This is a genomic window from Chryseobacterium soldanellicola (genome assembly GCF_900100115.1).
Lineage (GTDB): Bacteria > Bacteroidota > Bacteroidia > Flavobacteriales > Weeksellaceae > Chryseobacterium > Chryseobacterium soldanellicola.
Map to the genome: position 1 here is coordinate 286,173 of NZ_FNKL01000002.1, position 461,373 is coordinate 747,545.

A 461,373-nucleotide genomic window follows, 5' to 3' on the forward strand; every position below is an offset into this window, starting at 1 on the left:
AACTTTTTATCAAAAGTAATGTTTGTTACTGAGTTAAATGTTAAGTCTTTAGTATTAGAAATTGATTCAAGACCTCCGAACTGAGCGGTAGTAGGTTTTGCAGCAATTGAAAGATATCCTCTTGGATCACGAGCAAAAGTACGGTCAGTTTCTTTGTAATCGATACCTGATCTGTTTCCTACTGATAACCAATCTGTAAGTTTATAGTTTACGTTTGCGTTAGCTAGGATTGAAGTTTCAGTATATAGGTTTTTTACCCCTCCTCTGATAACATCCTGAAGGATCCATCCCGGAGCAGCACCACCACCATATTGGTTATACATATCCTGACCTCCACTAAATGGATAAGATTCAAGATATGAAGGCGTTAATAAAGATCCGAAAAGTGGGTTTTGTACAATATTATTATCAAGACCTGTATTGGTTTCCTGATCTAGCTGGTGACGCTTAGAATATCCTACCGCCATTTGCATACTAAATGTCAATCTTCCGTTGTCAGATTTACCATTCAAGTTATTTCTCAAAGTGAATCTTTGGAAATCAGTAGATTTAAAAACACCATCAGTATTCAAATACCCCAATGAGGTATAGTTATTAATGTTTTTACCTCCAGAAGTTATACCTAAAGTATGTTGCTGTAACATTGAAGTTTGGAAAAACTCTTTGTTCCAATCTGTATTTACATCGTAAGCAGCTATTTCCTCAGGAGTCAAAGTCGATCCCAGACCAACTCCCTGGCTATTTTCTAAATTCAATAGGCTTCTAGAATCTAGCATATTATACTTAGTCTTAGGCAATACTGAGAATGAAGTAAGAACATCATAAGTTACTCTTAATCCACTGTTATACTTAGCGTTTTTAGTATTGATTACAACAACACCATTCGCACCTCTGTTACCATAGATAGAAGTTGCTTGCGCATCTTTCAAAATACTGATGCTTTCAATATCCTCAGTATTTAAGTTTCTGAACTGAGTTGCAGAAGTAATTAACCCGTCAATTACATACAATGGATCCGTAGATGCGTTGATAGATGACAGACCACGAACCATAACATCAATCTTACCAGAACCTGGAGATCCTGAAGTAGAGTTAATACTAATCCCCGGCGCATTTCCTTGAAGGGAATTGATAAAGGAAATATTAGGACGATTTTCAAGAGCTTTAGAATCTACAGTAACTGAAGCTGCCGCAGATTTTGCTTTTGTACTTTTCTTGCTATACCCTAAAACAACAACCTCTTCAATTTTAGCCTCCTTTGTAGTGTCGACCGGTTTTTGTTGAGCTAGCACAGCTGAGCCTGTAAAAAACAAAACGCCAGCCGTTAATACACGTAGTTTAACATTCATATTAACAAATTTTAATATATTTTAATGGGCAAATATGTTAATAAATATTAACACTTGCAAGTTTTTTAACTGTATTTATAGTATAATTTTCTTTAAAATCCATTAATTAAAGTATAAAACATAAGAAACTTAATAATAATACACGGTTATTGTTTAATAAAATTAATTTTTTTCGCCATAATTATCAAATTTAACAATTATTCAACAATTTAGAAAACTTTATTTAGATTCATTATAAATTAAGAAAAATAAAAACCATTTTCATAAAAATGGTTTTTATTTATAAGCAGAAAGTAGAGTTATTTACTATTTAATTTACAAATATCGTTTCTTAAATAGTATAGAACCTTATAAAATTCAATTTTCTTTTTTGTGATTTTTACCACTTACTATTTTACAGATAAATATATTTTATGGTTTTGATTATTCATAAAAAACGGCAATTTCGTTCACAAAATTAGCCATTTTCAAGCTCGTGGATTTTTTCTTGGAGCCGGTATATTGTTAATAATACTGTTAATTTTATTAAAAATCTGAATGTTTTTATTGTTGATTCTACTAATGCCTGTTTTAAAAACAGTGTCTTATTAAGAAAATATCATGCTAAAAAAATTCATTATAAAGCACGAAAAGCAAAAGAATATTTTATGACAATTTTTGAAAAAAGGCATCTGTTATACATGCTTTTAAATCAAAATAAAATAGAATTTGAGAAGAAGATTTAATAAGATCAGTTGATTTTTTAAACCAAAAATTAAGAAACAAAAAAAAACCACTTTTTACAAAGTGGTTTTAAAATTATATAAGAAAGGTTAATTTATTTCAATTTCTTCTTAACGGCTACTTCTTCGTAAACCTCAAGAATATCACCCTCTTCAATGTCGTTGTATCCTTTCAGATTCAATCCACATTCGTAACCTTTTGTTACTTCCTTCACATCGTCTTTGAAACGTTTTAAACTCTCTAATTCACCGTCAAACTTCACGATTCCGTCGCGAAGGACTCTGATTTTAGACTGTCTTGTTACTTTTCCTGAAAGAACCATACAACCGGCAATTGTTCCGACTTTAGAAATCTTGAAGACTTCTCTGATCTCAACGTTACCAATTACCTGCTCTTTAATTTCAGGAGAAAGCATACCTTCCATCGCTTCTTTAACCTCGTCAATAGCAGCGTAGATTACAGAATATGTTCTGATTTCAATTTCTTCTTTATCAGCCAATTCTTTAGCATTACCACCAGCTCTTACGTTGAAACCGATAATAATTGCATCAGAAGCCGTTGCTAAGTTAACATCAGATTCCGTGATCTGTCCAACACCTTTATGAAGGATGTTTACATTGATCTCAGCCGTTGATAACCTTTGTAACTGATCTGATAATGCTTCAACCGAACCATCAACGTCACCTTTTAAGATAATATTAAGCTCTTTAAACTCACCTAAAGCGATTCTTCTACCCAATTCTTCAAGCGTAGTGTGCTTTTTAGTTCTGATAGAAAGTTCTCTTTGAAGTTGCTCTCTCTTATTGGCAATAGTTTTAGCTTCACTTTCGTCGTCGTAAACTTTAAATTTATCACCCGCTGTAGGAGCTCCGTCTAAACCTAAAATAGTTACCGGAATAGATGGGCCGGCCTCTGTAAGATTTCTACCTCTTTCATCAAGCATCGCTTTCACCTTACCGTGGTTCTTACCTGCTACTACATAATCTCCGACTCTCAAAGTACCTGTCTGCACCAACATAGTGGCAACATAACCTCTACCTTTATCCAATGAAGCTTCAATAACAACACCTTGGGCATTTCTATTAGGATTCGCTTTTAAATCAAGCATTTCTGCCTGAAGTAATACTTTTTCTAACAGGACATCCATATTGTTACCAAATTTCGCAGAAATTTCCTGCGCCTGAACATTTCCACCCCATTCTTCTACCAAAATATTCATTCCGGAAAGTTGCTGACGGATATTATCAGGGTTTGCATTTGGTCTGTCAACCTTGTTTAATGCAATGATCATCGGTACACCTGCAGCCTGTGCGTGAGAAATCGCTTCTCTCGTTTGAGGCATCACATCATCATCGGCAGCAATTACAATAATTGCAATATCGGTGATTTGAGCACCTCTGGCTCTCATCGCCGTAAAGGCTTCGTGACCCGGTGTATCTAAGAATGTAATTCTCTGACCATTTTCCAATTTTACGTTATAAGCACCAATGTGCTGTGTAATACCTCCGGATTCACCGGCAATTACGTTGGTTTTTCTAATGTAGTCAAGCAATGAAGTCTTACCGTGGTCAACGTGTCCCATTACTGTTACAATCGGAGCTCTTGGAAGAAGCTCTTCTTCTGTGTCAACAATTTCTTCAGCTTCGGATTCTCCAAGATCTGCATCTGAGAATTCAATTTTATAACCAAATTCGTCGGCTACCAATAATAAGGTATCAGCTTCCAGCCTTTGGTTCATGGTAACCATTACCCCTAATGAGAAACAAGCAGAAATTACTTCGGTTGGCGACACGTTCATTAAACTTGCCAATTCACCTACCGTAATAAATTCAGTAACCTTTAATGTTCTGTCTTGTGCATCAATCTCTTGCTGACGCTCATCCTGTTCTCTACGGAAAGTTCTTTTATCTTTTCTGTGCTTGGCAGATTTAGACTTACCTCCTTTGTTTGTAAGTTTTTCAAGAGTTTCCTTGATCTGGTTTTTAACTTGCTCGTCTGTCAATTCAACAGGCATGGTTCTCTGACCCGGTCTGTTATTGTTTCCAAAACGGTTTCCACCGCCTTGTCCTGCAGGACGATTCCCTTGGCCGCCTTGTCCTGGTGGACGGTTGCCTTGGTTGTTATTTCCAAAACGGTTTCCACCACCTTGACCTCCCTGGCCTTGTCCCTGAGGGCGATTTCCTTGTGCGCCACCCTGACCTTGACCCGGAGGACGATTCCCCTGAGGGCCGCCTTGGCCTTGAGGACGGTTTCCGCCTTGGTTGTTATTGTTATTACCATAAGGACGGTTTCCTTGTTGCCCGCCTCCCTGGTTATTATTGTTTCCGCCTTGCTGGTTGTTACCACCACCTTGTTGGTTATTTCCACCCGGCTTTTCAATTCTTTTTCTCTTCTTTTTCGCTCCAGAATTTGGTTTTGGCGCAAACTGAGTAAGGTCGATCTTTTCCCCGACGATCTTAGGACCATCAAGTTTCTGATAAACCGTTTCAATTTTTTGTGGCTCCTGTGGCTCTTCTGGCGTTGGTTTTTGCGTCTCAGCTTTCACCTCAGCAGGTTTGGCTACAGGCTGCTCAACAACCGGTTTTGGAGCTTCTTTTACAGGCTCGATTTGTTTTTCTACAGGTTTGTCCTCTGCTTTTTTCTCCTCCACTTTAGGTTTATCTTTTTTTGTTGGTCTATTTCTAGATTCTATTTGAGACAAATCTATTTTATCCAGAACTTTAAATTCCTGTTTTTCAGGAGCTGCTTTTACTTCGGGAGCAGGTACAACTTCTTCTTTCTTTTCTTCAACAACAGGTTTTTTCTCCTCAACCATGGGAACTGGTTTTTCAGCAGGAGTTTCTTCAACTTCAGGCTTTTTAGACTCTAAGTCTATTTTACCTAAAATCTTAGTTTCTGGTTTATTAGCTTTAGCTCTTATTACTTCAGGGGTTTTCTCAATTTCCAGCTTTTCTTCCGGAACTTTTGTGATCACCACCTCATGGGAAGCTTTACGTTGTTCACCATCCTTGGCAAACTCAGCTTCCAATGCAGAATATGCCGCTTCTTCTAATTGAGCGTTAGGATTGCTTTCAACCTCGATTCCCTTAGCTTGTAAAAACTCCACTAATCTGGACATCGAAATGTTGAATTCCTTAACCGCTTTATTTAATCTTATTTTTGGCATCTATATTATTTACTATTTTTTTTAATTCTTAAAATTAAAGTATTTCTTTTTACTGTTTATTAAAATTTAATTAAAATCTTAATCTTCAAATTCTTCTCTTAGAATACGTTTAACGTCTTCAATGGTTTCTTCTTCAAGATCCACCATATTAAGAAGGCTTTCAGTTTCTTTATCCAATACGGATTTCGCAGTAGTAAGACCTACTTTTTTAAATTCATCCAAAATCCACTGCTCGATATCGTCATTAAATTCTCTCAAATCAACATCGTCATCCTCGCTAGCTTCTCTATACACATCAATTTCATATCCTGACAACCAAGAAGCCAGTCTGATATTCTGTCCTTGCTTACCGATTACTTTAGAAATCTCTTCAACAGGCGTGTAAACCAATGCATAGTTTGCCTCCTCGTTGATGTCAATTTTATTGACCGTTACGTTTCCTAAAGCTCTCTTCACCAAAATCTCAGGGTTTTTAGACCACTGGATAACATCGATGTTTTCGTTTCTCAATTCTCTTACAACTCCGTGAATTCTGGATCCTTTTACACCCACACAGGCACCCACAGGATCAATTCTGTCATCATAAGCATCAACTGCAATTTTCGCCTTTTCACCAGGGATTCTTACTACCTTTTTCAACATGATAGTACCATCCTGGATCTCAGGAATTTCCAGCTCTAATAATTTCTCAAGGAATTTAGGTGCAGTTCTGGAAATAATAATCTGCGGTTTAGAACCTTTAAAATCTACTGTTTCAACAATAGCTCTGATACTTTCACCCTTTTTAAAGAAGTCAGATGGGATCTGGTTTTCTTTTGGCAAAATAAATTCGTTTTCCTCATCATCCAATAAGATCACGTGTTTGTGACGGATGTGATGAATCTCACCAATTACAATTTCCCCGATTCTGTCTCTGAACTGCTCGTACAACATGGCATTGTTGTGCTCCTGCAGTTTAGTTGCCAAAATCTGTTTCAAAGTAAGGATATTTCTTCTTCCTAACTGTGCTACAGGGATTTCTCTTGTATATTCTTCACCCACTTCAAAAGTAGGGTCGATTTTCTTAGCTTGCGAAATTTCAATTTCCAGATCATCATCTTCAGACATATCGTCTTCTACAATCGTCATATTTAAAAATATCTGAAAATCTCCTTTATCAGGATTCACAATCACATCAAAATGGTCATCTGAGTCAAATCTTTTTCTCAAAAGAGTTTTCAGTGAATCTTCAATAATTGCCATAAGATCAATCTTACTGATCCCTTTTTCGTCTTTAAAATCACCAAAGGATTCAATCAACGCTATATTATCCATCTATTTTCTTTTTTCTTTTTAAAATTTAATTACTACTAATGCTTTCTTAATCTCGGAGTAAGGAATTTCCTTTTCCTCCTCCACGTCTACTTTACCTTTACCTATTTCTTTCGGTTTGCGGTAACGTAAGACAAGTGTGATTTTTTCGTCATCCACTTTTGCTAATTCACCTTCAATTTTAGAAGCATCTTCCAACATTACTTCGATCTCTCTTCCTAAATTTTTATTGAATTGCCTTGGAGTTGATAATGGCTCACTCAATCCTGCAGACATCACCTGTAAGCTGAAATCATGCTCTTCGCGATCCATATTGAATTCTACCGCGCGGCTCGCATCAAGGCAGTCCTGCAGCGTCACTCCATTATCACCATCTAAAATCACCGTAATATCATCCCCTGCAGAAAACTTCAGATCAATAAGAAATAAATCTTTTCTGGTTTCAAGGAATTCATTTAATAATTCTTCAATTTTTTTTCTAAACTCCATAAATATATCTTGGTTTACCCGTACGAAAAAAGGCTTTCTTCCGAAGCCTTCCCATTATTTTTCCGTAAATCCAATGCAAATATACAAATTTTTCTTAAAAAAGCAAAATCATCTTATTATCAAGTGAATAACTTAAAATTGATTTACATTAAATTAAAGGACGTGGTGAAAGTATTTTTATTATTTTTGTCTAAATTTTTAAAAAACATATATTTTGAATATAACGATTGTAGGGACAGGTTATGTAGGATTAGTTACAGGAACTACCCTGGCAGAACTTGGCAATTCAGTCTACTGTGTAGATATTGATGAAAAGAAAGTAGAAGGTATGAAAAACGGCGTAGTTCCCATCTATGAGCCGAACCTTGAAGAAATGTTCCTAAGAAACATCCAAGCTGAAAGATTATTTTTCACGACCAATTTAAAAGAAGCGCTTGATAAAAGCGAAGTGGTATATCTTGCTCTGCCGACGCCCCCGGGTGAAGACGGCTCCGCAGATCTTTCATACGTGATCAATGTTGCCAACAATATTGGAGAAATGATGACGGAATATAAGGTGATTGTGAATAAAAGTACCGTTCCCGTAGGAACTGCCGACAAAGTAAAAGCGGTAATTTCTTCTAAAACAAATATTCCTTTCGACGTCGTTTCAAACCCTGAATTTTTAAGAGAAGGCTTTGCTGTGGAAGACTCGATGAATCCTTCAAGAGTGGTTGTAGGAGCGAGTTCTGAAAAAGCCCAACATATTATGGCTAAAATTTATCAGCCATTTACCAATACGGGTATTCCTATTATATTTATGGATGAAAAATCATCTGAGCTTACAAAATATGCTGCCAACTCATTTTTAGCTGTAAAAATTACATTTATGAATGAAATCGCAAATTATTGCGAAAAAGTAGGCGCAGACGTAGATAAAGTAAGGCTTGGCATGGGAAGTGACGACAGAATCGGTCACAGATTCTTATTCCCGGGAATCGGATATGGCGGAAGCTGTTTCCCGAAAGATGTGAAAGCTTTAATTAAATCAGGAAAGCAGGAAGATTTCAATTTCCAGATTTTAGAAGCTACGGAAAATGTAAATACCTCCCAAAAAGTAATTTTGGTCTCAGAAATTGAAAAATATTTCGGCGGAAGTATCGAAGGAAAGAAAATTGCCATGTGGGGATTAGCCTTTAAAGCCAATACAGACGATATCCGTGAGGCCTCTTCTTTAGATAATATTGCCCTTTTATTAGAAAAAGGTGCGAAAGTTGTTGCATATGATTCCATTGCAGAAAATAATGTTCAGAAACTGCTTGGTGACAAAATAGAATATGCAAAAAGCATGTATGAAGCCCTGGAAGGTGCAGATGCACTATTTGTCGCTACAGAATGGCCGGAATTTAAAAACCCTAATTTTGAATTAATGGCTAAAAAAATGAACAATAAAGTCATTTTTGACGGAAGAAATATGTATCCGCTGGAAATTCCCGAGCAAAACGGATTTTACTATAAAAGTATCGGAAGAAAAACAATTGTAAACTAAAAGATGAAAAATATTATTATCACAGGGGGAGCAGGATTTATCGGCTCTCACGTTGTAAGAGAGTTTGTAAAAAACAATCCGGATACAACGATCATTAATCTTGATGCCCTTACCTATGCCGGAAATTTAGAAAACTTAAAAGACATTGAAAATGAGCCTAATTATGTTTTCGAAAAAGCCGATATCACAAAACCCGAAGAATTAAGAAAAGTATTCGAAAAATATAATCCTGATGCTGTTGTGCACCTGGCAGCAGAAAGTCATGTTGACAGAAGCATTACCGATCCGATGGCATTTATCAACACCAATGTAAACGGAACGGCGAACCTTCTTAATCTTTGTAAAGAATTCTGGACATTAAATCCCGATCACACGCACGGAAGATTCCCTGGTGAAAAAAGACAAAACTTATTTTATCATGTTTCAACGGATGAGGTGTACGGAAGCTTGGGTGAAACAGGCTTTTTCTTAGAAACGACCTCTTACGATCCACAATCTCCGTATTCAGCTTCAAAAGCAGCTTCCGATCATTTGGTAAGAGCTTACGGAAATACGTACGGAATGCCGTTTATCGTTTCCAACTGTTCAAATAATTACGGCCCGAATCATTTCCCTGAGAAATTAATTCCGCTTTGTATTTCAAATATCATCAATGAAAGACCACTGCCAATTTATGGTGACGGAAAATACACCAGAGACTGGTTATATGTAATTGATCACGCAAAAGGTATTCATCAGATCTTTAATGAAGCTAAAACAGGAGAAACATACAATATCGGAGGTTTCAACGAATGGCAGAATATCGACTTGGTGAAAGAATTAATCAAGCAAATGGATGCGAAGCTAGGAAAACCTGAAGGTTATTCTGAAAAATTAATCACTTTTGTAAAAGACAGGCCGGGACATGACAAGCGTTATGCTATCGATGCCACAAAACTTAATCAGGAGCTGGGCTGGAAACCGTCTGTAACATTTGAAGAAGGCTTAGGTAAAACCATCGACTGGTACCTTGAAAATAAAGAATGGCTGGAGCATGTTACAACTGGTGATTATCAGAAATACTACGAAAAACAATACAATTAATACACAAAGATGAAAGGAATAATATTAGCCGGAGGTTCCGGAACCCGACTGTACCCTCTTACCATTGCCGTCAGTAAGCAATTGATGCCTGTTTACGACAAACCGATGATCTATTATCCGCTGTCAACATTATTGCTGGCAGGGATTAAGGATATTTTAATCATTACAACACCTCATGACCAGGAAGGCTTTATTAAGCTTTTAGGAGACGGCTCCCAAATCGGATGTAATATAGAATATGTCGTACAGCCAAGCCCGGACGGCCTTGCGCAGGCATTTATTTTAGGTGATACATTCATTGGAGACGATTCTGCCGCATTAGTTTTGGGCGATAATATTTTTTACGGCTCTGAAATGGGAACTTTGTTAAAGAATAAGACAAACCCAGATGGCGGCGTTGTTTTTGCCTACCACGTTTCGGATCCTGAAAGATATGGGGTTGTAGAATTCGATGATAATTTTAAAGCTGTTTCTATTGAAGAAAAGCCGTTAAAGCCAAAATCCAATTATGCCGTTCCCGGGCTTTATTTTTATGATAATGAAGTCGTTGAGATTGCAAAAAACATCAAGCCTTCTGCAAGAGGCGAGCTTGAAATAACGGATGTTAACAATGTTTATTTAAGCAAAGGAAAGCTTGAAGTAGGTGTTCTCGACAGAGGTACTGCATGGCTGGATACCGGAACATTTGATTCACTGAATGATGCTTCTGAATTTGTAAGAGTTATTGAGAAAAGACAGGGTTTTAAAATCGGATGTATTGAAGAAATTGCTTTCAGAAACAAATTCATCGATGAAGAAAAATTACTGGAAACCGCTAAAAAATATGGAAAAAGCGGTTATGGTGAATATTTGAAGCAGCTCGTCAACAAATAAATCATAATCTTAATATTTATAAAACTATTGGCTTTTTGGTTAATAGTTTTTGTTCATAAAGACAAATATTAATATATTAGTCTTTATTTTCGCGTTATGTGAAGAAAAATTCACAATCCATGAAAATTTGGATAAATTAATTATTATAAATTTGCATAAAATTTTTACACAGATGAATGAACCACAACAAAAGTGGACCGAAACGATTGAAGCCGACCATTCTTTATTTGATTTAAAATTAAAAGAAGTCTGGAAATACAAAGATCTTGTTTATATGTTTGTAAAAAGAGACTTTGTATCAAGCTTTAAACAAACAATTTTAGGCCCTATATGGTTTTTTATTAATCCCATTTTAACGACTATTGTCTATTTAGTCGTTTTCAGTAAAATTGCTAAGCTACCGACTGACGGAGCTCCGCCGTTATTGTTTTATTTAGCAGGTGTTACACTCTGGAACTATTTTTCAAGTTCATTATTAGGAACATCTTATACATTTGCCGGAAATGCAAATATCTTCGGAAAAGTTTATTTTCCGAGATTGGTTACTCCTATTTCGATCGTAATATCCAATTTGATGCGCTTCGGGGTACAGTTTATCCTGTTTCTTATCGGTTGGGCCTATTATTTCTATAAAGGCGAAGCCCACCCTAATATCTGGATCCTGGCAACTCCTTTTTTAATACTTTTAATGGCCGTCTTTGCTTTGGGAGTAGGAATGATTTTTTCTGCCCTTACAACAAAATATAAGGATCTTAGTATGTTACTTGGCTTCGGAGTGAGCTTGTATATGTACGCTACCCCTGTTATATTTCCTGTATCTTCATTACCTGGATTTTTTAAAAAACTGTCTTATTATAATCCATTGACAGGTATTTTTGAATGCTTTAAATATGCATGGATGGGTGTTGGGGATTTTTCTCCACTAATGCTGGGAATCAGTACTGTAATAATTCTTGTTCTTTTAGCAATAGGAGTTGTGGTTTTCAACAAAGTTGAAAAAACATTTATGGATACTGTATAATCTATTAATTTAAAAAGTAAAAACATGCTGGCTTTAAAAGCAGAAAACATATCAAAGCAATACCGCTTAGGACAAGTAGGTACGGGAACCCTTTCTCATGATCTTAATAGATTCTGGCATACTATAAGAGGCAAAGAAGATCCTTATTTAAAGATCGGTGAAACAAACGACAGAACGAAAAAAGGAGATTCAGAATATGTGTGGTCTCTCCGCGATATCAATTTTGAAATTGAGCAAGGTGATGCAGTAGGAATTATCGGAAGAAACGGCGCCGGAAAATCTACCCTGTTAAAGCTTTTGAGCAAAGTAACAAAACCTACAACAGGTAAAATATACACACACGGCAGAATTGCATCTCTTTTGGAGGTAGGAACCGGCTTTCACCCAGAAATGACAGGCCGCGAAAATGTGTATCTCAATGGTGCAATTTTAGGAATGACCAGAAAAGAAATCAAAAGTAAATTTGATGAGATTGTAGATTTTTCCGGTGTAGAAAGATATATTGATACTCCCGTAAAGAGATATTCATCAGGAATGTACGTGCGTTTGGCTTTTGCCGTGGCTGCTCATTTAGAATCTGAAATTCTTATTGTGGACGAAGTTTTAGCCGTTGGTGATGCAGATTTTCAGAAAAAATGTTTAGGAAAAATGGGCGATGTGACAAAAGGAGAAGGAAGAACTATCCTTTTTGTAAGTCATAATATGACAGCAGTGAAAGAACTTTGTAATAAAGGAATACTCTTAAATCAAGGCCTTATTGATTATCAAGGAAATATGATGAACACAATCATTGAGTACCAGAAAAACAATACCGCCGCTACTCATTATACCGACAACGGAGATATTGAAAAAGCTATAGGAAATGAAAATATCCGTATCAAAGAATTTTCTGTTTCCCCGATAAGAGGAGGGCTTATTGATATAGATTCCGGGGTGCATGTAAAATTGACTTTTCAAAATAACTGCCCGAATATAAACTTAGACACCACTTTTGAGTTAAGAAATTATGAAGAGCTTACGATTTTCCATGTCGGAAAACTCGTTACTCAAAACCAAGATTCAAAACAAGGAATTTATACTGTCAGCTTTGATATACCGGCAGGCCTTTTGAATGCCGGAAATTACTATTTTAAATTAATCTTCGGCAAAAATCAGACAGAAGTTTTGTTTGCTATTGATAGTTTCGTTGGTTTTGAAGTTGAAAATGTAAAAGTCGGAAGTAAACTACATGTCTACCCGGGAATTATAAGACCTAATTTTGATTATAACGTACAAACTCCATGATTCCAAAAATAATAGAACTCCCGAAAATTTACGATAAAAGAGGAAATCTTTCCTTTTTCCAGCATCCTTCAAATTTACCTTTTGAAATTAAGAGGACATATTGGATCTACGATGTACCGGGAGGAGAAAAAAGAGGGAGCCATGCCTTTAAAGAGCAACAGGAATTCATTATTGCTCTCTCAGGAAGTTTTGATGTTATTATTCATGACGGAAAGGAGGAGAAAACTTTTTCTCTAAACAGATCATATTATGGTTTGTATATTCCGAAAATGTATTGGAGAAAATTAGAAAATTTTTCTACTAATTCATTAGCACTTATTGTTTCTGACCAATCTTATAACGAGGGAGATTATATCAGGGATTTTGAAGAATTTAAAAAACTGACAAATGAAAAATAAGCCCTCTGTATTTGACTGCAGCACCATAGATTTAGGTAAAATAAGTTTTGATGAAGGAAATCTTACGGTTGTTGAAAACAATTCTGCATTTCCTTTTGATGTAAAAAGAATTTTCTATCTATATGATATTGCCGGTGGAGAAAGCCGCGGAGCACATTCTCATAAAGAATGCCATCAATTTTTGATTGCAGCAAGCGGAAGCTTTGAAGTTTCATTAGACGACGGAACATTTAAGAGACAAATTTTTCTTAACCGTCCGGATATTGGGCTGCACATTCCCCCGGGAATCTGGGCCTCTGAGATTAACTTTTCATCGGGGGCAATATGTTTGGTTTTAGCATCCCATCATTATAACGAGGAAGATTATATTCGAGATTATGATGCTTTTTTAAAAAATTCAATATGAAATATAAAGTTCATAATTTAGCAGATGTTCAGTGTGAAACGATCGGAGAAAATACAACAATCTGGCAATTTTGTGTTATTCTTAAAGAAGCAAAAATTGGTAAAAACTGTAATATAAACTGTAACGTTTTTATCGAAAATGATGTTGTTATAGGCGATAATGTAACTATAAAACCAGGCGTTCAGGTTTGGGACGGAGTTACATTAGAAGACAATGTATTCATCGGTCCGAATGTAACCTTTACAAATGATCTTATTCCGCGTTCAAAGCAATATCCAGTAGAATTCAGCAAAACTTTAGTTAAAAAAGGCGCATCAATCGGTGCCAACACCACTGTTATTGCCGGAAATACAATAGGAGAAAATGCTCTTATAGGGGCTGGAAGTGTTATAACAAAAGATATTCCTGCAAATACTGTTTGGTTTGGGAACCCTGCAAAACATACCGGCTATATTACTCCGGAAGGAAAAATATTAAACCTTGAAATGACCGATAAAAATGGGGATTCTTATCAGTTTCTGAATGACGAATTTTCAAAAAAATGATTAAGCCATTAACTTCTTTAAGATTCTTCTTTGCCTTTTGCGTCTTTTTAAGTCATTTATCTTATTTAAAAGATGACGGAAGATATAAAGGTATATTTAATGCTGTCTTTTCGGAAGGATTTCTGGGAGTAAGTTTCTTTTTTATTTTAAGCGGTTTTATCCTTGCTTTGAATTACCGTGAAAAATTTATTTCAAAAAAAATCACATTCAAAAAATTTTACATTGCAAGATTTGCAAGAATATATCCACTATATTTTATAACGATGCTGGCTTCAATCCCGGCTTTATACAGCAGCTTCAAAATTTTATTATACAATATTTTCTTACTACAAAGCTATATTCCGGATCAGAATTACTTTTTCTCATATAACGCACCATCATGGAGTATTTCTGATGAAATGTTTTTTTACGCTCTGTTTCCGGTCTTAATAGCCATTATTTATAAATTAAAAAAAGCTTTCAAAATAATACTCGTTGCAGGATTTGTATCGTTAATTATTGCTTTAAACCTTATCTTAACTGAAGATGAGGCACATTGCTGGCTGTACATATCACCTTTTACAAGGATATTTGATTTTATTTTAGGTATTCTTTTGTTTGATGTTGCACTTTATTTAAAAAGTAAGAGATCAAGATTAAATCAAAATATATTTAATCTTTTTGAGGCAGGAGGAATTTTTATCTTAGTAGTGTTTTTTATATTCCACGATGATCTTCCGATCAGTTATCGATTTTCCATCTACTATTGGCTGCCGATGTGTTTAATTATTTTAAGCGCTGCAAATTCCTTTATTTTAGAAAAATCAACAACCTTGATTTCAAAGTTTCTTTCCTGGAAATGGTTCGTATATTTGGGTGAAATAAGCTTTGGATTTTATCTGATTCACTATTTAGTTATAACATATTTAATGAAATATAATGGTTTAATGGGCATTCATCTGAAAGGTATTCCCTTTGCAGCAGCCATGTTTATCATTACACTTATTACCAGTATATTTGCTTTTGAGGTAATAGAAAAACCATTTAATAAAAAAATAAAAAATTTATTACTATGATTAAGTTCCTTGATTTACAAAAAATTAATTTAACACATCAGGAAGAAATAGAGAGCAGGCTTTTGCAGACTTTTCGTTCAGGCTGGTATCTGATGGGGAATGATCTTAAAACGTTTGAAAACAATCTTTCTAAATATATCGGAGCAAAACATGCCATTGGTGTGGCCAACGGTTTAGATGCACTTCGTCTTATCCTCCGGGCTTATATAGAAATGGGATTCATGGAAAAAGGAGATGAAATTCTGGTTCCTTCAAATACATATATCGCATCTATTTTAGCTATTTCTGATAATGGTCTAGTGCCCGTTTTAGTTGAGCCGGATATTGCTCATTATAATATTGACATCAAAAAAATTGAAGAAAAAATTACCTCGAAAACGAAAGGTATTTTAATTGTACATCTTTATGGAAGAACTATTTTCTCTGAAGAATTACAGCAATTAGCTGAAAAATATAATTTAAAAATCATCGAAGATAATGCACAGGCAATTGGTGCAGAATGGAATGGTAAAAAAACAGGAAATCTTGGTGATGCCTCCGGTTTTAGTTTTTACCCGGGAAAAAACCTTGGTGCATTAGGCGATGCGGGAGCAATTACTACAAATGATGATGAGCTTGCCAAAACCATCAGAGCTTTGGCAAATTATGGCTCAAATCAAAAGTATGTAAATATTTATCAGGGGCTCAATTCCAGATTAGATGAAATTCAGGCTGCTGTTTTAGATATTAAATTAAAATATATCGACCAAGAAAATAAGGTAAGACGAAATATTGCAAAACGTTATATTAAAGAAATTACAAATCCGGAAATTATTCTTCCGGAAAATCCAGAAAATGAGGCAGAGCATGTTTGGCATATTTTCCTGATCAGAACAGCAAAAAGAGACGAACTTCAGGCTTTCCTTACTGAAAATGACGTTCAGACGCTGATCCATTACCCAATTCCTCCTCACAAGCAGCAAGCATACAAAGAGTGGAATAATTTATCTTTTCCGATAAGTGAAAAAATTCATGAAGAAGTTTTAAGCCTGCCGATTTCTCCAGTGATGGCAGATGACGAGGTAGCCAAAGTGATTGAACTATTAAATAAATTTTAATGGAAAATCCTTTGGTAAGCATTATAGTCGTTTCTTATAATCATTCAGAATTTATTACTGAATGCTTAGACAGCATAAAAAAACAAACTTATAAAAGCTGGGAACTTATCGTGGCTGATGATGCATCCAAAGATAACTCTGCAGATGTTACCAAAAACTGGCTGAAAAACAATCAAATAAGTGCAAAAACAAATTTTCATTCCGTAAATAAAGGGTTTGCAACAACTCTGAACGAATGTATAGAAATGACCGAAGGGAAATATGTAAACATCATTGCTGCAGATGATTACTTTCACCCGGAATTTCTCTCAAAATGCGTAACTTCTATAGAAAAAAAGGATGAAAGCTTCGGAATGGTATTTTCAAGCGCATTTATCATTAAGGAGGATAAAACCCTAATTAATTACCAGAATAATTTTGATTTTTACCAGAATGCCGATCATTTTCGAAACACTTTAAAAAAAGCAAATTATATTCCTGCATTAGCTACCTTAATGAATAGAAAAGTCCTGCTAGAAACAGGACCTTACGACAAAAATATTCTTATTGAAGATTATGACAGATGGTTGAGAATCAATGAAAATTATTTTATTGATTTTGTTCCTGAAAATCTAGCATATCACAGAAAGCACGAAGAAAATATTTCAAAACTAAAAGAAAGGATAGTTTTCGTTGAAGAAATTCTACTGAGATTAAAATACGACACATCTCTCGAGAATAAGCAAAAAATAAACAATGATGTTAAAAAGATATATACAACCTCAGCCAGCAAAGAAGAAATTAAAAAAGTTTCCGAAAAATATACCGGCTATAAGGGAAAAGAACGATGGTTGGATTTTTGTTTAAAATACAGCTTACCTGTTAAATTATATTATTTAAAATATAAATTTTTCTAATGCTTACAAAGTTCAAAAAATCTATTTCAGAGAAAATTATTTCTTTAATTGAAAACAACGAAAGAAATAAGAAAAACAACTCTTGGCAGAGTTTTCTGGCCCTGGAGAATATTAATATCCATCCCAGCTTCAATCCTAAAAATGCAACCATTTTTAAAGGAGAAAATAATCTTTTGGGACATCTGACAATCGGTGAAAATGTTCTATTAAGAGAATATTGTAACGTTCTGGTGTTCCCAAATGCCAAGCTTATAATCGGTAAAGGCGTTTTTTTTAATAATTACTGCACTATCAATTGCTTAGAAAAAATTGAAATCGGTGATGATACCATCTTTGGCGAAGGCGTAAAATTATATGACCATAACCATCTTATCAATAAAGGAACAAATTTTCATGTTGAAAAGGAAAAATATACAAAAAGTCCTATAAAAATTGGCAAAAACTGCTGGATAGGAAGCAATGTTGTGATTTTAAAAGGAATTACCATCGGCGACAATGCAATTATCGGTGCAGGATGCATTATTCATAAATCCGTTCCGGCCAACACAATTGTAAAGAATAACCAAAATTTAATTTATGAGTCCCTCTAAAATGAAAAAAATATTATTCATTTCCCATGAAGCATCATTATCCGGCGCTCCCATTCTGGCTTTAAACTTATTAAAAAGGCTGAAAAAGGAAAGAGAAAACTATACAATAGATGTTTTATTAATCAGAGGTGGAGAATTATATGAAGATTTTGCGAAAATTTCAAACAATATTGTTGTTGCACATTATCATTTGCAGTCTTTTTCTTTCTTAAAAAGAAACCTGAAAAGAGTGGAATCTGTTATATTTAAAAAGAAAGCAGAGACTCAGCAGGATAAGATTGATAAAATTACCACAATGCTCCTTTTAAATAACTATGACCTTGTTTACGGCAACACAATGGAATCTTTAATATGGACATTGCCTTTTTATAAAAAAAATATTCCGACAATTGTGGCTATTCATGAGCTGAGCTTCGGAATAGAGAGCACTTATCCTAAGGAGTTTGTGTTACAGAATATTTCTAATGTCACAAAAATTATTGCCGGCTCAAAAGCAGTCGGAGACAATCTTGTAGCAAAATATGGTGCAGATGTTTCGAAAATAAATGTTGTTCATTCTTTTGTTGATTCCGTGCTTACCATTCAGAAAGACAAAGAAAGTCTAATAAGAGAATTAGGAATAAAAAGCGATGATCTTATTATCGGAATTGCAAGCTCACAGGAATTGCGAAAAGGGACAGACATGGTTCCGCTGCTTGTACAAAAAATCAGGCAGAAGACTGATCTTAGCTTTAAATTTATTAATTTGGGGGGCACTTCCAAAAGCCCTGCTGTACGATGTGCGAAACTAGACAGCGAGAAATTAGGTATCGAAAACAACCTCCTCTTTATTGATCATAATAAAACTCCAAATGACTATATCAACCTTTTTGATATATTTCTTTTAATGTCACGGGAAGATCCTTTTCCTCTGGTAATGCTTACCGCAGCAAAACTTAAAAAACCAATTATTGCCTTCGAAAAAAGTGGCGGTGCTGTAGAATTTTTAGAAAACGGACATGGGATTCTTGCTCCTTATCTGGATCTGGACGTGATGGCCGATGAAGTAATAAAACTAATGAAAGACAGCAATTTAAGAGAGACATATGGCAAAAAAATACATCAAAGGCTTGAAGAAGAGTTTTCTGATGAAAAATTGACTTTAGATATTTTTAACTTAATTGATGAACTTGCATAAAATGATTTCAATAATAATTTCATCTTATCTGCCTCAATATTTCTCTGCCTTGGAAGAGAACATTTCCGGCAGCATTGGTGTTGCTTATGAGATTATTAAAATCGATAACCCCGGATTGATGGGAATTTGCAAGGCTTATAACCAAGGTGCGAAAAAGGCAAAATACGAAAATCTTCTTTTTATTCATGAAGACCTGTTATTCCGTACTCAAAACTGGGGAAAAAATCTTCTAAATCATCTTAATCAAAGCGATACCGGAATTATCGGCGTTGCAGGATCATCCTATGTGCCGTACGCACCATCAAGCTGGACGGTTTCAGACAAGTATAATTTCGTAAACATAATACAGGGAAATAAAGAAAACAAAGATTCATTTCTTATTCATACCACAAAGAATAACAGAAATAAAGTTTTCGCCGTTGACGGTGTTTTTATTGCCATTAAAAAAGAAAAATTTGCCGGTTATTTATTTAATGAAGATTTGTTAAAAGGTTTTCATGGTTATGATCTCGAGTTCAGCCTGAGGGTTTCAAAAAAATTTCAAAATTATGTTGTTGATGATATTCTTATTGAGCATTTCTCAAAAGGCAATCTGGATAAAACATGGATGGATACAAATATAGTTGTAAAACAGAATACCGGAACAGATTTCCAGAAAAACATTGATTCTCAAACAGAAAAAAAAGTCTTTCTTGGGTTTTTGCATAATTATTTTAAGTATTATCCCATTAACCGCAAAACTATCATTTTTACACTAAAGTTTTATCCTAAAAAACTTAATTTTAAAGACCATTTTACAATAGTAAAGAAATATTTTAATTATATAAAATATTCTAAAAACCTTAATAAAAATACAAAAACAGATATTTAGAACAGTTCCATCGCAAGAATTAAGTTGTAAATAAAATAATTATAAAAACCAAATATGATTATAGGAACAGGGCTTATTGCCAATTCATTAAAAAATATTGATTCGGATGAAAATCTTTTTTTCGCTTCCGGCGTTTCTAATTCCCTGGAAACCAGAAAATCAGAATTTGAAAGAGAATTTACTCTTTTAAAAAAATCTATCGGGAGTAATCCCGAAACCAAATTAGTCTACTTTTCAACACTGAGCATAAATGACCAGTCAAAACAAAACAGCCAATATGTTTTACACAAGCTGGAAATCGAAGATTATATTAAAAATAATGTAAAAAATTACCTCATCCTGAGAATCGGAAATATTGTCGGAAATGGCGGAAATCCCAATACTCTTTTTAATTATCTTAAAAACCAGATTGCCAACGACAGCAAATTTTTAATTCATACCAAAGCCCGAAGATTATTCATAGATATTGATGATATTGCAAAATTTCTTCAGATTAATTGTAAAAATTTAGATAATTGCATTACAAATCTTGCTTATCCTTATTATTATAATTTAAATGAAATTATCACCGTTATTCAGAAAAAAATAGACAAAAAAGCTATTTATGAAGAAATAAATGAGGGTGATTTTTATAAAGTTGATTTTGAAGAAGATCTTAACCGCTTTTTTTCAAAAATCAATTCTGATGAGTATCTGAATATTCTTGCCGAAAAATACATTTAAAACATAAATTGAAAAAAAATGCCTAAGATTTTCTTTATAATTGTTACTTACAACGCCATGAAATGGGCGGAAAGATGTTTTTCAAGCTTAAGACAATCTTCAATTTCCGTGCACTGTGTTGTTGTAGACAACGGTTCTACAGACGGCAGCCAGGAATATATCAAAACCAATTTTCCGGAAGTACATTTTATCCAGTCTGAGGAAAATTTAGGGTTCGGAAAAGCAAATAATATCGGGATAGAAAAAGCATTTCAGGAAGGCGCCGATTTTTTTTATCTGATGAATCAGGACGCCTGGATTTATCCCGACAGTTTGGAAAAGCTGCTTAACGGATACAATGCCCATCCTCATAAAAATGAGGTCGGGATTATAAGCCCGGTGCATGTAGACGGTACAGAAAAAAAACTTGACATATTTTTAGATAAATATATTGCTTTTAACTGCCATGAAACCAGGCTTATTTCGGATTTGTACTTCCAGAACCTGAAGCCATACTACGAACTTGATTTTATCAACGCTGCCCATTGGCTGCTTCCGAAAGAAACAATAAAAACCGTTGGAGGCTTCAATCCTTTTTTCTTTCATTATGGTGAAGATAACGAATATGTCAACCGTGTACATTTTCACAAAAAGAAAATTATTCTCATTCCGGAAAGCAAAGTTGTACATGATGGAAAACAGTCTTTAACTAAAGTTGATTATAATAAATATAAAGATTTAAGAATTGAAACGAATATTATTAATCCAAATATTAATAATGCTTTAAATCAAGAGAAAAAAGCCCTGTTACAAAGTATAGTCAAAAACTCAATTTTATTGAAATTTAATAACGTTAAACAACTATTCGCAAAATATAGATATATTTTGTCAAATTCAAAAACTTTCAATGAAATAAGATTAAAAATCAGCAAAGAAGGTGCTACATTTTTAAAAATTTAATTAATTTTTGTTTATTTTTGATGACGTAAAAAACACTTATGAATCAGAAAATTACCCTCATTATTCCGGTTTACAACTCATCACAATTTTTACACAAAACAGTGAAAGCAGTTGACGACCAGCGAATCAAATCCAATTGGGATCTTGAATTAATTTTAGTGGAAGACGGAAGCCCCGACAAAAGTTTTGACGCTATAGAAAAGCTTACTCCCCTTTATCCTTATATCAAAGCAATAAAGCTTTCCAGGAATTTTGGCCACCAGATAGCTGTAAAAACGGGTTTAAGCTACGCCACAGGTGATTATATCGCCATTATAGATGACGATTTACAGGATCCGCCATCGTTGTTACCGAGATTTTTTGAGCAGCTGGACAATGGATATGAAGTTGCGTACGGGATAAGAAAAAAAAGAAAGGAAGGACATCTGAAAAAGATGGCTTACACAGGGTTTTACAGGCTTTTGGATACGATAAGTGAAACAAAAATACCATTGGATTCCGGAGATTTCTGTGTTATGACAAAAAATGTAAAGGATAAAATGCTGATGCTGAATGAGCAAAATCCTTACCTGCGCGGAATAAGAGCCTGGGTTGGTTTTAAACAAATTGGCCTTGAATACGAAAGAAGCGGAAGAATTGAAGGTGAATCCGGATATTCAATAAAAAAACTCATTAAAATCGCAAAAGACGGAATATTTTCCTTTTCATCGCTCCCACTTCAAATTATTACATTGTTGGGAAATATGGGCTTATTAATTTCGATACTGTTCGCGCTTTTTACCATGTACAGGTATTTCAGTAACGAAATCGAGGTTGCAGGTTATACTACAATCATTATCATGCTTTTATTTTTCAACTCTATTTTACTGATAAGCCTGGGAATTATCGGGGAATATATTTACAGAATTTATAATGAGGTAAGAAACAGGCCCCATACAATTATTGAAAAAACAATTAATGCATAAAAAATGCAAAATTCAAATATTTAACTATTAATTTTATATAAAACAAAATGAAAGAAAAAATACAATCTATTCTGGACCCAAATTTTAAGTATGAATACAAGGACGGAAAATTCGTCTTTCTTGAATTTAACGAAGAAATTGTTTCTGATTCCCTTGATAAAATAAAAACTTTCTTTAAAAAATATGTCTGGCTTTATGAATTACTTATTTATATCATTGCGCCATTGTATCCCTCAAGATATTTTTTCCTGAAAAGAGTTTTAAAGCAGACAAAAAACACCGATAAAATTGTGGTAAACCTCGGAAGCGGATATACCGATCTTAGAGATGATATCATTAATGTAGACCTTATTCCTTACAGCCCGGTAAATGTAGTATGTGATATTACGAAGCTTCCTTTTAAGGATAATTCCGTCGATCAGATTATCAATATAGCTGTGCTGGAGCACGTTCCGAATCCGCAGGCCGTTATTGCAGAAATCCGCAGGGTTTTGAAACCTGGCGGAAAACTATTATGCGAAATTCCTTTTATGCAGGCTTTTCATGCCTCGCCCTATGATTTTCAAAGATATACTTATGAAGGAATAAAGGTACAGTTTCAGGATTTTAATAACTTAAAAATACATTCGATCAGCCCGACCGGAGGAATGCTTTGGCCGCTGCAGGAATGGTTTGTCATGCTTTTTTCCTTCGGAATAAGACCGCTGCATAATATTTTACTGATTATTGTTATGTGTCTTACATTCCCTATAAAATTTTTAGATGTTATCTTACAGTACCATCCTTTGAGTAAGAATATTGCATCTGCATTTATTTTTGAATGTGAAAAGTAACGCACATGAAGAAAATACTTCAGAATCCGACACATACATTATCATGCTTGCTATTCCTGACAGGTGCTGTATTTTTGGCATATCTTACCTATAGCAATCTGGATAAAGGCTTCATATTCAATGATGAAGCTTATTATTTGTCATATTACAGAAATAAAGGAGAAAGCCTGAGTTTTGACAGAACTAATTTTTTCAGAATATTTAAATTTCTTTATACACCAAATATTTATCATTTTAGAATTATTTCAATTACAGCATTAGTTTTAAGTAATTTTTTACTTTGCTTTACTGTTTTTAAATACGTTAATTTTAAAAAAAATATATTTTTCCTAAGCTTTTTAGGGGTTTTTATTGGGTTCAACAGCTGGCAGATCAATAACTTAATCATCCAGCAATACATCGGAAATACCATTCTGATAAATATTGGCGTATCCTTATTATTATTTTTCTTATTATCTAAAAAACAAATATTCAACACATTATCCGGATTCGTCTTGTCTTTTGTCTTATTTAACGGAAACTCACACAGCATAGTTATTATTCCGATTCTTACCTTCTTTATGGTAAGTAATTTGAAGCATTGGAAGATCAATCTGGTCTATTTTTTTACCGGCTATATGGTTGGAGTGATAATATATTTTACCTTTCTTGACACTTTAGATAATTTTATTTATCAGTTTAAATTTTTAAAAGAATATTTAAGTTTTCATAAAAAACAACATTCCAAAACTTTTATGGTACTTTGGTGTGTTTACCTTTTTTTAAATGCCATTTTACCTTCCGCAATTACAGTTTTCTTTATGTGGAAATCAAAATTTTCGGAAAAATCTGTTGCTGTTTTAGATAGAATAATCGCTGTTATAGGCATCATTACTTTAGGCTTATTTATATTTTCGAGTCAATATTATATCTTTGCCTTCATTGTTTTCACGCATTTGCTTGCGGTGAGATTTTGGTTCGCTAAAGATCAGCCTAAAGAAAGTAAATACCTGATTTTATTACTTCTCATTATCCCTTATTGCCTGGCTTTTGGTTCTCAGACATGGTTTCATCTTCGCCTGAATGCTTATATTTTCTATTATTTTTTATTAATTTTCATCTGTATTACTAAACTGTATAAAAATAGCATATGGAACCTCGCCTATCTGGCCGCCATAACATCAATAATTATATCTTTTCCGAATATTCTTCATGATAAAGGCTGGAAGGATTTTATTTTTACCGAGCAGACCGAAAAAGTAAAAATCAACGGCTACGATTTATATTTAGATAAAAGAAGAAAAAAAGACATCGAAGATCTTCGCCCGTACCTGCAAAACCAGCCGAATGTTATCTATTCGAGCAATCATTTAATGGGATATTTGTATATTTTAAATGCATCTCCGCCGATTTATTATTATTTTACATTAAAAGATTATATCAGCTTTATTATTAAAAAAGTTAATAAAACTCCGGATGATTTTATTTACATTGAAAGTGATGATTATCCTTTCTATCCTAAAGAAATTGTACCTTTGAAATTCGTGAGCCATCCTGAAAACTACAAAACAGTAAAAACAGGCAGGTTTACATTATATCTTCCCTCAAACTATCAAAAAAAGTAAAACAAATGTGTGGAATAGCCGGAATTATAGCTAACAACGCAAGAAATTATCAAGATGAGCTCCAGAAAATGACAGATGCCATGGTTCATCGCGGCCCTGATTCGTCAGATCTGGAATTCTATGAAAATGCAGCGTTAGGGCATCGAAGACTTTCCATTATCGATCTGTCCGAAAATGGAAAACAGCCAATGCTTTCCAGCACAAAAAATGAATGTATTGTGTTGAATGGCGAAATTTACGGCTATCAAACCCTAAAAGCCCAATATCCCGAATATCCCTATCACGGAAGCTCCGACACGGAAGTGATTTTGGCAATGTACCAGAGAAAACAGGAAAATCTCATTCATGATCTTCCGGGAATGTTTGCCTTTGCTATTTGGGACAACGGAAAACAGGAATTATTTTGCGCAAGAGACCGTTTTGGCGAAAAACCTTTTTTCTATGCGATCGGAAAAAATAATGAGTTCATTTTTGCCTCTGAGATCAAAGCAATTTTAGCATCGGGGCTGATAAAGCCGGAAGTTAATAATGATGCGCTCTCCCATTATCTGCAACATGGATACGTGAGCACTTACCAAAGTATTTACCATAATATCCACACGCTTCCTCCCGCTCATCAATTGATCTGGAAGGATGGCAAAATTACCGTTTCCCGTTATTACAGCATTCCCGCAAAGAACAGAACCTTAAGCTTATCTGATGCAAAAGACGAATTTATTTACCTGCTAAAAAATGCCGTTAAAAAGCAGCTTATTGCGGATGTTGAAGTCGGAAGCTTTTTAAGCGGCGGTTTAGATTCATCTTCGATCGTAGCTTTGGTTGCAGAGTTTTTACCCCGGCAGACCACCATAAGTTTCGGGTATGACCATGAAGACAGCGAACTTAAATATGCCAAAGAAATCGCAGAAAAATATCATACCAATCACATTGAGGTTCATGAAAAAAAACAGGATCTTGCGACCTCGCTTTTAAAAATCTCCCCTTATTTTGATGAGCCTTTTGCGGATATTTCTTTTATTCCGCATTTTGAAATTTGTAGAAATGCAAAAAAAGACCTTACAGTGGTACTTTCAGGAGATGTTGGTGATGAATTATTTGGGGGATATAATTTCTACAGGGTTGAAAATCAATTAAAAAATCATTTTACCTATAAAAATATTATCGCAAAGTTTGGCTTACAGCTGTATCAGAAACTAAGGCCAATTTCTTTCATTTCACAAAAAAATCTGGCGCACGGAAATATTCTTGATTTCCATCAAAATTTTGTAAGAAATTCATTTAATAAAAACGAACAGGCTTCCTTAGGAATTACATCAAATTATAAGCAGCCTTACAGCTTTAGCCCAAACCCGGATTCTTTGAACGATATCATGAGAGTTGACCTGGAGGGATACGTTCCGGGAAATATGATGGTGAAATCCGACAGAATGGCCATGGCCAATTCACTGGAAGTAAGAACTCCTTTTCTGGATATAGATTTTGCCGAATTTTGCATTCAATTGCCGGAACAGCTAAAATTAAGCAATGACAACGACAAGATCATTCTTCGTGAAGCAATGGGGTCTTATTGGACGGAAACCATAAGAAAACGTCACAAGCAAGGCTTTGGAATGAGCGTAAAAAGCTGGTTTGAGGAAGATAATTTAGTCAATCTTTCCAATGATCTTCTTAAAGATAGAAATCAAAAAGTTTTTAATTATATTGATTTTGATGCCACCCAAAAGTATCTTAAAAAAGATCATAAACACTGGAATCTTCTGCAATTGGCTCTTTGGGCTCATAATAACCAAAATGTTTTATAATGCTTGATATTTCCGTAATCATTCCCGTATATAATGCAGGCCGGTTTTTAGAAAAAGCGGTACAGTCTGCCGTTCATTTTGAGGAAGTTAAGGAGATTATTTTAGTTGAAGATAAATCTACCGACAACTCATTGGAAATTTGCAAAAAACTGGCAGATGGAAATTCCAAAATAAAATTATTCCAGCATCCGGATCAAGAAAACCATGGCGCCGGAGCCACAAGAAACTTAGGCATTGAAAAGGCAACAGGAAGTTTCATTACATTTTTAGATGCTGATGATTATTATCTTCCAAACAGATTTAATGCTGAAAAAGAAATTTTTGAAGATCCTAAAATCGATGGTGTTTTCAGCGCAATCGGAGTAGAATATTTAACGGAAAAGGGAAAACAGGAATATCTGACCAAGTTTAAGGATTCACCGCTTACCACCGTAAATTATCCTGCAGAAGGAGAAGAAGTTTTTAGAGGACTGCTAAGTTTAACCCCTAAAACTTTCGGCACCTTTTTTCACCTGAATGCCCTGACTGTAAGAAAATCTGCGATTGATAAGCATAATTTACGATTTAATGTAAATCTGCGTGTGCATCAGGATTCAGATTTTAATATTAAGCTGGCCTATCATTGTTATTTAAAATCAGGAATTATCGATCAGCCGGTTGCAATAAGAGGAATTCATGATGATAACAGGATCACAAAAATTGTACAGTATTCGCCACAATATAATCAAAGACAGTATATTTACTGGAAATCTCTGTACGATTGGGCAAGCTCTCAAAATATTCCTGAGGAATATAAAAAAAGGGTATATTTAAGCTACAAATCCTTCGACCTGTCTCAGAAAAAAGGATTGATAAAATATTTGAATATTATTGTAGAGGGTCTTAAAAACCCTGATATCCTGAAAACAAAATATCGTTTTAATTATTATAGATAAAAAGATGAAAATTTCCGTAATTGTTCCCGTTTATAATGCGGAGAAATTTGTCGCCCACGCCGTAGAATCTGCCCTTCAGTTTGAAGAGGTGCATGAAGTGATTTTAATTGAAGATAAATCACCCGATAATGCATTGCAGATCTGTAAGGAATTAACCGAAAAATACAATAGAGTAAAATTATTTCAGCATCCGGATCAAGAAAATCATGGTGCCGGATCCAGCCGAAACTTAGGAATAGAAAAGGCTACAGGAGATTTTATTGCTTTTTTGGATGCTGATGATTATTATCTTCCGAATCGTTTTGACGCAGAAAAAAAAATGTTTCAAAATCAAAAAATAGAAGGTGTTTATGGTGCAATCGGTGTTCACCATTACTCTGAAAGCGCAAAGGAAAATTATTATAAAATATTTAAATCTGATCTTACGACGGTTTATAGAAAACATGGCCCAAAAGATGTTTTTCCGGGGCTCATTTATATGTTGGGAAGCTTTGGGCATTTCAGCATTGATGCATTAACGGTACGACGGGATTCTCTGGTCCATAAAATGAAAATTCTGTTTAAACCACACCTCAAGCTCCATGAAGACACCGAGTTTTTGCTCCGCCTGGCCTATTATACGGATCTTTATCCGGGAATTATTGATAAGCCCGTGGCAATGAGAGGAATACATGGAGATAACCGGATTACAAAAATAGAAAAAAACCAGATTCAACCTGCCATTTCTAAATCTTTATTTTGGAATGAAGTGAATCAATGGGCTGAAAATGAAGAAACGATGCCTAAAAACGTTAGAATTCATATCAAAAGAATGCATCGAAGCTTTGAAATTGCAAAAGCCCCTTCATTAAAAAAATGGAGAATGATTATAAAATATTTATTCACCGATTTTCAAAGTATCAGATCCGGACTTTATAATATAAATTTCCGAAAAACATTCATACTTATTTAAAATAATACCCCTTCCCAACTCCTATGAAAATATCTGTAATCGTTCCTGTGTATAACGCGGAAAAATATGTTTCTCAAGCTGTAGAATCGGCTTTGCAGTTTGAGGAAGTTTTTGAAGTCATTTTAATTGAGGACAAATCACCGGATAATGCGTTGCAGGTTTGTCAGGAATTAGCTCAAAAACATGACAGAGTAAAGCTTTTTCAACATCCGGATAAAGGGAATCACGGGGCCGGCCCTACCAGAAATTTAGGACTAGAAAACGCAACCGGAGATTTTATTGCATTTTTGGACGCCGACGATTATTATCTTCCCAATCGTTTTGATGCCGAAAAAGAGCTTTTTAAAGATCCGAAAGTTGAAGGCGTTTACGGAGCTTTGGGCGTACATTATTATTCGGAGAAGGCAAAAGAACAATATTACAGGGTTTTTGGAGACCGTTTAACCACAGTTCATAAAAGACATGATCCAAAAGATGTTTTTCCCGGTCAGATCAATATGAGAGGTAGCTTTGGGCTTTTCAGCATTGATACTTTAACGGTCCGAAGAGATGTTTTGGTTAAAAAGTTGAATCCTTTTTTTAAAACACATTTAAGACTTCATCAGGACACAGAATTTTTGTTCCGCCTTTCCTATTATCTAGATCTTTATCCCGGAATTTTGGACAAAGCAGTTGCGGTAAGAGGTGTACACGAAGATAACCGGATTACAAAAGTCGATACAAAAAAAATAAACCCTGCTTCTACAAAAGTTTTGCTTTGGAGAGAGATTAATGCTTGGGCGGAAAATGAAAACAACCTTCCGAAAGATGTGAAAATTCATATCAGAAGAATGCACCGCAGTTTTGAGATTGCTCTGGCTCCAATTGCTAAAAAATGGGGAATGCTTATGAAATATGCGATCACGGACTATCCGAGTATTCGTTCTGGGGTGTATAATATTAATTTTAGAAAAAATATTTTTTTAGATGATTTTACTATTCGAAAAAAAGAATAACATTTTAGATTCTTTTGTCATTGCCGGAGTAATCATATTCTTCAGCATTAATATTTTATTTTCTTCAGGACAAATTCGTCCTGATAGTATACAATACTTCCTTCAAGCTCAAGATTTTTGGAATTATAAAGTAAATTTTCCGTTAGGATATTCATTTTACATAAAAATTTTCAGTTTAATAACCTCAAACTATTTTATTGCATCTAAGCTCATAAATATTCTTTCTTACTTAACGGTCATTTTTTTTTCATATAAAAAAAAGTTCTTCTTCCCTCAGACTATTTTAATTTTTTCTTTTTATCCTTTTGTCAATTTCTATTTTCTTTCACTTTCGGAACCCCTCTTTTATTTATTCAATTATCTGATTATTTATGTCATCTACAAAATCATTGAAAAAGGTTTTAGTACAAAGTATACATTTTCATTAGGAGCATTATTTTTCTTTCTGATTTCAGTGAGGTTTTCAGGACTGTTTATATTCTTCACAGCCATTTTGTTCCTAGGGTTTATAACTTATAAAAAAAAATATTCTTTAAAATCCTTTTTTACAGTTTTCACCATTTCATCTATTGGAGTTTTCTCCTATTTAATTATCAACTATTGCTACTGTGGATTTATTTTAGGGCAGAGAAAACATCTGAAGCTAATTAACGCATCTGGATCTGGTATAGAATTCACCTCAAAGTTAGCACTTTCTACATTTAAACATTTTAGCTTCTTGAATATTTTTATAAGCAAAGGTATTATTAGCAGAATCTCATTTTTGAATGTTTGGATCAGCGCCTCAATTCTGATTATTAGCTTTGTAATTGTTTGGAAAAAAAGGAAAAAACTAAATTATTTTAATTATTATTTGCTTTTTTCACTCTTAGGAATTACAGCTAGTCTTGTCTATAGTTTTTATACCACAAAAATAGATGACAACATCCGCATTAAAAGTAATGTATACTTATATCTATTATTTTTTTTATCTCTGAACATTTCAAAAAACGCAGTCAACTACTGTAAAATATTCTTAATTATAGCTTTATATATTAACATTTTTACTGTTGTTGAATATTCTAAATCGATATTTTATCATATCAAAAAATATGAAGTTCTTATTTCTAATTCTCATGATAAAACGATAGAAATCTTATACGAAGATTTAAACGACAATACAATAAAAAGTCATGCTCAAATCTTATTTTTTAAAACAATTTTAATCGACAAAGGGTATAAAATTTATGAGGGGGAAAAAAAACCGAATCCAAAAGTTTCAAAATACCATATAAAAGCATCTGATATAATTGAATAAAAAGCCTCCACTGTTTTTTAAACCGTTTTTGACTCTGATAATTTATCTTAATTTAATCTTTTTTAAATAATCTCTCAAAGGTTTTTCTATAAACTCGTAGAACAGTCCTGAGAAGATAATCAAAATGATCAGATAAATCCCAAATATTACATCGCTGTCTTTCATCTGAAAATTATTCCATAAAACCGATCTTAAAATATAAAGTATCGGAATATGCATGATATAAATGGCATAGCTTATTTCTCCAAGATATTCCAAAGGCTTTATTGAAAATATTTTTGTCAGCCATCCATTATTGTACGAAATCAAAACAATTAACGGAATAAAAAGCAACGCCATCAAGCCATTATGAAAGAAAACCGGAATGCATATTAGTGATAATAAAATCGATATAAAAATTAAAAATATGGGTATATCGTAATTTTTTTGCCTGAAATTTTTAATAAAATAAAGTCCGGCAAGATTTCCTACTAAAAATTCATTGATATGCAAAAGCGGAAAATACGCTATAAACTCATGACTTTGCGTATGTGGCCCTTCATAAGACGTCGAATTGATGTATACATTGGAGAAAATCTGTGTGATAATCCAAATAATAATTCCAATGACCCAAATGCTTTTGTTCTGTTTTGAATAAAAATAATTATACAAAAACGGAAAAACCAAGTAAAAAAGAAACTCCACGGAAATAGACCATCCGGGAAAATTCAGGACCATTGCTTCACCCGGAATCCAGCTCTGGAAACCAAAAAGGTATAAAAATAATTTATAAAAACTAAAATTGGCAAATCTTGTCGTAAGATACAGCAGCAAGCCAATGATATACAACGGGTAGATCCTGGCAAATCTGTTTTTATAATAATCTAAATAATCAATTTTATCCTTTTTATGATACGCAACAATCATAATAAACCCGGAAAGTATAAAAAAGTAGCTTACCCCGACATTAGCCCGCAGGAAAATATCAGAGATATATTTAGTTTGATATAAAAATAAATCTTTATTAAAATGAGAAATTACAATGGCAATAGCCGCAATAAATCTTGTAAATGTAATCTGACTAATTTTCACTAAAATTCAACATTACATTTACAAAATTATTATTTTACGAAAACACCGATGTATTTACCTTCGTATTCTACAACGGTAGTTTCAATATTATTTTTTTCACAGAAATCCTGATAGGCAGAATTGTCACCGATATCGTCACTTATGAAAACCCCGCCTTTTTTCATTCGCTTATACACTTCCTCATACGCCCACATTCTGCCATTGTAGCTTTTATCTGAGTCGTAATGAAGGACATCAAATGTAGAATTTTCGGCAAAGATTTTAGGCAACGATTCTTTATCTGCAAAACGGAATAATTTCCAGAATTTTTTAAGATTTTCAGGCACTACATATCCTACATACTGATCGCCGTCCTGCGCCAGATAAGGCATGTCTGAACTGTACAGGGTTCCGTTTCTTTTTTCCAAAGAAAGCAAAGCTGCCAGAGAAGACCATCCATACGCCACACCTGTTTCGATAACATGCTGTGCATTTGTGAATTCGCAAGCATAATAGATCAATTCAAGAGCTCCGGGGCCGCCCATTTTAATAGGACATTCTTTTTCTTTTTGCTCAGAATTTTTTAAAATTTCCTGATACTGACTTCTAAAAGGTGCGATATCAATTCCAAAAAGCCGGGAAACCGCTTCTTGCTGGGAAACCGCTTTTGATGCCGCCCAAGAATTTGTCTTTTCCTTTCCTTTAAAGGCATTGCCTCTATTGACCGTATTTTTAATAATTTTTCTTCCCAATTCAGGGTAAAGATCCGGTCTTTTAAGATATGCGACAAATGTTTTGAGAACTCTTACTATTTCACTCACTGTGTTAAATTTAGGACACAAAAATAAAGATTTTTCTCTAACTTTTTCAGATATAATTATATTTGTAAAAATTTATTAACACAAACTGCATGAAATTTTCAATTCTTATTGCCAATTACAATAATGGAAAGTTCTTTAAAGACTGCTATGACTCCATTATTTCTCAGGAATATAAAGACTGGGAAGTCGTAATCATCGACGACCGTTCTACCGATGACTCTGTTGAAATTATTAACAAAATAATAGGAACAGACCCAAGATTCAAATTATATGAAAACGATGCCAATTATGGCGTAGGAGTTACCAAATCCGAGCTTATAGAAAGGTCTACAGGTGATATTTGCGGCTATCTTGATCCTGATGATGTCATAAAGCCTAAAGCCTTAAAAAGCGCTGTTGAAGTCTTAGAAAAGAAAAAAGATGTTGTTCTTACCTATTCCAGGCTCGCAAAATGTGATGAAAACCTGAATATTTTAAAAGAATTTAAATCTGCAATGCAAGTACCGAACGGGCAAAAATATTTTTTTAACTTTCCGATTCAGATTGCCCCTTTCGTTTCTTTCCGAAGAGATGTTTATATGAAAACCTCCAAAATAAACCCTGAGCTGAAAATTGCCGAAGATCAGGACTTATATTATAAAATGTATGAAGTCGGCAAGGTAGAATTTATCAATCAGACCGATTATTTATACAGAGCCCACATTGGCGGGATTTCCCAGAATCACAACAAGCAAAAATCGTATGCTTATTATGCACAGGCAATCTGGGAAGCCATGCAGCGCAGAAATTTAAAAGAAATCCACGGAAGGCCCATCCCTCCAAGCTATTGCGATCCTCAGGAAATTTTTGACCTGCTGGAATATCAAAATAAAATGCCTTTTAGGATTAAAAAACAAATTACACTCAGATTACAAAAACTTTTTGGATAATGCCAGATAAAAAAAAGATAAAAGTGCTTTTCAGACACCGTTCTATGGAAATGGGAGGCGTGGAAAAGGTAGTTTTAAGTATGCTTAATAATCTCAACAGGGATAAATTTGACATGACGATATGTTTAAATATCAATCAGGGTGAATTAAGAAATGAATTTCCGGATCATATCAGAAAAGTCTATCTCACCGACGGAAAGGAAGATTTTTCAAAAAATCCTGTCATTCAGAAAATACAGTTGGCGAGAAGAAAATTAAAGCTCAAAAATGCGGAAAAAAATCCAGCAATCGCCGACAAACTACTTAATGATACTTACGACACAGAAATTGCCACCACCTATTCCGTTTACAAAACCGTACTCAATTCAAGCAATAAAAATTCCAAAAAAATCGCCTGGCTTCATTCCGATCTTACATTACCCGGTTTTGACTCTTATCGTGAAGATATTTTCAACAGCATGAAGCAATTTGACTATATTATTTACGGTTCACAGCAATCCAAAGATGTTCTGGATCAAAAATATCCGGATGTTAAATTTCCTCCGGGAAAAGTGGTGTTAAATGCAATTCCTATTGACGATTTAAAAATTAAAGCAAAGGCATTTCCTACAGATTTCGGGGATATTCCGACTTTTGTTTCCGTTGGAAGACTACATTTCAGAAAAGGCTATAAAACGCTTTTAGAAACGCATAAAACGCTTTTGGATGATGGATTTACTCATCAGATTATCGTGATCGGAGACGGTGATGATTTTGAGGTGCTTTCAAAAAGAATTCAGGAATTAGGTGTTCAAAATTCTTTTAAACTCCTTGGAACTCAGATGAATCCTTATCCTTATGTAAAAAACGCAGATTTTTATATAATGCCGTCAGAAAGTGAAGGCTGGCCGTTGATTATTGCCGAAACTCTTATTCTTCAAAAACCAATTCTGGCCACAAACGTCGGAGGCATTCCGGAAATGATCGAACATAAAAAAACGGGATATTTAACTGAATATTCTCAGGAAGGCCTGTACAAAGGAATGAAAGAATTTTTGACCGATAAAACGCTTGTTCAGGAAATTCAGGAGAATTTGAAAGATATTGAAAAGCAATTTGACAATAAGAAAATTTTTGATGCCGTAGAAGAAATTATAGAAACTGTTCATCAGAAATAAAGTCTTTTATTAAAGGTTTTCATACATTTGATAAACCCAATTTTAATCTTACACAAATACCAAAGATGAATTCTTTTATAGAAAATGTATATCAATCATTTTTGCAGAATAAAGCAAATACCTGCATCAGCATTGAAAATCAAAGCCATACATATGAAAATATCTTAGAAATTTCAAATCATATAAGATATCAGCTACAAAATGTAAGCTCCCAGAATATAGGGATTTATCTTACGGATGATGTATATATGTATGCCGCAATTTTGGCGATATGGTTTGAAGGAAAAACCTATGTTCCCATTCATCCGGATTTTCCTTTAACTAAAAATTTAAATTTAATCCAACAGGCTGATATTGATACAATTTTAACTTCAGCTGAAATAAAAGAAAGCTTTACTATAAATATCATCGACACCAAAAAAAACTTTGATATTGAAGCACTTCCGCCCAAAGAATCGGCCTTTACGAATAATGCTTACATTCTCTTCACGTCAGGAAGTACAGGAAATCCGAAAGGCGTTCCTATTCAGTTTTCTAACCTGCATTATTTTTCAGAATCCTTTCATTCCACTTTTGGAAAATTAACTCCGGAAGATTCTGTTTTACAGATGTTTGAGCTTACTTTTGACCTTTCTGTGATGAGTTATTTAATTCCCTGGTTAAACGGGGCAAAGGTTGTCGGCCTTCATAAAAAAGAAACAAAATTCTTACAAATCCTTGATTTACTGGAGGCAGATGAGATTACAGTAGCTTTAATGGTGCCAAGCATCTTGAATTTAATTATTCCTTACCTGGATCCTTCGGTGAAAAACGAAAGCTTACGTTTAAACCTTTTCTGTGGCGAAGCGTTGCTGGTAAAGCAGATTGAGGGCTGGAGAGATTTTATTCCGAAGGCGTCTATTCATAACGTGTACGGGCCAACGGAAAATACGATTTTCTGTACAAATTATACGGTTGAAAATCCGATTAAAGAAAAAAAAGGGATTATAAGTATTGGAAAATCAATGGAAAACAGCAACCTGAGTTTTCTTGAAGAGAATACGAACGAGGGCGAACTTTTGCTTTCCGGAAAATTTTTAACCCAATCTTACTGGAAAAATAAAGAAAAAACAAAGGAAGCATTTATTCAAAAAGACGGAAAAACGTTCTACAAAACCGGAGATTGGTGTTTAAAAGATGAAGACGGAGATTATTTTTATGTCAACAGAATAGATTTTCAGGCTAAAATCAATGGTTTCCGTGTAGAATTAGCTGAAATTGAATATTTTACCAATCAAAAATTAGAAAATGCAATAAGTGTGGCTGTTATTCATAAAGATAAAAATGATAATGATAATTTGATGCTTTTCATCAATGATTTAACCTCAAATGAAGAGGAAATTTTATCTCATTTAAAAAATAATTTACCTGAATACTGCATTCCGTCAAAAATAATAAAAGTTGATAAGTTCCCGACCAACACATCCGGCAAAATCGACAGAAACGAATTAAAAAAATTACTTGTATGATCATCAGAAAAGCAACCCGGGCAGACATTCCCTTTCTTATCAATGGGATTTTATCGATTGAGAATACAGGAAATTCAAATACGTTCAGCAATATATTTGAAACTGATAATCAGACAACTTACAATTATCTGGAGCAATTTTTTCTGGATGAGGAAAACTTTGATACAGAATTTTCATTAAACACCTATACCATCGCGGAGATCGATAATGAGCCCGCAGGAATGTGCGCGCTTATTTTTACAGATTCAAATTATTATCAGAATAAAGGAGAGTTATTTCCTATTCACCTGAAGACAGAGCATCTCAATTCATTTATTAAAAATGCGAAAATTTTACCGGATATCAGAAGTTTTCAGGAAAATAAAAAATTTCTTGAATATCTTTTCGTGGATGATAGATTCAGGGGAAAAGGGGTTGCGGATGAAATTATAAATCATTTGGCAGCAGAAGCAAAAAAAACCGATAATAAGCTTTATTTAGACGTTTTGGAAAGCAGCCCTTTTTTGTTTAAATTCTATGCTAAATTTAATTTTGAGCCTACGGAAACGTTCAACATTGATACGCCCGAAAACAAGATTTATCCCTGCATTCAAAAAACCCTGTTGTGTAAAAATCTGGAAAATTAATTGAATTTTTCCTTGCCGATCGCTTCAGCTAAATCATTGATGGTATGAATATTTCTGAAACCTCTTGGATTCAGCTTAACATCAAATTGATTTTCAACCAATTGCATAACCAAAACAGCAGATAATGAACCGTAGCTTTCCAGCTCTTTAAAATTCGTTTCCGGAGTAATGGCCGCCGTTTCGTTTAATTCTTGTTTAAGCAGATCGCAAAATTGTTCGATGTTCATTGTAAATTGTTTGTGTTTAGTTCATATTTTAAGCGACCAAATTTATAAAATAATTTCTATTTTTGCTTCACTATGATGATATATAAAATTTTAAATAAAATTTCCACCACCATTCAGGACCTGCAACATTCTGTTTATCTGAAGGTTTGCATCGGAAACGGCTTAAAGCTGGGTAAAAATGCTGTGGTAAGAAATAATGTTTCCTTTGGCTCCGAACCTTTTTTAGTTGAAATCGGCGACGAAACAAGAATTGCTTCAGGAGTAACTTTTGTAACGCATTCCGGAGCCACAATCAACATAAGAAAACTGGAAGGCTACGAGCAGGTAAGAAACTTTGGCCGCATAAAAGTTGGTAAAAACTGTGCTATAGGAAGCAATTCTGTGATATTGCAGGATGTAGAAATTGGTGACAATTGTGTCTTAGGTGCCAATTCGGTTTTGTCGGAATCTATGCCGGAACATACTGTATATGCCGGAAATCCTGCAAAATATGTTTGTGAAATCGAAGATTATGCTGATGTTTTGAAAAAAACAACGGTTAATTATCCTATGGAATTGGAAAAAGACAGAAAAAGCTTAAACCAATGGCTGAAGCTGAATTTACCGGAAAAATTCAAAACTGCAAAATAGTGCAAAAAAAGAAAATTCTTATTCGTATCGGCTCTTTGCGTCATGGTGGTGCCGAAAAAGTATTGGTCACTTTTCTAAAAAACCTTCCCAAAGACAAGTATGAAATCGACTTGCTATTAAATTTATATTCGGGGAAATATTTACCGGAAGTTCCGGATTGGATTACTATTCTTTACCTTCATAAAGGAGAAATGATCACGACCAACCGGCCGCACGAAATTCCTAAAAAAGCAGCCCGGGTGATTTATCAGGGAACATTAAAAAAATTCCCCAATCTTTTATATAAAGGCAAGCTTCAGAATAAAAAATATGATATAGAATTTGCCGCAATCCACGGAATGCGTGATGAAATTTTAGGTTCACCTTTAAAAAGCTCAAAAAAAATTGTCTGGATCCACAATGACCTTTCTCTGGTAAAAGGATATACAGATGAAGAAATCCGTAAGTTTTTCGGATTTGACAAAATCATGGTGATTTCTGAAAAAATTGAACATTTGTTTTTAAATTTAGCTAAAAACGACTCCGAAAAGAACAAAATAGTAAGAATTTACAATCCTTTGGATACCGAAGAATTCTTACATAAGGCTGAAAAACCGGTTATAAACTATACTTTTAACTCTACTTTTCCGACTTTTATTTCTGTGGGAACGGTATTTCCGCAAAAGGGATTTGACAGGCTTCTGAGAGTTCATAAAAAGCTTATTGATGAAGGCTTTAAGCACCATGTTTTAATTGTCGGTGACGGATATGATTTTGAAAACATTAAGAAATTGAAAACTGATCTTGGTGTTGATGCAACCGCAACCATGCTGGGCTTTACAGACAATCCTTATCCTTATTTTAAAAATGCGGATTTTTATATTTTAAGTTCGAGATACGAAGGTTTTCCGACGGTTTTATTTGAAGCGATCACGTTAAAAAAGAAAATTATTTCAACTGAAGTTTCCGGAGCGCATGAAATGCTTAAGAATGGTGAATTAGGATTAATTGTTGAAAATTCTGAGGAGGGAATTTATGAAGGAATGAAAAAGGCGCTGTCGGAACCGGAAAAATTTACCCAATATTCCGAAAAGCTGAAAGACTATGAAATGCCTTTTAATCTTGAAAATTCTGTAAGTAAAATATCCTCGATTATAGATGAATTATAATATTTTGTTCATTTTAAGCTAATTCAAAAACTTTACATTTGTCTTATGGCAGAAAAATACTCTATCATTCAGAAAGATTTTTACCGTGAAAGTGGAAAATGGCTTTCAACATTTGAAATTTGGGCAAAATGTATCAATCCGAATCTTCATTTTATTTACATTTTAAGAAAAACCCAGCAGTATAAGAAAAAATCTTTGTTGGGTGTATTTTGGAGAATGGTTTTAAGGCATCATCAAATAAAATACGGCTTCCAGATTTACCCTGAAACAGAGATTGGAGAAGGTTTTTATCTTGGCCATTGGGGAAGTTTGGTCATTAATCCAAAAGTTAAAATCGGAAAAAACTGCAATATCGCACAAGGTGTAACAATCGGGCAACAAAATCGCGGCAAAAATCAAGGTTTTCCCACGATCTCTGATCAAGTCTGGATCGGCACCAACGCTGTAATTGTAGGAGGCGTTACAATTGGAAATAATGTTCTAATTGCGCCAAATTCTTATGTAAATTTTGATGTTCCTGCAAATTCTGTCGTTATGGGGAATCCCGGAAAAATATATGAGGCCGAAAATGCTACCGAAGGTTATATTAATCATACAGTGTAAAACATATAATTCTGATTTTTTGTATTTTTATTAAGAGTTTGTATTTTTATGCTGAATTTCAATATTGTATAGCCTCAATAATTGTAATACGTTTTTTTTATCATATGATTTTAAGCATATTTTAATATTAAACTTTGTTAAAAATGATTTCTTTTTCATTAAAAATTATATTTTTGTATGATTATTGATTTAGTCTATTGATTTTGAAAATAATTTAAACGAAATAAATAATTATAAACTTTAAATTTTTAATTTATGTCACAATCGTACGAGGCTATTTTCGAAAACAACAAAAAATGGGTAGAATCTAAAATTGAAAAAGACCCGTCTTTCTTCGAAGAATTAGCAAAAACCCAGCATCCTGATTATTTATACATCGGATGTTCGGACAGCAGAGTTACTGCAGAAGAATTAATGGGAACGCAACCGGGTGAAGTTTTTGTAACAAGAAACATTGCCAATGTGGTTAACACCCTGGATATGAGCTCAACAGCTGTTATTCAATATGCTGTAGAGCATTTAAAGGTGAAGCACATTATTGTTTGCGGGCATTACAATTGCGGAGGTGTAAAAGCAGCGATGACGCCTCAGGATTTAGGATTATTGAATCCTTGGCTGAGAAACATCCGTGATGTTTACAGATTACACCAGGCAGAATTAGACGCTATCGAAGATGAAGGTAAACGTTATGACAGACTTGTAGAATTAAACGTACAAGAACAGTGCATCAACGTAATTAAAATGGCCTGTGTGCAGGAAAGATACATCCTGGAAGAGTATCCTGTAGTTCACGGCTGGGTTTTTGACCTTAGAACAGGTAAAATTATCGATCTTAAGATTGATTTCGAGAAAATCTTGAAAGACATCCAAAAAATCTACAATCTTACAAGTTCTGACTGGGTAATGAGCAGAAAGACCCAATAGTTTTTCTAAAAAATGTAACATGAAATTCTGGAGTATTATTACATTACTGATTTTCCTAAACTTCACAGCTTTACCGGGTATGGCTGCGGTTTTCGGTTGGGATCTGCAGAGAACCAATGTAATAATCAATGAAGAAGAGCCGCATTCTCACCCAACATCTTTAATTGTTTACGAAAAGACGCTTCCAAAAACTTTAGATGTATTTGATTATCTGAAGTTTTTTGAGCCTGATATTCAGGGCAGGTCTTTTGTGCTGATAGATGATTCTTTTCATCTTTCGCCTTTACTCACTATATTTTCTCCGCCTCCGGAAGCTTAATTTATCGCAACTATTTTTAACAGGAATTCATATCAGATCTGATATCGGATCCGTGTGCTTTAAAATTAAATTTCCAATCTTTTATAATTGAATTATTTAAAGACAAATAGCTCAATTGTATTTCACAGCAGTTTTCACATCATGAAAAAAACATCTTTATTAGGAGGAATCAAGGAGAATTTCCCTTCAGGTCTCGTTGTATTTTTAGTGGCACTTCCCTTATGTTTAGGAATTGCACTGGCATCGGGAGCGCCCCCTTTATCCGGAATTATTGCGGGTATTGTCGGCGGTTTGGTTGTAGGATCTTTAAGCAACTCGAATATTTCAGTTTCCGGTCCTGCAGCGGGTTTAACGGCAATTGTCTTAACGGCAATCACCGATCTTGGCGCATTCGAGCTTTTTCTTTGCGCAGGGATCATTGCAGGTCTTATTCAATTGGTTTTAGGTTTTATAAGAGCAGGAAGCATTTCCAATTATTTCCCGAATAACGTTATTGAAGGAATGCTTGCCGCTATTGGCATCATTATTATTTTAAAACAAGTTCCGCACGCTCTGGGATTTGATAAGGATTACGAAGGTCACGAATCAATTTTTGATAACGGACTAAACTTCGGATATTTTACAGAACTATTAGGGGCGATTCATCCGGGAGCAATTGTTGTAACTTTGGTTTCCGTTGCGATTCTTATTGCATGGGACAAAATTCAGGTTTTAAAAAGAATGAAAATGCTTCCGGGCGCTTTGGTTGCCGTAGTTGCAGGTATTTTACTGAATGAGCTTTTCAAAATGACGGGAAGTTCGTTAGCCATCGCACCCCAGCATTTGGTTTCCTTACCGGTTCCGCAATCTCTGGACGATTTTAAAAATCTGATTACCCTACCCGATTTTAACGGATTTACCAATCCAAAAGTCTGGATCGTGGGAGCAACCATCGCGATTGTAGCTTCTATCGAAACCTTACTTTGTATCGAGGCATCCGACAGATTAGACAAACAGAGAAGAATTACAGATACCAACCTGGAATTAAAAGCACAGGGAATCGGAAATCTGGTAAGCTCATTTATTGGCGGGCTTCCGATGACTTCGGTTGTGGTAAGAAGTTCTGCGAACGCGAATGCCGGAGCAACATCAAAATCCTCTGCGATCATTCACGGCGTTTTATTGTTGATTTGTGTGCTTTCAATTCCTGTATTGCTAAACCTGATTCCGTTGGCTACATTGGCGGCTGTTTTGATTCTGGTGGGATATAAATTAGCAAAACCAGCTACATTCAGGCATTTCTGGCATTTAGGAAAATTCCAGTTTATTCCGTTTGTGGCGACGGTTGTGGCAGTTGTGGCAACAGATTTATTAAAAGGTGTAGGAATTGGTCTTGCGATCTCTATTTTCTACATTTTACAGGGAAACATGAAGCGTGCTTATTATTTAAGCCGGGAAAAGCTGGATGATGCAGATGAAATTACCATCAAACTGGCTGAAGAGGTTTCATTTTTAAATAAAGCTGCCATCAAAAAAACTTTGAAAAATATTAAGGCTAATTCTAACGTTATTATTGACGCAAGAGGCACGTCATATATTGCGACGGATGTCCTGGAAATGATTCAGGATTTTGCCAATATAAGGGCAAAAGAAGAAGATATCAATGTGGAGCTTTTAGGTTTCAAAACATCATACAAAGACTATGAAACAGATGAAGATTCTCACATTGTCATCACGCACAGAAGGGCCATGTAAATACTGAGAATGTTATAGTTAGATAGATTGGAAATTAATTTTTTTTAAAAGTACAACAGAAAGACCATCGGATTTTCGGTGGTCTTTTATTATTAATGATTATTGTTCTTCCGAAAGAAAATGAAGTGGATTGAAGAATCTTCAACATAAAGATTTTTTAATTAAGTTTTAACTAAAATCCCAATTGAATCCTTTTTAAAAATACCTACTTTTGATGTTCAAAATTATGTTGAAATAAACTCATGAAAATACAGATAAAAATACTTCTGGCCGGAATTCTGCTGTTCCTGAATGGTTTTTCAAAGGCTCAGAAGACCGTAAGTGATACATTGGCTTATGCTAAAAAATTTGAAATTAATAAAGAAAAATATATCGGAAAAACTTTTTCATTACTTTTAAAAGACATGACTCAATTGCAGCCTAAAAAGTCTAAATCTGATTTAAAAGATGATCCGAATAACCCTTTACCAAGTACATTATTCACATTTTCTGATAAAGATATAAATTCCGGCAAAGAAGTGACTTTAGTCATCAAATGGAAAGCAGATCCTACACCGACCACTCCCATAGAATTCTCTGAACAGGAACATAATTATAGCTTTACATTAACTGAAAAGAACTTTTTCGCAAAGAAAATCATAAAAGATATTGTTGTTTATAAATAGTAAAACCTCCTGAGATAGACGTTTGTCATATTAAATTTCAATTTATTTCCCATTAAAAGCTGACATTGTATTATTAATCCCAGCAAAAACAAATGACAAAGCTGCTTTAGAAAACTGATCAATTCTTTCGGCTAGCTTTTCAGACTCTTCTGCGTTCCAGGTTCCGAGCACATAGTCGACTTGTTTGCCCTCTGAGAACTCCGCAGAGATGCCAAAACGAAGCCTTGCATAATTTTGTGTCTGTAGGACTTCATTAATATTTTTAAGTCCGTTATGGCCTGCATCAGAGCCTTTTCCTTTTAACCTCAACGTTCCGAACGGCAATGCAAGATCATCGGTAACGATCAAAACGTTTTCCAACGGGATATTTTCCTTTTGCATCCAGTATCTCACTGCATTTCCGGAAAGATTCATGTAGGTATCCGGTTTTAAAATTAAAACTCTTCTTCCTTTGTATTTTCCGTCTGCCATCCAGCCGAAATTAGTAGTGTTAAAAGGAGCCTCTAAAGTCTCCGCAATTTTTTCCGCTACTTTAAAACCTATATTGTGACGTGTATTTTCGTATTCCGGACCTTTGTTTCCAAGACCGACTATTAAATATTTCATTGAGAAATTTTTTGCAAAATTAGGCATTAAAAATATAAAACTCAATCCCGAAAAGAATTGAGTTTTATATATTATTTAAAAATTGTTTTCTATAATTCTATAAAGGCTTATAAATATAATTAACCCCAAATCCTTTCGTCATATAGGTCTGAACATCGTAATTGTAATCTGTACTGAATACCGTCGGAGTCGGAACAGGAGGTACAAGATCCGTTATTGCCATTCTTTTCGGGCTGTTCGGAGATAGAATAAAACTCTCTGAATCATTCGTCTCTGATGCAGACAAAATTCTTGAAATTTTATAGGCAAACGGTAATAGCGAGAATGGGCTGATTCTATCATCATAATTGGAAAATTCATAGCTATATTTACTCACAGGTGCTCCAAAAACACTGCCGCCGGTCATAGGCCCGTAGTTTCTTAATACTTTAGTAACATTATCTCCTGTATAGGTATAGGTTGTTTCAGAATAATTTTTATATTCAAACGGCACGGCTGGTACCTCTTCACCTGTCTGCATAACGATTTTCTCCAGCTTATCAGTTGTCGTGCTGTAGGTAAGCTTATATAAAGTTTTAGTTTTTCTTATCGTTACCGTCGGAGGAGTCGGAGTAAGGTCAATAATAATCGTTTCACGGTTTTCAGAGATAGATTCTAATTTTCCTGAATTTCCGTACGTAAATAATTGAGTGTATGAAGTGCTGTCTATATCCGGATCTCCGTCTTTATCGCCGTCTAAATGACCTCTGTAAGAGATTTTGCTTACTTTGTCACCGCTGTACATGACATCGGTAACAGATCGGTCTTCGATCCCCGGGGTAAGTACTTTGGTCATTGCCAACCCGTTATAATGATATTCCGCCAATGTATCTGCATCTGTAATCTCCCTATATAATGCTCTAGGCCCGTTTAATCCGGTATTGTTATTCAGATCAATTAATGGATTCCCATCCTCATCCAGCATATCCTTACATGAGTGTATAGAAGAAAAACCTGCTAACAGTAAAATAAAATATAAAAATCGTTTCATTTCAGGGGATTGTTTATTTTTCCACAAATATAATTTTTTTTTGCATAAAAATTATATTTTTATTCATATTCTCGTAAAACTAATAATTGTAATTTTCATTATAACGCCTTAATAAGATTTTTAGTACTTTCCTAAAAAACGGATCATATCAATTTAAGGCTAAAAAAATCTAAAAGCCTGAACTTTTAGATTTTACAATTATTTATATATGAAAACTTAGTAAGGTTGCAAAACCGACGTCGTTAATATAGATTGTGACATATCTGAATTCAGATAGGTAGTATTTACGGCTCTTCCCAATCCTAATGTTCCGGAATTAAGATTTCTTTTTACACAAGCTGCTTTTACAGAGTAATTATTTTTTACAGGAAGATTTGTTAACGTTGCATTCAGATTAAAAATCTTATTTGTTCCGTCACCTCCCAGAACTACGTCTGTTCTTACGGCTTTCAGCTTATCGTCTACAAAAATTCCGCAGGCAAAACTTGTTGATGAATTATTATTGCCTGTTTTCTGCGCTGTTGTCTGAAATGTAAACGTTACTTTATTGGTAGATTTTGTAACGGAAAATACATCTGTAGCGTCCGGTAAAACCGTCCATCCTGAGCCAAGAGCTTCATTTACGGCATAAGGTGATGTAGAGCCATTATTTCCTGAAAAGCTGACTCCTGTTTTATCAGCAACCGTATTCATTGAAAAAAGTGACATGCTGGTAAGCCCGTCTGCTACTTTTATTGATTTCCAGTCATTTGTTCCTAAATCTGTGTTATTGTGGAAGATTGTTCCGGCTGCTCCGGCTGAACCTTTCACTGTATTTGTACCTCCTACTCTGATTTCTTTTCTTGCATTAAAATCTCCGTTAATATCCAGTGTGTTTACAGGAGAAGGGGTATTGATTCCGATCTGGGCGTTAAAAATGCCGGCAAGTAATAGTGTTGTTACTAGAAATATTTTTTTCATAATTAGTTTGTAATGGTGTTAAATACTTCAGGAACTTCATATACATCAACCTTAAGGGAAGATTGTGTGATAAAAGAGTCGATATTCGTTGCTACGTTGATCCCGATTCCTAAGGTAATGTTATCCGTATTGTAAGATTTAAGTCTTGAGCATGCCACACTCACCGTATGCTGCCCTTTTGAAAGGTTTTCAATAATCCCGATCTGGTTATGTGTGATAAATGTATTGTCTGAAGTACTTGCTTTTAAATTTCTCTGTCTTAGATTAACCAATTTATCATCGACAAAAATTCCGCAGGCATAATCAATTGAAGTATCCGTATTTCCGGCGCCCGGGAAATTTGCCTGAACGACAGTTTCAAACTGAAAGTACGTTTTGCTTTGTGTGCTGTAAACATTAATCGGCTGTGAAAGGGCCGTTATTTTTTTAAACCTGGAAAAATTACTGTAGGCAGTTCCTTTTGTAAAGGTTGCTGCTCTTGATGTAATGGTAGACTCTTCTGCAGCGGTAAATTTTACTCCGGTATTATCAGAAAAAGAGTTGTTAAAGATCAGATAATATTGATTAGCTTCATATTCCGGGATGCGAAGCGCCTTCCAAACGGGTGGCTTTCCATCTCCCTGAGAAACAAGAACCTGAGAGTTATTTCCTTCAAAAAGGGAGTTATCTGTTGTATTTAAAACGGCAATCTTACCTCTAAGATTTGTATCTCCGTTGACGTCTAATTTTGCTTTTGGACTCTCTGTTTTTATTCCGATCTGAGCAGAAAGAGACAATCCTATTGTCATGAATAGGATAGGTAATATTTTTTTCATTATTTAGTTTGTTTTGTAGGTTATATATTCAATAAGATCTATTTTGACAATAGATTCTAAGGTAAATGCATTAGAAACATTGTTTGTGTTCGAGACATTACGCCCGATCGTAAATTGAGCATTGTTATTGGATGCTTCAATTTTTCTGCATGCTACTTCTACCTTTTGTACACCTACAGGAACGTCTTGTTCTGAATAATTAAGGGTAAAAATATAATCCTGGATACCTTGCTTATCGGTATTATTGGTGGTAATAATCTCATCGGGGCGTACCGCTACCAGTCTGCCATTTCTGAAAATCCCACAAGCAAAGCTTATATTTTGAGAGGTTGTTGCTGATGTAGATTTCATTTCAACACCTGTCTGAAACTGATAGGTCAGTTTATTTTTAGTTTCTTTAACAGTGAAATTATTCTCTAATCCGCTAATTTTCGACCACTTTCCTTTGGTCTGATCGGTGAGCTGATCTCCTATGCTGTTTTTCAGCACATTATCACCCGCTACACCATTTGAAAGCGCTGAAATCCCAGTTTGATCCGATGACAGATACGAATTGATCAATCTGTACTGTCCTTCCTCTAGAAAGGTAACATTCAATGATTTCCAGACAGGAGGCAAACCTTCTCCCTGAGAAACCAATACTTGGCCATTTTGCCCGGCATTTCCTACCTGGCTTGAAGTACCGCCGACTCTAAGTTCTTTCCTCAGTGTGGTTTTCCCGTTGATATCGAGAGTTGAATTAGGGGTACTCGTTCTAATTCCCACTTGAGCGTGTGCGAAGACTGAGCAAAGTCCTGCTACACATAAATACACAGTTTTTTTCATAATAAGGGCTGCAAAGGTAATAAATTTTTAATCAAAAAAGTAGACCTCATCCTTATAAAGTAATAGAAATAAGCTATTTACATGATATAAATCATAACGGCAAAAGTGGACTTATTTCCTACTGTGTGGAATTATTTATTCATTTTCGAGGATTGATTTCAGAAGATTATTCACCTCATCGACATTTATTATTTTGTCTTTTCTCATCATAAGGTGATTTCCGTCCTTGCCGACTTTCTCCTTCAGTTGGGCTTCCGCAGGGTTTCGGGTTAAGTAGTTGATAATGTGTCTAAACTTGTTGGTTTGATAAAATTTGTCCTGAGGGTTGGCCGGAAAGTAACCTAAAAAAATACCGTTTTTCATGACAATTTTTTCAAAACCAATGTCTGCAGCCAACCATTTTAGTGCAACACTTTTTAATAAATTTTTAACTTCTTTTGGTAAATTTCCAAAACGATCTATTAATTCTGACTCAAATTGTAGTAAATCTTTCTCATTATCAATCTCAGCGATCTTCTGATAAAGCAATAATCTTTCTTCCGTGCTTGATATATAGGAATCCGGAAGCATCAGCTCCAGATCGGTATCAATATTGACTTCTTTTACTGTTTTGAATAATTTATTTCTTTCCTCTTCATTTTCGAAAAGATTTTCAAATTCCGCATCGTCCTTTAATTCCTCCAAAGCTTCCTGCATTAATTTCTGATAGGTTTCAAAACCCATTTCATTAATAAATCCGCTTTGCTCTGCTCCCAATAAATCTCCTGCACCACGGATTTCAAGATCCTTCATCGCAATCTGGAAACCGCTTCCCAGATCAGAAAACTGCTCAATTGCTTCCAGACGTTTCCTCGCATCGGAAGTCATCATATCATAAGGTGGTGTGATCAGATAACAAAAAGCTTTTCTGTTGCTTCGTCCCACCCTTCCTCTCATCTGGTGAACATCTGCCATCCCGAAACGGTGCGCATCATTGATGAAAATCGTATTAGCATTCGGAACGTCTACTCCACTTTCTACGATTGTTGTGGAAACCAGAACATCATATTTACCTTCCATGAAGTCGAGAACGTTTTTCTCCAGCTGTTTTCCTTCCATCTGGCCATGGCCGATAATTACTTTTGCATCAGGAACCAAACGCTGGATCAGTCCTGCAATATCTTTAAGATTTTCAATCCTGTTATTGATGAAATAAACCTGGCCGTCTCTTTGAATTTCATACGAAACCGCATCACGGATAATTTCTTCGTTAAATCCAATTAACTGGGTTTCAACCGGCTGTCTGTTTGGCGGCGGTGTTTTAATTACCGATAAATCTCTCGCAGCCATCAAAGAAAACTGCAATGTTCTCGGAATCGGTGTTGCGGTTAATGTAAGTGTGTCGACATTATTTTTAATGGTTTTCAGCTTATCTTTTACAGAAACCCCGAATTTATGCTCTTCATCAATAACCAATAATCCAAGATCTTTAAATTTAACACCACTTCCTACTAATTGATGCGTTCCAATAATAATATCAACTTTCCCGTTTTTTAAAGCTTCTAAAGTCTCAGATTTCTGTTTAGCGGTACGGAATCTGTTCAGATAAGAAATAGTTACCGGAAAATCTTTCAATCTTTCCTTGAAGCTTCTGTAATGCTGAAACGCCAGAATCGTTGTCGGAACCAATACTGCGACCTGCTTTCCATCTGTTGCAGCCTTAAAAGCAGCACGGATCGCAACTTCCGTTTTACCAAACCCTACGTCTCCACAAACCAGTCTGTCCATTACGGTTTCGGCTTCCATGTCTCTTTTTACGTCAATGGTTGCTTTTTCCTGATCGGGCGTATCTTCGTAGATAAAGCTTGCTTCCAGCTCGTTCTGCAGATAAGAATCGGGTGTAAATGCAAAACCCCGCGCCGTTTTTCTCTGAGCGTACAATTGTATAAGGTCAAAAGCGATTTGTTTTACTTTGGCCTTTGTTTTTTGCTTTAAAGATTTCCAGGCTGGTGAGCCAAGTTTGCTCAAAACAACTTCTCTTCCGTCCGGGCCGTTGTATTTTGAAATTTTATGAAGCGAATGAATGCTTACATATAATAAGTCTCCGTTTTTATAGGTTAATTTAAAGCATTCCTGAATTTTCCCATCATTATTTACTTTTACCAATCCCATAAATTTTCCTATTCCGTGGTCGATATGAGCGATGTAATCTCCGACTTTTAATGACATTAGATCTTTTAAAGTCAGCTGCTCGGATTTTGCAAAATTATTTTTCGCTTTATATCGTTGGTAACGGTCAAAAATCTGGTGATCAGTATAAACCAAAAGCTTGTGATCAAGATCTACAAAACCTTCATGAAGCTCGGATTTAAAACTTTTAAAAGGAAGCTCATGCTCCAATTCCTCAAAAATTGACTCCAGTCTTTCTTTTTGCTTTTCGCCGGAAAAAGAAATCCAGGTATCAAAACCTTCTTGCTGCTTTTCTTCTAGATCTTCAATTAATAATTCAAAATTTTTATGAAATGACGGCTGTGCAGTCTGATTGATTTTTACTTCACCAATTTCTTTTATTCCTTCAATCGAAACACTGCTGAAATCTATTGTTTTAAATTTTTTATAATCAAATAAAAATTCCTGATCAGAAATAAATAATTCCTGTGGCGCGCGGTGGGCAATATCCTTATTTAAAGTATCATATTTTTCAAGAGATTTTTCGTAAAAAGCTTTTATCTTCTGAATCCCAACAACAGCGTTTTTTGTAACCACAAAACTGTCTTTCGGTAATAGCTGCAACAACGAAACCCTAATCCCCGTCACAGAAAAATTCATGTTGGAGACCAATTGGAATTCCTGGATCTTATCAATTGAAAGCTGTGTTTCAATATCAAAAGTTTTAATGCTTTCAACCTCATTTCCGAAGAAAGTGATACGGTACGGCTTTTCATTTGAATAAGAAAAAACATCTACAATTCCTCCTCTCACGGAAAATTCTCCTGGCTCCGAAACAAAATCTGCCTGCTGAAAACTGTAATGATTCAGCAATTCATCCACAAAATCAAAGTCAAGCTGATCACCAACCTTAATATGATGCGAAATGGCCTTAAAATCTTCTTTCTTTAAAACTTTCTCAGACAAAGCACCAACATAAGCCACAATAATTTTCGGAGACTTGCCGGAATTTATTTTATGTAAAACCTCGGTTCTTAAAACCAGATTGGCATTTTGCGTTTTCTCAACCTGATACGGCTCAAGATGCGTCGCGGGGAAAAAAAGCACTTTCTCATTTCCCAAAAGATCTTCCATTTCCGTATTGATGTACAAAGCATCTTCTTTGTCATCAATTAAATAAAGAATGGTTTTCTTTTGTGTCAAAAAAAGCTCAGCTGCAAAAATAGAAGCCGACGATCCCGCACTTCCTTTTACAGAAATATGTTGATGATTTTCCAGTTGGGTGAAAATTTCTTTTCCGAATTCTTTTTGAAGCAAATCAGGAAGGAATTTTTCGTTGATGGTTTTTAATTGCATAAATAGTAACAGTATAAACGACAAAAGCGATTTCGAGACTTCCCGAAACCGTTTGATTTACACAAAGGTAAGGATATTTTTTTCTTTTTAAAAGCATTCCCTTTTATTCAAAATTTAAAATAAAACCTTGAAAGCTTGCTAATTCTTAATTTTTTACTAAAATTTCTAATTAACAGTTAAAAAAAATCTATAATTCCGTCATGGCACAATGTTTGAAAAATTTAACCAACACAGTAAACCATTAAAGAAATAGTATTATGAAAAAGACAATTAGAATTTTAGGGATGTTTTTGTTAGTATTTTTTGCTGTCACGGCAATTACTTCATGCAGTGATGATGATGACCCTACTAACAATGACTTTTTTGCGGGGACTTACCGAGGGAGTATTTCGTATCATGACGACAGCAGTGACATCAGCACCGGAGACGGAAGCGTTTTTGTAACAAAAATTGCGAGCGGAACAAAATATAATTTCGGATTTTCAAACGGAATTCCGGATCTTAACGGGGTTGAATTTGAGCAGCAAGGCGATCACACGCTAGTAATGGTAGGTTCAAACGGAACTTCATACATCAGAATTGACAATAATGAATTAAAAATATTATATATAAAAGACGGTCGTACGTGGACAGCCAACTGTACGCGCTAAACCAACTTTTCATACTTATGTTAGGACCTGCTTTTTCTTTTGAGGGAAAGCAGGTTTTTTATGGCCATTGGTTTTTCGGAAAAATTAAAGAGTCCCGAAGGGACGATTTAATTCAGAATAGGATGCAATCCTATTATTATAAATCAAAAATAAAGAAATCTTAGATCATTGAAAATAGATTCTTACTTACATCGAAGACATGCTTTACAAATATTTCTCATGATTTTATGGCTTATTTATAAGTTTTGGCTAAAGCCAGTGAATTGGCGGCATTATGTAAACGGGCTAAAGCCCGCTCCTATTGATTTAAAAACATATTTAATCTTTTTTTAATCTGTAATAAACTTTAGTTAAGTTTCTACAACATAGATTTTCCAGCTCAGTTTTTGCATAACTTTGACTTAAGAAAAACAAATAAAAAACAATCCATATGAAAAAATTATTCGCAGCAATGTCATTCGTATTAGGACTGGGACTTGCAACTGCTCAACAGACAGCGCCCGCTACAGCAACTAAAACAACACATCAAACTGTAAAAACAGTAAAAGCAACAACGGCTCCGGCAGCGAAACCTGCAGCAACCGTAAAGCCGGCAACAACACCTTCAGCAGTAAAAATGAAAAAGGACGGAACGCCGGATAAAAGATATAAGGAAAACCAACATCTTAAAAAAGACGGAACGCCGGACAAAAGATACAAAGCAAATAAATAAACTCAACATTATAGTTGTTATTTTCATAATCAAATTTCGAAGAACCGATGTACACTCATTCATCGGTTTTTTTGTTGCTTATTTTTGGAAAATTACCTCAAATTCTTCAGTTATTTATAAATTTGAAGCATGTTAAACTTCCTCAAGAAAAATGTGGCACTGATTTGGGCAAAGAAGCATGTCCAAAAGGCTGAAGAATTTAAGAGAAATTCAGAAAAGAATCAGGAAAATCTGTTATTGTCATTAACTGAAACTGCTAAAAAGACTCTTTTTGGAAGGGAACATGATTTTGAAAATATTAAATCCGTTAAAGATTTTCAGGATAGGGTAAAAGTTGCCGATTACGAAGATTTAAAACCTTACATCGAAAAAGTAAAGCGCGGACAGGCCAATATTCTCTGGACAGAAACTCCGGAATATTTTGCAAAGACTTCCGGTACGACTTCCGGCTCAAAATATATCCCTATTTCTAAGGAAGCAATGCCTTTTCAGATTAAAGGGGCTCAAAGTGCGCTTTTCCATTATATTGCCAAGAAAAATAATTCGGATTTTGTAAAAGGAAAAATGATCTTTTTACAGGGAAGTCCGGAACTGGAAGAGGTTTTTGGGATAAAAACCGGTCGGCTTTCGGGAATTGTAGCCCATCACATTCCGAAATATTTACAGAAAAACAGGCTTCCGAGTTGGGAAACCAATATTATAGAAGACTGGGAAACAAAAGTTGATAAAATCGTCGAGGAAACCGAGAACGAAAATATGACGCTGATTTCAGGAATTCCGCCGTGGCTGATTATGTATTTTGAAAAATTAATTCAAAAACGTGGAAAAAAAATCAAGCAAATCTTTCCAAATCTTCAATTAATTGTCACTGGTGGTGTTAATTATGAGCCTTACCGCGACAAAATGGAAGAATTATTAGCCGGAAAAGTGGATATTGTTCAGACATTTCCTGCTTCGGAAGGATTTTTTGCCTTTCAGGATGATTATACGAAAGAAGGCTTATTACTTTTAACCAATCATGGGATTTTCTATGAATTTATTCCGTTGGAAGAATACGGAAAACCGGATGCAAGAAGATTAACCTTAAAAGAGGTAGAGCTTCATAAAGATTATGCCTTAATTTTAACGACAAATTCAGGATTGTGGGCGTATTCGATCGGCGATGTTGTGAGATTTATTGATAAAAATCCGTATAGAATTCTGGTAAGCGGAAGAACGAAACATTTTACCTCAGCTTTCGGTGAGCACGTCATTGCTTTTGAAGTGGAGGAAGCTATGAAAGCCACTTTAGAAAAATATCCCGCGCAGATTACCGAATTTCATTTAGCGCCACAAGTTAATCCAAGTGAAGGGCTTCCTTATCATGAATGGTTTATTGAGTTTGAAAAAGAACCTGAAAATTTAGATTTATTTAAAAATGAGCTTGACGATCAGCTGAGAAAACGCAACAATTACTATGATGATCTGATCTCGGGAAATATTCTGCAAAAACTTCATATTTCTTCATTAAAGAAAAACGCATTCCAAGAATATGCCAAATCTCAGGGAAAATTAGGCGGTCAAAATAAAACACCACGGCTCGGAAATGACAGAAAAATTGCAGATTTATTGGAAATTTACAAACTTTAAACACATTTTTTCAATTCCGGAAACGTATATTCGAAAAAAATTATAAATTTGGAAAACTAAAAAATAATAATGAAAGCATCTGTACTTTTAAAATCATCTTTACTGACGTCTTTATTCGTAATCTCATCTTGTGCGACTACAAAATATACCGACGATACTTCAAAAAATGATTATTCTAATCTGGAAGCCGGCAGAATGTATGTGGTAACCATGAAAGATGGCTCAGCAAAACAAAAAATGCTGTTCCGTAATATAGAAGGAGATAATATCGTAGGAACAGCCGGTAAAAAAGACAGTACAGCAGTTGTAATTCCTAAATCGAACGTTGCTGCTGTGAAAGACAGCAGAAAAGCAAAAACAGCGATCGGAGCTACAATCATCGGCGCAGCGGGTGTTGCAGCGATCGTAATCAGCTCTTCAAGAGCAGACTAAAATAGATTTTATCTTTCGGGAGATATTTGATTTATCTTTTGAAAATATAGTATATGAATAGCCTTAAATAAATATTTAGGGCTATTTTTGTGCATGATTTCGTTTACCCCGCTTCAAACATTACAAAATGTTGAATTCAGAAATCTCCTTACCGGAAGATTTTTTATTGTCTTAGCCTTCAGAATGCTCGCTACTTTACTAGGATGGTGGGTGTATCAATTAACAAAAGATCCTTTTTCTATAGGTCTGATCGGGCTTTCGGAGGTTATTCCGGCAGTAAGCTGTGCTTTGTATGCAGGTCATGTAATTGATATGAATGAAAAGAAAAGACTTCTTCTTATCTGTAATTATGCCTATGTTTTTTTGATCGGATTATTATTAATTCCGGCATTTTTGAATGTTCAGATGCATTTTACGGGACATCAGATCACGTATTTTATCTACGGTGTCATTTTCTTTACAGGAATTGCGAGGGCTTTCATCGGGCCTATCGTTCCGTCAATGATCCCGAAAATTGTCAAAAAGGAAAATTTACCTAATGCCGTTACTTTAAATCAGGCTACTTTCCTTATTTCTTCTGTTTGCGGACATGCGGTCGGAGGATTTTTAATTGGCTATTTTGGTGTAAAATGGACGCTTGTTGTCATTATTTCATTAATAATTTTCGCCTCTTTCTTCTTTTTTCAAATAAAAAAACAATATTCTGAATACAAAAAAGAGAATGTTAACGTTATAGAGAGTATGCGTGAAGGTATTACGTACATTTTTAAAACAAAGGAAATCTTAGGAGCCTTATGTTTAGATATGTTTGCGGTGCTTTTTGGAGGCGCGGTTGCGATGATTCCGGTGTATGCGACAGATATTTTGAAGGTGGGTGCAGAAGGTTTCGGATTCCTGAATGCAGCTTCGGATATTGGCTCGATGTGTATTATCACAATTTTATCAATAATTCCGTTAAGAAAAAACCAGGGTAAAGTTTTGCTTGCCGTGGTGACGGGATTCGGGCTTTGTATTATAGGATTCGGGCTGTCGAGCTGGTATTGGCTGTCATTTATGTTTTTAGTGCTAAGCGGAATGCTCGATGGAATCTCAGTTGTAATCAGAGGAACGATTGTTCAGCTGAAAACTCCGGATCATATTCGGGGCCGTGTTTTAAGTGTTAACTCAATATTTATAATGTCAAGTAATGAAATGGGACAATTTGAAAGCGGTCTGGCGGCAAAAATGCTCGGCGTTGTGCGCTCAGTAGTCTTCGGAGGAACCATGACCGTGCTTGTTGCATTGATTGTGGGAAGCACCAATCCGAAATTGAGAAAAATGCAATATTAAATAAATAATACCTATTTTATTAAATTAATCTTAAAAACTTTAATTCAACGTTAATAATTTTTTATATTTGCTATATAAAATTTCCCCTTTATGAAAAAAATTTTACTAATTTTTCTGATGATCTTATCTCAGATATCTTATGCACAGTCCGACTGTGGCTCAGCCCTTGCTGTGTGCGGGAATTCCAACATTTCCTACACACCCAGCGGATTTGGTAACATACAAGAAAACCCTTTGGGAGGCGGATGTCTTTCTCTTGAGCATTTTTCTGTATGGTATACCTTCACAGCTTCAACAAGCGGAACTCTTACATTTTTAATTACTCCGAATGTAAATCCTGCAAATCCTACAAATACGGATTATGACTGGGCAGTATTTGGACCAAATAAACAATGTGGAGCCCTTGGATCTCCGTTAAGATGCTCGTACGCATCAACAGCAAGCGGAGTACTTACAGGATTGAATATGACGGCAACCGACCTGACGGAAGGTGCAGGAGGTGACGGTTTTTGCCGATACCTGGACGTAATCGCAGGAGAAACTTATTATTTAATTGTAGACAACTTCTCAGCAAATACGAATGGTTTTGTATTGAGCTGGGGTGGTACTGCTACTTTATCTTCTCCGTTTACATCAGCTGTTCAGCCACATCCATTCATTCCGCCAGGAACACCTAGCGCGACACCAAACGGGCCGAACGAGGTAATTATCTGTGCTGATCCGGCAGTTTTTGATTTCTCATCTTTATCTGCAGGGATTATTAACGGTAACCCGAATTTCGTAGTATCTTACCATACAAGCTCTAATGATGCTCTTACAGGGAACAACCCGATTACGACACCGCAAACAGTTAATACAACCACTGTATATTATTATAGTATAAGCTATCTGGATCCTGTAAACCCTAATAGCCCGATCAGCAAATGTAAGCAGACGGGAACATTCAAATTTATACAGGGAAATATTACCGCATCCGATGCTACATTAACAGAATGTAACAATAACAATATGGGTACTGCGATATTCGATTTAACGAGTGCGCCTGTATATGGCAATCCGTCTGTTAAGAAGTACTACCCTACAATGAATGATCTCAATAATAATACCAATGAGATCCTCAACCCTGCCAATTATGTTTCTTCAACAGGAACTGTTTTTGTAAACGTTACAACACCTCAGGGATGTTCTGACTCAGCGCAGATCACGTTAAACTTCTATCCGGTTGTTGTTGTAACCGAAGCTACTTTAAGATCTTGTTTCATTGAATCAAATCCTTCGACAGCTTCTTTCAACCTTACAGCTGCTGCGGTAACAACTCAGACAGGTATTACTAAAAAATATTATCCTTCTGTAACTGATGCCGTAAATTCAACAAACGAAATTACAAACCCAACAACCTATATCGCACCAAACGGTGTTGTTTACGTAAAAGTCATCAACGGAAACGGTTGTTACGGTGTAGCAAAAGTGAATCTTATTGTACTTCCTCCGGTTTATTCAACAGTTTTACAGGATAAAATTATCTGTGTTGAAGATAAAACAACATTGGATGCAGGACCTGGTTTCGCATCTTACGAATGGAGCACAGGAGCAATAACTCAGGTTATCACTAATGTTGGCGTTGGTACTTATTGGGTTAAATTAAAAACAGGTGAGTGTATTTCTACACAAACTGTAAAAGTTTATCCTTCCGAGCAGCCCGTGATTTCCAATATCGATATTGCCAATAATGTTGTTACGGTAACAGCAATCGGAGGAACTCCTCCTTACCAGTATTCAATGGACAATATCAACTGGCAGACTTCAAACGTATTCAATAATGTGCCAAGAGGTGACGGAATTGTATATGTAAAAGATGCTTACGATTGTGAACCAATTAATGTTACCATTGTAGTTCCTAATTTAGTAAATGTGATCACACCAAACGGTGACGGAGTAAACGATGTCATTGATTATTCTGCATTGGCAGGTAAGCAAAATCTGATCTTCAACATTTATGACAGATACGGAACTAAAATCTTCCAGGCTGACAAGCACAACGGATACAAATGGGACGGAACAACAGGAGGCAAAAAAGTCTCTACCGGTACATATTGGTACTCTGTAACATGGAATGAGAACGATAAAAAGAATACACCATTCAAATATTCAGGATGGGTAATGGTTAAAAATAGAGAATAAACCAGCAATACTCACGAAAAAACCGCCTAAAAAGCGGTTTTTTTATTAAAATTATTCTTTACATATTAACGTTATTTTTGTTACTTTTGTTAAATTAAATTTTCTTATAATGAAAAAAATATTACTAGTTTTTATTTTATTTCTCTCTCAACTATATTTTTCACAATCTGATTGTATTACAGCAATTCCGGTTTGTGGAAATTCAGACATTTCTTATACTCCTTCAGGGCCCGGTAACGTATTGGAAGACCTGTCGAATCCCGGATGTTTGTTGCAGGATGAGAATTTCTCAGTATGGTATTCTTTTACCGTTGCCACCTCCGGTACATTGGCTTTTACGATCGATGCGAACGTAAATGCTGATGATTACGACTTTGCAGTTTACGGGCCAAACGCCAACTGTGGCGCACTAGGCGCACCGATAAGATGTAACTATGCCGGCTCTTCTCCTACGGGAAACACAGGTCTGGAGCTTACTCCGACTGGTTCTGTATATTGGGAAGCTGCGCTGAATGTGGTAGCGGGAGAAACATATTATCTTATTGTTGACAACTTTTTAAGCACGGTAAACGGATTTTCGTTAACATGGACAGGTACTGCAACGCTTACTTCTGCATTCAACGATCCTGCATTGACTCCGCACCCGTTCATAACTCCCGGCGTTCCTTCTGTACCTCCGGGCGGACCAAACGAAATTTTACAATGTCATCTTCCGACACAATTTGACTTTACAACATTAACTTCAGGAATTTTAAATGGTAACCCAAACTTCTCGGTAACTTACCACACCACCGTTAATGATGCGATTACAGGGAACAGCCCTATTACAAGTGCTCTTGTGAACGGTACAGACATTTATTATTATAGAATTAAATATCAGGATCCTAACAACCCGAATAACCCGATCAACGGATGTTTCCAAACCGGAAAATTCAAGTTCAGGCAAGGAAATATCGTCGCCAAAGATGACATCATCTATGCATGTAACAATAATGGTGCAGGTACGGGATCATTTAATCTTTCAGCTGCTAACGTATTTGGGCCTCCTTCAACCAAAAAATACTATCCTACATTAGCAGACATGAATGCAGGGACAAACCAGATCCCGGCAAATCAGCTCACCAACTATATTTCAGGTGAAAAGGATGTTTTTGTTCTAGTGACTTCTGCCGAAGGATGTACGGATGATGCTAAAATCACATTAAAATTCTTCCCTGTAGTTGTTGTAAATGATGCCACTCTTGAATCTTGTTATATTGAAACAGCAACTACTACAGCAGTTTTTGATCTAACTTCAGCTAGCGTTAATTCACAAACAGGCATTACTAAGAAGTTTTATAAGACTTTAGCTGATGCTAATAGTCAGACCAACGAAATAATTCCTGCTAATAACTATATAGCAGCAACAGGTGGTGTCTATGTAAGGGTAACCAATACTCAAGGATGTTATGCAATCGCTAAAATCAATCTTATCGTGCTGCCTCCTGTTAAATCTTCTGTCTTAAAAGATAAAACGATCTGTATAGAAGACACTACTACATTGGATGCAGGACCAGGTTTTGACGGCTATCAATGGAGCACGGGAGCAACAACTCAGGCTATTACAAATGTACCGGTAGGTGCTTATTGGGTAATATTAAAAACAGGAAAATGCTATACTAAACAAATAGTAAATGTATATTCTTCACAACAGCCTGTTATTACAAATCTTGACATTTCAAACAACACCATTACGGTAACCGTAAACGGCGGAACAGCTCCTTACAAATACTCTCTAGACGGTATCACTTGGCAGGATTCTAATGTATTTACAGGTCTTCCGAGAGGTGAAAATAAGATCTTCGTAAAAGATTCTTACGACTGTAACCCGATTGACGTACAGGTTACGGTTCCAAATTTGATCAATGCAATTACTCCAAACGGAGATAATGTAAATGATGTGATTGATTATACAGCGTTAGCTTACAAGAAAAATTTGGTATTCACAGTTTACGACAGATACGGAAACAAACTGTATGAAGCTGATAAAATCAGAAACTTCACATGGGACGGAACATCAGGCGGTAAGAAAATCATCACCGGAACATACTGGTACACCATCACTTGGACAGAAAGTGACAAAAACAACACTCAGACAAAATACAACGGCTGGGTATTGGTAAAAAACAGAGAATAATTTAATATTCAAATACTTAAAAATCACCTCAATATTGGGGTGATTTTTTTATTGGTTAATTTAAGCCTGTTGATCATACTTTGAGAGGATTGCGAGTAAAATGTTAGTAAATTATTTTTCAAATAAACTATATTTGCAACATGGCGCAGAAAGAAACATTATCATCTCTTACCCACGGAAATTTCGCGAGAGAGTTGTCAATTGCTGACGGAAAAATGCCTCCTAATGCAGTAGATTTTGAACGATTGGTGATCGGTACTTTTTTGATTGATAAAAAAGGGCTTGATCATTCCATTGACCTATTGACTCCGGATGTCTTTTACGATCCGAGACACCAGGTAATTTTTTCTACGATTTTAAAACTATACGAAGGAAATCATCCTGTCGATCTGATGACCATTATTCAGGAATTGAAAAAGACTGAAAAACTAAGTCAGGCCGGTGGTGATCATTATATTGTTGAATTAACGATGGGAGTAAGCTCATCCGCTCACATCGAATATCACGTACGCGTTATTCTTGAAAAATATATTTTAAGAAGCTTAATTAATGTTTCAGCCAACGTAATTGATTCATCATATAAAGAATCGACAGACGTTTTCGAACTTTTAGATAAAGCCGAGCAGTCATTTTTTGAAATCACCAACGGAACGATCAAAAAAGGATTCGACACCGCCAATTCATTGGTGAAACAGGCTATTGAAACCATTAAATCTCTGAAAGATAAAGAAGGACTTTCCGGAGTACCTTCAGGATTCCGGGATGTTGATAAAGAAACCGGAGGCTGGCAAAATTCCGACCTTATTATCATTGCGGCACGTCCCGCGATGGGAAAAACGGCTTTTCTTCTTTCAATGGCAAGAAATATTGCAGTTGGACACAAAATCCCGATGGCATTATTCTCTCTCGAGATGGCTTCTGTACAGTTGATCACAAGGATGATCGCTTCGGAAACAAGAATTTCATCTGAAAAATTAAGAAAAGGAACACTTGACGATGAAGAATGGCAAAGACTGTTTTCCAATGTGTCAGAATTGGAAAATGCCCCTTTATATATAGACGAAACCCCTTCCCTTTCCATATTTGACTTCCGTGCAAAATGCCGAAGACTGGTGATGCAGCATGGCGTAAGGCTGATCATGGTCGATTATCTTCAGCTAATGACTGCAGGTGGCGGCGGAAAAGGCGGCGGAAACCGTGAACAGGAGATCTCGATGATTTCCCGTTCATTAAAAGCAATTGCAAAAGAATTGAACGTGCCTGTAATTGCACTTTCCCAGCTTTCAAGAAGTGTGGAAACGCGCCCGGGAAAAAGACCCCAGCTTTCAGATTTGAGGGAATCGGGAGCCATTGAGCAGGATGCCGATATCGTTTCTTTCATCTTCAGACCCGAATATTATAAAATCACCGTTTGGGATAATGACGAAGAAGGACAGGAAACCTCAACAGAAAATCAGGCAGAATTAATTATCGCAAAACACAGAAACGGGGCAACCGCGGACGTACGTTTATCTTTCCTGAAACATTTTGCAAAATTCGATAATATTGAAGCAGCAAGCGGTATGGGAAATTCTTCCATGGGAATGATTGAACCAAGCGGTTTTGATAAAATTAAAACGACCATTCAACCGGGTGCGGCATTTGATTTACCGGACAGCTCGAAGCTTTCCGGATCTTCAATGAATGATTTTGAAGATGAGGATGATTTTCCTTTTTAATTAGTAAGGCTAAGATTTAGGTTGAGATTAAGATGTAAACCTAAAATAATAATTACCTTAAACAAAATTCAGCCTCAATTTATCAATGAGAATCGAAATATACACTGACGGCGCATGCAGCGGAAATCCCGGAAAAGGCGGTTACGGAATTGTCATGCGTGTTCCCGAAAAAAATTATCAGAAAACCTTCTCAAAAGGCTTCCGGAAAACCACCAACAACAGAATGGAACTTTTGGCTGTCATCACCGCGTTAGAAAAGCTGAAATCGACAGAAAATGATATTCATGTTTTTACGGACAGCAAATATGTTTCTGATGCGATCAATCAAAACTGGATCTCAGGCTGGATAAAACGCGGCTGGAAAAATGTAAAAAACCCTGATTTATGGCAGAGGTTTGTAGTTCTTTATAATCAGCATAATCCGAAAATGCACTGGATCAAAGGGCATGCGGGCCATTTTGAAAATGAGCTTTGCGACAAGCTTGCCGTTGCGGCGGCTGCTTCAAATAACCTCGAAATTGACACTTATTTTGAAGCTCTCGAAAATAATTCGCTTTTTTAATTCCTTTTTTACATTTTAATTTATAATAAAACTAAATTTGAATTCATAATTTTCATTATTTCATTCTCAAGGATTAAATTTATTACAAAATACCTAACTCATTCCACAAAATTAACATTAAATATATATTTATTGATTAGTATTTAATATCTTTACGCGTCTAATTTTAAGTATACTAAGAATGAATAAAAAACTACTCACTTATTTCACCATTCTTTTACTCTGCTTTTTCGGAAAAATCTCTTCCCAGACCTATCAGCTTACAGGGAATCCTGTAGTAACAACAGGATGGACAGCGGTTGCTCCCGCACAAGTAATTGGTGATTTTGTGCAGCTTACTCCGGATACCAACAACCAATCCGGATCAATCAGACTGAATGATCAGATCAACCTGAAATATTGTGATAAATGGAAAGTGGAATTTGATTTCAGAATGGATTCCAACCAAACTGCCAACGGAGACGGTATTGCGTTTTGGTATCTGGCAAACCCGCCGGTAGCAAGCGTTTTAGGATCCGGTCTTGGTGTTTCCCAAAATGCCGTGGGCTTTATTGTAGGATTAGATACCTATAATAATACAACCACAGCCGTGATGAGTAAAGTACATGTTGCCTACGGACAAGTTGCCAACACCACCGATACCAACAATGTAGAGTTTTTCAATACCGCAGGAAGCTCTTTTCACTCTCCGGACCTGAATACAACACTGCCTTTTCAAGGGACCAACTTCAAACATGTTGAAGTAACAGCCGAGGTAGATCCCGCCGCTCCTATCAACTGGATTGTAAAAATTACAATTGACGGTACGGTAATCTGTAATCAGTCTTTTGCCCCTTCAGGCGCTGCTGCTGCAATGACTATAGGATATTTCGGATTTTCGGCTTCCACAGGAGGCAACAGATCAAGACATTCTATTAAAAATGTAAAAATCTACACCGATAAAGTTGCCATCAATCAGCCCACAGCAACAGATACATTTTGCCCTAACCCTTCTACCGGACAGGGAACTGCTAATTTAACGACTTATCAGAATCAATTTGTAACCAACCCTAGCAACTATACTTTTACGTACAGTGTAGGAGGAACTCCAATCACAAACCCAACGAATTATCAGTTTAGCGCCAATACGACGGTTTCGGTTTTGATTAAGGATAATGCCGGAATTTTATGTGATAATCCCGACGGCCAGATACAGCTGAATCTTTCACCATTCACAGCGACACCGTCTACCCTTACCGAGTGTAACAATAATAATGCAGGAACAGCAATTTTCAATCTGACTTCTGCCAACGTAGGCGCCCCACCGGGATCAAGCAGGAAATATTATAAGACATTAGCCAACCTAAATGCAGGAACTAATGAAATCCTGAACCCTATGGCATATGTATCGGCAGCAGGAACCGTTTATGTAAAAGTAACAACCCCATTGGGATGTACAGGCTCTGCACCAATCACATTGACATTCTTCCCGGAAATCGTAACAACCGACGCCACTCTAGAGTCTTGTTTTATTGAAAATGCACCTACCACAGCAGCTTTTAATCTTACAACAGCTAATGTAACGAGCGCACAGGGCATTACTAAAAAATATTACGCAACATTAGCCGACGCTTTAGCGGGAACCAATGAAATAGGAAATCCGATGGCTTATATCAGCACCACAACTACGGTATATGTAAGAATAACCAATGTTGCGAACTGTTTTACCATTGCTAAAATCAATCTTAAAGTTTTGGAGCCCGTAAGATCAGCTGTTTTAAAAGATAAAACAATTTGTATCGGAGACAGAACAAATCTTGATGCCGGACCCGGCTTTGATGGATATTTATGGAGCACAGGAGCAACAACACAGGCCATTCAGGGAATTCCGGTAGGTTTGTATTGGGTAGACTTAAAAACCGGAAATTGCATTACGAGACAGATCGTAAAAGTAAATCCTTCCCCACAACCGGTAATTTCCAGCATCGATATCGTTAACAACACAATTACAGTAAATATCAGCGGCGGAACACCTCCTTTTAAATATTCACTGGATGGGATCAACTGGCAGGATTCTAACGTATTTACGGGACTTCCGAGAGGCGAGGTGAAAGTTTACGTTAAAGATTCTTACAACTGCCCGCCGATCGAAGTACAAATTACTGTTCCGAATCTGATCAATGCGATTACTCCGAACGGAGATAATGTGAATGATTTTATTGATTATTCTGCGTTAGCGTATAAGAAAAATCTTGTTTTCACCATTTATGACAGATACGGAAACAAGCTGAACGAAGCCGACAAAATCAGAAACTATACTTGGGACGGAACTGCTTTTGGCAAAAAAGTGGTGACCGGAACCTATTGGTACACTATTTCATGGAATGAAAATGACAAAAATAATACACAAACGAAATACAGCGGCTGGGTATTAGTAAAAAACAGAGAATAAACTATTTTAACAACGAAAGATCAATCCAAATTTTGGGTTGATCTTTTTTCTTTTATAATATATAAAAACCGTTTAGTATAAAATTTTATTATTATTTTATCATTTTTACGGCAATCTTTAACTTTTATTATAATTTTATTGAAATTATATACATATTTAACATTTAATATGTAATAAATAATCAAAAATTAATACATTTACATCATTAATAAAAAACCAATCGCTTCAAATGAAAAAAACTCTATTATCATGTTTTTTAGCGACTTTACTTTTCTTATCAGGAAAATTATTTTCCCAGACGTATCAGCTTACGGGAAATCCTGTTAATACTACAGGATGGGATCTTGTCTCAAGTGCGGTCGTCAACACAGATTTTATACAGCTTACCCAAGATGTAGGGAATCAATATGGCGCGGTAAAGCTCTCAGCTCCAATTAATCTTAAATATTGTGATAAATGGAAAGTAGAGTTCGATTTTAGAATCGATGGAAACGGAACAGCACAATTCGGGCGAGGTGACGGATTTACATTCTGGTATCTCGCCAACCCACCGACAGGTTTTGTATCAGGAGGCGGACTTGGAATTCCCGCTAATGCAAACGGATTGATGGTAGGTTTTGATATTTTTAACAATACCACCGAAGGCCAGATGAGCAAAGTTCACCTTTTATACGGAACAAACAATGGCCTTAATAATAATATTGAGTATAATACAACACCTGGAAGCACCTTTCATTCACCGGACCTTAATCCGACCCAGCCGTTTGTAGGAGCTACTTACAAGCATGTTGAAGTAAATGGTGAAACAGATCTTACAAACCCGACAAACTGGTTGATTAAAATTAAAATTGACGGGGTATTAATTGTAGATCAGTCATTTGCCCCTTCAGCCGGCGCAATTGGTATGACGACTGGATATTTTGGCTTTTCTGCAGCTACAGGAGGTGCAAGCGCGAGACATTCTATTAAAAATGCAAAAATTTATATTGATAAAGTCCCGATTTTAACCAATACAATCACTCCGTTTGTTTGTACAAACCCGGCAACCGGAAACGGAACGGTTGATTTAACATCTTTTCAGAATCAGTTTGTTACAAATCCTTCCAACTATATTTTCAGCTATTTTGGCCCTGGAGGAACTCCTATTACAAATCCTACTAATTTTCAGTATTCTGCAGGAACCACTACAATTACGGTGGTAGTTAAAGATCCTTCATCCACATTATGCGATAACGGCGACGGACAAATCGTTTTAACACCAACACCGTTTGCCGCTACAGACGTAACATTGACGGGATGTAACAATAATAATGCAGGCGGAGCCATATTTGATCTTACTTCCGCTGCTGTAACCACTGTTGTAGGAGCCACGAAAAAGTTCTACAACACCATGTATGATCTGAATAATGGCATTAATGAAATCACAAATCCAACAGCTTTTCTTTCGCCGGCAGCCACAATTTATGTAAAAGTGACTACGCCGCAAGGTTGTGTAGATGTAGCAGATATTACGCTGGCTTTATTTCCTGTAGTGGTGGTTAACGAAGCTACTTTAAGGTCGTGCTCTATTGAAGCGACCCCTTCAATGGCATCTTTTAATCTTACAGCCGCTGCGGTTACAACACAGACTGGGATTACCAAAAAGTATTATCCGTCTTTAGCAGATGCTTTAAATGGCACTAATGAAATCTCAACTCCAACAGCTTATATTGCACCAAATGGTGTCATTTATATCAAAGTCACCAACGGAAACGGATGTTATGCAATAGCGAAAGTAACACTAGTCGTTATTCCTCCGGTTTTTTCTATCGTACTGAAAGACAAAATAATTTGTATGGAAGACAAAACAACACTAGACGCGGGCCCAGGTTTTGCTTCTTACGAATGGAGCACCGGCGCAACAACACAGACCATTACGAATGTAGGTGTCGGCACCTATTGGGTAAAATTAAAAACCGGAGAATGTGTCGCTACACAAACCGTAAAAGTCTACCCTTCTGAGCAACCCGTAATTACAAATATTGACATTTCGAATAATACCGCTACAATCAATGTAACGGGAGGAACGCCGGCTTATCAATATTCAATGGATAATATTAATTGGCAGGATTCTAATATATTTAAAAATATACCGAGAGGAGATGCAACAATATATGTGAAAGATGCTTATGACTGCGACCCGATCGAGGTTGATTTTACAGTTCCGAATTTAATTAATGTGATCACGCCAAACGGAGACGGTATAAACGATGTGATTGATTATTCGGCGTTGGCCAATAAAAAGAATTTGGTGTTTAATATTTTCGACCGATATGGTGCTAAAATCCACCAGGGCGACAAATCAAACAAATACAGATGGGACGGAACCATTGGAGGAAGAAAAGTTCCTACAGGAAATTACTGGTATTCAGTATCATGGAATGAAAATGACAAAAAGAACACCCCATTTAAGTATTCCGGTTGGATTTTAGTTAAAAACAGAGAATAACAATTAAATAATCATTTTTTAGATAATAAAGAACCATTCAAGCTTTTTGAGATGGTTCTTTTTTTATAGATAATAAATCCTCAAAAAATATATTTTGCATCACATCTTAATAATTTAAATCTATTATAATTTTATATGTTTATAAATAATTCATGATCGATTGATAAATTAATATTAAAAAACGCTTAAAACACAATACCAGGCAATGAAATTTAATTATATTTGTAAAATTAAAAAATAATAATCTACTGTATATGAAAAAAAACTATCTTCTTCTACCTTTATTATTTCTCCTCTTCATTCTTCCCACTTGTATACTTTCGCAAACGTACCAATTGACAGGAAATCCTGTTAATACAACGGGCTGGACGATGGTTGCACCTACTGTAGTAAACACTGATTTTGTGCAGCTTACACCGGATGTGAATGACAATTCAGGATCGATCAGGCTGAATGACCCGATCAACCTGAAATATTGTGATAAATGGAGAGTTGAATTCGATTTCAGGATGGATTCCAACCAAACGTATAATGGTGACGGAATTGCATTTTGGTATTTGGCCAATCCGCCGGTTGCCAGCGTTCTAGGTTCAGGAATCGGAGTTTCCCAGAATGCAATCGGTTTTATTGTCGGTTTTGACTCCTATAATAACGCTTCAGGAAGCTCAGGAATGAGTAAAGTGCACGTTGCTTACGGACAGGTTGCCAATACCACCGATACCAACAACGTAGAATTCTTCAATGTTCCGGGAAGCTCTTTCCATTCACCGGATCTTAATGCAACACATCCTTTCCAGGGAACGACCTACAAGCATGTTGAAGTAACAGCCGAGGTAGATCCTGCGGCACCTGCCAACTGGATTGTAAAAATCACTCTTGACGGTACCCAGATCTGTAATCAGTCTTTCGCTCCTGCCGGCTCTGCAGCGGGAATGACGGTGGGATATTTCGGGTTTTCAGCTTCTACAGGAGGTGCGAGATCAAGACATTCGATTAAAAATGTAAAAGTTTTTGTAGATAAAGTTCCGCTTTTGCAGACTGCGATTACAAAATACGTTTGTCCGGATCTTGCAGGATTTGGAACAATTAATTTAAATACATTTGATTCTCAGTTGGTTAATAATCCCAACAACTTCACAATTGAATACCATATTTTAGGAAATTCAGCTCCGATACCAAATCCTGCGAATTTTCAGTTTAATGCAGACACAGAAATTGCGGTTGTCATTAAAGACCCGACACAGGTATTATGCGACAATAATGATGCAAGGATTTCATTAAAAATAGCACCAACCGTTACGGTAAATAATGCTTCACTGAGGTCATGCTTTATCGAAGGAAGCCCTGCCACAGCGCTCTTTAACCTTACCGCAGCAGGCGTTACGATCACTCCGGGAATTACGAAAAAATATTATCCATCTCTTACAGATGCTCAAAACGATACCAATGCAATCTCAAATCCAACCAATTATATTGCACCAACAGGTGTAGTTTATATCAGAGTAAGCAATTCTTTTGGGTGTTTTGCCATTGCAAAAGTTGATTTAACGGTAATTGCGCCGGTATATTCTGATATTTTAAAGGATAAAATCATTTGTATTGAAGACAAAACTACATTAGATGCAGGTCCGGGATTCGCTTCTTACGAATGGAGCACAGGTGCCATCACCAGAACCATCACAGACGTTGGAGTCGGAACGTATTGGGTTAAATTAAAAACAGGAGAATGTACAGCGATACAAACGGTAAAAGTATATCCTGCTGAGCAGCCCGTTGTTACAGACATCGACATTTCAAACAATACAGTAACCGTGAATGTTGTGGGAGGATCTCCGGCATACCAATATTCTTTGGACAACATCAACTGGCAGGATTCAAACATCTTTAAAAATGTTCCGAGAGGTGATGCCAAGGTTTATGTGAAAGACGCTTATGACTGCGAACCGATCGAGGTTGATTTTACCGTTCCGAATTTAATCAATGTAATCACTCCAAACGGAGACGGTGTGAATGATGTGATCGATTATTCAGCGTTGGGAAATAAGCAGAATCTGGTATTCAATATTTTCGACCGATATGGCGCCAAGATTCATCAGGGCGACAAAAAGAACAAATACAGATGGGACGGAACCATCGGCGGAAGAAAAGTTTCCACAGGAAGCTATTGGTATTCTGTAAACTGGAACGAAAATGATAAGAAAAACACGGCTGTTAAATACTCAGGCTGGATTTTAGTTAAAAATAGAGAATAGAATACTATCTTTCTTCATCATACAGAACCACTTCAAATTCCGAAGTGGTTCTTTTTTTGCGTTATTTATAAAGAGATATTTGCTTTTAAACTGATTTTATTCGCACTCAATTCTTAAATTTGTCATATGAATTATTTGGAAGCTTTAAGCAGAAGATATTCTGTAAAGAAATTTAACAACGAAATCATCCCCCAGGAAACCCTTCACAACATTCTTGAATCCGGGAAACTAGCCGCAAGCTCACTGGGTCTGCAGCCGTATAAAATAATTGTTGTTGAAAGTGAAGAAATGAAGCAAAAATTAATTCCGGCATTTTACAACCCATCACAAATTTCCACATGCTCTCATCTGATTGTTATTATTTCAAAAAGAATTATTGATGACAGCTACATTCACGGGTATTTTAACCACATTTCTGAGGTAAGAGATGTGCCGTTGGAAAAACTTGATCTTTTCAAAAAAAGCATTAACCAGCATATTGTTCAAAAAACAAGCGATGAAATTTTCAACTGGGCAGAAAAACAGTCATACATCGTTCTAGCCAATTTAATGTACGCCGCAGCGATCGAAAACATTGATACCTGCCCGATGGAAGGATTCCGACAGGAGATGATCGAGGATATTTTAGAGATCAATCCTGAGAGAGAAAAAGTAACCGTCACCCTTGCATTAGGGTACCGTTCTGAGGAAGATCATTTCCAGCACATGAAAAAAGTAAGAAAACCAAACGAAAAATTGTTTAAATTTATTTAATATTTAGACGATCGTACCTAAAGTAAGCATATGATAAAAGCGGATGTATTAGTAATCGGTTCCGGTATTTCGGGACTTTCTTACGCCATTAAAGTTTCTGAGCAGCTTCCTGATGCCAAAATAATCATAGTCACAAAATCTGATGAAGATGAAAGCAATACCAAATACGCACAAGGCGGTCTTGCGGTGGTTACAGATTCTAAAAACGACAATTTTGACAAGCATATCGAAGATACCATGCGCGCCGGAGACGGGGAAAACAAACGCGATGTAGTAGAAATGGTGGTAAAAGAAGCCCCTGCAAGATTTAACGAAATTGTAGAATGGGGAGCCAATTTTGACATGAAAAACGGCGAATTTGCTCTAGGAAGAGAAGGAGGCCATACCGAAAACAGAATTGTACATCATAAAGATATCACAGGTTTTGAGATCGAAAGAGCTCTTCTGGAAACAGCCAAGCACAGCCCGAATATTGAAATACTGGATCATCATTATGTAATTGATATCATCACACAGCACCACGTTCCGGGAAAAGAACTGAATGAAGGCGACATCCATTGTTACGGAGCCTATATTTTGGATGAAAAGTCTAAAAGAATTAAAAAAATCACTTCAAAAATAACATTGGTTGCCACAGGCGGGGCCGGCCATGTATATAAAAATACCACCAACCCAAAAATCGCAACCGGCGACGGAATTGCTTTTGTAGCCCGTGCTAAAGGAAATGTTTCCAATATGCAGTATTATCAGTTCCACCCGACTGCCTTATATAGCAAAATGGACGGAATGTTATTTTTAATTTCTGAGGCCGTCCGTGGAGATGGTGCAAAATTAAGAACGAAAAGAGGTGAAAAATTCATGCATAAATATGATGAGCGTGAAGAATTAGCCTCAAGAGATATTGTCGCAAGAGCCATTGATGCAGAAATGAAAATTTCCGGAGACGAATATGTCGGGTTGGATTGCCGCGATATGAACCATGAAAAATTCCTTGAACATTTTCCTAATATTTACAAAAAATGCAAGTCTGAGGCGATCGATCCCTTTACACAATTAATTCCTGTGGTTCCGGCGTGCCATTATTTAATGGGTGGAATTGATGTTGATAAAGACGGTCAATCTTCCATCAATAACCTTTTCGCAGTCGGGGAATGTACGAATTCCGGACTTCATGGGGCCAACAGATTAGCATCAAATTCATTATTGGAAGGTTTGGTTTTCGGACATAACGCCGCCATGAAAACAGTGGAATTATTAAATAAAAACGATTTCAATTTTGATGATTTAAAAGCTGTTCCGGAATGGGATGAAGAAGGCATGAAAATTATGGACGAGATGGTGATTATCACTTATTTAAGAAAACAGCTGCAGGAAATGATGAGCGATCTGGTAGGGATCGTAAGAAGCAACCGACGTCTGAATATGGCTTTACAGAAGCACCAGGAAATTGCTGCTGCCGTGAATGAAATTTACCACTACTCTATTCTTTCGCCACAATTGTCGGAATTGAGAAATTTAACAACCGTTGCGCACCTCATCATCATCCAATCTATGGAAATGACTGAAAATAAAGGCGCATTTTATAATAAAGATTTAGCTTAAATATAATGAAAAGACCAGCATACGTTACAGATAAAGCTTTAAAACAATTCATTAAAAACGCCTTAGAAGAAGACATTCACGATGGCGACCACTCCACTCTTTCGACTATCCCGAAGGATTTGGAGCAAAGTGCAAAACTTCTGGTAAAGCAGAATTGTATTTTGGCCGGTGTAGAATTGGCGGAATTTATTTTTAAAACTTTTGATAAAAACTTAAACGTTGAAATCTTCATTAAAGACGGGTCCGCAGCAAAAGTCGGAGATGTGGCCCTTATCGTAAAAGGAAGCGCGAGATCAATTCTGTCCACAGAAAGACTGATCCTTAATTGTATGCAGAGAATGAGCGGGATTGCAACACTTACTCATGACTGGGATTCAAGATTAATCGGAACTAAAACCAAGCTTTTAGATACAAGAAAAACAACGCCAAATTTCAGAATTTGTGAAAAATGGGCCGTTGCCATCGGTGGCGGAACCAATCACAGATATGGTCTTTATGACATGATCATGCTGAAGGACAACCACATTGATTACAACGGAAGCATTACCAATGCCGTAAAAATGGCGAAAGAGTACGTTAAAAAAAATAAGAAAAAATTAAAGATTGAGGTTGAAACCAGAAACCTTGAAGAAGTGCAGGAAGCCATCAACGCAAAAGTTGACAGAATCATGCTTGATAATATGGATGTAAAAACCATGAAAAAGGCCATAAAAATGATCAACGGCTCATGCGAATCTGAAGCTTCCGGCGGAATTACCAGAGATCAGCTCAAAGAAATTGCCTCTACGGGTGTCACTTTTATCTCTGCCGGTGCATTAACACACTCTGCAGAGAATATTGATTTGAGTCTCAAAGCCGTGAAATAGCGTTGAATTTTTAATAAAAATGATGTGCTTTTGTTAAAAATTCAATAATATGATTTTTTTCATAGGAAAATTCAATTTTTGTTTATAAATTTGAAAATCAACTACTTATAGCTTAATTATATTGATTAAAAATTAACATATAGTTAATATTAGTTAAAATTTATTTCCCGAATTTTGCATAAAATTTAAATCTAACTATTACTAACGATTATGAAATTAATCAACAAATCAATACTAACTGTAGCTATTACGCTTTCAACAGCTAGTGTTTATTACGCTCAAGAAGTTAAGGACACGGTAAACACTACCAGGTCTAAAGACATTGAAGAGGTTATTTTACAAGGTGTTACGGATATCGCTAAAGATAGAAAAACGCCAGTTGCTGTTTCGACAGTAAAAGCAGCACAAATTATAGAAAGATTAGGAAACCAGGAACTTCCTGAAATTTTGAACACGACTCCTTCTGTATATGCTACTAAAGGTGGTGGTGGTTTCGGTGATTCTCAGATTGTAATCAGAGGATTCGAATCAAGAAACATCGCTGTAATGGTAAACGGTATGCCGGTGAATGACATGGAAGGTGGTACTGTTTATTTTTCTAACTGGACTGGTCTACAGGATGTAACAAGCACACTTCAGGTACAGAGAGGTTTAGGGTCTTCAAAATTAGCAATTGCTTCTGTTGGAGGTACTATTAACTTCTTAACGAAGTCTGCGGACATGAAAAAAGGAGGAGTAATCAGATTAGGAGTTGGTAACAATGACTATTTAAAATCTTCTTTTGCTTATAACACAGGTAAGTCAGATAAAGGATGGTCTTCTTCATTCTTAATGAGCAGACAATCCGGATCAACTTATATTGAAAACACAGATTACGAATCTTATGCATATTACTTTGCATTAGGTTGGGAACCAAACAAAAAACATAATTTCCAGTTTACAATGACTTCTGCTCCGCAGTGGCACGATCAGAGAACATTCTCTCCTACAATTGGAAACTATATTAAATTCAATCCGGACAAAGACGGTTCGCCATACAGACAGTATAACTCCGACTATGGTTACTACACCGATGAGAACGGAAATAAAGTGCCATTGGCAAACAGATCAAACTATTACTCTAAGCCGGTAATGATGCTGAACTGGGACTGGACAATCAACGATAAGTCAAAATTGAGTACAGTAGCCTACATGTCTAATGGTAGAGGTGGTGGAACTGGTGATATCGGTAGAGTTGGAGGTAAATCAATTACTGATGCTACTTTCCTTGACGGTGGAGGACACTTCAATTATGATGCAATTTTTGCAGCTAACCAGGCGGTTAATGTAAACACAGCTCCTGCCGCAAGTACTCTTGTAAGAAGATCAAGCATCAACTCTCACAACTGGTATGGTATCTTAGCCAATTTCCAACATAAAATCAATGACAACTGGAATTTCTCTGTAGGTACTGACGACAGATATTACTATGGATACCACTATCAGGTAATTTCTGATCTGTATAACGCTGCCGGATATAAGGATAATACCAACAAAAACATTGCGCCAAATGTGGTAAGAAATACTTACGACTATCAAAAGCTTACATGGAATCCTTTTGGAGGAAAAGTAGCACCGATGGAAGACAGAATCGGATACAGCAATGACGGTGAAGTAATTTGGTACAGTGGATTTGCTCAGGTAGAATATTCTAAAAATAATTTATCTGCATTTTTACAGGGATCAGTATCAAACCAGGGATATCAGAGAATTGATAACTTCGTTCAGGATGGTATTACAAGACAACCGAACGCCACTACAGGTCAAATCGTTAACACAAAAACAGGATTTAAAAATCTTTTCGGATACAACATTAAAGGGGGTGCTAATTATAACATCAACGAGCAACATAATGTTTTCGCAAACATTGGGTATTATAGCAAACAGCCTTTCTTAAACGCTGTATATCCAAGTAACTTCCAGGTTGTTAACCCAACATTAACTAATGAGAAAATCTTTTCTGCTGAAGTTGGGTACGGATTCAGATCGGGTAAATTCAGTGCAAATGCAAACTTTTACAGAACTGAATGGAAAGACAGATGGTTGAGAAGAACAAACCAGACATTTACATTACCTGATAATACAACAGCTACTGGATACGCAGAAATTAACGGCATTACAGAAATCCACCAAGGTTTTGAATTTGACGGTGTTTACAAGCCAACAAATTTCCTAGAATTCCAGGGTATGTTCTCTTGGGGAGATTATTACTACAAAGGAAATGCTACAGGATCTACATTTGATGACAACAACAATCCAATTACTGTAGCCGGTAACTCAAACTCTACTACGCTTTATTTAGATAAAGTAAAAGTAGGTGGAACAAGCAACAACAGTATTCCTCAATTGACAGCATCATTAGGCGCAACTGTAAAGCCTGTGAAAGATCTTAGCATTTATGGTACTTTGAGACACGTTGGTAAAGTATATTCTTCAATTGATATTGCAACATTCTCAAATGAAGCTGCACAGCAAAAAGGAGTATTACAGTTACCTGATTTTAACTTATTTGATTTAGGTATTTCTTATAAAATAAGATTAAAAGATGCTTCTCAATACTTTACAGTAGGTGCTAACGTTTATAACTTGTTTGATACAACTTACATTTCTGATGCTTCAACAAATGTTTTCGGAAATGATAAAATTACAACAAACAATGATCCTGACAAAGGTAAAACTTATGAAGAAGCTGGCAGAATGTACGATGGCCTTGCAGATGGCAACAGAGTATTGTTCGGATTTGGTAGAACATGGTCTGCAACATTATCATTCAACTTTTAATATATCATAATATTAAATTTTATAAATATCAATCCCGGCTTTTCGCCGGGATTTTTGTTATATTTGTGTACTTTAAAATAGAAAAAATAGACGTATGGATTTTTACAAGGTTTTTCTTAGTGCTCACAAAGGATTTGGGTATTTAGAACTGGTTTTAGTAGCATTATTTGTTATTGCGCTTTTAACGACCATGTTTGGTTTCAGTGGTAAGGTAAATAAATTTCTGAAGAAGACTACCCTCTTCACAATGATCTTTTTTCACGTTCAGTTTTTGGTGGGAATATGTCTGTTATTGATATTTTCTCCCGGTTTCAAAGCTGCTTTGGATGCCGGAACATTAATGAGCGATTCTTATTCAAGATTCCAATATGTAGAACATCCCGTTTCTATGTTGATCGCTGCGGTTTTAATGACCATCATCAACAAAAAAGTAAAATCCAATGATACCATTTCTTTAGGAATTGTTATTATGGGACTCATTGCGGTAGGCTTATTCGCATTCGCTTTCCCTTGGGCAAGAGTCTTCGGAGCGTAAAAGTTATAAAGTATAAGTTATAAATGATGAGTTTATAATTTTAAATATTAATTTTAAATTTTTTAATTAAATCAATGAAAGTAGCTGTAGTCGGTTCAACAGGAATGGTTGGACAAGTTATGCTTAAAGTTTTGGAGGAGAGAAACTTCCCTGTCACAGAATTAATTCCGGTTGCATCGGAAAGATCTATTGGTAAAAAGGTGAAGTATAAACAGGAAGAATTTACGATTGTAAGCATGAAGGACGCTATAGCTGCCAAACCGGATATCGCAATTTTCTCTGCGGGAGGTTCAACTTCACTTGAGTTTGCTCCTTTATTTGCAGAAGCAGGAACAACGGTGATCGACAATTCCTCAGCCTGGAGAATGGATCCTGACAAGAAATTGGTCGTTCCTGAGATCAATGCAGATGTGTTGACAAAAGAAGATAAGATTATTGCCAATCCGAACTGTTCTACCATTCAGCTGGTAATGGTTTTAGGACCTTTGAACAAAAAATATGATTTAAAAAGAGTAATCGTTTCTACCTATCAGTCTGTAACAGGAACTGGTAAAGCAGCTGTAGATCAGCTAAATGCAGAAATCAGCGGAGACAATTCCATTGCGAAGGTTTATCCTTATCAGATCTTCAAAAATGCATTGCCACACTGTGATGCCTTTGCGGATGATGATTATACGAAAGAAGAAATTAAATTAATGAAAGAACCTAAGAAAATCCTTGGGGACGACACATTTAATTTAACGGCAACTGCAGTAAGAGTTCCCGTTCAGGGAGGTCATTCTGAAAGCGTTAACATTGAATTTGAAAATGAATTCGAGCTTGATGAAGTAAGAAAAATTTTATCTGAAACTCCTGGTGTTGTGGTAATGGATAATGTAAAAAACAACGAATATCCAATGCCTTTATATTCCGAGGGAAAAGACGAGGTTTTTGTCGGAAGAATAAGACGGGATCTTTCACAGCCGAAAACGCTGAATCTCTGGATCGTAGCAGACAATCTGCGAAAAGGTGCTGCAACCAACGCAGTACAGATTGCAGAATACCTAGTAGCAAATAACTTAGTATAAACTAACAAAATAAAAAAGAGTCTCAAAATTGAGATTCTTTTTTTTATCAAACTTATGAACGTTCAAACGAATAGCAATAAAGATAAAATAGGCTTTCAAAAATGGATCGCAGTTTTTGGAGTTATTTTATTCATAGGAAAAATTATCGCATGGAAGCTCACAAATTCCGATGCCGTATTTTCTGATGCCATGGAAAGTATCGTAAATGTCATCAGCGCATTTATGGGGCTTTATTCCCTGCATCTTGCCGCAAAACCAAAAGATAAAGACCATCCTTACGGGCACGGAAAAGTTGAATTCGTGACCTCCGGAATTGAAGGTGCCCTGATTGCCATTGCAGGCATTATGATCATCTATGAAGGCGTTAACAGCCTCATAACCGGTAAAATACTAAATAAGCTCGACTGGGGAATCTGGATTATTGCCGCAACCGCGATTATCAATTATTTTCTGGGTTATATTTCCATTAAAAAAGGCGAAAGAGACACTTCACTGGTTCTCATCGCATCCGGAAAGCATCTGCAATCCGATACAATTACAACCCTCGGCGTCGTTATCAGCTTACTTGTTGTTTATTTCACTAAAATTTATTGGATAGATTCTGCCGTAGCTCTATTATTTGGCGGATATATCATCTTTGTCGGCTATAAGATTATCCGCAAATCGTTGAGTGGTATTATGGATGAGCAGGATCCCGACCTTTTAAACCAAATCGTTAAAGTTCTTGAAAAAAACAGAAAAACAGAATGGATTGATATTCACAACATGAAAATCCAGCAATTCGGGGCTTCCCTTCATATCGATGCACATATTACCCTGCCCTGGTATTACAGCCTTCGTGATGCCCATAAAGAAATGGAAAACGTAATCATTCTTTTAGCGAAAAATATGACACGCACCATTGAATTCAATTTTCATATGGATGACTGTAAAAATATTTCATGCCCTGTTTGCCAGATTGCAGATTGCCCTGTCCGTGAACGAGAATTTGTCAAAAGAGTGGAATGGACTCCCGAGAATATCACGCGAGAAGTGAAGCATACTGTTAAATAAAAAGCCTTTACTATTAAATATTAAAGCATTCTTTACACACTTGTCTTTCTCCTGTTATTTTATAATTAAATAAAAGCTGTCTGTTATTATCTCACAACTTAAGGAATTAAATTATAAAAAAAATAGCACTGGAAAAATAAAAAATTTTATCATTTCTTATTTTAATTAAAAATAGATCTCTGGCATTCAAAATATTACGAATAAATTCATGAAAATTGAAAACTAGAAATATAAATTGAAAATTCAGAGAAAAAAATTCTTATTAAATTTTTACTTTTAAAACAATTCAGAGGCTTTCGCACTCATTTTCAGCCTGTAATAATTGAAAACTTCGTTGAATTATTATAAAATTTCGTTTCTTTGTCCGCGAATTTAAAATCACAAATAATGACAATGAATCAAGCGCTTATTAGCGAATTACAGATGGAGGCTGCCAGCACCTTTAAAATATTGGAAAGAGTACCGGCAGATAAATTTGACTGGGCACCTCACGAAAAATCAATGAACCTGTGCAGATTATCAACGCACATAGCAGATCTGCCTAACTGGGCAGAAAGGATATTCAAGCTGGATGAAGTAGACCTTGCGGTTACGAAATATCAGCCGCCAACACAGGCAACCACCACAGAAGAATTGCTGGATATTCATAAAAAAGCCGTTGAAAATTGTGTAAGCCTGCTTAAAGAAACCTCAGATGCAAAATTAATGGAAATTTGGACCCTGAGAACCGGCGATCAGATAATGTTGCAATTGCCGAGAGTGGCAGTATTGCGAAGTATGTGTTTCAGCCATCTTTATCACCATCGCGGACAGTTAAGCGTGTTTTTACGTTTGCTGGATGTAAAGATACCAGGCATGTACGGGCCAAGTGCTGATGAATTAATTTAAAAAAAGTAGATCATTTTCAAGACCGGCAGATTATTTTGCCGGTTTTTATTATAAAATAATGTGATGATAAGTTTTATTTCAAAATTAAATGAATGCTTTATAAAAATCATAAGACCAAAAATCTATTTGGATAATTATCCCTTTTTCTCGCTTATTTGCTTTCTATAATAAAACATCGGAATGATAAGAAGTAAAATCAAAGGCTGAATCACAAACCTTCTCATATAAAAAGAAAAAAGATATCCGATCTCAAATCTGTTGTAAATACAATACAGGTAAATCGGAAATGTGATGAAAAAAATTATCGCAATTAATAATGCTCCCTGAATGGTCCATTCTTTATTTTTAAACAAAAAATGTATAATCAGACAGGAAAAAATCAGGTTTAATATAAATCTGAAAATATGCCCAATAATTAACCTCCCCCACTCAAAAGAAGGAAAGGCCAGGCTTTTATCAGCCTCATGGAAATAATTCAGAAAAGGATCATAGAAAATGCTGTCTTCAAGCGCTCTCACACTGATAAGCCCAACAACTCCTGCCATGACCAGAAACCAACTAAGAATCTTCATTTTTTAATGCAAAAAATTTAATCCAGATAAGCCAAAGCAAGACAACACAACCATAAATAACCGCCGGAAAAATATAATCATGAGATATTTTACCGTATTGCTTATGATCCGTCATCACAATATTTAAGCCGATAATCCTCACCAGATTCATAATATAAAGCAAAATAAGGCCGATCAAAACAAAAGCAAATGTTTTAACACCTTTATAAAAGGCAAAAACAAAAGAGACAAAAAGAATCATCACCGAGATGGCATTACAACCTTCTACCATTCTCGTTGCATAATCACTTTTTACGTAAAACCAGACTTGCTCCTTAGGAATATCATTATAAAGCTGCGTCGGATATCCTGCTGAGTTTTGAAAATACCTCACCTGCTCAGCAATTATCCTCGAAAAAGGATCTAAACCACCTGCCTTAAAGCTATTTAGGTAAAATTGATACGCAAAAAGCAGCACCAGATAAATGATGATGAATCGCAGTAAAATTCCTAAAACAGGTTTAAAATCCTTTAACATACTGCAAAGATAGAAATTAGCACGTAAATTACTATATTTGTTTTCTACTATGAATGCTGAAAACGCCAACCTATTTTTTGAAAAATATTCAGGGAAAACAACTTCTGAGTTTATTACTTTAGCTCAAAGCGGCTCCGCGAGAGTAAATTTTTTAGCAAAAACAGATAAAAAGAAGTATATTATTACTTACAATGAAAATATTCCGGAGAACGAAAGTTTTTTTTATTTCTCAGGTATTTTTACTCAGCTAAAGCTCAATACACCAACAATATTCACGATTTCCGAGGATAGAAAGCTATATGTGCAGGAATTTTTAGGTGAAAATACTCTCTCAGAAATTATTTCTAAAGAAAGTTTATCCGATAAAGTGAAATTTTTGGTGAAACAGACTCTGGAAAAACTTTATCAGCTTCAAATTAAAACTCAGGGCAAAATAGATTTCGCAAAAACTTTTGAATACGAAAGTTATGACGAGCTTCCCGTAATGCACGATTTATATTATTTTAAAAGTTTCGTTGCTGATGTTCTGGAGCTGGAATATCATAAATCGACTTTGCTGAAAGAATTTAAAAAAATCGCTAACCTCATCGAAAATCTCGAGCCAAAAGGATTAATGATCCGTGATTTTCAGGCCAGAAATATCATGGTAAATGAAAATAATGAAGTTGCGTTCATCGATTATCAGTCTGCGATGAAAGGCCCTTTGATATATGATGTGATTTCGTTTTTATTTCAGGCTAAAGCCAATTTTCCTGAAGATTTTAAAAATGAAATGCTGGAATTTTACATTCAGCAATTTAAAAATGAAGAAACTCAACTTCAACTAAAAAATTCGGTTAAGCCCATTCAGATGATGCGGTTTTTGCAGGTTTTGGGAGCTTACGGATTCAGAGGATTGATTCAAAAGAAGCAACATTTTATCGCAAGCATCGAAAAAGGAATTGAAAATATCACAGAATTTTCTCAATCCTGGGAACATATGAAAAATTATCCCGAGCTTGAAAAAGTAATACAGCAATTAAGTTTAGAGAAAACAAAATTGAAAATTGGAGAGATTTTACAAAGTTAAAGTCTTCGACAAGCTAAGACTGACACCGTTAAAAATTACGCTCATTTAACAGTTAGTATTAGCCATGTCATCCTGAGCGGAGTCGAAGGATCTCTTCAAAATAAAAAAATAATTTTAGATTCCTAGGGAATGACAAAAGTGACTGAAAATATAAAAAAATAAATGATAAACAATCATTGATAAGCGATTTCCAAAACCAATGATCATTTATCAATAATCAATTATAATATAACAAAATGCTACACATCGACATACACAGTTTTTCGTACAAAAAAGGAGGAATTCCCAAAGATGATTCAGGAAACGGAGGTGGTTTTACCTTCGACTGCCGAGGAATTTTAAACCCCGGAAGAGTTGAAGAATATAAAATCCAGACCGGAAACGACATCGGCGTCCAGGAATACCTCGAAACAAAAACCGAAATGCCAAAATTTTTAGAATTAATAAAAAATCTTATTTCTATCAATATTGACAATTATCTGGAAAGAGGTTTTGAGAATCTGCAGATCAATTTCGGGTGTACGGGCGGACAGCACAGATCGGTATATTCAGCGATAAAAATTGCCCGTTTTATTGAAGAAAAATATGGTGAAAAAGTTGAGATCAGCCTTCACCACGACGAACAGCATCAACTGAATTCATAAAAGATAAGTGATAAATTATAAATAATCTATTCAGAACATTTATTTTTTCATCAATTATCATTCATCACTTATCAATTATAAATAATGAAGGCTCTAATTTTCGCAGCAGGAAAAGGCACAAGGCTTAAACCTTTTACAGATCATCATCCGAAGGCTTTGGCTAAGGTAAATGGCATTCCGCTTTTGGAAAGAAATATCAATTATCTTAAAAGTTTCGGAATAAAGGATTTTGTCATCAATATCCATCATTTTGGAAATCAAATTGTTGATTTTTTAAAGGAAAACGGTAATTTCAACTGCAATATTGAAATTTCTGACGAAACCCAGGAACTGCTGGAAACCGGCGGCGGCTTGATTTTTGCCAGAAAATTCCTCGATCATGGCGAAGATTTTCTGATCATGAATGCAGATATTCTCACCAATATCAATATTACCGATCTGGTTGAATATCATAAAAAGATAAAAGATTTTGCTACATTAGCCGTTTCGGATAGAGAAAGCTCAAGAAAACTACTTTTTAATGATGATTTGGTTTTAAGAGGCTGGCTGAATGTACAGACGGGTGAGCAGAGATTGGCTGAGTTTAACAAAGGGTTTAAAGCATTAGCTTTCAGTGGTGTGCACTGCATTAATCCTTCTATTTTTGAAAAAATAAAAAGAAAAGGCAAATTTTCTGTTATGGAAGAATATCTGGATCTTATGCAAACCGAACACATTCATGGTTTTGTACATGACAGCATCCTGATAGACGTCGGCAGACCCGAATCTGTAATAGAAGCCGAAAAATATTTTAAATAATCTGCAATGGAAATTGATGGAAGAGACGAAAGTCTGGTAAATCCGGAATTAGACAGTAATGAAACAAAGCTGCACAACAGTTTAAGACAAAAAAACTGGGACGAGACCATTACCAAAGACAGCTGGATGGTTTTTAAGGTAATGGCTGAATTTGTAGACGGTTATGAAAAACTGGCTAAAATCGGCCCGTGCGTTTCTATTTTCGGATCGGCAAGACTGAAGCCTGAGAGTAAATATTACAATATGGCTGTGGAAATTGCCGAAAAAATCACTAAAATAGGCTTCGGAATCATTACCGGCGGCGGTCCCGGAATCATGGAAGCAGGAAATAAAGGGGCTTTTAATGCTAAAGGAAAATCCATCGGGTTGAATATCGATTTGCCGTTTGAACAGCACTTTAATCCTTATATCAACAGATCTTATTCAATGAATTTTGATTATTTCTTTGTAAGAAAAGTGATGTTTGTAAAATATTCTCAGGGATTCATTGTCATGCCCGGTGGTTTTGGCACTCTGGACGAGCTTACGGAAGCCATCACTTTGATTCAGACCAATAAAATCGGAAGGTTCCCTATAGTTCTGGTTGGCTCTGAATTTTGGAGCGGCTTACTCGATTGGTTTAAAGCTACTTTGTTAAAAGAGGACATGATCGCAGAAAATGATTTGGACCTTTATCGTGTGGTAGACAGCGCTGACGAAGCAGTTGCACACATTAAAGCATTCTACGATAAGTATTCTGTGAACGTAAACTTCTAATTGGCATATTATTTGTGAACTATAAATAACAATCTATGATTGTAAATCTATTAATTAAGATGAAAAAACTTTTATATTTATCCGGAATTTTAACATTTTTTGTGTTAATGAGTTTTGTTTATGCAGACTTTTTCTCTTCAATGACAAAAGTGGACTATATCGATGGAAGTAAGACGTTGAAGTTTACCACAAAGATGAATACTAATCATATTTCAGACGCCATCAAGATAAACCCCAGCACAGCAGGATTCGAAGCAGAGGTAAAAAAGTATGTAAATAACAACTTTGATGTGTACGTTAATGGTTCTCCCAAAACAATTACCTTTACAGGTAGCCAGGTAAGCGGGGAAACAGTTTGGGTATATTTTGAGACCGGAGGAATTCCGGAAATCAGTACCTTAAAAATAAAGAATACGATACTTTTAAGCGCTTTTCCTAAGCAGATCAACCTTGTGAATATTGCTTACAAAGGAAGCCAGAAAACAATGAATTTCCAGCGGGGAAAAGAAGTGAATGAAGTTTCTTTCTAAAGAATAAAATTAACAAAACCACTGCTTTTGCGGTGGTTTTTTGTTATTAATCACTTTTAACGTTCATTCTTACTTCATATTCAATATCGCTTTTGTCGTATTGAAAAGGTATGTTAGGCAATGACCAACTCGCTTCATACATCCCATATTCCGGATAGATATGATATTTTCTCAAAGAATCTGTAATATCAAATTTATCTAAAAGTAAAACCCCATCTCTAATATCTAATGAATCAAAAGCAACAAGATAACGTCTGCCATTGATGAACTCTCCATCTTCATTTGATTCTATAAAGTTTCCTTTGTTGGAAATAAATTTAAAATCATTTCCAGATCGTCGTTTTTCAGTATAATAACCCGACGTAACTGTTCCTACTCCATATCTAATATTTTTAAGCATAGTCACACTTGGGTTACCGGCATATACAACAAAAATAATTTTATAAATTACTAAAAAGGCAATGCCTATGACAATTGTCCAAAAAACGGTTTTACCTTCTTCCATTTTTTATACTTTTAAATACAAAATTAAAAAAAAGCTGTCTAATTAAAGACAGCTCTATGTTATATGTTATTTATAGTCAAGTATAAATTACTGAACCTGAATATTATCTAACTGAATTGTAGTTGTAACACCACTTCCGTTTCCTGAATATTCAAATACTACAAAACCATTCCCTGTTAATCCGGCAGGAATATTGTAAGTTCCGGCAGGTGCTAAAGTTCCGTATCCGCTCACAGGCGTTGTAGGAATTGTAAATGCCGAAGTAATATCCGTTTTGTTGGCTGCTGTAATGTCTCCAAGCGGAGTATAGTTTGTAGTTGTATAAACTTTTAGAGCGTTACCGTTCCAGAAACCAACATTCACATCAAATTTCAAGGTATTTGCTGCTGTAAAATCAACAGGTACAATGAAATAAGTAACATACGGACCTGAACCGGAATTCGCTCCTAATTGAATGTATTTGTTGTTGCTGAAAGTCTTCAGCTGCCAGTATCTGTTTCCTAAAAGAGCATCGTTAACATATTTAGGATAAACTTCCAGGTTGGTCGGAGTTAATGAATAGCTCTCAAAATTTTCAAGGAAAGAACCTGAATAAGTGATGGCTGTACCTCCTTTTGGCGGTGTTGCATCTACTCTGTTTCCTTTAAAATTAACGTCATTTGTGCTTCTGATCAACATTTGCCAAGTTGTTGTATAACGGCTTACTACAAAAGTAATATCTCCGTTTCCTGTTGGCAATAAGCTAGAACCTTGTGCGAAGAAACCTGAATTTCTAAGGGTCACTGAATTTCCTGAAGCATCTTCTAAAGTTCTGTCTGTATCAACTCCCGCTCCGCCAACATAATCGATGTAAGCTTTATTAACAGGGAAAATATCTCCGATAGAGAACTGTGTGTTAGGAACTTTCACCAATGTATTGATGTATTGTTCAGCCTTAGCTGCAGCAAGATTGGGCAATTCTACCGGCTTAATGTTTACAATTTCGAGTCCGTTTCCGTTACAAACCCCTGACATATATCTGCTTAATAAAGAAGCCGGGATTCTTCCGATTGCAAAAGTAGGATCTACAGAACCTATTTTCACAGCACCTCTGTCGAGACCTAGCCTTAAACCTTTAGCATTAATTCTGATATGCGCTCCAACAGGGAAATCTGCATAGTTGCTTGCTCTGTCAACTTCGATCTGTAAACCTGCAGTAGGATTTTCAGGCTTATCCTGGAAAGAAATTGTTTTATAGAAATTTCCGTTTTCGTCAGAAGAAACTACATACCCGTCAATGATCTGGTCAGTAGTAATCAAAAGATATCCTGTAGCCGGAGCCTGAGCTTTAAAATCAGCCAAAGACATCGTTGGAGCCGGGAATTTGTTTTCGCACTTGATTGGCGGTGTATCCCATTCATCTTTTTGTACGCAAGAGGTAATAGAAATTGCTGCAAATGCAACTCCTGCTACTAAACTTAAGTATTTTTTTATTGTCATCTTAATAATTTTTAATAAAGTAGTTAATGATTTGATTACTAGAATCTAAACTGTAAATTTATGAAATATGATCTTCCTTGAGTGTACCAGTATTTTGGTCCGAATAAAGGATATTCTCTATTTAAATCTTCCGAGAAAGTGTCGAACTTAGCATTTCTTGTCTGTTCAAAACCTCCTGTAATATATTTTCTATTATCTAAAATATTATTTACAGTAGCAGAAATCAAAACATAATATTTACCGATTACCCAAGATTTTCCTGCGTTAGCATTTAGGAAGAATGAAGAAGGTAATCTGTTGGGTTCTAAAACTTTTCTCAAATCAGCTTCAGATAAGCCATAAAATGGTGATGAAGTAAGATCATTCTGAGTAAATCCTTCGGTTCTGACTAATGAAGCCGGATCCAGATAATTATCATCAAAATAGTTCCAGTTTGCGCCTACCCACCAGTATTTAGGGTTGTTGTAACGGAAACCTAAAGAGAAAGCCTGTTGAGGAGTCCCTCCTTGACGATAGTTTTTAATATATGCTTTTCCTAAACTTGTATAAGGAAGCCCATTTGGGAAAACTCCGGCAGCATCTGAAGCAAAATAGGTCATCGGATCATTTTCATAAGTATATTGTCCTATACTTGCCAAACCTTGTAAAGATAATGTAGGAATCACTTTTACATCAACTCCTAGTTCCAATCCCATATTTCTTTTCTTCACGTCTGTCATGATCTGAGATACGAATGCACTCTGTACGTTCGTTTGATTACCATCTGCATCTACACTTTTCAACGCAAGACCGTCAGCAAAGTACCTTTGTACCGTAGTTTCGTTATCTGTATCAACCAAATATCCTGTTAATCTTAATTTTAAGAAAGGAGTTGACATTACATAACTTAAGTCGTTAGCATTTACAACCATATTTTTCACATTTGGCGCAACAGATCCGTTAACTCTCGGGTTAACAAATAAATCTTCCAAATAAGGAGCCTGCGTATAGTATGCTCCGTTGTAAACAATAAAGTTTCTTCCGTTAACTTTATAGATCGCCTGTCCTTTTATACCATAGTTCCAATAGTTATAATCAGTTCCTTTTCCATAAGAATCTTTGTATAAATAATGATTAAACAAACCTTCTCTGTTTGAGCTGGAATATCCAAACATTCCGGAAACAAATACATCAAATTTCCCTGTTGAAAACTTCAATCCCGGATTTACTTTTACTTCCTGTCTTCTAAAAATATAGTCGTAGGTCATTTTATCACCTACTTTTTTAGCTACATTTTCTTCACCTTCATTATATAGACCTGATTTACCCGGTTGGTTTGTAGCTGCAAACGGATCTCTGTTTAGTACAAAATCAGCACCCAGAAGATCGTTTACTTCTCTGTATTGTTCAGAACGGTAATTCTGATAAGATACGTTCAATAAAAATTTAGTCGTATCATTAAAATTGTGTATAAAGTGAGTAGCAGCATTCCATATTTTATCATCACTTACATCATTTACTAAATAATATAAAGCTCTTTTACCTGTTTGCCCATAATAAGTTCCTGCAGGCTGCTGCATATTTCTTCTGTACAATCTGTCCCAATTTAATTGAGTCACATTTGGATCTCCCGATTGCCATCCGGCTAAAGATGTTCTGTAGGCATCCTGTGCAGTCGTCATTGTTCCGTCCGGATTTATAACTGATGCATTCGGGTCTAAAGAATCATAATAACTTGGTAAATTTCTGTAATATGTCGGAGACGGGTTTTGAACATTCTGCCAGTCTAAACGAGAACCTTTATCTTTTCCAAATTGATAAGAAACTGATGTCCAAAGACTTGAATTCTTATTAATTTTCCAAAAATCCTGAAGCTGGAATAAAGGCTGGAAACCTTTTCTTACTCTTTCACTTCTCTGTTCCCCGTCTTGATAACCCCAATACGAGTTGTAATGTACGCCTCTGTAATCATATACTTCCTGAGTGCTCGGGCTTGCGGTTGACCTTCTGTAAGGAGCTCCGATAAAGTTGAAAGTCATCGTATGCTTATCGCTAAACTTTTTCTCAACTCCCAGATACGCACCGTAAGCATCATAGAAAGTTCCTTCCTGGATACCTTCCTCAGCCCATCTTCTTGCTCCCATCAATGTAAACGCCCATCCGCTTTTGCTCATTCCGGAGCTGTATCTTAGAGATGTTCTGTTTCTGTAATTTCTGTTTGTTAAAGATTGTGTAAACTGAAATCCTTTTCTGTATTCGCTGGCTTTTGTATTTTTATATACAACTGAGCTGTTTCCTCCGAATGCATATTCAGAAGGCGAATGATTGGCTGCAATTTCCGGGTATCTGGTAATTTCGTTTAATCCGCCCCAGTTGCTGAAGTCTACATTTCCGTTATCAGATTTCACCATAGAAACACCATTCAGCAGTGATTCTCCGGTTCTCCCGTCAATACCTCTCGGCCGGAACCAATAAACTCCTAAATCGAAAGCAGCAATTTTATTGAATACGTCCTGAGAAGATTGTAACAGACCTACCGTAGAAGCTTGTCCGCTGCTGCCGCCTTCATCATCACTATCATTGTCTATTATCGTTAAACCTTGATCGGCGCTTGTAAGATTAGAATATAGGGTAATTGTCCCTAGATCCTTTCTTTTCTCATTGGCTACGTCGAACTCCATTACTTTCGTTTCGAAGTTTGATTTCGTAATCACAATTTGATAATGCCCCGGCTGTAAATCTACAAATTGGAAATATCCAATCTTGTCGGCCGTTACATCATTGTCGCTCCCTTTAATATCTACTTCTGCCCTTTCAACGGGCTTCCCGTCAGCATCCTTTAAATACGCAAATACAGTGGTCTGCGCAAAATAGAATGAAGCAGGAAGTAAAGTAAATAAAGAGACTAATGATAGTTTTTTAATCATGCGTATGTTATTTTTTAAATACTTTTCTTCTTAATTTTCAACAGTTTAAAAGTTGGGGGCACAAATTTAATCAAATTTTAGAATTTACAATTTTTTTAACATTATTTTTTCTTAACATTGCAAACTTTTAAGAATGATTATGTAAAAATCAACAGCTACAACATTTTAAATTTACAAATATTTAAAATGGGATCAAGTTAAAAAAAAGTAAATTTGTCGATTAAATAATATTAATACTCTATATAGGATGAAGAGATTTTTAAGTTTTATAGCCATTGTTTTTTCAATGATGGTTTTCGCACAGCAAGGCAAGCTGAGAAAGGTTGCCGCCGTGGGTTTTCTGAATGTTGAAAATCTTTGGGATACCGTACGCTCTGCAGATTATATTGATGGAACAAAAGATATAAGCAATCCCGCTTTTCACAGAAGCATTCCTTTGGATTCCGTAAAATTTCTGGAAGCAGAAAAATACGACGGACAGTGGAGTGACGGTTTGCTAGCCGGTAAAAAAGTGGTAAAATATCAGGGTGGTTCGGAAGAATTTACCCCTTCAAGCCCAAAAAACTACAATACCAAAGTTTACAAAGCAAAACTGGCTAATGAAGCAAAAGTAATTTCTGAACTTGGTGCGCAATATACCAAAACAGCCCCTGCTGTAGTTGGCCTGATCGAGGTTGAAAACAGACAGGTTATTCAGGATCTTATCAAACAGCCCGTTCTTGCCAAATACGACTATGGAATTATTCATTATAATTCTTACGATTACAGAGGAATTGATGTAGCGTTAATTTATCAGAAAAGAAGATTTACGGTGACCAATTCATTAAAAAAAGAGTTAAAAGTTTTCGGTGAAGACGGTAAAAGAGAATATACAAGGGATATTTTGGTCGTTACAGGTTTCTTAGACAACGAAAAGGTAGCGTTTTTTATGAATCACTGGCCATCAAGAAGAGGCGGTGAAGCCGTTTCCTTACCTAAAAGAAATGCCGCAGCCACTTTATTAAAGCAACAGATGGACAGCATCAGAGCTGCAGATCCTACCACAAAACTTTTTGCAATGGGTGATTTTAATGACGATCCTGTAAGCGCAAGTTTAAAAAATCATTTGAAAGCTCAGCCAAGCCCGAAAGATTTAAGCGAAACAACGCCTTATCTTAATTTAATGTATCCTTTATATAAAAAAGGAATCGCATCTTTGGCTTATCAGGATGCACCCAACTTATTTGATCAGATCATTGTTTCTAAAAATTTAATCTCTGACCAGGTAACAAAAGAGTATTCCGTTTACAAAGCGGAAATTTATGCTCCCCCTTATCTGGTTAACAAAGAAGGAAACTATAAAGGCTACCCTTTCAGATCCTGGAATGGCGATCAGTTCACAGGAGGTTACAGTGACCACTTTCCGGCATTTGTGATCTTGCAGAAAGAACCATAAAAGAGGGCACTCAATTTGAGTGCTTTTTTTTGTAAATTTAGGTATGAAAAATTTAGTTTTAATAATTGCAATATTCTTTATTCCTTTTGCTTGTTTTTCGCAGGAAAAGCTTAAAAGCGATAAAGAGAAATCGGAAATTCAACCCTCAAAAAATGATGATGGTGAATGGGATATTACAGTTATTGATACTCAATTTGATTATTTTTTGAATGCAATTGCCCAACCGATGAGCCAATATTCAGAATCTTCCTTAAAAAGCAGAAATATTCTTTTAGTAAATGAATGGAATTCTTATTATTCCTCAGGCAGATACAGAAATGTCATTGAATCTTCTATTGATTACGATCCGAAAGAAAATTACGGGTTAAAATTTGAGTATAAATTATACCAGGTTTTTGCTTATGTCAATTGGAAATATGGCTTAAAAATGAACAATCTTTCCGGAAGTGACGTTACAAGATATTAAAAAGGTTCAGAAAAAACTCCTAAACCTTTTATTTTTATAATAGCTAACAATTATTTGTTGAATAATTCCTCAACTTTATCCCAGTTTACAACAGAGAAAAACGCTGCAACATAGTCAGGTCTTCTGTTTTGGTAGTTTAAGTAATAAGCATGTTCCCAAACGTCAAGTCCTAGAACCGGCGTTCCTTTAACGTCTGCAACAGGCATTAACGGGTTATCCTGGTTTGGAGTAGAAGAAACAGATACAGAACCGTCAGCATTTTTTACCAACCAAGCCCAACCTGACCCGAATCTTGTTTTCGCAGCTTCAGAAAAATCAGTTTTAAATTTTTCAAGTCCGCCATACGCTTCGATAGCTGCTTTTACGTTTCCTACAGGCTCATTGCTTCCTCCCGGAGTTAAAATTTCCCAGAATAAAGAGTGGTTGAAGTGACCGCCGCCATTATTTCTTACTGCTGGCTTGTCAGTTCCTGTCTGGCAGATCTCTTCGATCGTTTTTCCAGCTAGTTCAGTACCTTCGATTGCTTTATTTAAATTGTCGATATATGCCTGGTGGTGCTTTGTATGGTGGATTTCCATTGTTTTTGCATCAATAGTCGGTTCCAATGCATCGTAAGCATATCCTAATTTTGGTAATTCAAATGACATAATTTTATTTTTAATGTTATAACCCAAAGTTAACCAATAATTGACCTATATTCAAAAAATGCGTATTACTTTAATAAATCTTTAACATTGATATATTAATTTAGAATAAGTTTAATTTTAAAAAAGGAAGCTGCAGGCTGAAAGATGGAGTTATCAGATCAAAATAAAAGCACGAATCAGAGATCCGTGCTTTCTATTTAAACAATATTAAATTAAATTATTTATTCATCGACATCAGGAATTCCTCATTGTTAAGAGTTCCTCTGATGTTTTTATTAACAAATTCCATGGCCTCAATAGGATTCATTTCGGAAAGATATTTTCTGAAAATCCACATTCTCTGAGAAGTAACCTCATCAAGAAGCAAATCATCTCTACGAGTGCTTGAAGAAACTAAATCAATAGCAGGATAAATTCTTCTGTTGGCAATTTTTCTGTCTAACTGAAGTTCCATGTTACCCGTTCCCTTGAATTCTTCAAAGATCACTTCGTCCATTTTAGAACCTGTATCGATAAGAGCTGTTGCGATGATCGTTAAAGATCCGCCGCCTTCAATTTTTCTTGCAGCACCGAAGAATCTTTTTGGCTTATGAAGCGCATTCGCATCAACACCACCGGAAAGAACCTTCCCTGATGCAGGAGTAACCGTATTGTAAGCTCTTGCCAATCTTGTAATGGAGTCTAACAAAATAACAACATCATGACCACATTCAACCATTCTCTGAGCTTTTGCTAAAACAAGGTTGGCCACTTTTACGTGCTTATCTGCCGCTTCATCAAATGTAGAAGCGATAACTTCCGCATTTACACTTCTTTCCATATCGGTAACCTCTTCCGGACGTTCGTCGATCAAAAGTACCATCATATACACTTCTGGGTGATTGGATGCAATAGAATTTGCAATATCTTTCAACAACATTGTTTTACCCGTTTTTGGCTGGGCAACAATCATTGCTCTCTGTCCTTTCCCGATCGGCGCAAACAAATCAACAATTCTTGTAGACATTGTAGAGTTATTTCCTGCTAAATTAAATTTCTCTTCCGGAAAAAGCGGGGTAAGGTATTCAAAAGCAACGCGGTCTTTAATAAAAGCAAGATCACGGCCGTTAACTTCAATTGGTTTTAATAAAGAAAAATATTTCTCTCCTTCTTTCGGAAGCCTTACGATTCCTCTTACGGTATCTCCAGTTTTTAAACCAAAATTTCTGATTTGTGCCGTAGAAACGTAAACATCATCAGGTGAAGAAATATAGCTGAAATCTGAAGAACGTAAAAATCCGTAGTTATCCGGCAAAATTTCTAAAACCCCTTCAATGCTTACCATTCCATCAAAATTGAACTCTTTTCTGTGCTCATGATGGTCTTCCTGTCTCTCAGAATGCCTGTTTTGATTCTGGTTCTGATTAGGGTTTTGGTTTTGATTAGGATTTTGGTTTGAATTCTGGTTTTGATTCTGTCCTGAATTCTGATTTTGGTTAGGATTTTGAGCCTGTCCCTGATTAGGATTTTGATTAGAACCTTGATTTTGATTCGGATTTCTATGCTGGTTTCCGTTGTTCTGGGGATGATTTTGACCTTTTTGAGATCTAGCCTGAGATTGTTGTTGAGGAGTATTAGGCTTTTCTTCTGCTGAAGCAGATTCCTGAGGCTCTGTGTTTTTATGAGTTTCCGGTCTTTCCTGAGCAGGATTTTCCGTGTTTCCCATATTAGTAGGGACTCTTTTCCTCTTTTTCTTAGCTTGGGCAGCGGCTGAGTTTTCTTCTGAAGCTTCAGCTTTTACTTCTGCAGGTTTTATTTCTTCCGAAATAGTTTCCTTTTCCTCTGTTTTTTCTTCAGCTGCCGGTGTTATCTCTGTCGGAGATTTTACTTCTGTTTTAGGTTTTGGGGCCGCTTTTTTCGGAGCAGCTTTTCTGACAGGAGCCTTTGCAGGTTTTTCTGTCGGGATTTCCTCAGCATTCATATTGGTTTCTGTGGTGTTGAAATAATCTTTTGCCACTTTGGGATTGGAAGCCTGAAAGTCAAGAATTGCAAAGATTTTGTCATTTTCATTGCTGTTTCTTGCAATCTTAACGCCCAAATCCTTTAAGATTTTAGTCAGCTCCGTTACGGATTTTGACCTTAACGTTTCAATGTTAAACATATTTATGTAAAAAATGTAATTAATTGTGAATAAGAAAAGTAAGTCCGGTGACTTTGGTTTTCAAGTGCATTCGTATAATGCAAATCTACACTTATTTTTGAATTGTGCAAAATTTATAGTACTTTTGCCTGGAATTTAATATTCAATGCTACAAAGAATACAGACTATATGGACTTTTTTAGCAGTTTTAGCTGCTGTGTTCCTGTTCGTTACAGGGCAGGATGTTATCATTTCAGATAGCATTCCGGTGATAAATGCCGGTTGTGTAGTGCTTGTTTTGGTTGGATTACTAAGTGTTTTCAGCTTTAAAAACAGAAAAAGACAAATTTTGCTGAATACCATCAGCATCATTATAAACGCTTTGTTGATTGGTGTATTGGCGTATTGGCTGCTAAAATTATCCGGAGGAATGCAATTTCCTGAGAAGGGTATTGAGCCGGTTTTCCCATTGATCGCGATAATCTGTTTGCTTATTGCAAACGTTTATATCAAGAAAGATGAGAGGCTCGTAAAATCTGTAGACAGACTTCGATAGCCTTACAACGATTTTTTGAGTGAGAACAGCTTCTTTTAGGAGCTGTTTTTTTATTTTTTAACCTTAATTCTTTTTTCTACCACGGATTTCACAGATTTACACAGATGATTGCGTATAATCTTTAAGGTTAATAAATAAAAATATGCATAAACATCTGTGTAAATCTGTGAAAAATAAAATTTATATTATTATTGCAACATTTTATTTTAAATTGCGACAGATTATTAAAATTTATCTACGCATGAAAAAACTAACCTACCTTACTTTCTCACTTTTCTCCATATTTTCCTTTGCGCAGGAAGTTTCTAAGGAAAGAATCAACACCGTTATCTCAACTTTGGCGTCAGATGAAATGAAAGGCCGCGAGATAGGAACTCAGGAAAATGAAAATGCCGCAAACTATATTGCAAAACTTTTCAAAGAAGATAATTTAGCATATTGTACAGGAAATTCGTACTTGGTTCCGTTTACTTATAAAGGAAAAACGGTTTACAATGTTTGCGGTGTCAAGAAGGGGAAAACTGACAAATATCTAGGTTTCTCGGGACATTTTGATCATATCGGAACCAACAATAAAAGTGGTGACAACATTTATAACGGCGCAGACGACGATGCCAGCGGAATCACAACGCTAGTAGGAATTGCAGATTATTTTAAAAGTAAAACTCCTGAATTTTCAATGGTCTTCATGGCATTTAATGGTGAAGAAAAAGGCATGCTGGGCTCAAGCGCGATTGCAGAAGATAAAAATTTAGATAAAATTTATAATAATCTGACGGCGCTTTTCAATTTTGAAATGGTGGCTACAGAATCTCAGTTCGGTAAAAACGCAGTTTTCATGACGGGTGATGAGTTTTCAGATCTTGACGAGCTGTTCAATAAAAATGCAGTCAACGGATTAAAGATCAATGCCGATCCTTACGCTGCAGAACAATTATTTTACAGATCCGACAACGTGAATTTTGTGAAAAAGAAAATTATTGCCCATTCAATTTCAACAGCTGATATGACCAAAATCAAGCATTATCACCAAGTAAATGATGATGTAAATATTGTTGATTTTGATAATATGACCCAGATCATCAATAATTTCGGAAAAACGCTGGAAAAATTAAATCCTAATAATTTTACTCCGAAATACACTGATAAAGTGATTTTTAATTAATTTTTACAATTCAAAACCGTCTTTTGGCGGTTTTTTGTTTTTATATTAGAATAACAGCAGAATAATTTTTTTGAAGATTAAAATAATTTGTAACAAAAAAGCCGCAACTGAAACATATTAGTAAAGTAAAATAAGGTAAGAAACGTCTAATCTTTTAATTTTACGTAATTTTGCTATCCAATTTTTTCATTGAATGAACCAATATCTAAAAATACTAAAGTTCGCAAGGCCTCACCGAAAATACATCTACGGAAGTTTATTTTTCAATCTTATGTATTCCGTATTTCAGATTGCCTCATTGGGAACGATCCTTCCGGTTTTAGGAATGCTTTTCGGAACTATAAAGCCAGAAACCTATAAAACGGCTCCTGTATATTCGGGTGAGATCGGAGATTTTTTTAAATATCTTAAAGAATATTCCAATTACTACGTTCAGAATCTGGTCACAGAACACGGTGCGCTTAACGTATTGGCGTGGCTTTGTGTGGTAACTGCCTTTATGTTTTTATTGAGAAACCTTTTCAGATATTTAGGCTCTTTTTTATTGATCAATTATCGTGTCGGCGTTACAAAAGACCTTCGTGGAGCGATGTACAATAAAATACTTTCTCTTCCTGTTTCATTTTTTACGGAACGCAGAAAAGGAGATTTGATGTCTCGTATGTCTAATGACGTGGGAGAAGTGGAAGGCAATATTCTGGGCAGCTTGGTCGAATTGATCAATGCGCCGTTTATGTTGATCAGCACATTGATTACTTTGTTCTTTTTAAGCCCGGAAATGACGCTTTTTTCCTTACTTGTATTGCCTGTAATGGGAACAATGATTGCTTTGGTAGGAAAAAGCCTGAAGAAAAATTCACACGAAGCCCAGCACGAAATGGGAACTATATTTTCCATTGTAGATGAAACCTTGAAATCATCAAAAGTGATCAAGATTTTTAATGCTGAAAAGATCATGAACAACAGATTCACGCAGTCTATGCAAAAATGGATCAACAGCTCGATCAGCTTAGGAAGAAAGAAAGAATTGGCCTCTCCGATGAGCGAATTTTTAGGATCAATCACTTTCCTGATTATCGCCTGGTACGGTGGAAAACAAATTATTGTGGAACAGTCGATTTCTCCGGCAGATTTCCTGGTTTTCCTGGGGATGTTCTTCCAGATTTTACCTCCGGCAAAGAGCTTATCAACTTCAATCGGAAACGTTCAGAAAGGAGAAGCTTCACTTGAAAGAGTCTTAGAAATCCTTGATGCGGATGTAAAAATTGATGAAGCGAAAAATCCGGTCGCTATTTCTACTCTTAATCATCAGATTGAATTTAATAATATTGGCTTTTTCTATGATAAAGACCACACGATACTTAAGAATTTTTCCCTGATCATTCCAAAAGGAAAAACTGTTGCGCTTGTGGGACAAAGCGGAAGTGGTAAAACTACCATTGCCAACCTTTTAGCAAGATTTTACGATGTTTCGGAAGGTGAAATTCTTATTGACGGAACTGATGTTAAAAATTTAAAATTAAAAGAATACCGCCAGCTTCTGGGAATGGTAACACAGGAATCCGTTTTATTTAATGATACGGTGTACAATAACATTCTGATGGGTAAACCGGATGCAACAAGGGAAGAAGTGATTGCCGCGGCGAAAATTGCCAATGCAGATGACTTTATTACTCGTCTTCCTGAAGGTTATGATTCAAATATCGGAGATGATGGAGGAAAGCTTTCCGGAGGTCAGAAGCAACGTGTTTCTATCGCCAGAGCGGTATTGAAAAATCCGCCGATCATGATCTTGGATGAAGCAACCTCAGCTTTGGATACGGAATCAGAAAGATTCGTTCAGGATGCATTAGAAAAAATGATGGAAAACAGAACATCTTTAGTGATCGCTCACCGCCTTTCAACGATTCAAAAAGCAGACTGGATCGTAGTTATGGAAAAAGGAGATATCGTAGAACAAGGAACTCATCACGATCTTATTGCGAAAAAAGGAATGTATAACAAACTTGTTGAGCTACAGAATTTCGATTAAAATCTTTTTAAATTAAATTTTAAAATGAATCCCATACAAGAGTATTTCTACAGAATTGAAGAGCCTGATAGAAGTACTCTTCTTTTTTTACGCAAAAAAATCCTCGAATCCGACCCAGAAAATATTACTGAAACATTGAGTTTCGGGCTTCCGTTTTTTAAGTATAAAAAGAAAATGCTCTGTTATTTATATTACAGCAAAAAATACAAGAAGCATTATGTGAGCTTTTACCACGGCGACAGACTCGACTATCCGGAATTGCTTCAGGAAGGCAGAAAGAAGTTTAAAATCCTTTTAATTGATAGGGAAGCGGATTTGCCTGTGGAGTTTATCTTGAGGTTAATTGAGGAGGTTAAACAGTTTGTTAGGGCTTAGGATTTAGGGTTTGGGATTTATTAAATCAACTTGGTTTTAAATTTTGGCTAAAGCCAATTTGATGATCTAATTCTTCGTTAAACGGGCTAAAGCCCGTTCCTATTGATGAAAATATTGCGTTTTAAATTCAAATCGTCATCATTTGTGTCATTCGTGAAAAACATTCGTGTCATTTGTGTTTAAACAAAAAAAGACCACCTCTTTCGAAACAGTCTTTTAAATATTTTAATGTAAATCTTAATCTTTCATTCTTGCGATCACATCAATACCACCTTTTGTGATATCTCCGATTTTACAAACAATTTCAGTATCCAAAGGAAGAAAAACATCCATTCTTGAACCGAACTTGATGAAACCGAATTCATGCCCGGCTTTCGCATCATCGCCTTCATTACAATAGAAAACGATCCTCCTGGCAACATATCCTGCAATTTGTCTGAAAACCACTTTATGGTTGGTTAAACTTTCCACAGCAACGGTTGTTCTTTCATTTTCTGTGGAAGATTTTTCATGCCACGCTACAAGGTATTTCCCGGGATGGTATTTTTTGTAAATTACTTTTCCCGAAACAGGAAATCTACAGATATGAACATTCAAAGGAGACATGAAAATGGAAACCTGAATTGCTTTTTCTTTCAAAAACTCGGTTTCTTCAACTTCTTTGATCATTACTACTTTTCCATCGACGGGAGCAATAACGTTTTCTCTGTGATCCTGAATATCGCGGTCCGGAACCCTGAAAAACCAAAATACCAAACTGTACACAACCAATAATGGCAAAATGATCAGCAGTGACCACATTTTAAGGAAATAAATAGCTAAAACAGCCAACACTATAAAAAGGATGGTTGCTACCGTAATCGTTCCTTTTGATTCTCTATGTAATTTCATGAGATTAAATAAATTTTTCTAAAATAAAGTACAAATATACGACAGGCGCGCAGATTAAAAAACTATCGAGGCGATCTAATACGCCACCATGCCCAGGAATGATGTTTCCGCTGTCTTTTACCCCGAAATTTCTTTTCAGCTGACTTTCCACAAGATCACCCAACGGCGCAAATGCAGCGACTAAAAAGCCGACAACCATCCAGTTTCCGCGAAGATCGTGCTGATATTTTTCGATGAAATAAGATAAAATTAAAGTTAAGACAACTCCACCGATATAGCCTTCCCAGGTTTTTTTAGGCGAAATTTTAGGCGCCATTTTATGCTTTCCGAAGAATTTACCTGTTAAATAAGCAAAAGTATCGCTGCTCCAGATTAAAATAAACAGGAAAAGCACTTCTAGTGAAAACGTATCTTCATAAGTGGAATATTTCGGTAAGCCTAACGCAAAGCTGAACGGCAGAGCCACATAAATGACCGTAAAAATAAGTTTTCCGCTGTCATAGTATAGCTCACTCGGATATTTAAATAACGTAATAACAGCTATTAAAATTAATAATAAAGCCAATATTTCCGTCAACCTGAAATCAAAATAGAAATCGTGGTGAAAATATCTTTTCGAAAACATATAAAAGATCAGGATAACCAAAGGGAAAACGATCCATTTCTCATAGCTTTTTCCGAACTTCATGATCTTGAAGCATTCCCAGGAGCCGACGGTTAACAACAATGTTATTAATCCATAATAAAGATATTGCTGTTTCACGAGATCCGGAGAAATGCCATTGATCAGCTGCGCTCCCAGCGGAGTTGTGCAAAGAATAATGACTGCTACGTAAACAATCCCGGAAATGGTTCTCTGAATAAGATTTTTGTCCAAAATGTAAAATTTAGAAGTTCTGCCTAATCCTCAAGCAGCAATAAAAAAAGTTTGGTATTCGCATTAGACGAGGTATCTAATTTAGACTGGCTTCCGCTGATGGAAGTAAGATTCTTGATATTCCCTGTTCTTTTGATCTTTCCCATGGCATCATTAAGGTTATTGACGATCTGTGAAACATTCGCCATAATAATAATTTTTGAAGGAAGTCTCGAAGAATGATAATGAAGGATATTATTGTGAGACAGCATAATCCTGCCATCATAAGCGATCAGATATTCACAGGTGATAAAAGCCGCATCGTTGGAAAGCTCCAATTCCGGGGTGTAAGGAATTTTAACGACATTCAAAAAGTTCTGAAGATCTTTATCACAACAGAAAACAGAGTTTACCCCTTCAATTTTCAGAATCTGATGTAAGGTTTGTAACGCCTCCGATTCATCTGCACAGTAATTGAAAAAACCACCCGAATGCGTAAACAATTGGGCAAACTTATAGTCGAGATCAGCATTTTTCAGCGAATCCCCTAATTTTTCCAAACTCTGTTTGTCTTCTTCTTCAGACTGGTTGGTAAGTTTGCTTACAATCTTCTTGAATAAATTCAACTTAAATTATTTTTAGTCAACTTTATACAAAAATAGAAAATTAATTATAATTGTTTCTAAAATCTGGCTGTAAATATGAAAAAACCTGACAATTTTAGTGTTGTCAGGTTTTATTTATTCGTTTTAACGATAATTTTTAAAGTTGAGTAGGACTTTCAGGTGCCTGAATTTCACTATCTCCTTCTTTTTCCTTAATAATTATCGGCGTTTCGATATCTTTAGCAGGAATCGTATTTGTCACCGGTCTCTCTGTCAATTCAGGATCCCAGGCTCTTTTTCCGAATATATCCTCCAAATCTTCACGGAATATCACTTCTTTTTCTAAAAGCTTATTTGCCAAAGCATCAAGCTTATCTTTATTCTCAGTAAGAATTTGCACCGCTCTCTGATATTGATTTTCGATAATTGATTTAATTTCTATATCAATTTTCTTAGCCGTTTCTTCAGAATAAGGTTTTCCAAAATTGTATTCAGATTGCCCCGAGCTGTCGTAGTAAGAAATATTACCAATATTCGGGCTCAATCCGTAGATGGTAACCATTGCCTGAGCTCTTTTCGTCACTGATTCCAGATCAGAAAGCGCGCCCGTTGAAATATTGTTAAAAATAACCTGCTCTGCTGCTCTACCTCCTAAGGTTGCACATAATTCGTCCAACATCTGCTCAGTCGTTGTCAGCTGTCTTTCTTCCGGAAGATACCAAGCCGCACCTAAAGAACGTCCTCTTGGAACAATTGTCACTTTCAGTAATGGCGCCGCGTGCTCTACCAACCAAGAGATGGTAGCGTGACCTGCCTCATGATAAGCAACTCTTTTTTTCTCAGATGGCTTGATTGCCATATTTTTCTTTTCAAGACCACCGATGATTCTGTCTACGGCATCAAGGAAATCCTGTTTTGTAACTGAAGTATGACTATTTCTGGCTGCGATCAACGCTGCCTCGTTACAAACATTAGCAATATCTGCCCCACTGAATCCTGGAGTTTGTTTTGCTAAGAAATCACGGTCAACCGTATCGTCTAGTTTGATTTTCTTTAAGTGAACATCAAAAATTTCTCTTCTTTCGTGTAATTCCGGAAGATCTACATAAATCGAACGGTCAAAACGTCCCGCTCTCATCAAAGCTTTATCTAAGATATCAGCTCTGTTGGTTGCAGCCATTACGATGACGTTAACGTCGGTTCCGAAACCATCCATTTCCGTAAGAAGCTGGTTTAATGTATTTTCTCTTTCGTCATTTCCGCCGGAGAAATTGTTTTTACCTCTCGCACGACCGATTGCATCAATCTCATCGATAAAGATAATCGCCGGAGATTTAGCCTTAGCCTGAGCAAAAAGATCTCTTACTCTTGAAGCTCCTACTCCAACAAACATTTCCACAAAATCAGAACCTGAAAGAGAGAAGAAGGGAACTTTAGCTTCACCCGCTACCGCTTTTGCTAATAACGTTTTACCTGTTCCCGGAGGGCCTACCAAAAGAACACCTTTAGGAATCTTGCCTCCTAATTTCGTATATTTTTCAGAGTTTTTCAAGAAATCTACCACTTCCTGAACTTCTTCTTTTGCTCCTTCCAAACCTGCCACATCCTTAAATGTTACCTGAATTTTTTCTTTTTCGTCGAAAAGTTTTGCTTTAGATTTTCCGATAGAGAAAATTTGACCGCCAGGACCTCCGCCACCGCCCATCTTTCTGAAAAGAAGGAAATAGAATAATCCCAAAATAGCGATCCAGATCAATGCTGAAACCAAAATATCCGCGAATGGGCTTTTACCCGCACCGTAATCTTTTGATGTTTTAACATTGGCATTTTCTGCTTTTATTTTATCGAATTTTTGAAGGAAAAGCTGTAAGTCTCCGTATTTTACAGAATAATCTGCTTTTGGAGCCATAGAGAATGCAGAAAGCGGGTCATTTTCTTTTGTAGATTTTACCATCGCCGTTTTTGCAGCCTTCGTGAGGAATACATCAGCCTTCTCAGTATCTTTATATATTTCAACATTCTGAACTTTTCCCGCTTGCATGATCTGGAAGAAAGCATCTTCATCTATAGATTTTGCATTATTATCCCCAAGAAAATTAGGAATAAAGAATAACAAAAGGGCTATGATCGCAATCGGAAAAAACCAGTTAAATCCTTTATTGTTCATTTATACTTTTTAAAATTTAAATTTCATTTTCAATTTTTGTAATTGCAGCATCTCCCCAAAGCTCCTCAATATCATAATATTGACGTACTTCTTTCTGGAAAATATGAACTACCACTGTAACATAATCCACCAAAACCCACATCGAATTTTCGGTACCTTCCACATGCCAAGGTCTGTCCTGAAGCTCGTTTCTTACTTTTTTCTCCACACTTCCTGCCAATGCAGACACTTGTGTATTAGAGTTTCCGCTACAAATTATAAAAGTTTCTGCTACAGAATTTTCAATTTTCGAAAGATCAAAAATCATAATATCTTCACCTTTTACATCTTGGATAGCCTCAACAATTTTATCTATTAGCGCCTGCTTTTCTACTGTTTTATTCATTAAAATATCTATAATCTGCAAATTTATTGTTTTTTCTTTACTTTAGCCTTATTTTTACGCTTTTAAAAGTCTTAAAGTTTTCTTAAATGGCCGAACTATTTTATTTAAAAGAATGCTCTTCTACTAATGACGAAATATCTCGCTTTTTACCTTACGGAAATTCAGATTTTATCGGCTTACATACTTTTAATCAAACAAAAGGCCGCGGGCAGTACGGAAATGTATGGTCTTCACTTGCCGAAAAAAATTTGGCGTATACTTTAGCCACAAACACCGGTCACTTTAACTGCTCTGATTTTTTGTTCAATTATTATACCGCAATTATTATCCGCGATTATCTTGCCAATTTGACTGAAAACACTGTTAAAATAAAATGGCCGAATGATATTATCCTTAAAAATAAAAAAATCAGCGGAATTTTAATAGAAAAGAAAAAAATCAATCAAAATAATTATTTCATTATCGGATGTGGAATTAATATTTTACAGGAAAATTTTGATGAAGTTTCTAATGCCGGCTCACTTTTAACACAAACAGGCAAAAGCTTTAATCTTGTTTCCGTTGCAGAAAATCTTCATGAGTTTTTTATTGAAAGGCTGAAAAATATGCCGTCTGATGAGGAAATTATGAACCAGTTTAATCAAAATTTATTCCGTAAAGATGAAATTTCAGTTTTTGAGATTGAAAAAGAGAGACAAAATGGCATTATAAGATATGCCGATGAAAAAGGAGAAATCTGGGTTGAATTAGAAGACGGGCTGAAATCTTTCTATCATAAGGAAATAAAACTCCTTTACTGATTGGCTCTTTTCCAATATAAATACGCGGCAAGCGGCAAGAATACGAGATTCGGAAACCACATCGCCAGTCCCGGTGACAAGCTTTTATTCTCTGAAACGACTTTTAAAGCTTCAAATGAGAACACGAAAATAAAGGCCATTGAAATCCCGATGGCAAGGTTTATTCCTAGACCTCCCCTCTTTTTTTGCGAAGAAAGAGAAAGCGCTAAAAACGTCAGGATAACAATCGAAACAGGCATTGAGGTTCTTTGATAAAGCTCATTAAGATAGGTATTCAAGTTACTGTTCCCTTTTTCCTTTTCTCTCTGAATAAATTTTAAAAGCTCAGGGGTTGTTTTATTCTGCCCTAAAAGCTCGTTGGGGAAAAGCTCATCAGGCGCGTGACCGTAGCTTTTTCTTACTTCATAGCTATTCCCGAGTTTCTCTGAATCGTCTTTATTGACGGTTTTTTCGAGATAATTATTTAAAACAAATTGCTTTTTCTTATTATCCCAATATACATCGGAAGATTTAAGCTCGTAAGTTAATTTTCTGTTTTTGTCAAATTTCTGGAAAACAAAGCCTGAACCTCTTTTCTCTCTTTTATTCCAGGAATTGATAAAAATATACTCATTTCTGCTCAATTGTGCTGAAACAGGGGCCGTTCCCAACACTTTTTCTTTATTGGTTGCGTTATAAGTATAAGCTTCAAGCTCATTTTTCTTAATATTTGCCCAGGGAAGCACAAAATGATTGACAATTAACGATATACCTGCAATAAACAGTGAGGTTACCAGATATGGCCTTGCGAACCTGTGAAAACTCGCGCCACTGCTGATAACGGCAACAATTTCCGTATTATTTGCCATTCTGGACGTGAAATAAATCACAGAAATAAACACCAAAATAGAAAGAAAAGTCACCACCAGATTGATGATCCAAAACGGATAAAAGTGAATTAAAAAGTAAGAAAGATTTAATTTTGGATCTATTGCCTGAGCATTTTCAATTCTCGGAATTTTTTGCTGAACATCGATCACCAAAACCACTATAGACAACAAAATCAACATGAAACTGAATGTTCCAAGATACTTTTTGATGATATATCTGTCTATAATTTTTAGCATTACTTTCCTTTTTTATGCGTTTATTTTATTTTTCAATATTAATAGGATTGCATCCTATTCTTTGTTAAGTCGTCCCTTCGGGACTCCCATTTATTACAATCTTTGTCTGAGAACAGGAACTACAGAATTTTTCCATTGATAGAAATCTCCTGCAATAATGTGCTCTCTTGCTACTTTTACCAAATCTAAATAGAATGCCAAATTATGAATTGACGCAATTTGTTTGGCCAGATATTCTTTGGACACAAATAAGTGACGAAGATACGCTTTCGAATATTCTCTGTCTACGAAACTCGTTCCAAATTCGTCTAAAGGCGAAAAATCTTTTTTCCACTTTTCGTTTTTCATATTCATGACGCCTTGCCAAGTAAAAAGCATTGCATTTCTGGCATTTCTTGTAGGCATTACGCAATCCATCATATCAATTCCTAAACCAATAGATTCCAGGATATTCCACGGAGTACCGACTCCCATTAAATACCTTGGTTTTTCTTTTGGTAAAATATCGGTAACCTCATCGGTGATTCTGTACATTTCTTCTTCGGGCTCCCCAACGGAAAGTCCTCCGATGGCATTTCCTTCGGCTCCGGCTTCAGAAATTACCTCAGCAGAAATTTTTCTTAAATCAGAATACGTTGAGCCTTGAACAATAGGAAAAAACGTCTGTTTATAACCGTATAATTCAGGATTTTTTTCATTCCAGTCAATACATCTTTTTAACCAGCGATGGGTCATTTCCATTGAAGATTTAACCTGATTATAATCACATGGATAAGCGACACATTCGTCAAAAGCCATAAAAATATCGGCTCCGATCTGTCTTTGGATTTCCATTGATTTTTCAGGGCTGAACATATGATAGCTTCCGTCGATATGGGATTTGAATCTTGCTCCTTCTTCGGACATTTTTCGGCTGCTTGCCAGTGAGAAAACCTGAAAACCTCCCGAATCCGTAAGAATAGGCAGATCCCAGTTCATAAATTTATGCAAACCTCCCGTATCCTGCATTGTTTCCATGCCCGGACGAAGGTATAAGTGATAAGTATTACCCAAAATAATCTGGGCTTTTATGTCTTCTTTTAATTCTCTTTGGTGGACGGTCTTTACGCTCGCAACAGTTCCTACAGGCATAAAAATAGGAGTCTGAATCTTACCGTGATCTGTGGTAATTTCACCAGCTCTAGCCTTTCCCTCAGAGGTTTTTTCTATAGTAAAAAATCTTTGCATCATACATTATCTTGCGAAAGGCGGCACATTTCCGGAGTTTTTTAATTTATCCTTAATATATTTATCCGCTTTCGGATCTTTTTCTAATACTATTTTTTGTGCATTATCTGCAATATCATTCATTTTTTTCTTGGTAACATAATATCTGAAGCTTTCTACAAAATCAACAGATTTTACATTATGCTGTTTAAGAACATATCTTGTTCCTGCTTCAAGATTTTTATTCTGAAACATGAAAGTTGCCTGATCATTGATCGCCATATCAGCAAGAATCTCAGCCATTTGATCTTTGGGCACAAGATTTTTAGGCTTATCGATATAATCACCGCAAGAAAACAAAAATATCAACACGAAAAAGCTGATCAGTTTTTTCATAATTTATTGATTATTGATTTCCATTTTAAATTTAATACTCCAAAAACGGCTTCATGAATGATTCCGCCGTTCATTTTGCTTTCTCCTAAAATTCTGTTGGTAAAAATAATAGGAACTTCTACAATTTTAAAGCCTTTTTTAAAAGCTCTGAATTTCATCTCGATCTGAAACCCGTATCCTTTTAACCTTACATTATCCAGACCAATTTCTTCCAATACCTTTCTTGAAAAACAGACAAAACCTGCTGTTGTATCATGAATGGGAAGTCCTAGCACAAATCTTACATATTTTGATGCAAAATAAGAAAGCAGCACTCTTCCCATTGGCCAGTTGACCACATTTACTCCTTTTGAGTAGCGTGAGCCGATCGCCATATCTGCATTTTTACAGGCTTCAAAAAGTTTCGGGAGATCATTCGGATTGTGAGAAAAATCGGCATCCATCTCAAAAATGTAATCATAGTTATTTTGAATTGCCCATTTAAAACCATGAATATAGGCTTTCCCCAAACCGTCTTTAACATGCCTCACAGACATATGCAATAGATGTGGGAATTTCCTTTGCAAATCCCGGACAATATCTGCTGTCCCGTCGGGAGACGAGTCATCCACCACCAAAATATGAAAGCTATCTTCCAATGCAAAAACAGCGGAAATAATATTTTCAATATTTTCCTTTTCGTTATAAGTCGGGATTATGACGAGTTTTTTCATTTCAATTTGCAAAGATAGTTTATTTAACCTTTTTATTTTATACAAAATAATCTATAATTTTGCAAAAAACATTCCTTTGCCATTATCACAAAATTTTATAAATCATATAAGAATACCTGAGAACAACGATTGGGTAATCTTTATATTGCTGGGCTGCATCTTTTTATTTATTTTCATGATGAATATCATAGAAAGAGACGCCAACCTGAGAGACTTTCTGCTTCAGAAATATTTTGACGCGAGCAATAACCTGCCAAGCTGGATCATCACTTCCTGCGTGTTGGCGCTTACTTTGTCCGTATTAATCTCACAATACATTCCTGTTGTGCCAAAATTTGTCGCGGACCTTCAAATTGCAGGGTTCCAACTCAACAAATTCGGTTATACTTTGATCGCGGTTGTATTTTTTTACTTCATAAAATCAAGTTTGGGATTTTTATTTTACCAAAGCATCGGTGACGGAAAAAAATGGTCAATTTTTTACTTTACCTCCACAAAATTTTATTTCGTCCTGTCATTTTTACTAATAATTTTATGTGTAACCCAGTATTATTTCCCGGTCGACAGAAATAAAATCTTTTTGTATTACTTGTATTTCTTCATTTTTGTGTTCATTTTCAAGGTTTTTTTCTATTTATTTCACAGAAACAATGTATTACCTGAAAAATGGTATTATAAATTTTTGTATATTTGCACCCTCCAAATCGCGCCTTTATTGTTGCTTTGGAAATTGTTATTTTTTTAATTAAGTCAATGATGAGAATAAAGTCTATATTGGTTTCTCAACCAGCGCCTAGTGAGTCTTCTCCATATTTGGATATAGCGAAGAAGGAAAAAATAAAGATTGATTTCCGTCCTTTTATCCACGTCGAAGGGGTTGACAATAAGGAACTTAGAACACAAAAGATTGATCTTACGCAATATACGGGTATTATTTTTACCAGTAAAAATGCGATAGATCATTATTTCAGATTAGCTGAAGAATTGCGTTTTGCGGTTCCTGATACGATGAGATATATATGTCAGTCTGAAGCTATTGCCAATTACCTTCAGAAGCATATTGTATATAGAAAGAGAAAAATCAGCTTTGGGGAGAAAAACTTCTCAGATCTTGCTCCTCTTTTCAAGAAATTCCCGACAGAGAAATATCTTTTGCCTTCATCAGATGTTTTGAGCCCGGATATTGTAAAAACCTTGGATACCGCAAATATTGAATGGACAAGAGCGATCATGTACAGAACGGTTTGCAGTGACCTGACAGATATTAATGTGAAAGATTATGACATGCTGATCTTCTTCAGCCCGCAAGGAATCAAATCTTTACAACAAAATTTCCCGGATTTTAAGCAAGATGAAACAAAAATTGCTGTTTTCGGAAATACGACCTTAGCTGCAGCGGAAGAAGCGGGATTAAGAGTAGATTTAATGGCTCCTACGAAGGAAACGCCATCCATGACAATGGCACTTGAAAAATACATAAAAACGCTTCATAAGTAGTTTTAGGTATTGTATATAAAACAGCCGTCTTTTCAAATTATGGAAAGATGGTTTTTTTTTAATTAAATTTGAACAAGAATTAACATTGAATGGAAGCTCCACAGGCAAAAAAAATAGAAAAAGTACTGGAAATACACGGTGATAAAAGGATTGACAATTATTTCTGGCTTAACGAAAGAGAAAATCCCGAAGTCATACAATATCTTGAAGAAGAAAATGCGTACGAAGAATTTATAATGAAGGATACCGAACCGCTTCAGGAGGAGCTATTCGAAGAAATGAAGGCCCGTTACAAAAAAGATGACGAATCTTTGCCTTATTTCTTCAACGGTTACTGGTACATCGTTCGTTATGAAGACGGGAAAGAATATCCTATTTTTTGCAGAAAACAGACAAGCTTAGAGAACGAAGAAGAAATTCTGCTCGATGTCAACGTTTTAGCAGAAGGCGAAACTTTTTTTGAGGTCGGAAGCGTTGCCGTAAGTCCGAATAACGAATTGGTTTCTTTCTCATCAGACAATGTCGGCAGAAGAATTTATTCTATTAATTTTAAAAATTTAAAGACAGACGAAATTCTTTCGGATAAGATTGAAAATACAACAGGAAAAGCAGTTTGGGCAAATGATAACGAACACGTTTTCTATATCCGAAAAGATGAAAGCCTGCGTGCTTTCCAAGTGTACAGACATAAATTGGGAACTGCGCCTTCGGAAGATGTATTAATTTTTCATGAAGAAGATGAGACTTTTGATGTGAATGTTTTTAAGACCAAATCTTTAGAATATATTTTCATTGCAAGCTCGAGCACGATTTCTGATGAGCACAGATTTATCCCTTCCGACAACGTTTTTGCAGAATGGAAAATCATTCAGCCAAGAATTGATGATCTTGAATATTCTGTAGAACATTACGAAGATGAATTTTACATTATTACGAATGCCGATGATGCTTTTAATTTCAAAATTGTAAAAGCTAAGATCAACAATTGCGGAATGGAAAATTGGGTAGACGTAATTCCTCATCGTCCGGAAGTTTTGCTGGAAGGTTTCGAGATTTTCAGAAATTATCTGGTTTTGGAAGAAAGAGAACAAGGATTATTGCAGATAAAAATTATCGACGAAAAAACGAAGGAATCTTATTATCTTCCTTTTTCAGACCCCACTTATACGGCTTATATTGGCGTAAATTTGGAGTTTGATACAGAAGTTTTACGTTATGGTTATACTTCTTTGACGCAACCAAGTTCGACTTATGAATACAATTTAAAAGAGAAAACCACCAAACTTTTAAAGCAGCAAGAAGTTCTAGGCGGAAAATTCTTCCCTGAAAATTATATTTCTGAAAGAATTTGGGCAGATTCAAGAGACGGAAAAGTGAAAATTCCTATTTCTTTAGTTTATCATAAAGACACCAAAAAGTCTGCAAATACTCCTCTACTTTTATATGGTTATGGAAGTTATGGACACACGGTTGATGCCAGCTTTTCAAATGTCAGGCTGTCGATTTTAGACAGGGGTTTTATTTATGCGATCGCTCACATTCGTGGCGGTGAATATTTAGGAAGAGAATGGTATGAAGACGGAAAAATGTTGTTTAAGAAAAACACATTCTTTGATTTTATTGATGCCGGAAAGTATTTAATTAAAGAAAATTACACCTCATCAAAACACTTGTATGCAATGGGCGGAAGCGCGGGCGGATTGTTGGTGGGAGCCGTTATTAACTATGAACCCACTTTGTTCAACGCAATTGTAGCTCAGGTTCCTTTTGTAGACGTTGTTACGACCATGCTGGATGAAACAATTCCTTTAACAACCGGGGAATACGATGAATGGGGAAATCCGAATGACAAGGAATATTATCAATACATGAAGGAATATTCGCCGTACGACAACGTAGAAGCGAAAGATTATCCTCATATGCTGATCACAACAGGCCTGCACGATTCACAGGTTCAATATTGGGAGCCTGCAAAATGGACGGCAAAATTAAGAGAATTAAAAACCGATAACAATCTTCTCATCTTTAAAACAGATATGAGTGCCGGACATGGAGGCGCAAGCGGAAGATTTGAATCATTAAAAGAAGACGCACTGGAATTTGCATTTCTATTAAAATTAGAAAATAAAGAAGCATGATCAACGAAGCAGAACAATGGCAGAAAATACAACAGTTCTTCATTGAAAATTTTGACACAGAAAAAGATGCTCCTATTGAAACCTATTTATTTTTAATAGGTCTTCAGGAATTGGGAAGCGGTCAACAGAAATATACGAAAGATGACAAGCTTAATTTACTGCACATAGCCGTTTGCAGGCTTTTGGAGCCTTTTGGATATTATAAATTTTCGCATTACGATGATGATGGATATCCTCATTTTGAAGAGCTGGAAAAACTTCCGGAGCTCAAACCAAACGAGCAGCAAATTCTTATGAAAAAAGCAATCATTCAATATTTTCAGGATGAAGAATTGATTTAAAAATAAAAGCTTGGAAAAATATCCAAGCTTTTTGCATTTGAACCATTAAGGTCAATTCAGAAGATAAACTTACTATTCTTAACAGCTTAACTTAATGGTTCAACATTATTTTTTCAGGATTTCCTTAAGCTGATTCAGACCCATTTTGAAGCCTTCTTCGAAACCCATTTCCAGTTGTTGCTTCAAGGCTTCTGTTGACTGATAATGAATATTGACCGTCACTTTTGTGCCTTCTTCTACTCCGGTAAAACCGATCAGCCATTTTGATTGTCCGAAATTTTCATTAATATTTCCGTTTTCATCACAGAAAGAATCTACTCCGTCGAAGCTTCTGTGTTCCATGATTTCACCATATTTTACCTGAGCATAATGTCTTTCACCTTCCGGGCCGACCATTGAATACAGCCAAACTCCGCCTTCTTTAAAATCCTGGTTTTTAGTTTCGCATTTCCAGGGCTTTGGTGCCCACCATTGATCCAATAATTCGGATTTTGTAAAATAATCCCACACTTCTGAAACTTCAGCATCATAAATTTTCATGACATACACACTGTTTGCTTCAAAATCTTTGTTGAATACGATGTTTGATTCCATAATAATATTTTGTTTTTGTTACAACAAATCTACTTTTTTATTCGTTTACAAGACTTTTCCTATGACAAGTAATTAAAAATTCACAAATAAATGTTAAAAAATATAGTTTTAAGATAAAAAACACAATTTTTTGGCTCGTTTTTTGTTTATCAAGTCATAAAATAATTAATTTTAACATTCCTAATTCTAAAAAACGTTTAAAATAAAGTAAATGAATAATAAGTTCATCCCAATAATCTCGGTGTTTATGACGATTTCCCTGATTGTTTTCGTTACGCTCCAATTTTATTGGCTGAAAGGTTATTATGGTGCTCTAGAGCAGGATTTTTCAAATAAAGTGTATTCTGCATTAGAAAATACCTCGAAAAATATTGCGGAAATAGAAGTTGAGAAATACATGAATAAAAATTTCAAGAACTTCAGAAATAATATAACTGCAAACAATAATCAACCTTCCTTAACGACGATTCAACAGGTTGAAGATTCCGGAACACAAAGACAGATTATTTATTCAAAAAATATTATCGAAAAAACGCAGCTCCCGATTTCTAAAAAAGGAGATTCTATAAAATTGACCACCCTTTATAGTGACGAAGCGGCTTATAAAATAAAAAGAGATACCACAAAACCTGAACAGCTTACAGCAGAAATTAGCAATGATATCGAAAATGGAGATTATTCAGTTAAAGAATTTGCGAAAATTTATGGAAATAATCTTCCAATTGCCAAAAGAGTTGATTATAAAATCTTAGATTCTGTCATTACAAAAGAATTGAGAATCAGAGGAATTACTGCAAAATTTGGATATGGAGTTACGGATAAAAATAGTAAGCTAACAAACGTTGTAAATAAGATATTTAAAGAAAGAAAAGATAATAACACTTACAGCTACCCTCTTTTCACAGACACCAAAGACCGCACTTTATATAGTCTGGCATTGGTTTTTCCTAAAAAAGAATATTCTTTGGCGATGAACAACTGGCCGATGCTGCTGGGAACTTTTCTTTCATTGCTGACGATTTTGGGAATATATATTATTTCCATTAATTACATGATGAGGCAGAAAAAACTGGCTGAAGTAAAAACCGACTTTATCAACAACATGTCTCACGAATTTAAAACTCCGCTGGCGACCATTTCGGTGGCGACAGATTCTTTAGCGAATGATAAAATTGCAACAAATCCTGATAAGGTAAAGTATTATTCTGAGCTTATCAAACAGGAAAATTTAAGAATGAAAAAGCAGGTCGAAAACGTTCTTAATATGTCTAAGCTTGAAAGAAATGAGGTAAAGTTATTCCTCAGGGAAGCCAATGTAAGAGAGTTGATCAAAAAAACGACAGAATCATTTAACCTGATCGTAAAGCAAAGAAACGGCTCGCTCACACAGAAATTTACGGCTGACAAATATACTTTTAAAATAGATGAATTTCACATTTCAAATATGCTGGTGAATTTATTAGACAATGCCAATAAATATTCTCCCGAAACCCCTGAAATTCATATAGAAACAAGAAACGAAGGGAACTTCTATGTTATCGAGATCTCGGATAAAGGAATGGGAATGGAAACCCAGAATAAGACAAAAATTTTCGACAAATTCTTCAGAGAAGAAACCGGAAATATTCATAATGTGAAAGGACAGGGTCTAGGACTTTCCTATGTAAAAAAAATAGTAGAACTGCATAAAGGACAGATCATTGTAGATTCTCAGAAAGGCGAAGGAAGTACGTTTACAATCAAACTTCCGATGAGTTAGAGTTAAAAATAAAGATAAATGATTATTGATGAGCGATTTGCTTGAATTATCATTTATAAATCAATAATCATTTATTAAATTATAAAATATAAAATATGAGCAACAGAATATTATTAGTAGAAGACGATCAGAGTTTCGGGGCAGTATTAAAGGATTATTTAACGATAAATAATTTCGAGGTTACACTGGCTGTAGATGGAGAGCAGGGATTGAAGGAATTTACGGAAAACGAATTTGACATCTGTATTTTCGATGTGATGATGCCTAAAAAAGACGGATTTTCATTAGCAGAAGACGTAAAAAAGATCGATAAAAATACCCCAATCATTTTCCTGACAGCAAGAAACATGAGAGAGGATATTTTAAAAGGATATCAGTTGGGAGCTGATGATTATATCACTAAACCATTTGATACTGAATTACTTCTATACAAAATCAAGGCAATTCTTCAAAGAAGCTCAACACTGGAAAATGAAGAGCAGGAGCAATTCAAGATCAGCAATATCTTCTTTGATTCTATGTTGAGACAGTTGAGAGTGGGTGACAATGAATACAAACTTTCTCCAAAAGAAAATGAATTATTAAAGCTTCTTTGCATTCACAGAAATGATTTTATGCCGAGAGACCTTGCTTTAAGAAAAATCTGGAAAAAAGAAAATTATTTTACCGCAAGAAGTATGGACGTATATATTGCAAAACTTCGTAAATTATTAAAAGATGACGAAGGATTAGAAATTATCAACGTTCACGGAGAAGGATTCAGACTTTTAGTTAAGAATTAATTCCGAAATAACATTATAAATAGAAAATTAGCAAAACAATTAAAAATGTTTTGCTAATTTTGTTTTATACGATTGGATATGAAAAATACAGTTTTAGGCATTGTTGCCATCTCGATACTTACAATTTCCTGCAAAAAAGACGAAAGAGCAACCTATATTGAAGAAGAAGCGGCCGTTCAGCAGCCCGTTGCAATGAATAATGCACCAAAAGCATCAATTCTTGATCAGGCGGGAATCCAAAGCAATGCTCAGAATCAGCCTATTGCTTCAACAACTGTTACTGCTCCGGGAATGAACCCTCCTCACGGGCAACCCGGTCACAGATGTGATATTCCTGTCGGGCAGCCTTTAAACAGCAAACCGGCAGCACAACCTGCAACGCAAAATATTACCGTTGGTAATCAAGGTGTTCAGATTGATCCAAATGCTGTAAGCCCCGGAAAAATTATCGTTGACAACAACGGAAAACAGGTAAAAACCGCTCCCGGAATGAATCCTCCGCACGGGCAACCTAATCACAGATGTGATATTCCTGTAGGACAGCCATTGAACAGTAAGCCCGCCCCTGCTCCACAGCCTGTTCAGAATATCGCTCAAAATACTCCGGCACCAGCTCCAACCCCGGCTCCAACAGGTCCAAAACCGGTACTGAATCCTGCTCACGGAGAGCCTTGGCATAATTGTGGCGTTAAAGAAGGAGAACCTTTGCCATAATTTTTGTAGTTTTGCCGCCATGAAATTATTTCAGATCATAACAATTATTTTCTGTTTGGGGATTTTTTTAATTCCTAAGGATAATTTCTATCTTCAATCGGTGCAGGAAAAATGCTGCAAAGCAGATTCTAAAACAGATTGCTGCAATAATCACAAAGCACCAACGAAAGATCATGACAATAAAACAAAATCATCCTGTAATGATGATTGCTGCTCATTTTGTGCAGCATGTTACACTTTCATAGAAACTCCATTTTCTAAAAACATCTTTTTGGAGTTTTCTTATTACAAAGCCAACAAAAATCTACAGTTTCAATACTCTGACCCTTATATTTCAGATAGTTTAAGAGAAATCTGGCAACCGCCGAAATTAGCTTAATTAAAAAATGTAACCATGTATCAGTTTACCAATTTACCAATGATTGTTAAATTATTACATTATTAGATTGCTACATTAAATTCAATTAATCTAAATTTTAAACAAAATGAAATTATATATTTCCAGGATTATTCTTGGTGTATTCTTATTATTCGCTCAAATTATATTCGCTCAAAATCTTTCCAAAAGCCAGTTTAAAGTAAAAGGAAACTGCGAAATGTGTAAAGAAAGAATAGAAACTATCGCTAAAAAAGCAGGCGCAAAAGAAGCCAGATATTCTATTGATTCACAAACATTAACCCTAGAAACAGGTTCGAATATTTCTACTGATGAAATATTGAAAAAAGTCGCCGAAGCTGGTCATGATAACGAAAAATTCAAAGCTTCAAATGAAAATTATGAAAGTCTTCCCGAATGCTGCCATTACAACAGAGAATTACAGATTCAAACCACTGAAAATCAAAAACATAATATCAAAAAAGAGAATGAATTTTATGTAAAAGGAAATTGCGAATCCTGTAAAGCAAGAATTGAAAAAGCAGCAAAAGATGCAGGCGCAGATTCAGCAGAATGGAATGCGGAAAAGCAAATGGTAACTTTGGATTTTGACCCAGCTAAAACCTCTGCAGATAAAATTTTAAAGAAAATTGCAGACGTTGGTCACGACAACGAAAAGTATAAATCAAAAGACAATACCTACAAAAATCTGCCTTCTTGTTGCCTTTACGACAGAGAAATTCCTTTTGGTGAAGCCAATCCGAAAGTACATGCTGAAGAAGGTGAAAAATATGAACATTCAGATCATGGTGACCACAATTCAGATGAAAATGAAAAACATATTGAAGGAGTTACCGTAACAGGTTCAAAAGCTGCAACTTCTTTAAATAAAAAAGAAGCAGGATTGGTTTTTAATATTGACAGAAAAGAATTATTAAAAGCTGCCTGTTGTAATTTATCCGAAAGCTTTGAAACCAATGCAACCGTTGACGTTTCTTTCAGTAATGCGGTGACGGGAACAAAACAACTGAAAATGTTAGGTTTAGATCAAAAATACACAAGCTTAACGAAAGAATTATTGCCTGAAATCAGAGGTCTTGCATCAGCATATGGCTTAAATTTCATCCCCGGAAGATGGATTGAAAGCATCCAGCTGACAAAAGGCGGAAGCACTGTCACAAACGGCTACGAAAGCATCACAGGACAAATCAATACAGAATTGCTGAAAAATTCTGAAAAACCGGAAACTTCTTTAAATTTATTTTCAGATTTTAACGGAAGGGCTGAAGCGAATATTACAAGCGTTTCTCCTATTAACGAACATTGGTCACAAACATTTTTACTCCACGGAAACGGAACTTTCGGGAATACAGACATGAATGATGACGGATTTCTTGACAGACCAAAAGGAACTCAGATTAATGCAGCTTATTTATTGAATTATAATGACTTAGAACATTCAGGTTTAGGTTCGCATTTTGGAATTAATTTCATCAAAGACAACAGAACTGCCGGACAAACTGCTTTTGATAAAAGCTTGGATCAGAACGAACAAACCGCTTACGGAGTCGGCATCGATATTTCAAGATTTCAGGTTTGGAATAAAACGGGATATGTATTTAAAGGAAAACCTTATCAAAGTTTAGGCTGGATGAATCAGTATGTTTACCATCAGCAGGACAGTTTTTTTGGGTTGAGAAATTATTCCGGGAAACAGCATACTTATTACTCAAATTTGATTTTTGAGAGTATTTTAGGCAATACCAATCACAAATACAAAGCCGGAGCTAGTTTTATGTATGACGGGTATGAAGAGAAATATTTGGTTGATAATTTTAAGCGAAACGAGATCGTTCCGGGAATTTTTGCTGAATATACGCTGACAGGTTTGAAATATACATTGGTTGCCGGCGCAAGGGCTGATTTTCATAATTTGGCAGGAACTCAATTTACACCAAGATTGAATTTTAAATATGATTTCACGCCTCAGACCACCTTAAGACTTTCTGCGGGAAGAGGTTTCAGAACGGCGAATGTTTTTGCGGAAAGTCAACAATATTTTGCTTCAAACAGAAATATTCAAATCTTGCAAAATGGCGGAAATATTTACGGTTTAAAGCCTGAAATTGCGTGGAATTACGGAGCAAGTCTACAACAGGAATTTAAAATCTTCGGAAGAAAATCAACGATTGTTGCAGACTTTTTCAGAACTGATTTTCAGGATCAGGTTTTGGTTGATTTAGATCGCTCACCTCAGCAATTGACTTTTTATAATTTAGAAGGAAAATCTTTCGCCAATTCTTTTCAAACGCAATGGGATTTTACACCTTTTAAGAATTTTGATGTAAGATTGGCTTACAAATATTATAATGTTCAGGCTGATTATTTAGATGGAAAAAGAGAAATTCCATTTATGGCGAAACATAGAGGTTTTGTGAATCTGGCGTATTCAACCAATAAAAATAATAACGGCGGATTTTGGAGTTTTGACACGACTTTAAACTGGGTTGGAAAACAAAGACTTCCGAACACTTCAACAAATCCCGAAGAATTTCAATTACCAACATATTCTGAATCTTATGCAATTTTAAATGCACAGATTTCGAGAAATTTCAATAAAAAAATCAGAGCCTATTTGGGCGGTGAGAACTTGACTTCTTATTACCAAAAAAACGCGATCGTTGATTTTAAAAACCCGTTCGGAAATTATTTTGATGGCGGAATGGTCTATGCGCCAATCATGAAAGCTAATTTGTATGTTGGTCTGGATGTAACATTCTAAGTTTGAGCGTTTGAGAATTGTAGAGTTTGAGTGAAGCAACGAAATGCATTAAAATTAAATATATAGCATGATTTCAATAATTTAATATCTTGAAATCATGCTTTTTTGTATCTTTAACTAAACTAAAAGCATGTCGCAAACTCTACTTTTTGAAGATAATTATAAGAAATTCGGGCTCAATGTATTTTCCAGTGAAAATCTTGATGTGATTAACAAAATAAAGTCTCAACCTTATATAAAAGTCCTTTTTGTACCTGCAGATTATGAGATTAGCGTAGATTTTAATCATTATAAAACGGAAGCTCCTACTCTATTCTTTCTTACGTATCAATATTTTGATATCAAAAACGGAAACTCCGATGAAGCGTCTTTACTGTATTACAACAGAGATTTTTACTGTATTCAGATTCATGATAAGGAAGTGGCTTGCGACGGATTGCTTTTCCATAACGTTTTTGAAATTCCGAAAGTTGATCTTGATGAAAGTGAAGTTTTTATCATTAAAAATTTATTTCAAAGCATAAAAGAAGAGCTCGAATGGAAAGAATCTTCAAGCGAAGAAATGATCAGAACTTATTTAAAGCAACTCATCATCCGCGCGACAAGAAAATGGAAAAAACAGAATCTTGATAATGACACAGTAAAAATTCCGAGTAATGAACTGGATGTTTTCAGGGATTTCAGCAGACATCTGGAAATTCATTTCAGAGAAAAGCATAACGTTTCAGATTATGCAGATTTGCTTCATATTGCTCCAAAAACATTGACCCATAAATTCAAAGGCTTAAATTTAGATTCTCCTAATCAATTCATCATTAATCGAATTCTATTGGAAGCGAAAAGGTTATTGTTCTACACTGATAAACCCGTTAAAGAAATTGCTTACCATCTCGGTTATGAAGATCCTGCTTATTTTAACCGGCTTTTTACCAATAAAATCGGAAGCACACCCACAAATTTCAAGAAAAATTACACTTCGGGAAAAAAGTACAATACTTAAGTCTTTTTATCTATTTATTTAAACTTATAACCGACATATCTTTGTATCATCAAAAACAAACAATAATTAAATATTAAAAAACAAAACATTATGAGACGTAACGCAACAGCCGTTTGGAACGGTAACATTAAAGAAGGAAACGGGCACATCACTACTCAAAGCACAACTTTGAACGAAACTCAATATTCTTTCAACAGCCGTTTTGCTGACGGTGTAGGAACAAATCCTGAAGAATTATTGGCAGCCGCTCACGCAGGATGTTTCACAATGAAATTAAGCGCAGAACTTTCACAAGCTGGTTTTACTCCGGAAGAATTAAAAACAACTTCTGTAATCACTCTTGACCCAAGCATCGGAAAAATTACAAAATCAGAATTGACGTTAACTGCAAAAGTTCCCGGACTTTCTGAAGAAGATTTTCAAAAATATGCTAAAATCGCAGAAGAAGGATGTCCTGTAAGCGCAGCTTTCAATTTTGAGATCACTTTGAATGCTACTTTGGCGAATTAATTTAAACCATTAAGGTTTTATTTAAGAAGTTAAGAATATTAAGGTTATACAAAATAATTTGGAAATCAAATGTTCAATCAATAGGAACGGGCTTTAGCCCGTTTGCCTATTTTAATTAAAATCCAATCGGCTTTAGCCAAAACTTAAAGAAATAATTTTCTTAATCAAAAATAAATCTTAATGGTTCAAAATATTCTAAATCTGAGCTAATTAATAACACAGGCTTAATTTTAAAACAAAATATACCAATCGGTATATTTTTTGTATATTTGCATCATAATTAATTGACAATGTCAACAAAAAGAGAAAAGACAAAACAATTCATTATTGAGAAAACCGCATCTTTGTTTAACACCAAAGGCTATACTTCTACGTCACTTTCAGACATTACAGAAGTGACAGGATTAACAAAAGGCAGCATTTACGGAAATTTTGAAAATAAAGATGAAGTTGCTCTTGAGGTGTACAAATACAATTCAGGATTGTTGGGGAAAAATATGTCCCGATCACTTGGAGAAGAATATCCAACCACCATCGATAAGTTGAATGCTTTTGTTAATTTTTACCGTAAAAGCTGGCAATCTGTTTTCGATACCGGAGGCTGTCCTTTGATGAATGCAGCAACTGAAGCCGATGACAAATTTCCTATTTTAAAAAAGCAGGTCACAGAATCTTTTGAAGGCTGGATAAAAAAAATCGCGGAAGTGATTGTTCAGGGACAAAAAAATGGAGAAATCCATGAAGAATTAAACGCTATTGAATTCGGGTCATTATTTATCATGCTTGTCGAAGGCGGAATTTTACTCTCCAAAACCACCGGCGATGAAAAATACCTCAACCTTGCTTTAGACAGAATATTATTAATTATTGATAAAGAATTAAAATTCCTTCCATCATAAACTTCACAATATGGAAACAAAAAAAGTAGCCATTGTAGGATCCAACAGAATCCCTTTTGCCAGAATGAATACAGCTTACACAGACAAAGGAAATCAGGATTTACTGCTTTCTGCGCTGGATGGTTTGATCAGTCGTTACAATCTTAAAGGAAAACTTCTCGGAGAAGTTGCCGGAGGAGCGACGATCAAACATATTTCTGAAAGCAACCTCATCAGAGAAACCGTCATGAACACTTCCCTCGATCCAGGGACTCCTGCGTGCGACCTTCAGCAAGCCTGTGATACGGGAATTGAAGCGGCAGTATACATTGCAAACAAAATTGCTTTAGGACAGATAGAAAGCGGAATTGCCTGCGGTGTTGAAGCCATGAGCAACATCCCTTTTGAATCTTCTCCAAGATTAAGAAAAGCTTTATTAAAAGCCAATAAAGAAAAATCAGCTTTTGGAAAACTCAAACAATTATTAGCTCCAAAACTGAAAGACTGGATGCCGATTCCTTACAAAGGTCAGGAACCCAAAACAGGTTTGGTAATGGGCGGCCATACAGAAATTACAGCAAAATATTATCAGATTTCCCGTGAAGATCAGGATGAATTAGCTTTTAAAAGTCATCAAAACATGGCAAAAGCTTATGATGAAGGATTTTTCGACGATATGATCACTCCGGCTTTTGGCTTAGACAAAGACAATAATCTTCGTCGTGATACGAGTTTGGAAAAATTAGCTTCATTAAAACCTGCTTTTGATAAGCAAAACGGAACTTTAACAGCCGGAAATTCAACGCCTTTTACTGATGGAGCTTCCGCAGTTTTACTGGCAAGTGAAGAATGGGCAAAAGCGAATAATCTTCCGATTTTAGCATATATCACTTTTTCAGAAGTTGCAGGAATTGAATATGTAGAAAATAAACAAAACTTATTGCTCGCTCCCGTTTTTGCAACAGAAAGAATGCTTAAAAAAGCAGGAATGAATTTACAAGATTTTGATTATTATGAAATTCATGAAGCGTTTGCTGCACAAGTTTTAGCAACACTGAAAATCTGGGAAAATGATGATCTGGCCAGGAAATTCGGATTAGAAAAAGCATTAGGAAAAATCGATCGAAATAAATTAAACGTAAAAGGCGGAAGTCTTGCCGTAGCACATCCATTTGCTGCAACAGGCGGAAGGATTATCGGAACTTTAGCCAAACTTTTAAACGAAAAAGGAAGCGGAAAAGGATTTATCTCAATTTGTGCCGCTCGCGGACAAGGTGTGACGATGATTTTAGAAAAATAAAATTGTAATATGGATAGATTAGCACAATTAAAACAATTCATCGGAAAAGAATTTGATCAGTCGCCTTCACCTTTTATGAAATGGCTCAATCCAATCATCCTTTCCGTAGAAGAAGGGCAACTGGAATTTCAATATACAGTAAGACCCGAATGGCTAAACCCGGTCGGAAATCTTCATGGCGGAGTTACCGCAGCAATTATCGACGATGTTATCGGTGCAACTATGTTTTCTTTAAACGAAAATTCTTTCATAACGACCATTAATAATGTGATCGATTATTTTTCAGGTGCCAAAGAAAATGATAATATTGTAGCCGAAACTAAAATCATTAAAAGAGGAAAGCAATTTGTAAACGCGCAATGCGAAATATGGAATGCAGATAAAACGCGCCTTATTGCAAGAGGAACCTCTAATTTATTTAAAATCAATAACTAAGTATGAAAAGAGTTGTCATTACAGGACTGGGTGCCGTAACCCCTTTGGGAAATAATGTTGAAGATTTCTGGGAAAACAGCATCAACGGAAAAAGCGGCGCAGGATTGATCACACAATTTAATGCAGAAAAATTTAAAGTACGTTTTGCCTGTGAAGTAAAAAATTGGGATCCTAAAGTCTATTTAACTCATACCGAAATAAAAAGAAGCGATCTTTTCACTCAATATGCACTTTATTCCTCTGCTGAAGCCATTCAGGATTCCGGACTGGAACTGGAAAATATGGATCCGTTTGACACAGGAGTAATTTGGGGAACAGGCCAAGGCGGGATGTTGACTTTTGAAAATGAAGTAACTGAATTCGCCAAAGGTGACGGAACACCGCGTTTTAACCCTTTCTTTGTGCCAAAATTCATAGCGAATATGGCTTCGGGAATGATTTCCATGAAATATGGTCTTCAGGGAATTAATTATACAACAGTTTCTGCGTGCGCAACAGGAAATACAGCTTTGATGGATGCATTCAATTACATTCGTCTCGGAAAGGCTAAAGTGATTATCAGCGGCGGTTCAGAAGCTGCTGTAACTCCTGCTTCAGTCGGCGGATTTTCGGTTATGAAAGCAATGTCAACAAGAAATGACGATTTTGCAACAGCCAGCAGACCTTACGACATCGACAGAGATGGTTTTGTGATCGGGGAAGGTGCCGGAGCTCTTGTTCTAGAAGAATATGAGCATGCAAAAGCCCGTGGTGCAAAAATCTACGCAGAATTGGTCGGGGCCGCAATGACAGCCGATGCCTATCACATGACAGCACCTCACCCTGAAGGAGTTGGCGCAATAAAAGCCATGCAGTTGGCTCTTGAAGAAGCGGGTGTAAATACAGATGATATTGATTACATTAATCCGCACGCAACTTCTACTCCGCTTGGAGATTTGGTTGAATTAAAAGCGATCAATAAATTATTTAAAGGAAGCAAAAACCTTGATATCAGTGCTACAAAATCAATGACAGGGCATTTGTTGGGAGCTGCCGGAGCTGCGGAAGCAATTCTTTCGATAAAAGCAATTCAAAACGGGATTATTCCACCGACAATTAACCTTCATACGATTGATCATAATATTCCGAATGATATCAATATTGTTTTCGGTGAAGCGAAAGAAAAGGATATTACCTATGCTTTAAGTAATGCTTTCGGTTTTGGAGGGCATAATGCGACTTTGATTTTTAAGAAGTTTTCTTAATTATAATTCAGATTAGATTTGTCTAGATTCCTACGGAATGACTATGTTTAAAATTTAATGCAAAATAAAAAAGCAGTCAGAATTTGGCTGCTTTTTTACTTTATAATCAATTTAATTCTAATAAAAATAAATCCGGAATCATCTTTTCTACTGCAAATCCGGAATAAAAAAACTCTCAGCGCTCCCATCAATTGGAATATAAAGCCTCTCCCATTTTTCGCCTTCTGTTATTTCCCAACTGTGTCCTTTTCCTTCTACATCTTCCGCCAAGAGTATTATTCCAGGTTCTATAAGAAATGTTTCACCATTGCTTACTTTAAATTTGATTTTTCCTTTTATTGTCACCACATATTGCCTTCTTGGAGCCGGATGTGTTACTTTTTCCCAATCTTCAGTTTTATTGCTGATCCAGAAAGTGGTGGTGTTCATCCGTTGTAAAGCAGGAATTTTTCCTCTTTCAAACGTACTTGTCCCGTCGGTATTATTCATTAGCCTTATGGCAGAAATAAATTCCGAAGTATCTTCCATTTAGATTAAGATTTTAACCATTCCGATTTGGAAAGGTAATTTTGATCAGGATAATAAATAAAAAGGCAGTTTCTTCCTTTTATAGTATTAATGATCGGTTGCGTCAAATCTTTTGGAATGGCAGGGCAGCCCCAGCTTCTTCCTATTCTTTTGTGCATAGCAGCAAATTCTTCACTTACATAATCTGCTCCATGCATCACAACTGCTCTTTTGTAGGCGGCATCATTAAATCCTTTATCCATTCCCAACAGTCTTAAAGAATATCCGTTGTCACCGTCGTACGTTGCATCTGTAATATAAAAACCCAAACTGCTTTGAAGCGAGCTTTCAGTATTTGAAAAATTGGTAGCAAATTCTTCTCCTGTATTTTTCCCGTGAGCAACTAACGAGTTGAACAACACTTTCTTTTCCTCAGTATCAATTACCCAAAGTCTTTTTGTATTCGAAGACATAGAAAAATCGCATACAGTCAGTAAATGCGACTCTTTATTAATCAAACCAGCTTTCTTTAAATTCTCAAAACCTGTTAAAGCTTTAAAGAAAACTTCTTCGTTAAGTTCATGTCCCGGTTCAAATGATATCGACTTGTATAATTCTTCTGATGAAGATTCAGCAGTTGCAGCCTTCTCAGATTTGGTGTCAGCCAGTCTTTCAATCTTTTTTGTGTTGCTATTTTCCTTCTTTACACTCCCCTTTTCCGGAGACATATAAAATGAAGTGGTAACCAAATACACAACACCTAATAAGCTATATAATCCTTTCATTCAATATTATGTTAAATCCAATTCAGTCAGCAAATGTATAAAAACATACTTATTGAACGCCAATAACTCTAAAAAGTTTAACTCAATTTAAGAAACTTTAACTTCCTGATTATGTGAATAAAAACAGCTTATTTCTGCGAATCCGGAACAAATTCCAGGCTTATAGAATTCATGCAATAGCGCAGTCCTGTAGGCTTCGGACCATCATCAAAAACGTGTCCCAAATGCGAATCACATCTCTTGCAAAGCACCTCTACCCGTTCCATTCCGTAGGTTGAATCTTTTTTATAATAGACTCCATCTTTGTCAGCTTCAAAAAAACTTGGCCATCCGCAACTGCTCGAAAATTTTGATGTAGAACGGAACAAATGATGCCCGCAAACCGCACAATAATAATCTCCGATTTCGTCAAATTCATTGTATTTTCCGGTAAAAGCTCTTTCTGTTGCCGCTTCTCTTGCAACGGCATATAAATCCGGGGCAAGGATTTTTCTCCATTCATCATTGGAAATATCCAGCTTTGTAGCCGCCGTTCTTGAATAGTATGGATTGTTTTTTGCTTCGTTTTCCATAGAAGTTGTTTTGATAGGTTGATGATTCTGCGTACATGATTGCAGAAAAGTGAATAATACTATTGAAATTAGAAATTTCATTAACCAAATTTACTAAATTTGAGAATATGAATGATGAAGCAAAAAGAAAACAGCTAAGAAAATATAAAGCATTTGCCACCGGATTATTTGTGCTGATGGCAGTTGTATTTATTATCACCTCAATGTTGCAGAAAACCAATGATTCTCATTGGATCGGTTACGTTCGCGCTTTCTCGGAAGCAGCGATGGTAGGTGCTTTGGCAGACTGGTTTGCGGTGACTGCTTTGTTCCGTCATCCGCTTGGATTGCCGATTCCGCATACGAATCTTATTGAAAACAGCAAACAAAGGCTGGGAGATAATCTGGGAAGTTTTGTGGTCAGTAATTTTCTTTCACCACAAAATATCCGGCCGTATATTCAGAAAATTAAAATTTCGAATTTTGTCGGAGAATGGCTTGGTAAAGAGAAAAATCAGGAAGTTTTAATTAAAAATCTTTCGGATATTGTTTTAGATATTTTAAATAAACTCGATGATTCTGAAGTCAGTCAATTTATCAGTAAAAAAGTCTCGGAAATGACCGATAATATTAAATTGAATGCTCTTCTTGGAAACGGAATCAATTATCTTTTAGACAAAAAAGATCATCAGAAAATCATCACCAATCTTTCTAAACAAATTAAAGATTATATTATTGAAAATGACGAAATGATTCAGGATAGGGTGAAAAAAGGTAGTTATTCTTTCATTCCGTCGTTTGTGGATAATAAAATTGCTGAAAAAATTGCAAACGGACTTTCAGATTTTTTCAAAGAAGTTGAAGAAGATCCGGAACATGAGATCAGAGGTTTGATTACAAAAAGAATCTATGAATTTTCAACTGAGCTTAAAGATGATCCAAAATGGGAAGACGAATTTAAAACCATTAAAAATGAGCTTCTTAAAAACGATAAATTGAATGAATATTCTATCGATATCTGGATTTCCATTAAAAATACGTTGACAAAAGAACTTCAGGAAGATCAGTCTTTATTAAAAAATTATTTATCTAAAAACCTGAATGAATTTTCACAAAATTTAAAAACTGACGAAAATCTTCAAAATAAAATCGATCATTGGGTTCGCGTAACGGCTTATAAATATATTCTTAAAAACACGCATCAATTCGGCAACCTCATCAGCTCAACCGTCGGAAACTGGCAGGGAAAAGAATTAAGCGAAAAACTGGAACTGGAAGTCGGAAAAGACCTCCAATTCATACGAGTCAACGGAACTTTGGTCGGCGGATTGGTCGGTTTGATCATCTACACGATTTCTCATTTCTTCCTCTGAAAAAACTAAAAAACTATTGTAACCAAACCATGAAAAAACTCTTAACAGCATTTCTTTTGCTCCATTTTGTTTTTGCTTTCTGCCAGAAAGTTGAATTAAAAAAAGTAACGGATTCTTCTCAGATTTTCAAAGGAGAAATTGCCGGATCGCCCATTACCATTCAGTTATACTATGCCGGAATTCCGGATTGCAGCCTTTATCAATATTTTGTGGACGGCTGGTATTATTACGATAAGTATCAGAAAAAAATTCCGTTGACAGGCATTTATGATTACGGAAAATTATCTTTGTATAATTTTGGAAGCAAGCAAAAGCAGAATTCGAAAATTTTCAGAGAAAATATTACTTCGCCTCAAACCGTGGAAAAAACCCAGGAAATCGCAGAGAAATTAAATCCTAAAGAATCAATTGTATTTCAGCAGGATGACCTCAAAGGAAATCCTATTCTCGGAAATTTTTATTTCAATAAAAAAACGCTACCTGCAAAATTATTTACAGGAAATGATATGATTTATCGTTACAATAATTATCTGATTTTGCCGAATAATAAAAAGATCAACACTTTTGACATTATCAATAAACATGGTGGAAATGAGCTTATTTCCTTCGCTTCGGGAGAAAAAGGGAATCGGGTTCTGCTGTATTTTGAGCATTCTTCCAATTTCAATGCCTGCGGAATGTGCGGCGCGAGTGAAGGTGAAAAAGGTTACAGAGTTTTGTATTTTACCAAAGACTGGAATTACAAAAACTATGAAGAATTCCTTACAGAAAGCTGTCTTGACAATATTTATGACACGAAAGTCACAAAAAATAAAGAAACCAAAGTTTTAAAATTTTATGTTCCCAAAAGCTCCAGCGTTCCGGCTCATACTTTAACGGTTGATGTAAAAAATGCTTCTGTCGTGAAAACAAAATAAAAGAGAGCTATATTAAACTCTCTTTCTCTTATCTATATTTTTTATCTCGGCAATCTGCTCGCTCTTTTCAAAAGCTCTTGGTTGATTTCGTTGATCAATTCCGGACCTTCGTAGATAAATCCTGTGTATAATTGAATCAAACTTGCACCGGCATCCAGTTTTTCGATGGCATCTTTTGCAGTATGAATTCCTCCAACCCCGATAATCGGAAAAGCTCTGTTGCTTTTTTCAGAAAGAAAACGGATAACTTCTGTTGATCTTTTGGTTAAAGGTTTTCCGGAAAGCCCACCCATTTCAGATTTATTTTTTGAATTTAATCCTTCTCTTGAAAGTGTCGTGTTTGTAGCGATTACGCCCGCGATTTTTGTCTCTTTTACAATATCTATGATGTCTAAAAGCTGATCATCAGACAAATCCGGAGCAATTTTCAATAAAATAGGCTTTGGATTTGCTTTCTCTGTGTTCATTTGCTGTAAAGTTCCCAAAAGCTGAGTTAAAGGTTCTTTATCCTGCAATTCTCGAAGATTTGGAGTGTTTGGCGAGCTCACATTTACGACAAAATAATCTACGTAAGGAAATAATTTTTCGAAACAAATTTTGTAGTCGTTTACCGCTTCTTCATTAGGCGTTACTTTATTTTTTCCGATGTTTCCACCGATAAGAACGTTTTTATTTTTCTTTAATCTTTCAACGGCCGCGTCTACGCCTTCATTATTAAAGCCCATTCTGTTAATAATTGCAGAATCTTCTTTTAAACGGAAAAGTCTTGTTTTTTCGTTCCCAGGCTGGCCTTTTGGCGTTAAAGTTCCGATTTCTACAAATCCGAAACCTAAATTAGAAAGCTCTTCAAAAAGCACTGCATTTTTATCAAAACCCGCAGCAAGACCCACAGGATTTTTAAATTTCAACCCAAAAACTTCTCTCTCAAGTCTTTTATCTACAATGGGTTTTGGAAGAAAAAGCTTCGTTAAAAAAGGGAAATTTTTAAGCATCGAAAAAGTAAAATAATGAACTTCTTCTGGATCAAATTTAAAAAGGATCGGGCGAATAAGCGATTTGTACATTGAAAAAAAGTTTCACAAAAATACTTATTTTAAAATTAATCTTTGATCAACACATTATATTTTTTTGATAACAAATATCCCCGAATGTCATCCTGGAAGGATCCAGATACGAATCTTTCCAAATTAACTTCTAATAACTTTGCTGAAATCCTTTCAGGATGACAAACTTTATGGTAAAAATGTAAAAACTACGAATACGAAGTCAAATCGAAATTCAAAATATCCCCTACTCTCTTGAATTCATCATCTATAGCAGCATTTACCGTAATTCTTTCGTTAGAAACAGGATGATTAAAAATCAATTGATGAGCGTGAAGTGTCATTTTGTTGATCTCAAATGTTTCCAGCCACAATTTATTCTGTTTATTGCAACCGTGTTTGCGGCAGCCTAAAATCGGATGTAAAATATGCTTAAAATGTTTTCTCAGCTGATGAAATCTTCCCGTTTCCGGGATAGCTTCAACCAAGCAGTATCTTGAAGTCTGATGTTTTAAAAAAGGTAAATCTATTTCCGAAGTCTGCAAACGATGATAATAGGTAATGGCGTTTTGTTTGACCTCATCTTCGTTAATTAAATCATAATCGATCGTTTCTTCTTCTTTCGTCCAGCCACGAAGAATGGCAATGTATTTCTTTTCTACTTCTCGTGATGCAAACTGATCGCTCATACTTCTTAAGGTTTCTTTATCTAAAGTGAACAGCAAAACACCCGACGTTTTTCGGTCTAAACGATGCACAGGATAAACTTTTTGCCCGATCTGTTTTTTCAACTCCTGAATGGCATACGTATCTGCTGCTCCGGAATAAAAAGATTTATGAACCAATAATCCGCTTGGCTTGTTGATGGCAATGAGATGTTCGTCGCAATAAAGAATTTCTAACATGGGACAAAAGTAGAGGTTTTCGATTTATTTACTCCTAAACACATTGAAAATCCTGCAGCAAGCTTTAAAATTCACATTATTCTTCAAATTTCAAATGATTATTGAAAAAGGGTAACATCTGATTTTCAATTCGCCCGTTTTCTTTGCTGACCTCGCTTCCGTGCGTTCCGATATATTCTTCGGCTTCATGTTTTATTTTAAGCATTTCAAGGTTTTTGCTTAAATTCATACAACTTGGCGGAATGTGTCTTAATTCGTCATTCCTTCCCCAATCGAATTTTATCGCTTTTAATTTTTTAATGTTTTCATATTGTGTAAAAACCAATTCCGAGGTAGAGTTTTTCTTAAGCTCTTCTGCAACGGAAGCATTTATTTTTAATTCATCTCCTTCAAAAGAAAAGGGTAAATCTGCAAAAAAAGGCGGTTTATCTTCATTTCCGTTGTAGGCTCTTGCGATGGCAAAAATGATATTCGTTCTTGCATTTTCAGGTTTTGAAAGATCTTTTACTTCCTTAATATTTTTCAGATTTTTATATGAATCAATTTCTGTCAAAGCAAAATACCGAACATCCAGAATTCCGGGAGATAGGGCATAAACAGACGAAAAAACTTCCGGATGAAGAAATGCATTTCGCAACGCCCCATTTCCGCCCATTGAATGCCCAGAAATTCCGCGGCTGTCTTTATTAGCAATTGTTCTGTAATTTTTATCAATAAAATCCACCAGCTCCAAAGATGTGAAATCTGACCAGTTTCCTGAAGATTTTGAATTGGCATAAAAGCTTCCTTTGAAAACTGTGCTTTCATCCGGCATTACTACTATCACAGGTTTTATTTTCTTTGAATTGATCGCACGATCGATGATATGATTGATTTTATCACTGTTTACCAACAAACTGTCGCTCCAGAAAAAGCCATGCAAATAATAAATGACAGGGTATTTTTTCGAAGATTTGTCATAATCCGGCGGAAGATAAACCGAAATTCTCCTTTTAGGATGTTCTCCGGCTTTGTTGTTTAAAGTTTTTGCCGTGATGTAAGTCGTAACCACTTTTCCTTCCGGAATTTGTTGAGCCCATAACAACTGAGTCAGCAAAACAAAAACTAATCGTAAAAAACCGGATTTTTTCATTGTAAAACTTTTAAGTGAAACAAATTTCGTTAAATTGTCTCAAAAAAAGACAATAATGTGTTAAAATTTATTTTTTGTGTGATTAGCCCTGATTGAACGGCATGTTTGAGCTCATTTTCAGGGTTTTGGGGCGGCGGCGTAGCCGCCGCCCCAAAACCCTGAAAATAGCGAGTAGAGAAAGCAGGTTCCCGGCTCCTGAAAATTTTAATTCTTAAAGCCTGAACGGATCTCCGGTAAATTTCTTTACATTCGTAAAACAGGAATGTCTAAAAATTATGGAAAAATATTTTAGCTTTTTCGTAACGCTGGCAATTATTTCTATTGTCATACTAGCACTTACATTAGCTGCTACAGATCCTGAAAAACACAGAACGATAAGAATACTTTTATTGATTATTGCCGCATTCTATTGATTGTTGGTTTAGGCGGTTGCCTTTTAATGACGATATCCAATGTAGGTTCTTCCCGATATTAATATTTTCCCGATAAAAAACATTATTTTTGCACTTCAGACGTTAAAAAATTATGGCAAAGCAAGAAGATGTTTTCAAGAAAGTGATTTCTCACGCTAAAGAATATGGTTTTATTTTTCCTTCGAGTGAGATCTACGACGGTTTATCCGCAGTTTATGATTATGGACAAAACGGTGCCGAACTAAAAAATAATATCAAGCAATATTGGTGGAAAGCGATGGTACAGCTTAACGAAAATATTGTAGGTATCGATTCGGCGATCCTTATGCACCCGACAACATGGAAGGCATCGGGCCACGTAGACGCTTTCAACGATCCATTGATTGACAATAAAGATTCTAAAAAACGTTTCAGAGCAGACGTTTTGGTGGAAGATTACTGTCTGAAAATTGAAGAAAAAGAGAATAAAGAAATTGAAAAGGCAGCAAAAAGATTTGGTGATTCTTTCGATAAGGCTCAATTTGAAGCTACCAATCCAAAAGTTTTGGAATACAGAGCAAAAAGAGAGACTATTCTTTCAAGATTGGCAAGATCATTGGAAAATGAAGATCTTGCTGATGTAAAAGCTTTAATTGAAGAACTGGAAATTGCTGATCCTGATACAGGTTCTAAAAACTGGACGGAAGTAAGACAATTCAACCTGATGTTCGGAACTAAATTAGGTGCTTCTGCAGATTCTGCGATGGATCTTTATTTAAGACCAGAAACAGCTCAGGGTATTTTCGTTAATTTCTTAAACGTACAGAAAACTTCACGTCACAGACTTCCTTTTGGTATTGCACAGATAGGAAAAGCATTTAGAAATGAGATTGTTGCGAGACAATTTATTTTCAGAATGCGTGAATTCGAACAAATGGAAATGCAATTTTTCGTTGCTCCGGGAACTGAACTTGAATTCTACGAACAATGGAAGCAAAAACGTCTTAACTGGCACTTGGCTTTAGGTTTAGGAAATGAAAATTACAGATTCCATGATCATGAGAAATTGGCTCACTATGCCAATGCTGCAGCTGATATTGAGTTTAATTTTCCGTTTGGATTTAAAGAACTGGAAGGTATTCACTCAAGAACAGATTTTGATTTAAAAGCTCACGAAAAATTCTCTGGAAGAAAACTTCAGTTCTTCGATCCGGAAAGAAATGAAAACTACGTTCCTTACGTTGTAGAAACTTCTGTAGGTTTAGACAGATTATTCCTTTCTATATTCTCTCATTGTCTAAAAGATGAAGTTTTGGAAGATGGTTCGGAAAGAACGGTTTTATCTTTACCTCCGGCTTTAGCGCCAATTAAAGCAGCTATTCTTCCGTTAATGAAAAAAGACGGTTTGGCAGAATATGCAGAAAATATTTTCAATGATTTAAAATACGATTTCAACTTATTCTACGAAGAAAAAGATGCGATCGGAAAACGTTACAGAAGACAGGACGCGATCGGAACGCCTTACTGTATCACTGTAGACCACGATTCGCTTACGGATCACACAGTTACGATCAGAGACAGAGACACGATGCAGCAGGAAAGAATTCCTGTTTCCGAGTTGAGAAGGATCATCGATGAGAAAACAAACTTCAGAAATTTACTTTCTAAAATATAATCTAAAAGCCTTGAGAAATCAGGGCTTTTTTCATACACTTTTTTTGAATAGATTTGTTTTTAAACTAATCCAAATCAAAATATATGTGGCTCATTATATTACAAGGCTTTTTAATCATTCTCATTATTGCTGTTATCCTCATCTATATTCTCGGATACGGCTATCTGTTCAATGGAATTTCAAAAACATATTTAAGAGGTAAATCAAGCGCCAATATTGATGACGGAAAATTTTTCTCCAGCAATATCATCGCTACCGAAAGTCCGAAGCTTTGGGAAGAAGCCTCTGAATATAATAAAACAGAATTACCGAAAAACATAGTTGATGATTTAATTCATTCCAACACGGCTTCTTTTTTGGTTGTAAAAGATGGAAAATTAATTCACGAACAATACTGGAACGGCTATAATCAGCTTTCAAAAACCAATTCTTTTTCCATGGCAAAGGCTGTAACGGTGATGCTTTTAGGAAAAGCCTTGGAAGAAGGAAAAATCAAAAATATTAACGCTAAATTCTCTGATTTTTTTGAAGAATTTAATGATAAGGAATTCGGAAAAGATTTAACTCTAAAAAATTTAGCTCAAATGGAAGCCGGTTTAAACTGGGATGAAAATTATAAAAATCCGTTTTTACCGAATGCCAAAGCTTATTACGGGAGAAGTCTTATGAGGGCTACTTTTTCAAGAAAATTTAAACAAAATCCGGGCACAAAATTTGAATATCAGAGCGGTTCGACACAATTATTGGGATTTGCCGTGAGAAAGGCAATTAACCAATCTCTGGCAAGTTATTTATCCGAAAAATTCTGGATTCCGTTGGGAATGGAACAAAATGCCGAATGGAGCACCGATGAAAGCGGAATGGAGAAAACCTACTGCTGCATCCACTCCAATACGAGGGATTTTGCAAAAGTGGGACAGTTATTTTTAGATAACGGAAAAGTTGATGGCCAACAAATTCTGGATCCTGATTTTATTGAAAAAATGAAAACTCCAACCCAAAAATCCGGAGAAATCTACGGAATGGGCTTCTGGATCAATAACGACAATCCTATCAAACATTATTATTTCTTGGGACTTCAGGGGCAGTATATTATCATGATTCCGGAGCACAATATGGTGATCGTAAGAACCGGAAGCTACAACAATCTTCCTAAAACAGACAGAGGAAGACCGGATCAGGTGAAATTTCTTGTGAATGAAACCGTAAAATTATTTCAATAAAAAATGGAAAAATACAGCTCAAAAGTCGATGAATACATTGAAAAATCTCAGGATTTTGCAAAGCCGATTTTAAATTATCTCCGTGAAACCGTTCACGAATTCTGTCCGGATGCGGAGGAGGCTATGAAGTGGAGCTTTCCGAATTTTATGTATAAAAGTAAAATTCTTTGCTCGATGGCTTCATTTAAACAACATTGTACCTTCGGATTCTGGCTTGAAAAGGAAATGAAAACCATGCAGGAAATCACAAAAGATATTGAGAAAAACTCAATGTTCAGTTTAGGAAAAATTACTAAAATTGAAGATCTCCCCTCAAAACCTCAGTTTAAAAAAGCAATCAAAGAAGCAATGGAATTAACGGACATGGGTGTTACCATGAAAAAAGCAGCTCCGTCTAAAACCGAAATTGAAGTTCCTGATGAGTTTCAAAATGTTTTAAATCAAAACAAAAAAGCATTGGAAGTTTTCGAAAAATCATCGTCTTCTTACCGAAAAGAATACATCATGTGGATCACGGAAGCCAAAACTGAAGCAACGCGAAATAAAAGAATGACACAAGCCATAGAATGGATCTCTGAAGGCAAAGGAAGAAACTGGAAATATGAAAAAAAGTGATTTTTTGAGTTATAAATGACGAGCTATAATTTGAATTTTTTAATTCTAAACTAAACTTTTAGTGGAAACGGAAATTTGCTTCTGTCAGCGTATTATTTTTCAAAAATGCTTCATATTCCGGAGAGAGCTGTGCGCGGCCAAAGGTATTTTCACCACTCATGCTTCCGAGACGGACTTTATCTTTTCCATATTTTTTATTCATCGCATCCATCGCCTTCATTACCGGTAAATGCTGATTTTGAGCATCTTCTTCAAAAAGACTGATCAGCCTTTGATCTTCAGGCACAAAATCATTAACGATCACTCCCGCTTTTTTGTAATGAAAACCTTCTTTAAAAATACTTTCAAATAGCTCATTTACGACTCTGCCAATGAGAATTGAAGAGTTGGTGGGGTTTGAAAGCACTTTTGTAACGGCATTTCTATATTCCGGCAGATCTTTTCGAAAACGGTTGGTCTGCACAAAAACCGTAATCATTTTACAGCAGGTATTTTGTTTTCTTAGTCGCTCAGAACAGTACATTCCGAAAGTCTCCACACGCTCGCGGACGTCTTCTTTTTTCGTCAGCATTTCCATGAAGCTCCGGGTAACGGCGATCGATTTTTTAGGCGACGGGCTGTCAAGTTCTAACTGACGGATTCCTTTCAGTTCATTAATCATTCTCACCCCGTGGATTCCCATGATTTTACGAACCCACATTTCAGGCTTCTGAAGCAGATCCCAGGCTTTGTAAACTCTGCTGTCATGCATTTTTGCGGCAAGCCTTCGCCCGATGCCCCAAACGTCACCTATATCAAGCCATTTTAAAGCTTTTTCAATTTTTTCGGGAGTGTCTAAACTATAAACTCCGTGAAATTTATCCGGAAAGTCTTTAACAATTCTGTTCGCGACTTTGCATAAGGTTTTGGTCGGTGCAATTCCGATACTTACAGGAAGATTTTCTTTATCTTTAATTTCATTTTTGATTTTAACACAGTAGTCATAGATATTAATGTATTTAAAACTTGTTAGATTTAAAAATAATTCATCGATGCTGTACACCTCAAAATCAGCTTTGTCAACATATGCCGTCGAAATCTCTATAACACGCTGACTTTTAAAATTATATAATTCAAATTTTGCAGAAAAGCTTTTCACATCATGTTTTCTGAAGAGTTCTTTATATTTAAACGCAGGAGCCGCCATAGGAATTCCCAAATCTTTTGCTTCCTTGCTTCGGGACACAACACAACCGTCGTTGTTGGAAAGTACCACAACGGGTTTATTTTCAAGTGTAGGATCCAAAGTTCTTTCACAGGAAACAAAGAAATTATTGCAATCTACTAAGGCGTACATGATTCTATTCTGAACATTTGATCTACAAAATTATAACATTTAAAATGGAATATTATGGTAAATTTAAATTTTAACATTAATTTTAATTAATTGAATATCAAAGCATTAAATTATTTTAAATACGTCAAGTTTTGTCGTAATCTGTTTTTATCTTTGTTTTCCAAAACACTAAAAAAATTGAAATATGGATACAATAACCTTACAAAGAATTGAAAAGCTTCATCCTCTGGTAAGAGAAGAAGTGAAGCAAATTATTAATGAATGTGATGCAGCTCTCACCGGAAAAGCAAAGGTGAGAGTCACACAAGGGCTGAGAAGTTTTGAAGAGCAGGAAAAGCTATACGCGATCGGAAGAATCACAGCCGGAAAAAAAGTAACAAACGCCAAAGCCGGACAAAGTATTCACAATTATGGTCTGGCGGTTGACATTTGTTTAATCATTAACGGAAAAACCGCAAGCTGGGATACCGCAAAAGACTGGGACAACGACAAAGTTGCCGACTGGTACGAATGTGTAAAAATTTTTGCCAGACATGGCTGGGATTGGGGTGGAAACTGGAAGACCTTCAAAGACCTTCCCCACTTTGAAAAAAAGAGCATTCCAACCAAAAAAGGTGTCATAAAAACAAGCTGGAGAAAATTAGCTAAAATGCCTAGAGATAAGGAAAACTATGCCATATTTTAATTCTCTTTTAGTTGAATTTATTTTTTAATACGACGAGTTTTGTCGCTTTCCCGATCTACCTTTGCTTTACAGAAAAACACCAAAAGCAATTACAATAATAAGCTGAAACCAATAGACATTTTTTCGGAAATCTATTGGTTTTAGTTGTCTAAAGTAGCCAGGTATTTTCCTGTAAAAGTAAAAATCGCATGAAAAAGACAACCATTCTTTCTTTAGACGGAGGCGGGATAAGAGGTATCATTACCTGCATTATTTTACGCTACATAGAGGAGCAGCTTCAGATTCTTGATAAACCGGGCGCAAAGCTCGGGGATTATTTTGATCTGGTTGCTGGAAGCAGCACAGGAGCTTTGATTGCTTCAATCATTTTATGCCCTGACGAACACCGCAAAGCAAAATATTCGATCCAAAAAGGATTGGAATTGTATGCTGAAAAAGGTGGTAATATATTTCAGGTTTCTTTTTGGGAGAAATTGATCAACCCATTTGGTTTGTTGAACGAAAAAATCTCTCAGGAGGCCCTTGAAAAAAATTTGAATGACTTTTTTGGAAATTTAGAATTAAAAGAATTAATAAAACCCTGCTTAATAACAAGTTACGACATAGAAAACAGAAGAGCAAAACTGTTTAATTCATGTAAAGCAAATTTGAGCACAGATAATTTTTATGTAAAAGATGTTTGCAGAGCGACCTCAGCGGCGCCGACTTATTTTAGTCCGGTTCAGATTAAATCGATGTACGGACAGATCTTCAGCTTAATCGATGGCGGAATGTTTGCCAACAACCCTGCGCTTTGCGCGTATGCCGAAGCCAGAAAAACACCTTTTGCGGAAGTGTTGAAAAATCATCAGAAAGCCAACCACCCAACGGTTAACGACATGATTGTCATTTCTATCGGAACGGGAATTGAGGCGAGATCCTATTCGTTCAAAAAACTGGAAAAAGCCGGAAAAATAGGTTGGGTAAATCCTATTATCGATATTTTGATGTCTGCAAATGCTGAAACAGTTGATTATCAAATCGCTCAAATGTTTCAGACATTAGGACAGAGAAATCAGAAAAATTATTTTCGACTAAATCCTTCGTTGAAGAACGCTTCTCCTGCTATGGATAACGTTACAAGGGCTAATATCGAAAATCTGATACAGGCCGGCTTGAGCTATGTTGATGACAACAGAGAAACTTTAAACCAGATTGCCCAGAAATTAATCAGGAATAAAATATAAGCTTTTTTGCTTATAAAGTATTAATATAAGCTTAAAAACTTATATTTTAAAAATTAAAAATATTTTCAAATACACGTCAAGTTTTGTCGTCTCCGGATTCTACTTTTGTAGTATAAACAAAGACACAAAAATCAATCATTAAAACTTTAAAAATAACCTTGAATTCTACATTTAAAAATGTCGGACAGCCCGAAATATGTTCAAAAACTAACCCGAATTTTAAAACACACAACATGGAAACACCAAATCACAATCCAGATACAATCTTCGATGAAGAGCTTTATACCATTGAGTGGAGCGACATCGAAAACGCAGAGATAGACTATGAAAACTATCTCGATGACATTGAAAATTTCTTCCGGGAAGATTTTGAAAACGATGCTTTGGAAGAAGCAATTTATTAAACTAAATTTTTAAACACGCCAGTTCTGTCGCTCTCCAATATTACTTTTGAGGTATCCGTAAAAAGACACTAAACAATCATTAAAGCCTTTTAAAAACCTTTGAATTCACCATTCACAAAATGTTGGACAGCCAGAACTGTGTTTAAAAATTAATCACAAATAATAACCGTAAAAATGAAACAAAATTAATCAGCAAAGTGGAATTTGGCTTAAACCACTTAAAAAAACAGCCTTCCTATTAATCTTTTAATTAACCAAACAAAATTTATGAAAACAAAAGAAGAATTGAAGCTCTATTTTGAAAACGGAGACCAACCAAAACAGGAACATTTCTGGCATTGGCTGGATTCTTATTGGCACAAAGAGGAGAAAATTTCCCAAAATTCAATTGGTTTTGTAGAAAAAATCTGTCCTTTAATTGTTAATGACGAATTTAAGGGATCTTATCTTTCCGTAACAATACCGGATAATGTAAAGAAAATTGCAGATTATGCATATTTATATTACGGTTTTGTTGCTCAGGTTTTTGAACTAAATCTTAATGAAGGTCTTATAGAAATCGGGCAGAATGCATTTAATGGACAAAATATAAAAAAAATCATAACGCCTTCAACTTTAAAAATTGTTCAGCCTTATGCATTTTACAATCAAGTGAATACTTATAACAGTCAGGATTCATTAGAATCTATTGTTTTAAATGAGGGCTTAACAACTGTTGGGGAAAAGGCATTTAACTGCTCCGCGGCATCTGTTATTAAAAATTTAGATATTCCAAGCACAGTACGATCTGTAGGACAAAATGCATTTGCAATACCATCTCTTGAAACCGTTTCTGCACCGGCAGGATTAGATTTGAGAAACTCAGGAATTCCGGCTACGGCAACAATTACATACAGAGGAACAGAGCCTCTTCAAAGCTAAAAATCTAAATCATGAAAACAAAAGAAGAACTAAAGCTCTATTTTGAAAATGGAGACCAACCAACACAGGAACATTTCTGGCAATGGCTGGATTCTTACTGGCATAAGGAGGAGAAAATTGACATGACAAAAATCACCGGACTGGAAAATGGGCCTCGCGCCAATGACTTTTATGCGGCAATCGATGAAAACGGAGACGCTTCCATAGCACACATACAAAAAAGAAGGATATTTATTAAGCCCGGCACACTAAGAATTCCCGAAAACTTCGCCATGAGCCTGGCAATATCAGAAATAAGCATCCCTGACAGCGTTATAGATATTGGTTCATATGCTTTTAGCAGTTCTCTTTTTACTTCTTTAAAGCTTCCTAAAGGCATTACGGTGGTGAATGAAGGTGTTTTTGCATACGGCGCATTACTATCCTTAGAGATTCATGATCATATTACTGAAATTAAAGACCTTGCCTTTGCCGGAAATAAATTAACCGAAGTAACAATCCCCGGAAGTGTTTTGAGAATAGGCCATCAGGCGTTCAATTACAATCCTATCCGTTCTGTGATTTTAGGAGAAAATACAGGCTATTATTCTGATTCTTTCAGTGCTGAAACCGAGGTCTCCGGAGGCCGTCTTATCAGTTAAATTTTAAATCAATTAAAAATGAAATCAAAACAAGAATTAAAACAATATTTTGAAAATAATGACATTCCAAAGCAGGAAGAATTTTGGGAATGGCAGGACTCTTACTGGCATAAGGATGAAAAAATTCCGGCAGATAAAGTAGACTTAGATCTTTCTCAAAAAGCAGATCTGGTAAGCGGTAAAGTTCCTGCAAGACAGCTCCCAAGCTATGTGGATGATGTACTTGAGTTTGGCTCACTTTCTGAGTTGTCGGCACAAGGTGAATCAGGAAAAATATACATCACTACAGATAATGACAAGCTCTACCGATGGACCGGAACCAGGTATGTGGATATTACCCAGGATGATGCCGGAACATTACAAACGGTAACCGAAAGAGGAAGTTCTACCGACAAATATCTTAATGTGCAAGGTGTTCCTTTTGGGGGATCTTCACAAATGGAAAATATTCTTATTGGCGGGGATATTTCTATTCTCAATCAACAGGCTAATTATACAATATCAATCGGTAAAAACTCTAATCCTTCGGGTACAGACAATGTTGTTGTCGGGTATGCTTCAATTACTCAAAATGACAGCAGTAGCATTGGAAATGTTGTTGTCGGAAACTACGCCATGCAACAAGCTCAAGGAGCAAGTGAAAATGTGGTTATTGGATATAATGCTTTTCTTAATGCAACAAACTCTTACGGAAATACTATTGTCGGAACATATTCAGGAGCAGGATATGGATCAGGATCGAGTCTGAATATTATTCTCGGATGCAATTCCGGGGGATTAGCCTCCAATTCATTCAACAACACAATTATCGGAAATTTTAACCTTTTTGGAAACACCGTTTTACAAAATAAATTATTTATCGGCAATAATGTAAGCGGCGGCCTGCTCACGTTATCTCAGGGTTTGATCTCAGGAGATTTCGTCGACAGATATGTAAACATTAACGGTAAATTTTCAGTTACTCCCGGAAAAATGCCTTCTGCAGACAGCAGTTACACCAAAAATATCGTAGCAAAACCGGATGGAACTTTTGGCTGGGAAAATAAAATAGAAACAATACCATTATCCGGCACTATTACAAATAAACCTTTGACAGGCTCAATCGAATATAAAGGTGGCGATACGACAGGAAGAAATTCATTTGGCTTCTATAGCAAATCAGCGAATGAAACATCGGGGTTTGATATACAGGATGACGGAGCTTTAACGCCTTATATGTATTTAATCGGCAACAATAATTTGATAACACAGCTATATCTATCACAAGAGCATGTTGGTATAGGATCGTCAAATCCGAATTTTTCCGGGTTAAAAGGCAATGTCTATTATGGCGATCATTATATGGATGAAAGCTACGTCCAAAAGAAATATGTAGACAAAAAATTATCTTATTCCAGAACTGAAGTAAAAACCGGCGGAACATGGATCAACGGAAAACCTATCTACAGAAAAACAGTTGTATTTGATAGCATTCCTTCAAACGGAGAAATTGATCTTACTGTTGATTTCCAGGATATGGAAATGATTGTTTCAAACCAAATGTTTACAGAATGGTATGCCAGAGATGTTGCCTTTGCAGGCAATCAATGGAGAGGACAGACTTTTTTCACTTTACAGCTAGATATGATTAAGATTGAGGATGTCAACAGCATAAATTATTCTCAAATCGATTCCTTCACCCTTACCCTTGAATACACAAAAACAACCGATTAATCACTTAAAAACAAAATAGTAAAATGGCAACAGAAAATACAAAAAACAACGCTTCACAAACCCTTTTCAGATTTGTAAGCTTAAGAAACCCACAATTAACAGAAACTAAAAAAGAAAACCTCGGATTTATCCTGAGACCATCCCAGCTTCCGAGCGCATTTGACTCAATTATCAACCCTAATGATACGGCACTTGCTAAATTCCAGACTCTGGAGCGTGCTGCAAAGAATTTTAATCCTACAGTTTACGAAACCGAATTACAAATTGAAGAAGGCGACTTGTCTGAAGCTTTAAAAATCGGTAGAAAAATTTCAAAAAGAGAAACCATCTCAGCTGCCGATGAAAATACAGCAAAAAGCTTATACAATACGGCGAGTATTCAGGCTAAAATACCGGCACTTTGGGATAATCTAATGTATCAAACCGTTACAGAAAAGAATTTTTATGTAAAAGAAGCTTTGGTTCATATTTTAAAGGCTCTTCATTTCGGATATGCTTGTGATTTACCTGTAACTCCTGAGCTTATTAAAATCAATGGCGAAGATCTGAAAGCCAAGGCTTTGGAAGCGAGAGTCGTATTACCCATGAAATTTTTTGGCGACGGATACGAAGGTGTAGGTTCGGGTTCAGGATCAGGATCCGGTTCTACAAATAATACATTCCAGGTGAATGTATCTAAAATTGGAGATGGAATCATTAACGGAAACGATATTCCGCTTTCAATTCAACATCAGTTAACAGCTGAAGGTGATAAAATTACAGAATTATCAAAGCTTAATTTTGAAAAAGAAGGAATTATAAAATTAAAAGCTGAGTTAGAAAAAATTCAGACGGTTTATGTAAAAGCTAAAAACAAGGCTTACGAGCTTGCCCTTGCAGCCTATAAGGAACAATATAACGAAGAAATAAACGCCTACAATCTACAGCTTGAAGAAATCGAGTCACAAATCAGGGAAGGAATGACGGAAGATCAGATTGAAGCATTGTATGCAAATCTTCAGCCTTTAGAAATTCCTCCTTTCACATTCGTTTTTAAAGATGAGCTTAATTTTGAGGATTTTAAAGCAAAACTTTCATTAGATTCTTTAAAATTATATGTCAGTATTTTCACTGAACTGGAAAGTGGGGAAATTCCTGCAGACGGATTTGACTTTTCAAACAGTATCGTAATATCCGACAGAAAATTAAAACTGGGCAGTGCGGTTGTTGAAATGATTGATTTCTATGACACGTATGTTGAAGTTTTTGAAAAATTAGACGAAGAGCTATCTTCAACGGTTCAGCAATTATTTCAGAAATCACCGCTTCAGGAGCAGAAATACCTTAACCTTGGGAATATTTTAGTTCCCGTAAGTAATTCAAGGAGTAATCTTTCACAAATTATTTCAAGAACATATTATCTAAAAGCGAGCTATGACCCGATTTATTCAAGAACTCCCGCTTCTTTTACTTTTTATTATCAGGCAGAAAGCAATTCTTACGCCTTAGGCTCGGCAAAAGTAACTGCTATTACAGATTTCGGAACATTTGATGAAACCTATTCTAATATCGGAATTGTAGACAATAAGGTAACATTCCCTCCTATTTTAGTTGATAAATTCGGGAAAATAATCAGATCATTAAAAATTCAGATTTTCTTTAACAATGGTAAACAGGCAACTGTAGAATACACCGATGTTATTATTGGCCAGCCTTATACGGGAATTTTATACACTGAAGAATCATCTACAGAAGAACCCGAAAATCCGGAAGAAGGAGGCCAGACGCCTCAGCCGGGAGCATTTTATCCGAAACACTTCGGGGTAAAAAGATTGGGTATTGCAGATTATTTGAAAGTTGTACAAACTACTCATGCCTACGTTCCGGGTGAAGTTACTCATATTGAGAATGTAATGGCAAAAGAGTTTAAGCAAAAGTCTACAAGAAGATTAAGAAGAAGTGAAATCCAAACCACAACTTCAAAATCTACTGAAAGGGAAACTCTGAATGACACAACTACCACAACAAGAAATGATATGCAGTCTGAAATAGCTAATATCATTCAGCAAGATATTAATGCTGAAGCCCATTTTAGATATGGAGGCGGAAGTAAACCATTCGAAGTCGGCGGAAGTTTTGCCTCTCACAACTCTAAAGAAACAAGTACAAGACAAGCTGTTGCAAAATCTCAGGAAATCACAGAAAAAGCAACAGAAAGACTCCTTACGAAAGTAGCAGAGGAGAGAATCGAAAAAATTATTGAAGAATTCGAAGAAAACAATGCCCATGGTTTCGACAACAGAAATGGCGACAAGCATGTAATCGGCGTTTACAGATGGGTGGATAAGAAAATTAAAAATCAGATTTACAACTATGGTAAGCGTACCATGTTTGAATTTATGATCCCTGAGCCTGCAAAATTACACCGTTTGGCAACTGCCGCTACTGTAACAGAAACATTGACAGCGCCTATTGATCCTAGAACTGCCCCACAACCATGGACAATGGCAGATCCTAAGTCGGCTTCATTAGACCAATTACAGCATTGGGCTAGTATTTATAATGTGAAACTGACTGAGCTGATAGAATCAACCAAAAAATTCACCACCGGCGTACAGTGGATCAAATTAAATGGAGACGGAGGCTATAAGCATTTAACGATTGACATTCCTGCAAATTACCAGGCAAGCCATGTGAAAATGTGGTACGGATTCGAAAGAAACAGATCGGGAGGAAGCTCTTTATCTACAAGTAATTTTAGTGGGGGCATGGCTTCTTTCCCTAATAGCGGCCGCTCCATAGATGCTATCGCTGAATTTTCTCCACAAAATGTTACAGGAAGCTATGATTTTGTTTATCAGGGCTCAAATATTGACTCTGTAAATTTCAATTTTGAAGTTACCTGCAAACTTTCTGATGCGTATATGAATGCCTGGAAACAGGAAAACTTTGATGCTATTATCAAAGCTTATCAAGAAGCTTATGCAGAATTCCAGGAGAAGAAAAAAGAACTGGAAGCAACGGCAAAAGAACAGGAAGAAGCCAATAAGGAAAAACTGTCCAACTTCTACCGTGATATGGAAAGAGTAATTATTAAACACAACTGTATCGCTTACTTGCTTCAGGATTATTCCGCACTAGGTAGAAACCTTACCAATAATGCAAAAGCAATGCAGGATTTCAGTATTATTTTAGATGAAAACCTTGATCAGTATACCGCTTTAGCCAAGTTTATGGAACAGGCCTTCGAATGGACCATTATGGATTACACCTTCTATCCATATTATTGGGCAAACCGTGAAGAATGGCAAAATATGTACTTATCAGAAAGTGCAGATCCACTTTTCAGAAGCTTCCTACAGGCCGGTATGGCAAGAGTTATTGTGACGGTAAATCCTGGTTTTGAAGATGCAGTTCAGTTCTTCTTAACTACCGGAAGAATCTGGAATGGCGGAGAAGTTCCTGTAATCGGAGATCCGATGTACATGAGTATTGTTGATGAAATGCGTGAACCACTAGGTTTAAAACAAGGAAAAGCTTGGATTACAACATTACCAACTTCTTTAAATATTCTTCAGAAAGATTCTGCAGGACTGGTAACCACTACCGCATTACCATTCACACAAGAAAATCCTGAGGAGTTCGAAGTTCCTTCTGATGTAGTTACAGAAACTGAATTCTCAATTGTAGATTCTCAATTGAATTCCGGAGACGACAGATTTGTCGACAACATCGAACTAAATAACGGATTCCTTCAGCTCACTACAGATGACAACCCGAAAGAAGTCGTAGCCCAGCTTCCTTTAGCTGACCTTAAAGAGGCTCTTCAATAATTCTGTTTAATCATACTTAACGGGCAGAGTATAAAGCTCTGCCTTTTTATTAATCTTTAAAATTATTAAAAATGAATTTACAGGAATATTTAAATGAATCAGGCTATCCGGATAATCCTCAAAAAGAATTTCAGGATTTTTTAAGAAGCAAAAACAATATTACTTTTTCAAGATACGGAAATACTATAAGGGGTATGGATAATGTAAATCATGTTTTAAAAACAGTTCCTTTGGAAAACAGTTTAAATTCTTTATTTACAAAGCAAACATATTTTATGGATTCACATACTACCGATTACAATTCTGTAAAAACGGTTACTGATTCCGGATCAGATCCAGAGGAAATGAAAATAAAATCCGATGAATTTTATTATTATCCTAATTCAGAGAACAAAAAATTCGCTTTTGGTGTAAAAATATATATATCAAAAAGTGCTAAAAAACTAGAAGAGACCTATAAAGTTACCAAGCCTGGAACAAAAGAACTATTATTTTTTATAGAAGATAATACCGGAGATAAAACTGATTTTACATTTGGTGCAGTTCGAGTGGGAGAATATATACAAGAAAGTCTTTTGAGCACTTATGATGCACACGTTAAGAAAAATGACAGTCTTAAAGATTTTCTCATCAAAGCCTTTAAAGAGAATACAGGTCAGGATATAGACCGAAACTTTGTAGATGAACTTTTACGTTTCGGAAAAGCACAATATCCATTGCTTAGAGGTATTTCAGGAATTTATAAAGTTGTTGATTTTATCACTTTTGGTGCATTTACACAATTTACCATGGATGGGCTTAGTAATTTATTGGAAGTAGCAGTAGAATATGTCAACAAAGTAAAAATAAGTGAAGAAAGCTGGAATCCGGATGCAGAAAAGGGATTCTCTCCACTACTCTACCCTAAAGAAGCTGAAAAAGCCTTTGATAATATTGATGATGATGCCCTAAACAAGCAGATACAAAGCATTGTAAGAAGATATTCAGATAAATTAAAATCCATAGATGAATATCTTGTAGATAAACTGAAAATAGACAGCCTACGCTCCAAAAACAATGAAAAATTAGGTCTAAATGATATTGTTTATTCCGCATTTAACAGCATATATACTAAATGTCTACATATTATCAATGATCTGGAAAATTTTGATCTATCTGAAATCCTAAAAACAGGAATCCGCTCTATTAATGCCTTTGCCTGTGGAATATGGAATAGCCTTGTAGATACAATTGTCAGTTTATTGGGGATGATAAAAATGATTGTTGACACTTCTATAACCTACAAAACACTCATGAAAAATCTGGAAACCCGATTACCAAAACTAATAGAGAGAATAGAGGAAGCCTTACAAGCTTGGGAAAAATTAGATTTCAAACAATGTGTATTACATTTTATACAGAAAACACTTGAATCTAATCTTACAATAAGCATCGTAAAAGTAGCATATTACTTAGGTTGTTTTTATGGTTTTATCATCTCTGTAGTTATTGAAGTAATCATAGGTATCGTTATTTCCGGGGGAGCTCTTTCGGTAGAGGAAGTCGCAAGAAGAGTATTTCAGGAACTTTTTGGCTTGATTAGCGGTATCACAAAAGGTGCTAAAAAGGCATTTGATTTTACCCGAAAATTAACGGCTAAATCTTTTGCTAAAATGGTAGAAGGTCTGGACGCCTTAGTAGAACTCATGGAAAAAGGTACGGCCGGTATTATGAAGTTGATAGACGAAATGTACGAAATAGGTTCCAGATTAAAGGAATTTATTATTGAAGCATATCAGAAATTATTTAATACTAATGCGCGAAAAAAGCTAGAAAGTTTGGGTTTGCATCCTACTCGCTACTATAAAGGTGTATTTGATTTATGTCCAATTTCTTAAAAAATGAAATATTATGGGAATTGCAAAAAAATGCCTTAAGTTTGTAAATAAAGATGGAAAAACTAAAATAATCAGAGACAATGTTGAGATAATAAGCGACATTCCTTCTGAAGATCTTGGTTATTATATTGATGAATTATTGAATGATGCCGGAAAACAAGGAAAATCCTGGGATGATTACTTGGATAATTTTATAAAGTATGTTACAAAATTAAATTACAACTCAACTTTACAAAAGCTGAATCTCAATACAAAATTAACAAAGCAAATTGCTGCAGAAACAAATAATTTTAAAAGGTACTTTTTTAAAATTGAACAGGGAATGATTAAAACTCATAAAGGAGTCTTTGACTCAGGCGGAGAGTATATTGATTGGATAATTACTGATAATAATGAATTTTTTATAGGTCATGGTCATGCTTTTTTATCAGGAAATTCTAATACAATTAAAAATGCCGGTACAGCGATAATCAAAGAAGGCAAACTTATTTCTATTGTAAATGGAAGCGGCCATTATCTACCCAGACCAGAATATCTGGATGTTGCAATCACACATTTCAAGGAAATAAATATCATAGCTGATGAGTATAGAATTTTTAAATGGAAACCAAAAATAAAATGAAAACAGTAGAAATAAAAGTTCCTTCCACAATGAGTAATGAAGGTATAAAAGTAAAAAAATGGTATATTCGAGATAATGAAAATGTAAAAATAAATAGCCTTTTAGTAGAAATTGAAAGTGGTGATTTTTATTTGGAAATGAATTCGGATTATGCAGGTAAAGTTAAAATTTTCCTTAAAGAAGGAGAAATAGGGAAAACAAATGATATTCTCTGTACAATAACTTATTAATCTCCTTTTTAACAAACTTATCCACAAAAATAAAACACGACACCATTTGTCGCATTAAGCCCATATATTTGTCTTATAAAATTCTACCATGAAAAAAGATTTTTACCTGACAAGATATGCCTTAATTATAAAAAGATTAGAAAGTTCTCCGGCTACCTATTCTCAGCTGGAGGACTATCTTTTGAACTCATTCGAATTTCAGGATGCGGGGATCAAGAGCTACTCGATCCGTACGCTGCAGAGAGATATCCGTGAGATTTCTGATCTTTTTAATCTTTCCATTCACAACAAGAAAAAGGGAGATAACCGGTATTATATCGAAAGCCGCCCGATCATGGAGGTTGATGAATACAACCAAAAATTACTGGAATCTTTTCAGGTAAGCAACGCCCTTAATCTACATCCGGATTTCTCAGATTTTATCTTTTTTGAAAGCCGAAAACCTACGGGAATCGAGAATTTTTATGACCTTTTCTTTGCCATTCGTAACAAAAGAGTCGTGACTTTTGAGCATTACAATTACAAAAACAAATTGATGACTTCGCGAAAAGTGCATCCTTTAGCATTAAAAGAATCCAAAGACAGATGGTATCTGATTGCGATTGACACCAAAGATAAAACCCTGAAATCGTTTGGTTTAGACCGAATTAATTATCTCGATGTAAGCGATACGAAGTTTAGAGAAAAATACAATTACAACTTCAGGGAACATTTTAAAAATGCTTTTGGCGTTATGAATCTTACTGAGCAAAAACCTCAGCAAATTGTCTTAAAATGTACAAGGCATCAGGGAGAATATATCAGGAGCTTTCCGCTTCACCAATCGCAAAAAGAGACCAGAGAAACGCCTGAAGATATTTATTTTGAGTTCTTTTTGCATCCGACATATGACTTTATGCAGGAAATTCTTTCTTTCGGAAAAGAAGTTGTCGTCTTAGAACCTAAAACTTTAGTTGATGATATAAGAACCCATTTAAAAACCTCTTTGGGAAATTATCCGGAGCTTTAAATTTCATTGCTTATTCAGAATATCTGCTGTTTTTTGTTTACATTTACATTAAATATTGCATCTCTTGAAACAAAAACTTTTCTATATTGTCTTCATTCTTCAGGCTTTCTTTTGTTTTTCACAACAGACGGAAGAGTTTATAAATGTGAAGAATTATTACAACCACCACCGAATTTTATTAAATACGGAATTCAAGAAAAAATATGATGCTGAAACAAATGTTTTAAATAAAGATGCCATCAAACGTGATTTTCTGTTTTTTATGAAAAAAATGGACAGCATCGAAAATGTAGCATTGGTCGGAGCTTTACTAAAAACGAAAAATCTGGAAGATTTGAAGAAATTTGCCCGTAAAAGTCTGAATTCAGATGCTCCGGAAATTTTTCCCATCCATGACAAGCCGGCAAACTATCCCGGAGGCATGAATGCTTTAAGAAATGTTGTCTCTAATCTTTTTTATTCGGATGGCGTATATTCCGAGCAAAAATCAATCAAAACCAACGTAGCTTTTATTGTTGAACAAGACGGAACAATCACCAATGTGGAAGCACACGGCGACAATTTTACCTTTAACAGGCAGGCCGAGATTGCTTTATATTCTGTTCCAGAAAAATTTTCACCCGCCGTTTTCAAAGGAAATGCAGTGAGATACCGTTATGTATTGCCCTTAACACTGAATGTCAATTAAATGTTTACCGACGAATATTACATGAAAATGGCTCTTCAGGAAGCCGAAATTGCCCTTGAAAAAGATGAGGTTCCCATTGGCTGCGTTATTGTCTCAAATAACAGAATAATCGCAAGAGCGCACAATCTTACAGAAACTTTAAATGACGTAACCGCTCATGCAGAAATGCAGGCTATTACTTCTGCAGCTCATTTTCTTGGCGGGAAATATTTAATAAATTGTACGCTTTACGTGACTTTAGAGCCTTGCGTGATGTGCTCCGGGGCGCTTTCGTGGTCGCAGATTTCAAAAGTTGTGATCGGGGCTAGAGATGAGCAAAGAGGTTTTATTAATAAAAACCTTTCCCTTCATCCAAAAACAGAAATCGTAAGCGGTGTTATGGAAAATGAATGCTCAACTATCGTGAAAGAATTTTTTAAATCAAAAAGATAAATCAGTTTTTACACGTAATATTGAAAATGCTTTTATTTGATTTTTGATAAGAATTCTGATTGGTTTTTAATTCAATTCTGTGATATTTATATAATGTATTAAGATCATGGTAAGCATCGTCTTTAGGCACATTATATTTATTTTTTGCCGTGTAAATTTCTGTTGAAGGATCATATTTATAATTAAATTTTAAAAACGTTTCTTCATCAAATTTTTCTTGCGACTCCCCTATTCCATATGAAATGATGTTGTAAGATTTATTCCCAACAATCGATTCTTTGGGCTCAGATGAAGTGCCTTGAGAAAGATACATTTCAAATTCCTTTAATTCTTCGGGTTTGATATCTTTTCTTTCTGATGATGGTCGTTCCTTTCTTTCAAAATATAGTTTGTCATCTTTCAACTCGGCTGTAAAAGGTTTTACCATTACGCTGGACGAATAATACGTCACAATAAAATCATTGTATTTTTGAAAATCAGCCTTATAAAAAGTTGCTTTTTCCTGATTGTATGAAGAAACGGACAATAGAATATCTTTAAATTGATCATTAAATTCTTTCAACAAAGGATAAGGAAGGCAATTGGCATCCGGACTCAAAACCGGCTGAATTCCCTGCTCGGAATTTCCGATAAATGCATCTTCATTACCATTAAAATTGCTGAACATTATTTTTGTACCCTTCACTTTCGGATCAAATCTTCCGTACACATCAAAAGGATATTGTGGAATATTAGGTTTAAAAGTGATCACATTTTTATTATCAATGCTCCATTTTCCTGCAATGATCTGCCCAAAAGTGAACATTGCAAAATCATGACTATCCAGCAACACCCAATTATATCCGCCATCATCAGGATTTCCGGAGCTTACATGATACGTTCCGGCAACTTTTGTCTGTGATTTAACGAAACACAGGATTGACAAAAAGAAAATAAAGGTAAGCTTTTTCATTCATTCAATTTAGTTTAAATTAAATAAAAACTTACACAAAATCTTAAATTAATCATAAAAAATTCAATCAGAAATAAAAATCACATCAAATATTTTAGATAAATCACTTATATTTGATTAAATCAAATCAGTCAAATTATTACTATGAGAAAATTATCAAGAAAAGAGACCGCAAAAATCAATGGCGGTATCAGACCAGATCAGTGTTTTTACACAGACGATAACGGAGTAAGAAAATTGGGATGCAGACTTCAACCCGTTCCAGATTGTTGCGGAGGATGGGTCTATCCTATTCCCGGACAAGATTGTATTGCTTGCGATGGTGGTCTATAAAAAATGAAACAGCCTTTTTCAAGGCTGTTTTTTATTTGTCTTTTCCTAAGAAATAAAGTCCTTTTAAGGTGTGAAGCCTGTCCATCACATGAATTTTCTCGGTCAGAGGCTTGTAAACATGAGAAACTCCGCCTGTTGCGACCACGAAACAATCATCATTCACCTCATCATTAATCCTATCAATAAAACCTTCCACCATTCCTAGGAATCCGTAAACCATTCCGCTTTGCATGCAGGTTACGGTATCTAATCCTAACACGGTTTTTGGTTTTACCAATTCAATTTCCGGAAGCTGGGCGGTCTGGCTTATCAATGAATTCAGAGCGGTGATGATTCCCGGGGCGATAATTACGCCTAAAGTTTCCCCGCTTTCCGCAACACAACTTGCCGTAAGTGCGGTTCCGAAATCAAGAACGATTTTTTTCCTGTCGGGATACAGATTGTGGGCAGCAACAAGATTGGCATAAATATCCGTTCCCATCTGCTTCGATTTTGCCTGAACTTCCGAAGGTGTATTCCTGTCAACGATCACCGGAACGATCCCGTGAATTTTCCTGATCGCCGAGCTCATCGCCGTTGTAAGCTGAGGTACCACCGAACCGATAATTACTTTACTGATCTCTTTTGGCTCGATTTTATAGGTTTGATACAGCATCAGTATCTGAGCATACAGCTCATCCGGTGTTCTGTAAGGTTTTGTATTGACCACCCAGGAAATATCACAATTATCATCATCAAAAAGTCCAAATCTGATATTGCTGTTTCCTACGTTGATTACGATTGAATTCATTTAGTTTTAATAAAATAATTCCAAATTTATAAAAATAAAAAGGAGTATTTCACAATACCCCCTCTATTTTATCTCTAAATATCTTGCTACTTCACTTCCACAAAATTATCCTCCGTATTCACATCGGCCATTCTTTGGCTAAAATCAATTCCCAGAACAGATAATTGAGATTTCGTATAAGGTACAATCAATGTATATTCTTTCTGTGTCCACGGCCAGTAAGGCATTGTTTTAAAGTCGCCGTAAATATCTTTTTCTTTCCAGGTATGGGTCATATTTAACGGGATTTGATACGTAATCACTTTTTTATCTGTTGTCATTACACTGAAATCGATCGGCATCGGAACCTGTCCGTTATTCACCAGAGTAATAGTTGTTGATTTTGCGTCGTATTTTACATCTTTAATTCCGTAATCGATGGTTTTTGTGGTGTTGATCCAATAATTCTGGAACCATTTCAAATCCATTCCCGAAACTTTTTGGGCAATATGCAGAAAATCCCTGTCGGAAGGATGCTTCATACTCCATTGATCATAATATTGTTTCAATGTTTCAGCCAGATTCTGCTCTCCCATGATGTAGCCCAACTGTACCAGATACAATTCACCTTTTACATAAGAAGCATACGTATAGGCTGTTCCGTTGTCGTGGTGATCACCCAGCCAAACTGCGGGTTCTTCGATTCCTTTTTTGATGAAATTTCTATATGCATCCACCGATTTCGCAAAAGGATTCGGCAATTCTTCCGGAAACAGCTGATACATTACAAAACCTTCGGCATAGCTTGTAAAGCCTTCATCCATCCACGGACGCATCGATTCATTGGTGGCCAGCATCTGCTGATACCAGGAATGAGAACCTTCATGAGCCATTAATCCCATTAATCCTTCAATATCTTTAGCTTCCCCTAAAATCATGGTACACATTCCGTACTCCATTCCACCGTCGCCGCCCTGAATGAAAGCGTAAGTCGGATATGCATATTTTCCGAAATGGGAATTCATGATCTGGAAATATTTCGTCACATAAGGCTGAGCTTCTTCCCAAACTTTCGTCTTATCATTATTTTGATATACTAAAAATACTTTCGGGCCTTGAGGAATATCAAAACTCTTTACAACATAATCTTTGTCTGCGCTCCAGGCGAAATCAAGTATATTTTTCGCCGTCCATCTCCAAGTTGCTTTATTTTTTTCAGCTTTGATTTTTGCATTGGTGTCGTAACCTTTAACTTCCGTCGGGTTTTCGAGAATTCCTCCTGCTCCGATTACGTAATCTTTATTAATTTTAATTGTGACATCAAAATCCGAAAACGGCGCATGAAATTCTCTTCCGATATAATCAAAAGTTGCCCAACCGTCGTAATCATATTCTGCAATTTTTGGATACCATTGTGTCATGGTCATATCAACGCCTTCTTTGTTATTTCTTCCGCTTCTTCTGATTTGCTGAGGGATCACAGCATCCCATTCCATAGTGAAACTGGTTGTTGAATTAGGCTTAATCGGTTCTGCCAGATACACTTTCATGATTGTTTCCTGAATTTCAAACTTTACGTCTTTTCCGTTTTGCTTGATCCAGTGAATATTTTGCGCTCCTTCCTGATCTTTCGGAATCGAAGCCAATCTTGAAACTCCATCTTTCTGCAATCTTGAATCACCATTTTTACCCTGACCCGCCACTCTCTGATCCATCATTGAATTAGGCTTAAAAGCGTTCCAATACAAATGGAAATACACCACATTTAGCTCGTCCGGTGAATTGTTGGTATATTCTAAAGCCTGATTTCCCTGATAAGTAAATTTTTCAGCGTTTACATCAATATTCATCTTGTATTTCGCAGCCTGCTGATAATAAGCTCCTTGCTGCGCGTGAAATTGAGAAATGATAAACGCAAAAATGATTGCAATCGATTTTTTCATTTAAAATTTTATTTTTTTAAAGATAAGTAAATTTTAAAAGAGGCTCAAATGCTTTTTCGTTATGGGAATTTATATCTTTGAGTAAAAAAATAATTATTACTACTCTATTGAAAAAAAACATTCTATATATTTTCATGTTGTGTACTTGCATTTATTGCACATCAAAAAAGCATATTTCGTCTTCAAAGGATCCAAGCGTTAAATCCGTGATAGAAAATGAAAGGCTTAATATTTTATATAGAGGCATAAAAAATTATCTGACAATTTATGTTCCCCAATCGGATAGTATTACAGTAAGTGGATTAGGCGTTTATAAAGAGGGGGAAAATAAATATTCTATTGCTCCTTCTACAGGTACATCAATGGAAATCACCATAATTAGTTTTGTTAAAGGAAAAGAAATAATTGAAAAAAGAGAATTTCGAATAGTAAACCTTGAGAAAGCTTTCGCAAGTATCGGAAACAAAATAGGAAAAATTACTTTATCTAAGGAAGAGCTTGCTACTTCTAAAATAGAATATTTCATTCCTCAATTTGTTATGAAATTAGGGCGGGTGGGAAAGTTTCGCTACCAAATTAATGATGAAGAACCAACGGTTAATTATGGAGATGAATTTAATAAATCTGCCAAGGAAAAGATTTACAATATGAAATCTGGTGACAGTATGATTATTGACAATTTAAATTCTAACCCAGAATTACAAAATGTTGATCTAAAAAAAGTAACGGAATTAGTGATTGATATTAAATAAAAATATGTTCCTTTTATTTACTTAAAAAATTAGTTTATTAAAAGCTTTTTAATCAAAGTTATCTGCCCCAAATGATAATAAGCGTGCTCAATCATTCCATCGATATTCCTTAAGTAGGTTCCATATTTTTCATCAATAAAAACTTCATTCATTTTAGAATCGGGCATTTGTGCTAATAAACTTGCAAATCTTTCAGAATCCTTCCATAATTTGTTTAATAAATTCTCCCATTGTTCCTGAGAGTCAATTGGAGGAAGATCAAAACTATATTGATCTCTGATTTCCAAATCACCCCCTTCAAAAACATTTACTAATCCTGCGATATAATAATCAATATGAAAAGTAAGCATGGCGATGGTGTTTAAAGAACCAATTTTTATTGTTGCCTGTTCCCAGGTTACATCTTTAAGCTGATCTTTAAAATTGGTATTGGCAATCCAAAGTCCGTCAAGCAAGACTTCGCGGAATCTTTTTGCTAACTGTGAAGTTGAACTCATTGTTTAGTTTTTTCAAAGATAATTAAATTTAAAATTTGAAAAATGCGAGGATTTTTAAACACAAATACCACAAATGAATGCACAATTTAAGCACAAATAAAATTAATGTTATTTCTGCTTTTAAGAAAAATAAAAAACCTCAAATGCAAAACACTTGAGGCTTATATTTAATTAAAAATCAAATTATTTTTTAGGAGAAATTTCTTTTTTACCGCTTTGTAAGATCTTTTCAAGAATTCTCAACGTAATCAGGTACGTTGGTTTTACTCCAGTAAGTCCTAAACCTCCCGAAGAAAGCGTACTTCCCGTTTCTAAAGGATTATCCGAAGCGTAATATGCATAACAGACGAATAAATCCGGGGCAATATGATGCCTGATTTTAGATGCCACCTGAATTGCTTTTTGGTAATGTGCCCCTTCCATTTCAAGACCTATCGCTTTCCAGGAAGTATTCATAAAATAAGACAAAATATCTCTGTTTTGAAGAGAAGTTCCTAAAACGGTAATCATCGGACCTTCATAGGCTTTTAATTCATCATCTACGAAATCATCCAGTTTCAAAGCATTTTCAAAAGGATAATTATCTGCCGTTCCTTCAAAAATATGGGACGTCGGAATCATAATATCTCCTTTTCCACCGGCAAGAATTCCCGCTTTACCCATGATAGAAACGGATTTTACTTTCATCATGTACACCTCTCCTTTTTGCTCGAAAGGCCTCAGCAATTCATCCATTACTTCATACGCCTGTTCGCCAAAAGCATAGTCGAAAACCATGATCACATCATCTCCGCCGTATTTTATATGACCGAAAGGGGTATTTTTAAGATTGGTTTTGCTTAAATCAATAATCTGAACATCGATATTACTTCCGCTCTTATCATTAATATAAATTAATCCTTCTTCAATCGCGTATTTGGAAACCTTGTCGCGAAGTTCTTTTTTATCGGAAATATCTCCGTATAATTTGTAATCTACTTCTTTAGGATCTTTTTTCTTTAATGCATCGTTGGCATACAGCATATTTTTCACGGAGTGCATATTCGCAGAAATAATATGAAGCGGACGCATGTGAAGATCGTTTTCAAATAAAACTTCTTTCACTTTATTGGCCCATTTTTCACCGAAATAATGGTGTCCTACTCTTTCTTTTAAAATGGCACTGAAGTGTATTTCTCTTTCTCTCGTCTGTTTTGCATCTTCCAGGCTTACTTTTCCTAAATTGTAGATGATCTTAAATAAACGGTCAGGATTTTTATCATCTCCAAAAGTATTGTAAGCGTTCAATGTTTCATCAAAAGTTCTTCCTATTAAAGAAGACAGATGAATCAAAGCCACTTCTTTTTCTCTTCTGCTGAATTTTTTTTCGCCTTTTACTACTTCTTCGATAATTTTAAAAGCACGTGTCGGCTTCCAGTTTTCATCCTGAATGAAAGCCAGATTACGCACTTTATCTGCTTCTATAAATAAGAAGGTCAAGTGAGTAAGAATATCATAGATCTCAGAACGTCCCAGAAGAACTTCAATATTCATTTGGTGTTCATCAATTCTGTAACAGTTTCTTCTTCTCTTTTTAGGCACAATTGGCTCGAAACTTCCTTTATCAAAACCCTCATCCGATGTAAGATGAATAAAAGCGCATTCTTCAATTCCCTCTGGAAGCCTGTCTAAAACGTACATCAAACCATCCAGTTCCAATTTATTCGGAATATTCATGGTTCCGTAAATCTCCGGATTGATGGTTTTCAACAAACTTCTGATGCTCTCCCCCGAAACACCGGCAGGTTTAAAAAAACCTCTGTAAAAGAGGTGTCTCATTGAAATGTACAATCTTTCAATTGCTTCCGTTGTTTCTCTTGCTCTAGAATTTGTCATAAAATAAATTTCACACAAATATACAAAATCTCTCTTCAACTTATTTTAAGTATCTTTTAATAAACGATTTAACATAATATATTTGAATACGCTTAAACTACCATTTATTGTCATTCTGACGAAGGAAAAATCTATTATTTCACACTATGAAATAACCACAAGTCTGTCATTTCAACGAAGGAGAAATCTATTAAGAGTATAAAAGGAGATTCTTCACTACACTTAGTTTTATTCAGAATGACAAAAAAACAATTATATAATATAGAAGTATTGTTTAAATTCGTAAATTGTACAATATATTGTACGTTTTAATAAATTAAAGCATTTTCAACAACTTTAAATCTTTAATTTTAAACTTTAAACGCACTTCACCCCCTTCCAAAATTCAAATTATCATTTAAATTTTATTTAAAATTAAAATTACCCCTTAAATTTTTAGGGTAAAAAATTTTTCAATTCATTTTTTTTGTAAATTTGCGGCACAAAATACATCCTTAATATGTCAACTTTAAGATTCAAAGCGTTAGAAACCTTACCATTCAAGGACTTTAGAAGAGATAACTCGGTAGAAGTTCCTGCAAAATTGTCAGAATTATTCTGTCAAAATGTTTTCTCAGAAGAGACAATGAGAGAATATTTAACAAAAGAAGCATTCCAGTCTATTTTGGATGCAATGAAAAAAGGAAGCAAAATCCAAAGACACATTGCAGACCAGGTAGCAGTAGCGATGAAAGACTGGGCAATGAGCAAAGGAGTAACTCACTATACCCACTGGTTTCAGCCTTTGACAGGAAGCACTGCAGAAAAGCATGATTCATTCTTCACTCCAATCGAAGGAGGCAGAGCGATCGAAAGATTCAGCGGAAACTTATTGATTCAGCAGGAGCCTGATGCATCTTCTTTTCCGAATGGTGGTATCAGAAACACTTTCGAGGCGAGAGGTTATACGGCTTGGGATCCTACTTCTCCGGCATTCATTATGGGAACTACATTGTGTATTCCTTCAATCTTTATCTCTTACACAGGAGAAACTTTAGATTATAAAGCCCCTCTTTTAAGAGCTTTGAACGCCGTAGATGAAGCTGCAACAAACGTAATGCAGTATTTTGACAAAAACGTAACAAAAGTAACTCCTACTTTAGGTTGGGAGCAAGAATATTTCTTAGTTGATTCAGCATTGTATCAATCTCGTCCTGACCTGGTTTTAACAGGTAAAACTTTATTAGGACATTCTCCTGCAAAAGGACAGCAATTAGATGATCACTATTTCGGTTCAATTCCTACAAGAGTAATGAACTTCATGAAAGAGCTGGAAATCGAATGTATGAAATTAGGTATTCCTGTAACCACAAGACACAACGAGGTTGCGCCGAACCAATTTGAGCTGGCTCCAATGTTTGAAGAAGTAAACGTTGCAGTAGACCACAACTCTTTGCTGATGGATATTATGGCAAGAATTGCTCACAGACACCATTTCCATATTTTATTCCACGAAAAACCATTCGCAGGCGTAAACGGAAGCGGAAAGCACAACAACTGGTCTTTAGCAACTGATACAGGTGAAAACCTTTTAAGCCCGGGAAAAAATCCTAAGAAAAACTTACAGTTCTTAACGTTCTTTGTTAATACAATTAAAGCAGTTCATGAATACGCTGACCTTTTAAGAGCAAGTATTTCTTCTGCAAGCAACGATCACAGATTGGGTGCTAATGAAGCTCCACCGGCAATTATTTCTGTATTCATCGGAAGTCAGCTGTTCAGAGTGTTGGAAGAATTGGAAAAAGTAACAGAAGGGAAACTTTCTCCGGACGAAAAAACAGATTTAAAATTAAATGTTGTTGGAAAAATCCCTGAAATTTTGTTGGACAACACTGACAGAAACAGAACTTCTCCATTTGCATTTACAGGAAATAAATTCGAGATCAGAGCGGTAGGTTCTTCTGCAAACTGTGCAGAATCTATGACCGTAATGAATACTATTGCTGCAAAACAATTAGGTGATTTCAAAAAAGAAGTTGATGCTTTAATTGAAACCGGTCTTAAAAAAGATGAAGCGATCTTCAACGTATTGAGAGAATACATCAAACAGTGTAAAAACATCATGTTTGAAGGTGACGGATATTCTGACGACTGGGCAAAAGAAGCTAAAAAAAGAGGCTTAAACAACTTAAAAACCACTCCGGAAGCTCTTAAGCAGGAAATGGACAAGAAGTTTGTAGATCTTTACGAGGAAATGGGAATTTTCACGCACAGAGAAGTTGAAGCAAGAAACGAGATCAAATTAGAAAAATATTCTACCGTTATTGATATTGAAGCGAGAGTTTTAAGTGATATCGCAAGAAACCACATCATTCCTTCAGCTTTAAATTATCAGAACAGATTAATTGAAAACGTAAAAGGTCTTAAAGAAATTTTCGGAGATAAAGAATTCAAAACATTGGCAAAAGAGCAAATGAGCCTGATTACCAATATTTCTGAAAACATTTCTAAAATTAAATTAGGTGTTGAAGGCCTTATGAAAGCCAGAGAAGCTGCAAAAGCAGTGTCAGACAGCCAAAAGCAGGCAGAAAACTACTGCAACAAAGTAAAACCTTTATTCGACGGAATCAGAGAAGCATCTGATGATCTTGAAATGATGGTGGACGATGAGCTTTGGCCAATGACAAAATATAGAGAAATGTTATTTACAAAGTAACATCTGTAAAGTTCCATATTAGTGAAACTCCTCGATTTTATCGGGGAGTTTTTTGTTTTGTTAACAGTGTTGAAAACTAAGGTTTAAAAAAACCAACGATGATTAATAAAGGAAATATCAATTATTATGTTAAAGAATCTTAATAAAAAAAACCGCTCACTCGCCGAAAACAGGCGGTTGTGGTTTGTTTTTCTTTAACATACTTAAATAATATGTTAAAATGTGTTAAATAAAGAACCTGACAATTATCATATCGGGGCTCTTTTATCCGGAATCTCTATTTTTGTCTTGCTTTTGAAAATAAATATTCCTTTTAACACGGATAATCAAATATATATGAAGAAAAGAGTTTTGTTTTATTTAGTTGCTTTTGTCTCTACTGTTTCATTGCAATCGTGCGTTACAAACTATGTGGTTTCACAACCAGCAACTTACACAAAAGAATACAAAACAGATGCCAAACTAGCTTCTCTTGATACAAAGAAAGCTGAGCAGGATAAGCAAAGATTAATTGATTCTTTCCTTGCTGAAAAAGCGGCATCTTTGGTTAACGCAAAAAATTCTATTAAAAATTCTGAGGTTGCAAAGGCAATCAAACATAATACAACAATCGACAATATCTTAAACGAAGCGACAACATACCTGGGAACTCCTTACAGATACGGAGGAATGACAAGAAACGGTATTGATTGCTCAGCTTTTGTTCTTTCAGTTTTCGGTGCTGCGGCAGGCCTTAATTTACCAAGAGTAGCAGCCTCTCAGTCTCAGGAAGGAGAAAGAATTGAAAAAGAGAATCTTCAGAAAGGAGATTTAATTTTCTTCTCTCACGGTAAAAGAATTTCTCATGTGGGTATCGTAGAAAGCGTAAGTGAAGATGGTGAGGTAAAATTTATTCATGCTGCCACATCAAGAGGAGTAATGATTTCTTCGCTTAACGATTCTTATTGGGGACCAAAATACAGATTCGGGAAAAGAATTATCAATGAAAACGGAGAAGCTTATCAGAATCTGGCAACAACAACTCCAGCATCAAACGGAACAAATTTTTAATTTTAAATAATTGATTTAAATAATGAAGCCAGCATTTTTTGCTGGTTTTTTGTTGTGATAAGGTTTTTGTTTTATTTTATTGTTGATAGGACTACATCCTATCCTTAATTAAATCGCCACTTTGTGGCTCCTTAAACATCAACTTTAACTTCCCCCTCGTCCGGCTCCTAACTTCCAACCTTTAACAATTAACTGTTCTTATCAATTTCAATATCGAATGTACGCAGCAGGCCATGGACTTCGGAAAGAGAAAATTTAGCCTTTTTAAGCTTGTTTAAAGATGGATCGATGGAATAATTGATGGAAGTCCTTAAATCTGCTTTTTCAAGGTTTGTACGGTCAAAAACAGCGCCTGAAAAATCACAATTGCTGAATATTGTATTCGATAAGTCACATTCTGTAAAATCAACTTCAATTAATCTTGAATTTTTAAATAAGGTCTTTTTAATCGAGGTTTTGTAAAAGACGGAATTGTTTAAGGCACAACCTTCAAATTGGAATGAAAGCCCAAACTCGTTGCAATCATCAAAATGAAGCCCGAACATTTTGCATTCTTTAAACGCTACATCACGGAAAGCCGTTGAAACAAGTTTTACCATGCTCAGATTGCATCCTATAAATTCGCAGTCATTAAAGCTAAAACCGGAAAGGTCTGCATATTCAAAATTACAGTTTCTAAATGTGCAGTTTTCATATTCCCCTTTTTCTATTTGGGAGAAATCTGTATTTTCAAAATTTTGATCTAAAATGTAGGATTCTTTCATAAAATTTATGATTTCGAATATATTTTTCTCCTGCGAATTAACGGGTGCAGATTTTAACTATAAAATTTAACGGAATGTTGTCAACTTTAAGCCTAAACCAGACTGTTTTTGTCAGAATAATTTAATTTAAAGAAAATGAAAGTCATGATTGAAAAGGCAAGCAGTGAACTTCCCCCATAACTAAAGTACGGCAACGGAATACCAACCGTAGGAAAAAGCCCCATAACCATCCCTAAATTGATCGTAAAGTGCATCAACAGGATCGAAGCAAAGCAATATCCGAAAACACGGTTAAAAGTAGATTTCTGCTTTTCTGCGAGATAATAGATCCTTCCGATGTAAACCATATAGGACAGAATTAAAATTGCGCTTCCTACAAAGCCCCATTCTTCACCTACAGTACAGAAAATATAGTCGGTTTCCTGCTCGGGAACAAACTTCCCCTGGGTAACGGAACCTTCACGATAGCCTTTTCCTAAAAGTCCGCCGGAACCGATCGCTGTTTTTGAATATAATAAATTGTAACCTGAGGTATCTCTGAATGCTTTTTCACCTTTGTAAAGAACTTCAATCCTTTCTCTCTGGTGTTTCGGCAGTTTTTCTAAAATATAAGGCGACCCAAAAGCCAACCCGCACAGAACAAGAACAGAACCTACAATACTTGCAATAGAAATAACATTCCAGGACATTTTATAATAATTCATGGCAATCCAACCTCCGATAATGAGGACAATTGCAGCTGCAACGTAAATAGGATTTACCGCCAAAGAAATTAAGAAAACACCCGCAAAAAGGAATCCTATTCCGAATAATAATCCGTTTAATCCTTCTCTGTATAAAGCAATGAAAAATGCGATAAAAACAAGCATTGATCCCACATCGGGGATCATTAAAACAACAGCCGCCGGAATTCCGATGATACCTAATGCTGTGTACAAAGATTTTTTGTTACTTAAATTAAAATCAGGTCCGGAAACATAATTTGCTAACATTAAAGTTGTGCTAATTTTTGCAAATTCAACCGGCTGCATCGTAAAACTCCCGAATTTATACCAGTTTTTCTGACCTAAAATTTCTTTACCAAAAGGAAAAAGACCAATAAGAAGCAAAACTCCGCCAATATAAAAAATACCTGCCATATTCTCGAAGAATTTACTTCTTCCCACAAATATGATAAGCCCGACAAACAAAGAAATCCCGAAGAAAACCAACTGCTTTTCTCCCAATTTCTGGTCAACACTATAAATATTTGCAATCGCAAAAATGCAAAGCAAGAAATACAAGCCCAGTCCTAACTTATCTATTCCTTCCGTCCATTTCATTGCTTAACTGGTTTTGTGTTTTTATTATTTTTAGTTTCGTCGTCAATCTTTTTTTGCAGCTTAATTTTCTGTTCTTTAATGAAGTTTAAGCTGTCCTGAATCTTTTTAAGTTTAATAGAATCAGGTTTTGGTTCTACATACAGGCCTTTACGTTTAAGATCGGCAACCCACTGTCTTTTATATTCAGGCATGAAACTAGAAGTTACCATCTTTTTGTAAAGATTTTCTCTTTTTACATCTCCGGTAATATATTTTTCAGCAATCACGGTCGCTGCGGGTCCTGCCCAAGTGGCTCCAAACCCGGCATGCTCCATCACTGCGGCAACGACAATTCTCGGCTTATCAGCAGGTGCGATTAATACAAAAATAGAGTTATCCTTTCCTTGCGGAACCTGTGCTGTACCTGTTTTTGCTAATTGCGTAAAGTCATTTGATTTCAAACCATGTGCTGTACCTCTTAAAACTACGGCCTCCATTCCTTTAAGAACCGGGCCGAAATGTTTTGGATCAACTAAAGTTTTATGTTTTTTCTTAAATCTCTGATCAGGATTTGGTTTTCCATCAATTGCTTTTACAATGTGAGGCGTGTAATACCATCCTTTATTGGCAATCGCTGCAACATAGTTTGCCAGCTGGAGCGGTGTTACTAAAACATCACCCTGCCCCATTCCGTTGAAAACAGCTCCGGTAGCTAACGGATCCCAATTTTTAGGATCTTTGGTTGAACCGCTTGCTTTAAGGATGGATTTCATTCTTTTTTCATAAAACTCTCCCGACGGGATTCTTCCTTTTGCGCCAACGGCTAAGTCATTATTTAAAAATTCTCCTACTCCAAAGCTGTTCATGATGGCTTTCCATTCATCAACTCCTTTTGAAGGATTTCCCGGATATTTATTCATGATCGCCAGATAAGCGTAAGAAAAATAACAGTTGCTGGAAATTTGTATTGCAGGAATTAAAGGATCTGCTCCGCCGTGACCTTTAATTCTTAATCCTCTATAATTAAATCCTCCGCCACACGGGAAAACTGTATTTTCATCCATTACTCCCATTTGCATTGCAGAAAGGGCTGTTAATAATTTAAAGGTAGAACCTGGAGGATAAGCTGCCTGAAGGGATCTGTCAAAAGTCGGTTTGTTCTCGTAAAGCGTATCTTTTGATAGGGCGTATAAATTTTTAGATTTAAATGGCCCTGTGAATAAATTCGGATCAATATCCGGACCTGTTGCCAGGGTTAAAATCTCGCCGTTATTAGGATCGATGGCAACAATTGCTCCGTGTTTATCGACAAGCATTTCTTCTGCCATTCTCTGAAGATCATAATCGATGGTTAAAGTAATATCTTTTCCGGTCACCACATCTTTATCGAGAGATCCGTTTTTATAAGAACCGATATTTCGGAGCCTGATATCTTTTTGGATGTATTTCATTCCTTTAATTCCCCGCAGCTCTTTTTCATATGACTTTTCAACACCTGTTTTTCCGATGAAGTCTCCCGGTAAATAATACACAGAATCTCTTTTTATATCTTTTTCGTTGACCTCACTTGTGTAGCCTAAAAGATTTCCGGAAGTAGACACTTCATATTGACGCTGAGGTCTTGAAACGATGCTGAAGGCTGGATATTTAAATATAATTTCCTGTACTCTCGCAATATCTTCTCTGCTTAAATCCTTCAAAAAAGTCATTGGAGTAAGCTTGGAATAATATTTTTCCTTTTTAATTAAATTAATCTTTTTAATAAAATCCTGTTTGCTGATTTTCATTAAATTACAGAAAGCGATTGTATCAAAATCAGGTTTCATTAAAGCCTGCGTGAAAGAAATTTCATAAGCCGGCTGATTTCCCACCATGATTTTACCGTTCCGGTCAAAAATGACTCCTCTTTGCGGAATAACATATTCGATTTTAATGGAAGTATTCGCTGCATTTAAGGCATAACGGTCTGTAAACAACTGCAAATAAGCCAGCCTCACCACAAAAATAAGGGCGATAACGACAAGCACGGAAAAGATTTTTAAATAACGTGTGTTCAAACTTTTTGTTTGATTTTAAATATTAATGCATAAATAACGATAAATATAAAGGAAATTATACTAGTTACCAATACATTAAGAAAGATTTCGAAAACTCTGCTAAACTTAAAGAACTCTATATATTGTACTAAAAGCTGGTGCAAAAAGATACTTGAAAACAGAAACAGCAGAAATTGTCCCCATTGTAAGGACTGAAAAGAGAAAAAATCTGTGGAAGTATCTGTAGAAGTCCTGAAAATCAATGTTCTGAAATAGGCGATCAAAGTCGTTGCAAAAGCATTAATCCCTCCCGAATACAAGAGGATATCGATCGAAAGGCCTATTAAAAAGCTTAAAGCTAAAAATTGATATTTATTTCTAAAAAAAGGATAAAACATGACAAACACAGGATATAACACCGGGGTATATTTTCCGAGTAACGTGATCCTGTTCAGCACAAAAATTTGTAATGCAACCAGGAAAATCATGATTAAAATATCTGTAAATAATGTTCTGCTAATCATTTTCCTTTTTTATTACAGCTTGCATTGTATCTTGAATCTTCTGAACCTCAGCTTTTTTAAGGTTTTTAACAACATAAACCTTGCTTAAAGCACCCATTTTCTCGCTTAATTCCACTGAAATATCCCAGAAGCCTGTTTTATTGTCAACGGAATAGCCTCCAATGGTGCCGATCATTACTCCTTTCGGGAAAATTGCTGATTTTCCGTCTGTTACAACAGTATCACCAATTTTTAAGGCAACATATTTAGGAATGTCTGCCAGGTGCATCACTCTGGAATTATCTCCGTTCCAGGTCAATGTTCCGAAATATCCTGAATTTTTTAAAGCAGCATTAATCCTGATCTTATTTACACTTAAAATCGACTGAACTAAGGCGTAACTATCTGTAGAATTGATTACAATCCCCGCAACACCTCTCGGCGCCATGACGCCCATCTGAGGAAAAACCCCGTCTCTGCGGCCACGGTTGATTGTAAAATAGTTATTTCTTCTGTTAATACTGTTGAAAACGATCTCCCCATCTACAAATGTAAAGATTTGTCCGCCTCCCAAAGTATCATGTACTTTTTTGAATATTGGATTTTTTGCGCCTTCCTTTCCGTAAAGCTCTACCATCAAAGCCTTGTTCTGAATCACAAGATCTTCGTTGATCTGCTTTAATTTAAGGTAAGAAACCCCCTCATCAATATATCCGGAAACCCATGAATTAAGCGCGGCCGACTGACCCGCAATCCAGGATTTCTGCATGGCATTTTTAGAGAATATCAGAACCAAAGCAATAATTTGCAGGAATATAAAGAAGACAAAAAGTGCGTTCTTCGAAAATAATCTCAGCAAAAATCCCATTCAGATATAAAGTCGTAAAAAGTTAAAATTATTTTATTAAGAAATTGAATTTATCCATATTCTTAAGTGCGATCCCGGTTCCACGAACAACAGCTCTCAATGGATCTTCCGCAACAAATACAGGAAGACCGGTTTTCTTGTGCAGCCTGTCCGCAAGACCTCTCAATAGCGCACCGCCACCAGCAAGATAAATACCTGTTTTATAGATATCAGCAGCCAGTTCCGGTGGCGTTAAAGAAAGAGTTTCCATTACAGAATCTTCAATTCTGATGATAGATTTATCTAATGCGCGGGCGATTTCTTTATAGCCAACCATAATCTCTTTTGGCTTACCTGTGATAAGGTCTCTTCCCTGTACCGGAATATCCTCAATATCTACATCCAAATCTTCAACGGCAGAACCCACTTCGATTTTTACTCTCTCGGCAGTTCTTTCACCAATATAAAGATTGTGGTGAGTTCTTAAATAATAAGCAATATCATTTGTAAATACATCTCCTGCAATTTTCACGGATTTATCACAAACGATACCTCCCAAAGCAACCACGGCAATTTCTGTAGTTCCGCCACCTATATCGATAATCATATTACCTTCCGGTTTCTGAACATCAATTCCAACTCCTATTGCTGCGGCCATTGGCTCGTATATCAAACGTACTTCTTTTGCATTTACTTTTTGAGCAGAGTCTCTTACCGCTCTTTTTTCAACCTCCGTAATCCCTGAAGGAATACAGATTACAATTCTTAAAGCAGGCTGAATGAATTTACCCTTAATTCCGGGAATTTTTTTGATAAATTCTTTAATCATATGCTCAGAAGCGTGGAAATCTGCAATTACCCCATCTTTCAGCGGGCGAATTGTTTTGATATCCTCATGAGTTTTTCCCTGCATATGCTTCGCTTGCTCACCCACAGCGATCGGTCTTCCCGTCGAACGTTCGATGGCAACGATTGACGGCTGATCTATAACAATTTTATTATTATGGATGATAAGGGTGTTAGCAGTTCCCAGGTCTATCGCAATCTCTTGCGTAAACATATCAAATAAACTCATATTTTTCTTCTGATTTTTTAAAGAGTTACAAAGATATGAATTTAAGCCTACCAAAGAAATTCCGAGAGCAGATAATTTGGTTAAAATTTTATTAAAATTTTTACTGATCTATTAACTTTTGATTTAATTGTTTACAGCCTGTGATTTCAACAAGAATTAAGATCATTTCTGATGAAAATATAAGACAGTACGGATGAATTCAGCTTAAAACAAAAAACTTTCAAAAGATTTTTTTACTAAAACTTATACACTTAATATTTAACATTAATTAAAAACTTTTATATCTTTCCCTATCAATCAAAAGCTTATTTAGAAGTATCCCAAAATAGTTTTTCACGATAATTATCATATATAGTATCAGAAAAGGTTTAATTAAAAAAAACGTAAATTTGCCTCGCTTATGTCACAGTATTCTACTATACATCAAACGTCGAATTTCGCCGTACTTTCTATAAGCTTTGAAAAGGCAGACGTAGAAACCCGGGGAAAATTTGCATTTTTCGACGACAATATCAAAAACTTTGTAACCCGAATTCATGATGAAGATTTAGGGGATGCTTTCGTGGTCTCCACCTGCAACAGAACCGAAATCTACACTACTTCTCCCAATTATCTTCACGTAGCCGAGGAATATTGCAAAACGATCGGAGTAAATTTCACCGATTTCCTTCATTTTGCCAATATTTTAACGAAGGAGGAAGCGCTGATTCATTTATTCAGAGTGGCAGCCGGCCTTGAAAGCCAGATCATCGGAGATTTTGAAATTATCGGACAGATCAAAAAAGCATATAACCGTTTTAAAAAAGAAAGACAGAATTCTAATCCTTTTCTAGAAAGGTCGATCAATTCTGCGATTCAGATTTCAAAAAGAATTAAAAACGAAACAGGAATTTCCAATGGTGCCGCTTCTGTTTCTTACGCTGCTGTTCATTATATTTTAAATAATCAAAAAAGATTAACCGACAAAAACATTCTGCTTTTGGGTGTTGGTGAAATCGGGCAAAATACCGTTGAAAATTTAGTTAAGCACGTTTATCAGCCTAAAATTAAAATTGCCAACCGAACTCAGGAAACGGCAGCAAAAATTTCCGAGAAATATCATATTCCTCATATCGATTATGCTGATTTTGATAAAGAATTAAGCAATACAGACATTCTTATCGTTGCAACAGGCGCAAAACATCCGATTGTGAACAAATCTCATTTCCCGAATGGAAAAGAAACTCTGGTAATAGACCTTTCAATTCCTCATAATGTTGATAAAGATGTAACGGAAAATGAAAATGTAACGCTGATTGATGTTGATGAGCTTTCAAAACAAATTCAGGAAACCATTCAGCAACGCGAAAAAGAAATTCCAAAAGCTGAAAAAATCATCAAGGAAATGACAAAAGAATTCCTTGAGTGGGAAAAAAAGAGAAAGCTCGCCCCCAATATTCACCATTTCAAAGCCGTTTTAAAGAACATGGAACGCAACGAAATGCACAATTTTTACAGAAAAAATAAATACATAAACATCACAGACATGGAACTTTCTGACAAAATGATTCAGAAAATTACCAACCGTTTTGCAAAATATATTATCGATAATCCTCTAAAAGCCGAAGAAATTAGTAAATTAATGCACGAAATATTAGTTGAACAACCAAACAACGAATTCAATGAAAAGCATTAGGATCGGTACTCGAAATTCGGCACTTGCACTTTGGCAGGCAAGAGAAGTTGCAAGGCATTTACAAAACAATAATTATCTTACAGAGATCGTCCCGATCGTTTCTTCGGGTGATAAAAATCTCAGTCAGCCTCTTTACGCTCTGGGAATTACGGGCGTTTTCACAAGAGATCTTGACACCGCGCTGTTAAACGACGAAGTTGACATTGCCGTACATTCTTTAAAAGATGTACCTACAAAGCTTCCTGAAAACCTTGAACTCATTTCTTACCTAGAAAGAGATTATCCTCAGGATGTCTTAATAAGAAAAGAATCTGCAAAAACTAAAGAATTCCACGAATTGAAATTAGCGACAAGCAGCTTAAGAAGAAGAGCTTTCTGGCTAAAACATTATCCTGAAGCGCAATTTTCAGACATTCGCGGAAATATCCAGACCCGTCTTCAAAAACTGGCAGAAGGTGATTTTGACGCTACCATTTTATCGTTAGCCGGAATCAAAAGAATGAAAATGGACATTGATTACGAAATGCTTCCCATGATGATTCCTGCGGCGGCGCAAGGTGTAATCACGGTTGCCGGGCATTCTGATAAAAAAGAAATCAACGAAATCGTAAGAAATGTAACCAACCACGCTCAGACCCAAATCTGTGTAGAAATGGAAAGAAATTTCCTGAGCACGCTCGAAGGAGGCTGTACGGCACCCATAGGAGCTTTTGCCGAAAAGTTTGACAATCAGATCAGATTTATCGGCGCACTTTGTTCTCTGGATGGTAAAAATTATATCGCCACCGATGAAAACTTCGAATATGATCCTAATGAAAATTACGGGAAAAAATTCGCAAAAGCTGTGCTTGAAAACGGCGGAAAAGAATTGATGTCAGAAATTAAAACACAACTATAATTTTAAATTTTAAATTTTAAATCATTCTTAATCTTCCTGCATCAGGCTTCCATCTTCAAACTTAAAGGCATGAAAATCTTATTTACCAAAAATATAGACCGGTCTGTTTTATCCAAATCTTTAGGAGAGCATATTTCGGCTGATTGTGTTGAGGTAATTAAGACGAATTCTATTAAGGTAAAACCATTTGACTTAAAAGATCATTCTCTGATTTTTACAAGTACAAATGGGGTCATTTCTTTTTTTCAGAATCATTTTAAGCCTAATGAAGATTTTACTTCGAAAAATTTTAATAAAATCTACTGTGTCGGCGAAAAAACAAAAAAAGAATTAAGGAAAAACGGCTTCGGAACCTTTAAAGTTTTGAAAAACGCAGAAACTCTTTCAAAATTTATCATTGAAAACTGTCAGCATGAAAAATTCCTTCATTTTTGTGGAAATTTAGCGATCAGTGTTCTTGACAATGCTCTTCCTTTTCAGAATATTAAGTATAAAAAAATCACAGTTTACAACACAGAGGAAATCAATCCTTTAATATCTGAAAAATATCATGCCGCTGCCTTTTTTAGTCCAAGCGGAGTTCGTAGTTTTGCAAATCAGAATTCGTTTGACGGGATGACCCTTTTTTCAATTGGAAAAACAACATCCAACGAACTGAAAAAATTCACTTCACAAAAGATTTTTACTTCTGAAGAAAATACACTGATCTCTCTTTTGGATCTGATTAAAAAAGAGGTTAAAAACAGCTTATAAAATGCTTATTATCGGTAAAACGATAAGTTTAGTTTAAATAAATTATGATTAAGAACGACCTATATTTAAAAGCCCTTCGCGGAGAAACCGTAGAAAGACCGCCAGTTTGGATGATGAGACAGGCCGGAAGATATTTACCGGAATTCATTGCTCTTCGTGATCAATATGATTTCTTTACGAGATGCCAGACTCCTGAGTTGGCTTCTGAAATCACTGTACAACCTATCAGAAGATTTCCTTTGGATGCGGCGATTTTGTTTTCCGATATTTTGGTGGTTCCACAGGCGATGGGAATTGATTTTAAGATGAAGGAAAATGTTGGTCCGTGGTTGGATAATCCAATCAGAACGATGGAACAGGTTCAGAACGTGATTGTTCCTGACGTTAATGATACGTTAGGATACGTTTTTGATGCGATCGAGCTGACGTTGCAAAAATTAGACAATGAAATTCCATTGATCGGTTTTGCAGGTTCTCCCTGGACGATTCTTTGCTATTGCGTGGAAGGAAAAGGAAGCAAGGCTTTTGATATTGCAAAATCTTTCTGTTTCCAACAGCCGGAAGCTGCTCATTTGCTGCTTCAGAAAATTACAGATACGACGATTGCTTATTTGAAGAGAAAAGTTGAAAAAGGGGTTTCTGCTGTTCAGGTTTTTGATTCATGGGGCGGAATGCTTTCTCCAACCGATTATCAGGAATTTTCGTGGCAGTATATCAACCAAATTGTTGAAGCTTTAAGTCCGCTGACGCACGTTGTGGTTTTCGGAAAAGGATGTTGGTTTGCATTGGAAGAGATGACTCAATCACCAGTTTCAGCTTTAGGCGTTGACTGGACGATCACTCCGGAATTTGCAAGAACATTAACTAATCACACAATGACACTTCAAGGGAATTTTGATCCTGCAAGATTGCATTCAACTCCTGAAACGATTAAAAAAATGGTTAACGAAATGATTAACCGTTTCGGAAAAGACAGATATATTGCAAATCTTGGCCATGGGATTTTACCTAATATTCCGGTGGAAAATGCTGAGGCGTTTATCCGAGCTGTTGTGGATTGGAAACCGAATGTTTAATTTTATTTTAAACTTAAAAATATAAAAGCCCTTCAAATCAATGAAAGGGCTTTTTCTATGAGTAAAATATATTAATAATTAGTCAATTTCGGTAATGAAATCTTCTTTTGATTTTCTCACTTTAGTAAGGTTTACCAACCAGTCTGATTCTTCATTTCTGTAGCCAATCGGTAATAATAAAACACTTTTTAAGCCTTTTTCTTTTAAGTTTAAAATTTCATCAACCGCTTCTGGTGAAAAACCTTCCATTGGTGTAGAATCTACTCCTTCAAAAGCGGCCGCAATAATGGCTGCGCTGAAAGAAATGTAAGCTTGTTTTGCGGCATGTGTGAAATTTTCTTCAGCAGATCTTTGCGGATATGTTCCTAATAACATCTGTCTGTAATTTTCCCAGCCTTCATTTTTAAAACCTCTGATCTCATTGGTTAAATCAAACATTTTGTTGATTCTTTCTTCGGTATAATTATCCCATGCAGCAAAAACCAATAAATGGGAAGAATCCGTGATTTGTGGCTGGTTCCAGGCGTGTGGCTTGATCTGTTCTTTTACGTCCTGATTGGTGATCACGATGATTTCGAAAGGCTGCAATCCGCTTGAAGTAGGTGCTAATCTTGCCGCTTCCAATATTTTATCCACTTTTTCCTGTGGTACTTTTTGACCGTTCATTGCTTTGGTGGCAAATCTCCAGTTCAATTTTTCTAATAATTCCATAAATTAAATTTTGACCGGACAAAATTACTCCAAGAAACACTATCAACAGAGACAGAAACTCCTATTTGAAATATTGGCAAAATCTATTATTTATAATGAATTTAAATTAATTAAATAAAAAGCTCCTGAAATTCAGAAGCTTTTACTGTTTATTTTTTAATAATTTTCTTCGTGACGATCTCTTTACCGTTATCAATTGTAATCAGATAGGCGCCTTTTGAAAGGTCGGACAAATTATATCCGTCAGACTTTCCAATGAAAGTTTTGACAACTTTTCCGGACATATCAGTTACTGTAATTTTAGAATTAATTTTTAATTCATCCGATTTTATGTAAACATTCTCAACCACCGGGTTTGGATATACATTTAATTTTTCTGAAGCTTTAACATCCGATGTCCCCAATACCGTTCCGGTGATCATTACATCATCAACTACTGCTGTATATGAATAATCTCCTGCATCATCATACACAAATCTAAGCCGGAAATTAGGATTTACATAAGGAGCTAAATCAATATTTGCGGCCTCTACATAAGCGCTAAGCACATAGGTAAGTGTACTAAAATCGATAGTAAAAGTTCCAGCATCTCCGGAAGCAGTGAAAACCTGAACCCACGAAGTTCCGTTAAAGGCTTCCACTTTCAGGATTGAATTAAAATCATAAATTATATTGGCATATTTAAAAGATAATTTAGGATTTGAAGCTCCCGCGAGATTGATAACCGGCGAAATCAGTCTTGCATTGTGATTTATGCTTCCAGGTCCTGCATCGTCATCGTCAAAAAAAGCCGCTCCGCTGGGAAATGAAGCCACTCCGTTTTGAGATCCTACACCCCAGTTAAAAGCAGTATCAGGATTTTCGGTCGTCCAGCCTGAAGGTAAGGATCCTCCGTTAAAGTTTTCTGAAAATATCTGTGCATTGCTAAAAGCACCGATCAGTAAAAAAGGCAGTAATAATTTTTTCATGGTAATATCTTTTATTGGTGCCCTAAAATTAAATATTAAATTCTACATAAATCTCATTATGATGAATAAAATTCTCATTTTATTTAATTGTAGTTCAAATTATTACAAAATAAAAAAGAGACTCACAAAATTCTGGAGTCTCTTATATATTATTAATTACTAATTTTAGCTCAACATTCGCTGTGCTTTTTTTACGCCTTCAACCAAAGCATCAATCTCCTGAAAAGTGTTGTAGACCGCAAAACTTGCTCTTACAGTCCCTGCAATATTAAAGAAATTCATGATGGGTTGTGTACAGTGATGTCCCGTTCTTACCGCAATTCCCAACTTATCAAGGATCATTCCTACATCGGAAGAAATTCCTACTCCTTCAAGATTAAATGAAACAACGCCCGTTCTTTTGGCTTTTTCACCGTAAATTTTTACGCCTTCTATTTCTAAAAGATGTTTTTGTGCATATTCCAATAAAGCATTTTCATGATTCTGAATTGTTGTCTGACCAATTTTTTCTATAAAATCAACAGCGGCTCCCAAAGCTATATTCCCGCCTACATTCGGTGTTCCTGCTTCATATTTAAAAGGAAGACCTGCATACGTTGTTCCGTCAAAAGAGCACGTCGCAATCATCTCTCCTCCTCCGTGAAATGGCGGCAACTCTTCAAGAATTTCCTGTTTTCCGTATAAAATCCCTGTTCCCATCGGGGCATACATTTTGTGACCGGAGAAAACAAAGAAATCACAATCCATTTTTTGAACATCAATCGTGAAGTGCGGTGCAGATTGAGCTCCGTCGATTACAATATATGCATTTGAATTTTTTCTTGTTTTAGCGATAATTTCTTCGATAGGATTTACAATTCCCAATGCATTTGAAACCTGGTTAACAGAAACAACTTTTGTTTTTTCACTTAAAAACTGATCCAGATAATCCAGCTGAAGAATCCCGCTTTCATCCATCGGGATTACACGAAGCTTTGCGCCCGTTCTTTCACAAAGCATTTGCCAAGGCACAATATTCGAGTGATGCTCAAGATAAGAAATGATAATTTCATCGTCTTTTTTCAATTTTTGAGTTAAAATATAAGCGATGAGGTTTAACCCTTCTGTTGTTCCTTTTGTAAAAATTACTTCAAAATCATTTTTAGCATTAATAAATTTCTGGATTTTTCTTCTCGAAAGCTCCATTTCTGCGGTTGCTAACTGACTTAGTGTATGAATTCCTCTATGTACGTTTGCATTAAGCTCTTTATAATATTTGTTCCAAACGTCTAAAACTGAGTTTGGTTTCTGAGATGTTGCTGCATTATCTAAGTAAACCAAGGGCTTACCGTTCACCTGCTCGTTTAATATTGCGAACTGACTTCTGATTTCCTGAATGTCAAACATTTATTAAAATTTTAAATTAAAACGTTCTTATTTAGAACACTTCAAATTTACGGCTTTTTTTCTGAAAGAAAATTGTAACAATATTATTATAGATTTAATCTAAAAAACAAAAACCTGCCAAATAAATTGACAGGTCTTATATTGTTTAAATAAGCAATTCTTATTCTGCTGCAGTAGTTTCTTCTGCTGCCGGAGCTGCTCCTTCTTCAGTTGCAACTTCTTCTTCATCATCGTCATCCATTGCTGCTGCACCTCCTTTCATTGCATTTCTAGACATCTTAACAGCTACTACAACTGCATTGTCCGGGTGCATGAAAGAATATCCTTCAGTTTTGATACCTCCTACATAAAGTTTGTTACCAATTTTAAGCGAAGTAATATCTACAACTACCTCATCAGGCAAGTTCGCAGGAATAGCTTTTACTTTTAATTTTCTGAAAGACTGACGTAAAACACCACCAGCTACAACACCTTTAGAACGACCAGTGATTCTTACAGGAACCTCCATAACAACTGGCTTATCGTCAGATAATCTGTAGAAGTCTGCGTGAATAATTTTGTCTGTAATCGGGTGGAACTGAATATCCTGAAGAACTGCAGGGATTGCCTGACCGTCAATTTCAATAGATACCGTGTGTGCTTCAGGAGTATATACCAAACCTTTGAAAGCTTTCTCTTCTGCAGAGAAGTTCAATGGCTCACCACCTCCGTAAACAACACAAGGAACTAATTCAGCATCACGTAAAGCTTTTGTCGACTTTTTGCCCACGCTTTCTCTTTTTGTACCTTGAATTGTAATAGATTTCATTTATAAAAATTTAAAAAATTGTTTCAATTTAAACTTGCAAACAGCTAAAAATCAATTAAATAACAAATTTACTGCTAATTGATTGATGCTCATGAACCATCTTCATAACGTCTGCAAATAATGGGGCGCAAGATAGCACTTTTATTTTAGTTGACAAATTATTTTTCACAGGAATTGAGTCAGTTACAATAACTTCCAATAATTTTGAGTTCTCAATATTATCATAAGCTTTCCCTGAAAGTACTCCGTGAGTTGCCATTGCTCTTACTGATTTTGCTCCTTTCTCCATCAAAATGTCTGCAGCTTTGCAAAGCGTACCCGCTGTATCAATCATGTCATCAATAAGGATCACATTTTTGCCTTCTACATCTCCGATAAGGAACATTTCTTCAACTACATTCGCTTTTTTTCTTTCCTTATAAGCAATTACTACATCTGCACCAAGGTGCCCCGCATAATTTTTCGCTCTTTTTGCACCTCCCATATCCGGAGAAGCGATGGTAAGATTATCCAGATTAAGATCTCTGATATAATCTACGAAAATGGTTGAAGCATACAGGTGATCTACAGGGATTTCGAAGAAGCCCTGGATTTGATCTGCGTGAAGATCCATGGTCATAATTCTTGTTGCGCCTGCAGCAGTCAAAAGGTTTGCTACCAATTTGGCACCGATTGGCGCTCTTGGCTTGTCTTTTCTGTCTTGCCTTGCAAGCCCGAAGTAAGGAAGTACAACGGTGATGCTTTTCGCAGAAGCTCTTTTTGCAGCATCAATCATCAGAAGAAGCTCCAAAAGATTGTCTGCCGGCGGGAACGTAGATCCAATCAGGAAAACCCTTCCTCCTCTTACAGATTCGTCCAAAACAGGCTCAAATTCGCCATCGCTGAACTCCTGAAAGTTGATTTTTCCTAATTCTTGCCCATAATACTGTGCAATTTTTTCTGCCAAGTCCTTACTCGTCCTTGTACTAAATAGATAACTTAACTGATCGGCCATTTTTACTTTTTAAAAGATTTTGCAAATTTAAAAAAAAACCACAAGAATTACTCTTGTGGTTCTTAAGTTTTTATTTTCCTTATGTATTAAGGGAATTTTACCCCGGAATATTTATTAACATCTACCTGTGGCAATGTTGATTTATATTTCATATTGATTGCTTTGATAAACTCATTGGCAACAATGGCATATCCTCTACCTGTAAGGTGTACGCCGTCCAGGGAGAATGTTCCTCCCGTGATAAATTTAGCTGTAAATTTCACTCCATCGAATGAAATGCCTGACTGCCCGTTTAGCTCAACCATTTTTTTGTTAGCATCAACAAAAGCTAAGCCATACGTATCAGCCAATGTTTTAATAGAAGCATTGTAGGCATCAACTGCAGTTTTTACGTTCGCAGCTTCAGTTTTGCTTAATACGTGCTGATTTTCTAACGGGTAAGAAACTCCATATACATTTACTCCGGCAGGAGCTCCCGGAACCGTGCTTGCAATAACCGCTCTTGAGGTTAGAAGAATATAATCATCAGCGGTAGTTTGTCTTGCCTGTCCGAAAATCTGTCCGAAAGCTGTTGCTGTAGGAAGTCCCAGTGCAGGAGTCAATGCTGCAGTAAGCTGAGCCGATAAATTCGGTAAAGACGTATCTTTAATCAAAACCGGGTTTGCAGAGGTTGCAGAAAGCAAATTAATTCTGTCTCCGGCTCCAAAAGCTGTTAAAGCCTGCTTTAAAGGTCCGTACAAACTTGTATTTAAAGTATTAAGATTTGCACCTAATGCTGCAGGAGTCAGCGGATTGTAAGGTACCGTTGTGAAAAAAGGAATTGAAGTCACATAAGGAATATTGGCAATAACCCCTTTTGTAGCACCGCCTGCTTTTAACTTATCAAGCCCTCCTTTAATAGCACCTGCCACAACAGCGGGATCAGAAATATCATTAGCGCCATAAGTTGCAGGATTTGTATTTCCGGCTTGGTTAACTCCCATTCCACCGCTTGTTGCGTAGCTTAACACATCATTATTTCCTATCCAGTAAGAAAAGAAAGTAGGATGTTTTGCCACAGCGTCATCCACAACCGTAGAAGTTGCACTTGATGAGAATCTTACGTAATAAGGATTTGCTGTCCCAACCAATATTCCGGAAGGATTTCCGTAACCCGGAGCTATTAAATGGAAAGATTTTGCTCCCGGAACCCCAAAGTTATTTAATGGTCCTGTAATTTTAGTCAATACATCTGTAGTAGGTGTGGCAACTACATTTTCAATAACCGGAGAACCGTTTGTAAATGCTTTGATATAAAGCTTTGTTGCCTGGATTGTGTTACCAAGCAATACCAAACCGCCATTGTTGTCTTTCATAAGCGGCTGCACAAAATCGTGCCCGCCAGCCAGTTTCATCTGGCCTGCAATAATGCTGGGATAAGATTCATTTTGCCCGTCAATATATAAAGCATTATCTCTGTATCCTGATGTTAGTGAATTTCCTAATGAAACGTAATTAGAAAAATCTGCTTCTCCGGCAGTTACAACAACGTCTTTTACATCTGTATCGAATTCATGCTCGCAACCTGTCGTAAAAAGTAATGCAGAAATAGCGATTGTAGAAATTATAATTTTTTTCATAGTCTGTCAATTAAAAAGGATTATAAGATAAACCTAGACCCACATAAAATGCCGTAGCCGTAGATTGTCCGTAGAAACCAAGATTAGCATTTTTCACGTCTCTTGCCTGAGGCATTGCATATCCTCCTGCAATGTCTACTCCGAATTGTTTTAATTTAAATCCAACCCCGCCTGTTACTACATAAGTATCATATGAAGGTGTTTCTGGAATGAAATCTTCATCTCCGTAAGGAGACTCATCATAATACGCACCCAGACGCGCATAAATCATATCAGTGAACGCATATTGGGTTCCCAATCTGAAAGTTTTGGTGTTATGAAAGTTTTTAGGAGCAACAAGAACTGTAGGATCGGCCTGATTTCCGACAGGAGCACTGGCAAAATCCAACTTCAGCTTGCCGTATCTGTCCCATCCGTGGTAGTTGAAATCTGCAGAAACCAACCATTTTGGAGTGATTTTATAGGTTAAACCTACTGTATATTCTTCTACTAAAGGCAACATTGCTGAGAAGTCATCCTGTCCGGTAGAAGGATCAAGCCCTAATAAAGGATAAACCGATTGTGACGGGAATTTGAAAGTGGCTTTTCCGTGAGTCGCTTTCATATCAACCGGAGAACGGTACGCGATACTTATATCAAGCTTCGGATCGGGTCTGAAATAGAATCCGAATCCGTAACCGTGACCGACAGCTTTGTCATCTTTAAGATTAAGCTCACCACCAAATTGGGTGATTGCTTTATCCCAGTTTACCTGTCCTCTTGCATAAATATAACTTGCTCCGAAAGCAAACCAGTCATTAAATTTATAGGAAACCATCGGTTGAAAATAATAGGCCTTCAGCTCAAGCTTCTGAACCATTTCTTTTCCTTCCCAGTCGCTAGGATATTCAATTGTACTACCAAAAGGTGTTGAAAAACTGAAACCGATTGATAATTTATCTACAGGCTTATACGCAATTGCTGCGTAAACAGGAGTTCCGATAGGATTATCGGTTTCTGTATTTTGCAAGGTATTCATATTTTGGAAGGTAACTTTATTACCTGCCGCAAAACCTCCTACAGCTATACTTAGTTTCGAAGGAATGAATGACATACCCGCCGGGTTAAAAAACGCCACACTGGCATCTTCAGCATGAGCACTGGTATGTGCCATCGCCAATTGTCTTACCCCCTGCAGAGATACCCTGAAGCCTCCCGCATAAGATAGAACACCCGCCAATAAAGCAGTGGATACTAAGATTTTTTTCATAGACTATTATTATATAACCCAAATATAAAATTATTTTGGTTACAACTGTTAATAAATCTTAAAATTTTAAACAATATCCTAAAAGAAAATTATGTTTAAAATAGCACTTTCACAAAAAAGAGACTTAAAGCGATAATTATTAGACAATTAATAAAGTTTTGCCGGATAACCATTTAAATTGTTTAATATTAAACAATGAACTTATGGAATATTTGATTATTTTAGAATTGGATAAAGATAAAAATATATAAATTTGCAAATTAAATATATAATATATGAGTTGTGGATGTAAAACATCCGGCGATTCTGCACATTCTTGCGGTCCCAAGAAAACCGCGAATGGCTGTGAAAGTGTAAATACCTGTGGTAATAGTTATAAATTAAGTGTTTTTGACTGGCTTTCTAACGTCGATAATCCCGCATCAAACAGATGTGATTACGTGGAAGTTAGATTCAAAAATGACAGAAAATCGTTTTTTAAAAATGTAAATAATTTCCCATTACATATAGGTAGTGTAGTAACAGTAGAATCAAGCCCCGGACATGATGTAGGTGTGGTAAGTCTCACCGGAGAATTAGTGAAAATTCAGATGAAGAAAAAAAGAGCTTCTGAAGAAACAGCACTTAAAATATACAGATTAGCCAATCAGAAGGACATTGAAGTTTGGCAGGAAGTAAGAAAAAAAGAAGACAGCGTAAAGATAGAAGCAAGAAAAATCTCTCACAAACTGGGTCTTGAAATGAAGATCACAGATGTTGAATATCAGGGAGATGCCTCTAAAGTTACATTTTATTACACGGCTGAAGGCCGAGTAGACTTTAGGCAGTTAATCAAAGAATATGCCGCTGCTTTCAGAACAAAAATTGATATGAAACAGATCGGTTTCAGACAGGAGGCCGCAAAAGTCGGAGGTATTGGTTCTTGCGGACGAGAGCTCTGCTGTTCGACCTGGCTGACCGACTTCAGATCTGTAAATACCAATGTTGCGAGATACCAGCAATTGAGTATCAATCCTCAAAAACTAGCCGGGCAGTGCGGTAAGCTAAAGTGTTGTCTTAATTATGAATTAGACAGCTATCTGGATGCCTTGAGCAATTTCCCGTCTTCATCTACGATGCTGGACACAGAAAAAGGAAGAGCTTTTTGTATTAAAATCGATGTTTTCAAGAAGAAAATGTGGTTTGCCTATGTTGACAGCTCTATGGCATGGTATGATTTTGATATTGAACTGGTTAAAAAATTAATCGCAAAAAACAAAAAAGGCGAAAGAACTCCTCCTCTTGAAGATCTGAAACAGCCGGATGCTCCTTTGCAGACGATTGATCTTATTCAGGAAAACAGTGTAGACAGGTTTGAGAAGAAAAACAGAGGATTTAATAAAAACAGGCCTCAAAATCAGAACAGACCGAATAATAATAATAATAATAATAATAATCAGAATGGTCAAAGCCAAGGTCAGGGTCCGAGAAAACCAAGACCTGAAAGATCAGACAGACCTCAAAATTCTGATAAATCTGAACGTCCGGAAAGATCTGAAAGACCGGCAAGAGCAGAAAATACCAACCCGAATGCCAATACCAATTCCAGCAACAAGCCGAGACCTCAAAAGCCTCAGCAACAGCCAAAAGCTCAGCTAGAAAAAGTAGAAGCATCTGCCGTTCCAGAGAAAAATGCTCAACCGAACCCGAATAAGAAAAAATTCAAAAAGAAATTTCCTCCAAAAAAAGACAACAATGCATAAAATTTTAGGATTACTGCCTCTTATTCTTCTCTTTAGCTGTAACTCTTCGGGAGAAGATGTTATCATGAATTCCGTTGATAATAAGTGGAGTAAGAAAGGTGAACAAAAATTTAATCTTGAAATTTCCGATCCGCAGAATCCTAAAAATATTATATTTGTTGTGAGAAATAACAATAATTATCCTTATAGCAATATCAGGTTTATTGTCAATTTTACCGATCTTCAAAGTAAGAAAAAGGAGACCGATACGTTGAATTATGTATTGGCAAAACCAAACGGCGAATGGCTTGGAACAGGATTTGGTGATACGAAGGAAACGCTCTTTCAATATAAATTGAATTATAAATTCCCGGCAAAAGGAAAATATGAAATCGGCTTGATACAAGCCATGAGAAACGATATCCTTCCCGGAATTGAAGATATTGGAGTAAAAATAGAAACGGCTAAACCGTAAGCATACATGGAAGAAAACAAACAAAACGCCGGAAGTAAAGGAAAAACTTTCCCGCTTCCTCCTAAAAAAAAGAAAGATACCTCTTGGAAAAAATGGGTTAGGATTATTTGGATCGGGCTCATTGTGTTGGTTTTAGGAATTTCAGGACTTTTCTTTACCGTTTCCCAGGGCTTCGTCGGAGAAATGCCTGATGTAAAAGAGCTTGAAAACCCTGACATTTATGTTGCCTCTGAAATTATCTCTTCAGACGGTGTTACGCTAGGTAAATTTGAAAAAGAAAAAACCCAGCCCATTACCTATAAAGAGCTTCCGCCTTATCTTATTTATGCTTTACAGGCAAAAGAAGATGAGCGTTTTAAAGAACATTCAGGAATCGATGTGCAGTCTATTGCCAGAGCGGTGGCCTATGGCGGTAAAAGAGGTGGTGGTTCTACCATCACACAACAGCTTGCCAAGCTTCTTTTCACAGGAAATGCCTCTCAAAATAAAGTTAAAAGAGCTATTCAGAAGTTAAAAGAATGGGTCGTGGCAGTGAGTTTGGAAAAACGCTATACGAAAGAAGAAATCATTACGCTTTATTTCAACAAGTTCGATTTCCTTTTTAATGCAAATGGTATTGAAATGGCTTCTAAAGTATATTTCAACAAAAAAACATCTGAGCTTACTCTACCGGAAGCCGCAACTTTTGTCGCAATGCTTGAAAACCCGAGAAAAAACAATCCTTACAGAAATCCTGAAAAAGCCAAGGAAAGAAGAAATGTAGTGCTGGACCAGATGCAGAAAACCGGCTACATCGATCAGGCAACTTATGAAAAAGCCATCAGCACACCTATAACTGTTGACTTTCATCCTATTAAAAATATTTCAGACGGATATTCCGCCTATTATAAATTTTATTTAAGAAAAGAAATCGACAGATATTTAGCTGATTACGAAAAAGAAACAGGTAAAAAATTAAATCTTTATAAAGATGGTCTTAAAATCTATGTAACGCTTGACTCAAAAATGCAGCATTATGCAGAGGAAGCCATTAGAGAGCATTTAACAGACCTTCAGAAAAGATTTGATGCCGAGCAGAGAGGTAGAAAAAACAGACCTTTCTATTATCTGAATGACAAGCAGATCAACGATGTAATGATGCAGGCTGTAAGAAGAACAGGACGTTATAAGCTGTTAAAAGCTGAAAATATGCCTGAAGATTCTATTATGATGGAATTCAGGAAACCAATCAAAACTTCACGTTTCACCTGGAGCGGAGAGGAAGAAGTAGAAATGTCACCTTGGGATTCTATCAGATATCACAAACAGATTGCTCAGGCAGGCTTAATGTCTATGGTTCCCGGAACCGGTGAGATCAAAGCCTGGGTTGGAGGTATCGATTGGCAGCATTTCCAATATGATCATATCAAGCAAGGTAAAAGACAGGTGGGCTCAACATTCAAACCTTTCGTATATGCAACCGCTATTATGAAATTAGGAATGACCCCTTGCTCAGCCGTTTCCAATGCTTCATACGATCATAACGGATGGCATGTTCCGGGAAGAGGAGGAATGTTAACCTTAAAAGATGGTTTGGCATATTCTCAAAACCCGATCGCAGCACGTCTTATTGAAATGACGGGGGTAGATGCGGTCATCCAGACAGCAAGAGATTTAGGAGTTACGGAAGATATTCCGAGAAACAATACGATCGCTCTAGGTTCATCAGATATTACAATTTATGAAATGCTTGGTGCCTACAGCACTTTTGCCAACTATGGAAACTACAACAAACCGGAAATGATCTGGAGAATTGAAGACGCCAACAGCAGAGTAATTAAAGAAGTAAATGTAGATCCTAAAGAAGTGATGAATCCGCTTTACGCTTATACCATGATTGAATTAATGAAAGGTGTGGCACAATACGGAACAGCTTCGGGAGAACTGGGCAGAAAAGGAATTTCAAAAGATGTTGAAATTGCAGGTAAAACAGGTACAACACAGAACAACTCCGATGGTTGGTTTATGGGAATCACTCCAAAACTGGCAACAGGAGCCTGGGTTGGATGGGAAGACAGAGCCACCCACTTTTACGGAACCGGGGAAGGTCAGGGTGCTAAAATGGCATTGCCGATCTGGGCTATCTTCATGAAAAAAGTATGGGCAGATAAAACGCTGGGAATTTCTACAGAGGATAAATTTGTAAAACCGTCAGACTGGAAAGACGGATGTTCCAATCTAAAAGGTCTCGGAAGCGGATATGGTGATGAAGGCGGACTTCAGACCATTGATGAAATTAAAAACCCGAAACCCGCAGATCCTACACCTAAAAATAATTCAGGTAAAAAAGAGGAAAATATTAATGAAAATCTTCACTCAGCAGATGAGGTAGACTTTAATAAATAATTTCTTTTAATAATAATCATAATGCCTTTCAATCATTGAAGGGCATTTTTTATGCTCCGTTTTAATATCTTTGACCTATGAATATTGATAAGATCACACAACCATTTATAAAAACATTTCCGGGCGATTTTTCAGGAAATCCCATGCAAAGAAATACTCCGAAAGTTTTATTTTCAATCGTTGATCCTGCCGGATTTGAAGATCCGAAAATGATTATATTTAATGAAGAGCTTTCTGAAGAAATAGGATTAGGAAAATTTGAAGAAAAAGACTTTGATTTTCTTGTAGGAAATAACCTTCCTGAAAATGTTCAGACTTATTCAACAGCTTATGCAGGACATCAGTTTGGAAATTGGGCAGGACAATTAGGCGATGGAAGAGCGATTTTAGCAGGTGAAATAAAAAATGAGTCAGGTAAAAAAACAGAAATCCAGTGGAAAGGTGCCGGAGCAACGCCTTATTCAAGACACGCTGACGGAAGAGCCGTTTTAAGATCTTCTGTTCGTGAATATCTGATGAGTGAAGCGATGTTTAATTTAGGAATTCCGACAACAAGAGCGTTAAGCTTAGCTTTTACAGGAGAAAATGTCATCAGAGACATGATGTACAGCGGAAATCCTCAGGCAGAAAAAGGAGCTGTAGTGATAAGAACAGCCGAAAGTTTTCTTCGTTTTGGCCATTTTGAATTGATTTCTGCTCAGGGAGAATATAAAACCTTGCAGGATTTACTTGATTTTACCATAAAAAATTATTTCCCTGAAATTACTTCCGAAGGCATTCAGAAATATAAAGACTTTTTTAAAAATGTTTCTACAAGAATAGCAGATTTAATGGTTGAATGGTTCAAAGTCGGTTTCGTACATGGTGTTATGAATACGGATAATATGTCGATTTTAGGGTTGACAATTGATTATGGGCCTTATTCTATGATGGATGAATATGACCTAAACTTTACGCCAAACACTACAGATTTACCCGGAAGAAGATATGCATTCGGAAAACAGGGACAAATTTCCCAGTGGAATCTCTGGCAGCTTGCCAACGCGCTTCATCCTATTATTAAGGATGAAAAATTTCTGGAAGACACCCTAAATGCTTATGGTGATTATTTTTGGGCCGCGCATGATAAAATGTTATGTCAAAAATTCGGTTTTGATACTTTATTAGAAAGCGATGAGGAGTTTTTTACAAGCTGGCAGGCTTTAATGCAGGAATTGCAATTAGATTATACTTTATTTTTTAATCAATTAGAAAAATTAGATGAAGAAAATGATCTGAAATTATTATTTAGTGATATTTCTTACTCTTTTTTAACCAAAGAAAAATATTCAAAAATTGAGGATTTCGCAAAAAAATACAGATTGCGTCTGGAAAAAAATAGGGTTTCAAAAGAGGAATCTATTGCTTTAATGAGCAAAACAAATCCGAAATTTATTTTAAGAAATTATCTTTTATTTGAATGCATTAAAGAAATTAATTCAGGAAAAACAGAAATCCTGGATAAATTAATAACAGCATTAAAAAATCCTTATATAGAAATTTTTTCTGAATTTTCTCAAAAAAGACCTTCAAATTACGATGATATTGCAGGATGTTCTACGCTTTCATGTAGTTCGTGATTTATCGATTAATCGGATATATAATATTTTTGTTAAATATTACTTAGGGTTAATGATTTTTTTTTATATTTACAAAAAAAATATCATGAAAAAACTTCTACTTTCTTTAAGTATTTTGTTTACGGGAGCTCTTGCTCATTCACAAACAGTATTGTTGAACGAAAATTTCGATTCTTACACAGATTTCGTAATTACAGGATTTGGTAACTGGCAAACATTAGATTTAGATCAGCTTAACACCTATACAGGAGGAACAGACAACCCGTTATGGGACAATGCTGGAGCTCCTATGGCTTACCAGATTTTTAATCCTACTACTGCTGGTGTAACTAATGCAACATCAGGAACAGAGTTGAGAAATTTTGATCCTCACAGTGGTCAAAAATATGCAGCTTGTTGGGCTGGTGTTCCAGATATCGTTACCGCTAATAATGACTGGCTTGTATCTCCTGCAGTAACATTAGGAGCAACGGCAAACCAACTTTCATTATGGGTAAAATCAATGTCTAGCTCTTACGGCCTTGAAAAATATAAAATTGGTGTATATGTTGGTTCAGGAACTCCTACAACTTCTGCTAACTTTACTATCATTTCAGGTGCTACATCTTTATCAGCTCCTTATCCAAACTGGGAACAGAAAATTTATTCTCTAGATGCTTATGCAGGACAAACAGTTCGCATCGGTATCCAGTGCGTTTCTGCGGATACTTATATGTTTATGGTTGATGATGTAAAAATCACAACAGGAACTCTTGCAACTAACGAAGTTGGTGCAAAAACTAAATCAACAAGCGTTTACCCTAACCCAACAAAAGGAGAAATCAATATCAAAACTGATAAAAAGATCAAGTCTTCTTCAGTTTTAGATGCTTCTGGTAGATCAGTATTGACTTCTACTTCTCAAAAAGTAGATATCTCTTCTCTTCCAAAAGGAGTATATTTGGTAAAAGTTGATTTCACAGACGGAACAGCGACAACTGAAAAAGTAATTAAAGAATAATTACAACCTCATAAAACTTTAAAACTCACCAAATTTTGGTGAGTTTTTTATTTTACTTTTGTAAAAACTTTTAACACGTGCATATTAAATCAAAATTCATCAATTTTCTCAAACTTGTATTCCCGTCTGGCATTACAGAATGGTCTGTTTTCTTGTTTTTCCTTATTTGCTACGGCATTTTAGGATCATATATTGCCTTAAATTACAGGATTATTTTCGACAGCAGAATTCCCTGGGACGCTTATTTCAGCTTTGATAACAGAGCCATTATTATGTCTGGTGGCAGTTTCGAAAGACACCCTCTCGCCTATTATTTTTTTAATTGGATAAGAGAATTGGCATTATTGATTTCTGATGGAAAAATGGACTCAACATTCAGGTTGACTTTAGCATGGATGAGCAATATTACGGTGAGTTTAAGCCTTGTTCAGGTTTTTAAGTACTTAAAAAACATCATAAATCTTCCTCTTTTAGTAAATATTTTACTTATTTTATTTTTCGGAGTTTTTTCGACAAACATTTTACTTTCTTTTACCCCGGAAAATTTCACTTATACTTTGTTTCTTTTAACATTATATAACCATTATGCAGCCATAAAACTTAAAAAAGACGAAAAAATAAATCCTTTCGCTCTCATTTTAGCAGGAATTTCTATTGGCGGCTTAACCGTAACCAATATTGTAAAAGCTTTTATCCCTGTTGCTTTTGAAAAAAATGTATTCAGAAGCTGGAAAAAGCTCGGAAACGCGGTGTTAAGAGTCTTTGTAACGTGCATTTGCTTTATTCTTTTATATTTAAACAGAATTGATTTTAAGTATAAAACTATTTTCAACAAAACCAGCGAACAATACGAAAAATTTTCAAATGTAAAAACAACCCCGACATGGGATATGATTTCTTCTTTCTTTTTTGGAGGGAATATTTTATTTTCAAACTTTATCATTCGTGATAAAAATGCCAAAGGTTTTGATTTTAAAGCTTTAGTCATGGATGTTTATTCATCATGGATTCCCTATATTTTTATTGCTGCACTTTTACTGTTGATTTTTTGGAGTTATTTTAAAAATTTTAAGAACAAATTCGTTCAGATATTAATGATATCATTTGTATTTGATGTTTTCATTCATTGTGTGATGAGGTTCGGATTACACACTTCATACATCTACGGCGGGCATTTTGTTTTCGTCTATCCGTTGTTGATCGGATGGTTGTTTTATTCCTATAAATCGTCTCCGAAAATGGTGTCATTTTTATTATCAGTTGTTGGAATTTTATTCATTTATTTATCCATAAATAATTACATAAGAATGACAGAATTTTTTTGGTTTTTAGACAAATATTATCAATAAAAAAGCTGGGAAAACGATTCCCAGCTTTGCTGTTTTTTTATTATTTAAATTCACTCTATCTTGCTTCAGCACAGAATATTCTGTATTGTACAGCGATGGCGGATTTAAAATATTCTCTTACTTTTGAAAGGTCAGAAGCGGCACTTTGCTTTGTGAAATAACTTCCTGCCAGAATCTTATAATTCGGTCTTAAAGAGGCATCGGTCTCAACTTTTAAATTGGGAAATCTTCTTCTGAAATATGACTTCACCTCATTCGCTTCTTCGTTACTTTTTACGGTTGTAATCTGTATCTTAAAACCTAAAATTCTAGGATTTTTTCTGCAAATTTCCGCATTTGTCAATTCCCGGCTCGGAACATAGATTTTTGCAGGTCTTGTGTAAGAGCTCTCACCATCATCGTCCGGTGAAATAGTAGTGGCGACCCTCGAACATTTCTCTTCAAGCCCCTCCAAAGCCGTATTTACTTTAGAGTCCATCGTCATTACGAGCTCCGTTCCGGACAGGGTGTCTTTCTTCACAACCTGCTGTGCTTCAATATTATAAAATCCGAATAAAGATAATATCGAAAATATTTTTATGAAATTTCTCATTTAAACTTGTTTCCGCAAATTTATACAAATTAAAAAATTATACCAAACATGGTTATTTAGAATAATTACAAATTAAACACAAATGACATTTTCCCCTTTCTTTATGCCGTTAAATTCCTGTTAAAAATATTATTTTTGCGGGATTGATTGAATGTTCAATATTTTACTAACATAAGATAATTTAAATGATTAGTTGGAGAAAGCATTATAGACAAACGTTGATTGCAATAGGCTTATTGTTATCAACCAGTGCTTCAATTTACGGGCAAGACGGCGATCCGAAGAATGGTGAGAAACTTTTCAAAGCGAATTGTACTGCATGTCACGCACTAGACAAACAAGTTGTAGGACCACCTTTGAAAGGAGTTGTGGAACGTGTAAAGACGGAGGGTGGTGTAGACAAAGATTGGCTTCACAAGTGGATCAAGGACAATAAAGCTCTGAGAGCTTCCGGAGACAAATACGCCAATGAAATTTTTCTAAAATTTAATAAAACTGAAATGTTGCAGTTTCCTAACCTTACGGATAAGGATATTGATGATATTTTAGCTTTTACAACTAATCCTCCGGCTCCGGAAGAGGCAAAACCGGCGGCAGGAACAGCAACGGCGACAGATGCTACAGCAGCTGCACCGGCTAACAATACGACGACAAGCGTTGTTATCATTTCACTTTTAGCAATTGCTGCTTTATTGGTTTGGATCTTAATTAAACTAAGACAATTGGTGAAATTAGGGCAATCTGAAGATTTGGCAGGGCTTAATGAGACAAGAGTAAAATCTTTCAGTGAAATCTACGAAAAATACCACTATATAGGTAAAGGATTAATCGCAATCCTGGCTCTATTAGCAAGTTACGGAATTTGGAACTGGGTCATGTGGATCGGAGTTTACAAAGGGTATAAGCCAGAGCAGCCTATCTATTTCTCACACAAAATCCACGCTGGAGAACAAAAAATTGACTGTCAGTTATGTCACTCTAGTGCTAAATACGGTAAGGTTTCTGAAATCCCTTCTATGAATGTTTGTATGAACTGTCACAGAACGATTTCCGAATACAACAAAGACCACTACATGGAACCTGGAAAAGATAAAGCATTCTATGACGGAGAAATCCAGAAGATTTATGCTGCGACAGGTTGGGATCCTGCAAAGACCCAATATACAGGTAAAACTCAGCCAGTGGAGTGGACGAGAATCCACAATATGCCGGATTTCGTGTACTTCAACCACTCTCAGCACGTAGTTGCCGGTGAACAAGCGATCATTAATTCTTTCAACAAAAAGAATCCAGATAACAAAATTGATGTTGTTTGTAAAGCTTGTCACGGAAAAATTGATACAATGAATGTTGTTCAAATGGCTAACGACTTCACTATGGGATGGTGTATCGAATGTCACAGAACTACAGAGGTTGATATGAACAACGGTTATAATAAAGAATACTTCAAGAATCTACACGAAAAGTTGAAAAAACAATACCCTAAAGACGGTGGTAAGATTACTGTAGATGCAATTGGAGGTCTTGAGTGTGGTAAATGTCATTATTAATAACTAAAAAATTAGAAGTATAAATGGCTTCAAACAAAATACAATTTAGAAGTATTCATGAACTTAAAGACCCGGCTTTAAACAATAAGCTGGCTCAAAAAGAGTTTCAGGAAGAAATTCCGGTAGAAGATTTCCTTGGAGATGCTGAACAGAACGGATCAAGTACTTCAAGAAGAGATTTCTTAAAGTTACTAGGATTCTCTACAGCTGCGGTAACGCTTGCTGCTTGTGAAGCTCCGGTAATTAAAACGATTCCTTACGTGGTAAAACCTCACGATATTATTCCTGGGGTACCGAATTACTACGCTTCAACATATTTTGATGGTTTCGACTTCGCCAGCGTTTTAGTAAAAACCCGTGAAGGTAGACCCATCAAGATTGATCCAAACCCGGCGGCCGGCGATCTAGGTAAAACTAATGCAAGAGCTCAGGCAAGTGTACTTTCTCTTTATGATAATGATAAAGTAAAACAGCCTAAGCTGGACGGGAAAGACGAAACTTTCGACAAAGTAGATGATTTCGTACTTAAAGGTTTGACAGAAGCTCAGGCAGGCGGTAAAAAGATTGTTCTGTTATCTCAGTCTTTCGCTTCACCTACTTTCAAAAAGCTATTTGCTGAATTTAAAGCAAAATATCCTACCGCTGAACTAGTAACATATGATGCTTTCCCTTACTCTGCAGCTTTAGATGCTGCTCAGGAGGTATTCGGACAAAGAGCATTACCAGTTTACGATCTTAAAGGAACTGAATTGGTCGTTTCATTCCATGCAGATTTCTTAGGAGATTACAATGCATCAAGCTTAGAAACTTCTTATGCTGCTGCAAGAAAACCGGGAGCAAACATGTTGAGACACATCCAAGTGGAATCAAACATGTCTTTAACCGGCGCTAATGCTGACTCAAGATATAGATTAAAGCCAAGTGCTGTAAACAAAACTTTAGTTGAAGTTTACAACGCAATCGTAGGAGGTGCTGCTCCGGCTAGTAAAGATGCCGTTGAAATCGTAAAAGAAATTCAGGCTAAAGGCAGCAAAGCAGTAGTATTCGCTGACGGTTCTAAAGCTGCTCAGGTTTTAGCTCACCTAATCAACCAAAAATTAGGTTCGGTTGCTTTCACAGGTAAAGCCAACTTCTTAAAAGAATTTGACAAAGCAAGATATAATGAATTCCTTGGATGGGTAAATGCAGGACAGGTTGGAGTATTGATTACAAACAACGTAGATCCTATTTATTCTCACCATAAAGGAGCTGAGTTTGAAAAAGCAATCAAAAATGTTCCTTACGTAATTGCTGTTGCTGATAAGAAAAACGCAATGTATAAAGCAGCAAAAGCTGTAATTCCTGTGGCTAACTGGCTAGAATCTTGGGGTGATATGGAACCTCAAACAGGAGTTTATACATTAATGCAGCCTACAATCCAGAAAATCTACAAATCAAGACAGATCGAAGAATCTCTATTGGTTTGGAAAAATGGTAAAAATAACGCTGCTAATAACTATTACGATTACTTAAAAGCAAGTGCTGCTTCTATCTTAGGAGCAACTTCTTTCAACAAAGCTTTATATAACGGTATCGTTCCTTCTAATAATGCAACAATGTTGTCTTATGCAGGTGGAAATGGTGCTCAGGCTGTTGCTGAATTGGGTAATTTTAAAGCTTCTGATTTAGAATTAGTTCTTTATACTAAGACTTCTATCGGTGATGGTACTCAGGCAAACAACCCGTGGTTACAGGAATTACCGGATCCATTAACAAGAATGTCTTGGGATAACTATTTGACAATTTCTCCTAAAGATGCAGAAAAGTTTGAAATAGATAACGATCTTAATGCAAGAATGCAGCTGGACGGATCTATCGTAAACCTTACTGTAAACGGAGTAACAATAAAAGATGTTCCCGTATTTGTTCAACCGGGTCAGGCAGAAGGATCAGTTGGTCTTGCGCTTGGTTACGGTAAGAAAAACTCCGGAGCAACGGCTGATACTGGTGTAAATGCTTATCCTCTATTTGATGGTTCTAACCTGGCGGTGTCTGGTGTTAAAATCGAAAAAACAGGTGAAGATCATGAGTTTGCAGGTATCCAGCTTCAAAATACATTAATGGGACGTTACGAAATCGCGAAGGAGGTTCCTTTGACAGAATTCTTAAACGTAGCATTTGATGATGAGCACAAAGGATGGAACAAGCCTTTGGAATATCACACGATCAGCGGTGCATTACCGGCAAGAAAAATTGACCTTTGGGATGCATTCGATGATACTGACGGGCCTCACTTTAACTTATCAATCGACTTGAACTCTTGTACGGGTTGTGGAGCATGTATTATTGCTTGTCAGGCTGAAAACAACGTTCCTGTTGTAGGTAAGGAAGAGATCAGAATGTCAAGAGATATGTACTGGTTAAGAATTGACCGTTATTATTCTTCAACTCAAAAAGTGGAAGTTTATGAAGGTCTTAAAGAAGGAATGGCCGTTCCTGAGCTTTACGGAAGTGGAGTTCTAGGTATTGAAGGAGCTTTAGAGAATCCTGCAGACAATCCTGATGTAATCTTCCAGCCGGTAATGTGTCAGCACTGTAACCACGCTCCTTGTGAAACTGTATGTCCGGTAGCGGCTACTTCACACGGTAAGCAAGGTCAAAACCACATGGCTTATAACAGATGTATCGGTACAAGATATTGTGCAAACAACTGTCCATATAAAGTAAGACGTTTCAACTGGTTTACGTATAACCTTAATGACAAGTTCGATTTCAATATGAATAACGATCTTGGAAGAATGGTTCTAAACCCGGACGTTGTTGTAAGAACGAGAGGGGTTATGGAGAAATGCTCAATGTGTATTCAAAAAACACAAGCAACTATCCTGGCTGCCAAGAAAGACGGAAGAAAAGTTACAGACAGTGAATTCCAAGACTCTGTTGCTTGTGCAGCAGCTTGTTCTACAGGATCAATGAAGTTTGGAGACATGAATGACAAAGAATCTGAAGTGAGAGAATTATATTCTAGCAACAGAAGATATTATTTACTTGAAGAGATCGGAACAAAACCAAACGTGTTCTATCACACTAAAGTAAGAAACAGAGTAGAAAAATAAAGTTTAAATAATAAATAGGTAAAAAATGTCAGGACATTACGAAGCTCCGATAAGGGAACCTCTGATTATTGGTCACAAAACTTATCACGATATCACAGAAGATATTGCACGACCTATCGAAGAAAGAGCAGGTAAATTATGGTGGATCTCACTATACGCAGCCTTAGTTCTATTTTTATACGGATTCGGCTGTATCGCTTATACTATCGGGACAGGTATTGGAGCATGGGGGCTTAACAGAACTATTAACTGGGGTTGGGATATTACCAACTTCGTATGGTGGGTAGGTATCGGTCACGCCGGAACACTTATCTCCGCAGTATTATTATTATTTAGACAGCGTTGGAGAATGTCTGTAAACCGTTCAGCGGAAGCGATGACGATCTTCGCAGTTGTACAGGCAGCAATCTTCCCTGTAATCCACATGGGTAGAGTTTGGGTAGGATATTGGGTATTCCCTTTACCAAACCAGTTCGGTTCTCTTTGGGGGAACTTCAACTCTCCTCTACTTTGGGACGTATTTGCGATCTCTACGTATTTCTCAGTATCAACGGTATTCTGGTTCATGGGACTGATCCCTGACTTTGCAATGATCAGAGACAGAGCAAAAACTCCTTGGACTAAGAAAATTTATACATTCCTAGCATTCGGTTGGGGTGGTAAAGCAAAACACTGGCAAAGATTCGAAGAACTTTCTTTGGTTCTTGCAGGTTTGGCAACTCCACTTGTATTCTCAGTACACACCACCGTATCTTTTGACTTCGCAACTTCGGTTATTAAAGGATGGCACTCTACGATCTATCCTCCTTACTTCGTTGCGGGTGCGATCTTCTCAGGATTTGCAATGGTACAGACCCTATTGTTGATCGCTAGAAAAGTTTGTCACTTAGAAGACTATATTACAATGTATCATATCGAAATTATGAACATCGTAATCATCTTAACAGGTGGTATGGTAACGGTAGCTTACGCAACTGAATATTTCATCGGATGGTATTCGGGATCAAGATTTGAAGATTTTACATATCTTTCTCCGGGTGCTGCTGTTGGACCTTATTGGTGGGCTTTCTGGTCACTAATTATCTGTAACCTTGTAATTCCTGCTTCTTTCTGGTTCAAAAAACTAAGAACGAACATTATCTGGACTTTCATCGTTGCATTAATTATCAACATCGGTATGTGGTTTGAGCGTTTTGATATCATCGTTATCAACCTTTCGAGAGACTACTTACCAGGATCTTGGACAATGTTTAAGCCAACGATCATTGATGTAGGTGTATATTTAGGAACAATTGGATTCTTTTCTACATTATTCTTATTGTACGCAAGAACATTCCCTGTAATTGCACAGGCAGAATTAAAATCGATTTTGAAAATCTCAGGTGAAACTTATAAAGCAAAAGAAGGAGATGAGCACCACTAAAATTGTATACGGACTTTATGCTGATGACGACGATTTAATGAACGGCGTTAAGGCATTCAACGATAAAGGAATTGCGATAAACGAAGTTTATACTCCATTCCCGGTTCACGGACTAGATAAAGCTTTAGGGTTAAAGAAAACCAGAATTTCTGATGCTGCATTCTTCTATGCCCTTTATGGTGTTACCATTGGTGCTACTGTAACCTGGTATGTGATGAATCATGACTGGCCTCAAAACATTGGTGGTAAACCTGCTTTTGACTGGGGACACAACATGCCTGCATTCGTAGTTCCAATGTTCGAATTAATGGTATTCTGTGCGGCTCACATGATGTCTTTGACTTTCTTAGCAAGAAATAAAATGTATCCTGGAGCACCGGCTCAGAACCCGGACCCGAGAACGACTGATGATAAATTCATGATGGAATTTGTAACTGAAGATGTAGAATCTGTAAAACAGTTGCTGATTGAAACTGGAGTTGAAGAAATAACTGTTAAAGACGCTTAAAATGAAAGAGAATGTATTAAAAATTACAGCGGTTTTAGGTTTAACAGCAGTTTTACTTAATTCTTGCGGACCAAAAGAAAATACACCATTGGTATATTTCCCTGATATGTACTTTCCCGTAGCTTATGATCCATTGATGAAAGCTCAGGATGCGTATTCAGATCATGAAAACGAAATTCCTGCATTTGTTAAAAATAATGGCGCGACAGGTCTTTCTCCCGTAGAAGGAAGTGTTGCTCAAAATAAAGACGGAGTTTTTGAAGAAAGCCTGCTTCCTAAAAATGTAGATGAATATAATGCAGGGTATGATGCATCAAAATCAATAACAGCTTCTCCGCTAAACCCGGCAAATGCTGCTAAAGATATAGAAAGAGGAAAAATGTTATTTGATCATACGTGTGCAGCTTGCCACGGTGTAGGAGGTGATGGACAGGGGCCAATCGTACAAAGCGGTGCTTTCTCTGGTGTACCCAACTATGCTGATAGAGAAATTACTGTAGGATCTGTTCATTATGTATTAACAAACGGTAGAAACGCGATGGGTTCTTATGCAGGGCAACTAAACGCTGGAGACAGATGGAGAGTGGCAATGTATGTGATTAACGCGTTCAAAAAAGCAGCACCGGCGGCTCCTGCAGCAGCAACAGCTACAACAGCACCGGCAACAACTGAGAAGACTACCGAAACTAAAAAATAAGAAAAGAAATGTATAGTTTTTCACCAAAATTAAAATCAACTTCTATAATATTCCTTGTTGTAGGTCTAGTTCTATTTGGTATTGGTTTCTTCTTAAATAAAGGAATTAGTACAGAAAAAATTGAACAAATGATGGAAGCTGTTCATGCTTCAGGTCATAATGCTCCTACACATTCAAGTGAAATGGTGGGGCCTCAAGATCATGCTGCTCACTTAGAGCACGCTACACTTCAGGTTCACAATCAGCCTTTGGCAGCATTACATTTTGTAGCTGTATTTTTCTTTGGAGTGAGTTGTGCAGTATTGTTTTTTTACTGTATCCAGCACGCGGCACATGCAGGTTGGCCAATTATTATCACAAGAGTAATGGAGGCTATTGCTTCTTATATCCCTTGGGGTGGTGCTATTTTAGTAATCTTAATGTTTTTAAATATCTTCCACCAGGCACACCTTTTCCACTGGATGGATCCGGATTTGACAGACCCTAACTCTGCACATTTTGATGTGATCTTATTTGAAAAGAAAAGATTCTTAAATATTCCTTTCTACGCGATCAGAACTCTAATCTATGTATTAGGTGCATCTTTCTTCGCATGGAAACTGAAAGCTCAATCTAAAAAAGTAGATGAAACTAAGTCTAAAGTAGAGTATCAATTCCTTTACAGATGGGCGGTAGGATATATTGCCTTCTTCGGATTTGCTTCTGCGGCTTGGGCTTGGGACTGGTTGATGTCTATTGACCCTCACTGGTATTCTACAATGTATATCTGGTATTCAATGGTTAGCTGCCTTTCAAGCGGAATCGCTGTTATCATTCTTTTAAGTGTTTACTTAAAGAAAAACGGATTCTTACCTCAGTTCAATGACAATCACTTGCATGATTTAGGAGTATTCCTTTTCGCTACAAGTATGCTTTGGACGTACACATGGTTTGCACAGTTCATGCTTTACTGGTATGCCAACGTACCGGAAGAGGTTAACTACTTCTTCGGAAGATTCCAACACTACTCTCCTACGTTTTTACCAATGCTGATTATAAACTTCTTATTACCATTATTAGTATTAGTAAGCAGCAGCATCAAGAGAAATTACAAAGTGGTTACAACAATGGCGATAGTAGTTATCTTAGGACACCTTTTAGATTACTTCAACATGGTTATGCCGGGAACAGTAGGACCATACTGGAACACTCCTGAAGTATTTATCCTAATATTGGGAGCTGTACTATTCGTAGTTGGATTATTTATGTTTACTGTGCTTACAGCATTATCTAAGCTTAAATTGATTCCTACAGGAAACCCATTCTTACATGAATCTGAAATTTATGAGTATCCTTTCTAAGGACTTGTAACAAAATAAAATTACAAAAGACTGATTAGTAAAATAATCAGTCTTTTTTTATGCAAATAATTGAAATTTTTAATCTCTAAGACAACCTTTTCAATATTTATTCGTCTTAATAACAAGAATGATTTACAATTATTAAAAAACAACCTTTATGAAAAGAAATTATCTTTTACAAATCTTTTTTGTGTTGGCATTACAATTTTTCAATGCGCAGACCATCACCTTTGTTTCTGAAAAAAACAATAAGCCCTTACCCAAAGTTTCCGTATTCGGAAAAGACGGCAGCATTTTAGCCTATTCTGACATTGATGGTAAAATTGAAAAATCATTAATAAAGCCCGATCAGGAAAAATTCCAGCTGGTTTATGATAATTTTTCTGTTGCAACCCTCTCGTATTCAGATTTTGACAAAGATGTTATTAAAATTAATGACCGTATAAAAGACATCGAAACCGTTGTCATTAAAAACAACAAGCCCGCAAAATACATTTTTATAAAAGGTAATTTTAACACATATGTAACCGTAAACAACAAACTTAATGGTTATGTTGATGGAATTGTCACTTACATTTTTGATAATAGTACCAAAAAATTAAAAAGCACCAATGTACAGCAATACCGGGTTTATAGATTGAAAGATCCCAAAAATGATAAGAAGCAAATGTCATCATGGGATTATGGTAATTCCTTAAATCTTCCAAAACTGAAACATCTAGGAAATCCTGAAGACTATAAAACAAGAATGACAGAAATAAAAGAATTAAAAGGAGACAGAAAGGATGAAATAGAAATTTCCGGAGGAATGCTACTGGAAAAAGAATTTGCTTTCCTGGGGTATAGATTTTATGAATTAAGAACAATTCTGAACCTTTCTTTTGAAAAAGGATCAGCAAAAACATTAAAAGATTTTCTGGAATATAACGAACTTGCCTTTATGAAAATAAAACATAAAAGTGAGCCAAGCCCCAATCAAATAAGTGTTTATTCTAATTTTTACCCTACCGAATTTAGTTTCGAAAACAATAATGATGTTGAAAAAGTAAAATATAATAAAGACAACAGTAACTATCAGACTAAATTCTGGGAGGATCCATCTTTTCCTAATATGCAAACTATTTTCAGCTCGTTTTTTAAAGACGATTTAAAAGAGCAAGAAAATAAAAAATAAAAACTTCTATTAATAAAGGTTTTACTATTTTTGTGGTAAATCAGATAAAAATGAAAAAGTTTTCTTTTCTACTCGTTTTCAGCTTATTGCTATTTACAGCATGTAAGAAAGACCATGTAGATGCTACGAATACTAAAACTTTGCAATCAAGTATCAATGATATGGCGTCCAGCCTTACAACGATTAAACAAATCAAGTTTAACGAGGCATTGTATATTTTAAAAACTTTCGGAGTGGAAGCCGACGGAGATGTTGCCGAGCTAAAAGCCCTTGGCCAGCTAATCAACGGAAAAAAAGTTCCTGAAATTATGTCTTTGGCCGATCAGGTTGCACAGAAAAACGGCATCGAATGGGCAAGTACAGCCCCGCCTTCATTAGGTGAAATGAATATTTTCGGTGACGAAAAAGCAAAAGAAAGCGATCCTAATGATGTGAAAGCAAGCTCATTAAGCATCATCACAAGACCTACAGGCGATGACGGCAACGGCGCAACTGCCCTTCAGATCATTCCAAGACTTGTGGATGCTGCAGGAAAGCCGGTTTCATTTACCGGTGCTGGTTTAGAAGCTACTTTAGAAGTTTTCAGCAACGGAGTAAAGCTTTCTACTGCCAAAAACCTGATGCAGGATAACAATTTTAAAGGTTTTAATTTAAAATTTTCATCTATTGCAGCTTCAAAAGTAGTTGACAACAAGATCGACATCACAATATCTGTAAAAACAACGGCAAAAACTTTCAAAATGTCGAAGATCGGTTTAGATGTAAACCCTTCAGCATTGAAAGTTCCGGCTCCGGCAGTAGTTGATTCTACAGTGGTTCCACAAGATCCGAGTGCCGTAGATCCGAACAGTCCGGTTGCAAATCCTGCAGATCCCAATGCAACACCTGCGACCACTCCGGCTACACCAAAACAGCCTGCAGCAGATCCGAAAGCTACGGTAAATAAATTTTTAAATAATGTAAGCTCTCAAAATCTTAAAGCAGCATTTGACGCTTCAAGCAATCCAAACTGGGGAAGTTATGAATCTTTCTCAAACCCGACTTCAGGATTTGGATCAGTGAAAAATGTAAGTGTTAAAAACATTACACCGAATGCCGTAAATGCAAATAGCGCAAGCGTAAATGCAACCTACGATGTTACCGATAAAAATGGGAAAACAACGGCTTTAAAAGTAACTTTCGGGCTTAAAAATGTAAATGGAGACTGGAAAATTTCCAGCTATAAAATCAATCCGTAATGGCATCTCAGGAACTGAAACATAGGCTCGAAACGACGATTGAAAATATTCCTGATTTTCCGATCCCGGGAATTCAGTTCAAAGACATCTCTCCTATTTTCTTGAATCCGAAATTATACGAAGAAGTAATCGAAGATTTGGTAAAATTCAGCAAAGGAAAAGTAGATTCGGTCTGCGGAATTGAAAGCCGGGGATATCTTTTCGGGATTGCAATTGCCGTAGCACTGGAAGTTCCGTTTATTTTAATCAGAAAAGCAGGAAAGCTTCCTCCGCCGGTTGTTTCAGAAAAATATGATCTGGAATATGGAAGCGCCGAAATTGAAACCCGTGAAGGTCATATAAAAAAAGGGCAACGAATTTTAATTCACGATGATTTGCTGGCAACCGGAGGAACAACCGAAGCAGCCGCAAAACTGGTAGAAAAACAAGGCGCAGAAGTTGTTCAGTTTAGTTTTTTAACCGCTTTAAAAGATTTAAAGGGAGAAGAGAAACTGAAGAAATTCAATGCTGAAATCTATTATATTTTAGAATATTAAGATTAATGACAAAAATTTAGATGCTTCGACTTCTCTCAGCATGACACTTTTAAAACAGACTTTTATTATTTTCAAATAAGACGAATAGTATTAGAGAGGTCATGCTGAGCCCGTCGGAGCATCTTTTTTAAGCGATATTGTAGTTTAAAATTACACTTTCACAACATTTCGACAATAATACATTCAAAGTATTTTGTAAATCACTCAGAAACAATTAAATTTGCAATTCAATTTTTAAGAATTTATGGCAAAATTGGGAAAGAATGCTCAAAACGAGCAAGAAGGTAAAGAAACAGTGGAATTCTTTAAAGATCTTGACAGAGAGGCTTTAAACACAGAAAGATTCCTTGAAAAATATTCAAAACCTCTAAGTATTGTTTTTGGAGCTTTGGTTTTGGGAGTTCTGGGATTTTTCGCTTACAAGCAATTTGTAGTGGTTCCTCAGAATGCAGAAGCTGTAAAAAGTTTCCTTGCTGCTCAAAAAAATCTTACCGAGGGGAAAGATAAAGAAGCTTTGGGAGGTAAATCTGCTGCAAATCCAGGGTTTTTAGGTACTTATAATGAATTTTCTTCTACAGACATCGGTAAGCTTTCTGCTTACAATGCAGGTTTATTAAAATTCAAAGAAGGAAAATTCCAGGAAGCTTTTGATCTTTTAGATAAATTTTCATCTGACAACAAGACATTAATGGCAATGAAATTCGGCGCTATGGCTGATGCTAAATCAGGTCTTAATAAAAATGACGAAGCCTTATCATTATTAGACAAAGCTGCTACAGCATCTGACGATCCTTATACCATTTACTATTTTACAAGAAAAGCAGGTATTTTGGCTTTAGGATTAAAGAAAAATGCAGATGCTAAAAAATATTTCGCTACAATTGACGAAAAATATCAGGACTACGACAACGGAATGTCTGATTCTTATATTGAAATGACTAAATATTATTAAAAAATGGCAACAGTTAATCTTTCCGATTACAAGCCACTTCATATAACTAATGCCGAAGATTTTTCTATCGGCATTGTTTTTTCTGAGTGGAATGATTTTGTAACCTACAATCTTCGTGATGCAGCCCTTGAAATCCTTGAAAAAGAAGGGGTAAAAAAAGAAAACATAAGACTTTTTCCGGTTCCGGGAGCTTTTGAATTGAATTATGCAAGCATGCAGCTTTGCAAAGAGCGTAAATACGATGCGATCATCTCGATCGGATGCGTTATCCGTGGGGAAACTCCGCATTTTGACTATGTTTGTTCGGCGGTTGCTCAGGGTATTAAAGACTGTAATATTTTGACGGATACACCAACAATTTTCTGTGTTCTGACAGATGATACTAAAGAGCAGTCGATTGCAAGAAGCGGCGGTGATCTAGGAAATAAAGGTGTTGAGGCCGCAGTAACAGCACTGAGAATGATTGATTTTAAAAAGAATTTATCTGATAAGAAAGGGAACATCGGTTTCGGACATTCTTAAAATAAAATTCATACAAAAATAAGAAAAGGGCTAAGGTTTTTAGTCCTTTTTTGTGTATAAAATGTTGCTATTTGTTATTTTAAATTAACAATATCAATTGATTTACGATTAATTTAATAAAAAATTCAAATCAATAAATAAATTTTTACAGAATTGTTTACAAAAACTATCTTTGTGAAATTAATATCCCGATCAATATGTTTACACAAAAAATAAAACCTTTCCTTTATTTAGGAGTTTTCTATCTTATTCTTTCGTTGATAGTAAGGGTTGTCTTCTTTTTTCATCCGATCACCACGGCAAATTTCAGCTTTCTTGAGATCCTGAAAGTTTTGTCGGTCGGGCTGGTAAATGATATTTTTGTGTTTATCTTGGCTAGTTCGATTTTAGCGCTTTATTTTTTATTACTTTCGAATTCAAAATACAATAAACCTTACGGATATATAATTTTCGGAGTTTTATTGCTTTTATTCCTATATATTTTAGCCGTTCCCAATAACATTTTTAAGCAATATGGTGGCTCTGTTACAAGAATTGCGCTTATTTTTGTCGGTTTAAAAACATTGCTTTTTGGATTAATGCTTTTTCTGCCTTCAAAAAGGATTAAAATACGTAACGTATTGTATTTCATTACATTATCACTTTATGTTTTATTGATCGTCTTTAATGCGGTGAGCGAATATTTCTTTTATAATGAATTTGGAGTACGTTACAACTTTATCGCGGTAGATTATCTAATTTACACCAATGAAGTAATTGGAAATATCATGGAAAGCTATCCTGTACTTCCTTTATTTTCAGCAATTCTGATTGTTACCTTAGCAATTACGATTTTCATTTATAAAAAAACAAAAAATGAATTGCTTGAGCTTCCGAATTTTAAACAAAAACTGACTTTATTAGGAACTTTTGTTGTCTTGGTCGGCATCAGCTTACTGATTTTGCCGATGATGATGAAAATGAAATCCCCCAATGTTTTTGCAGATGAAATTGAATCAAATGGCTTACCGAAGTTTTATTGGGCATTTACTCACAACGAACTCGATTATTTCCAATTTTATTCTCAAATAGACGAAAAACAGGCACAAAAGAATTTTTTAAACCAATATTCTCCGCCGGCTTTGGCGAGGAATGTTGTGGCAGATCAACCCGAAATGAAGAAAAATGTTGTCCTGATCTCTATCGAAAGTTTATCGGCCGATTTCATGGAACATTATGGAAATACACAAAAGATTATGCCTTTCCTTGATAGTCTAGCAGACAAATCTTTAATGTTTACTAACCTTTACGCCACAGGAAACAGAACGGTTCGTGGTTTGGAAGCTTTAACGCTTTGTATTCCGCCGACTGCGGGAGAAAGTATCATTAAAAGAGATAACAATAAAAATAAATTCACAACCGGAAGTGTTTTCAAATCAAAAGGTTATGATGTGAAGTTTTTATACGGCGGTTACAGTTATTTCGATAATATGCAGGATTTTTATGCCGGAAACGGATATGATATCGTAGACAGAAATAATTTTAAGCCTGAAGAAATTTCTTTCGCTAATGTTTGGGGCGTTGCTGATGAAGATATGGCTAAAAAGGCAATTAAAATAATGAATGCTGAAGCCAAGTCAGGAAAACCGTTTTTCAATCATTGGATGACCGTTTCCAATCACCGTCCGTTTACGTATCCTGAAGGAAGGATTGACATTCCCGGTGATGCAAAATCAAGGGAAGGCGGTGTAAAATACACCGATTATTCGCTTAAAATGTTCTTTGAAATGGCAAAAAAACAAGACTGGTATAAAAACACTGTCTTTGTGATCATTGCCGATCATTGCGCTTCCAGTGCAGGAGACACGGAACTTCCGATGGATAAATACAGAATTCCGGCGATGGTTTTCTCGGAAGGATTTGTTCAGCCTCAAAAATTTAATAAATTGATGTCACAAATTGATGTGATGCCCACGGTTTTGGGATTGCTGAATTTTAATTATAGATCAAAATTCTTAGGTCAGGACGTTTTCAAAAAAGAATTCCAGTCTAAGGCTTATATTGCAACTTATCAGGATTTAGGCTTTGTGAAAGACAATTATTTAACAATTATTTCACCTGTGAAAAAGGTTAAACAATATTCTCTACAACAAAAATCAGGAAATTTAGCTCCGGAATTCAATATTTATTATGATGAAATTATACTGAAAGATCCGAATCAAAAATTGGTTAACGATGCCATTTCAGCGTATCAGTCAACCTCTTTCTGGCTTAAGCATAATCAGCTGAACCGATAATTTATTTAAAAATATATTCAAAAAGCATATTGAAAATTATCATTTAATCTCAACATTAGCTTTAAATTTTTAACTTTACCTGAAAAATTATTTACTATGAAATGGACAGACGATAGAAGCGGTAACGTAGAAGACAGGCGAGGGTTAGGTGGCGGTGCCGTTGTAGGCGGCGGACTGGGAACTTTGATTATCGCAGCAATTATATTTTTTCTTGGCGGAGATCCTTCCTCCATTCTTTCTTCGGGAGGCAGCGCAAGCTCTGCAGGAACGGAGCAAAGAGATTTAACGGCTGATGAACTGAAAGTCCGTGAGTTTGTAAAAATGGTTACTGCCGAGAACGAAGAAACCTGGACCAAAATTTTCGCCGACAATGGTATGAAATATACTCCCGCAAGAGTTGTTTTATTTGAAAACACTACACAATCCGGATGTGGAACAGCTCAATCTGCAATGGGCCCTTTTTATTGTCCTGCAGATCAGACGGTTTATATGGATATGAGTTTCTTTAAGGAACTCCAACAGCAATTCGGAGCGAGAGTAACAGAATTTACAATTGCTTATGTAATGGGTCACGAAATGGGTCATCACGTGCAAACACTTTTAGGAACAACTCAAAAAGTCGATGCATTAAGAGGAAGATATTCCGAAGCGGAGATGAACCGGGTTTCTGTAGCCACAGAATTACAGGCAGATTTTTATGCCGGAGTTTGGGCCAGACAAACCGATGCGAGAGAACATATTTTAGAACCCGGAGATATTGACGCGGCCATTGAAGCTGCTGAAGCTGTAGGCGACGATAATATTCAAAAAAGATCGCAGGGATATGTAAATCAGGAAAGCTTTACCCACGGATCATCTGCACAGCGTAAAGAATGGTTTATGAAAGGCTACAACACGGGAGATATCAGACAAGGTGATACTTTCGATCAGCTTTTAAAATAAATTTTAATTATAAAAAATTAAAAACCCCTGAAGAAAATTCCTCAGGGGTTTGTTTTTATTGCAATTCGATTGGATTACTGTTCTTTTTCGCATCATCTTTTACCCTCTCCTCCATTCTTTTTCTCATTTCAGCAGGATTTTGTCCTCCGCCACCGCCGCGGTTTCCTCCACCACCTCCGGCTCCACGAAATCCGCCACCACCTTGTTGACTGATGAATGACATCGGATCAGACTTATATTTTTCCTGCTGTTTCAAATAATCTGTTCTTTTGACTTTAATCGTGTTTCCAAATTGATTTAAGTTCGGAAGATCAGCGATTTTATAATTTTTCATTAAATCAAAAGAATAATCGCCTTTATCATCTTCCACTTTTACAATTAATCCCGGAAGTCCGCCGAATTTGTACGGTCCGTCCTGATACGGTAAATCTGTTGTAAACCAGGCCGTCCATTTTCTTCCGCCGAAGTCTGTTTCTGCTTTCTGAACTTTATATTCACCAATTTTTGTTGTTTCAGAAGAAATTTTCCAGTTTAAAGGACGATCTTCTTCATAAGAATAATTATCTCTTCCGATTCGGTCTTTCAAGAAAGTCTTTTGGTTGTTTTTATCTTTTTCAACAGAATAATTGATATTCGATCGTAAACCTTCCATCTGGTCTCTGCTTACGCTTCCTCTTCCGCCGCCACTCTGAAAGTTTTTCTGCATAATAGAATCTCTTTTGAATCTGTTTTCAGAGTAAAAAAGTGATTTTTCAGCCGAAATATCAAGATATGCATTTTCTGTTTTAATATCATTTTTATTGGTAGCATCCGGTTTCATTGTAACCTGATACACAAAGCGGTTGGCTTGCGCAGAAATATTCTGCATAAACAACGCCAGAGCAATAATGCCTAATTTTTTCATTATATTAATTTATTTTAATTCAATTGGGTTTTCACTGACTGTATTTTTAAAGAAAACATTTTCCGAAGTTCCTTGCATTGGAGCATCATTCCCGTTCATTCCTTTGTGAGACATTCCGCCTCCGCCTTGATGATTTCCTCCTCTCATTCCACCGCCGTGTCTTCCGCCACCGCCAAAATCTGGCATTCCGCCTTCATTTCCTCCCAGCCTTTTATTTTTTACAAATTCTAATTCGAGCGCAGCTTTATCGCCGTTAAAGGCAATTCTTGTGCTTTGCTTTGCATCAGAGCTTATTTGTTCTTCAAAACCATTCTGAACCGTAATTTTTTTGACAAGATCAAATTTATAATCCCCTTTATCATCTTCCAGCTTTACAATTAGTCCAGGTAATCCTGAAAATTTGTAAGGCCCATCAGAAATAGCAATTTCTTTTGTAAACCATGCCGTCCAGATTCTGCCTCCGAAATTTACAACTGCTTTTTGAGATAAATATCCGTTTTGTTTTTCTGTAACATCCGATATTTCCCATTTCAAAGGTCTGTCTTCCTGATAATAAATTTGCTTTCCTGCTACCTTATCATAGTAATAAACTTTCTGTTCCGGAATGTTTTTAGTGATAAAATATTCAAAAAAAGCAGGTTCGATATGTTTTTTCACCCCAACTTTTGATAAATCTTTCTCTTGTTTTGTATTATCTTCTTTTTCTTTCAACTTAAAAGCAGAAAATAAAGAATCTTTAATTAATTTATTTTCACTGATAAATAAAGAACGGTTTGCCTTAACATCCAAAAAAGTTTTTTCAGTTTTGAGGCTCACCAGATTAATTGAATCAGGATTCACAGAAGTCTCGTAAATGTATCTCGTCGTCTGCCCATAAGACATTGTCAACAAAAATAACAGTGCAAAAACAAAGAGTTTCTTTTTCATTATTAATTTCTTTATAGATAAAAAATACAGCTTAAAGTTAAACCATAAACAGAATTTTAGAATTTAACAAAGAAGATTTATATAATTTTTAACATTAATAATCGGCATTATAAAATATTATAGGAAGAGAATCATTAAAATAGATATCTTCAATTTGAGATTGCGGAAATTAGTTCGTATTTTTGCAGGATTAAATCATTCTAAATAAATACAATGATAAAAGTATCAGATCAAGCAAAAGAAAAAGCCATCCAACTTATGACGGAAGATGGTTTTAAGCCTTTTGAAGATTATATAAGAGTTGGGGTAAAAAGCGGGGGATGTTCTGGTTTAGAATATGTTTTGAAATTTGACAATCAAAAAACAGATACAGACCAGGTTTTTGAAGACAATAACATCAAAATTATTGTTGACAAAAAATCGATCCTCTATTTAGCAGGTACAATTCTTGAATTTTCGGGCGGATTAAACGGGAAAGGATTTGTTTTTAACAATCCTAATGCATCCAGAACGTGTGGTTGTGGAGAGAGCTTTTCTTTGTAATTATTAAAAAATTAAAGGATTAAAAAATTAAAGATTACTGAATGGCAGTTGAGTTTGAAAATTTTGAAGTTTATCAATTGGCCGTTAATCTTACTAAAAATGTTTTTAATCTTTTAAATAAAGATAAATTCAAGAAAGAATTTGAATTGAGTAACCAAGTTAAAAGAGCGGTTTTATCAATTTCAAATAATATTGCCGAGGGTAGTGAATACAACAATAACGCACAGTTTATACGGTTTTTAAAATATTCCAAAGGAAGTTGTGGTGAAGTTAGAAATATGTTACATCTTTGCTCGGTACTGTATGAGGAGGATACAAATGAACTAATTAATGATTGCAAGGTAGTTTCAAAACAATTATCAAAATTTATTGATTATCTCTCTAAAACAGATGTTAGAAAACGAAACTAATTTTTTAATCATTTAATTTTTTAATTATTTAATTAATGTCAAAATACACTGAAGACGACTTAAGAGTTGATCTTGAAAATAAAAAATATGAATTCGGCTGGGAAACGAAGATCGATTACGAAGATTTTCCCACTGGTTTGAATGAAGACATCGTCCGTGCTATCTCTGCTAAAAAAGAAGAGCCGGAATGGATGACACAATGGCGTTTGGAATCTTTTAGAATTTGGCTGAAAATGGTTGAGCCTGAATGGGCAAATATTAAATATACAAAACCTGATTTTCAAGCGATTAAGTATTATGCAGCCCCTAAATCTAAGCCTGAACTGGAAAGCTTAGATGAAGTAGATCCTGAATTATTGGCAACTTTCGCCAAATTAGGAATCAACATCGAAGAGCAGAAAAGACTTTCAGGAGTTGCTGTAGATATTGTAATTGACTCAGTTTCAGTAAAAACAACGTTTCAGGATACATTGGCGGAAAAAGGAATTATTTTCTGTTCAATTTCTGAGGCGATCAAAAACCACCCGGATTTGGTAAGAAAATATCTTGGAAAAGTAGTTCCGAGAGGAGATAATTTTTATGCAGCACTTAATTCCGCAGTATTTTCTGACGGAAGCTTCTGCTACATTCCAAAAGGGGTAAGATGCCCAATGGAATTATCAACGTATTTCCGTATCAATCAGGCAGGTACAGGGCAGTTTGAAAGAACGCTTGTTATTGCTGATGAAGGAAGTTATGTTTCTTATCTTGAAGGCTGTACAGCACCATCGAGAGACGAAAACCAGCTTCACGCAGCCGTTGTAGAGCTTATTGCTTTAGATAATGCTGAAATTAAATATTCAACGGTTCAAAACTGGTATCCTGGAAATGAAGAAGGAAAAGGTGGAGTTTTCAATTTTGTAACGAAAAGAGGACTTTGCGAAAGGAAAGCAAAAATCTCATGGACACAGGTTGAAACGGGTTCTGCCGTAACCTGGAAATATCCTTCTTGTATCTTAAAAGGTGACGGCTCTATCGGTGAGTTCTACTCTATCGCGGTGACCAATAACCATCAATATGCAGATACAGGAACAAAAATGATCCACATCGGGAAAAATACGAAGTCAACGATCATTTCAAAAGGTATTTCTGCCGGAAAGTCTCAAAATTCATACAGAGGTCTGGTAAAAGTAATGCCTTCTGCAAAAGGAGCAAGAAACTTTTCTCAATGCGACTCTTTACTGATGGGTAATGAATGTGGCGCGCACACTTTCCCTTATATTGAGATCAAAGATCCGACGGCACAATTGGAACATGAAGCTACAACTTCAAAAATCGGGGAAGATCAGATTTTCTACTGCAACCAGAGAGGAATTGATACAGAAAGAGCAATCGCTTTGATCGTCAATGGTTTCAGTAAAGAAGTTTTAAATAAATTACCAATGGAATTTGCTATTGAAGCTCAGAAATTATTAGAAATTTCACTAGAAGGCTCAGTAGGATAATCTTGTTTTTGTGGCAGAAAATAAAGATTAAAATAAATAGAAAATAGTATTTCATTCGTAAGCATCAGTGCTTTATAATTTATGTTAGGATTATAAAGGGAAATACAAACTGCTGGCTTCACGATAAATTATGAAAATATGTTAGAAATAAAAAACTTACACGCCAGAATTGAAGATGGCGCACAAATTTTAAAAGGGATCAATCTTGAAATAAAACCGGGCGAAGTTCACGCTATTATGGGACCGAACGGAGCCGGAAAATCTACTCTTTCATCCGTCATTGCAGGAAAAGAAGAATACGAAGTTACAGAAGGAGATATTATTTTTAATGGAGAAATCATCAACGAAGATGCTCCCGAAGAAAGAGCGCACAAAGGGATTTTCCTTTCTTTCCAGTATCCGGTGGAGATTCCTGGGGTTTCTGTAACCAACTTTATCAAAGCTGCTCTGAACGAAAACAGAAAAGCAAACGGATTGGATGAAATGCCTGCAAAAGAAATGCTGGCAATGATTCGTGAGAAATCTGAGCAATTGGGAATCAAAAAAGATTTCCTTTCAAGATCATTGAATGAAGGTTTTTCAGGAGGTGAAAAGAAAAGAAACGAGATTTTCCAGATGATGATGCTTAATCCGAAGCTGGCCATCCTTGATGAAACTGATTCAGGATTAGACATTGATGCTTTGAGAATCGTTGCAGACGGTGTAAATACGTTTAAAAATGAAGGAAATGCAGTTCTTTTGATTACCCACTATCAAAGATTGCTTAACTATATTCAGCCTGATTTTGTTCACGTTTTAGCCAACGGAAAGATCATCAAAACAGGTGATAAATCGCTTGCTTTAGAATTGGAAGCAAAAGGTTACGACTGGCTTTTAAATTAATTAAAAAGATTAAGAAATTTAGAGATTCAGAAATTGATCTCTTCGTTTAACAATTTCAGCCAAATAAAAAGAAAAAATGGTGCAAACCACAGATATACCAGTAATGGCATTAAAAGAACAAATTAAAGAAAATCACGGTGAATTTTTGGAGAGTCTTCGTCACAGATTTCTGGATGATGATAGAAAAGCAGCTCTTCAAAGGTTTGAAAATCTTGGTTTTCCGACGAAAAAAGACGAAGAATATAAATATACCAGCCTAAAAGAGATTACCGAAAAGCAGTATAACTTTTTCCCGAAAGAAGGTCATAATATCACCAAAGAACAATTGGACGAATTGCATCTTGGTGAAGAAAATTTTGACTGGATTACTTTTGTGAACGGTAAGCTTCGTAAAGAATTATCAAATGTTTCGATTGAAAATGTTGAATTTCTTTCATTCAATTATGCCTTGAATGATGAGAAGCACAGAGATATTTTTGAACAGTATTTTAACACAATTGCTTCCAAAGATTCTGCTTTTACGAATCTGAATCAGGCGTATTGCAAGTATGGCTTCTTTTTGAAAGTTCCTAAAAATGTGGTGATCGAAAAGCCGATTCACGTTTTTTATATCTCTCAAAATCAGGAAGAAAATACATTCTATAATACAAGAAATTTATTAATTGTAGAAGAAGGTGCAAAAGTGGAGATCATTGAAAGTCACCACAATTTTGACAGCGTTTACGTATTGACAAATTCTGTGACAGAAATTTTTACGTATCCGAATGCAAAAGCAGACTGGCATAAAGTTCAGAACGATAATGACACCTCTTATCTTATCGACAGCACGTTCGCGAGACAGGAAAAAGACAGTTTAACGACTGTAAACACATTCTCTTTCGGGGGTAAATTGGTAAGGAACAATCTTGATTTTATTCATAACGGATCGAATATTAATTCATTCATGAACGGGATCACGATTATCGGGAAAGATCAGCTGGTAGATCATCACACGGCAGTTCACCACAATCAGCCAAACTGTGAAAGCTATCAGAATTACAAAGGTATTTTCAGCGGAAATTCTCACGGAGTTTTCAACGGAAAAGTTTTTGTAGACAAGATCGCCCAAAAAACCAATGCCTATCAGCAAAACAACAACGTTTTATTGAATGAAGGAGCAACAATCGATACAAAACCTCAATTGGAGATTTTTGCAGACGATGTGAAATGCTCTCACGGCTGTACAGTTGGCCAATTGAATGAGGATGCATTATTTTATTTAAGAGCAAGAGGTATTTCTAAAAAAGAAGCTCAGGCTTTATTGTTATATGCATTTGCAAATGATGCAATGCAAAATATTGACATTGAACCTTTAAAAGAAAAAATTTCAAAGCTTCTGGCCGAGAAATTAGAAGTTGATATAGAGTTTTAACAATATATAATTGATAATAAAAAAGCACTTCGTTTTGGAGTGCTTTTTATTTTTTAAGTCTGTTATTAATTTATTTCTTAATCCACCACTGGCTGTCTTTCCTGTCAGAACGTTTTACTCCATTATTAAGCGTGTAGGCAAAACCAATTCCTAAAGTCTGTTTCAACTGTGTTTTCTGAATCTGATTGTGGTCATACAAAACATCAAGGGTGATATTGGAAGAAATGAATTTATTTACTTTCATATTTAAAGCCATTCCGTATGCGAGAACCAGCCTTTCCGGATGATCAAGATAATTTGAAAAAACGGAAGCCGTGTTCGTAACATTCATATTTTCCATGATCTTTACTTTGTAGGAAGCCGTTCCCAGAAAACCGAACTGCAGTAAAGAAGAATCTCCGTCTGATTTTAAGCCATAATTACTTGCCAACTGAAGCTCTTTATCGAGGACAAACGTCCATCTTGCATTGGTGGGGCGCAATGTGACATTCAGGTCATCATTTGGCCTGTAGGTAATTCCCAAACCGACATTCAGATATCCCGGAGCCATAAAATTGGAAAGCTTTTTAGCTTCCGGATTATTCCCATCTTCATATCCCGATGAAAATTGTGACTGAATACCCGCTCCGACAGAAAAATACCAGCTTTTCGAAAACTGTCTCCCATAATTTGTGGAAATATTAATGACATCCTGGGTTTTTCTTGTTCCGATGCCTTTTGTATTATTTTGACCGTAGTCCAGGATTATAATATTTTCCCAGAGATCTTTGCCTTTTTCATACGTAATGTCATAATTCACTCCGGCAAGCCAGCCAAGGTTATTGGCACCACCGCCGACCCAGTTCGAGAAGGCCGCCTGATTAAACATCAATGAATTTTTTCCTAAAACCGACCAGTGTTTTACTGTATCTATCACTACTGAATCTTTTTTCAACTCTTCTTGCGCACTTACATACATCCCTATAACACAGGAAATAATCAATAAAAGCTTTTTCATTCTAAAGATTTTATTTAAAAAATATTAATATAATGTTAGCCGAAACAAAATTGCTTCAAAAACGGATCTTTCTCTAACATTTGTATTTTTTCAGCATTAATCAACTAAAACTAAGCCAGTTTAGAAAAATCAATGACAAAAAATTTTATTTAAAACGTAAAACTGATGAAAATCATAACCTTTTGTCTGAAAATAATCCTCAATTTTAAATTTCATCGCCAAATTTTCCGAAATTTATCATTGGCTTTTCATTTGACGTAAAATATCCATGTTTAAAAATGTAATTTCCAAAAGAGCTATACTATATCCGTTGCTGATGCTCGCTGCAATGTGGTTGGGCTACTTTTTACAGATACACGGCTTTTTTGAAAGTTGCTTTGGGGCGATAATTCCTCTCGTGCCGGAAGGCTTGCTGGGTATTATCACTTCTCCCCTTTTACATGGGAACCTGGATCATATTATGGGAAATTCTATCCCGATTGCGATCCTGATGTTCCTGCTGTATCAGTTTTACCCTTTGGTTGCCAATAAAGTATTTATTATCGGCTGGCTGGCGACAGGTCTTTTAGTATGGCTTCTCCCTCCGATTGACATTCTTACCGGCGAGTACATGTACACCTGTACGATCGGCGCGAGCGGTGTTGTTTACGTTCTTGCTTTTTTCCTCTTTTTCAGCGGAATTTTTAAATGGAATACAAAACTTTTAACCATTTCCCTGCTTGTCGTATTATATTACGGAAGTCTTGTTTGGGGAATGCTTCCGGAAGAATTATTTTATAACCTTCAGGAGCCGAGTAAAATTTCCTGGCAGGCGCATCTTTCCGGGGCTGTTGTAGGAAGCATTATTGCTTTTATGTTTAAAAAAGTAGGTGAAAAAAAGAAAAAATACATCTGGGAATTTCCTAATTATTATAATGAAAAAGACGATAAGCTTTGGCAGGAATATAAAGAAAATCACCCTGACGACTTCTTAGAGCTGCCTTACAAGAAAAAAGATGATATTTGGGATCGTTTGGATGAATTAAGAGGAAAATAAAAACTTATTTTTTTACATTTGCCAAAACAACACAAATGTATTCTGAAGAACATCTTTATTCAATCGCCTTACGCGAATGTAATTTAATTGGTGATATTAATTTTACAAAGCTTGTCCGCACTTTCGGAAATGCAGAAAATGCATGGAAATATGCAAAAAAAGACTAAAAAGTTGAAGGTATCGGCATAAAAACCGTTTCTGACATTGGGAATGATATTCATCTCACATTTGCAGAAAAAGAGTTAAAATTTTGCGAAAAGAATAATATCCAAGTTAATTTAAAACATCAAAAAGAGCTTCCATATTTATTATATCAATGCGATGATGCGCCGGCCATTCTCTATCAAAAAGGAAATTTCGATGATACAAAACAAAAGGTAAGCATTGTAGGAACGCGAAATATGACTTCATACGGTAAACAATTTATTGTCGATTTTTTTGAAGCAACAAAATCCTGCACTTTCATTTCTGTAAGCGGTCTGGCGCTCGGTGTCGATAAAGAAGTCCATGAGCAGTCTATTCACAATTACACGCCTACGATTGCCGTTTTAGCGCACGGCTTTCATATTTTATATCCTTCAAAAAACAAAAAGCTTTCAGAAAAAATCCTTGAGGACGGCGGAGCGCTTCTTACAGAATTTAATTCTTCAAGAAAACCGGACCGGGAAAATTTTCTTCAGAGAAACAGAATTGTAGCCGGACTTTCGCCCTCTACCATTGTCGTGGAAACGGCTTTTGGTGGCGGTTCTATAAGTACGGCAACCTATGCCAACAATTACAACAGAGAAGTTTTTGCTCTTCCGGGAAGAATTACGGATAAATACAGCCAGGGTTGTAATCATCTGATTTTTCAGCACAAAGCAACGGCTGTTTCAACAATGAATGACCTGATTGATTTACTCGGGTTTAATAATGAAAAAGGCAAAACCGGTGAACTTTTTCCTTTATATGAAAATACGATACAATTATCTGAAAATCAAGAATTAATATATGAATTCATTAAGATAAATCAGCAAATTTCTCTGGATGATCTTGCCCATAAAATTGACCTCTCTTCACACAAAATTTTGCCCATAATTTTGGAATTGGAGCTTTTAGGTAAAGTAAAATCACTTTCCGGGAGGCAATTTATGGCAATTTGAAAATTAACGATTTCTTAATATTGCATTATTTAAGACATAACATTTCATTTTTAATAAAATTTAAACCCAAATTATCAATTTAATAATATTCCGCTCCATTATTATTAAATTTTTAGCAATCAGCAAATAAGGTGTTGTGAATCTTGAAAAAAAAATTAAATTTGTTGACAATAATATTCAACCTTACTATATGGAACAATATAATATTGACCAGAAAATTCAAGAGTTTATTGCAAAAATTGAGGCAAAAAACCCAAATGAACCGGAATTTTTACAAGCTGTAAAAGAAGTTGCTGTAACGGTAATTCCGTTTATCATGACCAAAAAGGAATATACAGGAATGAAGCTTCTTGAAAGAATGGCTGAAGCTGAAAGAATTATTATTTTCAGAGTTCCATGGGTTGATGACAAAGGAGAGATCCAGGTAAACAGAGGATTCAGAATTCAAATGAACTCTGCGATCGGGCCATATAAAGGAGGAATCCGTTTCCACCCTACTGTAAACCTTTCTGTGCTTAAATTCTTAGCTTTCGAGCAGGTTTTCAAAAACTCTCTGACAACCCTTCCTATGGGTGGTGGTAAAGGAGGTTCAGATTTCGATCCACAAGGTAAATCTGATATGGAAGTAATGCGTTTCTGCCAGGCTTTCATGACAGAATTATGCAAGCATATCGGCCCGGAAACTGATGTTCCTGCGGGAGATATCGGTGTTGGAGCCAGAGAGATCGGATATTTATTTGGTCAGTATAAGAAAATCAGAAATGAATTTACTGGAGTTCTTACAGGAAAAGGGCTTGCTTACGGTGGCTCATTAATCCGTCCTGAAGCAACAGGTTATGGCGTTGTTTACTTTGCTGAGCAGATGCTTAAAACGATCGGGCAGGATTTTAAAGGTAAAATTGTAACTGTTTCAGGTTTCGGAAACGTGGCTTGGGGAGTGATCAAAAAAATATCTGAATTAGGAGGAAAAGTAGTAACGATCTCCGGACCAGATGGATATATTTATGATAAAGACGGAATCGACGGAGAAAAAATCGATTACCTATTAGAGCTTAGAAATTCAGGAAACAACAGAGCTGAGGATTATGCGAAAAAATATCCGTCTGCTGAATTCTTCCCTGGAAAACGCCCTTGGGAAGTGAAGTGTGATGTTGCTTTCCCTTCTGCGACTCAAAACGAACTGGACTTAGAAGATGCTAAATTATTGGTTGAAAACGGATGCCTTTGTGTAACAGAAGCGGCCAATATGCCATCTACACTTGACGCAATCAACTATTTCTTAGATAATAAAGTATTATTTTCTCCTGGTAAAGCGTCTAACGCGGGTGGTGTAGCAACCTCAGGATTAGAAATGACTCAAAACTCTATCCGTCTAAACTGGACTTCTGAAGAAGTAGACGCAAGATTAAAGGAAATCATGATCGGAATCCATAAAGCTTGCAGAGATTACGGAAAAGAGGAAGATGGCTACGTAAACTACGTAAAAGGGGCAAACATCGCCGGCTTCGTGAAAGTAGCAGAAGCAATGCTCGCTCAGGGAGTGGTATAAAATATAAAGGTTGGGAAATTTCCCGGCCTTTTTTCATATAGCCTGTCCCGGGATAATGGGAAAAAGTAAAAAGTGAAAGGAGAAAGCGTTGATATTTTCAACGCTTTTTTTTATTTTTAATTGAAAATTTTAATTAAATATTTTCTGATAGACATTCAAACTTCTCAGAATTAAAGAATAAAGAATTATAACCAACTTCTTAAATCAAATTTTAATTAAAAATTGAGCACAAAAAATCCTGAAATTTTATATTTCAGGACCTTTATTTTACATTACAAAATTATTTATTTTTCTTTTTCATTTTTTTATCGCCGGTTGTAGCGTCTTTAGACTTCCAATTACCGGTCGTATCCGTCGTATTATTGTTATTCATATTGTTATTATGGTCTTTCTTCATGTCCCTCTGATTACGTGTCGTATCAGGTTTAATCGTGTCTGTTTTTTTCTGAGGAGTGGTCTGTGCGGATACAGTCATCATTCCCGCAACTACAAATGTCAGTGCTAAAAATAACTTTTTCATAACTAAAATATTTTGATTAATGATTTGGTACTTTAAAAACATCAAATTTTATACTAAATATTATGATAAATTGCACTTTAACTTTTTTTATATTTTTTTTAAGATTTTTTAAATTATAAATCTGATTTACCGACAGTTATGAATTAATAAAATCAAAAAATCCCGGAAATAAATTTCCGGGATCTCATTTTTACTTTAAATTATTTACTTTGCTTTTTTCTTTTTCGATTTTTTTTCTTCTTTAGTGGCGTCTGTTGGTTTTGTTGCCTCTACAGTCGTATCTGCCGTCACTGTTGCAGTAGCATCAGTCGTTACAGTACTATTGGCAGCAGGGTCTACGACTGCGGCCGTAGCATTTGTGCTTTGATTCTGTGTCGCGTTGGTGTTTGCCGATGAATTGGCATTCCACGCGGGCTGTGTACTTTGTTGTTGGGCTTGAGTTGTCGTTTGGTTATTAGTATTTTGTGACGGATTTTGAGTTTCCGTCTGAGCCGATACCGCGATTACTCCGACTAATGTAAACGCTGCTGTTAAAACTAACTTTTTCATAATAAAATTTTAAATGGTTGTTTAATTTAAACGCCGTTTATTTCATTTAATTATGTGCAAAGCCTTTATTTAACGCACTTTATCATTTTTTAAGACGAATTGGGATTACAAGCTATTTTTCTAAATTTTTCATAATTCTTTCCACAAACTCATAGGCCGCAGGGCAAATCACGGTATTTTTTATCATTAAATTATTGATCTGGTAAATTTTTTTACGATCCGTGTGAGGATATTCACGGCAGGCTTTTGGCCTCACCTCGTAAATTGAGCAGGTATTGTCGCTGTTTAAGAAAAAACACGGGAGATCTTGCAGCACTTTATCGTTATCTTCATCCACACGGAGGAATTTAGACTCAAAATCGGCGGGCTTTATACGAAGATGCTTTGAAATGCGCTCAATGTCTTTTTCCGTATATAAAGGTCCGGTTGTTTTGCAGCAATTGGCACATTGCAGGCAGTCAATTTTCTCAAAAACTTCATCATGCGTTTCCCGAACAACATAATCGAGATTCTTGGGTGGTTTTTTCTTTAATCCGTCCAGGAATTTTTTATGTTCCTTCTGCTTTTGTAACGCCTGTTTTTTATATAAATCCAAATCCATTTATTCTTCCGAAACTAAAATCGGCATTTCGACCTCTTTATATTCATTAATTTTATCTAAATCTAACACGGTAGACTGATTATCTTTTGCAGGATAATACATCGGGACAAATTTGGCACCAAAAACTATTTCCTTAGAAATATATGAAGCACGCTGAACGACCGTATTTGAAAAAACTTCATCAAAAGCTCTGACATGAACGATAATCTCAATTTTGTTATTTTTAAAATCTTCCTTTGTAAAGCCAAAAAAAGGTGAATCTTCGTCTATTTTATGTACGACCGTCCAGTTTAAAGCTAACGTATTTATATGGCTTAAATGGGTCTTTAAAGTATAAAACTGAGCTTTTGCATCGCCATTTTCATTAATTTCGATCGCCGTTGAAACCACCACCTCTGCACTTGTCAGCGCATTATTTTTAAATGGCGCCAACCTGAACATCAGCCCTGTAACATCCTGGAATGGAGCAACTAAAGCTACATCTGAAAATTTAAGATAAGCTCTCGGGCGGGAAAATCTACCGTAAAATAAACCTGTTGCAATCGCAAAGGCCAGCAATCCCAAAAAGGCTTCAAAAGTTGCCACAAGGCTCGCCATAAAACCTACAGGAGCAATTCTTCCGTAGCCAACTGTTGTAAAAGTCTGTGAACTGAAGAAAAACACATCAATAAATTCGTTAACAGGATCACTTTTGTCAATTCCTGTTAAGTGTTCTACTCCAATTGTATAATATATTAAAGCAAAAAACAGATTGATAAGAATATAACCAATCACCAAATAAGAGAGAAACTGGGCCGTTGACAATTCCAGCATGGTATGATACCAGCTGAGGCGGTTTAAAATATTGACTCCTTTTCGCTCAACGTTGGGAAGGCCGTCTTTTCTAATAAATCTTCCGGAAGCATTATTTCCAAAACCGCTGTCTTCTATGTTTTTCTGACGAATTCTATTTCTGAAACCTGTAGCCATTTTTTATAATCATTTTGTTTTTATATTCCTTAATGCTGAACGGAGCTGAAGCATCTGTATTATTCAAATAGAGCTAAATTAATATGCAAAGATAAAATATTGTTTTTATGAAATTTATCAAAAGCTTTTGATAAAGTCAGTTATCAAAAGTTAAGCATAATCAAAAAGTCAAAAATACACATTATTATAAATCAAATATTTAACTCAACAACTTGGTATTTAGACTTTTGATATATTATTTTGCAAAGCAATTGCGAATTAGCAAAGTAAATGCAAAAAATCGCAAAGCAGATGCGAAAATAATATATTTGAAATTTTAGTCTTATTCTTATTAAGATTATCGGTTGGTTTTTATGAGATTTTTAAATTGATTTATTTTGATCACTTTATTTTTTCTATTAATTCTCAAAATCTCATATCAATAAACAAAGTTTCATAAATTTACAGGAGACGAGTTTATCGGTTAGCATTTAAATAATATTATGTTTTACTATTTTACAAATCATTATACTATAGAATGGCAGCTATGGTTCGGCAAGTTAATTTTATAACTAAGATCTCAAAAAAGATAAAATATATAATATTCCAATATCAATTTTATAAAAACTATTATGAATTTAAATCTCATTACGCTTATTTCAGAATACAATCGACTAAAAATGATTAGTATTTACGAGCCTTTAGAGGTGCTTAAAAAGCTTTCACAAACTCACAATGATGAAGTACTTATCGCAAGGCTAACTTATCGCTCAGGAATTATTAACTTCGATACAGATTTTTTTGAAAAAGCTGTTGCCGCAACAAATTTTAATTTGGATGAAATTCTTAAAAATACTAATGGTTTAGAGATGACTATGAAAGATTTTTTAACCTTTATTGCAATTCAAGTTGGCGAAGAATTAGCAAAATTTTATGATAAAGAAGTTGACAAAATATAAGTTTAGAAAAAGGAAAGAAGAAATTTATAAATCTCAAAAAGCGATAAAAAATAACCATAAAATCCAATAAAAAATGAAAAACAGTTTTTATACTTTGCTATTATTATTTTTAGTCACAAGCGTTAATGCTCAAGACTATTCAAAATTAATAAGTGAAGCTGATAAATTATATGAAGCAAAAGATTATAAAATGTCTACTGATTTATATACTAAAGCTTTTAAAATTAAAAGCAAAAATCCAAATGACTTATATAATGGTGCGTGCGCATCCTCCTTAGCAGGAAATACAGAAAAAGCACTTAAATGGCTGAACTTATCAATAGATAATGGCTGGACAAATCTAAAGCATTTAAATTCTGATACTGATTTAGAAAATTTACATTCGAAAAAAGAATGGAAGAAAACAATTGGAAAGTTAGAAAAAAAGTTGCAGTTAATGGAAGTAAACTACGACAAACCGTTGCAGGCTGAATTATTGAAAATTCTTGACGAAGATCAAAAATATAGAATTCAAATGAATGAAACTCAAAAAAAATTCGGCCCGGAATCTAAAGAAATGGATGAGCTTTGGAAAATCACAAATCAGAAAGATTCAATCAACTTATTAAAAGTAAAAAAAATATTAGATGAAAAAGGTTGGGTTGGTAAAGACAAAGTAGGTACACAAGCCAATAGCGCATTATTTCTTGTCATTCAACATTCAGATCTGGAAACGCAGAAAAAATATTTACCAATGATGAAAGAAGCTGTAACAAAAGGAAATGCTAGTCCAGGGTCTTTAGCTTTATTAATTGACAGAATAGAAATTCGAGAAGGTAGAAGACAAATATATGGAAGTCAAATCGGAACCAATCCAAATAATAAAACGCTATATGTTTTACCTTTAATTGATCCTGACAACGTAGATAAAAGAAGAGCAGAAGTTGGCTTAGGTCCAATCTCTGAATATGTTAAAAATTGGAATTTAGTTTGGGACGTTGAAAAGTATAAAAGTGAATTACCTGAATTGGAAAAATTAAATAAATAGAAAAACGTCTGCTGACAGCAGTTGGCAAATGGTGGGTTTAGGGGTTTACTTTAAAGCTGGTTTGTACTAGCAAATTCAGTGTTTAACCAAAATATATAGCATAATCGAAATCTCAAAAAACGATTAAGAATTGATAATTTAAATAAGTGTAATATGAAACGGATAATACTGCTAGCTCTTCTTCTACTTTTGACAACCATAGTTTTTTCTTGTTCCCCAAAGGCTGAAAATGTCCAAGGAAATAATAATTCAAATACTTCTTTTTTAAGTACATCCGATGAAGAAAATGATGAAGATTTAGAAAGTAGTAGTAGTGAAGGCCTTGATAATTTTGCTGGCTGTAAATTTAAAGATGGAATTTATTCTGCAACTGTTGATTATAATAATCTTGAAACAGGTTATTCTGCAACGTATACACTTGATGTTGATGTTCGAGACTGCCAGGTCGTTCAAATTAACTTTCCTAATGATGGATACTTAGATGACGACCATATTTCTTACGCAGATATTGACGATGATGGAAATGCAAGTGTTAACGGTGAAGATGGAAAAACCTATCAAATTCAAATAGAGAATTAATAAGTAACACAAAAGTCTCAAAACGATTGATTTTATAAATTGATTTTAAATTAACTTTGAAGGATGAAAAAGCTTGAAACCAGAGAAGATATTGAGCATCTTGTGAATTCATTTTACACAAAAGTTATTAAGGATGAGCTCATTGGGTTTTTCTTTAATGATATTACAAAAGTAAATTGGGAAAAGCATCTTCCTAAAATGTATTCTTTCTGGGAGACGATTCTTTTCGGGCAAATGAGCTATAAAGGAAATCCGATGGGCGTACATTTTCCGGTTAACGAAATTGCAGCAATGGAGCAAAGACATTTCAACAGATGGCTCGAGCTCTGGAAAATGACCGTTGAAGAAAATTTCACAGGTGAAAATGCTGACACGGCTATTTCAAAATCTGAAAACATTGCTAAATTAATGGCTTTTAAAATGGAAATGGCAAGAAAGCTGTAACGAGATACGGGTTTTCGGGATGCAAATTAAGCTTTAAGCTTTATTCTTAATTATGGCACAATTACCGTAAAAATATACGCCGCCAGATTCACTAAAAGTACCGTTCCGTATAAAATATTGGTTTTTCCTCTGCTTAAAGAAAGCATCACGATAAATACGGATAGCGAAAGTAGAATAATATCTTTTTTGTCTAAACCCAAAACCAACGGAATATCGTACATGATACAAACCACGGAAACCGCAGGAATTGTAAGGCCAATGCTTGCTAAAGCCGATCCCAGCGCCAGATTTAAACTCGATTGTATCTGATTGCTTCTTGCTGCCCTGATCGCCGCAACCCCTTCCGGAAGCAGCACAACCGCCGCAATAATCACTCCGACCAAAGATTTTGGCGCGCCCATATTCCGGACCATATCTTCAATCGTTGACGAAAGACCTTTCGCCATCATTACAACAATCGCAAGGCAAACCACAAGAAAAGCAAAGCTGATTAAAGTTTTTGACAAAGAAGGCGTGTACATCTCTTCTGGATGCTCATCGGGAATGATAAAATAATTTCTATGTCTTACCGTCTGAACCATTAAAAATATTCCGTAAATCACCAGACAGGCAATAGAAATGAATGTTAATTGCGCATTATTATAAAAAGGCCCATTGACACTTGATGTGAAATTCGGGAGGACCAAAGTAAGAACCAAAATAGAAACAATGCTCACAAGATAAGTTGTAGCCGAAGTTCTTGCGAAAAACTGTTCGTAATATTTTACACCACCGATTAAAATACAAATTCCTAAAATCCCGTTAAGAATAATCATCACTGCGGCAAAAACCGTGTCTCTGGCAAGCGTCATCGCCTGATCTCCGCCCGCAACCATTAAAGAAATAATTAAAGCAACCTCAATAATTGTGATACAAAGCGCCAAAATAATCGTCCCGAAAGGCTCTCCTACTTTGTGAGCGACAACTTCGGCATGATGAACAGCAGATAAAACACTTCCCGTAAGTAAAAGCCCTGCTATGACATCATAGACAACTCCGTTTTCCAGTAAGCCGGAAAAGTAATAAGCCACTGCCAGAAGAGGAAAAATATACGTATAATGTAAAAATTCTTTTAATTTCATAAGCGTCTACAAAATACAAAAAATCTATGGTTTTTTAAATATCAAAAGAAAATATTAATCACATTTTAATGGCACCAAAAATGAAAATCCTGATAATCCGTGAACATATGAAACAGCAATCCGATGCCGATAATCCTGATATTTCCTTTAAAAAACAACAGCAAAAAATACACCGCAATTGCATAATAAGAATGTAAAAAATGAAAGCCAATACTTCCTCTGTTCGGATCAAAAACAGGATTTGCAAACAAATGATCCAAATCCACAAGCATTGTTGCCAGCAGAATAAAATACGCACTTTTCCAGTTTTTACGATAAAAAATTAATGCTATAAAAACAGGAAAAATGAAATGCAAAAAATAATGCGTGCAAGTTTTCCAGAAGAGGCAATCCATTATATTCTACCTTTTAAATAATCCTGTCTTAGTGCTTCGTCTAATTTTTCGATAGCGTAACGAAGGCATGTACGGGGCATTTCTTTATAATATAGGTTGAGGTAATTGATTAATTCCGTTTCGTTTTTCTGTCCCATTTCTCTCAGCAGCCAGCCATTTGCTTTATGCATTAAATCGTGAGGATGCTTTAAATTATGGGTAACAAACTCCTTCGTTAAATCAAATGATCCTTTTTTTACGTGATACATTGTTCCGACAACGGCAATTCTTTTATGCCACATCTCTTCGGAGGCAGAAAGTTTTCTCAACAAGCTTTCCTTTTGATTTTCAAAGGCATAGCGCCCCAGAATTTTATAACAACTTGAGTCTACAAGATCCCAGTTATTGACATATTGAAGATGATTTAAATAAAATTCTACGATTTCATCTTTTACCTTTATATCTTTCGCTTTTTCAAACTTAAAAATCAGCATAAATAAGGCTGTCAATCTATGCTCATGGAATTTTGATGAAAGTAATTCACTTAATTCTTCCAATGAAATTTTTGAATAATATTCTTTGGCAACACTTCTCTGATCAGGAACTTTTACGCCTAAAAATAAATCATCTTCGCCATATTCCCCTTTTCCTGTTTTGAAGAATTTTGGAAAAAATTCCGCTTTTTCAGGAATGGATAAAACGTCTAAAGCCTCATGTATTTCTTTGAGAAGATTATTCATTAAAACAAATTATTATTGATTTAAAATCATTTATTATTTTCATGCAAAGTAACGCTCTCCAATGCTTTTTCTTCATTTTCTATCTTTTTAGGATTGGCAACTTTTGCAATAGTAAGTCCCTGAACCACAATTGAAAAAACGACAACACAATACGTAATGCTTAAAATAACATTGCTGTACTCTCCTTTTGGAATAGACATCGCCAATGCAATGGAAACACCGCCACGAATGCCTCCCCAAAACAGAACTTTTACCGTTTGCGGACTAAATGTTGTTCTCAAAGACATCAACTTAATCGGAGTCCAAATGGAAATAAATCTTGCCAGTAAAACAACCGCGATCGCCACCAATCCCGGGATCATGTAATCCTTTAGATCTTTGATCATTAAAAGCTCAAAACCAATGAATAAGAATAGTACGGCGTTTAAAATTTCATCAATTAATTCCCAGAATTTGATCAGATAATCCTGTGTTATGGATTTCATTTTAAATTTAACATTAAAATTACCCATAAATAATCCTGCCGCAACCATCGTTAACGGCCCTGAAATGTGCATTTGCCGGGCAATAAGATAACCGCCCATTACCACAGAAAGTGTGACCAAAACGGAAATGATATAATCGTCTACCTCGCGCATTAACCTTGACGTAACCCAACCTAAAACAACACCCAGCAAAAGCCCGCCACCAGCCTCTTTGATCAATAATAGCCCAATGCTTTCAAGGCCTAAATCCACTTCATTTCCAATGGCCAGCTGCAATATAACCGTGAAAACAACAACCGCCATCCCGTCATTAAAAAGAGATTCTCCGGCAATTTTTGTTTCTAAAGCTTTTGAAACATTGGCCTGCTTTAAAATACTCAAAACGGCAACCGGATCTGTCGGCGAAATCAATGCTCCGAAAACCAGACAATAGATAAATGGAAGCTGCAAGCCCACCAGAGGAAGCAGATAAAACATCCCGAAACCCACTACAAATGTGGAAATTACGACTCCGACTGTAGAAAATAGGACCACGGGCCGGAAATGTTCTTTTAAATCGTCAATATTAATGTGAATTCCTCCTGCAAATAATAAAAAATTAAGCATTGCTCCCATTAAAACCTCTGTAAAATCAATGCTGATCATTAATTTATTAAGATGCCCGAAAGTTCTCGGAAAAAAATTTTCTCCAAATAAAACCAATATGATAGAAACCGCAATGGCGATTACCATAATGCCGATCGTACTCGGAAGCTTAAGAAATCTGTAATTAAGATAGGCAAATATTGATGCTAAAACTATTAAAGCTGAGAATGAATAATATAACTCCACTAAGCTGTTTTTAAATTAAATTATACGTTTAAATAAAGTACTTTGATATAAATTTTTTCGTCTCCTTTTTCCCAAATATCGATCATGCCGTCTTTTACCGCTTTTGAGCTTCTTGTATAATCCTGCCCTATGTTCAACATATTCAGCAAGATATATTCATCTCCGACAGAATTAACGTAATACGCTGTTTTTTCACTTTTTCCATCTCCGGAACTTTTTATTGCCCCGGTCAATGCCCGAAGCTGGCTTAAATGATGCACAAAATTATCCCCATCCTTCTGACTGTCATAAGCACGTAATAAAATCAGGATAACATCCAGATTGGTAGGATCTTTTTCATATAAAACCTTACCCTGGCGAATACAATCTTCAAAATTATTATTCTTAAAAGCCTCCGTTAAGCTTTTAAATTCAGCATCCAAGGTAGAAACGGTATCATCCCTGAAATTCCTTCCATAGTAAAGATATTGAGATTCAATGCTGTCCAACGATTTCGGAAGCCCTTTAAATTTGAAAATCAGCTTATCATAATTGTAAGGAGAATCTGTCTTTTTGAGATTTTTCTCAATATTTTTAAAATCCGGTTTTAAATTTTGACTAAAACCAAAAACGGAGATAAAAAGAAACAAGAGAATATATTGATATTTCATTGGTTTTCAATTTTATACTTATTATAAAGCAACAATAAAACCAATCCCAAAACTAAGGCAAATCCGAACATAAGATATTTTTCTGCCGGGAAAATATGTACTCCATAAAGAATCGGTTCTTTTGCCATATAAAGCAAAAAGAAGGTGGGGAAAATTATACTTTTCAAATAGATATAAGTTTTAAAAATCCCGTGATTAATTTTAAGATCGATAAAAAAGGAAATAAATGCTGCTAAACAGATCAGTAAGCTAAAATATTTTATGAAAATATTGAAGGCAAAATCAGTCTTTACATTCAATCCGAGCGCAGAATTAAATACATCCAATCCCACAATAATCATAAAAAAATAATAGAAAATCTTGCTTTTAAACAATTTTGTCATCCCTGTTTTGTTTAAAATTTATTCTCTTCCTTCCTCTTCATCATTATCAAAATACTCAAAAAGAAAATCATTATACGGGAATCTCGAAATGTGAATTTTCATCACCTCATCGTAGATCATTTTTTTCATTTCCGGGAAATTTTCTTTCGTTAAGGCCGAGATAAAAACTGTAGGATATTTTGATTTTGCCATCCATGTATTTTTCCATTCTTCCAATGAAATATTCTTCTTTGTAGACGGCGTCAGATCATCTTCATCCTTTTTTTCGTAATTAAAATCATCAATCTTATTAAAAATCATGATCATCGGCTTCTGATGGGCATTAATTTCCATCAAAACCTGATTTACAGAATCTATATGATCTTCAAAACTTTCATGGGAAATATCTACAACATGAATCAGCAAATCTGCTTCACGCACCTCATCCAGCGTAGATTTAAAAGATTCTACAAGCTGAGTCGGCAATTTTCTGATAAATCCTACCGTATCCGTTAATAAAAACGGCAGATTTCCGATCACGACCTTTCTTACAGTAGTGTCGAGTGTCGCAAATAATTTATTTTCAGCAAAAACTTCCGATTTTGAAAGAGCATTCATCAAAGTTGATTTTCCGACGTTGGTATATCCTACCAAAGCGGCTCTTACCACTTTCCCGCGGTTGTTTCTTTGGGTCGCCATTTGTCTGTCGATCGTTTTCAGCTTTTCCTTTAATAATGAAATTCTGTCACGGATAATACGACGGTCGGTCTCAATTTCCGTTTCACCGGGACCTCTCATCCCGATTCCTCCTTTCTGACGCTCCAGGTGGGTCCACATTCTTGTCAGTCGGGGTAAAAGATATTGATATTGTGCCAGTTCTACCTGAGTTCTAGCATAAGAAGTCTGTGCTCTTTGGGCAAAAATATCGAGAATAAGATTGGTTCTGTCCAAGATTTTCACTTCCATTTCTCTTTCCAGGTTTTTAAGCTGGGAAGGAGATAATTCATCATCAAAAATGACGGTTCCTATTTCGTTTTCCTTTACATATTCTTTTATTTCCTGAGCTTTTCCGCTTCCGATAAATGTTTTGGAATCGGGTTGCGTTAATTTTTGGGTAAAACGTCTGTCAACCGAAGCTCCTGCCGTATAGGCCAGAAACTCCAGCTCATCCATATATTCCTGAAGTTTTTCCTCATCCTGATGTTGAGTCACAACGCCTACCAAAACTGCCTTTTCGTAATTATGTTCTTTCTTTTCTAGCATTAAGTTCTATATAATTTGTGAGATTTACAAGGTAGCATTTTTCGGTAAAAAATACAAACCAATCTTTCATCCGGTTATTAACATTGAGGCTTTTTAAAAATTTATCGGCAAAAATCGCATAAGATTAACCTATTAAAACAGGTACAAAATTTAAAATTTGAATATAATTAAGATAAAATTTAACTTCAAATAATTCTTATGTTTATCATAGGTGATTTTTTAGTTAAAATAAAAAAACTAAGCTCATTTATTATATTTAGTTTACAATATTGCTGATTTATAGAATTTTAATAACTTTATGATGTCATTTTATTGCTGATAATCACAAAGCTTTAAGAAATTAAAAAAACTAATCTCCAGCACCATGATTAACAATATTAAATGTATGATTATTGATGATGATGAACTGGACAGGCTGGTTCTCCAACATCATGTTAATCAATACGAAAACATAGAAATCATCGCATCTTTTGATTCGGCTGAAAAAGCAGTGCCTTTTCTTGAGCTTCCGATTGATCTTTTATTTATCAACACCAATTTACCGGGCATGAGCGGCATGGATTTCAGGAAGTTAGCCCAAAAAATACCACTTTGTATTTTTGTCAGTGCGCATCCGGAATTTGCAGCAGAAACTTTTGAAATCGATACGCTGGATTTTATTACAAAGCCTTTAAGAACCGAAAGATTTCATAATTCTATGCAAAAACTTTTCAGTTTTCTTGAAATGAAAGAAAAATCTGAATGTTTTGACACTTTATTAGGCGAAAACAGCATTAAAATAAAAGAAGGAGGAAATATTTTTCAAATTAAAATTACCGATATCTTATATCTCGAAGCTTTAAAAGATTACACAAGAATCGTCACTTCTGATAAAAAACACTGCATTTTAGATTCTATTGGGAATATTTTACATAAAAGCTATTTTGATTCTTTTGTAAGAATTCACAGAAGCTTTGCGGTACCGAGACATCTTATCCGAAGCAAAAACACACACGAAGTAGAGCTTGTACATCAAATAAAATTACCCATCGGAAGAGCATACAAAGAAAATCTATCATTTTTTGATCCCCAGAATCAGTGATCAGAAATACCTGTAAACAGTGACTTTTTTAAGCTAAATACCACAAATATTCTTACTTTTTGTCGTTGGTCGATTTTTTCCGTCGTTTGTCTATTTTACGAATTTAAGCCGTCGATATGTGGTAATTTAGTCACCTTTAACACCATACAAAAACACGCACAATTAAGCAACCACAAAAACCTTTTATATATGAAAAACAAATCTATCAGATCTATTTTTCTCGGGCTTTTTCTCATCACTTCTGCACTGCTAAAGGCGCAAATGGCCGTTTTAGCAAGCGGGGGAAATGCCACAGGAAGCAATGGATCGTCCTCTTACAGTGTGGGACAGGTCGCTTATCTTTATAAAGGCACCGGCAACCAGGTCATGGAGGGCGTACAAGTCGCCTACGAGATCACCACACTTGCTACCGGTGAAGTTAGTTCTTCCAAAGAAACCGGAATTTTACTGTATCCAAATCCTTTCAAAGACTATGTCTATCTGGACTTTACAACAAATGACTACAAAGGTTCGGATTATCAGTTATTCGACGCACAGGGAAAATTAATTAAAAAGGATAAAATTACTCAGACAAAATCCGAATTCAACTTCTCCTCTCTCCCATCTGCAATGTATATCATCAGAATCAACCAAAACGGAAAAAACATCACAACATTTAAAATCATTAAAAAATAATCACCATGAAAAAAATATTACTATCGGCGGGAATTCTGCTGGGCATGTTTTCAGCTTTTGCCCAGGTTCCTGAAAAAATGAGTTATCAGGCTATTGTTCGAAATATTTCGGGACAGGTTTTAGCTAATCAAAATGTCGCGATCAGAGCAAGCATTCTGCAAGGCTCACCAGCCGGAGCCGCTGTTTATTCCGAAAGAATAACGGGAATTACCAACGTAAACGGTCTTGTAAGCTTAGAGATAGGCTCAGGAACAGTTCTTACAGGAACGTTCAATACCATCAACTGGTCTACAGGAAATTATTATTTAAAAACAGAAACTGACCCAACAGGCGGAACCAACTATACCATTGCGGGAACAAGCCAGTTATTAAGCGTTCCTTACGCCATGTATGCAAAAACTGCTGGCGGCGGAGGTGGCGGTTTCGCTATTCCTTATACAAATACGGTGAATAATGCCGGAAGCCTTTTCACACTAATCAATGACGGAGACGGAACTTCTGTTGACGGTATCAACAATACAACAACTTCCAGCATCGCTGCGGTTCGCGGAACGGTCAGCAATGTAGCTCCGGGAGGATTTTCTTCAGGAGTTAGAGGGATCAATAATGGTACAGGAGGTTTAGGAGTCGGAGTTTGGGGAAGCCAGGCAGGAAGCGGCTGGGGAGTTTACGGTGTGACGCCTAGCGGTTTGGGAGTTTATGGAAATTCATCAGCAGGCGGTTACGGAGTATATGCCAACAGTAATACAGGAACAGGCCTTAATGCTACCAGTACTAGTGGTATCGCAGCTAATATTTCAATAGCAAATAATGCCAATAACAATAATGTGCTTAATGCCTCAACAGTAGGAAACGGAACAGTTATCAATGTAACGTCTTCCGGAAGCGGAGCCGGTATTGTAAGCTCTACCGGAAATGGTTTTGCAGTACACGGAATTACCAGCCAGCAAACATCTGCCGGAATTATCGGAGACAATAATGGAGCGGGTGAAGCTATCGTTGGTAGAAATACCAGTGATATTGCAGGTGCCGTTGTAGGTAGAAATGATGGTGGAGGTTACGGTGTAAGGGGCTTTGTTTCGACAAATACTACGGGAACTTCGATCGGGGTTTTAGGACAAGTTGGATTAAACAGCGGTAAAGGACGCGCCGGTAGATTTGAAAATTTAAACGCTTCGAATGACAGAAATACATTAGAAGTACAAACCAACGGCAACGGAAGTATTCCGGATAATACTCAGGGTAATGCTTCTTCTTTCATCGTTAATAATACAAACAGTGTTGGTGCAGCGGTAAGAGGTGAGGTAAATACCATCTTCGGAAACTTTGGCGCATCAGGTATTTTTGGTGTTTCTTCAGGAACGGGGGGTCGCGCAGGATTATTCTATGCATCAAACCCGGCCGGAAACGGAGCAGCATTAATTGCTTTAACCGACGGAAACGGAAATGCCGTTACCGCCAATGCAGGCAAAAACGGAAACGGTGTTGAAACCAATGTAGACGGCACCGGAAATGCTCTTTATGCCTGGGTTCCAACTTTTTCCGATGGACGCGCAGGTAGATTTGAAATTTTTAATGAAGACAATGAAAATGAAGTAATATCCGTAAAAACCGTGGGTAATGGTATTGCAGGTAACTTTAAAGTTGACCGTACTACAGGAACTTCAGCAGCTGTAAAAGGTGAAGTAAATTCTATTTTCGCCAATTTCGGAACAGCGGGTGTTTATGGTCTTTCATCAGGCACAGGAGGATATGGAGGCCTCTTCTACTCTTCTAATGCCAGTGGTAACGGCCCGGCCGTATTGGCTCTTACAGAAGGTTCCGGGAACGGAATTACAGCCAATGCAGGAGGCAACGGTGACGGAGTGGAAGCATCAGTAGATGGTACCGGAAACGCAATTTCCGGTTTTGTTCCAAATTTTGGCACCGGTAAAGCAGGTAGATTTGCCAATTTTAATAATGCCAATGCACAGCCAGTAGTGCATATAACGACTACCGGTACAGGTACTGCAGAACTCATTAACCATCAGGGCCCTTCAGGTAATATCGCTGTTTATCAGAGTGCTTCAGCCAATGTAGCCCGTATCAATAAATCCGGGACAGGATTCTTCAACGGAGGAACCCAAAACAGTGGTGCCGACGTTGCCGAAGCTTTCGATGTAGAAGGAAATACTTCTGAATACGAACCGGGTGATATCCTGGTCATTTCAACAGATTCTGACAGAACGGTAGAAAAATCTTCAACCCCATATTCCAACCTTGTTGCCGGAGTTTACGCTACAAAACCGGGTGTACTTTTAACGGAAGAAAATATTGATTCTGAATTACTCGGAAAAGTTCCGATGGGGGTAATCGGTGTAATTCCGACAAAAGTTTGTCTGCAAGGCGGCGCAATCAAGAGAGGAGATCTTCTGGTAACCTCATCACAGGCCGGAGTTGCTATGAAAGCTAATCCTAAAAAAGTAAAAATAGGACAGGTTTTAGGAAAAGCCCTTCAGGATTATGATCAAAACGGAATCGGTAAAATCAAAGTATTAGTAAACATTAAATAAACTATTATGAAATCATTATATATCATCGCATTTTTAAGTTTAAGCATAGGAATTTATGCTCAGGAAAATAAGAAAGCCACAGAGCCTGAAGATCAGTCACAAGTTGTAAAGCAGGCCAAAGAACGTGAAGCTCAAATGTTAAAAACTTCTCAGGAAAATGCTTCAAAAAAGCAGGCGGGAAGCGGTTTGGTTTCCGATCAGGGGCTTGAGGTTAAAAATAAAGAAACAAAACCCCAGCCTTCAGCTTCAACAGCCAACTCGGGAAAACAGCTCCCAGGTACGGCAACACTGGAAGAGATTAAAGCAAGTATTCCTAACAGAAAAGCGCCGAATCATACGTCAGCTAAAAAAAGCAAAACCGTTCAGGGCTTACCAAATACAGCCACTTTAGCGGAAATAAAAAAGACAATTCCTAAAAACTGATAACGGAAACAGATTTTTCAACACAAGAAAGTCCGCGTAAATGCGGACTTTTTTATTTTAAAAATTAATTATTTTAAAAATTAATCCCAATCGGCGGCCACGAATTTCATTTGACCTCCATTTTCATCATATAATGTTAAAAAATGCCCTTCTACAGAATATTTTGTCATTTTTTCAAAACTTTTTGAGAAAGCATTTTCAATATCCATACTCTGACAGGCCATCATTGTGCTTCCGAGCCCTGAAATTTCTACTTTTCCGTTATTTTTAAATTCAGACGTAAAAAACATTCTGTTGCATCCCATAAAAGCGCCGCCACGGATTTTATTTCCCTCTTTTTTAGCAGTTAAATTAATTCCCGCTTTATTTTTAATTAATTGGTCTTTAGTAAAATTATTAAGAGAAACCAGCATCCATTCTCTTTGAACAAACGGATTTTTGACTTGAGCTGAAGAGCAGTTTATGATTAAACCTAAAAATAAAACCGCAAAAATTGACATCAGTATTTTTTTCATAGCCCAATAAATCCCATTTTCATACCAATCACGGGCAGAATATCGTAAAAATTAGTAAATTAGCGACACAAAATTATTTTATAAAATGAAAAGACTATTTCTACTATTCACTTTTTTGTTGGGCTTTGCCCAGATGAGGGCGGATGAGGGGATGTGGCTGTTAATGCTCATCAAAAGACTCAATGGTGTTGATATGCAAAAAGAAGGTTTGCATCTGACGCCGGAAGAAATTTATTCCGTAAACAATTCGAGCCTCAAAGATGCCATCGTAAGTTTTGGTGGTTTCTGTACCGGAGAAATTGTTTCTGATAAAGGACTTATTTTCACCAACCACCACTGTGGTTACGGTGCTGTTGCGGCAGCTTCTACTCCGGAAAAAGACTATCTTAAGAATGGTTTCTGGGCAATGAAGCAGAAAGACGAATTCAACGCAAAAGATCTTTACGTAAGATTTTTAGTAAGAATGGATGATGCTACACAGAGAATCAATTCTAAACTTAATAATAAGATGACCGCTGCAGAGAGAAAAGCTGTGATCGATGCTGAAACAAAAGCGATCCAGTCCGAAAACTCTGAAAACGGAAAATATACAGTCGTAGTAAGAGATTTCTTCAACGGAAATGAATTTTACTATTTTGTTTATCAGGATTACAAAGATATCAGACTGGTGGGCGCACCCCCTTCATCATTAGGAAAATTCGGAGGCGATACAGACAACTGGGAATGGCCGAGACATACGGCAGATTTTACGGTTTTCAGAGTGTATGCAGATGCAGCTGGAAATCCTGCTGAGTTTTCACCAAGCAATGTTCCTCTGAAGCCTAAACATTTTTTACCTGTTTCTTTAAAAGGTGTTAAACCGGGAGATTTTTCTATGATTCTAGGATATCCGGGAAGAACAAACCGTTATCTGACTTCTTACGGAATTCAGCAAATGGTTGGAAAAGATTATCCGGCTTGGGTTGAAGCTTCTAAATTAGCCATGGATGTAATGAAAAAGTACATGGATAAAGATAAAGGAACTCAGCTTAATTATGCTTCTCAGTACGCTTCTGTAGCGAATTACTGGAAAAACAGACAGGGAACAATTGATGCCGTCATCAAAAACGGAACAATTACCGATAAGCAAAAAATCGAGGAAACATTCAGAGCATGGGCTGTACAGCCTGCAAATATTGCAGAATACGAAAGTGTTTTAGATGATATTGCTATTTATTACAAGCAAACTTCTGACAGAAATGTTGAGAGAAACTATATGTCTCAGCTTTCAAGAAATGCTAAATATTTCGCTATTGCTTTACAGGTTGGCTCAGTTCTTAAAGCATATGCCAAACAGGATATGGCCGGAAGGCTGGCTATGAAGCCAAAAGTAGAAGCCGCATTGAAAACAGCTTATGAAAGCATCAACACTAATCTTGAAGGTGAAATGATGAACTCAATGGTGAATCTTTATCAAACAAAAGTAAAAGCTGATGTCGCTTCTGCCACAATTATGGGATTGGATGCCAAGAATCTTTCAAACGTTGCTTATTCTTCAATCTTTGCCAATAAAACTTCTGCGACCAACTTTATGCTGAATCCGGATCCTTTAAAGCTAGATGCAGATCCGCTTTGGAAGATCGCTAACAGCCTTATTGAAGATCAGAAAATATCGGCTGAAAAATTCGTAAAAATTGATGATAATTTTGCTAAAAACAACAGATTATTCTTAGCAGGATTAATGAAATCAATGCCTGAGAAAAAATTCTATCCGGATGCAAACTCTACCATGAGATTAACCTACGGAACTGTAGATAAATTGCCTATCAGAGATGACAGAAACTATTTCGGAGTTACTGATAACTATTACACAGACATGACCGGTCTTGTAGGAAAATACAAGAAAGGTGACGAAGAATTTGACCTTCCTCAAAGAGTAATTGACCTTTACAATCTTAAAGATTTCGGTCAATATGCTGATGCAAAAGGATATATGCCTGTAAATTTCCTGTCAAACAACGATATTACGGGTGGTAACTCCGGTTCTCCTGTAATCGACGGTGACGGAAACCTTATCGGTATCGCTTTCGACGGAAACAGTGAAGCATTAAGCGGAGACATTGTTTTTGAACAGGAATGGCAAAAAACGATCAATGTTGACGTTCGTTTCGTTCTTTGGACAATCGATAAATATGCGGGTGCCAGAAGATTAATTGACGAATTAAACTTAGTAAGAGACGAAAATACTCCTGCAGATACAAAAACAAAAGCTGCAAAACCGGATCACGTAAAAGCTGCCGGTAAAAAGAAAAAATAATCTTCATTTGAATATATTTTTAAGCCCCGCGAAAAATTTTTCGCGGGGCTTTTTATTCTGAATATACTTAAGTCTATGATTTTGACACCAATTAAAATTTTAACAAATTATAATTGTGATTGATAATTTTCTATACAAATGGAAATACGCTTTATTATGTTAATCTTTTAGGTGAAAAGCATTTAATAAAAACGCCAATTGAATAAGATTAGATTTGTATTTTATCTGTAAATCAATACGTTATACATAAATAAAATACGAATATTTTTGTATTGAAAAAGAAAAAAAATTTATATTTGTCGGATTAATTAAAAACAAAAACACAAATAAATGAATAAAAAACACAAATGTGTGCACTTTCTTATGCACCTACCAACCTCCTATTCTTTTCAGGTATTTTAACCATAAACCTATTTAACTGAAAATTTTTGTCATTAATATGTTATTCTGTAGCATATAAGATGAAATTTTGACAGGATTTATTAAAAACATAAATATGAAAAAAAACTACATTGGCACTCTATTCTTGTGCACAATTCTAAGCCTATCAGCTCAGGAAGTGGTTTGGCAGAAAGACATCAAATCCAGTACCCAGGATTTTCTTTCACAGGTAACCACCACCATCGATGGACAATATTTAATTACAGGAAGCTCGATTCAGAGCAGTAAGCTTCAGGCAGCAGGCAGTAAGCAAAATAACGGCTACGATTTTCATTTGGTGAAACTTAATCAACAAGGCGAAGAAGTCTGGGAAAAATATTTCTCAGGACAAAACCATGATTTTCTCTCTGCTACTGTAAATACTCAGGAAGGCGGATTTTTGATCTCAGGAACGTCATTTTCGGGTAAATCTTTAGATAAAAAAGATGATTCTAAAGGAGGATCAGACATTTGGCTCATCAGAATCAACGAATTTGGAGATGAATTATGGCAGAAAACAATCGGCGGAACTTCGGATGAAGAAGCAAGATCTGTTATTCAAACGACAGATCTAGGATTTTTTGTAGCCGGAAATGTTCAGAATTCAGCGAAAGGTTATGGTTCCAAGGATGTTTTAATTGTAAAATTGGATAAAAACGGAAAAGAATTATCTCAAATTATAGTAGGCGGAAAAGGTTTAGATGAAGTTGAAAAGATGATCCCAACGAAAGATGGTGGCGCTTTACTTGGGGTTTATTCAAGAAGCAGCGCAAGCGGTTCCAAGAAAACGGAAAACTTCGGAGAAGGCGATTATTGGATCATGAAGCTTTCAAAAGACGGAAAAGTGGAATGGGAAAAGAATTTTGGTGGAAAAGGAGACGATCATTTAAGAACATTAGCTTTAACATCAAATGGATTTTTAATTGGTGGGGAAAGTCGCTCTGAAAGATCAGGAAATAAAACCGTTGGAATCGAAGAAGGAACTGATTTATGGCTGATTTCACTCAACGAAAGAGGGGAAGAAATCTGGCAAAAGTCTTACAACTTTAAAAATAGGGATGTACTCATGGGAATGAGCGTTATCAATCAGAGCCAGGAACAAAGAGAAAAGAATAAAGATATTACAACAGGAATTTTGTTAGGCGGTTACACTCAGGCGGAAGGAAGAATAGAGAGTGATGATGAAACATTCTGGATGCTGTATTTGGATGAAAACGGAAATGAGCAGTGGAGAAAGCACGTCAAAGGAGAATCAAGAAAGAAAGAAGAGAGATTATCTGATATAAAACTCAACAGAGACGGATCGATCATTTTAGCAGGAACCAGCGCAGAAGAACTCGGAAAAGAGAACTGGAAAATTGTAAAGCTGGGCGATAAACAAATCGATCAGCTGATTGTAAAACAGGACATTAAAATTTACCCTAATCCGGTGTCAGATTACGCTTATGTAGAAATCGGTTTTGATTTCAAAGATGCTGAAATTATTGTGTATGATATGAGCGGACGACAGCTTCAAACATTAAACACCAAGAATAAAGTCACAAAGATCAATACACAGAATTTGATTCAGGGAGCTTATCTGGTTGCGATAAAAACGGATACGAATAAAACTGCTAATGCTAAAATTATTAAGAAATAAAACTATGAGAAAATGTATATTGTTATATCTATTTATTATAAATATTAGTATTAACGGGCAAGTCCTGGAAGAAAACTTTGTTCCTAATGGAAATTCTATGCCTGATGTATTAACAAACATTCAAAATATATCGCCACCTTCTCCAGAAGCTTTTAATTTTAGTAAATATGGAAATGTTCCTGTTGGCCTTTTCACTGGTTCGCCAAATTTTAATTTAGATTTGACGAACTTTCAACTTGGCAATATTAAAATTCCAATTTCTTTAAATTATTCATCAAACGGTATTCATGTGGATCAAATGAATGGGTCGGTTGGTTTAGGATGGATTTTTATTAATGCAGGTGTCATAACTAGAACGATAAGAGATAAGCCAGATGATTATTCAAACATGAATGGAGAGGATGAGGTTCCTGATGTCATTAATATTGGGATTAACAACCCTCAATCTATTAATTATTTTTTAAAGTGTGAAAGTGACGATTTTGATTCGGAGCCAGATTTATACACTGCAAATTTTATGGGAAATAATTTGAAATTTGTATTTAACAATAGTAATGTTCCTGTATTATTAGACAAAAGCAACTTCAAAATATCAGGAAGTGTTAGTGGTAATCAATTTGTAATCACAGGGATTGATGGTACACAATACACATTTTCTGCATATGAAAGAATAAAAAACAGTACATCTCCAGGTATGCACGGTGGAGTATATGTAAATGCACAGGCATGGTATCTAACTTCGGTGAAAAATAATGATGACATTGTAAATATAGAATATGATAGTAGTGATTTTACTTACGTATTAAGTAAATTACAAACCATGACCTATACTCTTCCCAGTCAGATTCAGTATAAATATGGTGGATATCAAGATCATCCCGAGACGTGTGCCAGTTGTGGAGGTTGCTCTATATATGGTTTTCAAATGATTGCAAATGTAAATGACCAAATATATACAACAACCCAAAATATATTTGGTTCAAAAAGGATAAAAAGAATTTATAATAATAGGAATCAAAACCAACTAACTTTCGAATATAATTCACAACCAAATGATGTCTATAAACTTAAAAATATTAAAAAATATGACAATCAGAATAAATTAATTGATAATATAGATTTAACCTATGTTCTTACAAGTAATAATCGCCTTTACTTAACTAATGTAACGAATACTATAAAAAATTTAGCTCATACTTTTGAGTATTATAATAAAGAGGCATTACCAGCAAGATTTACTTATTCAAGAGATAAATGGGGATACTATAATGCAAAAAATAACACCACTTATATACCAAATATAGACAATGCAATGATTACATATAGTGGTGCTGATCAAAATGTGAACTCTGATGCAGGTTATTATGGTCTTTTAAAAACAATAAAATATCCTACAGGTGGAACGAGTATATTGGTTTATGAAAATCATGGCTCTTCTAATCAATTAATTGGTGGATATAGAATAAAAACAACGACTGATACATCTGAGATAGGCATTACTCCTGTTACGAAAAACTATTTGTATTATGATTTAGTAGAGCTTAGAAAACCTTATTATTTTGAAAATAGGAAAATATTTTCTACGTGTGAAGGGAGTTCACAACCTCCAATGTATGCAATGTATCATGCTATAACATCAAGTAATATTCATCAATTAATGTCTCTTAACCCAAATCTTTTTTATGGAAAAGTCATAGAAGAAATATCAGGAAATGGTAAGGTAACTCACATTTTTGAAACAAATGCTGATTATTGGGGTAATAACATTAAAGGAGATCCAGTTCCCACTTCTCAATGGACAAATTTTGGATGGAATAATGGGAAAGAAAAATCAACAATATTTGAAGATGCTGATGGAAATAAACTAAAAACGATTACATACAATTATGTGGAAGACCAATCAAATAAAACAGAAGTTAGAGCCATAGCTAGACGCAAACTTTTTTCACCAGTAGTTTATAACTCCACATGGAATAATTTTGAAAATTTAGATATGATTATGTACAAAAACATTTCTCGTTTCACCTATCTCCAATCCCAAATCACTACAGATTATTTGAATGGCAATCCGGTGGTATCCTCCACTCAGTATTTTTATACTAACCCCGCCCATTATCAACTAACACTTAAGGAAAGCACCACACCAGATGGAGTGGTATTAAAAAAATTGTACCAATACGCCCACGAAAAAGGCAACCAGCTGATGATCGATAAAAATATGGTGGGTATGCCATTAGAAACAAACACTACACAAACCATCAACGGAGCAACCAAAACATTATCCAAAACAGAAACAATATACCCAACTTCAATTCCTACAACACAAGCTGGAAATTTAGTATTGCCATTGTCTGTAAAATCTTATGACATTCAAAATAACACTTCATCTACTGAGGTTACTTATGATAAATATGATTCAAAAGGTAATTTACAGCAGTATACCACAAAAGATGGTGTTTCAGTAACAATCATTTGGGGCTACAACAATATCCAGCCTATCGCTAAAGTAGAAGGAGCAACATATGATCAGCTGGTTAATTCAGGGTTAATTTCAGCAATAGTTTCAGCTTCTGACTTAGATGCTGCTAATCCAGCTAATGAAGCGGCTCTCATTACGGCTTTAGATTCGTTCAGAAATAATTCAGCTTTATCAGGTTATCAGGTCTCAACATATACGTATGATCCGCTGATCGGCGTAACGAGCATCACTCCTCCATCAGGCATCCGAGAAGTTTATTTGTATGATACCGCCAACAGATTGAAAGAGATCAGAGAAAGCAATGCCACAGGAAAATTGCTGAAAGAATTCAAATACAACTACAAAAACTAAACACAAGCATGAAAAAAATAATTATTCCCATTGGCGCTTTGCTTATCACGAGTTTAGCCCATGCACAAAATTTACCTACTACAGAAAACTATATCCAATCCCGAACATATCTTGAGCCTGTTACCACCAGCAGTTCAACAGCAAAACAGATTAATACGGTCCAGTATTTTGATGGTTTGGGAAGGCCAAAACAGATAGTTAACGTTAAAGCTTCTCCCACAGGAAAAGATGTTGTTACCCACATCGAATATGACGGATTTGGGAGGCAAATTAAAGATTTTCTTCCCATTCCACAATCGGGGACCCAGAACGGAGGAATTTACACCTCTCCATTAGGAAATATTTCAGCCATTTATGGTGGAGAAAAGATCTTTTCAGAAAAAATCTTAGAAAACTCACCTTTAGACAGAATCCAGCAACAGATACAGGTGGGAAATGATTGGAGTAACAAACCTGTAAAATTTAGCTATGATGCCAATACGGTTGCAGATAGGGTAAGAAAATTTACTACAGCTACTATTTGGGAAAACGGAGCCACAAAAAGCACTCTTGGTGAAAACTGGCTGTACACCGACGCTCAACTGTATAAAAATTCTGTAAAAGATGAAGACGGCAATGAAACCATCGAATTTAAAAACGGACAGGGACAAACCATTTTAGTAAGAAAAGTAATTGCCAATAATGAATATGCAGATACCTATTATATTTATAATGAATATAACCAGCTCGCATTTGTGATTCCGCCATTGGCAAGTATCAGAGGAGATATTGTTTCTAATACTACCAAGCAAGATGAATTATGCTATATTTACCGCTATGACGGGAAAAGCAGACTCGTTGAAAAGAAAATTCCCGGAAAAGGCTGGGAATATATGGCCTACGATAAGCAGGATCGTTTGGTTGCCACTCAGGATGCAGAATTGAGAAATAAAGGACAATGGTTATATACCAAATATGATCAGTTCGGAAGAGTTGCCATTACAGGAATAGGTACAGGCGCATCCAGAATCGCAGAACAAAATATAATTGATGGTCTGGGCTCCAATAATGTAGCCCGAGTAAGCACGGCAATTTTCAACAGACAAGGCATAGATGTATATTATGAAAATCCGGATTCAACCTATCCGAATTCATCAAAATGGGTTACAATCTTATCATTAAATTATTATGATACCTATCCAAATTACAGCTTTAATCCTGCCTTTCCTTCAACTATTTTTGGAAGCACGGTCATAACAGATAATCCTGCCAATAGTGGTGGAATTAGCATAAAAAGCTTACCGGTAATGACCTTGGTTAAAAACATAGAAGATGACAACTGGACCAAAAATTACATCTACTACGATACTAAAGGTAGAGCAATAGGAACATATTCCATCAATCATCTGGGAGGCTATACTAAAACGGAATCAGAACTGGATTTTGCGGGAGTAACTAAAAAAGCAATTACAAGACACAAAAGATTAAATACAGACACGGAAAAAGTCATTACTGAAAATTTTGAGTATGATAACCAAAACAGGTTGCTGGTTCATAAACACCAAGTCGATAGTAATCCTGAAGAAATTTTAGCTCAAAATAAATATAATGAATTATCACAGCTAGAATCGAAAAAAGCAGGAGGCACAAGTACTGCTACCCCACTTCAAATTATTGATTATAAATACAATATCCGAGGCTGGATGACTAAAATTAATGATCCTGCCAATCTAAACGGAAAGCTGTTTGGATATGAATTGAAGTATAACAACCCTGTAAACACTTCCCTTTCAATAGGAAAGCATAACGGAAATATTGCCGAAGTTGATTGGAGAACATCAAATGATAATGTTTTAAAAAGATATTCTTATCAGTATGATCCTTTAAACAGGCTTTTAAACGGGCTCTATTCAGAACCAAATTCATTCGTTCCGGAAAATCATTTTTTCAGCGAATCTTTAGAATATGATATCAATGGAAATATGTCGAAGCTATACAGGAACTCTAAAAACGCAAATGGCTTAGCAGAACAGATTGATAGGCTGACATATACTTATCTGGGCAATCAGTTAACCTCAGTGGCTGACGGCTCTACCAACTATAAAGGCTATCCTGATGTTTCCGGAAACACCATTGCTTATGATGATAACGGAAATATGAAAGACCAGAAGGACAAAGGTATTCTACAGATTCGGTATAATTATTTAAATTTACCTAATTATTTGCAATTTGACAGACAGTATTTTACCCGAAATCAATGGCAAAACGAAAATGTATATAATTTCTACAGGGCTGATGGTATAAAATTAAAGAAAGAACACCGATACAGTGAAAATGCTATGTATACAAAGAAAACTACAGAGTATCTGGATGGTTTTCAGTATGAAGAAATACAAAACGTAAATCTCTCTACCCTAAAATTTGTACCCACCTCGGAAGGGTATTATAATTTTGAAAATAATAAGTATATTTACAACTATACAGACCATTTGGGTAATATCCGTTTAAGTTATTTTAACAATGGTTCGGGCGCAGAAGTTCTTGAAGAAAACAATTATTATCCTTTTGGATTGAAGCATGAAGGATATAATGTTTTAACTGGAAATCCTGCTTATAAATATCAATATAATGGCAAGGAATTACAGCAGGAATCTGGGATGTATGATTATGGCGCAAGGATGTACATGCCTGATCTAGGAAGATGGGGTGTTGTAGATCCGCTAGCTGAAAAGATGCCGAGCTGGTCGCCATATGCTTATGCGTTTGATAACCCTGTACGTTTTGGAGATCCAACGGGGATGGCTCCCGATGATTTTGTACAAAGAAAAGACGGCTCTATCTATTGGGATAAAAATGCAAATTCTCAAGCCTCTACTAAAGCTGGAGAAACCTATTTAGGAAAAACATTGGAGTTTAAATTTACCAGCTACATTGATGGAAAACTTTGGGATGGTCCTCGTCCTCCAGCTATAGATCCTGCTGGTGTTAAATTAACAAGTACATTAACACTTACAGGTAGAGAAAATGCTGCTGGGGAACTAACAAGTTTGGTAGGGGATTTTGAATCTAAACCAGGAAAAACCCCAATAGGTAAGCCCAGAGACTATTATCCTGGAGAAGGAGGTAGCAATAATACTTTTGATATGAAAACGACATCTACAGGAATTAATGTAAATTTTGAACAGCATGCAAGTGTATCTCCAATTGAAGAGATTGGATTGAATTTGGGAGGATATAAAATAGTGGATGTTGCTCAAAAATTGAATGTCAATTACAACAGTAGTAGTGGTAATCTTTCTGTAAACGCCTATACCAATATATTCCCTTCAGCTAATGTAACGGTTAATGGAAGTAAAATCATGCAGTATAACCAGCCTTCATTTAATAAGACTCATTTAGCTCCTTATAACAGTGTTCCTGTAAGCGGAGCCAGAGCCTATGATTTTTCCTATTACCCATCAAGATTTTATAAAAGAAATTAATATGTTTAAAGTTAGTCTTATCAATAGTTTTTTGTGCTTATTAGCGAAGTATCTTATCTTCTTTTTTATACTTGCTTTTATTGAAGATAGATTTAAGGATGCAGTAATAAACAATGCAGAAACATCATCTGAAATGTTTAGGCTTTCTTTGAATTATATTTTATATATATTGATATATTTAATACCGTTAATATTAGTTTTTTTTCTTCCTCTATATTTTATATTGAAAATAAAAAAAGGAATATATTTTATACTTTGTATAGTATTATTTTTTATGGTTGAGTATAGTGCTTACACGTATTTTTATGCTCCTTCTGATAAAACCTTAGGCATTTACAATATCATTATAGGGATTATTGTCTTAGGAATATTTTTCCATAAAGCGATACGCTCAAAGTTTATAAGTACAGAAAATTAAAATAAAAACTCCCGCCTTTGGCGGGAGTTATGACTATGGAGCAAGATTTTATATGCCGGATATCGGAAGATGGGGTGTGGTGGATCCGCTGGCAGAGAAAACAATGGAACCTTACGGATTCGCTTACAATAACCCAATTCGCTATGTTGATACCAATGGATTAAGCGGAACTGATTTTGTAGAAAGAAAAGACGGCTCGATTTATTGGGATAAAAACGCAAACTCTCAGGCTACGACAAAAGCAGGAGAAACTTATTTAGGAAAAAATTTATCATTCACGTTTAATAGCTACATTGGCAGTAATTATGATGGACCTTTAGGAAGCCTTCCGGAAGGAGATAAATTAACTACTACAATTAATCTTTCTGCAAGTGAAAACAGTAGCGGTGAATTGACAGGATTATCTGCTACAAAAAATACAGAAATGGGTAAAACTTTTGGAATATTTGAAGGAAGAGATTATTATCCTGGAGAAGGTGGAAGTAATAATTATTTTACAAAATCAGGAATGTCTGTAAATTATGAACAACACGCAAGTGTTCCCAATAGTTTTCCGGCCTATGAAGAAGCAGGCTTAAATGCAGCAGGATTCAAAATTGTAGATGTGGCACAAAAACTGAACATTAGTTTTGATAAAGGCAGTGGCAATTTATCTGTAAATGCATATACTAATATATTTCCTTCGGCAACTTTGAAGCTTAATAATACGGGAACAACATTGATGAATTATAAACAGCCATCATTTGTGGGGACTCATACCGCCCCTGTTACAGGATATTCTCCAGCAGCAAGAGGAGAAGGACGAACCGGAGGACAACCAATACGAGATTTTTCCTATTATCCATCAAAATTTTATAAAAGAAATTAATATGTTAAAACCCACATTTTTAAATATTTGCATTTTTTTATTTGTAAAATGTATAGTATTCTATTTTTTCTTAATGATAATAAATAATGATTTTACAATGTTAAAAGGCATTTTTCACATAAAAAATGGAAAAGATTTGTTTTATTATTTATGGATCGTTTTAGTATTTCCAATTCTTGATGTAGTATTCTTTTCACTTCCAATTTATTATTCATTGAAAGAGAAGAAAATATGGTTGAGTCTAATTTTTATTTGCTTTATCATCGAATATATTCTTTTTGTCTATAGTAAAAAAGATATACTAAATACTGATGCAATTGCTAATTTTATAATAAGTTTTATTGTATTACTGGTATTTTTCTATAAAGCGATACGCTCAAAATTTATAAGTACAGAAAATTAAAATAAAAACTCCCGCCTTTGGCGGGAGTTTATGACTATGGAGCAAGATTTTATATGCCGGATATCGGAAGATGGGGTATGGTAGATCCGCTGACAGAGAAAATGACTCGTCACAGTCCTTACAACTATGCTTTTGGCAATCCTATCATGTTTGTTGACCCGGATGGAAGAGAAGCGAAACATATTGGGTTTACAAGTACTGTGAGAGAAGATGGCACGACAGTAGTAACTATGACGGTAACAGGGAAGCTTATTAATGACTCTAGTAAAAATTATACATCTGAGCAAATGAGTTCTTATGTTGACAGAATGAGTAATTCATTAAAAGAAGTTTATGGAATTAAAGGTGATAAATTTGAAGTAAATGTAGTTACAAATATTTCTGTTGCATCTGCTGACAACTCTTTATCTAAAACAGACCATGCATTTAGGATTGTAGATAATGGAGATATTCCAAAAGAATCCGGAGGAACTGAACGAATGGGTACACTTGGTAAGGCATCATTTGGACAAAATATTGTTTATCTTGGAAATCAAATGTTAAATGGAACAGAGGCTAAAGAGGGACAGTACGCGGGAACAGGGAAAACTCAAAGTGGATTTGGTACGATGGAACGTACAATTAGTCATGAGTTGGGACACTCTGCAAATCAATTGCATCCTGCTGAAAAAAGTCCTATGCCTGGAAATATTATGAATCAAACAGCAAGTAAAGATGCGGGTAAAATTGTTACTCCAAATCAAATACAAGAAATGAAAAAAGCATATGATACAGGAAAGCTTAATCAAGGACAACAAATAATGAGATAAAATGAAAAAAATAATAAGTGTAATATTAATATTTTATAGTATTTGTACAGCTTTTGCGCAAAGTGTAGAAAATAATAAATTAAAAATATCATTTAATGATTTTTTTAAAAAGGATACTATTTCGTTAAAGATTAATAAAAATGAGATAATCAGCAATCTTGTGATAACCTCAAGAGAATCAATTGGTTTTGCTGATTTAGATGTAACTATATTGGACTGTAATAAAGTAAAGATTTATAATAAAGTTATAGTTTCTAATACATCTACAGTCTCTAATAAAGAACTAATTCTTAAGCGGAAGCTAAAATTTAAGAGTATTATTAATCTTTCTTTAACCTTAAATGGGAAAAAACAAGAATTTAAAATTGATCTAAAAAAAGGCAAATATATTGGTTTAAGCAAAGACGATGTTAAAGCCGAGTTTATTTTATCACAGTCTGAACATTCTTTTGAATATGATTAGTATAAAGATTAGTTAGGAAATAATAGGATAAGTTATTTAACAATGGTTCGGGCGCAGAAGTTCTTGAAGAAAACAATTATTATCCTTTTGGTTTAAAGCATGAAGGCTATAATGTTTTAGCCGGAAATCCAGCTTATAAATATCAATATAACGGCAAGGAACTGCAACAAGAATCCGGGATGTATGATTATGGTGCAAGATTTTATATGCCGGATATCGGAAGATGGGGTGTTGTGGACCCGCTGGCAGAGAAAATGACTCGTCACAGTCCTTACAACTATGCTTTTGGCAATCCTATCATGTTTGTTGATCCGGATGGAAGGGAAGCAAAGGACATTTTCAAATTGGATAACTCAGGAAATCTCACTAAGATGGCTGATTCTAAAACAGATGTTATATACTCTGAAAAGAACTTTGACAAGAATGGAAAGTTGAAAGCTAAAAATGATGGCGGTGTAGAAATTGGTCCAAAAGGATTTATAGAAAAAAACTCTAAAACTGCTGATATAACCGTGCTAAGTACCAACACTACTGAAAAGTATGATTACATCAATTTTGGAGCAAATGAAGGAACTGCTTTAAACTATTTTAAATATGTAGCAGATAACACCAATGTGGAGTTTAATGTTATAACAGAAAATAATACAACAATATCCGGCACTAATCATGCCCCTTCTTCGGTAACTCCGTTTGTTAATAGTATTGGTAATATTACATTATTTGGACATAATCATCCAGGAGAGAAAGCAAGTACAATTGAACCATCAGGATTTAATATAAGGATTTTAAATAGTCAAAAAAACATTATAGAATCAACACTTGGAAGATTTCAAGGTGACAGAAAAAATGCAGAGACTATGCCTGTAAAAGCCAATCGATTCATTTATGCTCCCCACTATTTAGATGGTCCAAAAACAATATTTTATAATGGTTCCACTGTAATTTCACCAATGAGAAACGGCTTTTCACCAAAATAATATTTGCTATGAAAAATAATTTTTTTTATGTGCTTTTTTTATTAATATTTATTCAATGTTCTAGTAATAAATTTAATAAAGACAATAATTTGTTAAAATTGGTTGATTTATTCACCCAAACTGAAGAAATAAATACTGATAAACAAGTCCTGTTAATCAGATTTAGTAAATTTTCTAATGAATCTAATTATTTAGTAGAATTAACAGCTTTTGATCCTCAAATGTATCTAGGTTTAAACAACACTGAAAAAGATTTAGGGACATATCAATACAAAAATTTAAATCTCTCTTTTACAGCTGAAGGGAATATAGATACAAAGTCTTTATTGGAAAAATTAAAGCAAGTTTCAACAACTGGATTTATTAATAAAAATGGGATTATTATGGATTATGATCCTGTAACTTGGAAGTTTTATGTAGATAAAAACTTCAATTATGTAGCTCCATTTCATAGTACAAGTGACCAAATAACGTGGGATAAAAAAGTCAGAAATTATTTAAAATCTAAATGATATGTTTGAGGAAATCTAGATGTAAAGATATTTTTAAGTTTAAAAAGCTTCTCAGCTAAAAATGACTTTAGAACAATAAAAATTAAGAAAAATTCATTCCTAAAAAAATCCTTTAAATTCAGAATATTGGATTAAACATTCCAGAACTCTCTGTCTAAGCTTCTATATTGGATGGCTTCAGCAACGTGTTGTGAAAGGATATTTTCAGACTCTTCAAGATCGGCGATCGTCCTTGAAACTTTTAAAATCCTGTCATATGCTCTTGCTGAAAGATTTAATTTTTCCATAGCTAATTTGATGAGGTTAAAAGAAGTATCATCAAGCTCACAGAATTTTTCCAGTTCGCGCGATCCCATTTGAGCGTTATAACTGATATTCAATTCATTATACCTTTCATTTTGTATCTCGCGGGCCGTTAAAACCCGCTTCCGGATATCTTCACTTTTTTCACCTTTTCTTTTCTCTGCAAGCTGTTCAAATTCAACCTTTTGCACCTCAACATGAATATCAATCCTGTCTAAAAGCGGGCCCGAAAGTTTATTCATATAACGCTGCATTTCAAAAACCGATGAGGTGTTATTCGGATCATCAGGGAAATAACCGCTAGGACTCGGGTTCATTGAAGCCACCAACATAAAGCTGGAAGGATAATTTACCGTAAAACGGGCTCTTGAAATCGTTACTTCACGGTCTTCCAGAGGCTGTCTCATCACTTCTAAAACGGTTCTTTTAAACTCCGGCATTTCATCTAAAAACAAAACTCCGTTGTGAGCAAGAGAAATTTCTCCCGGCTGTGGGTAACTTCCGCCACCAACCAAAGCGACATCTGTTGCTTTCTTGAATGAGGGGGCAAATTTTAATGTTTATGTTGTTCAATAATTCTTCGAAGCTCTTGTAGGTCACTGGGGTCTTCTAATCTATGAATCATTCTATGGCAATTAGCACATAATACCGTGAAATCTTTTCTGGCATCAAGCTCTATCTTCTCCCCAGTTAATGTGGAAATAGGATTTAAGTGGTGGGCTTCAATGTAATTTTTTCCAATTTCACCGTATCTTGATTCTAAATCTACATCACATGCTTTACAAATATATCCTTGAATTTCTTTTACTTTCTTTGATAATTTATAATTTCTCTCAATTCTTTTATGAAATCTGAATTTATTTAAATTTTCAAAGTCTTTGAATTCAAGCTCTTCTTGACCATCATCTGAGTTATTTAAAGGGATATTGTCATTAATATAAATTTGTTGATAAATTATTAAAATATTCTTGAGGTCCTTTTGTAACTCTTCATCGGAAGGCAGATTATCAGAAGAATAAAACTTAGAAACTATGTTTCCAGCCTGATATAAGCTTGGTAATCTATTATTCGTTTTCTCATTTCTCTTTAAAATTATTTTTTCTGCATTAAATCCAAAAAAGTCTTCTATTTGTGAAGCATAATCCTCTGCTTTAAATCTTAGAATTTGTTTTGTGTCACGTTTATATTTTTCCTGAATTTTAGTTACACCCTGATTCAAAGAAAGATAAACACCTGACATATCATCTCTGAATAAGAAGACTGGATAATAGCCAGTTTGAGGAGAATCAGTAACCAGTAAATCAAAAACTGCAACCCAAGGTACATTTGCCCAGTTACCTGCTCCATATGACCCTTTAACTAAATACCTGTCAGGTTCAGCAATAATATCAATTATTATGTTAGGCAAATCACTTTTTATCTTTCTTGTAACTTCATGGCCGTTATCACCATAAAATGGTATATAATTACTCAAAATTTCCAGTAAATTCTCTCTCATGTTTATTATTTAGTTAACAAAAAAACAAAAAATAAAATTAATTAACATCACATTTATAATGGAGCTCAAACTAAATCATCAGAAATCGTGTGGTGTGGCGATCTGAAAGGGCGAACTGTCATTAACGAAGTTTCAGTTCCCATTTTTCCTGCAACGGAATGTATTTTCGTGGTTTCCAAGGCTTCTTTCAAGGTTAAAGGCGGCAAAATACTCGGAACTCTTTTAGCCAGCATCGTTTTCCCGCTTCCGGGAGGCCCGATGAGAATAATGTTGTGACCGCCAGCTGCAGCGACTTCCATTGCTCTTTTTGCAGTTTCCTGGCCTTTAACTTCGGAAAAATCAAACGGAAAATCATTAATCTTTTCCTGAAATTCTTTCCTGGTATCTATAATTACTTTTTGCAGAGGTTTTCCTTCATTAAAAAAATCAATTACTTCTTTGATGTTTTCAACCCCATACACATCAAGATTATTAACAATTGCAGCTTCGCGCGTATTTTGTTTTGGTAAAATAATTCCTTTAAAACCTTCTTCACGAGCCTGGATTGCGATCGGGAGAACACCTTTGATCGGTTGCAGGCTACCATCCAGGGATAATTCGCCCATAATAATATATTCGTGAACATTTTCCGCTAAAATCTGATCCGATGCGGCTAAAATCCCAATTGCAATGCTTAAATCATAAGCTGCGCCTTCTTTTCTGAGATCCGCGGGAGCCATATTGATGGTTATTTTTTTCCCGGGAATTTTAAATCCTACATTTTTCAAGGCAGCAGAAATCCTGTAGCTGCTTTCCTTAATGGCATTATCGGGTAAGCCCACGAGGTGGTACCCTACTCCACCCGTGTCTATATTTACTTCAATGGTAATTGTCTGGGCTGCAACTCCGAAAATTGCGCTTCCATAAACTTTGATCAGCATGATTGTGTTTTGCCGTAAAAATAATTAATATTTTATTTACGAAATGCCGGAATTTAATTCATAATATTTTGCAATAATCCTTTCAAAATGCAATATTTTAATATTTAGAGTAAAATTCAAGACAACAAAAAATGGCGCAAAATAAATTTTGCGCCTCCATAACCATTACTGAAAAAACTAACTAAATCCTCAAGGACTTATGATCACATTATTTTTTAATAAATTTATTTTTATAGATTTTCCCGTCTGAGCTTTTGGATGCAATAACATAAGTTCCCGGAACTAAAGCACTTACATCAATAGCCTGATTGTATTTATGTTCTCTTTTTTGAAGAACAAGCCTTCCCGACATATCGATGATCGAAATTTCAGGGTAGCTTTTATCAGATTCTCTTCCGATATAAATGAATTGCGAAGTCGGGTTCGGATAAATGCTCAAATTATTTTCCTTCGGTTTTGTCTCGCCTGTCGCAAGATTACAGAAGCTCCAGTTTCCAAAATTCAATTTAATAAAGGCAAAATCCCCCAACATTTCACATTGATCCGGACAATATTCCGTACAAGCATAGAAACCGTATTGCCCAGACTGGCTCGCAACATAAGAGTCTCCGGTTGCCCCTGGAATGATGCAGGGTTCTGTAGGTGACGGCGGGTTGCTGCCTGGCACACAGCTAAACCACGTATGAGTTCCGTAAACCAATGGGAATCCGTCATTTAACTGTACCGTCGCTCCTTCACAAACATTGTATTCTCCATTCACTTCTTCGTAAGTTCCGGGTGTAAAGTCAGCCATCAGAAACGGAAGCCCGTAAACATATCCATCAGCAAGAATAGGTGCACTTTCAGCTTCACAACCACCCTGAGTAACAGCTACTTTAAAGTAATACAGCATATCATTTACCCCATCAATCGTTAAGCTCTGAGAAGTCGCTCCAGGAATGGCCACCCACGGATTATTATTGGGCGTCTGCCAATCCCATTGTTGCCTGTACCATTGGTATGTCGTGTAACTCTGTGTTGTGGAAAGAATTTCAGATTCGCTGTTACAAAAAACGACTTCATTAGCAAACATGGTTCCGAGTCTCGGGCTCGTAATTGTCGGTGTACATTGAGCTTTTAAATTGAAAAAGCCTAATAATAAAAATGTTAAAAAAATTAGTTTTAATTTCATATGTATATAATTTAAATAGTTGATTTGATGTTTATTATATTGTTTAATAATCAGAAATAGAAAAAATATTTCCTTAAGACCTATAAAAAATAAGCCTCGCTGTTTTCTGATATTTATATTAATTTATTTACTAATCGATCAATATTCTGACCCCGAATTTGACATTAAAATTGAATGGTTTATCCTTATAAATCGTGTTCAACGAGCTGTTATCCTTAAAATGATATCCTACGCCCGGTTCTGCATACACTCCAATTTTATCAACAACTTTAAATTGTACACCCAAAGCACTATTCACAGAGAATTGTACTGGCTTTTTATTTATATTTTCGGTTGTTTCTTCTTTTATTTCGTCGTTTACGATGTATTTTGTTTTAATATTTCCTGAAATTGCTTTTTCAGCCAATCCTCCAGCCGTCACGTATCCCGTAAACCGTTCTTTCTGAATAACATTATAATTGATCTGAACCGGAATTCCCACGTAATGAACTGTCTGGTCGTTTTTTATAAAATCAGAAGTGCTTCCGGATTGAAGCTCCGTTGACAGTTTGGTATAATTTATCCCCGTTCCGATTCCCCATTTTTTATTTTTCCCTAAATTCCTATAAACGGAAAGTCCGAAGGTGACAGGAATTTTATACCTGATTCGCGCATCAATTTCTTTGTCCTGATTCGCCAAAAGAATAGCCATCAAAGGATCGTCTTCATATCCTGCGATCCAGATTTCATCGCTGATGCTCATTGTAGCCCCATTTAAGGTGGCATATCCCGGGAATTGTGTTGCGGAATTTTGAGAAGCGCTTCCCGTCAGCATACTCAGCATCCAGGATTTTTTCGGAATATTTTTCGCTAATTTTTTCTTTTCGCTTATTATTTTTTCTTCTCTGGAAATAAGTCCGCCGATTTCTTTTAATTCATTAATTGATTCATTATTATTAATTGAATTTCCCTGATTTGCAGCTTCCTCTTCTTGTTTAAATAAGCTTGTATTGAATTGATTTTCAAATAAATTACTCTTTTCCAGATTTAAAATTTCCTCTAAATCTTTATGTATGATATTTGAAAAAACAGAATTTTCCGGAACAGAATTTTTTTCTGCAATATTTGGATTTAATTCGTGAACAATTTCAATATGTTTTTTACTCTTTTCTTTCGAAATAATAGTATCAATTTGATTGTCTGAGGAATTCCTACTCTCTTTTTTACTTGAATTTACTGCGGTTTGGGAAGCTTCCTTTTCGTGATACCGTTGCAATAATTCCCTTCCGCCAATGAAGAAAACAGCAATCGCAGCAGCAACGCCTCCAACTTTATACCATAAATTTTTGTACCCGGCTTTATTCTGAGCTTTCAGATCATTTCCAGGAACAATAATGGTGTTTTCCTCTTCTTTATTGAATAATTCATCCCTGATATCATCCCACAATCCGTCCGGAACATCTTCTGTATGATCTTCCATTTTATTGCGCACATTATTCAGCCACTGATTACTCATATTGCGCTGTTTTTGACATTTTATATTCTTTAATTTTCTGAACAAGCATAGCTTTAGCTCTATGAAATTGTGAGGCAGAAGAATTTTCTGCAATTCCTAAAATTTCCGCAATCTCCTTATGACTTTTATCCTCAAACACAAAAAGATTGAAAACTGTTCTATAACCTTCCGGAAGCGAGCGAATCATTTTCATAATCGCCGCCTGCGGAATTTCTTCCAGATTGGGCTCTTCTTCTTCCACAATATCGGGCAATTCAGAATCATTTATAATCAATTTAAAATCAGAGTTCTGCTTTATGTACTTCAATGATTCATTGACTACAATTCTGCTCATCCAGGCCCTCAGAGAACCATTTCCTCTGTATTCAAAAGCATCAATCGATCGAAACATTTTAATAAAGCTGTTTTGCAGCACATCATGCACATCTTCCCTTTCGATAATATACCGCGAGCAAACATAAGTAAGGTTCCCGGAGTAGGCTTCGAAAAGCTCCTTCCAGGCAGTTTCTTCCTTTGACAGAAGACGGTTGATCAAAATCTGCTCCTTACTTAATTCCATTTATCCTTACACTGAGGTGTTACTTAACATAATAACTGCAAAAATAGGTTGCCTTTTTTCAAAGCACAACCTATCATGACCAATAAATATTTTAATATTTTAAACAATACGGGAAATCATATTTAATTATTTCAAAAGGGGTTAAAATTATTCCGTCTACTGTTATTTTTTCTGCCACCAGACCAAATCTCAAAGACCAGTCCTGTCCCACAAATAAGCCTTTCTGTTTGGCGGCCAATGTTACTACAGTGGTTTTATTTGTGCCGTTTACAGGGATTTGCAGGGTTAAGGTTTTCGGCTCAAAACTCAATTCCACGACATTGTTATTTGTATTAATCTTTGAGGTATAATCGAGCTTATATTCTACTTTTCCGATCGCTGTTACTGCAGCTTCAACCTTTGCGGGATCCTGTACCACCGCTTTTACAATTTCTTTGATCGGGAATTCCTTAAATGTAATCACCGTATCTTTTGCTGTAAAGTCAATGATTTTTTCTGTTCCCGTATTTCCCTGCGACGTTACCAATTTTGCTCTGTAGCTCCCGTTTACATCCGTCAGCTTTACGGGAATCATCTCATAATCGTCATTACACGAGATCAGCGTAAATCCTGCAAACATCACCAAAACAGCTACAAAAGCTTTAAGTACCATTAATTTTTTCATTTTCTAAATTTGTTCATTAAACATTCATTATTTTGAGTACTCATTTATATAAATCCTCTTTTTGGAGAATCTTGCACCGAATTATCAAAAAATTTAAGAAAAATTCATAACTAATTGATTTTAAAACGAAAAAAATTCATTTAATTAAAAGCGTTTCCTGTTTTTTATTATTTTAATACATTTGTTAAAACATATTTGAAATGAATTTCGAACAGATCAATTTACACCTCAATGCTTATAAAGAGCATGATCAAATTATAGATGCGGCAGAATATTTAATTCGCTCATTTAATTTGGAGCATGAAAATTTTGCAGGTTTTGGATTCAGACAGGAATTATCGCCAAATTCAATGCTTTTAACGGCCGAAGGTGAATTGGGACATCCACAAATGGTCATGATCCCTAAAAATATATTTGATTTTGATCTGAATCTTGTCTTAAATATGGTCGCTCATGAAATGCTTCATGTAAGACAAAAAGCACCGGGAAATGTAATTGAAGATAAAAACGAAAGGGAATTTCAGGCATATTACGAGATGCTTTTTCATAAAGTTTTTCCACAAATTCCTGATGTTTCAAATTTTCACAGAAAATTTTTCGGAAATAAAGCTCTGGAATATTACAGAAGAATGGGCGAAGGCTCCGGATTACAACAAAAATATGCAGAACAGAAAGCAGAAGTAGAACAATTAATTAACTCATTATCATGACAATAAAACCCGAAATCACTTGGGCAGATTTTGAAAAATTAGATATCCGAACAGGAACGATTATTTCCGTAAATGATTTTGAAAAAGCCAGAAATCCTTCTTATCAATTAGAAATAGATTTTGGAGATTTAGGCATTAAAAAGTCTTCCGCACAGATCACTTCTCTTTATAAGAAAGAGGAATTAATAGGACAACAGATTTTAGCCGTGGTTAATTTTCCCAAAAAACAAATTGCCAATTTCTTTAGTGAATGCTTAGTTTTGGGAGTCTATGGCGAAAATAAAAAAGACATTACCCTTTTAACCACCTCATTGCCTGCAAAAAACGGAATGCAGGTCGGCTAAAATTTACCCGTTAAATTACACCTTATAAGGTTAAGATAATAAGAACAAAAGATAAATGATACAGCACATTCCAATAGAAAAAGTTTTATTCATTGATATTGAGACCGTTCCGGGTGTCGGAAACTGGCAAGAATTACCTGAACCCGATCAAAAGCTTTGGGATAAAAAAACAAGATTTCAACGGAAAGACGAGATTTCCGCCGAAGAGTTTTACCCCGAAAGAGCCGGAATTATGGCAGAATTCGGAAAAATAATATGCATCACCATCGGAATGATCGAGAAAAATGATACATTAAAGATCAAAAGTTTTGCAGATGACGATGAAAAGAAACTGCTATTGGAATTTGGTGAAATTTTTAACAGTCCGAGGCTTCGTGACGTGATTCTTTGCGCTCATAACGGGAAAGAATTCGACTTCCCATGGATTGCAAGACGATTTTTAATTAACGGAATGCAGCCGCCGACTCCATTTCAGATGTTTGGAAAAAAACCTTGGGAAATTCCGCATATTGACACAATGGAATTATGGAAATTCGGGGATTATAAAAGCTTCGTTTCCTTAGAATTACTGGCTCATGTTTTCGGAATTCCTACCCCGAAGGATGATATCGACGGCTCAATGGTTTCATCAATCTACTACATAGAAAAAGACTTGCAAAGAATAGTTGACTATTGTGAGAAAGATGTCTTAACTTTGGCGAATGTTTTCCGGCGGATGCGTCAGGAAGATTTATTGAAAAGGAATATCAATCTAGATTAAAAAATGAAATTTACAGACGATCAAATTGCCGATATAGGAGAAGAAATCATTGGAGTATTAAAAACCGTTTATGACCCCGAAATTCCGGTGGATATTTATGAATTGGGACTTATTTATGATGTTCAGATTTCAGAAGACGGCGATGTGAAGATTATTATGACCCTTACTACGCCAAACTGTCCGGTTGCAGAAACGCTTCCACAGGAAGTTAAAGACAAAGTTTTGGAAGTAGAAAATGTAAAAAGCGTAGATTTAGAGCTTACTTTTGAGCCTAGCTGGAACAAGGATATGATGAGTGAAGAAGCGAAGTTTGAATTGGGAATGCTTTAATTTCTCAATTAAAATAAATCAGGCTGTCATTTTTGGCAGTCTTTTATTTTGTTTATACCTGTCATCCTGAACATAAACTGGAAGTTTACGAACGAAGTTCAGGAATGTAGTGAAGAATCTAAATAGATTTCTCCTCCGTCGAAATGACAAAAAGAACGTCTATTCTTCTAAACCTCTCTTGCAATTTCTTTCCCTTCTCTTCTGCTCCACTCACTCCACGAGCCAATATACAAGGTAGGAATTTGAAAACCAGCATATTCCAACGCTAAAATTGTATGACACGCTGTAACTCCCGAACCGCAGTGAATGATTAAATTTTCAGGTTTGTCTTTCAGTAATTTTGAATATTTTTCTTGTAAAAATTCAGGTTTCAGGAAATTTCCGTTTTCGTCAAGATTTTCAGAAAAAGGAATATTGATCGCTCCGGGAATATGCCCTGCAACCAAATCGATAGGTTCAGATTCACCTTTGTAACGATACGCATCTCTTACATCAATTACCGTTGAAGAATGGTTTGTTAATTCATTTTCAACAACTTCCAAGCTTGAAGTCGGAAGAAGCCAGCTTTCTTTTTTAATCAAATCTGATTTTTCAAAAGTTTCTTCACCGGATGAAAATCCTAATTCTTCTTCTTCAGCAGCCTGAAAGCCGCCGTTCAAAACCTGTACATTATTTAATCCAAAAGATCTTAGCATCCACCAGGCTCTTGCGGCCGCATTTGAGCCATTTTTATCATCATAAACAACAACATGGGAGTTTTCTGAAATCCCAAGATTTGATAACGTTTGCGAAAACTTTCCAACACCCGGAAGCGGATGTCTGCCACCAAAAGCCGCGTTTTCTCCGACCTCCGCCAAATCTTTATCTAAATCAATGAACCGGGCTCCTTTGATGTGTTTGCTCAAATAGCTTTGATACACATCTTTTCCTACTCTTGCATCAAGGATGATGAGATTTTCGGCTGGGAAATTTTTTAATTCGGATGGAGAGATTATTGGTGTCATTTTATTGATTTTTGGTTAATTATTTTGGGCTAAAGCCTTTTGATTTTAAATATAGTAAAGCGGGCTAAAGCCCGCTCCTATTGATGTTCTTAATTTCATTTTAATTGTTGAGATCCTTCGACAAGCTCAGGATGACATCGCTAATATTAAATGAATATTTTATTTTTAAAAATGAAAAATATCCTTCGCTTTGTTATAAGCGCTTTCGAAGTTTAACAAATTCAATTTATGATCTACTTTTTCAACGCTCATGAAATTGATCACCTGTTCGGTTGGCATATTTCCCACCAGCTCATCTTCTGCCATGGGGCAACCGCCGATTCCTTTGATGGCACTGTCGAATCTTCGGCAGCCTTTGTCATAAGCCGCTTTTAATTTTGAATAAGAATCTTCATAACGGTTGTGAAAATGACCTCCAAAATTAATTTCAGGATATTTTGACGGTATTTTTTCGAACAAAAGAGAGATTGTTTCCGGTGTCGCAACTCCCGTTGTATCAGAAAGTAAGATATTTTTAATTCCAATTTCTGAAAACCTTTGTGCCCAGAAATCTACATCTTCCCATTTCCACATTTCTCCGTAAGGATTTCCAAATGCCATTGAGAAATAAATGTTCAATTCTCTGTTTTCACTTTTTGTAAGCTCAAGCATTTTAATAATTTCATTAAAAGCTTCTTCCTGGCTTTTATTGGTATTTCTGTGTTGAAAAGTCTCAGAAATAGAAAACGGAAAACCCAGAATATCAACAGATTGGTGTTTTAATGCTTTTTCGGCCCCTCTGTAATTTCCGATGATTGCTGAAACTTTTGTGTTGGATAAAGATTTATCAATATTTTCCGCCACTTCAGCAGAATCAGCCAGTTGAGGAATTGCTTTTGGAGAAACAAAACTCAGACAATCCAAAATATCATACCCAACTTCCATCAAGGAGTTAATATAATCTATTTTTTTGCCAGTCGGGATAAATTCTCCCCATCCCTGCATTGCATCTCTCGGACATTCAGTTAGAAACATTAGTAGATTTAGATTTTTTCAAATATAATAAAACTAAACAAGTTTGTATAGATTTACTCAAAAGTAACATTATTTTGATTGTCAGCCTTTTAAATATGATTTAAAATTTCAATATCATATATTCAACTGCAAATAACTTATTCTGAGCATCAAATTTGCTAACTTTGTTGAAATTTATGATATCCAATGAGTACAATACAATTCGACCAATTGTGGAAAGAAAAACTACTGAACCGTTTTCTTAGCTATGTAAAAATATATTCAACAAGCGACGCTGAAAGTGAAGCGACTCCTTCTACTCCTCAGCAGTGGGACATCGCAAAATATATTGTTGAAGAGCTGAAAACGATCGGTCTTGAAAATGTTTCGATTGATGATAACGGGTATATTATGGGTTATGTCCCTTCAAATCTTGAAAATAATGACAGACCTACGATTGGATTTATTTCGCATTATGATACATCGCCCGATTTCAGTGGTGAAAATGTAAAACCTCAGGTTTGGGAAAATTATGACGGAAGTGATTTGGTGTTGAATCAGACAACAGGATTTACTTTATCACCTTCAAAATTTGAAAGTTTAAAAAAATATACCGGTCAGACCTTGATTACAACTGACGGAAATACGCTTCTTGGGGCCGACGACAAAGCCGGTTGCGCAGAAATCGTAACGGCTGCAGAATATTTAATCGCACATCCGGAAATTAAGCACGGTAGAATTGCTGTAGGTTTTACGCCCGATGAAGAAATCGGAAGAGGCGCGCATAAATTTGATGTTGCAAAATTCGGGGCAGAATTCGCTTATACCATGGATGGAAGTGAAGTTGGAGAATTGGAATATGAAAACTTCAATGCTGCAGGAGCAGTGGTGAAAATCCACGGACTGAGCGTACACCCAGGCTATGCTTTTGGAAAAATGGTGAATGCAGGTCTTTTAGCTGCTGAATTTATACAGTTGCTTCCGGCAAATGAAACTCCGGCTACAACCAAAGGTTTTGACGGATTTTATCATTTAATGGATATCAATGCAGATATTTCTGAGGCTAAACTACAATACATCATCCGTGATCATGACGCTGATAAATTTGAAGCAAGAAAGAAATTCATGGAGGAAAAAGTTGCGGAATTTAATCAAAAACATGGCGCTGGAACGGCTGAAGTTGAGATCAAAGAGCAATACCGCAATATGAAACAGCAGTTTGAAGGGAAGATGCATATCATCGATCTTGCCGCAAAAGCCATGAAAGAAGCGAATATTGAACCTAAAATCAAGGCAATCAGAGGAGGAACCGACGGAGCTCAGTTATCTTACATGGGGTTACCTTGTCCGAATATTTTTGCAGGCGGAATGAACTTCCACGGACCTTATGAATATGTAGCTCTGGAAAGTATGGAGAAAGCAATGGAGGTGATTATTAATATTGTAAAGGCGTAGTTTCTATTTATATAAACCAAAAAGACTGTCTCTGAGGCAGTCTTTCTTATTTATTATTTGCCCGAGTCTGAAAATTTTAAAAATTAATGGTCTGATTTTTGAAACTATAAAACAAACAAATTTAAAATGAAAAAGAGATTATATTCAATTGCAGTGATTCTTTTATTTGGAATCGGTATATCTGCACAAAAAACCGATTCAGTAAAGCAAGAGATAAAAAAAGATGCTAAAAAAGTAGGAACAGCCGTTAAAGATGGTGCAGAATGGACTGGCAAAACTGCTGAAAAAGGTTACGATGCCACAAAAAAAGGTGTAAAAAAAGCAACTAAATGGACTAAGAAAACAGCTAAAAAAGGAGCAAAAGCTGTAGATAAAACCTACCAAGACGCAAAAGCAGATATTAAGAAAGATTAGTAACAGAAAAAAATAAGATAAAACCCACTGCCATGGCAGTGGGTTTTTAATATCTAAAAGAACAAATTATTCTATTCTTGCTGATTTCCTAAAAAGGCATCCCAACCCTGCGCCGTCAAAGCAATCAGCTGGTTTGAGCCTCTCGCCACCATAAAATTTCCTTCTTCTTTATCAACAGCATGACCGATGATCGTAAAATCAGGATGATTTTTCATTTTATCAAAATCGTTTGGTGAAATGGTGAACAATAATTCATAATCCTCACCACCACTCAAAGCAGCCATTACAGGATTTAAATTAAATTCATCCGCCGTCGTGATCGTCAGATTATCCATCGGGATTTTTTCTTCATACAATCTGAATCCAACTTTCGATTGATCAGACAAATGCAGGATTTCTGAAGCCAATCCGTCAGAAATATCAATCATAGAAGTTGGTTTAATATCCAATTGTTCTAAAATTGCTTTTACATCGGTTCTTGCTTCAGGCTTTAGCTGTCTTTCCAAAATATAGTCGTAGCCTTCCATTTCAGGCTGCATATTAGGATCTGCCAAGAATACAGCGTGTTCTCTTTCCAGAATCTGGAGTCCCATGTAAGCTCCCCCCAAATCTCCTGAAACAACAAGCAGATCATTCGGTTTTGCGCCGCTTCTTTTGACGATATTTTCTTCGTTTTCAAGTCCGATTGCCGTAATGCTCATCACAAGTCCGGCATTTGAGCTTGTGGTATCACCGCCGATCAGATCGACCTTATATCTTGAGCAGGCCGCCTGAATCCCGGAATAAATTTCTTCCAGCGCCTCAACCGGAAAACGATTGGAAACCGCCAAGGAAACCAAAATCTGCGTAGGAGTTGCATTCATTGCTGCGACATCACTAAGATTTACGACAACTGCTTTATAGCCCAAATGCTTCAACGGAACATATCCCAGATTGAAATGAACACCTTCAGCCAAAACATCTGTCGTAAGGACAACTTTTTTATTTCCGGGATTAATAACTGCCGCATCATCACCCACTCCAAGCTCCGAAGATTCATTGGATACAGGAAAAAATTGAGTCAGATGTTTAATTAATCCGAATTCTCCTAATTTCGAGATCGGCGTTAATTCCGGTTCTTTATCTTCAAACATATTTTAATTTATAAGTGATGATTGATACATGATAAATGATTTTGAAGACGTCTTATTCTATCAATGATCATTTATCTCTTATTATTTATGAGTTAAATTCAGCAGGATCAATATTTTCCGGACGGAAAGGTAATTTTCTAAAATCTTCTTTCGTTAAAATTATCGTATCTGCCGTTTTATATTTATTCATGGCTTCCATTACATCATCCGGCGGCGTTGTCATTTTTCTTAACATCGTATCAATCCAGACTCCCGTAGCCTCCGAAGTTGCACAATGCTCTCCTTCCGGGGTATAAAATTTATGTACAAAACGGTAGATGGAAGAATCTTCTGCACATCCATCGATTTCCAAGCTTACAATAACCGTCTGATCTGCAAATATTTCCTTAAAAAAAGAAAATCTCTCATGCATGATCACAGGGCCAATTCCCCAACGGCTCATTTGGGTAACTCCCATTTTTTCCTGCTTCATGAAAGCCATTCTGGTTTGCGCGCAGTATTGCACATACGATGAGTTTGCTAAATGTTTGTTGGCATCAAGATCACTCCAACGAACTTCGAATTTATGGTAAAAAATCATTTGAAAATCAATTTTAGTATAATTAAATTATATTCTTCAAAATTACTCAAATAAGATGGTTTATAAAAATTGTACTTTTGGAAAAATAATCTTGAGCATAAGATTAAATCATTATGAAGCAAATTATCATTATCGGAGGCGGTGCTGCAGGGTTTTTCTGCGCATCAAATCTTGACGAAAAGAAATATAAAATTACCATTCTCGAGCAAAACTCAGACGTCCTTCAGAAGGTGAAAATTTCGGGAGGCGGAAGATGCAATGTGAGTCATGCATGCTTTGATCCGAGAGAATTAGTTCAGTTCTATCCCCGTGGAAACAAGGAGTTATTAAGTGTTTTCACTAAATTTCAACCGGGAGATACCATGGATTGGTTTGAAAAACGAAAAGTTTCGTTGAAGATAGAAAACGACAACAGAATCTTCCCTGAAAGCAATTCTTCACAGACGATCATCAATACTTTTTTACACGAAATTCAGCATAAAAATGTTGAAGTAAAGACAAAATGTTCTGTAAAGGAAATTGAAAAAATAGGTGAAAAATATTCAGTTCAAACAAGTTTAGGGGATTTTGAAGCTGATTTTGTGATTTATGCAACGGGAAGTTCTCCGAAATCTTTGAAAATAATTGAAAATTTAGGCCATAAAATCATTGATTTGGTTCCGTCATTATTTACATTTAATATTAAAGATGATTTACTGAAAGACTTAGCCGGAACCAGCTTTGAAATGGCAGAAACATCAATTCTAAAGTTAAAAACTGAAGAAAGCGGACCATTATTAATTACCCATTGGGGACTTTCGGGACCTGCAATTTTGAAAATCTCGGCTTGGGAAGCGATTAATTTAGCTAAAGTGAAATATAATTTCGAAGTTCAGGTTAATTTTATTTCTAAAGATATTGATGACGCCGAAGAATTATTCCAAAACTTTAAGCAATCAAATCCGAAAAAAACCATCGGACAATCGAAAATATTTGATATTACAAACCGTTTTTGGCAGAGAATTTTAGAAGTTTCAAAAGTTGATCTGAATAAACAAATTGCCCAGATTTCAGGAAAAGAAATGCAGACCCTTCTTGAAAATTTATGCAAAAAGAAGTTCCACGTAACCGGAAAATCTACCTTTAAAGATGAATTTGTGACCGCAGGAGGTGTTGATTTAAAGGAAATTAACTTCAAAAATATGACGTCGAAAATTTTACCTAATTTTTACGTTGCCGGAGAAGTTTTGAATATTGATGCGGTGACCGGCGGTTTTAATTTTCAGGCTTGCTGGAGTGAGGCGTGGCTGATTGCACAGGATTTGAATAATTTATGAAAAATACATTTATGAAAAAAATATTTATTTTAATTCTATTTTTAAGTTTCAATCTGATTTTTTCTCAAACAACAGAAGCAAGCAAATCAGATAGTACATATTATATTGATAAGGTAGACACAATGCCAGAATTTCCAGGTGGAATCAATGAATTCAGAAATCTTATTTCAAAAAGATTTAATACCGCTGTACTATATAAAATTAATGGAACTGTCAGATCTCAAGTAAAATTTTCAATTGATACTGATGGAAGTATAAAGTCTGTAACAGCAACTGGCGACAATCAAATTTTAAATAAGGAAATGGAACGTGTAATAAATTCCATTAAAAAGAAATGGACACCTGCAATGTATAATAATCAACCTGTTAAGTACTGGTTTACTATTCCTTTCACCATGAATGGTATGTAAAATATTTTAATGCATTTAGTTAAAAAAAACATTTCAAGTCTCTTTAAAACCCTTTTAATCATCGGGTTCGGATATTTTTTTTGGCTGATGTTGAAAATTACTTTAGAATATATTCCGTTGCAAAAGGAGATGAGTTTTTTAATGATAAAACAAACGGAAGTTGTACAAAGACCTGAATATCTCTACTTTTTCTACACTCATGTTTACACCAGCATTTTTGTTTTGCTTTTTGGATTTTTATCGATTCTCAGAAAAAACTTTGGCGTTAAAAATTTTCATCAAAATGCAGGAAAAATTTATATTTTTTTAATTCTGACATTTTCAGCTCCGTCGGGAATTTATATGGGAATTTTTGCCAATGGCGGAATTTTATCTAAGATTTCATTCGTTATTTTGGGCTGTTTGTGGTGGTTTTCGACTTTTAAGGCATATCAACTCGCTCGACAGAAAAAATTTAAAGAACATAAACAATGGATGTGGCGCAGCTTTGCACTGACAATTTCTGCAATCACCCTGAGAATGTGGAAGGTAATTATTGTATATTTATTCCATCCGAATCCGATGGACGTTTACCAGATTATCGCGTGGATGGGCTGGGTTCCCAATATTATTTTAATTGAATATTTAATTGCAAAAAAACATCTATGAAATCGCTTTACCTTCTTTGTCAATAACATTCCATTCTGCGATTACATATGACCATTAAAAATCAATACAAATTACATATGAAAATTTTAAAATTATCGTTAATCACCTTATTTACAATCACTTTGACAAGCTGCAAGAAAGATGGGAAAACTACAGATTCTTCAAAGGACAGTCTTTCAGCAAAAAAAGATTCCGCGGTTGTTCAGGAATTTCATAAAGAATATTACGGCATTTATATGGGAGATTTTGCCGGAAAAGAAATGATTACTCCCGAAGAAGGTGAAGAATATGAAGGCGACGTTTATAAAAAAATTTCGTTAAAAATTAATAAAATCACAAAAGACAGTGTGTACGGACAAAGCATTGTTGATGGAAATCAACGTCCGTTCCGTGGCGTTTTTAATGAAAACACAAAATCTTTTGTTCTTGACGAGCCAGGAAATAATAAAACCGATGGGAGATTTGAAGTATCCTTAAATAAAGACAGCCTTACGGGAAAATGGAATGCTTTCAATAAATCAGCTGTAAAATCCCCTTCAAAAAACTTAAAACTGATTAAAAAAGTTTTTGTTTACAATCCTAATTTTATGTTGGATGAAAATTCTGACCTGATCGATTGGGAAAATCCGAAAAATTTTATTGAAAAATACACCGATGAAGTAACCGGAAAAACAGAAAAATATACGACTTCAAAAAACAGAATAGCTTCTGATGCCGTTTTTAAAATCAATGCTTCCAAACAAAAACTAACCGAAAAAGACATTAAAAATTTAAGAAAACTTGATCTTGAAATCATTAAAAATTCAGTTTTTGCCAGACACGGGTATTCTTTCAAAAAAGCGACTTACAGAAATTTCTTTGAGCAGACAGATTGGTACATTCCCGTTTCAAACAATGTAGACAACGATCTTTCACCGATGGAAAAAGAAAATGTGGCTTTACTGAACCGTTTTATAAAATATGCTGAAGATAAATATGACAGTTTTGGGAGATAATTAATTTACGCTTATTTCTTCTTTTGAGTTATTAAATTTCACAAAAATATACAACAGCAAACATCCGACCGCATAACACAAAATATCGATCCATGAGAAAGAATTTCCAATTACGATATACATCAGGCTTCCGGGTTGGAAGCCTAATTTGTCTGCAATTTTGAAGTATTGAGCACATTCTATCAGGCACGAAAAAACAAAAATTCCTGCAATCAGTTTTTGATTATTTATGGTAATAAAAGTTTTAACGAAAGTATATAAAAGCATTACCACGATCACATCTCCAAGATAGGCCCGGATGAAGAAAATATGTTCTAATTTTGTGGCAATTAAGACTTCAATCAGGAAGATTAAAATGGTTATAAAAAGATATTTTACGCTGAATTTAAATTTCATATTTAAGTTTTGGCTAAAGCCATATTAATTTTTTATTTTTTTTAAAGCAAGCTAAAGCCCGCCCCTATTGATAATCAAACCTAATAATTCAATTTTCAGGCATAAAAAATCGGCATCCAAAAAAACACCGATTCTATAATTGTAACAAAGATATTATTTCTTTGCTTTCACTGTGCATCCGATAGCAACAGTTTTTGTCATTTTGATCGGTTCGCCCTTTAACAGAGAGTTTACGGCATCCTGAACATAATATTCTGACACGTCATTTGGATTTTCGTAGTTGTTGTCGATCGCTCCGATGTATTTTACGATATTTTTTCCGCCTTCTTTTTGTAAAAGGAAAACATGCGGCGTTTTTGTGGCTCCGTATTGAGGATAAATTTTCTGTCCTTCATCCATCAGATAAGGAAAAGTGAAGCCTTTTTCCTTTGCTCTTTCAATCATTTTTTGATAGCTGTCTTCGGGCTGCACCGCAGGATCATTCGGATTGATGGCGATCACGGGGTAACCTTGAGATTTATATTTTTTATCAAGCTCAATAATTCTGTCTTCATATTTTTTCGCGTACGGACAATGATTACATGTAAAAACAACAATAAAACCTTTTGCGGCTTTAAAATCATTTAGAGAAACCATTTTTCCGTCAATATTTTTCAGCTTGAAATCTGTCGCTTCGTCACCTACTTCATATCCTCTTACGCTTGAAGTCTTAGGTTTTGGCTCTTCATTTTTATTAATCGTTGTAAAGCTTAACAGCCCCAAACCGATCAATAAGCCAGTAAGTAAAATTTTCAGGTTTTTCATAATATTTTGGTTTAATTTAAATTTTTAGTAATGATAATTTCGAGCTCTTCCTTGCTCATTTCACCATCGTTAAAATGCACTTTTTCTCCGTTTTTATAGAAAATCGTCACGGGAATATTTCCATCCCAATCTTTTTCAAAACGCGGAATCCAGGTGTTCATTCTTTTAATATCGTCTAAAAGAATAACTTCTGCCGTCAGATTTTTGTTTTTAATAAACTTCATCACTCTTTCTTTGTCCACGAGCCTGTCAAGCGAAACCAAGATCATTTTAAATTTCGGATTATCAGAATATTTTTTATTAATTTCCATAAAATGCGGAAGTTCTTTTACGCAGGGCGCACAAGTTGTTGACCAGAAATTCACGACAAGAAGCTTATCTTTTTGCTGTTGGATCCGTTTTTCAAGGTCTTCATATTTTACGACAGAAACAGAAGTTTGTTGTGCTTTAAAAATTGAAACACACAAAAACAGAAATAGGATAACAATCAAATTCTTCATACTCAAAATTAATAAAAAGCTTTTATTTAAATGATTATCAAATTATTAAAGTTTGTTAAGTATTTTATTTTATTCACTCATATATGAATTAAATAATAATTTTGTATATTAGTCTAACAAATCAATCTATTTTATGAAAAAACTTAAGAAACTGACAAGAGGTCAACTGGAACAGATCAATGGTGCTGCTGGAAACGACTGTATCATGGATTGCTTCTGCTTTACTCCTGAAGGAGAAGGCTACATTGGAGTTTGTAATATTAAAGGCATATGCTGTTAAATATTCACCAATTTCATGGACAAATTTTTTTAAATGACATCAATATTTTTGGTGTCATTTTTTTAAATATGAACGTTTATCCTTTTCCTATTTTAACAATAATTCATCCTGGAAATTAAATATTTCTTTTAATTTTGATCTTAAATAAGCTATTAATTATAATTCTATGAAAAAAATCTATTTATTATTGCCTTTTTTCTTTTTAGCATCTTGCTCAACAATCGAAGAAACTCCTGAAGATACCAACCCAATTTTATTAACTAAAATGGTTCAGAATGGCGAAAATTTTACATTCAGTTATAACAGAACCAAGATCGTTGAAATGAAAAATACAACAGATAATTTCAGAAGAGCTTATACCTACACCGGAGATCTCATTACAAAATATGTTGATACATACAGCGATAACAGCACACAAACAACGAATATCACCTACAACAGCAACAATAAGATCACTAAAAAAACATCCACTTACAGCGGCGTAACCTACACAACCACTTACAATTACGTGGGTGCCGATAAAGTGAATATTGTATCGATCGCTGCAGGAGGAAATTTCACAAAAACATACACCATTGCAGCCAATCTAAATGCAGACGGCTCATTAAAAAACTGGACGGAAACGGTCTCTGACGTACAGCCTTCCGGAACGGCAAACGGTACAGGAAGCCTTCAGACAGTGGTTTACGATGGTGGAAACAATCCTTTTAAAAACGTTACAGGATACACAAGACTTTTAGACGGCGAAGAAGAAATATCAGGATCTCTACGTAATGTTGTAAATTACAAGCATATCATCCACTATCCTGCAACAATGGAATACACTGTGTATCAATCAACTTTTGAATATGATACGATGTCCGGTTTTCCTAAAAAAGAAATCCGCGATAACTTCAACAGCTCCGGAGCCCCGACCACCACAGAGATTACCACTTACGAATACAATCATTTATAATACAGAGAGCTTCGGCTCTCTTTTTGCTTTCAAATGTTTATAAAATTCTCTCAACATGAAAAATTTTATCATTTTTTTAGGGATATTTTTAAATATTACAACATTCGGACAACAAAAAGAGGTAAAAAACGAAAATCCGAAAAGTATTTCTGAAGTTCCTAATTTGGCTGAATTAAGAACAAAAATGAAACTGGATGATGTTGTAACGCAAGCCGACACAGCTCCGGAATTTCCCGGCGGAATGGAAGCTTTTTACAGGACTTTCGGAGAAAAAATGGATGTTATTGAGGAAAAATCCAGAAAAATCAATGTAAGAGTGTATTTCATTGTTGAAAAAAACGGCTTTGTACGATATGTAACGGCACTCGGCGAAAACAAAAAGCACTTACAGGCCGCAGAAACAGCCATCAGAAGAATGTTTGTCCGTTGGAAACCGGCGATGATTAATAATGAGCCGGTTCGTTTTCTTTATACTTTCCCATTAGCCTTGAAAAAGTATTAATTTTTATCCCCCAATCATTTTTTTAATTGAATTAAGCTTCATTAAAGCTTCTATCGGCGTCAAAGTATTGATGTCAATTTTCGTCAGTTCTTCACGGATATTTTCTAAAACAGGATCATCCAACTGGAAGAAAGAAAGCTGCATATTTTCTTCCGTCACTCTTTTAATGGTTTCAGTTGCACCTGTACCTTGTCCGCGACTTGCTTCCAACGTTTTTAAAATTTCATTGGCTCTGTTAACCACTTTTGAAGGCATTCCGGCCAGTTTTGCCACATGAATACCGAAGCTATGCTCACTGCCACCCGGAATTAATTTTCTTAAAAAGATAATATTTCCTTTATTTTCCTGGATAGAAACATGGAAATTTTTCACACGCTCAAAATTCACGGTCATTTCATTCAGCTCGTGATAATGGGTTGCAAATAGAGTCTTTGCCTGAGTCGGATGCTGGTGAAGATATTCTGCAATCGCCCACGCAATGGAAACCCCGTCGTAGGTTGAAGTTCCGCGGCCGATTTCGTCTAATAAAATTAAGCTTCGTTCAGAAATATTATTCAAAATATTCGCGGCTTCGTTCATTTCAACCATAAAAGTTGATTCTCCCGCAGAAATATTGTCGCTCGCACCTACTCTTGTAAAAATTTTATCTAAAACTCCGATTTCAGCGTGTTTTGCAGGAACAAAACTTCCGATCTGCGCCATCAGACAGACAATTGCGGTCTGGCGAAGGATTGCAGATTTACCTGCCATGTTGGGCCCGGTAACCATGATAATCTGTTGAGAATCTTTATCTAAAAAAATATCATTTGGAATATATTTTTCGCCTAAAGGAAGTGCATTTTCAATGATCGGATGTCTTGCTTCTTTTAAATCGATTGAAAAAGTTTCAGTCAAAACAGGTTTTGTATAACTCTCAGAAACAGCCAGTTCAGACAAACCCACCGCAACATCCAATTGTGCGATAATATTTGAATTTTCCTGAATCTGGTCAATATAAATCATTGTTTGCGAACAAACATTTCTGTACAATTCATTTTCTAACACTGAGATTTTTTCCTCAGCTCCAAGAATCTGATTTTCATACTCTTTCAATTCTTCAGTGATGTAACGTTCTGCATTTACCAGCGTCTGTTTTCTCACCCAATCACTCGGAACTTTATCTTTATGCGTGTTTCGAACTTCAATAAAATATCCGAAAACGTTATTAAAATCAATTTTAAGGCTTGTAATTCCTGTTCTTTCAATTTCTCTCTGGCACATTTCATCCAGAAAACCGCGGCCTTTAGACTGAAGACCTCTCAAGCGGTCCAGCTCTTCGGAAATATCCTGTTTAATGACATTTCCTTTTGCAAGGCTTACGGGAAGCTCGTCATTTAAATGATTTTGTAGGATTTTAATTAATTCATCCTGATCATATAAAGGATCCAGCCAAGCCAGCACATCAGCAAAAGGATGCAGTAAAGCCTTGATTTTATGAATATTAATTAAACTTTGGCGCAAATATCCAAATTCTTTTGGTGAAATTTTTTCTGCTGCCAGTTTCCCCATCAGTCGATCCAGATCGGAAATTGATCTTAATAATTGGGAAATTTCATATTTTAAATTGTCATTTTCGTTTAAAAAATCAACTAATGACAATCTTCTGTTTATCTCATTTACAGATTTTAAAGGAAGAATAATTCTCCTTCTCAACAGCCTTCCTCCCATTGGTGTGGAAGTTTTATCGATAATATCCAACAAAGATTTTCCTTTGGGATTGCTCGGATAAACAATCTCAAGATTTCTTAAGGTAAAATGATCCATCATCAGAAAATCCTCTTGCGGGATAATCTGGATTTTGGTGATATGAGCCAACAAATTATGGTGTGTATCTTCAACCAGATAAGCGAAAATTGCACCTGCCGCCGTAATTGCCAACGGCAAACTTTCAACTCCAAAACCTTTTAATGAATTGGTTTTAAATTGATTCGTAAGCTTTTCGTACGCAAAATTATATTGATACGCCCAATCTTCGAGCTTAAAAACATTTTTATTTTTAAGCTGATCAGGAATCTGTACGCTTCTCTGATAAATGATCTCACTCGGATCAAAAGTATTGACGATGTGAAGCAATTTTTCAAGATTTCCTTCACTTACCAGGAATTCACCTGTAGAAACGTCTACCAAAGCGATTCCGTATTTTTCTTTTTCTTTATGAAGCGAAAGCAGGAAATTATTCTTTTTTGAAGTTAAAACCTGGTCATTAAATGTAACACCGGGCGTAATCAGTTCTGTAACCCCGCGTTTTACGATTCCTTTGACCGTTTTCGGATCTTCAAGCTGGTCGCAAATTGCAACGCGAAGCCCGGCTCTCACTAATTTCGGCAAGTAAGAATCCACCGAATGATGCGGAAATCCAGCCAATTCGATATGTCCGTCGCCGTTGGCTCTTTTCGTAAGAACAATTCCTAAAATCTGGGAGGTTCTCACAGCATCCTGCCCGAAAGTTTCGTAAAAATCTCCAACTCTGAATAGTAAAAGCGCATCAGGATATTTCGCCTTGATGGTGTTGTACTGTGTCATTAAGGGAGTTTCTTTCTTTTCTTTCGCCGCCTTTGCCATTAAAAAATCTTCTTAAAATTAGGATCGTAAAAGTAAGAAATAAATTATAAGGAGTAAAATGATTAAATTTTAAAAAAATTTCTCCCATAAATTCCACGGATTTAAAATTGTTAGTAGAAACAATATCTTCAAACTTACTCACTACAATATAATGTGTCAAAATCTACATACAATTGTGTTGAACCTGAATTACCTATTGTAATCCATTTGTAATTTGTAAGTACATAGGTGTTCCCTTTATCTAATTGTACCCATTCATCAATCCCTTTGCCCGCATTCTTTAAATCATTCTTTGCAGTAAAACCAACAGGAGCGGCATAACTTCTACCTTTTGTTAAATACTTGCATTTATCAGCAGAAACTAAGGAAGTAATTTCACTTTGCAAAACAAGCTTTGATTTTGTAAATGTTGCAAGCACTTTATTCATTTTCGTTGGCGTGTAAGAACTTTGACAATTAAAAAAAGAAATAGAAAATGTTAAAAAACTTAAATAAATTAATTTCATAATACTTTTATATTTAAAATTTCTACCACAGATTTCACGGATTTACACAGATGATTGAGTATATTTTGTAGAATTAAACATAAATATTGCGAAAATTTGTGGAAAAAATCATTTGTTATTTAAATGACTTTCCAAAGCCTCCGAGCTTTTCTCATACGCCCATTTCTGCTTATAATTCACCCATTTTTCTTTAAAAAGCTTTCGCAAAACCTTATCCGTATATCTCATGATGAAAACATGATACAGCATATTGGCAAAAACTTTCGGCTTATTAGGCAAAGCTCTTAACGACATTGAAAATCCCGGTTCCAGATATCGGTTGAAATGCCAGAAAGCACCCGGAATAAAAAGCGCATCGCCGTGTTCCATAAAAATTTCATAGCCTTTTGCGTATTTCAAAGCAGGAAATTTCTCATAATCAGGATTTTCATAATCTACATCATAAATCGTGTGAACCGACAACGGAACTTTATATAAAAACGCAGATTGCTTTTGATCAAATAATAAAATTCTCTTTTTCCCTTCAAAATGAATGTGAAGAAAATCGCCCAGATCAACATCATAATGCATCAGAACATGAGCTTCACTTCCTCCGAAAAACAAGGTGGGAAGTCGCTTAAAAAATTTCATCCCTAAGTCAGGATACGTGAAATTTTTCAACAATTCCGGAAGTCGGTCAGTGATGATATAAAAGAAAATACGAAGATCTGAAGGTTTACTTTTTATCGTATCAATATAATCCTTCATCTTCATATGTGTTACGGGCGCATCTGAACTTTTCGCGGCATTCGCGGGTTTATTGTCATACAAAGGAACTTCTTGTTCACCAGCTTTTTCGCGGATAAAATCAAAATTCCATTGGTCGAAAGCGTCCCAACGACTCGCAAAATTCTTTATTAAAAGAGGCTTGTGCTTTTTGAAATAATTTTTCTGAAAATCTTCTTTACTGATATCGTTGACAACGTCTACGTTTTCGAGGATCATTTTGTTGTTGATTTAATGTGAAATAAAATTAGTGTTTTTTTGAATTTTAGAAAAATTTTGATCTTAATTTGATTAATATTTACTTTTGATTATTAAGAGATTCTTCACTACATTCCTGAACTTCGTTCGTAAACTTTCAGTTTATGTTCAGAATGACATTGACTTCAAGCTAGTTTTAAGTTTTCTCGCAAAAGAAAATAAAACGAAAAATTTATCTTTGTAGAACTAACCGAATTTATGAGAGCTTACAACACCAAACATTTCCTGAAAATATTGTTCAGTTTACATAAAACCGATACACTGAAAATCCTTTTCCCAAGTATGGTTCTTGTCGGATTGTATTCCTGGGGCATTCAATACCTGGAGGTAGAATACTTTCATCTTACTTCAAAATCAGCGGTCAGTAATGTTGGCTTATTCCATTCTTTACTGGGTTTTGTGCTTTCTTTATTGTTGGTTTTCAGGACAAACACGGCTTATGACAGATGGTGGGAAGGACGTAAACTTTGGGGAAAACTGGTGAATGACACACGAAATTTCGCTATAAAAATCAATACTATTTTAATTGATGACAGGCAAGATGCCGAGCAAATTGCACGATATTTAAAGTTTTTTCCTCACTTTTTAGCCAAACATCTTTCTCAGGAATCAACAAGGCTGGCTTTAGATGAAGATTATTCAGAAATCGAACAAGCTCTGAAACATCACGGGCCGAGCGAAATTGTCATTCTTTTAACCCATAAATTAAATCAGTTAAAAAAAGAAGGTAAAATTTCAGACATTGAAATGTTGTATTTAGACAATCAACTTTCAGGTTTTCTGGATGTTTGCGGCGGTTGTGAAAGGATTAAAAATACCCCGATTCCTTATTCCTATTCTTCATTTATTAAAAAATTTATTATCCTTTATGTTTTTGCGTTGCCGATCGCTTATGTAATTAATATTGGGCTTTTTATGGTTCCGTTGACGGTTTTTGTGTATTATGTTTTAATGAGTCTTGAGCTTATTGCCGAAGAAATTGAGGATCCTTTTAATAATGATGAAAACGATATTCCGATGGAAACTTTAGCCCAGAATATCGAAAAAAGTGTTCACCAGATTATGGGCTTAAAAAAATAAAAATCAACCTTTTACAGATTGATTTCTTTTAATTCGCCGTCTTTTTTTATTTCAACAAACTTACTTTCCCTGTTTCCGGCAGAATAGCCGTAGAAAAACGTCTGATATATCGGCGTGGAGTACAAATATCCTCCGTAAGCGTTGTAAGCATCCGATTGTCCCGTTTGCTGCTGATAACTTGCTGTCGCCGTGAAGTTAACGATGGTTTCTAAATAATATTTTCCCGGCTTCAGTTTTTCGAATTTAAACCTTCCGTGGTCGTCTGTTAAGGCTTCAATTCTGTATTTGAAAGCTTCTTCAGACATATAAACCGTCGTTTTTTTATTTTCATATTTTTTTCTCATGCTGTAAAACTCATCAAAATAAGGGGTTACAGGAAAAAGCATCACGACAGTTCCTTTTGGAGCATAATGTTTTTCGCCCAAAAGAGGCTTTATTCCCCAGCTTGTTTTTTGCTTTGTGGAAGCTACACCCTCAATAGTAGAATTTCCATAACCAATCATTTGCTGGGCCAGTTTTTTGTCAAAGAAAGCTTGTGGATAATAAGTATTCTGAGCTTTTGAAAATATAAAAGCTGAAGTCAAACTCATCAGTACAAGTGCATTTTTCATAGCATATATTTTAGTCAAATATAAGTATTTTACTATTTTTGAAATAAAATTTTTTATGAAAAACATTTTTTGTTTGTTAATATTAACCTCTTCATTTGTTTTTGCTCAAAAACCTTGCGGATTTAAAGATGGTTTACAAGAAGGAACCTGCAAACAATTCTACGAAAACGGACAGGTAAAGGAAATCGCCGACTGGAAAAAAGGAAAGCTGGAAGGCGATGCCATTTTTTATTATGAAAACGGAAAAACCCATGCAAAAGGAGAATATAAAAAAGGATATAAGGTAAAAGAATGGGCTTATTATGATAAAAACGGCGTTTTAACATCGAAAGAAGTTTTCAGAAACGGAGACAAAAACGTTTACGATAACAATTCTACAGCAACTTTTTATTCACCTTCAGGCGCTGTGACTGAGGTTTCTAATTATAAATTAGGTAAATTAGACGGCGAAAGCAAACTCTATTACGAAAACGGAAAATCTGTAAAACAGATCGGATATTACGAAAAAGGAATTGCTACAGGTAAATGGAAACTGCTTTACCCATCAGGAAAAATCCAAAGGGAAACGGAGTTCGTAAATGATAAATGGAACGGAACCAGAGTTCATTACCGCGAAGACGGCAGCATTGAAAAAACAGAAATTTACAAAGACGGAAAATTAATCTCAACAAAATAAGACATTGGTACACAAATTAAAACTGGAAGAGCTCAACAGAATAGATGTAGAAACTTTTAAAAACGTTGAAAAGATCCCATTGATCGTGGTTTTAGACAATATCAGAAGCATGCATAATGTGGGGGCAACTTTCAGAACAGCGGATGCATTTTTGGTTCAAAAGATCATTCTTTGCGGGATCACGCCGGTTCCTCCGCACAGAGAAATTCATAAAGCTGCGCTGGGAGCCACAGAAAGTGTTGACTGGAGCCATGAAAAAGATATTAATGTAACAATTAATGATTTAAGATCTCAGGGATTTGAGATTATCGGTATTGAACAGACTTCAAACAGCCGGATGATTTCAGATTTCACGATTGATAAGTCTAAAAAATATGCCGTAATTTTAGGAAATGAGGTGGAAGGAATCAGCGATGAAGCATTACCAAACATCGATTCTTTCCTGGAAATTCCGCAATTGGGAACAAAGCATTCTTTAAACGTAAGCGTATGTGGCGGAATCGTAATGTGGGAGTTTGCAAAGGCCCTGAAATGAAAAAACTGCACGTGTCTAAAAGACATGGCAGTTTGAAATAAATCTAATAAAAAGTAAAAATGAAAGGCGACAAAGATACTTTTTTTTTCAACACAAACAAATTTTAGAGTCCATTTTTTACTTTTTAAGAAAAAAAACTCTATTATTACAAAACGGATTCGTTTAATTTTTTATAAATTAGCACAATGTTTATCAAGGACTATATCTCAAAGGATTTCCCGTGTTTTAGTTTGTCTGACTCAATAGAATCAGCAAGAGACATGTTAGAGGATTTCGGATATTCTCATGTTTTCGTCAAAAAATCCCACCACTTTTACGGAGCGATCGCTCAGGACTTTCTTTATGAAGAAGAAGGAACCCTGAAAGATCTTGAACATCAGATCGAGCGTTTTGCAATTCTTGATGATAATAATATCATGGATAGTATCCGGTTGTTTTACACCTTCAATGCCAATGTGATCCCTGTTATCAACAAAGCGGAAAAATATTTGGGGTACATCAGCTGTGAAGATATTTTCCAGGATTTATCAAAATATCCTCTGTTTTCGGAATCGGGCGCTATTCTTACGATAGAAACACCTGCAAGAAAATATTCAATGACAGAGATCGCAAATATTGTGGAAAGCAATAACTCTAAATTTTATGGTGCATTTATCAGCTCCATGTCCGATGATGCGATACAGGTTACCATAAAGATCAGCAACGAAAATCTGAGCTCCATTGATGAAACATTCGACCGGTATGATTATAGAATTGTTGAAAAATACTATTCTGATGAAAAAGCGGATCTGTTTAAGGACCGGTTCGGATTTTTACAGAAATTCATAGAAATATAAAAACTAATGAAGGCAGCCATATATTCTCAGAAAAAAGATCTCGATACTTTTTTATATTTAAGCAAATTTGTTTCAGAGCTTGAAAGCAGAGGCGTAAAATCTGTTTTATATGACGAAATGGCTGAAGCTCTTCAGTTTTCAAAAATATTCGAAACATTTAATAACAAACAGGATCTTTTAGACAAAGAAGTTGATCTTTTCTTCACTTTCGGAGGCGACGGAACGATTGTTAATTCTTTAACTTTCATTGAAGATCTTGAAATCCCGATCGTTGGGGTAAATACCGGAAGATTAGGATTTTTGGCCAGCTTTACCAAAGAAGAAGCTTTTAAAGAACTGGATTCTATCTTAAAAGGCGATGTAAAAACAAGCCGCCGTGCCGTGATACAGGTTGTTTCACCCGAATTGGAGGGTTTTTTCCCGTATGCCTTAAATGATGTGACCATTTCACGCAAAGAAACGACATCAATGGTGACGGTAGATTCATATATTAATAACGAATTTTTAAATGTTTTCTGGGGAGACGGTGTAATTGTTTCTACGCCGACGGGCTCTACGGCTTATTCCTTAAGTTGTGGCGGGCCGATCATTTCTCCAAACAACGAAAACTTCGTCATCACGCCTATCGCTCCTCACAATCTGAATGTGAGACCTTTGGTGGTGAACGACAGGGTTGAGATCAAATTCAAAGTTGAAAGTAGGGTTCCGCAATACTCGCTTTCTTTAGATTCAAGACTGATACATATAGAGACAGATAAAGAAATTATCATTAAAAAGGCCAGCTTCCAGATTCTTCTGGTACAGCCGAATAATTTAAGCTTTTATGAAACCATCCGCCAAAAGCTACTTTGGGGAAGGGACAAAAGAAATTAACAATATCTTAAAAATTATTACCTTTACAGGAATTTTAAAAACACCCTAATAATTTATACTAAAAAGTAAAACATGAGCAGAATTTTCCCGGCAGGAGTTGCCACAGGTCAGTTAGTTACTGATATTTTTCAGCATGCTAAAGAAAATAAATTTGCATTACCAGCAGTAAACGTAATTGGTTCAAGCAACGTAAACGCGGTTATGGAAACTGCCGCAAAATTAAACTCACCTGTTATTATCCAGTTCTCAAACGGTGGAGCTGCTTATAACGCAGGAAAAGGATTAGGCAATGACGGGCAGAAAGCTGCTATTTTAGGAGCAATCGCCGGAGCAAAACATATTCACACGCTTGCAGAAGCTTACGGAGCAACTGTAATCCTTCATACAGACCACTGCGCAAAGAAATTATTGCCTTGGATCGACGGAATTATGGACGCCAACGAAGATTTCTTCAACAAAACAGGAAAATCTCTTTACTCTTCTCATATGTTGGATCTTTCTGAGGAGTCTTTAGAAGAAAACTTAGAAGTTTCTGCTAAATATTTTGAAAGAATGGCTAAAATGCAGATGACTCTTGAAGTTGAAATCGGCGTTACAGGAGGTGAAGAAGATGGTGTTGACAATTCTGATGTTGACAACTCAAAATTATACACGCAGCCGGAAGATGTAGCTTATACTTACGAAAAACTGAAAGCTATTTCTGACAATTTCACAATTGCTGCCGCTTTCGGAAACGTACACGGAGTTTACAAGCCAGGAAACGTGGTTCTTACTCCAAAAATTCTTGATAATTCTCAGAAATTTGTTCAGGAGAAATTCGGAACTGGTGCAAAACCTATTAATTTCGTATTCCACGGAGGTTCCGGATCTACGTTGGAAGAAATCAGAGAGGCTATCGACTACGGTGTGATCAAAATGAACATCGATACTGACCTTCAGTTCGCTTACACAGAAGGAATCAGAGATTATATGGTACAAAATATCGATTATTTAAGAACGCAAATCGGAAACCCTGAAGGCGAAGAAAAACCTAACAAAAAATTCTACGATCCAAGAGGTTGGATGAGAAAAGGTGAGGAAACATTCTCTGCAAGATTGGTAAAAGCGTTTGAAGATTTAAATAACGTAAATACTCTTAAGTAATTTTGAATTATTAATTTTGGATTTTGAATTATCTTCTTTTACGTTCAAGATCTAAAATTCAAAATTCAAAATTCAAAATTTAATTAAAATTTTATACATGGCATTCGACTGGTTTAAAAGAAAAGCAAAAAACATAACGACCTCTACTGATGAAAAAAAGGATGTTCCCAAAGGTCTTTGGCATCAGACGCCGTCAGGTAAAGTAGTTGAACATGATGAACTTAAAAGAAACAATTACGTTTCTCCTGAAGATGGATTTCATGTAAGAATAGGAAGTGCAGAATTTTTTGACATCCTTTTTGACGAAGGTAAATTTACTGAGCTGGATGCTAATGTTGAAAGCATAGACATCCTGAACTTTAAAGATACAAAGCCTTACGCAGACCGTCTGAAAGAAGTAAGAGCAAAGACAAAGCTGACAGATTCTATCAGAAATGCTGTAGGAACCGTAAACGGAACCCAAATGGTGGTTTCTTGTATGGATTTTGCTTTCATCGGAGGATCTTTAGGTTCTGTGATGGGTGAAAAAATCAGAAGAGCAATTGATTACTGCATCGAAAAAAGACTTCCCTATATGATTATTTGTCAGTCAGGAGGAGCAAGAATGCAGGAAGCGACTTATTCTCTGATGCAGCTGGCAAAAGTTCAGGCTAAATTAGCTCAGCTTTCAGAAGCGGGACTTTTATACATCGCCTACCTTTGCGACCCTACTTTTGGAGGGATTACTGCTTCTTTCGCAATGACAGCGGATATCATCATGGCAGAGCCAAAAGCGTTGATCGGTTTTGCAGGCCCAAGAGTTATCCGTGAGACAATCGGCAGAGATTTACCAGAAGGTTTCCAGACTTCGGAATTCCTTCAGGAAAAAGGATTCGTTGATTTCATCGTGAAGAGAACTGAAATTAAGGAAACTGTATCAAAAACAGTAAATTTATTAACCGTACATGCTTAAAATTTGTAACAAATACAATACAATCTCTCTCTAATTGGGGAGAGATTTTTATTTATGAGGACTTTCAAGATATTTTTTAATACGATCAGAAGTATGAGCTTTAAAAAGATCATGCGCCTTTTTTCGCTTATTTTGCCGCATCCTATATTTTCGTTATTAAGTTTTTATGCAACAGTTAAGGCTTTCACCATTGCTCAGAAAAAATTCCCTGAAACAGCGTCTAATAATGGGATCGGAAACGCGTTCAGACATGCGCTTTGGTGCTGTTTTATCCTGATGTACTGCTCTAAAGTATCTTCTCCTGAAAAAGCATTGAATTTCTGCAAAAGAATCACAGATATGCACGAAGAGCTGTTTCCCAACAAGCCTTTAGAAACAAAAATGGATCTTCATAATAATAAAATCGGAATGGATTATTTTATGGAGCTCTTACCCGGAATTCACCGCCAGTTTTTTGAGAAAAGCTTTTTTATTGATGGCTTGGAGAAAAAAATGAAGGACGCAAAGGTTTTAAAAAATCTGGATGATGATTTTGAGGGATTTTTAGTTTATTTAAATGAATAAAACGAAAGATGCTTCGATTCCGCTCAGCATAGCATCTCTAAAACTGACAGGTTTATTAGCCTTTTTTTGTAGAAATGCTATGCTGAGCGGAGTCAAAACATCTCAACATATATTTCTAAAATCAATTGAGCTTATATTTCTTGATTTTACATTAAATTTATTATCTTTTCTCAAATTTTAATTTAATCAAATGGTTCTCAGCAGAATTTGGTCCGCGTTTATTATCATTGCCATTGCTATTGCAAGTGTAAAATACATTTCGTCAAGTCATTACAAAACCATTTTTAATGATATGGTGGTGGGGAAAAGCGGTGATACGGTGCAGATTGCGACACAGAAAATGAATGCCCTCTCTCCTGTCATCCGAGACAGTCTGATGAAAACCCCAAATTTTGCGGATAGCAGAATTCACTATAAAACAGATTCTCTTAAGCAAAATGTAAAAGTTTACCGTGTTCAGGAGGCAGACGGCGTAATCAATACTTCGAAAACTGCCGTAGAAATTTGTATTGGTTTAATCGGAATTATGACGCTTTTCATGGGATTTATGAGCATTGCAGAAAAGGCAGGCGGAATTAACCTTTTAAGCAGATTTATACAACCTTTTTTCTCAAAATTATTCCCGGAAATTCCTAAAAACCATCCCGCTTTCGGGCATATGCTGATGAATTTCAGCGCCAATCTTTTAGGCCTGGATAATGCCGCTACTCCTTTCGGCTTAAAAGCAATGGAAAGCCTGCAAACCTTAAATCCGAATAAAGATACCGCCAGTAATTCACAAATCATGTTCCTTTGCCTTCATGCGGGAGGAATGACTTTGATTCCGGTTTCTATCATTGCAATCAGGGCTTCGATGGGTTCAAAAACACCGACGGATATTTTTCTTCCGTGTATGATCGCGACCTTTGCAGCGACTTTAGCAGCAATGATTATCGTTTCTTTATATCAGAAAATAAATTTGTTAAAACCCGTTGTTATCGCCTACGTTGGCGGAATTTCGGCAATTATTGCACTTTTGGTTGTTTATCTGGTTCAATTGAGTAAAGATGAGCTGGATACTTTCAGTAAAATTTTAAGCAACGGCTTGATTCTCTTTATTTTTCTGGCAATTGTTCTCGGAGCAGTTTACAAAAAGATTAATGTTTTTGATGCTTTTATTGAAGGCGCGAAAGAAGGTTTTACAACATGCGTTAAAATTATCCCGTATTTGGTTGGAATGCTGATCGCGATTTCTCTTTTGAGAACTTCAGGCGTTTTTGATGTTATTATCGACGGAATGAAATGGGTTACTTACAACGCAAACCTTGACGCAAGATTTGTAGACGGGCTTCCGACAGCTCTAATTAAGCCTTTATCCGGTTCCGGAGCTCGTGGAATGATGGTTGATACCATGTCAACTTTCGGGGCAGACAGTTTCCAGGGAAAACTGGCAGCAACACTTCAGGGAAGCTCAGATACGACATTTTACGTGATTGCAGTTTATTTTGGAGCCGTAGCCGTAAAGAATACGAGATATGCGGTAATTGCTATGCTTTTGGCAGATTTGGTTGGTGTTATTACTTCAATTGCTTTGGCGTATTTGTTTTTTGCATAAAAGTTGCTTGTTGTTGGTTGGTTGTTAATAGTTTTACACTGGATATGAGTTATACAAAACTTGACATTTATAATACTTCCTTCGAATTATTTATTGAAACGCATCGACTTACTTTTAAACTCCCAAAGCATGAAACATATGAATTGGGAAGTCAGTTGAGAAGATCTTCAGACTCTGTGGTAACAAATATTGTAGAAGGTTATGGAAGAAAAACTTATAAAGGAGAACTCATTCGCTTTTCAGTTTATTCTCAGGGAAGTTGTGACGAAACAGTGTGTCATTTATCAAAACTAGCAATACTTTATCCCGAATTAAATTCAGAGTTTAAAAATAAAGCAGAACAATACCAACTCTTAGGAGGAAAAATAAATAATTTCATAAAATACGTCCAATTAAGTTGGCGATCATAAACAAACAACCAGAAACTATCAACAAGCACCCAGACTATGATAACAGATAAAGAATTCACATTACGACTGATCCGTCAATTAACTCAGGCATTAGAAAAATTGATTTTGGACAAACCCGAAGAAAGTTTAATGCAGAAAGAATTGGATTTTGATTCTTTAATGAAAGATATTTTTAAAATTGATTTTAAGGAAATTTCATCTAAATCGAAAGAAGAAATCATTGCAATCGTCAATGAAAGACAGGAAAGAGACCATAAAGATTATTACGAAATGCTCGGAAACCTCTTCTATTTTACAGGAAAACAAACCAACAATATTGATTTCCTTGACAAAGCAAAAACGTTTTACGAATTATATCTTCAAACCAGCGGAATTTTTGCACTTCCCGTTATCAACAGAATCAACGAAATAAAAAAAGCACTTGAATAAAAGTGCTTTTATATTTTAGAATGTAATTTTATACGTTCCGGTGGAAGATGTGCTTGCCTTTTCGGCTTTTACATATTTTTTAACCCAAGCGACGGCGTTCGATGTGATACAGGGATCAGAAGTTCCGCCAGACCTTCTTGCGGAGACTACGTTTCCGGCTTTATCAACCGTGTAAGCCACTGTAATTGTTCCACTTGCTGTACAATTGTTTGCGGGTTGCACGCCGCCCCTTCCCATTGTTCCGGGAATATAGCCTACTAATTTTCTGTCAATTCCTACTTTACTGTCGCCATTTCCGTCTCCACCTAAAGGATCGCCTGCATTTCCTATTCCGTCGCCTGTTCCCTGGCTTCCGGCTTTTGTTCCTCTTCCTTTAATTAAATTTCCGATGGCTGCAGTTCCTTTTCCGTCGCCATTTCCTGTTTTTGAATTGGCAGTTGTCGCGCCGGATTTTTTGGTGTTTTTAGAAGCAGAAGTACTTGTTGCTGCTTTTTTATCAGATTTTTTGGATTCTTCTTTTTTCGGAACCGATACTTTTGAGTTATTCCCTGTAATGATTTTCTCTTTACTTTCAGCTTTTTTTGTTTCAGGCTGAGGCTCAGGTTTAATAATTGTCTTTGTTTCAGGAACAGCAGTCTCAACAGGCTCCCGAGTAACTTCCTCCGTCGCTGCAGCTAAGCTTCCCGGCTGATCGGCAGGTTCTTCAACACCCTTTCCGTTTCTGTTGTCGCCAAAATTGACAAGCATCGTTGTAACCACCTCATCAGGTTTCTGATCGAGTTCCGGTTTTAATTTATAAAGAAAAACGAACAGCAAAATGGCAGACCAAATAAGGACAGAAAGCAATGCGCTTTTTATCCTGTCTCTGTTGTGCTCGTCCTTGCTTACAATCTCACTTCTCATCTTCCAATAATGTTTTCCCGTATTCTGATCCGGGTTATTATTTATCTTTAACTGTCGCAATGGCAATATTAAATTTATGCTTTTCAGCGATTTCCATTACAAAAACAACGTCTTTATGCAGTGTATTCTCATCCGCTCTTATCGTGAAAGATTTGTTGGCCTGATTTGTTAATTTATTGACAATCGTTGGTTCCAATTGCCCGCTTGACACAGGATTATCATCCACGAAAAAAGACCCGTCCGGCTTAATGCTTACCACCAAAGGATTAGGAATATTATCTTCAACCGCTCCCGCTTTTGGTAAATTAACCTCAATTGCGCTTTGATTGGCCGCAGATGAAGTAATCATGAAAAATATCAGCATCAGCAAGATAACATCCGTCATCGCTGCCAAACTGAACTCGGGGTTCGCTTTATTTCTTCTTTGAATTTTCATTTATAAAGGTTTGTTGATAAGATCTAAAAATTCGCCGGACATATTCTGTGCTTTCAATACAAATTTATCAATTCTTGTTAAAAGGATATTGTAGAAAAAGTTTGCCGGAATTGCCACTGCCAAACCTACCGCCGTTTGTCCTAAAGCCGTATAAATACCTTCAGACAATGTTTTTGGCGAAAAAGAACCTGACGCATGAGACAAATTAAAAAACGCGATAATCATCCCGATAACCGTTCCCAAAAGTCCTAACATCGGCGCAATACTCGGTACAACGGCCAAAAGGTTAAGATTTTTTTCCATGTTGGCGACTTCGATCTGCGCCTGAGATTCCATGGCGCTTACAATATCGGAAACAGGACGTCCCAGTCTTGCGATTCCTTTTTCCAGAATCCTTCCTTCAGGAGAATTTTGTCTTTTACAATAATCCAGTGCAGATTCCATTTTGCCTTCTCGGACGAAATCTTCGATGTTATTCATAAAGTTGGAATCCGTTTTTGAAGTTAATCTTTTAATGAAGAAAAACCTTTCAAAAAACAGATACACAGAAAATACACCAAGCAGTAACACGGTCACCATCACTATTTTAGCGAAAGCACCTCCGTGAAACATGATTTTCCAAAATGAAAATTCTAAATCGTCTGTTGCAGCTGCAGGTGCAGCAATTTGTGCAAATAAAATCTGAGTAAGTTCCGTTAGCAGCATTAATGTGTGTATTTATAATAGTTTTAAACGACAAAAGTAATTGAATATTATTAATTCTTGTCTTAAAAATTGCTTAAAAACAACTTAAAATTATGTTATGGTATTGCAAACAGCAAATTTCTCTCCAAAAAGAATTTGAAAAGAAATTTCTATAAAAATATTGAGCGAAGAAGTTTATTCTTCGTCTACAACAATCTCGTCTTGTTTAAATTCGCATTTTAATCTAAATGGGATCGGCGTGTCTGACCCTGTGTAGAAATCATCAATGTTTCCTTTCCAGATTACTTGCAGGACATCGTTTTCATTTTTTTCGAATTGAAGCTCATTATCGTAAATAAAAGCTTCTTCATCGTCAAAAAGATCCACTTCTGTATAGGTTTCCTCATCGGAATCATTGATCAATATTGATTTCCCTTCAATTTCCCGGGAATCGATCGGAAAATCGAAAATTTCCAGAGAAAGCTGCGGAAAATTGTACTGTAATGAATCATCTTCAACATGATCCAAACCATCATCCGTAATGATTTCAACCTCAAGAAAATGTTCCTGGTTACTGTAAACCGCTTTACAATAAGTATTTCTTATATTGTATGTCAGCGTTTCGTCCGGATGGTAAATTTTTAAAATCCCTTTCATTATTTCTTAAAAAAGAGCTGTAATAATATGATTGTTAAACGTTTTCAGCAAAGATAAAAAATAGATTGAATGTGAAAAATATTTTGAAAATTATTTTTGCTAAAATCCCAGATCTTTACCATCTTGTTTTTTAATTATCTACTTTTGTTTTTTAAAGATTCCGAAAATGAAAAACCTTTTAATTAAAAGCATCATAGGTTTAGGCTTCGCTGTGAGCCTGATTTCCTGCAAAAAGTCCGATTCTCCTTTAACGAAAGTTACTCCTACAAATCTGGATTCTATTGCCGCTAATTATTATGAGCAATATTTAAAATTATATCCTCTTGATGCAACTTCGCAAGGGGATTTAAGGTATAATGACCAGCTTCCCATCAACATTGACAAAGATTTTATATCAGGCGAGGTTGCTTTTTATAATTCTGTTCAGAAACAATTGGAAAATGTTGATTATAAAGATCTTTCTGACGATGATAAAGTGGTTTATGATGTTTTGGATTATACTTTAAAAGATAAAATTGAGGCATACACTTACCATCCGGAATATATTCCTTTCACCCAATTTGGAGGATTGCCGTTAAATTTCCCGTTGTACGGGAGCGGACAGGGAAGCCAGCCTTTTAACACAGAAAAAGATTACGAAGACTGGTTAAAAAGAATGGATAAATTTCCTTTATGGATGGACGCTGCGATAGAAAATTTCAAAGAAGGAATCAATAATAAAGTGGTTTTGCCTAAAAAACTGATCGTAAAAATGATTCCTCAAATGAAAGCCGAAGAAATTATCACTCCTGATTTTGAAAAAAATATTTTCTACGGACCGATTGAAAAATTCCCAAAAGATTTTACACAGGCTCAAAAAGATAAATTTACAAAACTTTATCAGGAAGCTATTTCTAAAAAAATCATTCCGGCTTATATCAAAATGGGTAACTTTTTAGAGAAAGAATATCTACCAAAAGGAAGAGATACAGACGGTTACAACAGCCTCCCGAACGGAAGCGAAATCTATAAATATTATGCGAAAAGCTGGACAACAACCAATAAATCTCCTGAAGAAATCAATAAAATCGGACTTCAACAGGTTGCGATGCTTCGAGGAGAAATGGAAAAAGTAAAACAGCAGGTCGGCTTTACAGGAACATTGGAAGAGTTTATTAATTTCGTAAAAACCGATCCGAAAGCGATGCCTTACAAAACATCAAAAGAAGTTTTGGCCGGATTCAATGGGATTTTAGCTAAAATAAAGCCAAAGCTGAAAACAATGTTCAGCGTAACACCGAAGACGAAATTTGAGATCAGACAAACCGAAAAATTCAGAGAAGCGAGCGCGAGCGCAGAATATATCCAGGGAACTCCAGACGGAAAAAGACCGGGAATTTTCTATTGCCCACTTCCCGATCCTGCAAAATTTAATGTAACCTCAGGAATGGAGTCTCTTTTCCTGCATGAAGCAATTCCGGGGCATCATTATCAGGTTTCTTTGCAGCAGGAAAACACAAAGCTTCCGAAATTCATGCGATTTGGCTGGTTTGGAGCGTACGGTGAAGGCTGGGCGCATTACTGCGAAACTTTAGGCCCGGAATTCGGGTTGTATACAGATCCTTATCAAAAAATGGGATATTTAAGCGATCAAATGTTGAGAGCCGTAAGACTGGTTGTCGACACCGGTTTGCACACCGGAAAAATGACAAGAGAAGAAGCTATTAAATATTTCTTAAACAATATCGCTTACGACGAAGCCGGAGCCACAGCCGAAGTGGAAAGATATATGGCGATGCCCGGACAGGCTTTGGGCTATAAAATCGGGTCATTAAGAATCCGTGAACTAAGAGAGCAATATCAAAAACAGCTTGGAAAAAAATTCAGTCTGGCGAAATTTCATGATGAAGTTTTGAGCCAGGGCTGTCTTCCTTTGGATGTTTTGAACAGAAAAATGGAGCTTTGGGCAAAGAAGCAGAAATAAAAAATTTTAAAAGAGATTCAAAAATCTAATAATTTTAACGGAGCGGTTTAATAATTGCTTCGTTTTTTATTTATAAACATAAATATGAAAAAAATTTTCTCTGTACTAATCTTCTCTTTTTGCCTGTCTTTATTTTACAGCCAAAGTAAAAGGGTATTCAATAGAATTGATTCATTGACCTCCGCAAAAGAGGTCGAAGAATTTATCCAAAATGATCGTAATAAAATAAGTAATTACTTAAATGTTGAAGATAAAATAAATTATGATTGGTATTGTCAAGTAATTGCTGACAGTCTTGATTTAAAACAAAACTGGGAAAAAGCAGATTTGACAATAACGGGCGGACAGATCTTTTGGTAACCGGACATACTTCGGAAGGAAATGAAACCATATATATTTTAGACAAAGGAGATCATTTTGAATCTAAAAATATTAGCAAAGGAAAACTTTATGAGCAATGTTCATTTTCTTCAGTAAAAGATAATACAATAGAATATTACAGTGTGAAAATTCTTAACAGACAAGGCTATTTAAGCAATTTAATTAAAGAAAAACTCATTTATAAGTATGAAGGATTTATTGAGGAAAATACAAACCCAAAAAGGCATAATATTTTAGAAATGCAATTTGAAACTTCAGGCTCGTACTGGAATAGCTACGTTTTAAAAATGGAAATAGTATCTAACAGAGATATAATATGGGTTACCAAAGACGATGGTTTTTTAAGATCTGGTGTTTACACATCAAAACTTTCAATGGAAAAATTTAAAGAAATTGTAGATTTACTTAATTATATCGATTTTGAAAATCTTAAGGATGAATACGAAGTAGGTTATTCTGATGCTGCAACTACACGTCTTAAAGTAACTTATGACAATTTAAAAGTAAAAAACATAAGTGATAACGGAGGCATGGGCACCAGAGGACTACGAAAGCTTTATGATATATTAATTGATTTGAAGCTAAATCAACAATGGACAAAACTATAAAAAATGATAACAGAAAGTCTAAAATCTCTCTACACAAGAGATTTAAATACATTAAAAACAGAAATTCAAGCTTATAAAAACGAAGAAACGCTTTGGGTAATTGAAAATAACATTTCAAATTCTGCCGGAAATCTTTGTCTTCATTTGGTGGGAAACCTCAGTCATTTTTTCGGAGCCGTTCTCGGAAATTCGGGATACGTCAGAAACAGGGAACTGGAATTTTCATTAAAAGGCGTTCCACGAGCAGAGTTGCTTGAAAAAATCGATGAAACATTAAAGACCGTAATCAAAACGTTAGATCAACTTAATAAAGAAGACCTGGAAAAAGACTATCCTATCGAACCTTTAGGATATAAAATGACCACCGAATATTTCCTGATTCATCTGATCGGTCATTTGGAATATCATCTAGGACAGATCAATTATCACAGAAGGTTGCTGGACGTGTAATAATATTCGTCAAAAATCTTTAAATTTTCGCTAATCCCCTCTCAATGAGGGGAAATTTGCAACTTTTATTCTTATTCTTGTTTGTCGAACATCATTTTTGTAATAAAATCTTTCTCCCCTTTTCCTCTTGCGGGAGAATATTCTCTTCCGTAGAAAATAATCTGAAGGTGAAGCTTATTCCAGACTCTTTCCGGCCAGATGCTTTTCGCGTCTTTCTCTGTTTCTACAACGTTTTTTCCTGAAGTAAGCCTCCATTGCGTCATTAGCCTGTGAATGTGCGTATCAACCGGAAAAGCAGGAAATCCAAAGCCCTGGCTCATTACCACAGAAGCTGTTTTGTGACCAACTCCGGGCAACGCTTCCAGTTCCTCGTAAGTCTGAGGTACAACACCATTATGCCTTTCCAGTAAAAGCTCTGCCATTCTTTTCAGGTTTTTGGCTTTTGTATTTGAAAGTCCGATTTCTTTGATTAATTCTTTGATTTCTGAAACCTCCAATTTTGCCATTTTTTCCGGCGTTCCGGCCACTTTGAAAAGATTAGGCGTAACCTGATTCACTTTTTTATCCGTTGTCTGCGCAGAAAGTGCCACAGCAACCATTAAAGTATAAGGATCGGTATGTTCTAACGGAATAGGAACTTCCGGATATAATTTTTCTAATTCGACCTGAACGAGCTCAGCTCTTTGTTTTTTTGTCATGTAAGAACTAAATTTGAGCAAAATTAAACATTATGCTTACAATTGGAGACAAATTACCAGAATTTGAAGGAATAAATCAAGATGGAGAAACGGTAACTTCATCAAAGTTAATCGGAAAAAAATTAGTGATCTTCTTTTATCCTCAAGCCAACACTCCAACATGCACTGTTGAAGCCTGTAATCTGAGTGATAATTATTCTAAACTGGAAAAAGCAGGATTTCAGCTATTGGGAATAAGCGGAGATTCTGTAAAAAAGCAGAAAAATTTTCATAGTAAATTTGCATTTCCGTATGATCTGATCGCTGATGAAAATCACGATATTATTGAAAAATTCGGGGTTTGGCAGGAGAAAAAGACGTTTGGAAAAACCTATATGGGAATTGTAAGAACTACTTTTATTTTTGATGAAAAAGGAATTTGCGAAAGAGTAATTGAAAAAGTAACTTCAAAAACGGCGGCTGAGCAGATTTTGGAAGGATAAGATATATTGCTTTTGTCCTTCTGACGAAGGAAAAATCTCTGAATTATATTTTATAAAATCAATAGGAACGGGCTTTAGCCCGTTTTTCAATTAAAAAAATCAACAAGGCTTTAGCCAAAACTTATATTTAAAGCATTAATTTTAGAGATTCTTCCTTCGTCAGAATGACAAATATTGTGGAAAATTATTCCGTTTCATAATACATCAATTCCTCTTCATCGTTTGGAAGAGTTACGTGTTTTATGAATTTTAAACCTAATTTTTCGATTAATTTTTGTGAAGAAAAATTGTCTTTCGAAGTAATTGCAGAGATCTTTTTTAACCCAAAATCATCCATTCCGATTGATTTTACTTTAACTGCAGCTTCGTAAGCGTATCCTTTTCCTTCAAATTCTTCCAAAAGAGAAAACCCGATATCGACAATATCCAATCCTTCACGTTCAAAAATTCCTACGCCGCCGATTTTGTGATTTCCTTCTTTTGTAACCATTAAATAATTCCCGAAACCTAATTTTTCAAATTGCGGCAAAAACCTGTTTTTAATATAATCTTCAGCGTCGCCAATTGTTTTAATACTGCGGTCACCAATGAATTCTATGAATTTTGGTCTGTTATAAAGATCGAAAATAAATTCGGCATCATCCAATGACATGGGACGGATGATTAATCTTTCAGTTTCGTAAAAATTATTTTCGTTTTGTGGATTTGGCTGGTTTTTTTTTAGGCTCATCTTTTGGTTCTTCTTTTTTCTCGATTTTTAAAAGCCTCGGATTATTGGTACACTTTTTATTGTAAAGCTCAATATACGGCCCGTTATCTTCTACATCAGTAATTTTTCCGGAAGCTTTATTGACCGCCAAAACGTAATGGGTTTTCTGATAGGGGCATTCTTTTGAGGTCAGCTTTCCCATTTCAAGATAATAATTGTTTTTATCATCAAAATAATTTCCTGCAACATCCTTAAATTCTTCATCAATCATATATCCGTCAATAGTTGCAGAAATAGCTGCTTCTTCCGCGTTATCCAGTTTTCCGATAAAGGTTTTTAACCCGGTTAAATCTGTTACATAATTGATTTTTCCTCCTTTTGAATAAACGATGTAATAAAAGCTGTCTTCATCCGGAAACATGTCAAATCCTGAAAACTGAGGCGTATAGTCTTTCTTGGTACCTGAAATTTTAATCTCCTGATCTTTGCCGTATTGGTTGTAATTCAGGACCCAAAAATCAACATCATCACTGGGAATAATTCTCTTTAAAACATTAGAAATACTTGAAAACTGTTTTTTTTCCTGAGCAAAAACTGAGATCCCTAAAGTAAAGATAATCAGTAAGCTGAGTTTCGTTATAATTTTTTTCATAATTCTAAAGCTTGCAGAAAGCATACCAATTATTTACATGAATTTTTCACCTTTCTTGAAGTTTTTAAGATCAAGAACGTAATCTTTTATCAGCTGGTCGTGCTCTCTTGGGCAGATAAGAAGAACTTTGTCGGTATCCACAACAATATAATCCTTAAGACCATCGATGACAACCATTTTATTATTATTTTTAATATGAACGATATTTCCTTCGGAATTGTATGTTAAAAGGTATTTTTGATTAATCGCATTGCTGTTTTCGTCTTTTTCTGCATTTTCGTACACCGAAGTCCACGTTCCGAGATCGCTCCATCCTAAATCCGAAGGAATAACGTAAACATTTTTCGCTTTTTCTAAAATCCCGTTGTCAATGGAGATTTTCTGAACTTTAGGATAAATAATTTCGATACAGCTCTGTTCGCTTTCGGCATTGTATTCACAGGCCTTAAAATGTTGTGTCATCTCAGGGAGATGGGTCTCAAAAGCGTGATGAATAGATTTTACACTCCAGATAAAAATTCCTGCATTCCAAAGGAAATCACCGCTTTCTAAAAAGCTTTGCGCGAGCTCCAGCATTGGCTTTTCGGTAAAAGTCTTTATCTTAAAATAAGATGAGTCTTTCTTTTCAACAAACTGAATATATCCGTACCCTGTATCAGGCCTTGTCGGTGTAATTCCCAAAGTAACCAGGTAATCATTCTTCGCAGCAAGGTCAAAAGCCAGCTCAACTTTTTGCAGGAAAATATCTTCCTTAAGGATCAAATGATCTGCAGGAAGCACGATCATAGTCGCATTCGGATCAATTTCGGCAATTTTATTTGCCATGTAAAGATTACAGGCAGAGGTATTTTTGGCCATCGGCTCGCCAATCACATTTTCTTCCGGAATTTCCGGCAATTGCTGATGAGAAAGTGATACATACTCTTTATTGGTAATCACAAAGATATTTTCGTTAGGAATGATCTTGCTGATTCTATCATAGGTCTGCTGAATCATTGTGCGCCCGGTTCCTAAAATATCCTGAAATTGTTTTGGAAATTTCTGTGTGCTCATAGGCCAGAATCTACTACCGATTCCTCCTGCCATAATTACACAGTATTTATCTGATCTTGACATGTTTAACTACATTTTTGCACCCTTGCCAAAGGCTTGAAAGAATACTTCCTTCCCGTAGCCAGGTTCTTACAAAGATAGTTTTTTTTAATCAGACCTTCTAATAAATACTTTTCATTTCTATAGAGAAAATATTCCCCTTTTTTCAGTTCTTCAATAAACTGGAGGGTATCATCTTGTTTTTCAATATGAAAATATTTAACCAAATCAGGGCTTGCCATGAAATTAGCCTTCGGAGATTTTGAAAATTTTACAATAATCGGTCTCAGCTCTTCTTCATACACATCAAGACTTTGCAAAAGCATTTGTCTGAAGGTTTCTTTCCATTCGTTGCCGTGTGGAGAAATCCTTCTGCCGTATTTTTCGAAGGCAATCAAATGTGCCAGCTCGTGGGTAAGCACAAAGAAAAAAAGTTGTGGTACCAAGGTGGAATTTATCGTAATCTCATGAGAATGATCCGGGAGTTTTCTATAATCTCCCAGCTTGGAATTCCTGTTTCGTGAGACTTTTATGTGAATATAATAATCTGCAAACCAGGTTTTTAAATACTGAAGCGTGTTTTGTGGTAAATATTTTTCTAATGAATGAATAGACATTTTACAAACTTAATGGAATTCCCGCATAGAAATTCAATAATTTTAAACTGAATAAGTAATTGTATTTAGCCTGAGCCACAGAACCTTGTGCGTTTGCATAATTATTTCTCGCAACATTTACATCGTAAATTGTTGTTCTTCCGGCCGCATAACTTTTATCTGCAAAGTCTAAAGCCAATTTTGTACTTTTCTCAGCTTCTACAGAAGCTAAATATATTTCATAATTCGCATCTACATCAAACTGAGCCTTTTGCACATTTTGTCTTACGGTCTGTTTTTGTTGTTCTAAAGTAGTTTTAGCAATATTTTCATTAATTCTGGATTGCTCAACCTGAAGCTTAGTAATTCCTTTATTAAAAATCGGAATATTGATAGAAACTCCCGCATTTTGTCCAAAATTGTCTTTATATTGCGGAAAGAAAACTCTTTCATCTTGTGCATTCAATAAGTTATTATAAAAACTTCCTATGCCTGCACTTGCCGTTATTGTTGGCCAAAATGCTGTTTTAGTTACTTCTGTCTGAGCTTCCGCAGATTTAATTCTGCTTTGTGCTGCTTTTATTTGAGGCTGAGATTCATAAGCTGTTGTTAAGACTTCTTCTACAGATTTCAGCTGAGGAGCCAGCTGATCCGGAATATCTACATTTTCAACATCAAAATCTTTATATTCTTCTAATTGTAAAAGTTGTGCCAGTGCAAATAAACTTCTTCCTACATTAATTTCAGCAGTTTTAAGGTTTTGCCTTTCTCTTGCCAACCCAGCATCAGCTTCTGCCAAGATCGTTTGAGCTGTAGTTCCAACCTGAGTTGTTATTTTTGCTCTGTCGGCTTGTTTTTGGGCATTTTCTACCGCTGCTTGAGAAATTTTCACAATTTCTTTGTTCAGCAATGTCGTTAAATACTGCTGAGCGATTTGTAGAGAGATATCATTTTTAATGGTTTCGATATCATATTGACTTGCTTCAACATCAAATTCTGTCTTACGAACCGTTTTTTCTAATCTCCCGTTATTGTAAACCAAAATATCACCTCCAAGATTAGCATTATTACTAAACCGGTCGTTCCTGATGCTTCCCGTTCCCAACGAAGCCTGTCCGAAACTCACCGTATTTCCCACACTTGCAGAAACAGATGGCAAATAATTCTTTTTAGCAATTTTTAAATTAGAATCCTGAATTTGTTTCGAATATTCATTTTGGATAACCTGCAGGTTATGCTTCACGGCATAGTCTACACATTCCCTCAGAGACCACTTTTTCTGAGCGCTTAAGCCCAGATAAGATAATCCCAAAACAATAATCAAAACTTTTCTCATATTAATATTTTATCATATTAGACGAGCCAAATATAAAAAAGTTACAGTTTTTAAAAATTAATATTTTATTTTAATAAAACTTTTGACAATTTTGTATCATGACAAATGGACAATATCAGGAAGCCGTAGACTGGCTTTTCATTCAGGCTCCCAATTATCAGATCGACGGACAGAAGGCTTATAAGCCAGGTTTAGACAATATCATTAAGCTTTGTGATTTCTTCGGAAATCCGCAGGAAAAAATAAAATGCATCCACATCGGAGGTACCAACGGAAAAGGTTCTTCAAGCAATATGCTGGCTTCAATTCTTCAGGAATCCGGTTATAAAATAGGTTTATATAACTCACCGCATCTCATTGATTTTACGGAACGTATAAAAGTAAACGGTGAGAATTGTGATAAAGAATTTGTCTTTAATTTTATCCAAAAACTTAAAACGCTTCCCGAAGATATTCTTCCTTCTTTTTTTGAATTTACAACGATTATGGCTTTTGAATATTTCTACCAGCAAAATGTAGATTTTGCAATTATCGAAGTCGGTTTGGGCGGAAGACTGGATTCAACGAATATCATTAAACCTCTGGTTGCAGCCATTACCAATGTTCAGCTTGATCATCAAAATATTTTAGGAGATACGATTGAAGAAATTGCCGCAGAAAAAGCAGGAATTATTAAAAATAACACTCCAATTGTTTCCGGAGACGAAACTGATGTTGTAAAAAATATCATTAAAGAAAAAGCCACCCGCGAAAACGCTCCGTTTATTGATGCTACTTTGCTTGAAGCTCATTTAGAATCTGATTTAAAAGGAAATTATCAGCAAAAAAATATCAGAGTTGTTTTAGCTTTAATTGAAGAATTAAAAAAATTAAATGTCAATATTTCCGATAAAAATATAGAAAACGGACTTTTACATGTTCATAAAAACACCAATTTCATCGGTCGCTGGTTTGAATTTTCAAAAAATCCATTAACGATTTGCGACACGGGACACAACCAGGCCGGACTGGAATTTGTTTTTGCTCAATTAAACGCAATTGACAAACATAAACACGTTATTTTAGGTTTTGTAAACGATAAAAAGATAGATGAGGTGATGAATTTACTCCCTGAAAATTCAGAATTTTATTTTGCAAAACCCTCTATCAACAGGGGCAGACACCCGAAAGATTATGAAGATTTGCTGATCGGGGCAAAAATTTCTTATAAAATTTTTGATTCCGTGCAGGAAGCGTATCTTTCTGCAAAACAACAATGTAGAAATGAAGAAATGATTTTTATCGGCGGAAGCAACTTTGTTGTCGGAGAATTTTTAGAAAAAAATTTGGAGAGTTCCAAATAAGTCGTATATTTGCACCACTCAAAACGAGAAATCGTAAGTGGGGCTCTTAGCTCAGTTGGTTCAGAGCATCTGGTTTACACCCAGAGGGTCGGGGGTTCGAATCCCTCAGGGCCCACAGAGAAAGGTAACTGAAGCCTTTTAAAAAAATTTCAGGGCTCTTAGCTCAGTTGGTTCAGAGCATCTGGTTTACACCCAGAGGGTCGGGGGTTCGAATCCCTCAGGGCCCACAAAATCTCTCAATGCATTGGGAGATTTTTTTGTTATATCCCAAAAATCTTTTAATCTTTTATAAACAAATTATTAAATTTGACCATCAAATTATTGCTGAATGATTAAAATGATTTTGCTATGGACATTATAATGTCGAAAAAAGAAATATTACGAAGATTAAATACCATTCGGATAAAACCTTCAGGACTAAAACCCAGAAAATATGGTGTTTCCGTGAAATATTTTTCCGGCAGTGAGCAAACTCCCTCTAAAAGAATCGATTATGAAATCACTACAGATTTACAGCTTGACAGTCATAAAGGTATTTTAACGATTCACAAAGAAAATACTTTTTTCAATCAGCACGAGCCGGATGGGATGAATGAAATTTTAGGAAACACTGTTTCTAAAGCATTTTATCCTATTAAAACTCATCTTAACGAAAAAGGATTGTCCACAAACGAAATTCTCAATCATGAAGACATCAAACAGCGTTGGGAAAAAGAAAAAGCCATTATTCTTGAAAAATACAACAGCAAATCGTTAGATGATTTCTTTCTCGCCGCTGATAAAAAAATTAATGATAAAAACGGATTAGAGGAAAATTTACAATTCGACTGGTTCTGGAACCTTTTTTTTCATCCAAAATTTATCGATTACGGAGAAACAAGAAAGGCAGAAACAGTTATGTTTTTATCCGTTATCCCCTATCAGTTTCCGTTGAGATTTTCAGGGGTTCAGAAAATCAATAAGATCCCTACAGATTATCATTCTTTCATCATAGAATTTGAAAGCGAGGAACAACCCGCACATTCCTATTTTATTCCTAAAAATCATGATCCTTCGAGATATTTTATGACTTTAAAAGTCGTTTTTGACCTCGATGTATATCATCATTTCCCGATGCATATCCGCGCAGATTTTGAAGTTTTCTCAAAAGATCTCCTTGGAAATAAGGCTTTCATTAAAAGAATAAAATACACCCAATTCCAGCAAAAGACGGAAGAATTTAAACAAATGAAATTAAGCCTGGACAGTCCTTTTATCACTGGTGGACTTGTTGTTTCCGAGCCTAATAAATGGGGATTTTATAAAAATAAGTATGAAAACGACTGGTAAAAACCAATTTGAATAAAAAACACTAAATTTACACACCACACAAATTTTATTAATATGTCCATAAAAGAAAAAGTAGTACAGGGAGCCTTGTGCCAATGTCAGTTTGGTACTACACCGGATACATTAAAGGTACTTACCCAGCAACGATATTATATAAACGATCTTAACGGCAGCGAAAAATTGGCTGCCACTCACAAAGATATAGGTGCAACTTTCGAAAAAAACACTTTCGGATCGTGTAAAAAACAAAACAACAAGCCCTGCACCGCCATTGTTACGGAATGGAGCGGATATTATGAAAAAGAAAAATATTCACCGCCAGACGGCTATATTTTGGTGGAGGACAGCAAAGCAACCTGCCCGATTGGAGGAAAAGACTGCATTATCATTCTAAAAACCGGCCAGATCGGCGAACCTTCACAAAAAAATATCAAAAATTCCGATAATGAGCTTCAATCTCATGTAAATCCCGTGATTGACATGAAAAACTATTCTCAGGAAGCTTATAAATCTATTTTTTAGACGATGGGAACAGCAGGTATTAAAAAAGCTCTCATTAAAGAGCCAAAGCAAAACGTCAAAAAATACGGAACGGGAACCATTATAGAATTGGGGCATTCCCAAAATTCGGTTACCGTTTATTTAGATAAAACGTGTCTCGGTCCCAACACCAAAAATCCGGAAACGACCATCAGTGGCGTAAAATGGTTTTTGATAAGAGAACATGTGTGGACGGATTTTAAACAATTATATCCGCAACTTCGGCCAAGTGAATTTTTTCAGACCTTAACGACTGAAAATAAAGACCATAAAATTCTTGAAGGCAACAACAAAGTCATTAATGTCGGAGATGTTAAAACAAGTGTCGGAAATATTGGAGTTATTCATCTTTTAATTCCTTACACTGCTTTTCCGGAAACGGAAGGGGTTGAATATTTAAGAATTGTGGGCTTAGACAAGCCTCAGGTCTTGTATTGCCATTTTAAATTTCCCGAACATGGCTATATTCCGTTGGAAAACAATGAGAAAAAGGCAACGTACGGTCAGACAGTTGACGTAGAAGTTTACACCCATTTGTTACCCAATTTTGAGAACAGATCAGACAAATTTGTGTTTGATGTAGAGCTTATTAATAAAGGAAAAGCTGTTGCTGTACAAAAAAATGTGGAGATCCTTACTCCCGGCTCATTTCAATATAATGCGAGAAAAAGCCTACGTTTTCTCATCGATCCGGAATGGCAGAAAAATCATAACGGGCAACAGCTTGACGAAAAATTTTATTTAAGATTAAAAGGTTCGATCGGGTTTACGGCTCCGGTTTTAATTTCAGCCGATGCCGTTCGCGATTCCGGTCAGTATGATTCTGAAAAAGCCACTGCCGACTGGATGAGAATGGAACACGGAAAGTGGGTTTATGATAATTCCAGAGAGCTTTTGGTGCCATATAATTCGATGAGCTCGCTTTTAGCACAATTCGAAAATGAAAAAAATAATCAGATTCAATATATTGGTGACATCAAATATCTCAAAAAGGAATATGATCCTTGCGGATATTCAAAAATTACCATAAAAGATGAAAATGACGGCGACAGAACGCCTTTGGTAATTTTCGATGAAGATGATGCAAATCTCGACAGAACTTCACAGATTTTTGGCATTACAGCCGGAGATTCAAGAAAAAAAATCTCTATTACATTAGATAAACTGACGACAAAAGACGTTTTTTGCCAGGGTTTATTGTTGGATGAAGGTCAGAAACATACAACCCAGACCAATGTTTTTCAGGTTGAAAAAGTAATTGCGGCAATAAGAAATAAAGACGGTTTTCCCACACAGGAAGATTCTACACACAACCAGCAGCAAAAAAATGCAGGAATTGCCACAACAAAAGAAAATAAAACAGATTATGATGTCTCAAAATCAGATAAATCTTACAATCCTTCTCAGATTCAGCAATGGCAATCGGGTGTAGATTATAAGTTTGAAGGTGACAGCAAGATGATCGTAATGCCTAAATATTTTTATAACAAAACATTTCTTGACGGCAAAATCAATAAATATCCTGCGCAGGTTACAAATATGTTGTGGCTGTTTAATTATTTCATTCTTTCTGATGATATGGCGCAAAATTATTTTGTCCCGATCAGTACGTGCCGTTATCCCAATCAGATTGCTAAAATCAAAGTATATCCCGATATAGAATGGGAAGTTGCATTTATGGTGACTGTCGGTAAAGGATATTCAGGGAAAATTAAATATTCAAGAGAAAGATTAAACGGTTATCATCAAAACTATAATTTCAGATATCTAAAAAGCGAACTCAATATTGAAGGCACGCAAACTTCCAATTTAGGCTGGGTTTTAAAAGCCAAAGCCGTCGAAAACGGAAAAGAGCACGAAATAGGTATCGAAAGCATTAAAAAAGTCATCGACACGGCCGTCGGAGCTTTCAATATGACGAGGCAATATCTTGAAGTTTTTAATCCGAGCCACAGCGACGGAACGCCTAGTTTAGCGCAATCCAGAAGGGTAATTGAGGTAGATTTTGCCATCGATCCTCCAAACATAGGCTTTGCATTAGGCTGGAAATTCGGAAAAGCAAGCACGAACGAAATTGTTCCGATTTACACCGGCGGATTAAAAGCAGATCCTTTAATTGGTTTAACAATTGCAGTTGATCTCGTTCCTTTAATTAAATTTTTAGGACCAATCGGAAGAGTGATCAGCTGGATCATTCAGTTCATCGAATGGCTTTCAAAATCAGACCTTTACATTACTTTTGAAGTTTCACTGCCCGTAAAAGCAGATTTAAGCTTATCTTATAATCGAGTTGACGGATTTTCCAACCGCGGAAAGCAAAAAATGTGGGTGGAACCGGGCGTTACCCTCCGTGCAGGGTGTAAAAGTAATGAAGTCGTTTTGATTCCCACTACCACGAGAAACGGCGTTACCGAAGCCTCTGAAGTCGAAAAATGGAAAGTCGAAGGAAATGTGGCAACATCTTTGACGTTTGAGAAAGAATGGGGATTTGATAAAGGTCCGGGAAAATATTATGAAAAATCAACCGTAAATTTCAAAGGCGCAAAAATGACAATCGTGGTCAGCGAATTGATCAGCAACAGAAGAATTGATTTCAAACCGACTCACCAACAAGTTTTTACCATAATTGAAGAACCAAAAGATCCAATTTATGATTCAGGAAAAATATATATTGAAGAAAAAAAGTAAGTTTTTATTCGCTATACTATTCGTTTTATCCATTTATAGCTGTAAATCACAGGAAAAAGAAAACCCAAAAACATTAGGAAGCACCAATTTTGATATACAAAACATCACTTTCAAAGAAGATGTCAATACTCTTTTTGGAAAAAATAAATACTATAAAACGTCCATAAAAGATGATAATTCTTCCGATATTGCTTATAATTATATTGTAAGCAAAAAAGAAAATCAGGGGATCAAAGTTTCGCTGGGAAATATTGATATCAGTAAATATAAATATGATTTTAAGATAAGCAAAGACAACAAAATGATCGGAATTTCTACGTCATTTGTTTCAAAAGAGGACATCAAAGACAAGATCATCCAAAACATTGATAATCAATTTAAAAACTATAAAGTAAATATCAATCAGCTATACGAAAACCCTACTGTTTACCGTTGGGAAGCTCCGGAGAAAATTATTCAGTTTACTTATTCCTCTTTTGAAGGAGATAATGTTTACAATATTTCTATTGTGAATAAAAATTTCAGTTGCGATAAATTTCCTTTAGAAAAAGTATTTGTAGGAGAAGACATTTGCTTAAAAAATTACACTAAAAAATAATTAATCATGAAAAACCCTTTCTATCTTGCAGAATTGCAGGTAAGAAATTGTCAGGCAGAATTACTGATCAACGATATTCCTTGTTTTGACCATTATAAAGAAGGCGGAATGGCGGTTGACTGGCCCATCAATTCATATATTTTAAACTCCGGAAAGCAGTTTTTCACCATAAAAGCCAACTGTTTTGAGCACGAAGAGCAAATCAGCAGACACGCTTCAATCGAACTGAAAATCACGGTAAGAGATGCCTTTGATTTCTCGGTTCCTAAACAGGTTGTAAAACAGCAAATTCCGATTTCTTTTGAGGAAAAAGATACGCAGATGTACACGACGGGAGATTTTTTTGAAGCAGAAATTCCCTACGTTTTAGAAGGCTGGAAAAATTCTTTTAGCTTTTCTGATTACGTAAACGGCAAAAATCCCGTGAAAGATGGAATTTTAAAGGAACTTGAAGATTACTATGAAAATTTTCATCAAATCATAAAAAACAGAGAAACTGATAAATATAACGCTTTGAATGGCATCCGTTTCGAAGAAATAACAACAGCATTCTACCTCAATGAAGAAGAAAAAGAAGCAAGAAAGAAAACGATCTTGAATTCTTCAAGACAAGACGTTCAAAAGATTGATTTTTCAGAATATTCCCTGCATTTTTACGGCGATAAAAACCAAGTTATCGGCCTGAAAATCAATGATCAGCCCTGTGGTTTTGTTTTCGAAAATAACGAAGGAATGGTCATTACAGAACTCGCTCTTTTTCACCGCAAAAGAGGAGAAGATAATCTTTCATTAATCAGATAATTTACTATGGATTTCTTTACAATTTATCTTAAAAACAATGATCTTGTTATAGAAAATTCTTTTACAGCACAGAAAATCCGGCTGGATTCTATTGATGATGTCATTATTTTTAGTGCTCAGGAAAGAGGACGCTTCAAGGTTTTCATTTTCACTACTTTACCCATTATTACTGAAGCAAAATCTGAAACGTTTATCAATAAATTGGTGTTTTCTGCTTTTAAAACTTTCAATAAAAATTCAAACGAAATTAAAACCCACTTTGAAGAAAAGGAAGTAAATACCTTATTAAAAATCCTGGCTGATAATTTAGATAATGTAATGATTTCAAATGATTTAGAAGGAAGCCTTTTATGGAGGGAAACAGATAATGGCTTTACAATAAAAGGGATAAAATTAATTTACAGTAAAAATAAATTAGGCTTAGCCGAAGTTTTGAAGAAACATAATATTTTACGCTAATTAAGACTTTTTACTTCATAATTTCCAGAAGCAGCCCAAGCTTGTATAAATCGAGGTAACGGAGATTGACATTTCCTTTTAAAAGCATCTTTTTAATACTGTCTTTTTTTAATCCAAAAGAAATGATGAAAAGCGTTTTCAAAGAAGCTCTGCTCAATTGATTATACGCTTTTACAAGCTTCACCTCAGCAATTTTCGGACTTAATTTATCACTTTTAAGCATTTTTGCAAGACTTTCAACGGACTCCTCTACTTTTCCCAGGTAGATTTTGTTTTCCTCAAGATCATTATTAAAAACGGGATTTTCAATGTGATCAATTGTAATATTTTCTGACTTCAGATCCATGGCAAAAAGCAGATCTTCGTAGCCATATCTTTGAAATTCTGGATTGAAATGCACTTTTTGCAGCACTTCACTTTTAATCACAAAATTATTTGTCTGAAAGCTTAAATAAGGCTTTTCGCATCGCAAATTCACCGGTAAATTCTCTCTTTCTACAGCAAATTTCCATCTTAAAAAATGGCTCTCATCAGAAGGTTCATCAGAAACTTTTCTTCCGCCATAGATTACCAATGTTTCAGGATTTTTTTCTATAAATTTAAGATAGTTCTTTAAAAAATTCTCATCGATAATTTTACCGTCGCAATCCAAAAAAAGCAGATAATCCCCTTTAGAATAATAGGTAAAAAGATTACGGATCTGGGCTCTTCCTATGTTTTTTTCCAGGAAAATAAACTCTTCGACGTCTTTTTGAAGTTCCGTATTGATTTGTTTAAAACTTTCATTGGAAGCATCATCAATCAGGATAATTTCTGCATTGATCTTATTATTTTCAATTTCTTTTTTTAAATCAAAAATTAATTCTCGAATATCAAAATTATAGACCGGAATACAGATTGAAAGCTTCATTTGCATTAAATTTTATCAATAATTTTCTGAATATCAAGCTCTTCCAGACACGCCCAGTCACCACGGAAACATTCTTTATCACCAAAAACCGAGCACGGCCTGCAAGTGAGATCTTTTACCTGAACAGCATCGTTTTCACTTTGTCCGAATCCTAAAAACCCTGCATAAGGATGTGTAGAACCCCAAATTGAAACACATCTGGTGCCCATTAAGCTCGCCAAATGCATATTTGCAGAATCCATAGAAATCATTAATTCTAATTCGGAGATTTTTTTTAATTCTTCGCTTAGGCTTAATTTTCCTGATAAGCTATAGGTATTTGGGATTTCCATTGCCCATTTTTCCAGGGTTTCAGTTTCTTTTTTTCCACCACCGAAAAAATATACTGTATGCTTTTTAGCTAAAACTCTTACCAATTCATAAGACTTTTCCAAAGGAAGCATTTTTCCCCGATGTTGGGCAAACGGTGCAAAACCAATCCCTGATTTTTGTTGTGAAACAGGTCTCAATTGATGCGAAAGCTCAACTTTAAAGCCCATTTCGCGAAAAACATCTGCATAACGCTCAACTGTTTTTCTTAACTGAATTTTATTTAAATTCCAGATATCGGTCAGGTGTTCTTTTTCTTCTTTTCCCTTGTTGATTTTGAATACTTTAAGTCCTTTTCGCCGGTAAATTTTATCTAAAATTTTGGTCCTGATCACATCATGGAGATTAGCGATCAAATCCGGGTTAAATTCTTTAACTAATTCGTTGGCAAGTCTTGTTAAACCAAAAAAACCTTTATAATCATCTAAGTTGATTCCTTTGAATATAACATTCGGAATATCAGCAAATAAGCTCTCAAAATTACTTCTGGAAACCATCACAATTTCCACATCGGGATTTTGTTCCAGAAACTCACGGAAAACGGGTGCTGTCATTGCGACATCACCAAACGCGGAAAAGCGGTATGCTAAAATTCTTGTCACAATTACGACTTCAATTGATAAGCAACTGCATAAAATTTGATCTGTTTTGTCATTGCCATCAAACCATTGGCTCTGGATGGGGAAAGAAATTCCTGCAGCCCGATTTCAGAAATAAATTCGAAATCAGAATCTAAAATCTCCTGTGTAGAATGGCCGCTGTAAATGCTTACCAGCAAAGAAACGATTCCTTTTGGCAAAATACCGTCGGAATCAGCATCGAAAAATAATTTTCCATCTTTAAATTCAGCATCGATCCAGACTTTACTTTGGCATCCTTTAATCAGATTTTCTTCTTTCTTCTTATCTTCCGGAAGGCCTTTCAGCTCTTTTCCAAGATCGATAATATATTCATATTTCTGTTCCCAATCGTCAAGAAAGGCAAATTCATCGATGAGTTCCTGCTGTTTTTCTTTAATGGTCATTTTCTTTACTTTCTTTCTGCAAAGATACTAATTTATGCTTTAGGCTTGAAGCAATAAGCAGTAGGCCAGATATTCAATTATTACAATTTGCTTATAGCTTACTTTTTAAAGCCTATCGCAAAATTTGATGCTTTTTCAAAAACCTGCAGTAATTTCACTTCTTCATTTTCCCAGCAAAGTTGTTTTGAGGCTTTTTCAAGCTCGGGCAGATATTTTTTTCTTCCTTTATTTAAAACTAAACGTATCGATTGGGCAATGTTTTCCGGCTGGTGATCTTTAATAATTTCTCCGATATCAAATTGACCCTTAATCTTTTGCATTTCAGGAAGATTAGATAAAATTAAAGGAACTCGCGCCTGAATGCAGTCCAAAACTTTATTTGGCAGAGAATAAAAATAGCTCTCGCCCCCATTTTCTTCGATGCTCATCCCGCAATCAACTGTTACTGTGATTTTTCTTAGATCTTCAGGAAGTAATTTTCCTAAAAAATGAACTTTATGCTGAAGATTTTCTTTAATAGCTAATTCTTGGTATTCTTTTTTTCTCGGCCCGTCGCCTGCGATTTTTAAAATTACGTTGTCAAGATGATGCATTGCCAGAATAGCTTTATCAATCCCGCGGAAAGGATTGATTGCACCTTGATAGAGAACTATTTTTGGATTATTTTCCGGAATTTCAATAGTAAAATCTAATTTTCTGGGTGCGTTTTGAACAACAATCGGATCAACATTATACTTTTTTTGAAACCAATTTGCATAGCTTCCGCTTGCTGTAATCATGAATTTTATTTTGGGAACCAGCCTTTTTTCAAGATATCGCCACAGTTTTTGTGACATTTTGCCCTGAATTGCCGGCATTTCGGAAAAGATTTCATGACTGTCAAAAATCAGGGGAATATTTAATTTTTTTGCTATTAAATAGTTCGGAAGCAGCGTATCCAGATCATTGGCATGAAGAATCGTGTTTTGGTCGGCTTTTTTCTTTAATTCGAGGTATAATTTCCAGTTGAATTCAAAATAAGCGGTTTTTAAGCTTTTTGAAATTAATTGTATTCTTAAAAAAGGGTACGGCCGCGACATTTTTTCTGCCCCATTCCAGTCGTTTCCTATTAATTCTATTTCATATCCGTTATCATGTAACGTCCTGCAAACCTTTTCAATACGCTGATCCGTATATAGATTGCTGAAAGCCGATGTAATTATTTTTTTCTTCTCCATTATCCCTTTTTGTCAGCCAATAAGTGGTAAATTTGTATAAAGCAGATCAATGCGTTTGGGATGATAACCGGCCAAAGCATTCCGCTGAAGATGCCATAAATGACAAAACAGATACAGCCTATCATATTAACGATTCTGATTTTTCTTACCTCTTTCAGTATAAAGCTCAACACTATAAAAAGTGAGGCGGAATATCCGATATAAGTAGCCGTTTCGGGAGTCATGAGGGAAAATTTAACGATAACAAACTTAATCATTTTCAATAAGATAATAAAATTTTTTCTGCCATAAAGTCATTTATTGGTTTTTGGTAAAATATTTGTAATTTAGATAATGAATAAATGGCAATGTTGCTTTTATTCTAATGAGATATATTATGGATTATAAGTTTTCACAAGGTTTGAGCCAGGTGTTCAAACAAAGCAAAAGCGAAGCTAAACGGCTGAAAAGTGAATTTCTTAATACAGAACATCTACTTTTAGGTATTATAAAAACGGAAAACTCTGCAAAAGAAATCCTTCAAAACCTTAATGCGGATTTAACACAAATCAGAAGAAAAATTGAAACTCTAAATACAGCAAGTCTAAATCCTATTTCTGAGGAGGTTACTAATATTTCATTCACGAAGATGGCAGATCATGCAATCAAACGTGCTGAGCTGGAATGCAGACAATATAAAAGCAATGAGATTAATACCGTTCATCTGCTTTTAGGCATTCTTTACAAATATGAGGACCCTACTTCAAGTATTTTAGGAGCTTATGATATTGACTATGAAGGAGTTTCAAAAGAGTATCAGACAATGCTTAAAAATTCCGGACAGGCGCCACAAATGAGCGCTTATGACGATGATGATGAAAGAGAGGAATTTGAGCAGATGAGAAAGCCTACAGGAAATTTAGGCTCCGGAAAAAGTAAAACTCCGACTTTGGATAACTTCGGCAGAGACTTAACTTCTTTAGCCAGAGACGGGAAATTAGACCCCGTGATCGGTCGTGAAAAAGAAATTGAGAGGGTTTCTCAGATTTTATCAAGAAGGAAGAAAAACAATCCGTTGCTTATCGGTGAGCCGGGTGTTGGTAAATCTGCCATCGCTGAAGGGTTAGCGTTAAGAATTCAACAGAAAAAAGTTTCAAGAGTTCTTTTTGGAAAAAGAGTAATCACTTTGGATCTCGCGAGCCTTGTTGCAGGGACGAAATACCGTGGTCAGTTTGAGGAAAGAATGAAGGCCATCATGACCGAGCTGGAGAAAAACAGAGATGTTATCTTATTCATAGATGAGCTTCACACTATTGTTGGCGCGGGAAGTTCAACAGGAAGCTTAGATGCGTCGAATATGTTTAAACCAGCCTTGGCAAGAGGTGAAATTCAATGTATTGGTGCCACAACTCTTGATGAATACCGTCAGTATATCGAAAAAGACGGCGCTTTAGAAAGAAGATTCCAAAAGGTAATGGTGGAGCCTACTTCTATTGATGAAACCATTCAGATTCTGAACCAAATTAAAGATAAGTATGAGGAACACCACAATGTTGTTTATACTGAAGAAGCGATTTTAGCTTGTGTCAATTTGACAGCAAGGTATATTACAGACCGTTTCTTACCGGACAAAGCGATTGATGCGATGGATGAAGCAGGATCCCGTGTTTATATTAAAAACATGAAAGTTCCTACCGAAATCATTGATTTTGAAAAGAAAATCGAAGACATCAAAGAAATGAAGCAGAAAGCTGTAAAAGCTCAGGATTATCTTGAAGCCAGAAAGCTTAAAGATGAAGAAGAACGCCTTCAGATGGAACTGAATTCTGCTCAGGATAAATGGGACAAAGATGTAAAAGAGAAAAAAGAAACCGTAACCGAAGAAAATGTTGCGGAGGTGGTTTCTATGATGAGTGGCGTTCCTGTAACGAAAGTTGGTAAAAACGAGCTTGATAAATTAGCTCAGATGGACGAAAAGCTGAATGGCAAAGTGATCGGTCAGGAAGACGCTGTGAAAAAAGTTGTGAAAGCAATTCAAAGAAACAGAGCCGGATTGAAAGATCCGAACCGTCCGATCGGAACGTTTATCTTCTTAGGTACAACCGGAGTTGGTAAAACTGAGCTTGCAAAAGTAATGGCAAGAGAATTATTCGATTCTGATGAAGCTTTGATCAGAATTGATATGAGTGAATACATGGAAAAATTTGCGGTTTCAAGATTGGTTGGAGCCCCTCCGGGATACGTTGGATACGAAGAAGGCGGTCAATTAACAGAAGCTGTGAGAAGAAAACCTTATGCTGTGGTTCTTTTGGATGAGATTGAAAAAGCTCACCCTGATGTATTCAATATCTTGTTGCAGATTTTAGATGAAGGTCATGTTACGGACAGTTTAGGAAGAAAAATTGATTTTAGAAATACAATCATTATCCTTACTTCAAACATCGGAACCAGAGATATTAAAGACTTTGGTGACGGTGTAGGATTCGGAACTTCGGCTAAGAAAACCGGTTCAGACACAAGAGCAAGAAGTACAATTGAAAACGCCCTTAAAAAAGCATTTGCCCCAGAATTCTTAAACAGAATTGATGATATTGTGATCTTTAACTCTCTTGAGAAAGAAGATATCAAGAGAATCATTGATCTTGAATTAAACAAATTGTACAGCCGACTTGAAAAATTAGGTTATAAAGTTGACTTAACTGAAGAAGCAAAAGACTTTATTTCTGAGAAAGGTTGGGATAAAGACTTTGGTGCAAGACCACTAAAACGAGCTATCCAGAAGTACATTGAAGATTTATTGGCAGAAATGTTGGTAAACAAGCAATTAAATGAAGGAGAAACAATCATTTTAGATGTAAATGAAGCAAAAGACGGCTTAACCGGAAAAGCTTCAAAAACTAAAAAGACGGTTGAAAAATCTTCTTAATCTTGAATAAATAATTTAATAATAAAAGCACCGGGAATTTTCTCGGTGCTTTTTTTGTTTTTATTTAAGTTTTTGCTAAAGATATGATCTGCATCGTATATAAAATTGGTCTAAATTTAAACGCAAATTTCTCTATAATCTATGAAGAAAAAATTTATAATTAAAGTCCCACCACAAAACCAATACTCGGGATCAGGCCACTGGAAAAAACACTGGAATTTTCTTTATACAAAACATTATACATTAAACCGATCTGCATAAAAGAATGAGTCCCGATTCTCTGCATATAGCCTCCGCCCAGATATAAAGCAGTTTCCTGCTCATTTGTTTTATAATCGTAAAATTTATCTTTAAAGTTGATAAAATATTGCTGGAGATTAGCTCCAACATAAAAAGATCTCGCAAAATAATAATTCACAAACGGACCAACGCCAAACATAGTTGATCTGTAATAATCAGAGGTTTGCCAAGAAACACTTCCTACAACACCCACTTCTAAATCGTCTGTAAGCCTGTAGCCAACCTTAGGAGAAGCTTGCAAATAAAATGAGTTCTGGCTTCCGAATCCAACACCGATTCCGCCTCCGAAAGTCCATTTATTATTCGTTTCTGGTGTTGTACCCATAGAAACCTGGGAAAATACTGATCCTGAAAGCATCAGCAGTAAAGGGAAAATAATTTTTTTCATAATATCGTTTTTATCAATGTTTAAAATTATGGTTTTTTTCCGAATTTATTTAGTTGTATTTTTGCCGCGTCAACTAAGAGCTCCCGTTAAGAGTCTCGTAAAATTGAAATACAATGAAAGTAGTAGTAGGATTATCCGGAGGGGTAGACTCGAGTGTTACAGCATATTTGCTGCAACAACAAGGCCATGAAGTTGTGGCTTTGTTTATGAGAAACTGGAACGATGCTTCGGTAACGTTAGAAGATGAATGTCCGTGGATTGAGGACAGCAATGATGCCTTAATGGTTGCCCAGAAATTGGGAATTCCGTTTCAGGTGATCGACATGAGCGAGCTTTACAAAGAAAGAATCGTCGATTATATGTTCGATGAATACCAGAAAGGAAGAACTCCGAATCCTGATGTTTTGTGTAACAGAGAAGTGAAATTCGATGTTTTTATGAAGACGGCAATGTCTTTAGGCGCTGAAAAAGTGGCTACAGGACATTATGCAAGAGTAGATTCTACTTTTGATGAAAACGGAAAGGAAATTTTTCACCTTCTAGCAGGAAAAGACAATAATAAAGATCAGTCTTATTTTTTATGCCAGCTGAATCAGGACCAGTTGTCTAAAGCGTTGTTTCCGATTGGTGAATTAACAAAACCTCAGGTAAGAGAAATTGCTAAAGAAATCGGATTGGTAACGGCTGATAAAAAAGATTCTCAGGGATTATGTTTTATCGGAAAAGTAAGCCTTCCGCAGTTTCTGCAACAGCAATTAATTCCAAAAGAAGGTGAAATTGTTGAAATTTTTAAAGATTCTCCTTTATTTTCACAGGAAAAACCTGAATTTTCATCAAAAGAAGAAGAATTAGAATATTTAAGTCAAAAAATCAATTATAAAAAGGCCGACGGAAAAGTAATCGGAAAGCATCAAGGTGCCCAATTTTTTACGATCGGACAAAGCAAAGGACTTGGAATTGGCGGACATAAAGAAAGCTGTTTTATTGTGTCTAGAGACATGGAAAACAATATTATTTTCGTTGGAGAAGGCCACAGCTTTCCCGGTTTGCATAAAAAAGCGTTAAAAGTTGATAATGCTGAGCTGCACTGGGTACGTGAAGATTTAAGATTAAAAAATGGCGAATCTATGGAAGTAATGGCGAGATTCCGTTACAGACAGGAGCTTCAGAAAGCAACAATTTATCAGTTTGAAAATGTTTTTTATATGGAATTTGAGCAACCTCAATCTGCCATTGCGGAAGGTCAGTTTGCAGCCTGGTATATTGATGATGAGCTTTTGGGAAGCGGCGTAATTGCCTAAAATTATCAATTAAAATAAATGAAATAAGCTTGAAGATATCTTCAGGCTTATTTTTCTTATGGCAGAATATTTAATTAATCTTTTGCTTTAAGTTTGGCCATATAAAAAATATCAGCACAATGATTTCCAGGATTAAAATGATGATTAAAAACCCGACAGGCTTTCCTAAAAATAATCCTCTGATTAATTTTATTATTCCTAAAATCAGAATGAAAATCACAAAATAAAATGTGATTCCTGAAATCGTTTCTTTAAAAAATTTCAGACTAAAAACAGAAGCGTAAAATCCTGCTAAAAGAATCAGATAAAATTTTAAAAATTCCGGACCTTTTAAAATAATCGGATTGCATATTTGATCTTGTGCTGCAAGCAAAAAGAAACTTACCGCGATCGGGATTGTATGAATAATTATCTTTTTCATAATATCTGGTTTTTTAACCGCCGCATCCGCCACAACCACCACATCCTCCTCCACAACCGCCACCGCAACTTCCGCCACCTCCACTGCAGCCACCGCCGTCAGCACTATTGTCATTTTTATCCTGATCTTTTGGAGTATTTACACCTAAAATCATTGACAGAAAACTTATCAGCAGGAAAAAACTTATAATCGATCCAAAAACGATTGCCAGTGTATTAAAAGTGCTGTCTGAGCAGGAATACACCATCAATAGAAAACCTGTTAAACCACTAATTTTCAGGATTCTGAGCCATGATTTCACAGGTTGCTTGTGTTTAATTGTATTATTCCAAATCTCTGCCGGGGCTTCCTGATTAAAGATTTCTTTATAGTTTTTTAGGGTATCTGAAAACCAGTTCTGATGTTTATCTTTTTCGGCAAAACCTCCTTTTGAAGGATGATGATGAAGCTTTCTTTTCAAAATATTCGGGCAGAATTCTTCCCAGTAATTTTGTGTGTAAATAAGGTGCATGTGCCATACTTTATCAACAATTTCGCTTGGTGAAGCTCCGTTTGGAAGAACACAGCACAGATAAACGAATTTTTTATACTCTTCTATCGCTTTTTTAGTAAAATCTACTGTCCAGCTTTCTTCCTTGGCCAGCTTTTTTGAGAAAGGAAAATCAACATTGGGAGCGTCCAGCGAAAACTCCTGAAGCCTGCTCCAGAGAGAATCGTTTTGTAATAACATTTTTGTTTCCATTGTTTTAACTTTTATTTTCTACTCAAATTTGGTTTGATTTTAAAATATAAAAGTCTTCCAAAAATCTTATTTAGTCGTATAAAAATCTTATATTAGTCTTACAATCAAATATAAACAATGAAAAAAGAAGATATTCTGCATCTTGAGAAGTTAATGAATTTCTTAAGTCTGTACTTTTTAAAGAAAAATCATTGGGAAGATGTCACAAAAACCGAATGGTCATACATTGTTGCCGAACTTAATGATTTAATAATCAATGACAATACAGAAAATAACATAAAAAAGGAACCCGAACTGCTCGGTTCAAATTATCTTTATGAACATTTGATAATCAATAAGCTAAAGAAATTTTATCACAATGAAAATGCTATTTTAAGCAAGCCCAATCTGGCAAAATTAAGTATGATTGTCAAAGTATTGGGTTATTCAAACTATATCGATTTTATTAATTCAAACACAGAAGCATTCAATTTTAATGATCTGAAAATTGATATGAATAACGCCAGGCAAAATACCGCACTTTTGGATCGTTTGGTAGGCTGCTGGTATTCTTACAACAGAAATCTGCCCGACAATCCTTTGCAGGCGAAAGAAGACCGGATTTGGCGCTCAGCAATGGAAATCTACAAATCTGAGACTTCCGGCGAATATTTTATTGAGAGAAGCGGCGGCGATCACCACAAGTATTTTGGGAAGGTAACTGCCTATTCTGATTATGTTTTTATCATCATGAACAGCAATACATTTATCCGCCAAAGACATTTTATTTCAAGAATAAAAGATATCAAGGAAAAACTTAAAAATCCAGAATATAAGCTCCATGAGTTGCATTTTATAAGTACGTGTATCAGTTTTAATCAAGAGCCGATTGCTCTTTTTGAGATTTTTCAGAAAGCAGACCGAAAAACTTTTCTCCCCGACTCTATCAGCTTTCCGATTGACAGTGATGAAATTCCAAATTCAATTATAAAACAACTTGAAGATACAGAAGCTAACCGTATTGATTACAAGTAGTTGCGAGATACGAGTTTTGAGTTTAATCTTTTTGTTTTGGGTTTTGGTTTTGTGAGAAGTTTTACTTTTTCAAAATTAACTTACCAGCCAGTCTTTAAAATCTTTTACGCGATCACGGCTCACGGTAATTTCTTCCTGCGGCTGAAATTGAAGTTCTACTTTGTAATTTGGGGAAGTGTGAATATTTTTAATGAAATCTGAATTAATGATGAATTGTCGGTTGGCACGAAAAAATTTCTTTTCGTCCAGAACATCTTCCAGCTCATCCAGCGTAAAGTCTGACGGATACGTTCTCTCTTGGGTCTGTAAGTAAACGATTTTATTTTCACTGAAAAAACAGCTTACTTCATGCGTCTGAACGATCTTCAAATTATATCCTATCTTTACCAAAATTCGGGAAAGAGTTGTTTTATCTTTTTTAATTAACTCTTTAATTTCTAATGAGTTGACAGAATTATCTGAAGGAATAAATGATTTGAATTTTTCAATTGCCCTACCAAGATCCTCGTCTAAAATCGGCTTTAAAAGATAGTCAATACTGTTTAATTTAAAAGCCTTCAAGGTATATTGATCAAAAGCTGTCGTGTAGATCATAAAACCTTTTGTCGGAACTTTTTCAAAAATATCGAAAGATAAACCGTCGCCTAAAACAATGTCCGAAAAAATCAGTTGCGGATGCTCGTTTTCCGAAAACCACTGCACCCCTTCTTCCACAGATTCTATCTTTGCAACAACTTCTATTTCAGGGAATTCGCTCAACATTCTTTCTAGTTTCCTTGAAGCAGGCTTTTCGTCTTCGATAATGACAGTTTTGATCATTGAATCTTCTTTTTAGTCTTAAATTTGAAATAAAATTACTCAAAAGTTATCAGCTTTTAAAATCTATTGGCTGCTTTGTTTTTTTAAGCTCTTCATTCAACACTTTTTGTTCCCAATCTGAGTTCAGGATAAATAATTTAACGGCTTTTACGGTCAAAATAATTCCCCAAATTGTTAAAATTATTGATCCGTTGAAAAATGTTAATTCAAATTTTCCGTTTTTGAAAATATCGTTAAAAAATAAAAAAATTGAAATAATAGCAAACCATGTAAGGCTTTTATAGAACTTTTTTAACTGATTTACTCTTTCTTGTGCTTGATTATAGTCCATTGTAGTCGTTTTAAGGATATTAATTAAACTGTTTTGTTGTTTCTTCTGTCTTCATCCATCAATTCTCTGATCTTTTTCTCTTCCCAGTCTTTTCCGATCCCGAAAGTATTTACGCCATGCGCTGCAAGACCGATTCCCCATCCTAACATTGGCCAGTAAAACCATAATTGACCAGGCGATGTCAAAAGATTAAGGACCGCCAAAAACGGGATTACAAGGCAGTAAGAAGTAAGGTTTCCATAGAATCCTTTTATTTCTTTTACTCTTTTTGATGCTTTTTCGTAGGCTAAATTTTCTTTGTTGAAAGTTTCCATAATTTTTATTGTTTAAAAGTTATTTGTTTGTTTTGTTGAGACAAATTTAGGTTAACAATCAGCCTCAAATCAATTTTATCTTACCGAACGGTAGAAATTGAGAACTGAATTGTAAAAATTGAGACTTAATAGAAATTGGGTATTTTTATTAACCGCAGATTAGACTGATTACACAGATATTTGTGCTGATTTTTTGAGAGATGCTTCGTGAACATCCATTCAATTTTACTAATAAATAAACGGAATTAATTTCTTCGTTTTCATCCTGTACTCCAAATATTCTTCGCCAAATTGCTCAATTAAAGCATTTTCTTCAACTTTAATTCTATAATTAAATGCGATAAACGGCGGAATAAAGGCCAAAACCAATGAAAACCAGTTATTTAAATACAAACCAAGCCCCAAAGAAGTTAGTAAAGAGAAAGCATAAGACGGATGCCTCAGATATTTGTAAAATCCTTCTTTTTTGATTTTGTGATCTTGTCTGATCGTCACGTCAACTGTAAAATATTTACCTAAAGATCTGATAATGATGAATCTTAAAATAATTCCAATAAGGATGAAAATTTCTCCAGCGTATAAAATCCAAACAGAATTTGCAATCGGAAAATCCGTTAAATAAAAAACCATCACAGCACTCAAAATAGAAAACGGAATCGCGATCCACAACAAGTTCAACGTAGACTGATCTTTGTTCTTTTTGTCATTTTCTCCTGATTTTAACATTCTTTTGTAAAGAATCTCGCTGACAAACCATGCAACCATGGAAACGGTAAAGAGTATTGGTAAAATTTTCATTTATTTCTCTTTTTCCATTAATTCTTTTATTTTTCTTTCTTCCCATTTATTTCCGAGGATAAATCCCGGCAGAAAAACGCTCATTCCATAGCCAATTACGCCAATTCCCCAAAAGATCGGAAGGCTGAAATATTTCAAATGCCAAATCGTTTCCCCTTCATGTAATTCTCTGTAATTAAGAAATAAAATAAATGCATTGACCGCAAAATAAATAAAAGTGAGAACGTAAAAGTTCTTAATTTTTTTTACTCTTCTTTCGGCTTCTTTGTAACGGATATCGTTTTCGTCAATATTTTCCATGATTTCTTATTTTTTATGTTTTTTATTGTTTATTTTGTTTTTCAAGAATTTCGCGGATTTTTTTCTCTTCCCAGCTTTTTCCTATGGCAAAAACACTCATCCCATGCGCTACAACACCGATTCCCCATCCCAGCATCGGAAAGTAAAACCAGATATTTTGCGGACTTGTAATAAGATTTACGATAATTAAAAATGGAATGATAATACAATATGAAATTAAATTTACATAGAAGCTTTTAATCTCTTTCACCCTTTTCTTTGCCCTTTCATACGATTTATCTTTATCATCAATTTTAATACTGACAACATTAGGTTTAGCCGATAATACCGGAAGTTTTACTTTAAAATAATCTTCGGATTTTTCGATGAAAACATTTCTTTTCGTTAATAATGAATACCGCTGAACAATATTCGCCAGACCGATCCCTGCGCTTTCTTTTATCTGCTCTCTTGCCTGAAGATTATTTTCAATGCAAAGCGTATCATTTTCGGAAAATATTTTAATGATCAAAGGTTTTGAAGACGTTGCAAAATTATGCTTGATACAGTTTTCCAATAATAATTGCAGGGAAAGCGGAACCACAAATCTTCGTAAATCATCTTTATTTACCTCAAAAACAAAATCTACGCTGTCCTCAAATCGTGTTTTCAATAAATCACAATAGGTTTTGGCAAATTCTACCTCGTCTTCTACCGTAACCAATTCTTTATCTTTCTGTTCTAAAACATATCTGTAAATCTTTGACATTGAAGCGGTAAACTTCTGCGCCTGTTTGGGATTTTCATCGATCAACGAACTTAAAACATTTAATGAATTAAACAAAAAATGCGGATCCAGTTGATTTTTTAAACTTTCAAATTGGGCGTTGGCCGATGTTGCGATTAATTTCTGCTCCACCACTTCTTTTTTGGAAGTCTTTTTTAATTCTTCCATAAAGCCTCTTGCATGGAGGAAAGCCGAGATTAATAAGGCAACATTAATTGTAAACCAATTGATATAATTATACTTTCCTGAGAAATATTCTGCCGTATTTGCTGATTTTTGAATAACAACAAAATTCATGTAATTACAGAAATAGACTAAAATTATATTCGCGATAAGAATCGAAACAATGCTGATAACCGCTCTTTTTGTCGTTGCCTCAGACCATGGAAACTTTTTGTTGAGGAAATCATTAATTAAGCCATTCCCAACTCCTAAAACTAAAGAATACATGAAAGATATCAATACGGTAAGAAAAAAATTCTCAACGGTTTTCTCATCAGTAAAAACGAAAAAGAAAAACATTGAAGTGGCGAGTGATATCCAAAGTAAAGTGATAAAATTTTTACGTTTCATGAGTGGGTTTCTTGGTTCAAAATTAGTTTATATTAAAATTACTTAAAATTATTTCTTCCTGAGCGGTCATTTTCCGTGACTGAACCGCATAAAAAAACCTCCCGTAATGGAAGGTTTATATTTTGATTCTAACAGATTATTTTTTAGCCTGGCTGATGAAATATTCTGCTTCTGATTTTCCCCAGTTCGGGTCAAGAGAAGTTTTTGGCGTATATGCGTTGAATTTTGCCAAAGCATCCTTAAACTGCTCTATTCCTTTTGTTTTGCTTCCGCCGTACTGCTCCGGAGTGAAATAGGTGTCTTCAGCTTTGATCAAAGCAACTCTTGGGTTAGATGGATCCAGCTTTTCAGCCTTTTTAAGCTCTTCTGCAGCCTTTGCCCCGTCTGTCATGTATCTTTCCTGAGGATTTACCATCATTCTTAAAGAATACATCATTTTGGTCAGCAAATGGATCTCTGCATTGTCAGTCGGAGCAACATGAGATGCTGCTTCGATATATTTTTGAGCTTGCCCGGCGATGAAATCAAGTTCCTGCATTTTACCCTCTCTCATCAATGCTCTTCCTTTCTGAAGATTTGCAAAAGCTGCATAGTAGAAAGGCAACCATTTATTTTCATCTTTTCCTGCAATTCTGTGAAAATCATTCGCCAGCGCTGTGTAATCTTCGGCTGTTTTACTTGTTTCTATTTTAGCGATCTTTTCAGTCATCGCCTTTTCGTAATCTGCCTGAGCAAAAGCAGTTAAGCTTACAAAGGCTAAAGCAAAACTTAATAGATATTTCTTCATAATTTCTAATTTTTGAGGTTAGTTTATATTTTATTCAAAGATATGTATTTAATTGATATAATTAAATCATTAAAAGTGTTGTTTGTTTATATTTTTACAAATTATTATTAATTGCATCCTGCGTTCTATCAACTCCAAAGCTGATAAATGCGCCTACAAACACAAAAGTATTTACCGGAGGCACGACCGCAGAACTTCTCGATCCGTCTACAGAAAAATTGTATCCGTAGACATTTTTTGAGCCTAAAATATTCGAAATACTCAACACAAAAACGGTGAATGCTTTTGCATCTTTCTTACCTAAATTCGGAAGATAATTGAAGCTTATATTCAAAGCGTTATAATCTTTTAACCTTCCTTCATTTCTTGTAAAGTTAACAATTTGACCGTTTACATCTTTTGTTGCAATATCGTAATAAGGTCGACCTTTTGCGTAAGTGTAGGATAAATTAACGCCTAATTTCCATTCTGGGATAAATCTTTTGGCAACGGCTGAAAGCGTATGTTCTGAAGCAAAATTCGGCTTTAAGCTCACCGGATAATTCATAAAATCTCTTTTTGAATCTAAGAACGAATAGCTGATCCAGTAATCAATATTTTCGAATGTTTTTTTGTCTCTCCAGAATAATTCCGCTCCTTTTGCATAACCATACCCGTCGTTATTTAAAGCAGTTAAAACCTGTTGATTTTGTTCGTTATTTGGCGTTACATTAAAAGTTTTAATCAATTGATCGTATTTCTTATAAAAAGCTTCCAATCTCAAACTTCTGCCTTCCGTTGATCTTTGAAGCTGGAAGATGTAATGCTGTGATTTTTGAAAATCTAAATTTGAAGGACCGTTAATATATTTACTTTCAGGGTTTTGATAGAACAATCCATAGGCAATCGATGTTGTCCAGTCTTTTGCCAGACGATAAGCCAGGGCAACACGTGGTGCGATATTGCTTTTATTTAAAAAAGAAGAATTTTCTCCCCTCACCCCGATTTTCGCGGATAATTGATTGCTGAAACCTAAATCCGTCTCCACAAAAACAGATGAAATCAAATCCTGATAATGTTTATTCACCTGATCAAAATGAAGTTTTTCGTCTGTATTATTTAATTCAAAACCACCTCTCAACGCGCTTATTTTATTGATTTTTCTTTCTAAAACAGCTTTAAAATTGATGTAATTTCCGTCTGTTAATAATTGGGTTTTGTCTGATTCCAGATCATTGGTTTCTGTTGAGAAATTTAAATCCGATTTATTGTAAGAATAAGAAGTTCCTGCATTTAAGAGATATTTCCCGAATTTCTGCTTAAAAGATAAGTTGTGATAGGTATTTTTTCCTTTTAACCTTACGAGGGCAAAATCATATTCCGGTTCAAGGCTTTCTCCCCGCACGCCCATTTTATTGGAATCATACATTCCGTAATATTTGAAAAATCCGCCTGATTTAGTTTTAATTCTGAAATTAAAATCGCCATTTAAGCCTTGCGGGGCATCAATAAAATCTGTGTTAAAATTGAAGACCTTCTGCATTACGCTCAATAGAGAATAGCCTAAAGTTGCGCCGTAAGAATGATTTTTATCTTCACTTAATTTCTGAAAACCTGCGCTCAGAAATATCGGAGAAATCCCGAAATCATAAGAACTTTGGTCCGGCAGATCAACACTTTCCAACATCAAAGCACCTGAAAGAGCCTGGCCGTACAATGCAGAATATCCGCCGCTTGAGAAAATGTTTCCTTTAAAAAGTGAAGTATTAAAACGATCTCTTCCTGCAATTCCCGGAACCGAATTTGAGAAATAATTGTTGATTAAACTTCCATCCATAAAGATTTTAGACTCGGTTCCCGTTCCTCCACGGATAAAAAGACCTTCTGTCTCGCCAACTTTCTGAACGCCGGGAAGATAATTTAAAGCTGAAGAAATCTGCCCGTCTGCGCCCGCTGTGGTATAAATATCGATTGGCGTTAAAAGTGCTGTTGCTCTTTTTTTGTCGCTGGCTTCAATTGACCCCGCAGAAACTACGACCGCATCGATCTCGTTGATCTGTTCTTTTAATTCTGCATTTACCGAAACATTTTCATTTTCAATGGTGACCGGCTTTTCTACATCAATGTATTTTGGATGTGTGAATGTTAAAATTTTGTCTCCTTTTTCCGAAGTCTCGAAAGTGAAGTTTCCGTTGGCATCTGTTGTTGCTCCGTCGTAAGAGTTTTTAATTGAAACATTTACATCTCCAATTCCTTTATTTCTAAACATCACTTTTCCTGAAACTTTTACCTGGGCAAAGCTGAAGGTAAATAAAGAAAAAGTTATTAGAAATAATAATTTTTGACCCTGTTCTTTCATAGCTGTTAATTTTCGATTCAAAAATAGGACGAATTTTTGTTGCTGTTAAATTTTTGTTGCTGAGCTGTAGATTTTGAATTCCGAATGGTAATTTTAACGTCAGGTTTTTTGAAATATCATGTGTACTCTCGTCTGCAAGGGAGTTTCACTCAACAAACGAAAAATTATTTATTATTCTGATGAAGTAAGAATCTCAACAGTCAATTATTAGAGATTCTTCAATGCGCTTTGCTTCTTTCAGAACGACAAATGTAACGTCTTAAATAATTCTCCTAATTAATGGGAATACAGAAATCGACGATCATTTTTCCTTCGGGATGCTCTTTGAAATTGGTGTGGTAGATTTCAAAAGGAAAGGCTTTGCGAGCAGTATAATTGTTTTCTTTTATCCATAAAAAGAGGGAAACCCAGCATTGCTCAAAGTCATTCAATGTTACTTCACCACTTCCAAAAATGAATTTTCCGGGTTCGATGGTTTCCGAGAAAACTTCTCCTTCTTGTTTCTTTAATTTTTCATCCAAAAGCATATAGGCATGGATTCTTACTTTGTTTGCTGGCGTAACTTTAAAGCTGTCATGATAAACGGAAATCATTTTTACATGATCTTCTGAGAACAGATTTTTCTTTTTAGCCCAATTAATCAAAATATTAAAAGAATGTTCTACATTGGCAATTCCAAGGCTCATAACGGCTGCCAAATTCATTTCCGGAAGATCGGTTACTTTAATTTTTAAATTCATGTTCGTCCAATTTAATAGGTTTTCTATATTGCAAATGTATTGTTGAAAAACCATATCAATTTGTCCATTCTTGCTTTGTTTTAATTGAATTTTATGAAAATTTTCAGGGGCAGATTTCCGGAATTCGGATGGAGCTTTTCCGTAATATTTTTTAAACGTTTTATTAAATGTTGAGTGATTTGAAAAGCCGAATTGGAGATAAATTTCTTTTACTTTTATATTCTTTCGCAAAGCTAAATAAAAAGCACTTTTTTCAATTCTTTTTCGAATGATATAGCTCTGAATCGTTTCACCCGTAATCAGCCTGAATATCCTGTGAAAATGAAATGGAGAATACGCAGCAATCTCTGAAACTTTTTCTAAAGAAAGTTCTATATCAAGATTATTATCAATGTATTGTATTGCTTTTATGATTCTTTTTTTGTATTCTTCCAATGGCAGAAATATTTTTGACAAAGGTATCAACAGCCAATGAAAATGATTTGTCTTTTATTGCTATTTATGAAAAAAGAACTGCAATCATAAAGTGTTCTGAAAATAATTTTTACCTTTATAAGATCTTTAATCACTTAAATTATTTAAAAATGAAGGGACAAACATTGACATTATTGGCGGGATGTGCGTTTTTGGCAGCATCTTGCTGTACAACGAAAACGTATTCTGTAAACGCTAAAAGCGGTACACAGACGGGAGGAACGGCAAAATTTACTCAGAAAAAAAACGAGGTCGTTATGAAGCTTGAGGTTACAAATCTTACTCCGGGAATCCATGCGGTGCATATTCATGAGAAAGGCGATTGTTCTGCAGCTGACGGAACTTCTACAGGAGGACACTGGAATCCTGCAAAAGACGACCACGGAAAATGGGGCGCCGAGCACTTCCATATGGGAGATATCGGGAATCTTGTGGCTGACCAGTCCGGAACTGCTACCTTGACATTTAAAACCGACAAATGGTGTCTTGGTTGTGCCGACGAATCTAAAAACATTATCGGAAAAGGGATGATTGTACATGCTGCGGCAGACGATTTCCACACTCAGCCTACAGGAAATGCGGGCGGAAGAGTGGGATGTATAGAAATTAAATAATCCACTTTTATATCAATAAAAACGCCGCTAATTTTCAATTAGCGGCGTTTTTGTATTTGCATATTATGATTATGATTTTACAACCATATCTCCAACGATGTTCATTGCTTCCTGAAGGTAAGGATCTTTTTTAAGATTTTTGATCCACATATCAGATTTTTTCTTGAAGGCTTCGTCTTTTTTCTCCCTTTCTATCTCGTTTGGATACATTGTGAATTGAAGTCCGTTCTCGAATTTCGTCAATGCTTTGAATTTTTCGATCTGTCCTTTTCTTTGCTTCATCAACTCATTAAACTTATTGATATTAAGCGTAATCGTTTCTTCCTTGTCCAATTGTTCTCTCCATTGAGCAGACTCTAGCAACAGTTGATAATTGGTATTTTTAGCCATTCTGTCATTGCTTGCTTTTTCAATAGCCTGAATGTTGAAATAATTCAGTTTTTTGAAGTTTGTCCCCGGAATTTTATCCCAGGCTAAGGCATAATCATCATATCTTTCGCCAATTTCAGCATAAGTAAAGAAATCTTTCGTCTGAATATCAGAAACGATACCTTTTCTCTGGGTAGATTCTCCTGTGATTCTGTAGAACTTCTGGATGGTCAGCTTTAAAGATCCGAAATCATCTTCTGTATTCAGGAACCTGTTTAGATCAACAAACGTCTGTACCGTTCCTTTTCCGAAAGATTGTGGTGAACCGATGATCATTGCTCTTCCGTAATCCTGCATTACCCCTGCTAAAATCTCAGAAGCAGAAGCAGAAAGCTCGTTTTGCATGATTACAAGCGGGCCCGTCCAGATCGGAGTTTCATTTTTATTCTTTAAAGTCTGGATTTTTCCGTTTCCGTCTTTTACCTGCACGTAAGGCCCTGCTTCCATGAAAAGTCCCATGATATCACCAACTTCCGTTAATGAGCCTCCGCCGTTATTTCTTAAATCCAGAACGATTCCCTCAATATTCTGAGCTTTTAATTTAATGATCTCATTTTTGATGTCATCAGAAGCATTTCTTCCTTTAGCATCCTCAAAATCAGCATTAAAGCTTGGTAAATTGATAAAACCATATTTTTTACCGTTTGGAGAATTTACCACAATACTTCTTGCAAAAGTATCTTCGATGGCCACTTCTTCACGGATCATTGTAACGTCTTTGATCGTTCCGTCTTTTTTCTGAACCGTTAATGTTACCGGCGTTCCTTTTTCACCTCTGATCAAACGTACGGCTTCATCGGAAAGCATTCCTACAACGTTTACGGCATCTTCTTTAGGTTTAGATTTAACTTTTAAAATTTTATCGCCTTCCGAAAGCTGCTTTGATTTCCAGGCCGGAGCTCCGATGGTAAGCGCACCCAAATAAAGATAACCCTTTTTCTCCTGAATGATTGCCCCGATTCCGATTACCTTTCCTGTGAAACTGGTGTCAAAATCTTCCTTATCTTTTGGAGAATAATAATTGGTGTGCGGATCAAAAACTTCGGTATAAGCATTCATATAGACGGTAAACCAGTCCATTTTCTTTCTCTTTTTGAATCTCGTAAATGTTTCTTTTACAAGATCTTTCACCTCATCGGTCGCTTTTTTGATTTTTGCCTGCTGATTTAAAGGCTGATATTTGATCGTATCCTTTAAATTGTATTTCTGAACAGAGTCTTTTTTCTCTTTCTGAGCTTCTTCCTTGCTGTTCATCGATTCAATTTCCTGAAGAATATTGTATTTGATGAATTTTTTCCACTCATTATACTGCTCCTGCTTGTTTGCAGGTACTTTTTTAAGCTTTGGCTCCAGGGTTAATGTTTCATCTTCTTCCAGGTTAATCGGTTTGCTGAAGATTTCCTGAGTGATCTTGTCGATTTCATCCACTCTTTGGTATAACCTGTCGATCGTAAGCTTGTAAAACGTCAGATCACCTTGGTTAAGATAATCATCAAGCTTGGTTTCATGCTTCCCGAATTCATCCATATCCGACTGAAGGTAATATCTTTTTGCAGGATCCACCAACTCAAAATAATGCTTGTAAACATCTTTTGAATAGGCATCATTAATTGGTTTTGGGCTGTAATGTAAATAAGAAAGTGTATTCTTAACGCTTACCATTATCGTCTGCATCTTTTCATCATCATTTTGAGGTGAGTTGAAACAAAACATTAGACTTGTTAATGGAATTAGGAGTAAAAATTTATTTAGTTTAAAATTTTTCCACATAAATCTGTAATGTATTTTATTAATTTTTTTTAAAAGTATCTCAATTAGTAGTTATAATTAAATAACTGTTACAAACTATCAAATTTAATACCTTATTTATAATAATCGAATACTTTTAAGTATTTTTGTTAAAATTAAAATATTTTATGGAAAGACCACTTATTCTGGTTACTAATGACGACGGAATTACAGCACCTGGTATCAGAAATCTTATCAGTTTTATGAACGAAATCGGAGAAGTTGTTGTCGTGGCACCCAATTCTCCTCAAAGCGGAAAAGGTCACGCTATTACCATTAATTCTACCTTAAGTTACGAAGAAGTACAGCTCGAAGGCACTCAAACAGATTTTTCCTGCAGCGGAACTCCCGTAGACTGCGTAAAAATGGCTCTTGACAAAATCTTGCCGAGAAGACCGGATATCGTTGTTTCGGGGATCAATCACGGGGCGAATTCTTCGATCAATGTGATCTATTCGGGGACGATGTCTGCAGCTGTGGAAGCAGGTGTAGAAGGGCTTCCGGCGATCGGATTTTCACTGTTGGATTTCAGCTGGGAAGCAGATTTTACTCAAGCAAAAGAATATATTCAGAATATTGTCAGAAAAACTTTGGAAAACCCAATGCCAAAAGGAATTGTTTTAAACGTAAACATTCCGAAATTAAGCGCAGCAGAAATCAAAGGCGTAAAAGTTTGTAAACAGGCTCATGCAAAATGGGAAGAAAGCTTTGACGAAAGGGTCAATCCGCACGGCAAAAAATATTACTGGCTGACAGGATATTTCAACAATATGGATGATTCCGAGGATGCTGATGAAACGGCTTTGGCAAATGGCTACATCTCCATTGTTCCTGTAAAGTTTGACTTAACGGCTTATGAATACATGAAGACGTTGGAGGAAGTAATGAATTTTGATTAAAATAAATTTTTAAAGCGTAATTATCTTTACGCTTTATTTTTTTCTTAAATGTTCTTTTGTCTTGAAATCAAAGATTCGACGTAGTCAAACAAAAGAACGAAAAATTCAAGACTTGGAATTTGAATGCTAAAAATTAAAAATCAATCCTAAAATCCCCAAAACTTGCGCGAACTCAAATAAGTTCTTCGTTTAAAAACTTTGTGTCGCGCTTCGAACAGTGGGAATTTTTTAACGGATTAACTTTTAATTTTCTAACGCTTCAGCTTTCTATGTCATTTTAAGTACGCAGAAAAATCTGTGTAAATTTGTGAAATCTGTGGTTAAAATCTTTTCGATTTTTAATCAAAAGCTTAAAACAACACCTTATCATCTTTCCGCAATTCCTCAAGATATTTGATTTTATCATCCCTGTAAAAAAGATTCATCGTTTCAAAAGGAATTAATTTTAAGTCTTTATTGACGATATGAACACAGGATTTCTTCACAGCACGAACATCAAAATCATGGGCATCCATAAAATTCATGATAATAATCCGGAATAGATTATCATAATCCAGATTCGGGGCAGAAACTTCTGGTAGACAGCATAATAGCTGATTTACTTTAGGCTGTACTTTATCCACGGAAATTCCGGTGCTGAAAATATCCAAAAGCTGCATTTGCAGTCCGGTATCCTGCTCGTAGACAATTGTATTTCTGGTTTCATTGTTCAGTAAATCAGCGGGATTGATGTATCTTGTTAAAGGAATAATTTCACCTTCCAGCTTCAAAATATATCCCATCGCCAACGCATCCGGATTACAAGGAACCGGAATGATATCATCCGAATTCAGAAGCGGAAACTGGTTTAAAATTTCCTGTCTCACTTCCGTCAGCGTAATTTTTTCGTGGGCAGAATCATCTCTGTTTCTTCCTGCAATTTCTACAGGTTGAAAGGTAATTCCGCGGACACATTTCTGTTTTAAAGCAAAATCAATAATCTTTCCTATTTCATCAATATTTTTACCTTTTTGAAGCACGATAACAAGCGTTGTGGAAAGATTAAGCTCATTTAATTTCTCCAAAGCCTTCATGCGGATATCGGTAAGATCTTTTCCACGGAAATCCTGCAAAACTTCAGGCTTAAAAGAATCAAACTGAAGATAAATCTCAAATTCCGGCGCATAGGTTGCTAATTTTTCGGCAAAACCGGGATCATTGGCAATTCGCACTCCATTGGTATTCAGCATTAAATGTTTGATCGGCTTTGTCTTCGCAATATCCATTATTTTGAAGAACTCAGGATGAATGGTCGGCTCACCTCCACTGATCTGAACGACATCCGGCTCGCCTTCATTTTTAACAATAATATCAAACATCGCTTCGATTTCTTCCAACGTTCTGTGACTCCCATAATGTGGCGAAGACATGGCATAACAGGTTGGGCAGGTAAGATTGCACCGATCCGTCACTTCCACGATCGACAGGCAGCTATGCTGCTCATGATCAACACATAAACCACAATCATAAGGACATCCATATTCGACATCAGTTCCGAAATGATGAGGCATTTCCGAAGCTTTATTGTAATTTCTGATGTTTTTGTAATAATGAACATCAGAAGCAATTTTTGTCTTAAAAAAGCCGTGATCAGGACATCTTTTGGTCATAAAAACCGCTTCATCTTCTATGATAATCTTAGCTCCTACCCTTTTCAGGCATTCCGGGCAAAGACTGATTGTATAGTCGTAATAGGTATAATTTCTTACAGGCATAATTTTAATTTAAAGTCCACCACAAACAACACCACTTATTAATCCACAGATTAGCAAGCAAATAGCCATTGTCTGGATAAACTGTTTTCGGGAAAATTTCCTTTGATCTTTTGATTCGTAGATCAGTTTAACAAAAAATGTTATTACCAATGAAACTACCAATGCAACAACAATGATAATTCCTATAATCATCGCAACCAGGCCTCCTAAATTGCCAACTTCTAAAAGTGTTACCATTTTCATATGCAAAGTATTTATTGGTTAATTTTATGTTTGAGTATTTTTTATTTTATAAATGTAATAAATAATTACGCAAATGCACACCAGCTGAATCGTTCCGAGATTTCCAATAAGCTCCACCCTCGGTTTTATAAAGTCCAGGAAAAACCTGAACGTGAAATAACTCAACATAAACAACTGAAAAACAAAGCCTGAAGGATATTTCCGTTTGTTCTGAATTAATTTTAAATAAATCCAAAGAACAATTAAAAAAGCAATTTCATACAACGAAACAGGATGCCTCAAATATTGATCTCCCAAATGCATCCCGAAAATTGATTTGGTCGGCAAACCGTAAGTTTCTTCATAAATTCCTGTAAGAAAACAACCGATTCTCCCAATAATTATCGCCAGCATCAAAGGAAAAACAATCAAATCTCCCGTACTTTCTTTGTGATTCACAATTTTTTTTGCCAGTTCCACTCCAATTAATCCAAAAGCCAGTCCGCCAACGATCGTATTATTTGTCCATATCCTTTTCATATCAAAACTTTCAAATAATGTATAAGGATTCTCGAGGTTTCCAATTAATTTTGAGCCTAATAAAGCTCCTGCAGTGGCTCCAATAAGGACAGCAGCCGAAGTGTTAAAAGAAACTTTTTCTTTAGATTTCCTTTTTAAATAAAAATAATACCGCATCCCGATAAACATCCCCAAAGCTTCAAAAAGCGGATGCGCAAGAACAGTTTTGCCTAAAATATGAAAGCTGACAGGGAAATCCATGGTCTCAAAAGTATTGTTTTTAATTAAAACTTAATAATTTTATTCCATTCATTTCAGATTATCCCGGTTTTTTACCATTGATTTAATCTTAAAATATTTATAAAATCCATTAATTCAACCCTTCCAATCAATCTTTTTCTTACATTTATTTAAAATATTTTCCAAATTATGAGAATAGAATATGATATAAAACTGGGTTTTAAAGATGTAATGTTCCGTCCGAAACGTTCTACTTTAAAATCCCGTTCAGAAGTTGATCTTGAAAGAGAATTCACCTTCTTGCACACCAAAAAAAAATGGCAGGGAACTCCCATCATTGCAGCCAATATGGACACGGTAGGAACTTTTGAAATGGCGGTAGAACTCGCAAAAGACAAGATCATTACGGCTGTTCACAAACATTATTCGATTGAAGAATGGAGTGAATTTTTAAATAATCAACCCGAAAGCATTCACCAATATATCGCATTAAGCACAGGAACAGGAAAAGCTGACGAAGAAAAGCTCAGACAAATCCTCGAAAAACACCCAAAAATTGAGTTTCTGTGCATTGATGTTGCCAATGGATATTCTGAGCATTTTGTAGACTTTGTGAAGAAAGCCAGGACTAATTTCCCGGACAAAATCATTATCGCAGGCAATGTGGTAACCGGAGAAATGGTTGAAGAGCTGCTTTTGGTGGGTGCAGACATTATCAAAGTAGGTATTGGTCCGGGTTCTGTGTGTACCACGCGTGTAAAAACAGGAGTCGGTTACCCACAACTTTCCGCAATTATCGAATGTTCTGATGCGGCACATGGTTTGAGTGGTCATATCATTGCAGACGGCGGTTGTAAAGTTCCCGGAGATGTAGCAAAAGCTTTTGGTGGTGGTGCAGATTTTGTGATGCTCGGAGGGATGTTTGCCGGTCATGATGAAAGTGGCGGCGAGATCATCGAAGAAAACGGTAAAAAATATCGTCTGTTTTACGGAATGAGCTCCAAAACAGCGATGGATAAACATTCCGGAGGGGTTGCAGAATATAGAGCTTCCGAAGGAAAAACAGTAAAAGTTGCTTATAAAGGTCCGGTTTCCGAGACGGTGAAAGATATTTTGGGCGGCGTGCGTTCGACGTGTACGTATGTTGGAGCTTCAAAACTGAAAGAATTGTCTAAAAGAACAACTTTTATCAGGGTTCAGGAACAGGAAAATCAAATTTTTAAAGATTAAAATTGAATACTATATTTCACATAACCAATGGTGATTATCTTGCCGGTCAATTGAAAGAAATTTCGGTTGACGGTGAGATCATTATCTGTCGCGAAGCTTTAGTTTCAGGACCTTTGAAAGCCGGTTCTTTAGAAGAATTCTGGAAAATAAGATCTGAATTTATCTTAAAAAATTACAACGCAAGCTCAGAAAGCTATTATAAAAAGGTAGTTTCCGAGTTTGAAAAGATGATCAATATTCCGGAAGGTTCTGAAGTGAATCTTTGGTTTGAAGATGATCTGTTTTGTCAGGTCAATTTGTGGTTTTGCATTTCTTTACTTTCAAAAAACAAAGATTTAAAAATTTACAGGGTTTTTCCAAAAACATCCGAAAAAGATCATTGGAAAGGCTTTTCTGTTTCCACAAATTCAGATCTGGAGGAATCCTTACGCTCGAAAGTTTTATTTAAAGAAAAAGACATTAAATTAGCTCTAAACCTTTGGAAAGCATATCAAAGTCAAGACAATATTTTACTAAAACAATTATCTGAAGAAAAATCAGACTGCTTTTATTTTTTAAAGGAAGTAATTAATACTTATGTAAATAAAAATCCGGATGTTTTTATTAAAAATTTAATAGAAAGCGGAACGACAGATTTTAATCTGATTTTTGAAAAATTCCAGGAAGAATTGGGGATTTTAGGGTTTGGAGATCTTCAGGTGAAAAGTATTTATGACAAAATTGTAAAGAATAACTAACCTGTTTTTCTTTATGTTATTTTGATTTTATTCTTATATATTTTTTGTTAAAATAGCTTTGTAGCTGATCATTTACATATGTTTTTTCTTCATTTACGGAAGCCATTTCGTCAAAATATAAGATTTTAGGAACATTTTTTATTTTGTCTAAAACGATAGAATCCTGTGTTGAGTTTTTAATTGTATTAATCCTGTTTTCTATTTCTTTATCATACTCCACAAAATCGGTGTGCAGCAATTCTTTAATGATATTATTTACATTAAAATCGAAATTAAAATTAGCATATTTTGGAGGGAAAAAAGTCGTTTCAGGTAAAAATACAATGATAAATGTAAGCCACCAGTATTTTTTAATTTCTTTAAATTTAAATGCCACAACAACCGCAAAAGTAAGCAGATAAAAGAAAATTATAGTTTCAAACTGTCTTGCAATCGTATTGCTTATAAATCCTGTAAAAAGTAATGGTAAAAATGATATTGACCAAATTATCAAAGCTTTTTTAAAGCTTATTTTTTCAATAATCTTTTGTAAATCCTGTTCAAAGATCTTGATAAATAAAGGAAGTAGCAGCGTAATTTTTATAAAAATGTACGTAGAATTTACAACAAAAATACCTGTTTTTTTAATCATTTTCATATAAAAAACTTCCGAAGAATCCTGCATTCTATTGAAATTACCCGGAGCAAGAAAACTTATCAAAAATCCTGTAAAACCTATTGTCAATAGAATTTTATTCTCTTTTGTCCTGTTCTGAAAATAAAAAAGTACAAGTATTCCCAAAAGAATTAATTCTACTATTTCATTAGAGCCCATTAAAACCGCAATAAATACGGCAGAAAGATAAAACCATATTTTTTTGCCCGACTCCTGAAATTTGCCCTGAAAATAAAGTAAAAATCCCGACAAAATAACGGGCAAGAAATAAATATTAGCTCCTGTAATCCAGTAAAAATGTTCCGGAAGACTCACTAAAAGTATGGCATAAAAGAAAAATAACAGAAACCCTTTTATTAAGGCTTCTTTAAATGAATATCCAAAATATTGTTTAAAATTTAAAGCAGCAACGCCTATAAAAGTTAAAAATAAAAAGACAGGATAAATTTTTGGTAAAATATTTCCCGGATCTTTAGAAAGAGGATTTAGCATATTGATTGTATATCCAAAATATCTTCCTCCCCAAAAGGTATAAAATCTTTTTATATTTCCTAAAATCCCAAGTTTTCTGGTACTGTAAGAAAATATATAATCATCGGTTTGATATACATTGAAAAAAGCAATGTAAACCAAACCGATAACTAAAAAAATCGACAAAAATAAAACTATATTTTGTGCAAATTTCATGTTTTTACATCAGCATTCCGCCATCAACGTTCAGAACCTGTCCTGTAACGTAAGCCGACATATCACCTGCGAAGAATACACAGGCATTCGCAATATCTTCAGGCCTTCCTCCTCTCTTCAACGGAATTCCGTCTCTCCAGCCCTGTACCGTTTTTTCGTCTAAAACAGCCGTCATTTCAGTTTCAATAAATCCTGGCGCGATCGCGTTGCAACGGATGTTTCTTGAACCTAATTCCAGCGCTACAGATTTTGTGAATCCGATAACTCCCGCTTTAGAAGCTGCATAATTTGCCTGTCCCGCGTTTCCTTTTACTCCCACAACGGAAGTCATATTGATGATAGAGCCGGATTTTGCCTTCATCATCGGCTTAATCACAGCCTTTGTAAGGTTGAATACCGAATCTAAATTTACTTTGATAATTGTGTCCCAATCGTCTTTAGACATTCTCAATAAAAGGTTGTCTCTCGTGATTCCTGCGTTGTTGATCAGGATATCGATTTTGCCAAACTCAGCCATTACGTCATCTACTAATTTTTGGGCGGCATCGTAGTCTGATGCATCCGATTGGTAACCTTTAATTTGAGTTACAGAACTTAAAGTCGCTTCTAATTCTTTCGCTTTGTCTACAGATCCGGCGTACGTGAATGCTACTTTTGCCCCCTGTTGAGCGAAAATCTCAGCAATTCCTCTTCCGATGCCTCTTGTAGCTCCCGTGATTAGCGCTACTTTTCCTTCTAATAGTTTCATATTTATGACAATTATTTTCTTTTTAATTGATTAACCTTCTGAGAGTTGGCTAATTTAATATATTTAATTAATGTAAAATTAAACGGTGCGCAAAGATATTATAAAATGTTATTCAAAGCATTTGAAATCATTATTTTAGTAAAATTTTATGACTGTTTTTTGTCATGTCCGGATCTCATTCTACTAAAATTTTTCCTTTTTGCGGCGTGGTATGTACATATTCCGATTCTTTGCCTTTTATAAGCTTAATTCCTTTGCTGTCTGCTACATATTTATCGTAAATAACTTCCTTTAAAAGCTCTCCTTTGTGGTTGGTTAGCCCGAATTTTTTGCCTTTTTGAATAATAATTTCATTCTCTCCTAAAAATGTCACGATATCATCATACATAAACGGAATAATCTCATTTCCTTCTTCATCAAGCATCCCGTAAAGACCTTCCTGATTTTTACAAATAATGGCCGGATAAAACTGAAACGGCTTTATCGACGCTATATTTTTAAGTTCAACATAAGATTTTTCTTTGGGCGAAAATTTATAGAAAGCAGCACCTTTTTTAACAATTAAATTATCAAAAAACACCTTTTCCACTTCGTAGCCTTCATCCAAAACGCTTTTTAAGTCCTTATCTAAAAGCTTTTCTTCGCCTGCTTTGCTTACATACAGATAATTTTCATCTTTAATTTTAAAAGCTTCCACGACATCATATTCTTTAGGAAAAACGATTTCGCCATTGGTTTTAATGACCGCTATTTTTGGATTTTTATCATCTTTCAATGTTTTAAACAAGCCGTTAAATAAATGGTTTACATAATGAAAATCAGTTGGATAAACCTTTCTTTCCGCTTTAGAGAAAATGCTGGCTTTGTTGTCATTTATCAGATAAATATATTCTCTTCCTACAAAAGCCTGATCGTAGATTTCATCGGCGAGAACGATTTCTTTTTCGTCTATAATTCCGTATTTATTGGTCGTGATATTTTTGGTAACTAAAAAAGGAAATCCATTAATATCATCAACATTATGGTCTGAAATTGAGCTTAATGTTTTCCCGTTATTATCAAGAACTTCTCCTTTTTTTTCATCAATGGTAAGATAAACCCTTCCTTTATAAAAACGGAGATCTTCCGCAAAAACTCTGTCTGACACTTGCTTTCCATTAAAATCATAGATCAGCCAGCCCGCTTCTTTTTTCACAAAAAAACGATTTTCACTGGCAAAAACGATTTTATCTGCAGAAGGAATTATTTGTTTACCATTGTAATCATAAACGCTTTCATTTCCGTCTTTTGAATAAATCAGACGGTCTTTATTTTCCCAGGTCCTGTACTTAAAATGATCCAACGGAATCAATTGATTTCCTTTTTCATCAATCAATGCAATTTTTCCTTTTGAATTGCCGTCTTTTATTTTTAAAATAAACCTATTCCACGATAAACGTGAAATTTCATTTTTATAAGAATCAATTAAAGTGATATTTCCTAATGAATCGATGATGGCGGAATTTCCTGTTTTGGAGTCGTTGATAATGCCAAAACCTTTTGAATAGGAAGTGACGTTTTTACCAAGTTTTTTAGATAAAAGTATTTGTTTGTACTGGTCGGTCTGTGCAACACACAGCGACGAAAGCAGTATAAAAACTAGATTTTTCAATTTTTATTTTACAGCATTATTGACAATCAGAACGATTTCTCCTTTTAAAGTTTTGCTTTTAGAGAATTCAATTAACTCATTGATTGTCCCTCGTTTAGTTTCTTCGAATTTTTTCGAAATTTCGCGGCTCAGACTCGCTTTTGTGTCTTCCCCGAAAAATTCTTTGATCTGTTCCAGCGTTGTATTAATTTTATGAGGGCTTTCGTATAAAACGATGGTCTTTTTTTCTTCCGCCAATTGTTTCAGCTTGGTTTGTCTTCCTTTTTTCTGAGGAAGAAATCCCGCAAACAAAAACTCGTTATTCGGTAGCCCCGAAACCACCAAAGCAGGCACAAAAGCCGTTGCCCCGGGCAGGCATATCATTTCAATATGATGATCTGCGGCCGCTTTTGACAGCAAATATCCGGGATCAGAAATTCCGGGAGTTCCCGCATCGGTAATGATAGCGATATTCTGACCGCTTTTAAGGTCTGCAATGACTTTTTCTGTTGCCTGATGCTCATTATGTAAATGATACGATTTCAAAGGTTTAGAAATCTCAAAATGCTTTAAAAGTACTCCTGAAGTCCGTGTATCTTCACACAAAATATAATCTGCCTCTTTCAGCATTTTTACCGCCCTGAAAGTCATGTCTTCTAGGTTCCCGATCGGTGTGGGAACGAAATATAAAATACCGCTCAAAATTTAATTTATAAGAATTTATTTTCTACCAATATCCAGAGTCTTTGGGCGTATTCGTCCACTTTATTCCATTTTCTTTCGTAATAAAGGTCGCTCAGATATTCTTTTGCCTGTTCAAGGCTTTTGAAGCTGTTTAGAACTCCAACCGTTTCATTTAATTCAGACTGGCTTCCTCCGAAAAGAACTTTTGAGAAGGCAATTCTGTCATTAAGGTCTAATTTAAAATCAGGTTTTGGCTTTTCGGCTTCCATAAAATCGGTTGCCATATTGCTTTTTAAAATGCTTCCGGTTTCTTCTTTTACCGCTTTTTCTTTCTTTTCTTCTGGAAAATCTCTTTCCAGTGGGTCATCATCAAATAAAGTCTGAATGCTTTTTAATCCTTTAATATTGGACAGCTTTATTTTTTTCTCCTGATGATATGCCTCTAAATTTTCAAAGCTTTCATCAGAAGGATGGATTTCTTTTTCGATCTGAGGCTTGTCGATTTCAACGATTTTTCTTCTGTCATTTTCTGTTGAAGCGGCAATTTCCTCATTTTTTTCCTCAACCTGGGCTTCATGTTTTATTTCGCTCAGAATATTTTCAACATTTGAAGTGTCTGTGGCCATTTCTCCCTGACTGATGGCACTATTTGAAGCGATGAACTGATCTTCGTTTTCTTCAATCAGCATTTCTTCATCAAAATTTTCCGAATCAAAAATACTTGGGATCTTTTCTGAATTTTCAAAGTTTTGAGATACGGATTCTTTATTTTTTTCTTCAGGTTCAAAATTATCCTGAATTTTTTCCTCTTCCTCAAATTCTTTCAGATTATTTCCCTGATCGTCGGAAATTTCGTTTTCGAATTCATCAATTTCATTAAGCTGATTATTAAAAATCGCTTCTTCTTCCGTTGTTTTAAGAGTAAACATTTCTTCATTAATATCTTCATCATGATCCGGTTCTGCATTGGCCAAAATTCTTTCTTCATCCACAAAACTTAATGCACTTTCATGATATTCAGACAGTTCGCTTTCATCAATTTCATTTAACTGATTTTTAAATACCTGCTCTTCTTCCGTTATATCATTTCGGGAAACCAATTCCTCAACATTTTCAGCAACATCTGCTTCAGGATTTTCTTCAGCAAAATTCACGATAGCTTCGTGAAATTCATTTTCAACGATTTCATTTAATTGGTTGTTGAAAATAGCTTCTTCCTCAGTGACTTCACTATTGTAGTATTTGTCTTCTTTTTCGTCAATTTCATTGAGCTCATTATTAAAAATCGCTTCTTCTTCCGTGACTTCATTGTTTGAATCATCTTCAAATTGATTGACGGTTGAAGAAAAATTTTGCTGATTTTCTGAAAATGGCGAAGAATTTTCATTGCCGAAATACTGAATATTTTTTTCCAGCAAACGCAGGAACGAAATTCTGTTAGCAAGCTCGTCCACAAGATCTTGCCGGGAAAGTAGCTCTTCTACATTGGTTAATTTGTCCAGAATACCAATAATATTCTTGGATTCAAAAAAAATCTTTTCCTTTAAATCTTGGATGTTGTGCATATAAGAATCTTGTTAAAATTGCTTACTTTTGATCTTAAAAATATACGGCTAATTTAACAAATGTTTTTAGAAAATACAATTAATCACTCCAAACAAAGCGGTTGGATGGAAGTTATTTGTGGCTCAATGTTTTCCGGAAAAACCGAAGAGTTGATCAGAAGGCTGAGAAGAGCAGAAATGGCGGGGCAAAACGTGGAGATTTTTAAACCAAAATTAGATACAAGATATTCTGATGAAGACGTCGTATCTCATAATCAGAATAAAATTCGCAGCACCTCAGTGGAAAATCCCAATGAGATTCTGTTGCTGGCCTCCAATTGTGAAGTTGTAGGGATTGATGAAGCACAGTTTTTTGATGAAAGCATTGTAGATATCGCTAATCAGCTGGCAAATAGCGGAGTAAGAGTCGTAATTGCAGGTTTGGACATGGATTTTCTTGGACGCCCGTTTGGGCCGATGCCGAATTTGATGGCCACTGCAGAATATGTCACGAAAGTGCACGCCATTTGTAGGAGAACCGGAAATCTTGCCAATTATTCGATGAGAACTTCTGCAGGAAAAGATCTTGTAGAACTCGGAGAAACAGAATCTTATGATGCCGTTAGCAGAAGAGTTTTTGTGGATGAAGTTTTAAACAAAAAAGACATTTAATATCAAATTTATTTTTAAATTTGTTTAGGATTTAATAGTAAAAACTATCAAAAAATGATATTAGAAATCAAAAATTATATAAAAATCAGCAATTCTATTGATGAGATTTTGAAAAATTCGCCTTTCAAACTGAAATATATTATTGAAAAAAGCGGGATTTCTGAACCTACATTTTTTAGAAAAATGAAAGAGAAAAAATTTCTTCCTGAGGAATTGTTAAAGATTGCAGAAATTATTGAACCGGAAAAAATTTCAAAAGAAGATATTCTGAATGCGATTCAGGAAGGCTTAGATGATGTAAAAAATGGAAGAATAACAGAACATTCGGTTGTCATGAATGAAGCAAAAGAAAGAATTGCAAAAAAGAAAAATGAATATCTTCTGGACAAATAAAGCCAAATCAGATTTAGAAATTCTGGAAGATTTTCTGATTGAAAATTGGGGCTTTGATATTCTGGAAAATTTTTATGTAATTTTAGAAAAGAAAATATCTTTACTTGAAAATGGAAATCTTATACATCAGAAATATGAAGACACAGACTTTCACAAATTACTGATTACGAAACACAATTCAATTATTTACGAAATTTCAGGAAATCAAATAAATCTTTTAAATATGATTAACAATTTCCGAAACCCTAATTCTAACTATAATTTAATTACAGAAAAGTAGTTTATGAACTACACGACACAACATATCGCAGATATCACCAATGCTCAGATTATTGGAGATAACAACTTAATTATCAGAAATATAGCTTTTGATAGCAGGATTATTTATTCAACAAAAAACACTGCGTTTATTGCCATTAATACTCATAAAAATTCAGGAGAAAAATTTATTGAATCTGCGATTGACAGAGGAATTACTGCGATTATTTCCGAGCATCAGTATCCTCAGTTTGAAAATATAACGTGGATTATTGTTGAAAATTCCGTGGAGTTTCTTCAAAAATTAGCCAAATACCATTTCGAAAATTCTCATTTAAAATCCATCGGAATTACAGGAAGTAACGGAAAAACTATTTTGAAAGAATGGTTGTATCAATCTCTCTGGAACGAATTTCCAACTGTTAAAAGCCCCAAAAGCTTCAATTCTCAAATCGGTTTGCCGCTCTCTTTGCTCCAAATCAATGATTCTCACCAATTGGGAATTTTTGAAGTAGGAATTTCCAAGCCGAATGAAATGCAGAAGCTGGAAGATATTTTCCATCCGCAAATAGGTTTATTAACACACATCGGAACTGCACACGCTGCCAATTTTGAATCCGAAGAAGAATTGATTAACGAAAAAATTAAACTTTTCAAAAATTCCGAAGTTATTATTTATAATGGTGATAATCTATTGGTAGACAAAAAGATAAAGCAATTATATTCAAGTAAAAAATTAATTTCTTACGGTTTTAAAGAAAACAATCAGGTTTTCATTAAAAATAATATTTCCAAAGACGAAAATATCATTGTGAAATATTTTGATGAAGAAATCAGCTTTCCGGCTCATCAGCGGGACGAAGCGACTTTAACGAATGCTTTGGCGCTTCTTACGGTATTGAAGGAGTTAGGCATCGAAAATCATAAGATCGTTGAAAAAATCAATGCTTTAAAGTCTGTGGAAATGCGTCTTGAAGCGATTGAAGGCATAAAAAATAATATTGTCATTAATGATTCTTTCAACCTTGATCTTGATTCTCTGAAAACTGCGCTCCAATTTTTAAATGAATATAATAAGCCAAAAAAATCTTTGGTTTTAACGGATATTGTTGGGGTTAATTCTAATTCGCAGGAGCTTTACGAAGAAGTTTCCGAGCTTGTGAACGAACAGAAATTTGACTCCGTCTTCTTAATCGGGAATGAAATATCAAAGTTTAGTGATTTATTTAATTCTCAAACTTCTACTTTTATTAATACTCGTGAATTAATTGAAAGCAAACATCTTACAGAAATTGAAAATCAAATCATTTTACTCAAAGGAGCAAGAAAATTTGAAATTGAAAAGCTTAAAGATATTCTCGAGCTCAGAAAGCATGACACGGTTTTGGAAATTAATCTTAATGCCATTCTTCATAACATTAATTATCATAAATCTTTGCTGAAACCTTCTACTAAAATGATGGCAATGGTAAAAGCAAATGCTTATGGATTAGGAAGTTATGAAATATCAGAATTCCTGCAACATCATCATATTGATTATCTGGGAGTTGCTTTCGTAGATGAAGGTGTTGAGCTTCGAAAAAAAGGCATCACGGTTCCTATTATTGTCATGAATCCTGAACAGCACAGCTATGAAACGGTGATTCAATATAATTTAGAGCCGGAAATTTACAGTTTCAGAGTCTTGGAACTGTTTTATGAAGCCGTACAGAAATCCGGTTACGATAAAAAATATCCAATCCATATTAAGCTTGAGACAGGAATGCATCGTCTTGGTTTTAAAGATTTTGAATTAAATCAATTAAGCGAAATTTTAAGCGATAAAAATTTAAAAATTCAAAGTATTTTCAGTCATTTATCGTCTTCAGATATGCCGACTGAGAGAGAATTTACTTTGCATCAGCTGGAAACTTTTGAAAAAAATTCAAGCTATTTAATTGAAAAATTGGGGTACACTCCTATTCGACATATCTTAAATTCTTCAGGAATAACCAGTTACACTCATCATGAATATGATATGGTGAGAATAGGGATCGGAATGTTAGGAGAATCACCAAATAGTGAAATACAGAAACAATTACACCCGGTGGTAAGCTTTAAAACCGTAATTTCACAGATCTCTCAGGTTGAAAACGGAGAATCAGTGGGTTACAGCAGAAGATATAAAACAGATCATTCGACGAAAATTGCGACAATTCCCGTTGGTTATGCAGACGGAATCCCGAGACTGATAGGAAATCAGGTAGGTAATGTAGGCATTAATAAAACATTAGCTCCAATTGTGGGAAGTATTTGTATGGATATGATGATGATTAACGTCGACAATATTCCGAATGTGAGAGAAGGCGATACGGTAACTGTTTTTAATGCAAAGCCAAGCCTGAAAGAATTCGCAGAATACTGCAAAACAATAACTTATGAAGTATTAACCTCCATTTCGCCACGGGTGAAACGGATTTATATAAAAGATTAATTATGAGAAAACTCCTGGTTCTCTTACTCGTATTCCAATTGCTTTTAATTAACGCTCAGGTTAAAAAAGGGCTGGTAATTCCGAAAAATCCCAAAATCGGGCTTTCATTGGCCGGTGGCGGAGCTAAAGGATTTTCTCATGTCGGAGTACTTAAAGTATTAGATTCGCTGGGAGTAAAAGTTGATTATATTGCCGGAACCAGTATGGGAGCGATTGTGGGAGGTCTTTACGCTTCAGGATATTCCGGAAAAGAAATTGAAAAAATTGTGATGGACACCGATTTTTATTCATTAATTATGGATCCTAAATCCAGACAGGAAAGTTCATTTTTCAACAAATCCGTCGACAAATATCTTTTATCCATTCCGTTAAAAAATGGGAAAATTACCCTTCCCTCTTCCATCAGTACAGGCCAGAAAAATGTTTATTTATTAAAAGAATTATTTAAAAACGTTTCCAATATCGATGATTTTTCAAAGCTGCCGATCCCTTTTATGTGCGTTGCCACAAATCTTGAGAGTGGAAATATGCAGATTTTTGAGAAAGGAGATTTGGTACAGTCTATCATGGCAAGCTCGGCCTTTCCTTCATTGATGGATCCAGTAAAAATTGGCGACAGCATCTATATCGACGGAGCAATGACCGTAAATTACCCTTCAAAGCCTTTAAAGGACAAAGGGATCGACATCGTCATCGGTGTGGACCTTAACCAGGATTTATCCAAAAGAGAAGATTTAAACAGCATTATTGCGATCCTTAACCAGGTTATCGATATGAATATTCATAAAGATACCAAACGCCAGTATAAATACACCGATATTAATATCAAACCTAATTTAAAAGGCATGTCTGCCACAAGCTACGACGAGAAGAAAAAAATTCTTGACAGCGGCTATGCGGAAGGTCTAAAATATACCGAAATATTAGATGAACTGCCGAAAAGACAGTTTGACCGCCTCAGACAGCGCATAAATCCAATATATTCTAACGTCTATAAGATTGATAGCATTTCACTCGAAGGAAGCAAAATTTACGGTAAAAACTATGTTCTCGGGAAAATGGGACTTCGACTTCCCTCTCTGCAAACATACGGGAGTATTAATAAAAAGATTGATAAGCTTGTAGCGACTAATAACTATAAATTTATTAACTATGATATTATTTCGCAAAATGATGCCAATTATCTCAAATTATATGTCACGGAAGATGATACCCGGCATTTTGTGAAATTCGGGCTGCATTACGACGAAATTTTCAAAACCGGATTACTATTAAATTATTCTGCTAAACGGCTCTTATTTAAAAACTCCAATCTTTCATTAGACGTGATCGTCGGTGATAAGCCAAGATATTATTTAAATTATTTCATTGATAACGGCTATATTCCAGGTTTTGGAATTTACTCTTCCGGAATGAGCTTTAACCTTAGAGATGAAAATAATTATGAAGTTAATAAATGGGAATGGTTACGAAATGAAGCATATATTCAATCGATTTGGAAGGATAAGTTTGCCATTGGTGGCGGGATAAGCCATGATTATTTTGAATCAGGAATTAATGGGATCGATAAAAAATACAGCCGCTTTTTAAATCCTTATGTTTTTCTGAAAAGCGATACTCAAAATGACAGAGATTTTCCGACAAAAGGAATTTACATCTCAGCTGAAGGAAAAGTGATCGATCTTATGAAATCTGAAGTTGACAAAAGACTCGTTCAGGTAAAAGCAGACATCAGAATTAATATCCCGCTTGCAAAACATTTTACCTACCGTCTTAATCTTTACGGCGGAATAACGATCGGAGAAAATCTTCCCCAATTTTATCAGTACAGACTTGGAGGAATTTTTGAACAAAATATGGTCAATTTTAAAAGCTTCTCCGGATTTTATTTCGCGCAGCTTAGCACAACCAATGTAGCTTTAATCTCAAATGATCTTCAGTTTAAATTTAATAAAAACTATTTTATCACAGGAAATTTCTCTTTTGCAAATTTATCTGATGATCTCAGTTTTGAAGATGCCGTAAAGCTTAATTACAGCTCTTTGGGAATTACGGCTGGATATAAATCTCCTTTCGGGCAGATTAAGCTTAATTTCAGCCATTCACTTAAAAATAATCAAAAAGGTATATTCAGTGTTATTTTAGGGCACTGGTTTTAAAACAATGATACAATTCTTTTACGAAAATCTACCGGAATCTGTAAATACAGACTATACGAAATGGCTGGAAGAACTCATTTTTTCAGAGGGAAAAAGGCTTGGCGAGATCAATTACATCTTCTGTGATGACGAATATCTCTTAAAAGTAAATCAGGATTATTTACAGCATGATTACTATACAGACATCATTACTTTTGACTATGTAAAGGGTAAAACAATAAGCGGAGAGATTTTTGTATCTTTGCAGCGCATTTCAGACAACGCTTCTGCTCTATCCAAAAATTATGAGGAAGAATTGCGCAGAGTTTTGGCTCACGGCATTCTTCATCTTTGCGGATACAAGGATAAAACCGAGCAAGAAGAATTGTTAATGCGAAGCAAAGAAGATTTTTATTTAGCAAAGTATTATTAAAAATTTTAGAAATTCTGAGGTTCAGGAATTACTTAATTTCATCACTTCTCAATCTCTTAATTTTTTAGAAGCTTATTCCCGCTCTCCGCACTCGCTTTTTTTCTTTTTCAAAGAAAAAAGAGCTCAGACAAATGCTGCGATCGGGGCTAAACAGTCGGAATAAAGGCACTTTCAGACCTTATTTCGAAACAATGTTTCACGTGAAACATTTATAGAGAAGATTAAAATTTAAGGCTTAAAATAAGCAATAAAAAGATGATTTCAGAAACATATGATGTAATCGTAGTTGGTGCCGGTCACGCAGGATGTGAAGCAGCAGCTGCAGCAGCTAATTTAGGTTCGAAAACTCTGCTCGTTACAATGAACATGCAGACGATCGGCCAAATGAGCTGCAACCCCGCGATGGGTGGTATCGCAAAAGGACAAATTGTAAGAGAGATCGATGCAATGGGAGGTTATTCAGGGATTGTAGCGGATAAATCTGCTATCCAGTTTAAGATGCTGAATCTTTCAAAAGGTCCTGCAATGTGGTCTCCAAGAACACAGAATGACAGAATGCTTTTCGCAGAAGAATGGCGTTTAGCTTTAGAAAACACTCCAAATCTTGATTTCTTTCAGGATATGGTGAAGCAGCTTATTGTTGAGAATAACAAGGTTGTAGGAGTTATTACTTCATTGGGAATTGAGATAAGATCGAAGTCTGTTGTTCTTACAAACGGTACTTTCCTTAACGGATTGATCCATGTTGGAGATAAGCAGTTAGGCGGCGGAAGAATGGGTGAACCTAGAGCTTTCGGAATTACAGAACAATTGGTTTCTCTAGGTTTTGAAGCCGGAAGAATGAAGACCGGTACTCCACCACGAGTAGATGGAAGGAGCCTTGATTATTCTAAGATGGAAGAACAAAAAGGAGATGAAAATCCCCAAAGATTCAGTTATTTAGATACACCTAAATTAACCAGACAATTAAGCTGTCATATAGTTTATACCAACGAAACTGTACATGATATTTTACGTGAAGGCTTCGATAGAAGTCCAATGTTTAATGGTACAATTCAGAGTTTAGGACCAAGATATTGCCCAAGTATTGAAGATAAAATCAACCGTTTTGCAGAACGAACAAGACATCAGCTATTCGTAGAACCGGAAGGCTGGAAAACTGTAGAAATTTATGTAAACGGATTCAGCTCTTCTCTTCCGGAGGATGTTCAGCTCAAAGCAATGAAACATATTCCGGGATTTGAGAATGTTAAAGTATTCCGTCCGGGCTATGCCATTGAATATGACTACTTCCCTCCTACTCAATTAAAACATACGTTAGAAACAAAACTGATTGATAATTTATATTTTGCAGGTCAGATCAATGGGACTACAGGATATGAAGAAGCGGCCGGACAAGGTCTTATTGCGGGTATTAATGCCCACAATAAGGTACATGATAAGGAAGACTTCATTCTCAACAGAGATGAAGCTTATATTGGTGTTTTAATTGATGATCTGATCACAAAAGGAACTGAAGAACCTTACAGAATGTTTACCTCCAGAGCTGAATACAGGCTTCTTTTAAGACAAGATAATGCAGATATCAGATTAACTGAAAAGGCTTATGATTTAGGTTTAGCTAAAGAAGATAGATTAAAAAGAGTTCATGAGAAAATAGCTAAGAGTCAGGAACTTGAAGCTTTTTTACGAGAAACTTCTTTAAAACCTGGACTTATCAATCCTATCCTTGAAAGCATGGAAAGTAACCCTGTAGACCAGGCTTACAGAGCTTCTCAATTCCTTACAAGACCTAATATCACACTGGATAAATTAGATAATATCGATGTTATTAAAGAATTTTCTTCTCAATTTGATGGTGAAGTAAGAGAGCAGGCAGAGGTAAATATCAAATATAAAGGCTATATAGAAAAGGAAAAAGAAAACGTTGCCAAACTGAATCGTTTAGAAAATGTTAAAATTCCTGAGGATTTTGATTATATAAAAATATCAAGCCTTTCTGCAGAAGCCAAACAAAAAATGACTAAAGTAAGACCAAAAACTCTTGCTCAGGCAGGAAGAATCAGTGGTGTTTCACCTGCTGATATTAACGTTTTAATGGTCTATTTAGGACGGTAATTAAGATATGTTTCACGTGAAACATTGATAAATAAAAACAAAAATTAAGGTATTTTTGAGCTTATATAAAGCTTTCAAATATCTTAATTTTTAATATAAAGCTATTACTCAAATGAAAATTAAAGATCATTTTCTTTCACAGGAAATATTTGAAATAAAGGAAACAGATACAAAAGGAGTTTTCAAGACCTCTCCTATTCCATCAAATATTTCTAAATATTATGAAAGTGAAGATTACATTTCCCATCATCAGGATTCAGGAAGTTTAAAAGAAAAACTGTATAAATTCTTACAATCTTTTAATCTACAGTACAAAAAAAATATCCTGGTTGATAGAATAAAAAAAGGTTCAAAAGTCTTAGATTATGGTTGCGGTGCCGGAGAATTCGTAAAATTTATAGAAAATGATTTCGAAACTTTCGGATTTGAACCTGATGAAGATGCAAGAAAAGCAGCACAATCAAAGATAGCAAAAGCAAAAATTTTAGATAATATTGAGATAATTGAAGACGGAAGTTTAGATGCAATTACGCTTTGGCATGTTTTCGAGCACGTGGAAAATCAAGATGAAATGCTTGAAATTTTCAGTAAAAAATTAAAAGAAAAAGGACTTCTAATTATTGCCGTTCCCAATCCTACTTCTTACGATGCAAAACATTATAAAGAATATTGGGCAGCATATGATGTACCAAGACACATCTATCATTTTTCAAAAAACGGAATGGAAAATTTGATTTCAAAAAAGCCAAACTGGAAAATGAGAAAAATAAAACCTTTAATTTTAGATTCGTATTACATCTCTATGTTGAGCGAAAAATACAAGAAATCACCTCTTTTTTGGCTAAAAGCGACGATCTACGGAACGATTTCTAACGTAAAAGCCCTTTTTTCGAACGAATTTTCAAGTTTGATCTATATTATCGAGAAAAAGTAGAAAATCGATTTTTAAGGCGTTTCTAGAGGTCAATTTTCATTAATTTCAACTAAAAAAATAAAAAACTCAGGATATTTTCTTGAGTTTTTATTTTTTATTTGAATTTAAAATAAAATAAATTTCTTTTTCATGCTATAAAATTGGAATCATATTAAAGAAAATATACACGCTATTTTTCATCCGTAGGATCTCACCAAAGAAAATAAAAATTAAATATAGATTCCTACGGAATGATAAACTCAATGGAAAATTGGAGAAAGTTGATAAAAAATTCATTTTAAAAAGTAAATTCTTACAAAAACACACTTTTTAAAGCTTTAAATTCATCTTAGATATAAATCCTTAAAATATTTCTGTTTTTCAATTTAAAATGTATTTCTGAAAGCCAATTTTCAACACTTTTCAGAAATTTTATATTTTGAATTAAAATATAAAAAATAAAAGTCTGCTGAATTTCTCGGCAGACTTAAAATTATAAAAATGAAATTTATTAATTGTTGATCGCAGCAACGCCAGGAAGTTCCAAACCTTCCAAACTTTCAAGCATCGCACCACCTCCGGTAGAAACATAACTCACTTTATCTGCATAACCGAATTGCTTAACGAAAGCAACACTGTCTCCTCCTCCAACTAGAGAGAAAGCTCCCAATTTTGTTGCTTCAGCAATACTGTCTCCAAGAGCTATAGTTCCCGCTGCAAAATTTGACATTTCAAAAACTCCTATCGGTCCATTCCAAAGAATTGTTCGTGAATTTAACAAAACATCATTGAACTGATCTCTTGATTTCGCACCGGCATCCAATCCCATCCAACCTTCAGGAATTGCGTAGATATCTACTTCTTTTCTGTCTGCATCATTGCTAAAACTTTCAGCGATAATCGTGTCAGAAGGAAGATATACTTTTACATTATGCTCTTTAGCTTTACCAAGAATTTCAATTGCCAGAGGTAATTTATCTTCCTCAACCAATGAATTTCCGATCTTACCACCAAGAGCTTTAATAAAGGTAAATGCCATACCGCCACCAATGATTAAATTGTCAACAGCAGGCAAAATATTTTCTATAATGGTAATTTTAGTTGAAACTTTAGAACCTCCAAGTATCGCTGTTACAGGCTTTTCACCACTTTTCAAAACTTTATCGATTGCTTTAAGCTCGTTTGCCATCAGTAAACCGAAAAACTTAGTTGAAGGAAAAAATTGAGCAATTACAGCCGTTGAAGCATGTGCTCTGTGAGCTGTTCCGAAAGCATCATTCACATAAGCATCTCCTAATTTAGAAAGTTGCTCAGCAAAACCTTCATCACCTTTTTCTTCTTCATTATGAAAACGCAGATTTTCCAATAATAAGATTTCACCCGGTTTAAGATTTGCAGCCGCTTCTTCAGCCTTCTCTCCTATTGATTCTTCAACGAACTTTACTTCCTGGCCAAGAACCTTAGAAACTTCATCTAAAATGTTTTTCAGAGAAAATTCATTCTTTACCTCTCCTTTTGGTCTTCCAAGGTGCGTCATTAAAATTACAGAACCACCGTCTTTAAGAATTTTGTCAACGGTAGGCTTTACCGCCACAATTCTTGTATTGTCTGTAACTTTCAGTTGATCATCCTGCGGAACATTGAAATCTACTCTTACCAGCGCTTTCTTATCATTAAAATTGAAATCATTGATTGTTTTCATATGTACATTTTATTTTTTCTTCGGGCTTGTGGAATCGACTTTGCATAAAGATCAGTAAATAACTTATGGCAGGCCGATTTCATAAATATCGTTGAATTTTCGTTTCACAAATGTAAGATTTTAAAATTTTTGAAAAGCCGCAACCCGATAAAAGTTTTCAAAAAGTTTCCCGCAGACCCAACAATCAGTATTCAACAATTTCTTTCTCTTTAAAAAAAAGAATAGTGTCTTTGTTGTTGAGTGTTGGGGTTTTGGGGGATAACTTTTTCTGAAATACTTCATAACACTAAATTTTTATTCAATTCATATTTAATTCACATCATAATTTGCTGGAAATCTGATTTTTCGATCGGTTACTAACAATTATGGATAACTTTTCCACGATACCCTTTATTAATAACTGTTTTATGGAAAAGGCAGAGAATTCTGTCGGGAAAGTTTTTGAAAAAAAGTGTTAAAATTTTAGGAGATACTTTCCATTACAATTTTTTCTAATGTTACGAAACATTTACTTTACGATAGTTATCCACAGTTATTCACAATGCTTTTCACAATTTACTCCCGAAGGACTAACAAAATTTTTATTATTCTTATCTTTGTAAGGAAATAAATCGAGAAAAAGCTTAATACAAGTATTATGAAAAGAAAAATCGCTATTGCTGCTGACCATGCAGGTTTCGAGTATAAAGAGATTGTTAAGAACTATTTATCAGAAAACTTTGATGTTCAGGATTTTGGAACGTTCTCCACAGACAGTGTGGATTATCCGGACTTCGTACACCCTGCCGCAGCTTCTGTTGAAAACGGAGAAAACGAACTGGGTATATTACTGTGCGGAAGCGGGAACGGAGTACAGATCACAGCAAACAAACATCAGAAAATCCGTTGCGCTCTTTGCTGGATGCCCGAGATTGCAAGCCTGGCGAGACAGCATAATGATGCCAATATGATCTCAATACCTGCGAGATTCATATCTAAAGAACTGGCGATCGAAATTGCAGATAAATTCCTTTCAACAGATTTCGAAGGAGGAAGACATCAGAACAGAGTTGATAAAATTGCGTTCTGCTAAACATATAAAGGCTTGTAAATCAAATTACAAGCCTTATTTATTTTTTATTTTGTATCTTTGTGACGTTCAATAGAATTTACCAGTCTATTATTTCTACTTAAAACTTATTATATTAAATGATGTTTAATATAAGGTTTTTCTCCCTTCTTCTCCATATTTGTAGTAATTTTATACAAAACAGCACTTCAACTGTAAAATATTTGGAAAGATAATTGATGTTGTTGAATTGCAGTGTAAAGTTTAAATGAATCGTAATAATCTTTATATTTATAAAGATTATTAAATAGTTTTAATTCAATATTAAAGCTAAGAATTAATAATATTAAAATATATGCCAAAAAAAAGAAAATATATAAGTCAGAAAAATGACCATAAACTCATGGAAATCGGAAGATTGATCCTGCGTTTTATGAATGAAAATGCTTCTAAAATTTATAATTATAAGCAGATTTCAGACGGAATTGACCATAAAAACCCAAGACAAAGAGAGCTTGTAATTCAGGCTTTACATAAACTTCAGGCTTCTGAAAAAATCAAAGAAACCGAAAAAGGAAAATATATCGTAAATCTTAAAATCGCCGGAACATTAACCGGAGTCATAGATTTTAACCAATCCGGAAATGCCTACGTAAAAGTAGAAGGTTTGAAGGATGATATCTTCATTCATTCCAAAAATGTGAAAGATGCTTTACAGGGGGATAAAGTTTTAATCGTAACCTATACTTATAAAGGAAAAAAGCTGGAAGGCTCCGTTTTGGAAGTTTTAGAAAGAACCAGAACCGAGTTTGTAGGAACTTTGCAAATGGTTGCTCATAAAGATTTCGGTTTTGTTGTTTGTGATAAAAAATCAATCAATACAGATATTTTTATTCCAAAAGGAAAATTCGGCGGTGCTGAAGACGGAAATAAAGTCGTAGTAAAAATGACGGAGTGGAAACCGGGAGATAAAAATCCGGAAGGTGAAATTATCCAGGTTTTAGGTGCTCCGGGAGAACATGAAACAGAGATCCACTCTATTCTTGCGGAATATGGCTTACCGTACACTTTCCCTGAAGAAGTGGAAAGAGAAGCCGATAAGATCGATCGGTCAATTAATGCTGAAGAAGTGGCAAAACGTTGGGATATGCGTAATGTTCTGACATTCACAATTGACCCGAAAGATGCAAAAGATTTTGATGATGCATTGTCAATGAGAAAGTTAGATAACGGAAACTGGGAAATTGGAGTTCATATTGCAGACGTTTCTCATTACGTAGTTCCGGGAACTATTCTGGATGATGAAGCCTATCAGAGAGCGACTTCCGTTTACCTGGTAGACCGCGTTGTACCGATGTTGCCGGAAGTTTTGAGTAATGACGTCTGTTCGCTTCGCCCCAATGAAGATAAATTTACCTTCTCAGCAGTTTTTGAATTAAATGATAATGCTGAAATTCAAAAGCAATGGTTTGGCAGAACGGTTATTCATTCTGACAGAAGATTTACGTATGAAGAAGCTCAGGAAAGAATTGAAACAAAAGAAGGAGATTTAGCGGAAGAAATCCTGGTTTTAGATAAACTGGCGAAAATTATGCGACAGAAAAGAATTAAAGATGGAGCAATTACTTTTGACAGAAGTGAAGTAAGATTTAATTTAGATGAAAACAACGAACCAGTTGGAGTTTACTTCAAAATAAGCAAAGATTCTAATCATTTGATTGAAGAGTTTATGTTGCTGGCAAATAAAAAAGTATCTGAATTTGTTTCATTAAATAAAAGAGGAGATATTTCTCAAAATACCTTTATTTACAGGGTTCACGACGATCCGGATCCTGCAAAATTAGAAGCTTTGAGAGATTTTGTTTCCACTTTCGGATATAAGATGGATCTTGCCAATACCAAAAAAGTTGCCGAATCTTTAAACAGATTATTGCACGATGTAAAAGGGAAAGGCGAAGAAAATATGATTGAAACTTTAGCGATGCGAAGTATGAGCAAAGCGGTTTATTCTACAGAACCGATCGGTCACTATGGTCTTGGTTTTGATTACTATAGCCATTTTACCTCTCCTATTCGCCGTTATCCCGATTTGCTTGCCCACCGTTTGCTTCAGCATTATCTGGATGGAGGAAAATCTCCGAGCAAGGACGAATTGGAAGAAAAAGCAAAACATTGCAGCTCCATGGAAAGGCTGGCTGCCGATGCCGAAAGAGATTCTATTAAATTCATGCAGGTTAAATTTATGGAAAAACACTTAGGGGAAACCTTTGTAGGTGTGATTTCAGGAGTTGCAGAATTCGGTTTCTGGGTAGAAATCCCTGAAAACGGCGCCGAAGGTTTAATTAAATTAAGAGATCTGATGGATGATTCTTATTCGTATGATAAATCTACCCACGCAGTGTACGGCTCAAGAACCGGAAACAGGTATCAGCTGGGAGATCAGGTCAAAATAAAGGTTGTAAAAGCCAATCTGATTCAAAAACAACTGGATTTTAAGATTGTTGAATAAATAATGACTAAAATAGATAAATATATCGTTTTTAGCATTTTAAACGTAATATTATTGGTAACAGTAGTTTTTAATACTGTTATCAATTTTTATTTATTTGTTTTTATTTTGCTTATTATCATTGCATTAAGTAATATTTTAATCAATAAAAACATTCTTAAAATTGGAAATTTTGGAAAGAAATATTTTTTTGCAGTTACTTTTCCCATGATAATTAATGCATTTTTTCTTATAAATTATGTAACCGGAATGAATCCTACCAAAGAAACATACTGTTATAAAAATATGATTGCAGAAGTTGGAGGAAAATATAGCCATCAAAAAGGAAAAACTACATATATATATTTAAGCGGAAACGCTTATGAATATTCATATATGACAAGAAGTTTTTTTATTGATTATAAAAGAATGCTATTTAAAAATCAGATTATTTATACTTTTGAAAGAGGAATTTTTGGATTAAAAATTAGAAAAGATTATCAATTTATTTATAATGAAAATTGTTTAGATAAATAGGATTGACCAACACTAAAGCAACTGGATTTTAAGACTGCTAATAATAAATATCACAATAATAGTAAAGACTGCAAATTTTGCGGTCTTTCTTGTTTTAAAATACTCTGATTTATAATTGAAAAACCTAAAAGAAGCGGTTTTTAGCGACAAATAGAAATATAATTTTTAAATTTGGGATAGAAACAGATATTAAATGTTCGAACTTATATTTTCTGCCATCGTTTTAGGCTTTATGTTAAGCTTGGTTTTTATAGGGCCAATCTTTTTTTTATTAATAGAAACCAGCTTTTCAAGAGGTCCGAAACACGCGTTGGCATTGGATTTAGGTGTTATCTGTGCAGATCTTTTGTGCATCGTTGCAGCTTATTATGCGAGCGCAGATATAGTAACTTTGATAGACAAGCATCCCGGTTTTTACAGAATAACTTCCATCCTTATTTTCGTTTACGGAATTGTCATGCTCGTCACGAAAACCAAAATGCACATGCCCGGCGAAGAAAAAATCATTAATCAGAATTATTTTAAAACATTTTTTAATGGTTTCTTTTTTAATCTTTTAAATGTGGGGGTTATCCTTTTTTGGCTGGTAACGGTGATTTCCGTAAGAAATCAATATCCGGATACCGGCAATTTTATTTTATACATAGGGATTGTAATTGCCACTTATCTTTGTATAGACCTTGCAAAAATCTTTTTGGCAAAACAGTTTCACGATAAATTAACACAAAAATTAGCCAACAAAATCAGAAGAATCGTTGGCGGAATACTTATAGTTTTCAGTTTCTTTATTTTCCTGCAAAGCTTTAAAAAATTTAATCAGTTTGATAAAAAATTAGAAGAAGCAGAAAAGAAAGAAGTAAAATTTCAAAAAAACAAATGAAAAAAATTATCTTCCCGAAATCTCTTAAAAAAGGGGACAAAATAGCTGTAATTTCGCCTGCAGGAGCTGTAGAAGCTTCTCAGCTGGAAAAAGGTTTAGAAATGATTAAAAATAAAGGTTTCGAACCCGTTTTGGGTGAACACCTTTACAGCAAATTCTCCAACGGCTACAATTACGCAGGAACCGAACAGGAAAGAATTAAAGACATCAACTGGGCTTTAAACGATAATCAAATCTCTGCAATCTGGGCTTCCAGAGGTGGATATGGGTGTCAGCATCTGGTTGAACATTTGAATCTTAAAAACTTCACCAAAAATCCAAAATGGTATATCGGATATTCTGATAATACGGTGATCCAAAGTTATCTACTGAAAAAAGGCTTTGCTTCAATTCACGGACAAACCATTAAAACATCAAGTTTTGGCGTTACGGATGAAAGCTATAATCTGACTTTTGATATTTTGAAAGGAAAAGCTCCAAAATACAGCTTAAAACCGCATCAATTTGATAAAAAAGGGAATATTGAAGGAGAATTGATCGGAGGGAATTTAGCCTTAATTTATGCGCTTCTGGGAACAAAGTATTCTTTTGACTTCAAGGATAAAATTCTATTCATTGAAGATATCGGTGAAAATTTTTATGCGCTGGACCGAATGATCATGAGTCTTGAATTAGCCGGAGTTTTTAATAAAATCTCAGGTTTAATAATCGGTGGGATGACCAATATGGGTGATGAAAAAGAAAATAAAAGCTATGAAGAAAGCTTTGATGAGTTTGCTTATCAGCTGATTTCAGACAGAGTTTTAAAATATAAATTTCCTGTAGCTTTTGGTTTCCCGAATGGTCATATTAAAGATAACCGACCGTTAATTATTGGAGGAAATGTAAAAATGAAAATTGGTGATAAGGTAAAAGTTGAGTTTTAGATTCCCTGACTTAAAACCCTCAAACCCTATTACTCTCAAACTTAGACGATGGCAACTCACAACGATTTCGGAAAAAAGGCTGAAGACTTAGCAGTAGGTTTTCTACAGAAAAACGGCTATAAAATTCTTATAAGAAATTTTAGGTTTCAAAAAGCGGAAATCGATATTATTGCCGAAAAAGATAATTTAATTATCATAACAGAAGTAAAAGCGCGTTCTACAGATGCTTTTATGCTGCCTCAGGAAGCGGTTAACAAAAAGAAAATCAAATTAATAGTTTCTGCAGCCAACAATTATCTGGAAGAATTTAATAAAAGCCAGGAAGTCAGATTTGATATTATTTCCGTGCTTCCCGACGAAAAAGGAAAACTAATTATTGAACATATCGTTGATGCTTTTGAAGCATTCGACGCCAATTAATGATGTAACAATGTATCAGTCTAGCACTTTACCATTGTTACATTGATAAATTTAGACTAATACATTTAAAAAATTGAAAATTTTTTATGAAGACAATATTAATCACCGGAGCCACTTCCGGAATAGGAAAATCTACAGCAGAGCTTTTTGCCAGACAAGGAAACAGGATCATCATTTGCGGAAGAAGAAATGAGGTTTTAGAATCATTAAAAACTGAACTTTCCTCCTTCACCGAAATATTTAGTTTAAAATTTGATGTCAGGAATTTGGAAGAAGTTGAAAATGCCATCAATTCTCTTCCGGAAGAATGGAAAAGTATAGATGTATTGGTTAATAATGCAGGAAATGCACACGGTTTGGATCCTCTTTCAGCCGGAAAAACCGATGATTGGGATTCTATGATCGACGGAAATGTAAAAGGACTTTTATATGTTTCGAAAATGATTATTCCTTCGATGAAAGAACTAAATTCAGGACATATTGTGAATATCAGTTCGGTTGCGGCGAGACAAACTTATGCAAATGGCGTTGTGTACTGTGCCACCAAAAAAGCAGTCGATGTTATTTCTGAAGGAATGAGGCTGGAATTAACCGAATTTGGGATCAGGGTTTCAAATATCCAGCCGGGCGCTGTAGAAACAGATTTTTCTTTAGTTAGATTTAAAGGAGACAGCGAAAGAGCTTCAACCGTTTATGCAGGATATGAGGCTTTAAAAGCAGAAGATATTGCTGATGCGATCGCCTATTGTGTAAATGCTCCAAAACATGTAAATGTTTCTGATATGACAATTTATCCGAGTGCTCAAAGCGAACCGAGAACTATTTATAGGAAATAATTTCATAAAGGATTAAATTTGCAAAAGATTACAGCTCATTTATCAGGTTAAAATTTAATCTATAAATGTCAGATTAATGACAGATTTTATTAAAAATGAAAATTTTATACATCGAAACCTCTTCAAAAAACTGCTCGGTAGCTATTTCGGATAACGAAAAGCTGTTGTGTGTTTGCGAAGAAGTTTCAGAAAACTATAAACAGTCCGAAAGTCTGCACACTTTTGTGGAATGGGCTTTGGAAGGTGCAGGAATTTCAATGAAAGAGATTGAAGCCGTTTCTTTAGGAAAAGGCCCGGGTTCTTATACCGGGTTGAGAATTGGCGCTTCTTCTGCAAAAGGATTTTGCTACGGATTAAAAGTTCCTTTGATCGCTGTAAATTCTCTTGAAACGGTGATAGAGCCTTTTTTAGATCAGAACTATGATTTTATAGTGCCTTTGATTGATGCAAGAAGAATGGAGGTTTATACGGCCGTTTATGACGGTAAAACCGGCAATATGATCTCTGAAACGGAAGCTAAAATTTTAGATGAAACCTCTTTTCAAGAGTTTAAAGATAGAAAAATACTATTTGTGGGAGACGGAGCAAAAAAAGCACAGGAAATTTTGCAGCTTCCAAATGCTGTTTTCAATGACAGCATCTACCCTTCTGCTCAATATTTAATTAAAAAAACGTTGGAGAAAATAGATAAAAAAGAGTTTGAGGATATTGCGTATTTTGAGCCGTTTTATTTAAAAGACTTTCACGGAGTAAAGAAAAAGAATTCATCAGATTGATTTTATAGAAAAAAGCGAAGAAATTTATCTTCGCTTTTTTATTTTACTGGGTTTTTGGAGGAGCCGTCGGCCCTTTTACTTCTTGTATTGTGGTTGGCTGCTGTTTTTTTGGCAGCTGTTGATTTTGCTGATTGGGGTTATTCATATTGGTTGAAGGCTGTCCGCTGAAATTTCCACTTGGGTTTGGGGGGATTCCTATATTGTTGTTTTGGGTATTAGGCTGTTGTGGAGGAAGAGAATTTCCCTTATTATCCGTAGCCTGGAATGCCAGATCGCTTTTCAGATAATTCAGCATTTCTTTGGCTTTTACGCCTTCCGGGGTTTTAGAATAATTTAAAGCAATTTGTTCTAATTGAAGAATCATCACCTCTTTCCCACTCGATTTTCCTGAATTAAATGCATTTAACAGATATAATTTAGGAATCAAAGCATCTTTTGGATATTTCTGAATGGTCTGATCAATAATATCTTTACTTTCCACAAATTTTTCACCTTCATACAAAGCGTAAGCTCTTTTGTATTCATTTTCAACATCTTCAGAAGATTTTACAAACGTATTGCTTTTAGGATTTCTTGCGAATTCCGCATAAGATGAATATGGATAATCGGTCAATAAGATTTGTTTTGCTCTTTCTGCAGCCTGTGGATTTTTCTGATAATTCATGGCAAAAATCTCATACAAAGCCTGCAGCATCACTTTTTCTTCAGGTTTAACATCTACGAGATCGTATAATGTTTTTGTCGCCAAAGGTGTATTGGTAAAATAATTCTGATACATTACACCAAGGCCCAAAGAAGCTGTATCTCTGTCTTTTTTCAGCTCGGCTAATTTTGTGGCGTCTGTAGGAATTTGCTCGATATAATATTTAGGCTCGAAACGTCTTGGGTTTGGCGCAGATGTCACTCCTAACGCTTCATTTTTCATGTCTTCAATAGAGGTCATTTTTTTAGAATAACGCCAGTTATCGGCAAGAGCCCTGTCGCCCCACACCTGCTTAAATGAAGAGGAACCTTTGCTGACGGTACCTGTATTAGAGAAATAAAAACCTTTTGTTGCCACTCCGAAATCCTCAAAAGAATTGGAGCTGTTTGCAAAAATAGAGTTGGCACTGTAATCACCGGTATCGAAACCTTTTGCTCTTTCAGCTCGTTTTCTTTCCAACTCTTCTTTTTCTTCCTTAGCCTTTAATTTTGCAATATGTTTTGTGAAAAAATCTGTTTTTTCGGCTTCACTCATTTTCGCTAAAGAAAGAATGCTGTCATTTTTCTTAATTAAATAATAGTTTTTTGAGATCTTTTTAATATAAACGGACTGATCCTGTAAAAGCACCTTAGAGGGCTCATAGGTCATTGCGGCAAGCGCAGAATCATAATATGTTCCGGCTGCGATATAGTCGTTTTTATCAAGATAATCTTTTCCTATTTCATAATAATCTAAACCGCGGATTTGCGGATCGGAAACTTTTTCTTTCAGGGATTTTTTAAAGAAGTCCTGAGCTTCATCTCTTTTGCCGGCTTTATTGGCCATTAACCCTAAAGCATAGTAAAATTCGTTCTTTCTGGAACCGTAAGTTCCTTTTTTACTGATATCTTCCAAATATTTTTTAGCACCGGTATAATCGCCTTTTCCGTTGAATGTTTTGGCAACGGCAATTTGGGATTTTACCTCAAACTCGAAATCATTGGCATATTTATAAGCAGCCATAAAACTTTCTCTGGCCTGATCGTTCTGTCCTAAATTTTCATAAACCTGGCCTTTCAGATAAGCAATTCTGCTCTTTAATTTTCTGTTGGTATTAACTTCAAAAGCGTGGTCCAATTCTTTTACAGCTTCTTCTTTTTTACCTGCATCCAATAGAGATTCAGAATAATAGATGCTTAAAAGCTTTTCATACGTTTTACTGATATCCTCTCCTTTTAATTTTGCAAAAACATCCTGGGCTTTGTGGTAACTTTTAAGCTGAGAATACGCGAGGCCTTCGTAAATTCTAGCCAAAGGAACTCTTTTATCATCCTTCATATGCGTGAAAACATAGTTCAGGGCGTCCAAAGCTTCAGCTGATTTATTCTGGTAAATTCTCGATTGCGCAAGAATCATGTAAGCATCGAAGATTTTTTTGTTTTTTTCCTCTCCGTTTTTAATGACTGAATATTTATTAATCGCTTTTAAAGCTTTTGCTTCTGAAATTTCCAGTGCTGTAGCGCCTTTATTTCCTGTTTGGTTTTGATCGTCGGGATTATTCCCATTTGGCGTCACATTTCCCTGCATCCCGGGTGGCATTCCCGGAGGCCCGTTCTGAGCGCTTCTGCCGCTATTATTTTTGGCAGGCTGATTCACTTCTGCCATCTTTCTGGAGTTTTCGGCGAAAGCTTCAGATTGGCCAAGATCGCTTCCCAAAGGCTGATCTTCATAGGTCAGAATGGGAATATACGGAGCATAAAAATTATCTTTATGCGCTTTGTCTCTCGTCTCAAACTCTGTGTTTAACGCATCTTTTGCATTAAACAAAGTGTTGTAATATGTGGAAAATCCTTTCATGAACTTGGATCGCTGCTCCGGTCTCTTGGTTTTTGTGCCACAAGAGAGAACGATACATGCTGTCAAAAGGAATAAAATATTCTTTTTCATTATTCAATATAACTGGCTAATCTACTTTTTATTATCAAAAGTTTGATGATTTTGTAAAAATAATAAATTTTATATTGAAAAAATTTATATTTTATTCAAAATTTTGTAAACCAAATGAGTAGGAAGCCCCATAATCGTATAAAAGCTGCCTTCCATTTTTCTGATTTTTGCCATTCCGAGCCATTCCTGGATGCCATAGCTTCCTGCTTTGTCGAAAGGTCTGTATTTTTGAACGTAATAGTCAATTTCTTCATCTGAAATTTCGTCAAACTCTACATTTGCGACATCAGTTTCTGTAAAAGTTTGATTTGAAGTTTTAATCGTAATTCCTGTATAAACCTGATGTGTTTTCCCTGAAAGCTTCTGCAGCATATTTTTTGCATCGTCTGCATCTTTCGGCTTTCCAAGGATTTGATTATCAATAGCTACAATGGTATCGGCAGTTATCAGAACTTCATCATTTTCCAGCTTTCTGAAAGCTTCTGCTTTTAATTCAGATAAATATGCTGCCGCCTCTCCTATTTCAATATGTTTTGGAAGAATTTCTTCACAATCTATTTTCACGACTTCAAAATCAAAGCCTAAACTTGATAAAAGTTCTTTTCTTCTGGGTGATTGTGAGGCTAATAATATATTCATTATCAATTAATTAAATAGATTGTGTGTTATCATCATGCCAATTACCCTGAATTTTCATTACCTGCTCGATTACATCGCGTACGGCACCACTTCCCCCTTTTATTGGTGAAATATAACTGGCAATCCCTTTTACTTCAGGTACGGCATTTTCAGGACAAGCCGCAATGGCAGAATTTTCCATAATATGAATGTCGGGTAAATCATCTCCCATTGTTAAAATGTCTTCATTTTTAAGATTATATTTTGCTTTAAAATCTTCAAAATCAGCCATTTTATTATGAGATTTCGGATAATAATCCTGTATTCCGAGATAATTGATCCTGTGTTTTACCATTTCATCGTTTCCTCCTGTAATTACTCCTATTAAGTAATTGTTTTTTAAGGCTTTAACAACAGCGTATCCGTCTAGAACATTCATTACCCTCGACATATTTCCTCCCGGCATCAGATAAACGCTTCCGTCTGTGAAAACTCCGTCTACATCGAATACAAATGCTTTTATATCTTTTAATTTCTCTTTATAACTCATACATTTTTTGAATTGAGTGATTCATTGTTTTATAAATCTCAAGACTTTCGTCTTTTAATAACTGCTCATGTAATTCCAGAACTCTTATATCATTTCTTACGGCTGGACCGGTTTGTGCTGATTTTGGTTCAATTTCATGAATTTTTTGAACCGTTTCATCAATTAACGGTAAAAAATAATCAAACGGAATTTCCTGTGAATCCGAAATTTCTTTCGCTCTTGAAAAAAGATGATTTACAAAATTACAGGCAAAAACGGCCGTTAAATGAATATATTTTCTTTTTTCATGAGTACTTTTCATTACATTTTTTGAAATTTTAGAAGCAATTTCAAAAAGTAAATTTTGATCCTCCTGATTTTCAGTTTCTATAAAAAACGGAATGTTGGAATAATCCAGTTCTTTAGATCTTGAAAAAGTCTGTAAAGGATAAAAGCTTGATTTTCTGTACTCTCCTACTAAAACTTCTTTGGAAAGCGAGCCAGAAGTATGAGCAACCAGACAATCTTTTTTAGTAATGATTTTAGAAACATTTTCTACAGAATTGTCACTTACACAAATAATATACAGATCTGCATCTTCCAGTTTTTCCGTTGAATAAGGAATTTTTAATTCATCAGAAATTTTTTGCAGTTCTTTCTCATTCCTTCCAAAAATTTGGGCTAAAGGAATGTTATTCAGAACAAAAGCTTTTGCCAGATGATAGGCGACGTTTCCGGAACCGATAATTACAATTTGCATATAACAAAGATAGGATTTTGCAGTGAGTTGTGGAAAGGATGTTAAAATGTGGGAAGTTGGAAATTTTACACCGCTTATTGCTTATTGTCTGAGGCTTATTGCATAACTATCTTACAATATTTTATTTTTTGGACTAAAAATTGGATAAGTAATTTAACTTTCAACTATTTTTGTAATCCAAAACAGTGAAAGCATCTTATGAAGATTAAGGACGCGGAAATTATTTCGTTGATGCAAAATCCACGAACTCAGGAAAAAGGAGTTCGCGCCCTGATGGATGCTTATCAAAGTAGATTGTATTGGCACATAAGAAGAATTATTGTGGACGGAGATCTTGCACAGGACACGCTGCAGGAAACATTTATAAAAGCATATCAGAATTTTCATCAGTTCAAAAATGATAGCCAGTTGTACACCTGGCTGTACAGAATCGCTACCAATGAAGCATTACAGCAGGTAAATAAATTGAAGAAAATGCAGAAGACCGATGAAGATCCGGAATATTATATGCAAAATCTTGTCGCCGATAATACAGAAGGGGATGCTGAAGAAATACAGCTTTTACTCCAGAACGCGATACAAAGTCTGCCCGAAAAGCAGAAACTGGTATTTATGATGCGGTATTATGATGATTTGCCTTACGAAGAGATATCAAAAATTGTAGATATGTCGGTAGGCACATTAAAAACGAATTATCATTATGCCAAGCAAAAAATAGAAGAATATATTAAAGAAAATTACGAAAGATAATTTTTGAGAGAAAAGAGATGAAAGACTTCGATATAGAAAAACTAGAACGCAAAAACATTTACCGAGTTCCTGATAATTTGTTTGAAAATATTCAGGAAAAAGTAATGAATGATGTAAAAGCGAATAAAAAAGCACCTATTTTTAAATTAAATTGGGCTTACGCTGCGGCAGCATCATTGGCGTTGATTTTTGGAGCGACTTTTGTTTTCAATTCAATTGATAGAACAAAGGATAAAGAAGGTTCTCAGCCAACGTATGCCGTAAACGGTCAGCAATCGAAAACCGAAAGCGAGTTGGCGTATGAAACATTGAAATCTGATTTAACTTCTGTTGAAAATAATAATCAAACAGTTGTAAATCAAGAAAGTAAAAACAATACTTACACTCAGGTGACTGATAATAAGGCAGAAAAAAAGCAGACGGTAAAGCCTGCAGCTAAGAAAGTTGAAACTCAGATGAATGAATATTTGGATTCTTTTTCCAATTCTGAAATATCAGAGCTGGCAAGCAATTCAACACAGGACGTTTATTTGGATTTATATAATTAAGAAAGATGAAAAAGATATTATTTACACTTTTTATTATTTACGGTTTTGGCTTAAATGCTCAAAGAACAGATTATGACTGGAAAAAAATGGACCCTAAACAAAGAAAAGAGGTAATAAACAGTCTTTCTCCGGAAGAAAGAAAAGCGCTTCTTGCAAAGTTCAGGAACAATATGGTGATGGATAATCTGGACATCGATCCTAGTGATAAAACAGAATTTACGGAGATCTACAACGAATATCTGGATAGTCAGAAGCAGATCAAAAGCCAGTTTAATTCTAATTTTAATCCGGAAACTCTCTCTGATGATGAAGCTAAGGCCAAATTACAGCAGAGCTTTGAAGTAGGCCAAAAATTACTGGATAACAGAAAAAAATACGCTGATAAGATGCAGCAGGTGATTCCTTGCCAGAAAGTATTAAAATTGTTTCAGTCTGAGGGCATGATGAGAGATAAAATGAATGAAAGAAAACCTCACGGAAACAACAATAATGGGGCAAGGCCCAAACAAAACCCATAATAGTTTATTTTTTTAATGTTGGACGACTCTTACAAATTTTTTGTGGGAGTCGTTTAATTTTTAAAGCAAATTCATATTTTTGAATGAAATCTTTTTATTAAATGAAAAAAATACTACAGATCACTTTAATTTTTGTTTCAATAATTTCGTTTGCACAAGCTCAGGAGATCATTAAAGAAAGAGGAAATCTTTCAAATCCGAAAGGGAATATTTATAAATCCCTTGAAGTAATTGATCAGAGAGAAGAGCAAAAAATAGGCGAGATGCCTTTCGGGGACAACAAAGAAATGAAAGAAATTGTTTTTCCCACTTCAATAAATACTTTCTTAAGTCAATGGTACACAGACAGTAACCATAAAGGCGGGAAACATGAAATGGTTTTAGTCCTTAAAAAGCTTAAGGCTTATCTGGGAGAAACGGAAGGAAAGGAGACAGAAGGAGATATAGAATTTTCTGCGCAGACTTTCCTGAAAGAAGGTGATACTTATAAATTTTTATATAAAAAAGATACGGTTTACAGTTTCAGAAGTAAAAATATTTCTGATGTAATGATGAAAAATATCCCGGTGGTTTTTGCGATGTTTTTGAAGAAAACGTATACCCTGAAGCCCAAAGAAAACCCGGTAGCCATTGATGCTCTTACAGATTATGAATCTTATGTGAAAGCCAATTCCGAAGCGTATAGAAATGAAAAGCTGAAAGATGGAATTTACTTAAATCATACTTCATTTATGAACCAGACTCCAGAACCTGGAAATTATGTTCTTGAAAAAAATGAAAAAGGAGCAGTTTTAAAGGCGATAAAAGAAGAAAACGGGAAGAAAGATAAAATCTCTGCCAATGAAATGTTCATTTATGTAGAAAACGGAAAGGCGTATAAAAAAACATTTTCGGGATTTTTAGAGCTTAATAAAAATGACAGAGGATTTTATCTGATAAGCAACAGAGGGTATATTCTTCCGGTTCAAAATTCTGCTGTTTTTTTGAGTGTTGGTGCAGGACAAGGAGGAATGTACGGCGGTATTGCTGTTGGTCTTGTTGGGATTCTTGAGCGGGGTTTCAGACAAAATAAGGCAAGAAGAAGTGATACGTTTGCAATTTATATCGATCCACAGACAGGAGAATATGATTTCTCAGAGGAATAAGATAATCGCGGATACTTTTTTGTGCGTTGTTTAATTTAAACGAATTCATATTTTTACAGACTAATTTTAAAAAAAACAAATGAAAAAAAAATTATTATTTCTATTATTTTCCAGTTTTGTTTTTGCTCAAAAAGATCAATTTATAGAGCTCAGAAATAATATAAAAGATAAAAATCATTATGCCAAATCTCTTACTTTGCTGGACAAAAGAGAAGATAAAAACATAGGAATAGTTTCTCACAGAAAAGATCCTTTTGAGGTAAAATTTGAAAAAGATGATCTGGAAAAATTATTTTCTGACTGGTTTTTAGAAAATAATAAGGTACAGGGTAATATTCAATATTTTCTTGTGCTGGAAAATTTAAAGGTTAATGATATACCGACTGAAAGATCGGTCACGGGACATTTGGAAATGAAAATTTCTACCTTTTTAAAAAGAAATAATCAATATTATTTTTTGAAAAAACGGACAGTTTCAAAAGATTATCCGCAAAAAGATCATGCGTATATTACAAGAGCTATAGCGGCTAAAATATCATTAGAATTAGCGAACATCATTAAAGATTCATACACTGAAACCGGGCTCAATATTCCTGTTTCTGAAACCGATCTTGGAAATTATGAAAAAATAATACCAGAAAAGTTACCAGTTTATAATTCTGAAACTTTTACGGACGGTGTTTATAAAGATTATAAATCATTTGCCGAACAAACACCAGATAAAGATTTTACAGTAAAGAAGAATAAAGAAGGTATAATTAGAGGAGTGAAAAGAGTTGATGGTTACGATAATCTTGGTAAAGATGTTTATGCAATTATTGACAACGGAATTGCCTATAAGAAAACACCCGTAAGTATTATTGAAATTGAAAAAGATAATGACGGAATTTTCATAATGGCAGCTCAGGAAGAAATTTTTCCGGAATATAACAGTACACCGATTATTGTGGGAGCAGGTGCTGCAGGTGCTATTGGAGGTCTGGTAGTAGGTGTAATAAATGTTGCAGCCACAAAAATCAGAAGACAGAATGCTCTGTATTATAGAGTAGGAATTGATAAGCTTACAGGGGAATATATTTTACCCGAAAATTTCGGTAAATCTAAATAAGACAAATAAAAGAGAGACATTTTGTCTCTCTTTTATTTTATTTTTTATCCGTAGAATAAGAATAAGGAAAATCTTTTTCATTTGTTCCGCGGCTTTTATTGGGTCGGGAAATCATATCAAATTTTAAGGTTGCACCTTGCATTAATTCTTTATGACTGAGCCAGTTTTTAGAATATTTTTTTCCATTGAATTTTAATGAATTGACGTAGCGGTTTTCATCACTGTTATTATCTGCCTTAATCTCGAGATTTTTTCCATTTTCTAAATGAATAATGGCTTTTTTAAACAATGGAGCTCCTAAAACATATTGATCCGTCGCCGGAGTGACAGGATAAAAACCCAATGCCGAGAAAATATACCAGGCAGAAGTTTGTCCGTTATCTTCGTCACCGCAATATCCGTCCGGAGTTGGCTGATACAGGCGATTCATTGTTTCACGAACCCAATATTGCGTTTTCCAGGGCTCTCCGGAATAATTATATAAATAAATAATATGTTGTGCAGGCTGATTTCCATGAGCATACTGTCCCATATTTGCATTCACCATTTCCTGAATTTCATGAATCGTTGAACCATAATAAGAATCATCAAAAACAGAAGGTAATTCAAAAACCTGATCTAATTTTTTCGAAAACTCTTTTCTTCCGCCCATCAATTTTGCCAGTCCGTCAATATCCTGAAAAACAGACCATGTATAATGCCATGAATTACCTTCTGTAAAAGCATCACCCCATTTGAAAGGATTAAAAGGTGTCTGAAAACTTCCGTCCTGATTTCTTCCGCGAGCTAATTTTGTTTCCGGATCAATCACTTTTTGAAAATTTTGTGAACGTCTGTAATATTCGCCCCATTCAGATTCCGGTTTTCCCAAAGCTTTTCCTAATTGAGCAATCGCAAAATCGTCGTAAGCATATTCCAAAGTTCTTGCCGCGTTTTCATTTATTTTTACATCATAAGGAACGTAGCCTAATTTTTTATAATATTCAATTCCTAATCTTCCGGTTGCTTGCGGACCTTCATTATTCGCGCCGTGAAGCAAAGCCTGATATAATGTTTCAATATCATAACCTCGCAAACCTTTTAGATAAGCATCCGCAACTACAGAAGCCGAATTATTTCCAATCATAATGTCAGAATACGAGGGGCTCGACCATTCTGGTAACCAGCCGCCTTCTTTGTAATCACTGATTAATCCTTTCTGCATTTCAACATTGATGCTTGGATACACTAAATTTAAAAAAGGATAGAGCGCTCTGAATGTATCCCAGAAACCAGTTCCTGCAAAACGATAACCAGCTTCTGTTTTCCCTGAATATGGACTGTAATGTACGATTTCTCCGTTTTTATTAACCTCATACATTTTATGTGGAAAACAAAGCATTCGGTATAATGAAGAATAGAAAGTTCGCATTTGGTCGATTGTTCCGCCTGCCACTTCAACTCGTTTTAATTTTTCATTCCAGGCTGATTTTGCTTTTTTGAAAGTATCGTCAAATGAATCTTTATTTAATTCTTTTTGTAAATTTAATTCTGCCTGTTCCAAACTGATGAATGATGAAGCAATTCTCAAATTCACTTTTTCACCTTTTTTGGTCGCGAAACCAACGACTGCGCCGCAATGATCTCCCGTAATTTCCAGTGCATCTTTTACAAAATCTTTATCCTTCCAGGTTGAATATTTCGTGAATGGTTTATCTGCATAAATCACAAAATAATTTTTAAAACCAACCAATTTTCCACGAGAATATTTTGTTGAATATCCTGTAATTTTATTTTGAGAAGGAATAATTGTAATGCTCGAACCTTTATCAAAAGCATCGACCACAAACCATGAGTTTTCGGAATCTGGATACGTTAATCGTAATTGGGCAGCTCTTTCTGTAGGCGTAATTTCTGCTGTGACATTATGGTCGGCTAAATAAACGCTGTAATAATAGGGTTTTGAAACCTCTGATTTATGGGAAAACCAACTCGCTCTTTCTTCTTCATTAAAACGCATTTTCCCCGTCACAGGCATGATGGAAAACATTCCGTAATCATTCATCCAGGGAGAAGGTTGATGCGTTTGTTTAATTCCACGGATTTTATCGGCATCGTAAGTGTATTGCCATCCGTTTCCGTTTTTCCCGGTTTGTGGCGTCCAGAGATTCATTCCGTGGGGAACTGCGACGGCGGGATATGTGTTTCCGTTTGATAAAGAAGGCTTTGAAAGTGTTCCGATTAGCGGATTGACAAATTCTTCAGGATTTTCTGGCGCATTTTCAATCCATTGTGATTGTAAATGAGAGAAAGGAATAATTAAAAGAAGTAGAAGAACTTTTTTCATGAGTTAAAATATGGTTGAGTTTTCTGTGAAGAGTTTAATGTGAAAAGTTAAAAATTTTATGAGGAATAGGAGTAAGTTTTTTGATTTTTGTAGTTAAGAATACTTTGTCGTTCTTAATAATGAGTGGAGAGAAGAATCTCTAAAAAAAGAAAGTTGAGATTTTTTCTTTCGTTAAAATGACAATCTTTGTGACTATTTTACTTTGTTAATTGAGATTGCTTCGTCACTTCTGAACTACGTTCGCAGACCTTCAGTCTGTTCGCAATGACAAGAATTGAAAGAAATGACTGCAATCCTAGCCCAGATCGCAGCATTTGTTTGAGCTCATTTTTTTGGTTTCGGCGGCGGCTTTGCCGCCGCCGAAACCAAAAAAATAGCGAGTGCGGAGAGCGGGAATAAGCTCCTGAAAAACTAAATTATTTTAATCAGATTTTAAATTAATTTCACACCCTAAAATAAGAATGAGGAATTGTCTTCCTTTTTTTTATCTTTGCAAATTACAAGGTTCTTAAATGAAAAACATACGAAATTTTTGCATAATCGCTCATATCGACCACGGTAAAAGTACTTTGGCGGATCGACTATTGGAATATACCAATACGGTAACCCAAAGAGAATTACAGTCTCAGACGCTGGATGATATGGATTTGGAGAAAGAACGCGGGATTACGATCAAGTCTCACGCGATCCAGATGGATTATGAATATAAAGGAGAAAAATATATTTTAAATCTGATTGATACACCGGGACACGTAGATTTTTCTTACGAAGTTTCCCGTTCTATTGCAGCCTGTGAGGGTGCGCTTCTTATTGTAGATGCTGCACAAAGTATTCAGGCGCAAACAATTAGCAATCTGTATTTAGCATTGGAAAATGATCTTGAGATCATTCCGATTCTTAATAAAATAGATCTTCCATCAGCAAACCCTGAAGAAGTTACCGATGAGATTATGGGTCTTTTAGGATGTAAATACGAAGATGTTTTGAGAGTTTCAGGGAAAACAGGAGAAGGTGTTCACGATTTGCTGGAGCAGATTGTCAATAGAATTCCGCCTCCGGTAGGAGATCCGAAAGCTCCTCTTCAGGCATTGATTTTTGATTCTGTATATAATCCTTTCCGAGGGATTGAGGCTTATTTCAAAGTGGTAAACGGAAGCATTTCTAAAAACGAAAAGATCAAATTTTTCGCTACAGGAAAAGAATATGGTGCTGATGAGGTGGGAACTTTAAAACTAAAGCAGGTTCCAAAGAAAACAATCGAATGTGGCGATGTAGGTTATATTATTTCGGGGATTAAAGATGCAAGAGAAGTAAAAGTGGGTGATACCATTACCTCTTTTGTGAATCCTGCTGCAGCTGCAATTGATGGGTTTGAAGAAGTAAAACCGATGGTTTTCGCGGGTATCTATCCAATTGAATCTGAGGATTTTGAGGAATTAAGATTTTCATTAGAAAAATTGAGACTGAATGATGCTTCTCTGGTTTTCGAACCTGAAAGTTCTGCAGCACTTGGTTTTGGTTTCCGTTGCGGATTTTTAGGAATGCTTCACATGGAAATCGTTCAGGAACGTCTTGAAAGAGAATTTGATATGAACGTTATTACCACGGTTCCCAACGTTTCATACCACGGATATTCTAAAAAAGATCCAGAAACCGCAATTTTAATCAACAACCCATCTGAAATGATTGATCCCAATCTTTTAGACAGAGTGGAAGAGCCTTATATAAAAGCTTCTATTATTACTAAATCTGATTTTGTAGGGGCCGTAATGACACTTTGTATCGAAAAAAGAGGGGAAATAGTAAACCAAAGCTATTTAACGGCAGACCGAGTTGAATTAACATTCAATATGCCTTTGGCAGAAGTTGTTTTCGACTTTTATGACCGTTTGAAATCTATTTCTAAAGGATATGCATCTTTCGATTATTCACCCATCGGAATGCGTTCTTCTAAATTGGTAAAAATGGATATCCTGATCAACGGAGATATGGTAGATGCTTTATCCTCACTGATTCACGATTCTAATGCTTATTATATTGGGAAGAAAATGTGTGAAAAACTTCGCGAGCTGATTCCTAGACAGCAGTTTGATATTGCGGTTCAGGCAGCATTGGGAGCGAAGGTTATTGCAAGAGAAACCATTAAAGCATTGAGAAAAGACGTTACCGCAAAATGTTACGGAGGAGATATTTCCAGAAAGAGAAAACTTCTTGAGAAACAGAAAGAAGGTAAAAAGAAAATGAAGCAGATTGGTAGAGTAGAAGTACCGCAGTCAGCATTCATGGCAGTTTTGAAACTAAACGATTAATACAAAAAAGACCGATAAAATTTTTATTGGTCTTTTATTTTTTGTGGTTGGTAATCGGAAAGATGCAAAGTTTTTAATTTAATCTATGTTTTAAGGCGCAAGAAAATCAAAGATTTTCAGCAAAATATTTATTGCAAATTTTATCGTAGATAAAATCCTTGCGTCTTAACAAAGTTTCGGAAGGAAAGAAAATTGAGTCTTTGCGTTTTCCAACAATTTTCAAAGATTTCTTTGCTTCTCAATCAGATTTCCCTGGATGACTAATGCGCCGAGTCCGAGGATAATTTCAGCAATTCCTAGAATTCTTACTAGATTAGGCCCACAAACGATACATTCCGGTTCTGGAAAAGGTTTTTTCCCTACAACAATGATCAAAACTCCGCCAATAATAATGATGATTACTATAATGGCTTTTAATAATGTTTTCATGATGGTATAAATTAGTTTTGTGCCTACTTTTTAGGTTTTCGGCTTTTACCTTTTGTTTATACCAAATTTGAGCTTAACTATCAGGATATCAATAAGTAAAATCACTATTTTGTTACAGTGATTTTACTATTTTTTATTACTTTTTCACGTATTTTATTTCCATTGTTTTAAATTCTTTTCCGGTTTTGGCATCAGGGCCGTACATTTCCAGTGTTTGGTGCGTATCATCAACAAAAGTATAAACTTCTCTTACTTCACAGTCTTTTCCGGGTCTTGTAGGATCGGTCATTTTACCCTTAAATTCTATTGCTTTTTTGGAAGCATTCCAATCGCCTTCCATATTCATAATTCCGGTTCCCATATTGTCTATCCATGTGCTTACAAATTTCTTTTTGGCATTGTCGTATCCTGTAATGCTCATCCCTTCGAAAGGCATTCCCATGAAGTTTCCTTTGTGTTCGCTTACCTGATACCGTCCGTCAAAAATCATTTTGTTGATTGTTTCAGACATGCTTTTCATCGGTTTTCCTCCATTTTCCATCCACATTGTATTTTCACCGGACCATTTTCCGTCGGATTTTGCCAGCATTTTGTGCATATCACCGGGAGTTGCATATTCCATCCACGCTTTATTTGCTGTTGCAGAATCTACCGGTTTCCATTCTTCTTTTGCTATAGAATCAGTTTTGTCAGAATCTTTTACGCCTACTTTTACTTTGTCACAGGCTGTAAATAGAAAAGCTGCGCAAACTGTGAATAATAATAAATTTTTCATAATTGTTTAATTTTAAGTTGTTTATAAATTTAATAAAAATTTTAGTGCAGGGAAGTATTATTTTATTGTTGATTTTAACACTTCAAAATTGTAGCTTTGTGTATTCGTAACGCAAATTAATTTATGGAATCTTCAAAAAAGCTACAGGATATAAAAGTTGCCGTTGATGCCGTTATTTTCGGATATTTCGACAAAAAAGACCTTCAGATTCTTTTAATAAAAAGAAATATTGACCCTTTCAAAGGAGGTTGGGCACTTCCTGGCGGACTTGTTTTGGATGATGAAAATCTTGATGATGCCGTAAAAAGAGAATTGCATGAAGAAGCAGGCATACAACCCGATTTTCTGGAGCAACTTTATACTTTTGGTAATGTGGGGCGTGATCCCAGAAACAGAGTGGTTTCTATCGCTTATTTAGGGCTTGTAAACCCTTCTTATCATGAATTATTTGCTGACTCGGATGCAGAAGATGCACAATGGTTCAGTGTTAATAAGCTTCCCAAGCTTGCTTTTGATCATGATAAAATTATAGATATTGCCTTAAAAAGACTTCGTACTAAAATTCAGTATCAGCCGATCGGCTTCAACCTTTTGAATGAAGAATTCCCTTTTTCAGACCTTGAAAATCTTTATAAAACCATTATCGGACAAGAAATCGACCGCCGGAATTTCCGTAAAAAAATTATGAGCTACGGACTTTTAAACGAAACCAATAACGTTAAAAAAGAAGGCAGCGGCAGACCCGGAAAATTGTTTACTTTCAATCAGGAGAAGTATAAAGAGCTTGAAGAGCAAGGGTTTTATTTCGAAATTAAATGATTTTTAAATACGAATTACACAAATATTTTACATAAATAACGCAAAGGACAATATAAAAAAAATCAGAACTTTTACATCAATAGGAACGGGCTTTAGCCCGTTTTTAATGGACAAACAATCTATTGGCTTTAGCCAAAACTTAAATAATCACTAAATTAATTTCGCCTTTCATGGAAAAATTTGTGTGATTCGTATTTTACTAAATAAATTTTATGGCTGAAAATCAACTAATTAAAATAATTAGTGTAAAATAAACGCAAATAAATTTGGGTGATAAAATTAAGCTTTCTTATATTTGTGTAAGAATAACGCAATCATGAAGAATAGGAATTTGTAAAAGGGTATTGCAAAACTATGCAATTTTCAATTAGCGTAAAGATAACACAAAATATTAATTTAAAACGTAAAGCTATGTTTGGTTTCAGACACATCAAATTTGATTCAATGACTTACGTTCTTCATTTCAAAAATGGGGAAATCGTAAGAGAGGGAAGAGGTTTATCATTCTTTTATTTCGCTCCAAACAGTTCTATCGCTGCAATTCCGATGGGAAGTAATGATCTGCCGTTTATTTTTAACGAAAATACTTTTGATTATCAGACGGTGAAAATTCAGGGGCAGATTAGTTATAAGATCACTGATCCGAAAGCACTTTCTAACACATTGGATTTCACCGTAAACGAAGCGGGAGTTTATAAGAAAAACGATATTGAAAAGCTTAATCAACGAATTATCAATCTTGCGCAGACTTCTATTTCAACATTTATTCATGAATTAAGTTTAAAAGATGCCATCCGCTCAGCAAAAAAAATTGAAGGAAATATTCTGGAAGGATTAAAGTCCTCAGAAAGTATTCAAACGATGGGAATTGAGATTTTAGGAGCGAATATTCTGGCAGTTCAGACCACTCCCGAAATGGCAAGAGCTTTGGAAACAGAAACGAGAGAAAAACTTCAGCAGCAGGCAGATGAAGCGATTTATGAAAGAAGAAATTTTGCAGTTGAACAGGAAAGAAAGATCAAAGAATCTGAATTAAATACAGAAATTGCAGTTGAGGAAAAACAAAAGCAAATCGAAGAAAAAAGAATGGAAACCGAAGTTCAGCAGGAAGAAAACAACAGAGTTTTGAGAGAAATGAAGATTGCTGCCGATATTTCCGTTGAAAATCAGAGAAAACAATTGATCGAACAAAAAACCGAAAACGACAGAAAAGAAGCAGAAACGCAAGGGTATGTTTTGGAAACTTCTTTAAAACCATATAAAGAAATGGATTGGAGAGTTTTAACAGCCTTAAACGGAAATCAGGATCCAAAATCAAATATCGCTTTGGCTTTCAGAGAATTGGCTGAAAATGCAGGCAAAATCGGAAACCTAAATATCAGTCCGGATTTATTGGAAAGTATTTTGAAACATTAAGGAATTTAAGTTCTTAATTAATTTTAATGGTTAAAAAATTAAAAAAATGAAGGTCGAATATGCCATCATCATCAAAAATAAAACGAGGCTTGAGTCTTTGATCGAGAGATTCAATACAAAAGCTCAGGCTCAGTTTTATATTGAAAGTTCGGGAGGAAATTTTCAGGAATATGTGGATGAACATGAAAAATTCTATCAGTCATTTCTTGAAGTGCAGACCAAACTCTCAAAAATCATTAAAAATAAAGTAGTAGAAAGAGAATTTGTTCCGTCCTATATTTTTTCTGAAAAGAATTTGATTATTGTGATCGGACAGGACGGATTGGTAGCCAACGTCGCAAAATATTCTAAAAATATTCCGATTGTAGCGATCAATCCTGATGAAGAGAGATATGATGGTGTATTGCTTCCTTTCAATGCTAAAAATTTTTTAAATGGTGTGAACGCAATTCTCAACGAAAGTTTTAGTTTAAGGAAAATGAGATTGGCAGAAGCGGTTTTGAATGACGGACAAAAATTACTGGCAGTCAATGATTTATTCATCGGAATTTCTTCTCACAGCTCGGCAAGATATAAAATTATGCTGAACGGAAAAGAAGAAACTCATTCATCCAGCGGAATTATCGTTTCCACAAAAACAGGAAGTACGGGTTGGCTGAGTTCTATTTTCAACATGGCTTACGGAATTTTAGGTTCAACAGAACTACAATATCCAAAGTTAAATGAAGATGATTTGTATTTTGCAGTAAGAGAACCTTTTAAAAGCATAAAAACCCAAACGGGGATCAACTGCGGAGCCATAAAAAGAGGAAATAAGCTTGTGATAGAATCATTAATGCCAAATAATGGTTTTATATTTAGTGACGGAATTGAGCAGGATTTTTTGCAGTTCAACAGTGGAGCAACAGCGGAAATCAAGCTTTCTGATGAGGAAGCGGTTTTGGTGATAAATTAGAAAAAGATGAAAACCACAACACTTTACAAACACATAGAATAATGGGGAATATTTATTTAATGATGAAATTTTAAATAAAAATTAAGACTTAATGAAACCAATAATTGAATTAATAAAAGGCGATATCACCAAAATAAAATCAGACATCATCGTCAACGCAGCCAATTCATCTTTATTGGGCGGCGGTGGAGTTGATGGAGCGATTCATCGCGCAGGAGGTCCAAGAATTTTGGAAGAATGTATGACAATCAGAAATAGACAAGGAAAATGTAAGACCGGAGAAGCCGTGGTAACAACAGCCGGAAATCTTCCTGCAAAATATATCATTCACACAGTCGGTCCTATTTGGAATAATGATCAGGAAAAATGCTCACAACTGTTGGCAAATTGTTATAAAAACTCGTTAAAACTCGCTGAAAGCCTGGAATTAAAAACGATTTCTTTTCCGAATATCAGTACGGGAGTTTACAGATTTCCAAAAGATTTGGCAGCAAAAATTGCTATTCATGAAGTGAAAAATTTTGAATCGGATGTTGTTGAGAAAGTTATTTTTGTATGCTTTGATGATGAAAACGAAAAAATTTATAAAAAATTATTAAAAGAATAAATTAATGCTCATTTGCTGAGTGAAACGCCTTTGCGAACGAAAATGCAGAATAATTTTAAATAAAATCTTTGCTGACTTTGCGTTTAAAATAAAACAGAAAAACAAATGAAAAAACTAACCATATTAACCGGTGCCGGAATCAGCGCCGAAAGCGGAATAAAAACATTCAGAGACGGAGATGGTCTTTGGGAAAATCATAGTATAACGGATGTAGCAAGTCCGGAAGGATGGAGAAAAGACAGAGAATTAGTTTTGGAATTCTACAACCAGAGACGTCGACAGCTTCATGAGGTCGAACCTAATGATGCTCACAAATTAATTGCAGATTTGGAAAGATATTTTGAGGTTGAAATTATCACTCAGAATATCGACGATCTTCACGAAAGAGCGGGATCTACAAATATTCTTCATATTCACGGAGAATTGTTTAAATCCTGCTCATGCAATAATAAAAGTTTGATTTACGAGCAAAAAAGTGACATCAAGATCGGCGACAAAGCAGAAGACGGGGCACAATTAAGACCTTTTATCGTTTGGTTCGGGGAAGATGTTCCTTTGATGAAAGAAGCCACGAAAAAAGCAAAAGAAGCAGATATTTTTCTAGTAATCGGAACCTCTTTACAGGTGTATCCCGCAGCAGGCTTGATCCACGAGATCAAAGATGATTGTCTTTTAATTGTAATTAATCCCAACGAAACAGGCTTCGGATACGGACAAAGAGCGGTTGTCATGAAAGAAACCGCAACAAGGGGAATGAAGCTATTATTTGATAAGCTTGTAAATTTAGCCTAATGGAAAATATTGTAAAAGCCGGAATTTTCGGAGTTTGTATTGGTGATGCTTTAGGTGTTCCGGTGGAATTCAGAAGCAGAGAACAATTGAAACGTTCTCCTGTTACAAAAATGAGAGCTTTAGGAACGCATCATCAGCCCGCTGGAACGTGGAGTGATGATAGTTCCTTGGCTTTATGTCTTGCTGAAAGTCTTTGTCAAGGCTATGATATAGAAGATGTAGCGTTGAAATTTTTACAATGGTACAATGCCGAGATCTGGACTCCTCACGGGAGAATTTTTGATATTGGAATTGCAACAAGACAAGCTATTTACAAAATAAGTAAAGGTTACACGCCCCAATTATGTGGAGGAACAAGTGAGTTTGATAATGGTAATGGCTCTTTGATGAGAATTTTGCCACTATTATTTTACATGAAGAACCTCTCCATCGAACAACGGTTTGATAGAGTCAAGGAAATCTCTTCAATCACTCATGCCCATATTCGTTCTGTTATTTCTTGTTTCATTTATATGGAATTTTTATTAGAAATTTTGAATGGAGCAGAAAAATTTGAAGCTTATCAAAAAATGAAATCAACAGTAAAATATTTTCTAGATAATAATCCAATTTGTTCACAAAATGAAATGGATAAGTTTGAAAGAATTTTAAACAATAATATCTTTGAATATGAAGAGGATAAAATAGGTTCCAGCGGTTACGTTCTTCACAGCCTAGAAGCCTCTTTATGGTGCTTTCTAAATTCAGAAAGTTATTCCGAAGCGGTTTTAAAAGCCGTCAATTTAGGAGAAGATACGGACACAACCGGAGCCATCACAGGCGGAATTGCGGGAATTTATTATGGTTTTGAAAATATTCCTGAAGAATGGATTGCGGAGTTGGTGAGAAAAGATGATATTGAAAACTTATGCAGTAAATTAGAAAACAAATTAATGAAATAAAAATTAAATAACCATGAATAAGGATACAATAGAATATCTAGCTTATTTATTGAATGAGGCTAAAAATGATGAAGGGAGAGAAAAGGCAATAGTTTTTTTAGGAGCTGGAGTTTCGGTGTCTGCAGGGATTCCTTTAACAGGAACAATAGTTGAAGATATTAAAGTGAAATTTAGTAATAATCCCATTATTAAAGACTGTATTAAAAATAAAAAAGATGATTATTATAGTTTAATGGGAGCTTTAACAGCAGATGAAAGAAGAGATTTATTTCATTTTTATGTCACAAGAGATGAAGTCAAGCTTAACTTGGCTAATATTTATTTAGCACAATTATTAAAATTGGGTTATGTTGATTACATAGTGACAGTAAATTTTGATGATTTAATTTTAAAGGCTTGTACATTATTTAATTTTCTTCCGCCAGTTTATGATATTTCTAATATAAAAACAATCACAACTACTGATATTCGAAAAGGCTCTGTAATTTATTTACACGGACAATATTTTGGACAATGGTTGTTAAATAATCCGGATGAATTAAAAAAAGTTGAAGATGAAGTCTTGAGACTATTTAATGCGATAAAAACTAGAAGAACATGGATTGTGGTTGGATATAGTGGGAACGACGGAATTTTTGATAAGATAAAATCTTTAGGAAGTTTTTCAAGTGAATTATTTTGGATAAAGCATAAGTTCTCCGAAAGTGATAAGACTGTTGTAGAATTTCTAGAAACACCTAATATTAATGCTCACAAAATAGAAGAATATTATGCCGATTCATTTTTTTTAAAGTTGCATGCAGAGCTTTCTGTATTAAATAAAAATTTAGAGGCTCCAGAGATCATTACCAAGCCATTTACTTTTGTTAAATCAGTATTGCAGAGTATCAATGAAATTAGTGAAGATGATGAATTAAATGATAATGTTAAAAAAATGCTTGTAAATTGTAATGGAAGAATTGATAAAGCAGTAACTGAATATGAAGAAGAAGGTACTTTAGAATCTTTAAAACAAAGAATTATTGATACCATGGTAAAAGCAGAATTCAATAATGATTTGGCAGAAAAATTTGAGAAAGAAATAATAGAAAAGTCGTATGATGAAGCAAATGTTCAATTATCAACGTATTATGATAATTGGGGTAATTTATTATTCCAAAAAGCAAATAAAGAAAGAAAAATAAGCAGTCTATTGTATGAAAGTGTTCAAAAATATGAAAAAGCAGCACTATTAAATCCACTTAATGATAGTGCATTTAATAATTGGGGAGCTGCATTGTCAAGTATTGGAAGATTGGAAAATAATGAGGATTTTCTTTTTGATGGTTTAGAAAGATTAAAAAAAGCAATAGAGATTAATCCCAAAAATCATAGGGCTTACAATAATTATGGATTAGCATTATTTGATTTAGGTTTTCAGAGTAATAATGCAGAACTATTTGAAGAAAGCGTTCAAAAATTTGAAAAAGCTTTGGAATTTGGAGCTAATAATCGCTATGTTTTAAACAATTGGGCAAATTCATTATTGGAGTTGGCCAAAATAAAAAAAGATATAAACTTAATTACTGAGAGCTTAAAAAAGTTTGATGAAGCACTAAGTTTAGATCCTAAAAATAGTAATGCTTTAAATAATAAGGCTAGAGCATTATTTGAACTAGGTAAAGAATTAAAAGATTCAAAATATTATGATCAAGGATTAGGTTTGTTACTTGACGGATATAATTTAAGTGGTAATTCATATAATCTTTCTTGTGCTTATGCTTTATTATCAGATAAAGAAAATGCATTAAAATATTTAAAAGAATCTCTAGATAAAAATGAAATAAACCTAGAGGATATTAATAGAGATAATGATTGGAAGAGTTTTAAAAGGGATAATGATTTTATAAATCTATTAAATGAATATAGATAACCATGAACGAGCAACAAAAGAAAAAAACAAGCAAATTCCTGAGCTATGTTCTCAGGCATCATCCCGAACTCATCAATTTGAATTTGGATGAAAACGGCTGGGCAAATGTTGATGAATTAATCACAAAATCAACAAATGATACTCAAAGTTTTACTTTTGAAGAATTAAATGAAATAGTACAAACCAATGATAAAAAACGGTTTATTTTTAATGAAGATAAAACGAGAATTAGAGCAAATCAAGGGCATTCGATTGGTATTGATCTGGCATTGAAACCGCAACAGCCGCCGGAATTTTTGTATCACGGAACTGCTCAAAATAATATTGAATCCATTTTAGAAAAAGGAATTGAAAAAAGAAGCCGACAACATGTTCATTTAAGCCAGGATAAAGAAACCGCAATTAAAGTCGGAATGCGCCACGGAAAACCAATAATTCTAACGATCAAAACAGGAAAAATGTTCGAAGAAGGAATTGAATTTTACCTTTCAGAAAATGAAGTTTGGCTGACGGATTATGTAGACGCAAAATATATTTCAGAGTAAATGAAAAGAACATTAGTAATCGGCGACATTCACGGGGGATTCAAAGCTTTGCAACAGGTATTTGAACGAGCGAATGTTACCGAAAATGATCAATTAATTTTCCTTGGAGATTATGTTGATGGCTGGAGTGAATCTTCCCAAATTATCCAATTTTTAATAGAACTTTCCGAAAAACAGGAATGTATTTTTATCAAAGGAAATCACGATGCATTCGCTGAAGACTGGTTTTCTTCAAGAGAAACTCCTGGGGTGTGGCTCTATAATGGAGGAAAAAAGACAGTTGAAAGCTATGCTGATTATTCTCCGGAAAATTTGAAACTGCATTTGGAGTTTTTTCAAAGAATGAAAAATTATTACGTTGACGAAGAAAATCGTTTATTTATTCATGCCGGTTATTCTTCTATGCACGGACCTGAAAGAGAGGTCTATTCCAGCAATTACCGTTGGGACAGAACCCTTTGGGAAACCGCCGTTGCAATGGATAAAAAGCTCTCAAGAAATTCAAATTTATATCCAAAAAGACTGCTTTTATATAAAGAAATTTTCATCGGTCACACACCGACTTTGCATTTAGGTGTAAAAATTCCCATCATGAAAGCCAATATCTGGAATCTCGATACAGGCGCGGCTTTCACCGGAGCATTGTCGATCATGGATGTCAATACCAAAGAATTCTGGCAGAGCGATCCGCTTCCGTCTTTGTATCCGGCTGAAAGAGGAAGGAACAAGTAAAAATGTTGGATAAACGTAAAGAGGCAAAGATTATTAAATATCTTTATCGAAGATAAAAACCTTGCACTTTAGAATGTGTTTCATTGTAAAAAATTGAGCCTTTGCATTTATCCAAAAATCAAATTTCAAAGATTTATTTCAGTAATTTTAAAGTTCGAAATATCTATTCAATGAAACTGAAATATCTCTTATTTTTTCTAATTTCTTCTTTATTTTCAGCGCAAAATACTTTCCAGACTCCTTTTGAAAAAGGGAATGGAAATCAGACCGTTACCTATGATGAAATGAATTCTTATTATCAAAATTTAGCTAAAAACTTTAATGAAATTCAATATCTGAAAAAAGGAGAAGATGATAATGGGAAGCCGATTTATGTTGTCATTTACAATCCTTTTCCTGAAAAAGAGGTAGAAAAATTAAGAAAAGAAAAAGCAATTCTATTTGTCAACAACGGAATTCATCCCGGCGAACCGGACGGAATTGATGCAACAATGATGTTAATGCGAGACTTGGCAACAAAGAAAATTAAAACTCCGCAAAATTTTGTGATTGCAGCTATTTCAGCTTACAACGTCAGCGGAATGCTGAATCGGGGAGCATTTTCCAGGGCCAATCAAAACGGTCCGGAAGAATATGGTTTCCGCGGAAATGCCAGAAATTATGATTTAAACAGAGATTTCATCAAAGCAGATTCTAAAAATGCCAGAAGTTTCCAGCAGATTTATCAGTGGCTGAAACCTGATGTTTTTATCGATAATCATGTGAGCAACGGAGCTGATTATCAATATACTTTTACCTATATTTCAACCTTCAAAGAACGATTGGGAAATGTGTTGGGTGACTATTTTTACAATAATTATCAGGCTAAAAATCTTGAAAACTTAAGGAAACTCGGCTATGAAAGTACGCCTTATGTCAATATTCATGGTGATATTCCAGAGATTGGCTTTGCAGCATTTGAAGATTCCCCGAGATATTCTACAGGATACGCCTCCCTGTTTAATACTTTGGCGACAATGCCTGAAACGCATATGCTGAAGCCTTATGATAAAAGAGTGGATGCAACGTACAAATACATGCTTGTCAATCTTCAGAATTTAGACAAAGAATATAAAAAAATAAAACAGCTCAGAAGTGAAAATTTAAAACAATATCAAGCCGGAAAGCAGTACGGAATTCGTTGGAAAATAGATTCTACAAAATTTTCTACCATGGATTTTAAAGGATATGAAGGAAAATATAAACCAAGTGATATTTCCGGGAAACCGAGATTATTTTATGACAGAAATAAACCTTTCACAAAAAATATAAAACTGTTTACAACCGCGGTTCCGACAGGATACATTACGATTCCGAAATATTATGTGATTCCGCAATCTGAGTATAAGATTATTGAAGAATTTAAAAGAAACCAAATTCTGATGAAACCACTTCAGAAAGACAGCGCAATTGCAGTAGAATCTTATAAAATTAATGATTTTAAAACGGTTAAAAATCCTTATGAAGGCCATTATCTTCATTTTGAAACAACAGTTGATAAGTCGAATAAAAAATTGACGTTTTCTTCGGGAGATTATATCGTGTCAACCAATCAGGAAGGCGTAAAATATATTATAGAAACCCTTGAGCCTGAAGCTTTAGACTCTTTTTTCAACTGGAATTTCTTTGACGGGATTTTATCACAGAAAGAATATTATTCAGCCTATATTTTTGAAGATACAGCAGCTGAATTAGTAAAGAAAGATAAAGATTTAAAGCAAAAATTTGATGCTAAAAAAGCTTCTGATAAGAAATTTGCAGACGACGGGCAGGCTCAATTGGATTGGGTATATAAAAATTCTCCTTATTTTGAAGAAAAAACTTTCCGGCAATATCCGGTTTACAGAATTTTATAACAAAAAAGACGTTTCAAATCGAAACGTCTTTTCTTTTATTTTGGTAAGCCTCTTTTGAGGGCTATTTCTGCTCGTTTTACAGCTACTTTTTCTTTCCAGTCCATGTATTTCTTCTTGAAATTCTTTTTCATAATATCGTCAAATTTACGCTGAACGGTAAGATTCCATAAAGAATGCGCTTTTACGGCCCACGATTTGTCCCAGGCTCTTAGAGAAAGAGAAAAGCTTCCGTCAAGATATTTCATCCAGTGCCACCAGCCTGTCGGCATAAATAAGGTGTCACCATGCTCAAGATAACAGTCGATGCCTTCTACACCGTCCAGCGCCGGAAATTTCTCAAAATCAGGATGTTCGATGTCATAATCTTCCAGTGCGTATGTCGCATACGGAAGCTGATACAGTCTTTCTTTCCATTTATTTTCAAAAAGCAGAACATGTTTCCTTCCATTAAAATGAGTATGGAAAATATGCGCAAGGTCGATATCAAAATGTAAAAAGGTAACGGAGCTCTGGCCTCCGAAAAACATGCTTGGGTATTTATCTAAAAATCCGCCCATAAGATCTTTTGGAGAAATATATTCTTCAAGTAATTTTGGGGCGTGCTTTATAGGGTCAAAAAAGAAAATTCTCAGATCGGTAGGCTCTTTCTGGATGAGGTCTATGTAATCCGCAAACTTCATTTTTGTAGTAGGCGTATTGATGGGAGCGGCGGGATCGGCCTTTTTAGAATCATAAAGAGGCACTTCTACATCACCAACGACTTCCTTCATATAATCCATTGTCCATTTTTGATAGGCAGGCCATTTTCTTGCCATGTTTTTAATGACAACGGGCCTTCTGGGCTTTAGATATTTTTCGATAAACTCTTGCTGAGTAATATCATCAACAACATCTATAGGCTTTAAAATAATTCCCATTTTATAAATTTTATGTTACAAAATTATTAAATAAAAATTTATGTTACAGTGTTTAAGTTTTTTTTAATCTATGATTCAAATCATTTTTAACTATTTAGACTAAATAAAAATATAAATAAATCAGATAGGTTGAAAATTCAGGGTGAAAAAAAGAATACCCTGTAAAAAGAATTACAGGGCAAAAACACAAATTGAATGAATAAAAATCCATACAGGTGCTAAAGTATACATTATTTTTATAACGAAAAATTGGAGTAAGTTAATAATTATTAGCTATTTATGATTTAAAAATAACTATTTTTTGTCAAACGCGATATTAAGCGAAACATTTATAAAGAGTAATAGTATTTGGAGTATTTCTTTAATTTTTTATAAAAATAATAATTTGTAAAGAATATAAATAAGCACACTAAATAAATTATCACTATGTTTGTAGTGATAAAAAAGAAAGCTTTTAACTTTTCCCTGTTAAATGTATCTCTATAAATGTGTAACAAAATTTGATAACCAATAACTAATTAGCCAAATAATAGATTATGAAAAAGAACATTTCTTTGTTTCTGATGCTTTTTCTCTCCGTGCTTACTTTTGCTCAAAAGACGGTTTCCGGGAAAATTACTGATGAAGACGGCGTTGCGATCCCGAGTGCGAGCGTAACGGTTGAGGAACCCGGAAAAGATGCAATCCTGGCATACGGAATTACCAATTCTAAGGGAGAATATAAGGTTACTTTTACTTCTGCCGAAGCCAATGTAGACCTTAAAGTAAAGGCTTTTAATCAAAAACCGTTAACAAAGCAGATCAGCAACAGCGATCAGAACTTGAATTTTAAAATGGATTCTGAAGCTACAGAAATCAAAGAAGTTCAGCTAAAAACAAAAATGATCACTTCGAGAGGCGATACGATTGCATATGATCTTAAAGCGTTCGACAGCAAAAGCGACCGAACTCTGGCCGATGTCATGAAAAAAATTCCCGGAATTGAAGTGAATACAGACGGAACGATCCTTTATCAGGGGAATGCGATCAATAAATTTTATGTAAACGGAAAAGACCTTATGGAAGGCGGTTATGGAACGATCAACAACTCGCTTCCGAAAGATGCCGTACAAAAAGTTGAGGTGCTTGAAAATCACCAGCCCGTAAAAATCCTTCAGGATAAAGTGCCTTCGGATCAGGCTGCAATTAATATTAAGCTTAAAAATTCGGTTACCATGACCGGGCGTGGAGAAGTCGGAATCGGAGCAGATCCTTTTTTATGGAATATAAAATTGACACCCATGTTTTTCGGGCAAAAAAGCCAGTGGGTAGTCAATTATAAAACAAATAATGTCGGCGAGCAAGTAGAAAATGAAGGGAATATCCTGGCATTCGGAAGCGGATGGGAGGGAAAAAGAATCAATGCCGCCCAAAATGACTGGCTGAATGTAGAAAATGCAAGTACGCCCAATTTGCCTGTGAAAAGATATTTGATGAATAGTGTACATTATCTATCAGCAAATTATCTTACAAATATCGACAGCAAAAAAGAATGGGAATTAAAAGCCAATGCCAATTATACAAATAATGCCGTTGAAAGAGAGGATTACAGAGAAACAACCTATCAAACAGGAGATCTTGCAGGGTCTAAAGTGATCAACAGCACAAGAAATGATTTTTATACCGATAAAGTAAAAGGTGAATTGATCTTTACAAAAAATGCCAAAAAGGGATTCTTTAAAAATACCACAAGCTTTAGCCAGTTCTGGAACGGGGACAGAGCGGTGGCCGTAAGAGAAGGAAGAACAGGAAATGAATCGGTAGAATCGCCAACTTCATCCTTCCAAAACTCATTGAGTACAATTATTCCATGGAAAGAAAAAATGGTAAATTTTAAATCATTTATTAATTACCAGGATGACAGACAGACGCTTCAGGTTTCGCCAGCAAGTTATTTACTCATTCCTTTTAGAGAAAATGCTCAATCTCCGATAGGAACAATTAATTTCGCTCCGGGATCATTGGCGGAACAAAGCTTCAGATTAAAAACCTTAGATACGTCACATTCTGCCAACATCAGCTTCTCAACAAAAGGATGGACTTTTACTCCACAAGTAGGATTTGATTTTTCAACAGATAAATTGAATACTAATTTTGATGGAATTACAACCTCCGGAAATCCAAATTTTAATGGTCCGGCTTACGAAAACAATTTAAAATTTACTGAAGTTAATCCTTCAGCTTCATTAGGAATTAATTATAAATCCGAAGCCTGGAGCTTATTTGCAAATATGCCAGTGAATTTTAATAATATCAAAGCGGAAGATGATCTCAGAGGAGTTTCTAAAACTTTAAATAAAACGACATTTACACCAAATGTTTTCGCGCAATATACATTTGCATCTTTCTGGAAGGCGAGTCTGAACGGAAATATCAGCAATAATTTCGGAGATATAAAATCTGCTTATGCAGGATATATGCTATTGTCCCCGACGGGATTCAATGTTATGGATCCAAACAATCCGATTCCACAAACGACCACATCAAGTGCCGGCTCGAGAATCGAATACAGAAATCCGTTGAATAATCTTTTCTTCAATGTAAATTATTCATTAAGCGACAGTAAAAGAAACCTTATTTCAAACCCGATTCTTGATCCTACCACCGGATTTACCTTAATGCAGTACATAGAGCAGGAAAATCATGCGAAAAGCAACAGATTTAATGTAGAGGTAGGAAAATATTTCCCTAAATTCAAAACTAACGCATCGGTAAGTTATGGAAATACAGAAACGAGATCAGACGCGTTTTTAGATAATCAGCAATTTGAAAATAAAAACAATTCCCAGACTTATGGCTTTAAATTCAATAACACCTATTTTGAATGGATGAGCATCGATTATAACGGAAGCATTTCAAGAACTACACAAGACAGCCGTGGAGGAAGATTGGGCGTAAACAACGGATATAACCACAATTTGGCATTATTCTTCTACCCGATTGAAAATCATACCATAGGATTTAACTGGGATCAGGTGAATACAAGTAACGGAACAAATAAATACAACAACCCGTTCTTTGATGTATCTTACCAGTTTTCATGGGCCAAAAAGAAAATCGACTTTGAGCTGAAATGGATGAATGTTGGCAACCGAAGGGTTTTTGAAACCTATAATCTGGACGGCCAGTTCAATGCCATTACGTACACAAGAATCCAGCTTCGGCCAAGCCAGGTCATGTTTACTGTAAAATTTAACTTTAAATAATAAATAAAACCAATCTCTGAGGGATTGGTTTTTTATTTTAAAACATCTAAAATTCTCCATGATACGCAGAAATTGAGTGAGAAAAAAATAATTAAAAAAATCTGTAACAAAAGTTAGTAACCACTAACTAATTGATTAAACATTAAAAAAAGAAAATGAAAAACCTATTCTCAATATTCTTTATAGCTCTTTTTGCCTTTACAAGTGCTCAGGATAAGGATTCAAAGGAAACCGCCAACCGTTTTTTCTATGAGCTGACCTTCAAGCCAAGGAAAGATTCTGCAAAAATCGAAAAAGTAATGACCGTTCTTGATATTGTTAAAGACCGATCTGTTTACAGAGATTATACGATGATTGCGCAGGATTCAATTATTAAAATCCAGATTGAAGCCATGCAGAAATCGGGAACATTTAAAGATATGTCGAAGTCGATCAGAATGCCAAAATTTTCTGAAAAGATCGTAAAATATTATCCGGACATGAAAGTGCAGTATATTGAAAGAATTGCAAGCGGATTTTCACCACTGGGCATTGCATATAGCGAAACAATCAAATTCGACTGGAAAATTTCCAACGAAAAGGAAAAAATCGGCGCATACAACGCACAAAAAGCAACAGCAGAATTCGGAGGAAAAAAATGGACCGCCTGGTTCACCACAGATCTTCCTTTCCAGGACGGGCCGTATAAATTTTCTGGTCTTCCGGGACTTATCGTAAAAATAGAAGATGAAGGGAAGAATTACTCATGGGTTCTTCAGGGCAACAAAAAGGTTCCAAATTGGGAAGAATTGTCCTACTCAGAAAAAATTTCCAATATGAGTCTTAAAGTAACGGAAATGCCGAGAGAGAAATTTGAAAAAACGTTTAGTGATTTCAAAAAAGATCCTTTCGCAACAGCAAGACCAATGATGACACAGGAAGTTATGTCTAAAACTATTCCCGGAATGGACGGAACTATTGGTGACATGATGAAAAAGCAGGAAAAAATGTACAAAGATTTCTTCAATTCAAATGATAATCCTATCGAAAATTATCAGCCTCAGGACAAAAAGAAAAAATAACATTCATATCAACTAAATTATATCTGAGTCAACCCAAATGCAATCTTGTATTTGGGTTGATTTTTTAATAAAAAGATGTTATTTAGATTAAATTTAAATAGCGTATATTTGCAGACACAAAAAGTAGGCTTTGAAACAGAAGGATTTACATAAGTTGAGCGGTTTTCCCAAAAATAAAATGGGAAAAATTACAGGCTATGATAATAACCAGCTGAAAATGCCTAATAAGATCATTGAAATGGGGCTTCTTCCGGAAACTTCTTTCAGGATCTTGTATCAGGCGCCTTTCAGCGGACCTATGTACGTTGAATTTGGGGAAGAAAAAAGCCGTATTGCTCTTCGTGAAGAGGAAGGAGATTTTATTATTGTTGAAGAATTGAATTAATGCAGGAAATTCAGAAAAAGCAGGTACTTTTAGTAGGGAATCCCAACGTAGGAAAGTCAACGGTTTTTAATGCGCTTTGCAACAAAAAACAAAAGACCGGAAACTACGCGGGAGTCACTGTTGCGAGCCATTCAGGATACTACAATTATGAGAATGAGGAGGTTGAGGTTGTCGATTTGCCCGGTTCTTACAGCGTATATCCGAGCTCTGAAGATGAGGCCATTTTTTCTAAATTTCTTATCGACGAGCAGAAAAATTATGCCGGCGTTATTTATATTCTTGAAGCATTAAGCTTAAAAAGAGGTCTTCTTTTATTTCAGCAGATCCAGGATCTGGGAATTCCTATGATTTTGGTGGTCAACCAGATCGATCAGGCAGAAAGAAGAGGAATTACCATTGATATTCAGAAATTTTCCGAAGCTTTAGGCATTACAATCATTCAGACCAATGCCAAACAACAAATAGGTATTGAAGATATTAAGAAGGCGGTTTTACATAATAATTTCATTAAAGCAGAAAAACAGTCTTTTGAAACGCCGAATGAGCATAAAGATTTTATTCAAAAGATTGCTTCCCATAAAGGGATTGACAATGAGTATAAAGCATGGATGAGCCTTTCTCTGGGATCAGATCTGGGAAGAATAGATTCTATTATCGAGCAAATGAATGCTCCGGATTCTAAAAGCTTGGTTCCGAAAAGATTACAGGTTCAGGAAACGGTAAGAAGATACCAGAATGTTGATAAAATTTTATCAAATGTTATTTCAAAAAAACCGCAGTTTAAAGAATTATTAACAGAAAAATTAGATAAAGTTCTCGTTCATAAATTCTGGGGATATGTCGTTTTTTTAGCTATATTATTGATTATTTTTCAATGTGTTTTCTTCCTTGCAGAATATCCGATGAGCTGGATCGATGATTTTTTTTCATGGCTGTCTGCTTTTACGGGGCAACATTTGCCGGAAGGCCCGGTAAATTCACTAATTTCAAACGGAATTGTTCCCGGATTAGGAGGAATTATTGTCTTTGCACCACAAATCGGTATCTTATTATATTTCTTATATTTATTAGAAGATTCAGGATATATGGCGAGGGTTGTTTTCCTGATGGACAGGCTTTTACGGCCATTCGGGTTAAACGGTAAAAGCATCGTTCCGCTGGTTTCAGGAACAGCTTGTGCGATTCCGGCTGTGATTTCAACAAGAAATATTGAAAACGTTAAAGAAAGATTATTAACCATTCTGGTAACGCCTTTTATGACGTGCTCGGCAAGGCTTCCTGTTTACAGCATCATTATTGGCTTAATCATTTCAGACGGCTCTTTTTTAGGAATAAAATACAAAGCATTAGTTTTAATGGGCATGTATTTGTTAGGTTTCGTTGTTGCGTTATTTTCAGCGGCAATTCTTAATAAATTCATTAAAAGTAAAGGAAAAACATATCTGGTAATGGATTTGCCGACTTACAAAAAACCGCTTTTCGGATACGATCTTAAAATGGTTTTGGGTAAAGTATGGGATTTTATTACAGGGGCAGGAAAAATTATTTTCATCGTAAGTATCATCATTTGGTTTCTGAGTTATTTCGGGCCAAAACAAAAGCCGGATCAGTTGGTGGCCACAAATGTACAGCTTGACCATTCTTATTTGGCGAAAATGGGAAAAGGAATCGAGCCCGTAATTGCACCACTCGGGTACGACTGGAAAATGGGAGTGGGAATTTTGACAAGTTTCGTCGCAAGAGAAGTATTCGTCGGAACAATGTCAACACTGTACAGCCTTGATGATGATGCCCCGGAAGGAAAAGTAATTGATAAAATGAGGAATGACGTAAAACCGAACGGCGAAAAAGTCTTCAATTTTGCGACCGGAGTTTCCGTACTTTTATTCTACGCATTTGCAATGCAGTGTGTTTCTACACTTGCAGTAGTTTACAGAGAAACCAAAAGCTGGAAATGGACCGGCTTTCAGGTTGTGATGATGACAGGTTTGGCATATTTTGTGTCAATGTTAGTATATCAAATATTAAAATAATGAATTCTTCATTGATTATACAATACGTAATTATCTTGGCAGTTGTTGCATTTGCCTGCTACTCTTTGTTTAAGATACTTAGGAAGAATTTTGCACCGAAAAAATTCAGCTCAAAAAGAACAAATTGCGACAAAGATTGCGGCTGCTCATAGAATTAAAACCTATGTAATAATTTAATTCAAAATAATGTGTAATTTCATCTTGAATTAAAACACAATGATTTGAATCAGAAAACAGTATATCTTATCTTTTATTTGTCTTTTTTTATTTCGAATGCACAAACAAAAAAGGACAGCATAAAAATCGTTTCCTACGAAGATCAGGTAATGGTCAGGGTAAATTTTGATACTAATATAGAAGACTTTATCGTTAATGAAAAAGGAGAAGCCATTTCAAAAACCAAAATTTCAATAAATAATAAAATCAATACTTCTCTTTCTCTTGATTACCGGATTATAAGTGCAAGTATTTCTTTTGCGCCCAATTTCATTCCCGGAAATAATGACAATGAGCTGAAAGGTAAAAGCTCGTACTCAGATTTTAAATTAAGGTTTTTCCCTAAAAGCTTTATCCAGACTCTTTATTATAAGAATATGAAAGGGTTTTACATAAAAAATATGGAAGATCTTATTCCGGATTGGCAGAAAAGTGACGGTTATTTATTATTTCCCGAATTGCGTGTTCAGAGTTTTGGTGGGATTACAGCTTATTCTTTTAATAAAGATTTCTCCCTGAAAAGTATTTATTACCAGAGAGAATGGCAAAAGCAGAGCAACGGAAGTCTTGTTCCGTCTTTGGAATATGATTTAACGTATTTTAAAGATACGATTGATAATCTGAAAAGCAAAGAAACCCAATACAATCTGGGAATTAATCTTGGCTATTATTATAATTGGGTAATTACGGAAAAAGTGAATATTTCACCTTTTGCATTTGCCGGAATCGGAGGAAAATGGTCTTCATTTCAGGAAGATTTAAAAGACGGAACCCAATCTTCAAAAGAAAATAACAAATATTTCACTAAAAAATTCGGCGGCGGAATTCATATCGGATATAATACAGAAAGGGTTTTGTTTGGAGGAAAATTAAATTATACCTCATATAATTATAAGCAGGATGCCAGCTCACATGTTCAGAACAATAATGTCTACGGGTTGCTTTACATAGGTTATCGTTTTGCACCGCCAAAAGTGATAAAAGAAAACTATGACAAACTACAAAAGAAGGTTCCTATTTTATAAGTATCTTTGCACCGGAATTTAAATAAAAATAAATATAGGATTTCGAATTTTATTTATTTTTGTGAAAATACATCACAAATGACATGAAAAAAGAATTAATAGAAGAGCTCTTTTTAAAATTTGAAAATGCTTCACATTTGTATAAAGATATTGAGTGTTGGAGTGCTAGAGATTTACAGGAAATTCTCAATTATACAAAATGGGATAACTTTTTAAAGGTTATTGAAAAAGCAAAAAAGGCTTGTGAAAATGTTGGAGAAGACGTTCAAAACCATTTTGCCGATATCGGGAAAATGGTCTTATTAGGAAGTGGTTCTGAAAGAGAAATTTCAGATTTAGCTTTAACTCGGTATGGTTGTTATTTAGTTGCTCAAAATGGGGATAGCTCGAAAAGTGAAATCGCCTTTGCTCAAACTTATTTTGCTGTTCAGACAAGAAAACAAGAGATTATTGAGAAAAGACTTTTAGATGTTGCGAGAGTAACGGCAAGAGAAAAGTTATCAAAAACAGAGAAAAAACTTTCAGGTATTATTTATGAAAGAGGGGTTGATGATAAAAGTTTTTCAGTAATCCGTTCCAAAGGAGATCAGGCTTTGTTTGGCGGCTTTACTACAAACGAGATGAAAAAAAAGCTTAATGTCCCACAATCTAGGGCTCTTGCTGATTTTCTTCCCACATTGACAATTAAGGCAAAAGATTTTGCAACTGAATTGACAAGTCATAATGTTGTTGAAAAAGATTTAAATGGGGATGTTCAGATTACTAATGAACATATTGAAAATAATTTAGCAGTAAGAAAAATGTTGGGAGAAAGAGGCATAAGACCTGAAAGTCTACCAGCTTTAGAAGATATTAAAAAAGTTCAGCGAAAATTGGACGGAGACGAAAAGAAAATTTTAAAACAAACTAAGAAAAAAGAATAATGTCGTTAATCAAATCGATTTCAGGGATTAGAGGTACAATTGGCGGAAAAGTAAATGATAATTTAACGCCTTTGGATGTCGTGAAATTTGCTTCCGCTTTCGGAACCTGGCTTCAGAACAATAAAAATAAAAATGATCTTACCCTTGTCATAGGAAGAGACGCCAGAATTTCCGGATCAATGGTTAATTCTTTGGTTACGGCGACATTGCAGGGATTGGGAATTAATGTCGTGGATTTAGGGCTTTCAACAACACCGACGGTTGAAATTATGGTTCCCGAACTTAAAGCTGACGGAGGAATCATCCTTACCGCTTCCCACAACCCAAAACAATGGAATGCGCTAAAATTATTAAATGATAAAGGAGAATTCATCACAGGAGAAAATGGAGCAGAAGTTCTTGCTTTGGCTGAAAGCGAGGATTTCAACTATGCAGAAGTAGATGATTTAGGGAAATATGAAACGAGAGATGATGCTTTTGATATTCATATTCAACAGATTCTTGATCTGCCGATGGTAGATGCAGAAGCAATTAAAGCAAAAGGATTTAAAGTCGTTTTGGATGCCGTGAATTCTACGGGAGGGATTGCAATTCCGATGTTATTGGATAAATTGGGATGTGAGACCATAAAATTATATTGCGAGCCAAACGGGCAATTTCCACACAATCCGGAACCTTTGAAGGAACATTTGGGAGATATTTGCGAATTGGTAAAAAAAGAAAATGCCGATTTCGGAGTTGTGGTTGACCCGGATGTTGACAGATTGGCTTTAATCGATGAAAAAGGCGAGATGTTCGGCGAAGAATATACATTGGTTGCCGTTGCAGATTATTTACTGAAAAATAAAAATGGCGTGGCTATTTCAAACCTTTCTTCAAGCCGCGCTTTGAGAGATGTTGCGCACGCCCACAATTCGGAATATTTTGCAAGTGCTGTCGGAGAAGTAAATGTAGTTACTTTAATGAAGGAGAAAAATGCAGTGATCGGAGGAGAAGGAAACGGAGGAATTATCTATCCTGATTTGCATTACGGAAGAGATTCTTTGGTAGGTGTGGCGTTATTTTTGACTCATTTAGCAAAGGAAAATAAGACTGTTTCTGAGTTGAGAGCAGGATATCCAAGCTATTTTATGGGGAAAAAGAAAATTGAATTGACTCCCGAAATTAACGTAGATGATATTTTAACTAAAATGGAAAAAGAATATCAAAATGAAGAGGTTTCTACGGTAGACGGCGTAAAAATAGATTTTGAAAACAATTGGGTTCACCTTCGTAAATCGAATACAGAGCCGATTATCAGGATTTATACGGAGGCTAAATCTCAGGAAGAAGCCGACAAATTAGGGGATGATATCATCGCTAAAATCAAAAGTTTGATTTAATAAAATTGAGAGGAACATTTTATTTAAACAAATCAAAAAAAAAGGTGGTTATATTAAATAAAAGTTAGGAATTAAGGCAATATCTACCTCAAAAATTTAAAGCGGATTTCATCATTTTAAAAATAATTATTATTAACTTTATAGTACTAAGATTTTCAGAACCGAGTATTTGTATATCTCATATCTCAAGTCTTAAATCTTAAAACTGTTTTATATTGGAAGAATATTTTGGAAATGAACTTGTAAAAAAGTTCGAGGAAATGATGGAAAATAATGATGAATTCTACTTTGATACAGAAGAGTTGGAAGACATCATTGTTTACTACTTGGAGCTGGGCGACTTTAATTATGCCGATACTGCGGTTAATTATGGTCTGAAGCTTCATCCCAATTCCTTAGACATCAAGATCAAAAAACTTGAAGTTCTGCTGGAATGGGAAGAATATAGTACGGCAAAGGAGCTTATCGATGAGTTAAAGGGCTCTTCTATGGAGAACACAGACTTTTTGGTGTGCTACGCGAAGTATTATTCGAACCTAGGAAATCCTAGAAAATCCATTGAAATTTGTAAAATAGCATTAGAATTAAAAGAAGAAGAGAATTTTCTTCACAACTTTATTGCAGATGAATATGTGAATTTAGGAGATCCTTTTAACGCTCTTAAACATTATAAGCAGGCACTTAAAGAAGATCCTACGGATGAATATTCGCTGGAAAACTGCATGGTTTGCTTTGCAGATTTGAATAAGAGTGAGGAGGCGATTGCCTTTCTTAATGAATATTTGGATGAGTTTGCCTATTCTGAAACCGCCTGGCTGGAATATGGGCAGTTTTATTTCAACAGAAAAAATTATGAAGAAGCAATAAAAGGATACGACTATTTATTGGCGATCAATTCAGCTTCTGTTGGGGTTTATGCCAATAAAGCAGCCTGTTATGAAGCGTTAGGGCAATATAAAAAAGCGATCGAAGTATATGAAGAAATGCTTGAGCTGGAATACACAAAAGCATTCACATTTTACAAAATCGGGCTTTGTTATAAGGCTTTAAAACAGTCGATTGTAGCCTTAAATGCATTTCAGAAATCGTTGAGAGAAGATCCACAGTTTTATCTTGCGATGATGGAGCAATCTTATCTTTACGAGGAAATGGGCGGCATGTCGGAAGCGTTGCACTTTGCAAAAGAAGCGACTCATTTAAACGAAAATAATCTTGATTATCAGAAAAGATTAGCCTTTCTGTTTATTGATGCAGGAAAGTTTGAGGAAAGCCTTTCATGTCTGAAAAAACTGGTGGACGCAGAACCTACAAGATTCTACAACTGGTATGCTTATTCAGAAGTACTGATGCTTTTGGGCGAATACGAGGAAGCTGTTACGTTGCTTATCAAAGCAATAAAATCACATAACAGAGCCGAATTGTATTATCAGTTAAGCAATTGCTACTTTAATTTAAGAGAGCAGGAAAAAGGAGCTCAATCGCTTCAGGATGCTTTGGACCTTGATCCGTCTTTGGCAAGGGATATGCAGAAAAAATATCCTTTCATAAAAGATGAGGTGAAAAAAGTAAAAGCAAAAGTAAAAAAGAAGACTGATAAATAAGGAAGCTTTAAAAGTTTCGCTTAAAATCAGAATAATTCACACTTTATTTAACTCAATTAGCTTAAATGACTTAGCGGTTAAATTAAAAATAATTTTAATAAATCCTGCAGCAATGCGGGATTTATTTTTTTATCACGTTTGGTTTTGTTCTTAAAAAGATCAGTCCTGCGAGAATAATGCCTGCGCCCACAAACTGTAAAGGAGTGAGTTTTTCGCCATCTAAAAAGCCCCAGATAATCGCCACAATAGGCATTAACAATGTTACTGTTGATGCAAAAAGAGGAGAAGAAACTTTCAGCAAACGATAATTCATCATCATGGCCAGCCCTGTCCCGAAAACAGATAATAAGCTTACAAACATTAATCCCAACAGGGTATCTTTCGAAAAAGTGAATGTTGAAAAGAATCCCGTAAAGCTTAAAGCAATTAATGAAGGAAAAAATAAAACAAAAGAGAACACAAAAGCAGATAAAACCGTTGAAGAAACCTCCATTAGTTTAGATTTTACCGTTGTTGTGCTTACTGCGTAACAAAATGTTGCCAATAAAAGCAGTAAAATCGGAATTAGCTTAAATTCTCCGCCGTCACCGCCTCCGAAAGCAAGCAGGCAAACCCCGGTAAAGCTTATTAAAGTCCCGAAAATCTGTGTTTTTGTTGTTTGAAATTTCCAGATTAAAGCGCCGACGATGATCACAAAAATCGGCATCATCGAATTAATAATTCCCGCAATGCTGCTGCTCACTTCGGTTTCCGCGATAGGAAATAAAAACATCGGAATAAAATTCCCTGTCACTGCAGCCAAAAGAAGCCATTTCAGGTGTTTTTTCGGAAATAATTTACGCTTCGAAATCGCAATGGGCATTAAAATAATTCCGGCTATCAAAACTCTCAAAGCTCCGACTTGGTAAGGATTAAAATGTTCTAAAGATTTTTTAATTAAAATAAAAGAAGATCCCCAAATAATGCTCAGGATGATCAAAAGAATCCATTTTTCTCTATCTGCGTTCATTGTTTTTGTGTAAAATTTTTAAAAACTCTCTTTTAGGAATCATTTTGGCGCCTAAGCTTTCGAGATGTTCTGTATGAGATTGGCAGTCAATTAATTCAATATCGTTTTTATGGTTTTCAACAAAATGAATAAATCCTGCTTTTGAGGCATTGCTTACTTTAGAAAACATGCTTTCGCCACAGAAAACATGCCCGATTTGGAGTCCGTAAAATCCACCGACCAGCTCGCCATTTTGCCAGACTTCAATGCTTTTTGCCAGTCCGTATTCATGAAGCTTAATGAAAGATTCCATTAATTCGTCCGAAAGCCAGGTTCCGTTTTGGCCTTTTCGGATTGTCTGCTGGCAGTTTTTGATAATTTCCCTGAAATTTTGGTTTTCCGTAAAGGTGAAAATATTTCTGTTTAAAATCTTTCTCATCGATTTTGAAACTTTCAGCTCATCAGGAAACAGAACAAATCTTGGATCCGGGCTCCACCAGAGAATTTCTTCCCCCGGATTAAACCAGGGAAAAATCCCCAGCTGATAGGCAAACCAAATTCTTTCAACAGAAACATCGCCCCCGAAAGCCATAAGACCATCAGGACCGTCATAAATTTCCGGATCAGGAAATGAAATCTCGTTTTCGTCTAATCGAACCATTTTTTAGGGAAAAAAAATCCCACTTGTAAAAGCAGGATTATTATCTGATTGTATTCTTTAATTAAAAAGGTAAATCGTCGTCTTCATCTCCGGCAAAGGGGTTTTCGTTAGAAACCGGCGCCGCAGATTGAGAAGGCGAAGCTTGTGTAGGCTCCGAACCGTTGTCGAAAACTTTCTCTACTCTCCAACCTGTAATTGAGTTGAAATATTTGGTTTCACCCTGAGGAGAAACCCATTCTCTGCCTCTGATGTTGATTCCCACCTTTACATTTTCTCCTTCTTTGATATTATCCAATAAGCTGATCTTATCAGACAAAAACTCTATGTTTATCGGCTGTGGATACTGTTCCTGCGTCAAAATAACCATTTCTCTTTTCTGAAACCCGCTCGCAAATGTCTGAGCATCAAAAAGTTTCTTTACCGTTCCTTGTAATTCCATATCATAAATATTAACGATGTAAAAGTAATAAAATGAAATGTAATAAAAGGGGTCCGGAAAAAAAAATACAAAATTTTTAAATTTTTTTCTAAAAATTCTTGCAACTAAAGAAAATTGCCCTATATTTGCACTCACAAAAACGAAACAAGATCTTTAAAATAAAACCTTAAATAAAACAACGCGGATGTGGTGTAATTGGTAGCCACGCCAGACTTAGGATCTGGTGCCGAGAGGCGTGGGGGTTCGAGTCCCTTCATCCGCACACGTTTTGCGAAAATAGCTCAGCTGGTAGAGCACAACCTTGCCAAGGTTGGGGTCGCGGGTTCGAATCCCGTTTTTCGCTCCACTCCATGCCCTGGTGGTGGAACTGGTAGACACGCAGGACTTAAAATCCTGTGTCCGCAAGGACGTACGGGTTCAAGTCCCGTCTGGGGTACTTTAAAACCCTCTGTAATTTGATTACGGAGGGTTTTTATTTTTGGTCCTTTCATATTTAAAAAAAGTACGCTGAAATTATTCAGCATACTTTAATAGTTCTTTATTACAAGATATTTTATTCTTTAATAAATTTCTGAGATATTTTATTTCCGTTTTTATCTTTACCTGTAATGATATATAAGCCTTTTGGTAATTGAGAAAGATCAGCATCTTTTTTAGTGGCTGCAACATTTAACTTTCTGCCATCAATAGAACTGATTTCAATATTGCTTAATTCTTCCGAGAAATAAAGAATATCTTTTGCAGGATTTGGGTATATCTTTAGAATAATCTTCTTTCCGGTTTCTGATGTATTGAGGGTTGGAAAAACAACCTCATAAGCACCCATATTAGGGATGCCGGTATGGGGAGCTCCTGTACAGTCATAATCGGGCGCGCCGGATGTGGTTCCTGAACCGCGACAAACACTGTTACTGAGTAATGCCAGACCATCATCTGCCGTAAGAGGAATGCCATCTGCTCCAAGTGGAATTGCCGGATTTCCGAAACTAGGATTTTGAGCAAAAATGTTTCCTTGAGGATTAGATCCTAAAGAATTGAAGGCTGCTGTTGTATAAGAAGTGTTCGGAAGCTGCAGAAGATTGTTTGAGAAACTGATGGTTGTTGTATTATTATAATTATAATAATCAGAACCCACCACACTTGCTGAATTTCCTTTTTTGTTATCCCAGAAAATGTTGTTTCTTAAAGTATTGTTTCCTGAGGTTGTGTATATTCCGCCGCCATTACTACTTGCGGTGTTACTGTATAATGTATTGTTATTTAAAATATGAGTTCCTGAACCTAAAAAAAATGCGCCACCCCCTGTGTATGATATATTTTTATAAATAATTGTATTTGTAAATGTATTATTACCTACAGAATAGATTGCGCCACCCGCAGCATATGCGGTATTTTCGTATAAAACGTTGTTTAAAAAGATATTGGTTCCGTAATTTAGATAAATACCTCCTGCAATACCGCTGTTTGCTTTATTTTTATAGATAATATTGTTTGTAAATGTACTGTTTCCGCTGGTTATCATGATTGCACCGCCACGAGAGCCTGCTATATTGTCATGAATTTTATTGTTGTTAATTGTATTGGTACTGTAATAGGTGATAATTGCTCCTCCGTCACTTATAGCACTGTTGTTATAAATGGTATTGCCCGAAAATACGGAAGTGTCATTGTCTGTGTGAATTGCAGGACCACTGTTTGCTGTATTATTATAGATAATATTATCGGAAACGGTATTATACCCGTATTGAAGATAAACAGCACCGCCGCTGCCGCCAGAAATATCAAAAAATGTACTGTTTGTTATTGTACTTTTGCCATAGCCGGAAAAGACACCTCCTCCACAGGCTCTGTAAATAAAGTGATTATTAATCATCATCCCTCCCGAATAATTATTGGCATTTCCTTTAGTAATTGAAAATCCGTCTATTACAGTGCCGATATTGCCGTCTGCAGAAACAATGACATGATAACAGTTGTCGGATGCATCTCCTTGAATACCAATGTCTCCACTTAGGATTGTTTCATTTAAAACAACGTTTCTTTGGCTAAATAGTGTTTCTGTTCCTGAAAACCCGCCGTAGATTTTTACACCGTCTTTTACAAAGAAAGTATAATCTCTTTCATGAAAAACCGTTAAGCTTCCAATATTAGATGGTGTGGCTACAGAAGGAATAGAGTTGGGTTTATAAGTTCCCGCCGCAATCCAGATTTCATCTCCGGCAACACTTTCGTTGATCACTGTTTGGATGTCGCTTCCTGCGGTTGCCCAAGATGTATATGGCGCGGCCGTCCCTGCAGTATTATTAAGATTGACATAACGGATCGTAGCGTGTGCCATATTTACGGCTGCAATAGAAAATATAGATCCAAGGAATAATTTGTAAAGGTTTTTCATGGATTAAGAATAATTAATTTTTTTTTCGATGCAAAGATAGCTTTTTGTTCTTAATCTGCTCAAATCATGCAATTTGTATTTTAAAATGCAATTGAACTTTAATAGTTTAAAAAATAAAAATTAAATCTCTATTTTTGTGAAACTCCCTATTTCAATGAATAAAATTATCCTAATCGAAGACGAAACCGGCGTTGTATCCTTTATAAAGAAAGGATTGCAGGAAAATGGCTATGAAGTTTCCGTGGCGTTTGACGGGAAAACCGGAGTGCAGCTCGTGCAATCCAACGATTTCGATTTGGTGATTTTAGATATTATGTTGCCTGAAATGAATGGTTTGGATGCCTGCAAAGAAATCAGAAAAACCAATAAGCACGTTCCGATTTTGTTTTTGACAGCCTTGGGAACTTCCGAAAATATCGTTTTAGGACTGGAAAGCGGAGGAGATGATTATCTCGTAAAGCCTTTCAAATTTATAGAATTGGTTGCCCGCGTAAAATCTTTGTTGAGAAGAAGCAACAATAATATTCCTGAAATTACAGAACCGGAGGTTGATAATGAGCACGTTTTTCAGTTTTCAGATTTAATTCTTAACGATTATACAAAAAAAGTGACGCGTGCCGGTGAAGAAATTTCCCTCACGTCTACGGAATATAAATTGCTTTTATATTTCCTTAATAATCCTGAAAAAGTGATTTCCAGAGCCGAAATTTTAGATGCGGTTTGGGGAGTAAATTATGAATTGGGAACCAATGTTGTGGATGTTTACGTTAATTATTTACGGAAAAAACTAGATCATAAGGAAGATAATAAATTGATTCATACCGTTATAGGAATGGGCTACGTCCTTAAAAAATCTTAGAATGTTTAATAGAGTTGTAACAAATCAGACCAAAACAATGGTGCTTCTAATGTTGGTATTTACCGGCATTATTTTGCTGTTTGGCGGGCTGGTTTATTTTTCGATTGTCAACTTTTCACATCAAAGGTTTTATGAATTGTTAAAAATCCGGACCACCACGATTGTACAGATTGAAAAAAGTAAAAACGATCTTGATCTGCCGGAAAATTATGTCCTAAACAGTCTGAATGATGAAGAACTTCCCATGGAAAAAGACTATGTTTTTGCTGTTCCGACCGATTCCAATTTCAAAAAAATCTCTCAAAAAATTCATATTCCCGATCATTTTTTCAAAAATATTGTAAGGTATGGCGAGGCAAATTACAACGACAAAGAGTTTTATTACATCGGTCAGACGTTTAAATTTGATAATAAAGAATACATCGCGATAGCTTCCGCAAAAAACCATTATGTGGTTTATTATTTAGGCTTTTTGAAGCGAACTTTAATAACATGTATCGTGCTTTCGCTATTTTTTAGCATGATTTTCTCTTTTTATTTATCTAAAACTTTATTTAAGCCAATTTTAAAAATCACCGGAAAAGTAAAGGAAATCAGCTCCGAAAATCTTCATCTCCGCCTTGAATCTCAGCCTGATAATAAAGAATTAAACGAGTTGGTCGATACCTTCAATGATATGTTGAATCGCATCGAAACCTCTTTTGAAACCCAAAATCATCTTATCGGAAATGTTTCCCACGAATTAAGAACACCTCTAACTTCAATTATGGGAGAAGCTGATGTTGCCCTTTCTATCAACAGAAATGCTGATGAATACAAGGAAACATTGGAAATTATTTTGGATGAAGCTGAGAAATTAGACAAAAAAATCAAGGCTTTACTGATGATCGCTCAAACCGGATTCGACGGGAAAATCCAGAAAATGGATAAAGTACGAATGGATCAGCTGCTTTGGGATGTCATCGAAACATTAAGAAGAATCGATTCCAGAAATAATATCTATCTGGATATAAGTATGTTACCTGATAATCCCAAAAAATTGAAAGTTCAGGGTAACGAGCAATTGTTGCATCTTGCCGTGACGAATATTATTCAGAACGGTTGTAAATATTCTAATTTTCAACAGGTCAAAGTTTCGCTAGGAGCCACTGATACAGATGTTTATATCATTGTAAAAGACTTTGGGATAGGAATTCCCGAAGAGGAAATGAATAAAATCTACGATCCTTTTTTCCGGGCTTCCAATACAAAAAACTACGAAGGCTACGGAATCGGGCTTCCTTTGGCGCGAAATATCGTAAGAATGCATCATGGCGAATTAATTGTAAGTTCTCACGAAAACCAGGGAACAACGGTGCAGCTTCGTTTTCCGAATTTCTATCGTATGCAGGTTGAAGAGAAATTAACATAAATCTTGAAGAGATGCTGAGCAGAGCGAAGCATCTCGCATAAATTAATAGAACCCTTTCTCAATATTAATTATTCTTAACAATTTTCTAATCTCATTCTAATCTCTTTAATGACATTTTAATTCCATTCCAAAAGGCTTCTAATTTGGGGAGCATAGTTTTGTAATATCAAAAAAGATCATCAACTAAATCTTAAAGATATGACTAAAACAATTTTAATTGCCACGGATTATTCTCTCGAGTCTTTAAATATATTGAAAAAAGTGCTGAAAGAGAAAGACGCTTCGGAAGAACAGAATCAATACAATATTCTTTTGGTTTCAGGATATGAAATGGGAGATTCTATCAGAGATCTTCTGTTTACTACAAAAAGTACGGTTTTTAACAAAATCAGGCCTCAGGAATTCATCGATGCTTACGGGATCATTAAAAATAAATATCCTCATTTAATTAATAAAATCGTCTGTGATATTTTCACGGGAAGTTTTCAGAGAGCCTTTAATAATTATGTAAAAGCAGAAAACATTGAGGAAGCCTACTATTCTCCTTCAATTAAAAGTAAAGGAAAGGGGAAATTCGACCTTATTCCTTATATCAAAAAGTGTAAAGAGCTTCAATCTCAGGAAATCAGATTTGAGGTTGCCGAGAGACTTCCTGAAAGAGGAAGGCTTGCCGAGGTTTTTGTCGAAGTTTAATAGGATGAACGATTAAAAAATAAAAAAATGTTAAGAAATTATAGTAACAGCAGGACGTTGGGAGACAACATTAGACTGGGGACGCTGACTGCCTTTACGGCAGGAACTATAAATATAGCATCTCTGTTGATATTTCTCTCCTTTACATCGAACGTGACGGGGCATTATGCAATTTTGGCGGCTGAGATCAGCAAAGGCAACTGGTCGCAGGTTGCGGTTGTGGGAACGTGGATTTTCCTGTTCTTTTTCGGAGGTTTTGTATCTAATTTTATAGTCATCACCTTCAATAAAAAAAGTAAATATTTTGCGCATGCCATGCCAATTGTATTAGAAATACTGTGTTTGTTGTTTGTTGGGATTTACGGGCAGTTTTTCTACCGGAAAACACTGGAAGAAACGGAATATCTGGTAGCATTAATGCTGTTTGCGACCGGTTTGCAGAATGGTTTAACGGCAAGTATCTCAAACTTTTCCGTGAAAACGACACACCTTACCGGGACAACGACCGATTTGGGGATTTTAATGTCAATGTTTACGCAGAAAAAATTCAGGAAAAATGCGGAATTAATTGGCCGTGCAAAACTTCTGATGAGTATTATGATTGCGTATGTTTTGGGAGCGGTTTTTTCGGGATTAACCTATTATTACCTGGAATTCAGGGTTTTCTATGTGATAAGTCTTTGTTTGTTGGTTGTTATCGGGTATGATGCGTATAAAATCCATATCAGACACTTTCATACGCAATACAGATACAGTAAGATTTATAAAAAGCCGAATATTATGGCGTATTTATACGACAAAATTCATGGAATTCCCGAAATTAAAGAAAAAAGACAGGAAAAGAGAAAGCTTGTATTTGACGATGTTAAATATAAGGAATATCAGTATTAATTTTGTGTAAACTAGCTGTGAAAACAGCCCTCAACTTTTTAAAAGTGAGGGCTGTTATTTTTTTATTGATGATTAATTATTTTTTTTGGCTTTCTTCAATAAATTTTTCCATTTTGGCGAGTCTTTCTTCCAGTGATGCAGACGTTTTTTGCTTGGCTTCAAGTTCAGAAATACGCTTATTTTGATTTTCAATTAAAGCTTGCTGTTCCTGTATTGCTTTTGTAAGCACCGCAACCATTCTGGAGTAGTTAACTGTATTATATTCTTGTCCATCCTCTTTTTTGAAAGTGCTGGCCACTTCCGGAATCACTTTATTTACTTCCTGTGCGATGAAGCCAACTTCTCTTTGTTTGCCGTATTCGTCAGGGTTTTTCCAGTTGTAATAAACCGGGTGAAGCTTCATTACTTTACTGATGCCGCTGTCTAAATCAGTAATCTCTTTTTTAAGACGCAGATCCGAAGGAAAGATAATTACGCTACCTGCAGCGTTAACACCAATTTCTCGGTTTCCGGTTCCTGCATAAGCTGTCATCTGAATATTATTACACTGGATATTACCCGCCACATCCAGCCAAAAACCTGAAGCAGGAGATTGTGTATTGATCCCGACCGGCTGCAGGAAATGATGAGTACCATTGGTTGCACTATAGGCTAAGTCATTCGCAAAACCATTTGCCGCATTAGGCTCACGATGCTGTATATACGCCGTAAGGGTTGCATCTGTACTTGCGCTATTGTTGATAAAGCCGAGATATCCGCCACCGGAATTGGAATTAAGCATTACCGTATTGGTTAATGCAGTTTGAGACAAGGCAATACCTTCATTAACAACGGTGGTGTTTACATGTAATTTTTCAGTAGGAGTTGCGGTTCCGATACCTACATTGCCGGCATCTGTAAGACGCATAAGCTCTGTGGGAGTGCCATCTTGCCAACTTGTGTTGGTTCCCCAGACAAAACCCACATCATTGCCTGCTGCGGATGTGTTATTTCTGTCGGCAATAAAATACATATACTCTCTTGATTCTAAGTACATATTATTTCCTGATGTGCCTAAATTTAATGCTGAATAAATACGCTCTCCTGTGTCATCGGTTCCCCATCGTACGGCATTACCCTGTGTAAGCTCGATATTACCGGTCTCAACATCTAATTTTGAAGTAGGAGCATTAGTTCCGATCCCCACATTTCCGCCCATGTGATAGATGGTTGTATTGTTATCCGTAGGATTAGTAGGAATTTGATTGGTTCCCTTCAGCCAGTCATAATCTTTAGTGGGAACAGCGCTGTGAAAGCTCACAACTTCCCAGGTCGTCCCCGAAGTGTTTCCGTTATTGACTAAAAGTACCCCGTCTCCCGGAGTAATAGTAATAGAAGCAAGACCTGTTGCCCCGATATCATCAATCAGCTCTGCGCCGTTTGCGGCTACCGTCAAAGTCGTGGTAGGATGGGTGTTCTTGATTTCATATAACCGGCCTTTAAAATTACCGGAACCGACGGCTTGCGCGGCTGGGAGGGTAACCGTATTGTCAGCAGCACTGTTTGAAACAAGATAATAGTCGTTGCCTGTCATGGTGTAATTGCCTGTTACTGCTCTATATGCCGGAGCAAAAGAACCATTGACCGTGAGTTTGGAGCCCGGAGTTGATGTGTCGATACCAACATTAGCAGTTTGGGCCTGGAATGTGCTGTAAAATCCAGCAACAAAAAAAAGAGGGTAAATAAACTTTCTCATATAATTTAATTATTAAAAATTAAGGAAATTGAAATTTTATGTAAAAATTGTATAAAGTGTATCTCAGGAAAAGAAAAGTGTGCCTGTATTGTGAAGTAATTAGTTTAAGCTAAAATAATTATTTAACATTAAAATTCCAAAATAAATTTTATTAATATTAAATTTAATATGTATTATTTTTATAAATTATTTATTTATAATTAATTATTTTACATTATTGTTCATGGTTTTAGTAAAATTTAAGATTTAGAATTTCTTTGAAATTATAAGCTGTATTTAATAAAAATTAATCAATAAAAGAAATGTTTTAAAAGAACGATGGAATAAGAGAAAGCGGTTTTTCAGTATAGATGAATAAATTTTAATTTATAGTTTATATTTTTATTACCATTTTCATTGACTATTTTTGTAAGTTGATTTACGTTTTATGTCAGATATTATTCAGCTTTTACCGGATCATGTGGCCAACCAAATTGCGGCAGGAGAAGTGGTGCAGAGACCCGCGTCCATTGTGAAAGAACTTTTGGAAAATGCCATCGATGCAGATGCTTCTAAAATCGAGCTGATCATAAGAGATGCAGGAAAAAATCTGATTCAGGTAGTTGACGACGGAAAGGGAATGTCTGAAACCGATGCTAGGCTGGCTTTCGAAAGGCATGCCACCTCAAAAATCAGAGGAACGGAAGATATTTTTAAAATTTCTACAAAAGGCTTTCGTGGCGAGGCTTTGGCTTCTATCGCGGCGGTTTCCCAGGTTGAATTAAAAACAAAACAGAGAGATTCGGCTCTGGGTACGAATATTTACATTGAAGGTGGCGTTTTCCAGTTTCAGGATCCGGCCCAGACGGCGGAAGGATCTAATTTTTTAGTTAAAAACCTTTTCTACAACGTTCCTGCAAGAAGAAAATTTCTTAAAAATAATAATATCGAGTTCAGGCACGTAATTGATGAGTTTCAACGTGTTGCGCTGGCTCATGAGAATTTGGAGTTTTCCATGTTTCATGATGATGAGCCTGTTTTCAGGTTAAGAAAGGGAAGTCAGATGCAGCGTATTGTCGATATTTTCGGAAGAAAACTGCAGCCGCAGCTGATTCCTATTAAAGAAGATATTCTTTGGTGCCGGCTTCACGGCTTTGTTGCAAAACCGGAAGGTGCCAAGAAAACGAGAGGCGAGCAGTTTCTTTTCGTGAATGGAAGATATTTTAAAAGTCCGTATTTCAATAAAGCGGTTCAGGAAGCATTTGAAGGACTTCTTTTACCGGGATATATTCCTACTTTTTTCCTTTTTTTGGAGCTTGATCCTGAGAAAATCGATGTCAACATTCATCCGCAAAAAACGGAGGTCAAATTTGAAGATGAGCATCTTATTTTTGCGCTTCTTCGTTCCACAATTAAAAGGTCTTTAGGAATTTATAATGTAGCGCCAAGCCTTGATTTTGAAAGAGATCCGCAGCTTGACGAAATCATGCAGAAGACTTTTCCTAGCAAAGGAAACAACGGAGGCTCGTTTAAAATGCCTGAAATCATTGTAGATAAAGATTATAATCCGTTTTTGGAAGAAAGAGAAGTTAAAAAGGTTGAAATTCAGAATCTTGCAGAGATGTATCATCAGAATATCGCTGCAGAACCTTCAAAAATTAATTTATTTGAAGAAGAAGATTTTGATGAAGATCTAATGCGGCTTCCCAACGGATATTGGCTGTTTAATAAAGGCGACAGAACACTGATGCTTGACCTTGGAAGAATGCACCGATTGGTGGTTTCCGAGAATAATAAATCGACTTCAAAAAAAGGAAGTACCAACAGCCATGCGCTTCTTTTTTCTTTGGAATATCACATGAATGAAATCGAGAAAAATAAGTACAGATCAATAAAAAAATACCTTCCGGAGCTTGGTTTTGAAACAAGTATCGCTCATGAAAATGTGTTAAGAATTGATGCCGTTCCTGAAGGTTTGAAGGAAACTCAGGTGATGAAATTCCTTGAAAATCTGTTTGAAATCCTGGAATATAAAACAGAAGAAGAATTTATGCAGTTTTATCAAAATCAATGGAATAAAATGCAGTCAAAATCAAGATTTGATTTTATTTATAAAGCAGATGCCGAGCAATTAATTAAAGATTTCACAGCATTAGGCTTCCCGGAATTTTTACCCAACGGAAAAAGGTGTTTCTATGAAGTGCCTTTTAATGATATTAAAAATAAATTTTAAAGGATATGTTTAATAATATACCCCCAGTTACAAGAAATATTATCATTCTAAATGTTATAGTATTTATTGTATCTTTTTTTATACTTCCCCAGCTGTATGATTCGCTTTCGGGCTATTATCCGTTGTCTCCCAACTTTAAGTCTTGGCAGGTAATCACTCACATGTTTATGCATGGCGGTTATGTGCATATACTTTTTAATATGTTGACATTGTGGAGCTTCGGGCCGATTTTAGAGCAAGCCTTAGGAGAAAAAAAATATTTGATTCTTTATTTTGCAAGTGGATTGGGTGCCTTTGTTTTATTTAATCTTTGGAATTTTATTGAAGTTCAACAAATTTCATCTGCATTAAATGCTTTAGGAATAGATCCGTCGGAAATATACACAAAGGCAGCAGTTGGTTATTCAGGCAGTCTGAATATCAGTGCTAAAACTCCTGAAGGAGTAGAATTATCTCAAAATTTATATAATTTGCTGAGAACACCTATGGTCGGGGCTTCTGGAGCTATTTTTGGGGTTGTAGCTGCTTTTGCAACACTTTATCCCGATGCAAAAATTGCGATGATGTTTATTCCGATTCCGATGAAAGTTAAATATTTAATGCCTGTTGTCATTGTGGTTTCAATTTTCTTGGGAGTCACGGGAAATGCAGGAGGAATTGCTCATTTGGCTCATGTTGGTGGTGCTTTGGTAGGCTGGCTTTTGGCTAGAAACTGGAGGAATCATTTATATAGATTTAATTAAGATCCTGTGAAAGTCTTTCGTACCATCATTTTAATAGCGCATTTAGGAATTTTTATTCTTTTATCAGGAATGCTTTTAAATGCCTATGTTCCTCCAAAAGTTTTTCCCTGGTTTAATTTGCTTTCTCTCGGATTTCCGGTTTTAATGACGGGTTATGTTCTATTGACGGTTTTCTGGCTTTTCAGCTGGAAAAAAAGAGCTTTTGTATTTATGCTTTTGGGTTTATTGTTCACAAATCCGGTAAAAAGGTGGATAAACTTCAGTGCGGATAAAAAAGAAGCAGCCAACCTTAAAATTGTCTCTCTAAACGCAAAAGGCGGGATTTTTGGTTTGAAAAATATTAAAGACTATATCGATGGTTCAGACGCGGATATTGTTTTTTTACAGGAACATGGCGGGAAAGATTATCAGTTTAAAAATCTTAAAAACGTAAAGTTCGATGCAATAGTCGCTATTTTTTCAAAATATACAATTCTTAATCAGAAAGAATTGATTGACAGCGATTATGAAACCAATAATGCCTACGCCAGCCAAACCGATGTTGAGCTTAAAGGAAAGAAATACCGTTTTATTAACATTTATCTTCAACCGTTCAAGTTTGAAAAAGCGATGGTTAAGCTTAATGGCGACAGTGAGCAGGATGAGCAGAAACTGAAGGATGTTGTTAAAAGATTGATCCCAACTTTTAAAATGCATCAGGAGCAGGTAGAAATCATCAGAAAAGCGATCGATGAATCACCATATCCTGTTTTTCTGATCGGCGACTTTAACTCGGTTCCGAATTCCTACGAATATTATCATCTTGGAAAAGATATGAACGACGTTTTCATGGAATCAGGAACTGGAAGCTCAACCAGTTTTCATGACTATAAATTTCCGTTGAGAATTGATTATGTCTTTACTTCAAAATCCATTCAGTCAGTTAGTTATAAGGTCGATCGATCGGTTAAAATTTCTGACCATTATCCGGTCATTGCCACTTTTTCATTAAAAGATTAAAATCATAAAATTAGTTAAATCCGTTTTATTGGTAGGATTTTTGCTGAAAAAACAGCGTATTCTAGACCGTTTTTCATGAAGCCGAACCAGATATTGTTATTTATTCATATTGTTGTTGCTATTTTATTGCTGTGCACTTTAGGAAATGCATGGATTCCGCCTAATATTTTAGGCAACCTGAATCTTCTTTCTCTGGGATTTCCGTATATCATGTCATTATATATAATTTTGACATTAGTTTGGGTGATTAAAAGAAAAAAAATAGCCATTGCATTTGTTTTGGGGATGTTTTTATTTTATAATCCGATCAGAAGATGGATTAATTTTACTCCGAAAAGCGAAAACCTTAAATCGATAAGAGATATTAAAGTATTGACTTTCAATGTAAAATACGGCGATTTTGGTTGGGAGAAAGTGAAAAAATATATCAGAGATCAGGATGCCGACATTATTTTGGTTCAGGAAAGAGACACAAACAGAACGTTACGGCAGGATATGGTAAAATATCCCAGCGTGATTTTAAAAACAAAACATAAGATCGTAAGACAGGAAGAGCTGATCACCGATAAATCGAGAGGGAACTCTTTTTATGCCGATGTTGATATTCACGGAAAAATTGTTAGAGTAATAAATGTCTATCTGGAGCCATTCAGGCTTCATAAATCAATGCTTCAGTATGATGGTCTGGGGAAAGAAGGCGGGAAGATCAATACACTGCTTTCTCACATGATCCCGACATTTAAAGCACATGAAGATCAGATTAAAAAGATCAGAAAGGCAATAGATCTTTCACCATATCCTGTGATTTTAGCGGGTGATTTTAATTCTGTACCGAATTCTTATGAATATTATAATTTAGGGAAAGATCTTCAGGATGCATTTTTAGAAACTGGAAACGGCAGCTCTTCGAGCTTTCATGATTATAAAGTACCTTTGAGAATTGATTATATTTTCACTTCAAAATCAATTATTCCTTTAAGCTATAAGGTAGACAATTCTGTGAAATTATCGGATCACTATCCTGTAATTGCGGAATTTCTATTAAATTAGTTCCATGAAAAATTTACTATTTACAGTCCTTATTTTTTCTCTTTTACTGATATCTTGTTCCAAGAAAGAGCCTGCTGATCTGTATCCGCAAGATACTTCAAAGACGCAGTATGATACGGTGCCTGTGGATTCTTTTTCGGACGGAGCAACTTCCGTGGATATCGTTCGCCAGATCAGAATGTCTTCTCAGCAATATCAGGATTCTGTGAAAGAAGCGTTGAAACTGGAGGCTGAAGAAAAACGCATTAAGGAAGAATTAGAAAAAGAAAACAAGAAAAAGCAGGAAGAGGAAAAGAAAAAAGCAGGTGAAGAAAAGAAAGAAGAAAAAACAACTTCGCCCGCTTCTTCGAATGAAACAAAAAAAGAATAGGATTTTTCTTATATTTAAACTCATTTAAAAAATATAAAAGTATGAAAAAACACATTTTATCGGCAGTAATTATTGCAACATTGGTTGTATCGTGCACGAAATCAACTACAAAAACTGAAAAAGTTGAAAACCCGGACGGATCAGTTGTAACAACAACGACCACTGTAGCCGAAAATGGAGTAAATGTTGACTCTTCGAAAGTGAATAAAGCTAAAGAAGATGTTCAGGCGAAAGTAGACGCGGCCGGAAATAAAATCGACGACGCTGCTCAGAAAGCAAAAGATAAAATCGATGCAACGGCAGATAAAACGAAAGAAGATCTTCAGAAGGCCGGGCAGGACATCAAAGCAGAAGCCAATAAAGTAGGCAAAGATGCAAAAGAAGCTGCCGCAAAAGGGGCTTCAAAAGTAGAAGACGCTGCTAAGAAGCTGAAAGAAGATTTAAAGAAATAAAAGCATAAAACCGCAGAAATCTCTGCGGTTTTTTATTTGTTAAGAGCCAGTAAAGGATCGATATATTCTCTGTCGTTGCTCAGTCTCGGGACTTTATTCTGTCCACCAAGTTTGCCTTTAGATTCCAGCCAGTTGTAGAAAAGATTGGGTTTTGCAATATGTACAATTGGTCTTTTTAAAGTCATGTTATTGTATCGTTTTGCCTCGTAATCTGAATTGATAGCTTTCAGATGCTGATCAAAAATATCGATAAAACGCTCCAAATCATTCGGTTTTTCGCAGAATTCAAAAATCCATTCATGAGCGCCACCTTCATTTTCTTTCATGAAAACCGGGGCTCCTGTGAAGTCCAGCACCAGGGCATTGGTTTCTTCACAGGCTTTAGAGAGTGCAGATTCAACATTGGTGATCATTAATTCTTCTCCAAAAGCATTGATGTAATGTTTCGTCCGTCCCGTAATTCTTATTCTAAACGGATTAATTGAGGTAAAAACCACCGTATCTCCAATTAAATATCTCCACAAACCGCCATTGGTGGTAATCACCATTGCATAATTTTTTCCGACTTCTACATCTTCAAGGTTAACAACTTTCGGGTTTGAAAAATGGAACTCTTCCATCGGAATAAATTCATAAAAGATACCGTAATCCAGCATCAGAAGCATTTCATCACTATTTGATCTGTCCTGTATCCCGAAAAAGCCCTCAGAAGCGTTATAAATTTCGTAGTAATTAATGTTTTTTCCGATAATCTGCCTGTATTGTTCTTTATACGGTTTAAAACTGATTCCGCCATGGAAAAAAACTTCAAGATTAGGCCATAATTCTGAAATATTTTTAACATCGGTTTCTTTCAAAACTTTTTGTAAAAGCACCATCATCCAGCTTGGAACGCCCAAAATACTTCCCACATCTTCATTTTTAACTTCAGAAACGATGGCTTTCAGCTTACTTTCCCATTCGCCCATCAAAGAGACCTTTTTGCTCGGAGTCGTTGTAATTTCTACCCAAAATGGCAGATTATCAATCAAAATAGCAGATAAATCGCCAAATTTTGTATTAAAATCTGCATATAATTCTGAGCTTCCGCCTAAACGTAAGTTTTTATTGGTAAAAAGCTGATTTTCAGGATGGTTATTGGCATAAATGGAAACCATGTCTTTTCCGGCTTTCAGGTGGCAATATTCAAGGCTTTCTGCGGAAATCGGGATAAATTTGCTTTTGGCATTGGTGGTTCCCGAAGATTTAGCAAAATGCTTGATATAGCCCGGCCAGCTTACATCTTTCTGACCTTGCCTTGCTTTTTCAATATAAGGCTCAAAATCTTCATAGGTGACGATCGGAACCTTGTTTTTGAAGTCCTGATAACTTGAAATAGAATTAAAACCGTTCTTTCTTCCGTATTCGGTATCTTCCGCATGGAATAACTGAGAAAAGAGGATTCCCTTCTGAGTTTCAATAGGATGATTCATAAAATTCTGAATCTGATCTATTCTTTGACGAATAAACCAATTTACCACAGTATTGAAAAGTGCTTTCGTTGCCATTTCAACAAATATAATGATATTTGGATTTTCTGAGAATTTTTTATTGTGTTAAATAAAAAATTATGCTCTTTTTATCATTTCTTTGAAATCTGAATTAATTGTCTGTTGGAAAATTAGTAGCTGGATCTTCCAGGATGACAAACTTTGTGGATTTTCTAACTATTTAAATCAACGACAAACACCCTAGCCCTGATTGACGCGACATCCTTTTTGTTTCGGGCGGAGCATAAACTGAAAGTTTACGAACATGGTTCAGGAGCCCGAAACAAAAAGATACAGCGGAAAGCGGGAAATTGCTCCAAAAAAATTATATAGCTTCCATTATTTTTAATAAAAAAACCGCTACAAATTTGTAACGGTTTAGTATTTTGATCTATTGTTTCTTAACAATACTCATCGTAAGCAGCCTGAAGATTTGCAGCGATTGCGCCAGCAGGATTTCCTTCAATGTGGTGTCTTTCAAGCATATGAACCAATTCTCCGTCTTTGAAAAGTGCCACGCAAGGTGAGCTTGGAGGGAATGGAGCCAAATGTTTTCTTGCTTCAGCAACGGCTTCTGTATCAAAACCTGCAAAAACAGTCGTTAAATGATCAGGCTTTTTATCTCCTGTCAAAGAATATAATACTCCCGGTCTTGCAGCTCCTGCAGCACATCCGCATACGGAATTGATTACCAAAAGAGTGGTTCCTGATTGTTTTAAAGCTTCTTCTACCTGTGTTGGTGTTGACAGGTCTTCGAAGCCTTTATCTGTAAGCTCAGCCTTCATAGGCATTACTAAATCTGTTGGATACATATTTTTGTTTTTAAGTCTAGGCAAAGTTAAGCAATTCTTTACTTTTGTTCAATATATAAAAACTATCACTCGATTTGGTAAACAAAATTAACTGAGTATTAATAATTTAATAATATTCAAAAAAATATAAAATAAAGTTATGAATAAATCAAAATTATTGTTAAATTTGAAATGATTCTGAAAAACAAAACCATGAAAAAACATTGATTTCCTTTCCCTCAAGAAAAATAGCAGGTCGATTCTGTACGAATTGAGTTGTAAATATTCTTAGAATAAAAAATGAAGTCCGGAACTGTTGCAGTTCCGGACTTCTTTAATCAAATCGATATGCAAAGGTTGAATATCCTTGTTGTGGTTCGGGATGCATGACACGAGTTTAGAACATTCGAAAAAAGCTCAAAACCCGAAACCCTGACTTTACGAAAGCAGCTTTTTCGCCATCTCGGAAATACTTTTTCCGTCTGACTTTCCTGCAAATGCTTTTGAAGCTACTCCCATTACCTTTCCTAAATCTTTCATAGATTCGGCGCCGGTATCTGCGATAATCTTCTTCATTTCAGCTTCCAGCTCTTCTGAAGAAAGCTGTTTTGGTAAGAACTGCTCAATGATTTTCATCTGAGCTTCTTCCACTTCTGCTAAATCATTTCTTCCCTGCGCGGAAAACTGCTCGTAAGAATCTTTACGCTGCTTGATCATTCTCTGAACGATCGCAATTTCCTGTTCGGGAGAAACTTCGGCGCCTCTGGCCTCCGTTTTCAGCAATAATATTTGAGATTTTACAGCACGGAGGGAATCCAAAGCAACTTTGTCTTTTGCTCTCATGGCTGTTTTTATAGCTTCGCTTATTGTATTTTCTAAACTCATGGCTTTGGCTTTAAGCTTTAGGCAATAAGCTGTAAGCATTGACACCCGAATTAATGAGCCTAAAGCTTACTGCTTATTGCTTATCGCAATTAATCTACATCTTTATTTAAAAATCTGTTTTCTCTTACCTGCATAGAACCGTTGTTTTCAGACAAATAGGTGTTGATATTCTGGTCTGAAGCATTGGTTCCGTCAATAGAAATATTTTTTCTCTTGAAGGCAGGAACAGATTCGAATTCACTCGTGCTGTCAAAATTCTGATAGCGTGAATTGAATTCTTTTAATTTATTTCTTCTTTCGATTACTCTTTCCTGATCTACCGCTTTATTCACAAAAGTGAATTCTGATTCATCAGCTTTTGGAGCTTCGATTTCTGTTTTGTTTTCAAAAGCAGGTTTTACTTCTTCTTTTGGAGGGAAGAAATTTTCAACTTTTTGTACGGGCTGTTCAACAACAACGTTTGTTGGGGTCTGAAAGTCTGTTTTTGGCTGTCCGAAATCCGCTTTAGGCTCATTAACAGGCTCGTTTACGAAGAAACTGAACTCAACAGGCTTTGCTTCAGAAAAAGAACTTGAAGGTTCTGTTTTAGGTTCTTCTCTTTTTCCTTCAACATCAAAAGAAAAAGACTGAATTTCCAGATCATTCGGATCTTCACCTTCTTCCCCTTCATAAGAGAATAAGCTGTAGGATTCTTCTTCCTGCACTTCTTCATTTCTCCAGCTTTGAGTATATGTATCTTCCTCTCTGTCAGAGAATTTTATTTCGGTTTTTATTTCTTCGTGCTCAATAGTCATTTTTTTTTCAATAGACGTCGCACCAAACTGTGGCGTGTCGTGGTCTTCATCGTCTAATCTGAAAAGGTTTTTGCTGCCGAAATTATAGTCTTGCCCAGGAGCAGTTTCTCTTTCCTCCCTTGTTTTAAAAGGGGATTCTTTTGGAACATCAAAACTGTCATTTAAGCTGATTTTAATCTTTTCTGTCGGACCTGCAAATTTTTTATCATCGTTAGAAAAACCTGTAGCGATAACAAGAACGCTTACTGCATCCCCTAATTCTTCATCAGCACCCACCCCGAAAATAATATCGGCAGTGTGTCCCGCTTCTTTCTGGATATGATCCATAATGATACCGATCTCGTCCATCGTTACCTCTTCTGCGCCGCTTCTGATCAACAAGAGAACGTTTTTAGCGCCTGTGATTTTGTTATCATTCAATAACGGGGAATCAAGGGCTTTTCTTACCGCTTCTTCGGCTTTATTTTCACCTGAAGCACTTCCGGTAGACATCAACGCCGTTCCTGAATTCTGAAGCACAGATTTAGCATCTCTAAAGTCAATGTTTACATCAAAATAACCCGTAATAACTTCCGCCATACCTTTCGCGGCGTTGGTTAAAACTTCATCGGCTTTTGAGAATCCCTGCTTGAATCCAAGGTTCCCGAATTGCTGTCTTAGTTTATCATTATTGATTACAATTAATGAATCAACGTTATTTCTTAGTTTATCAAGACCGTTTTCGGCTTGTTCTAATCTTCTTTTACCCTCAAAACTGAAAGGAACGGTTACGATACCCACCGTCAGAATTCCCATGTCCTTTGCCACTTTAGCAATTACAGGAGCAGCACCCGTTCCGGTTCCACCGCCCATTCCGGCAGTAATGAAAACCATTTTGGTGTTTTGTCCCATCGCAGCTTTGATGTCTTCGATGCTTTCGATAGCTGATTTTTCACCCACTTCAGGATCTGCACCCGCGCCGAGACCTTCTGTAATAGTTGTTCCCAACTGAACTTTATTGGCAACCGGGTTATTATCTAACGTCTGGGCATCGGTATTACAAATGACAAAATCTACCCCGTGAATCCCTTTTTCGTACATGTGCTTCAGGGCGTTGTTTCCGCCGCCGCCTACACCGATTACTTTTATGATCGATGAATTTCCTTTTGGCAAATCAAATGAAAATCCTTGTGTACCTATATTTTCCATAACTATATTTTTAATAATTGATAATTGATTAACGATAATTGATAAATCATTTATCTCTTACCATCTACCATTTATATTTTACTCTACTTCTTCAAAGAATTTTTTTACTTTTTCCATCAGCGACTGACCGAATGTTAATCTTGCCGCTTTTTTATTCTGATGATCCTGGATAACTTCCTGCTGTTGCATGGCCATCGTTTGTTGGATTGGCTGAACCGGCTCAACAGGATCTGCATTTGTTTTTACAGGTTCCGGCTGAGGTTTTTCCTGAGCAGGCTCTTCTTCAACAATAGTAAGCTTTTTATCCCTTATTTTTAAACTTTCCATTAATAATCCGATGGAAGTTGCAAATTCAGGGCCTTTCAGATATTGATTCTTATCATTAGCAATATACTCATTTGCGAAACCAATTCTACTATCAAAACCTGTTGTATAATTGGCCAATTGACGAAGGTGCTTCAAATTTGATCCGCCACCCGTCAAAACAATGCCTGCAATCAGTTTTTTCTTTTGTTCGAAGGCGCCGTAGGCTTTTAATTCTGTGTTTACCATTTCCAGGATTTCCTCCACTCTTGCATTGATGATCTGTGCTAAAGTTTTTAATGAAATTTCCTTATCCGGCCTTCCGTGAAGTCCGGGAATGGTAACGTACGTGCTGTCTTTTTCAAGCTCAGGAACAGCAGAACCGAATTTTACCTTCAATTGTTCTGCGTGTTTCTCGATGATTGAACAGCCTTCTTTGATGTCTTCCGTAATAATCCCGCCTCCGTAAGGGATGACGCAGGTATGACGGATGATATTATCTTTAAAGATGGCGATATCTGTAGTACCGCCACCGATGTCTACAATAGCAACTCCGGCTTCTTTTTCTTCTTTTGTTAATACTGCTTCAGATGATGCCAAAGGTTCTAATGTAAGGGCTTCCATTTCAAGACCTGCTTCACGAACACATCTTGCGATGTTTCGGATGCTTCCCATTTGTCCTACAACCACATGGAAATTAGCTTCCAGACGTTTTCCATGCATCCCTACAGGTTCCTGAATTTCACCCTCTGAATCCACTTTATATTCCTGTGGCAGAACGTGAATAATTTCTTCTCCAGGAAGCATGACCAGTTTCTTTACCTGATCTTTTAACGCTTCAATGTCGTCATCTGTGATGAATTTATCGGGGTGCTCACGCATAATATAATCGGAGTGCTGCAAAGAACGGATGTGTTTTCCTGCAATCCCAACCGTTACTTTACGGATAGGAACTCCTGCGCTTGACTGTGCCTCAGACACAGCAGCTTTGATTGAATTAATGGTTTGTGAGATATTATTCACAATACCTTTGTGAACCCCAAGACTTTTCGCCTTTCCTACACCGAGAACTTCTATTTTCCCGTGTGCATTCCTCCTTCCGACAATCGCAACAATTTTTGTTGTCCCGATGTCCAGACCTACTGAATACTCTTGATTATCCATTTTTATACCGATTTGATTTTTTCTTTTTTTATCATCCCTTTGGGACTCTTCTTTATTCTATCTTAACTTTTGCTTTCGTTTTCGGCTTTGTGACCGTTGGTTTCTCTGTTTTTTTCTTTGTGTCTTTGGGTTTGGCCGTCGTTTTTGGTTTTTTGCTTTCCTTCGGTTTTGATGAAGTGGAACCCTGCTTTCTAGTTGTTTTTTTTACTTCGGCTATTTTCAGCTTAGCTTCGGTTTTCTTAACAGGTGTCGGAGGTGGCACTTTAGCTAATTCCTGACTTCCTACCTTTAAAATACTGTCGTTTTCTTTAAAATAAGGATTTAAAGTTGTTACAATCTGGTTCTGGTATTTTATTGAAACCATGTTGTATTTTTGAGGATCCTGATAGACAAGATATTTTTCCACAAAAGCTTTGAAGCCTTTTACTTTTAAATCTATATTATCTAAATCGCCCAATTCTACTTTATAATTTCCTTCGCTTGTCAGAAGATTGTAATCGCCATTATTGTCTTTTGAGATTCCGATGAAATATTTTTTGCTGAAATCATCTTTATCGATTTTCTCAACCAATTCTGCGAGCTTTTCATATTCATCTCTTTTCACATTTCCTGTCACGAGCATACAAGGATGTGAGTATGTTCTTGAAATCGGAAATTCAACACCTTTTTCATCCACATAAAAATCTTTTCCGTCTTTGTTTAATCTGAAAACAGGAACTCGCTGTTTGATATCTAAATTGAGTTTTCCATTTAAGTTTAAATAAACATTGGCGCTGTCAACAGCCGGAAGTGAGTTGATTTTCTTTTCCAAAGCAGGAATATTCAGATCACCGACTTTCCCGGACGGATTTTCTTTTTTTACAATTTCTCTAATATCTTTTTCATCAATGAAATAAACCGGAGTTTTTTCATTCATTTTTACAGAAATCTTATTATCCGTAATCTTCTGACCTCCGAATTTCTTCAAGGAGAAACTCAGCAGGAATCCAAGAAGGATTACTGTGATAGCAATTTTTAATATTCTGTATTTATTTTTCATAATTGGGTTTCGAGTTCCGGGTTTTCTGTTTCGAGTTTTAAACTTATTATTTTAATTTTTACTCAACCATTCACAAATAGGATCATACAACGTATCAATATTTCCTGCGCCTACCGTGAGAAGGATGTCAAAATCTTTTTCTTTTATTTTATTGAAAGCATCATTTAAAGCAGACACTTCTTTTTTATCTAAATTCACTTTTTCCAGTAACCAGTCTGAAGTTATTCCTTCAAAATTTTCCTGAAGTTCTCTTGCGGGATAGATGTCCAGCAAGATCAATTCTTCGGCATCGCTTAAACTTTCTCCAAAATCGTCTGCAAAATCTCTTGTTCTGCTAAACAGATGCGGCTGGAAAACGACCAGCAATTTCTTATCAGGATAAAAAGTTCTGATCGAGCTTACAACAGCATTAATTTCTGTCGGATGATGTGCATAATCGTCAATGTAAATTTTACCGTTTTGATATCTGTGTTTGGTATACCTTCTTTTAATTCCTTTAAAATTGGCAATCGCTTTCTTTAAAGTCTCGAAATCAACGCCTAAATTGCTTAGAATTGCCAACGCAACGGTCGCGTTTTCAACATTGTGAATTCCCGGAATATCCCAGACAAAATCTTTTATCGTTTCAGCCGGAGTATGAAAATCAAAATAAATTTTATCATGATCCATTCGAAGGTTATCCGAGTAATAATCAGCGACTTCATTTACTGCATAGGTCAGATGAGGTCTTCCGATTTCGATTCCTTTTCTTACAAAAAGCTGTTTGTCATCCGGAACTAAGGCTGCAAATTGTCTGAAACCTTCTTCGATTGTATTTTTATCTCCATAAATATCCAAATGATCTGCATCTGTGGAAGTTATCACCGCCCAATCCGGGGAAAGATTGAGGAAGCTTCGGTCATATTCATCGGCTTCAACCACAGAATATTGCGAACCGTTATATAGGAAATTAGATTTAAAATTCTCAGAAATTCCCCCTAAAAAACATGAGAAAGGTAAATCTGCTTCTTTGCACAAATGTGAAACCAATGTAGAGGTCGTTGTCTTTCCGTGAGTTCCTGCAACGGCAATACAATCTGTATTTTCTGTAATTAGGCCTAAAACTTTTGCCCGTTTCAACACTTCAAATTGAGTTTCATTAAAATAATCCAAAATCCCCAATTTTTTAATCGCAGGAGTATAAATTATTAATGTTTTTTCTTTTTCAAGAGAAGTGATTTTTTCATCAATGAGATCTTCAAAAACAATATCAATACCTTCATTCATAAGATGTTGAGTAAGCTTGGTGTTGGTTTTATCGTAACCCAAAACTTTTTTGCCCGAAGCATGGAAATAACGCGCTAAAGCACTCATTCCGATACCTCCGATTCCAACGAAGTAAAAATTCTGATATGTTTCTAAGGATTTCATTTTCTTAATATTATTTTTGATAGCTGATCATATTTTCTTTATCTAAGGCATAGGCATCACCCTGATATAAATAAAATTCTGCTACCGCATCTTCTAATGTTTCGTTGGTGAAACCGCCCGTTATCCAGAAATAATATCTGAAGCCTATTGAATTTTGGTTTTCAATATATTCTGCTTTTATCATTCCAAGCTTGTTGATTTCTTCAAGGAGGTTATCAATTTTATCTCTCGTTACGCCATCTTTTAATGAAATATTTACGTTTAAAAGAATATATTTCTTTGAAGCATCCAAATCCAGGTATAAAATACCTTTGCTTTTATTGGTTAATTTTATATAAGTTTCAGTTTGTTCCAAAATATCATAGCCTTTGCCTTTTAATAGCACTGCTGTTGAGGACAATTTATAATCCGCAGGCTTTACAAGCGTTTGGGCTGTAAAGAGGGTTGCAAAAAAGCAGATTAAAAGAGATGTTAATAATTTTGTTTTCACGTTGTGGTTATTTGATATTTAATTTTTCTACAATCTCATCTACAATTTCCTTTGCTGCATTTGGTTTGGCAAAATATTTCAGGCTTTCGGACATTTCTTTTCTCAGGTTTTCATCTTCACAGATTTCTGACAATGTATTCCAGAATTTTTCCTGCATTTCAGAGTCTTTTACCATTTTGGCTGCATTTTTTTCCACCAGATTCATGGCATTTTTGGTTTGATGATCTTCCGCTGCAAAAGGGAAAGGAACCAACAAAACCGGCTTCTGTGCAACTGCTAACTCTGAAATGGCAATCGCTCCTGCTCTTGAAACAATCACATCTGCTGCAGAATATGCAGTTTCCATGTCTTTGATAAATTCTTTTAATTGAATTTGAGCTCCGAGTTCCGAAATTCGAGATTCGTTGCTTAATTCTTTATAATCTAATTTTCCGGTTTGCCAGATCAATTGATAACCTTTTTCTTTAAGGTTTTCAAGATTTTCTTTCCAGCCATTATTTAATGTTCTTGAGCCTAAAGAGCCGCCGACAGACAAAATCGTCAGTTTATCTTTATTTAAGCCCATTTTTTCTTTTGCCCGAGAGGTTTCCTGCATTCCTGAAACAATAGCTGAACGAATAGGATTTCCTAAAAATTTAATCTTTTCACTTGGAAAACCTTCCACTTTTGGATAAGCTGTAAAAACCGCTTTTGCTTTTTTACTTAAAATTTTATTCGTTACGCCTGCGTGTGCATTTTGCTCCTGAATAAAAATAGGAATTCCCAATTTACTCGCTTCATATAAAGCCGGACCGCTTGCAAAACCACCTGTTCCTACCGCAAAATCCGGAGCGAAGCTTTTAATGATTCTTTTAGATTTAGATAAGCTTTTCAGAATTTTGAAAGGCAGACCTAAATTTGAGAGCATATTTCCTCTGTCGATTCCTGCGATATCAATTCCTTCGATTTTATAACCAGCCTGCGGAACTTTTTCCATTTCCATTTTTCCGTTGGCTCCGATGAACAAAAACTCTGCATCGGGAAATCTTTTTTTGATTTCGTCTGCAATAGCGATGGCCGGGAAGATGTGACCTCCTGTTCCGCCGCCTGATAATAGTATTTTAAGTTTTTTGCTCATTTTATCAATATTATGCTGTGGGTAGATTCTCAATTAAGTCAATAAAATCAACAGATACCCAAATCTCAATTTTATCTTCAATTAGTTTTATCGAGATTTCTCCAACATTATAAATAGAATCATTAAGTTCAATAATTTCGGTAAATTCTAAATTATAAGATTTCAAAAAATTGATGATTTGTTCGTCGGTATCATAAACCGATAAATCTTCTGTGTTTTTGTTATCAATAAATCTTATTAATCTTATTTCCATTTTTATTCTGTTTTTAAGCGATGTCGTTTATTTCTGCAACGCTTTGTTTTTTGCCCATTCCTTCTTCATCATAAATCTGGATTCTTGAGCTGATATTTAAAATAATTCCCAATTGCAAATAGGTAACCAGCATTGAAGTTCCTCCATAACTTATCAATGGCAATGGTTGTCCCGTTACGGGAATTAAATTAATTGCAACGGCTATATTGACTGAGAGCTGTATAAAAATCATAACCCCGAGGCTGAGAACGAGCAGTGAGCCGAAAAAGGCGGGCATCTTGCTGGCTATCATTACAATACGGATCATCATAATTAAATACATGCTGATCAGAAAAATGGCTCCGATCACTCCGTATTCCTCAACAATTACAGCAAAAATAAAATCGGATGCAGATTGTGGAAGCATTTGCTTTAAAGCGCTTTTTCCTGGTCCCATTCCGGTAATTCCCCCGTGAACGATGGCTGCTTTTGCCTGCATGACCTGGTAATTTTTGGCTTTTACGCTTTCATCATCTACATCTGCGCTTTTTGCTTTGCTTGATGTAAAAGTCTCAATACGGCTCATCCAGGTGTGAACACGGTTTCCGCCGATTAAATTTGTATTTAAAGCAATAATTAAAAACAAAACAATGGCGATAAACGATGAGGAAATAAACCCGGCAATATATTTCCAATGTAATTGCCCGATAATTAAAACAATCACAGAAACCATTAAAATCATCAATGCCGTAGAACCGTTATCTTTTGCAACCAATACAAAAACCAGTAAAATAGGTCCGAAAATGTACATAATGTTCTCAATCGGAAGCCTTTCGCGGGTAATTTTTTTGGTTAAATATCTGCACAGATAAATGATCAACATCAAAAAAGCGAACGAAGACGGTTGAAATGAGATCGGTGTTCCCGGGATTTTCAACCATCGGGAAGCACTCGCTCCGTCAATAGTTTGCCCTGTAAACATGGTGACAATCAGCAAAATAACCATTAATCCCAGCAAAATACTGCTTAGCTTTCCGATATATTCATATTTTACGGTTCCTACGATTCTCATAATTGCAAGGCCAAGGAGCACAAAAAACATATGTTTCATGACGTGACCGGTTGTGGTCCCGTTATTTACGATATATTCCAGATTCGAACTTGCAGAATATACAGGGAAAATCGAGAAAATGGAGATCACAAGAATGACCATCCAAAGTACTTTATCGCCCTTTAGAAACTCAAATCTGCTGTCTGTATCTTGTTCGTTCATATGCTCTGCTGTTGGCTTTTGGCTAATTGCCATTGGCTTTTAATACCTGTTCTTTAAACTGACGGCCTCGGTCTTCATAGCTTTTAAAAAGATCAAAACTGGCACAGCATGGAGATAATAAAACCGTATCACCATTTTTAGCCAAAGATTTTGATATTTTCACGGCTTCCTGCATGCTTGACGTATCATAAATAAACTCTTTCTTGTCTTTAAAGAAGTCTATAATTTTTTGATTATCAATTCCTAAGCATACAATTGCTTTTACTTTCTTTTTCACGAGATCCTCAATTTCTGAGTAATCGTTTCCTTTATCCTGTCCTCCGACAATCCAAACGGTCGGAGTTTTCATGCTTTCTAATGCGTAGTATGTGGCATTTACGTTGGTTGCCTTGCTGTCGTTGATGTATTTTACGCCATCAATTTCAGTTACAAACTCCAATCTGTGTTCAACTGCCTGGAAGGTCATTAACGAATTTCTAATGCTTTCGTCGTTGATTTCCAGTATTTTACCAGCTATTGACGCGGCTAGGCTGTTAGCAACATTGTGATTTCCCAGCAAAGACAATTCTTCAAGTTTCATTGAGAATTTATCTTTTAATTTCACCACAAGCTTATCATTATCTATAAAACCTCCTTCTGGCAAATTTTCTTTTGTTGAAAAAGGAATCATTTTCGCCTTTATTTCAAACTTTTCGAGAATGTTTTTGCTCATTTCGTCATCTTTATTGTAGATGAAAAAATTGTCATTCTCCTGATTTTCAGCTATTCTGAATTTTGCCATTGCATATTCTTCATAGTTGTAATTGTACTGATCCAAATGATCCTGTGACAAATTCAACAGTAAAGAAATATATGGCCTAAAGTTTTGAATATCATCTAATTGGAATGAGCTAACCTCCAAAACATAATATTCATAATTTTCATCGGCAACCTGTTTTGCAAAGCTGTAACCGATATTTCCGCCTAAGCCTACATTTAATCCGTCATTTTTCAGGATATAGTAGATCAGAGAAGTGGTCGTTGTTTTTCCGTTGCTTCCTGTGATCGCAATGATCTTAGCATTGGTAAATTCCGAAGCAAATTCAATTTCAGAAGAAAGTCTGATTCCTTTCAAATGAATTTTATTGATAATCTCTGCTTTTTTGGGAATTCCGGGGCTTTTTACAACCCAGTCTGCATTTAAAATCCTTTCTTCATCGTGGTTTCCTTCTTCAAATTCAATTTCATTTTCGGTCAGAAACTGCTTATAGTTATCTTTAATGGCTCCCTTGTCTGAAAGAAATACTTCCAAACTTTTCTTTTTAGCCAAATAAGCAGCGCCGCATCCGCTTTCTCCACCTCCTAAAACAACTATTTTCATTTTTTTTCGCTTTATGCAGTAATTTGGAAGCATTAAGCTTAATGCCTATCGCTTACAACTTACAGCTGATTTCTATCTCATCTTCAATGTGATAAGACATACAATTGCCAGCATAACACCTATGATTATCATTCTGTTAACGATTTTACTTTCGTGAAAACCCTCTTTCTGATAATGGTGATGTAATGGTGACATTTTAAACAATCTATTGTTTTGGGCATATTCCAGCCCGTATTTTCTTTTTCTGTATTTGAAAACAACTACCTGAAGCATTACAGATATGTTTTCTATTAAAAAGATTCCGCATAATACAGGAATCATTAATTCTTTTCTTAAAATAATTGCTAAAACGGCAATTACTCCGCCCAACATTAAGCTTCCGGTGTCGCCCATAAAAACCTGTGCAGGATAGGTGTTGTACCAGAAAAAACCGATTACTGCGCCCACCATTGCGACGACAAAGATGGTGGTCTCGCCCATATTGGGGAGGAACATGATGTTGAGATAGTCCGCAAAGATAATGTTCCCGGAAACGTAGGTGAAAAACGCCAGAGCAAGCAGTATGACTGTACTTGTGCCTGCTGCGAGGCCGTCAATTCCATCTGTGATATTGGCTCCGTTTGAAACGGCTGTTACAATGAAAATTACGATTGGAATGAAGACAATCCATGCCCATTCGTGAGCATCTTTATCATTCATCCAAAACAACATTCCGCTATAATCGAACTCATTATTTTTAGCAAAAGGAACCGTAGAAACCGTGATTTTTTCTGTTGGCATAAAATTCTGCTCAACATTATTTCTGTTGACAACTTTTGCGTCTGCATATTTTCTCTTAACGGTAATATCAGGGTGGAAATACATTGTAACTCCGACAATTAGCCCTAATCCGACTTGCCCTACAATTTTAAATTTACCGCTTAAGCCGTCTTTATTTTTCTTAACTTTCTTTAAATAATCATCCACAAAGCCGATTGCACCCATCCAGATCACGGAAACGATTAATAGGACAATATAAACGTTGGTAATCCGGGTAAATAACAGAACGGGAATTAATGTGGCCAAAATAATGATAAGTCCACCCATGGTAGGTGTTCCTTCCTTTTGTTTCTGACCGTCCAGCCCAAGATCACGAACCAGCTCACCCATCTGTTTTGCTCTCAGATAATTGATGATTCTTTTACCGTACACAAGTGCTATGGTAAGGGACAGCAGGACTGCCATTCCCGCGCGGAAAGAGATGTATTTCAACATTCCTAATCCGGGTAAATGGATTCCATGGTTGGTTAAATATTCGTATAAGTAGTATAACATTTTCTATTTTTTTATAAATGATAAATGATTATTGATGAATGATAATCAACTACCATTTATCAATTACCGATTATAAATTTTTACTTACTCATTAATTTCCAAAGCTCATTAATTACTTCTTTATCGTCAAAATGATGCTTCACACCATTAATCTCCTGATAGGTTTCGTGGCCTTTTCCGGCTACGAGTACAATATCTTTAGGTTCTGCAAATTTTATCGCCATTTTTATGGCTTCTTTTCTATCGGGAATTGAAGTGTATTTGCTGAAGTTCTGAGGTTCAACACCTGCTTCAATTTCTTTAATAATGTATGCCGGATCTTCTGTTCTCGGATTGTCTGAAGTGATGATCGCCAACGTTGATTTTTTGGTGGCAATATTTCCCATTTCAGGTCTTTTGGAATGATCTCTGTCGCCTCCGCAACCGAAAACGGTGATGAGTCTTTCGTTTTTTGTTCTGATATCATTAATGCTGTCCAGAATGTTTTCCAAGGCATCTGGAGTGTGCGCATAATCTACAATGAAGAAAATTCCGCCATCTGATTTGAAAGTTTCAAACCTTCCGGAAACTCTTTTTAGTCTGCTGATCGCCTGTAAAATTTCATCTTGCTCAAAACCAAGCTCAGAAGCAATTCCGAAAACCAGCAATAAATTGTACACATTGAATTTTCCTGTTAAAGTTGTCCAGAATTCTTTTCCATTGAAGTTCAGCAGCATTCCGTTGAAATCAACTTCCAGCAATTTTCCATGAAAATCTGCCATTGTTTTCAGAGCATAAGACTTTTTTACAGCCTTTGTATTTTGAAGCATGACATTTCCGTTTTTATCATCCACATTAGTAATGGCAATGGCTGTATTCTGAAGCTCATCAAAAAATCTTTTCTTCGTTTTTAAATACTCATCAAAAGTTTTATGATAATCTAAATGATCGTGCGTAAGATTGGTGAAACCTGCAATTTTGAAATGCAGTCCTTCAATTCTGTTTTGAGAAATACCGTGTGAGCTTACTTCCATGAAAGCAAATTCGCAACCTTCTTCAACAGCCTGAGCCAGAATTTTATTAATCGTAATAACATCCGGAGTCGTATGTGTCGCCGGAATTACTTTCTCTCCGATTCTGATTTCTACTGTAGAAAGTAAAGCAGAATCATAACCTAAGTTTTTAAAAACATCAAAAAGTAGCGTAGAAACAGAAGTTTTTCCGTTTGTTCCTGTAACGCCGATTAATTTTAATTTTTCGGAAGGATTTCCGTAGAAATTGGAAGCTAACTGACCTAAAGTTTTAGAAGAATCTTTTACTTTAACATAGGTAATATTTTCATCTAAATTTTCAGGAAATTCTTCACAAACGATTGTTTTTGCTCCTTTTTCAATCGAAGATGCAATAAATGAATGCCCATCTACAACCGTACCTCTCATTGCGATATACAAAGAGTTTTCCGTAACCTTTCTGCTGTCGAACACCAATTCGGAAACTTCACGGGTGTTGTCACCGTGAATTTCTAAAACTGGGATTCTATTTAATAATTCAATTAATTGCATTTCTTTGATGCTTTATATTTATCTTTTTTTGAATTTCATAATTCCATAAGTTTTACTTATGGCTATTCATATTGAACCCTTTGGGTTCTTTATCACTTAATTTTTCCCTTTTTTATTAAATAGGATTATCATCCTATTCTATTTTAAATCGTCCCTTCGGGACTTTTTCTTTTAATTTTGCAGAGACAAATAAATTCTCTGGTTTTTGCTAATTATTGTGCCTTCTGACGGGAACTGTTCTTTGATTCGCCCAACTCCTTTATAATCAATTCTGTACCCTAAATTTTCTAATTGCGGAATCACATTTTTGCCGATGAGCCCGACTACATTAGGCATTTGCTTATTATTAACTGCTATTTTCACATTCGGTTCCACCATTTTATTAAGGTTTACCTTTTTGTCTACAAGCATTTCTTTTTCAACATTTTGAGGTGTTTTCAGGAAAGTTTTTCCTGCAATTTCTTTAAATACCGGAGCAGAAACTGTGGCTCCGTAAAATCCTTTTGCCGTATTAGGCTCACTGATCATCACGTAGCAGGTATATTTCGGATTATCAGCAGGATAGAAGCCTGCGAATGACGCGCGGTATTTCATCGGGCCAGGCAGCCAATATTCAAATCTTGCGGTTCCTGTTTTTCCTGCCATTTTTAAATTGGGGGTAAAAATACTTTTCCCTGTTCCTTTTTCTACGGCTTTTGTCAATGCGCTGGTCATCATTTTAATTGCTTTTTCAGAAGCCATTTTGTTGACGATTACTTCAGGTTTTGCATTGTATATCACTTTTCCGTCCTTCATTATTTTGTCGATAAACAGAGGTTTAAGCATTTTCCCGCCATTCGCAACGCCGTTGTAGAAGGTTGTTAACTGTAATAAATTGATGTTTGACGAATATCCGTACGCGATTGAAGCCAGTGTTGCGGCATTCCATCTTTTATTATCTGGTGTTACGATTTTCGGTTTTGTAATTCCCGGAAGCTCGAGATCCATTTTTTCAAATAATTTCCAGCGTCTTAAATGATCAAGGAAAATCTGGGGTTTATCAGCATAATATTTCGTAATTAATTTTGCTGTTCCTACGTTACTTGACTTCGCTAAAACATCACTTATGTCGTATGTTCCGCCTCCGTGACCGTCTGAAATTCTTTGTTTAGCATATGTCCAGATTCCGTTTCCTACGTTTACGGTTGTATTTTCGTCAATAAAACCGTCATCCATTGCCGCCAGAAGCGAAATGGTTTTAAATGTAGATCCGGGTTCTATGTTATCCTTTAAAGCATAATTGTAAGAATCTTCATAATTTCCGTCTTCAGTTCTTCTTAAATTGACCATTGCGCGAACTTTCCCTGTTTCAACTTCCATCACAATCACGGTTCCGTGTTTTGCTTCAAAATTAATGAGCTGCTTTTCTAAGGCCGAGTGCGCAATGTCCTGAATTCTAAGGTCTAAAGTAGTATAAACATCTTCGCCGTCAATAGGTTCCTGAACCTTCCAGAAATCAATGGGCTTCCATTGAGAAGAATTAATTCTTTGTTCTAATCTTTTTCCGTCGGTTCCGGTTAAATATTTTGAAAAAGCGCCTTCCAGACCGGCTTTAAGATCACCATTATCGATTCCGATTGTTCCGGCTCCGATTTCTGAGGTTGCCAATTCTCTTTTATAATTTCTGTCAACAATAAAACCACCTTTATTTTTTCCTCTTTTAAAAATCGGGAACTTTCTGATTCTGTCGTATTCATCAAAATCAAGCCCTTTAACCAAAGCGTAATATTGATTTTTCTTTTTTCTTTGCTCATCAAATTTCTTTCTGAATTCTCCTCTTGATTTCCCGAACATTTTACTTAAAGAATCCGTCAAAGCACCAATATTGTTGCTGTAAACGGTGTCTTTCAATGTTTTAAAATCAAGATAAATGTCATAGCGCATTACGGTTGTTGCCAAAATAGAGCCGTCGGAAGCGAATAAATTCCCACGGGCGGCCTTGAGTGTGGCTTCACGATAGTTTTTATTAATGTAATCGTCTTTAATTTCCTGGACATTAGTGTTTTGGAGGATTATAATCCTTGCCAGAAACATTACAAACACGCACAAAGCCACCACTGCGAAGAGGTAGCCCCACCTTAACGTTTTTTTACGTTTGTTGTCGTATTCATTTTGCTTTTGCATCTGTACTATCCAGTTTTATTAGCAGTTTATGAGGATGATTTTCTAAGGTCATTAACGAATCTTTAGCTACTTCTTTCCCCAATTGCGATTCCATTTTTACTTTGATCAGCTTACTTTGTGCGTAAGCGTTTCGCGATTTATATTCTTCTGTTTCTTCTTTTAAGGCATTGACAATTTTAATCTTTTTGTTGACGAGGTGATTGCTGTAAATCATTGCCATCATTAAGACAAACAACAGGAGAAAATACTTGTAATGTATTTTGATCTCATCACGGTTGAGAAAATTCCCTTTTATAATATCTATAAAAGTTAATCTCTTCTGAGGACGATTTGTTGTTGCTCTTTTTGCCAATTTATTATCAATTTGCTTTGCAGTGAATTCACTTTGTTTGTCAATGGTCAATTTTAACGTTTGAAAAAAAATTGACTATTCACAATTCATTTATTCACTTTTAAACTTTAATTCCTGTTCTCATTTTGGCACTTCTGGCTCTTGAGTTTTCTTCAATTTCCTTATCATCGGGAATAATTGCTTTGCTCTTTACCAATTCAAATGCTTTTTTATAATTTCCGTAAATGTCTCTTTGAGGTTCCCCTTCAAACATTCCGTTTTTCAAAAACCTTTTTACTAAGCGGTCTTCCAGGGAATGGTAGGAGATTACAACCAATCTTCCTTCCGGCTTTAAAACATGGTATGCCTGCACGAGCATTTCTTTTAAAACTTCCAGTTCCTGATTGACCTCAATTCTTATCGCCTGAAAAAGCTGTGCATAAAACTTATTAATCTTATGCGGCGGAAGAAAATTGAAAAGCTTTTTCAGATCTTCCGTTGTATTTATGCTTTTATTTTTTCTGTGATGAACGATATCTCTTGCTAATTTTCTCGCTTCTCTCAATTCTCCGTAATAATAGAAAATATCGGCAAGCTGCTCTTCCTCATAATCGTTAATAACTCTTTTGGCATCAAGACTTTGCATGACATTCATTCTCATATCCAAAGGAGCGTCGCTTCTTGTAGAAAAACCTCTTGCGGCTTCATCAAACTGGTGTGATGAAACCCCTAAATCAGCTAAAACACCATCAACCTGTGAAATTCCGTACATTAATAAAGAGTTTTCCAGAAATCTGAAATTCTGATTGATTAATGTAAATCTCGGATCATCAATTGTATTTTTAAGAGCATCTAAGTCCTGATCAAAACCGTACAGTTTTCCTTTATCAGAAAGCCTGCTCAATATTTCTCTTGAATGGCCGCCGCCACCAAAAGTGCAGTCCACGTATGTTCCGTCTGGATTCGTCACCAAATCATCAACACTTTGCTTCAACAAAACGGGGTTATGATACATGTTTAAGTTGTGTTTTTTAGCTTTTAATAATTTATCGGGTTTATTCTTCTTCTAAATCACCCATTACATCTTCGGCAAGACCGGCGAAATCAGCTTCATTAATAGAAATCACTTTCTCATAAGCCTCTTTATCCCACATCTCAAAAAGCTCTCCTGCGCTTGTGATCACAATATCTTTCTGAAGATTTGCGAAATGCGTAAGGTCTTTCGAGATCTGTAATCTCCCTGCATTATCCAATTCTACTGTTTTTACTCCTGCCGTAAACATTCTAATGAAATCAGCATTCTTTTTTACGAATCTGTTAAGTTTATTAATTTTGCCCATCACTTTATCCCATGCGTTCATAGGGTAAACTTCAAGGCAGGGTTGGAACACGGATCTTTTGACTACAAACGCCTTGTCGTCGAAGTTTTCCATTTGTTTAATCAAAGATGAAGGTACCTTTAAACGGCCTTTATCGTCGATTTTACACTCATATGTTCCAATGAAACTTTTCATTTGGGACAAATTTATATAATAATTTCCAAAATTTCCCACTTTTTCCCACTTTTTGCCTTAATGTTAATAAGTTTTATTAATAATTGAGATTTGAGGAGGTAAGTATTTGATATGTTGTATTTTGTATAATGTGTTATTTGAGCCATAACAAAAGGATTTTGAAAAAAAGAGTTAAAAAACAGTGTATTATATTATTTTTATTTTAAATTAGGCTAATCAAAATATTTTTGAGGTTTAATTTGTATTTTTGCAAGGCTTTAGTAAGGCATTTTATGATATTTAGTACAAAAAAAGAAAAGAAATATACCTTTGTAGAGGCGGGAGAAGGACATCCATTGGTGCTGTTGCACGGTTTAATGGGTGGTTTGAGTAATTTCGATAAGATGGTGAATTTTTTTTCGGAGAAAGGATTTAAGGTCTATGTGCCTCAATTGCCGATCTATGATTTGCCGGTACTCAATACCAATCTTACCACAATTGCAAAATATATTGTCAAGTTTATAGAAAGCAATATTTCAGGGCCTGTCACTATTGTCGGAAATTCAATGGGAGGTCATATCGGGCTTATCCTGACGCTGGCAAGACCGGATCTGGTTAAAAATCTTGTTCTTACAGGAAGTTCCGGCTTATATGAAAGAACTTTCGGAGACAGCTTTCCAAGAAAAAACGACCGTTCATATATAAGGAAGAAAACGGAAGAGGTATTTTATGACCCTTCTGTGGCAACCGAAGATTTGGTAGATGAGGTTTTTGCTGTCGTCAATGACAGAATGAAAGGCATCAAAACCGTAATGCTGGCAAGAAGCGCTATCAAACACAATATGTTGCATGATCTTCCTAAAATTTTAACGCCGACGTGTTTAATTTGGGGAAAGCAGGACAATGTGACGCCTCCGGAAGTTGCGCAGGATATGCATAAGTTTATCCCCAATTCAGATCTCTTCTGGATCGATAAATGCGGCCACGCAGCAATGATGGAAAAACCGGATGAATTTAATGAAATTCTCTACAGCTGGTTAAAAGATAAAGTTTAAAACAAAATAAATTGAACCATTAAGAGCTTTTCTTAATGGTTTATTTTTCTAAAAAATATTCAAAATGGTTATTAAAACAGCAACATTCGTAAAGAGCAGCGGAAAATGGCAGGATTGCCCTGAGCCCAATCTTCCTGAATATGCTTTTATCGGAAGGTCTAATGTCGGGAAATCTTCATTGATCAATGCAATGATGAATCACAAAGATTTGGCTAAAACATCGGGAACTCCGGGAAAGACGCAGCTTATTAATCATTTTTTAGTTAATGAAAACTGGTATCTGACGGATTTGCCGGGTTATGGGTATGCAAAAGTTTCAAAATCAATAAGAAAGGATTTCGAAAAGCTGATCACCAATTATATTTTAAACAGGAAAAATCTGGTTAATCTTTTCGTTTTGGTAGATTCAAGACATACGCCGCAAGCGATCGACCTGGAATTTATCCAGTGGTGCGGGGAAAGTGGAGTGCCTTTTTCAATTGTTTTTACAAAAGTTGATAAGCTGAAACCTAATATTGCGATTAAAAATGTAGAAAATTATAAAGCAGAACTACATAAAACATGGGAAGATCTTCCGGAAATATATGTGACTTCTGCAGAAAAGAAAACAGGTGGTGAGGAAATCCTTAATTTTATACAAACAACAAATGATTTTTTAAAGAATAACAGTGTCAATTTCGATGAATAATATTATCTGGAAAATTAAAACTTTCGAGGAATTTACCGTTCCTGAATTATACGCCGTTCTAAAAGCCCGTATTGATGTTTTTGTCATCGAGCAAAACTGCCCGTATCCTGATTTGGATAATTATGACCAAAAAGCGATTCATATCTGGGCAGAGCAGGATGGGGAAATTCTCGCCAACTGCAGGGTTTTTGACAAAGGAATTAAATATGATGAAGCCTCTTTAGGACGCGTTTTAACAACCGATGCGGCAAGAGGGAAAAATTTGGGAAGGCAATTGATGAAATATGCCGTTGAAACAATAGAAAACCGTTTTCATACTTCGGAAATCAGGATTTCTGCACAGGACTATCTGTTGAAATTCTACTCCGATTTTGGATTTGTGGATACGGGGAAAAAATATCTGGAAGACGACATTCCGCATACGGAAATGTTGAGAAAGTAAAGAAAAGCGGGGAAATTAATCTTCGCTTTTTTTATTTGTCTATCGCTGTCGTTTTTTTAAACTGGAATTTGCGTTTATTTTTTTAATTTAAAAATTTAGATTGATTTATTTAATTTGCGTATTTAGTAATAAAATAGTTGATTTTTTAATTAATTTATTGGAGCTAATTATTTGAAAACAAGTTTTATATTGCACAGGCTTTAAAATCCTATCAAGGATTGTGGTATTCATAAAATCAAATTTAATTAATTAAAAAAATGATGAAAAATTTAAGAAAGTTCAGCAAATGGGCATTTTTATTTATGCTCTTTTTTGCTGGCAACACCTATGCACAAATTGAAAATAAGTCTCCTTTTCTGGTAGGGACAACGCGTCAGTTTCTGTCGCATATTCAAAAAAATCAATCGTTAGGCAAACAAGAGCAGCGTATTAAGCTCAGTACTTCGGCATCAAATGTTTTGGATGTAAAGATTAATTATTTTAAAAATGAGTCTAATGGGATCACGCATCTTGAAGGCGAGGTTCTAGGTACGGAGCAAGGAAGTTTTACAATTAGAGTAAGCGAGAGCAAATTTGAAGGAAATATAATTCTTCCAAAATCTAAAAAAGCGTATAGCTATTATTCAGACGCAAAAGGGAATGCTTATATACGAGAAACAGACATTAATAAATTAATCTGTACAGATTATAAAGTGCCCGTTCCGAAAGAAAAGCCCGTTCCTTCTGCAACGAAAACAACATCAAAAACAACAGATGTTTCAAATCTGCAAAGTTACCCAGGAGCAGCAGGCTGCATTCTTCTTGATTTTGACGGTCATTATATGCCCGCAGGCAGTTGGTGGAATGGTGGGAATGCCATAAATGCAGCGCCTGCAGGGATGACTAATGATGAAATTCTTCAGGCCTGGGAAGTTGTTGCTGAAGACTTTCGCCCATTTGGGTTGAATGTAACAACCAACGAGGCGGTTTTTAATACCTATCCTGCTAATAAAAGAATGCGAAATGTTATTACTACTACAAATACTGCAGACCAAAGCGGTTCAGCAAGTGGTATTGCTTATATGAATAGCTTTTCTAATGCTAATGATAACGATACGCCATGTTGGACATTTACTAATGATTATGTAGCGCGTTATCCAAAATTTATAGGAGATGTTACATCTCATGAAGTTGGACATACCTTTGGGCTTTCTCATGATGGGACTTTGGATGATCCAGGAGGGTATTATCCGGGGCATGGATATTGGGGACCTATTATGGGCATTTCTAATAACAATGTTGTACAATGGAGTAAGGGAGAATATTCAACAGCTGATAACCATCAGGATGATTTAGCGATAATCTCGGGATCAGCTAACGGTGTAGGTTATCGTGCTGATGATCATGGAAACAATATTTCTGGCGCAACGACATTATCTTCTATGTCCGGGCAAATATCAGCAACGGCTAATCAAAATAGTGGGATAATCGGTACTACTGGTGATATTGATATGTTTACTTTTACCACAACAGGTGGGGATGTAGCGATCAATATAAATGCAATACCCAGAAACAGTAATCTTCGTCTGGGAGTAACTTTATTTAATGGACAGAATGTTTCACAGGGAACTTATTATGCAAATGCTGCTAATTTAGGTGAAACAGTTGTAATTAATAAAACCCTTGCTGCCGGTAAATATTATATTTCGGTAACAGGCGTTAATGATGGAACTGCTGATACAGGATATACAAATTATGATTCATTGGGAGCCTATACGATATCCGGATATTTTCCTTCCAATTATGCATGTGTAGGAGGTACGGTTCAATTGATGACTAATATCACAGGAATATCTTACCAATGGCAGTATCAATATGGAGGAGTCTGGAATAGCTATCCCGAAGGAAATAATGGATATGCTACTTTCTCAGGATCACAAACAGCAACGATGACGGTTTCAAATATCTCATCATCCTACATATCAGGAGCTAATACGGCAAGAGTAGCGGTAACTTTGGCAAATGGTACAGTGGTATATTCTGTGCCACAGGTTTGGGGCGCTTCAGGAATAATCAGCCAACCGGCACCATCCACGACTGCATGTGTCGGGGGTTCTTTAACGCTATCTGCTCAGGCTTCGGGCTCATCTTACCAGTGGCAGTATTTATCCGGAGGAAACTGGATCAATTATCCTGAAGGGAATAACGGTGTTGCAACTTTTACCGGCAGCCAGACTCCTTCAATGACAATTTCTAACATTACATCAGGATATATTGCGAATAACAATCAGGCAAGATTAGTGGTATATGGATTAAACGGCTGTTCTACTGCTTCAAACGTGATAACTTGGGGTGCTTCAGGAATAATCAGCCAGCCGGCAGCATCCATCACTGCATGTGTTGGAGGCTCTTTAACGTTATCTGCTCAGGCTTCGGGCTCATCTTACCAATGGCAGTATCTATCCGGCGGAATCTGGAACAATTATCCTGAAGGAAATAACGGTGCTGCAACTTTTACCGGAAGCAAGACCCCTTCAATGACAATTTCTAACATTACATCAGGGTATGTGACGAATCCCAATCAGGCAAGATTAGTGGTATATGGATCAAATGGCTGTTCTACTGCTTCAAACGTAATAACTTGGGGTGCTTCAGGAATAATAAGCCAGCCGGCGGCGTCCACAACTGCATGTGTCGGAGGCTCTTTAACGTTATCAGCTCAGGCTTCGGGCTCATCTTATCAGTGGCAGTATTTATCCGGTGGAAACTGGATCAATTATCCTGAAGGAAATAATGGTATTGCAACTTTTACCGGAAGTAAGACTCCTTCGATGACAGTTTCTAATATTACATCAGGGTATGTCACAAATCCAAACCAGGCAAGATTGGTCGTTTACGCATCAAACGGTTGTACCACGGTATCTAATACTGCAACATGGAAAGCGGTAAACTGTGCCGGACGACAATCTGTTAACGATGAAGTAAAGCCAACTTCTGCGAATGATCAGGCAGTATATCCAAATCCTGTAAAGGATGAGCTGAATATCAGTTTAGGATCCGAAAAAGGGAATTATAAAGTGGAAATAAGTAACAGTCTTGGGCAGGTATTATATACTACAACTACCTCAGAAAGATTAATACAAGTGTCATTTTACGGAAAACCATCAGGATTATATATTGTAACGATAAAAAATTCTGCAAATGAAAATATAAAATCATTTAAAGTGATAAAACAATAATAAAGAGACCGTTTTGGCGGGAAAAAATATCTGGAAGACGATATTCCGCATACGGAAATGTTGAGAAAATAAAGAAAAGCGAAGAGAAATCTTCGCTTTTTTTTGATAGTTAAATATATGAAGTGTTTTTTTATTTTCCGGAAATGGCTTTTAAAATAATAGGCTCTAAATTAGATGGCAGATCTGCTGATTTTATCTGATAATTTTTTATTTTCATTTCTTTAAACCAGTTTTCCCAGTATTCTTTGATGACATCGCCACCAAAAGGATTTCCTTTTACAGGATTAATTCCCAGGACAATAACTTCAAGATTTTCCAGATCGTCATTAGCCTTAATGAAGCCTAAACCTTTATCCTGAATTTTTGCCTTAAAGTCCGAAGAATTAAGCTTTAATGATTTTACCAGTTCTGGTGTTAAATAGGAGGTTTTTTGGCCTTCGGAAAATTTGGAATCTTTATGATAAATATATCCGTCGGTTAAAATAAAAAGAATATTTCTATGATTGTCTTTGATGCAATAATCCTTTGCTTTATTTTTGAAAAACTCCCAAATATCTGAACCTACATATTGTTTATCTTTAATAGCTGACTGATAAATCTGCAATGGCAACGATGAATATTTTTTGTCAACCAGATCAATATTGTCCTTCGTTGTATTTTTATCGAAAGAAACTTTCAGATCTTTTGTCAGCTCATTCATTTTCGGATCGGATGGTTCTGGATTAAAGAAAACCTGCATCTGATCGTTCAGTTGGATCACTCTTTTGCTTTTGATATGATCTAAAAACCCTTTATCAATAGCTTTGATATATTCTACATCGCGTTGAAAATATTCCATGGTAGGATTTGAATTTTTTTCGGGATCAATTCTGTCTGAAAGATCTATCAAAACACTGATGTTTAAGTTTTTAGCAGAATTATTTATCGGAGCAGAAATTGTTTTAACCTGTTCTTTCGGTTTTCCGCACTGGATGAAAAGCGCAGATGAAATTAAGAAATAGAATAGTTTTCTCATAACAATTTTTTTATAGAATTGACATATAAACCGTGTTCTGGCTGTCTGAGTTTGCCCCGACTTTCTTTAGATTGGCATTATACCTTTCCATGCATTCTTCCACCAGTTTTTGAGAATGGATTCTCTCATTAATATTGGTAATCCAGCCCTGCATATATTCCGAAGCATACAATTTGTAATCTTTTGTTGGAATTATTACGCCATCAATAATGTTCTGAAGCTCTTCAATTCTGCCTTTTGCTTTGGCAATCAGTTCTTTGATGCTTCCGATATTGTTTCTAACTTCTTCTTTATGTTTTTCGAGATCCTCTATTTTTTCCTGATGAACAAGAATATCTTTCTGTCTTTTGGTTTGCTCATGCTTGATCTTGTCTTTTTCTTTATGCTCTTTCATGACGAAGTCAAAAACAAGTCCCCAAATAATATACACAATGAATCCTGCGAAAATAATTCCCCAAAACTGATTCTTTGTAAAAGCAATCGACAGATCGAATGGGGGAGAGTTGAAAGTTTTGTTTAATTCATATAATTTTGATTCAATTTCATAGGCTAAAATGGCATCAAAAACGAAGGTTATGATAAAAAGCAAAGCCACTTTGGAATAATTGACAAAACTTTTATTTTCACCAAACATATGAATCAAATACCCCAATCCTAGAAACACAAAAGGGATCAGCGTAACAAAAGCGCCTTCCAGCGGACCTTCATCCCAGGCTTTATTGAAAGCCTGTGCGTCCAAAACATTCTGAATAATATTTCCATTCGTATCAAAATTTTTGAAAAAAGCAGAATAGGAAGTCGAAATATAAAATGTAAAGAGATATAAACTGATCGGGATCAGAATAATCAGGCCAATCCAGAATTTTGTAGAAGCTCCTTTTGTTGCTTTTACATTATAGATCTCGGGATTTCTTGGAAGATCATTAATTTCAAATTTTATTTTTTCAATTTTATCCTGAACAGCTTCAATGTCATCACCAATGTTTTTTAACTGATCTTCTTTATTGTCTAAAGAAACGGTCAGACCTTTGATTTCGGTTTCCTTATTTTTCTGTTCGTTGAGATACGGTTCCTTTAATTTATTTTGTTTTTCAACGAGTTGTTTTTCTTCGTTTTGAAATTTAGAATAAATCGCGTCAAGACAAATTGACAAGGCGGTATGATTTCCGTTGTTTCTTGAGCTGTCTCTGTAGCCGGTCTCATGATAAGACCTTTTTCTGTTTTCTTCGGAAGAATCTAAATTTGGTTCAATATCAAATGTTATATTTTCATCATTTGACTTATTTGAATCATCGATTGGAACGGGCTTCAACCGGAAAAGATTTTTAATATTTGTTGTCATAATTTATGGATATTAGTTTTTAAGATCATGAAGAATGTCGGTTTTGCTTTTACCCTGCTTTACGGCTTCGATAAAATAATCGGCAATGTCTTTTACGTTTTCTTCCAAAAATCCGAACATGGCAACATATTTTTTCAAAGCGGAATATTCGTTTTCAGAAACCACTCCGTCTGCCCAGATCATTACCGTGAGATCAAATAGATATTCTACTTTTTCTTCGATGGTTTCGGGAATTAATGATTTTGAATTGATGGGATTAAGAAGGATTTCATCTAAATTTTTCGGTGAAATACCCCTTTCTTCTGCTGATTTATAAAGCATTTTAAGTTCTAAAGGGCTGAAATCATCATCGCAGATTGCCATTTGGTACAATCTTAAGAAATGAGCTTTGAGATTTTCAGGTATTTGTGTTGTTTCCATAGTTTTTTATTTGATTATTCTGTCTCGTGTTCGTGATATTTCCTGGTGTTTGATATCAATAGTTTCAGGTTCTTTTATTTTCTTTTTTGGAATTAATGTGTAGAAATAATAGAGAAACAAAAGCCCGACTAAAATGTCAATGATGATCCAAAAAGGCTTTAAATAAAGGTAAATCGGGATGATCGGATTAAAAAGAAAGAAGATCAGTATAAAAGCGATCAGCCAAAAGCTCCTGCTCCTGAATTCATTAAAGATAATGACCAATGCCATGAATGAGACTATAATTCTAAGAAAAGTATAGTATCTGTAAGGCATTTCAAAGATCCCGATGAAACAAAGGAGTGCGGCGATTATGATGAGGTATTTCATGGTTATTTTAGTTTTTAGTCGGGCTTTAAATTAGTTACAACCTGAGCAGTACGACCTGTCAACGTATTCTTTACTATTTCCGGAATAGTAATAGCATCCACCTCTTGGTCCGACACTTAACGGATGTCCGTTATAGGTGCATCCTCTGCTTTGAGAATAAGATCTTGTGCTTCTGGCTTTGCTTCTTTTTGATTTTCTGCTTTTTTTTCTGGTGGTTTTGCCTTTCTGCTTCTTCGGTTTTTTAGAAGAAAATTCTGTTGTTGAAGTAGCGCTGTTCGTTGAAGCTGAAAGGCTTACCGGTAATAATAAGCCCAGGCTTAAAAGGCTTGTAAAAAGTAGTTTTTTCATGGTGATTTTAATTTTAAAATTTGATTTTAGTTTCTTTAATAAACCAGTGATTATTTTTATAGTAATCACTGGAATAGCTTTTAAGCGTACTCGACTAATTCCCAAGTGACTGCTTTGCCATCGTAAGGAGGCATAGTATTTCCTTCAGCAATTGGTGCTGTAGTTGATGGATTTCCAACAACTTTCCATTTCCCAGACTCAGGACACTTTTCTCCTGTTCTCGCTTTTGTACCTAATGGTTTTTTTGCCATGTTTAAATATTTAATTGTTTTAACACTCCAAAAGTATGAGCATTACGTTTCAATACATTACGGAAAACCATAAATTGAATTATTTAATAAAAAAACCTTCCAGAAATACTGAAAGGTTATTAATTTTTGATTAAAAATAAATTATATAATGCCGATGTCTTTACATATAACAATCAATTCAATATTATTTTTGGCACCAAGTTCAAAACGAAGATCATTTAATCTTTTTTCTATGGCGCTTTTGCTATCCGGGGCTATTTTATTTTCTTTGAAGAATTTTTCAATTTCACTTTGTTTCCACCCTTTGGCAAGGAATTCAATAAGGGTAATGTCATATTCCGTAAATTCAAAAGAAGTATTACGAATAGAGTTTAAAATGTCTTGTGGAATAACGATTTCACCAGAAAAAACGTTCTTGATTGTATTTCTGAGATCCTTACCGTCATTTCTTCCTTTACTTACAAAACCATTGATTTCATGTATTTTGTAAAGGTCATTAATAATTTTTGGTCTTTTTTCAATAGAAAAAGCAATGATTTTCAAATTGGGTTGCATTTTTTTGGCTTCCTCGATTAATTTTTGTCCGGAATTGATTTTCTGCTCTATATGGTCTTTGTCAAAAGATAAGTCTGTAATTAACAAGTCATAAGGAGCACTGGTTGTAATTGCGGTTTTTATTTTTTGTAATGCTTCATCACAATAATTCACAAAATCAAAATTCTGAATTTGTAATTCGGTAAGGGTATTCACAACACCCAAATTTCGGATTTCGTGATCTTCGGCTATCAGGACTTTCTTAAACATATTTCGATTGTATTGGTATGGTTATTTGAATAATTAATCCTCCTGTAGGATTTTTTTCAAAAGTAATATCTCCTCCAATGGTTTCAATACGGTTTTCCGTATTATATATTCCTGTGCCTTTTTGTTGGTTTAAATCACTAATTCCAACACCATTATCTGTATATTTTATTTTTAAAGCGTTATCGTTTTTCTCAAATTTTAAGGAAGTAAATTTTGCCTGGCTGTGTTTTTTCATATTAACGAGCAATTCCCGAATAATCTGATAGACCTCATCCTGATGAGATTCACTTAAGTTTTTCCAGATATTTTCATTGTTTCCGACAAGATAGGTTTTTACATTCTCATTATTAAAAGAACCGATGAGGGTAGAAATTTTTTTGCTGAAATCCTTTTCTTCATTTTTAGAATCATGTTTTTCGTAGGAAATGTCGCGTGATTTTTCGTAGACAAATTCCAGTTCATCAAGCATTTCGTTTTTATCGATATTTTCCTGATTTTCAATTTTGGTCATCACCTGATAAATCCCGTTGGCAACAACATCATGAACTTTCTTAGAGATCTTAAGCTGATTGTTTTTTATTTTTAATTCGTTTTCTTGTTTGAGTCTTTTTTGTCGTCTGCGATACCAAAATGAGCCCCCAATTAATATTAATATTAATGAGACAATTCCAATATCTTGTTTAAAACTTTTTGCTTTTAATCTTTGATAAGTAGCGTTTTTTGCTTCCAAATCATATCTCACTACAGCAAATTGATTCTTATCCCTGCTTCTTGCTATTTGAATACTGTCATTGATATAATTAAATCTTTTGAAGTTCTCCAAATAATTTTTAGGATCTAAAGTTATAATTTTCTGTAAAGCAATTACTTGATCATCAAAACTTTTGTTTTGAATAGCAGTTTGAAGCATTCTTTTAGCAAAATCTAATGAAAGGTTTTTATCTCTATTTAAATAATATTCAGATAAAGTTTCAAAACTTGAATTTTTCCCCCATTGATCATTTGTCTTTTCCCTAATTTCCAGGGCTTTGTAAAATTCTGGCACGGGATTATAGTTTTTATCATCAAGATATTTAGCCTTTGCAAAATTGTTTATTGCTCTTGAATAGTTAGAGCTGCTATTAGTTAAAATTGCTTTTTTCAGATATTCTTTGGCAAGTTTTAAATTTCCTTGACTTATTAAAACATCACCAATATTATTATAACAGGTATATCTATCTTCATTATTATTGGCATATCCTAAAGCTTTTTTGTAATAAATATATGCGCTGTCAAAAACCTTAAGGTTATTAGATGCGATAGCCATATTATTATAATTTGAAGTTAATGTTTTTGTAACAGTAATATCTTTTTCGTCCTTAAGGAATTTATTTGATTCCAATGAAGTTTTAATAGATCCAAAAAAATCACCTTTGCTTGTTTGAATTTGTGCCATGTTAGCCAAAGCTCTTGCAGCACCAATAGAATCTTTATTATCTAAAAAAGAATTCTTTGCTAAATTAAAATTATAAAAAGCCGAATCTAGAATATTTTTGTTATAGTATCCTTTTGCTTTATCAAAAAAAAAGTTTGTGGAAAGGTCAGGTTCTGTTGTTTTATTTTCCTTTTTACAGGAAAATAATCCCATCAATAAAATAATTAATAGTAAGTGTTTCATGAGGTTAGTTTTGGGTGCAAGGTAAGAAAAAGGACAGATTATACAATCTGCCCTTTTAATATTAAGGATTTGGAGGGGTAAATGGAGGAGGTATTTGTCCTGTATTTCCACCCACAGGTCCGCCATCATCACCTGTTCCTGTGCCGGGATCTGTTCCTGTACCCGGATCACTCGGTCCGCCGTTTTGTACCGTTACCGGATCCTGGTTATTGTTATGACATGTTGTTGCGTTTCCGTTATTATGTGAGAATGCTAAGCCAAGTAGCATTAAAAAAAATTGTATCATTTTTTCAAAAAATTTAATGTTAAAGCATTCGTGTTCTTCCCTGCGAAACAGATCGCAGATAGTTTGACACGGTTAAAAAATTTCGAAGCGCTTCTTAAATTTTTTGGGAAGTAGAACCTTCAAAAACGGAAGAGAAACATCTGCTTCCCAACCCGGAGTTTTCTTCCGTTTTATCCGGTGTTTTTTGAAATCAGTTTTGTAAATTTGTTTTTGTAATGTTTTGTTTATCAACTGATTTCTGATACAAATTTCTAGGAATTTTAGATGGTATAACAGACAATGAATAGACATCGATAGACATGAAATGGACAGGAATTTAATTACGGAAACCCGTAATGCGACACGGTAGAAAATCAAGTATTTTGTAATACCCTTAAAAACTAATATATGTCCAAAATAAAACTGTTAATCAATGAAGTATTTAAACAGGGCGAACGTGATTCAGGTTTAAAGAAAAAATATCCACTATCTCTCTATTTAAAAGTGCATCTTGAAACATTTAAGCTTTATATAGATGAAAAAACATTCGTAAGGTACTATGAAGCTTATGTTTTAGGGACAAATAAAGAAATGGATCCGGATCCAGACACACTCAATAAATTAAGTCAATATGTAGGCTTTAAAGATTTTGCAGATTTTTCCAGAACTTTTGTGAAAAAAGATGAAAATGCCAATAAAACAACCGTAAAAATAAGTGTGGATGAAGATGAAGAATCTTTGACGGAAAAACTCTCCAAAATTATTATTAATATTACTAATGAACAGCATTTCAAAATGCCTGAATTCATAAAACAAAATGGATTTGGAATCGTTGAATTAACCTTTATCATGCTTCTTCTTACAGGAAATGTTGTATTTTCTAATAATAAAAATAATTCTTTTGGAATTATGTCAAATGCAGGTTCCTGGACAGATAAAAAATATATGTACTGGAATGGCGAGATCTATATTCCTACAGATAGCTCAGATGTAGGTCCGGAATTTAATGTTGTTGCAATCGACTTTTACAAAGTAAAACACTTTAAAAGAATCACAAGAAAAGATACTTTGACGGAAGAAAATGCTACTGGAAAAACCTGGTATTCAAAATACAATGGCGAGGTTGAATTTTTTACAGCGGATGGTGTAGATCCGGATACGGACAGAGAATTAAGAAAATCAACATCTCTTATTGTTAATAAATATGCTGGACCACAAGCAGATTCCCTTCAAACCGAATAAAGAATTTCCTTCACAATTATTTAAACTTACCTTAAAACAAAACGAAAAATAATCCCTTACTTTCGTCCTATTTTAAGATGAATAAAGGAATATTTTCACTTTTGCTTTTTGCTTTTTCAGTGTTTTCTGCTCAGAAACCGGTGCAGATTGCGTTTCTTTCGGATGTGCATTTTCAGGATTTGTATGGAAGCTTTTCGGATAGCGATTTTAAAGGAATTATCAATCCCCAAACAGGCAAGCCAACCATTCTGAGAACGATGGATTCGCAATTGCATTCTACCCGGATTTTTAATGAAAATTATTTTGCGTTTCTGAAAGCATTAGATGATATTGCGGCAAAAGGAATTAAAATTGTAGCCATGCCCGGAGATTTTTCGGATGACGGACAAGCATACAACCTGCATGGGCTCCACAAAATTCTGGATCAGTATCACAAAAATTATGGCATTGATTTTTACATCACCACGGGAAATCACGACCCGGTTGGTCCGTTTCGTCACGATGCGGGAAAAGATGATTTTCTAGGTGAAGACGGAAGTCCTCTAGGAATTTACAGCAAAGAAAATCTTGGAAAGACAAAGAATAAAATCATTACAAAAGACATTGCTGAATCTGGCTATTTAGAGATTTTGGATGAATTAAAAGCTTTTGGTTTTTATCCTAAAAAAGAAAATCTCTATTGGAATACACCTTTCGATCAGGATTCTTATAAAAATTATTCATTTGAAAAGGCCTTTCAAAAAGCCGATTATTCAAAAAGAATGTATGAGGTTGAAAAAGGTTTTTCCGTGCCCGATCTGAGTTATGTTGTTGAACCTGTGAAAGGAATTTGGCTGATCGCCATCGATGGAAATACGTACATTCCAAAAAATCTTAATGGAAATCCCGATGATCCTGACAATTATCGCGGTGCAAGTATCGGTTATAATAATGTGCTGACCAATAAAAAGCATTTGATCGAGTGGGTGAAAAAAATCACACAGGAAGCGAAAATTAACGGAAAAACTGTTGTCGCGTTCACCCATTATCCAATGATCGATTATAATGAAGGGGCAACGAATGAAATTAAAAATCTGTTAGGCGAAAAGAAATGGCAGCTGGAAAGAGTTCCGGATGAAGAAGTAGCAAAAGCCTTTGCAGAAGCCGGTTTGCAAATACATTTTGCAGGACACATGCACATCAACGATACAGGAATCCGGAAAATTGGAGATAAAATGTTGGTGAATGTTCAGGTTCCGTCATTGGCGGCGTATCTGCCAAGCTATAAAATTCTGACAATTCATTCTCCTGAAAAGATGGAAGTAGAAACGGAAGTTTTAAATGATGTTCCTCGTTTTGACGAATTATTTCCTTTGTATGAAAAGGAATTTGAAGCATTAAGTAAAAACAAGAATAATATACTTTGGAATAAAGATATTCTGAAAACAAAATCCTACCATGATTTCATGCTGTTTCACTTGAAAGAATTGGTTCGGTTGAGAATGATTCCAGATGATTGGCCGAAAGATTTTATTGAAAAAACGAAATCCTTAAATGGAGAAGATCTGCTTTTTCTCGCACAAAAATCAAACCCTGAATTCAAGCAAAAAATTAATTCAAAACCATTTACCCAATGGAATTTTGAAGACTTGCTATTTGATTTGTATAAATTCCAATCCGCAGACGAATTAGCAAAAAAAGACATTCCTAAAGAGAGGCTGCAACAGTATCAAACGCTGGAAAAGTTGTTTGAAACCAATCGATCTCAGGATACTTTCATCATACAGTTAAAGTCTGTATTTAAAATACTTTCTTTACTGTCAAACGGAGATCCCGCAGATCATTTCGAAATAGATTTGAAAAAACATGAGATAAAAAGATTGTAGTTTTTTTATTTTCCACAGATTTGACTTCGTCGAATTTACATTTCACGAATCGACACGGATTGGGTTTTATCTTTGTGCTATTCGTGAAAATATTGGTGTTATTTGTGTTTGAAAATTTTTAAACGCAAAGATTAATTATTTAAACTTTTGAGTTTAGAAAGCAAAGGTAAATAAAATTTGCTGCGCGAAGCTTAAACGTGAGCTTAATCAAATCAATTTATTGATCCTCCTTTGCTCCTTAATATTACATTCTTAAAAAATCAACTTTGTGTTAAACTCCTAACCAAAATCAAAAAAAAGACTGCCCGAAAAATCAGACAGCCTTTCCCCTTTAATATGATTTTACAATTTATTTTCCGTTGACGGGATTTCTCCTTTCGTAGGTATTATTGTCAAAACTAATTTTATAGTTTGACTTAAAAAGCTTACTCGGCTGGTAATAATCTGTCGTGATCACCTGCGCACCGCTTTCTTTTGCTTTTTCAAATCTTGAATAATCTTCTTTTCTCGCTTCCATCGTATCGGCATCGGCTCTTGTTCGGATGATATAGCCTTGTTTTACCAGATCATTAATCTTCGGACTTGGATCATTCATAAATAAAACTGCAGATTCAGGCGTTCCCGGAGCTGAATTGGTGAAAACCATTCTTCCTTTCAAAGAAGGATGTCCTTCCATATAAATATCTCTGTTTTCACTGTTGTTATCCAGTACAAACAGGAATTTTCCTTTGGCATCTTTTACGGTGGGCCAGTTTTTATGTAAAACGGCTTCGTTCAATGTTGTGTAAGAACCGCGAATATCGTCAGGCGTAATGATTTTATTTTTACCTAAATATTTTTTTAACTCATTATCAAGATCATCAAAAAGTTTTGAAGTATAATGTTCCGGTTCTGTTCCGAATGTATTGGCTTTTCCGTCTTTTGGTTCAAGCGTGATAAAAACAGGATCGTGATCAGGGTGTGCATCAGACCATTTTTTAAGATCTTTTAAACAATCTTCCAATGTGTAATATTGAGTCTGATAATCAATATCTGTAATGTGAATCATTTTATAGCCCGGTTTCTTCATTTTCCCTTCCGGATCGAATGGTTGTGTGGTTTTTACAAGGTCTAAAATTTTCGGATGGGCATATTTTCCGCCTTTGCTGTCTGCATACACATCAATTTCCAGATTTCTTAATCCTAAATCCAATTGTTGAGGAATCGGAATATGTTCGTACTGAATTCTTGGAAGAAAATTCAACGTATCTTTTTTAGCTAAATAACTGTAAACTTCCGGAAGAATGGCTTTTTTATAAGAATTATGCGAGCCAATCACCTGGATTTGGTTAATTTTTAAATCATTCAAATTTTGAGATTGCGCCTGGAATAGGTTTAATGAAAATAAATACAAACCTATGAAAACTGCCTTTTTCATTGCTTCAATTTTTGTAAGGCGAAATTAGGAAGACTTTTCGCCAGGCAAATTACATATTATGTTAAGTCTGTTTTAAGCTTTTGTAAATGCGAAAAATTAAACGTTTGTAATGTGTTGATAACTAATAGAATGATAATTTATCATTTTGGGATATTTATGTTTTGTTGATTTTAACATAATATTCTGTTAAAACGATTTCGTGGTATATCCTTTTACTTTGTATGCCGAAAATGAAACGAATAAAGGTTATAAAAAAACCACTGTTGCGGCAACAACAGCGGCTTTTTTATAAGCAATGTAACGTTGATCACAATTACTTTACTTAAAAATATGTACCACAAAATTAATTTATTTAAGGTTAAAAAGCTAATTCCAATAGCAATAATCTTTCTCGCAGCGGGCAATGCCCAGGCAGAAGGATTTACCAAGAATCACTTTGCTTTCTCGCAGGTGAGAGAAACGATCTCCGGAAGAATTTTGGATCAGGAAGGATCAGCGATTGAAGGCGCAAAAATTACTGTTGTAGAAACGGGAGAAACGGCAACTTCCGATGCTTCAGGAAATTTCACGATTTCAGCTTCGGTCGGGCAGACTTTATCCGTTTCTTATGATGGATATCAGGCTCAAATCGTGAAAATTTCCGGAACTTCTGTTTTGATTAATTTAAAATCTAAAAAAGAAGCCACTTCTATTGAAGAGGTTACTCTTGTAGGTTACGGTTCCCAGAAAAAATCTGATTTAACGGGAGCTGTAAGTCAATTGAAGGCAGAAAATTTCAAAGAAGGAATGAATATTTCCGTTGATAATTTAATGCAGGGAAAAATTGCGGGTGTTCGTATCGTTCAGTCGAGCGGTGAGCCCGGAGCTGGAGTAAATGTTTCGATCCGAGGAATCGGTTCCATCAGAAGCGGAAGTACCCCTTTATTTGTTGTAGACGGAGTTCCTTTGAGCAATGATGCGGTAAGCGCCCAAAGCCCGAATGTGGGGTTGGGAAATACACAGGCAAAAAATCCGCTGAACTTCTTGAATACCAGCGATATTGAATCTATTACTGTTTTGAAAGATGCGTCCGCAGCGGCAATCTACGGAGCAAGAGGTTCAAACGGTGTTGTTTTGGTAACCACGAAAAGAGGGAAGAAGGGAGAGCCGATGTTTACATACGATACCTATTTAGGTTTTTCTTCTGTAATAAAAAAATTAGATTTAATGACTGCTGATGAATACAGAGCAGCAGGAATAAATAAAGCGTACGACCACGGTGGAAACACAGACTGGCAGGATGAAATCTATAGAAATGCAGTTTCGTCAAACCACTCGATTTCATTTTCAAAAGCGACGGAAACGGGAAACTATTTTGCGTCAATTTCTCACATGGACCAAGATGGTATCGTTCTGAACAGCAGCTTCAAAAGAACAACAGCCCGTTTGAATGCAGAAGAATCTTTCTTTGATAATAAAAGATTAAAAATTAAAGTAAATCTTACCGCGAGTGACATCAAGGAAACAGGAATTCCGAACGGAGGTAATGCAGGATCCGACGGCCAGGTAATTATCCACGCGTTGATGGCAAATCCTACACGTTCTGTGTATGATGAAAACGGAAATTATACCAATTTCAACATGAATGCTCATTATAATCCTTTGTATTTATTGAGTGTTTATAATGATAAAACCAATACATTCAGAGTGTTGGGGAATACGGAAGCGACGTTGAGAATTTTACCCGGATTAAATTATAAATTCAATTTAGGGATCGACAAAACAATGTCGGAAAGAAATACCACAATGTACCCGAATGTTACCGATAGAACACCAAAAGGAATGTACGTTCAGGCAAATCTGGATTCTTATAATGTGCTTTTGGAACATTATTTAACCTATGATTTTAGTTTAAACAGAAATAACTTTAGCGTGTTAGGCGGCTTCTCTTATCAGAAATTCAAATCTACAGGCACTTATTTCGGAGTAAAAGATATTGCGGCTCAGGGCGCGGGAATTGCTCCGGAAATTAATCCGGGATATTCAGGAACGGCATTTGTTCCGGGAGCGGGCTATGCTCAGGAAAACGAATTACAGTCGTATTTCGGAAGGGTAAATTACAATTTTGATAAAAAATATTTATTAACGGCTTCATTAAGAGCAGATGGTTCCACCCGTTTCGGAAAGAACAACAAATACGGATATTTCCCTTCTGTGGCTGTGGGCTGGACGATGTCTAATGAAAATTTCTTAAAAGATTCTCAATTTATCAATGAATTAAAATTAAGAGGAAGCTGGGGACAGACCGGTAACCAGGAAGTTCCGAACAAAATTACACAGGCGAGCTCTTCACTGACGCAGGCCGCAGGATATTATTTATATGATAATTTAAATCTGATCAACGGAGTTTCGATCAACAGAACCGTAAATCCTGATCTGAAATGGGAAGTTGTGGAGCAAACCAATATCGGTGCAGATTTCAGTTTATTAAAAAATAAATTGTATGGCTCATTGGAATATTACCACAAAATAACGAAAGATCCTATTTTAAATATTCCTTCAAGCCCTCTGAGCCCTACAAGTACAGTTTGGAGAAATGTTGATGCGCAGATCGTTAATAAAGGTTTTGAATTCTCTTTAGGTTCAGAAATTATTAAAAATGAAAATTTTACCTGGAACTTTGATGTAAACGGAGCAACGGTAAATAATGTGGTGAAAGATCTTCCTGTTTCCGCGATTTATTCCGGAGAAGTTTCAGGACCAGGGCTTTCAGGAGTTACAGCCAATATTTATAAAAATGGTTACGAAGCCGGATCTTTTTACATGTATAATTATTTGGGAGTTGATGCCAACGGAAAATACATCTATGAAGACATCAATGCAGACGGAAGAATCGATCAGAATGACAGAAAGATTTTTGAAGGCGCGCTTCCGAACTTTACTTTCGGGATTAATTCTTACATGAAATACAAGAAGTTTGATTTTGCATTCTCTTTCATCGGGCAAACGGGAGGTTATCTGGTAAATAATACAGCCCTGGATTTAAATATCAACAACTTGGCTTCAGACAGAAACGTTTTGAAAAATTTCTACGATTCCGGGGCAAATTTCACAAACCAACCGCAATTATCTTCTTTATATCTTGAAAAATCAGACTTTCTGCGTCTGAACAATGTAAGATTAGGATATACTTTTGATATGAATCAGTTAAAATTCCTGAAAAGCATCAATCTTTATGTAAGCGCGCAGAATTTATTTACGATTACCAGCTATACGGGGTATGATCCGCTTGTGGATACAAACAAGCAGGTTGGCGGAAACCAGTCTTTGGGAATTGATTACACGACGTATCCGTCTGCGAAAACTTTCATTTTAGGAGCAACTGTTAAATTTTAATTTAAGCTAAAAGAAATAATGAAATCTAATTTTTTAAATAGTATTAAAGTAGTTTTATCCTTTGCTGTACTTGCTTTAGTGGGATGTACAAATCTGGATGAGCAAGTGATTGATGAGGTATTGGGATCTGAAATTGCAGATTCTGAAGCGGCTTTGGCGGCAGCTTATAGCCAGCTTGGGGAAGGAACTTTTGTAGACCACGGAAGTGTTTTTGCGCTGCAGGAATATTCTACTGACGAAGCTATATTGCCAACAAGAGGAAGTGATTGGGGAGATGGTGGAAAATGGAGAGCAATGCACGAATTTACATGGGATGCCAATAGTGATGTCGTAAAAACAACATGGAATCAATTGAATTTCGGGATTACAAAGTCTTTAACAGCAATATCAAGCGCAAGCAAAAGTACAGGAGCCAATAAGGCGCTGTTTTTAGCGGAAGCAAAAGGGCTGTTGGCATATTACACCTATACAACGATTGATTTGTTTGGTCAGGCGCCTTACAGGGATCCGGATAATATCAATGCTCCGATTCAGATCAGAAAGGCAGAAACAACAATTGATGCTTTAATCACTGAAGTGGAAGGGCTTATTCCGAATTTGGCGGATATTAAGACTCAAAATACACACGCCGGAAGATTTACAAAACAGGCAGCGTATGCACTTTTGGCAGATATGTATCTGAACAGGGCGGTTTTGAAGAACAGAATGGCAAGCAATTTCAATTTTACAGAACAGGCGGTAAATGGAAGCGGAACGGATATGGATAAAGTAATCGAATATTCTAATTTGTTGATTAATAACCCGAATTTCAGCTTAGAGTCTAATTATTTCCACAATTTTGATATCAATAATGATACAAGCAAGGAAATGATTTTTACGATAGTTCAGAAGAAAATTGCCAATTCAGATAAAGGTTCGGATAATGATTTAGCATATATGTCAATGGAAAGAATCCAAAAACCTTCGCCTGACAACAGAGGAACAAACGCAAATTGTGTTACCCCGGAATTCTATTATTCTTGGAACGGGAATCATAATGATCCTCGTTTCCAGAGAACCTACCAGTATGATGACGGAACTTGGTTCAGAAACGACGGAACGGATGTAAGTGTGCCTTCAACAAGCAAAGTGGAAGGTACAGGAAAACCTTGGTTCCACTTCAACAGAGGATTACAGGTTGGCCAGCAATATGGTCCGAAAATTCTTGCCAACGGAAATTTTGACCTGACTTCTGACGGAAGAATTAAAGTATATAAATTATTCACAGAAAAAAATACAACGTTAGCCGCAGATTTTACTCCGGAATTAAACTTCGACAGCCCTTCGGAAGCTGTATTTACACAGGCTCAGATCAACAGGGGAGTACGGGTTTTCAAGTTTGAATTTGATCCAGGCTACGGAAACAACGGAACAAGCGGAATGGATGTTCCGTTATACAGATTAGGAACAATCTACATGATGAGAGCCGAGGCGTATTTCAGAAGCGGAAATATTTCTGCAGCTTTGGCTGATGTTAATAAATTAAGATTAAGCAGAACAAATGACGCTTTAAAGGGCAATGCTCCCGGCGTTGCGCTTGCTTCTCTGGATTCTGAGACATTATTCAGAGAGTCGGGATTTGAATTGTACTGGGAAATGTACAGAAGAAAAGCAATGATCAGATTCGGTAAATTTGATTTGCCGGGAACTGCAAAGCCGGCTTCACAACCTTACAGAAGGATTTTCCCAATTCCTCAGGCAACGCTTGATGCTTCATCTTCATTTACACAAAATCAGGGATATTAAGTCACTTCATATCAAATTAATTTTGCAACAAAAGCGAAGAGGTTTTTCTCTTCGCTTTATTTTTTATACTTATCCGATTAAACTTGTTATTCTGAAGAATCTCAACGATGATTTATAATTCAACCTCTAAAAAGCAAGCATAGACAACACAATGGATAGATTTCTGTTAAGAGGAACGGGCTTTAGCCCGTTTAATAAAAAAATAATAAATCATCCGGCTTTAGCCAAAATTAAAAACATTTATTATTCTTCATTCAACATTCCCAATTCCCCGAAATGTTTTTTAAACTTCTGAATCTTCGGGCCTACAACCGCACTGCAATAAGGCTGTGTCGGGTTTTCATTGTAATATCCCTGGTGGTATTGCTCGGCAGGCCAGAATTTCTCAAACTTTGTTAATTCAGTCATATAAGTTCCAGGCCATCTTCCTGATTCCTGAGATGTTTTGACAGCTTCTTCGGCTTTGACTTTTTCAGCATCATCTTTATAATAAATTACCGAACGGTATTGAGTCCCAATATCATTTCCCTGTCTGTTGAGCTGGGTTGGATCGTGAAGAAAGAAAAATACATCCATTAATTGCTCATAAGAAATGATTTTAGGATCATAAGTGATCTGTACCACTTCTGCATGGCCGGTTTCTCCGGTGTACACTTCCTCATAAGTCGGATTGTCCTTACGACCTCCTGAATAGCCTGAAATTGCAGATTGTACCCCTTTCAGCATATTGAAGCAGCTTTCCACGCACCAAAAGCATCCGCCTCCGAAAGTGATCTGCTCTAAATTATTTTTATCCATTTTAGGTTAATTATTTATGTCAATGTTTTTCTCTTTTTAGCATTAAATTAATTGAGAAAAGCAGATCAAAAATAAGAAAAACTTTTTCAAATAATGTTCTATAAACTCTTCTAAACGTAAATTGTGATCATAGATGAGACAAATTGTTTTAAACAGAAATCTTTAATTGAAATTTAATTTTAAAATTAAAAATCAACAACATCTTTATCCTTGTGGAAGAATCTAAGCTTTATTATTAGAGATCCTTCGACTGCTTCGCGCTCAGGATGACAACTCTAATACTAATTGTTATTTTCGCACTGTCATGCTGAGCGCGAAGCAGTCGAAGCATCTCAACAACCTAAATAAATCTTTGCTTTTAAACTTTAAATACAAATAACACAAATGATTTTCACGAATAACACAAACATCTGTGTAAATCCGTGAAACGTAAGTTCGGCGAAGCCAAATCTGTGGTTAAATATCAAAAACAAAAAAAGCACCCTCAAAAAGGATGCTCAATATATTTTAAATAGCTTTCAATTATTTTTCCCAAACCAAAGCACTTGCTCCTAAAATAGCAGCATCAGCTTCATTCAGCTCACTGAAAACCAATTTTACTTTATTTCTGAAAATCGGAAGAAGGTTTCTTTCCATGTGAAGTTTTGTAGGCTTTAAGATAAAATCTCCCGCTTTGATAACTCCACCAAATAAAAGAATAGCTTCCGGGGAAGAAAACATGACAAAATTGGCCAATGCTTCTCCTAATTTCTGACCTGTATATCTGAAAACCTCAATAGAAATAGGGTCACCTTTTACAGCACATTCGTAAACGGTTTTAGAATTAATTTCTTCTTCGGGAAACTGGCTGAGCATAGATTCCGGGAATTCTGCTCTCATTTTTTTTGCCGTGATCGCGATTCCTGTTGCGGATGCATATGCTTCAAGACTTCCTTCAGAACCGGTGCTCCAGTGTTTTCTTCCGCCTGGCTTTACGATCGTGTGGCCCAATTCTCCTGCAAACCCGTCATGTCCGTAGATTAATTTTCCACTGGCTACGATTCCGCTTCCAACGCCTGTTCCCAGAGTGATCATGATGAAATCTTTCATTCCGCGTGCTGCTCCGAAAAGCATTTCACCAAAAGCTGCCGCATTGGCATCGTTGGTTACCGTACAGGGCATATTGAATTTCGCGGTCATCATTTCCCCAAAAGGGACAACGCCTTTCCAGGGTAAATTGGGCGCCTGCTCGATGGTTCCTTTATAATAGTTGCCGTTTGGTGCACCGACTCCGATCCCGTCGAAGTTTTTTTCTTTACCGTGGCTTTCGATTAAAGGCTGGATCTTTTCATATAAAGCATCGATGAAATCTTCAACCTTTTCATATTCATCAGTTTTCAAATATCCTTTTTCAAGAACTTCTCCACGATGGTTTACTACCCCGAACTTTGTGTTCGTTCCGCCTATGTCAATACCTAGGGCAACGTGTTTTGATAAATCTATTAATGACATTTCTATTCTTAATTCTAAAAGGTTAAAATTATAAAAAAGATTGTATTAATGGATTATTAACTACAGAATTATTAAAAAAAGTTTTCATGCAGATTTCAAGGTCTTCTTTTTTCTTCTTCCCCACCATATCATAAAACCGGTGACTGGTAATGAGGCACATATGAGGCTTACAATGAATGCAATAATCTTTGTCGGAAGTCCTAAAATAGATCCCACGTGAATATCATAGTTGGCGCCAACCACTTTTTCTCCAAAATTTTTGTCTTTAGGGTCGTGAGCATGAAGAAGCTCTCCTGAGTTTTCATCAAAAATCAAGCTGCTGCTTTTATGATAAGAATAAGATAAATGTTTAACGTAAACTTCAAAATTCGGGTGCTCATGATCATCCATGTGCGGATGGCCCAAATCAATAGAAAATCCGTAAGAATCCGGATATTTTGCTTTAACAGTGTTGCTTATTTTGTCTAAAGTTCCTTCTGTCCTCTGCTCAATCGGGGCTCTTGTTTTAATAAAAGAAAAATCCGGATATTGAGTTTCGCCGCCTGAAAAGATGACATATATGGTCGCCTGGACCACAAAAAATGCATAAAACAATCCTGTAATGGTAAAAATCAGTGCAAAAATTGAGGCATAGAATCCTAATACATTGTGAAGATCATAATTCTTTCTTTTCCAGCTTTTTACGTTTTTCCATTTGAATGAGAACCGTTGTTTTCTGGCTGCTTTATTTTTAGGCCACCAAAGGATAATTCCTGAAATCAGCATTATAACAAAAATAATCACGGGAATTCCCACCACATAAGTTCCCCAATCCTGCTTCAAAAGATAGCTCCAGTGAATCATTTTTACAATTTGAAAAAAACCGTTTTTCTCGTCGTAAGTTCTTAACACTTTTCCGTTGTAAGGATTGACGTATGCTACTTTGTAAATGGGGAATTCATCAAAATAATTCCAGGCTTTCGGGTTGTGTTCGTACCAGTAAAAAAGATAAGACATCTTTTTATCAATAGGAATATTAACCCAGTGAACGGGATATTTTTCTTTAACCTGCTCTGCCACAGATTTCTCCAGAACACGGATCGGAAGAATCTGCTTTTGATCAATATTTTGCTCGTTATGATAAATAACGTCTTTTCTGGTAATGTTCTCCACTTCATCCTTAAAAACATACAAAGCACCGGTAATGGAAATGATGAAAATTAAAAATCCAATACCTAAACCCAACCACAGATGCAGCTTTCCGGTCCATTTTTTAAATGTGCTTGGTTTTTTCTTATGATGATGTTTTTTCTTCATTTTTTCAGCAGAAAAGTAAAATAAAGTCCAAAGATAGAGCTTTAAATTTATTTAGATTAATTAAAATTTATATTCAATCATGAAAGTTCCTCTCATTCCTAAAGAATTGGTAAAATCGCTGTCTCTCGCAGCCCACCAGGCAATTGCGGGCTGATATAATTTGTTAAATACATTTTCAATGCCTAGCGAAAGTCTCCAGCTTTTATTAATATCATAACTTGATTTGAAGTTAAATACAGTGTATTCCGGGACTTCACCTTCTCCGTAAGCATATAAACCTGTTTTTGTATTCGGATCAAATCTGTCCTGTCCGAAAGCATGAAGCATATCAAGTCCGACAGATAAATTCTGTGTTGGTTTTACCTGAACATAAGCCAAAACTTTCGGGGCAGAAATTCTGCTGTTGTTGATTTTCGTTGAATAATCTCCGTCGTCTTTTACAGAAGTGATGCCTTCCATCCAGCTGTAGCTTCCACCGAAATTGATCCATTTAACGGGTGTAAAATGTAAAAAACCTTCCACACCATACACAATTTCCGGAGCTCTTTGAATCGTCAAAGCTCTGTCGGGGCTTTGGATGAAGGTTGCGCCTAGTTTTGATGTGCTCACATAAGAAGTCACTTCATAATTCAGCCATTTTGCGATCTGTCCTGTTGCTCCCAATTCGTAATTATTAACGATAATTGGTTTTGTTTCAAGGTTGTTGATCGTGTCGGAAGTTGAGGTTCTTAAAATTCTTCCCAATTCGTTGATGGAATACGCCTGTGAAAAGCTTCCGAATACATTAATATAATTTTCAATATTATAACGGACTCCGATGTTGCCGACAAAGGCATTGTATTTTAATTCTCCGCCGGTTACGAAGATGCTTTTAGTGAAAGTTCCGTCGGTTTTTAATGTTGAAAGGGTGTTAAAATCGCCTACTTTTACATTCATGTTTTCATAGCGAAGACCTCCTTTTAAGGTTAATTTTTTGAATAAATCAACTTTAACCAGCATGAAAGGGGCAATATTCGTCATGTCCATATCCGGCGTCCAGTAACGTCCGTCTTCTAGCTTTTGAACGGTTTGGTCATTTAAAATATCAACTCCGTAAATAACTTCTCCCTGAGAATTCTGAGAATTCCATAATTGGGTGTCAAAATTTACCCTTGCTCCTTTTTTCTTTGAAATGACGTTGGACTGACCTCCATTTAAGAACGTATCGCTATATCCGTAAACGGTTCTGAAGTCCTGTAAATAAAGGTTTAAATTTAATGAAGTATTCCAGAAAATATTTTTATTGTCGTAGCTTATTTTTACATTATGATTTCTGGGTGTTCCCTGTGGGGTTGTTTCGAGATTTAATCCTCGTCCTTCTCCAATGGTTGGTGTAATCCCATATTTTCCTGTTTTTAAGCCTAAATCTAAGTCTGATTTTGAAGCATATCCAATATAGGAGACTTCAATTCTTTGATTGTCAGTGATGTCGTAGCCTAGCTTCAACATTCCGTTGTAGTTATCCATTTTTGCGGGGCTGTATGTCGGACTTAAATTAACACCATCCGCATCTTTCATATAACCTGTTCTTTCGTAAGCAAAAGAAGCTGCATAATCGAATTTATTGGTGATTTTTCCTGACAAAAACTGGCTGGCTCTTACCCCAAGAGTTCCTCCGTAAGGCTGCCCGGTGATGCCGACCTGAGAAATCCCCGAAATCTTTTTATCTGACTTGCTTTTTCTTGTAATATAATTAATGATTCCTCCATCTGCACCGTTTCCGTAGATCGACGAAGCTCCTTTGATTACTTCAATTCTTTCAATTACCGAAGGATCGATAGATCTTAAATCTCTTGCACCGTTTCGAAGCGGGGTAGACTGCGGAATCCCATCAATTAAAACCAAAACCTGACGCCCTCTCAAAGTTTGTCCGGTATTTGAAGTCTGCCCGGAACTTGTCGCCAAACTCGGCACCGTATATTGTAAAATGCTTGTAATATCTGAATTTACAGTAAGTTGGGCTTGCACTTGCTTTTCACCAACAATCGTTACAGAACTTGGTATTTCTTTGATATTTTCTCTTTTTCTTGAAGCAGTAAGGACAACTTCATCTACATCTTTTACCTGTAAAGAGTCTGTTTTCTGCGCAAATGTGGTGATGGTAGCTAAAGTTGCTACAGATAAGATGATTTTTTTCATTTTAAAGCTTAATTCCTTTTTTCTTTTGTTTCCCCAACCATACTAAAAATCCTGTGACAGGCAATGATGTGCAGATTAATCCTGCCATAAACCAGATGATTTTTCCAAACAAGCCAAAATATGAACCTGTATGAATGTCATAATTGGCATTGACGTATTTTTCTGCGTTACTTAAATCCTGATGAGGTTTATTTGCTAATAATTTTCCGGAATATTTATCAAAAACAAGCTGATTTCTGATAGCAAATCTTCCGTCTTCTCCGTAAACAGTGACAGGAATATTCTTTAAGTCTTTTCCTTTTTTATTTTTTCCGTTTAATGGAATTCTGAAGCTTGATGAGCCTGAATATAATTTTCGTGTTTCTAAAACTGTAAGATCAAAAACCGAATTGTTTTTTGCTAACAATGAATCTGGAGACTTGATTTCCTTCTCTTTCGGAAGATCAATTGAGCCGGACAATGTAAAATTGAATACATTTTTTACCCAGGGGTAAGCAAAATATATTCCCGATAAACTTAATATTAAAGCGATAAATGATGCATAAAATCCTAAAATGCTGTGAAGATCATAGTTTTTACGCTTCCAGTTTTTTCCATTTTTCCAGTCGAATGAGAAACGGGATTTTCTCATTTTTTTGTTCTTTGGCCACCAAAGGATAATTCCTGTAATCAGCATAATAATAAAAAGCACAACCGGAATTCCGATCACATATTTTCCCCAGTCAGAATTTAATAACAAACTCCAGTGAATAGCTTTTAAAATAGGAAAGAGGTCATATTTTTCATTATAAATTCCAAGAATCTGTCCTGTATATTGATTGACGTAAATAAGTTTATTGATTTTTACCTCGTCAAAATAATTCCAGGCTTTTTTATCTTTTTCGTAATATAAGAATTCGTAAGATTTGCTTTTATCTAAATGAATTTCAACCGAACTGATCGGATATTTTTCATTCACTTCCACGGCGACTTTTTCTCTCAAAACCTCAAGAGATAGTGGCTGTTGGCTGATTGTTTCTTTCTTTACATAAATCGCATCTTTACGAATCTGATTCTGAATTTCATCCTTAAAAATATACGTCGTCCCCGTCAAAGCAACAATAAAGACGATAATCCCAACGGACAAACCAAACCACAAATGCAGTTTGGCAGACCATTTTTTTATAAAAGAAGGTTTTCTTTTATGATGATGTTTCTTCTTCATTAAAATATACTATTCCTGAATTTTCAGGAATAGTGAATATGTTTGCTGATTAAAATTTGTAATTTAAGCTTAGAGATAATGTTCTCAATCTTTGTGGTGATACTGTTGACCAACCGGTGAAATATTGTTTGTTGGCAATATTGTCAAGCTTTAGAATTAGACTGTATTTATCTTCGTTATATGATAGTGCGGCATTGAAAACAGTATAACTTGGTAATGCAAAAGTTCCTATTCCAGCTCTGTTTAATGTATAAAGCTCACTTGCTGAGTTAGCACCGAAACCAACTCCTACATTTTTCAAAGCACCTTCCTGTACTTTATAGTTTGCCCAAAAGTTGAAAATATTTTTTGGACCCGCTTCTTCAGGACGATATCCGATGTAAGTAGGATCTCCTGCAGTAACATCACTGTCATTATGGCTAAATCCTGCAATAATATTTAAACCTGTAATCGGGCTACCTACAACACTTACTTCGAAACCTTTACTTTCTACCTGACCACCTTGAATGCTGTTTAAGGCATTGCTTGGATCCGGCATTACCTTATCTTTTACCTTAATATTGTAATAACTTGCTGTAATTGATAATTTATCTTTTACCAAACTTGCTTTTGTTCCGACTTCCCATTGGTTCGCGTGCTCAGGATCAAAATACGCGAAATATTTTCCTCCGTTTGCATCAGTATTCTGAACGGGTTCTACATTTTGGAATCCATTCATATAATTAGCAAAAATTGATAATTTATCTTGAATTGGCTGATAAACTAAACCTAATTTAGGTGAAAAAGTAGTTGTCGCTTTTGATTTTTCCACAGCATAGGCTGTTGGGTTTCCTGTGAAATGATCTACTCTTGCACTTAACATGGCAGATAAATTTGGAAGGATATAAACGACATCTGAAATATATGCACTATAGATTTTTGTTTCCATTGATCCGATAGGATTTTGAGTGGAAAGTAATGCATTGTCTACGGCTCCTTGATTTAATTCTCCAGCCTTTGTATCTGTCTGATTAACTAAAGAAACCGTTCCAAAAGAACCCCATCCTGTGCCTCCAAGTATAAATTGTCTTTGGAAGAAATCTAATCCAAATAAGAATTTGTTCTTAACTTTTCCAATGTTGAAGTTTCCTACAATATTTTCCTGAATACCTGTTGTGTTGGTTTCTCCGCCTAATTTTGAAATAAATCTTGTGAATTCATTTCCATTTGCAGAATCCCACAAATATTGATTGTATCCATCAGTTTTGGTATTACCTCTTGAAACAATTGTTTGTGAAGTCCAGTTTTCGGAAATTTTATAATTAGCTTGAGCCTGAATATTAAAGGTTGAGTTTTTAATAGTTAAATCATTGCTCGTATATGATTTTTTATAATTTTGTTCAAATAAATCGATTGAATTGAACGATAATGGGCTATATCTGCTCAAAAATGTCATTGGAGCATTTGCTGCATCAGATTTTTTAATTTCAGTATTAACATAGAAAGTTAATCTGTCACTTGCAACATATTTAATCGAAGGAGCAACGTAAATTGATTCATAAAATCCTGCATCCTGAAATGAATTTTGTTTTTGATAAGACGCGTTTACTCTTGCATAAAGGTTTTTACCAATAGGAGAGTTTACATCTGCTGTTATTCTATTTAATCCGTAACCTCCTAAAACATATCCAACTTCACCTCCAAAATAATTATAAGGTTTTTTTGTAATTACATTAAGAAGACCCCCGTAAGAGATGACGCTGCCTCCGTATAAAGTTCCGGAAGGCCCTTTAATTGCTTCAATGGTTTCTATTCCAGCAGGATCTACAGTTCCGTTATTGAAAGCTGGCATACCGTTAACTAAATTGGCTTGTAATGAAAAACCTCTCATTGTATAATATTCTCCTCCATCATTTCCTCTACCTGTAGATTCCCATAATCTTGAAATACCAGTAATGTTCTTAAGAGCATCATTAAAACTCGTAGCAACCTGTTCTTTAATAACATTTTTATTAACCGTATTGTAAACCTGCGGATTTTCAATGTCTTTTAAAGGCATTTTATTAGCAGACTCACTGTCTTTATTTATATAGCCTGTAACGACTACTTCGTCAATATCATTTGATTTAATAGAATCTTTTTCTTGTGCAAACGTTAGCATAGAACCCAACATAGAAGCGCAGATCAGTACATTTTTCATGAAACTCAAAATTTTTGCAAATATATTGTTTTTAATTATTCTAAATAAATTTTTGAATTGATATTTATCATGAAAGTACTATACATTGAATAACAAAAAACCGCTCCATGCAGTGCTGGAGCGGTTTTCTATTTTATTATTAATTATTTCTTAAGCAGGAATTTCTCCTTTATATAAGAATGAAATAATCTCTTTATTCATTTTATCTACCATTTCGCTGAATAAATGGAAAGATTCTTGTTTGTAAATTACAAGCGGATCTTTCTGCTCGTAAACAGCTCCCTGAGAAGATCTTCTCAAATCATCCATTTCACGAAGGTGAAGCTTCCAGTTTTCATCGATGATTGATAAAGTGATGTTCTTTTCGAAATCATTGATTAAACTTTCACAATGCGTATCATAAGCTTCCTTAAGATCGGCAACAATAGTCATTGTTTTGTGACCGTCTGAGAAAGGAACCTGGATCATTTTAAACATCGAACCTTGATTCTGATACACATTCTCAATAATCGGGAATGATTTTTCTTTCAGTAGATTCAGTTTCATCTGATAATCTTCCTGAGCAGCTTTGAATAAAATATTCGTCAGTTCCTGAACATTTTTATTACCAAAGTCGCTTTCAGAAACAGGAGAACCCATTGTGAAATTCTTGATTACTTCAAATTCAAAATCTTTGAAGCTTCCGTTTGCTTTTCCTTTCGTAACGATAGAATTAGAAACGTCAAAAATCATATTGGTAATGTCATACTTCAAATGGTCTCCGAACAGGGCGTTCTTTCTTCTTTTGTAGATTACGTCACGTTGCTTGTTCATCACGTCATCATATTCAAGAAGTCTTTTTCTGATTCCGAAATTATTTTCCTCTACTTTTTTCTGAGCTCTTTCGATAGACTTGCTGATCATAGAATGCTGAATTACTTCACCTTCTTTATGACCCATTCTGTCCATCATTTTAGCGATTCTCTCGGAACCGAACAAACGCATCAAGTTGTCTTCAAGAGACACATAGAACTGCGAGCTTCCCGGATCTCCCTGACGTCCCGCTCTACCTCTCAACTGTCTGTCAACACGTCTTGAATCGTGTCTTTCTGTACCGATAATTGCCAAACCTCCCGCTTCCTTTACCTCTTTTGTCAGCTTAATATCCGTACCACGACCTGCCATGTTGGTTGCAATTGTTACAACTCCCGGCTGACCTGCTCCGGCAACGATTTCCGCTTCCTTCTTGTGAAGTTTCGCGTTAAGAACCTGGTGAGATATTTTTCTTAGCTGGAGGGCTTTTGATAATAATTGTGAAATCTCAACAGACGTTGTACCGACCAATACAGGTCTTTTTGCTGCTGTTAATTTTTCAATTTCTTCAATTACCGCGTTATATTTTTCTCTGTTAGTTTTGAAAACTAAATCTTGTCTGTCATGTCGTAAAATCGGACGGTTGGTAGGAATTACCACAACGTCTAATTTGTAGATTTCCCAAAGCTCACCCGCTTCAGTTTCGGCTGTACCTGTCATCCCTGCAAGCTTGTTGTACATACGGAAATAGTTCTGAAGGGTTACCGTTGCAAAAGTCTGCGTCGCCGCTTCGATTTTTACATTTTCTTTCGCTTCGATCGCTTGGTGAAGGCCGTCTGAATAACGTCTTCCCTCCATGATACGGCCGGTTTGCTCGTCAACGATTTTTACCTCGCCGTCAATAACCACATATTCATCATCTTTTTCAAATAATGTATATGCTTTTAATAACTGACTCATCGTGTGTACTCTTTCTGATTTTTCAGCAAATTCAGAGAATAGTTTTTCTTTAGCTTCAAATTCTTCTTCTTTAGATAAATTTTTAGCTTCAACTTCAGCGATTTCAGTTCCGATATCAGGAAGAACGAAGAAATTGTTATCTGAATTTCCTTGAGACATGTATTCAACACCTTTGTCTGTAAGGTCAACCTGATTATTTTTCTCCTCGATTACGAAATAAAGATCTTTATCTACGATCGGCATATCACGGTTGTTGTCCTGC

The 461,373-nt window shown here is 35.5% G+C and carries 426 protein-coding genes, 5 tRNA genes and 3 pseudogenes (2 of these 434 running past the window's edge); 260 read left to right on the forward strand and 174 right to left on the reverse strand.

The window, feature by feature from the left end; genetic code table 11:
* The 4 genes from BLT04_RS06100 to rimP all read right to left on the reverse strand — a co-directional run.
* A protein-coding gene (locus BLT04_RS06100) for a SusC/RagA family TonB-linked outer membrane protein (protein WP_089754749.1) crosses the window boundary here: on the reverse strand, positions 1-1,349 show its start. It extends 1,504 nt beyond the left edge of the window; only the first 1,349 of its 2,853 coding nucleotides appear in the window; it begins with the start codon at positions 1,347-1,349; its stop codon lies beyond the left edge, outside the window.
* An 817-nt stretch (positions 1,350-2,166) separates the two neighbouring features.
* Entirely contained in the window at positions 2,167-5,238 is a 3,072-nt protein-coding gene (gene infB / locus BLT04_RS06105; protein ID WP_089754751.1) for a translation initiation factor IF-2, read from the reverse strand.
* Between the two features lie 78 nt (positions 5,239-5,316).
* Positions 5,317-6,552 carry a transcription termination factor NusA gene (gene nusA / locus BLT04_RS06110; protein WP_089754753.1) on the reverse strand — a complete coding sequence of 412 codons (1,236 nt, stop codon included), beginning with the start codon at positions 6,550-6,552 and terminating at the stop codon, positions 5,317-5,319.
* Between the two features lie 18 nt (positions 6,553-6,570).
* Positions 6,571-7,038, reverse strand: coding sequence for a ribosome assembly cofactor RimP (gene rimP / locus BLT04_RS06115; RefSeq protein ID WP_089754756.1), 468 nt, complete (start codon positions 7,036-7,038; stop codon positions 6,571-6,573).
* A gap of 214 nt (positions 7,039-7,252) precedes the next feature.
* Between rimP and BLT04_RS06120 the strand changes: the two genes are divergently transcribed.
* The 24 genes from BLT04_RS06120 to BLT04_RS06235 all read left to right on the forward strand — a co-directional run bounded on the left by BLT04_RS06120 (position 7,253) and on the right by BLT04_RS06235 (position 30,907).
* On the forward strand, positions 7,253-8,566 hold the full coding sequence (locus tag BLT04_RS06120; protein WP_089754757.1) for a UDP-glucose dehydrogenase family protein: 1,314 nt from the start codon (positions 7,253-7,255) through the stop codon (positions 8,564-8,566).
* A 3-nt stretch (positions 8,567-8,569) separates the two neighbouring features.
* Positions 8,570-9,649: a dTDP-glucose 4,6-dehydratase gene (gene rfbB, locus BLT04_RS06125; protein ID WP_089754759.1), complete on the forward strand. Its 1,080-nt coding sequence runs from the start codon at positions 8,570-8,572 to the stop codon at positions 9,647-9,649.
* Positions 9,650-9,658: 9 nt separating this feature from the next.
* Positions 9,659-10,522 carry a glucose-1-phosphate thymidylyltransferase RfbA gene (gene rfbA, locus BLT04_RS06130; protein WP_089754761.1) on the forward strand — a complete coding sequence of 288 codons (864 nt, stop codon included), beginning with the start codon at positions 9,659-9,661 and terminating at the stop codon, positions 10,520-10,522.
* Between the two features lie 172 nt (positions 10,523-10,694).
* Positions 10,695-11,543 (forward strand): ABC transporter permease, encoded by an 849-nt coding sequence (locus tag BLT04_RS06135; protein WP_089754763.1) that lies wholly within the window; start codon positions 10,695-10,697, stop codon positions 11,541-11,543.
* Between the two features lie 24 nt (positions 11,544-11,567).
* Positions 11,568-12,827, forward strand: a complete 1,260-nt coding sequence (locus BLT04_RS06140) for an ABC transporter ATP-binding protein (RefSeq protein WP_089754765.1) — start codon at positions 11,568-11,570, stop codon at positions 12,825-12,827.
* On the forward strand, positions 12,824-13,225 hold the full coding sequence (locus BLT04_RS06145; RefSeq protein ID WP_089754766.1) for a sugar 3,4-ketoisomerase: 402 nt from the start codon (positions 12,824-12,826) through the stop codon (positions 13,223-13,225). The genes BLT04_RS06140 and BLT04_RS06145 overlap by 4 nt, the downstream gene beginning before the upstream one ends.
* Entirely contained in the window at positions 13,215-13,631 is a 417-nt protein-coding gene (locus tag BLT04_RS06150) for a sugar 3,4-ketoisomerase (RefSeq protein ID WP_089754768.1), read from the forward strand. Before BLT04_RS06145 ends, BLT04_RS06150 begins: the two co-directional genes overlap by 11 nt.
* The gene (locus tag BLT04_RS06155; protein WP_089754770.1) at positions 13,628-14,176 is read left to right on the forward strand and encodes an acyltransferase; all 549 of its coding nucleotides are present in this window, start codon (positions 13,628-13,630) and stop codon (positions 14,174-14,176) included. The genes BLT04_RS06150 and BLT04_RS06155 overlap by 4 nt, the downstream gene beginning before the upstream one ends.
* Entirely contained in the window at positions 14,173-15,231 is a 1,059-nt protein-coding gene (locus BLT04_RS06160; RefSeq protein ID WP_089754772.1) for an acyltransferase family protein, read from the forward strand. Before BLT04_RS06155 ends, BLT04_RS06160 begins: the two co-directional genes overlap by 4 nt.
* The gene (locus tag BLT04_RS06165; protein ID WP_089754774.1) at positions 15,228-16,328 is read left to right on the forward strand and encodes a DegT/DnrJ/EryC1/StrS family aminotransferase; all 1,101 of its coding nucleotides are present in this window, start codon (positions 15,228-15,230) and stop codon (positions 16,326-16,328) included. Before BLT04_RS06160 ends, BLT04_RS06165 begins: the two co-directional genes overlap by 4 nt.
* Complete coding sequence (locus BLT04_RS06170) at positions 16,328-17,224, forward strand: glycosyltransferase family 2 protein (RefSeq protein ID WP_089754776.1); 897 nt, start codon at positions 16,328-16,330, stop codon at positions 17,222-17,224. Before BLT04_RS06165 ends, BLT04_RS06170 begins: the two co-directional genes overlap by 1 nt.
* Entirely contained in the window at positions 17,224-17,814 is a 591-nt protein-coding gene (locus tag BLT04_RS06175; protein WP_089754777.1) for an acyltransferase, read from the forward strand. The genes BLT04_RS06170 and BLT04_RS06175 overlap by 1 nt, the downstream gene beginning before the upstream one ends.
* A complete protein-coding gene (locus BLT04_RS06180) occupies positions 17,801-18,991 on the forward strand; it encodes a glycosyltransferase family 4 protein (protein WP_089754780.1) in 1,191 nt (396 codons plus the stop codon). Before BLT04_RS06175 ends, BLT04_RS06180 begins: the two co-directional genes overlap by 14 nt.
* Position 18,992: 1 nt before the next feature.
* Positions 18,993-19,862 carry a glycosyltransferase gene (locus tag BLT04_RS06185; RefSeq protein ID WP_089754782.1) on the forward strand — a complete coding sequence of 290 codons (870 nt, stop codon included), beginning with the start codon at positions 18,993-18,995 and terminating at the stop codon, positions 19,860-19,862.
* A gap of 54 nt (positions 19,863-19,916) precedes the next feature.
* Positions 19,917-20,585, forward strand: coding sequence for an NAD-dependent epimerase/dehydratase family protein (locus BLT04_RS06190; RefSeq protein WP_089754784.1), 669 nt, complete (start codon positions 19,917-19,919; stop codon positions 20,583-20,585).
* A gap of 18 nt (positions 20,586-20,603) precedes the next feature.
* Positions 20,604-21,524 (forward strand): glycosyltransferase family 2 protein, encoded by a 921-nt coding sequence (locus BLT04_RS06195; protein ID WP_089754787.1) that lies wholly within the window; start codon positions 20,604-20,606, stop codon positions 21,522-21,524.
* Positions 21,525-21,562: 38 nt separating this feature from the next.
* A complete protein-coding gene (locus BLT04_RS06200; protein WP_089754789.1) occupies positions 21,563-22,489 on the forward strand; it encodes a glycosyltransferase family 2 protein in 927 nt (308 codons plus the stop codon).
* Positions 22,490-22,536: 47 nt separating this feature from the next.
* The gene (locus tag BLT04_RS06205) at positions 22,537-23,322 is read left to right on the forward strand and encodes a class I SAM-dependent methyltransferase (protein WP_089754791.1); all 786 of its coding nucleotides are present in this window, start codon (positions 22,537-22,539) and stop codon (positions 23,320-23,322) included.
* A gap of 5 nt (positions 23,323-23,327) precedes the next feature.
* Complete coding sequence (locus tag BLT04_RS06210; protein ID WP_089754793.1) at positions 23,328-24,926, forward strand: hypothetical protein; 1,599 nt, start codon at positions 23,328-23,330, stop codon at positions 24,924-24,926.
* Between the two features lie 5 nt (positions 24,927-24,931).
* Positions 24,932-26,728, forward strand: a complete 1,797-nt coding sequence (gene asnB / locus BLT04_RS06215) for an asparagine synthase (glutamine-hydrolyzing) (protein WP_089754795.1) — start codon at positions 24,932-24,934, stop codon at positions 26,726-26,728.
* On the forward strand, positions 26,728-27,663 hold the full coding sequence (locus BLT04_RS06220) for a glycosyltransferase family 2 protein (RefSeq protein ID WP_089754797.1): 936 nt from the start codon (positions 26,728-26,730) through the stop codon (positions 27,661-27,663). The genes asnB and BLT04_RS06220 overlap by 1 nt, the downstream gene beginning before the upstream one ends.
* Before the next feature lie 4 nt (positions 27,664-27,667).
* The gene (locus BLT04_RS06225) at positions 27,668-28,615 is read left to right on the forward strand and encodes a glycosyltransferase family 2 protein (RefSeq protein ID WP_089754798.1); all 948 of its coding nucleotides are present in this window, start codon (positions 27,668-27,670) and stop codon (positions 28,613-28,615) included.
* Positions 28,616-28,638: 23 nt separating this feature from the next.
* Positions 28,639-29,610: a glycosyltransferase family 2 protein gene (locus BLT04_RS06230; protein ID WP_089754800.1), complete on the forward strand. Its 972-nt coding sequence runs from the start codon at positions 28,639-28,641 to the stop codon at positions 29,608-29,610.
* Positions 29,582-30,907, forward strand: coding sequence for a hypothetical protein (locus BLT04_RS06235; RefSeq protein WP_089754802.1), 1,326 nt, complete (start codon positions 29,582-29,584; stop codon positions 30,905-30,907). Before BLT04_RS06230 ends, BLT04_RS06235 begins: the two co-directional genes overlap by 29 nt.
* A 42-nt stretch (positions 30,908-30,949) precedes the next feature.
* Here the strand turns inward: BLT04_RS06235 and BLT04_RS06240 are convergent, their stop codons facing one another.
* Positions 30,950-31,978, reverse strand: coding sequence for an acyltransferase family protein (locus BLT04_RS06240; protein WP_170828438.1), 1,029 nt, complete (start codon positions 31,976-31,978; stop codon positions 30,950-30,952).
* 29 nt (positions 31,979-32,007) lie between these two features.
* The gene (locus BLT04_RS06245) at positions 32,008-32,778 is read right to left on the reverse strand and encodes a class I SAM-dependent methyltransferase (protein WP_089754806.1); all 771 of its coding nucleotides are present in this window, start codon (positions 32,776-32,778) and stop codon (positions 32,008-32,010) included.
* 89 nt (positions 32,779-32,867) lie between these two features.
* On the opposite strand from BLT04_RS06245, the gene BLT04_RS06250 reads away from it, so the two are divergent.
* From BLT04_RS06250 to BLT04_RS06265, 4 genes are all read left to right on the forward strand, one after another.
* Positions 32,868-33,707: a glycosyltransferase family 2 protein gene (locus BLT04_RS06250; RefSeq protein WP_089754808.1), complete on the forward strand. Its 840-nt coding sequence runs from the start codon at positions 32,868-32,870 to the stop codon at positions 33,705-33,707.
* Complete coding sequence (locus BLT04_RS06255) at positions 33,707-34,864, forward strand: glycosyltransferase (RefSeq protein WP_089754811.1); 1,158 nt, start codon at positions 33,707-33,709, stop codon at positions 34,862-34,864. Before BLT04_RS06250 ends, BLT04_RS06255 begins: the two co-directional genes overlap by 1 nt.
* Before the next feature lie 65 nt (positions 34,865-34,929).
* Positions 34,930-36,372, forward strand: a complete 1,443-nt coding sequence (locus tag BLT04_RS06260; protein ID WP_089754813.1) for an AMP-binding protein — start codon at positions 34,930-34,932, stop codon at positions 36,370-36,372.
* Positions 36,369-36,998: a GNAT family N-acetyltransferase gene (locus tag BLT04_RS06265; RefSeq protein WP_089754815.1), complete on the forward strand. Its 630-nt coding sequence runs from the start codon at positions 36,369-36,371 to the stop codon at positions 36,996-36,998. Before BLT04_RS06260 ends, BLT04_RS06265 begins: the two co-directional genes overlap by 4 nt.
* On the opposite strand, the gene BLT04_RS06270 is transcribed toward BLT04_RS06265, so the two are convergent.
* On the reverse strand, positions 36,995-37,225 hold the full coding sequence (locus BLT04_RS06270) for an acyl carrier protein (protein WP_089754817.1): 231 nt from the start codon (positions 37,223-37,225) through the stop codon (positions 36,995-36,997). The two genes, BLT04_RS06265 and BLT04_RS06270, sit on opposite strands and share 4 nt — an antisense overlap.
* Positions 37,226-37,297: 72 nt before the next feature.
* Between BLT04_RS06270 and BLT04_RS06275 the strand changes: the two genes are divergently transcribed.
* The 7 genes from BLT04_RS06275 (at position 37,298) to BLT04_RS06305 (ending at position 43,248) form a co-directional block, all read left to right on the forward strand.
* Positions 37,298-37,855, forward strand: coding sequence for an acyltransferase (locus tag BLT04_RS06275; protein ID WP_089754819.1), 558 nt, complete (start codon positions 37,298-37,300; stop codon positions 37,853-37,855).
* On the forward strand, positions 37,810-39,003 hold the full coding sequence (locus tag BLT04_RS06280; RefSeq protein WP_170828439.1) for a glycosyltransferase: 1,194 nt from the start codon (positions 37,810-37,812) through the stop codon (positions 39,001-39,003). The genes BLT04_RS06275 and BLT04_RS06280 overlap by 46 nt, the downstream gene beginning before the upstream one ends.
* Before the next feature lie 45 nt (positions 39,004-39,048).
* Positions 39,049-39,606, forward strand: a complete 558-nt coding sequence (locus BLT04_RS06285) for a serine acetyltransferase (protein ID WP_089754821.1) — start codon at positions 39,049-39,051, stop codon at positions 39,604-39,606.
* Between the two features lie 255 nt (positions 39,607-39,861).
* Positions 39,862-40,530, forward strand: coding sequence for a carbonic anhydrase (locus BLT04_RS06290; protein WP_089754824.1), 669 nt, complete (start codon positions 39,862-39,864; stop codon positions 40,528-40,530).
* A 19-nt stretch (positions 40,531-40,549) separates the two neighbouring features.
* On the forward strand, positions 40,550-40,849 hold the full coding sequence (locus tag BLT04_RS06295; RefSeq protein ID WP_089754826.1) for a hypothetical protein: 300 nt from the start codon (positions 40,550-40,552) through the stop codon (positions 40,847-40,849).
* A 141-nt stretch (positions 40,850-40,990) separates the two neighbouring features.
* Positions 40,991-42,583 (forward strand): SulP family inorganic anion transporter, encoded by a 1,593-nt coding sequence (locus tag BLT04_RS06300; RefSeq protein ID WP_089754830.1) that lies wholly within the window; start codon positions 40,991-40,993, stop codon positions 42,581-42,583.
* Between the two features lie 242 nt (positions 42,584-42,825).
* A complete protein-coding gene (locus BLT04_RS06305; protein ID WP_089754832.1) occupies positions 42,826-43,248 on the forward strand; it encodes a hypothetical protein in 423 nt (140 codons plus the stop codon).
* 42 nt (positions 43,249-43,290) lie between these two features.
* On the opposite strand, the gene pth is transcribed toward BLT04_RS06305, so the two are convergent.
* The 6 genes from pth to mfd form a co-directional block, all read right to left on the reverse strand.
* Entirely contained in the window at positions 43,291-43,854 is a 564-nt protein-coding gene (gene pth / locus BLT04_RS06310) for an aminoacyl-tRNA hydrolase (RefSeq protein ID WP_089755541.1), read from the reverse strand.
* A gap of 97 nt (positions 43,855-43,951) precedes the next feature.
* Positions 43,952-44,884, reverse strand: a complete 933-nt coding sequence (locus tag BLT04_RS06315; protein ID WP_089754834.1) for a hypothetical protein — start codon at positions 44,882-44,884, stop codon at positions 43,952-43,954.
* A gap of 216 nt (positions 44,885-45,100) precedes the next feature.
* Positions 45,101-45,844, reverse strand: a complete 744-nt coding sequence (locus BLT04_RS06320) for a hypothetical protein (RefSeq protein ID WP_089754841.1) — start codon at positions 45,842-45,844, stop codon at positions 45,101-45,103.
* Between the two features lie 2 nt (positions 45,845-45,846).
* Positions 45,847-46,659 carry a hypothetical protein gene (locus BLT04_RS06325; RefSeq protein WP_089754843.1) on the reverse strand — a complete coding sequence of 271 codons (813 nt, stop codon included), beginning with the start codon at positions 46,657-46,659 and terminating at the stop codon, positions 45,847-45,849.
* Positions 46,660-46,662: 3 nt separating this feature from the next.
* Entirely contained in the window at positions 46,663-47,484 is an 822-nt protein-coding gene (locus tag BLT04_RS06330; RefSeq protein WP_089754845.1) for a hypothetical protein, read from the reverse strand.
* 135 nt (positions 47,485-47,619) lie between these two features.
* Positions 47,620-50,988: a transcription-repair coupling factor gene (gene mfd / locus BLT04_RS06335; RefSeq protein ID WP_089754847.1), complete on the reverse strand. Its 3,369-nt coding sequence runs from the start codon at positions 50,986-50,988 to the stop codon at positions 47,620-47,622.
* Between the two features lie 257 nt (positions 50,989-51,245).
* On the opposite strand from mfd, the gene BLT04_RS06340 reads away from it, so the two are divergent.
* From BLT04_RS06340 to BLT04_RS06435, 20 genes are all read left to right on the forward strand, one after another.
* Positions 51,246-51,638, forward strand: a complete 393-nt coding sequence (locus BLT04_RS06340) for a hypothetical protein (RefSeq protein ID WP_089754849.1) — start codon at positions 51,246-51,248, stop codon at positions 51,636-51,638.
* A gap of 430 nt (positions 51,639-52,068) precedes the next feature.
* The gene (locus BLT04_RS06345) at positions 52,069-52,350 is read left to right on the forward strand and encodes a hypothetical protein (protein ID WP_089754851.1); all 282 of its coding nucleotides are present in this window, start codon (positions 52,069-52,071) and stop codon (positions 52,348-52,350) included.
* Between the two features lie 129 nt (positions 52,351-52,479).
* Positions 52,480-53,979 carry a GH3 auxin-responsive promoter family protein gene (locus BLT04_RS06350; RefSeq protein WP_089754854.1) on the forward strand — a complete coding sequence of 500 codons (1,500 nt, stop codon included), beginning with the start codon at positions 52,480-52,482 and terminating at the stop codon, positions 53,977-53,979.
* 69 nt (positions 53,980-54,048) lie between these two features.
* Positions 54,049-54,411, forward strand: a complete 363-nt coding sequence (locus BLT04_RS06355; protein ID WP_089754856.1) for a hypothetical protein — start codon at positions 54,049-54,051, stop codon at positions 54,409-54,411.
* 93 nt (positions 54,412-54,504) lie between these two features.
* Positions 54,505-55,740, forward strand: coding sequence for an MFS transporter (locus BLT04_RS06360; protein ID WP_089754858.1), 1,236 nt, complete (start codon positions 54,505-54,507; stop codon positions 55,738-55,740).
* 90 nt (positions 55,741-55,830) lie between these two features.
* Positions 55,831-57,921, forward strand: coding sequence for a T9SS type B sorting domain-containing protein (locus BLT04_RS06365; RefSeq protein ID WP_089754860.1), 2,091 nt, complete (start codon positions 55,831-55,833; stop codon positions 57,919-57,921).
* Between the two features lie 109 nt (positions 57,922-58,030).
* A complete protein-coding gene (locus tag BLT04_RS06370; RefSeq protein WP_089754862.1) occupies positions 58,031-60,097 on the forward strand; it encodes a T9SS type B sorting domain-containing protein in 2,067 nt (688 codons plus the stop codon).
* Between the two features lie 140 nt (positions 60,098-60,237).
* Positions 60,238-61,815, forward strand: a complete 1,578-nt coding sequence (gene dnaB / locus BLT04_RS06375) for a replicative DNA helicase (protein ID WP_089754863.1) — start codon at positions 60,238-60,240, stop codon at positions 61,813-61,815.
* An 85-nt stretch (positions 61,816-61,900) separates the two neighbouring features.
* A complete protein-coding gene (gene rnhA, locus BLT04_RS06380) occupies positions 61,901-62,377 on the forward strand; it encodes a ribonuclease HI (RefSeq protein ID WP_089754865.1) in 477 nt (158 codons plus the stop codon).
* Between the two features lie 181 nt (positions 62,378-62,558).
* Positions 62,559-64,808: a T9SS type B sorting domain-containing protein gene (locus BLT04_RS06385; protein WP_089754867.1), complete on the forward strand. Its 2,250-nt coding sequence runs from the start codon at positions 62,559-62,561 to the stop codon at positions 64,806-64,808.
* Positions 64,809-65,037: 229 nt separating this feature from the next.
* Positions 65,038-67,296 carry a T9SS type B sorting domain-containing protein gene (locus BLT04_RS06390; protein WP_089754869.1) on the forward strand — a complete coding sequence of 753 codons (2,259 nt, stop codon included), beginning with the start codon at positions 65,038-65,040 and terminating at the stop codon, positions 67,294-67,296.
* A gap of 254 nt (positions 67,297-67,550) precedes the next feature.
* Positions 67,551-69,548 carry a T9SS type B sorting domain-containing protein gene (locus BLT04_RS06395; RefSeq protein ID WP_089754871.1) on the forward strand — a complete coding sequence of 666 codons (1,998 nt, stop codon included), beginning with the start codon at positions 67,551-67,553 and terminating at the stop codon, positions 69,546-69,548.
* 126 nt (positions 69,549-69,674) lie between these two features.
* Positions 69,675-70,301: an NAD(P)H-dependent oxidoreductase gene (locus BLT04_RS06400; protein WP_089754873.1), complete on the forward strand. Its 627-nt coding sequence runs from the start codon at positions 69,675-69,677 to the stop codon at positions 70,299-70,301.
* 30 nt (positions 70,302-70,331) lie between these two features.
* The gene (gene nadB / locus BLT04_RS06405) at positions 70,332-71,903 is read left to right on the forward strand and encodes an L-aspartate oxidase (protein ID WP_089754874.1); all 1,572 of its coding nucleotides are present in this window, start codon (positions 70,332-70,334) and stop codon (positions 71,901-71,903) included.
* Positions 71,904-71,908: 5 nt separating this feature from the next.
* The gene (gene nadC, locus BLT04_RS06410; RefSeq protein WP_089754876.1) at positions 71,909-72,769 is read left to right on the forward strand and encodes a carboxylating nicotinate-nucleotide diphosphorylase; all 861 of its coding nucleotides are present in this window, start codon (positions 71,909-71,911) and stop codon (positions 72,767-72,769) included.
* 210 nt (positions 72,770-72,979) lie between these two features.
* On the forward strand, positions 72,980-75,589 hold the full coding sequence (locus tag BLT04_RS06415; RefSeq protein ID WP_089754878.1) for a TonB-dependent receptor: 2,610 nt from the start codon (positions 72,980-72,982) through the stop codon (positions 75,587-75,589).
* Positions 75,590-75,683: 94 nt separating this feature from the next.
* Positions 75,684-76,124 (forward strand): hypothetical protein, encoded by a 441-nt coding sequence (locus BLT04_RS06420; RefSeq protein WP_089754880.1) that lies wholly within the window; start codon positions 75,684-75,686, stop codon positions 76,122-76,124.
* Positions 76,125-76,198: 74 nt separating this feature from the next.
* Positions 76,199-77,191, forward strand: a complete 993-nt coding sequence (locus BLT04_RS06425) for an aspartate-semialdehyde dehydrogenase (protein WP_089754882.1) — start codon at positions 76,199-76,201, stop codon at positions 77,189-77,191.
* A gap of 54 nt (positions 77,192-77,245) precedes the next feature.
* Entirely contained in the window at positions 77,246-78,244 is a 999-nt protein-coding gene (locus BLT04_RS06430; protein ID WP_089754884.1) for a cation diffusion facilitator family transporter, read from the forward strand.
* A gap of 393 nt (positions 78,245-78,637) precedes the next feature.
* Positions 78,638-79,132: a DinB family protein gene (locus tag BLT04_RS06435; protein WP_170828440.1), complete on the forward strand. Its 495-nt coding sequence runs from the start codon at positions 78,638-78,640 to the stop codon at positions 79,130-79,132.
* A gap of 134 nt (positions 79,133-79,266) precedes the next feature.
* On the opposite strand, the gene BLT04_RS06440 is transcribed toward BLT04_RS06435, so the two are convergent.
* Together BLT04_RS06440 and xrtF are read right to left on the reverse strand one after the other, a co-directional pair.
* Entirely contained in the window at positions 79,267-79,704 is a 438-nt protein-coding gene (locus tag BLT04_RS06440; RefSeq protein ID WP_089754888.1) for an exosortase F system-associated membrane protein, read from the reverse strand.
* The gene (gene xrtF, locus BLT04_RS06445) at positions 79,691-80,221 is read right to left on the reverse strand and encodes an exosortase family protein XrtF (RefSeq protein ID WP_089754892.1); all 531 of its coding nucleotides are present in this window, start codon (positions 80,219-80,221) and stop codon (positions 79,691-79,693) included. Before xrtF ends, BLT04_RS06440 begins: the two co-directional genes overlap by 14 nt.
* A 49-nt stretch (positions 80,222-80,270) precedes the next feature.
* Here xrtF and BLT04_RS06450 point away from each other — a divergent pair, with 49 nt between their 5' ends.
* From BLT04_RS06450 to BLT04_RS06470, 5 genes are all read left to right on the forward strand, one after another.
* A complete protein-coding gene (locus BLT04_RS06450; RefSeq protein ID WP_089754893.1) occupies positions 80,271-81,290 on the forward strand; it encodes an aminoglycoside phosphotransferase family protein in 1,020 nt (339 codons plus the stop codon).
* Positions 81,291-81,526: 236 nt separating this feature from the next.
* A complete protein-coding gene (locus BLT04_RS06455; protein ID WP_089754894.1) occupies positions 81,527-81,934 on the forward strand; it encodes a RapZ C-terminal domain-containing protein in 408 nt (135 codons plus the stop codon).
* An 84-nt stretch (positions 81,935-82,018) separates the two neighbouring features.
* On the forward strand, positions 82,019-82,732 hold the full coding sequence (locus tag BLT04_RS06460; protein ID WP_089754895.1) for a nucleotidyltransferase family protein: 714 nt from the start codon (positions 82,019-82,021) through the stop codon (positions 82,730-82,732).
* A 6-nt stretch (positions 82,733-82,738) separates the two neighbouring features.
* On the forward strand, positions 82,739-83,488 hold the full coding sequence (locus BLT04_RS06465; RefSeq protein WP_089754897.1) for an LOG family protein: 750 nt from the start codon (positions 82,739-82,741) through the stop codon (positions 83,486-83,488).
* A gap of 59 nt (positions 83,489-83,547) precedes the next feature.
* Positions 83,548-84,018, forward strand: coding sequence for a DUF6702 family protein (locus tag BLT04_RS06470; RefSeq protein ID WP_228421915.1), 471 nt, complete (start codon positions 83,548-83,550; stop codon positions 84,016-84,018).
* Between the two features lie 46 nt (positions 84,019-84,064).
* On the opposite strand, the gene BLT04_RS06475 is transcribed toward BLT04_RS06470, so the two are convergent.
* The 3 genes from BLT04_RS06475 to BLT04_RS06485 form a co-directional block, all read right to left on the reverse strand.
* The gene (locus BLT04_RS06475; RefSeq protein WP_089754900.1) at positions 84,065-84,523 is read right to left on the reverse strand and encodes a hypothetical protein; all 459 of its coding nucleotides are present in this window, start codon (positions 84,521-84,523) and stop codon (positions 84,065-84,067) included.
* Between the two features lie 87 nt (positions 84,524-84,610).
* On the reverse strand, positions 84,611-86,002 hold the full coding sequence (locus BLT04_RS06480) for a M949_1556 family lipoprotein (RefSeq protein ID WP_089754902.1): 1,392 nt from the start codon (positions 86,000-86,002) through the stop codon (positions 84,611-84,613).
* A 38-nt stretch (positions 86,003-86,040) separates the two neighbouring features.
* Positions 86,041-88,908, reverse strand: a complete 2,868-nt coding sequence (locus BLT04_RS06485) for a carboxypeptidase-like regulatory domain-containing protein (protein ID WP_089754903.1) — start codon at positions 88,906-88,908, stop codon at positions 86,041-86,043.
* 247 nt (positions 88,909-89,155) lie between these two features.
* Here BLT04_RS06485 and BLT04_RS06490 point away from each other — a divergent pair, with 247 nt between their 5' ends.
* The gene (locus tag BLT04_RS06490; RefSeq protein ID WP_089754906.1) at positions 89,156-90,343 is read left to right on the forward strand and encodes an endonuclease/exonuclease/phosphatase family protein; all 1,188 of its coding nucleotides are present in this window, start codon (positions 89,156-89,158) and stop codon (positions 90,341-90,343) included.
* A 43-nt stretch (positions 90,344-90,386) separates the two neighbouring features.
* Positions 90,387-90,809 carry a DUF6146 family protein gene (locus BLT04_RS06495; RefSeq protein ID WP_089754907.1) on the forward strand — a complete coding sequence of 141 codons (423 nt, stop codon included), beginning with the start codon at positions 90,387-90,389 and terminating at the stop codon, positions 90,807-90,809.
* A 50-nt stretch (positions 90,810-90,859) separates the two neighbouring features.
* Here BLT04_RS06495 and BLT04_RS06500 read toward each other — a convergent pair whose 3' ends face one another.
* Both BLT04_RS06500 and rho read right to left on the reverse strand, forming a co-directional pair.
* Complete coding sequence (locus tag BLT04_RS06500) at positions 90,860-91,456, reverse strand: superoxide dismutase (RefSeq protein ID WP_062651314.1); 597 nt, start codon at positions 91,454-91,456, stop codon at positions 90,860-90,862.
* Positions 91,457-91,673: 217 nt separating this feature from the next.
* Positions 91,674-93,596 carry a transcription termination factor Rho gene (gene rho / locus BLT04_RS06505; protein WP_089754909.1) on the reverse strand — a complete coding sequence of 641 codons (1,923 nt, stop codon included), beginning with the start codon at positions 93,594-93,596 and terminating at the stop codon, positions 91,674-91,676.
* A gap of 145 nt (positions 93,597-93,741) precedes the next feature.
* Here rho and BLT04_RS06510 point away from each other — a divergent pair, with 145 nt between their 5' ends.
* The 4 genes from BLT04_RS06510 (at position 93,742) to BLT04_RS06525 (ending at position 97,703) form a co-directional block, all read left to right on the forward strand.
* Positions 93,742-94,131 carry a DUF4293 family protein gene (locus BLT04_RS06510; RefSeq protein ID WP_089754911.1) on the forward strand — a complete coding sequence of 130 codons (390 nt, stop codon included), beginning with the start codon at positions 93,742-93,744 and terminating at the stop codon, positions 94,129-94,131.
* Positions 94,132-94,372: 241 nt separating this feature from the next.
* Positions 94,373-95,296 carry a M28 family peptidase gene (locus tag BLT04_RS06515; protein ID WP_089754913.1) on the forward strand — a complete coding sequence of 308 codons (924 nt, stop codon included), beginning with the start codon at positions 94,373-94,375 and terminating at the stop codon, positions 95,294-95,296.
* Between the two features lie 193 nt (positions 95,297-95,489).
* Positions 95,490-97,328 (forward strand): ABC transporter ATP-binding protein, encoded by a 1,839-nt coding sequence (locus BLT04_RS06520; protein WP_089754915.1) that lies wholly within the window; start codon positions 95,490-95,492, stop codon positions 97,326-97,328.
* Positions 97,329-97,352: 24 nt separating this feature from the next.
* Positions 97,353-97,703, forward strand: coding sequence for a DUF1801 domain-containing protein (locus tag BLT04_RS06525; RefSeq protein WP_089754917.1), 351 nt, complete (start codon positions 97,353-97,355; stop codon positions 97,701-97,703).
* 237 nt (positions 97,704-97,940) lie between these two features.
* On the opposite strand, the gene BLT04_RS06530 is transcribed toward BLT04_RS06525, so the two are convergent.
* The 5 genes from BLT04_RS06530 to rsfS form a co-directional block, all read right to left on the reverse strand.
* The gene (locus BLT04_RS06530; RefSeq protein ID WP_089754919.1) at positions 97,941-98,594 is read right to left on the reverse strand and encodes a phosphatidylserine decarboxylase family protein; all 654 of its coding nucleotides are present in this window, start codon (positions 98,592-98,594) and stop codon (positions 97,941-97,943) included.
* Positions 98,595-98,598: 4 nt separating this feature from the next.
* Complete coding sequence (locus BLT04_RS06535; RefSeq protein WP_089754921.1) at positions 98,599-99,471, reverse strand: phosphatidate cytidylyltransferase; 873 nt, start codon at positions 99,469-99,471, stop codon at positions 98,599-98,601.
* 23 nt (positions 99,472-99,494) lie between these two features.
* Positions 99,495-100,076, reverse strand: a complete 582-nt coding sequence (locus BLT04_RS06540; protein ID WP_089754923.1) for an LUD domain-containing protein — start codon at positions 100,074-100,076, stop codon at positions 99,495-99,497.
* A gap of 136 nt (positions 100,077-100,212) precedes the next feature.
* Entirely contained in the window at positions 100,213-102,222 is a 2,010-nt protein-coding gene (ftsH, locus tag BLT04_RS06545; protein ID WP_089754924.1) for an ATP-dependent zinc metalloprotease FtsH, read from the reverse strand.
* 16 nt (positions 102,223-102,238) lie between these two features.
* Positions 102,239-102,607 (reverse strand): ribosome silencing factor, encoded by a 369-nt coding sequence (gene rsfS, locus BLT04_RS06550; RefSeq protein WP_089754925.1) that lies wholly within the window; start codon positions 102,605-102,607, stop codon positions 102,239-102,241.
* A gap of 86 nt (positions 102,608-102,693) precedes the next feature.
* Here rsfS and BLT04_RS06555 point away from each other — a divergent pair, with 86 nt between their 5' ends.
* Positions 102,694-103,407 (forward strand): biotin--[acetyl-CoA-carboxylase] ligase, encoded by a 714-nt coding sequence (locus tag BLT04_RS06555; protein ID WP_089754927.1) that lies wholly within the window; start codon positions 102,694-102,696, stop codon positions 103,405-103,407.
* Here BLT04_RS06555 and BLT04_RS06560 read toward each other — a convergent pair.
* The 4 genes from BLT04_RS06560 to BLT04_RS06575 form a co-directional block, all read right to left on the reverse strand.
* Positions 103,401-104,513: an LptF/LptG family permease gene (locus BLT04_RS06560; protein WP_089754928.1), complete on the reverse strand. Its 1,113-nt coding sequence runs from the start codon at positions 104,511-104,513 to the stop codon at positions 103,401-103,403. The genes BLT04_RS06555 and BLT04_RS06560 overlap by 7 nt on opposite strands.
* A gap of 93 nt (positions 104,514-104,606) precedes the next feature.
* On the reverse strand, positions 104,607-105,743 hold the full coding sequence (tgt, locus tag BLT04_RS06565) for a tRNA guanosine(34) transglycosylase Tgt (RefSeq protein ID WP_394331111.1): 1,137 nt from the start codon (positions 105,741-105,743) through the stop codon (positions 104,607-104,609).
* A 3-nt stretch (positions 105,744-105,746) separates the two neighbouring features.
* Positions 105,747-106,115, reverse strand: coding sequence for a DUF4296 domain-containing protein (locus BLT04_RS06570; RefSeq protein WP_089754932.1), 369 nt, complete (start codon positions 106,113-106,115; stop codon positions 105,747-105,749).
* Positions 106,112-106,828, reverse strand: a complete 717-nt coding sequence (locus BLT04_RS06575) for a polyprenol monophosphomannose synthase (protein ID WP_089754934.1) — start codon at positions 106,826-106,828, stop codon at positions 106,112-106,114. The genes BLT04_RS06570 and BLT04_RS06575 overlap by 4 nt, the downstream gene beginning before the upstream one ends.
* Here BLT04_RS06575 and BLT04_RS06580 point away from each other — a divergent pair.
* The 4 genes from BLT04_RS06580 to BLT04_RS06595 all read left to right on the forward strand — a co-directional run bounded on the left by BLT04_RS06580 (position 106,812) and on the right by BLT04_RS06595 (position 110,804).
* Entirely contained in the window at positions 106,812-107,573 is a 762-nt protein-coding gene (locus BLT04_RS06580; protein WP_228421916.1) for a DUF4271 domain-containing protein, read from the forward strand. The two genes, BLT04_RS06575 and BLT04_RS06580, sit on opposite strands and share 17 nt — an antisense overlap.
* 11 nt (positions 107,574-107,584) lie before the next feature.
* Positions 107,585-108,325: a uroporphyrinogen-III synthase gene (locus BLT04_RS06585; protein WP_089755542.1), complete on the forward strand. Its 741-nt coding sequence runs from the start codon at positions 107,585-107,587 to the stop codon at positions 108,323-108,325.
* A gap of 89 nt (positions 108,326-108,414) precedes the next feature.
* Complete coding sequence (locus BLT04_RS06590) at positions 108,415-110,463, forward strand: S9 family peptidase (RefSeq protein WP_089754938.1); 2,049 nt, start codon at positions 108,415-108,417, stop codon at positions 110,461-110,463.
* On the forward strand, positions 110,460-110,804 hold the full coding sequence (locus BLT04_RS06595; protein ID WP_089754940.1) for a hypothetical protein: 345 nt from the start codon (positions 110,460-110,462) through the stop codon (positions 110,802-110,804). Before BLT04_RS06590 ends, BLT04_RS06595 begins: the two co-directional genes overlap by 4 nt.
* Before the next feature lie 105 nt (positions 110,805-110,909).
* On the opposite strand, the gene BLT04_RS06600 is transcribed toward BLT04_RS06595, so the two are convergent.
* Complete coding sequence (locus BLT04_RS06600; protein WP_089754942.1) at positions 110,910-111,398, reverse strand: SRPBCC family protein; 489 nt, start codon at positions 111,396-111,398, stop codon at positions 110,910-110,912.
* Between the two features lie 211 nt (positions 111,399-111,609).
* On the opposite strand from BLT04_RS06600, the gene BLT04_RS06605 reads away from it, so the two are divergent.
* The 11 genes from BLT04_RS06605 (at position 111,610) to fabF (ending at position 123,178) form a co-directional block, all read left to right on the forward strand.
* Entirely contained in the window at positions 111,610-113,157 is a 1,548-nt protein-coding gene (locus BLT04_RS06605) for a sensor histidine kinase (protein WP_089754944.1), read from the forward strand.
* A 95-nt stretch (positions 113,158-113,252) separates the two neighbouring features.
* Complete coding sequence (locus BLT04_RS06610) at positions 113,253-113,939, forward strand: response regulator transcription factor (RefSeq protein WP_089754946.1); 687 nt, start codon at positions 113,253-113,255, stop codon at positions 113,937-113,939.
* A gap of 78 nt (positions 113,940-114,017) precedes the next feature.
* The gene (locus BLT04_RS06615; RefSeq protein WP_089754948.1) at positions 114,018-114,653 is read left to right on the forward strand and encodes a hypothetical protein; all 636 of its coding nucleotides are present in this window, start codon (positions 114,018-114,020) and stop codon (positions 114,651-114,653) included.
* A 19-nt stretch (positions 114,654-114,672) separates the two neighbouring features.
* Positions 114,673-115,032: a hypothetical protein gene (locus BLT04_RS06620; RefSeq protein ID WP_089754950.1), complete on the forward strand. Its 360-nt coding sequence runs from the start codon at positions 114,673-114,675 to the stop codon at positions 115,030-115,032.
* A 106-nt stretch (positions 115,033-115,138) separates the two neighbouring features.
* Positions 115,139-117,811 (forward strand): TonB-dependent receptor domain-containing protein, encoded by a 2,673-nt coding sequence (locus BLT04_RS06625; protein ID WP_089754952.1) that lies wholly within the window; start codon positions 115,139-115,141, stop codon positions 117,809-117,811.
* 130 nt (positions 117,812-117,941) lie between these two features.
* Positions 117,942-118,811 (forward strand): helix-turn-helix domain-containing protein, encoded by an 870-nt coding sequence (locus tag BLT04_RS06630; RefSeq protein WP_089754954.1) that lies wholly within the window; start codon positions 117,942-117,944, stop codon positions 118,809-118,811.
* A 90-nt stretch (positions 118,812-118,901) separates the two neighbouring features.
* Positions 118,902-119,321 carry an OsmC family protein gene (locus BLT04_RS06635; RefSeq protein ID WP_089754956.1) on the forward strand — a complete coding sequence of 140 codons (420 nt, stop codon included), beginning with the start codon at positions 118,902-118,904 and terminating at the stop codon, positions 119,319-119,321.
* A gap of 290 nt (positions 119,322-119,611) precedes the next feature.
* Entirely contained in the window at positions 119,612-120,220 is a 609-nt protein-coding gene (locus tag BLT04_RS06640) for a TetR/AcrR family transcriptional regulator (RefSeq protein ID WP_089754959.1), read from the forward strand.
* Positions 120,221-120,230: 10 nt separating this feature from the next.
* Complete coding sequence (locus tag BLT04_RS06645; RefSeq protein WP_089754961.1) at positions 120,231-121,499, forward strand: acetyl-CoA C-acetyltransferase; 1,269 nt, start codon at positions 120,231-120,233, stop codon at positions 121,497-121,499.
* A 9-nt stretch (positions 121,500-121,508) separates the two neighbouring features.
* Positions 121,509-121,934 (forward strand): PaaI family thioesterase, encoded by a 426-nt coding sequence (locus BLT04_RS06650; protein ID WP_089754963.1) that lies wholly within the window; start codon positions 121,509-121,511, stop codon positions 121,932-121,934.
* Between the two features lie 2 nt (positions 121,935-121,936).
* Entirely contained in the window at positions 121,937-123,178 is a 1,242-nt protein-coding gene (gene fabF, locus BLT04_RS06655) for a beta-ketoacyl-ACP synthase II (protein ID WP_089754964.1), read from the forward strand.
* Positions 123,179-123,325: 147 nt separating this feature from the next.
* Here the strand turns inward: fabF and BLT04_RS06660 are convergent, their stop codons facing one another.
* From BLT04_RS06660 to msrB, 3 genes are all read right to left on the reverse strand, one after another.
* Positions 123,326-123,706, reverse strand: coding sequence for a cupin domain-containing protein (locus BLT04_RS06660; protein ID WP_089754966.1), 381 nt, complete (start codon positions 123,704-123,706; stop codon positions 123,326-123,328).
* A gap of 5 nt (positions 123,707-123,711) precedes the next feature.
* Positions 123,712-124,470 (reverse strand): murein L,D-transpeptidase catalytic domain family protein, encoded by a 759-nt coding sequence (locus BLT04_RS06665; protein WP_089754967.1) that lies wholly within the window; start codon positions 124,468-124,470, stop codon positions 123,712-123,714.
* A gap of 128 nt (positions 124,471-124,598) precedes the next feature.
* Entirely contained in the window at positions 124,599-125,042 is a 444-nt protein-coding gene (msrB, locus tag BLT04_RS06670; protein WP_394331112.1) for a peptide-methionine (R)-S-oxide reductase MsrB, read from the reverse strand.
* A gap of 107 nt (positions 125,043-125,149) precedes the next feature.
* On the opposite strand from msrB, the gene BLT04_RS06675 reads away from it, so the two are divergent.
* Positions 125,150-126,394, forward strand: coding sequence for a DUF445 domain-containing protein (locus BLT04_RS06675; protein WP_089755543.1), 1,245 nt, complete (start codon positions 125,150-125,152; stop codon positions 126,392-126,394).
* A 29-nt stretch (positions 126,395-126,423) separates the two neighbouring features.
* Positions 126,424-127,311 (forward strand): hypothetical protein, encoded by an 888-nt coding sequence (locus BLT04_RS06680; protein ID WP_089754971.1) that lies wholly within the window; start codon positions 126,424-126,426, stop codon positions 127,309-127,311.
* A 41-nt stretch (positions 127,312-127,352) separates the two neighbouring features.
* Here BLT04_RS06680 and BLT04_RS06685 read toward each other — a convergent pair whose 3' ends face one another.
* The 3 genes from BLT04_RS06685 to BLT04_RS06695 all read right to left on the reverse strand — a co-directional run bounded on the left by BLT04_RS06685 (position 127,353) and on the right by BLT04_RS06695 (position 130,391).
* Positions 127,353-128,375, reverse strand: coding sequence for a quinone-dependent dihydroorotate dehydrogenase (locus tag BLT04_RS06685; RefSeq protein ID WP_089754973.1), 1,023 nt, complete (start codon positions 128,373-128,375; stop codon positions 127,353-127,355).
* 188 nt (positions 128,376-128,563) lie between these two features.
* Positions 128,564-129,259: a pseudouridine synthase gene (locus tag BLT04_RS06690; RefSeq protein ID WP_089754975.1), complete on the reverse strand. Its 696-nt coding sequence runs from the start codon at positions 129,257-129,259 to the stop codon at positions 128,564-128,566.
* Positions 129,260-129,335: 76 nt separating this feature from the next.
* Complete coding sequence (locus BLT04_RS06695) at positions 129,336-130,391, reverse strand: alpha/beta hydrolase-fold protein (RefSeq protein ID WP_089754977.1); 1,056 nt, start codon at positions 130,389-130,391, stop codon at positions 129,336-129,338.
* Between the two features lie 525 nt (positions 130,392-130,916).
* Between BLT04_RS06695 and BLT04_RS06700 the strand changes: the two genes are divergently transcribed.
* The 3 genes from BLT04_RS06700 (at position 130,917) to BLT04_RS06710 (ending at position 134,296) form a co-directional block, all read left to right on the forward strand.
* Positions 130,917-132,458 carry a glycine--tRNA ligase gene (locus BLT04_RS06700; protein ID WP_089754979.1) on the forward strand — a complete coding sequence of 514 codons (1,542 nt, stop codon included), beginning with the start codon at positions 130,917-130,919 and terminating at the stop codon, positions 132,456-132,458.
* A gap of 83 nt (positions 132,459-132,541) precedes the next feature.
* Complete coding sequence (locus BLT04_RS06705) at positions 132,542-133,681, forward strand: serine hydrolase domain-containing protein (protein WP_089754981.1); 1,140 nt, start codon at positions 132,542-132,544, stop codon at positions 133,679-133,681.
* Between the two features lie 3 nt (positions 133,682-133,684).
* Positions 133,685-134,296, forward strand: a complete 612-nt coding sequence (locus BLT04_RS06710) for a YdeI/OmpD-associated family protein (RefSeq protein ID WP_089754983.1) — start codon at positions 133,685-133,687, stop codon at positions 134,294-134,296.
* 58 nt (positions 134,297-134,354) lie between these two features.
* Here the strand turns inward: BLT04_RS06710 and BLT04_RS06715 are convergent, their stop codons facing one another.
* Positions 134,355-135,632 carry a Y-family DNA polymerase gene (locus tag BLT04_RS06715; protein ID WP_089754985.1) on the reverse strand — a complete coding sequence of 426 codons (1,278 nt, stop codon included), beginning with the start codon at positions 135,630-135,632 and terminating at the stop codon, positions 134,355-134,357.
* Positions 135,633-135,816: 184 nt separating this feature from the next.
* Here BLT04_RS06715 and BLT04_RS06720 point away from each other — a divergent pair, with 184 nt between their 5' ends.
* The 13 genes from BLT04_RS06720 to BLT04_RS06775 all read left to right on the forward strand — a co-directional run bounded on the left by BLT04_RS06720 (position 135,817) and on the right by BLT04_RS06775 (position 149,892).
* A complete protein-coding gene (locus BLT04_RS06720) occupies positions 135,817-136,317 on the forward strand; it encodes a M15 family metallopeptidase (protein WP_089754987.1) in 501 nt (166 codons plus the stop codon).
* 188 nt (positions 136,318-136,505) lie between these two features.
* A complete protein-coding gene (locus BLT04_RS06725) occupies positions 136,506-137,543 on the forward strand; it encodes a patatin-like phospholipase family protein (protein WP_089754989.1) in 1,038 nt (345 codons plus the stop codon).
* Positions 137,544-137,776: 233 nt separating this feature from the next.
* Positions 137,777-137,947: a hypothetical protein gene (locus BLT04_RS18880; protein WP_170828441.1), complete on the forward strand. Its 171-nt coding sequence runs from the start codon at positions 137,777-137,779 to the stop codon at positions 137,945-137,947.
* 267 nt (positions 137,948-138,214) lie between these two features.
* A complete protein-coding gene (locus BLT04_RS06730; protein WP_089755544.1) occupies positions 138,215-138,868 on the forward strand; it encodes a leucine-rich repeat domain-containing protein in 654 nt (217 codons plus the stop codon).
* 11 nt (positions 138,869-138,879) lie between these two features.
* Positions 138,880-139,509 (forward strand): leucine-rich repeat domain-containing protein, encoded by a 630-nt coding sequence (locus tag BLT04_RS06735; protein WP_089754991.1) that lies wholly within the window; start codon positions 138,880-138,882, stop codon positions 139,507-139,509.
* Positions 139,510-139,527: 18 nt separating this feature from the next.
* Positions 139,528-141,222 carry an autotransporter outer membrane beta-barrel domain-containing protein gene (locus tag BLT04_RS06740; protein ID WP_089754993.1) on the forward strand — a complete coding sequence of 565 codons (1,695 nt, stop codon included), beginning with the start codon at positions 139,528-139,530 and terminating at the stop codon, positions 141,220-141,222.
* Between the two features lie 23 nt (positions 141,223-141,245).
* On the forward strand, positions 141,246-145,034 hold the full coding sequence (locus tag BLT04_RS06745) for a hypothetical protein (protein ID WP_089754995.1): 3,789 nt from the start codon (positions 141,246-141,248) through the stop codon (positions 145,032-145,034).
* A gap of 71 nt (positions 145,035-145,105) precedes the next feature.
* A complete protein-coding gene (locus BLT04_RS06750) occupies positions 145,106-146,911 on the forward strand; it encodes a hypothetical protein (RefSeq protein ID WP_089754997.1) in 1,806 nt (601 codons plus the stop codon).
* Between the two features lie 13 nt (positions 146,912-146,924).
* Positions 146,925-147,533 (forward strand): hypothetical protein, encoded by a 609-nt coding sequence (locus BLT04_RS06755; protein WP_089754999.1) that lies wholly within the window; start codon positions 146,925-146,927, stop codon positions 147,531-147,533.
* The gene (locus BLT04_RS06760; RefSeq protein WP_170828442.1) at positions 147,530-147,763 is read left to right on the forward strand and encodes a biotin/lipoyl-containing protein; all 234 of its coding nucleotides are present in this window, start codon (positions 147,530-147,532) and stop codon (positions 147,761-147,763) included. The genes BLT04_RS06755 and BLT04_RS06760 overlap by 4 nt, the downstream gene beginning before the upstream one ends.
* Positions 147,764-147,851: 88 nt before the next feature.
* Complete coding sequence (locus tag BLT04_RS06765) at positions 147,852-148,772, forward strand: helix-turn-helix transcriptional regulator (protein WP_089755003.1); 921 nt, start codon at positions 147,852-147,854, stop codon at positions 148,770-148,772.
* A 64-nt stretch (positions 148,773-148,836) separates the two neighbouring features.
* Positions 148,837-149,460 (forward strand): hypothetical protein, encoded by a 624-nt coding sequence (locus tag BLT04_RS06770; protein WP_228421917.1) that lies wholly within the window; start codon positions 148,837-148,839, stop codon positions 149,458-149,460.
* The gene (locus BLT04_RS06775; RefSeq protein WP_089755006.1) at positions 149,461-149,892 is read left to right on the forward strand and encodes a nucleoside deaminase; all 432 of its coding nucleotides are present in this window, start codon (positions 149,461-149,463) and stop codon (positions 149,890-149,892) included.
* 1 nt (position 149,893) lies between these two features.
* Here the strand turns inward: BLT04_RS06775 and BLT04_RS06780 are convergent, their stop codons facing one another.
* Positions 149,894-150,844, reverse strand: a complete 951-nt coding sequence (locus BLT04_RS06780) for a hypothetical protein (protein WP_089755008.1) — start codon at positions 150,842-150,844, stop codon at positions 149,894-149,896.
* A 144-nt stretch (positions 150,845-150,988) separates the two neighbouring features.
* Here BLT04_RS06780 and BLT04_RS06785 point away from each other — a divergent pair, with 144 nt between their 5' ends.
* Positions 150,989-151,177 (forward strand): hypothetical protein, encoded by a 189-nt coding sequence (locus BLT04_RS06785; protein WP_089755010.1) that lies wholly within the window; start codon positions 150,989-150,991, stop codon positions 151,175-151,177.
* 31 nt (positions 151,178-151,208) lie between these two features.
* On the opposite strand, the gene BLT04_RS06790 is transcribed toward BLT04_RS06785, so the two are convergent.
* Positions 151,209-151,967, reverse strand: coding sequence for a type III pantothenate kinase (locus BLT04_RS06790; RefSeq protein WP_089755012.1), 759 nt, complete (start codon positions 151,965-151,967; stop codon positions 151,209-151,211).
* 86 nt (positions 151,968-152,053) lie between these two features.
* Positions 152,054-153,889: a M1 family metallopeptidase gene (locus tag BLT04_RS06795; RefSeq protein WP_089755014.1), complete on the reverse strand. Its 1,836-nt coding sequence runs from the start codon at positions 153,887-153,889 to the stop codon at positions 152,054-152,056.
* 206 nt (positions 153,890-154,095) lie between these two features.
* On the opposite strand from BLT04_RS06795, the gene BLT04_RS06800 reads away from it, so the two are divergent.
* Entirely contained in the window at positions 154,096-154,641 is a 546-nt protein-coding gene (locus BLT04_RS06800) for a GldM family protein (RefSeq protein ID WP_170828443.1), read from the forward strand.
* A 29-nt stretch (positions 154,642-154,670) separates the two neighbouring features.
* Here BLT04_RS06800 and BLT04_RS06805 read toward each other — a convergent pair whose 3' ends face one another.
* Together BLT04_RS06805 and BLT04_RS06810 are read right to left on the reverse strand one after the other, a co-directional pair.
* On the reverse strand, positions 154,671-155,138 hold the full coding sequence (locus BLT04_RS06805) for a DinB family protein (protein WP_089755019.1): 468 nt from the start codon (positions 155,136-155,138) through the stop codon (positions 154,671-154,673).
* Positions 155,139-155,321: 183 nt separating this feature from the next.
* Positions 155,322-157,013, reverse strand: a complete 1,692-nt coding sequence (locus tag BLT04_RS06810; RefSeq protein WP_089755021.1) for a DUF6909 family protein — start codon at positions 157,011-157,013, stop codon at positions 155,322-155,324.
* A 499-nt stretch (positions 157,014-157,512) separates the two neighbouring features.
* Here BLT04_RS06810 and BLT04_RS06815 point away from each other — a divergent pair, with 499 nt between their 5' ends.
* Together BLT04_RS06815 and BLT04_RS06820 are read left to right on the forward strand one after the other, a co-directional pair.
* A complete protein-coding gene (locus BLT04_RS06815; protein WP_089755022.1) occupies positions 157,513-159,708 on the forward strand; it encodes a glutamine synthetase III family protein in 2,196 nt (731 codons plus the stop codon).
* A 336-nt stretch (positions 159,709-160,044) separates the two neighbouring features.
* The gene (locus BLT04_RS06820; RefSeq protein WP_089755546.1) at positions 160,045-160,758 is read left to right on the forward strand and encodes a C40 family peptidase; all 714 of its coding nucleotides are present in this window, start codon (positions 160,045-160,047) and stop codon (positions 160,756-160,758) included.
* Between the two features lie 188 nt (positions 160,759-160,946).
* Here BLT04_RS06820 and BLT04_RS06825 read toward each other — a convergent pair whose 3' ends face one another.
* The 6 genes from BLT04_RS06825 to BLT04_RS06850 form a co-directional block, all read right to left on the reverse strand.
* Positions 160,947-161,522 (reverse strand): pentapeptide repeat-containing protein, encoded by a 576-nt coding sequence (locus tag BLT04_RS06825; protein ID WP_089755024.1) that lies wholly within the window; start codon positions 161,520-161,522, stop codon positions 160,947-160,949.
* A gap of 92 nt (positions 161,523-161,614) precedes the next feature.
* On the reverse strand, positions 161,615-162,844 hold the full coding sequence (gene rodA, locus BLT04_RS06830) for a rod shape-determining protein RodA (RefSeq protein ID WP_089755026.1): 1,230 nt from the start codon (positions 162,842-162,844) through the stop codon (positions 161,615-161,617).
* Complete coding sequence (locus BLT04_RS06835) at positions 162,841-164,880, reverse strand: peptidoglycan D,D-transpeptidase FtsI family protein (protein WP_089755028.1); 2,040 nt, start codon at positions 164,878-164,880, stop codon at positions 162,841-162,843. Before BLT04_RS06835 ends, rodA begins: the two co-directional genes overlap by 4 nt.
* The gene (locus BLT04_RS06840) at positions 164,877-165,383 is read right to left on the reverse strand and encodes a rod shape-determining protein MreD (RefSeq protein WP_089755030.1); all 507 of its coding nucleotides are present in this window, start codon (positions 165,381-165,383) and stop codon (positions 164,877-164,879) included. The genes BLT04_RS06835 and BLT04_RS06840 overlap by 4 nt, the downstream gene beginning before the upstream one ends.
* Positions 165,376-166,230, reverse strand: a complete 855-nt coding sequence (mreC, locus tag BLT04_RS06845) for a rod shape-determining protein MreC (protein WP_089755032.1) — start codon at positions 166,228-166,230, stop codon at positions 165,376-165,378. Before mreC ends, BLT04_RS06840 begins: the two co-directional genes overlap by 8 nt.
* Before the next feature lie 28 nt (positions 166,231-166,258).
* Positions 166,259-167,284 carry a rod shape-determining protein gene (locus BLT04_RS06850; protein ID WP_089755034.1) on the reverse strand — a complete coding sequence of 342 codons (1,026 nt, stop codon included), beginning with the start codon at positions 167,282-167,284 and terminating at the stop codon, positions 166,259-166,261.
* 400 nt (positions 167,285-167,684) lie between these two features.
* Here BLT04_RS06850 and hemA point away from each other — a divergent pair, with 400 nt between their 5' ends.
* The 4 genes from hemA (at position 167,685) to hemE (ending at position 171,686) form a co-directional block, all read left to right on the forward strand.
* Complete coding sequence (gene hemA / locus BLT04_RS06855) at positions 167,685-168,959, forward strand: glutamyl-tRNA reductase (RefSeq protein ID WP_089755036.1); 1,275 nt, start codon at positions 167,685-167,687, stop codon at positions 168,957-168,959.
* On the forward strand, positions 168,946-169,857 hold the full coding sequence (hemC, locus tag BLT04_RS06860; RefSeq protein WP_089755038.1) for a hydroxymethylbilane synthase: 912 nt from the start codon (positions 168,946-168,948) through the stop codon (positions 169,855-169,857). The genes hemA and hemC overlap by 14 nt, the downstream gene beginning before the upstream one ends.
* A gap of 69 nt (positions 169,858-169,926) precedes the next feature.
* On the forward strand, positions 169,927-170,610 hold the full coding sequence (locus BLT04_RS06865) for a uroporphyrinogen-III synthase (protein WP_089755040.1): 684 nt from the start codon (positions 169,927-169,929) through the stop codon (positions 170,608-170,610).
* Positions 170,611-170,654: 44 nt separating this feature from the next.
* Positions 170,655-171,686 (forward strand): uroporphyrinogen decarboxylase, encoded by a 1,032-nt coding sequence (gene hemE, locus BLT04_RS06870; protein ID WP_089755042.1) that lies wholly within the window; start codon positions 170,655-170,657, stop codon positions 171,684-171,686.
* Between the two features lie 78 nt (positions 171,687-171,764).
* On the opposite strand, the gene BLT04_RS06875 is transcribed toward hemE, so the two are convergent.
* The 7 genes from BLT04_RS06875 to BLT04_RS06905 all read right to left on the reverse strand — a co-directional run bounded on the left by BLT04_RS06875 (position 171,765) and on the right by BLT04_RS06905 (position 179,421).
* Positions 171,765-172,397 (reverse strand): NAD(P)H-dependent oxidoreductase, encoded by a 633-nt coding sequence (locus BLT04_RS06875; protein ID WP_089755044.1) that lies wholly within the window; start codon positions 172,395-172,397, stop codon positions 171,765-171,767.
* A gap of 149 nt (positions 172,398-172,546) precedes the next feature.
* Positions 172,547-173,365: a T9SS-dependent choice-of-anchor J family protein gene (locus BLT04_RS06880; protein WP_089755046.1), complete on the reverse strand. Its 819-nt coding sequence runs from the start codon at positions 173,363-173,365 to the stop codon at positions 172,547-172,549.
* A 165-nt stretch (positions 173,366-173,530) separates the two neighbouring features.
* A complete protein-coding gene (locus BLT04_RS06885) occupies positions 173,531-174,751 on the reverse strand; it encodes an aminotransferase class V-fold PLP-dependent enzyme (protein WP_089755049.1) in 1,221 nt (406 codons plus the stop codon).
* 160 nt (positions 174,752-174,911) lie between these two features.
* Complete coding sequence (locus tag BLT04_RS06890) at positions 174,912-175,559, reverse strand: 50S ribosomal protein L25/general stress protein Ctc (RefSeq protein ID WP_089755052.1); 648 nt, start codon at positions 175,557-175,559, stop codon at positions 174,912-174,914.
* Positions 175,560-175,614: 55 nt separating this feature from the next.
* The gene (locus BLT04_RS06895) at positions 175,615-176,553 is read right to left on the reverse strand and encodes a ribose-phosphate pyrophosphokinase (RefSeq protein WP_089755054.1); all 939 of its coding nucleotides are present in this window, start codon (positions 176,551-176,553) and stop codon (positions 175,615-175,617) included.
* Positions 176,554-176,639: 86 nt separating this feature from the next.
* Positions 176,640-178,172: an SGNH/GDSL hydrolase family protein gene (locus tag BLT04_RS06900; protein ID WP_089755056.1), complete on the reverse strand. Its 1,533-nt coding sequence runs from the start codon at positions 178,170-178,172 to the stop codon at positions 176,640-176,642.
* A gap of 10 nt (positions 178,173-178,182) precedes the next feature.
* Entirely contained in the window at positions 178,183-179,421 is a 1,239-nt protein-coding gene (locus tag BLT04_RS06905) for an OmpP1/FadL family transporter (protein WP_089755058.1), read from the reverse strand.
* Between the two features lie 275 nt (positions 179,422-179,696).
* Between BLT04_RS06905 and BLT04_RS06910 the strand changes: the two genes are divergently transcribed.
* The 6 genes from BLT04_RS06910 to BLT04_RS06935 all read left to right on the forward strand — a co-directional run bounded on the left by BLT04_RS06910 (position 179,697) and on the right by BLT04_RS06935 (position 187,970).
* Entirely contained in the window at positions 179,697-181,163 is a 1,467-nt protein-coding gene (locus BLT04_RS06910) for a PSP1 domain-containing protein (protein ID WP_089755059.1), read from the forward strand.
* Positions 181,156-181,617 carry a gliding motility lipoprotein GldH gene (locus BLT04_RS06915; RefSeq protein ID WP_089755060.1) on the forward strand — a complete coding sequence of 154 codons (462 nt, stop codon included), beginning with the start codon at positions 181,156-181,158 and terminating at the stop codon, positions 181,615-181,617. The genes BLT04_RS06910 and BLT04_RS06915 overlap by 8 nt, the downstream gene beginning before the upstream one ends.
* 6 nt (positions 181,618-181,623) lie before the next feature.
* A complete protein-coding gene (locus tag BLT04_RS06920; RefSeq protein WP_089755061.1) occupies positions 181,624-184,002 on the forward strand; it encodes a transglycosylase domain-containing protein in 2,379 nt (792 codons plus the stop codon).
* A gap of 77 nt (positions 184,003-184,079) precedes the next feature.
* A complete protein-coding gene (locus BLT04_RS06925; RefSeq protein WP_089755062.1) occupies positions 184,080-185,621 on the forward strand; it encodes a protein adenylyltransferase SelO in 1,542 nt (513 codons plus the stop codon).
* 85 nt (positions 185,622-185,706) lie between these two features.
* Complete coding sequence (locus tag BLT04_RS06930) at positions 185,707-186,621, forward strand: T9SS-dependent choice-of-anchor J family protein (protein ID WP_089755547.1); 915 nt, start codon at positions 185,707-185,709, stop codon at positions 186,619-186,621.
* 77 nt (positions 186,622-186,698) lie between these two features.
* Positions 186,699-187,970 (forward strand): DUF6080 domain-containing protein, encoded by a 1,272-nt coding sequence (locus tag BLT04_RS06935; RefSeq protein ID WP_317040688.1) that lies wholly within the window; start codon positions 186,699-186,701, stop codon positions 187,968-187,970.
* A 55-nt stretch (positions 187,971-188,025) separates the two neighbouring features.
* On the opposite strand, the gene BLT04_RS06940 is transcribed toward BLT04_RS06935, so the two are convergent.
* A complete protein-coding gene (locus tag BLT04_RS06940; RefSeq protein ID WP_089755063.1) occupies positions 188,026-188,562 on the reverse strand; it encodes a sporulation protein in 537 nt (178 codons plus the stop codon).
* A 185-nt stretch (positions 188,563-188,747) separates the two neighbouring features.
* Between BLT04_RS06940 and BLT04_RS06945 the strand changes: the two genes are divergently transcribed.
* The 13 genes from BLT04_RS06945 (at position 188,748) to ypfJ (ending at position 204,815) form a co-directional block, all read left to right on the forward strand.
* A complete protein-coding gene (locus tag BLT04_RS06945) occupies positions 188,748-190,112 on the forward strand; it encodes a c-type cytochrome (protein ID WP_089755064.1) in 1,365 nt (454 codons plus the stop codon).
* Between the two features lie 23 nt (positions 190,113-190,135).
* Positions 190,136-193,207, forward strand: a complete 3,072-nt coding sequence (locus BLT04_RS06950) for a TAT-variant-translocated molybdopterin oxidoreductase (protein WP_089755065.1) — start codon at positions 190,136-190,138, stop codon at positions 193,205-193,207.
* Between the two features lie 25 nt (positions 193,208-193,232).
* Positions 193,233-194,630, forward strand: coding sequence for an NrfD/PsrC family molybdoenzyme membrane anchor subunit (gene nrfD, locus BLT04_RS06955; RefSeq protein ID WP_089755066.1), 1,398 nt, complete (start codon positions 193,233-193,235; stop codon positions 194,628-194,630).
* Positions 194,617-195,138: a DUF3341 domain-containing protein gene (locus BLT04_RS06960; protein ID WP_089755067.1), complete on the forward strand. Its 522-nt coding sequence runs from the start codon at positions 194,617-194,619 to the stop codon at positions 195,136-195,138. Before nrfD ends, BLT04_RS06960 begins: the two co-directional genes overlap by 14 nt.
* Before the next feature lies 1 nt (position 195,139).
* A complete protein-coding gene (locus BLT04_RS06965) occupies positions 195,140-195,835 on the forward strand; it encodes a c-type cytochrome (RefSeq protein ID WP_089755068.1) in 696 nt (231 codons plus the stop codon).
* A gap of 8 nt (positions 195,836-195,843) precedes the next feature.
* Positions 195,844-197,175 (forward strand): quinol:cytochrome C oxidoreductase, encoded by a 1,332-nt coding sequence (locus tag BLT04_RS06970; protein ID WP_089755069.1) that lies wholly within the window; start codon positions 195,844-195,846, stop codon positions 197,173-197,175.
* A gap of 157 nt (positions 197,176-197,332) precedes the next feature.
* Complete coding sequence (locus BLT04_RS06975; RefSeq protein WP_089755070.1) at positions 197,333-198,349, forward strand: hypothetical protein; 1,017 nt, start codon at positions 197,333-197,335, stop codon at positions 198,347-198,349.
* 50 nt (positions 198,350-198,399) lie between these two features.
* Positions 198,400-199,587 (forward strand): hypothetical protein, encoded by a 1,188-nt coding sequence (locus BLT04_RS06980; RefSeq protein WP_089755071.1) that lies wholly within the window; start codon positions 198,400-198,402, stop codon positions 199,585-199,587.
* Positions 199,587-200,123, forward strand: a complete 537-nt coding sequence (locus BLT04_RS06985) for an adenine phosphoribosyltransferase (RefSeq protein WP_089755072.1) — start codon at positions 199,587-199,589, stop codon at positions 200,121-200,123. The genes BLT04_RS06980 and BLT04_RS06985 overlap by 1 nt, the downstream gene beginning before the upstream one ends.
* 244 nt (positions 200,124-200,367) lie before the next feature.
* Positions 200,368-201,075 (forward strand): YfgM family protein, encoded by a 708-nt coding sequence (locus BLT04_RS06990; protein WP_089755073.1) that lies wholly within the window; start codon positions 200,368-200,370, stop codon positions 201,073-201,075.
* Between the two features lie 3 nt (positions 201,076-201,078).
* Positions 201,079-201,597 (forward strand): 6,7-dimethyl-8-ribityllumazine synthase, encoded by a 519-nt coding sequence (gene ribH / locus BLT04_RS06995; protein ID WP_089755074.1) that lies wholly within the window; start codon positions 201,079-201,081, stop codon positions 201,595-201,597.
* A 197-nt stretch (positions 201,598-201,794) separates the two neighbouring features.
* A complete protein-coding gene (locus BLT04_RS07000) occupies positions 201,795-203,873 on the forward strand; it encodes an LTA synthase family protein (protein WP_089755075.1) in 2,079 nt (692 codons plus the stop codon).
* A 96-nt stretch (positions 203,874-203,969) separates the two neighbouring features.
* Positions 203,970-204,815: a KPN_02809 family neutral zinc metallopeptidase gene (ypfJ, locus tag BLT04_RS07005; RefSeq protein WP_089755076.1), complete on the forward strand. Its 846-nt coding sequence runs from the start codon at positions 203,970-203,972 to the stop codon at positions 204,813-204,815.
* Between the two features lie 55 nt (positions 204,816-204,870).
* Here ypfJ and BLT04_RS07010 read toward each other — a convergent pair whose 3' ends face one another.
* Positions 204,871-205,719: a GLPGLI family protein gene (locus BLT04_RS07010; protein ID WP_089755077.1), complete on the reverse strand. Its 849-nt coding sequence runs from the start codon at positions 205,717-205,719 to the stop codon at positions 204,871-204,873.
* Between the two features lie 9 nt (positions 205,720-205,728).
* Positions 205,729-206,646, reverse strand: a complete 918-nt coding sequence (locus BLT04_RS07015; protein ID WP_089755078.1) for a GLPGLI family protein — start codon at positions 206,644-206,646, stop codon at positions 205,729-205,731.
* A 213-nt stretch (positions 206,647-206,859) separates the two neighbouring features.
* Between BLT04_RS07015 and BLT04_RS07020 the strand changes: the two genes are divergently transcribed.
* The 5 genes from BLT04_RS07020 to sufD all read left to right on the forward strand — a co-directional run bounded on the left by BLT04_RS07020 (position 206,860) and on the right by sufD (position 211,376).
* Positions 206,860-207,189 carry a HesB/IscA family protein gene (locus tag BLT04_RS07020; protein WP_089755079.1) on the forward strand — a complete coding sequence of 110 codons (330 nt, stop codon included), beginning with the start codon at positions 206,860-206,862 and terminating at the stop codon, positions 207,187-207,189.
* Between the two features lie 41 nt (positions 207,190-207,230).
* Positions 207,231-207,599 carry a four helix bundle protein gene (locus tag BLT04_RS07025; protein ID WP_089755080.1) on the forward strand — a complete coding sequence of 123 codons (369 nt, stop codon included), beginning with the start codon at positions 207,231-207,233 and terminating at the stop codon, positions 207,597-207,599.
* A 35-nt stretch (positions 207,600-207,634) separates the two neighbouring features.
* Complete coding sequence (gene sufB / locus BLT04_RS07030; RefSeq protein ID WP_089755081.1) at positions 207,635-209,083, forward strand: Fe-S cluster assembly protein SufB; 1,449 nt, start codon at positions 207,635-207,637, stop codon at positions 209,081-209,083.
* Positions 209,084-209,221: 138 nt separating this feature from the next.
* Entirely contained in the window at positions 209,222-209,965 is a 744-nt protein-coding gene (sufC, locus tag BLT04_RS07035; RefSeq protein WP_089755082.1) for a Fe-S cluster assembly ATPase SufC, read from the forward strand.
* A gap of 103 nt (positions 209,966-210,068) precedes the next feature.
* The gene (sufD, locus tag BLT04_RS07040) at positions 210,069-211,376 is read left to right on the forward strand and encodes a Fe-S cluster assembly protein SufD (protein ID WP_170828458.1); all 1,308 of its coding nucleotides are present in this window, start codon (positions 210,069-210,071) and stop codon (positions 211,374-211,376) included.
* A gap of 70 nt (positions 211,377-211,446) precedes the next feature.
* On the opposite strand, the gene BLT04_RS07045 is transcribed toward sufD, so the two are convergent.
* Positions 211,447-212,373, reverse strand: coding sequence for a DUF3078 domain-containing protein (locus tag BLT04_RS07045; RefSeq protein ID WP_089755083.1), 927 nt, complete (start codon positions 212,371-212,373; stop codon positions 211,447-211,449).
* Positions 212,374-212,641: 268 nt separating this feature from the next.
* Between BLT04_RS07045 and BLT04_RS07050 the strand changes: the two genes are divergently transcribed.
* The 4 genes from BLT04_RS07050 to gdhA all read left to right on the forward strand — a co-directional run bounded on the left by BLT04_RS07050 (position 212,642) and on the right by gdhA (position 216,100).
* On the forward strand, positions 212,642-213,409 hold the full coding sequence (locus BLT04_RS07050) for a rhomboid family intramembrane serine protease (protein WP_089755084.1): 768 nt from the start codon (positions 212,642-212,644) through the stop codon (positions 213,407-213,409).
* A 35-nt stretch (positions 213,410-213,444) separates the two neighbouring features.
* On the forward strand, positions 213,445-213,576 hold the full coding sequence (locus BLT04_RS19105; protein WP_317040689.1) for a hypothetical protein: 132 nt from the start codon (positions 213,445-213,447) through the stop codon (positions 213,574-213,576).
* A 48-nt stretch (positions 213,577-213,624) separates the two neighbouring features.
* The gene (gene dprA, locus BLT04_RS07055; RefSeq protein ID WP_317040691.1) at positions 213,625-214,551 is read left to right on the forward strand and encodes a DNA-processing protein DprA; all 927 of its coding nucleotides are present in this window, start codon (positions 213,625-213,627) and stop codon (positions 214,549-214,551) included.
* A 190-nt stretch (positions 214,552-214,741) separates the two neighbouring features.
* Positions 214,742-216,100 carry an NADP-specific glutamate dehydrogenase gene (gene gdhA / locus BLT04_RS07060; protein WP_089755550.1) on the forward strand — a complete coding sequence of 453 codons (1,359 nt, stop codon included), beginning with the start codon at positions 214,742-214,744 and terminating at the stop codon, positions 216,098-216,100.
* Between the two features lie 280 nt (positions 216,101-216,380).
* Here gdhA and BLT04_RS07065 read toward each other — a convergent pair whose 3' ends face one another.
* The 4 genes from BLT04_RS07065 to BLT04_RS07080 all read right to left on the reverse strand — a co-directional run bounded on the left by BLT04_RS07065 (position 216,381) and on the right by BLT04_RS07080 (position 218,739).
* Entirely contained in the window at positions 216,381-216,620 is a 240-nt protein-coding gene (locus BLT04_RS07065) for a hypothetical protein (protein WP_139166217.1), read from the reverse strand.
* A gap of 204 nt (positions 216,621-216,824) precedes the next feature.
* The gene (locus BLT04_RS07070; RefSeq protein ID WP_089755086.1) at positions 216,825-217,169 is read right to left on the reverse strand and encodes a hypothetical protein; all 345 of its coding nucleotides are present in this window, start codon (positions 217,167-217,169) and stop codon (positions 216,825-216,827) included.
* A 112-nt stretch (positions 217,170-217,281) separates the two neighbouring features.
* Positions 217,282-217,770 carry a YkgJ family cysteine cluster protein gene (locus BLT04_RS07075; protein WP_089755087.1) on the reverse strand — a complete coding sequence of 163 codons (489 nt, stop codon included), beginning with the start codon at positions 217,768-217,770 and terminating at the stop codon, positions 217,282-217,284.
* On the reverse strand, positions 217,771-218,739 hold the full coding sequence (locus tag BLT04_RS07080) for an ion channel (protein ID WP_089755088.1): 969 nt from the start codon (positions 218,737-218,739) through the stop codon (positions 217,771-217,773).
* A 611-nt stretch (positions 218,740-219,350) separates the two neighbouring features.
* On the opposite strand from BLT04_RS07080, the gene BLT04_RS07085 reads away from it, so the two are divergent.
* The 4 genes from BLT04_RS07085 to BLT04_RS07100 all read left to right on the forward strand — a co-directional run bounded on the left by BLT04_RS07085 (position 219,351) and on the right by BLT04_RS07100 (position 221,727).
* A complete protein-coding gene (locus BLT04_RS07085) occupies positions 219,351-219,677 on the forward strand; it encodes a hypothetical protein (RefSeq protein WP_139166218.1) in 327 nt (108 codons plus the stop codon).
* Positions 219,678-219,750: 73 nt separating this feature from the next.
* Entirely contained in the window at positions 219,751-220,704 is a 954-nt protein-coding gene (locus BLT04_RS07090; RefSeq protein WP_089755090.1) for a DUF6624 domain-containing protein, read from the forward strand.
* A 153-nt stretch (positions 220,705-220,857) separates the two neighbouring features.
* Complete coding sequence (locus tag BLT04_RS07095; protein ID WP_089755091.1) at positions 220,858-221,283, forward strand: hypothetical protein; 426 nt, start codon at positions 220,858-220,860, stop codon at positions 221,281-221,283.
* A gap of 63 nt (positions 221,284-221,346) precedes the next feature.
* Positions 221,347-221,727: a group III truncated hemoglobin gene (locus tag BLT04_RS07100; RefSeq protein ID WP_089755092.1), complete on the forward strand. Its 381-nt coding sequence runs from the start codon at positions 221,347-221,349 to the stop codon at positions 221,725-221,727.
* Between the two features lie 50 nt (positions 221,728-221,777).
* On the opposite strand, the gene BLT04_RS07105 is transcribed toward BLT04_RS07100, so the two are convergent.
* The 7 genes from BLT04_RS07105 to hflX all read right to left on the reverse strand — a co-directional run bounded on the left by BLT04_RS07105 (position 221,778) and on the right by hflX (position 227,553).
* Complete coding sequence (locus BLT04_RS07105; RefSeq protein ID WP_089755093.1) at positions 221,778-222,848, reverse strand: calcium:cation antiporter; 1,071 nt, start codon at positions 222,846-222,848, stop codon at positions 221,778-221,780.
* Positions 222,849-222,913: 65 nt separating this feature from the next.
* The gene (locus BLT04_RS07110) at positions 222,914-223,243 is read right to left on the reverse strand and encodes a DUF6122 family protein (protein ID WP_089755094.1); all 330 of its coding nucleotides are present in this window, start codon (positions 223,241-223,243) and stop codon (positions 222,914-222,916) included.
* Complete coding sequence (locus tag BLT04_RS07115) at positions 223,243-223,962, reverse strand: DNA alkylation repair protein (RefSeq protein ID WP_089755095.1); 720 nt, start codon at positions 223,960-223,962, stop codon at positions 223,243-223,245. Before BLT04_RS07115 ends, BLT04_RS07110 begins: the two co-directional genes overlap by 1 nt.
* A 26-nt stretch (positions 223,963-223,988) precedes the next feature.
* Positions 223,989-225,278, reverse strand: a complete 1,290-nt coding sequence (locus BLT04_RS07120; protein WP_089755096.1) for a cation:proton antiporter — start codon at positions 225,276-225,278, stop codon at positions 223,989-223,991.
* Positions 225,279-225,298: 20 nt separating this feature from the next.
* Positions 225,299-225,928 (reverse strand): DUF4919 domain-containing protein, encoded by a 630-nt coding sequence (locus tag BLT04_RS07125; protein WP_089755097.1) that lies wholly within the window; start codon positions 225,926-225,928, stop codon positions 225,299-225,301.
* Positions 225,925-226,311: a hypothetical protein gene (locus tag BLT04_RS07130; protein WP_089755098.1), complete on the reverse strand. Its 387-nt coding sequence runs from the start codon at positions 226,309-226,311 to the stop codon at positions 225,925-225,927. Before BLT04_RS07130 ends, BLT04_RS07125 begins: the two co-directional genes overlap by 4 nt.
* Positions 226,312-226,329: 18 nt before the next feature.
* Positions 226,330-227,553, reverse strand: a complete 1,224-nt coding sequence (gene hflX, locus BLT04_RS07135; RefSeq protein ID WP_089755099.1) for a GTPase HflX — start codon at positions 227,551-227,553, stop codon at positions 226,330-226,332.
* A gap of 364 nt (positions 227,554-227,917) precedes the next feature.
* Between hflX and BLT04_RS07140 the strand changes: the two genes are divergently transcribed.
* From BLT04_RS07140 to BLT04_RS07155, 4 genes are all read left to right on the forward strand, one after another.
* A complete protein-coding gene (locus BLT04_RS07140; protein ID WP_089755100.1) occupies positions 227,918-228,634 on the forward strand; it encodes a LytR/AlgR family response regulator transcription factor in 717 nt (238 codons plus the stop codon).
* A gap of 189 nt (positions 228,635-228,823) precedes the next feature.
* Complete coding sequence (locus BLT04_RS07145; protein WP_089755101.1) at positions 228,824-229,309, forward strand: T9SS type A sorting domain-containing protein; 486 nt, start codon at positions 228,824-228,826, stop codon at positions 229,307-229,309.
* Between the two features lie 5 nt (positions 229,310-229,314).
* The gene (locus BLT04_RS07150) at positions 229,315-231,861 is read left to right on the forward strand and encodes a beta strand repeat-containing protein (RefSeq protein ID WP_089755102.1); all 2,547 of its coding nucleotides are present in this window, start codon (positions 229,315-229,317) and stop codon (positions 231,859-231,861) included.
* A 6-nt stretch (positions 231,862-231,867) separates the two neighbouring features.
* Positions 231,868-232,284 (forward strand): hypothetical protein, encoded by a 417-nt coding sequence (locus BLT04_RS07155; protein WP_089755103.1) that lies wholly within the window; start codon positions 231,868-231,870, stop codon positions 232,282-232,284.
* Positions 232,285-232,364: 80 nt separating this feature from the next.
* Here BLT04_RS07155 and BLT04_RS07160 read toward each other — a convergent pair whose 3' ends face one another.
* Positions 232,365-232,799 (reverse strand): META domain-containing protein, encoded by a 435-nt coding sequence (locus BLT04_RS07160; protein WP_089755104.1) that lies wholly within the window; start codon positions 232,797-232,799, stop codon positions 232,365-232,367.
* Positions 232,800-232,884: 85 nt separating this feature from the next.
* Between BLT04_RS07160 and BLT04_RS07165 the strand changes: the two genes are divergently transcribed.
* The 10 genes and pseudogenes from BLT04_RS07165 (at position 232,885) to BLT04_RS07215 (ending at position 247,895) form a co-directional block, all read left to right on the forward strand.
* Positions 232,885-235,095 (forward strand): S46 family peptidase, encoded by a 2,211-nt coding sequence (locus tag BLT04_RS07165; protein WP_089755105.1) that lies wholly within the window; start codon positions 232,885-232,887, stop codon positions 235,093-235,095.
* A gap of 496 nt (positions 235,096-235,591) precedes the next feature.
* Positions 235,592-237,154 carry a T9SS type A sorting domain-containing protein gene (locus tag BLT04_RS07170; RefSeq protein ID WP_089755106.1) on the forward strand — a complete coding sequence of 521 codons (1,563 nt, stop codon included), beginning with the start codon at positions 235,592-235,594 and terminating at the stop codon, positions 237,152-237,154.
* Positions 237,132-239,984: an RHS repeat domain-containing protein gene (locus BLT04_RS07175; protein ID WP_089755107.1), complete on the forward strand. Its 2,853-nt coding sequence runs from the start codon at positions 237,132-237,134 to the stop codon at positions 239,982-239,984. The genes BLT04_RS07170 and BLT04_RS07175 overlap by 23 nt, the downstream gene beginning before the upstream one ends.
* Before the next feature lie 8 nt (positions 239,985-239,992).
* Positions 239,993-243,445 carry a DUF6443 domain-containing protein gene (locus tag BLT04_RS07180; RefSeq protein WP_089755108.1) on the forward strand — a complete coding sequence of 1,151 codons (3,453 nt, stop codon included), beginning with the start codon at positions 239,993-239,995 and terminating at the stop codon, positions 243,443-243,445.
* A gap of 470 nt (positions 243,446-243,915) precedes the next feature.
* The gene (locus tag BLT04_RS07190; RefSeq protein WP_089755110.1) at positions 243,916-244,731 is read left to right on the forward strand and encodes an RHS repeat-associated core domain-containing protein; all 816 of its coding nucleotides are present in this window, start codon (positions 243,916-243,918) and stop codon (positions 244,729-244,731) included.
* Positions 244,732-245,151: 420 nt separating this feature from the next.
* Positions 245,152-245,943 carry an RHS repeat-associated core domain-containing protein gene (locus tag BLT04_RS19015; protein WP_228421918.1) on the forward strand — a complete coding sequence of 264 codons (792 nt, stop codon included), beginning with the start codon at positions 245,152-245,154 and terminating at the stop codon, positions 245,941-245,943.
* 1 nt (position 245,944) lies between these two features.
* The gene (locus BLT04_RS19020; RefSeq protein WP_089755113.1) at positions 245,945-246,406 is read left to right on the forward strand and encodes a hypothetical protein; all 462 of its coding nucleotides are present in this window, start codon (positions 245,945-245,947) and stop codon (positions 246,404-246,406) included.
* A 137-nt stretch (positions 246,407-246,543) separates the two neighbouring features.
* Positions 246,544-246,666 (forward strand): annotated as a pseudogene (locus tag BLT04_RS19110) (RHS repeat-associated core domain-containing protein); the annotation flags it as partial.
* A 39-nt stretch (positions 246,667-246,705) separates the two neighbouring features.
* The gene (locus BLT04_RS18885) at positions 246,706-247,383 is read left to right on the forward strand and encodes a JAB-like toxin 1 domain-containing protein (RefSeq protein ID WP_394331113.1); all 678 of its coding nucleotides are present in this window, start codon (positions 246,706-246,708) and stop codon (positions 247,381-247,383) included.
* An 8-nt stretch (positions 247,384-247,391) separates the two neighbouring features.
* Complete coding sequence (locus tag BLT04_RS07215) at positions 247,392-247,895, forward strand: hypothetical protein (protein WP_089755115.1); 504 nt, start codon at positions 247,392-247,394, stop codon at positions 247,893-247,895.
* Positions 247,896-248,026: 131 nt separating this feature from the next.
* On the opposite strand, the pseudogene BLT04_RS07220 reads toward BLT04_RS07215, so the two are convergent.
* The 7 genes and pseudogenes from BLT04_RS07220 to BLT04_RS07250 form a co-directional block, all read right to left on the reverse strand.
* Positions 248,027-248,728 (reverse strand): annotated as a pseudogene (locus BLT04_RS07220) (YifB family Mg chelatase-like AAA ATPase); the annotation flags it as partial.
* 23 nt (positions 248,729-248,751) lie between these two features.
* A complete protein-coding gene (locus tag BLT04_RS07225; RefSeq protein WP_089755117.1) occupies positions 248,752-249,696 on the reverse strand; it encodes an MrcB family domain-containing protein in 945 nt (314 codons plus the stop codon).
* 77 nt (positions 249,697-249,773) lie between these two features.
* A pseudogene (locus BLT04_RS07230) lies at positions 249,774-250,616 on the reverse strand (YifB family Mg chelatase-like AAA ATPase); the annotation flags it as partial.
* Between the two features lie 208 nt (positions 250,617-250,824).
* A complete protein-coding gene (locus tag BLT04_RS07235; RefSeq protein ID WP_089755119.1) occupies positions 250,825-251,787 on the reverse strand; it encodes a T9SS type A sorting domain-containing protein in 963 nt (320 codons plus the stop codon).
* Positions 251,788-251,917: 130 nt separating this feature from the next.
* Complete coding sequence (locus BLT04_RS07240; protein WP_089755120.1) at positions 251,918-253,282, reverse strand: outer membrane beta-barrel protein; 1,365 nt, start codon at positions 253,280-253,282, stop codon at positions 251,918-251,920.
* The gene (locus BLT04_RS07245; RefSeq protein WP_089755121.1) at positions 253,275-253,841 is read right to left on the reverse strand and encodes an RNA polymerase sigma factor; all 567 of its coding nucleotides are present in this window, start codon (positions 253,839-253,841) and stop codon (positions 253,275-253,277) included. The genes BLT04_RS07240 and BLT04_RS07245 overlap by 8 nt, the downstream gene beginning before the upstream one ends.
* Positions 253,842-253,932: 91 nt before the next feature.
* Complete coding sequence (locus BLT04_RS07250; protein ID WP_089755122.1) at positions 253,933-254,505, reverse strand: DUF4840 domain-containing protein; 573 nt, start codon at positions 254,503-254,505, stop codon at positions 253,933-253,935.
* A 200-nt stretch (positions 254,506-254,705) separates the two neighbouring features.
* Here BLT04_RS07250 and BLT04_RS07255 point away from each other — a divergent pair, with 200 nt between their 5' ends.
* From BLT04_RS07255 to BLT04_RS07270, 4 genes are read left to right on the forward strand one after another with little or no spacing between them, the layout of a single operon-like run.
* On the forward strand, positions 254,706-255,215 hold the full coding sequence (locus tag BLT04_RS07255; protein WP_089755123.1) for a hypothetical protein: 510 nt from the start codon (positions 254,706-254,708) through the stop codon (positions 255,213-255,215).
* Positions 255,212-255,559: a tRNA-binding protein gene (locus BLT04_RS07260; RefSeq protein WP_089755124.1), complete on the forward strand. Its 348-nt coding sequence runs from the start codon at positions 255,212-255,214 to the stop codon at positions 255,557-255,559. Before BLT04_RS07255 ends, BLT04_RS07260 begins: the two co-directional genes overlap by 4 nt.
* Positions 255,560-255,614: 55 nt before the next feature.
* Positions 255,615-256,319, forward strand: coding sequence for a 3'-5' exonuclease (locus BLT04_RS07265; RefSeq protein ID WP_089755125.1), 705 nt, complete (start codon positions 255,615-255,617; stop codon positions 256,317-256,319).
* 3 nt (positions 256,320-256,322) lie between these two features.
* Positions 256,323-256,649, forward strand: coding sequence for an SUF system Fe-S cluster assembly protein (locus tag BLT04_RS07270; RefSeq protein ID WP_089755126.1), 327 nt, complete (start codon positions 256,323-256,325; stop codon positions 256,647-256,649).
* Positions 256,650-256,816: 167 nt separating this feature from the next.
* Here the strand turns inward: BLT04_RS07270 and BLT04_RS07275 are convergent, their stop codons facing one another.
* Together BLT04_RS07275 and BLT04_RS07280 are read right to left on the reverse strand one after the other, a co-directional pair.
* Positions 256,817-257,653, reverse strand: a complete 837-nt coding sequence (locus BLT04_RS07275; RefSeq protein WP_089755127.1) for a sulfurtransferase — start codon at positions 257,651-257,653, stop codon at positions 256,817-256,819.
* Between the two features lie 165 nt (positions 257,654-257,818).
* The gene (locus BLT04_RS07280) at positions 257,819-258,667 is read right to left on the reverse strand and encodes a hydroxymethylglutaryl-CoA lyase (RefSeq protein ID WP_089755128.1); all 849 of its coding nucleotides are present in this window, start codon (positions 258,665-258,667) and stop codon (positions 257,819-257,821) included.
* Between the two features lie 186 nt (positions 258,668-258,853).
* Between BLT04_RS07280 and pepT the strand changes: the two genes are divergently transcribed.
* Both pepT and BLT04_RS07290 read left to right on the forward strand, forming a co-directional pair.
* Complete coding sequence (pepT, locus tag BLT04_RS07285; protein WP_089755129.1) at positions 258,854-260,101, forward strand: peptidase T; 1,248 nt, start codon at positions 258,854-258,856, stop codon at positions 260,099-260,101.
* Positions 260,102-260,227: 126 nt separating this feature from the next.
* The gene (locus BLT04_RS07290; RefSeq protein WP_089755130.1) at positions 260,228-260,515 is read left to right on the forward strand and encodes a hypothetical protein; all 288 of its coding nucleotides are present in this window, start codon (positions 260,228-260,230) and stop codon (positions 260,513-260,515) included.
* Between the two features lie 71 nt (positions 260,516-260,586).
* Here the strand turns inward: BLT04_RS07290 and thiL are convergent, their stop codons facing one another.
* Positions 260,587-261,648, reverse strand: a complete 1,062-nt coding sequence (gene thiL, locus BLT04_RS07295; RefSeq protein ID WP_089755131.1) for a thiamine-phosphate kinase — start codon at positions 261,646-261,648, stop codon at positions 260,587-260,589.
* An 85-nt stretch (positions 261,649-261,733) separates the two neighbouring features.
* Positions 261,734-262,228 (reverse strand): acyl-CoA thioesterase, encoded by a 495-nt coding sequence (locus BLT04_RS07300; RefSeq protein WP_089755132.1) that lies wholly within the window; start codon positions 262,226-262,228, stop codon positions 261,734-261,736.
* Positions 262,229-262,341: 113 nt separating this feature from the next.
* Between BLT04_RS07300 and BLT04_RS07305 the strand changes: the two genes are divergently transcribed.
* The 4 genes from BLT04_RS07305 (at position 262,342) to BLT04_RS07320 (ending at position 265,597) form a co-directional block, all read left to right on the forward strand.
* Entirely contained in the window at positions 262,342-263,544 is a 1,203-nt protein-coding gene (locus BLT04_RS07305) for a BaiN/RdsA family NAD(P)/FAD-dependent oxidoreductase (RefSeq protein WP_089755133.1), read from the forward strand.
* Positions 263,545-263,555: 11 nt separating this feature from the next.
* Positions 263,556-263,954, forward strand: a complete 399-nt coding sequence (locus BLT04_RS07310; RefSeq protein ID WP_170828444.1) for an energy transducer TonB — start codon at positions 263,556-263,558, stop codon at positions 263,952-263,954.
* 9 nt (positions 263,955-263,963) lie between these two features.
* Positions 263,964-264,602 (forward strand): DUF2306 domain-containing protein, encoded by a 639-nt coding sequence (locus BLT04_RS07315; protein ID WP_089755135.1) that lies wholly within the window; start codon positions 263,964-263,966, stop codon positions 264,600-264,602.
* Positions 264,603-264,679: 77 nt separating this feature from the next.
* Positions 264,680-265,597 (forward strand): YARHG domain-containing protein, encoded by a 918-nt coding sequence (locus BLT04_RS07320; protein ID WP_089755551.1) that lies wholly within the window; start codon positions 264,680-264,682, stop codon positions 265,595-265,597.
* On the opposite strand, the gene BLT04_RS07325 is transcribed toward BLT04_RS07320, so the two are convergent.
* From BLT04_RS07325 to BLT04_RS07335, 3 genes are all read right to left on the reverse strand, one after another.
* The gene (locus BLT04_RS07325; RefSeq protein WP_089755136.1) at positions 265,598-265,993 is read right to left on the reverse strand and encodes a ribosomal maturation YjgA family protein; all 396 of its coding nucleotides are present in this window, start codon (positions 265,991-265,993) and stop codon (positions 265,598-265,600) included. It abuts the gene before it with no gap.
* 153 nt (positions 265,994-266,146) lie between these two features.
* A complete protein-coding gene (locus tag BLT04_RS07330; protein WP_089755137.1) occupies positions 266,147-266,797 on the reverse strand; it encodes a thioredoxin family protein in 651 nt (216 codons plus the stop codon).
* Between the two features lie 11 nt (positions 266,798-266,808).
* Positions 266,809-267,297: a TlpA family protein disulfide reductase gene (locus BLT04_RS07335; RefSeq protein WP_089755138.1), complete on the reverse strand. Its 489-nt coding sequence runs from the start codon at positions 267,295-267,297 to the stop codon at positions 266,809-266,811.
* 133 nt (positions 267,298-267,430) lie between these two features.
* Between BLT04_RS07335 and BLT04_RS18890 the strand changes: the two genes are divergently transcribed.
* The 3 genes from BLT04_RS18890 to BLT04_RS07345 all read left to right on the forward strand — a co-directional run bounded on the left by BLT04_RS18890 (position 267,431) and on the right by BLT04_RS07345 (position 269,034).
* The gene (locus BLT04_RS18890; RefSeq protein WP_170828445.1) at positions 267,431-267,577 is read left to right on the forward strand and encodes a bacteriocin-like protein; all 147 of its coding nucleotides are present in this window, start codon (positions 267,431-267,433) and stop codon (positions 267,575-267,577) included.
* Between the two features lie 166 nt (positions 267,578-267,743).
* Positions 267,744-268,532: a hypothetical protein gene (locus BLT04_RS07340; RefSeq protein ID WP_089755139.1), complete on the forward strand. Its 789-nt coding sequence runs from the start codon at positions 267,744-267,746 to the stop codon at positions 268,530-268,532.
* Between the two features lie 55 nt (positions 268,533-268,587).
* On the forward strand, positions 268,588-269,034 hold the full coding sequence (locus BLT04_RS07345) for an energy transducer TonB (RefSeq protein ID WP_089755140.1): 447 nt from the start codon (positions 268,588-268,590) through the stop codon (positions 269,032-269,034).
* A gap of 3 nt (positions 269,035-269,037) precedes the next feature.
* Here the strand turns inward: BLT04_RS07345 and mutS are convergent, their stop codons facing one another.
* The 3 genes from mutS to BLT04_RS07360 all read right to left on the reverse strand — a co-directional run bounded on the left by mutS (position 269,038) and on the right by BLT04_RS07360 (position 273,125).
* Positions 269,038-271,635: a DNA mismatch repair protein MutS gene (mutS, locus tag BLT04_RS07350; RefSeq protein WP_089755141.1), complete on the reverse strand. Its 2,598-nt coding sequence runs from the start codon at positions 271,633-271,635 to the stop codon at positions 269,038-269,040.
* A gap of 134 nt (positions 271,636-271,769) precedes the next feature.
* A complete protein-coding gene (locus tag BLT04_RS07355; RefSeq protein WP_089755142.1) occupies positions 271,770-272,141 on the reverse strand; it encodes a hypothetical protein in 372 nt (123 codons plus the stop codon).
* Between the two features lie 108 nt (positions 272,142-272,249).
* Positions 272,250-273,125, reverse strand: a complete 876-nt coding sequence (locus BLT04_RS07360) for a cupin-like domain-containing protein (protein WP_089755143.1) — start codon at positions 273,123-273,125, stop codon at positions 272,250-272,252.
* A gap of 237 nt (positions 273,126-273,362) precedes the next feature.
* On the opposite strand from BLT04_RS07360, the gene BLT04_RS07365 reads away from it, so the two are divergent.
* Positions 273,363-274,244: a bestrophin family protein gene (locus BLT04_RS07365; RefSeq protein WP_089755144.1), complete on the forward strand. Its 882-nt coding sequence runs from the start codon at positions 273,363-273,365 to the stop codon at positions 274,242-274,244.
* Between the two features lie 11 nt (positions 274,245-274,255).
* Here the strand turns inward: BLT04_RS07365 and BLT04_RS07370 are convergent, their stop codons facing one another.
* Positions 274,256-274,855, reverse strand: coding sequence for a hypothetical protein (locus BLT04_RS07370; RefSeq protein WP_089755145.1), 600 nt, complete (start codon positions 274,853-274,855; stop codon positions 274,256-274,258).
* Between the two features lie 55 nt (positions 274,856-274,910).
* Here BLT04_RS07370 and BLT04_RS07375 point away from each other — a divergent pair, with 55 nt between their 5' ends.
* From BLT04_RS07375 to BLT04_RS07425, 10 genes are all read left to right on the forward strand, one after another.
* A complete protein-coding gene (locus tag BLT04_RS07375) occupies positions 274,911-275,531 on the forward strand; it encodes a toxin-antitoxin system YwqK family antitoxin (RefSeq protein ID WP_089755146.1) in 621 nt (206 codons plus the stop codon).
* A gap of 4 nt (positions 275,532-275,535) precedes the next feature.
* Positions 275,536-276,066: an RNA methyltransferase gene (locus BLT04_RS07380; RefSeq protein ID WP_089755147.1), complete on the forward strand. Its 531-nt coding sequence runs from the start codon at positions 275,536-275,538 to the stop codon at positions 276,064-276,066.
* A 185-nt stretch (positions 276,067-276,251) separates the two neighbouring features.
* Positions 276,252-276,902, forward strand: coding sequence for a CBS domain-containing protein (locus tag BLT04_RS07385; protein ID WP_089755148.1), 651 nt, complete (start codon positions 276,252-276,254; stop codon positions 276,900-276,902).
* A gap of 6 nt (positions 276,903-276,908) precedes the next feature.
* Positions 276,909-277,775, forward strand: a complete 867-nt coding sequence (locus BLT04_RS07390; protein ID WP_089755149.1) for an NAD kinase — start codon at positions 276,909-276,911, stop codon at positions 277,773-277,775.
* Between the two features lie 72 nt (positions 277,776-277,847).
* Positions 277,848-278,918 (forward strand): class II fructose-bisphosphate aldolase, encoded by a 1,071-nt coding sequence (fbaA, locus tag BLT04_RS07395; protein WP_089755150.1) that lies wholly within the window; start codon positions 277,848-277,850, stop codon positions 278,916-278,918.
* 97 nt (positions 278,919-279,015) lie between these two features.
* Positions 279,016-279,870, forward strand: a complete 855-nt coding sequence (gene accD / locus BLT04_RS07400; protein WP_089755151.1) for an acetyl-CoA carboxylase, carboxyltransferase subunit beta — start codon at positions 279,016-279,018, stop codon at positions 279,868-279,870.
* Between the two features lie 54 nt (positions 279,871-279,924).
* Positions 279,925-280,434, forward strand: a complete 510-nt coding sequence (locus BLT04_RS07405; RefSeq protein ID WP_089755152.1) for a DUF6973 domain-containing protein — start codon at positions 279,925-279,927, stop codon at positions 280,432-280,434.
* 190 nt (positions 280,435-280,624) lie between these two features.
* The gene (locus tag BLT04_RS07415) at positions 280,625-282,028 is read left to right on the forward strand and encodes a nucleoside recognition domain-containing protein (protein ID WP_089755154.1); all 1,404 of its coding nucleotides are present in this window, start codon (positions 280,625-280,627) and stop codon (positions 282,026-282,028) included.
* A 44-nt stretch (positions 282,029-282,072) separates the two neighbouring features.
* Complete coding sequence (locus BLT04_RS07420; protein WP_089755552.1) at positions 282,073-282,438, forward strand: four helix bundle protein; 366 nt, start codon at positions 282,073-282,075, stop codon at positions 282,436-282,438.
* Between the two features lie 36 nt (positions 282,439-282,474).
* A complete protein-coding gene (locus tag BLT04_RS07425; RefSeq protein ID WP_089755155.1) occupies positions 282,475-282,867 on the forward strand; it encodes a hypothetical protein in 393 nt (130 codons plus the stop codon).
* Between the two features lie 15 nt (positions 282,868-282,882).
* Here the strand turns inward: BLT04_RS07425 and BLT04_RS07430 are convergent, their stop codons facing one another.
* The 4 genes from BLT04_RS07430 to BLT04_RS07445 all read right to left on the reverse strand — a co-directional run bounded on the left by BLT04_RS07430 (position 282,883) and on the right by BLT04_RS07445 (position 285,547).
* Complete coding sequence (locus BLT04_RS07430; RefSeq protein ID WP_089755553.1) at positions 282,883-283,770, reverse strand: ferric siderophore ABC transporter substrate-binding protein; 888 nt, start codon at positions 283,768-283,770, stop codon at positions 282,883-282,885.
* A gap of 37 nt (positions 283,771-283,807) precedes the next feature.
* The gene (locus tag BLT04_RS07435) at positions 283,808-284,206 is read right to left on the reverse strand and encodes an ExbD/TolR family protein (protein WP_089755156.1); all 399 of its coding nucleotides are present in this window, start codon (positions 284,204-284,206) and stop codon (positions 283,808-283,810) included.
* A complete protein-coding gene (locus BLT04_RS07440) occupies positions 284,207-284,911 on the reverse strand; it encodes a MotA/TolQ/ExbB proton channel family protein (RefSeq protein ID WP_089755157.1) in 705 nt (234 codons plus the stop codon).
* Between the two features lie 174 nt (positions 284,912-285,085).
* On the reverse strand, positions 285,086-285,547 hold the full coding sequence (locus tag BLT04_RS07445) for a hypothetical protein (RefSeq protein ID WP_089755158.1): 462 nt from the start codon (positions 285,545-285,547) through the stop codon (positions 285,086-285,088).
* A gap of 166 nt (positions 285,548-285,713) precedes the next feature.
* On the opposite strand from BLT04_RS07445, the gene BLT04_RS07450 reads away from it, so the two are divergent.
* From BLT04_RS07450 to BLT04_RS07465, 4 genes are all read left to right on the forward strand, one after another.
* Positions 285,714-287,510, forward strand: a complete 1,797-nt coding sequence (locus BLT04_RS07450; RefSeq protein WP_089755159.1) for a DUF885 domain-containing protein — start codon at positions 285,714-285,716, stop codon at positions 287,508-287,510.
* An 84-nt stretch (positions 287,511-287,594) separates the two neighbouring features.
* Positions 287,595-287,870, forward strand: coding sequence for a hypothetical protein (locus BLT04_RS07455; RefSeq protein ID WP_089755160.1), 276 nt, complete (start codon positions 287,595-287,597; stop codon positions 287,868-287,870).
* On the forward strand, positions 287,864-288,499 hold the full coding sequence (locus BLT04_RS07460; RefSeq protein WP_089755161.1) for a DUF6438 domain-containing protein: 636 nt from the start codon (positions 287,864-287,866) through the stop codon (positions 288,497-288,499). The genes BLT04_RS07455 and BLT04_RS07460 overlap by 7 nt, the downstream gene beginning before the upstream one ends.
* Before the next feature lie 3 nt (positions 288,500-288,502).
* The gene (locus BLT04_RS07465; protein WP_089755162.1) at positions 288,503-288,949 is read left to right on the forward strand and encodes a DinB family protein; all 447 of its coding nucleotides are present in this window, start codon (positions 288,503-288,505) and stop codon (positions 288,947-288,949) included.
* A gap of 71 nt (positions 288,950-289,020) precedes the next feature.
* On the opposite strand, the gene BLT04_RS07470 is transcribed toward BLT04_RS07465, so the two are convergent.
* Positions 289,021-289,647: an endonuclease III domain-containing protein gene (locus BLT04_RS07470; RefSeq protein WP_089755163.1), complete on the reverse strand. Its 627-nt coding sequence runs from the start codon at positions 289,645-289,647 to the stop codon at positions 289,021-289,023.
* Between the two features lie 32 nt (positions 289,648-289,679).
* Here BLT04_RS07470 and bcp point away from each other — a divergent pair, with 32 nt between their 5' ends.
* Positions 289,680-290,129, forward strand: a complete 450-nt coding sequence (gene bcp / locus BLT04_RS07475; protein ID WP_089755164.1) for a thioredoxin-dependent thiol peroxidase — start codon at positions 289,680-289,682, stop codon at positions 290,127-290,129.
* Between the two features lie 184 nt (positions 290,130-290,313).
* Here the strand turns inward: bcp and BLT04_RS07480 are convergent, their stop codons facing one another.
* Genes BLT04_RS07480 through BLT04_RS07500 form a run of 5 tightly spaced genes read right to left on the reverse strand, consistent with a single transcriptional unit; the run spans position 290,314 to position 294,514 of the window.
* Entirely contained in the window at positions 290,314-290,859 is a 546-nt protein-coding gene (locus BLT04_RS07480; RefSeq protein WP_089755165.1) for a GNAT family N-acetyltransferase, read from the reverse strand.
* Positions 290,816-291,490, reverse strand: a complete 675-nt coding sequence (locus tag BLT04_RS07485; RefSeq protein WP_089755166.1) for a hypothetical protein — start codon at positions 291,488-291,490, stop codon at positions 290,816-290,818. Before BLT04_RS07485 ends, BLT04_RS07480 begins: the two co-directional genes overlap by 44 nt.
* A gap of 33 nt (positions 291,491-291,523) precedes the next feature.
* Positions 291,524-292,606, reverse strand: a complete 1,083-nt coding sequence (locus tag BLT04_RS07490) for a mannose-1-phosphate guanylyltransferase (protein ID WP_228421919.1) — start codon at positions 292,604-292,606, stop codon at positions 291,524-291,526.
* Between the two features lie 2 nt (positions 292,607-292,608).
* A complete protein-coding gene (locus tag BLT04_RS07495; protein ID WP_089755167.1) occupies positions 292,609-293,199 on the reverse strand; it encodes a SprT-like domain-containing protein in 591 nt (196 codons plus the stop codon).
* Position 293,200: 1 nt separating this feature from the next.
* Complete coding sequence (locus BLT04_RS07500; RefSeq protein WP_089755168.1) at positions 293,201-294,514, reverse strand: TolC family protein; 1,314 nt, start codon at positions 294,512-294,514, stop codon at positions 293,201-293,203.
* Between the two features lie 98 nt (positions 294,515-294,612).
* On the opposite strand from BLT04_RS07500, the gene BLT04_RS07505 reads away from it, so the two are divergent.
* From BLT04_RS07505 to BLT04_RS07545, 9 genes are all read left to right on the forward strand, one after another.
* Complete coding sequence (locus BLT04_RS07505) at positions 294,613-295,857, forward strand: bifunctional folylpolyglutamate synthase/dihydrofolate synthase (protein WP_089755169.1); 1,245 nt, start codon at positions 294,613-294,615, stop codon at positions 295,855-295,857.
* A gap of 40 nt (positions 295,858-295,897) precedes the next feature.
* A tRNA-Val gene (locus tag BLT04_RS07510) sits at positions 295,898-295,972 on the forward strand.
* Positions 295,973-296,009: 37 nt separating this feature from the next.
* Positions 296,010-296,084: transfer RNA gene (locus BLT04_RS07515), tRNA-Val, on the forward strand.
* A 121-nt stretch (positions 296,085-296,205) separates the two neighbouring features.
* On the forward strand, positions 296,206-297,186 hold the full coding sequence (locus tag BLT04_RS07520; RefSeq protein WP_089755170.1) for a hypothetical protein: 981 nt from the start codon (positions 296,206-296,208) through the stop codon (positions 297,184-297,186).
* A gap of 54 nt (positions 297,187-297,240) precedes the next feature.
* Complete coding sequence (locus BLT04_RS07525; RefSeq protein WP_089755171.1) at positions 297,241-297,708, forward strand: DUF4280 domain-containing protein; 468 nt, start codon at positions 297,241-297,243, stop codon at positions 297,706-297,708.
* A gap of 3 nt (positions 297,709-297,711) precedes the next feature.
* A complete protein-coding gene (locus BLT04_RS07530; protein ID WP_089755172.1) occupies positions 297,712-300,414 on the forward strand; it encodes a hypothetical protein in 2,703 nt (900 codons plus the stop codon).
* Positions 300,398-301,012, forward strand: a complete 615-nt coding sequence (locus tag BLT04_RS07535) for a hypothetical protein (RefSeq protein ID WP_139166219.1) — start codon at positions 300,398-300,400, stop codon at positions 301,010-301,012. Before BLT04_RS07530 ends, BLT04_RS07535 begins: the two co-directional genes overlap by 17 nt.
* A gap of 6 nt (positions 301,013-301,018) precedes the next feature.
* The gene (locus BLT04_RS07540; RefSeq protein ID WP_228421920.1) at positions 301,019-301,813 is read left to right on the forward strand and encodes a hypothetical protein; all 795 of its coding nucleotides are present in this window, start codon (positions 301,019-301,021) and stop codon (positions 301,811-301,813) included.
* Positions 301,814-301,819: 6 nt separating this feature from the next.
* Positions 301,820-302,272, forward strand: coding sequence for a hypothetical protein (locus BLT04_RS07545; protein WP_089755175.1), 453 nt, complete (start codon positions 301,820-301,822; stop codon positions 302,270-302,272).
* Between the two features lie 10 nt (positions 302,273-302,282).
* Here BLT04_RS07545 and BLT04_RS07550 read toward each other — a convergent pair whose 3' ends face one another.
* From BLT04_RS07550 to BLT04_RS07570, 5 genes are all read right to left on the reverse strand, one after another.
* Complete coding sequence (locus BLT04_RS07550) at positions 302,283-303,182, reverse strand: glycosyltransferase family 2 protein (RefSeq protein ID WP_089755555.1); 900 nt, start codon at positions 303,180-303,182, stop codon at positions 302,283-302,285.
* A 5-nt stretch (positions 303,183-303,187) separates the two neighbouring features.
* Positions 303,188-304,153, reverse strand: coding sequence for a glycosyltransferase family 9 protein (locus tag BLT04_RS07555; RefSeq protein ID WP_228421921.1), 966 nt, complete (start codon positions 304,151-304,153; stop codon positions 303,188-303,190).
* A gap of 2 nt (positions 304,154-304,155) precedes the next feature.
* Positions 304,156-304,575, reverse strand: coding sequence for a SufE family protein (locus BLT04_RS07560; RefSeq protein WP_089755176.1), 420 nt, complete (start codon positions 304,573-304,575; stop codon positions 304,156-304,158).
* A gap of 98 nt (positions 304,576-304,673) precedes the next feature.
* Positions 304,674-305,792: a glycosyltransferase gene (locus tag BLT04_RS07565; protein WP_089755177.1), complete on the reverse strand. Its 1,119-nt coding sequence runs from the start codon at positions 305,790-305,792 to the stop codon at positions 304,674-304,676.
* Complete coding sequence (locus BLT04_RS07570; RefSeq protein WP_089755178.1) at positions 305,792-306,016, reverse strand: uroporphyrinogen decarboxylase; 225 nt, start codon at positions 306,014-306,016, stop codon at positions 305,792-305,794. The genes BLT04_RS07565 and BLT04_RS07570 overlap by 1 nt, the downstream gene beginning before the upstream one ends.
* 152 nt (positions 306,017-306,168) lie before the next feature.
* Here BLT04_RS07570 and BLT04_RS07575 point away from each other — a divergent pair, with 152 nt between their 5' ends.
* The gene (locus BLT04_RS07575) at positions 306,169-308,697 is read left to right on the forward strand and encodes an ATP-dependent Clp protease ATP-binding subunit (RefSeq protein ID WP_089755179.1); all 2,529 of its coding nucleotides are present in this window, start codon (positions 306,169-306,171) and stop codon (positions 308,695-308,697) included.
* A 160-nt stretch (positions 308,698-308,857) separates the two neighbouring features.
* On the opposite strand, the gene BLT04_RS07580 is transcribed toward BLT04_RS07575, so the two are convergent.
* Complete coding sequence (locus BLT04_RS07580; protein WP_089755180.1) at positions 308,858-309,385, reverse strand: hypothetical protein; 528 nt, start codon at positions 309,383-309,385, stop codon at positions 308,858-308,860.
* Positions 309,386-309,498: 113 nt separating this feature from the next.
* Between BLT04_RS07580 and mnmA the strand changes: the two genes are divergently transcribed.
* On the forward strand, positions 309,499-310,686 hold the full coding sequence (gene mnmA, locus BLT04_RS07585; RefSeq protein ID WP_089755181.1) for a tRNA 2-thiouridine(34) synthase MnmA: 1,188 nt from the start codon (positions 309,499-309,501) through the stop codon (positions 310,684-310,686).
* 70 nt (positions 310,687-310,756) lie between these two features.
* On the opposite strand, the gene BLT04_RS07590 is transcribed toward mnmA, so the two are convergent.
* Together BLT04_RS07590 and BLT04_RS07595 are read right to left on the reverse strand one after the other, a co-directional pair.
* Positions 310,757-311,221, reverse strand: coding sequence for a hypothetical protein (locus BLT04_RS07590; protein WP_228421930.1), 465 nt, complete (start codon positions 311,219-311,221; stop codon positions 310,757-310,759).
* Entirely contained in the window at positions 311,121-311,849 is a 729-nt protein-coding gene (locus BLT04_RS07595) for a glycine-rich domain-containing protein (RefSeq protein WP_089755183.1), read from the reverse strand. Before BLT04_RS07595 ends, BLT04_RS07590 begins: the two co-directional genes overlap by 101 nt.
* Before the next feature lie 117 nt (positions 311,850-311,966).
* On the opposite strand from BLT04_RS07595, the gene BLT04_RS07600 reads away from it, so the two are divergent.
* Positions 311,967-312,863, forward strand: coding sequence for a hypothetical protein (locus BLT04_RS07600; RefSeq protein WP_089755184.1), 897 nt, complete (start codon positions 311,967-311,969; stop codon positions 312,861-312,863).
* Between the two features lie 75 nt (positions 312,864-312,938).
* Here the strand turns inward: BLT04_RS07600 and BLT04_RS07605 are convergent, their stop codons facing one another.
* From BLT04_RS07605 to BLT04_RS07645, 9 genes are all read right to left on the reverse strand, one after another.
* A complete protein-coding gene (locus tag BLT04_RS07605) occupies positions 312,939-313,682 on the reverse strand; it encodes a LytR/AlgR family response regulator transcription factor (RefSeq protein WP_089755185.1) in 744 nt (247 codons plus the stop codon).
* Positions 313,683-313,731: 49 nt separating this feature from the next.
* Positions 313,732-314,013: a 2TM domain-containing protein gene (locus BLT04_RS07610; RefSeq protein ID WP_089755186.1), complete on the reverse strand. Its 282-nt coding sequence runs from the start codon at positions 314,011-314,013 to the stop codon at positions 313,732-313,734.
* 23 nt (positions 314,014-314,036) lie between these two features.
* Positions 314,037-314,327, reverse strand: coding sequence for a 2TM domain-containing protein (locus BLT04_RS07615; protein WP_089755187.1), 291 nt, complete (start codon positions 314,325-314,327; stop codon positions 314,037-314,039).
* A 228-nt stretch (positions 314,328-314,555) separates the two neighbouring features.
* Positions 314,556-315,125, reverse strand: a complete 570-nt coding sequence (locus BLT04_RS07620) for a methyltransferase family protein (protein ID WP_089755188.1) — start codon at positions 315,123-315,125, stop codon at positions 314,556-314,558.
* On the reverse strand, positions 315,126-315,425 hold the full coding sequence (locus BLT04_RS07625) for a 2TM domain-containing protein (protein ID WP_089755189.1): 300 nt from the start codon (positions 315,423-315,425) through the stop codon (positions 315,126-315,128).
* A gap of 22 nt (positions 315,426-315,447) precedes the next feature.
* A complete protein-coding gene (locus BLT04_RS07630; RefSeq protein WP_089755190.1) occupies positions 315,448-316,764 on the reverse strand; it encodes a 2TM domain-containing protein in 1,317 nt (438 codons plus the stop codon).
* A gap of 136 nt (positions 316,765-316,900) precedes the next feature.
* The gene (locus tag BLT04_RS07635) at positions 316,901-317,551 is read right to left on the reverse strand and encodes a hypothetical protein (protein WP_089755191.1); all 651 of its coding nucleotides are present in this window, start codon (positions 317,549-317,551) and stop codon (positions 316,901-316,903) included.
* A gap of 94 nt (positions 317,552-317,645) precedes the next feature.
* Positions 317,646-319,889 (reverse strand): TonB-dependent receptor, encoded by a 2,244-nt coding sequence (locus BLT04_RS07640; RefSeq protein WP_089755192.1) that lies wholly within the window; start codon positions 319,887-319,889, stop codon positions 317,646-317,648.
* 272 nt (positions 319,890-320,161) lie between these two features.
* Positions 320,162-321,064 (reverse strand): AraC family transcriptional regulator, encoded by a 903-nt coding sequence (locus BLT04_RS07645; RefSeq protein WP_139166220.1) that lies wholly within the window; start codon positions 321,062-321,064, stop codon positions 320,162-320,164.
* Between the two features lie 149 nt (positions 321,065-321,213).
* Between BLT04_RS07645 and BLT04_RS07650 the strand changes: the two genes are divergently transcribed.
* Positions 321,214-321,717 carry a superoxide dismutase family protein gene (locus tag BLT04_RS07650; RefSeq protein ID WP_089755557.1) on the forward strand — a complete coding sequence of 168 codons (504 nt, stop codon included), beginning with the start codon at positions 321,214-321,216 and terminating at the stop codon, positions 321,715-321,717.
* Positions 321,718-321,786: 69 nt separating this feature from the next.
* On the opposite strand, the gene BLT04_RS07655 is transcribed toward BLT04_RS07650, so the two are convergent.
* Positions 321,787-323,916: a carboxy terminal-processing peptidase gene (locus BLT04_RS07655; RefSeq protein ID WP_089755194.1), complete on the reverse strand. Its 2,130-nt coding sequence runs from the start codon at positions 323,914-323,916 to the stop codon at positions 321,787-321,789.
* Between the two features lie 146 nt (positions 323,917-324,062).
* On the opposite strand from BLT04_RS07655, the gene surE reads away from it, so the two are divergent.
* On the forward strand, positions 324,063-324,833 hold the full coding sequence (surE, locus tag BLT04_RS07660) for a 5'/3'-nucleotidase SurE (protein WP_089755195.1): 771 nt from the start codon (positions 324,063-324,065) through the stop codon (positions 324,831-324,833).
* Between the two features lie 350 nt (positions 324,834-325,183).
* Here the strand turns inward: surE and BLT04_RS07665 are convergent, their stop codons facing one another.
* Genes BLT04_RS07665 through BLT04_RS07675 form a run of 3 tightly spaced genes read right to left on the reverse strand, consistent with a single transcriptional unit; the run spans position 325,184 to position 327,589 of the window.
* On the reverse strand, positions 325,184-326,587 hold the full coding sequence (locus BLT04_RS07665; RefSeq protein ID WP_089755196.1) for a radical SAM protein: 1,404 nt from the start codon (positions 326,585-326,587) through the stop codon (positions 325,184-325,186).
* Between the two features lie 9 nt (positions 326,588-326,596).
* Positions 326,597-326,830, reverse strand: coding sequence for a hypothetical protein (locus BLT04_RS07670; RefSeq protein WP_089755197.1), 234 nt, complete (start codon positions 326,828-326,830; stop codon positions 326,597-326,599).
* Positions 326,831-326,854: 24 nt separating this feature from the next.
* The gene (locus BLT04_RS07675) at positions 326,855-327,589 is read right to left on the reverse strand and encodes a prolipoprotein diacylglyceryl transferase (RefSeq protein ID WP_089755198.1); all 735 of its coding nucleotides are present in this window, start codon (positions 327,587-327,589) and stop codon (positions 326,855-326,857) included.
* Between the two features lie 168 nt (positions 327,590-327,757).
* Between BLT04_RS07675 and BLT04_RS07680 the strand changes: the two genes are divergently transcribed.
* Together BLT04_RS07680 and BLT04_RS07685 are read left to right on the forward strand one after the other, a co-directional pair.
* Entirely contained in the window at positions 327,758-328,798 is a 1,041-nt protein-coding gene (locus BLT04_RS07680) for a GMP reductase (protein ID WP_089755199.1), read from the forward strand.
* 2 nt (positions 328,799-328,800) lie between these two features.
* On the forward strand, positions 328,801-329,535 hold the full coding sequence (locus BLT04_RS07685; RefSeq protein WP_089755200.1) for a DUF1835 domain-containing protein: 735 nt from the start codon (positions 328,801-328,803) through the stop codon (positions 329,533-329,535).
* A gap of 16 nt (positions 329,536-329,551) precedes the next feature.
* Here the strand turns inward: BLT04_RS07685 and BLT04_RS07690 are convergent, their stop codons facing one another.
* The 5 genes from BLT04_RS07690 to BLT04_RS07710 form a co-directional block, all read right to left on the reverse strand.
* Complete coding sequence (locus BLT04_RS07690; RefSeq protein WP_089755201.1) at positions 329,552-330,877, reverse strand: DUF6056 family protein; 1,326 nt, start codon at positions 330,875-330,877, stop codon at positions 329,552-329,554.
* Positions 330,878-330,881: 4 nt separating this feature from the next.
* Positions 330,882-331,625 carry a 3-oxoacyl-[acyl-carrier-protein] reductase gene (fabG, locus tag BLT04_RS07695; protein ID WP_089755202.1) on the reverse strand — a complete coding sequence of 248 codons (744 nt, stop codon included), beginning with the start codon at positions 331,623-331,625 and terminating at the stop codon, positions 330,882-330,884.
* Between the two features lie 175 nt (positions 331,626-331,800).
* Positions 331,801-333,276 (reverse strand): WG repeat-containing protein, encoded by a 1,476-nt coding sequence (locus BLT04_RS07700; RefSeq protein ID WP_089755203.1) that lies wholly within the window; start codon positions 333,274-333,276, stop codon positions 331,801-331,803.
* A gap of 3 nt (positions 333,277-333,279) precedes the next feature.
* On the reverse strand, positions 333,280-333,957 hold the full coding sequence (gene rsmI / locus BLT04_RS07705; RefSeq protein WP_089755204.1) for a 16S rRNA (cytidine(1402)-2'-O)-methyltransferase: 678 nt from the start codon (positions 333,955-333,957) through the stop codon (positions 333,280-333,282).
* 8 nt (positions 333,958-333,965) lie between these two features.
* Positions 333,966-335,504, reverse strand: a complete 1,539-nt coding sequence (locus tag BLT04_RS07710) for a ring-infected erythrocyte surface antigen domain-containing protein (protein ID WP_089755205.1) — start codon at positions 335,502-335,504, stop codon at positions 333,966-333,968.
* Between the two features lie 60 nt (positions 335,505-335,564).
* On the opposite strand from BLT04_RS07710, the gene BLT04_RS07715 reads away from it, so the two are divergent.
* The 8 genes from BLT04_RS07715 (at position 335,565) to BLT04_RS07750 (ending at position 344,902) form a co-directional block, all read left to right on the forward strand.
* A complete protein-coding gene (locus BLT04_RS07715) occupies positions 335,565-336,155 on the forward strand; it encodes a thymidine kinase (protein WP_089755206.1) in 591 nt (196 codons plus the stop codon).
* Between the two features lie 54 nt (positions 336,156-336,209).
* Positions 336,210-336,548 (forward strand): hypothetical protein, encoded by a 339-nt coding sequence (locus tag BLT04_RS07720; protein ID WP_089755207.1) that lies wholly within the window; start codon positions 336,210-336,212, stop codon positions 336,546-336,548.
* The gene (locus BLT04_RS07725) at positions 336,526-336,828 is read left to right on the forward strand and encodes a type II toxin-antitoxin system RelE/ParE family toxin (protein ID WP_089755208.1); all 303 of its coding nucleotides are present in this window, start codon (positions 336,526-336,528) and stop codon (positions 336,826-336,828) included. The genes BLT04_RS07720 and BLT04_RS07725 overlap by 23 nt, the downstream gene beginning before the upstream one ends.
* 3 nt (positions 336,829-336,831) lie before the next feature.
* Positions 336,832-339,279, forward strand: a complete 2,448-nt coding sequence (locus BLT04_RS07730; protein ID WP_089755209.1) for a bifunctional UDP-N-acetylmuramoyl-tripeptide:D-alanyl-D-alanine ligase/alanine racemase — start codon at positions 336,832-336,834, stop codon at positions 339,277-339,279.
* A gap of 2 nt (positions 339,280-339,281) precedes the next feature.
* Positions 339,282-341,438 carry a patatin-like phospholipase family protein gene (locus BLT04_RS07735; protein ID WP_089755210.1) on the forward strand — a complete coding sequence of 719 codons (2,157 nt, stop codon included), beginning with the start codon at positions 339,282-339,284 and terminating at the stop codon, positions 341,436-341,438.
* Between the two features lie 4 nt (positions 341,439-341,442).
* Positions 341,443-341,850, forward strand: coding sequence for an rRNA maturation RNase YbeY (gene ybeY, locus BLT04_RS07740; protein ID WP_089755211.1), 408 nt, complete (start codon positions 341,443-341,445; stop codon positions 341,848-341,850).
* A 255-nt stretch (positions 341,851-342,105) separates the two neighbouring features.
* Positions 342,106-343,968 carry a tRNA uridine-5-carboxymethylaminomethyl(34) synthesis enzyme MnmG gene (mnmG, locus tag BLT04_RS07745; protein ID WP_089755212.1) on the forward strand — a complete coding sequence of 621 codons (1,863 nt, stop codon included), beginning with the start codon at positions 342,106-342,108 and terminating at the stop codon, positions 343,966-343,968.
* A 112-nt stretch (positions 343,969-344,080) separates the two neighbouring features.
* On the forward strand, positions 344,081-344,902 hold the full coding sequence (locus tag BLT04_RS07750; protein WP_089755213.1) for a class I SAM-dependent methyltransferase: 822 nt from the start codon (positions 344,081-344,083) through the stop codon (positions 344,900-344,902).
* A 490-nt stretch (positions 344,903-345,392) separates the two neighbouring features.
* Here BLT04_RS07750 and BLT04_RS07755 read toward each other — a convergent pair whose 3' ends face one another.
* Complete coding sequence (locus BLT04_RS07755; protein ID WP_089755214.1) at positions 345,393-346,583, reverse strand: phosphoglycerate kinase; 1,191 nt, start codon at positions 346,581-346,583, stop codon at positions 345,393-345,395.
* A gap of 637 nt (positions 346,584-347,220) precedes the next feature.
* On the opposite strand from BLT04_RS07755, the gene rpiB reads away from it, so the two are divergent.
* From rpiB to tsaB, 8 genes are all read left to right on the forward strand, one after another.
* Complete coding sequence (gene rpiB / locus BLT04_RS07760) at positions 347,221-347,655, forward strand: ribose 5-phosphate isomerase B (protein WP_089755215.1); 435 nt, start codon at positions 347,221-347,223, stop codon at positions 347,653-347,655.
* Positions 347,656-347,986: 331 nt separating this feature from the next.
* Positions 347,987-350,140 (forward strand): ribonuclease R, encoded by a 2,154-nt coding sequence (gene rnr / locus BLT04_RS07765; protein ID WP_089755216.1) that lies wholly within the window; start codon positions 347,987-347,989, stop codon positions 350,138-350,140.
* 3 nt (positions 350,141-350,143) lie between these two features.
* Positions 350,144-350,656: a hypothetical protein gene (locus BLT04_RS07770; RefSeq protein WP_089755217.1), complete on the forward strand. Its 513-nt coding sequence runs from the start codon at positions 350,144-350,146 to the stop codon at positions 350,654-350,656.
* 193 nt (positions 350,657-350,849) lie between these two features.
* On the forward strand, positions 350,850-351,536 hold the full coding sequence (locus BLT04_RS07775; RefSeq protein ID WP_089755218.1) for a LysE family translocator: 687 nt from the start codon (positions 350,850-350,852) through the stop codon (positions 351,534-351,536).
* Positions 351,533-352,462: a S66 peptidase family protein gene (locus BLT04_RS07780; RefSeq protein ID WP_089755219.1), complete on the forward strand. Its 930-nt coding sequence runs from the start codon at positions 351,533-351,535 to the stop codon at positions 352,460-352,462. Before BLT04_RS07775 ends, BLT04_RS07780 begins: the two co-directional genes overlap by 4 nt.
* Positions 352,463-352,510: 48 nt before the next feature.
* Positions 352,511-352,882, forward strand: coding sequence for a YraN family protein (locus tag BLT04_RS07785; protein ID WP_089755220.1), 372 nt, complete (start codon positions 352,511-352,513; stop codon positions 352,880-352,882).
* Between the two features lie 86 nt (positions 352,883-352,968).
* Positions 352,969-353,718, forward strand: coding sequence for an SDR family NAD(P)-dependent oxidoreductase (locus BLT04_RS07790; protein WP_089755221.1), 750 nt, complete (start codon positions 352,969-352,971; stop codon positions 353,716-353,718).
* A 95-nt stretch (positions 353,719-353,813) separates the two neighbouring features.
* Positions 353,814-354,494, forward strand: a complete 681-nt coding sequence (tsaB, locus tag BLT04_RS07795; protein ID WP_089755222.1) for a tRNA (adenosine(37)-N6)-threonylcarbamoyltransferase complex dimerization subunit type 1 TsaB — start codon at positions 353,814-353,816, stop codon at positions 354,492-354,494.
* 43 nt (positions 354,495-354,537) lie between these two features.
* On the opposite strand, the gene porW is transcribed toward tsaB, so the two are convergent.
* The 4 genes from porW to BLT04_RS07815 form a co-directional block, all read right to left on the reverse strand.
* Entirely contained in the window at positions 354,538-357,123 is a 2,586-nt protein-coding gene (gene porW / locus BLT04_RS07800; protein WP_089755223.1) for a type IX secretion system periplasmic lipoprotein PorW/SprE, read from the reverse strand.
* A gap of 84 nt (positions 357,124-357,207) precedes the next feature.
* Positions 357,208-357,762 (reverse strand): Maf family protein, encoded by a 555-nt coding sequence (locus tag BLT04_RS07805; RefSeq protein ID WP_089755224.1) that lies wholly within the window; start codon positions 357,760-357,762, stop codon positions 357,208-357,210.
* A gap of 10 nt (positions 357,763-357,772) precedes the next feature.
* On the reverse strand, positions 357,773-358,291 hold the full coding sequence (locus BLT04_RS07810; RefSeq protein WP_089755225.1) for a KdsC family phosphatase: 519 nt from the start codon (positions 358,289-358,291) through the stop codon (positions 357,773-357,775).
* Positions 358,281-359,030, reverse strand: coding sequence for a Rossmann-like and DUF2520 domain-containing protein (locus BLT04_RS07815; protein ID WP_089755226.1), 750 nt, complete (start codon positions 359,028-359,030; stop codon positions 358,281-358,283). Before BLT04_RS07815 ends, BLT04_RS07810 begins: the two co-directional genes overlap by 11 nt.
* Before the next feature lie 198 nt (positions 359,031-359,228).
* Between BLT04_RS07815 and BLT04_RS07820 the strand changes: the two genes are divergently transcribed.
* The 5 genes from BLT04_RS07820 (at position 359,229) to BLT04_RS07840 (ending at position 363,099) form a co-directional block, all read left to right on the forward strand.
* Positions 359,229-359,780: an RNA polymerase sigma factor gene (locus BLT04_RS07820; protein WP_034701130.1), complete on the forward strand. Its 552-nt coding sequence runs from the start codon at positions 359,229-359,231 to the stop codon at positions 359,778-359,780.
* Positions 359,781-359,797: 17 nt separating this feature from the next.
* Complete coding sequence (locus BLT04_RS07825) at positions 359,798-360,328, forward strand: hypothetical protein (RefSeq protein WP_089755227.1); 531 nt, start codon at positions 359,798-359,800, stop codon at positions 360,326-360,328.
* 5 nt (positions 360,329-360,333) lie between these two features.
* Entirely contained in the window at positions 360,334-360,846 is a 513-nt protein-coding gene (locus BLT04_RS07830) for a hypothetical protein (protein ID WP_089755228.1), read from the forward strand.
* Positions 360,847-360,947: 101 nt separating this feature from the next.
* Positions 360,948-361,991 (forward strand): hypothetical protein, encoded by a 1,044-nt coding sequence (locus BLT04_RS07835; RefSeq protein WP_089755229.1) that lies wholly within the window; start codon positions 360,948-360,950, stop codon positions 361,989-361,991.
* Between the two features lie 79 nt (positions 361,992-362,070).
* Positions 362,071-363,099: a hypothetical protein gene (locus tag BLT04_RS07840; protein ID WP_089755230.1), complete on the forward strand. Its 1,029-nt coding sequence runs from the start codon at positions 362,071-362,073 to the stop codon at positions 363,097-363,099.
* 37 nt (positions 363,100-363,136) lie between these two features.
* Here the strand turns inward: BLT04_RS07840 and BLT04_RS07845 are convergent, their stop codons facing one another.
* Positions 363,137-365,425: a GH92 family glycosyl hydrolase gene (locus tag BLT04_RS07845; protein WP_089755231.1), complete on the reverse strand. Its 2,289-nt coding sequence runs from the start codon at positions 365,423-365,425 to the stop codon at positions 363,137-363,139.
* Positions 365,426-365,937: 512 nt separating this feature from the next.
* On the opposite strand from BLT04_RS07845, the gene lepA reads away from it, so the two are divergent.
* Positions 365,938-367,734 carry a translation elongation factor 4 gene (gene lepA, locus BLT04_RS07850; RefSeq protein WP_089755232.1) on the forward strand — a complete coding sequence of 599 codons (1,797 nt, stop codon included), beginning with the start codon at positions 365,938-365,940 and terminating at the stop codon, positions 367,732-367,734.
* A 219-nt stretch (positions 367,735-367,953) separates the two neighbouring features.
* Here lepA and BLT04_RS07855 read toward each other — a convergent pair whose 3' ends face one another.
* Both BLT04_RS07855 and BLT04_RS07860 read right to left on the reverse strand, forming a co-directional pair.
* Positions 367,954-368,163 carry a hypothetical protein gene (locus BLT04_RS07855; protein ID WP_089755233.1) on the reverse strand — a complete coding sequence of 70 codons (210 nt, stop codon included), beginning with the start codon at positions 368,161-368,163 and terminating at the stop codon, positions 367,954-367,956.
* A 136-nt stretch (positions 368,164-368,299) separates the two neighbouring features.
* A complete protein-coding gene (locus BLT04_RS07860; protein ID WP_089755234.1) occupies positions 368,300-368,938 on the reverse strand; it encodes a DUF1579 domain-containing protein in 639 nt (212 codons plus the stop codon).
* 123 nt (positions 368,939-369,061) lie between these two features.
* Here BLT04_RS07860 and BLT04_RS07865 point away from each other — a divergent pair, with 123 nt between their 5' ends.
* From BLT04_RS07865 to BLT04_RS07910, 10 genes are all read left to right on the forward strand, one after another.
* Entirely contained in the window at positions 369,062-369,757 is a 696-nt protein-coding gene (locus BLT04_RS07865; protein WP_089755235.1) for an NUDIX hydrolase, read from the forward strand.
* 411 nt (positions 369,758-370,168) lie between these two features.
* Positions 370,169-371,173 carry an SPFH domain-containing protein gene (locus BLT04_RS07870; RefSeq protein WP_089755558.1) on the forward strand — a complete coding sequence of 335 codons (1,005 nt, stop codon included), beginning with the start codon at positions 370,169-370,171 and terminating at the stop codon, positions 371,171-371,173.
* A gap of 46 nt (positions 371,174-371,219) precedes the next feature.
* Positions 371,220-372,128: an NAD(+)/NADH kinase gene (locus BLT04_RS07875; protein WP_089755236.1), complete on the forward strand. Its 909-nt coding sequence runs from the start codon at positions 371,220-371,222 to the stop codon at positions 372,126-372,128.
* Between the two features lie 91 nt (positions 372,129-372,219).
* Positions 372,220-372,735 (forward strand): O-acetyl-ADP-ribose deacetylase, encoded by a 516-nt coding sequence (locus BLT04_RS07880; RefSeq protein WP_089755237.1) that lies wholly within the window; start codon positions 372,220-372,222, stop codon positions 372,733-372,735.
* Between the two features lie 105 nt (positions 372,736-372,840).
* The gene (locus BLT04_RS07885) at positions 372,841-373,527 is read left to right on the forward strand and encodes an SIR2 family NAD-dependent protein deacylase (RefSeq protein ID WP_089755238.1); all 687 of its coding nucleotides are present in this window, start codon (positions 372,841-372,843) and stop codon (positions 373,525-373,527) included.
* A complete protein-coding gene (locus BLT04_RS07890) occupies positions 373,527-374,468 on the forward strand; it encodes an ADP-ribosylglycohydrolase family protein (RefSeq protein ID WP_089755239.1) in 942 nt (313 codons plus the stop codon). The genes BLT04_RS07885 and BLT04_RS07890 overlap by 1 nt, the downstream gene beginning before the upstream one ends.
* Before the next feature lie 13 nt (positions 374,469-374,481).
* The gene (locus tag BLT04_RS07895; protein WP_089755240.1) at positions 374,482-376,380 is read left to right on the forward strand and encodes a TPR end-of-group domain-containing protein; all 1,899 of its coding nucleotides are present in this window, start codon (positions 374,482-374,484) and stop codon (positions 376,378-376,380) included.
* A gap of 2 nt (positions 376,381-376,382) precedes the next feature.
* Complete coding sequence (locus tag BLT04_RS07900) at positions 376,383-376,925, forward strand: RNA 2'-phosphotransferase (RefSeq protein ID WP_089755241.1); 543 nt, start codon at positions 376,383-376,385, stop codon at positions 376,923-376,925.
* Positions 376,926-377,657 (forward strand): metallophosphoesterase, encoded by a 732-nt coding sequence (locus tag BLT04_RS07905; RefSeq protein ID WP_089755242.1) that lies wholly within the window; start codon positions 376,926-376,928, stop codon positions 377,655-377,657.
* A gap of 170 nt (positions 377,658-377,827) precedes the next feature.
* Positions 377,828-379,552, forward strand: a complete 1,725-nt coding sequence (locus BLT04_RS07910) for a M14 family metallopeptidase (RefSeq protein WP_089755243.1) — start codon at positions 377,828-377,830, stop codon at positions 379,550-379,552.
* Between the two features lie 35 nt (positions 379,553-379,587).
* Here the strand turns inward: BLT04_RS07910 and BLT04_RS07915 are convergent, their stop codons facing one another.
* Positions 379,588-380,469, reverse strand: coding sequence for a cupin-like domain-containing protein (locus tag BLT04_RS07915; RefSeq protein WP_089755244.1), 882 nt, complete (start codon positions 380,467-380,469; stop codon positions 379,588-379,590).
* A 536-nt stretch (positions 380,470-381,005) separates the two neighbouring features.
* On the opposite strand from BLT04_RS07915, the gene BLT04_RS07920 reads away from it, so the two are divergent.
* From BLT04_RS07920 to BLT04_RS07955, 8 genes are all read left to right on the forward strand, one after another.
* The gene (locus tag BLT04_RS07920) at positions 381,006-383,714 is read left to right on the forward strand and encodes a carboxypeptidase-like regulatory domain-containing protein (RefSeq protein ID WP_089755245.1); all 2,709 of its coding nucleotides are present in this window, start codon (positions 381,006-381,008) and stop codon (positions 383,712-383,714) included.
* 155 nt (positions 383,715-383,869) lie between these two features.
* A complete protein-coding gene (locus BLT04_RS07925) occupies positions 383,870-384,775 on the forward strand; it encodes a GLPGLI family protein (protein WP_089755246.1) in 906 nt (301 codons plus the stop codon).
* Between the two features lie 130 nt (positions 384,776-384,905).
* Positions 384,906-385,160 (forward strand): FeoA family protein, encoded by a 255-nt coding sequence (locus BLT04_RS07930; protein WP_089755247.1) that lies wholly within the window; start codon positions 384,906-384,908, stop codon positions 385,158-385,160.
* On the forward strand, positions 385,160-387,193 hold the full coding sequence (gene feoB / locus BLT04_RS07935; protein ID WP_089755248.1) for a ferrous iron transport protein B: 2,034 nt from the start codon (positions 385,160-385,162) through the stop codon (positions 387,191-387,193). Before BLT04_RS07930 ends, feoB begins: the two co-directional genes overlap by 1 nt.
* 221 nt (positions 387,194-387,414) lie before the next feature.
* Positions 387,415-388,434: a DUF4421 family protein gene (locus BLT04_RS07940; RefSeq protein WP_139166221.1), complete on the forward strand. Its 1,020-nt coding sequence runs from the start codon at positions 387,415-387,417 to the stop codon at positions 388,432-388,434.
* 83 nt (positions 388,435-388,517) lie between these two features.
* Entirely contained in the window at positions 388,518-389,357 is an 840-nt protein-coding gene (gene dinD / locus BLT04_RS07945; protein ID WP_089755250.1) for a DNA damage-inducible protein D, read from the forward strand.
* Positions 389,357-390,739 (forward strand): phosphoglucosamine mutase, encoded by a 1,383-nt coding sequence (glmM, locus tag BLT04_RS07950; protein WP_089755251.1) that lies wholly within the window; start codon positions 389,357-389,359, stop codon positions 390,737-390,739. Before dinD ends, glmM begins: the two co-directional genes overlap by 1 nt.
* Before the next feature lie 215 nt (positions 390,740-390,954).
* Complete coding sequence (locus BLT04_RS07955) at positions 390,955-392,340, forward strand: tetratricopeptide repeat protein (RefSeq protein WP_089755252.1); 1,386 nt, start codon at positions 390,955-390,957, stop codon at positions 392,338-392,340.
* A gap of 121 nt (positions 392,341-392,461) precedes the next feature.
* On the opposite strand, the gene BLT04_RS07960 is transcribed toward BLT04_RS07955, so the two are convergent.
* The 3 genes from BLT04_RS07960 to BLT04_RS07970 all read right to left on the reverse strand — a co-directional run bounded on the left by BLT04_RS07960 (position 392,462) and on the right by BLT04_RS07970 (position 394,428).
* Positions 392,462-393,349 (reverse strand): DMT family transporter, encoded by an 888-nt coding sequence (locus tag BLT04_RS07960; RefSeq protein ID WP_089755253.1) that lies wholly within the window; start codon positions 393,347-393,349, stop codon positions 392,462-392,464.
* Positions 393,336-393,989, reverse strand: a complete 654-nt coding sequence (aat, locus tag BLT04_RS07965) for a leucyl/phenylalanyl-tRNA--protein transferase (protein WP_089755254.1) — start codon at positions 393,987-393,989, stop codon at positions 393,336-393,338. The genes BLT04_RS07960 and aat overlap by 14 nt, the downstream gene beginning before the upstream one ends.
* A 61-nt stretch (positions 393,990-394,050) precedes the next feature.
* Entirely contained in the window at positions 394,051-394,428 is a 378-nt protein-coding gene (locus tag BLT04_RS07970) for a DUF3127 domain-containing protein (protein WP_089755559.1), read from the reverse strand.
* A gap of 180 nt (positions 394,429-394,608) precedes the next feature.
* On the opposite strand from BLT04_RS07970, the gene BLT04_RS07975 reads away from it, so the two are divergent.
* From BLT04_RS07975 to BLT04_RS07985, 3 genes are all read left to right on the forward strand, one after another.
* Positions 394,609-394,690 (forward strand) — tRNA-Leu (locus BLT04_RS07975).
* Between the two features lie 8 nt (positions 394,691-394,698).
* Positions 394,699-394,774 (forward strand) — tRNA-Gly (locus BLT04_RS07980).
* Between the two features lie 6 nt (positions 394,775-394,780).
* Positions 394,781-394,864, forward strand: a tRNA-Leu gene (locus BLT04_RS07985).
* Positions 394,865-394,981: 117 nt separating this feature from the next.
* Here the strand turns inward: BLT04_RS07985 and BLT04_RS07990 are convergent.
* On the reverse strand, positions 394,982-396,823 hold the full coding sequence (locus BLT04_RS07990; RefSeq protein WP_089755255.1) for a T9SS type A sorting domain-containing protein: 1,842 nt from the start codon (positions 396,821-396,823) through the stop codon (positions 394,982-394,984).
* 154 nt (positions 396,824-396,977) lie between these two features.
* Here BLT04_RS07990 and BLT04_RS07995 point away from each other — a divergent pair, with 154 nt between their 5' ends.
* The 4 genes from BLT04_RS07995 (at position 396,978) to BLT04_RS08010 (ending at position 400,677) form a co-directional block, all read left to right on the forward strand.
* Positions 396,978-397,682: a response regulator transcription factor gene (locus BLT04_RS07995; RefSeq protein WP_089755256.1), complete on the forward strand. Its 705-nt coding sequence runs from the start codon at positions 396,978-396,980 to the stop codon at positions 397,680-397,682.
* A gap of 1 nt (position 397,683) precedes the next feature.
* Positions 397,684-399,093, forward strand: coding sequence for a sensor histidine kinase (locus BLT04_RS08000; protein ID WP_089755257.1), 1,410 nt, complete (start codon positions 397,684-397,686; stop codon positions 399,091-399,093).
* Positions 399,094-399,291: 198 nt separating this feature from the next.
* A complete protein-coding gene (locus BLT04_RS08005) occupies positions 399,292-399,786 on the forward strand; it encodes a hypothetical protein (protein WP_089755258.1) in 495 nt (164 codons plus the stop codon).
* 27 nt (positions 399,787-399,813) lie between these two features.
* A complete protein-coding gene (locus tag BLT04_RS08010; protein ID WP_089755259.1) occupies positions 399,814-400,677 on the forward strand; it encodes a YoaK family protein in 864 nt (287 codons plus the stop codon).
* A gap of 76 nt (positions 400,678-400,753) precedes the next feature.
* Here BLT04_RS08010 and BLT04_RS08015 read toward each other — a convergent pair whose 3' ends face one another.
* Complete coding sequence (locus BLT04_RS08015) at positions 400,754-402,412, reverse strand: tail fiber domain-containing protein (RefSeq protein WP_089755260.1); 1,659 nt, start codon at positions 402,410-402,412, stop codon at positions 400,754-400,756.
* Between the two features lie 427 nt (positions 402,413-402,839).
* On the opposite strand from BLT04_RS08015, the gene mutL reads away from it, so the two are divergent.
* The 6 genes from mutL to BLT04_RS08045 all read left to right on the forward strand — a co-directional run bounded on the left by mutL (position 402,840) and on the right by BLT04_RS08045 (position 408,238).
* Positions 402,840-404,624 carry a DNA mismatch repair endonuclease MutL gene (gene mutL / locus BLT04_RS08020; protein WP_089755261.1) on the forward strand — a complete coding sequence of 595 codons (1,785 nt, stop codon included), beginning with the start codon at positions 402,840-402,842 and terminating at the stop codon, positions 404,622-404,624.
* Positions 404,625-404,629: 5 nt separating this feature from the next.
* Positions 404,630-405,367: a rhomboid family intramembrane serine protease gene (locus BLT04_RS08025; protein ID WP_089755262.1), complete on the forward strand. Its 738-nt coding sequence runs from the start codon at positions 404,630-404,632 to the stop codon at positions 405,365-405,367.
* A 6-nt stretch (positions 405,368-405,373) separates the two neighbouring features.
* Positions 405,374-406,366, forward strand: coding sequence for an endonuclease/exonuclease/phosphatase family protein (locus tag BLT04_RS08030; protein WP_089755263.1), 993 nt, complete (start codon positions 405,374-405,376; stop codon positions 406,364-406,366).
* Between the two features lie 75 nt (positions 406,367-406,441).
* Positions 406,442-407,416 (forward strand): endonuclease/exonuclease/phosphatase family protein, encoded by a 975-nt coding sequence (locus tag BLT04_RS08035; RefSeq protein ID WP_089755264.1) that lies wholly within the window; start codon positions 406,442-406,444, stop codon positions 407,414-407,416.
* Between the two features lie 4 nt (positions 407,417-407,420).
* Positions 407,421-407,786: a hypothetical protein gene (locus BLT04_RS08040; RefSeq protein ID WP_089755265.1), complete on the forward strand. Its 366-nt coding sequence runs from the start codon at positions 407,421-407,423 to the stop codon at positions 407,784-407,786.
* A gap of 41 nt (positions 407,787-407,827) precedes the next feature.
* Positions 407,828-408,238: a hypothetical protein gene (locus BLT04_RS08045; RefSeq protein WP_089755266.1), complete on the forward strand. Its 411-nt coding sequence runs from the start codon at positions 407,828-407,830 to the stop codon at positions 408,236-408,238.
* 32 nt (positions 408,239-408,270) lie between these two features.
* On the opposite strand, the gene BLT04_RS08050 is transcribed toward BLT04_RS08045, so the two are convergent.
* From BLT04_RS08050 to mraZ, 18 genes are all read right to left on the reverse strand, one after another.
* Entirely contained in the window at positions 408,271-409,785 is a 1,515-nt protein-coding gene (locus BLT04_RS08050) for a GH3 auxin-responsive promoter family protein (RefSeq protein WP_089755267.1), read from the reverse strand.
* A gap of 383 nt (positions 409,786-410,168) precedes the next feature.
* On the reverse strand, positions 410,169-410,579 hold the full coding sequence (locus BLT04_RS08055) for a BrxA/BrxB family bacilliredoxin (protein WP_089755268.1): 411 nt from the start codon (positions 410,577-410,579) through the stop codon (positions 410,169-410,171).
* Positions 410,580-410,996: 417 nt separating this feature from the next.
* Positions 410,997-411,443 (reverse strand): GatB/YqeY domain-containing protein, encoded by a 447-nt coding sequence (locus BLT04_RS08060; RefSeq protein WP_089755269.1) that lies wholly within the window; start codon positions 411,441-411,443, stop codon positions 410,997-410,999.
* Positions 411,444-411,532: 89 nt separating this feature from the next.
* A complete protein-coding gene (gene ftsZ, locus BLT04_RS08065; protein WP_089755270.1) occupies positions 411,533-413,425 on the reverse strand; it encodes a cell division protein FtsZ in 1,893 nt (630 codons plus the stop codon).
* Between the two features lie 78 nt (positions 413,426-413,503).
* Positions 413,504-414,892 (reverse strand): cell division protein FtsA, encoded by a 1,389-nt coding sequence (ftsA, locus tag BLT04_RS08070; RefSeq protein WP_089755271.1) that lies wholly within the window; start codon positions 414,890-414,892, stop codon positions 413,504-413,506.
* 52 nt (positions 414,893-414,944) lie between these two features.
* A complete protein-coding gene (locus BLT04_RS08075) occupies positions 414,945-415,931 on the reverse strand; it encodes a cell division protein FtsQ/DivIB (RefSeq protein WP_089755272.1) in 987 nt (328 codons plus the stop codon).
* Positions 415,932-415,982: 51 nt separating this feature from the next.
* Entirely contained in the window at positions 415,983-417,341 is a 1,359-nt protein-coding gene (gene murC / locus BLT04_RS08080) for a UDP-N-acetylmuramate--L-alanine ligase (protein ID WP_089755273.1), read from the reverse strand.
* A gap of 10 nt (positions 417,342-417,351) precedes the next feature.
* On the reverse strand, positions 417,352-417,831 hold the full coding sequence (locus BLT04_RS08085; RefSeq protein WP_089755274.1) for a hypothetical protein: 480 nt from the start codon (positions 417,829-417,831) through the stop codon (positions 417,352-417,354).
* 7 nt (positions 417,832-417,838) lie between these two features.
* Positions 417,839-418,948: an undecaprenyldiphospho-muramoylpentapeptide beta-N-acetylglucosaminyltransferase gene (murG, locus tag BLT04_RS08090; protein WP_089755275.1), complete on the reverse strand. Its 1,110-nt coding sequence runs from the start codon at positions 418,946-418,948 to the stop codon at positions 417,839-417,841.
* Between the two features lie 10 nt (positions 418,949-418,958).
* Positions 418,959-419,201, reverse strand: coding sequence for a hypothetical protein (locus BLT04_RS08095; protein ID WP_089755276.1), 243 nt, complete (start codon positions 419,199-419,201; stop codon positions 418,959-418,961).
* A 13-nt stretch (positions 419,202-419,214) separates the two neighbouring features.
* A complete protein-coding gene (locus tag BLT04_RS08100) occupies positions 419,215-420,453 on the reverse strand; it encodes an FtsW/RodA/SpoVE family cell cycle protein (protein WP_089755560.1) in 1,239 nt (412 codons plus the stop codon).
* Positions 420,454-420,475: 22 nt separating this feature from the next.
* Positions 420,476-421,813, reverse strand: a complete 1,338-nt coding sequence (gene murD / locus BLT04_RS08105; RefSeq protein WP_089755277.1) for a UDP-N-acetylmuramoyl-L-alanine--D-glutamate ligase — start codon at positions 421,811-421,813, stop codon at positions 420,476-420,478.
* 72 nt (positions 421,814-421,885) lie between these two features.
* Positions 421,886-423,127, reverse strand: coding sequence for a phospho-N-acetylmuramoyl-pentapeptide-transferase (gene mraY / locus BLT04_RS08110; RefSeq protein ID WP_089755278.1), 1,242 nt, complete (start codon positions 423,125-423,127; stop codon positions 421,886-421,888).
* 80 nt (positions 423,128-423,207) lie between these two features.
* Complete coding sequence (locus tag BLT04_RS08115) at positions 423,208-424,668, reverse strand: UDP-N-acetylmuramoyl-L-alanyl-D-glutamate--2,6-diaminopimelate ligase (protein ID WP_089755279.1); 1,461 nt, start codon at positions 424,666-424,668, stop codon at positions 423,208-423,210.
* Positions 424,669-424,839: 171 nt separating this feature from the next.
* Complete coding sequence (locus tag BLT04_RS08120) at positions 424,840-426,831, reverse strand: penicillin-binding transpeptidase domain-containing protein (protein ID WP_089755280.1); 1,992 nt, start codon at positions 426,829-426,831, stop codon at positions 424,840-424,842.
* A complete protein-coding gene (locus tag BLT04_RS08125) occupies positions 426,815-427,183 on the reverse strand; it encodes an FtsL-like putative cell division protein (protein ID WP_089755561.1) in 369 nt (122 codons plus the stop codon). Before BLT04_RS08125 ends, BLT04_RS08120 begins: the two co-directional genes overlap by 17 nt.
* Before the next feature lie 100 nt (positions 427,184-427,283).
* On the reverse strand, positions 427,284-428,177 hold the full coding sequence (gene rsmH / locus BLT04_RS08130; protein WP_089755281.1) for a 16S rRNA (cytosine(1402)-N(4))-methyltransferase RsmH: 894 nt from the start codon (positions 428,175-428,177) through the stop codon (positions 427,284-427,286).
* Between the two features lie 40 nt (positions 428,178-428,217).
* Positions 428,218-428,676 (reverse strand): division/cell wall cluster transcriptional repressor MraZ, encoded by a 459-nt coding sequence (gene mraZ, locus BLT04_RS08135; RefSeq protein WP_089755282.1) that lies wholly within the window; start codon positions 428,674-428,676, stop codon positions 428,218-428,220.
* A gap of 272 nt (positions 428,677-428,948) precedes the next feature.
* Between mraZ and BLT04_RS08140 the strand changes: the two genes are divergently transcribed.
* The 4 genes from BLT04_RS08140 (at position 428,949) to BLT04_RS08155 (ending at position 434,058) form a co-directional block, all read left to right on the forward strand.
* Positions 428,949-429,710: an alpha/beta fold hydrolase gene (locus BLT04_RS08140; protein ID WP_089755283.1), complete on the forward strand. Its 762-nt coding sequence runs from the start codon at positions 428,949-428,951 to the stop codon at positions 429,708-429,710.
* Positions 429,711-429,774: 64 nt separating this feature from the next.
* On the forward strand, positions 429,775-430,398 hold the full coding sequence (yihA, locus tag BLT04_RS08145; protein ID WP_089755284.1) for a ribosome biogenesis GTP-binding protein YihA/YsxC: 624 nt from the start codon (positions 429,775-429,777) through the stop codon (positions 430,396-430,398).
* Positions 430,391-430,840: a GNAT family N-acetyltransferase gene (locus BLT04_RS08150; RefSeq protein WP_089755285.1), complete on the forward strand. Its 450-nt coding sequence runs from the start codon at positions 430,391-430,393 to the stop codon at positions 430,838-430,840. Before yihA ends, BLT04_RS08150 begins: the two co-directional genes overlap by 8 nt.
* A gap of 257 nt (positions 430,841-431,097) precedes the next feature.
* Positions 431,098-434,058, forward strand: a complete 2,961-nt coding sequence (locus BLT04_RS08155; RefSeq protein WP_089755286.1) for a zinc-dependent metalloprotease — start codon at positions 431,098-431,100, stop codon at positions 434,056-434,058.
* Between the two features lie 130 nt (positions 434,059-434,188).
* Here the strand turns inward: BLT04_RS08155 and BLT04_RS08160 are convergent, their stop codons facing one another.
* From BLT04_RS08160 to BLT04_RS18745, 9 genes are all read right to left on the reverse strand, one after another.
* A complete protein-coding gene (locus tag BLT04_RS08160; RefSeq protein ID WP_089755287.1) occupies positions 434,189-435,073 on the reverse strand; it encodes a hypothetical protein in 885 nt (294 codons plus the stop codon).
* A gap of 10 nt (positions 435,074-435,083) precedes the next feature.
* Complete coding sequence (locus tag BLT04_RS08165) at positions 435,084-436,415, reverse strand: beta-carotene 15,15'-monooxygenase (protein WP_089755288.1); 1,332 nt, start codon at positions 436,413-436,415, stop codon at positions 435,084-435,086.
* A gap of 12 nt (positions 436,416-436,427) precedes the next feature.
* On the reverse strand, positions 436,428-436,835 hold the full coding sequence (locus BLT04_RS08170) for a hypothetical protein (protein ID WP_089755289.1): 408 nt from the start codon (positions 436,833-436,835) through the stop codon (positions 436,428-436,430).
* Positions 436,836-436,841: 6 nt separating this feature from the next.
* A complete protein-coding gene (locus BLT04_RS08175; RefSeq protein ID WP_139166222.1) occupies positions 436,842-437,204 on the reverse strand; it encodes a DUF6804 family protein in 363 nt (120 codons plus the stop codon).
* 30 nt (positions 437,205-437,234) lie between these two features.
* The gene (locus BLT04_RS08180; RefSeq protein ID WP_089755291.1) at positions 437,235-437,552 is read right to left on the reverse strand and encodes a hypothetical protein; all 318 of its coding nucleotides are present in this window, start codon (positions 437,550-437,552) and stop codon (positions 437,235-437,237) included.
* A gap of 80 nt (positions 437,553-437,632) precedes the next feature.
* The gene (locus tag BLT04_RS18895) at positions 437,633-437,803 is read right to left on the reverse strand and encodes a hypothetical protein (protein ID WP_170828446.1); all 171 of its coding nucleotides are present in this window, start codon (positions 437,801-437,803) and stop codon (positions 437,633-437,635) included.
* A 141-nt stretch (positions 437,804-437,944) separates the two neighbouring features.
* Positions 437,945-438,607 (reverse strand): response regulator, encoded by a 663-nt coding sequence (locus BLT04_RS08185; RefSeq protein WP_089755292.1) that lies wholly within the window; start codon positions 438,605-438,607, stop codon positions 437,945-437,947.
* Entirely contained in the window at positions 438,600-440,264 is a 1,665-nt protein-coding gene (locus BLT04_RS08190) for a tetratricopeptide repeat-containing sensor histidine kinase (RefSeq protein ID WP_170828447.1), read from the reverse strand. Before BLT04_RS08190 ends, BLT04_RS08185 begins: the two co-directional genes overlap by 8 nt.
* A gap of 61 nt (positions 440,265-440,325) precedes the next feature.
* Positions 440,326-440,550, reverse strand: a complete 225-nt coding sequence (locus BLT04_RS18745; RefSeq protein WP_139166224.1) for a hypothetical protein — start codon at positions 440,548-440,550, stop codon at positions 440,326-440,328.
* Between the two features lie 387 nt (positions 440,551-440,937).
* Here BLT04_RS18745 and BLT04_RS08195 point away from each other — a divergent pair, with 387 nt between their 5' ends.
* Together BLT04_RS08195 and BLT04_RS08200 are read left to right on the forward strand one after the other, a co-directional pair.
* On the forward strand, positions 440,938-441,771 hold the full coding sequence (locus BLT04_RS08195) for a hypothetical protein (protein ID WP_089755294.1): 834 nt from the start codon (positions 440,938-440,940) through the stop codon (positions 441,769-441,771).
* Between the two features lie 77 nt (positions 441,772-441,848).
* Positions 441,849-443,636, forward strand: a complete 1,788-nt coding sequence (locus BLT04_RS08200) for a metallophosphoesterase (RefSeq protein ID WP_089755295.1) — start codon at positions 441,849-441,851, stop codon at positions 443,634-443,636.
* Between the two features lie 349 nt (positions 443,637-443,985).
* Here the strand turns inward: BLT04_RS08200 and BLT04_RS08205 are convergent, their stop codons facing one another.
* Positions 443,986-445,053 (reverse strand): phosphatidylinositol-specific phospholipase C1-like protein, encoded by a 1,068-nt coding sequence (locus BLT04_RS08205; protein ID WP_089755296.1) that lies wholly within the window; start codon positions 445,051-445,053, stop codon positions 443,986-443,988.
* Positions 445,054-445,383: 330 nt separating this feature from the next.
* Here BLT04_RS08205 and BLT04_RS08210 point away from each other — a divergent pair, with 330 nt between their 5' ends.
* Both BLT04_RS08210 and BLT04_RS08215 read left to right on the forward strand, forming a co-directional pair.
* A complete protein-coding gene (locus BLT04_RS08210) occupies positions 445,384-448,428 on the forward strand; it encodes a SusC/RagA family TonB-linked outer membrane protein (RefSeq protein ID WP_089755297.1) in 3,045 nt (1,014 codons plus the stop codon).
* A gap of 18 nt (positions 448,429-448,446) precedes the next feature.
* Entirely contained in the window at positions 448,447-450,213 is a 1,767-nt protein-coding gene (locus BLT04_RS08215; RefSeq protein WP_089755298.1) for a RagB/SusD family nutrient uptake outer membrane protein, read from the forward strand.
* Between the two features lie 243 nt (positions 450,214-450,456).
* Here the strand turns inward: BLT04_RS08215 and msrA are convergent, their stop codons facing one another.
* The 7 genes from msrA to secA all read right to left on the reverse strand — a co-directional run.
* A complete protein-coding gene (msrA, locus tag BLT04_RS08220; protein WP_089755299.1) occupies positions 450,457-451,011 on the reverse strand; it encodes a peptide-methionine (S)-S-oxide reductase MsrA in 555 nt (184 codons plus the stop codon).
* Between the two features lie 522 nt (positions 451,012-451,533).
* Positions 451,534-452,502 carry an ROK family protein gene (locus BLT04_RS08225; protein WP_089755300.1) on the reverse strand — a complete coding sequence of 323 codons (969 nt, stop codon included), beginning with the start codon at positions 452,500-452,502 and terminating at the stop codon, positions 451,534-451,536.
* An 84-nt stretch (positions 452,503-452,586) separates the two neighbouring features.
* Entirely contained in the window at positions 452,587-453,798 is a 1,212-nt protein-coding gene (locus BLT04_RS08230) for a PepSY-associated TM helix domain-containing protein (RefSeq protein WP_089755301.1), read from the reverse strand.
* A 60-nt stretch (positions 453,799-453,858) separates the two neighbouring features.
* Positions 453,859-455,976, reverse strand: a complete 2,118-nt coding sequence (locus tag BLT04_RS08235; RefSeq protein ID WP_089755302.1) for a TonB-dependent receptor — start codon at positions 455,974-455,976, stop codon at positions 453,859-453,861.
* 1 nt (position 455,977) lies between these two features.
* Positions 455,978-457,180, reverse strand: a complete 1,203-nt coding sequence (locus BLT04_RS08240) for a PepSY-associated TM helix domain-containing protein (RefSeq protein WP_089755303.1) — start codon at positions 457,178-457,180, stop codon at positions 455,978-455,980.
* A gap of 49 nt (positions 457,181-457,229) precedes the next feature.
* Positions 457,230-459,359 carry a TonB-dependent siderophore receptor gene (locus tag BLT04_RS08245; RefSeq protein ID WP_089755304.1) on the reverse strand — a complete coding sequence of 710 codons (2,130 nt, stop codon included), beginning with the start codon at positions 459,357-459,359 and terminating at the stop codon, positions 457,230-457,232.
* Between the two features lie 150 nt (positions 459,360-459,509).
* Positions 459,510-461,373, reverse strand: partial view of a preprotein translocase subunit SecA gene (gene secA / locus BLT04_RS08250; protein ID WP_089755305.1) — the 3' portion only. It continues 1,211 nt past the right edge of the window; only the last 1,864 of its 3,075 coding nucleotides appear in the window; its start codon lies beyond the right edge, outside the window; it ends in the stop codon at positions 459,510-459,512.

Excerpts from the sequence above, each read along its gene's own strand:
- BLT04_RS06190 (WP_089754784.1), top strand. The coding sequence starts at position 19,917 with ATGATTATAGGAACAGGGCTTATTGCCAATTCATTAAAAAATATTGAT.
- BLT04_RS07725 (WP_089755208.1), top strand. The coding sequence starts at position 336,526 with ATGAATATCTTCTGGACAAATAAAGCCAAATCAGATTTAGAAATTCTG.
- BLT04_RS07315 (WP_089755135.1), top strand. The coding sequence starts at position 263,964 with ATGCATTTAGTTAAAAAAAACATTTCAAGTCTCTTTAAAACCCTTTTA.
- BLT04_RS08045 (WP_089755266.1), top strand. The coding sequence starts at position 407,828 with ATGAAAAAACACATTTTATCGGCAGTAATTATTGCAACATTGGTTGTA.
- BLT04_RS06690 (WP_089754975.1), bottom strand. The coding sequence starts at position 129,259 with ATGTTAGAAATTCTTTATTGCGACGAACATCTCATTGCCATCAACAAG.
- BLT04_RS07575 (WP_089755179.1), top strand. The coding sequence starts at position 306,169 with ATGGATTATAAGTTTTCACAAGGTTTGAGCCAGGTGTTCAAACAAAGC.
- BLT04_RS06815 (WP_089755022.1), top strand. The coding sequence starts at position 157,513 with ATGTCAACTTTAAGATTCAAAGCGTTAGAAACCTTACCATTCAAGGAC.
- BLT04_RS06460 (WP_089754895.1), top strand. The coding sequence starts at position 82,019 with ATGAAGGCTCTAATTTTCGCAGCAGGAAAAGGCACAAGGCTTAAACCT.
- BLT04_RS06265 (WP_089754815.1), top strand. The coding sequence starts at position 36,369 with ATGATCATCAGAAAAGCAACCCGGGCAGACATTCCCTTTCTTATCAAT.
- BLT04_RS06720 (WP_089754987.1), top strand. The coding sequence starts at position 135,817 with ATGGATACAATAACCTTACAAAGAATTGAAAAGCTTCATCCTCTGGTA.
- BLT04_RS06385 (WP_089754867.1), top strand. The coding sequence starts at position 62,559 with ATGAATAAAAAACTACTCACTTATTTCACCATTCTTTTACTCTGCTTT.
- BLT04_RS08245 (WP_089755304.1), bottom strand. The coding sequence starts at position 459,359 with ATGAAAAATGTACTGATCTGCGCTTCTATGTTGGGTTCTATGCTAACG.
- pth (WP_089755541.1), bottom strand. The coding sequence starts at position 43,854 with ATGAAATATTTAATAGTCGGTCTTGGAAACAAAGGTCCGGAATACGAA.
- BLT04_RS08050 (WP_089755267.1), bottom strand. The coding sequence starts at position 409,785 with ATGGCAACGAAAGCACTTTTCAATACTGTGGTAAATTGGTTTATTCGT.
- BLT04_RS08075 (WP_089755272.1), bottom strand. The coding sequence starts at position 415,931 with ATGAAAAATAAATACAGAATATTAAAAATTGCTATCACAGTAATCCTT.
- BLT04_RS07470 (WP_089755163.1), bottom strand. The coding sequence starts at position 289,647 with ATGACAAAAAAACAAAGAGCTGAGCTCGTTCAGGTCGAATTAGAAAAA.
- BLT04_RS07790 (WP_089755221.1), top strand. The coding sequence starts at position 352,969 with ATGAAGACAATATTAATCACCGGAGCCACTTCCGGAATAGGAAAATCT.
- BLT04_RS07235 (WP_089755119.1), bottom strand. The coding sequence starts at position 251,787 with ATGAAATTAAAACTAATTTTTTTAACATTTTTATTATTAGGCTTTTTC.
- BLT04_RS06480 (WP_089754902.1), bottom strand. The coding sequence starts at position 86,002 with ATGACAATAAAAAAATACTTAAGTTTAGTAGCAGGAGTTGCATTTGCA.
- BLT04_RS07505 (WP_089755169.1), top strand. The coding sequence starts at position 294,613 with ATGACAAATGGACAATATCAGGAAGCCGTAGACTGGCTTTTCATTCAG.
- BLT04_RS07640 (WP_089755192.1), bottom strand. The coding sequence starts at position 319,889 with ATGAAAGAACAGGGTCAAAAATTATTATTTCTAATAACTTTTTCTTTA.
- BLT04_RS07155 (WP_089755103.1), top strand. The coding sequence starts at position 231,868 with ATGAAATCATTATATATCATCGCATTTTTAAGTTTAAGCATAGGAATT.
- BLT04_RS06365 (WP_089754860.1), top strand. The coding sequence starts at position 55,831 with ATGAAAAAAATTTTACTAATTTTTCTGATGATCTTATCTCAGATATCT.
- BLT04_RS07015 (WP_089755078.1), bottom strand. The coding sequence starts at position 206,646 with ATGAAAAAGAAACTCTTTGTTTTTGCACTGTTATTTTTGTTGACAATG.
- BLT04_RS07580 (WP_089755180.1), bottom strand. The coding sequence starts at position 309,385 with ATGAAAAAAATTATTTTCCCTTTACTGCTGATGCTTTCAGGATCAGTA.
- BLT04_RS06650 (WP_089754963.1), top strand. The coding sequence starts at position 121,509 with ATGGATAGATTAGCACAATTAAAACAATTCATCGGAAAAGAATTTGAT.
- BLT04_RS07080 (WP_089755088.1), bottom strand. The coding sequence starts at position 218,739 with ATGGCTACAGGTTTCAGAAATAGAATTCGTCAGAAAAACATAGAAGAC.
- BLT04_RS07360 (WP_089755143.1), bottom strand. The coding sequence starts at position 273,125 with ATGATCCTCGAAAACGTAGACGTTGTCAACGATATCAGTAAAGAAGAT.
- BLT04_RS06250 (WP_089754808.1), top strand. The coding sequence starts at position 32,868 with ATGAAATTTTCAATTCTTATTGCCAATTACAATAATGGAAAGTTCTTT.
- BLT04_RS08100 (WP_089755560.1), bottom strand. The coding sequence starts at position 420,453 with ATGAACGAACAAGATACAGACAGCAGATTTGAGTTTCTAAAGGGCGAT.
- tsaB (WP_089755222.1), top strand. The coding sequence starts at position 353,814 with ATGAAAATTTTATACATCGAAACCTCTTCAAAAAACTGCTCGGTAGCT.
- BLT04_RS07785 (WP_089755220.1), top strand. The coding sequence starts at position 352,511 with ATGGCAACTCACAACGATTTCGGAAAAAAGGCTGAAGACTTAGCAGTA.
- BLT04_RS06530 (WP_089754919.1), bottom strand. The coding sequence starts at position 98,594 with ATGAAATTACATAGAGAATCAAAAGGAACGATTACGGTAGCAACCATC.
- msrA (WP_089755299.1), bottom strand. The coding sequence starts at position 451,011 with ATGGATAAAAATAATTTAGAGCAGATCACTTTCGGAGGCGGATGCTTT.
- BLT04_RS06320 (WP_089754841.1), bottom strand. The coding sequence starts at position 45,844 with ATGAAAAAAATATTTCTAGTAACAACACTATTACTTGCCGGCATTTTT.
- BLT04_RS07670 (WP_089755197.1), bottom strand. The coding sequence starts at position 326,830 with ATGAAAATGGTAACACTTTTAGAAGTTGGCAATTTAGGAGGCCTGGTT.
- BLT04_RS07910 (WP_089755243.1), top strand. The coding sequence starts at position 377,828 with ATGAAACTGAAATATCTCTTATTTTTTCTAATTTCTTCTTTATTTTCA.
- BLT04_RS06500 (WP_062651314.1), bottom strand. The coding sequence starts at position 91,456 with ATGTCATTTGAATTACCAAAATTAGGATATGCTTACGATGCATTGGAA.
- BLT04_RS07620 (WP_089755188.1), bottom strand. The coding sequence starts at position 315,125 with ATGAAAATTTTACCAATACTCTTTACCGTTTCCATGGTTGCATGGTTT.
- BLT04_RS06890 (WP_089755052.1), bottom strand. The coding sequence starts at position 175,559 with ATGAAATCTATTACAATTCAAGGTACAAAAAGAGAAAGCGTGGGCAAA.
- BLT04_RS08155 (WP_089755286.1), top strand. The coding sequence starts at position 431,098 with ATGATGAAAAATTTAAGAAAGTTCAGCAAATGGGCATTTTTATTTATG.
- BLT04_RS06355 (WP_089754856.1), top strand. The coding sequence starts at position 54,049 with ATGAAAGCATCTGTACTTTTAAAATCATCTTTACTGACGTCTTTATTC.
- BLT04_RS07300 (WP_089755132.1), bottom strand. The coding sequence starts at position 262,228 with ATGATTTTTTACCATAAATTCGAAGTTCGTTGGAGTGATCTTGATGCC.
- BLT04_RS07755 (WP_089755214.1), bottom strand. The coding sequence starts at position 346,583 with ATGAAAACAATCAATGATTTCAATTTTAATGATAAGAAAGCGCTGGTA.
- BLT04_RS07485 (WP_089755166.1), bottom strand. The coding sequence starts at position 291,490 with ATGAAAAAAATTATAACGAAACTCAGCTTACTGATTATCTTTACTTTA.
- BLT04_RS06785 (WP_089755010.1), top strand. The coding sequence starts at position 150,989 with ATGAGAAAATTATCAAGAAAAGAGACCGCAAAAATCAATGGCGGTATC.
- BLT04_RS07365 (WP_089755144.1), top strand. The coding sequence starts at position 273,363 with ATGAGAGCTTACAACACCAAACATTTCCTGAAAATATTGTTCAGTTTA.
- BLT04_RS07690 (WP_089755201.1), bottom strand. The coding sequence starts at position 330,877 with ATGAAATTTGCACAAAATATAGTTTTATTTTTGTCGATTTTTTTAGTT.
- BLT04_RS06940 (WP_089755063.1), bottom strand. The coding sequence starts at position 188,562 with ATGAGAAATTTCATAAAAATATTTTCGATATTATCTTTATTCGGATTT.
- BLT04_RS06220 (WP_089754797.1), top strand. The coding sequence starts at position 26,728 with ATGCTTGATATTTCCGTAATCATTCCCGTATATAATGCAGGCCGGTTT.
- hflX (WP_089755099.1), bottom strand. The coding sequence starts at position 227,553 with ATGCTAGAAAAGAAAGAACATAATTACGAAAAGGCAGTTTTGGTAGGC.
- BLT04_RS07625 (WP_089755189.1), bottom strand. The coding sequence starts at position 315,425 with ATGGAAAATATTGACGAAAACGATATCCGTTACAAAGAAGCCGAAAGA.
- porW (WP_089755223.1), bottom strand. The coding sequence starts at position 357,123 with ATGAAAAAGAATATTTTATTCCTTTTGACAGCATGTATCGTTCTCTCT.
- BLT04_RS07390 (WP_089755149.1), top strand. The coding sequence starts at position 276,909 with ATGAAGGCAGCCATATATTCTCAGAAAAAAGATCTCGATACTTTTTTA.
- BLT04_RS07250 (WP_089755122.1), bottom strand. The coding sequence starts at position 254,505 with ATGAAAAAATTAATGGTACTTAAAGCTTTTGTAGCTGTTTTGGTGATG.
- BLT04_RS07105 (WP_089755093.1), bottom strand. The coding sequence starts at position 222,848 with ATGAAATTAAAAGAATTTTTACATTATACGTATATTTTTCCTCTTCTG.
- BLT04_RS08195 (WP_089755294.1), top strand. The coding sequence starts at position 440,938 with ATGTCCAAAATAAAACTGTTAATCAATGAAGTATTTAAACAGGGCGAA.
- ybeY (WP_089755211.1), top strand. The coding sequence starts at position 341,443 with ATGATACAATTCTTTTACGAAAATCTACCGGAATCTGTAAATACAGAC.
- sufC (WP_089755082.1), top strand. The coding sequence starts at position 209,222 with ATGTTAGAAATAAAAAACTTACACGCCAGAATTGAAGATGGCGCACAA.
- BLT04_RS06145 (WP_089754766.1), top strand. The coding sequence starts at position 12,824 with ATGATTCCAAAAATAATAGAACTCCCGAAAATTTACGATAAAAGAGGA.
- BLT04_RS06895 (WP_089755054.1), bottom strand. The coding sequence starts at position 176,553 with ATGGCCGATCAGTTAAGTTATCTATTTAGTACAAGGACGAGTAAGGAC.
- BLT04_RS06965 (WP_089755068.1), top strand. The coding sequence starts at position 195,140 with ATGAAAGAGAATGTATTAAAAATTACAGCGGTTTTAGGTTTAACAGCA.
- BLT04_RS06585 (WP_089755542.1), top strand. The coding sequence starts at position 107,585 with ATGAGAATAAAGTCTATATTGGTTTCTCAACCAGCGCCTAGTGAGTCT.
- rodA (WP_089755026.1), bottom strand. The coding sequence starts at position 162,844 with ATGAAATGGACGGAAGGAATAGATAAGTTAGGACTGGGCTTGTATTTC.
- BLT04_RS06700 (WP_089754979.1), top strand. The coding sequence starts at position 130,917 with ATGGCAAAGCAAGAAGATGTTTTCAAGAAAGTGATTTCTCACGCTAAA.
- BLT04_RS07020 (WP_089755079.1), top strand. The coding sequence starts at position 206,860 with ATGATAAAAGTATCAGATCAAGCAAAAGAAAAAGCCATCCAACTTATG.
- BLT04_RS06605 (WP_089754944.1), top strand. The coding sequence starts at position 111,610 with ATGAATAATAAGTTCATCCCAATAATCTCGGTGTTTATGACGATTTCC.
- BLT04_RS06495 (WP_089754907.1), top strand. The coding sequence starts at position 90,387 with ATGAAAAATTTAGTTTTAATAATTGCAATATTCTTTATTCCTTTTGCT.
- BLT04_RS07995 (WP_089755256.1), top strand. The coding sequence starts at position 396,978 with ATGAATAAAATTATCCTAATCGAAGACGAAACCGGCGTTGTATCCTTT.
- BLT04_RS06440 (WP_089754888.1), bottom strand. The coding sequence starts at position 79,704 with ATGAAGATTCTTAGTTGGTTTCTGGTCATGGCAGGAGTTGTTGGGCTT.
- accD (WP_089755151.1), top strand. The coding sequence starts at position 279,016 with ATGGCATTCGACTGGTTTAAAAGAAAAGCAAAAAACATAACGACCTCT.
- BLT04_RS08180 (WP_089755291.1), bottom strand. The coding sequence starts at position 437,552 with ATGAAAAAACTACTTTTTACAAGCCTTTTAAGCCTGGGCTTATTATTA.
- BLT04_RS07490 (WP_228421919.1), bottom strand. The coding sequence starts at position 292,606 with ATGTCAAGATCAGATAAATACTGTGTAATTATGGCAGGAGGAATCGGT.
- BLT04_RS07885 (WP_089755238.1), top strand. The coding sequence starts at position 372,841 with ATGAAAAAACTAACCATATTAACCGGTGCCGGAATCAGCGCCGAAAGC.
- BLT04_RS07100 (WP_089755092.1), top strand. The coding sequence starts at position 221,347 with ATGAAAAAGCTTGAAACCAGAGAAGATATTGAGCATCTTGTGAATTCA.
- BLT04_RS06975 (WP_089755070.1), top strand. The coding sequence starts at position 197,333 with ATGAAAAGAAATTATCTTTTACAAATCTTTTTTGTGTTGGCATTACAA.
- BLT04_RS06140 (WP_089754765.1), top strand. The coding sequence starts at position 11,568 with ATGCTGGCTTTAAAAGCAGAAAACATATCAAAGCAATACCGCTTAGGA.
- BLT04_RS06135 (WP_089754763.1), top strand. The coding sequence starts at position 10,695 with ATGAATGAACCACAACAAAAGTGGACCGAAACGATTGAAGCCGACCAT.
- BLT04_RS07150 (WP_089755102.1), top strand. The coding sequence starts at position 229,315 with ATGAAAAAAATATTACTATCGGCGGGAATTCTGCTGGGCATGTTTTCA.
- BLT04_RS07550 (WP_089755555.1), bottom strand. The coding sequence starts at position 303,182 with ATGAAGCTTTCAATCTGTATTCCGGTCTATAATTTTGATATTCGAGAA.
- bcp (WP_089755164.1), top strand. The coding sequence starts at position 289,680 with ATGCTTACAATTGGAGACAAATTACCAGAATTTGAAGGAATAAATCAA.
- BLT04_RS06970 (WP_089755069.1), top strand. The coding sequence starts at position 195,844 with ATGTATAGTTTTTCACCAAAATTAAAATCAACTTCTATAATATTCCTT.
- BLT04_RS07560 (WP_089755176.1), bottom strand. The coding sequence starts at position 304,575 with ATGACCATTAAAGAAAAACAGCAGGAACTCATCGATGAATTTGCCTTT.
- BLT04_RS06420 (WP_089754880.1), top strand. The coding sequence starts at position 75,684 with ATGGATTTTTACAAGGTTTTTCTTAGTGCTCACAAAGGATTTGGGTAT.
- glmM (WP_089755251.1), top strand. The coding sequence starts at position 389,357 with ATGTCGTTAATCAAATCGATTTCAGGGATTAGAGGTACAATTGGCGGA.
- BLT04_RS18895 (WP_170828446.1), bottom strand. The coding sequence starts at position 437,803 with ATGGCAAAAAAACCATTAGGTACAAAAGCGAGAACAGGAGAAAAGTGT.
- BLT04_RS06850 (WP_089755034.1), bottom strand. The coding sequence starts at position 167,284 with ATGAGTTTATTTGATATGTTTACGCAAGAGATTGCGATAGACCTGGGA.
- mutL (WP_089755261.1), top strand. The coding sequence starts at position 402,840 with ATGTCAGATATTATTCAGCTTTTACCGGATCATGTGGCCAACCAAATT.
- yihA (WP_089755284.1), top strand. The coding sequence starts at position 429,775 with ATGGTTATTAAAACAGCAACATTCGTAAAGAGCAGCGGAAAATGGCAG.
- BLT04_RS07420 (WP_089755552.1), top strand. The coding sequence starts at position 282,073 with ATGAGTTATACAAAACTTGACATTTATAATACTTCCTTCGAATTATTT.
- BLT04_RS06370 (WP_089754862.1), top strand. The coding sequence starts at position 58,031 with ATGAAAAAAATATTACTAGTTTTTATTTTATTTCTCTCTCAACTATAT.
- BLT04_RS06510 (WP_089754911.1), top strand. The coding sequence starts at position 93,742 with ATGCTACAAAGAATACAGACTATATGGACTTTTTTAGCAGTTTTAGCT.
- BLT04_RS06825 (WP_089755024.1), bottom strand. The coding sequence starts at position 161,522 with ATGAAAGAATCCTACATTTTAGATCAAAATTTTGAAAATACAGATTTC.
- ribH (WP_089755074.1), top strand. The coding sequence starts at position 201,079 with ATGGCAACAGTTAATCTTTCCGATTACAAGCCACTTCATATAACTAAT.
- BLT04_RS06330 (WP_089754845.1), bottom strand. The coding sequence starts at position 47,484 with ATGAAAAAAACTGTGTATTTATGTGTAGCAGGACTTTGCTCAGTCTTC.
- BLT04_RS07375 (WP_089755146.1), top strand. The coding sequence starts at position 274,911 with ATGAAAAACATTTTTTGTTTGTTAATATTAACCTCTTCATTTGTTTTT.
- BLT04_RS06665 (WP_089754967.1), bottom strand. The coding sequence starts at position 124,470 with ATGAAAGGATTATATAGCTTATTAGGTGTTGTGTATTTGGTTACCACT.
- BLT04_RS06755 (WP_089754999.1), top strand. The coding sequence starts at position 146,925 with ATGGGAATTGCAAAAAAATGCCTTAAGTTTGTAAATAAAGATGGAAAA.
- BLT04_RS07065 (WP_139166217.1), bottom strand. The coding sequence starts at position 216,620 with ATGAAAAAGTTATTTTTAGCACTGACATTTGTAGTTGCGGGAATGATG.
- BLT04_RS18880 (WP_170828441.1), top strand. The coding sequence starts at position 137,777 with ATGGAAACACCAAATCACAATCCAGATACAATCTTCGATGAAGAGCTT.
- BLT04_RS06315 (WP_089754834.1), bottom strand. The coding sequence starts at position 44,884 with ATGAAACGATTTTTATATTTTATTTTACTGTTAGCAGGTTTTTCTTCT.
- BLT04_RS07180 (WP_089755108.1), top strand. The coding sequence starts at position 239,993 with ATGAAAAAAATAATTATTCCCATTGGCGCTTTGCTTATCACGAGTTTA.
- mutS (WP_089755141.1), bottom strand. The coding sequence starts at position 271,635 with ATGGCAAAGGCGGCGAAAGAAAAGAAAGAAACTCCCTTAATGACACAG.
- BLT04_RS07025 (WP_089755080.1), top strand. The coding sequence starts at position 207,231 with ATGGCAGTTGAGTTTGAAAATTTTGAAGTTTATCAATTGGCCGTTAAT.
- BLT04_RS08190 (WP_170828447.1), bottom strand. The coding sequence starts at position 440,264 with ATGAAACACTTACTATTAATTATTTTATTGATGGGATTATTTTCCTGT.
- BLT04_RS07335 (WP_089755138.1), bottom strand. The coding sequence starts at position 267,297 with ATGAAGAATTTGATTGTTATCCTATTTCTGTTTTTGTGTGTTTCAATT.
- BLT04_RS07775 (WP_089755218.1), top strand. The coding sequence starts at position 350,850 with ATGTTCGAACTTATATTTTCTGCCATCGTTTTAGGCTTTATGTTAAGC.
- BLT04_RS07305 (WP_089755133.1), top strand. The coding sequence starts at position 262,342 with ATGAAGCAAATTATCATTATCGGAGGCGGTGCTGCAGGGTTTTTCTGC.
- dinD (WP_089755250.1), top strand. The coding sequence starts at position 388,518 with ATGAAAAAAGAATTAATAGAAGAGCTCTTTTTAAAATTTGAAAATGCT.
- BLT04_RS08165 (WP_089755288.1), bottom strand. The coding sequence starts at position 436,415 with ATGACAACAAATATTAAAAATCTTTTCCGGTTGAAGCCCGTTCCAATC.
- nrfD (WP_089755066.1), top strand. The coding sequence starts at position 193,233 with ATGTCAGGACATTACGAAGCTCCGATAAGGGAACCTCTGATTATTGGT.
- BLT04_RS06990 (WP_089755073.1), top strand. The coding sequence starts at position 200,368 with ATGGCAAAATTGGGAAAGAATGCTCAAAACGAGCAAGAAGGTAAAGAA.
- BLT04_RS07750 (WP_089755213.1), top strand. The coding sequence starts at position 344,081 with ATGAAAATTAAAGATCATTTTCTTTCACAGGAAATATTTGAAATAAAG.
- dnaB (WP_089754863.1), top strand. The coding sequence starts at position 60,238 with ATGGCGCAGAAAGAAACATTATCATCTCTTACCCACGGAAATTTCGCG.
- BLT04_RS19105 (WP_317040689.1), top strand. The coding sequence starts at position 213,445 with ATGTATTCTGAAGAACATCTTTATTCAATCGCCTTACGCGAATGTAAT.
- BLT04_RS08140 (WP_089755283.1), top strand. The coding sequence starts at position 428,949 with ATGATATTTAGTACAAAAAAAGAAAAGAAATATACCTTTGTAGAGGCG.
- BLT04_RS08120 (WP_089755280.1), bottom strand. The coding sequence starts at position 426,831 with ATGCAAAAGCAAAATGAATACGACAACAAACGTAAAAAAACGTTAAGG.
- BLT04_RS07735 (WP_089755210.1), top strand. The coding sequence starts at position 339,282 with ATGAGAAAACTCCTGGTTCTCTTACTCGTATTCCAATTGCTTTTAATT.
- BLT04_RS06180 (WP_089754780.1), top strand. The coding sequence starts at position 17,801 with ATGAGTCCCTCTAAAATGAAAAAAATATTATTCATTTCCCATGAAGCA.
- BLT04_RS07045 (WP_089755083.1), bottom strand. The coding sequence starts at position 212,373 with ATGAAAAAGCTTTTATTGATTATTTCCTGTGTTATAGGGATGTATGTA.
- BLT04_RS06395 (WP_089754871.1), top strand. The coding sequence starts at position 67,551 with ATGAAAAAAAACTATCTTCTTCTACCTTTATTATTTCTCCTCTTCATT.
- nadC (WP_089754876.1), top strand. The coding sequence starts at position 71,909 with ATGAAAAGACCAGCATACGTTACAGATAAAGCTTTAAAACAATTCATT.
- BLT04_RS07310 (WP_170828444.1), top strand. The coding sequence starts at position 263,556 with ATGAAAAAAATATTTATTTTAATTCTATTTTTAAGTTTCAATCTGATT.
- rpiB (WP_089755215.1), top strand. The coding sequence starts at position 347,221 with ATGAAAAGAAAAATCGCTATTGCTGCTGACCATGCAGGTTTCGAGTAT.
- BLT04_RS06165 (WP_089754774.1), top strand. The coding sequence starts at position 15,228 with ATGATTAAGTTCCTTGATTTACAAAAAATTAATTTAACACATCAGGAA.
- nusA (WP_089754753.1), bottom strand. The coding sequence starts at position 6,552 with ATGGATAATATAGCGTTGATTGAATCCTTTGGTGATTTTAAAGACGAA.
- BLT04_RS07170 (WP_089755106.1), top strand. The coding sequence starts at position 235,592 with ATGAAAAAAAACTACATTGGCACTCTATTCTTGTGCACAATTCTAAGC.
- BLT04_RS06805 (WP_089755019.1), bottom strand. The coding sequence starts at position 155,138 with ATGAGTTCAACTTCACAGTTAGCAAAAAGATTCCGCGAAGTCTTGCTT.
- BLT04_RS06210 (WP_089754793.1), top strand. The coding sequence starts at position 23,328 with ATGAAGAAAATACTTCAGAATCCGACACATACATTATCATGCTTGCTA.
- BLT04_RS07630 (WP_089755190.1), bottom strand. The coding sequence starts at position 316,764 with ATGAAACGTAAAAATTTTATCACTTTACTTTGGATATCACTCGCCACT.
- BLT04_RS07050 (WP_089755084.1), top strand. The coding sequence starts at position 212,642 with ATGTTTAAAAATGTAATTTCCAAAAGAGCTATACTATATCCGTTGCTG.
- BLT04_RS07990 (WP_089755255.1), bottom strand. The coding sequence starts at position 396,823 with ATGAAAAACCTTTACAAATTATTCCTTGGATCTATATTTTCTATTGCA.
- BLT04_RS07440 (WP_089755157.1), bottom strand. The coding sequence starts at position 284,911 with ATGCTGCTAACGGAACTTACTCAGATTTTATTTGCACAAATTGCTGCA.
- BLT04_RS06200 (WP_089754789.1), top strand. The coding sequence starts at position 21,563 with ATGAATCAGAAAATTACCCTCATTATTCCGGTTTACAACTCATCACAA.
- BLT04_RS07330 (WP_089755137.1), bottom strand. The coding sequence starts at position 266,797 with ATGAAAAACCTGAAAATTTTACTTACTGGCTTATTGATCGGTTTGGGG.
- BLT04_RS07710 (WP_089755205.1), bottom strand. The coding sequence starts at position 335,504 with ATGCACAACATCCAAGATTTAAAGGAAAAGATTTTTTTTGAATCCAAG.
- BLT04_RS06255 (WP_089754811.1), top strand. The coding sequence starts at position 33,707 with ATGCCAGATAAAAAAAAGATAAAAGTGCTTTTCAGACACCGTTCTATG.
- murG (WP_089755275.1), bottom strand. The coding sequence starts at position 418,948 with ATGAGCAAAAAACTTAAAATACTATTATCAGGCGGCGGAACAGGAGGT.
- BLT04_RS07960 (WP_089755253.1), bottom strand. The coding sequence starts at position 393,349 with ATGAACGCAGATAGAGAAAAATGGATTCTTTTGATCATCCTGAGCATT.
- BLT04_RS07675 (WP_089755198.1), bottom strand. The coding sequence starts at position 327,589 with ATGGATTTCCCTGTCAGCTTTCATATTTTAGGCAAAACTGTTCTTGCG.
- BLT04_RS06745 (WP_089754995.1), top strand. The coding sequence starts at position 141,246 with ATGGCAACAGAAAATACAAAAAACAACGCTTCACAAACCCTTTTCAGA.
- msrB (WP_394331112.1), bottom strand. The coding sequence starts at position 125,042 with ATGGAAAACGAAGCAAAAAACAATCCATACTATTCAAGAACGGCGGCT.
- BLT04_RS06520 (WP_089754915.1), top strand. The coding sequence starts at position 95,490 with ATGAACCAATATCTAAAAATACTAAAGTTCGCAAGGCCTCACCGAAAA.
- BLT04_RS08225 (WP_089755300.1), bottom strand. The coding sequence starts at position 452,502 with ATGTCATTAATAGATTTATCAAAACACGTTGCCCTAGGTATTGACATA.
- BLT04_RS07540 (WP_228421920.1), top strand. The coding sequence starts at position 301,019 with ATGAAAAACCCTTTCTATCTTGCAGAATTGCAGGTAAGAAATTGTCAG.
- BLT04_RS07445 (WP_089755158.1), bottom strand. The coding sequence starts at position 285,547 with ATGAAAGGGATTTTAAAAATTTACCATCCGGACGAAACGCTGACATAC.
- BLT04_RS06475 (WP_089754900.1), bottom strand. The coding sequence starts at position 84,523 with ATGGAAGAAGGTAAAACCGTTTTTTGGACAATTGTCATAGGCATTGCC.
- BLT04_RS06560 (WP_089754928.1), bottom strand. The coding sequence starts at position 104,513 with ATGCTAAAAATTATAGACAGATATATCATCAAAAAGTATCTTGGAACA.
- BLT04_RS08000 (WP_089755257.1), top strand. The coding sequence starts at position 397,684 with ATGTTTAATAGAGTTGTAACAAATCAGACCAAAACAATGGTGCTTCTA.
- BLT04_RS06885 (WP_089755049.1), bottom strand. The coding sequence starts at position 174,751 with ATGTTTGACATTCAGGAAATCAGAAGTCAGTTCGCAATATTAAACGAG.
- BLT04_RS07815 (WP_089755226.1), bottom strand. The coding sequence starts at position 359,030 with ATGCAAATTGTAATTATCGGTTCCGGAAACGTCGCCTATCATCTGGCA.
- rfbB (WP_089754759.1), top strand. The coding sequence starts at position 8,570 with ATGAAAAATATTATTATCACAGGGGGAGCAGGATTTATCGGCTCTCAC.
- ftsA (WP_089755271.1), bottom strand. The coding sequence starts at position 414,892 with ATGGATAATCAAGAGTATTCAGTAGGTCTGGACATCGGGACAACAAAA.
- BLT04_RS06205 (WP_089754791.1), top strand. The coding sequence starts at position 22,537 with ATGAAAGAAAAAATACAATCTATTCTGGACCCAAATTTTAAGTATGAA.
- rimP (WP_089754756.1), bottom strand. The coding sequence starts at position 7,038 with ATGGAGTTTAGAAAAAAAATTGAAGAATTATTAAATGAATTCCTTGAA.
- BLT04_RS06675 (WP_089755543.1), top strand. The coding sequence starts at position 125,150 with ATGAATGATGAAGCAAAAAGAAAACAGCTAAGAAAATATAAAGCATTT.
- BLT04_RS07275 (WP_089755127.1), bottom strand. The coding sequence starts at position 257,653 with ATGACACCAATAATCTCTCCATCCGAATTAAAAAATTTCCCAGCCGAA.
- BLT04_RS07680 (WP_089755199.1), top strand. The coding sequence starts at position 327,758 with ATGAGAATAGAATATGATATAAAACTGGGTTTTAAAGATGTAATGTTC.
- BLT04_RS08005 (WP_089755258.1), top strand. The coding sequence starts at position 399,292 with ATGACTAAAACAATTTTAATTGCCACGGATTATTCTCTCGAGTCTTTA.
- BLT04_RS06840 (WP_089755030.1), bottom strand. The coding sequence starts at position 165,383 with ATGATTAGCAGAACATTATTTACAGATATTTTAATCATGATTTTCCTG.
- surE (WP_089755195.1), top strand. The coding sequence starts at position 324,063 with ATGGAAAGACCACTTATTCTGGTTACTAATGACGACGGAATTACAGCA.
- BLT04_RS06160 (WP_089754772.1), top strand. The coding sequence starts at position 14,173 with ATGATTAAGCCATTAACTTCTTTAAGATTCTTCTTTGCCTTTTGCGTC.
- BLT04_RS06750 (WP_089754997.1), top strand. The coding sequence starts at position 145,106 with ATGAATTTACAGGAATATTTAAATGAATCAGGCTATCCGGATAATCCT.
- BLT04_RS06170 (WP_089754776.1), top strand. The coding sequence starts at position 16,328 with ATGGAAAATCCTTTGGTAAGCATTATAGTCGTTTCTTATAATCATTCA.
- BLT04_RS06175 (WP_089754777.1), top strand. The coding sequence starts at position 17,224 with ATGCTTACAAAGTTCAAAAAATCTATTTCAGAGAAAATTATTTCTTTA.
- BLT04_RS07455 (WP_089755160.1), top strand. The coding sequence starts at position 287,595 with ATGAAAAAAATTTTCTCTGTACTAATCTTCTCTTTTTGCCTGTCTTTA.
- BLT04_RS07495 (WP_089755167.1), bottom strand. The coding sequence starts at position 293,199 with ATGTCTATTCATTCATTAGAAAAATATTTACCACAAAACACGCTTCAG.
- BLT04_RS06630 (WP_089754954.1), top strand. The coding sequence starts at position 117,942 with ATGTCGCAAACTCTACTTTTTGAAGATAATTATAAGAAATTCGGGCTC.
- BLT04_RS07890 (WP_089755239.1), top strand. The coding sequence starts at position 373,527 with ATGGAAAATATTGTAAAAGCCGGAATTTTCGGAGTTTGTATTGGTGAT.
- BLT04_RS08185 (WP_089755292.1), bottom strand. The coding sequence starts at position 438,607 with ATGTTTAAGAAAGTCCTGATAGCCGAAGATCACGAAATCCGAAATTTG.
- BLT04_RS07245 (WP_089755121.1), bottom strand. The coding sequence starts at position 253,841 with ATGGAATTAAGTAAGGAGCAGATTTTGATCAACCGTCTTCTGTCAAAG.
- BLT04_RS07610 (WP_089755186.1), bottom strand. The coding sequence starts at position 314,013 with ATGGACTATAATCAAGCACAAGAAAGAGTAAATCAGTTAAAAAAGTTC.
- BLT04_RS07225 (WP_089755117.1), bottom strand. The coding sequence starts at position 249,696 with ATGAGAGAGAATTTACTGGAAATTTTGAGTAATTATATACCATTTTAT.
- rfbA (WP_089754761.1), top strand. The coding sequence starts at position 9,659 with ATGAAAGGAATAATATTAGCCGGAGGTTCCGGAACCCGACTGTACCCT.
- BLT04_RS07840 (WP_089755230.1), top strand. The coding sequence starts at position 362,071 with ATGAAAAAAAAATTATTATTTCTATTATTTTCCAGTTTTGTTTTTGCT.
- BLT04_RS06640 (WP_089754959.1), top strand. The coding sequence starts at position 119,612 with ATGTCAACAAAAAGAGAAAAGACAAAACAATTCATTATTGAGAAAACC.
- BLT04_RS07355 (WP_089755142.1), bottom strand. The coding sequence starts at position 272,141 with ATGAAATTAATTTATTTAAGTTTTTTAACATTTTCTATTTCTTTTTTT.
- BLT04_RS07520 (WP_089755170.1), top strand. The coding sequence starts at position 296,206 with ATGGACATTATAATGTCGAAAAAAGAAATATTACGAAGATTAAATACC.
- rnhA (WP_089754865.1), top strand. The coding sequence starts at position 61,901 with ATGAGAATCGAAATATACACTGACGGCGCATGCAGCGGAAATCCCGGA.
- mraZ (WP_089755282.1), bottom strand. The coding sequence starts at position 428,676 with ATGAAAAGTTTCATTGGAACATATGAGTGTAAAATCGACGATAAAGGC.
- BLT04_RS06435 (WP_170828440.1), top strand. The coding sequence starts at position 78,638 with ATGAATCAAGCGCTTATTAGCGAATTACAGATGGAGGCTGCCAGCACC.
- BLT04_RS07325 (WP_089755136.1), bottom strand. The coding sequence starts at position 265,993 with ATGAAATTTAAATTCAGCGTAAAATATCTTTTTATAACCATTTTAATC.
- BLT04_RS07600 (WP_089755184.1), top strand. The coding sequence starts at position 311,967 with ATGAAAAAAGAAGATATTCTGCATCTTGAGAAGTTAATGAATTTCTTA.
- hemC (WP_089755038.1), top strand. The coding sequence starts at position 168,946 with ATGAAAAGCATTAGGATCGGTACTCGAAATTCGGCACTTGCACTTTGG.
- BLT04_RS07530 (WP_089755172.1), top strand. The coding sequence starts at position 297,712 with ATGGGAACAGCAGGTATTAAAAAAGCTCTCATTAAAGAGCCAAAGCAA.
- BLT04_RS07565 (WP_089755177.1), bottom strand. The coding sequence starts at position 305,792 with ATGGAGAAGAAAAAAATAATTACATCGGCTTTCAGCAATCTATATACG.
- BLT04_RS07075 (WP_089755087.1), bottom strand. The coding sequence starts at position 217,770 with ATGGATTTGGATTTATATAAAAAACAGGCGTTACAAAAGCAGAAGGAA.
- rsfS (WP_089754925.1), bottom strand. The coding sequence starts at position 102,607 with ATGAATAAAACAGTAGAAAAGCAGGCGCTAATAGATAAAATTGTTGAG.
- BLT04_RS07570 (WP_089755178.1), bottom strand. The coding sequence starts at position 306,016 with ATGACTCCCGAAACGGCTACTTATATCGGATATTCCGCCTCACTTTTT.
- BLT04_RS07855 (WP_089755233.1), bottom strand. The coding sequence starts at position 368,163 with ATGAAAACATTATTAAAAGCCATTATAGTAATCATCATTATTATTGGC.
- BLT04_RS07255 (WP_089755123.1), top strand. The coding sequence starts at position 254,706 with ATGAATTTCGAACAGATCAATTTACACCTCAATGCTTATAAAGAGCAT.
- rnr (WP_089755216.1), top strand. The coding sequence starts at position 347,987 with ATGCCAAAAAAAAGAAAATATATAAGTCAGAAAAATGACCATAAACTC.
- BLT04_RS06960 (WP_089755067.1), top strand. The coding sequence starts at position 194,617 with ATGAGCACCACTAAAATTGTATACGGACTTTATGCTGATGACGACGAT.
- BLT04_RS06660 (WP_089754966.1), bottom strand. The coding sequence starts at position 123,706 with ATGGAAGATACTTCGGAATTTATTTCTGCCATAAGGCTAATGAATAAT.
- BLT04_RS06595 (WP_089754940.1), top strand. The coding sequence starts at position 110,460 with ATGATCAACGAAGCAGAACAATGGCAGAAAATACAACAGTTCTTCATT.
- BLT04_RS07140 (WP_089755100.1), top strand. The coding sequence starts at position 227,918 with ATGATTAACAATATTAAATGTATGATTATTGATGATGATGAACTGGAC.
- BLT04_RS06695 (WP_089754977.1), bottom strand. The coding sequence starts at position 130,391 with ATGAAAAAATCCGGTTTTTTACGATTAGTTTTTGTTTTGCTGACTCAG.
- BLT04_RS07635 (WP_089755191.1), bottom strand. The coding sequence starts at position 317,551 with ATGAAGAAATATCTATTAAGTTTTGCTTTAGCCTTTGTAAGCTTAACT.
- BLT04_RS06925 (WP_089755062.1), top strand. The coding sequence starts at position 184,080 with ATGAATATTGATAAGATCACACAACCATTTATAAAAACATTTCCGGGC.
- BLT04_RS18890 (WP_170828445.1), top strand. The coding sequence starts at position 267,431 with ATGAAAAAACTTAAGAAACTGACAAGAGGTCAACTGGAACAGATCAAT.
- BLT04_RS06490 (WP_089754906.1), top strand. The coding sequence starts at position 89,156 with ATGAAGAGATTTTTAAGTTTTATAGCCATTGTTTTTTCAATGATGGTT.
- BLT04_RS06680 (WP_089754971.1), top strand. The coding sequence starts at position 126,424 with ATGAAAAAACTCTTAACAGCATTTCTTTTGCTCCATTTTGTTTTTGCT.
- BLT04_RS07590 (WP_228421930.1), bottom strand. The coding sequence starts at position 311,221 with ATGACAATAGTGCTGACGGCGGTGGCTGCAGTGGAGGTGGCGGAAGTT.
- BLT04_RS06790 (WP_089755012.1), bottom strand. The coding sequence starts at position 151,967 with ATGAATTCAATCGTAATCAACGTAGGAAACAGCAATATCAGATTTGGA.
- BLT04_RS06465 (WP_089754897.1), top strand. The coding sequence starts at position 82,739 with ATGGAAATTGATGGAAGAGACGAAAGTCTGGTAAATCCGGAATTAGAC.
- hemE (WP_089755042.1), top strand. The coding sequence starts at position 170,655 with ATGATTAAGAACGACCTATATTTAAAAGCCCTTCGCGGAGAAACCGTA.
- aat (WP_089755254.1), bottom strand. The coding sequence starts at position 393,989 with ATGGTTCGATTAGACGAAAACGAGATTTCATTTCCTGATCCGGAAATT.
- pepT (WP_089755129.1), top strand. The coding sequence starts at position 258,854 with ATGAGTACAATACAATTCGACCAATTGTGGAAAGAAAAACTACTGAAC.
- BLT04_RS06470 (WP_228421915.1), top strand. The coding sequence starts at position 83,548 with ATGAAAAAACTTTTATATTTATCCGGAATTTTAACATTTTTTGTGTTA.
- mraY (WP_089755278.1), bottom strand. The coding sequence starts at position 423,127 with ATGTTATACTACTTATACGAATATTTAACCAACCATGGAATCCATTTA.
- BLT04_RS07500 (WP_089755168.1), bottom strand. The coding sequence starts at position 294,514 with ATGAGAAAAGTTTTGATTATTGTTTTGGGATTATCTTATCTGGGCTTA.
- BLT04_RS07780 (WP_089755219.1), top strand. The coding sequence starts at position 351,533 with ATGAAAAAAATTATCTTCCCGAAATCTCTTAAAAAAGGGGACAAAATA.
- BLT04_RS06715 (WP_089754985.1), bottom strand. The coding sequence starts at position 135,632 with ATGTACGCCTTAGTAGATTGCAATAATTTCTTTGTTTCCTGTGAAAGA.
- feoB (WP_089755248.1), top strand. The coding sequence starts at position 385,160 with ATGCAGGAAATTCAGAAAAAGCAGGTACTTTTAGTAGGGAATCCCAAC.
- BLT04_RS18885 (WP_394331113.1), top strand. The coding sequence starts at position 246,706 with ATGTTTGTTGATCCGGATGGAAGGGAAGCAAAGGACATTTTCAAATTG.
- BLT04_RS06590 (WP_089754938.1), top strand. The coding sequence starts at position 108,415 with ATGGAAGCTCCACAGGCAAAAAAAATAGAAAAAGTACTGGAAATACAC.
- BLT04_RS08095 (WP_089755276.1), bottom strand. The coding sequence starts at position 419,201 with ATGGAAATAAGATTAATAAGATTTATTGATAACAAAAACACAGAAGAT.
- BLT04_RS08055 (WP_089755268.1), bottom strand. The coding sequence starts at position 410,579 with ATGTATCCAACAGATTTAGTAATGCCTATGAAGGCTGAGCTTACAGAT.
- BLT04_RS07320 (WP_089755551.1), top strand. The coding sequence starts at position 264,680 with ATGAAAATTTTAAAATTATCGTTAATCACCTTATTTACAATCACTTTG.
- BLT04_RS06525 (WP_089754917.1), top strand. The coding sequence starts at position 97,353 with ATGAATCCCATACAAGAGTATTTCTACAGAATTGAAGAGCCTGATAGA.
- BLT04_RS06820 (WP_089755546.1), top strand. The coding sequence starts at position 160,045 with ATGAAGAAAAGAGTTTTGTTTTATTTAGTTGCTTTTGTCTCTACTGTT.
- BLT04_RS06270 (WP_089754817.1), bottom strand. The coding sequence starts at position 37,225 with ATGAACATCGAACAATTTTGCGATCTGCTTAAACAAGAATTAAACGAA.
- BLT04_RS08115 (WP_089755279.1), bottom strand. The coding sequence starts at position 424,668 with ATGCAATTAATTGAATTATTAAATAGAATCCCAGTTTTAGAAATTCAC.
- mnmA (WP_089755181.1), top strand. The coding sequence starts at position 309,499 with ATGAAAGTAGTAGTAGGATTATCCGGAGGGGTAGACTCGAGTGTTACA.
- BLT04_RS08175 (WP_139166222.1), bottom strand. The coding sequence starts at position 437,204 with ATGAAATACCTCATCATAATCGCCGCACTCCTTTGTTTCATCGGGATC.
- BLT04_RS06350 (WP_089754854.1), top strand. The coding sequence starts at position 52,480 with ATGTTAAACTTCCTCAAGAAAAATGTGGCACTGATTTGGGCAAAGAAG.
- tgt (WP_394331111.1), bottom strand. The coding sequence starts at position 105,743 with ATGATGCAAAGATTTTTTACTATAGAAAAAACCTCTGAGGGAAAGGCT.
- BLT04_RS07810 (WP_089755225.1), bottom strand. The coding sequence starts at position 358,291 with ATGAGTTATAAAGAGAAATTAAAAGATATAAAAGCATTTGTATTCGAT.
- BLT04_RS06390 (WP_089754869.1), top strand. The coding sequence starts at position 65,038 with ATGAAAAAAACTCTATTATCATGTTTTTTAGCGACTTTACTTTTCTTA.
- BLT04_RS06730 (WP_089755544.1), top strand. The coding sequence starts at position 138,215 with ATGAAAACAAAAGAAGAATTGAAGCTCTATTTTGAAAACGGAGACCAA.
- BLT04_RS06290 (WP_089754824.1), top strand. The coding sequence starts at position 39,862 with ATGTCACAATCGTACGAGGCTATTTTCGAAAACAACAAAAAATGGGTA.
- BLT04_RS07835 (WP_089755229.1), top strand. The coding sequence starts at position 360,948 with ATGAAAAAAATACTACAGATCACTTTAATTTTTGTTTCAATAATTTCG.
- BLT04_RS08170 (WP_089755289.1), bottom strand. The coding sequence starts at position 436,835 with ATGGAAACAACACAAATACCTGAAAATCTCAAAGCTCATTTCTTAAGA.
- BLT04_RS06415 (WP_089754878.1), top strand. The coding sequence starts at position 72,980 with ATGAAATTAATCAACAAATCAATACTAACTGTAGCTATTACGCTTTCA.
- BLT04_RS06875 (WP_089755044.1), bottom strand. The coding sequence starts at position 172,397 with ATGGAATTATTAGAAAAATTGAACTGGAGATTTGCCACCAAAGCAATG.
- BLT04_RS08040 (WP_089755265.1), top strand. The coding sequence starts at position 407,421 with ATGAAAAATTTACTATTTACAGTCCTTATTTTTTCTCTTTTACTGATA.
- BLT04_RS07875 (WP_089755236.1), top strand. The coding sequence starts at position 371,220 with ATGAAGGTCGAATATGCCATCATCATCAAAAATAAAACGAGGCTTGAG.
- BLT04_RS08200 (WP_089755295.1), top strand. The coding sequence starts at position 441,849 with ATGAATAAAGGAATATTTTCACTTTTGCTTTTTGCTTTTTCAGTGTTT.
- rsmH (WP_089755281.1), bottom strand. The coding sequence starts at position 428,177 with ATGTATCATAACCCCGTTTTGTTGAAGCAAAGTGTTGATGATTTGGTG.
- BLT04_RS07345 (WP_089755140.1), top strand. The coding sequence starts at position 268,588 with ATGAAAAATTTTATCATTTTTTTAGGGATATTTTTAAATATTACAACA.
- BLT04_RS07165 (WP_089755105.1), top strand. The coding sequence starts at position 232,885 with ATGAAAAGACTATTTCTACTATTCACTTTTTTGTTGGGCTTTGCCCAG.
- BLT04_RS07665 (WP_089755196.1), bottom strand. The coding sequence starts at position 326,587 with ATGCCTGTAAGAAATTATACCTATTACGACTATACAATCAGTCTTTGC.
- BLT04_RS06225 (WP_089754798.1), top strand. The coding sequence starts at position 27,668 with ATGAAAATTTCCGTAATTGTTCCCGTTTATAATGCGGAGAAATTTGTC.
- BLT04_RS06775 (WP_089755006.1), top strand. The coding sequence starts at position 149,461 with ATGTTTACCGACGAATATTACATGAAAATGGCTCTTCAGGAAGCCGAA.
- BLT04_RS07525 (WP_089755171.1), top strand. The coding sequence starts at position 297,241 with ATGTCCATAAAAGAAAAAGTAGTACAGGGAGCCTTGTGCCAATGTCAG.
- BLT04_RS06725 (WP_089754989.1), top strand. The coding sequence starts at position 136,506 with ATGAAAAAGACAACCATTCTTTCTTTAGACGGAGGCGGGATAAGAGGT.
- BLT04_RS08160 (WP_089755287.1), bottom strand. The coding sequence starts at position 435,073 with ATGAGAAAACTATTCTATTTCTTAATTTCATCTGCGCTTTTCATCCAG.
- BLT04_RS07905 (WP_089755242.1), top strand. The coding sequence starts at position 376,926 with ATGAAAAGAACATTAGTAATCGGCGACATTCACGGGGGATTCAAAGCT.
- BLT04_RS07650 (WP_089755557.1), top strand. The coding sequence starts at position 321,214 with ATGAAGGGACAAACATTGACATTATTGGCGGGATGTGCGTTTTTGGCA.
- BLT04_RS06900 (WP_089755056.1), bottom strand. The coding sequence starts at position 178,172 with ATGAAAAAAATTATAATTTCTACAATCGCTATTTCTGCATTACTTTTT.
- BLT04_RS08215 (WP_089755298.1), top strand. The coding sequence starts at position 448,447 with ATGAAATCTAATTTTTTAAATAGTATTAAAGTAGTTTTATCCTTTGCT.
- BLT04_RS07370 (WP_089755145.1), bottom strand. The coding sequence starts at position 274,855 with ATGAAAAATGCACTTGTACTGATGAGTTTGACTTCAGCTTTTATATTT.
- BLT04_RS19020 (WP_089755113.1), top strand. The coding sequence starts at position 245,945 with ATGAAAAAAATAATAAGTGTAATATTAATATTTTATAGTATTTGTACA.
- BLT04_RS06880 (WP_089755046.1), bottom strand. The coding sequence starts at position 173,365 with ATGAAAAAATTATTACTGCCTTTTTTACTGATCGGTGCTTTTAGCAAT.
- sufD (WP_170828458.1), top strand. The coding sequence starts at position 210,069 with ATGGCATTAAAAGAACAAATTAAAGAAAATCACGGTGAATTTTTGGAG.
- BLT04_RS07405 (WP_089755152.1), top strand. The coding sequence starts at position 279,925 with ATGAGGACTTTCAAGATATTTTTTAATACGATCAGAAGTATGAGCTTT.
- BLT04_RS06325 (WP_089754843.1), bottom strand. The coding sequence starts at position 46,659 with ATGAAAAAAATATTACCTATCCTATTCATGACAATAGGATTGTCTCTT.
- BLT04_RS06810 (WP_089755021.1), bottom strand. The coding sequence starts at position 157,013 with ATGACAAATTCTAGAGCAAGAGAAACAACGGAAGCAATTGAAAGATTG.
- BLT04_RS06295 (WP_089754826.1), top strand. The coding sequence starts at position 40,550 with ATGAAATTCTGGAGTATTATTACATTACTGATTTTCCTAAACTTCACA.
- BLT04_RS06345 (WP_089754851.1), top strand. The coding sequence starts at position 52,069 with ATGAAAAAATTATTCGCAGCAATGTCATTCGTATTAGGACTGGGACTT.
- ftsZ (WP_089755270.1), bottom strand. The coding sequence starts at position 413,425 with ATGGAAAATATAGGTACACAAGGATTTTCATTTGATTTGCCAAAAGGA.
- BLT04_RS06450 (WP_089754893.1), top strand. The coding sequence starts at position 80,271 with ATGAATGCTGAAAACGCCAACCTATTTTTTGAAAAATATTCAGGGAAA.
- BLT04_RS07655 (WP_089755194.1), bottom strand. The coding sequence starts at position 323,916 with ATGTGGAAAAATTTTAAACTAAATAAATTTTTACTCCTAATTCCATTA.
- BLT04_RS06340 (WP_089754849.1), top strand. The coding sequence starts at position 51,246 with ATGAAAAAGACAATTAGAATTTTAGGGATGTTTTTGTTAGTATTTTTT.
- BLT04_RS06780 (WP_089755008.1), bottom strand. The coding sequence starts at position 150,844 with ATGAAAAAGCTTACCTTTATTTTCTTTTTGTCAATCCTGTGTTTCGTT.
- BLT04_RS07000 (WP_089755075.1), top strand. The coding sequence starts at position 201,795 with ATGTTTACACAAAAAATAAAACCTTTCCTTTATTTAGGAGTTTTCTAT.
- nadB (WP_089754874.1), top strand. The coding sequence starts at position 70,332 with ATGATAAAAGCGGATGTATTAGTAATCGGTTCCGGTATTTCGGGACTT.
- BLT04_RS06625 (WP_089754952.1), top strand. The coding sequence starts at position 115,139 with ATGAAATTATATATTTCCAGGATTATTCTTGGTGTATTCTTATTATTC.
- sufB (WP_089755081.1), top strand. The coding sequence starts at position 207,635 with ATGTCAAAATACACTGAAGACGACTTAAGAGTTGATCTTGAAAATAAA.
- BLT04_RS06230 (WP_089754800.1), top strand. The coding sequence starts at position 28,639 with ATGAAAATATCTGTAATCGTTCCTGTGTATAACGCGGAAAAATATGTT.
- BLT04_RS07825 (WP_089755227.1), top strand. The coding sequence starts at position 359,798 with ATGAAAGACTTCGATATAGAAAAACTAGAACGCAAAAACATTTACCGA.
- xrtF (WP_089754892.1), bottom strand. The coding sequence starts at position 80,221 with ATGTTAAAGGATTTTAAACCTGTTTTAGGAATTTTACTGCGATTCATC.
- BLT04_RS07175 (WP_089755107.1), top strand. The coding sequence starts at position 237,132 with ATGCTAAAATTATTAAGAAATAAAACTATGAGAAAATGTATATTGTTA.
- BLT04_RS06285 (WP_089754821.1), top strand. The coding sequence starts at position 39,049 with ATGGCAGAAAAATACTCTATCATTCAGAAAGATTTTTACCGTGAAAGT.
- BLT04_RS07110 (WP_089755094.1), bottom strand. The coding sequence starts at position 223,243 with ATGGATTGCCTCTTCTGGAAAACTTGCACGCATTATTTTTTGCATTTC.
- BLT04_RS07595 (WP_089755183.1), bottom strand. The coding sequence starts at position 311,849 with ATGGAAACAAAAATGTTATTACAAAACGATTCTCTCTGGAGCAGGCTT.
- BLT04_RS06305 (WP_089754832.1), top strand. The coding sequence starts at position 42,826 with ATGAAAATACAGATAAAAATACTTCTGGCCGGAATTCTGCTGTTCCTG.
- BLT04_RS06260 (WP_089754813.1), top strand. The coding sequence starts at position 34,930 with ATGAATTCTTTTATAGAAAATGTATATCAATCATTTTTGCAGAATAAA.
- BLT04_RS06555 (WP_089754927.1), top strand. The coding sequence starts at position 102,694 with ATGGCCGAACTATTTTATTTAAAAGAATGCTCTTCTACTAATGACGAA.
- BLT04_RS06280 (WP_170828439.1), top strand. The coding sequence starts at position 37,810 with ATGGCTGAAGCTGAATTTACCGGAAAAATTCAAAACTGCAAAATAGTG.
- BLT04_RS06360 (WP_089754858.1), top strand. The coding sequence starts at position 54,505 with ATGATTTCGTTTACCCCGCTTCAAACATTACAAAATGTTGAATTCAGA.
- murD (WP_089755277.1), bottom strand. The coding sequence starts at position 421,813 with ATGAAAATAGTTGTTTTAGGAGGTGGAGAAAGCGGATGCGGCGCTGCT.
- BLT04_RS06425 (WP_089754882.1), top strand. The coding sequence starts at position 76,199 with ATGAAAGTAGCTGTAGTCGGTTCAACAGGAATGGTTGGACAAGTTATG.
- BLT04_RS08010 (WP_089755259.1), top strand. The coding sequence starts at position 399,814 with ATGTTAAGAAATTATAGTAACAGCAGGACGTTGGGAGACAACATTAGA.
- BLT04_RS06980 (WP_089755071.1), top strand. The coding sequence starts at position 198,400 with ATGAAAAAGTTTTCTTTTCTACTCGTTTTCAGCTTATTGCTATTTACA.
- BLT04_RS07435 (WP_089755156.1), bottom strand. The coding sequence starts at position 284,206 with ATGAAAATTCAAAGAAGAAATAAAGCGAACCCCGAGTTCAGTTTGGCA.
- BLT04_RS06950 (WP_089755065.1), top strand. The coding sequence starts at position 190,136 with ATGGCTTCAAACAAAATACAATTTAGAAGTATTCATGAACTTAAAGAC.
- BLT04_RS07115 (WP_089755095.1), bottom strand. The coding sequence starts at position 223,962 with ATGAATAATCTTCTCAAAGAAATACATGAGGCTTTAGACGTTTTATCC.
- BLT04_RS07280 (WP_089755128.1), bottom strand. The coding sequence starts at position 258,667 with ATGTTTCTAACTGAATGTCCGAGAGATGCAATGCAGGGATGGGGAGAA.
- BLT04_RS07900 (WP_089755241.1), top strand. The coding sequence starts at position 376,383 with ATGAACGAGCAACAAAAGAAAAAAACAAGCAAATTCCTGAGCTATGTT.
- BLT04_RS07845 (WP_089755231.1), bottom strand. The coding sequence starts at position 365,425 with ATGAAAAAAGTTCTTCTACTTCTTTTAATTATTCCTTTCTCTCATTTA.
- BLT04_RS06760 (WP_170828442.1), top strand. The coding sequence starts at position 147,530 with ATGAAAACAGTAGAAATAAAAGTTCCTTCCACAATGAGTAATGAAGGT.
- BLT04_RS08015 (WP_089755260.1), bottom strand. The coding sequence starts at position 402,412 with ATGAGAAAGTTTATTTACCCTCTTTTTTTTGTTGCTGGATTTTACAGC.
- BLT04_RS07260 (WP_089755124.1), top strand. The coding sequence starts at position 255,212 with ATGACAATAAAACCCGAAATCACTTGGGCAGATTTTGAAAAATTAGAT.
- BLT04_RS06945 (WP_089755064.1), top strand. The coding sequence starts at position 188,748 with ATGATTAGTTGGAGAAAGCATTATAGACAAACGTTGATTGCAATAGGC.
- BLT04_RS07430 (WP_089755553.1), bottom strand. The coding sequence starts at position 283,770 with ATGAGAAGTGAGATTGTAAGCAAGGACGAGCACAACAGAGACAGGATA.
- BLT04_RS06515 (WP_089754913.1), top strand. The coding sequence starts at position 94,373 with ATGAAAAAACTAACCTACCTTACTTTCTCACTTTTCTCCATATTTTCC.
- BLT04_RS07145 (WP_089755101.1), top strand. The coding sequence starts at position 228,824 with ATGAAAAACAAATCTATCAGATCTATTTTTCTCGGGCTTTTTCTCATC.
- BLT04_RS06915 (WP_089755060.1), top strand. The coding sequence starts at position 181,156 with ATGCATAAAATTTTAGGATTACTGCCTCTTATTCTTCTCTTTAGCTGT.
- BLT04_RS06185 (WP_089754782.1), top strand. The coding sequence starts at position 18,993 with ATGATTTCAATAATAATTTCATCTTATCTGCCTCAATATTTCTCTGCC.
- BLT04_RS07915 (WP_089755244.1), bottom strand. The coding sequence starts at position 380,469 with ATGGGAATTATTTTAAAGCCTATAGATGTTGTTGATGATATTACTCAG.
- BLT04_RS06930 (WP_089755547.1), top strand. The coding sequence starts at position 185,707 with ATGAAAAAACTTCTACTTTCTTTAAGTATTTTGTTTACGGGAGCTCTT.
- BLT04_RS06685 (WP_089754973.1), bottom strand. The coding sequence starts at position 128,375 with ATGTACAAATCGCTTATTCGCCCGATCCTTTTTAAATTTGATCCAGAA.
- ftsH (WP_089754924.1), bottom strand. The coding sequence starts at position 102,222 with ATGAACAATAAAGGATTTAACTGGTTTTTTCCGATTGCGATCATAGCC.
- BLT04_RS18745 (WP_139166224.1), bottom strand. The coding sequence starts at position 440,550 with ATGATACAATTTTTTTTAATGCTACTTGGCTTAGCATTCTCACATAAT.
- BLT04_RS06235 (WP_089754802.1), top strand. The coding sequence starts at position 29,582 with ATGATTTTACTATTCGAAAAAAAGAATAACATTTTAGATTCTTTTGTC.
- BLT04_RS07240 (WP_089755120.1), bottom strand. The coding sequence starts at position 253,282 with ATGAGTAATCAGTGGCTGAATAATGTGCGCAATAAAATGGAAGATCAT.
- BLT04_RS07010 (WP_089755077.1), bottom strand. The coding sequence starts at position 205,719 with ATGAAAAAATTAGGCATTATTGCTCTGGCGTTGTTTATGCAGAATATT.
- BLT04_RS06430 (WP_089754884.1), top strand. The coding sequence starts at position 77,246 with ATGAACGTTCAAACGAATAGCAATAAAGATAAAATAGGCTTTCAAAAA.
- rho (WP_089754909.1), bottom strand. The coding sequence starts at position 93,596 with ATGTTTAACATTGAAACGTTAAGGTCAAAATCCGTAACGGAGCTGACT.
- BLT04_RS06600 (WP_089754942.1), bottom strand. The coding sequence starts at position 111,398 with ATGGAATCAAACATCGTATTCAACAAAGATTTTGAAGCAAACAGTGTG.
- ypfJ (WP_089755076.1), top strand. The coding sequence starts at position 203,970 with ATGAAATGGACAGACGATAGAAGCGGTAACGTAGAAGACAGGCGAGGG.
- BLT04_RS07925 (WP_089755246.1), top strand. The coding sequence starts at position 383,870 with ATGAAAAACCTATTCTCAATATTCTTTATAGCTCTTTTTGCCTTTACA.
- BLT04_RS08060 (WP_089755269.1), bottom strand. The coding sequence starts at position 411,443 with ATGAGTTTAGAAAATACAATAAGCGAAGCTATAAAAACAGCCATGAGA.
- mreC (WP_089755032.1), bottom strand. The coding sequence starts at position 166,230 with ATGGGATTTTTGCTGAGATTATTTTCGAAGAACGCACTTTTTGTCTTC.
- BLT04_RS07920 (WP_089755245.1), top strand. The coding sequence starts at position 381,006 with ATGAAAAAGAACATTTCTTTGTTTCTGATGCTTTTTCTCTCCGTGCTT.
- BLT04_RS08210 (WP_089755297.1), top strand. The coding sequence starts at position 445,384 with ATGTACCACAAAATTAATTTATTTAAGGTTAAAAAGCTAATTCCAATA.
- BLT04_RS06765 (WP_089755003.1), top strand. The coding sequence starts at position 147,852 with ATGAAAAAAGATTTTTACCTGACAAGATATGCCTTAATTATAAAAAGA.
- BLT04_RS06710 (WP_089754983.1), top strand. The coding sequence starts at position 133,685 with ATGGAAAAATACAGCTCAAAAGTCGATGAATACATTGAAAAATCTCAG.
- BLT04_RS06910 (WP_089755059.1), top strand. The coding sequence starts at position 179,697 with ATGAGTTGTGGATGTAAAACATCCGGCGATTCTGCACATTCTTGCGGT.
- BLT04_RS06795 (WP_089755014.1), bottom strand. The coding sequence starts at position 153,889 with ATGAAAAAATCGATTGCAATCATTTTTGCGTTTATCATTTCTCAATTT.
- BLT04_RS07730 (WP_089755209.1), top strand. The coding sequence starts at position 336,832 with ATGAACTACACGACACAACATATCGCAGATATCACCAATGCTCAGATT.
- BLT04_RS07070 (WP_089755086.1), bottom strand. The coding sequence starts at position 217,169 with ATGAAAAAGTTAGTTTTAACAGCAGCGTTTACATTAGTCGGAGTAATC.
- BLT04_RS07290 (WP_089755130.1), top strand. The coding sequence starts at position 260,228 with ATGAAAAAGAGATTATATTCAATTGCAGTGATTCTTTTATTTGGAATC.
- thiL (WP_089755131.1), bottom strand. The coding sequence starts at position 261,648 with ATGTTTGAAGATAAAGAACCGGAATTAACGCCGATCTCGAAATTAGGA.
- BLT04_RS07480 (WP_089755165.1), bottom strand. The coding sequence starts at position 290,859 with ATGAGCCTAAAAAAAAACCAGCCAAATCCACAAAACGAAAATAATTTT.
- mfd (WP_089754847.1), bottom strand. The coding sequence starts at position 50,988 with ATGCAATTAAAAACCATCAACGAAAAATTCCTTCCTGATTTGCTTCAA.
- BLT04_RS06580 (WP_228421916.1), top strand. The coding sequence starts at position 106,812 with ATGACGAGTTTTTTCATTTCAATTTGCAAAGATAGTTTATTTAACCTT.
- BLT04_RS06570 (WP_089754932.1), bottom strand. The coding sequence starts at position 106,115 with ATGAAAAAACTGATCAGCTTTTTCGTGTTGATATTTTTGTTTTCTTGC.
- BLT04_RS07085 (WP_139166218.1), top strand. The coding sequence starts at position 219,351 with ATGAATTTAAATCTCATTACGCTTATTTCAGAATACAATCGACTAAAA.
- BLT04_RS07830 (WP_089755228.1), top strand. The coding sequence starts at position 360,334 with ATGAAAAAGATATTATTTACACTTTTTATTATTTACGGTTTTGGCTTA.
- BLT04_RS07270 (WP_089755126.1), top strand. The coding sequence starts at position 256,323 with ATGAAATTTACAGACGATCAAATTGCCGATATAGGAGAAGAAATCATT.
- BLT04_RS06195 (WP_089754787.1), top strand. The coding sequence starts at position 20,604 with ATGCCTAAGATTTTCTTTATAATTGTTACTTACAACGCCATGAAATGG.
- BLT04_RS07720 (WP_089755207.1), top strand. The coding sequence starts at position 336,210 with ATGATATTAGAAATCAAAAATTATATAAAAATCAGCAATTCTATTGAT.
- BLT04_RS07545 (WP_089755175.1), top strand. The coding sequence starts at position 301,820 with ATGGATTTCTTTACAATTTATCTTAAAAACAATGATCTTGTTATAGAA.
- BLT04_RS06645 (WP_089754961.1), top strand. The coding sequence starts at position 120,231 with ATGGAAACAAAAAAAGTAGCCATTGTAGGATCCAACAGAATCCCTTTT.
- BLT04_RS06455 (WP_089754894.1), top strand. The coding sequence starts at position 81,527 with ATGCTACACATCGACATACACAGTTTTTCGTACAAAAAAGGAGGAATT.
- BLT04_RS07895 (WP_089755240.1), top strand. The coding sequence starts at position 374,482 with ATGAATAAGGATACAATAGAATATCTAGCTTATTTATTGAATGAGGCT.
- BLT04_RS07415 (WP_089755154.1), top strand. The coding sequence starts at position 280,625 with ATGGTTCTCAGCAGAATTTGGTCCGCGTTTATTATCATTGCCATTGCT.
- asnB (WP_089754795.1), top strand. The coding sequence starts at position 24,932 with ATGTGTGGAATAGCCGGAATTATAGCTAACAACGCAAGAAATTATCAA.
- BLT04_RS06985 (WP_089755072.1), top strand. The coding sequence starts at position 199,587 with ATGGCATCTCAGGAACTGAAACATAGGCTCGAAACGACGATTGAAAAT.
- BLT04_RS08235 (WP_089755302.1), bottom strand. The coding sequence starts at position 455,976 with ATGAAAAAAATCATCTTATCTGTAGCAACTTTAGCTACCATCACCACA.
- fabF (WP_089754964.1), top strand. The coding sequence starts at position 121,937 with ATGAAAAGAGTTGTCATTACAGGACTGGGTGCCGTAACCCCTTTGGGA.
- fabG (WP_089755202.1), bottom strand. The coding sequence starts at position 331,625 with ATGAAACTATTAGAAGGAAAAGTAGCGCTAATCACGGGAGCTACAAGA.
- BLT04_RS07130 (WP_089755098.1), bottom strand. The coding sequence starts at position 226,311 with ATGACAAAATTGTTTAAAAGCAAGATTTTCTATTATTTTTTTATGATT.
- gdhA (WP_089755550.1), top strand. The coding sequence starts at position 214,742 with ATGGAACAATATAATATTGACCAGAAAATTCAAGAGTTTATTGCAAAA.
- BLT04_RS06400 (WP_089754873.1), top strand. The coding sequence starts at position 69,675 with ATGAATTATTTGGAAGCTTTAAGCAGAAGATATTCTGTAAAGAAATTT.
- BLT04_RS06575 (WP_089754934.1), bottom strand. The coding sequence starts at position 106,828 with ATGAAAAAACTCGTCATAATCCCGACTTATAACGAAAAGGAAAATATT.
- BLT04_RS07605 (WP_089755185.1), bottom strand. The coding sequence starts at position 313,682 with ATGATCAAAACTGTCATTATCGAAGACGAAAAGCCTGCTTCAAGGAAA.
- BLT04_RS07860 (WP_089755234.1), bottom strand. The coding sequence starts at position 368,938 with ATGAAAAATTTATTATTATTCACAGTTTGCGCAGCTTTTCTATTTACA.
- BLT04_RS07385 (WP_089755148.1), top strand. The coding sequence starts at position 276,252 with ATGTTTATCAAGGACTATATCTCAAAGGATTTCCCGTGTTTTAGTTTG.
- BLT04_RS06865 (WP_089755040.1), top strand. The coding sequence starts at position 169,927 with ATGAAAATCTTATTTACCAAAAATATAGACCGGTCTGTTTTATCCAAA.
- BLT04_RS06485 (WP_089754903.1), bottom strand. The coding sequence starts at position 88,908 with ATGATTAAAAAACTATCATTAGTCTCTTTATTTACTTTACTTCCTGCT.
- BLT04_RS08035 (WP_089755264.1), top strand. The coding sequence starts at position 406,442 with ATGAAGCCGAACCAGATATTGTTATTTATTCATATTGTTGTTGCTATT.
- BLT04_RS08150 (WP_089755285.1), top strand. The coding sequence starts at position 430,391 with ATGAATAATATTATCTGGAAAATTAAAACTTTCGAGGAATTTACCGTT.
- BLT04_RS07160 (WP_089755104.1), bottom strand. The coding sequence starts at position 232,799 with ATGAAAAAAATACTGATGTCAATTTTTGCGGTTTTATTTTTAGGTTTA.
- BLT04_RS07450 (WP_089755159.1), top strand. The coding sequence starts at position 285,714 with ATGAAAAACCTTTTAATTAAAAGCATCATAGGTTTAGGCTTCGCTGTG.
- BLT04_RS06920 (WP_089755061.1), top strand. The coding sequence starts at position 181,624 with ATGGAAGAAAACAAACAAAACGCCGGAAGTAAAGGAAAAACTTTCCCG.
- lepA (WP_089755232.1), top strand. The coding sequence starts at position 365,938 with ATGAAAAACATACGAAATTTTTGCATAATCGCTCATATCGACCACGGT.
- BLT04_RS06300 (WP_089754830.1), top strand. The coding sequence starts at position 40,991 with ATGAAAAAAACATCTTTATTAGGAGGAATCAAGGAGAATTTCCCTTCA.
- BLT04_RS07880 (WP_089755237.1), top strand. The coding sequence starts at position 372,220 with ATGAAACCAATAATTGAATTAATAAAAGGCGATATCACCAAAATAAAA.
- BLT04_RS07125 (WP_089755097.1), bottom strand. The coding sequence starts at position 225,928 with ATGAAATATCAATATATTCTCTTGTTTCTTTTTATCTCCGTTTTTGGT.
- BLT04_RS06905 (WP_089755058.1), bottom strand. The coding sequence starts at position 179,421 with ATGAAAAAAATCTTAGTATCCACTGCTTTATTGGCGGGTGTTCTATCT.
- BLT04_RS08240 (WP_089755303.1), bottom strand. The coding sequence starts at position 457,180 with ATGAAGAAGAAACATCATCATAAAAGAAAACCTTCTTTTATAAAAAAA.
- mnmG (WP_089755212.1), top strand. The coding sequence starts at position 342,106 with ATGATTTCAGAAACATATGATGTAATCGTAGTTGGTGCCGGTCACGCA.
- BLT04_RS06740 (WP_089754993.1), top strand. The coding sequence starts at position 139,528 with ATGAAATCAAAACAAGAATTAAAACAATATTTTGAAAATAATGACATT.
- BLT04_RS06635 (WP_089754956.1), top strand. The coding sequence starts at position 118,902 with ATGAGACGTAACGCAACAGCCGTTTGGAACGGTAACATTAAAGAAGGA.
- BLT04_RS06155 (WP_089754770.1), top strand. The coding sequence starts at position 13,628 with ATGAAATATAAAGTTCATAATTTAGCAGATGTTCAGTGTGAAACGATC.
- BLT04_RS06620 (WP_089754950.1), top strand. The coding sequence starts at position 114,673 with ATGAAATTATTTCAGATCATAACAATTATTTTCTGTTTGGGGATTTTT.
- BLT04_RS06275 (WP_089754819.1), top strand. The coding sequence starts at position 37,298 with ATGATGATATATAAAATTTTAAATAAAATTTCCACCACCATTCAGGAC.
- BLT04_RS07970 (WP_089755559.1), bottom strand. The coding sequence starts at position 394,428 with ATGGAATTACAAGGAACGGTAAAGAAACTTTTTGATGCTCAGACATTT.
- BLT04_RS06705 (WP_089754981.1), top strand. The coding sequence starts at position 132,542 with ATGTGGCTCATTATATTACAAGGCTTTTTAATCATTCTCATTATTGCT.
- BLT04_RS07870 (WP_089755558.1), top strand. The coding sequence starts at position 370,169 with ATGTTTGGTTTCAGACACATCAAATTTGATTCAATGACTTACGTTCTT.
- BLT04_RS07340 (WP_089755139.1), top strand. The coding sequence starts at position 267,744 with ATGAAAAAAATCTATTTATTATTGCCTTTTTTCTTTTTAGCATCTTGC.
- infB (WP_089754751.1), bottom strand. The coding sequence starts at position 5,238 with ATGCCAAAAATAAGATTAAATAAAGCGGTTAAGGAATTCAACATTTCG.
- BLT04_RS07805 (WP_089755224.1), bottom strand. The coding sequence starts at position 357,762 with ATGAATATATTATTAGCCTCACAATCACCCAGAAGAAAAGAACTTTTA.
- BLT04_RS07615 (WP_089755187.1), bottom strand. The coding sequence starts at position 314,327 with ATGGAAACTTTCAACAAAGAAAATTTAGCCTACGAAAAAGCATCAAAA.
- hemA (WP_089755036.1), top strand. The coding sequence starts at position 167,685 with ATGTCACAGTATTCTACTATACATCAAACGTCGAATTTCGCCGTACTT.
- BLT04_RS07425 (WP_089755155.1), top strand. The coding sequence starts at position 282,475 with ATGATAACAGATAAAGAATTCACATTACGACTGATCCGTCAATTAACT.
- BLT04_RS07090 (WP_089755090.1), top strand. The coding sequence starts at position 219,751 with ATGAAAAACAGTTTTTATACTTTGCTATTATTATTTTTAGTCACAAGC.
- BLT04_RS06735 (WP_089754991.1), top strand. The coding sequence starts at position 138,880 with ATGAAAACAAAAGAAGAACTAAAGCTCTATTTTGAAAATGGAGACCAA.
- murC (WP_089755273.1), bottom strand. The coding sequence starts at position 417,341 with ATGAAATCCTTAGAAACATATCAGAATTTTTACTTCGTTGGAATCGGA.
- BLT04_RS08025 (WP_089755262.1), top strand. The coding sequence starts at position 404,630 with ATGTTTAATAATATACCCCCAGTTACAAGAAATATTATCATTCTAAAT.
- BLT04_RS06615 (WP_089754948.1), top strand. The coding sequence starts at position 114,018 with ATGAAAAATACAGTTTTAGGCATTGTTGCCATCTCGATACTTACAATT.
- BLT04_RS07820 (WP_034701130.1), top strand. The coding sequence starts at position 359,229 with ATGAAGATTAAGGACGCGGAAATTATTTCGTTGATGCAAAATCCACGA.
- BLT04_RS07095 (WP_089755091.1), top strand. The coding sequence starts at position 220,858 with ATGAAACGGATAATACTGCTAGCTCTTCTTCTACTTTTGACAACCATA.
- BLT04_RS06150 (WP_089754768.1), top strand. The coding sequence starts at position 13,215 with ATGAAAAATAAGCCCTCTGTATTTGACTGCAGCACCATAGATTTAGGT.
- BLT04_RS06610 (WP_089754946.1), top strand. The coding sequence starts at position 113,253 with ATGAGCAACAGAATATTATTAGTAGAAGACGATCAGAGTTTCGGGGCA.
- BLT04_RS07715 (WP_089755206.1), top strand. The coding sequence starts at position 335,565 with ATGTTTTTAGAAAATACAATTAATCACTCCAAACAAAGCGGTTGGATG.
- BLT04_RS07265 (WP_089755125.1), top strand. The coding sequence starts at position 255,615 with ATGATACAGCACATTCCAATAGAAAAAGTTTTATTCATTGATATTGAG.
- BLT04_RS07215 (WP_089755115.1), top strand. The coding sequence starts at position 247,392 with ATGAAAAATAATTTTTTTTATGTGCTTTTTTTATTAATATTTATTCAA.
- BLT04_RS07190 (WP_089755110.1), top strand. The coding sequence starts at position 243,916 with ATGCCGGATATCGGAAGATGGGGTGTGGTGGATCCGCTGGCAGAGAAA.
- BLT04_RS07865 (WP_089755235.1), top strand. The coding sequence starts at position 369,062 with ATGGAATCTTCAAAAAAGCTACAGGATATAAAAGTTGCCGTTGATGCC.
- BLT04_RS08205 (WP_089755296.1), bottom strand. The coding sequence starts at position 445,053 with ATGAAAAAGGCAGTTTTCATAGGTTTGTATTTATTTTCATTAAACCTA.
- BLT04_RS07770 (WP_089755217.1), top strand. The coding sequence starts at position 350,144 with ATGACTAAAATAGATAAATATATCGTTTTTAGCATTTTAAACGTAATA.
- BLT04_RS08230 (WP_089755301.1), bottom strand. The coding sequence starts at position 453,798 with ATGAAGAAAAAACATCATCATAAGAAAAAACCAAGCACATTTAAAAAA.
- fbaA (WP_089755150.1), top strand. The coding sequence starts at position 277,848 with ATGAGCAGAATTTTCCCGGCAGGAGTTGCCACAGGTCAGTTAGTTACT.
- BLT04_RS07465 (WP_089755162.1), top strand. The coding sequence starts at position 288,503 with ATGATAACAGAAAGTCTAAAATCTCTCTACACAAGAGATTTAAATACA.